The 461,373-nt window shown below is 57.3% G+C and carries 426 protein-coding genes, 1 tRNA gene and 5 pseudogenes (2 of these 432 cut by a window edge); 136 read left to right on the plus strand and 296 right to left on the minus strand.

Annotated elements, in window-relative coordinates; all coding sequences use genetic code 11:
* Positions 1-430 (plus strand): annotated as a pseudogene (gene groEL, locus ACQE3E_RS12410) (chaperonin GroEL) (its annotated part extends 582 nt beyond the left edge of the window); the annotation flags it as partial.
* Between the two features lie 198 nt (positions 431-628).
* Here the strand turns inward: groEL and ACQE3E_RS12415 are convergent.
* From ACQE3E_RS12415 to ACQE3E_RS12425, 3 genes are all read right to left on the minus strand, one after another.
* Entirely contained in the window at positions 629-940 is a 312-nt protein-coding gene (locus tag ACQE3E_RS12415) for a hypothetical protein (protein ID WP_064029747.1), read from the minus strand.
* Positions 941-1,139: 199 nt separating this feature from the next.
* On the minus strand, positions 1,140-1,874 hold the full coding sequence (locus ACQE3E_RS12420; protein ID WP_071156607.1) for an SDR family NAD(P)-dependent oxidoreductase: 735 nt from the start codon (positions 1,872-1,874) through the stop codon (positions 1,140-1,142).
* 9 nt (positions 1,875-1,883) lie between these two features.
* Positions 1,884-2,540 (minus strand): DUF938 domain-containing protein, encoded by a 657-nt coding sequence (locus tag ACQE3E_RS12425; protein WP_064029751.1) that lies wholly within the window; start codon positions 2,538-2,540, stop codon positions 1,884-1,886.
* Between the two features lie 222 nt (positions 2,541-2,762).
* Here ACQE3E_RS12425 and ACQE3E_RS12430 point away from each other — a divergent pair, with 222 nt between their 5' ends.
* Positions 2,763-4,310: a sigma 54-interacting transcriptional regulator gene (locus ACQE3E_RS12430; RefSeq protein WP_064029752.1), complete on the plus strand. Its 1,548-nt coding sequence runs from the start codon at positions 2,763-2,765 to the stop codon at positions 4,308-4,310.
* A 10-nt stretch (positions 4,311-4,320) separates the two neighbouring features.
* On the opposite strand, the gene ACQE3E_RS12435 is transcribed toward ACQE3E_RS12430, so the two are convergent.
* A complete protein-coding gene (locus ACQE3E_RS12435; RefSeq protein ID WP_427500593.1) occupies positions 4,321-5,913 on the minus strand; it encodes an ABC-F family ATPase in 1,593 nt (530 codons plus the stop codon).
* A gap of 337 nt (positions 5,914-6,250) precedes the next feature.
* The gene (locus tag ACQE3E_RS12440; protein WP_313730212.1) at positions 6,251-7,375 is read right to left on the minus strand and encodes an aminotransferase class V-fold PLP-dependent enzyme; all 1,125 of its coding nucleotides are present in this window, start codon (positions 7,373-7,375) and stop codon (positions 6,251-6,253) included.
* A gap of 397 nt (positions 7,376-7,772) precedes the next feature.
* Here ACQE3E_RS12440 and ACQE3E_RS12445 point away from each other — a divergent pair, with 397 nt between their 5' ends.
* The 4 genes from ACQE3E_RS12445 to ACQE3E_RS12460 all read left to right on the plus strand — a co-directional run bounded on the left by ACQE3E_RS12445 (position 7,773) and on the right by ACQE3E_RS12460 (position 13,389).
* The gene (locus ACQE3E_RS12445; protein WP_313730211.1) at positions 7,773-10,127 is read left to right on the plus strand and encodes a TonB-dependent siderophore receptor; all 2,355 of its coding nucleotides are present in this window, start codon (positions 7,773-7,775) and stop codon (positions 10,125-10,127) included.
* A complete protein-coding gene (locus ACQE3E_RS12450; RefSeq protein ID WP_313730210.1) occupies positions 10,128-11,279 on the plus strand; it encodes a PepSY-associated TM helix domain-containing protein in 1,152 nt (383 codons plus the stop codon).
* Between the two features lie 648 nt (positions 11,280-11,927).
* Complete coding sequence (locus ACQE3E_RS12455; protein WP_313730209.1) at positions 11,928-12,140, plus strand: hypothetical protein; 213 nt, start codon at positions 11,928-11,930, stop codon at positions 12,138-12,140.
* A gap of 34 nt (positions 12,141-12,174) precedes the next feature.
* Positions 12,175-13,389, plus strand: coding sequence for an MFS transporter (locus ACQE3E_RS12460; RefSeq protein ID WP_313730208.1), 1,215 nt, complete (start codon positions 12,175-12,177; stop codon positions 13,387-13,389).
* Here the strand turns inward: ACQE3E_RS12460 and ACQE3E_RS12465 are convergent.
* The 17 genes and pseudogenes from ACQE3E_RS12465 to ACQE3E_RS12545 form a co-directional block, all read right to left on the minus strand.
* Complete coding sequence (locus ACQE3E_RS12465; RefSeq protein ID WP_313730207.1) at positions 13,386-13,964, minus strand: phosphoglycerate mutase family protein; 579 nt, start codon at positions 13,962-13,964, stop codon at positions 13,386-13,388. The two genes, ACQE3E_RS12460 and ACQE3E_RS12465, sit on opposite strands and share 4 nt — an antisense overlap.
* Positions 13,965-14,136: 172 nt before the next feature.
* A pseudogene (locus tag ACQE3E_RS12470) lies at positions 14,137-14,421 on the minus strand (transposase domain-containing protein); the annotation flags it as partial.
* A gap of 14 nt (positions 14,422-14,435) precedes the next feature.
* A complete protein-coding gene (rfaD, locus tag ACQE3E_RS12475; protein ID WP_313730206.1) occupies positions 14,436-15,377 on the minus strand; it encodes an ADP-glyceromanno-heptose 6-epimerase in 942 nt (313 codons plus the stop codon).
* Between the two features lie 6 nt (positions 15,378-15,383).
* Positions 15,384-15,830, minus strand: coding sequence for a 50S ribosomal protein L9 (gene rplI, locus ACQE3E_RS12480; protein ID WP_064029775.1), 447 nt, complete (start codon positions 15,828-15,830; stop codon positions 15,384-15,386).
* A gap of 42 nt (positions 15,831-15,872) precedes the next feature.
* The gene (locus tag ACQE3E_RS12485; RefSeq protein WP_281020188.1) at positions 15,873-16,781 is read right to left on the minus strand and encodes a hypothetical protein; all 909 of its coding nucleotides are present in this window, start codon (positions 16,779-16,781) and stop codon (positions 15,873-15,875) included.
* Positions 16,782-16,801: 20 nt separating this feature from the next.
* A complete protein-coding gene (gene rpsR, locus ACQE3E_RS12490; protein WP_013818223.1) occupies positions 16,802-17,032 on the minus strand; it encodes a 30S ribosomal protein S18 in 231 nt (76 codons plus the stop codon).
* 18 nt (positions 17,033-17,050) lie between these two features.
* Positions 17,051-17,482, minus strand: a complete 432-nt coding sequence (gene rpsF / locus ACQE3E_RS12495; RefSeq protein WP_064029780.1) for a 30S ribosomal protein S6 — start codon at positions 17,480-17,482, stop codon at positions 17,051-17,053.
* Between the two features lie 201 nt (positions 17,483-17,683).
* Complete coding sequence (locus ACQE3E_RS12500; protein WP_064029782.1) at positions 17,684-18,070, minus strand: group III truncated hemoglobin; 387 nt, start codon at positions 18,068-18,070, stop codon at positions 17,684-17,686.
* A gap of 214 nt (positions 18,071-18,284) precedes the next feature.
* Positions 18,285-19,016 (minus strand): YkgJ family cysteine cluster protein, encoded by a 732-nt coding sequence (locus tag ACQE3E_RS12505; protein ID WP_313730205.1) that lies wholly within the window; start codon positions 19,014-19,016, stop codon positions 18,285-18,287.
* Positions 19,017-19,337: 321 nt separating this feature from the next.
* Complete coding sequence (locus tag ACQE3E_RS12510) at positions 19,338-19,484, minus strand: hypothetical protein (protein ID WP_157197905.1); 147 nt, start codon at positions 19,482-19,484, stop codon at positions 19,338-19,340.
* 24 nt (positions 19,485-19,508) lie between these two features.
* Entirely contained in the window at positions 19,509-20,126 is a 618-nt protein-coding gene (locus ACQE3E_RS12515; RefSeq protein WP_313730204.1) for a TonB-dependent siderophore receptor, read from the minus strand.
* A gap of 25 nt (positions 20,127-20,151) precedes the next feature.
* The gene (locus ACQE3E_RS12520) at positions 20,152-20,913 is read right to left on the minus strand and encodes a TonB-dependent siderophore receptor (protein WP_313730203.1); all 762 of its coding nucleotides are present in this window, start codon (positions 20,911-20,913) and stop codon (positions 20,152-20,154) included.
* 78 nt (positions 20,914-20,991) lie between these two features.
* A complete protein-coding gene (locus ACQE3E_RS12525) occupies positions 20,992-21,225 on the minus strand; it encodes a hypothetical protein (protein WP_313730202.1) in 234 nt (77 codons plus the stop codon).
* Positions 21,226-21,264: 39 nt separating this feature from the next.
* Positions 21,265-22,545 (minus strand): PepSY-associated TM helix domain-containing protein, encoded by a 1,281-nt coding sequence (locus ACQE3E_RS12530; protein ID WP_313730201.1) that lies wholly within the window; start codon positions 22,543-22,545, stop codon positions 21,265-21,267.
* Positions 22,546-22,631: 86 nt separating this feature from the next.
* Entirely contained in the window at positions 22,632-25,109 is a 2,478-nt protein-coding gene (locus ACQE3E_RS12535) for a TonB-dependent siderophore receptor (protein WP_427500594.1), read from the minus strand.
* 229 nt (positions 25,110-25,338) lie between these two features.
* Positions 25,339-26,298 carry a FecR family protein gene (locus ACQE3E_RS12540; RefSeq protein ID WP_427500595.1) on the minus strand — a complete coding sequence of 320 codons (960 nt, stop codon included), beginning with the start codon at positions 26,296-26,298 and terminating at the stop codon, positions 25,339-25,341.
* A gap of 63 nt (positions 26,299-26,361) precedes the next feature.
* Positions 26,362-26,895 (minus strand): RNA polymerase sigma factor, encoded by a 534-nt coding sequence (locus ACQE3E_RS12545; RefSeq protein ID WP_281020196.1) that lies wholly within the window; start codon positions 26,893-26,895, stop codon positions 26,362-26,364.
* A gap of 277 nt (positions 26,896-27,172) precedes the next feature.
* Between ACQE3E_RS12545 and ACQE3E_RS12550 the strand changes: the two genes are divergently transcribed.
* Entirely contained in the window at positions 27,173-27,736 is a 564-nt protein-coding gene (locus ACQE3E_RS12550) for a chorismate--pyruvate lyase family protein (protein ID WP_313730198.1), read from the plus strand.
* Positions 27,737-28,268: 532 nt separating this feature from the next.
* Here ACQE3E_RS12550 and ACQE3E_RS12555 read toward each other — a convergent pair.
* The 6 genes from ACQE3E_RS12555 to ACQE3E_RS12580 all read right to left on the minus strand — a co-directional run bounded on the left by ACQE3E_RS12555 (position 28,269) and on the right by ACQE3E_RS12580 (position 34,318).
* Entirely contained in the window at positions 28,269-29,276 is a 1,008-nt protein-coding gene (locus tag ACQE3E_RS12555) for an NAD-dependent epimerase (protein WP_313730197.1), read from the minus strand.
* Between the two features lie 3 nt (positions 29,277-29,279).
* Complete coding sequence (gene tviB, locus ACQE3E_RS12560) at positions 29,280-30,551, minus strand: Vi polysaccharide biosynthesis UDP-N-acetylglucosamine C-6 dehydrogenase TviB (protein WP_427500596.1); 1,272 nt, start codon at positions 30,549-30,551, stop codon at positions 29,280-29,282.
* 49 nt (positions 30,552-30,600) lie between these two features.
* On the minus strand, positions 30,601-31,212 hold the full coding sequence (locus ACQE3E_RS12565; RefSeq protein ID WP_064029794.1) for a TetR/AcrR family transcriptional regulator: 612 nt from the start codon (positions 31,210-31,212) through the stop codon (positions 30,601-30,603).
* 70 nt (positions 31,213-31,282) lie between these two features.
* Positions 31,283-31,843 (minus strand): CDP-diacylglycerol--glycerol-3-phosphate 3-phosphatidyltransferase, encoded by a 561-nt coding sequence (gene pgsA, locus ACQE3E_RS12570; protein WP_082885577.1) that lies wholly within the window; start codon positions 31,841-31,843, stop codon positions 31,283-31,285.
* Positions 31,833-33,674, minus strand: a complete 1,842-nt coding sequence (gene uvrC, locus ACQE3E_RS12575; protein ID WP_409521118.1) for an excinuclease ABC subunit UvrC — start codon at positions 33,672-33,674, stop codon at positions 31,833-31,835. The genes pgsA and uvrC overlap by 11 nt, the downstream gene beginning before the upstream one ends.
* A complete protein-coding gene (locus tag ACQE3E_RS12580; RefSeq protein ID WP_064029798.1) occupies positions 33,671-34,318 on the minus strand; it encodes a uracil-DNA glycosylase in 648 nt (215 codons plus the stop codon). Before ACQE3E_RS12580 ends, uvrC begins: the two co-directional genes overlap by 4 nt.
* Positions 34,319-34,489: 171 nt before the next feature.
* On the opposite strand from ACQE3E_RS12580, the gene ACQE3E_RS12585 reads away from it, so the two are divergent.
* Entirely contained in the window at positions 34,490-35,374 is an 885-nt protein-coding gene (locus tag ACQE3E_RS12585; RefSeq protein ID WP_313730195.1) for a PilZ domain-containing protein, read from the plus strand.
* A gap of 569 nt (positions 35,375-35,943) precedes the next feature.
* Positions 35,944-37,425 carry an efflux transporter outer membrane subunit gene (locus ACQE3E_RS12590; RefSeq protein ID WP_313730194.1) on the plus strand — a complete coding sequence of 494 codons (1,482 nt, stop codon included), beginning with the start codon at positions 35,944-35,946 and terminating at the stop codon, positions 37,423-37,425.
* A gap of 904 nt (positions 37,426-38,329) precedes the next feature.
* Here ACQE3E_RS12590 and ACQE3E_RS12595 read toward each other — a convergent pair.
* Entirely contained in the window at positions 38,330-40,759 is a 2,430-nt protein-coding gene (locus ACQE3E_RS12595) for a tetratricopeptide repeat protein (protein WP_313730193.1), read from the minus strand.
* 714 nt (positions 40,760-41,473) lie between these two features.
* On the opposite strand from ACQE3E_RS12595, the gene ACQE3E_RS12600 reads away from it, so the two are divergent.
* A complete protein-coding gene (locus ACQE3E_RS12600; protein WP_168029101.1) occupies positions 41,474-41,866 on the plus strand; it encodes a hypothetical protein in 393 nt (130 codons plus the stop codon).
* A 733-nt stretch (positions 41,867-42,599) separates the two neighbouring features.
* On the opposite strand, the gene ACQE3E_RS12605 is transcribed toward ACQE3E_RS12600, so the two are convergent.
* Positions 42,600-42,830 (minus strand): transposase, encoded by a 231-nt coding sequence (locus ACQE3E_RS12605; protein WP_427501652.1) that lies wholly within the window; start codon positions 42,828-42,830, stop codon positions 42,600-42,602.
* Positions 42,831-43,287: 457 nt separating this feature from the next.
* Between ACQE3E_RS12605 and mutS the strand changes: the two genes are divergently transcribed.
* The 4 genes from mutS to ACQE3E_RS12625 all read left to right on the plus strand — a co-directional run bounded on the left by mutS (position 43,288) and on the right by ACQE3E_RS12625 (position 49,477).
* Entirely contained in the window at positions 43,288-45,873 is a 2,586-nt protein-coding gene (gene mutS, locus ACQE3E_RS12610) for a DNA mismatch repair protein MutS (protein WP_427500597.1), read from the plus strand.
* Positions 45,874-46,081: 208 nt separating this feature from the next.
* Positions 46,082-48,352: a CHASE2 domain-containing protein gene (locus ACQE3E_RS12615; RefSeq protein WP_427500598.1), complete on the plus strand. Its 2,271-nt coding sequence runs from the start codon at positions 46,082-46,084 to the stop codon at positions 48,350-48,352.
* 78 nt (positions 48,353-48,430) lie between these two features.
* Entirely contained in the window at positions 48,431-48,871 is a 441-nt protein-coding gene (locus ACQE3E_RS12620; protein WP_064027217.1) for a FecR family protein, read from the plus strand.
* A 12-nt stretch (positions 48,872-48,883) separates the two neighbouring features.
* Positions 48,884-49,477 carry an OmpA family protein gene (locus ACQE3E_RS12625; protein ID WP_071156284.1) on the plus strand — a complete coding sequence of 198 codons (594 nt, stop codon included), beginning with the start codon at positions 48,884-48,886 and terminating at the stop codon, positions 49,475-49,477.
* Between the two features lie 88 nt (positions 49,478-49,565).
* On the opposite strand, the gene ACQE3E_RS12630 is transcribed toward ACQE3E_RS12625, so the two are convergent.
* The 9 genes from ACQE3E_RS12630 to rpsB form a co-directional block, all read right to left on the minus strand.
* A complete protein-coding gene (locus ACQE3E_RS12630) occupies positions 49,566-50,276 on the minus strand; it encodes a DsbC family protein (RefSeq protein WP_064027213.1) in 711 nt (236 codons plus the stop codon).
* Between the two features lie 61 nt (positions 50,277-50,337).
* Entirely contained in the window at positions 50,338-51,702 is a 1,365-nt protein-coding gene (gene rseP, locus ACQE3E_RS12635) for an RIP metalloprotease RseP (RefSeq protein ID WP_313730189.1), read from the minus strand.
* 2 nt (positions 51,703-51,704) lie between these two features.
* Positions 51,705-52,889, minus strand: coding sequence for a 1-deoxy-D-xylulose-5-phosphate reductoisomerase (gene ispC, locus ACQE3E_RS12640; protein ID WP_313730188.1), 1,185 nt, complete (start codon positions 52,887-52,889; stop codon positions 51,705-51,707).
* The gene (locus ACQE3E_RS12645; protein WP_313730187.1) at positions 52,886-53,809 is read right to left on the minus strand and encodes a phosphatidate cytidylyltransferase; all 924 of its coding nucleotides are present in this window, start codon (positions 53,807-53,809) and stop codon (positions 52,886-52,888) included. The genes ispC and ACQE3E_RS12645 overlap by 4 nt, the downstream gene beginning before the upstream one ends.
* Before the next feature lie 38 nt (positions 53,810-53,847).
* Complete coding sequence (locus ACQE3E_RS12650) at positions 53,848-54,612, minus strand: isoprenyl transferase (RefSeq protein WP_071156278.1); 765 nt, start codon at positions 54,610-54,612, stop codon at positions 53,848-53,850.
* A 12-nt stretch (positions 54,613-54,624) separates the two neighbouring features.
* Entirely contained in the window at positions 54,625-55,182 is a 558-nt protein-coding gene (frr, locus tag ACQE3E_RS12655; RefSeq protein ID WP_064030541.1) for a ribosome recycling factor, read from the minus strand.
* Positions 55,183-55,187: 5 nt separating this feature from the next.
* Entirely contained in the window at positions 55,188-55,907 is a 720-nt protein-coding gene (gene pyrH / locus ACQE3E_RS12660; protein WP_064030539.1) for a UMP kinase, read from the minus strand.
* A gap of 141 nt (positions 55,908-56,048) precedes the next feature.
* On the minus strand, positions 56,049-56,933 hold the full coding sequence (gene tsf / locus ACQE3E_RS12665) for a translation elongation factor Ts (RefSeq protein WP_064030537.1): 885 nt from the start codon (positions 56,931-56,933) through the stop codon (positions 56,049-56,051).
* Between the two features lie 131 nt (positions 56,934-57,064).
* Positions 57,065-57,808, minus strand: a complete 744-nt coding sequence (gene rpsB / locus ACQE3E_RS12670) for a 30S ribosomal protein S2 (protein ID WP_064030535.1) — start codon at positions 57,806-57,808, stop codon at positions 57,065-57,067.
* Positions 57,809-58,024: 216 nt separating this feature from the next.
* On the opposite strand from rpsB, the gene map reads away from it, so the two are divergent.
* Together map and glnD are read left to right on the plus strand one after the other, a co-directional pair.
* Complete coding sequence (gene map / locus ACQE3E_RS12675; protein ID WP_313730186.1) at positions 58,025-58,837, plus strand: type I methionyl aminopeptidase; 813 nt, start codon at positions 58,025-58,027, stop codon at positions 58,835-58,837.
* Positions 58,838-58,842: 5 nt separating this feature from the next.
* On the plus strand, positions 58,843-61,473 hold the full coding sequence (gene glnD, locus ACQE3E_RS12680; protein ID WP_064030531.1) for a [protein-PII] uridylyltransferase: 2,631 nt from the start codon (positions 58,843-58,845) through the stop codon (positions 61,471-61,473).
* A 5-nt stretch (positions 61,474-61,478) separates the two neighbouring features.
* Here glnD and ACQE3E_RS12685 read toward each other — a convergent pair whose 3' ends face one another.
* Positions 61,479-62,699: an FAD-dependent monooxygenase gene (locus ACQE3E_RS12685; protein WP_313730265.1), complete on the minus strand. Its 1,221-nt coding sequence runs from the start codon at positions 62,697-62,699 to the stop codon at positions 61,479-61,481.
* Positions 62,700-62,968: 269 nt separating this feature from the next.
* Here ACQE3E_RS12685 and ACQE3E_RS12690 point away from each other — a divergent pair, with 269 nt between their 5' ends.
* The 4 genes from ACQE3E_RS12690 to hypF all read left to right on the plus strand — a co-directional run bounded on the left by ACQE3E_RS12690 (position 62,969) and on the right by hypF (position 73,937).
* The gene (locus ACQE3E_RS12690; protein WP_427500599.1) at positions 62,969-68,449 is read left to right on the plus strand and encodes a glutamate synthase-related protein; all 5,481 of its coding nucleotides are present in this window, start codon (positions 62,969-62,971) and stop codon (positions 68,447-68,449) included.
* Between the two features lie 142 nt (positions 68,450-68,591).
* Positions 68,592-70,331 carry a sulfite reductase subunit alpha gene (locus tag ACQE3E_RS12695; RefSeq protein WP_427500600.1) on the plus strand — a complete coding sequence of 580 codons (1,740 nt, stop codon included), beginning with the start codon at positions 68,592-68,594 and terminating at the stop codon, positions 70,329-70,331.
* A gap of 253 nt (positions 70,332-70,584) precedes the next feature.
* Complete coding sequence (hypE, locus tag ACQE3E_RS12700) at positions 70,585-71,625, plus strand: hydrogenase expression/formation protein HypE (protein ID WP_168029119.1); 1,041 nt, start codon at positions 70,585-70,587, stop codon at positions 71,623-71,625.
* Positions 71,625-73,937: a carbamoyltransferase HypF gene (hypF, locus tag ACQE3E_RS12705; RefSeq protein WP_313730183.1), complete on the plus strand. Its 2,313-nt coding sequence runs from the start codon at positions 71,625-71,627 to the stop codon at positions 73,935-73,937. The genes hypE and hypF overlap by 1 nt, the downstream gene beginning before the upstream one ends.
* Before the next feature lie 13 nt (positions 73,938-73,950).
* On the opposite strand, the gene ACQE3E_RS12710 is transcribed toward hypF, so the two are convergent.
* The 8 genes from ACQE3E_RS12710 to argH form a co-directional block, all read right to left on the minus strand.
* Positions 73,951-74,697 (minus strand): phosphate/phosphite/phosphonate ABC transporter substrate-binding protein, encoded by a 747-nt coding sequence (locus ACQE3E_RS12710; protein ID WP_071156265.1) that lies wholly within the window; start codon positions 74,695-74,697, stop codon positions 73,951-73,953.
* A 15-nt stretch (positions 74,698-74,712) separates the two neighbouring features.
* On the minus strand, positions 74,713-75,189 hold the full coding sequence (locus tag ACQE3E_RS12715) for a PAS domain-containing protein (RefSeq protein ID WP_064030516.1): 477 nt from the start codon (positions 75,187-75,189) through the stop codon (positions 74,713-74,715).
* A gap of 27 nt (positions 75,190-75,216) precedes the next feature.
* Positions 75,217-75,579, minus strand: a complete 363-nt coding sequence (locus tag ACQE3E_RS12720; protein ID WP_064030514.1) for a roadblock/LC7 domain-containing protein — start codon at positions 75,577-75,579, stop codon at positions 75,217-75,219.
* A gap of 55 nt (positions 75,580-75,634) precedes the next feature.
* Entirely contained in the window at positions 75,635-76,270 is a 636-nt protein-coding gene (locus tag ACQE3E_RS12725) for a hypothetical protein (RefSeq protein WP_168029127.1), read from the minus strand.
* Between the two features lie 4 nt (positions 76,271-76,274).
* Positions 76,275-76,811 (minus strand): GTP-binding protein, encoded by a 537-nt coding sequence (locus ACQE3E_RS12730; RefSeq protein WP_064030510.1) that lies wholly within the window; start codon positions 76,809-76,811, stop codon positions 76,275-76,277.
* A 15-nt stretch (positions 76,812-76,826) separates the two neighbouring features.
* Complete coding sequence (locus tag ACQE3E_RS12735; protein WP_064030508.1) at positions 76,827-78,002, minus strand: hypothetical protein; 1,176 nt, start codon at positions 78,000-78,002, stop codon at positions 76,827-76,829.
* The gene (locus ACQE3E_RS12740) at positions 77,999-78,685 is read right to left on the minus strand and encodes a type IV pilus assembly protein FimV (protein WP_427500601.1); all 687 of its coding nucleotides are present in this window, start codon (positions 78,683-78,685) and stop codon (positions 77,999-78,001) included. The genes ACQE3E_RS12735 and ACQE3E_RS12740 overlap by 4 nt, the downstream gene beginning before the upstream one ends.
* 61 nt (positions 78,686-78,746) lie before the next feature.
* On the minus strand, positions 78,747-80,138 hold the full coding sequence (gene argH / locus ACQE3E_RS12745) for an argininosuccinate lyase (protein WP_427500602.1): 1,392 nt from the start codon (positions 80,136-80,138) through the stop codon (positions 78,747-78,749).
* A gap of 131 nt (positions 80,139-80,269) precedes the next feature.
* Between argH and ACQE3E_RS12750 the strand changes: the two genes are divergently transcribed.
* Positions 80,270-80,617, plus strand: a complete 348-nt coding sequence (locus ACQE3E_RS12750; RefSeq protein WP_427500603.1) for a hypothetical protein — start codon at positions 80,270-80,272, stop codon at positions 80,615-80,617.
* A 13-nt stretch (positions 80,618-80,630) separates the two neighbouring features.
* On the opposite strand, the gene ACQE3E_RS12755 is transcribed toward ACQE3E_RS12750, so the two are convergent.
* From ACQE3E_RS12755 to ACQE3E_RS12785, 7 genes are all read right to left on the minus strand, one after another.
* Positions 80,631-80,852, minus strand: coding sequence for a TraR/DksA C4-type zinc finger protein (locus tag ACQE3E_RS12755; protein WP_064030500.1), 222 nt, complete (start codon positions 80,850-80,852; stop codon positions 80,631-80,633).
* A gap of 42 nt (positions 80,853-80,894) precedes the next feature.
* Complete coding sequence (locus ACQE3E_RS12760) at positions 80,895-81,407, minus strand: hydrogenase maturation protease (RefSeq protein ID WP_427500604.1); 513 nt, start codon at positions 81,405-81,407, stop codon at positions 80,895-80,897.
* Positions 81,407-82,906 carry a Ni/Fe hydrogenase subunit alpha gene (locus ACQE3E_RS12765; protein ID WP_071156250.1) on the minus strand — a complete coding sequence of 500 codons (1,500 nt, stop codon included), beginning with the start codon at positions 82,904-82,906 and terminating at the stop codon, positions 81,407-81,409. Before ACQE3E_RS12765 ends, ACQE3E_RS12760 begins: the two co-directional genes overlap by 1 nt.
* A gap of 77 nt (positions 82,907-82,983) precedes the next feature.
* Positions 82,984-83,523: an NADP oxidoreductase gene (locus ACQE3E_RS12770; protein ID WP_313730179.1), complete on the minus strand. Its 540-nt coding sequence runs from the start codon at positions 83,521-83,523 to the stop codon at positions 82,984-82,986.
* Positions 83,513-84,229, minus strand: a complete 717-nt coding sequence (locus tag ACQE3E_RS12775) for a 2Fe-2S iron-sulfur cluster-binding protein (protein ID WP_071156248.1) — start codon at positions 84,227-84,229, stop codon at positions 83,513-83,515. The genes ACQE3E_RS12770 and ACQE3E_RS12775 overlap by 11 nt, the downstream gene beginning before the upstream one ends.
* A gap of 2 nt (positions 84,230-84,231) precedes the next feature.
* The gene (locus ACQE3E_RS12780) at positions 84,232-86,010 is read right to left on the minus strand and encodes an NAD(P)H-dependent oxidoreductase subunit E (protein ID WP_313730178.1); all 1,779 of its coding nucleotides are present in this window, start codon (positions 86,008-86,010) and stop codon (positions 84,232-84,234) included.
* Positions 86,011-86,552: 542 nt separating this feature from the next.
* Positions 86,553-86,762, minus strand: coding sequence for a hypothetical protein (locus ACQE3E_RS12785; RefSeq protein WP_064030488.1), 210 nt, complete (start codon positions 86,760-86,762; stop codon positions 86,553-86,555).
* Between the two features lie 437 nt (positions 86,763-87,199).
* Between ACQE3E_RS12785 and ACQE3E_RS12790 the strand changes: the two genes are divergently transcribed.
* Genes ACQE3E_RS12790 through ACQE3E_RS12805 form a run of 4 tightly spaced genes read left to right on the plus strand, consistent with a single transcriptional unit; the run spans position 87,200 to position 89,428 of the window.
* Entirely contained in the window at positions 87,200-87,943 is a 744-nt protein-coding gene (locus ACQE3E_RS12790; protein WP_427500605.1) for an OmpA family protein, read from the plus strand.
* Between the two features lie 24 nt (positions 87,944-87,967).
* Entirely contained in the window at positions 87,968-88,516 is a 549-nt protein-coding gene (locus ACQE3E_RS12795) for a V4R domain-containing protein (RefSeq protein ID WP_082885617.1), read from the plus strand.
* Positions 88,517-88,541: 25 nt separating this feature from the next.
* Entirely contained in the window at positions 88,542-88,955 is a 414-nt protein-coding gene (locus tag ACQE3E_RS12800) for a roadblock/LC7 domain-containing protein (protein WP_064030484.1), read from the plus strand.
* Between the two features lie 17 nt (positions 88,956-88,972).
* The gene (locus ACQE3E_RS12805; protein ID WP_168029144.1) at positions 88,973-89,428 is read left to right on the plus strand and encodes a roadblock/LC7 domain-containing protein; all 456 of its coding nucleotides are present in this window, start codon (positions 88,973-88,975) and stop codon (positions 89,426-89,428) included.
* Positions 89,429-89,441: 13 nt separating this feature from the next.
* On the opposite strand, the gene ACQE3E_RS12810 is transcribed toward ACQE3E_RS12805, so the two are convergent.
* Positions 89,442-89,663 carry a DUF2149 domain-containing protein gene (locus tag ACQE3E_RS12810; RefSeq protein ID WP_427500606.1) on the minus strand — a complete coding sequence of 74 codons (222 nt, stop codon included), beginning with the start codon at positions 89,661-89,663 and terminating at the stop codon, positions 89,442-89,444.
* A gap of 97 nt (positions 89,664-89,760) precedes the next feature.
* On the opposite strand from ACQE3E_RS12810, the gene ACQE3E_RS12815 reads away from it, so the two are divergent.
* Positions 89,761-90,183 carry an HIT domain-containing protein gene (locus ACQE3E_RS12815; RefSeq protein ID WP_313730176.1) on the plus strand — a complete coding sequence of 141 codons (423 nt, stop codon included), beginning with the start codon at positions 89,761-89,763 and terminating at the stop codon, positions 90,181-90,183.
* On the opposite strand, the gene ACQE3E_RS12820 is transcribed toward ACQE3E_RS12815, so the two are convergent.
* Positions 90,172-90,579, minus strand: a complete 408-nt coding sequence (locus tag ACQE3E_RS12820; RefSeq protein WP_064030476.1) for a flagellar basal body-associated FliL family protein — start codon at positions 90,577-90,579, stop codon at positions 90,172-90,174. The two genes, ACQE3E_RS12815 and ACQE3E_RS12820, sit on opposite strands and share 12 nt — an antisense overlap.
* Before the next feature lie 66 nt (positions 90,580-90,645).
* Between ACQE3E_RS12820 and nagZ the strand changes: the two genes are divergently transcribed.
* The 3 genes from nagZ to ACQE3E_RS12835 are packed head-to-tail and all read left to right on the plus strand — an operon-like array spanning position 90,646 to position 92,931.
* On the plus strand, positions 90,646-91,662 hold the full coding sequence (gene nagZ / locus ACQE3E_RS12825; RefSeq protein WP_313730175.1) for a beta-N-acetylhexosaminidase: 1,017 nt from the start codon (positions 90,646-90,648) through the stop codon (positions 91,660-91,662).
* Positions 91,646-92,200, plus strand: a complete 555-nt coding sequence (locus ACQE3E_RS12830; RefSeq protein ID WP_313730174.1) for a hypoxanthine-guanine phosphoribosyltransferase — start codon at positions 91,646-91,648, stop codon at positions 92,198-92,200. The genes nagZ and ACQE3E_RS12830 overlap by 17 nt, the downstream gene beginning before the upstream one ends.
* Entirely contained in the window at positions 92,197-92,931 is a 735-nt protein-coding gene (locus tag ACQE3E_RS12835) for an S-methyl-5'-thioinosine phosphorylase (RefSeq protein ID WP_313730173.1), read from the plus strand. Before ACQE3E_RS12830 ends, ACQE3E_RS12835 begins: the two co-directional genes overlap by 4 nt.
* Before the next feature lie 184 nt (positions 92,932-93,115).
* Here ACQE3E_RS12835 and ACQE3E_RS12840 read toward each other — a convergent pair whose 3' ends face one another.
* The gene (locus tag ACQE3E_RS12840) at positions 93,116-93,310 is read right to left on the minus strand and encodes a hypothetical protein (RefSeq protein WP_064030470.1); all 195 of its coding nucleotides are present in this window, start codon (positions 93,308-93,310) and stop codon (positions 93,116-93,118) included.
* Positions 93,311-93,428: 118 nt separating this feature from the next.
* Between ACQE3E_RS12840 and ACQE3E_RS12845 the strand changes: the two genes are divergently transcribed.
* On the plus strand, positions 93,429-93,890 hold the full coding sequence (locus ACQE3E_RS12845) for a thiosulfate oxidation carrier protein SoxY (protein WP_313730172.1): 462 nt from the start codon (positions 93,429-93,431) through the stop codon (positions 93,888-93,890).
* Entirely contained in the window at positions 93,890-94,207 is a 318-nt protein-coding gene (soxZ, locus tag ACQE3E_RS12850) for a thiosulfate oxidation carrier complex protein SoxZ (RefSeq protein ID WP_064030551.1), read from the plus strand. Before ACQE3E_RS12845 ends, soxZ begins: the two co-directional genes overlap by 1 nt.
* Here soxZ and ACQE3E_RS12855 read toward each other — a convergent pair.
* From ACQE3E_RS12855 to ACQE3E_RS12900, 10 genes are all read right to left on the minus strand, one after another.
* Positions 94,204-95,172 carry a beta-ribofuranosylaminobenzene 5'-phosphate synthase family protein gene (locus ACQE3E_RS12855; RefSeq protein WP_313730171.1) on the minus strand — a complete coding sequence of 323 codons (969 nt, stop codon included), beginning with the start codon at positions 95,170-95,172 and terminating at the stop codon, positions 94,204-94,206. The genes soxZ and ACQE3E_RS12855 overlap by 4 nt on opposite strands.
* Positions 95,173-95,206: 34 nt before the next feature.
* On the minus strand, positions 95,207-95,881 hold the full coding sequence (locus ACQE3E_RS12860; RefSeq protein WP_313730170.1) for an HAD family hydrolase: 675 nt from the start codon (positions 95,879-95,881) through the stop codon (positions 95,207-95,209).
* Positions 95,881-96,807, minus strand: a complete 927-nt coding sequence (locus ACQE3E_RS12865) for a hypothetical protein (protein ID WP_313730169.1) — start codon at positions 96,805-96,807, stop codon at positions 95,881-95,883. The genes ACQE3E_RS12860 and ACQE3E_RS12865 overlap by 1 nt, the downstream gene beginning before the upstream one ends.
* A gap of 2 nt (positions 96,808-96,809) precedes the next feature.
* The gene (locus ACQE3E_RS12870) at positions 96,810-97,736 is read right to left on the minus strand and encodes a diguanylate cyclase (RefSeq protein ID WP_064030463.1); all 927 of its coding nucleotides are present in this window, start codon (positions 97,734-97,736) and stop codon (positions 96,810-96,812) included.
* 92 nt (positions 97,737-97,828) lie between these two features.
* Positions 97,829-98,272 carry a YcgN family cysteine cluster protein gene (locus ACQE3E_RS12875; protein WP_071158353.1) on the minus strand — a complete coding sequence of 148 codons (444 nt, stop codon included), beginning with the start codon at positions 98,270-98,272 and terminating at the stop codon, positions 97,829-97,831.
* Positions 98,273-98,277: 5 nt separating this feature from the next.
* Positions 98,278-99,240: a permease-like cell division protein FtsX gene (ftsX, locus tag ACQE3E_RS12880; protein WP_427500607.1), complete on the minus strand. Its 963-nt coding sequence runs from the start codon at positions 99,238-99,240 to the stop codon at positions 98,278-98,280.
* Between the two features lie 2 nt (positions 99,241-99,242).
* On the minus strand, positions 99,243-99,899 hold the full coding sequence (gene ftsE / locus ACQE3E_RS12885; RefSeq protein WP_427500608.1) for a cell division ATP-binding protein FtsE: 657 nt from the start codon (positions 99,897-99,899) through the stop codon (positions 99,243-99,245).
* Positions 99,900-99,903: 4 nt separating this feature from the next.
* Entirely contained in the window at positions 99,904-101,910 is a 2,007-nt protein-coding gene (ftsY, locus tag ACQE3E_RS12890) for a signal recognition particle-docking protein FtsY (RefSeq protein WP_427500609.1), read from the minus strand.
* A gap of 5 nt (positions 101,911-101,915) precedes the next feature.
* Positions 101,916-102,452, minus strand: a complete 537-nt coding sequence (locus ACQE3E_RS12895) for a hypothetical protein (RefSeq protein WP_427500610.1) — start codon at positions 102,450-102,452, stop codon at positions 101,916-101,918.
* Between the two features lie 46 nt (positions 102,453-102,498).
* Positions 102,499-103,245: an SURF1 family protein gene (locus ACQE3E_RS12900; protein WP_427500611.1), complete on the minus strand. Its 747-nt coding sequence runs from the start codon at positions 103,243-103,245 to the stop codon at positions 102,499-102,501.
* 73 nt (positions 103,246-103,318) lie between these two features.
* On the opposite strand from ACQE3E_RS12900, the gene ACQE3E_RS12905 reads away from it, so the two are divergent.
* Positions 103,319-103,588 carry a twin transmembrane helix small protein gene (locus ACQE3E_RS12905; protein ID WP_064030447.1) on the plus strand — a complete coding sequence of 90 codons (270 nt, stop codon included), beginning with the start codon at positions 103,319-103,321 and terminating at the stop codon, positions 103,586-103,588.
* Positions 103,589-103,654: 66 nt separating this feature from the next.
* On the opposite strand, the gene ACQE3E_RS12910 is transcribed toward ACQE3E_RS12905, so the two are convergent.
* The 10 genes from ACQE3E_RS12910 to bioB all read right to left on the minus strand — a co-directional run bounded on the left by ACQE3E_RS12910 (position 103,655) and on the right by bioB (position 113,377).
* A complete protein-coding gene (locus tag ACQE3E_RS12910) occupies positions 103,655-104,533 on the minus strand; it encodes a cytochrome c oxidase subunit 3 (protein ID WP_064030445.1) in 879 nt (292 codons plus the stop codon).
* 14 nt (positions 104,534-104,547) lie between these two features.
* The gene (locus ACQE3E_RS12915) at positions 104,548-105,093 is read right to left on the minus strand and encodes a cytochrome c oxidase assembly protein (RefSeq protein WP_427500612.1); all 546 of its coding nucleotides are present in this window, start codon (positions 105,091-105,093) and stop codon (positions 104,548-104,550) included.
* Between the two features lie 165 nt (positions 105,094-105,258).
* Positions 105,259-106,875 (minus strand): cytochrome c oxidase subunit I, encoded by a 1,617-nt coding sequence (gene ctaD, locus ACQE3E_RS12920; protein WP_064030440.1) that lies wholly within the window; start codon positions 106,873-106,875, stop codon positions 105,259-105,261.
* Between the two features lie 57 nt (positions 106,876-106,932).
* A complete protein-coding gene (gene coxB / locus ACQE3E_RS12925; protein WP_083385972.1) occupies positions 106,933-108,153 on the minus strand; it encodes a cytochrome c oxidase subunit II in 1,221 nt (406 codons plus the stop codon).
* 249 nt (positions 108,154-108,402) lie between these two features.
* On the minus strand, positions 108,403-108,798 hold the full coding sequence (locus tag ACQE3E_RS12930; RefSeq protein WP_064030438.1) for a bacteriohemerythrin: 396 nt from the start codon (positions 108,796-108,798) through the stop codon (positions 108,403-108,405).
* A 203-nt stretch (positions 108,799-109,001) separates the two neighbouring features.
* Positions 109,002-109,697 carry a dethiobiotin synthase gene (gene bioD / locus ACQE3E_RS12935; RefSeq protein WP_427500613.1) on the minus strand — a complete coding sequence of 232 codons (696 nt, stop codon included), beginning with the start codon at positions 109,695-109,697 and terminating at the stop codon, positions 109,002-109,004.
* Entirely contained in the window at positions 109,694-110,476 is a 783-nt protein-coding gene (gene bioC / locus ACQE3E_RS12940) for a malonyl-ACP O-methyltransferase BioC (protein ID WP_313730161.1), read from the minus strand. Before bioC ends, bioD begins: the two co-directional genes overlap by 4 nt.
* On the minus strand, positions 110,473-111,234 hold the full coding sequence (bioH, locus tag ACQE3E_RS12945; RefSeq protein ID WP_427500614.1) for a pimeloyl-ACP methyl ester esterase BioH: 762 nt from the start codon (positions 111,232-111,234) through the stop codon (positions 110,473-110,475). The genes bioC and bioH overlap by 4 nt, the downstream gene beginning before the upstream one ends.
* On the minus strand, positions 111,231-112,388 hold the full coding sequence (gene bioF, locus ACQE3E_RS12950; protein WP_281020500.1) for an 8-amino-7-oxononanoate synthase: 1,158 nt from the start codon (positions 112,386-112,388) through the stop codon (positions 111,231-111,233). Before bioF ends, bioH begins: the two co-directional genes overlap by 4 nt.
* Complete coding sequence (bioB, locus tag ACQE3E_RS12955) at positions 112,388-113,377, minus strand: biotin synthase BioB (RefSeq protein WP_313730159.1); 990 nt, start codon at positions 113,375-113,377, stop codon at positions 112,388-112,390. The genes bioF and bioB overlap by 1 nt, the downstream gene beginning before the upstream one ends.
* A gap of 72 nt (positions 113,378-113,449) precedes the next feature.
* Between bioB and ACQE3E_RS12960 the strand changes: the two genes are divergently transcribed.
* Positions 113,450-114,151, plus strand: coding sequence for a ComF family protein (locus ACQE3E_RS12960; RefSeq protein WP_427500615.1), 702 nt, complete (start codon positions 113,450-113,452; stop codon positions 114,149-114,151).
* A gap of 334 nt (positions 114,152-114,485) precedes the next feature.
* On the opposite strand, the gene ACQE3E_RS12965 is transcribed toward ACQE3E_RS12960, so the two are convergent.
* From ACQE3E_RS12965 to ACQE3E_RS12975, 3 genes are all read right to left on the minus strand, one after another.
* Entirely contained in the window at positions 114,486-115,454 is a 969-nt protein-coding gene (locus tag ACQE3E_RS12965) for an FAD:protein FMN transferase (protein WP_427500616.1), read from the minus strand.
* 104 nt (positions 115,455-115,558) lie between these two features.
* Positions 115,559-116,104 carry a TlpA family protein disulfide reductase gene (locus tag ACQE3E_RS12970; protein ID WP_313730156.1) on the minus strand — a complete coding sequence of 182 codons (546 nt, stop codon included), beginning with the start codon at positions 116,102-116,104 and terminating at the stop codon, positions 115,559-115,561.
* Positions 116,105-116,511: 407 nt separating this feature from the next.
* Complete coding sequence (locus ACQE3E_RS12975) at positions 116,512-116,637, minus strand: hypothetical protein (protein WP_313730155.1); 126 nt, start codon at positions 116,635-116,637, stop codon at positions 116,512-116,514.
* Positions 116,638-116,816: 179 nt separating this feature from the next.
* Here ACQE3E_RS12975 and ACQE3E_RS12980 point away from each other — a divergent pair, with 179 nt between their 5' ends.
* Entirely contained in the window at positions 116,817-118,616 is a 1,800-nt protein-coding gene (locus ACQE3E_RS12980) for an alkaline phosphatase family protein (RefSeq protein ID WP_313730154.1), read from the plus strand.
* Between the two features lie 745 nt (positions 118,617-119,361).
* On the opposite strand, the gene ACQE3E_RS12985 is transcribed toward ACQE3E_RS12980, so the two are convergent.
* The 14 genes from ACQE3E_RS12985 to ACQE3E_RS13050 form a co-directional block, all read right to left on the minus strand.
* Positions 119,362-120,321: a calcium-binding protein gene (locus ACQE3E_RS12985; RefSeq protein ID WP_313730153.1), complete on the minus strand. Its 960-nt coding sequence runs from the start codon at positions 120,319-120,321 to the stop codon at positions 119,362-119,364.
* 468 nt (positions 120,322-120,789) lie between these two features.
* Positions 120,790-121,737 (minus strand): cysteine synthase A, encoded by a 948-nt coding sequence (cysK, locus tag ACQE3E_RS12990; RefSeq protein ID WP_313730152.1) that lies wholly within the window; start codon positions 121,735-121,737, stop codon positions 120,790-120,792.
* Positions 121,738-121,859: 122 nt separating this feature from the next.
* The gene (locus ACQE3E_RS12995; RefSeq protein ID WP_313730151.1) at positions 121,860-122,762 is read right to left on the minus strand and encodes an EAL domain-containing protein; all 903 of its coding nucleotides are present in this window, start codon (positions 122,760-122,762) and stop codon (positions 121,860-121,862) included.
* A gap of 29 nt (positions 122,763-122,791) precedes the next feature.
* Positions 122,792-123,790, minus strand: coding sequence for a sulfate ABC transporter substrate-binding protein (locus ACQE3E_RS13000; protein ID WP_313730150.1), 999 nt, complete (start codon positions 123,788-123,790; stop codon positions 122,792-122,794).
* Between the two features lie 139 nt (positions 123,791-123,929).
* A complete protein-coding gene (locus ACQE3E_RS13005; RefSeq protein ID WP_168029203.1) occupies positions 123,930-125,495 on the minus strand; it encodes an OprO/OprP family phosphate-selective porin in 1,566 nt (521 codons plus the stop codon).
* Positions 125,496-125,614: 119 nt separating this feature from the next.
* A complete protein-coding gene (locus tag ACQE3E_RS13010) occupies positions 125,615-125,800 on the minus strand; it encodes a YezD family protein (protein WP_071158324.1) in 186 nt (61 codons plus the stop codon).
* 922 nt (positions 125,801-126,722) lie between these two features.
* Positions 126,723-129,167, minus strand: a complete 2,445-nt coding sequence (locus ACQE3E_RS13015) for a TonB-dependent siderophore receptor (protein ID WP_313730149.1) — start codon at positions 129,165-129,167, stop codon at positions 126,723-126,725.
* 48 nt (positions 129,168-129,215) lie between these two features.
* Entirely contained in the window at positions 129,216-129,521 is a 306-nt protein-coding gene (locus ACQE3E_RS13020; protein WP_427500617.1) for a hypothetical protein, read from the minus strand.
* Positions 129,522-129,722: 201 nt separating this feature from the next.
* Positions 129,723-131,000 carry a FecR family protein gene (locus tag ACQE3E_RS13025; RefSeq protein WP_313730147.1) on the minus strand — a complete coding sequence of 426 codons (1,278 nt, stop codon included), beginning with the start codon at positions 130,998-131,000 and terminating at the stop codon, positions 129,723-129,725.
* 71 nt (positions 131,001-131,071) lie between these two features.
* Positions 131,072-131,584, minus strand: a complete 513-nt coding sequence (locus ACQE3E_RS13030; RefSeq protein ID WP_083385966.1) for an RNA polymerase sigma factor — start codon at positions 131,582-131,584, stop codon at positions 131,072-131,074.
* Positions 131,585-131,761: 177 nt separating this feature from the next.
* Complete coding sequence (locus ACQE3E_RS13035) at positions 131,762-133,402, minus strand: sulfotransferase (RefSeq protein WP_427500618.1); 1,641 nt, start codon at positions 133,400-133,402, stop codon at positions 131,762-131,764.
* 104 nt (positions 133,403-133,506) lie between these two features.
* Complete coding sequence (locus ACQE3E_RS13040; protein WP_064030256.1) at positions 133,507-134,256, minus strand: hypothetical protein; 750 nt, start codon at positions 134,254-134,256, stop codon at positions 133,507-133,509.
* 548 nt (positions 134,257-134,804) lie between these two features.
* Positions 134,805-138,677: a beta strand repeat-containing protein gene (locus ACQE3E_RS13045; RefSeq protein ID WP_427500619.1), complete on the minus strand. Its 3,873-nt coding sequence runs from the start codon at positions 138,675-138,677 to the stop codon at positions 134,805-134,807.
* A 378-nt stretch (positions 138,678-139,055) separates the two neighbouring features.
* Positions 139,056-139,517, minus strand: a complete 462-nt coding sequence (locus ACQE3E_RS13050; RefSeq protein ID WP_157197923.1) for a hypothetical protein — start codon at positions 139,515-139,517, stop codon at positions 139,056-139,058.
* A gap of 557 nt (positions 139,518-140,074) precedes the next feature.
* On the opposite strand from ACQE3E_RS13050, the gene ACQE3E_RS13055 reads away from it, so the two are divergent.
* A complete protein-coding gene (locus ACQE3E_RS13055) occupies positions 140,075-140,356 on the plus strand; it encodes an antibiotic biosynthesis monooxygenase (protein WP_313730144.1) in 282 nt (93 codons plus the stop codon).
* Positions 140,357-140,422: 66 nt separating this feature from the next.
* Positions 140,423-142,189, plus strand: a complete 1,767-nt coding sequence (locus tag ACQE3E_RS13060) for a serine hydrolase domain-containing protein (RefSeq protein ID WP_313730143.1) — start codon at positions 140,423-140,425, stop codon at positions 142,187-142,189.
* 292 nt (positions 142,190-142,481) lie between these two features.
* Here the strand turns inward: ACQE3E_RS13060 and ACQE3E_RS13065 are convergent, their stop codons facing one another.
* The 15 genes and pseudogenes from ACQE3E_RS13065 to ACQE3E_RS13135 form a co-directional block, all read right to left on the minus strand.
* Complete coding sequence (locus tag ACQE3E_RS13065) at positions 142,482-142,931, minus strand: hypothetical protein (protein WP_313730142.1); 450 nt, start codon at positions 142,929-142,931, stop codon at positions 142,482-142,484.
* Entirely contained in the window at positions 142,928-144,667 is a 1,740-nt protein-coding gene (locus ACQE3E_RS13070) for an Hsp70 family protein (RefSeq protein WP_427500620.1), read from the minus strand. The genes ACQE3E_RS13065 and ACQE3E_RS13070 overlap by 4 nt, the downstream gene beginning before the upstream one ends.
* A 17-nt stretch (positions 144,668-144,684) precedes the next feature.
* Complete coding sequence (locus tag ACQE3E_RS13075; protein WP_427500621.1) at positions 144,685-145,335, minus strand: nucleotide exchange factor GrpE; 651 nt, start codon at positions 145,333-145,335, stop codon at positions 144,685-144,687.
* Positions 145,332-145,667, minus strand: coding sequence for a J domain-containing protein (locus ACQE3E_RS13080; RefSeq protein WP_168029227.1), 336 nt, complete (start codon positions 145,665-145,667; stop codon positions 145,332-145,334). Before ACQE3E_RS13080 ends, ACQE3E_RS13075 begins: the two co-directional genes overlap by 4 nt.
* 6 nt (positions 145,668-145,673) lie before the next feature.
* A complete protein-coding gene (locus ACQE3E_RS13085) occupies positions 145,674-148,169 on the minus strand; it encodes a hypothetical protein (protein ID WP_427500622.1) in 2,496 nt (831 codons plus the stop codon).
* A gap of 191 nt (positions 148,170-148,360) precedes the next feature.
* On the minus strand, positions 148,361-149,884 hold the full coding sequence (locus ACQE3E_RS13090) for a diguanylate cyclase domain-containing protein (protein ID WP_427500623.1): 1,524 nt from the start codon (positions 149,882-149,884) through the stop codon (positions 148,361-148,363).
* Between the two features lie 475 nt (positions 149,885-150,359).
* Entirely contained in the window at positions 150,360-150,983 is a 624-nt protein-coding gene (locus ACQE3E_RS13095; RefSeq protein ID WP_427500624.1) for a hypothetical protein, read from the minus strand.
* A 75-nt stretch (positions 150,984-151,058) separates the two neighbouring features.
* Positions 151,059-152,924 (minus strand): sigma-54-dependent Fis family transcriptional regulator, encoded by a 1,866-nt coding sequence (locus tag ACQE3E_RS13100; RefSeq protein WP_427500625.1) that lies wholly within the window; start codon positions 152,922-152,924, stop codon positions 151,059-151,061.
* A gap of 375 nt (positions 152,925-153,299) precedes the next feature.
* Positions 153,300-153,839 (minus strand): hypothetical protein, encoded by a 540-nt coding sequence (locus ACQE3E_RS13105; protein WP_427500626.1) that lies wholly within the window; start codon positions 153,837-153,839, stop codon positions 153,300-153,302.
* A 196-nt stretch (positions 153,840-154,035) separates the two neighbouring features.
* Positions 154,036-154,800 carry a hypothetical protein gene (locus ACQE3E_RS13110; RefSeq protein WP_427500627.1) on the minus strand — a complete coding sequence of 255 codons (765 nt, stop codon included), beginning with the start codon at positions 154,798-154,800 and terminating at the stop codon, positions 154,036-154,038.
* Between the two features lie 99 nt (positions 154,801-154,899).
* Positions 154,900-155,346, minus strand: coding sequence for a hypothetical protein (locus tag ACQE3E_RS13115; RefSeq protein WP_427500628.1), 447 nt, complete (start codon positions 155,344-155,346; stop codon positions 154,900-154,902).
* Positions 155,347-155,408: 62 nt separating this feature from the next.
* Positions 155,409-155,934, minus strand: a pseudogene (locus ACQE3E_RS13120) (REP-associated tyrosine transposase).
* A gap of 91 nt (positions 155,935-156,025) precedes the next feature.
* Complete coding sequence (locus tag ACQE3E_RS13125) at positions 156,026-157,009, minus strand: MDR family oxidoreductase (protein WP_427500629.1); 984 nt, start codon at positions 157,007-157,009, stop codon at positions 156,026-156,028.
* 116 nt (positions 157,010-157,125) lie between these two features.
* The gene (locus ACQE3E_RS13130) at positions 157,126-157,482 is read right to left on the minus strand and encodes a hypothetical protein (protein WP_139306238.1); all 357 of its coding nucleotides are present in this window, start codon (positions 157,480-157,482) and stop codon (positions 157,126-157,128) included.
* Between the two features lie 1,155 nt (positions 157,483-158,637).
* On the minus strand, positions 158,638-160,125 hold the full coding sequence (locus ACQE3E_RS13135; RefSeq protein WP_427500630.1) for an AAA family ATPase: 1,488 nt from the start codon (positions 160,123-160,125) through the stop codon (positions 158,638-158,640).
* A 600-nt stretch (positions 160,126-160,725) separates the two neighbouring features.
* Between ACQE3E_RS13135 and ACQE3E_RS13140 the strand changes: the two genes are divergently transcribed.
* On the plus strand, positions 160,726-161,262 hold the full coding sequence (locus ACQE3E_RS13140) for a flavoprotein (protein WP_064030220.1): 537 nt from the start codon (positions 160,726-160,728) through the stop codon (positions 161,260-161,262).
* On the plus strand, positions 161,259-162,653 hold the full coding sequence (locus ACQE3E_RS13145) for a DUF6513 domain-containing protein (RefSeq protein WP_427500631.1): 1,395 nt from the start codon (positions 161,259-161,261) through the stop codon (positions 162,651-162,653). The genes ACQE3E_RS13140 and ACQE3E_RS13145 overlap by 4 nt, the downstream gene beginning before the upstream one ends.
* 39 nt (positions 162,654-162,692) lie before the next feature.
* Here ACQE3E_RS13145 and ACQE3E_RS13150 read toward each other — a convergent pair whose 3' ends face one another.
* The 7 genes from ACQE3E_RS13150 to ACQE3E_RS13180 form a co-directional block, all read right to left on the minus strand.
* Positions 162,693-162,923, minus strand: coding sequence for a hypothetical protein (locus ACQE3E_RS13150; RefSeq protein WP_427500632.1), 231 nt, complete (start codon positions 162,921-162,923; stop codon positions 162,693-162,695).
* Positions 162,924-163,203: 280 nt separating this feature from the next.
* Complete coding sequence (locus tag ACQE3E_RS13155) at positions 163,204-163,863, minus strand: HAD-IA family hydrolase (protein ID WP_427500633.1); 660 nt, start codon at positions 163,861-163,863, stop codon at positions 163,204-163,206.
* A 90-nt stretch (positions 163,864-163,953) separates the two neighbouring features.
* Complete coding sequence (locus tag ACQE3E_RS13160) at positions 163,954-164,637, minus strand: HAD family hydrolase (protein WP_427500634.1); 684 nt, start codon at positions 164,635-164,637, stop codon at positions 163,954-163,956.
* A gap of 115 nt (positions 164,638-164,752) precedes the next feature.
* On the minus strand, positions 164,753-165,319 hold the full coding sequence (locus ACQE3E_RS13165; RefSeq protein ID WP_064030209.1) for a hypothetical protein: 567 nt from the start codon (positions 165,317-165,319) through the stop codon (positions 164,753-164,755).
* Between the two features lie 453 nt (positions 165,320-165,772).
* Positions 165,773-166,846, minus strand: a complete 1,074-nt coding sequence (ada, locus tag ACQE3E_RS13170; RefSeq protein WP_427500635.1) for a bifunctional DNA-binding transcriptional regulator/O6-methylguanine-DNA methyltransferase Ada — start codon at positions 166,844-166,846, stop codon at positions 165,773-165,775.
* Between the two features lie 126 nt (positions 166,847-166,972).
* Entirely contained in the window at positions 166,973-167,218 is a 246-nt protein-coding gene (locus tag ACQE3E_RS13175) for a hypothetical protein (RefSeq protein ID WP_427500636.1), read from the minus strand.
* A gap of 10 nt (positions 167,219-167,228) precedes the next feature.
* Complete coding sequence (locus ACQE3E_RS13180; RefSeq protein WP_427500637.1) at positions 167,229-167,663, minus strand: carboxymuconolactone decarboxylase family protein; 435 nt, start codon at positions 167,661-167,663, stop codon at positions 167,229-167,231.
* Positions 167,664-167,780: 117 nt separating this feature from the next.
* Between ACQE3E_RS13180 and ACQE3E_RS13185 the strand changes: the two genes are divergently transcribed.
* Complete coding sequence (locus ACQE3E_RS13185; protein WP_427500638.1) at positions 167,781-169,247, plus strand: PLP-dependent aminotransferase family protein; 1,467 nt, start codon at positions 167,781-167,783, stop codon at positions 169,245-169,247.
* Positions 169,248-169,390: 143 nt separating this feature from the next.
* Here ACQE3E_RS13185 and ACQE3E_RS13190 read toward each other — a convergent pair whose 3' ends face one another.
* From ACQE3E_RS13190 to lgt, 19 genes are all read right to left on the minus strand, one after another.
* Entirely contained in the window at positions 169,391-170,524 is a 1,134-nt protein-coding gene (locus tag ACQE3E_RS13190) for a methyltransferase (protein WP_427500639.1), read from the minus strand.
* Between the two features lies 1 nt (position 170,525).
* Entirely contained in the window at positions 170,526-171,137 is a 612-nt protein-coding gene (locus tag ACQE3E_RS13195) for a TetR/AcrR family transcriptional regulator (protein WP_427500640.1), read from the minus strand.
* 113 nt (positions 171,138-171,250) lie between these two features.
* Positions 171,251-171,865, minus strand: coding sequence for a hypothetical protein (locus ACQE3E_RS13200; RefSeq protein WP_427500641.1), 615 nt, complete (start codon positions 171,863-171,865; stop codon positions 171,251-171,253).
* A gap of 35 nt (positions 171,866-171,900) precedes the next feature.
* Positions 171,901-173,445 (minus strand): non-canonical purine NTP pyrophosphatase, encoded by a 1,545-nt coding sequence (locus tag ACQE3E_RS13205; protein ID WP_427500642.1) that lies wholly within the window; start codon positions 173,443-173,445, stop codon positions 171,901-171,903.
* Entirely contained in the window at positions 173,438-174,442 is a 1,005-nt protein-coding gene (locus ACQE3E_RS13210) for a beta-ribofuranosylaminobenzene 5'-phosphate synthase family protein (protein ID WP_427500643.1), read from the minus strand. Before ACQE3E_RS13210 ends, ACQE3E_RS13205 begins: the two co-directional genes overlap by 8 nt.
* Positions 174,443-174,641: 199 nt before the next feature.
* Complete coding sequence (locus ACQE3E_RS13215) at positions 174,642-175,145, minus strand: hypothetical protein (RefSeq protein WP_427500644.1); 504 nt, start codon at positions 175,143-175,145, stop codon at positions 174,642-174,644.
* On the minus strand, positions 175,145-176,272 hold the full coding sequence (locus tag ACQE3E_RS13220; RefSeq protein WP_427500645.1) for a DNA adenine methylase: 1,128 nt from the start codon (positions 176,270-176,272) through the stop codon (positions 175,145-175,147). Before ACQE3E_RS13220 ends, ACQE3E_RS13215 begins: the two co-directional genes overlap by 1 nt.
* Positions 176,273-176,370: 98 nt before the next feature.
* On the minus strand, positions 176,371-176,631 hold the full coding sequence (locus ACQE3E_RS13225) for a type II toxin-antitoxin system RelE family toxin (RefSeq protein WP_427500646.1): 261 nt from the start codon (positions 176,629-176,631) through the stop codon (positions 176,371-176,373).
* Entirely contained in the window at positions 176,615-176,842 is a 228-nt protein-coding gene (locus ACQE3E_RS13230) for a DUF6290 family protein (protein WP_427500647.1), read from the minus strand. Before ACQE3E_RS13230 ends, ACQE3E_RS13225 begins: the two co-directional genes overlap by 17 nt.
* A 399-nt stretch (positions 176,843-177,241) precedes the next feature.
* Positions 177,242-178,288, minus strand: a complete 1,047-nt coding sequence (locus ACQE3E_RS13235) for a hypothetical protein (RefSeq protein ID WP_427500648.1) — start codon at positions 178,286-178,288, stop codon at positions 177,242-177,244.
* Positions 178,289-178,358: 70 nt separating this feature from the next.
* Positions 178,359-179,282 (minus strand): 1-aminocyclopropane-1-carboxylate deaminase/D-cysteine desulfhydrase, encoded by a 924-nt coding sequence (locus tag ACQE3E_RS13240; protein ID WP_426993523.1) that lies wholly within the window; start codon positions 179,280-179,282, stop codon positions 178,359-178,361.
* The gene (gene folP, locus ACQE3E_RS13245; protein ID WP_427500649.1) at positions 179,279-180,097 is read right to left on the minus strand and encodes a dihydropteroate synthase; all 819 of its coding nucleotides are present in this window, start codon (positions 180,095-180,097) and stop codon (positions 179,279-179,281) included. Before folP ends, ACQE3E_RS13240 begins: the two co-directional genes overlap by 4 nt.
* Before the next feature lie 152 nt (positions 180,098-180,249).
* Positions 180,250-180,471 carry a Nif11-like leader peptide family natural product precursor gene (locus tag ACQE3E_RS13250; protein WP_064030184.1) on the minus strand — a complete coding sequence of 74 codons (222 nt, stop codon included), beginning with the start codon at positions 180,469-180,471 and terminating at the stop codon, positions 180,250-180,252.
* Positions 180,472-180,655: 184 nt separating this feature from the next.
* Positions 180,656-181,138, minus strand: a complete 483-nt coding sequence (locus ACQE3E_RS13255; protein ID WP_427500650.1) for a flavin reductase family protein — start codon at positions 181,136-181,138, stop codon at positions 180,656-180,658.
* A gap of 39 nt (positions 181,139-181,177) precedes the next feature.
* On the minus strand, positions 181,178-182,674 hold the full coding sequence (gene lysS / locus ACQE3E_RS13260) for a lysine--tRNA ligase (protein ID WP_427500651.1): 1,497 nt from the start codon (positions 182,672-182,674) through the stop codon (positions 181,178-181,180).
* A 42-nt stretch (positions 182,675-182,716) separates the two neighbouring features.
* A complete protein-coding gene (locus ACQE3E_RS13265; protein ID WP_427500652.1) occupies positions 182,717-183,163 on the minus strand; it encodes a hypothetical protein in 447 nt (148 codons plus the stop codon).
* Complete coding sequence (locus ACQE3E_RS13270; RefSeq protein WP_427500653.1) at positions 183,142-183,558, minus strand: HEPN domain-containing protein; 417 nt, start codon at positions 183,556-183,558, stop codon at positions 183,142-183,144. Before ACQE3E_RS13270 ends, ACQE3E_RS13265 begins: the two co-directional genes overlap by 22 nt.
* A 26-nt stretch (positions 183,559-183,584) precedes the next feature.
* Positions 183,585-184,682 (minus strand): peptide chain release factor 2, encoded by a 1,098-nt coding sequence (gene prfB, locus ACQE3E_RS13275; RefSeq protein WP_168029292.1) that lies wholly within the window; start codon positions 184,680-184,682, stop codon positions 183,585-183,587.
* 64 nt (positions 184,683-184,746) lie between these two features.
* On the minus strand, positions 184,747-185,535 hold the full coding sequence (gene lgt / locus ACQE3E_RS13280) for a prolipoprotein diacylglyceryl transferase (protein ID WP_064030170.1): 789 nt from the start codon (positions 185,533-185,535) through the stop codon (positions 184,747-184,749).
* Positions 185,536-185,693: 158 nt separating this feature from the next.
* On the opposite strand from lgt, the gene ACQE3E_RS13285 reads away from it, so the two are divergent.
* Positions 185,694-186,341: a hypothetical protein gene (locus tag ACQE3E_RS13285; RefSeq protein WP_427500654.1), complete on the plus strand. Its 648-nt coding sequence runs from the start codon at positions 185,694-185,696 to the stop codon at positions 186,339-186,341.
* Here ACQE3E_RS13285 and ACQE3E_RS13290 read toward each other — a convergent pair.
* From ACQE3E_RS13290 to ACQE3E_RS13305, 4 genes are read right to left on the minus strand one after another with little or no spacing between them, the layout of a single operon-like run.
* A complete protein-coding gene (locus ACQE3E_RS13290) occupies positions 186,325-186,639 on the minus strand; it encodes a non-heme iron oxygenase ferredoxin subunit (RefSeq protein WP_064030166.1) in 315 nt (104 codons plus the stop codon). The genes ACQE3E_RS13285 and ACQE3E_RS13290 overlap by 17 nt on opposite strands.
* Positions 186,640-186,682: 43 nt before the next feature.
* Entirely contained in the window at positions 186,683-187,426 is a 744-nt protein-coding gene (locus ACQE3E_RS13295; protein WP_313730104.1) for a class I SAM-dependent methyltransferase, read from the minus strand.
* Between the two features lie 56 nt (positions 187,427-187,482).
* Positions 187,483-187,938: a Fe-S cluster assembly sulfur transfer protein SufU gene (sufU, locus tag ACQE3E_RS13300; protein ID WP_064030162.1), complete on the minus strand. Its 456-nt coding sequence runs from the start codon at positions 187,936-187,938 to the stop codon at positions 187,483-187,485.
* Entirely contained in the window at positions 187,938-189,161 is a 1,224-nt protein-coding gene (locus tag ACQE3E_RS13305; RefSeq protein ID WP_313730103.1) for a cysteine desulfurase, read from the minus strand. Before ACQE3E_RS13305 ends, sufU begins: the two co-directional genes overlap by 1 nt.
* 135 nt (positions 189,162-189,296) lie before the next feature.
* Here ACQE3E_RS13305 and ACQE3E_RS13310 point away from each other — a divergent pair, with 135 nt between their 5' ends.
* Positions 189,297-189,803: a Uma2 family endonuclease gene (locus ACQE3E_RS13310; protein ID WP_427501653.1), complete on the plus strand. Its 507-nt coding sequence runs from the start codon at positions 189,297-189,299 to the stop codon at positions 189,801-189,803.
* Here ACQE3E_RS13310 and sufD read toward each other — a convergent pair.
* The 7 genes from sufD to ACQE3E_RS13345 all read right to left on the minus strand — a co-directional run bounded on the left by sufD (position 189,798) and on the right by ACQE3E_RS13345 (position 196,469).
* Positions 189,798-191,096 (minus strand): Fe-S cluster assembly protein SufD, encoded by a 1,299-nt coding sequence (gene sufD / locus ACQE3E_RS13315; protein ID WP_409521122.1) that lies wholly within the window; start codon positions 191,094-191,096, stop codon positions 189,798-189,800. The genes ACQE3E_RS13310 and sufD overlap by 6 nt on opposite strands.
* Positions 191,096-191,845: a Fe-S cluster assembly ATPase SufC gene (sufC, locus tag ACQE3E_RS13320; protein ID WP_071158218.1), complete on the minus strand. Its 750-nt coding sequence runs from the start codon at positions 191,843-191,845 to the stop codon at positions 191,096-191,098. Before sufC ends, sufD begins: the two co-directional genes overlap by 1 nt.
* Positions 191,846-192,404: 559 nt before the next feature.
* Positions 192,405-193,352, minus strand: coding sequence for a hypothetical protein (locus ACQE3E_RS13325; RefSeq protein ID WP_313730101.1), 948 nt, complete (start codon positions 193,350-193,352; stop codon positions 192,405-192,407).
* Positions 193,353-193,824: 472 nt separating this feature from the next.
* The gene (locus ACQE3E_RS13330; protein WP_313730100.1) at positions 193,825-194,139 is read right to left on the minus strand and encodes a nucleotidyltransferase domain-containing protein; all 315 of its coding nucleotides are present in this window, start codon (positions 194,137-194,139) and stop codon (positions 193,825-193,827) included.
* The gene (locus tag ACQE3E_RS13335; protein WP_313730099.1) at positions 194,136-194,555 is read right to left on the minus strand and encodes a nucleotidyltransferase substrate binding protein; all 420 of its coding nucleotides are present in this window, start codon (positions 194,553-194,555) and stop codon (positions 194,136-194,138) included. Before ACQE3E_RS13335 ends, ACQE3E_RS13330 begins: the two co-directional genes overlap by 4 nt.
* Complete coding sequence (sufB, locus tag ACQE3E_RS13340; RefSeq protein ID WP_313730098.1) at positions 194,555-196,003, minus strand: Fe-S cluster assembly protein SufB; 1,449 nt, start codon at positions 196,001-196,003, stop codon at positions 194,555-194,557. The genes ACQE3E_RS13335 and sufB overlap by 1 nt, the downstream gene beginning before the upstream one ends.
* Before the next feature lie 16 nt (positions 196,004-196,019).
* A complete protein-coding gene (locus tag ACQE3E_RS13345) occupies positions 196,020-196,469 on the minus strand; it encodes an SUF system Fe-S cluster assembly regulator (protein WP_071158215.1) in 450 nt (149 codons plus the stop codon).
* Positions 196,470-196,960: 491 nt separating this feature from the next.
* On the opposite strand from ACQE3E_RS13345, the gene ACQE3E_RS13350 reads away from it, so the two are divergent.
* Positions 196,961-198,439: a lipopolysaccharide biosynthesis protein gene (locus ACQE3E_RS13350; RefSeq protein ID WP_168029306.1), complete on the plus strand. Its 1,479-nt coding sequence runs from the start codon at positions 196,961-196,963 to the stop codon at positions 198,437-198,439.
* 69 nt (positions 198,440-198,508) lie between these two features.
* Here the strand turns inward: ACQE3E_RS13350 and ACQE3E_RS13355 are convergent, their stop codons facing one another.
* A complete protein-coding gene (locus ACQE3E_RS13355; protein WP_071158213.1) occupies positions 198,509-199,456 on the minus strand; it encodes a glycosyltransferase family 2 protein in 948 nt (315 codons plus the stop codon).
* Between the two features lie 243 nt (positions 199,457-199,699).
* Here ACQE3E_RS13355 and ACQE3E_RS13360 point away from each other — a divergent pair, with 243 nt between their 5' ends.
* The 4 genes from ACQE3E_RS13360 (at position 199,700) to ACQE3E_RS13375 (ending at position 205,019) form a co-directional block, all read left to right on the plus strand.
* Positions 199,700-200,443 (plus strand): polysaccharide deacetylase family protein, encoded by a 744-nt coding sequence (locus ACQE3E_RS13360; RefSeq protein ID WP_313730096.1) that lies wholly within the window; start codon positions 199,700-199,702, stop codon positions 200,441-200,443.
* A 230-nt stretch (positions 200,444-200,673) separates the two neighbouring features.
* On the plus strand, positions 200,674-201,627 hold the full coding sequence (locus ACQE3E_RS13365) for a glycosyltransferase (protein WP_281020558.1): 954 nt from the start codon (positions 200,674-200,676) through the stop codon (positions 201,625-201,627).
* Between the two features lie 18 nt (positions 201,628-201,645).
* The gene (locus ACQE3E_RS13370; RefSeq protein ID WP_064030136.1) at positions 201,646-202,908 is read left to right on the plus strand and encodes a putative O-glycosylation ligase, exosortase A system-associated; all 1,263 of its coding nucleotides are present in this window, start codon (positions 201,646-201,648) and stop codon (positions 202,906-202,908) included.
* Between the two features lie 644 nt (positions 202,909-203,552).
* Positions 203,553-205,019, plus strand: coding sequence for a sulfatase family protein (locus ACQE3E_RS13375; protein ID WP_313730095.1), 1,467 nt, complete (start codon positions 203,553-203,555; stop codon positions 205,017-205,019).
* Here the strand turns inward: ACQE3E_RS13375 and ACQE3E_RS13380 are convergent.
* Positions 205,016-205,663, minus strand: a complete 648-nt coding sequence (locus ACQE3E_RS13380) for a zf-TFIIB domain-containing protein (protein ID WP_313730094.1) — start codon at positions 205,661-205,663, stop codon at positions 205,016-205,018. The two genes, ACQE3E_RS13375 and ACQE3E_RS13380, sit on opposite strands and share 4 nt — an antisense overlap.
* A 154-nt stretch (positions 205,664-205,817) precedes the next feature.
* Here ACQE3E_RS13380 and ACQE3E_RS13385 point away from each other — a divergent pair, with 154 nt between their 5' ends.
* From ACQE3E_RS13385 to ACQE3E_RS13405, 5 genes are all read left to right on the plus strand, one after another.
* A complete protein-coding gene (locus ACQE3E_RS13385; protein WP_064030130.1) occupies positions 205,818-206,363 on the plus strand; it encodes a gamma carbonic anhydrase family protein in 546 nt (181 codons plus the stop codon).
* Between the two features lie 441 nt (positions 206,364-206,804).
* Positions 206,805-206,990 carry a hypothetical protein gene (locus ACQE3E_RS13390; RefSeq protein ID WP_064030128.1) on the plus strand — a complete coding sequence of 62 codons (186 nt, stop codon included), beginning with the start codon at positions 206,805-206,807 and terminating at the stop codon, positions 206,988-206,990.
* A 2-nt stretch (positions 206,991-206,992) separates the two neighbouring features.
* The gene (locus ACQE3E_RS13395) at positions 206,993-207,355 is read left to right on the plus strand and encodes a hypothetical protein (protein ID WP_231883700.1); all 363 of its coding nucleotides are present in this window, start codon (positions 206,993-206,995) and stop codon (positions 207,353-207,355) included.
* A 159-nt stretch (positions 207,356-207,514) separates the two neighbouring features.
* A complete protein-coding gene (locus ACQE3E_RS13400; RefSeq protein WP_313730093.1) occupies positions 207,515-207,931 on the plus strand; it encodes a bacteriohemerythrin in 417 nt (138 codons plus the stop codon).
* A complete protein-coding gene (locus ACQE3E_RS13405; RefSeq protein ID WP_313730092.1) occupies positions 207,928-208,503 on the plus strand; it encodes an alpha-ketoglutarate-dependent dioxygenase AlkB family protein in 576 nt (191 codons plus the stop codon). Before ACQE3E_RS13400 ends, ACQE3E_RS13405 begins: the two co-directional genes overlap by 4 nt.
* Positions 208,504-208,707: 204 nt before the next feature.
* Here the strand turns inward: ACQE3E_RS13405 and ACQE3E_RS13410 are convergent, their stop codons facing one another.
* The 11 genes from ACQE3E_RS13410 to ACQE3E_RS13460 form a co-directional block, all read right to left on the minus strand.
* Positions 208,708-209,637, minus strand: a complete 930-nt coding sequence (locus ACQE3E_RS13410; RefSeq protein ID WP_313730091.1) for a vWA domain-containing protein — start codon at positions 209,635-209,637, stop codon at positions 208,708-208,710.
* A 65-nt stretch (positions 209,638-209,702) separates the two neighbouring features.
* The gene (locus tag ACQE3E_RS13415; protein WP_313730090.1) at positions 209,703-210,263 is read right to left on the minus strand and encodes an MxaK protein; all 561 of its coding nucleotides are present in this window, start codon (positions 210,261-210,263) and stop codon (positions 209,703-209,705) included.
* A complete protein-coding gene (locus tag ACQE3E_RS13420) occupies positions 210,263-211,264 on the minus strand; it encodes a vWA domain-containing protein (RefSeq protein WP_313730089.1) in 1,002 nt (333 codons plus the stop codon). The genes ACQE3E_RS13415 and ACQE3E_RS13420 overlap by 1 nt, the downstream gene beginning before the upstream one ends.
* Positions 211,261-212,241 (minus strand): nonribosomal peptide synthetase MxaA, encoded by a 981-nt coding sequence (locus ACQE3E_RS13425; RefSeq protein ID WP_427500655.1) that lies wholly within the window; start codon positions 212,239-212,241, stop codon positions 211,261-211,263. Before ACQE3E_RS13425 ends, ACQE3E_RS13420 begins: the two co-directional genes overlap by 4 nt.
* On the minus strand, positions 212,238-213,095 hold the full coding sequence (locus tag ACQE3E_RS13430) for a DUF58 domain-containing protein (protein ID WP_313730087.1): 858 nt from the start codon (positions 213,093-213,095) through the stop codon (positions 212,238-212,240). Before ACQE3E_RS13430 ends, ACQE3E_RS13425 begins: the two co-directional genes overlap by 4 nt.
* A gap of 64 nt (positions 213,096-213,159) precedes the next feature.
* Complete coding sequence (locus tag ACQE3E_RS13435; RefSeq protein ID WP_064030113.1) at positions 213,160-213,786, minus strand: hypothetical protein; 627 nt, start codon at positions 213,784-213,786, stop codon at positions 213,160-213,162.
* Between the two features lie 5 nt (positions 213,787-213,791).
* Positions 213,792-214,811: an AAA family ATPase gene (locus tag ACQE3E_RS13440; protein ID WP_313730086.1), complete on the minus strand. Its 1,020-nt coding sequence runs from the start codon at positions 214,809-214,811 to the stop codon at positions 213,792-213,794.
* A 294-nt stretch (positions 214,812-215,105) separates the two neighbouring features.
* Complete coding sequence (locus ACQE3E_RS13445; protein WP_064030109.1) at positions 215,106-215,387, minus strand: methanol dehydrogenase [cytochrome c] subunit; 282 nt, start codon at positions 215,385-215,387, stop codon at positions 215,106-215,108.
* Between the two features lie 75 nt (positions 215,388-215,462).
* Complete coding sequence (gene moxG / locus ACQE3E_RS13450) at positions 215,463-215,939, minus strand: cytochrome c(L), periplasmic (RefSeq protein ID WP_064030107.1); 477 nt, start codon at positions 215,937-215,939, stop codon at positions 215,463-215,465.
* Positions 215,940-215,955: 16 nt separating this feature from the next.
* Positions 215,956-216,798, minus strand: coding sequence for a methanol oxidation system protein MoxJ (moxJ, locus tag ACQE3E_RS13455; protein ID WP_064030104.1), 843 nt, complete (start codon positions 216,796-216,798; stop codon positions 215,956-215,958).
* A gap of 84 nt (positions 216,799-216,882) precedes the next feature.
* The gene (locus ACQE3E_RS13460; RefSeq protein ID WP_064030101.1) at positions 216,883-218,691 is read right to left on the minus strand and encodes a methanol/ethanol family PQQ-dependent dehydrogenase; all 1,809 of its coding nucleotides are present in this window, start codon (positions 218,689-218,691) and stop codon (positions 216,883-216,885) included.
* A 483-nt stretch (positions 218,692-219,174) separates the two neighbouring features.
* Between ACQE3E_RS13460 and ACQE3E_RS13465 the strand changes: the two genes are divergently transcribed.
* From ACQE3E_RS13465 to ACQE3E_RS13540, 16 genes are all read left to right on the plus strand, one after another.
* Entirely contained in the window at positions 219,175-219,849 is a 675-nt protein-coding gene (locus ACQE3E_RS13465) for a response regulator (protein WP_064030099.1), read from the plus strand.
* Positions 219,850-220,090: 241 nt separating this feature from the next.
* Complete coding sequence (rpe, locus tag ACQE3E_RS13470) at positions 220,091-220,762, plus strand: ribulose-phosphate 3-epimerase (protein WP_071158193.1); 672 nt, start codon at positions 220,091-220,093, stop codon at positions 220,760-220,762.
* A 304-nt stretch (positions 220,763-221,066) separates the two neighbouring features.
* Positions 221,067-221,717: a DUF2076 domain-containing protein gene (locus tag ACQE3E_RS13475; protein WP_313730084.1), complete on the plus strand. Its 651-nt coding sequence runs from the start codon at positions 221,067-221,069 to the stop codon at positions 221,715-221,717.
* A gap of 420 nt (positions 221,718-222,137) precedes the next feature.
* Positions 222,138-222,413, plus strand: a complete 276-nt coding sequence (locus tag ACQE3E_RS13480) for a hypothetical protein (protein ID WP_064030092.1) — start codon at positions 222,138-222,140, stop codon at positions 222,411-222,413.
* Positions 222,414-222,443: 30 nt separating this feature from the next.
* Positions 222,444-222,629: a hemin uptake protein HemP gene (gene hemP / locus ACQE3E_RS13485; RefSeq protein ID WP_064030090.1), complete on the plus strand. Its 186-nt coding sequence runs from the start codon at positions 222,444-222,446 to the stop codon at positions 222,627-222,629.
* 74 nt (positions 222,630-222,703) lie between these two features.
* A complete protein-coding gene (locus tag ACQE3E_RS13490; RefSeq protein WP_313730083.1) occupies positions 222,704-223,495 on the plus strand; it encodes an energy transducer TonB in 792 nt (263 codons plus the stop codon).
* 3 nt (positions 223,496-223,498) lie between these two features.
* The gene (locus ACQE3E_RS13495) at positions 223,499-224,230 is read left to right on the plus strand and encodes a MotA/TolQ/ExbB proton channel family protein (protein ID WP_313730082.1); all 732 of its coding nucleotides are present in this window, start codon (positions 223,499-223,501) and stop codon (positions 224,228-224,230) included.
* The gene (locus ACQE3E_RS13500) at positions 224,230-224,652 is read left to right on the plus strand and encodes an ExbD/TolR family protein (RefSeq protein WP_313730081.1); all 423 of its coding nucleotides are present in this window, start codon (positions 224,230-224,232) and stop codon (positions 224,650-224,652) included. Before ACQE3E_RS13495 ends, ACQE3E_RS13500 begins: the two co-directional genes overlap by 1 nt.
* 730 nt (positions 224,653-225,382) lie before the next feature.
* Positions 225,383-227,806: a TonB-dependent hemoglobin/transferrin/lactoferrin family receptor gene (locus ACQE3E_RS13505; RefSeq protein WP_427500656.1), complete on the plus strand. Its 2,424-nt coding sequence runs from the start codon at positions 225,383-225,385 to the stop codon at positions 227,804-227,806.
* 11 nt (positions 227,807-227,817) lie between these two features.
* Positions 227,818-228,066 carry a hypothetical protein gene (locus ACQE3E_RS13510; protein ID WP_064030080.1) on the plus strand — a complete coding sequence of 83 codons (249 nt, stop codon included), beginning with the start codon at positions 227,818-227,820 and terminating at the stop codon, positions 228,064-228,066.
* A gap of 146 nt (positions 228,067-228,212) precedes the next feature.
* A complete protein-coding gene (locus tag ACQE3E_RS13515; protein WP_071158181.1) occupies positions 228,213-228,950 on the plus strand; it encodes a hypothetical protein in 738 nt (245 codons plus the stop codon).
* A 71-nt stretch (positions 228,951-229,021) separates the two neighbouring features.
* Positions 229,022-230,167, plus strand: coding sequence for a ChuX/HutX family heme-like substrate-binding protein (locus ACQE3E_RS13520; protein ID WP_313730079.1), 1,146 nt, complete (start codon positions 229,022-229,024; stop codon positions 230,165-230,167).
* 39 nt (positions 230,168-230,206) lie between these two features.
* Positions 230,207-230,743, plus strand: a complete 537-nt coding sequence (locus ACQE3E_RS13525) for a HugZ family protein (protein WP_313730078.1) — start codon at positions 230,207-230,209, stop codon at positions 230,741-230,743.
* 167 nt (positions 230,744-230,910) lie between these two features.
* On the plus strand, positions 230,911-231,927 hold the full coding sequence (locus ACQE3E_RS13530; RefSeq protein ID WP_313730077.1) for a heme/hemin ABC transporter substrate-binding protein: 1,017 nt from the start codon (positions 230,911-230,913) through the stop codon (positions 231,925-231,927).
* Positions 231,924-233,018: a FecCD family ABC transporter permease gene (locus ACQE3E_RS13535; RefSeq protein WP_313730075.1), complete on the plus strand. Its 1,095-nt coding sequence runs from the start codon at positions 231,924-231,926 to the stop codon at positions 233,016-233,018. The genes ACQE3E_RS13530 and ACQE3E_RS13535 overlap by 4 nt, the downstream gene beginning before the upstream one ends.
* 1 nt (position 233,019) lies before the next feature.
* The gene (locus tag ACQE3E_RS13540; RefSeq protein ID WP_313730074.1) at positions 233,020-233,835 is read left to right on the plus strand and encodes a heme ABC transporter ATP-binding protein; all 816 of its coding nucleotides are present in this window, start codon (positions 233,020-233,022) and stop codon (positions 233,833-233,835) included.
* Between the two features lie 149 nt (positions 233,836-233,984).
* Here the strand turns inward: ACQE3E_RS13540 and ACQE3E_RS13545 are convergent, their stop codons facing one another.
* Complete coding sequence (locus tag ACQE3E_RS13545) at positions 233,985-234,221, minus strand: hypothetical protein (protein ID WP_313730073.1); 237 nt, start codon at positions 234,219-234,221, stop codon at positions 233,985-233,987.
* Between the two features lie 80 nt (positions 234,222-234,301).
* Between ACQE3E_RS13545 and ACQE3E_RS13550 the strand changes: the two genes are divergently transcribed.
* From ACQE3E_RS13550 to ACQE3E_RS13585, 8 genes are all read left to right on the plus strand, one after another.
* Positions 234,302-235,090, plus strand: a complete 789-nt coding sequence (locus ACQE3E_RS13550) for a hypothetical protein (protein ID WP_313730072.1) — start codon at positions 234,302-234,304, stop codon at positions 235,088-235,090.
* 206 nt (positions 235,091-235,296) lie between these two features.
* Positions 235,297-235,671 (plus strand): hypothetical protein, encoded by a 375-nt coding sequence (locus tag ACQE3E_RS13555; RefSeq protein ID WP_313730070.1) that lies wholly within the window; start codon positions 235,297-235,299, stop codon positions 235,669-235,671.
* 252 nt (positions 235,672-235,923) lie between these two features.
* Entirely contained in the window at positions 235,924-236,439 is a 516-nt protein-coding gene (locus tag ACQE3E_RS13560) for a hypothetical protein (RefSeq protein ID WP_427500657.1), read from the plus strand.
* 355 nt (positions 236,440-236,794) lie between these two features.
* Positions 236,795-237,082, plus strand: a complete 288-nt coding sequence (locus ACQE3E_RS13565; protein ID WP_313730067.1) for an SCO4402 family protein — start codon at positions 236,795-236,797, stop codon at positions 237,080-237,082.
* Positions 237,083-237,133: 51 nt separating this feature from the next.
* Positions 237,134-237,541: a transposase gene (locus ACQE3E_RS13570; RefSeq protein WP_231883784.1), complete on the plus strand. Its 408-nt coding sequence runs from the start codon at positions 237,134-237,136 to the stop codon at positions 237,539-237,541.
* A complete protein-coding gene (gene tnpB / locus ACQE3E_RS13575; protein WP_313727828.1) occupies positions 237,517-237,867 on the plus strand; it encodes an IS66 family insertion sequence element accessory protein TnpB in 351 nt (116 codons plus the stop codon). Before ACQE3E_RS13570 ends, tnpB begins: the two co-directional genes overlap by 25 nt.
* Positions 237,868-237,898: 31 nt before the next feature.
* Positions 237,899-239,458 (plus strand): IS66 family transposase, encoded by a 1,560-nt coding sequence (gene tnpC / locus ACQE3E_RS13580; protein WP_313728405.1) that lies wholly within the window; start codon positions 237,899-237,901, stop codon positions 239,456-239,458.
* Positions 239,459-240,484: 1,026 nt separating this feature from the next.
* Positions 240,485-241,105, plus strand: a complete 621-nt coding sequence (locus ACQE3E_RS13585) for a hypothetical protein (protein ID WP_064030057.1) — start codon at positions 240,485-240,487, stop codon at positions 241,103-241,105.
* Positions 241,106-241,460: 355 nt separating this feature from the next.
* Here ACQE3E_RS13585 and ACQE3E_RS13590 read toward each other — a convergent pair whose 3' ends face one another.
* From ACQE3E_RS13590 to ACQE3E_RS13605, 4 genes are all read right to left on the minus strand, one after another.
* Entirely contained in the window at positions 241,461-242,027 is a 567-nt protein-coding gene (locus tag ACQE3E_RS13590) for a hypothetical protein (protein WP_313730066.1), read from the minus strand.
* A 22-nt stretch (positions 242,028-242,049) separates the two neighbouring features.
* Positions 242,050-243,174 carry a hypothetical protein gene (locus tag ACQE3E_RS13595; protein ID WP_313730064.1) on the minus strand — a complete coding sequence of 375 codons (1,125 nt, stop codon included), beginning with the start codon at positions 243,172-243,174 and terminating at the stop codon, positions 242,050-242,052.
* 877 nt (positions 243,175-244,051) lie between these two features.
* Positions 244,052-244,342: a hypothetical protein gene (locus ACQE3E_RS13600; RefSeq protein WP_313730063.1), complete on the minus strand. Its 291-nt coding sequence runs from the start codon at positions 244,340-244,342 to the stop codon at positions 244,052-244,054.
* Between the two features lie 34 nt (positions 244,343-244,376).
* Positions 244,377-244,652 (minus strand): tyrosine-type recombinase/integrase, encoded by a 276-nt coding sequence (locus tag ACQE3E_RS13605; RefSeq protein WP_409521117.1) that lies wholly within the window; start codon positions 244,650-244,652, stop codon positions 244,377-244,379.
* Positions 244,653-244,792: 140 nt separating this feature from the next.
* Here ACQE3E_RS13605 and ACQE3E_RS13610 point away from each other — a divergent pair, with 140 nt between their 5' ends.
* From ACQE3E_RS13610 to ACQE3E_RS13620, 3 genes are all read left to right on the plus strand, one after another.
* Positions 244,793-245,116 carry a type II toxin-antitoxin system RelE/ParE family toxin gene (locus ACQE3E_RS13610; RefSeq protein WP_168029364.1) on the plus strand — a complete coding sequence of 108 codons (324 nt, stop codon included), beginning with the start codon at positions 244,793-244,795 and terminating at the stop codon, positions 245,114-245,116.
* Entirely contained in the window at positions 245,109-245,393 is a 285-nt protein-coding gene (locus tag ACQE3E_RS13615; RefSeq protein WP_071158158.1) for a helix-turn-helix domain-containing protein, read from the plus strand. The genes ACQE3E_RS13610 and ACQE3E_RS13615 overlap by 8 nt, the downstream gene beginning before the upstream one ends.
* 138 nt (positions 245,394-245,531) lie before the next feature.
* Complete coding sequence (locus tag ACQE3E_RS13620) at positions 245,532-245,792, plus strand: ogr/Delta-like zinc finger family protein (RefSeq protein WP_313730062.1); 261 nt, start codon at positions 245,532-245,534, stop codon at positions 245,790-245,792.
* A 50-nt stretch (positions 245,793-245,842) separates the two neighbouring features.
* Here the strand turns inward: ACQE3E_RS13620 and ACQE3E_RS13625 are convergent.
* The 6 genes and pseudogenes from ACQE3E_RS13625 to rpoH all read right to left on the minus strand — a co-directional run.
* A pseudogene (locus ACQE3E_RS13625) lies at positions 245,843-246,151 on the minus strand (DUF2335 domain-containing protein); the annotation flags it as partial.
* Between the two features lie 58 nt (positions 246,152-246,209).
* The gene (locus ACQE3E_RS13630) at positions 246,210-246,422 is read right to left on the minus strand and encodes a hypothetical protein (protein WP_313730061.1); all 213 of its coding nucleotides are present in this window, start codon (positions 246,420-246,422) and stop codon (positions 246,210-246,212) included.
* An 83-nt stretch (positions 246,423-246,505) separates the two neighbouring features.
* The gene (locus tag ACQE3E_RS13635; protein ID WP_313730060.1) at positions 246,506-247,324 is read right to left on the minus strand and encodes a tyrosine-type recombinase/integrase; all 819 of its coding nucleotides are present in this window, start codon (positions 247,322-247,324) and stop codon (positions 246,506-246,508) included.
* A complete protein-coding gene (locus ACQE3E_RS13640) occupies positions 247,284-247,757 on the minus strand; it encodes an Arm DNA-binding domain-containing protein (RefSeq protein ID WP_313730059.1) in 474 nt (157 codons plus the stop codon). Before ACQE3E_RS13640 ends, ACQE3E_RS13635 begins: the two co-directional genes overlap by 41 nt.
* A 176-nt stretch (positions 247,758-247,933) precedes the next feature.
* Positions 247,934-248,018 (minus strand) — tRNA-Leu (locus ACQE3E_RS13645).
* A 135-nt stretch (positions 248,019-248,153) separates the two neighbouring features.
* Entirely contained in the window at positions 248,154-249,005 is an 852-nt protein-coding gene (gene rpoH / locus ACQE3E_RS13650; protein WP_313730058.1) for an RNA polymerase sigma factor RpoH, read from the minus strand.
* Between the two features lie 241 nt (positions 249,006-249,246).
* Here rpoH and ACQE3E_RS13655 point away from each other — a divergent pair, with 241 nt between their 5' ends.
* Both ACQE3E_RS13655 and ACQE3E_RS13660 read left to right on the plus strand, forming a co-directional pair.
* On the plus strand, positions 249,247-250,908 hold the full coding sequence (locus ACQE3E_RS13655; protein WP_313730056.1) for a glutamine--tRNA ligase/YqeY domain fusion protein: 1,662 nt from the start codon (positions 249,247-249,249) through the stop codon (positions 250,906-250,908).
* A 38-nt stretch (positions 250,909-250,946) separates the two neighbouring features.
* Positions 250,947-251,762 (plus strand): hypothetical protein, encoded by an 816-nt coding sequence (locus ACQE3E_RS13660; RefSeq protein WP_313730054.1) that lies wholly within the window; start codon positions 250,947-250,949, stop codon positions 251,760-251,762.
* A 306-nt stretch (positions 251,763-252,068) separates the two neighbouring features.
* Here the strand turns inward: ACQE3E_RS13660 and ACQE3E_RS13665 are convergent, their stop codons facing one another.
* The gene (locus tag ACQE3E_RS13665; RefSeq protein ID WP_168029371.1) at positions 252,069-252,347 is read right to left on the minus strand and encodes an addiction module antidote protein; all 279 of its coding nucleotides are present in this window, start codon (positions 252,345-252,347) and stop codon (positions 252,069-252,071) included.
* A 77-nt stretch (positions 252,348-252,424) separates the two neighbouring features.
* Positions 252,425-252,658: a type II toxin-antitoxin system RelE/ParE family toxin gene (locus ACQE3E_RS13670; protein WP_427500658.1), complete on the minus strand. Its 234-nt coding sequence runs from the start codon at positions 252,656-252,658 to the stop codon at positions 252,425-252,427.
* A gap of 274 nt (positions 252,659-252,932) precedes the next feature.
* Here ACQE3E_RS13670 and ACQE3E_RS13675 point away from each other — a divergent pair, with 274 nt between their 5' ends.
* The 3 genes from ACQE3E_RS13675 to ACQE3E_RS13685 all read left to right on the plus strand — a co-directional run bounded on the left by ACQE3E_RS13675 (position 252,933) and on the right by ACQE3E_RS13685 (position 254,847).
* A complete protein-coding gene (locus tag ACQE3E_RS13675) occupies positions 252,933-253,265 on the plus strand; it encodes a hypothetical protein (protein ID WP_313730052.1) in 333 nt (110 codons plus the stop codon).
* A 119-nt stretch (positions 253,266-253,384) separates the two neighbouring features.
* Positions 253,385-253,942 (plus strand): Uma2 family endonuclease, encoded by a 558-nt coding sequence (locus tag ACQE3E_RS13680; RefSeq protein WP_313730051.1) that lies wholly within the window; start codon positions 253,385-253,387, stop codon positions 253,940-253,942.
* 20 nt (positions 253,943-253,962) lie between these two features.
* Positions 253,963-254,847 (plus strand): fructosamine kinase family protein, encoded by an 885-nt coding sequence (locus ACQE3E_RS13685; RefSeq protein WP_313730049.1) that lies wholly within the window; start codon positions 253,963-253,965, stop codon positions 254,845-254,847.
* A 95-nt stretch (positions 254,848-254,942) separates the two neighbouring features.
* On the opposite strand, the gene ACQE3E_RS13690 is transcribed toward ACQE3E_RS13685, so the two are convergent.
* From ACQE3E_RS13690 to ACQE3E_RS13725, 8 genes are all read right to left on the minus strand, one after another.
* Positions 254,943-257,591, minus strand: coding sequence for a sensor domain-containing protein (locus ACQE3E_RS13690; RefSeq protein ID WP_313730047.1), 2,649 nt, complete (start codon positions 257,589-257,591; stop codon positions 254,943-254,945).
* A complete protein-coding gene (locus tag ACQE3E_RS13695; RefSeq protein ID WP_313730046.1) occupies positions 257,584-258,036 on the minus strand; it encodes a hydrogenase maturation protease in 453 nt (150 codons plus the stop codon). The genes ACQE3E_RS13690 and ACQE3E_RS13695 overlap by 8 nt, the downstream gene beginning before the upstream one ends.
* Before the next feature lie 11 nt (positions 258,037-258,047).
* Positions 258,048-259,577: a nickel-dependent hydrogenase large subunit gene (locus tag ACQE3E_RS13700; protein WP_313730045.1), complete on the minus strand. Its 1,530-nt coding sequence runs from the start codon at positions 259,575-259,577 to the stop codon at positions 258,048-258,050.
* On the minus strand, positions 259,577-260,518 hold the full coding sequence (locus tag ACQE3E_RS13705) for an NADH:ubiquinone oxidoreductase (RefSeq protein WP_064030275.1): 942 nt from the start codon (positions 260,516-260,518) through the stop codon (positions 259,577-259,579). Before ACQE3E_RS13705 ends, ACQE3E_RS13700 begins: the two co-directional genes overlap by 1 nt.
* A 239-nt stretch (positions 260,519-260,757) precedes the next feature.
* Positions 260,758-262,464, minus strand: coding sequence for a PKD domain-containing protein (locus ACQE3E_RS13710; RefSeq protein WP_313730044.1), 1,707 nt, complete (start codon positions 262,462-262,464; stop codon positions 260,758-260,760).
* Positions 262,465-262,482: 18 nt separating this feature from the next.
* The gene (locus tag ACQE3E_RS13715; protein WP_313730043.1) at positions 262,483-264,993 is read right to left on the minus strand and encodes a TonB-dependent receptor; all 2,511 of its coding nucleotides are present in this window, start codon (positions 264,991-264,993) and stop codon (positions 262,483-262,485) included.
* A 68-nt stretch (positions 264,994-265,061) separates the two neighbouring features.
* Entirely contained in the window at positions 265,062-265,904 is an 843-nt protein-coding gene (locus tag ACQE3E_RS13720; RefSeq protein ID WP_313730042.1) for a VPLPA-CTERM sorting domain-containing protein, read from the minus strand.
* 105 nt (positions 265,905-266,009) lie between these two features.
* A complete protein-coding gene (locus ACQE3E_RS13725; RefSeq protein ID WP_427500659.1) occupies positions 266,010-266,789 on the minus strand; it encodes a VPLPA-CTERM sorting domain-containing protein in 780 nt (259 codons plus the stop codon).
* Between the two features lie 486 nt (positions 266,790-267,275).
* Here ACQE3E_RS13725 and ACQE3E_RS13730 point away from each other — a divergent pair, with 486 nt between their 5' ends.
* From ACQE3E_RS13730 to ACQE3E_RS13745, 4 genes and pseudogenes are all read left to right on the plus strand, one after another.
* Positions 267,276-267,833, plus strand: coding sequence for a hypothetical protein (locus ACQE3E_RS13730; protein WP_313730041.1), 558 nt, complete (start codon positions 267,276-267,278; stop codon positions 267,831-267,833).
* Between the two features lie 220 nt (positions 267,834-268,053).
* A pseudogene (locus ACQE3E_RS13735) lies at positions 268,054-268,216 on the plus strand (type II toxin-antitoxin system ParD family antitoxin); the annotation flags it as partial.
* A gap of 228 nt (positions 268,217-268,444) precedes the next feature.
* Entirely contained in the window at positions 268,445-268,960 is a 516-nt protein-coding gene (locus ACQE3E_RS13740) for a hypothetical protein (protein WP_254786781.1), read from the plus strand.
* Entirely contained in the window at positions 268,953-270,290 is a 1,338-nt protein-coding gene (locus ACQE3E_RS13745; protein ID WP_071158128.1) for an ImmA/IrrE family metallo-endopeptidase, read from the plus strand. The genes ACQE3E_RS13740 and ACQE3E_RS13745 overlap by 8 nt, the downstream gene beginning before the upstream one ends.
* Before the next feature lie 669 nt (positions 270,291-270,959).
* Here ACQE3E_RS13745 and ACQE3E_RS13750 read toward each other — a convergent pair.
* From ACQE3E_RS13750 to ACQE3E_RS13875, 26 genes are all read right to left on the minus strand, one after another.
* Positions 270,960-272,333 carry a DUF6519 domain-containing protein gene (locus tag ACQE3E_RS13750; protein WP_313730040.1) on the minus strand — a complete coding sequence of 458 codons (1,374 nt, stop codon included), beginning with the start codon at positions 272,331-272,333 and terminating at the stop codon, positions 270,960-270,962.
* Between the two features lie 26 nt (positions 272,334-272,359).
* Positions 272,360-274,507 carry a hypothetical protein gene (locus ACQE3E_RS13755; RefSeq protein WP_313730039.1) on the minus strand — a complete coding sequence of 716 codons (2,148 nt, stop codon included), beginning with the start codon at positions 274,505-274,507 and terminating at the stop codon, positions 272,360-272,362.
* Between the two features lie 7 nt (positions 274,508-274,514).
* Positions 274,515-277,856 carry a putative baseplate assembly protein gene (locus tag ACQE3E_RS13760; protein ID WP_313730038.1) on the minus strand — a complete coding sequence of 1,114 codons (3,342 nt, stop codon included), beginning with the start codon at positions 277,854-277,856 and terminating at the stop codon, positions 274,515-274,517.
* Complete coding sequence (locus ACQE3E_RS13765) at positions 277,853-280,390, minus strand: putative baseplate assembly protein (RefSeq protein ID WP_313730037.1); 2,538 nt, start codon at positions 280,388-280,390, stop codon at positions 277,853-277,855. Before ACQE3E_RS13765 ends, ACQE3E_RS13760 begins: the two co-directional genes overlap by 4 nt.
* Positions 280,387-280,749, minus strand: coding sequence for a GPW/gp25 family protein (locus ACQE3E_RS13770; RefSeq protein WP_313730036.1), 363 nt, complete (start codon positions 280,747-280,749; stop codon positions 280,387-280,389). The genes ACQE3E_RS13765 and ACQE3E_RS13770 overlap by 4 nt, the downstream gene beginning before the upstream one ends.
* Positions 280,750-280,756: 7 nt before the next feature.
* The gene (locus ACQE3E_RS13775; RefSeq protein WP_313730035.1) at positions 280,757-281,080 is read right to left on the minus strand and encodes a hypothetical protein; all 324 of its coding nucleotides are present in this window, start codon (positions 281,078-281,080) and stop codon (positions 280,757-280,759) included.
* 1 nt (position 281,081) lies between these two features.
* A complete protein-coding gene (locus ACQE3E_RS13780) occupies positions 281,082-281,639 on the minus strand; it encodes a phage baseplate assembly protein V (protein WP_427500660.1) in 558 nt (185 codons plus the stop codon).
* Positions 281,636-282,763 (minus strand): hypothetical protein, encoded by a 1,128-nt coding sequence (locus ACQE3E_RS13785; RefSeq protein ID WP_313730034.1) that lies wholly within the window; start codon positions 282,761-282,763, stop codon positions 281,636-281,638. The genes ACQE3E_RS13780 and ACQE3E_RS13785 overlap by 4 nt, the downstream gene beginning before the upstream one ends.
* Positions 282,756-283,121, minus strand: a complete 366-nt coding sequence (locus ACQE3E_RS13790) for a LysM domain-containing protein (protein WP_313730033.1) — start codon at positions 283,119-283,121, stop codon at positions 282,756-282,758. Before ACQE3E_RS13790 ends, ACQE3E_RS13785 begins: the two co-directional genes overlap by 8 nt.
* Positions 283,122-283,130: 9 nt before the next feature.
* A complete protein-coding gene (locus ACQE3E_RS13795; RefSeq protein ID WP_313730032.1) occupies positions 283,131-283,781 on the minus strand; it encodes a hypothetical protein in 651 nt (216 codons plus the stop codon).
* Entirely contained in the window at positions 283,778-283,999 is a 222-nt protein-coding gene (locus tag ACQE3E_RS13800) for a hypothetical protein (RefSeq protein ID WP_064027793.1), read from the minus strand. The genes ACQE3E_RS13795 and ACQE3E_RS13800 overlap by 4 nt, the downstream gene beginning before the upstream one ends.
* 239 nt (positions 284,000-284,238) lie before the next feature.
* Positions 284,239-286,578, minus strand: coding sequence for an eCIS core domain-containing protein (locus ACQE3E_RS13805; RefSeq protein WP_427500661.1), 2,340 nt, complete (start codon positions 286,576-286,578; stop codon positions 284,239-284,241).
* Positions 286,579-286,703: 125 nt separating this feature from the next.
* Positions 286,704-288,650 carry a DUF4157 domain-containing protein gene (locus ACQE3E_RS13810; protein ID WP_313730031.1) on the minus strand — a complete coding sequence of 649 codons (1,947 nt, stop codon included), beginning with the start codon at positions 288,648-288,650 and terminating at the stop codon, positions 286,704-286,706.
* Positions 288,643-288,900, minus strand: a complete 258-nt coding sequence (locus tag ACQE3E_RS13815; RefSeq protein ID WP_313730030.1) for a hypothetical protein — start codon at positions 288,898-288,900, stop codon at positions 288,643-288,645. Before ACQE3E_RS13815 ends, ACQE3E_RS13810 begins: the two co-directional genes overlap by 8 nt.
* Positions 288,897-290,951, minus strand: coding sequence for an ATP-binding protein (locus ACQE3E_RS13820; protein WP_427500662.1), 2,055 nt, complete (start codon positions 290,949-290,951; stop codon positions 288,897-288,899). The genes ACQE3E_RS13815 and ACQE3E_RS13820 overlap by 4 nt, the downstream gene beginning before the upstream one ends.
* Positions 290,948-292,219 (minus strand): DUF4255 domain-containing protein, encoded by a 1,272-nt coding sequence (locus ACQE3E_RS13825; RefSeq protein ID WP_313730028.1) that lies wholly within the window; start codon positions 292,217-292,219, stop codon positions 290,948-290,950. Before ACQE3E_RS13825 ends, ACQE3E_RS13820 begins: the two co-directional genes overlap by 4 nt.
* Positions 292,216-293,013 (minus strand): hypothetical protein, encoded by a 798-nt coding sequence (locus tag ACQE3E_RS13830; RefSeq protein ID WP_313730027.1) that lies wholly within the window; start codon positions 293,011-293,013, stop codon positions 292,216-292,218. Before ACQE3E_RS13830 ends, ACQE3E_RS13825 begins: the two co-directional genes overlap by 4 nt.
* Entirely contained in the window at positions 293,010-293,738 is a 729-nt protein-coding gene (locus ACQE3E_RS13835) for a hypothetical protein (RefSeq protein ID WP_313730026.1), read from the minus strand. The genes ACQE3E_RS13830 and ACQE3E_RS13835 overlap by 4 nt, the downstream gene beginning before the upstream one ends.
* Before the next feature lie 2 nt (positions 293,739-293,740).
* On the minus strand, positions 293,741-294,265 hold the full coding sequence (locus ACQE3E_RS13840; RefSeq protein ID WP_064027807.1) for a phage tail protein: 525 nt from the start codon (positions 294,263-294,265) through the stop codon (positions 293,741-293,743).
* 12 nt (positions 294,266-294,277) lie between these two features.
* Positions 294,278-295,876: a phage tail sheath family protein gene (locus ACQE3E_RS13845; protein WP_313730025.1), complete on the minus strand. Its 1,599-nt coding sequence runs from the start codon at positions 295,874-295,876 to the stop codon at positions 294,278-294,280.
* 260 nt (positions 295,877-296,136) lie between these two features.
* Positions 296,137-296,328, minus strand: coding sequence for a YbdD/YjiX family protein (locus ACQE3E_RS13850; RefSeq protein WP_313730024.1), 192 nt, complete (start codon positions 296,326-296,328; stop codon positions 296,137-296,139).
* Positions 296,329-296,330: 2 nt separating this feature from the next.
* On the minus strand, positions 296,331-296,699 hold the full coding sequence (locus ACQE3E_RS13855) for a PilZ domain-containing protein (protein WP_313730023.1): 369 nt from the start codon (positions 296,697-296,699) through the stop codon (positions 296,331-296,333).
* Between the two features lie 59 nt (positions 296,700-296,758).
* Positions 296,759-299,056: a DNA internalization-related competence protein ComEC/Rec2 gene (locus tag ACQE3E_RS13860; protein ID WP_313730022.1), complete on the minus strand. Its 2,298-nt coding sequence runs from the start codon at positions 299,054-299,056 to the stop codon at positions 296,759-296,761.
* 46 nt (positions 299,057-299,102) lie between these two features.
* On the minus strand, positions 299,103-299,468 hold the full coding sequence (locus ACQE3E_RS13865; RefSeq protein ID WP_281020632.1) for a YciI family protein: 366 nt from the start codon (positions 299,466-299,468) through the stop codon (positions 299,103-299,105).
* 158 nt (positions 299,469-299,626) lie between these two features.
* Positions 299,627-300,001, minus strand: a complete 375-nt coding sequence (locus ACQE3E_RS13870) for a YciI family protein (protein ID WP_064027820.1) — start codon at positions 299,999-300,001, stop codon at positions 299,627-299,629.
* Between the two features lie 79 nt (positions 300,002-300,080).
* Positions 300,081-301,319 (minus strand): RNA polymerase sigma factor, encoded by a 1,239-nt coding sequence (locus ACQE3E_RS13875; RefSeq protein ID WP_427500663.1) that lies wholly within the window; start codon positions 301,317-301,319, stop codon positions 300,081-300,083.
* Positions 301,320-301,586: 267 nt separating this feature from the next.
* Here ACQE3E_RS13875 and ACQE3E_RS13880 point away from each other — a divergent pair, with 267 nt between their 5' ends.
* Positions 301,587-302,879, plus strand: a complete 1,293-nt coding sequence (locus ACQE3E_RS13880; RefSeq protein WP_427500664.1) for a PepSY-associated TM helix domain-containing protein — start codon at positions 301,587-301,589, stop codon at positions 302,877-302,879.
* A 66-nt stretch (positions 302,880-302,945) separates the two neighbouring features.
* Here ACQE3E_RS13880 and ACQE3E_RS13885 read toward each other — a convergent pair whose 3' ends face one another.
* From ACQE3E_RS13885 to ACQE3E_RS13915, 7 genes are all read right to left on the minus strand, one after another.
* Complete coding sequence (locus ACQE3E_RS13885) at positions 302,946-303,791, minus strand: HDOD domain-containing protein (RefSeq protein WP_427500665.1); 846 nt, start codon at positions 303,789-303,791, stop codon at positions 302,946-302,948.
* The gene (locus ACQE3E_RS13890) at positions 303,781-308,847 is read right to left on the minus strand and encodes an EAL domain-containing protein (RefSeq protein WP_427500666.1); all 5,067 of its coding nucleotides are present in this window, start codon (positions 308,845-308,847) and stop codon (positions 303,781-303,783) included. The genes ACQE3E_RS13885 and ACQE3E_RS13890 overlap by 11 nt, the downstream gene beginning before the upstream one ends.
* 13 nt (positions 308,848-308,860) lie before the next feature.
* Positions 308,861-309,400, minus strand: a complete 540-nt coding sequence (locus ACQE3E_RS13895) for a YfiR family protein (RefSeq protein WP_139306230.1) — start codon at positions 309,398-309,400, stop codon at positions 308,861-308,863.
* Positions 309,401-309,474: 74 nt separating this feature from the next.
* On the minus strand, positions 309,475-311,460 hold the full coding sequence (locus tag ACQE3E_RS13900; RefSeq protein ID WP_313730017.1) for a TonB-dependent receptor plug domain-containing protein: 1,986 nt from the start codon (positions 311,458-311,460) through the stop codon (positions 309,475-309,477).
* Between the two features lie 428 nt (positions 311,461-311,888).
* Complete coding sequence (locus ACQE3E_RS13905) at positions 311,889-312,929, minus strand: hypothetical protein (RefSeq protein ID WP_427500667.1); 1,041 nt, start codon at positions 312,927-312,929, stop codon at positions 311,889-311,891.
* 49 nt (positions 312,930-312,978) lie between these two features.
* Positions 312,979-315,780 carry a class I adenylate cyclase gene (locus ACQE3E_RS13910; protein WP_064027836.1) on the minus strand — a complete coding sequence of 934 codons (2,802 nt, stop codon included), beginning with the start codon at positions 315,778-315,780 and terminating at the stop codon, positions 312,979-312,981.
* A 41-nt stretch (positions 315,781-315,821) separates the two neighbouring features.
* A complete protein-coding gene (locus ACQE3E_RS13915) occupies positions 315,822-316,421 on the minus strand; it encodes a histidine phosphatase family protein (protein WP_197471783.1) in 600 nt (199 codons plus the stop codon).
* A gap of 320 nt (positions 316,422-316,741) precedes the next feature.
* On the opposite strand from ACQE3E_RS13915, the gene ACQE3E_RS13920 reads away from it, so the two are divergent.
* The 7 genes from ACQE3E_RS13920 (at position 316,742) to ACQE3E_RS13950 (ending at position 322,002) form a co-directional block, all read left to right on the plus strand.
* Positions 316,742-317,827, plus strand: coding sequence for a hydrogenase small subunit (locus ACQE3E_RS13920; RefSeq protein WP_269454754.1), 1,086 nt, complete (start codon positions 316,742-316,744; stop codon positions 317,825-317,827).
* A gap of 2 nt (positions 317,828-317,829) precedes the next feature.
* Positions 317,830-319,626 carry a nickel-dependent hydrogenase large subunit gene (locus ACQE3E_RS13925; RefSeq protein WP_064027838.1) on the plus strand — a complete coding sequence of 599 codons (1,797 nt, stop codon included), beginning with the start codon at positions 317,830-317,832 and terminating at the stop codon, positions 319,624-319,626.
* Between the two features lie 70 nt (positions 319,627-319,696).
* Complete coding sequence (locus ACQE3E_RS13930; RefSeq protein ID WP_427500668.1) at positions 319,697-319,909, plus strand: hypothetical protein; 213 nt, start codon at positions 319,697-319,699, stop codon at positions 319,907-319,909.
* Positions 319,906-320,601 carry a Ni/Fe-hydrogenase, b-type cytochrome subunit gene (gene cybH / locus ACQE3E_RS13935; protein ID WP_427500669.1) on the plus strand — a complete coding sequence of 232 codons (696 nt, stop codon included), beginning with the start codon at positions 319,906-319,908 and terminating at the stop codon, positions 320,599-320,601. The genes ACQE3E_RS13930 and cybH overlap by 4 nt, the downstream gene beginning before the upstream one ends.
* A 2-nt stretch (positions 320,602-320,603) precedes the next feature.
* Entirely contained in the window at positions 320,604-321,296 is a 693-nt protein-coding gene (locus tag ACQE3E_RS13940) for a HyaD/HybD family hydrogenase maturation endopeptidase (RefSeq protein ID WP_313730012.1), read from the plus strand.
* Positions 321,287-321,583: a HypC/HybG/HupF family hydrogenase formation chaperone gene (locus ACQE3E_RS13945; RefSeq protein WP_313730011.1), complete on the plus strand. Its 297-nt coding sequence runs from the start codon at positions 321,287-321,289 to the stop codon at positions 321,581-321,583. Before ACQE3E_RS13940 ends, ACQE3E_RS13945 begins: the two co-directional genes overlap by 10 nt.
* Positions 321,580-322,002 carry a hydrogenase gene (locus tag ACQE3E_RS13950; protein WP_313730010.1) on the plus strand — a complete coding sequence of 141 codons (423 nt, stop codon included), beginning with the start codon at positions 321,580-321,582 and terminating at the stop codon, positions 322,000-322,002. The genes ACQE3E_RS13945 and ACQE3E_RS13950 overlap by 4 nt, the downstream gene beginning before the upstream one ends.
* A gap of 494 nt (positions 322,003-322,496) precedes the next feature.
* Here the strand turns inward: ACQE3E_RS13950 and ACQE3E_RS13955 are convergent, their stop codons facing one another.
* Genes ACQE3E_RS13955 through ACQE3E_RS13970 form a run of 4 tightly spaced genes read right to left on the minus strand, consistent with a single transcriptional unit; the run spans position 322,497 to position 325,933 of the window.
* Positions 322,497-323,396 carry a prolipoprotein diacylglyceryl transferase gene (locus tag ACQE3E_RS13955; RefSeq protein WP_313730009.1) on the minus strand — a complete coding sequence of 300 codons (900 nt, stop codon included), beginning with the start codon at positions 323,394-323,396 and terminating at the stop codon, positions 322,497-322,499.
* A 28-nt stretch (positions 323,397-323,424) separates the two neighbouring features.
* The gene (locus tag ACQE3E_RS13960) at positions 323,425-324,231 is read right to left on the minus strand and encodes an ABC transporter permease (RefSeq protein ID WP_313730007.1); all 807 of its coding nucleotides are present in this window, start codon (positions 324,229-324,231) and stop codon (positions 323,425-323,427) included.
* Positions 324,228-324,971 (minus strand): ABC transporter ATP-binding protein, encoded by a 744-nt coding sequence (locus ACQE3E_RS13965; protein ID WP_313730006.1) that lies wholly within the window; start codon positions 324,969-324,971, stop codon positions 324,228-324,230. The genes ACQE3E_RS13960 and ACQE3E_RS13965 overlap by 4 nt, the downstream gene beginning before the upstream one ends.
* Complete coding sequence (locus ACQE3E_RS13970) at positions 324,968-325,933, minus strand: PQQ-dependent catabolism-associated beta-propeller protein (RefSeq protein WP_313730005.1); 966 nt, start codon at positions 325,931-325,933, stop codon at positions 324,968-324,970. The genes ACQE3E_RS13965 and ACQE3E_RS13970 overlap by 4 nt, the downstream gene beginning before the upstream one ends.
* A 361-nt stretch (positions 325,934-326,294) precedes the next feature.
* On the opposite strand from ACQE3E_RS13970, the gene ACQE3E_RS13975 reads away from it, so the two are divergent.
* The 4 genes from ACQE3E_RS13975 to ACQE3E_RS13990 all read left to right on the plus strand — a co-directional run bounded on the left by ACQE3E_RS13975 (position 326,295) and on the right by ACQE3E_RS13990 (position 329,826).
* On the plus strand, positions 326,295-327,122 hold the full coding sequence (locus ACQE3E_RS13975; RefSeq protein WP_313730004.1) for an AlbA family DNA-binding domain-containing protein: 828 nt from the start codon (positions 326,295-326,297) through the stop codon (positions 327,120-327,122).
* A 111-nt stretch (positions 327,123-327,233) separates the two neighbouring features.
* Complete coding sequence (gene argA, locus ACQE3E_RS13980; protein WP_313730003.1) at positions 327,234-328,550, plus strand: amino-acid N-acetyltransferase; 1,317 nt, start codon at positions 327,234-327,236, stop codon at positions 328,548-328,550.
* A 37-nt stretch (positions 328,551-328,587) separates the two neighbouring features.
* Positions 328,588-329,040, plus strand: coding sequence for a GDP-mannose mannosyl hydrolase (locus ACQE3E_RS13985; protein ID WP_427500670.1), 453 nt, complete (start codon positions 328,588-328,590; stop codon positions 329,038-329,040).
* Complete coding sequence (locus ACQE3E_RS13990; RefSeq protein WP_427500671.1) at positions 329,041-329,826, plus strand: phosphodiesterase; 786 nt, start codon at positions 329,041-329,043, stop codon at positions 329,824-329,826.
* Here the strand turns inward: ACQE3E_RS13990 and ACQE3E_RS13995 are convergent.
* Positions 329,823-330,350 carry an RNA pyrophosphohydrolase gene (locus tag ACQE3E_RS13995; RefSeq protein ID WP_064027864.1) on the minus strand — a complete coding sequence of 176 codons (528 nt, stop codon included), beginning with the start codon at positions 330,348-330,350 and terminating at the stop codon, positions 329,823-329,825. The two genes, ACQE3E_RS13990 and ACQE3E_RS13995, sit on opposite strands and share 4 nt — an antisense overlap.
* Before the next feature lie 152 nt (positions 330,351-330,502).
* Here ACQE3E_RS13995 and ACQE3E_RS14000 point away from each other — a divergent pair, with 152 nt between their 5' ends.
* Positions 330,503-331,156 (plus strand): HAD family hydrolase, encoded by a 654-nt coding sequence (locus ACQE3E_RS14000; protein ID WP_313730000.1) that lies wholly within the window; start codon positions 330,503-330,505, stop codon positions 331,154-331,156.
* Between the two features lie 38 nt (positions 331,157-331,194).
* On the opposite strand, the gene ACQE3E_RS14005 is transcribed toward ACQE3E_RS14000, so the two are convergent.
* On the minus strand, positions 331,195-331,425 hold the full coding sequence (locus ACQE3E_RS14005) for a sulfurtransferase TusA family protein (protein WP_064027868.1): 231 nt from the start codon (positions 331,423-331,425) through the stop codon (positions 331,195-331,197).
* Positions 331,426-331,498: 73 nt separating this feature from the next.
* Between ACQE3E_RS14005 and cysG the strand changes: the two genes are divergently transcribed.
* The gene (cysG, locus tag ACQE3E_RS14010) at positions 331,499-332,890 is read left to right on the plus strand and encodes a siroheme synthase CysG (protein WP_313729998.1); all 1,392 of its coding nucleotides are present in this window, start codon (positions 331,499-331,501) and stop codon (positions 332,888-332,890) included.
* A gap of 187 nt (positions 332,891-333,077) precedes the next feature.
* A complete protein-coding gene (locus ACQE3E_RS14015; RefSeq protein ID WP_064027872.1) occupies positions 333,078-333,413 on the plus strand; it encodes a c-type cytochrome in 336 nt (111 codons plus the stop codon).
* A gap of 95 nt (positions 333,414-333,508) precedes the next feature.
* Here ACQE3E_RS14015 and ACQE3E_RS14020 read toward each other — a convergent pair whose 3' ends face one another.
* From ACQE3E_RS14020 to ACQE3E_RS14040, 5 genes are all read right to left on the minus strand, one after another.
* Positions 333,509-334,138 (minus strand): hypothetical protein, encoded by a 630-nt coding sequence (locus tag ACQE3E_RS14020; protein WP_313729997.1) that lies wholly within the window; start codon positions 334,136-334,138, stop codon positions 333,509-333,511.
* A gap of 116 nt (positions 334,139-334,254) precedes the next feature.
* On the minus strand, positions 334,255-335,466 hold the full coding sequence (locus tag ACQE3E_RS14025; RefSeq protein ID WP_313729996.1) for an argininosuccinate synthase: 1,212 nt from the start codon (positions 335,464-335,466) through the stop codon (positions 334,255-334,257).
* A 35-nt stretch (positions 335,467-335,501) separates the two neighbouring features.
* Entirely contained in the window at positions 335,502-336,791 is a 1,290-nt protein-coding gene (gene waaA, locus ACQE3E_RS14030) for a lipid IV(A) 3-deoxy-D-manno-octulosonic acid transferase (protein ID WP_313729995.1), read from the minus strand.
* Between the two features lie 2 nt (positions 336,792-336,793).
* Positions 336,794-337,090, minus strand: coding sequence for a hypothetical protein (locus ACQE3E_RS14035; protein ID WP_313729994.1), 297 nt, complete (start codon positions 337,088-337,090; stop codon positions 336,794-336,796).
* Entirely contained in the window at positions 337,087-337,485 is a 399-nt protein-coding gene (locus ACQE3E_RS14040; RefSeq protein ID WP_313729993.1) for a Dabb family protein, read from the minus strand. The genes ACQE3E_RS14035 and ACQE3E_RS14040 overlap by 4 nt, the downstream gene beginning before the upstream one ends.
* 446 nt (positions 337,486-337,931) lie before the next feature.
* Between ACQE3E_RS14040 and ACQE3E_RS14045 the strand changes: the two genes are divergently transcribed.
* Positions 337,932-339,512 (plus strand): methyl-accepting chemotaxis protein, encoded by a 1,581-nt coding sequence (locus tag ACQE3E_RS14045; RefSeq protein WP_313729992.1) that lies wholly within the window; start codon positions 337,932-337,934, stop codon positions 339,510-339,512.
* A gap of 33 nt (positions 339,513-339,545) precedes the next feature.
* Here ACQE3E_RS14045 and ACQE3E_RS14050 read toward each other — a convergent pair whose 3' ends face one another.
* Entirely contained in the window at positions 339,546-340,112 is a 567-nt protein-coding gene (locus ACQE3E_RS14050) for a thioredoxin family protein (RefSeq protein ID WP_281020657.1), read from the minus strand.
* 83 nt (positions 340,113-340,195) lie between these two features.
* Here ACQE3E_RS14050 and ACQE3E_RS14055 point away from each other — a divergent pair, with 83 nt between their 5' ends.
* Genes ACQE3E_RS14055 through ACQE3E_RS14065 form a run of 3 tightly spaced genes read left to right on the plus strand, consistent with a single transcriptional unit; the run spans position 340,196 to position 348,424 of the window.
* Positions 340,196-345,301, plus strand: coding sequence for an AAA family ATPase (locus ACQE3E_RS14055; protein WP_427500672.1), 5,106 nt, complete (start codon positions 340,196-340,198; stop codon positions 345,299-345,301).
* Positions 345,302-345,314: 13 nt separating this feature from the next.
* On the plus strand, positions 345,315-346,016 hold the full coding sequence (locus ACQE3E_RS14060) for a response regulator (protein WP_313729989.1): 702 nt from the start codon (positions 345,315-345,317) through the stop codon (positions 346,014-346,016).
* Between the two features lie 20 nt (positions 346,017-346,036).
* Entirely contained in the window at positions 346,037-348,424 is a 2,388-nt protein-coding gene (locus tag ACQE3E_RS14065; RefSeq protein ID WP_427500673.1) for a sensor domain-containing protein, read from the plus strand.
* Between the two features lie 92 nt (positions 348,425-348,516).
* Here the strand turns inward: ACQE3E_RS14065 and ACQE3E_RS14070 are convergent, their stop codons facing one another.
* On the minus strand, positions 348,517-349,278 hold the full coding sequence (locus tag ACQE3E_RS14070; RefSeq protein WP_427500674.1) for a hypothetical protein: 762 nt from the start codon (positions 349,276-349,278) through the stop codon (positions 348,517-348,519).
* 225 nt (positions 349,279-349,503) lie between these two features.
* On the opposite strand from ACQE3E_RS14070, the gene ACQE3E_RS14075 reads away from it, so the two are divergent.
* From ACQE3E_RS14075 to ACQE3E_RS14090, 4 genes are all read left to right on the plus strand, one after another.
* A complete protein-coding gene (locus ACQE3E_RS14075) occupies positions 349,504-350,019 on the plus strand; it encodes an RNA polymerase sigma factor (RefSeq protein ID WP_168029498.1) in 516 nt (171 codons plus the stop codon).
* Positions 350,016-351,059: a FecR family protein gene (locus ACQE3E_RS14080; RefSeq protein WP_313729985.1), complete on the plus strand. Its 1,044-nt coding sequence runs from the start codon at positions 350,016-350,018 to the stop codon at positions 351,057-351,059. Before ACQE3E_RS14075 ends, ACQE3E_RS14080 begins: the two co-directional genes overlap by 4 nt.
* A 177-nt stretch (positions 351,060-351,236) precedes the next feature.
* Entirely contained in the window at positions 351,237-353,672 is a 2,436-nt protein-coding gene (locus tag ACQE3E_RS14085; RefSeq protein ID WP_427500675.1) for a TonB-dependent siderophore receptor, read from the plus strand.
* Between the two features lie 721 nt (positions 353,673-354,393).
* Positions 354,394-355,701 (plus strand): ankyrin repeat domain-containing protein, encoded by a 1,308-nt coding sequence (locus tag ACQE3E_RS14090; RefSeq protein WP_313729982.1) that lies wholly within the window; start codon positions 354,394-354,396, stop codon positions 355,699-355,701.
* Positions 355,702-355,827: 126 nt separating this feature from the next.
* On the opposite strand, the gene ACQE3E_RS14095 is transcribed toward ACQE3E_RS14090, so the two are convergent.
* Positions 355,828-356,364: an REP-associated tyrosine transposase gene (locus ACQE3E_RS14095; protein WP_313729981.1), complete on the minus strand. Its 537-nt coding sequence runs from the start codon at positions 356,362-356,364 to the stop codon at positions 355,828-355,830.
* Positions 356,365-356,366: 2 nt separating this feature from the next.
* Here ACQE3E_RS14095 and ACQE3E_RS14100 point away from each other — a divergent pair, with 2 nt between their 5' ends.
* From ACQE3E_RS14100 to ACQE3E_RS14115, 4 genes are read left to right on the plus strand one after another with little or no spacing between them, the layout of a single operon-like run.
* On the plus strand, positions 356,367-356,612 hold the full coding sequence (locus tag ACQE3E_RS14100; RefSeq protein ID WP_313729980.1) for a hydrogenase expression/formation C-terminal domain-containing protein: 246 nt from the start codon (positions 356,367-356,369) through the stop codon (positions 356,610-356,612).
* Positions 356,609-357,586: a TatD family hydrolase gene (locus tag ACQE3E_RS14105; protein ID WP_427500676.1), complete on the plus strand. Its 978-nt coding sequence runs from the start codon at positions 356,609-356,611 to the stop codon at positions 357,584-357,586. Before ACQE3E_RS14100 ends, ACQE3E_RS14105 begins: the two co-directional genes overlap by 4 nt.
* Complete coding sequence (locus ACQE3E_RS14110; protein ID WP_064025644.1) at positions 357,583-358,320, plus strand: tRNA threonylcarbamoyladenosine dehydratase; 738 nt, start codon at positions 357,583-357,585, stop codon at positions 358,318-358,320. The genes ACQE3E_RS14105 and ACQE3E_RS14110 overlap by 4 nt, the downstream gene beginning before the upstream one ends.
* Before the next feature lie 21 nt (positions 358,321-358,341).
* Positions 358,342-358,674 (plus strand): hypothetical protein, encoded by a 333-nt coding sequence (locus ACQE3E_RS14115; protein WP_168029512.1) that lies wholly within the window; start codon positions 358,342-358,344, stop codon positions 358,672-358,674.
* Positions 358,675-358,687: 13 nt separating this feature from the next.
* Here ACQE3E_RS14115 and ACQE3E_RS14120 read toward each other — a convergent pair whose 3' ends face one another.
* Positions 358,688-359,002, minus strand: coding sequence for a hypothetical protein (locus tag ACQE3E_RS14120; protein ID WP_427500677.1), 315 nt, complete (start codon positions 359,000-359,002; stop codon positions 358,688-358,690).
* Positions 359,003-359,186: 184 nt separating this feature from the next.
* On the opposite strand from ACQE3E_RS14120, the gene ACQE3E_RS14125 reads away from it, so the two are divergent.
* Entirely contained in the window at positions 359,187-360,104 is a 918-nt protein-coding gene (locus tag ACQE3E_RS14125; protein ID WP_427500678.1) for an SAM-dependent methyltransferase, read from the plus strand.
* A gap of 11 nt (positions 360,105-360,115) precedes the next feature.
* The gene (locus ACQE3E_RS14130) at positions 360,116-360,493 is read left to right on the plus strand and encodes a hypothetical protein (protein ID WP_427500679.1); all 378 of its coding nucleotides are present in this window, start codon (positions 360,116-360,118) and stop codon (positions 360,491-360,493) included.
* Positions 360,494-360,676: 183 nt separating this feature from the next.
* Here the strand turns inward: ACQE3E_RS14130 and ilvA are convergent, their stop codons facing one another.
* Positions 360,677-362,209: a threonine ammonia-lyase, biosynthetic gene (ilvA, locus tag ACQE3E_RS14135; RefSeq protein WP_175463702.1), complete on the minus strand. Its 1,533-nt coding sequence runs from the start codon at positions 362,207-362,209 to the stop codon at positions 360,677-360,679.
* A gap of 160 nt (positions 362,210-362,369) precedes the next feature.
* Here ilvA and rpiA point away from each other — a divergent pair, with 160 nt between their 5' ends.
* From rpiA to ACQE3E_RS14150, 3 genes are all read left to right on the plus strand, one after another.
* Positions 362,370-363,047, plus strand: coding sequence for a ribose-5-phosphate isomerase RpiA (gene rpiA, locus ACQE3E_RS14140; protein ID WP_064025659.1), 678 nt, complete (start codon positions 362,370-362,372; stop codon positions 363,045-363,047).
* 100 nt (positions 363,048-363,147) lie between these two features.
* Complete coding sequence (locus ACQE3E_RS14145) at positions 363,148-364,821, plus strand: formate--tetrahydrofolate ligase (RefSeq protein ID WP_427500680.1); 1,674 nt, start codon at positions 363,148-363,150, stop codon at positions 364,819-364,821.
* A 195-nt stretch (positions 364,822-365,016) separates the two neighbouring features.
* On the plus strand, positions 365,017-365,448 hold the full coding sequence (locus ACQE3E_RS14150) for a bacteriohemerythrin (protein WP_427500681.1): 432 nt from the start codon (positions 365,017-365,019) through the stop codon (positions 365,446-365,448).
* Between the two features lie 58 nt (positions 365,449-365,506).
* Here ACQE3E_RS14150 and ACQE3E_RS14155 read toward each other — a convergent pair whose 3' ends face one another.
* From ACQE3E_RS14155 to ACQE3E_RS14175, 5 genes are all read right to left on the minus strand, one after another.
* A complete protein-coding gene (locus tag ACQE3E_RS14155; protein WP_281020671.1) occupies positions 365,507-366,031 on the minus strand; it encodes a chemotaxis protein CheW in 525 nt (174 codons plus the stop codon).
* A 12-nt stretch (positions 366,032-366,043) separates the two neighbouring features.
* On the minus strand, positions 366,044-368,077 hold the full coding sequence (locus ACQE3E_RS14160; protein WP_064025667.1) for a methyl-accepting chemotaxis protein: 2,034 nt from the start codon (positions 368,075-368,077) through the stop codon (positions 366,044-366,046).
* A gap of 39 nt (positions 368,078-368,116) precedes the next feature.
* Positions 368,117-370,300 carry a chemotaxis protein CheW gene (locus ACQE3E_RS14165; protein WP_427500682.1) on the minus strand — a complete coding sequence of 728 codons (2,184 nt, stop codon included), beginning with the start codon at positions 370,298-370,300 and terminating at the stop codon, positions 368,117-368,119.
* Complete coding sequence (locus ACQE3E_RS14170; protein WP_082885370.1) at positions 370,297-370,629, minus strand: STAS domain-containing protein; 333 nt, start codon at positions 370,627-370,629, stop codon at positions 370,297-370,299. The genes ACQE3E_RS14165 and ACQE3E_RS14170 overlap by 4 nt, the downstream gene beginning before the upstream one ends.
* 78 nt (positions 370,630-370,707) lie before the next feature.
* Positions 370,708-371,919, minus strand: coding sequence for a methyl-accepting chemotaxis protein (locus ACQE3E_RS14175; RefSeq protein WP_064025672.1), 1,212 nt, complete (start codon positions 371,917-371,919; stop codon positions 370,708-370,710).
* 90 nt (positions 371,920-372,009) lie between these two features.
* On the opposite strand from ACQE3E_RS14175, the gene ACQE3E_RS14180 reads away from it, so the two are divergent.
* Genes ACQE3E_RS14180 through ACQE3E_RS14190 form a run of 3 tightly spaced genes read left to right on the plus strand, consistent with a single transcriptional unit; the run spans position 372,010 to position 374,545 of the window.
* Entirely contained in the window at positions 372,010-372,831 is an 822-nt protein-coding gene (locus tag ACQE3E_RS14180; protein WP_427500683.1) for a CheR family methyltransferase, read from the plus strand.
* Positions 372,828-373,424: a chemotaxis protein CheD gene (locus tag ACQE3E_RS14185; RefSeq protein WP_064025676.1), complete on the plus strand. Its 597-nt coding sequence runs from the start codon at positions 372,828-372,830 to the stop codon at positions 373,422-373,424. Before ACQE3E_RS14180 ends, ACQE3E_RS14185 begins: the two co-directional genes overlap by 4 nt.
* A gap of 23 nt (positions 373,425-373,447) precedes the next feature.
* Positions 373,448-374,545 carry a protein-glutamate methylesterase/protein-glutamine glutaminase gene (locus tag ACQE3E_RS14190; protein ID WP_313729967.1) on the plus strand — a complete coding sequence of 366 codons (1,098 nt, stop codon included), beginning with the start codon at positions 373,448-373,450 and terminating at the stop codon, positions 374,543-374,545.
* A gap of 12 nt (positions 374,546-374,557) precedes the next feature.
* Here the strand turns inward: ACQE3E_RS14190 and fucP are convergent, their stop codons facing one another.
* Together fucP and ACQE3E_RS14200 are read right to left on the minus strand one after the other, a co-directional pair.
* Positions 374,558-375,826, minus strand: coding sequence for an L-fucose:H+ symporter permease (gene fucP, locus ACQE3E_RS14195; RefSeq protein WP_427500684.1), 1,269 nt, complete (start codon positions 375,824-375,826; stop codon positions 374,558-374,560).
* A gap of 12 nt (positions 375,827-375,838) precedes the next feature.
* Entirely contained in the window at positions 375,839-378,031 is a 2,193-nt protein-coding gene (locus ACQE3E_RS14200) for a glycoside hydrolase family 3 N-terminal domain-containing protein (RefSeq protein WP_427500685.1), read from the minus strand.
* 234 nt (positions 378,032-378,265) lie between these two features.
* On the opposite strand from ACQE3E_RS14200, the gene ACQE3E_RS14205 reads away from it, so the two are divergent.
* Entirely contained in the window at positions 378,266-379,165 is a 900-nt protein-coding gene (locus tag ACQE3E_RS14205) for a carbohydrate kinase family protein (protein ID WP_313729962.1), read from the plus strand.
* A gap of 36 nt (positions 379,166-379,201) precedes the next feature.
* Positions 379,202-379,345 carry a hypothetical protein gene (locus ACQE3E_RS14210; protein ID WP_313729961.1) on the plus strand — a complete coding sequence of 48 codons (144 nt, stop codon included), beginning with the start codon at positions 379,202-379,204 and terminating at the stop codon, positions 379,343-379,345.
* Between the two features lie 201 nt (positions 379,346-379,546).
* On the opposite strand, the gene ACQE3E_RS14215 is transcribed toward ACQE3E_RS14210, so the two are convergent.
* Entirely contained in the window at positions 379,547-380,431 is an 885-nt protein-coding gene (locus ACQE3E_RS14215) for a LysR family transcriptional regulator (RefSeq protein WP_071157984.1), read from the minus strand.
* A 160-nt stretch (positions 380,432-380,591) separates the two neighbouring features.
* On the opposite strand from ACQE3E_RS14215, the gene ACQE3E_RS14220 reads away from it, so the two are divergent.
* Positions 380,592-381,170, plus strand: a complete 579-nt coding sequence (locus ACQE3E_RS14220) for a beta-class carbonic anhydrase (RefSeq protein ID WP_064025688.1) — start codon at positions 380,592-380,594, stop codon at positions 381,168-381,170.
* 205 nt (positions 381,171-381,375) lie between these two features.
* On the opposite strand, the gene ACQE3E_RS14225 is transcribed toward ACQE3E_RS14220, so the two are convergent.
* The 5 genes from ACQE3E_RS14225 to ACQE3E_RS14245 all read right to left on the minus strand — a co-directional run bounded on the left by ACQE3E_RS14225 (position 381,376) and on the right by ACQE3E_RS14245 (position 386,775).
* Positions 381,376-382,785 carry an esterase-like activity of phytase family protein gene (locus ACQE3E_RS14225; protein WP_313729960.1) on the minus strand — a complete coding sequence of 470 codons (1,410 nt, stop codon included), beginning with the start codon at positions 382,783-382,785 and terminating at the stop codon, positions 381,376-381,378.
* 120 nt (positions 382,786-382,905) lie between these two features.
* Positions 382,906-383,247: a zinc ribbon domain-containing protein YjdM gene (locus ACQE3E_RS14230; RefSeq protein ID WP_168029538.1), complete on the minus strand. Its 342-nt coding sequence runs from the start codon at positions 383,245-383,247 to the stop codon at positions 382,906-382,908.
* Between the two features lie 93 nt (positions 383,248-383,340).
* The gene (locus ACQE3E_RS14235; RefSeq protein ID WP_427500686.1) at positions 383,341-384,807 is read right to left on the minus strand and encodes an N-acetylmuramoyl-L-alanine amidase; all 1,467 of its coding nucleotides are present in this window, start codon (positions 384,805-384,807) and stop codon (positions 383,341-383,343) included.
* Between the two features lie 43 nt (positions 384,808-384,850).
* Positions 384,851-385,324 (minus strand): tRNA (adenosine(37)-N6)-threonylcarbamoyltransferase complex ATPase subunit type 1 TsaE, encoded by a 474-nt coding sequence (tsaE, locus tag ACQE3E_RS14240; protein WP_427500687.1) that lies wholly within the window; start codon positions 385,322-385,324, stop codon positions 384,851-384,853.
* Positions 385,321-386,775, minus strand: coding sequence for an NAD(P)H-hydrate dehydratase (locus ACQE3E_RS14245; RefSeq protein WP_427500688.1), 1,455 nt, complete (start codon positions 386,773-386,775; stop codon positions 385,321-385,323). Before ACQE3E_RS14245 ends, tsaE begins: the two co-directional genes overlap by 4 nt.
* A gap of 49 nt (positions 386,776-386,824) precedes the next feature.
* Between ACQE3E_RS14245 and queG the strand changes: the two genes are divergently transcribed.
* On the plus strand, positions 386,825-387,901 hold the full coding sequence (queG, locus tag ACQE3E_RS14250; RefSeq protein WP_313729956.1) for a tRNA epoxyqueuosine(34) reductase QueG: 1,077 nt from the start codon (positions 386,825-386,827) through the stop codon (positions 387,899-387,901).
* A 53-nt stretch (positions 387,902-387,954) separates the two neighbouring features.
* Positions 387,955-388,458 carry a putative metalloprotease CJM1_0395 family protein gene (locus tag ACQE3E_RS14255; RefSeq protein ID WP_064025700.1) on the plus strand — a complete coding sequence of 168 codons (504 nt, stop codon included), beginning with the start codon at positions 387,955-387,957 and terminating at the stop codon, positions 388,456-388,458.
* Here the strand turns inward: ACQE3E_RS14255 and ACQE3E_RS14260 are convergent, their stop codons facing one another.
* Positions 388,459-388,728, minus strand: coding sequence for a PilZ domain-containing protein (locus tag ACQE3E_RS14260; RefSeq protein WP_064025702.1), 270 nt, complete (start codon positions 388,726-388,728; stop codon positions 388,459-388,461).
* Between the two features lie 45 nt (positions 388,729-388,773).
* On the minus strand, positions 388,774-389,988 hold the full coding sequence (locus tag ACQE3E_RS14265) for a glutaredoxin family protein (RefSeq protein ID WP_313729955.1): 1,215 nt from the start codon (positions 389,986-389,988) through the stop codon (positions 388,774-388,776).
* A gap of 150 nt (positions 389,989-390,138) precedes the next feature.
* Between ACQE3E_RS14265 and mrcB the strand changes: the two genes are divergently transcribed.
* Both mrcB and lolA read left to right on the plus strand, forming a co-directional pair.
* Positions 390,139-392,472: a penicillin-binding protein 1B gene (gene mrcB / locus ACQE3E_RS14270; protein ID WP_313729954.1), complete on the plus strand. Its 2,334-nt coding sequence runs from the start codon at positions 390,139-390,141 to the stop codon at positions 392,470-392,472.
* Between the two features lie 3 nt (positions 392,473-392,475).
* Complete coding sequence (gene lolA / locus ACQE3E_RS14275; RefSeq protein WP_071157970.1) at positions 392,476-393,090, plus strand: outer membrane lipoprotein chaperone LolA; 615 nt, start codon at positions 392,476-392,478, stop codon at positions 393,088-393,090.
* A 36-nt stretch (positions 393,091-393,126) separates the two neighbouring features.
* Here the strand turns inward: lolA and ACQE3E_RS14280 are convergent, their stop codons facing one another.
* From ACQE3E_RS14280 to ubiG, 5 genes are all read right to left on the minus strand, one after another.
* A complete protein-coding gene (locus ACQE3E_RS14280; RefSeq protein WP_313729953.1) occupies positions 393,127-394,014 on the minus strand; it encodes a GGDEF domain-containing protein in 888 nt (295 codons plus the stop codon).
* Positions 394,015-394,164: 150 nt separating this feature from the next.
* Positions 394,165-394,713 (minus strand): putative Fe-S cluster assembly protein SufT, encoded by a 549-nt coding sequence (sufT, locus tag ACQE3E_RS14285; RefSeq protein ID WP_313729952.1) that lies wholly within the window; start codon positions 394,711-394,713, stop codon positions 394,165-394,167.
* Between the two features lie 8 nt (positions 394,714-394,721).
* Positions 394,722-395,450: an SDR family NAD(P)-dependent oxidoreductase gene (locus tag ACQE3E_RS14290; RefSeq protein WP_313729951.1), complete on the minus strand. Its 729-nt coding sequence runs from the start codon at positions 395,448-395,450 to the stop codon at positions 394,722-394,724.
* Positions 395,441-396,112: an HAD family hydrolase gene (locus tag ACQE3E_RS14295; RefSeq protein ID WP_071157962.1), complete on the minus strand. Its 672-nt coding sequence runs from the start codon at positions 396,110-396,112 to the stop codon at positions 395,441-395,443. Before ACQE3E_RS14295 ends, ACQE3E_RS14290 begins: the two co-directional genes overlap by 10 nt.
* A gap of 5 nt (positions 396,113-396,117) precedes the next feature.
* A complete protein-coding gene (gene ubiG / locus ACQE3E_RS14300) occupies positions 396,118-396,825 on the minus strand; it encodes a bifunctional 2-polyprenyl-6-hydroxyphenol methylase/3-demethylubiquinol 3-O-methyltransferase UbiG (protein WP_064027479.1) in 708 nt (235 codons plus the stop codon).
* 225 nt (positions 396,826-397,050) lie between these two features.
* Between ubiG and ACQE3E_RS14305 the strand changes: the two genes are divergently transcribed.
* Positions 397,051-398,826 carry a GspE/PulE family protein gene (locus ACQE3E_RS14305; protein ID WP_064027477.1) on the plus strand — a complete coding sequence of 592 codons (1,776 nt, stop codon included), beginning with the start codon at positions 397,051-397,053 and terminating at the stop codon, positions 398,824-398,826.
* Positions 398,827-399,104: 278 nt separating this feature from the next.
* Here ACQE3E_RS14305 and ACQE3E_RS14310 read toward each other — a convergent pair whose 3' ends face one another.
* From ACQE3E_RS14310 to ACQE3E_RS14445, 28 genes are all read right to left on the minus strand, one after another.
* Positions 399,105-400,301, minus strand: a complete 1,197-nt coding sequence (locus ACQE3E_RS14310) for an RtcB family protein (RefSeq protein ID WP_313729949.1) — start codon at positions 400,299-400,301, stop codon at positions 399,105-399,107.
* On the minus strand, positions 400,283-400,711 hold the full coding sequence (locus ACQE3E_RS14315) for a ribosome-binding factor A (protein WP_313729948.1): 429 nt from the start codon (positions 400,709-400,711) through the stop codon (positions 400,283-400,285). The genes ACQE3E_RS14310 and ACQE3E_RS14315 overlap by 19 nt, the downstream gene beginning before the upstream one ends.
* Before the next feature lie 426 nt (positions 400,712-401,137).
* Positions 401,138-402,064, minus strand: a complete 927-nt coding sequence (locus tag ACQE3E_RS14320) for a hypothetical protein (protein WP_168029555.1) — start codon at positions 402,062-402,064, stop codon at positions 401,138-401,140.
* A complete protein-coding gene (locus ACQE3E_RS14325; protein WP_313729947.1) occupies positions 402,061-402,801 on the minus strand; it encodes a glycosyltransferase family 2 protein in 741 nt (246 codons plus the stop codon). Before ACQE3E_RS14325 ends, ACQE3E_RS14320 begins: the two co-directional genes overlap by 4 nt.
* The gene (locus tag ACQE3E_RS14330) at positions 402,798-404,510 is read right to left on the minus strand and encodes an AMP-binding protein (RefSeq protein WP_313729946.1); all 1,713 of its coding nucleotides are present in this window, start codon (positions 404,508-404,510) and stop codon (positions 402,798-402,800) included. The genes ACQE3E_RS14325 and ACQE3E_RS14330 overlap by 4 nt, the downstream gene beginning before the upstream one ends.
* Before the next feature lie 3 nt (positions 404,511-404,513).
* Positions 404,514-405,056 (minus strand): hypothetical protein, encoded by a 543-nt coding sequence (locus ACQE3E_RS14335; RefSeq protein ID WP_313729945.1) that lies wholly within the window; start codon positions 405,054-405,056, stop codon positions 404,514-404,516.
* 1 nt (position 405,057) lies between these two features.
* Complete coding sequence (locus tag ACQE3E_RS14340) at positions 405,058-405,306, minus strand: acyl carrier protein (RefSeq protein WP_064027499.1); 249 nt, start codon at positions 405,304-405,306, stop codon at positions 405,058-405,060.
* The gene (locus ACQE3E_RS14345) at positions 405,306-405,560 is read right to left on the minus strand and encodes a phosphopantetheine-binding protein (RefSeq protein ID WP_083385919.1); all 255 of its coding nucleotides are present in this window, start codon (positions 405,558-405,560) and stop codon (positions 405,306-405,308) included. Before ACQE3E_RS14345 ends, ACQE3E_RS14340 begins: the two co-directional genes overlap by 1 nt.
* Positions 405,550-406,344 (minus strand): lysophospholipid acyltransferase family protein, encoded by a 795-nt coding sequence (locus ACQE3E_RS14350; RefSeq protein ID WP_427500689.1) that lies wholly within the window; start codon positions 406,342-406,344, stop codon positions 405,550-405,552. The genes ACQE3E_RS14345 and ACQE3E_RS14350 overlap by 11 nt, the downstream gene beginning before the upstream one ends.
* Positions 406,329-406,997: a beta-ketoacyl synthase chain length factor gene (locus ACQE3E_RS14355; RefSeq protein ID WP_313729943.1), complete on the minus strand. Its 669-nt coding sequence runs from the start codon at positions 406,995-406,997 to the stop codon at positions 406,329-406,331. The genes ACQE3E_RS14350 and ACQE3E_RS14355 overlap by 16 nt, the downstream gene beginning before the upstream one ends.
* A gap of 8 nt (positions 406,998-407,005) precedes the next feature.
* On the minus strand, positions 407,006-407,569 hold the full coding sequence (locus ACQE3E_RS14360) for a GNAT family N-acetyltransferase (RefSeq protein ID WP_313729942.1): 564 nt from the start codon (positions 407,567-407,569) through the stop codon (positions 407,006-407,008).
* Between the two features lie 37 nt (positions 407,570-407,606).
* Positions 407,607-407,966: a hypothetical protein gene (locus ACQE3E_RS14365; protein ID WP_064027453.1), complete on the minus strand. Its 360-nt coding sequence runs from the start codon at positions 407,964-407,966 to the stop codon at positions 407,607-407,609.
* 17 nt (positions 407,967-407,983) lie between these two features.
* The gene (locus ACQE3E_RS14370) at positions 407,984-409,207 is read right to left on the minus strand and encodes a beta-ketoacyl-ACP synthase (protein WP_313729941.1); all 1,224 of its coding nucleotides are present in this window, start codon (positions 409,205-409,207) and stop codon (positions 407,984-407,986) included.
* The gene (gene fabG, locus ACQE3E_RS14375; RefSeq protein ID WP_427500690.1) at positions 409,204-409,929 is read right to left on the minus strand and encodes a 3-oxoacyl-ACP reductase FabG; all 726 of its coding nucleotides are present in this window, start codon (positions 409,927-409,929) and stop codon (positions 409,204-409,206) included. The genes ACQE3E_RS14370 and fabG overlap by 4 nt, the downstream gene beginning before the upstream one ends.
* Entirely contained in the window at positions 409,922-410,356 is a 435-nt protein-coding gene (locus tag ACQE3E_RS14380) for a 3-hydroxylacyl-ACP dehydratase (RefSeq protein WP_427500691.1), read from the minus strand. The genes fabG and ACQE3E_RS14380 overlap by 8 nt, the downstream gene beginning before the upstream one ends.
* Positions 410,353-411,534: a beta-ketoacyl-[acyl-carrier-protein] synthase family protein gene (locus ACQE3E_RS14385; protein ID WP_427500692.1), complete on the minus strand. Its 1,182-nt coding sequence runs from the start codon at positions 411,532-411,534 to the stop codon at positions 410,353-410,355. The genes ACQE3E_RS14380 and ACQE3E_RS14385 overlap by 4 nt, the downstream gene beginning before the upstream one ends.
* 10 nt (positions 411,535-411,544) lie before the next feature.
* The gene (locus ACQE3E_RS14390; RefSeq protein ID WP_071157938.1) at positions 411,545-412,237 is read right to left on the minus strand and encodes a class I SAM-dependent methyltransferase; all 693 of its coding nucleotides are present in this window, start codon (positions 412,235-412,237) and stop codon (positions 411,545-411,547) included.
* 196 nt (positions 412,238-412,433) lie between these two features.
* Entirely contained in the window at positions 412,434-414,497 is a 2,064-nt protein-coding gene (gene glgX / locus ACQE3E_RS14395; RefSeq protein ID WP_427500693.1) for a glycogen debranching protein GlgX, read from the minus strand.
* 301 nt (positions 414,498-414,798) lie between these two features.
* Positions 414,799-415,920, minus strand: coding sequence for a methyltransferase (locus ACQE3E_RS14400; RefSeq protein ID WP_427500694.1), 1,122 nt, complete (start codon positions 415,918-415,920; stop codon positions 414,799-414,801).
* A gap of 244 nt (positions 415,921-416,164) precedes the next feature.
* The gene (locus ACQE3E_RS14405) at positions 416,165-416,953 is read right to left on the minus strand and encodes a TatD family hydrolase (protein WP_313729933.1); all 789 of its coding nucleotides are present in this window, start codon (positions 416,951-416,953) and stop codon (positions 416,165-416,167) included.
* Positions 416,954-416,997: 44 nt separating this feature from the next.
* The gene (locus ACQE3E_RS14410) at positions 416,998-417,351 is read right to left on the minus strand and encodes a PilZ domain-containing protein (protein WP_071157930.1); all 354 of its coding nucleotides are present in this window, start codon (positions 417,349-417,351) and stop codon (positions 416,998-417,000) included.
* A gap of 3 nt (positions 417,352-417,354) precedes the next feature.
* Positions 417,355-418,347: a DNA polymerase III subunit delta' gene (locus tag ACQE3E_RS14415; protein ID WP_313729932.1), complete on the minus strand. Its 993-nt coding sequence runs from the start codon at positions 418,345-418,347 to the stop codon at positions 417,355-417,357.
* Entirely contained in the window at positions 418,344-418,973 is a 630-nt protein-coding gene (gene tmk / locus ACQE3E_RS14420; protein WP_168029575.1) for a dTMP kinase, read from the minus strand. The genes ACQE3E_RS14415 and tmk overlap by 4 nt, the downstream gene beginning before the upstream one ends.
* Positions 418,970-419,974: an endolytic transglycosylase MltG gene (gene mltG, locus ACQE3E_RS14425; protein WP_313729930.1), complete on the minus strand. Its 1,005-nt coding sequence runs from the start codon at positions 419,972-419,974 to the stop codon at positions 418,970-418,972. The genes tmk and mltG overlap by 4 nt, the downstream gene beginning before the upstream one ends.
* Positions 419,974-420,798, minus strand: coding sequence for an aminodeoxychorismate lyase (gene pabC / locus ACQE3E_RS14430; RefSeq protein ID WP_064027432.1), 825 nt, complete (start codon positions 420,796-420,798; stop codon positions 419,974-419,976). Before pabC ends, mltG begins: the two co-directional genes overlap by 1 nt.
* A gap of 28 nt (positions 420,799-420,826) precedes the next feature.
* The gene (fabF, locus tag ACQE3E_RS14435; RefSeq protein WP_064027430.1) at positions 420,827-422,071 is read right to left on the minus strand and encodes a beta-ketoacyl-ACP synthase II; all 1,245 of its coding nucleotides are present in this window, start codon (positions 422,069-422,071) and stop codon (positions 420,827-420,829) included.
* Between the two features lie 93 nt (positions 422,072-422,164).
* Positions 422,165-422,398: an acyl carrier protein gene (gene acpP, locus ACQE3E_RS14440; protein WP_013820083.1), complete on the minus strand. Its 234-nt coding sequence runs from the start codon at positions 422,396-422,398 to the stop codon at positions 422,165-422,167.
* 157 nt (positions 422,399-422,555) lie between these two features.
* Positions 422,556-423,494 carry a hypothetical protein gene (locus tag ACQE3E_RS14445; protein ID WP_064027428.1) on the minus strand — a complete coding sequence of 313 codons (939 nt, stop codon included), beginning with the start codon at positions 423,492-423,494 and terminating at the stop codon, positions 422,556-422,558.
* Positions 423,495-423,688: 194 nt separating this feature from the next.
* On the opposite strand from ACQE3E_RS14445, the gene ACQE3E_RS14450 reads away from it, so the two are divergent.
* The 3 genes from ACQE3E_RS14450 (at position 423,689) to ACQE3E_RS14460 (ending at position 428,170) form a co-directional block, all read left to right on the plus strand.
* Complete coding sequence (locus ACQE3E_RS14450) at positions 423,689-424,867, plus strand: GGDEF domain-containing protein (RefSeq protein WP_064027426.1); 1,179 nt, start codon at positions 423,689-423,691, stop codon at positions 424,865-424,867.
* Entirely contained in the window at positions 424,864-426,369 is a 1,506-nt protein-coding gene (locus tag ACQE3E_RS14455; RefSeq protein ID WP_313729929.1) for a B12-binding domain-containing radical SAM protein, read from the plus strand. The genes ACQE3E_RS14450 and ACQE3E_RS14455 overlap by 4 nt, the downstream gene beginning before the upstream one ends.
* Before the next feature lie 70 nt (positions 426,370-426,439).
* Positions 426,440-428,170, plus strand: coding sequence for an NAD-dependent malic enzyme (locus ACQE3E_RS14460; protein WP_064027422.1), 1,731 nt, complete (start codon positions 426,440-426,442; stop codon positions 428,168-428,170).
* Between the two features lie 195 nt (positions 428,171-428,365).
* On the opposite strand, the gene ACQE3E_RS14465 is transcribed toward ACQE3E_RS14460, so the two are convergent.
* The 10 genes from ACQE3E_RS14465 to ACQE3E_RS14510 all read right to left on the minus strand — a co-directional run bounded on the left by ACQE3E_RS14465 (position 428,366) and on the right by ACQE3E_RS14510 (position 441,080).
* The gene (locus tag ACQE3E_RS14465) at positions 428,366-429,082 is read right to left on the minus strand and encodes a M48 family metallopeptidase (protein ID WP_427500695.1); all 717 of its coding nucleotides are present in this window, start codon (positions 429,080-429,082) and stop codon (positions 428,366-428,368) included.
* Positions 429,082-432,225, minus strand: a complete 3,144-nt coding sequence (locus tag ACQE3E_RS14470) for a type I restriction endonuclease subunit R (RefSeq protein WP_427500696.1) — start codon at positions 432,223-432,225, stop codon at positions 429,082-429,084. Before ACQE3E_RS14470 ends, ACQE3E_RS14465 begins: the two co-directional genes overlap by 1 nt.
* 99 nt (positions 432,226-432,324) lie before the next feature.
* Positions 432,325-432,528 carry a hypothetical protein gene (locus tag ACQE3E_RS14475; RefSeq protein WP_217631680.1) on the minus strand — a complete coding sequence of 68 codons (204 nt, stop codon included), beginning with the start codon at positions 432,526-432,528 and terminating at the stop codon, positions 432,325-432,327.
* A 33-nt stretch (positions 432,529-432,561) separates the two neighbouring features.
* Complete coding sequence (locus ACQE3E_RS14480) at positions 432,562-432,903, minus strand: GIY-YIG nuclease family protein (RefSeq protein WP_254786775.1); 342 nt, start codon at positions 432,901-432,903, stop codon at positions 432,562-432,564.
* Between the two features lie 2,013 nt (positions 432,904-434,916).
* A complete protein-coding gene (locus ACQE3E_RS14485) occupies positions 434,917-436,200 on the minus strand; it encodes a restriction endonuclease subunit S (protein ID WP_427500697.1) in 1,284 nt (427 codons plus the stop codon).
* 84 nt (positions 436,201-436,284) lie between these two features.
* Complete coding sequence (locus tag ACQE3E_RS14490; protein WP_427500698.1) at positions 436,285-436,701, minus strand: PIN domain-containing protein; 417 nt, start codon at positions 436,699-436,701, stop codon at positions 436,285-436,287.
* Positions 436,691-436,909, minus strand: a complete 219-nt coding sequence (locus ACQE3E_RS14495) for a hypothetical protein (protein WP_064026582.1) — start codon at positions 436,907-436,909, stop codon at positions 436,691-436,693. Before ACQE3E_RS14495 ends, ACQE3E_RS14490 begins: the two co-directional genes overlap by 11 nt.
* 169 nt (positions 436,910-437,078) lie before the next feature.
* Complete coding sequence (locus tag ACQE3E_RS14500) at positions 437,079-439,550, minus strand: N-6 DNA methylase (protein ID WP_427500699.1); 2,472 nt, start codon at positions 439,548-439,550, stop codon at positions 437,079-437,081.
* 23 nt (positions 439,551-439,573) lie between these two features.
* Positions 439,574-439,774: a hypothetical protein gene (locus ACQE3E_RS14505; protein ID WP_427500700.1), complete on the minus strand. Its 201-nt coding sequence runs from the start codon at positions 439,772-439,774 to the stop codon at positions 439,574-439,576.
* Between the two features lie 301 nt (positions 439,775-440,075).
* On the minus strand, positions 440,076-441,080 hold the full coding sequence (locus ACQE3E_RS14510) for a PIG-L deacetylase family protein (protein ID WP_427500701.1): 1,005 nt from the start codon (positions 441,078-441,080) through the stop codon (positions 440,076-440,078).
* Between the two features lie 286 nt (positions 441,081-441,366).
* Here ACQE3E_RS14510 and ACQE3E_RS14515 point away from each other — a divergent pair, with 286 nt between their 5' ends.
* Positions 441,367-442,161 carry a zinc-dependent peptidase gene (locus tag ACQE3E_RS14515; protein ID WP_313729921.1) on the plus strand — a complete coding sequence of 265 codons (795 nt, stop codon included), beginning with the start codon at positions 441,367-441,369 and terminating at the stop codon, positions 442,159-442,161.
* Between the two features lie 116 nt (positions 442,162-442,277).
* Here the strand turns inward: ACQE3E_RS14515 and ACQE3E_RS14520 are convergent, their stop codons facing one another.
* The 4 genes from ACQE3E_RS14520 to ACQE3E_RS14535 all read right to left on the minus strand — a co-directional run bounded on the left by ACQE3E_RS14520 (position 442,278) and on the right by ACQE3E_RS14535 (position 448,059).
* Entirely contained in the window at positions 442,278-444,521 is a 2,244-nt protein-coding gene (locus tag ACQE3E_RS14520; protein ID WP_313729920.1) for a PKD domain-containing protein, read from the minus strand.
* Between the two features lie 768 nt (positions 444,522-445,289).
* Complete coding sequence (locus ACQE3E_RS14525) at positions 445,290-445,739, minus strand: hypothetical protein (RefSeq protein WP_071157896.1); 450 nt, start codon at positions 445,737-445,739, stop codon at positions 445,290-445,292.
* Positions 445,740-445,868: 129 nt separating this feature from the next.
* Positions 445,869-446,834, minus strand: a complete 966-nt coding sequence (corA, locus tag ACQE3E_RS14530) for a magnesium/cobalt transporter CorA (protein ID WP_168029847.1) — start codon at positions 446,832-446,834, stop codon at positions 445,869-445,871.
* A gap of 34 nt (positions 446,835-446,868) precedes the next feature.
* Positions 446,869-448,059 (minus strand): hypothetical protein, encoded by a 1,191-nt coding sequence (locus ACQE3E_RS14535; RefSeq protein WP_281020723.1) that lies wholly within the window; start codon positions 448,057-448,059, stop codon positions 446,869-446,871.
* 165 nt (positions 448,060-448,224) lie between these two features.
* On the opposite strand from ACQE3E_RS14535, the gene ACQE3E_RS14540 reads away from it, so the two are divergent.
* The gene (locus tag ACQE3E_RS14540) at positions 448,225-450,930 is read left to right on the plus strand and encodes a cation-translocating P-type ATPase (protein ID WP_313729919.1); all 2,706 of its coding nucleotides are present in this window, start codon (positions 448,225-448,227) and stop codon (positions 450,928-450,930) included.
* Positions 450,931-451,182: 252 nt separating this feature from the next.
* Here the strand turns inward: ACQE3E_RS14540 and ACQE3E_RS14545 are convergent, their stop codons facing one another.
* The 4 genes from ACQE3E_RS14545 to ACQE3E_RS14560 form a co-directional block, all read right to left on the minus strand.
* Positions 451,183-454,287 carry an efflux RND transporter permease subunit gene (locus ACQE3E_RS14545; RefSeq protein WP_313729918.1) on the minus strand — a complete coding sequence of 1,035 codons (3,105 nt, stop codon included), beginning with the start codon at positions 454,285-454,287 and terminating at the stop codon, positions 451,183-451,185.
* Between the two features lies 1 nt (position 454,288).
* On the minus strand, positions 454,289-457,423 hold the full coding sequence (locus ACQE3E_RS14550) for an MdtB/MuxB family multidrug efflux RND transporter permease subunit (protein ID WP_313729917.1): 3,135 nt from the start codon (positions 457,421-457,423) through the stop codon (positions 454,289-454,291).
* Between the two features lie 3 nt (positions 457,424-457,426).
* The gene (locus tag ACQE3E_RS14555) at positions 457,427-458,698 is read right to left on the minus strand and encodes an MdtA/MuxA family multidrug efflux RND transporter periplasmic adaptor subunit (protein WP_313729916.1); all 1,272 of its coding nucleotides are present in this window, start codon (positions 458,696-458,698) and stop codon (positions 457,427-457,429) included.
* Between the two features lie 1,782 nt (positions 458,699-460,480).
* Positions 460,481-460,831 carry a hypothetical protein gene (locus ACQE3E_RS14560; protein ID WP_168029599.1) on the minus strand — a complete coding sequence of 117 codons (351 nt, stop codon included), beginning with the start codon at positions 460,829-460,831 and terminating at the stop codon, positions 460,481-460,483.
* Between the two features lie 129 nt (positions 460,832-460,960).
* Between ACQE3E_RS14560 and ACQE3E_RS14565 the strand changes: the two genes are divergently transcribed.
* Positions 460,961-461,373, plus strand: the 5' portion of a protein-coding gene (locus ACQE3E_RS14565; RefSeq protein ID WP_427500702.1) for an alkaline phosphatase family protein. It continues 910 nt past the right edge of the window; the window shows 413 of its 1,323 coding nt (coding positions 1-413); its start codon is at positions 460,961-460,963; its stop codon lies beyond the right edge, outside the window.

Raw genomic sequence — 461,373 nt, forward strand, 5'->3', positions numbered from 1 at the left:
TCGACCGCGGCTACATCTGGCCGTAGTTCGCCAACCAAAAAGAGGCATGACCGCCGAACTGGAAAATCCTTATATCCTGCCGCACGACAAGAAAATATCGAACATCCGCGATCTGATCCCGCCGTTGGAAAAAGTCTCCATAGCCGGCCGTTCGCTACCGATCGTCGCCGAAGACGTAGAAGGCGAAGCGCTGGCGACCCTGGTGGTCAACACCTTGCGCGGCATATTGAAAGTCTGCGCGGTCAAGGCGCCCGGCTTCGGCGACCGCCGCAAAGCCATGCTGGAAGACATGGCGATTCTGACCGGCGGCACGGTGATTCCCGAAGAGCTGGGCTTCCGCCTGGTGGAACAACTGGGCAGCGCAAAGAAAGTCCAGGTCTCGAAGGAAATTTCCATCATCGTCGATAGCGCCGGCAGTACCGAGAACATCAACGTGGATTTCATCGCCCCGCGTACGGTTACGATCATCCCTCGCGCATTAGGCGTCCCTGCGCCGGACTTTGCGACCGATCGCCAGGAAACGCCAGGGTAACGTGCCGATATTGGCGTAAACGTGACGTCTTCTAACGAATTTCAAGTGCGTGGCTTCCGGTATTGAACGCGACGGGCAACGTCATCGTCATCCAAGCTATCCACCCGTATAAAACGGGGAGTCCATGCCGATATTGGCGTCTTGGGTGACGTCGCCATCGAACAGTTTTACCGACAAATTGCCCTTCACTTGTTGGGTAAACGGCAGTAACAAGCCGTCGATATAACGTTGGGCATTTTCTATCGAATCGAATTCGTAAAAACCGCCTACCGTGTGATTGTTGATACCGCTCAACCAAGTTTTGGACTTTAAACCCGGATATGTTTTCATCTCGACATTGATCGGTCTCCAATCAATATGCTCGAACGGAATCGCCACTTGGAACTCCGCATACAAAAATATTTTCATCCGTCTACCTCGTTTGAATTAGTGTGTTTACTCTGAAAGGCGTTGGAAGGCGTACCGACATACTGGTCTAGGAATACTCCCAATCGCCGCTCACAAACCGATCCTGTAATTTCCCGTGCACGAAAACCGTTTGACGATCGTTAACTTATCGGTCGGCGCCGACGAGTCTTGGCTTGCGCCGATCGATCGGCCAATCTGTTCAAAACGGCTCCTTAAAGGGTCGAAAATCCAGCTCCTGCGTCCAGGCGCTGGGATGCTGCCGGTGCAGCGCCCAGTAGCTTTCGGCCAGCGCCTCCAGCTTTAACAAGCCGTCGTCGCCCTTGGTCGAGACGTATCGGGAAAACTGGCCTCTTGCCCTGTCGCCGTCGATAACGCCGTCGATAATGGTATGAACGACGTGGACACCCTTGGGCCCGAACTCCCGCGCCATGCCCTGCGCTAAGGCCCGCAAGCCAGCTTTGGCGGTGGCGAACGCGGTAAACGGCGGTCTGGCGCGGGTTGAGGCCGTCGCGCCGGTAAAAATCAACGTGCCACGTCCCTGGGATTGCATGATCGCGGCCGCCTGTTTCCCGAATAAAAACCCGCCGAGACAGTTTTGCCGCCACAGGCGGCTAAACATATCGCTGTCGGTTTCCAGCAACGGCGCGCAGTTGTTGCTGTCGACGTTATACACCGCGATCGCCAATGGCAAGCCGCTTTCGCGAATCGCGTCGAACAGACGCTCGACATCCGTTTCGCACGTGGCATCGGCCACTACCGCGCTACTCCGACCGCCCGCCTGGGCGATTTTTTCGGCGACCAGCTCCAGTTTGCCGGCGCTACGTCCGGCAATGAATACGTGCAACCCTTGCGCGGCGAAATGTTTGGCCAACGCGGCGCCCAATCCCCGCTCCGGCCCTACCCCGATGACAACCGCCGACCCGAATCCGCTCATCGCTCCTCCTTAGGATTTTCGGCCGAAAATCAGCGAGAAATTATTCGCCGGCATGTCGATTTGCTCCTTCAATTCCATGCCGTGCCGCTCGGCCGCGGCGCGTAAATCGGCGACATCTTTCAAGCCCCACTCGGAAACACCCGCCGAACTGAGAGTTTCGTGAAACACCTTGTTCGAATCGGTCGTAAAAGTGCCTTCCACGCGGAACGGGCCGTAAATCAGCAAAATACCCTGATTGTCGAGCAAGTGCGAGGCGCACTCCATCATGCCGTCGGCGATGGAGATCGGCGCAACCTGAAAAATGTTGATACAAAAGATGGCGTCGAAACTGCCTTTCGCGCCGGGATTGAACCAGGTGTCGGGATCGGTCAAATCCAAATGGACCGGGTCGGCAATATTGTCGTTACCGTGATCCACCGTCAATTGCTTGATGTTATCGAAGACGTCCAGATCCTTATCAGTCGGATGGAAGTGCAAGTGGTCGAAATGCGGCGCGAAAAAATTGATATGCATGCCGCTGCCGCTGGCCATTTCCAAAACCCGACCTTTATCTTTGGGGAGTTTCTCTTTTAATACGCCTAAAATCGGTTCGCGATTGCGATTACCGGCCCAGGCCACGTATTCGCTCAATGGATGCGGGTTCAATGGCGGTTTGTTGTCACTCATGTTGTTGTCCTCGAAAGATCGTTATCGTTGTTGTTAAATCCAGCCCGCGGATTTAATGAAATCGGCAATTTACCCGGCTGGCGCATCGAGTACAGCAATACGCGGGCCAAGCCTTAAAACATGCCTGATCAGCGTAAAATCAAAGACCTACCGCAAGCCATTCGGCCAAATCGCGAATCCGTGCTTCAATAAGTGAAATTTAATTTCAATTGTTAGCGATCGATGAACGAACACGATTTTTCCCAGATTTCCCCGGCGTTTTTTCTGCAAACCTTCATCCTGGAATTGATGCACGCCTGCGAACAGGAAGGCGGCGACTACTGCGAATCCTTGATCGAGCGCATCGCCAAGAGTGCCGGTCTGTACTTCGAGCAAACTTACCGAGCCGAATACCGACGGTCCGGCGAACTGGACCAGGACGCCTACATCGACTTGATTCTGGCTCTAAAAAATCATATCGGCGGCAATTTTTCGCTAGCTTCCGTGGAGGCAGGCACCATTACCGTCGTTAACACCCGTTGTCCGTTCGGGGACGGCGTAAGCAATTTTCCGGAACTATGTCGAATGACCTCGAGCGTGTTTGGCGGAATCGCCGCCCGGAATTTCGGCTACGCCAAAGTCGAAATCCGCCAGAGCATCGCTCGGCAAAACGGGGGTTGCGAAGTGTGCATTCACACTCGGCGCGATGGCGCCGTCGGCAAACCCGGTCTGGAATATCGCCGCGAGGATCAGCCGGAAGATAAGCTGGAAATGGCCGCGCTGCATTCGCGGATTGAAGAGCGGATGCGTAACGTCTGGTGGAGCCTACCCAAGCGTCATCCCACCAAACCAGCGCCGGCCATCGTCGCCAAATCGGCGGCGATGCAAAGCGTCTTGCAACAAGTTGAAGTCGTGGCGCCGACTAAGGCCACGGTACTGATTAACGGCGAAACCGGCGTGGGTAAGGAGTTGATAGCGCGAGCGATACACGCGATGAGCGACCGAGGTCACAAACCGTTCGTGGCGATCAATTGCGGAGCTATACCGGAAAGTCTGATCGAAAGCGCGTTGTTCGGCCACGAAAAAGGCGCGTTTACCGGCGCCATCGAGGTTCATCAAGGTTTTTTCGAACGCGCCGAGGGCGGAACACTGTTTCTCGACGAAGTCGATGCCTTGTCCCCGGCCGCGCAAACCCGCTTATTGCGCGTGATTCAGGAGGGCGAGATGGAGCGGGTCGGCGGCAAGCACACCTTGCACGTCGACGTGCGGATCGTTTCGGCCAGCAACCGATCCTTGACGCAACACGTCGAACAAGGCTTATTTCGACAGGACTTATTCTATCGCTTGAATGTGGTGCGCCTATGGATACCGCCGTTGGCTCAACGACCGGAAGACTTGCCACATCTGGTGCAATTGATCTTGAAACGCCTGAACCAAGCCTACGCGAAAAACGTTCAGTCGGTCAGCCGCGACGTGATGGGACAAATCCGCGCCTACCATTGGCCCGGAAACGTGCGCGAGCTGGAAAACACGTTGGAACGCAGCGTGTTGTTCTGCAAGGGCAGCGAATTGACCCGTCTTGAGCTGGACAGACAACCTGTCGCCGTCGGCCACGACTGGCGAACGCACAAGCAAAGCTTGGTCGATGACGCCGAATCGGCCTTCCTGCGGCAGGCATTGCAAAACCATCGCGGCAACGTCAAACCGGTCGCCGACGCGATGGGGCTAACGCCGAGAGCGGTTTACGCCAAGCTGAAAAAATATGGCATCGTGCCGAGCCGTTTTAAGTAAGCGGACGGGACTACGCAATATCCTGGCTGCGCAAATACTCTTCGTATTCGCCTTGGTAATCGACAACGCCGCAGGGGGTCAACTCGATAACGCGGGTCGCCAGCGACGAGACGAATTCGCGGTCGTGGCTGACGAAAATCAACGTGCCGGGGTAGTTTTCCAATGCGATGTTCAGCGATTCGATCGATTCCATGTCCAAGTGGTTGGTCGGCTCGTCCAACACCAACACGTTGTTTTTCTGCAGGATCAACTTGCCGAACAGCATCCGGCCTTGTTCGCCGCCGGACAGCACCTTCACCGATTTATTGATCTCGTCCTGCGAAAACAATAAACGCCCCAGGGTTCCGCGTATCACCTGATCGTCGTCGCTTTCCTTGCGCCACTGGCCCATCCAATTGATCAAGGTCAGATCTTCGGCAAAATCCTCGGCGTGGTCTTGCGCGAAATAGCCGACATCGGCGTTTTCGGCCCACTTGACCTCACCTTGATCCGGCGCCAATTCGCCGACCAGGGTTTTCAACAAGGTGGACTTACCGATGCCGTTGGGGCCGATCACCGCCACCCGCTCGCCGGCGGCGATCATCAAATTGAGGTTTTCGAACAAAGGCCGCTCGCCATAGCCTTTGCCAAGGTTTTCCACTTCCACGGCCAAGCGATGCAGTTTTTTGGCTTGGTCGAAACGAATAAAGGGGTTGACCCGGCTGGACGGCTTGACTTCATCGAGCTTGATCTTTTCCAACTGCCGCGCCCGCGACGTGGCTTGCTTGGCCTTGGACGCATTGGCGGAAAAGCGGCTGACGAAGGTCTGCAATTCGGCGATCTGGGCTTTTTTCTTGGCATTGCTGGCCAACAATTGCTCCCTGACCTGGGTCACGGCGGTCATATAGTCGTCGTAGTTGCCCGGATATACCCGCAGCTCGCCATAATCCAGATCGGCCATGTGGGTGCAGACGCTGTTCAAGAAATGCCGATCGTGGGAAATGATCACCATCGTCGATTCGCGCTCATTCAGCACGTTTTCCAGCCAACGTATCGTGTTGATATCCAGGTTGTTGGTCGGCTCGTCGAGCAACATGATGTCGGGATCGGCGAACAAGGCCTGGGCCAGCAACACCCGCAGTTTCCAGCCGGGGGCGACCGCGCTCATCGGACCGTTATGCTGCTCCAGCGGAATATCCAGCCCCAGCAACAGTTCGCCGGCTCGGGATTCGGCGGTGTAACCGTTGTATTCGGCGAATACGGCTTCCAACTCGGCGGCGCGCATGTAGTCGTCTTCGGTCGCGTCCAGATTGGCATAAATGGCGTCGCGTTCCGACATCGCCGCCCACATTTCGGCGTGGCCCATCATCACCACGTCCAATACGCGGCGGTCTTCGTAGGCGAATTGATCCTGACGCAACACGCCGATGCGATCGTTGGGCGCGATGCTGACATTGCCGGCCGACGGCTCCAAATCACCGCTGAGGATTTTCATAAAGGTCGATTTGCCGCAACCGTTCGCGCCGATCAGACCAAAGCGATGGCCGTTGCCGAATTTGACCGAAATGTTTTCGAACAGGGGCTTGGCCCCGAATTGCATCGTGATGTTAGCTGTAGAGATCAAGAAAATATCCGTTAGATAGAGAGGCTGGGCCTAGTTGTACTTTGTCAGATGACTCAATAAGCATCGTCATTCCGGCATGGAGGCCGGACCCGTTAGAGCGCGGAGCGAATCCAAACGCCATGGACGGATTTAGCAGACCATCCACGGCACCGGATGCCCGCTTCCCGGCGGGCATGACGATCTTCAACCAATCTCACAAAGTAGAACTAGCCCGGCCCTAAAAAAGTAGGAGGCGGCATTTTAACAGAGTTGCCGCGCCCCGCCGCCGGCAACACCGCAACCCGGCTTCGGCCAGGCGCCGTCGCGACACCGCTCGGCCCCGGCCCGGCGGAGAGTCTTACAGTTGGTCCAAAGCCGCCGCCAGCGTCGCCACGGTGCGGTCGAGGTTTTGCAGCTTGTCCAAACCGAACAAACCGAGCCGGAAGGTTTTGAAATCCGCACCTTCGCCGCACTGCAACGGCACGCCGGCGGCGATCTGCAAACCCAGATCGACGAATTTCTTGCCGGTCTTGAGGTCGTCGTCGCTGGTGTAGCACACCACCACGCCCGGCGCACCAAAACCGGTCGCGGCGACCGATTTAAAGCCGCGTTCGGCCAGTAAGGCGCGCACGCGACTTCCCAATTCCAGCTGCTCGTCCTTAACCTTGGCGAAACCGTAGGCTTCGGTTTCCAGCATCACCGCGCGCAAGCCGCGCAAACCGTCGGTCGGCATCGTCGCGTGATACGCGTGGCCGCCCTGCTCGTAAGCTTCCATGATTTGCAACCATTTTTTCAGGTCGGCGGCGAAGCTGGTGCTGGTGGTAGCGTCGATGCGCTCGCGCGCCGCCGCACCCAGCATCACCAGGCCGCAACACGGCGACGCGCTCCAGTCTTTCTGCGGCGCGCTGATCAAGATGTCCACGCCAAGCTGCTTCATGTCTACCCAGACCGTGCCGGATGCGATGCAATCCAGCACAAACAGCCCGCCAACCGCGTGCACCGCGTCGGCCAGCGCCCGCAGATAATCGTCAGGCAACATCATGCCGGCCGAGGTTTCCACGTGCGGCGCAAACACAAAATCCGGTTTCTCGCGGGCGATGGCCGCCACCGCTTCCTCGACGGGTACCGGCGTATAGGCCGGTTGCGGTCCCGCTTCGTTGGGCCGGGCCGCCAGCACGACCGCTTCGGATGGGATCGCCCCCATCTCGAAAATCTGGGTCCAGCGATAGCTGAACCAGCCGTTGCGTATCACCAGACATTTTTTGCCGGTGGCGAATTGGCGCGCCACCGCTTCCATGCCGAAAGTCCCTGAACCCGGCACGACGATCGCCGCTTCGGCGTTGTAAACGGTTTTCAGAATGCGCGAGATGTCGCGCAGGGTTTCCTGAAACACTACCGACATATGATTGGTCGCGCGGTCGGTGTAGACCACCGAATATTCCAACAAGCCATCCGGATCGACATGGGCTAATAATCCAGGCACGGTTTCATCTCCTCGTTTGATTAATCTTCAATTAAATTCGAATTTGTCGGATTCCACACAATCTCGGCACGCCCGCCGCGCGAACGTCCACCCGACATCGGACGCGACGGCAGCCGCGGGTCCCGTCGGCCGGCCGACCCGGACCGAGCAAACCGGCCATCTTATCGCGACTTGGCTTAAAAAGTATTCAAGATACGGGCCATATCGGTTTTCGGTGTTCGCGGGTTGGCTGGAAGGCTGGACGGGATGCCAAATCAACATAGGTTGCGGCGCGGCCTGGGAACATGCCCCCAAGTCTTCCGAACCAGCTCGAAGCGGCACAAATCGTCTCTGCTGGCGGGATTTGCAATCCGCTGCGTCTATGCCTGTGTAACCCCCAAAAATGGAGAACAGGAATATGACACCGACAATCAAACGCCTGGCGGCCGGCATCGCGCTGATGTCCGCGCAAGCCTACGCCGAGGAAGGCATCCACCGATTTAACATTCCGGCGCAAAGCCTGGTCTCGGCCTTGCAACAGCTATCGGCCCAGTCCGGCGCAGCGATGCTGTATGCCGAACAATCGGCCGCCGGCAAGACCAGCCCGGCGCTGCAAGGCGATTTCACGCTGACGGAAGCCGTGCGCCGCCTACTGACCGGTAGCGGCCTGACATTCCATATCGGCGCCGACGGTACCGTCACCCTCAAGCCGGCCGGTAACGACGGCGCTTCGACACTGGGCGCGGTGACCGTCACCGCGAATGCCATTTACGACAGCACCAACCCCTACAATCCGGACTACACCCGCCCTACCGCCGCGACCGCCACCAAAACCGATACCGCGCTGATCGAAACCCCGTTTTCGGTCAAGGTGATTCCGCAACAAGTCATCGAGGATCAGCAAGGCGTGCGTTTGGAGCGGGCGCTGCAAAACGTCAGCGGCGTGACCCGCGAGCCGGCCGGCAACTTGACCGTGGAAAGCTTTAACGTGCGCGGCTTTCAAAGTTTTTACACCTACCGCGACGGCCTGCGGATGGGGTTGTTTTCACCCAGGGAAATGGCCAACGTGGAGCGAGTGGAAGTGCTGAAAGGCCCCGGCTCTATTCTGTACGGCCGCGCCGACCCCGGCGGCGTGATCAACATCGTTACCAAGCAACCGTTGGCCGATCCGTATTATTCGTTGCAACAGCAATTCGGCTCTTACGATTTTTACCGCACCGCGATCGACGCGACCGGTCCGTTAACGGCCGACAAATCGCTGCGCTACCGGGTGAACTTGTCCTACGAAGACGCCCACTCGTTCAAGGAATTCAACAAGAACGAAAACATCTTCGTCGCGCCGGTCCTGGTCTGGGAAATCAGCCCGCGCACCCGCGTTGGCCTGGAACTGGAATACGCCAACATCCGCTCGCCGGTTGACATCGGCATTCCGCCGCTGAACGGCAAGCCGATTCTACTGCCGCGCGAACGCAATCTCGGCGAATCCTGGGCCAAGCGCAATAACGAACAGATCTTGGTGGGGCTGAATTGGTCGCACGACTTCAACGAAGACTGGAACATCAAGCAACGCTTCAACACGCAGCTGGTCACCGAGGACGAAGTGTATGTGGGCCGCAACGGCTGGATTGGCGACGGCGTGGACAGCCGCTATTACGGTCAGCAAACCGATACGATGAACACTTATTTCACCAACGTCGACCTGACCGGCAAGTTCGACACCTGGGGTGCCAAGCACACGCTGTTGCTCGGCGGCGATTACTATCAGCAAGACGAAGTGGCCGCTTACGCCGACTACATCGGCGACTTGCCAATCAACGTTTACAACCCCAGCCATTTGGCCAACCGGCCGTCGCTGGCCGACGGCAGCGCCGGCCAGTACGGTAGCCTGACCGAGTGGTACGGCGTATATTTGCAGGACCAAGTCAAACTGCCCTTCAACCTGCACGCCCTGGGCGGCTTACGTTACGACAACGCCACCACCACCGACAACTTCGCGCCGTTCAGCAGCTACGTCGACGACCGGGTCAGCCCGCGCGGCGGTCTGTTGTGGCGGCCGATTCCGCAATTGTCGGTCTACGGCAGCTACACCGAAAACTTCGGCGCGACCAACGCCTTCGATCAGGATAACAAGCCGCTCCGGCCGCAAACCGCGCGGCAATGGGAAGTCGGCGTCAAGACCGAGCTGTGGGACGAACGCTTCACCGGCACGCTGGCCTACTTCGACTTGACCAAGCAAAACATGCCGACCGTCGATCCGCTGCATCCCAACCGCTCGGTGGCCATCGGCGAAGTAGCAAGCCGCGGCCTGGAAGTCGATTTGGCCGGCAAGCTCCTGCCCGGCTGGCAGATCATCGGCGCCTACGCCTACACCCCCTTCGTCGAAGTCACCAAGGATTATGCCGACGACGGCACCGGCAACGTGACGCCCGGCAAAACCGGCAAGCGCAACCCCAACGTCGCCCGCCACAACGGCAGCTTGTGGACCACCTACGAATTCCAGTCCGGCGACCTGAACGGTCTGACGCTGGGTGGCGGCGCGACCGCGATCGGCAACCGCAAGGGCGACTTCGACAACAGCTACACCCTACCCGGCTACGCCACCTTTAACCTGATGGCCGGCTATAAACTCAAGCTCGGCGGCAGCCGGGCCAGCCTGCAGCTGAACGTGGACAACCTGCTGGACAAGACCTATTACTCCGGCAGCAACGGCGGCCAGGTCATCCATTACGGCATGCCGCGCACCTTCATGGGCTCGTTGCGTATCGAGTATTGAATGAGCCGCCAGCGCCTACGCGGCCTCTGGTTGAGGCTGCATCGTTATCTGGGCCTGATCCTGGGCCTGCCGCTAACGCTGATCGGCCTGAGCGGCAGCCTGATCGTGTTCGGTTGGCCGCTGGATGCCTGGTTGAATCGTGAGCTGACGCGGGTAGCGGTTCCGCCCGGCGCGGTGACGCGGCCCTTGGCCGAAATCATCGCGGCGGCGCGGGCCTACCTACCGGCCGATGCCGCGCCGCTGGACTGGCTGATGTTTCCGCAGCGCGCCGATCAAGCCTTCCGCTTCAGTTACCGCCTGCCGGCATCGCCGGACAGCTACGAAATTTTCATCGATCCCTACACCGCTAGCGTGGTCGGCCAGCGCTTGTGGGGCGACTTCGCCGCCTGTTGCAGTTGGCACGGACCGATCATGACCGTGATTTACCGATTTCACGACTCGTTTTGGCTGGGCGAAACCGGCCAAACCCTGGTGGGCGGCATCGGCTTGATCGGTTTGGTTTCGGTCCTGAGCGGTATCGCGTTGTGGTGGCCGACCCCCGGCAAATGGCGCGCGGCGTTGACGGCCAAGGCCGGTGCCAGCCGCCAACGGCGGGTGTTCGATCTGCATAAATTGGCCGGGAGCTATGGGTTTGTCGTGTTCGCCGCGTTGTTGTTCACCGGCGCCTACATGAACTTTCCGGCGCAAAGCCGGGCCATCGTCGATCGCTTTTCGCCGCTGACGACCGCGCCGGACGACTTGCACTCGACGCCCGGCGCCGGCCTCGCGCTGTCGGTGGATGCCGCCGTCGCGGCGGCGCGGCGCTATTTTCCCGGCGGCAAACCGGCGACGCTGGCCTTGCCGACCATGCCGGACGGCGTCTACGTCGTCGAGTTGTTCGGCGGCGACGAAGTGACGCCGACGCTGGCCGGCCATCGCCTGACCATCGATCAATATTCCGGCGCCCTATTGCACCGAACCGACCCGGCCCACCTCAGCGCCGGCGACCGCTTTCACGCCTGGCAATTCGGCCTGCACAGCGGTCAGGCCTTGGGCTTGGCCGGACAACTGTTGGTGATAGCCTGCGGTCCGGTACCGGCGATACTGTACGTGACCGGTTTCATCCGCTGGCGGCAAAAACGCAGGGCCCGCCTCTTGGCGGACCAACGCTAGATTGGGCCGGTAACATGATTATTGATCCGGCCTCGGGACCGTTAAAAGGCCATTCGCCTGGGTCCGGTCAAATACGCGCTCGCTGGTGCTTGAATTACGCGGCCGACCCGACCATTTACAACGTAAGTGCAATGAAACCAAACAATCGGGTCTTAACCGTTCCTTGAGCGGAGCCGAAGGGAACCTCAAACATCAACCATTCCCCGAGCGGAGCCGGGCCGGGTTTTATCCGTCCGTCCCTCATGCGGAGTTGGGCCGACTTATCCGTTCCCTGACTGTAATCCCGGTCGGGCCTCAACCGTTCCCTGACCGTAATCCCGGTCGAGCCTCAACCGTACCCTGAGCGGAGCCGAAGGGAACTTCAAACATCAAAAACCTAAATTGCTAGAAAGCGCAGCCCCAAAACCGGGTATCGTTGGCTCGACGCCGGGCAAAAAATACTCGGCACCGGGTATCAACGGCATCGGCGGCGCAAAACTCAACGGAGCGCTAACGCGGCAGCGCTGGATCGGATAAGCCGTCCACGCTGCGATCTGTTGCGAGCGGTCGCGGTCGATCCGAGCGCGGAGACCGCCGCCGCCCAGGCGTTTTTGACCCAGGTCCGCTCCGGTTTCGCGGTCGCCGCCCAATCCGCGCCGGCAATGCGCGATGAATTTTGCTGTGGAAGCCGTGCCGTCGCCGTTGTCGATCGATCGGAAAGACCGGCGGCGCGACATCCACAAAGGCTTCCGCTTCGGCGAGGTCAACGATCCACGCAAGGCTCAACCAATCGCCGGCCGAACCGGCAATCCAAGGCCTTGGCGGCGCGGGGTTGCGGCACATTGCCGGAAGCCGGCCCACCCTGCATCCGGATGCCTGTAAAATCGCGGTTTTGTTGTCTGCTTCGCCAAGCCCCGTGACCGCCGCCGCCAGTCGTCTCCATCATTTCCGCTCGCCCTTCGACGATGGGCGATCCATCGCGATTTCGCTGTACATGACGCTGGTCGGCTACGGTGTGTTGGTGGCCTTGCCGGCGATCAGTGCCGCACGCGTGGCCTTGCTGGGGTTTTCCGAAGAACAGGTCGGCCGGCTGTCCAGCGCCGATTTGGGCGGCTTGGCCGCCGGCGCGGCGCTGGGCGCGGCCTTGATTGCCAAGGGCAACCGGCGGCGCCTGGTATGGCTGGGCGCGCTGACCGTGATCGTCGCCAATGTCTTGTGTCTGCGTTATCAACAATACCCGATCACGCTGCTTCTTCGACTGCTGGCCGGCTTGGGCAGCGGTCTGTACACGTCGGTGGCGGTGGCCAATCTGGGCGCCACCGCGCGGCCGGCCCAGGCCTATAACCGCATGCTGTTCGCGTTCGCGTTTTCCCAGGCGCTGGAATTGCAGGTATTGCCGCACTTGTCGATGAACGGCATTTACGCCGGTTTCATCGCGGCCTACGCCCTCGGTCTGGCGGGGCTGAACTGGATGCCCGCCCACGCCGCGGACCGCCAGTTGGACGTGGCCGTCGATGTCGAGAATGGCGAAGGCCACCGCGTCGAACATCGCCGCGTGCCGGCCTATCTGGTTTGGCTGTGCCTGCTGGCGATATTGCTGACCTATACCAACATCGGCGGTTATTGGACCTATATCGAACTCGCGGCCCGCTCGGCCGGCGTCGCGCCGGATTGGATCAGCCGCTTGCTGGTGTGGGGTTCGCTGGCCGGGATTTTGGGTTGCTTGCTGGCGACCCGGATCAGCAACCGCTTCGGCTTGGCCAGGCCGCTATTGGCGGCGTTGATGATGATGGCGGCGGCGGTCGGCTTGCTCGGCTTGGGCATGAATACCGCGAGCGTGACGCTGAGCCTGTTGGCGTTCAATTGGCTGTGGATTTTTATCGACGTGTATCAAATGGGTTTTATCGCCAACGCCGACCACTCCGGCCGCTATTCGTCGCTGATTCCCGCCGCGCAAGGCTTAGGGCAAATCTTCGGCCCCAACCTCGCCGCATCGCTGCTGGCCGGCGGCGCCGATTACCCAACGCTGTTTAGCATGTGCGCGCTGTTCGCGTTGCTGGCCTGGCTGACCTATCTGGCGACCTACTTTCGGCTGCGCCGCCTGATACCGGAATTGGCCGACGCCGCTTAATCGCCGACCGAAGCGGTGCCGGGCCGCTGATATACCGCGAATGCCCAAAAGTCATGGTCCTGTTTCGCGGGACCGCTCCAGCCCTGGGCCCGCAATTCCCGCGCGATCAAGTAGTTGATGACGCCATGCCCCACCAAGACCACCGGCTCAAGTTCGGCGGCCAGGCCAATCAAGCGCTGGGCCGCGGTCCGCGCGCGGCGCCTGGCGTTGCGATACGATTCGCCATTTCGGGCATATCCCGCCAACCATGCCAAACGCAACAAGGTCAACCAAACCGAAATCGGCAGCTTTAAAGCACCGCTACTGAAATGCGGCAACGCCGCTTCGCGAAACACCGCCTCCGCCGCTTGCCGATCGTCGAATCCCAAGGCCCGCGCCGACTGCCGGGCGCGCGGCAAATCGCTGCAAACCGCCCGCTTGGCGCCGGCGGCGATCGCCAACGTTGCCGGCGGCGGCGTATCGACGATGTCGGCGTTTTGGTAGGCGCGAGCAATGCCGGCCAGCTCGCGAGCCCTGGCCCTGCCGGTCAGCGCCACGGCCGGCCGACCATGGCGAATCAGGATAATGCGTGGCATACCGTTAGGTTTGGATAAAATCTCAGGTTAACACGATCCCGCACAAACGGCGTGGGGCGGATTAAACCTATCGCGACGCAAGCGCTAGCCGACACAAAGCAACTCATGACCCGGCGTACACATTTGGGACAATCGGAATTACCTTACCAACGCCGCCGGAGAAGGTGGCGCGTTACGATTCAACGCCACCGAATTGGAAGCGAAATCGAATAAGCTGGCAGCGAACACTTGCCCTGTTGCAAGGTAGCAGGGCGTCGAAGTCTTCGACGGTTTTGACCTGCGGCAACAGACGGAACAATTCCACCAAATAGCTGTAGGGATCGATGCGGTTGGCTTTGCAGGTTTCGATGAGCGAATAGAGATTGGCGCTGGCCTGAGCACCAGCCACCGTGTCGCAGAACAACCAGTTGCGGCGTCCTGTTACGAAGGGGTGTATGGAGTTTTCGCAGAGGTTGTTGCAGCGTTTTTATCTTAGCTGTTCAGCCATTGCATATATAAACGCACGCCTTCTTCGACGGTTTTAAACCGCAGGTCGCAACCGCTGGCGCGCAATTTATCGAGATTGGCTTCGGTAAAGCTCTGATAGCAACCTTTTAGGTGCTCGGGGAAGGGAATGTATTCGATACGACCGCGACCGTAATAGGCGATGACGGCGTTGGCGACATCGTTAAAGGTCTGGCTGCGGCCGGTACCGCAATTGAAAATACCGGAAACCGCCGGATGATCGAGGAACCACAAATTGACGTCGACCACGTCGCCGACGTAAACGAAGTCGCGGCGTTGCTCGCCGTTACCGTAACCGTCGCAACCTTCGAATAGCTTGATCGCGTCGGCTTGTTTGATTTGGTTGTTCAGATGAAACGCAACGCTGGCCATGCTGCCTTTGTGGGCTTCGCGCGGACCGTAGACGTTGAAATAACGCAACCCGACGACCTGGGCGGTCAACTGTGTTTGCCGGCGCAGGTATTGGTCGAATTGAAACTTGGAATAACCGTAGACGTTCAGCGGACCTTCGTAGGCCAATTCTTCCTTGAACGTCGGATCGGCGCCATAGGTCGCGGCGCTGGACGCGTAAATGAACGGGATTTTATGGCTCTGGCAATAATGAAACAGCGTCTTCGTGTATTCGTAGTTATTGTCCATCATGTAACGGCCGTCCCATTCGGTCGTCGCCGAACAAGCTCCCTGATGGAGAATCGCCTCTATCGCTTCGGCCCGGAACGCGCCTTGTTGGAGACGTTCCAGAAAAGTACTTCTATCCAGGTAGTCGGCGATCCGGCACTCGACCAGATTTTTATATTTGACCCCGTTGGTCAAATGATCGACCACCAAAATATCGTCGTAACCGCGAGCATTCAGCCCCAGCACCAGATTGCTGCCGATGAAGCCGGCCCCTCCGGTTACGACGATCATACCGGATTACTCGGCGACGACTTTGATCGGTAAGGTCACGACCACGTCGGCATGCAGGTTGAATGCGATGCCGTACTCGCCGATGTTGCGAATCACGCCGTTCGGCAAACGAACTTCGTGTTTCTCGACTTTAACGCCGGCCGCAGTCACCGCGTCTGCAATGTTGTGGGTGCCGACGGAACCGAACAGACGGCCTTCGTCGCCGGTTTTGTGAGCGATGACAATGCTCAATTTGCTCAAGGCTTCGCCGCGAGCGGTAGCAGCGGCCAATTTGTCGGCGGCTTGTTTTTCCAGTTCGGCGCGGCGTTCTTCGAATTCCTTGATTTTCGCTGGCGTGGCCAATACGGCCTTGCCTTGCGGAATCAAGTAATTTCTGCCATAGCCAGCCTTGATGCTGACTTTGTCGCCCAGGTTGCCCAAGTTGGCGGTTTTTTCCAGAAGAATGACTTCCATCTTAATTACCTCGTATCGACCATCGGTCGAAAATTAGGAGCCTCAGGCCCCGTTGGATTTGAATTTATTACGTAAGTCCAGCCAAGGATCGACGACGCCGCAAAGCGCGATTAACGCCATGACATGCGGAACGGCAACCAGCGTGATATATAACAGCGGCACCATGAAACGCGCCCAGTTACCGGCGGCGAATACCGCATGCAGCAAGGCCGTGCCTATCGTCGTGTACAACGCGAACAACACCAGCAATACGTTCCAGCTTAGCTCGGAGGCAAGCCCGGACGTGACCGAGGCGAAACCCAGCAGGGCCAAGGTTGCGAAAGCCAGCGGCCGGTGTCCGGCAAGAGCGATGAACTCGCTACGAAAGCCGCCGGGGTTATACAACAAGGCTTGCCACCAGCGCGCCAAAAACAAGCCCAGCAACAGACCGTAAATGCTGCCGGCCGCGATGACGCCTGTCATATAATGCGCAAACTTATCCGCCGCCTCTTTTACATTAACCGCTGGAATATCCGGTTTGGCGGCCAACATGGGTTGTATCAGCAATTCGAGCACGCCGCGCCATAAACCGGCGGGCTCGCTCAAAAACAAATACACGGCAATTACCGCCAAAATACCCAGACCCACCGCCGTTTCAACCGCCACGCTGAGTAACCGGCCTTCCCGCAGCACAATGGCAATCAGCCAGACCGGCAACCACAACACTAAGCCGTACAACAGTGCGAATTGGTAACCGCCCAGCAACACCAAGCTCAATAAGCCGGCTGCCAGACAGGCGCAAATCAGTACGTACAAACCTTCGCTGGCGCCTCGCCGCAACGTGACTAAAGCCACCGAGGCCGAACTTACAATACTTGCCGGAGGAAAAGGCAGCGATAGCAACGCGGCGGTGGATGCCACCGTCATTGCCGACATCCGTCCTTTCATGATGAAAGTCGCTAAAAACCGCACGCCGCCCTCCCCGGCGTCAATTATTTATGCGCGTCGCAGAACGGCAGCAACGCCAGGAAGCGAGCCTGTTTGATCGCCGAGGTCAGTTGCCGTTGATATTTCGCGCTGGTACCGGTGATGCGGCTTGGGATAATCTTGCCGGTCTCGGTAATGTATTCGCTGAGCAGATCGAGATCTTTGTAATCGATGACGATTGCGTCTTCGCCGCTGAAACGGCAACCCTTTTTACGTCTGATATTGTTACGTGCCATGTTATTACTCTCGATAAATTATTCGGAATCGGTCGCTGCCGCTTCGGTTTCTTCCACAGCGGGTGCTTCTGGCTCTTCCTGCTCTTCCTCGACTTCGTCCTTGCCGCGGCCGCCGGATTTTTGGCCGTCGCCACCGCTGGTGGCAATCGCGGAAGGCGCGGTCACGGCTTCTTTTTGCGCCAGGGTCTGGCTGCGCAGGATGGCATCGTTAAAACGGAAACCGGCTTCCAGTTCTTCGAGCGTGGCTTGGCCGCATTCGATATTCATCAGCACGTAATGGGCTTTGTGGATTTTTTTGATCGGGTAGGCCAAATGTCTACGGCCCCAATCTTCCAGACGATGGACTTTCCCGCCCGCCTCTTCGACGGTGGATTTGTAACGCTCTACCATAGCCGGCACCTGAGCACTTTGGTCAGGATGGACTAAGAAGACAATTTCGTAATGACGCATGATTTCTCCTTACGGTTTAAACAGCCTCCCGCCGTGGATTGGCGATGAAGCAAGGGATAGGACAAAATGCCCTAAAAAGCCGCCGATTATAGAAAACTTAAGCACTGTAATGCAAAGGTTTTATACACGGAGACCTAAAGCGGTCTCCGCTGATCGGTTTTAAAGGGTGGAAAGGGGTGATTTCCGGGCGAAGAACCCAGGCTAGCACGACTTGACTGGGTTGTAATCGAAAAACATGCCGTGTTTAAAACCTTCCGCCATCTGTTCCGCTTTGGCGATGGCCCGGCCGGCCGCTTCAGCCGGCAACGCTTCGACAGCGGTTTCCCTGAACAGCGCCAGCCAGCGATCGAAGTGTTCCAGCTTCAAGCGTAAACGGGCATGCACCGGGTAAGGCGTACCGTGGTAACGATCGGTCTGCAACAAGGCATGCGACCAAAAGTTTTCGACGATGCGATGGTGCGCGTCCCAGTCGTCGATGGCGGCGTCGAATATCGCCTGCAGTTCCGGGTCGGCGGCGGCCTTTCCGTAAAAGCGCCGCACCAAATCGGCGATGTGCGCTTCAGTTAAGGATTCATCAAGGGCATTCATTAGGGAATCTCGTTGTATTCGTAAGTAACACCGTACTGTCGTCATCGCACTTCAAGTTTCAGAGTCTTTTCCCGCACCCCGAGGTTGACGGAGCGGATGCGCCTCACTCTGAAATGCAAAAGGTATCGTCGCCAACTCCCACGCCGTTTTAAATCCGCTGCCGCCGGCATCGGCCGGCGCCGAGCGATCGTAACTAGCGCCCAACAGGCCAGACTCAGGCCAGCAACTTCAGCGTATCGAAAGTGCGCGCCATTTCCTCGCGCCCCACGTCGCCAGTCGCGGCCGGAAAAAATACGTCTTCACCCACCAGCCACGCCGCTTGACTATCCGCATCACCCAGCGCCATCGTCACCGCGCGGTTCAACTCGTATAACTCCCAGGCGTAACCGGCATCGCGCAACGCCGATTGCATCGCGTTCTGAATCAAACCGCGGAAAGTGCGGTGCGGCTCGGAAATCGGCACCCGATCGGCGCGACCGGCAAATGCATCGACGCAAGCGCGCCGGTCGTAGGAAGCGTGTCCGCGACAGGCCAATGGCCGCACTTGATAAATCGCACAAGCACCGCGCCGAATGAACGGGCAAGCCCGCCGCAACTTAACTCGCTCCGCTTCATTCAAGCCGGCGGTTTGACGATCGGCCTTGGCGAGTAGATCGGCCAGACCTAATTCGCTGTTCTGGCTCGCGGTCCAGCGAATATAGCGTGCGATCAACAACACCTCCGGCGCGGTCGCAGTGACCCGCAACGTGCAACAGGTGGCGCAGCCCTTGTCGCAAGCGATGGGCGGATGGCCTTCGGTTTCTTCGGCGACGTTACCGTCAAAGCTACTGAAGGCCTGGGACAATAGGCCGTCGATCAAATCCGGGCGGCCGCGCCGCGCCGCCAACGTGTCGGCAAACGCCTCGCTTTGCGCGGCGAAAAAACCCAAGCAATCGTCTTCGTTCATCCCGCCTCCCGGCACGCGTTACGGAGGGCCGTTGCCCCCTCGGTTAAATTACCACGCGTATTCTATGGGAAAGAACTGCTTTACGCCTAGAGGAGAAACCGGTAGTGGTTAATTCTACCTTGTCAGATTCTCGGTAGTGCTCGTCATTTCGGCAGGGATTGTCGAAATCCAGACCCCACGGACGGATCGAAGCTGCACTGGACGCCCGCATCCCGGCGGGTATGACGGCGTTGCTTAAATCTGAATAAAAGAGCGACTTCGACACTATATAGCTTGCTCCTTGCGCCAAACACAAACGTATCAGGCCGGCGGGGTGGTGGTTTAAAACTCCACCTTGACCATGCCCATCACCGTCGTCGGCGCGCCTGGCATGATGCCGTAACCAATAGGCACCAGCGATAAAGCGCCATTGGTACTTTCGTAATAGCCCTTGTCCAATATGTTGTAGACGTTGATTTGGGTGGTCAACTTGGTTTTTCCGACTTTGAAGCCCTAGCTGGCCATCAAGTCCACGGTCGCGTAACCCGGCAATTGAATATCATTGGTCAAATCACCTTCGCGCTGATCCCGCATCACCACGCCCGCGCCGAATTTCAAGCCGCGCAGAGCCGTGTCCTGCAATTCGTAGGTATTCCAAAGCGAGGCGGCGTTGCGCGGCACGTTGGGTAAGCGGTGGCCTACGTTGCCGGTACCGCCCGAGTTGTCGCTGTCGTTGATGACTCGGGCATCGACGTAAGCGTAATTGCCGATCACCCGCCAACCCGGCAATATCTCGTCGGCCACATCCATTTCCACGCCGCGACTGCGTACTTCGCCGATCGCCACCATCGCGCCGTTCAGCAAACCCAGGGGACTGGTATCCAGTATCGGCAGATTTTGCTTGGTAATCTCGAACCAGGCCAACGAACCGGTCAGCTTACCGCCGAACCATTCGGTTTTGATGCCGGCTTCGTATTGTTGCGCGGTCAAGGCCGGCAAGGGTTGCTGATTGGAATTGTGTCCTTGGCTCAAACCGAAGTTCTCGACGTAATTGCCGTAAACGCTGACTTCCTTGATCGGTTGCCAGACAATGCCGAAGCGGGGCTTGACCGCGGTTTCGGCGTTGGACACCGGCGTATAGGCTTGTAACGGCCGATTAGGATCGGCAAAGTGTAAGTCCTTGGCGGCTACCGATCGGCACGAACTGCGGATTCAAATCGCTGAGCGGCAAATACGAGATGTCGAAACGGTGATTGATTTTCCAATTGTCGTTAAAAGCGTGCGACCGGTCGAACCCAAAACTGATGCGTTCCGAATCCAGCTTGCTGTCGGGTCCGGACAGGCTTAGAGAATTGGCCGGCGCAACCGGTCGATTGCTGTTATTCGGCGCCAGGAATCCGTAGTCGGTGGCATTGTTGCTGCGCTGGTATTCCAGATGTAGATCCAAGCGGGCTCGATCGGAAATATTCCAACGCAGATTCGGCGCCAGAAACACCCGCTCGTGTTCGACAAAATCGCGATACGAACCGCTGTTCTCGTAGGCCAGATTGACCCGGTATAACAGCGACTTGTCGCCGGTGATCGGTCCAGTGCTGTCCACGGTGGTGCGATAAAAGTCGTAGGAACCGCACTGCTGAGCAACGGCGGTATACGCTTCATCCAACGGTTTTTTGGTGACCAGGTTGACGATGCCGCCAGGCTCCATCCGCCCGTACAGAATCGACGCCGGCCCTTTTAACACCTCCACTTTTTGGATATTCGCCAACTCGCGAAAACCGTCGGCAATACGGATGCTGGGCACCCGCATGCCGTCCCGATAGTAATCCTGGGGCACGAAGCCGCGAATCACCCAACCGTTTTGCTGGCCGTAAGCCGCGCCGACGCCGCCGGCCGGAATCACGTCGCTGACGTTCTCCAAGGCTTTATCCTAAAAAGAGCAGTTTGGCGATGAAAAATCCCGTTCGTCCTGAGCTTGTCGAAGGGCGCGCGGGATTTTTCATTCACCCGTTTGGTGAGTGTATTGCGAGCCGTCCATGCTTTGACGTTGCTCAGCACGAACGGCCCGCAATACACGCCAACTGCCCTTTTTAGGTTTATCCAATCTGACCGACTGCCGGTCTTCCAACACCTGCTTAGGGACGACTTGTATCGAAAACGGCGTTTCCATGACCGGCGTGTCGGTTTTGGTGGCAGTCGACGAGTTACGCAAGCGACGGAAGACTGGCCGCACGCTAAATCGTTTCGATGCTCGGACCAATCAAAACCGCCTTCATCGGCCCGACGTTACCGAACCAAGCACGCGCGAAATTCGTTTGGCCCGCCGTTTTTGGCGCCAGCGTATCACGCCGGTGACGAATAATACCGGACAAGCCAAACCGCTCGACAACACCAGAATCCGCCCCGGCCAGCCGAAGGCATGGCCGCTATGCAAGGGCCATTGCCAATCGTAGAAAACGTCGGCGTTGGAGCCGGTGCCGGAATCATAGACTTTCAGAATTTCGCCGTTGTATTGATCGACGGCAATCTCCCGATAGCCGACGAAGCGGCTTAATTCTTCGATGTCGCGCTTCATGACCCGGAACACGTCGGTTCTGTCTTTGGGGGCATTCAGCATCCATAGCCGGCCGCCGGGGTAGTTTTGCTGCACGATCGCTTCCACCCGCAACGAGCTTATCGCCACTTGTCCCTCAACCGGAGTGGCACTATCGATGGTTTCCGGAATACCGCTGTAGGCATTGGGCCGGGTCATCGTCGAGAACGGCTTGACTACTACGTCTACTCGCTCAGGCAGGGTCATGTAAATACCGGAAAACAATACCGGCAATAACACGATGCTGAAATAGAAGCCGGCGGTTTTATGCAGATCGAAGTTAAACCTGACCGAGCCCACCTTGGCTTTAAATGTCAGTGCTTGTCTGAATTTGCCGGTAAGCGGCCACCAGACGATCAAGCCGGTCAATACCGAAATAATCGAAAATGCGCCGAGAATCGCGACGATAGTGCCGCCGCTTTTGCCCATCAGCAAACACCAATGCAGTTGCATGATGAAACTGACCAAGGGCCGACCCCAGTATCGATCTTTCGGATGCCAGAGTTGTAAGCCCTGAACTCGCGCGGTGTAAGGATCGACGAAAATGTAATAGCCGTCACCCTTGCCTGACGGGGTTTGTTCCCGGACAAAATATAAAAATTTATAGGCAATATCGGCTTTGCGTGGGTAGTACACTTTAAAAAAGTGGCTGCCCGCCGGTTTAGCGTTTTCGGCCGCCGCGACTATGTCATCCAATGGGCGTAAATTGCGCCTCCCCTCGGCCGGTAAGGATACGACCGACAACTCCGGGTTCAAAATCTCCTGCAGTTCCTGGTAGAACACCAGGATGCCGCCGGTCAGACCGACAACGGCCAGCAACAATCCCGCGCTCAAGCCGAGATAAAGATGAAACGCCAGCCAGCGTTTCCGACGGGCTTTGAGCGCGTTTAAACGGCGGGCGGAAACTGCCGACGAAGCAAGCTCAGCCATTCGCGAGTAATTCTCGGATGCTGGTTTCATGGCGATTTTCATAAACGTCAATGACTGAAAAATACGACACGGCGTGTGAACATGCGCTTCGCGCACCCTCTTATACCGGTTCCCGATTAGAACTCGACCTTAACCGAACCCATGAAAGATCGAGGCGTGCCCCAGGTTGCACGGGTTTGAAAAGGCATCGCAAATCCGTCGTGGACATACTCCTTATCCAGCAAATTGGTCACGTTGAGCTGTAACGTGACATTGGTTTTCGCCACCGTCCGCGTGTAGGCCGCCAATAGATCGATGACGCCGTAACCGGCAAAACTAAAGTCGTGATTGTCGAAAGTGGCTTTCTTGTCGCTGACCAACTCCAAACCCGCCCCAACCTTGAATCCGCGCAGAGACTCCTGCTGGAAATCGTATGTCGTCCACAGCGTGGAAGTGTGTTTGGGAATGCCGCGAAAACCGCCGCCAACTCTGATGTTATTCGGGTTGTTTTCTTTAAGAACTTCGGTTTCGGTGTATGCATAAGTGGCGATAGCGTTCCATCCCGGCAAAATTTCGCCTTTAACATCCACCTCAACGCCTCGGCTTTGCGCTTCGCCAGTCGCAACCGCGAAGCTCGGATTGAGTAAATCGGTGGTCGCGATGTTCCGCTTGGTCAATTGATAATAGGCGACCGTACTGGTCAACCGATCTTCGAAAAATGCGGTTTTAAAGCCGACCTCCCACTGTTCCGCGGTTTCCGGCGGCAAAAACGATTTATCGCTGGTTAAATTGCCATTGGTGACGCCAAAGTTTTCGACGTAGTTACCATAGAGGCTCAGCCAGTGAATCGGCTGCCAAAGAACCCCCACCTGCGGCGTCACCGCATCGGCTTTCTGGCCGACGGTTCCGGCGAGCACGTCATACTGCTCCACATTCTGATAGCGGAATCCGCCCATGACGTGGACGTTATAAGGCAGTTTGATTTGATCTTGCAGATAAATCCCGTAAAAGTCGGTTTGGGTATGAAACGACTGGCTGGCGCGCGTCGTTGGGTCGATGGGCGGATTGCCGGTATGGACGGGGTTGTAAATGTCGATGGTGCTCGCGGCCGTGCTGCTGTAACCGACGGAATTGATGTCTTGCAAATAATAATCGCCGCCAATCAACAAGGTGTGTTTTAGAAATCCGGTATCGAAATGGCCGGTCAAATTGGTGGTCGTGAAATAGCTGTCGTTTGTGAAAAAGTCGCTGGTGAGTAAGCGTCTGTTCAGCGTGCGCTGGTCGGCTTGCAGCGTGCCGGGCAACATCACCACGCGGTCTCGATCCAACAACTGGATATTCAACTGCTCGGTCAATACCCAATCGTCGTTAAATTTATGAGTAAGATTCAAGCCGATCAGCTTGTCTTCGACATGGTTGCGGTTGTCCTCCATCAAATTCCGTTCGCGCGGAATGTCCGCCAAACGCGGATTGATCCAGGAGCCGTCCGCCCTGGTGCCGTCGATAATTAACGGTCGGGCATGCAGATCGTACACATTGTTTTCCTTACGGTACTCCAGCTCTAACAGCGCGGTCGTAGCTGGACTGATGTTCCATTGCAGTACCGGCGCAACGAACAGTTTGTCGTAATCGACGTTTTCCCGAAACGAACCGCTTTTTTCGAAGGCGAGGTTCATTCGGTACAGCAAATCTTTATTGTCGGTCACCGGTCCGGTGGCGTCGAGGCTGGAGCGGAACAAATCAAACGAACCGAATTGCTGCTGGAACGCGTAATACGCGGTATCCAGCGGTTTTTTTGTGACGATATTGAGCATGCCGCCGGGCTCGACGCGGCCGTACAACATCGCGGCGGGGCCTTTCAGTACTTCCAGACTTTGCACGTTCGCCATGTTTCGCGTGCCTTCCGGGCCGGATGCGTCGATACGAAAGCCGTTGCGAAACAAGTTGTAGTTATAGAAGCCGCGTATGGTCACTTGATCCGTCAAACCGCCCGCCGCCTGACCGGTGGTCACGCCGCTAACGTATTTGACGGCCTGATCGATTTTTATCGCTTGATTGTCATCCAACACCGCTTTCGGAATCACTTGGACGTTGAGTGGGGTTTCCATGATCGGCGTGTCGGTTTTGGTCGCGAATGAGGTGTTGGGTACCGAGTAATCCTTGTTGAATGGGTCGGTGGCGTCGTATTGTCTTTTGCCGGACACCATCACGGCGGACATGGTCGTTAAATCCGTGGAGCGTGAGCTTGGCGCTGTTTGTAAGGTCACGCTATTTCGGCCGGTTAAGCGATAGCTCAGTCCAGTCCCTCTCAACAATATCTCCAACGCCTGTTGCGGCAAGTAGTCGCCATTGACTACATTGGAGCGCGCGTTTTTCGCCAAACCTGCCGGAAAACCCACTTGCCAGTCGCTGGTCTCGATGAATGCGTTCAGCGCGTCTTCCAGCGCTTGCGCGGGGATCTGGAAATGGCGGACGGCGTCGGTTTGGCTGGCCGGTTCGGTATGGCCGGATTGGAACGGCGATAGCGTCAACATGCCGCCGAGGGTCAGCGCGATGGCCGCGCTCAAGCCGCGCGAACCTTGAGAATGGCGGATTTCAGTGGACTTTTCGATCATGATCTCTCCGGTATCGTTGGTAACGTAGACGGCGCCAATTCGGCGCATGGTTACCGAGACGTACCGGAAAGCGGATCACACACTTGCCAGATAAAATATTTTTGCCGCTTTTGCCGAAGGCACAGTTCGGCTCGGCCGGGAGAAGCCCAAATGCCAAGGACCGAGGCGAATGACCATGCGAAGACGCATGCTCCGGGCAAATACGATTTTTGGCGGGACAGCCTATGCCTTAGCGTTTTAACACCGTCAGGTACCCGTCCAAACCGTAGACTTTGGCGCCTGCGATGTCGGCCAGCGTCCGGACCAGCGCGGCGGTGTCCTGTAATTTGTAGTTGCCGGTGATCCGAGTTTGCCCGAGGTCGGCGTCGGCAACGACGATGGCACCGGGATGGTAGCGGTCCAGTTCGGCGATGACATCGGCGAGCGATTTATCCTTGAAAATCAAGCGCCCCTTTAGCCAGGCAAAGCGTTGCTCCGCATCGCTGGCCGCCGGTTCCGATACGCCGGCCGCCGAAATGTCGCTGTGCTGACCGGCCCGTACGGTCCGGCTTTCGCCGCGTTCGGTGCTGCAAACGACCACACCGCTTTCGACGTCGACCGACGTGGTCGCGCCGTCGCGCACGTTGAAACGGGTTCCGACCACGCTGACCGAGCCTTGCGCGGTGCGCACCAGGAAAGGCCGGGCTTTGTCCGGTTGTACTTCGAAATACGCTTCCCCTTTCAACAAAGTCACGCCGCGCCGGCCGTCGGCGTAGTCAAGCTTTACCGCGCTGTCGGTATTTAAAATCAGCGCGGAACCGTCGGCGAGTATTTCCCGGCGCTGTTTGCCGGCCGCGGTGGCAACATCCGCGCGCAGCACGTCTATCCAGCCGGCGGCGAACGCCAGCCAGCCGCAAACCAGCATCACGCCAGCCGCTGCCGCCCAACCGGCCGTAAAGCGGCGGACCGGCACCGGCAACGGAATAGCCGCGTACTGCCCTAGTGCGACGGTCAAGGCCGACGAGTGCCACAGCGCTTCGGCGCGTTCGTAAGCCTGCCGGTGTTCCGGCGATTGGTGCAACCAATCGGCGAACTCCCGGCGCGCGCGGGCATCGGCCGGTTCGCCGCCTAGGCGAGTCAGCCAGGCCAAGGCCTCGCGGTCAAGGGCGGACAGCTCGGATGGAAATGAAGAATCGGTTGCGGTGGACATCGACGATTGGACGGAAGTGACGGCGGATAGTATCAGCTTAGCGGGTCGGCATGCATGCACGGCTCAGTCGGTACCGTTCATTTGCGCGGCCAGCAAATGCGCCAGCGCAACCTGGACGTTTTTCTCGACCGCGCTGCGGGAAATACCGAAATGCCGGGCAATGCGTTCGTAGGGCCAGTGGTGGAACTTGTGCATCACCAGAATTTGCCGGCGCCGTTCCGACAGGCCCTCCAGCGCTTTCATCAATAACGCGACCTGTTGTTGGTCTTCGACTTGCCGGTCCGGCGTTGGCGCGCCGGCCGGCAATCGCGCCAGCAGGTCGTCCTCGCCATCGTCATCGCGGTCGCGTTCGACGCCGGCTTGGCGCACCTGCTGCTTACGCAGATGGTCCAAGGCCAGATTACGGCCGATCTGGTACAAAAACGGCCTGGGAAAATGAATATCCTGGGATTGCGCGGTCTGGAGCAATTTCAAATACGCTTCCTGCGCCAAGTCCTCGGCGGTCTGCGGGCATCCGACGATCGTGAAGATTGAGTGAATCAAGGATTGCCGATGATCGCGAAACAAATCGCCGACATCGACCGCTATGCTGCTCATAATCTGAACTTGGAATTGACCGCAAACGGGACTGGACTAGAGGGTAAGCAATTCGCGGGCCGCCGTTAAACGCCACGAATCTTCGGCCAGCGGCAAGGTCGGCCGGCTAAACACTGTGTCATATGCCACAGCACCGAGGCATATGACACATGAAGAGCCTATCATTCCGGATTCAACCGAGAACGCCGCGTCGGCGGTGTTAAAATACGCTTTTCGACCACCGTCGCACTTTCCATTCGCATGATTGCCCGCATCGCATTAGTTCAAGAGGCCACCGTTGGCCAATAACAGTCGTTTGTTCGTCAAAGCACCGCTGTGGCTAGCGCGGAAATCCGCCGATCAACACCGTCTCCCTATCGATTTGCAATCCTGGCTCGACGAAACCGGCTCGTTGACCAAACGTCTGCGCGGGATTTACGGGCAGGATTTTGGGGTTTCGGTGTTGTTCAACCGCTGGCGGCCGGCCTTCATCGACGAATGCCGTTTGCTCGGCCTACCGACCGCACGTTATCAATTGGTCAGAGAGGTGATGCTGCATGCCGCCGGCCGACCGTTGGTATTGGCGCGGACGATTTTGCCGGAACGCACCATAGAAATTGCGCATCGCAATCTGTCCCACTTGGGTAACCGGCCTCTGGGAGAAGTGATTTTTGCCTATCCGGATCTGGAGCGGCGGCAACGCCAATTCAGCCGCGCGCCCGCGTCGAACTGGTCGCCGGCCTTGGCTCAAGGCTTGGAATTGCGCCAGCCGGTTTGGGGGCGCCGCACCGTCTACGCGATCCATCAGCAACCTCTGGTAGTGGCGGAATTTTTCTTGCCGGGCTTATTTTGGAAGGGCTGAGCAAGATGGGGAGGAAACGGACGACGTTGCTGATTTTTCCGGAACGATGCGGTTTAAATGGATTCCTCTGCCGGAAAACGTTCCCTTCGGCTCCGCTCAGGGAACGCCCTGCACGCCTCGGGAGCGGAGCCGAAAAGCCTCAAACAGGCTCGCTGAGCGGAACCAATCCATCGACCAGCACCTTCCCTAAGCAAAGCAAGAGCAGCACTCGCCCGTTCCCGGAACGGAGCAAAAGTACCGCCCACCCGTTCCCTGAGCAAAGCAAAAGTACCGCCCACCCGCTCCCTGAACAAAGCAAATGTACCGTGTACCTGTTCCCTAAGCGGAGCAAAAGGACCATCCACCCGCTCCCTGAGCGGAGTCGAAGGGAACGGGCCAATGATTCAGCGTTAACCGGCTGAATCACTAATTTCGGCAATCGGAGTTGTTGAATGTGCGATGAAAGCCTCAGTGCGAAAGCCATCGCACCGAGCGGGACGCCATTGGCGGCAGAAGCCGCTCCTGGCAAATTTAGCAATCGCCGATAACAGACTTAAACCCGGTAATACTCGCGATACCAGGTCACGAAACGCTCTATGCCCTCTTGTATCGTGGTACTGGGCTTATAGCCAACATCCTCGACCAAGGCTTCGACATCGGCATAGGTATCCGGTACGTCGCCGGGTTGCAGCGGCAACAGGTTTTTCTCGGCGGTTTTACCGAGAAAACGCTCCAGGGTTTCGATGTAGGCCATCAATTCCACCGGGCTTTGGTTGCCGATATTGTAGACCCGCCACGGCGCGCGACTGGTGCCGGGATCGGGTTTGGCGCCGCTCCAGTCCGGATTGGGCTCGGCGGTATGATCCAGCGTCCGAATCACGCCTTCGACGATGTCGTCGATATAGGTAAAATCGCGGCGGTGCTTACCGTAGTTGAACACGTCGATTTTTTCGCCAGCTAAAATCGCCTTGGTAAACAAAAACAAGGCCATGTCCGGACGGCCCCACGGGCCGTAGACGGTAAAAAAGCGCAGTCCGGTAGTCGGCAAGTTGTAGAGATTGCTGTAGGTGTGCGCCATCAACTCGTTAGCCTTCTTGGAAGCAGCGTACAAGCTGAGCGGATGGTCAACGTTATCGTGTACCGAAAACGGCATGGCTTCGTTGGCGCCGTACACCGAACTGCTGGATGCATAGACCAAATGCTCGACGCCATGATGACGGCAGCCTTCCAGGATGTTGATGAAGCCGACGATATTGCTGTCGATATACGCGTAGGGATTTTCGATCGAGTAGCGAACGCCGGCTTGCGCGGCCAGATTGACCACTTTTTGCGGCCGATGCTGTTTGAACAATGCCCCCATACCGCCACGGTCGGCAATATCCAAGCGCACATCGGTAAATCCCGGAAATGCCTGCAAACGCGCCAATCGGTTGATTTTCAGATTGACGTCGTAATAGTCGTTGAGATTGTCTACGCCGATGACTTCGTCGCCGCGCGCCAACAATCGCAACGCCAAATGGTTACCGATAAACCCGGCGGTGCCGGTCACCATGATTTTCATCGCTTACAGTCTCGCGTCGGTCTGATCGGCCGGGAACAGATATTTCAAATCGTAAACCACCGCGTCCGGCTTGCCCAAGGCCCGGATGTCGGCGATAGCCATGTTTCTGAATTCGTCGTGGGCCACCGCCAGGATGATGGCTTCGTATTTGCCGGCTTCCGGCTGGGCTATTGGCCGAATGCCGTATTCGTGGACGGCTTCGTCGGGGTTCACCCATGGATCATAGATATCGACGTTGACGCCGTAGGTGTCCAGTTCGGCGACGATGTCAACGACGCGGGTGTTGCGGATGTCCGGGCAGTTTTCCTTGAAAGTCAAGCCGAGTATCAACACATTGGCTTGCTGCACGTGGAAACGTTTTTTCAGCATCAGCTTAACCAGTTGCGACACCACGTAAACGCCCATGCCGTCGTTGATGCGCCGACCGGACAGAATCACTTCCGGGTTGTAACCGATCGCCTGCGCCTTATGGGTCAGATAATAAGGATCGACGCCGATGCAATGCCCGCCGACCAAGCCGGGCCGGAACGGCAGAAAATTCCATTTGGTGCCGGCCGCGATCAGAACTTCCTCGGTGTCGATGCCTAAACGGTTGAAAATCAGCGCCAACTCGTTGATCAACGCGATGTTGACGTCGCGCTGGGTGTTCTCGATGACTTTCGCCGCCTCGGCCACCTTGATACAGCTGGCTTTGTGGGTGCCGGCGGTAATGATGCTTTTATAGAGTTGATCGACTTTTTCGGCGACTTCCGGCGTCGAACCGGAAGTCACTTTCAGGATATTGGTAACCCGGTGCTGCTTGTCGCCGGGGTTGATCCGCTCGGGACTGTAGCCGACAAAAAAATCCTTATTGAATGTCAAACCGGAACCGCACTCAAGAATCGGCACGCAAACTTCCTCGGTCGCGCCGGGATAGACGGTGGATTCGTAGATGACGATGTCGCCGGACTTGATCACTTTGCCCAATGTTTCGCTGGCTTTTTGCAGCGGCGTGAAATCGGGCTGCTTATGCTCGTTGATCGGCGTCGGCACCGTGACGATGTAAAAATTGCAGTCGGCGATGTCCGACAAATCGGCGGTATAACTCAAATGAACGGATTGCGCCAGTTCCTCTTCACTAACTTCCAGCGTGTGATCGTGGCCGGACCTCAGTTCCTCGACCCGATTGCGATTGATATCGAAACCGACGGTCGGGTATTTATGACCAAACTCCACGGCCAGCGGCAATCCCACATAACCCAAACCAATCATGCCGATTTTGACGTTTTTTAGCATATACACTGACTCCTGTTCCGCCGCCTCGTCGCGGCCGATAGCACCAAAATTATTTTTTGACGATAGCGCCCCACGCGGTTATCCAGGCTTGCGCCAGATAACTCTCGGCCGATTTGGGCAGACTGCCGTTCAGCACCATGGCCAGCATTTGGTTGATGATGCCGAAGAAATAAGTGTAGGCCAATAAAGGATCGATGGCGCGGATTTCGCCGTCGCGCACGCCGTTTTGAAAGATACGCTTGATCTTGTTGAACGCGGCGGTCTCCAGCAGCGGCTTGGGCTCGGCCAAAAACTCCTCGCTCTTGACGAACAACAGGAATTGGACGATCTCCGGCGCATCGTCGGTCAGTTTAAACAACAGATCGACGACCTCGCGCAATTGTTCGGCGGCCTTGCGGTTGCGCCGACGGATGTCGTCCACCGAAATGCTCAAGCTGTCGAAGATTTGCTCGTGCAAGGCTTGAGCGATAGCTTGCTTGGTCTTGAAATGCTGATTGATACCGGTATTGGTTTTCAAGCCGAGCGCATCCTTCAAGTCGGTCAGCGACGTATTGAAATACCCGTTCTTGGCAAACAATTTCAACGCCGCTTGTAATACTTCTTCCTGCGTAACGTTGTGCTTTTGGGGAGTTTGTTCTAATTCTTCTTGTTCTTGTTCCATGCTTTATTTATATACAGCTTTACCTGCCGTTTACCCTCTGGTGTACGCGGTCGCGGGACCGCGTTTATCATTATTCTTTAATGGTTGAGAAAGCCGCGACCAGATAATTAACCATCGACCACAATGTCAACACGGCTGACAAGTATAGCAACCAATAACCCATGCTATTGATCGGCAGACCGAACAAGTCGTCGCGATACAACAGCAAACTGATGGCGGCCATTTGCGCGGTGGTTTTCCATTTTCCGAGTTGCGACACCTTGACCTTGGCGCGCTGGCCGATTTCGGCCATCCATTCCCTGAGCGAAGCGATCGCGATCTCGCGGCCGATGATGACGGCCGCAGGTATCGCCAAATACGGATTGGCCTCCGCCTGTACCAACAACACCAACACGAATGCGACCATCAGTTTATCGGCGACCGGGTCCAAAAAGGCACCGAACGCGGTCTGCATATCCATTTTCCTTGCCAGATAGCCATCCAGCCAATCGGTCAGACCTGCGACCAGAAAGATTGACGTACACGCCAGTTTGGAATAGTCCCAAGGCAGATAAAACACGATCGCCAACAGCGGAATCAAAGCGATCCGCAACAAGGTCAAATAAGTCGGTATCGTGAATCTAATGGTCATCTTGTTGATGAAATGTATCGTAAATCCGCTGTGCTAAGTGCCGACTAATGCCTTCTATGCTGGTTAACGCATCGACGCTGGCCTTGACCACGCCCTGCAAACCGCCGAATTGTTTCAATAAACTCTGACGGCGCTTAGGCCCCAGACCGGCAATATCTTCGAGCGTCGAGCGGTTTCTGGCCTTGCTCCGGCGTTGCCGGTGGCCGGTGATGGCAAACCGGTGCGCCTCGTCGCGAATCTGTTGTATCAACAACAAAGCCGCCGCACCCGGCGTGACATCCAGCGGCTGATCACGACCCGCCAGAATGATTTTTTCCATGCCGGCTTTCCGATCCGGACCTTTGGCTACCCCAACTATCATAACATTGTTTATCTGCAATTCGGCCAAAGCCTTTTCCGCCTCGCCGACCTGCCCCTTGCCGCCGTCGATGAATAAAATGTCCGGCGCCGGATGTTCGCCCTGCTTTTGGCGCTTAAAGCGCCGGAACACCGCTTGATGAATCGCCGCGTAATCGTCGCCGCCGGTCACGCCTTCGATATTGAAGCGGCGGTAATCGGATTTGACCGGTCCGTTGCGATCGAACACCACGCAGGACGCCACGGTCTGCTCGCCCAAGGTATGACTGATGTCGAAGCACTCCAGCCGGGACGGGGTTTCCGGGCAATGCAATTCCTGTTGCAAACTCAAAAACCGGCCGAACAGACCTTGTTGATCGGCCAGTTTCACGTTCAACGCCGATTCGGCGTTGGTCGTCGCCATTTGCAGCCACTTGGCACGCTCGCCGCGCACGCTCGCCGAAATCGCCACCGCGCGCTTAGCCTGTTCGCCCAGTACCTCGGCCAGCAGTTCGGCTTCCGGCGGCTGATGGCTAACAATCAATTCCGCCGGCACGGTCTTGTCCAGATAAAACTGAGCGATGAAGGCTTGCAAAATCTCCGCGGGCCCGTCGTCGTCGCTAATTTTCGGAAAGAATTGGCGATTGCCCAAATTCTGGCCGGCACGAATGAAGAACACTTGCACGCAGGCCGCGCCGGCCTTGGCGGCGCAGGCCACGATGTCCACGTCCCCCTTCTCGCCTTCGACGCATTGTTTTTCCAACACCGCGCGCAAGCGCCCAATCTGATCGCGATAAAACGCCGCGGCTTCGAATTCCAACTCGGCCGATGCCGCCTCCATCTTAGCGACCAGATTGTCGATTAATAAACCGCCCTTGCCTTCCAAGAACAAAATCGTGTTTTCAACGTCGGCGGCATAGGCCTCCTTGCCGACCAAACCCACGCACGGCGCGGTGCAGCGTTCGATCTGATACTGCAAGCACGGCCGCGACCTGGCGTTGTAATACGCGTCCTCGCACTGCCGTACCGGAAATATCTTTTGCAACAGCTTCAAGGTTTCCTTGACCGCGCTGGCGCTGGGGTAAGGACCGAAATAACGGCCGCGCCGTTTCTTGGCACCGCGATGAAAGCTCAGTTGCGGGAAGTCGTGAAAACTGGAGATAAACACATAGGGATAGGATTTATCGTCGCGCAGACTGATGTTGTAGCGCGGCTTGTGGCGCTTGATCAGCTGGCTTTCCAGCAACAAGGCCTCGCCCTCGGTATGCGTCACGGTGACTTCGATCGCGGCGATCCTGGCAACCATCGCCTGTTGCTTGGGCGACACCGCGTTGCCGCGAAAATAGCTCGACACCCGGTTTTTCAGGTTCTTGGCCTTGCCGATGTAAATAATCTCGGCATTGGCGTCGAGCATGCGATAAATGCCCGGCCGTTGCGTCAAGGTCTTTAAGAAGGCCTTGACGTCGAAACCGGACAGGTCGGCGCTTTCGGTCACGGCACTTCGGCTAACAAGCGTTTGACGGTTTGAAATACCTCGGCGAACATCGCCACGCTCAAGCGATTGGTTTGCACGTTGTAACGGCTGCAATGGTAAGAGCTGACCAAGGTATTCCCGTCCGGCAACTCAAAACACACGTGATGCGCGAATTTGACGGTATTGGCCTTCAAGCCGTAAGCGCGCAAAACCGCCTGATGAGCGATATTGCCCAGCGCCAGGATGACCGAATGTGCCGGCAGCGTTTTCACTTCCTCGGCCAGATACGGATTGCATTGTTTGATTTCGTCGCCGGTCGGCTTGTTTTGCGGCGGTAAACACTTAACTGCATTGGTGATCCGACAGTTCGTCAACACCAAGCCGTCCGTCAAGTTTGCCGACTCCGCTTGGTTGCTGAAACCGAAATCGTGCAAGGCCCTGTAGAGCAGCAAGCCGGCATAATCGCCGGTAAACGGCCTGCCGCTGGCATTGGCGCCGTGCATGCCCGGCGCCAGCCCCACCACCAGCAAACGCGCTTGCGGATCGCCGAACGGCGCCACCGGCCGCGCGTGGTAATCGGGATGTTGACATTTGACGTCGTCGAGAAAAGCGGCCAAACGCGGGCAGAGGCGGCAATCCTGATTAAAGTATGCGGAATCGGACATAAAGATTTCGGTAATGGAAAACCCGCCGATTTTACCGGAGAGCGGCCGGTTTTGCGCTGACGGCTTTACGCCCGCCTCCCACCCGCTCTCGACCAGCACCGGATCGGGAAGAATTTGTCAATTCTGCGCGTTTCGCTATGCTGTAGCAGGCAACCTCCACCGAGAAATTCCATGAGCGCAAACACGGACAACCAGAATAAAATCAACCGCAGGACCGCGTTGCGCATCTACGAATCGGTCAACTTGTTTTACCGAAAAATACCCGGCGGCCGACCGCAAAACCCGCCCGACTTCGACGATCTGCTCGATACCGACCCAAACCCGGCGACAAGCTTGCCGGTTTCGGAAAGCGTCGAAAACGATACCTTGCAAGCCAACCTCAGCACCGGAGGGATCGCCTTCACCACCGACGAAGCGCTACTGACCGGAGACCGTTTAATGCTGAGAATCTTGCTGCTATCCAGCCTGACGACGATCAACGTCTGCGGCGAAGTGGCCTATTGCAAGCCCAGCAACCCTTACGAAGACGACCGCTACCCGTTCACGATCGGCGCCCGCTTCATCAACCTGAGCGACGCCGACAGCGAATTGCTGCGGCGGCACATAGAACGCCACAATCGGCGGCGCATCGCGGTCAATCTGATCGGCGCGGCCGGTTTGTCGACCGTGTTGACGGCGCCCGATCTGGTTTGGGGCTTGCTGGTCGGCTTGTTCCATCATCTACTCGAAGCGGTATTGCACGTCGCCCATCTACTGTTCGAATACCTGGAAATGGGTCTGGATCACGTCATAGAACACGCTTTTCATACCGGCACCCATGAAACCCAGGTCATCGTCTTTTATATTCTGGTCAGCTTCGCGACACTGGCACTGTATTTGCTCGGCCGCAAAATCCCGGCTTGGTACCGACGCGCGTTAAATAGCATGCTGTTATTTGTTTCGCGCAAAAAGTCCAGCAGCCTGTATTTTTGGGGACAGCAAAGCCCCGTGAACAAGTGCAAAATCGTCGGCGTCGGCGGCGCCGCGCTGATCGCCTATTGGTACTTGGCGATTTGAATCCGTGAGCACATTGCACCGCCGACGGCCGCGATCGCATCGTCGCCCACTGTTCGCACATCAACAGCCCGGCACCAGACTTTGCTGAAATGCCAGCAAGCACCGCGCATCCGAAGTCGGCACGCCGCAAACCGCGCCGCGCGTACCTACCAGCCATATCGATCAAGTGCTTAGTTCAACTTTGTCAGATTTCAGGCTCCCACTTACCGAAGGCTGTCATTCCGGCATGGATGGCTCGAAACTCGCCATCCGTGGCACTGGATACCCGCTTCCCGGCGGGCATGACGGTCTTTCTTCTAATCCGACAAAGTAGAATTAGCCGTCACACCAAATGCCGGCACGCTAAGTGCCGTTCCGGAACCTCTGCCGCGATAAACCGGTATGCGGCTTGCTAGCTCAACGCCGGCGGGAACGATACACCTAAAACCGGGTCATTGACGTCGGCGCGGACTCGCCCGTTTGCCGCAGACTAAAACACGATAAACTGACCTTGCTTGAACCACCGCCCGATCAACCGCTCAGCGCCCGATTCCGCCCATTCTTCCGACTTTTACCGAATCTCCACCGTCATGTTTCGTAACCCCAGACTCGCGCATTCCGTTTTGCTGTTTACGCTGCCTTTAACCGCCTGCACGGTCGGCCCCGACTACGTCCGCCCACAAGCCAACATTTCCAACGAGTTCAAGGAAGCCCAAGGCTGGAAACCCGCTCAACCGCGCGACACCGCCTTGCCCGGCAAATGGTGGGAGATCTTCAACGATCCGATACTGAACGGACTGGAAGAACAAGTGCTCGGCGCCAACCAATCCATCGTGCAGGCCGAAGCCCAATACCGGCAAGCCCAGCACTTAGTACAATCGGCGCAATCCTCGCTACTGCCGGTCGCCACGTTGACCGGCACTTTCAACCGCTTCAAGGCCGCTACCGGCCAAAGCGTCGCGGTGTCCGGCGTGCGCAACCTGTTCGGCCAAGCGGTCGGCGTGGCTTGGGAACCGGATTTGTGGGGCACGGTACGGCGCCAGATCGAAGCCAATACCGGCAACGCCCAGGCCAGCGCGGCCACCTTGCACGCGCTGATTTTGTCCAGCCAAGCCAGCTTGGCCGACAATTACTTTCAATTGCGGACGCTGGATGCCCAGAAAGCCCTGCTCGACGAAACCGTCGCCGCCTACAGCAAAACCTTGGAAATCACCCAAAACCGTTACGCGGTCGGCGTCGTCGCCAAAGCCGACGTGGTCCAGGCCGAAACCCAATTGGAAACCGCCCGCGCCCAATCCATCGATCTGGGCGTGCAGCGCGCCAAGCTGGAGCACGCGATCGCGGTATTGATCGGCAAAACCCCGGCGGAACTCGCGCTGGCGCCGGCACCGCTAAATTTGCAACCGCCGGGCATTCCGGTCAGTCTACCGTCGGAATTACTGGAGCGCCGCCCGGACATCGCCGCCGCCGAACGCAAAATCGCCGCCGCCAACGCCCAGATCGGCGTCGCCAAGGCGGCCTATTATCCAACCTTGAATCTGGCCACCACCAACGGCTTTCAATCCCCGACCGCCGACAACCTGTTCACAATGGCCCGCCGCTATTGGGCGCTGGGTCCGGCCGGGTTGGCCCTGACCTTGTTCGACGGCGGCGCCAAGAATGCGCAATACAAACAAGCCGTCGATGCCTACGACGCCAGTGTCGCCGGCTATCGGCAAACCGTGCTGACCGGCTTTCAAGAAGTCGAGGACAATCTGGCCACGTTAAGGATTTTGGACGAAGAAACCCAAGTCCAGGACAAGGCGGTCGCCGCCGCCAAACACGCGCTGGCCCTGACCAACAACCAATACCAGGCCGGCACGGTCAGCTATTTGAACGTCATGACCGCCCAAACCGCCGCCCTGTCCAACCAACAAACCGCGGTACAACTGCTCGGCCAGCGCTTGTCCGCTTCGGTACAGTTGGTCAAAGCCGTCGGCGGCGGTTGGAACGAAACCCTGCTACCCAGCGAGGATCAAGCCGCCGGCGAACGCAAATGGACCGATTATTTAATTTTGCCGCTGGTCGAATAAACCGCCCGAATGCGGCGCTCGCGCGGGACATCGGAACCTGACCGCCGTCACCGCCACGACGAACGAACAGACCGATCGTGCAAAAGCACAACCGCTCGCGCGGCTTTCCAACTAACGCTGATGAAACTGCCGTGTCGCCCCGGCAAATGAAAGTCCATGGCGTGGGAGCGGCTTTAGCCGCGATTGACAGTGCTCCGACACCGAATTGGGCGACCGTGTCCGGTGACTTTCATAACAAGGTTACGGCCGAGAACCCGGTCGAATCGAATTGCCGCCTTGCGGTGACCAGCGCGAAGCTTGCGCGCCGATGCCGGCCGGCGCGGAAACATCATTCGGCATGCCGTGCCGAACCCGCAACAGTCCATGTTCGACAGCGAGCATTTCGTTCCGCACAGCGAAAAGTCTGTGTTGAACACCCAGCCTCGCTCGATCAACACCCGCGCGTCCTAGATGAACACTCGAGCTTTCTCGATAAACACCCAATCCTCATTGCGCGACAGACAAGGTTCTACGATAAACACCGACGCATCCGCGATGAACAGTCACGCGTTTACGATGAAATAGCAACGTTGCCTGTTAATGGGAGCCGGGCCGCTGTTTGCCGGAGAAGCTTGCGTGTTCGACAAGCAAGTCCAGGTGTTCAGCAGAGATCGTCCGATGTTATTCGGAGGATTGCCGGTATTCAACAGCGGTTAGCCGGTGTTAATCGGACAACGCCGCTGATTCATCCGAGACGCTTGGATGTTTGGGATGGAAGGCTGTACTTAATTCAGCGACGCTTGCGTTTTGGAATATCAACGCCGGGGTTCGATGGTTGAAGCCCGCGGTTTCGACCGACCCGACCGAGGCTTGGAGGCGGAAGGTTCCGGTCCAAAGCCTGGGCGTCGATGCCGAAACAGAGAAATCAGCCGTCGCCGGACGGCTGGCGGCATTCGGCCAGGGTTTCCAGCGCCTCGTTAAGGTTCTCGGAACCTAGCGGGGTATAAATTTCCACCGCCTTTTCGGCATACGGCAAGGCTTGCTCAGTCTTGCCCTGCTGGATCAGGGCACGAGCTATCGACCGATGATTTTCTGCTATCAACTCTCGGCGGCCTAAGGCTTCGGACAAGGCAAAGGCTTCGCGGGCCAATTGTTCGGCGGTCGACCAGTCCTTCCGGTCAAGCGATAACGTGGCCAAATTGCAGGTAACATAGGCAACCCCTTCGCGATAGCCAACCTTCTTCGCGATCCGCAAGGCCTCACGGTAATTGCGTTCTGCGGCATCCCAATCGCCAGACGCTATTTCAGCATCGGCTAAGTCGCTTAATACCATTGCCACATCGTCGCTCTCCGAATCCAGGCTGCGAAGTAATTCGAGAGCTCGACGAAAAGCTTCTATCGCCGAAGGGTAATCTTCTCGCAATTCATATCCCGAACCTTTCAGGCGAATGGCGGCCGCCTTTTCTCGAGTTATCCATTGACCGGCCTGTTCCGCTTCCTGCCAATGCCGTTCGGCCCGTTCGGCGCTAACCAGCACCGACTCGGCTTGACCGCGTAAATAGTACACAAAACCGGCTTCATATGTCCGCCATCCGGCACTCCAGAAATCCTCCACCGCCAGCGCCTTGGTTTCGGCGTCTTGGCACAGCGCCAACCATTCGTCGTAGCGGCCGGTGAAATTGAGAAAATTTCGTAGTGCATCGCAAGCCGTTTGTAAGCGCTCGTTTGGTCCGGCCAATAGAATAGGAAAGGCCGGTGCCAGACTCGGCCATTCGGCATCGAGTTTCTCGAAACGATCATGGTTGTCGTAACCGTTTTCGACGATCAACGCATAGGCCCGCTGCTCCAGCCGACCGCCGGCGGCCGCGACCATTTCCGGCCGGCGGCGGCGCAGAAAATCGGCGACCAAGGGCACCAACACAAAACGGCGTTCTTCGGTGTCCGGCACCACCAAGGCTCGGACCGCCAGTCCGCTGAGGGCATGTTCGGCGCCCAGCTCGTTAATCTCGGCCAGTTCGGCGATGATTTTAATCGTCATCGGCCGCGTGAAATGCGCTAGCGCCGCCAGCACTTGGGTTTCGGCTTCGGAAAAGCTATCCAGCAAATCGCCGAACACGAACTCCAACGGGTTGTTGCTTGCCGGCGCGGCGCGCAAAAACGCCAGCGCCGCCGCCACGGTTTTGCAGCGGCCCATGCCCAGTTGGCCGGCCAGCCAACGCATCAACAAGGGATTGCCGCCGGTCTCGTCGTACAGGCTGCGCCGTTCCGCGCCGCCGGTTTCATTCAACAAGCGGTTGTCGCGGGCCATTTCCGCCAACAGTTGTTCGGCGGCCGGCCAATCCAGTTTATCCAAACGCACCGTTACCGCGCTGGCATCGGCGCGGCGCCGGCTGGTGACCAAGGCGCTGCAACTGCGCGGCAGGCGGTTCAAGAAGGTAAACAATTGGTCCCGGTCGGTTTCCGGCAAGGTTTCCAGATTGTCCAACACCAGCAACACGTTTACGCCCCGCAACACGCGCAACACCGCCTCGGTGCGTTCCAGATCGGCCAGTTTGGTCAATTCGGGCTGCGCGACTTCTCGGGCGATCGCGTTCAGCATTTCCAGATAGCCTGGAAGCACGAAATGGCCCAGTGCGCGTTGGCCGTCGGCGGTCAGTTCCCGCTCCTTGGCCGACAGAAACACGATGCGCTCGAAGCGGCCTGCCGGCACGCATTCCGCCGCGCGTACCGCCAACGCGGTCTTGCCGATGCCGCCCGGCCCGTCGATCAGCGCGCCCCAGCCGCGCGCGTCTTCGGCCAGGGACTCCGCGATTTTTTGCAGCTCGCCGTCGCGACCGAAGAAATATTGCAGGCGCGGCAGATTGTTGGGAATCGCGGCTTGCAGCTTGATTGGCTTGGTTTTGTGCCGGCCGCTGACGTAATAATCCGCCGGCTTATCGGCGTTCAGCGCCAAGCGCTCCAGAATCAAATCGGCGGTTTCGGCGGGGCTGATGTCGTCGAGATCGGTATAACCGGCTAAACCTCGCAAACCCTTGCCTTCGACTTTATTGAAGCGGGTCAACATGACTTCGCCGACTTTGCGGGCTTTCAGCAAGCCATAAATCGCGTTCCATTCCAAGCCGCACCATTCCTTGGTTTCGTAATCCGGGCAAAACACCGCGACCACCAAATCCGCTTCCTGCTCGTACAGATCCGGCAAATAAAATGCCAGATCGCTACGGGAAAATTCGGCCCGGTGATAACGATCGTAAAGAATCTCGGCTTTACTGAAATGTTCGGCCAATAAGTCGGCCATCTGTTCGACGAATTGGCGCTTTTCGCCGGCGAAGGAAAATGCGATACGGAAACGGCGCATGGTGAGGTCTATGTGTGGGCTGTTGGTTTACCGGCGTTACCGGGGTTCAGGTTTATCGTTTGGTTGAGCTTTTGAGAGGTTCCCTTCGACTCCGCTCAGGGAACGACGGCTCCGCTCAGAGAAGGACGGCTTCACTAAGGGTATGACCGCCCGCTCAGGGAGCGACAGCTCCGCTCAAAGAAGGACGGCTTCACTGTGGGAACGACAGCTCCGTTCAGAGAAAGACGACTTCACTCTGGGAACGACCGCCGCTCCCAACACGGAGTCGAAGCGAACGACTGCGCGCGTTCCCTGACCGGAGCCGCCGCTCCCTGAGCGGAGCCGAAGGGCGCGCGGCGGCAGGTTCAATCATTAACAGGCCGAATCATAATTCGCTCGACTCGTTTGCAAGGCGGCAAACGTAGCGCCATCAGTCCGCTAGTGTAGCCGGAATGCGGCTCGGCTGAAATCCGGCGGCGGATTTTCATCGCGGCTGCCGGGCCAAGCCAGGGTAAGCCTTCGAATGCCAAGCGGGCGCCGCTTAATCTCGAACACGGTCAACCAAGGTTTTGCTCTAGCCAAGCGCCCGGTCCGGGCTATACTAAAAGTTACTTTCCACGCGCTCGTCGCTAGACGCCAAACCCGGCGGATGTTCCGCCGTCACTTCTGCCGAGCCGTCACGGCATTCCATCGGCCGCTCGCACTGTCAACGGCTTCTGATATGGGGGATAGCTCATGACAAACATCACAGCATTCATTCTCTGCGCCGGCTTGCTGGTCGCTTGCGCCTCGTCCGGCCCGGTGGCCCGCCGCGACCCGAACGATCATCGCGGTTACGCGGCCGACGCGATGCGTTGCAGCCAAGCATCGATGCGCATGGAAGCCATCAAAGTGCCCACGCCGCATGCGCTCAGTGTCGTCGAAATACCGACCATCCCGGACGCCGGACGCTTCACCGCCTGCATGGATTACGCCAAATGGCCGGTAGCGCGCGCGGACACGGCGCAGTATCTCAAGGTATCAACCGTATGCCTAAACCGGGCCAGGAATGCCGACAACGCCGACGAAACTTATGCCGACTGCATCAAAGCCAGCCAATTGAGTATCGAGTTAATCCCGAACCAGTAACGAAGCGGAGGGCATGATCCCCGCGCCCTTCCCGAGCATCCCCCTATACTCTGGTTGCGACCGGTTTCCAAAACTGAGCGGCTGCCGCGACCGCTTAAACGCAACCGGCGTCAAGTCGATTATCTCGGCATTACCCCATCGGATCGGTTTTGCGACACCGACAACCACTGAATCAGTTTACCGCTTTCGCTAAACAAGAGGCTTTACGGAAAGCGCGGCGACGAATACCCGCCCCAAGTCCGGCACTCCGCGACTCACGCCACTCTCGCACCGCAACAATTTCACGTAAGGCTCGCCCGGTAAACTTTGACGGTGCGCCATGACCCGTGTTTTATATGCGCTTCGACTTGGTCCCAGGAATGGCCTTACTCCTAATGTTCTCGAATTCTTGCAATCGGCTTTCCCGTTCAGGCTTCACCGCCGGTAAATCCATCAGAGCCTCCGGAACCGCCGCGACACCGGCCAAAATCAATGCTACGAGTTGAATACGTTCCTGGACCGGTCATTCGTGACCGCTTTGTTGCACAAATCCCTGATCAAGCAAACTCCCCTTACCCCAAACCCGCCGGACGGTTTTAGGGGTTAGCTACCGCGATTGGCCGACCGACCCGATTCTATGTCACCTCAATGGCTCGAATTCCGGAGTTTCGGCGTCGACTCCCAGCTGAACCTTACGCGATTGGCGGCGATACTCCACGCCGGGTTTCTTGGTTTTGCATTTATGCTTTGGACTCTAGCCTTCGCCCAACATCTTTACCGCGGAGCGATCGACAAGTAGATGCAAGCCATTGGGATGGGCGCGATAGGAAATACACACCGGCACATGTTGCTGGCAACGGCAAAGCGTCGGGTAATAGGGCTTAACCCAATCAAGGCCAAACAATTTCAATATACTGGCGACCATCCGGCTGGCTTGCCGCTGCGCCAAACCGAACAAGTTTTTGATCATCAAACAAAACCGGATCGCCGCATCCTAAAATTTCTCGGCCGGGCCCTCGCCGGCCACGGGCAGGTGCCAGCCAATCCATAGCTGCATAAAGCCACGGCTCCACAGGGATTGGTTATAGTCTCGCCAGGTAGTGGTTAGGAATTTCAAGGGTTCTGGCTTGGGCGTTTCGGCTTGTGTTCAATGACTTCCCTTGTATTATGGAGACCGTCGGCGATTTATGCGACAAAGCCCCGTGACGGGCAAATACAGCCCTGGATAATCGTCAAAAGTCATCTGGCGTCCTGGCTGAAAAGCTATAGCGGCGCAGGTATCGAATTGTTTTTAATATCGTTTTTTATGTTGATCGATGATCGAATATAGCCCGAAAAAAACCTATGCTAAACAGCAACGTGCCGGGAAGTTTTGAAAAGTGTAGTTGGCGAAAACCGACGCATAGCATAGAACAATTATCTGTTACTTCATTAATTTACGAATGAATCTCCAAATAAAACAAGACAGCAAGCAAGGCAGCGAAATCCAACACACGCCGATGATGCAGCAATATCTCCGCATCAAGGCTCAACATCCGGACATTCTGCTGTTTTACCGGATGGGCGACTTTTACGAGCTGTTTTACAACGACGCCAAACGCGCCGCTCAATTGCTGGACATTACCCTGACCGCACGCGGCACATCGGCCGGAGCACCGATTCCGATGGCCGGCATTCCCTATCATGCCGCCGAAAACTATATCGCCAGACTGTTGAAACAAGGCGAATCGATCGCGATTTGCGAGCAAATCGGCGATCCCTCCAAATCCAAGGGGCCGGTCGAACGTAAAGTCGTGCGCATCGTCACGCCCGGTACCGTCACCGACGAGGCCTTGCTGGAAGACCGCAAGGACAATCTGCTGGTGGCGCTGGCGCGCTTCGATAAATCCATCGGCGTCGCTTGCCTGGATTTAACTAGCGGCAAGTTTGTGTTGCAGCAGTTGGAAAATGACAGCCAATTGCAGGCGGAAATCGAGCGTCTGAATCCTGCTGAACTGTTGTTCAGCGAAGACCAAGCCCTGCCGGCGTCCATCAAGGAACGCAAGGGTTTGTGCAAACGCCCGCCTTGGCATTTCGATTTGGATAGTTGCCGCCAACTAATTTTGAAGCAATTCAACTGTCACGATCTGAAAGGCTTCGGTTGCGAGCACCTGCCGGCGGCGATTTGCGCCGCCGGTTGCTTGCTGCAATATGTGCGGGATACCCAGTTCAACGCCCTGCCCCACATTCAGGGCATTGCCGTCGAACACGCCGACGACGGCATCAGCTTGGACGCCGCCAGCCGCCGTAACCTGGAATTGGACAGCCACCCCAGCGGACAAACGCAATACACGCTGCTCGGCGTGCTGGACAAAACTGCAACCGCGATGGGCAGCCGCTGTTTGCGGCGCTGGCTGCACCGGCCGTTGCGCGACCAGGCCGTGGTCAACGGCCGCTATGCCTGCATCGTCAGCCTGCTCGAAAACGAGCTATACCTTGATTTGCAAACCAGTTTGCGCCAAGTCGGCGACATCGAACGCATCAGCTCGCGGATTGCGTTGAAATCGGCGCGGCCGCGCGACCTGCTGACCTTGCGGCTGACCCTGGCGGTGCTACCCGAATTACAACAAAAATTGGCCGGCAGCGACAATCCGCATCTGGAAGCGTTACGCGGCCAGTTGCGCGAACACCCTGAATTGGTAGAACTGTTACAACGCGCCATCATCGAAAACCCGCCGATGTTGATCCGCGACGGCGGCGTGATCGCGCCGGGTTTCAACGCCGAGCTGGACGAATTACGCAATCTCAGCCAAAACGCCGACCAGTTTCTGATCGACATGGAACAGCGCGAGCGCGCCGCCACCGGTATTGCCAATCTCAAGGTCAATTACAACCGGGTGCACGGCTATTACATCGAAATTTCCAACGCCCAGGCCGACAAGGTACCGGTGCATTACACTCGCAAACAAACTCTGAAAGGCGCCGAGCGCTATATCACGCCGGAACTCAAATCCTTCGAAGACAAGGTGCTCAGCGCGCGGGAAAAATCGCTGGCCTTCGAAAAAGCGTTATATGACGAACTGCTGACCACGTTGGGCGAGGCCTTACTTGACCTGCAACAATGCGCCATAGCGCTGGCCGAGCTGGACGTGCTGGTCAACTTTGCCGAACGCGCCGAAACCCTGAACTGGACTCAGCCGGTATTGACTCAGGAGCCCGGCATCCATATCGTCGCCGGCCGTCACCCGGTGGTGGAGCAACTGTCCAGCATACCGTTCGTCGCCAATGATTTGGACTTTTCCGGCGACCGCCGCATGCTGGTGATCACCGGGCCCAACATGGGCGGTAAGTCGACTTATATGCGCCAGGCGGCGCTGATCGTGTTGCTGGCCCACATCGGTTGTTACGTGCCGGCGCAATCCTTGATCTGCGGGCCGGTCGATAAAATCTTCACCCGCATCGGCGCTTCCGACGACCTGGCCAGCGGGCGCTCGACCTTCATGGTCGAGATGTCGGAAACCGCCAACATCCTGCACAACGCCAGCGCCAACAGTTTGATTTTGATGGACGAAATCGGCCGCGGCACCAGCACCTTCGACGGCCTATCCCTAGCCTGGGCTTGCGCAGACTACTTGGCGCGCCACGTCAAAGCCTTTACCTTGTTCGCCACCCACTACTTCGAGCTAACCACGCTGGCCGAAGAACAAACCGGCATCCACAACATTCATCTGGATGCGATGGAGCACGGCGACAAGATCGTGTTTTTGCACGCGGTCAAAGACGGGCCGGCCAGTCAGAGTTACGGGCTGCAGGTCGCGGCCTTGGCCGGCGTGCCGCAATCGGTGATCGCCAACGCCAAGCACAAGCTGGCGCAATTGGAAAACACCGCCTACATCGAACAACAAAGTCACCAAGAGATTAATCAGTTCGATTTGTTTACCAGCCGCGAATGCCATCCCGCCGTGGTGCTGCTCGAAGAAATCGATCCGGACCTCCTCAGTCCGCGCCAAGCCTTGGACACCTTATACCGGTTGAAGAAAATGCTCTAGAAACCATCAGGGCCGTCGGTCGCCCATTGGGTTAGGCGACGTCTCCCCGGCTGTTTGGCGCGGAGCCACGCAAAAATCTCGGCCCGGCCTACAGACGCGCCAAAACCGCAACCACGAATGTTTGCTTGCAACGCGAACCGCGACGAAATACCAAAACGCTGTCCGCTGACTATAATCGGCAGTGATTCTTCAAACTTTCTCCGCATCGATGCCAAGACGGCTAAGCAAGCAAACGCCCATCGCGCTAATCCTCGCCGCCGCGATAGTGACCTTGACCTGGACCGACGCCGCTTGGCGACTGGACCGCTGGCTGTACGACGCCTGTTTGACTTGGCTGGCCAAGCCCGCTTCCGCCGACATCGTCATCGTCGAAGTCGATCAGCGCAGTCTTGGCACGCTGGGGCGCTGGCCGTGGCCTCGCGATATCCACGCCAAGCTATTGCGCAAATTGGCCGCGGCCCGGCCCACCGCGATTGCGCTGGATTTTGTGTTCTCCGAGGCCGATGCCGAGCACCCCGAAGCGGATGCCGAGCTATCCATGGCCTTGCGAAACAGCGGCCCTGTGATTCTACCGGTCATCATCGAAAGCAACGCCGATTCCCTGGTCGAAACCTTGCCGATCGCTTCGTTTCGCTCGGCGGCGATTCTGGGCCATGCCAACTTGGAAATAGACAAAGACGGGGTCGGGCGCGGCCTGCTGTTATGGAGCGGGCTAGGCGCCGCTCGTTGGCCGGCGATGGCACTTGCAGCCTATGCGGTCCGCTATCCGGACGCTTTGAAAGCATCGACCGGCGCGCGGACAGGCAATAATCCGGCTGGCGTCGTCACCGGATTGGCCGGCGACCATCGGGTCGGCTTGCCGTTTTACGACACCAGCACCGACTTCGTCCGGGTGTCTTATGCCGACGTGCTGTCCGGCGCCGTGGCCGACCGGGTTTTCAAGGATAAATTCGTCTTGGTCGGCTTGACCGCCGCCGGCATCGAGCGAGAATTACCGGCCCCGCTCGCGGTTGGGAATCGGCCGCTAAGCGGTGTCGAATTTGTCGCGGCCGGGCTGGACGCCTTATTGAAACAGAAATTTTGGCAAGAACTGCCGTGGCTCTGGCAGTGCGGTGTGGCACTGCTGCTGACCGGCTTGACCGTCGGCGCCGGCGCTTGGGCACCGGCGCGCTGGCTGCCGCTGGTCGTAGCGGCCTTTGCGGTTGGCACGGTCGTTCTCAGTCTGTTGTTGTTGGCGTTCGGCGGCTATTGGTTTGCACCGGCAGCCACCGTCACGGTCGTATTCCTCAGCTATCCGCTGCGCAGCTGGCGCCAATTCGAAAAACTGCTGCAATCCTTGTTTGCCGAACGTAAACGGGCTTACATCACATTGAATGCGATTGTCGATGCTGTCGTGACCACGCGCGATAACGGCGAAATCGACTTCATGAACTCCCGCGCGTTGGATATGTTCGGTCCCAAACTGCTCGAAGCCGGCCGTAACATTGACCAGTTATTTTCAGCACAAGCCGGCGGAAAGCTCTGGCTCCCTAGCGAGTTGATCGCCGAGAGCCGGAGCGGAAACGCGCCTCTCAAATTCGAACACTGCCGACTGACCGTTAGCGATCAACAAAGTGTGACCGCCAATTTGGTAGTGGCACCGCTGTTCGGCAGTCAAGGTGAAGCACTAGGCGCGGTGATTACGGTCAACGACCTTAGCGAGCGCATGCTGATGGCAAAACTCTTGCTTAAAAAAGCCGAGGAATTTAGCGAGATTCGCGAGTCCATGGATCGCGTCGAGCAAATGAGTACCGCCAAAAGCCAATTCATGGCCCAAATCGGCCACGAACTGCGCACACCATTGAACGCGGTGATCGGCTTTGCGCAGTTGCTGCAAATGGAGGACCCCGAGCACCCGCTGGCCGCCGAACATCTGGAAGCCGCAAACGAAATATTCAAGGCCGGCATGCACTTGCTGAATTTGATCAACGATTTGCTGGACTTGGCCAGAATCGAATCCGGAAAGCTGAGTCTGAACCTGACCACGGTCGAACTGACAACCCTGTTGGACGACTGCTTGGCCTGGATCGCACCGCTCGCCAACCCGAACGCGATTGTCGTAGAGCTGGCCAACCCGCTGGCCCCGACGACCTGTCTCTACGCCGATGCCGGCCGCGCCAAGCAGGTCTTACTGAACTTTTTGTCCAACGCCGTCAAATATAACCGGCCCGGCGGCCGCGTCGTCGTGTCGACCCAGACCACCGACGCCGGCTACGTCCGCATCGCGGTGACCGATACCGGGCCGGGATTGAGCACGGCGCAACTCGATCGCCTATTCAAGTCATTCGAACGCCTGGATGCCGAACATAGCGGTATAGAAGGGACAGGCATCGGCTTGGCTATCGCCAAGCAACTGACGGAGCTGATGGCGGGACGAGTCGGCGTCAGCAGCATCCCGGAGGTTGGCAGCACGTTCTGGGCTGAATTTCCACGCGCATAAGCCGCAATGCTGTCTATACTTGCCCGCTAACCCACCGCGCTGTCTGCGCAAGGCTTTCGGACTTTCGAGAGGGCATCCATGAAAATCGTATTCTTGTGTTTGATCTGGCTGAGCTGTGCCGCCGGCTCGGTCCGGGCGGAGCAATCGGCCATCGGTTACGTCAAAACGGTCGCCGACGCGACGGTGATTGTCGAAGGCGATCTGCAAATTCCGGCTGTATTAGGCTCGCCGATTAGAGTCGGTCAAGTCATCAAAACCGACGAGCGCGGCGCGGCCGGAATTACGTTGAAAGACAACACGGTACTATCGATAGGACCGAACACCGAACTGGAGATCAAGGCCTACCAATTCGAACCGCAACAAGAGCGCTTGGAACTGAACGCCAGCTTGCTGAAAGGCACGCTCCAATACATTTCCGGGGTTATCGCCAAACTCAAGCCCGAGGCGGTAACGCTGAAAACGCCGTCCGGCGTCATCGCGGTGCGCGGTACGCGGTTTCTGGCCAAAGTCGATCCATAAGCGGGAGCAGCCATGACTATCAATCGAATGAAACCCTTAACGCTGCTGCTGACCGTCGCGCCAATGTTCGTCGGCTGTAGCTCGTCGTATCTGGTGTTGTTGGAAGATCACGACGGCAGTACCGGCCAGGTCGTGTTCAAATCGGCCGACGGCGAAACGGTGTTGGACCGCGCCGGATCCGCGACCCGCATCGACCGGAAAGGGGACGTATTTCAGGCCGACCAAAAACAAATTGAATCAGACTTCGGCCGGGCGCTCGGCTCAGAGCCGGTCAGGCCGGAAGTATATCTGCTGTACTTCGAAACCGGAGGTACCCGCTTGACGGCGGAATCGGCGGCGCAGTTGCCTAAAATCATTGAATCAGCGCGCCGTCACCCGGCCGCCGACATTTCCATCATCGGCCATACCGACACGGTTGGCGCGGCGGCGGACAATGAGACGCTGGCGAAAGAACGTGCCGAACAAGTGGCTAAGCTATTTGGTGCCGGACAGTTGGATGTCAAGGAAATTGCGGTGACTTCTCACGGTGAGAAAAACCCGCTGGTAAAAACCGCCGACGAAACACCGGAACCGAAAAATCGGCGGGTAGAAGTTACGATACGCTAAGGCAGCGAGTCTTCTTGAAAAAATTTTAAAGTGGTCTAAAACCCGCTAAACGGTCGCTTAGCGGGAGTTTGGCGAGCAAACCGCCGGCTTATTCGCTGGACAGGATTTTGGCGAGCTGAGCTGCCGGCACGTATCCCGGTAATACGTTACCTTTTTCGGTGACAATCATCGGCGTGCCGTTCATGCCGAATTCCTCGCCCAAAGCCATGTGATTGTCGACCGGATTGTCACAGGCCTTGCTATCCAGATTTTCGCCTTTCTTGGCAGAGGTCAGCGCCTTGTTACGATCGGGCGCGCACCAGACCGACACCGCTTTCTTATAGGAATCCGAACCTTTGCCGGCCCTGGGGAAAAACAGGTAGCGTATGGTGATGCCCTGCGCCTGATATTGCTCCATCTCGGAATGCAGTTTCCGACAATAGCCGCAATCGATGTCAGTGAACACCGAGACCTGATGCTTAGGCGATTCGGGCTTGAAAATAATCATATTTTTCTCGCCGACTTTGTCCAGCGCGTTTTTTCTGGCGCCGGCCTGCTTGGTTTCGGTGATGTTTTTCTTGGCCTCGGCATCGAACAACTGTCCTTGCAACAAATACTTACCGTCTTCCGAGGCATAGAAAATATTGGCGCCCATCGTCACTTCGTATAATCCCTTGATTTCAGCCGGCGTGATTGAATCGACCTGTCCGGACGGCATGAATTCGGTCAAAGCTTTCTTGATGGCGGCTTCGTCGGCGGCCGCGTTCGCACTGATCGCGGCCGAAGCGGCAATCACCAGGGTTCGAAACAATGTTTTCATGGAATAGTCCGAGGGATGGGAAAGAAAGCGGTTGACTCGACGCGGCGCGAATCGTTCCAAGTTATTGGAACAATCGATCGATATCCAAAAACATCGCCAGCGCCATCAGCATCATTAGTAAAAACATGCCGACTTGTTGAAAATACATTTGGATCTTGTCCGGCAACGGCCGCCCGCGCAGGGCTTCGACCAGATAAAACAGCAGGTGGCCACCATCCAGCACCGGTACCGGCAACAGATTGAGGACGCCCAAGCTGACGCTGACCAAACCGAGAAACTTCAAAAATGCCGTTAGGCCCATTTCCGCCGACTGACCAGCATATTGGGCAATACTGATCGGACCGCTCAAATTATCGACCGAAGCCGAACCCACCAACATTTTACCCATCATTTTCAGCGTCGCGGTCGCGTAAAACCAGGTCCGCTCCAAGGCCAACGGCACCGCTTCCCAGGGGCTTTTAGACGACTTGACCAATACTGAATCGCTCAATTCCTTCGGAATGTAGACGCCCGCGCCGATCTTGCCGATCTCCCGGCCGTCGTCCTGATGTTCGCGGCGCGGCGTTAGCGTCAACGGCAGAGTTACGTTGTCGCGCTCTATCAGCAACTTGATCGGTTGATCCGGTCTAGCCTGCACATAATCAACCCACTGTTGCCATTCGCCGATCGGATTGCCATCGGCGCTAAGGATCAGATCGCCGCTCAACAAACCGGCCTGCTTGGCGACACCGTCTTCAAGCAGTTTACCCACTACCGGCTTGACGACCGGCATCCACGGCTTTAGGCCCAGGCGTTTGTGTAACACTTCCGGAGAGTCGACGTCGCTGGGCTGTAATTGCAACTGTCTGACCTGCCGGCTATCGTCGCTGGTTTTGACCGCGACGTCGATTTGCGTCTGACCGTCGATGGCCAACGATAGCACGGCATCCAAGGCATCCATCCAGGTCGGGGTGTCCTTGCCGGCCACGCCGACGATTTCTTCGCCAGCCGTGAAACCGGCAGCGGCCGCCAACGAATCCGCTTCGACACCGCCAATCACAGGTCTAACGCCGACTTCGCCCAGCACCAGCACGGTCCAAAACAAAACCACGGCCAGCGACAGGTTAGCCAACGGGCCGGCCGCGACTACCGCTGTTCTGGCCCACAAGGGTTGACGGTTAAACGCATAGGGTAAATCCTCGGGACTCACCTCGCCTTCGCGCTCGTCGACCATTTTGACGTAGCCGCCCAACGGCACGGCGGCAATGACGAACTCGGTGTCATGGGGCGATTTACGCCAAGTCCAAAGTGGCTTGCCGAAACCGATGGAAAAACGAATCACTTTGACACCGACTTTACGCGCCACCCAGAAATGACCGAATTCGTGAAATGCGACCAGAACCGCGATGGCGACGATGAAATAAAAGACGGTGTGCAGAGTATCCATGGTTAGGCGGTCAATTCGGCAATGATGTCGTTAGCGACTTGCCTTGCTTGACTGTCGGCCCGCAGGATCAGTTCCAAACTATCGGCGCTGTCCGCTTGAAACCTAGCCATGCCGCGCTCGATAACTTTGGCGATATCGGTGAACTTGATTCTTTCGTTCAAGAACGCGTCGACCGCGACTTCGTTGGCGGCATTCAACACGGTCGGCATGATACCGCCGGCCTTGATCGCTTCGTAAGCCAGGCGTAGGCAGGGGAAGCGGTTTAAATCGGGCTGTTCGAAGTCCATGTGCTTAACCTCGAAGATATTCAGCGGCGCGACGCCGGAATCGAAGCGTTCCGGCCACGCCATCGCGTAGGCGATCGGCGTACGCATGTCCGGGTTGCCCATTTGCGCCAATACCGAACCGTCGACGTAATCGACCATCGAATGGATGATGCTTTGCGGATGTATTACGACTTGGATCGCATCCGGGTCCATGTTAAACAACAGACAAGCTTCGATCAGCTCCAACCCTTTATTCATCATCGTCGCCGAATCGACCGAGATTTTCCGGCCCATATCCCATTTGGGATGCGCTACCGCCTGTTCGGGCGTGACGGCATCCAGATCGGCGATCGGCGTTTGCCGAAACGGTCCGCCGGACGCGGTCAACAAAATACGTCGGGCTTGCTTGGCGGTATGCCCGGTCGTGTAACCGGCCGGCATGCATTGAAAAATGGCGTTATGTTCGCTATCGATCGGCAACAGCGTCGCACCGGAGTCGGTGATCGCTTGCATAAAAATCTGCCCGGACATCACCAAGGCTTCCTTGTTCGCCAATAACACGGTTTTTCCGGCCTTGGCGGCCGCCAGCGTCGGCAACAAACCGGCCGCGCCGACGATCGCGGCCATGACCGCGTCGACGCTATCCAGCGTTGCCACCGTTTCCAGCGCCTCGGCGCCGGCCAGCACGGTCATGTCGGCAATCGGCGACCCGGCGATTTTGGCTTTAAACGCGTCGGCATTGGCCGGGTTGGCGACGACCGCGTAATCAGGCTTATGCACCAGACATTGCTGATACAGTGCTTCAATGTTGCCGTTGGCGGTCAGCGCGACGACGCGATATTGATCGGAATGCCGCGCGACGACATCCAGCGTGCTGACGCCAATAGAACCGGTCGCGCCCAGTATGCAAATACCTTTCATGAGTAAAAAATCCGGCCGATCAATAAAATACCCGCATAGAAGAACGGTGTCGCGGCGACGATGCTGTCTATCCGGTCGAGCACGCCGCCATGACCCGGCAACAAGCTGCCGCTATCCTTGACGCCCTTGCGGCGTTTGACCAAACTGAAAAACAAATCGCCGTAGATCGAGATCAAAACGGTGAATACCGACAGCATCAACATATCGAAAAACACCAATTCGTCCAGGAACTGCATCATGCCTTCCTGGGCTTGCGCCGATTCGGTGGAAATGGTTTTACCGTAAATAAAGAAGCCTATTCCACAGACTACCGCCGAGACCAACGCACCGTACATGCCTTGTATGGTTTTGCCGGGGCTGATCTCCGGCGCCAATTTGTCGGTGCCCCATTTTTTTCCGGCGAAATAAGCGGAAATATCGGCGGCCCAGATCAACAACAATAAGTAGATCACCATGCCGGACCCGTAATAGGCGCGCAGTTTGCTCAGGAACATCCAGGCCGACATCAACACCAACCAGCCCAGGAAGGCTTGCAGGCGCGGCGAAAATTGGGCCGTCAATAGCTGCGGCCCAGTCTGGCGTATCAGCACCATGGTCAGAATCCAAAACAACACCGGCGCGAACACCAGCCATTCCAACACATCGGAATAATCTTTGATTTCCGGCCACTCCATCGCTTCGCTGAGCAACTCCAGCAATTCGGTCCAATAAGTGACGCCGAACATCGGCACGAGCATTGCGCCGAAAAACAATAGCTTACGCCCCAGGCTATCGACGCCGGTCAACGCCAGCCATTCCCAAGCGGCGATAAAGGTAATGATGGCAATAAATAACGAAAACAATAGAGCCGGTAATTTGAAGACGGCAAGGATAACCAGTGCCGCCAACACCGAGGCGGTTAAAACGCGTTTCAATAACATGAGCTGATTTTCTTATACTTATGGTTATGGAAAAATCCCTAGCGCACTTTTTGAGCAATGACCTGCTCGCCAGTGTGCCCGAAGCGACGTTGCCTGCCCTTGAAGCTGGCGATCGCTTTATCGAGCGAGGCCTGATCGAAATCCGGCCATAAGGCGTCGGTAAAATAAAATTCGGTATAGGCCGATTGCCACAGCAGAAAGTTGCTGATGCGCTCTTCCCCGCCGGTGCGAATAAACAAATCCGGCTCCGGCAAGCCGGCGGTCATTAGATGACTATCGACCAACTCTTCAGTCACGTCGGACGCTTGAATGACGCCGGCCAAAACGTCGGCGGCTATTTTACGCGCGGCTTGGGTAATATCCCAGCGTCCGCCGTAATTGGCGGCTATCAGCAGGGTCAAACCGGTATTCCGAGAGGTCTGCTGCTCGGCTGCGGCGATCTTTTGTTGCAGTTTCTCGGGAAAGGCGTGCTTGTCGCCGATGATTTTCAAGCGGATGTTGTTCTTGTCCAGTTTGTCGACTTCCGATTGCAGCGTCGCCATGAACAATTCCATCAGCAAACTGACTTCGTCCTGCGGCCGGCGCCAGTTCTCGCTACTGAACGCGAACAGCGAGAGCACTTCAATGTGCTGTTTCGCGCAATATTCGACGATTTTTCTGACCGCCTTGACACCGGCGTGATGCCCCATGATTCTAGGCATCATCCGCTTCTGCGCCCAACGACCGTTGCCGTCCATAATGATGGCTATATGACGGGGATTACCATTATCCACGACCGTTTTTTCGTTGCTGACAGCAGTCATTTCACCTCCCGATTACATCGAAAGCAGGTCGGCTTCTTTCTCTTCAAGATGCTTTTCCACTTCCTTGATGTATTGATCGGTGAGCTTTTGAATTTTATCTTCGGCCTGACGAGCGTCATCCTCCGAAATCAGCTTTTCCTTCAACGCGTCCTTGACCGCCGCATTGGCGTCTCGACGGATGTTGCGTATCGCCACCCGTCCTTGTTCGGCTTCGTTTTTGACGATCTTCACCAGATCGCGGCGGCGTTCTTCGGTCAGGGCCGGCAACGGCAAGCGTATCACCGTACCTTGAGTGGCGGGATTCAATCCCAATCCAGACGACAATATGGCTTTTTCAATAGCGCCGACCATGCTTTTTTCCCAGGGTACGACTTTCAGGGTACGCGCGTCTTCGACGGTGACGTTGGCCACTTGGGATAGCGGCGATTCCGAACCGTAATAAGACACGCTGATTTGATCCAGCAGGCTGGGATGCGCCCGCCCGGTCCGAATTTTACTGAAGGCTTTCTGCAAAGCCTCTATGCTCTTCACCATTCGGCTCGCGGCATCTTGTTGAATATCGCTGATCATTGTTATTAATTCCTCACGATTAGAGAGCCGATGTCTTCGCCGCGCATCAGGCGCATCACCGCTCCCGGCTCAAAAACATTCATGACCCGCATGGGTAAATTGTTGTCCCGGCATAAGACCAAAGCCGTGGTATCCATCACGTTCAAACGCTGGTCTATGGCTTCGTCGTAGGTCAAACGCGGGTAAAAAACCGCATCGGCCACCTTGTTGGGATCGGCGGAATACACACCCTTGACCTTGGTCGCCTTGATCATCAAATCGGCGTCGATTTCGATCGCGCGCAGACTGGCCGCGGTATCGGTGGTAAAAAACGGGTTGCCGGTACCGGCCGCGAAAATCGCCACCCGGCCTTTTTCAAGGTGACGCACGGCCCGGCGCCGGATGTAATCCTCGCAGACCTGATTAATTTTCAACGCCGTCATCACCCGCACCGGCTGACCCAGGTATTCAAGAGCGTCCTGCATCGCCAAGGCATTGATCACGGTTGCCAACATACCCATTTGATCGCCGGTCACCCGATTCAGGGATTCCGACGCCTTTTCGCCGCCGCGCAGAATATTGCCGCCGCCAATTACCAGCCCCACTTGCACGCCGGCGTCGCATAAATCCTTCACTTCGAGGGCTAAGCGTTGGACGATATCCGGATCGATACTGCCGCCCTTCTCGCTCATTAGGGCTTCGCCGCTCAACTTCAGCAAAATTCTTTGGCAAATCATTTGATTCATAATCGAACGTCCGTCGGGAGTTTCAGTTAAAGCAACGAATTGTAGAACATAACCGCGTCGAATCTCCTCGACGCGCGAACTAAGCGTAAGTTCGGGCGGAAACCGTTCTTGGCTCGGTGCCGGTTTCCGCCTCGGCGCGGCCTAGCCTCTAACTTGCGCCATAACCTCGGCCGCGAAATCTTCTTCTTTCTTCTCGATGCCTTCGCCAACTTCGAAACGAGCGAAGCGTACCGCCGAATTGCCTTTCTCTTTCAAAAGTTGGCCGACGGATTTGCTGTCGTCCTTAATAAAGGCTTGGCCTTGCAACGTAATTTCCGACAAAAACTTGTTAATGCGGCCTGAAACCATTTTTTCCACGATGTCCGCCGGCTTACCTTTGATTTTCTCTTCTTGCTGCGCCAAGAAAATTTCTTTCTCTTTTTCAAGGGTTTCCTGTGCAACTTGATCGGCGGAAATGCAAATCGGCTTGCTGGCGGCAATGTGCATCGCAATGTCTTTTCCCAATTCGGCATCCGCTTTTGCCAACTCGACGATAACGCCGATTTTGCTACCGTGCAGATAAGCCGCTTGACCGCCATCGGTGGTGGTGTATTTGACAAAACGGCGCACGGTGATGTTTTCACCAATTTTGGCAATCAATGCCCGCCGGGTTTCGTCCAAGCTGACGCCTGTACTCAACAACATGGCTTGCAAATCTTCGTCGCTATTGACATTGCTGTTCAGCAAGCTGTTGACCACATCGCTGGTGAATCCAATAAAGTCTTCACCCTTGGCCACGAAATCGGTTTCGCAGTTGACGTCGGCCATCACCACGGTTTTGCCGTCTTCGGAGACTTTGACGCCGATAATGCCTTCGGCCGCGATACGGCCGGACTTTTTATCGGCCTTGGCCAAACCTGCCTTACGCATGTTTTCGACTGCCAATTCCATATCGCCGTTGGCCTCGACCAGGGCCTTCTTGCATTCCATCATGCCGGAACCGGTACGCTCACGCAGTTCCTTGACCATCGCCGCACTTATACTCATCGTTATTTCCTCAAGTTTATTAACTAAAAAAACGCCTCACTAAGGAGGCGTTTAAAAGACATACGGTACCGGACGCAAATCAAGCACCCGGGAGGGTCCGGCGACAGGGCCGGACACTATCGAAAGTTTGCTTACGCTTCCGCTACGACTTCTTCGACGAAGTCGTCGGACTTGCCGCCGGCATCCATCCGCAAGGCTTTAGCTTCCAAAATCGCCGCGGCCGCACTTTGGCAATACAGGGTAACGGCGCGTATCGAGTCGTCATTACCGGGAATGACGTAATCAATGTTGTCTGGAGAGTTGTTCGAATCGACAACGCCAACCACTGGAATGCCCAATTTCTTGGCTTCCATAATGGCATTTTTTTCGTATCCGACATCCAAAACAAAAATCGCATCGGGTATGCCGCGCATATCCTTAATACCGCCCAAGCTACGCTCCAGTTTATCCAGCTCGCGCTCCATGCCCAGGGCTTCTTTTTTGCTGAAGCGTTGATACAGTGTGCCGTCGGCTTTCATCGCTTCCAGTTCCTTCAAGCGATTGATCGATTTCTTAATGGTCTTGAAGTTGGTCAACATGCCGCCCAACCACCGATGGTTGACATAAGGCATGCCGCAACGCGCCGCTTCTTCAGCCACGACTTTACGGGCAGCTTTTTTGGTACCCACGAACAATATGGTACCTTTATTAGCGGTCATTTGACCTAAATAGTTCATCGCATCGTTGAACAACGGCAAGGTGTGTTCCAGATTGATGATATGAATTTTGTTACGAGCTCCAAACAAATATGAAGCCATTTTGGGGTTCCAGTAACGGGTTTGGTGACCGAAGTGCACACCCGCTTCCAGCATTTGACGCATTGACACTGCTGCCATTTACTTCTCCTAAAATTGCCGAATAATTCGGCGTTGGGTTACGCCTCCACTGATCCCGACCGGTGACCCGACTTTTCTAAAAAGGCGAGCACCCCACCGATCGTGTCGATAAGTGTGAGTATTGGTTACTTGGTGAACTTACCTTTATACCATGATCGCGTTTTCCCAACAAGCTTAAACCTGCTAGACTGCGCTGCCTTAGCGGCGCACTCCGCGATGCGATCCGGCGCAGCTCCTTGTTTTTTCAACTATTACAACCCTCGAATGACTATCAGCATTAAGAACGCCGACGAAATCGCCAAAATGCGCGTGGCCGGAAAATTAGCCGCCGAAGTACTGGAAATGATTGCACCGCATGTCGTTGCCGGCGTGACCACCGAAGCGCTCGATAAAATTTGCCATGATTACATCGTGGACGTTCAACACGCCGTACCGGCACCACTGAATTATCGCGGCTTTCCGAAATCGATCTGCACGTCGGTCAATCACCAAATCTGCCACGGCATTCCGAGCGAAAAGAAACTAAAAAACGGTGACATCGTCAATGTCGATATCACGGTCATCAAGGATGGCTACCATGGCGACACCAGCAAAATGTTTTGCATCGGCGATGTCAGCCCGCACGCCAAGCGCCTGGTGGACGTCACGCGCGAATGCCTGATGCTGGGGATTGCCGAAGTCCGCCCCGGCAAGCATTTTGGAGACATTGGGCATTCGATTCAAAAACATGCGGAGGCCCATCGTTATTCGGTGGTCAGAGAGTTCTGCGGGCACGGCATCGGCAAACAATTTCACGAAGAACCCCACGTCATGCATTTCGGTAAGCAGGGCGAAGGTGCGATGTTCGAGCCAGGCATGATTTTCACGATAGAGCCGATGATCAACCTCGGCAAGCGCCACATGAAAATCCTCGGTGACGGCTGGACCGCAGTCACCAAGGATCACAGCCTTTCAGCACAATGGGAACACACGATTCTGGTCACCGAAACCGGCCACGAAATACTCACCCTGCGGCAAGAAGAGCTGTGAAAGGCATGTGGTTTTCCGAAAACGACTTTCTGAGTTGTTTCGGCGAAGAGAATCCGGTTGCCTCGTTCAAAAGCGCCATCGCCAAGGAAAACGCACATTTAAAGCTTCGCTTCAATCCCGATAAAGCAACCACCGGACTACTGACCGAGAAAGCCCATTTTATCGACAACTTGCTGCAAGCCTGCTGGAAGCACTTCATGGGAGCTTGCGATACTCACCACGGCTTGGTGGCGACCGGCGGTTACGGGCGCGGCGAACTGTTCCCCTACTCAGACATCGATATATTGGTACTACTGGACCCTGCTTGTGCCGAAGATTATCGGGAAGCCGTCGCCGGGTTTGCCAACTTCCTTTGGGACATTGGCCTAAAACCCGGACTAAGCACCCGCAGCGTTGCCGAATGTCTACAAGCCGCGGCAGCCGACCAAACCGTGTTTACCAGCTTGCTGGAGATGCGTCTGATCGCCGGCAGCACAACGTTATTCGAAACCTTGAAACAGCAAGTAAATTCCGACACGCTCTGGCCGTCCGAAAAATTCTTTCCGGCCAAACTCAGCGAACAAGAACGCCGCTACGCCAAGTTTCACGACACCGCTTACAATCTTGAACCCAACATCAAGGAAGGCCCCGGAGGCCTGCGGGATCTGCAAGTCATCAGTTGGGTATTCAAACACCACTACAAAGCCGCGTCGCTACGCGAACTCATCAAATACGGCTTTCTACCCAAATCCGAATACGACAATCTGATCACTGCCCGCGACATACTCTGGCGTTTGCGATTTGCGCTGCACAACCTGACCGGCCGCTGCGAAGACCGTTTGCTGTTCGATTATCAACGCGAGCTCGCCGCCCAACTCGGCTATTTCGACGCGAACGACCAGCCGGATGTCGAGCAATTCATGCAATTTTTCTTCAAGACCGTCGTCGATATCGAGCGACTCAACGAAATGCTGTTGCAATTGCTCAACGAAAAACTGATCAGCAACAAGGAAAGCTTGAATCCGATCCCGATTACCGCGAATTTTTCGTCGATCGACGGCTACCTGGAGGCCTCCAACAAAGATGTTTTTCAAAAACAACCGCTGGCGTTACTGGAAATATTCTTGATTTTGCAACAATCGCCGTCGCTAAAAGGTATCCGCGCCAGCACGATACGGTTAATCCGAAAAAGCTTGCCCTTGATCGACGAAGAATTCCGGCAAAACAAGCGCGCCAACCGTTTGTTTATGGACATACTGCGACAACCGCGCGGCATCACCCACCAGCTCAAGCGTATGAACCGCTATGGGATACTGGCGGCCTACTTGCCGGACTTCGCCAATATTGTTGCCCGCATGCAGTACGACTTGTTTCATATCTACACGGTCGACGAGCATACGCTGTTCGTGATTCGTAACCTGCGCCGCTTTTCGCTGGCCAAGCACAACAAGGAATTACCGTTTTGCAACAATATTTTCCTGCTGATTTCCAAGCCGGAAATTTTGTATATCGCCGCGTTGTTTCACGACATCGCCAAAGGTCGCGGCGGAGACCATTCGACATTGGGCGAAACCATCGCCCGCCAGTTTTGCCAACAGCACGAGCTGCCCAGCTCTGACACCAAGATCATCACTTGGCTGGTTCGCAACCATTTGCTGATGTCCATGACCGCCCAGCGCAAGGACATCAGCGATCCCGACATCATTCACGACTTCGCGCTGCATGTCGGCAGCATCGAATACCTGAACTACCTGTATCTGCTGACCGTGGCCGACATTAGGGCGACCAATCCCAGCCTTTGGAATGCCTGGAAAGACGCGTTACTAAAAGAACTGTATATTTCGACACATCAGGCGCTGCATCGCGGTCTGCTCAATCCGATGGCCAGATCGGAACGCCTTGAGGAAAACCGCAAGGAAGCCCGAGAGGAATTGATAAAGCTCGGTTTATCGCCGACATCGATAGAACGTTCTTGGCAACACGTCAGCGACGATTATTTTTTACGATACTCCGGCGACGAAATCGCTTGGCATACGGTCGCGATTGCCGCCTGCCACGACCACGAATTGCCCCTGGTGCTGTTGCGCCCGCAAACCCTGCGCGGCAGCGCGGAAATCTTCGTGTACGCCCGCAACGAAGTTCAGATTTTTTCGATCTGCACCGCGACGCTCGATCAATTAGGCCTCACCATCCTCGACGCGCGGATCATCACGACCGCCGACCAATACGTCCTGAACAGCTTTCAAGTCTTGGAACAGTCCGGCAAACCGATTACCGATTTGCACCGGGAGGTGCATATCTGCACATCATTACGTCACGGACTGCTAACCAAGACCGTCAAATCATCTAAAAACATCCACAAGCAATCGCGGCAAGCCAAGCATTTCCCAATCAAAACCACGCTGACCTATCTGGAAAATCCGTCGCATAAACATACGATACTGGAATTGGTAACAACCGACAGAGCCGGTTTGTTGTCGACGATCGGCCGCGCCTTTACCGAACAAAACATCCAGCTGCACGACGCGAAAATCACCACAATAGGCAGCCGAGCCGAGGATATGTTTTACATTAGCGCACTGGACGGCACGCCCATTACCGATCAGCACCAGCGACAAGCGTTGCGCGATACCATACTGCAACTACTGAGCGGCTAAATGCGCTAACCCAATAACAAACGTTCGCCGCGAGCCAATTTTGGCAGCCGACCTTCCAATCCCATCGCCGCCCTCATCACCTTATTCCGAGCCGGAGAGATACGTTGCGCCAACCCGAGGCCCAAATTACGTAAAACCTTTAAAGGCAAGATGTCGTTGCTAAACGATTGATAAAACACATCCATCACCGTCATCATTTTCAGATTTTCGTTACGGCGCATCCGTTCATAGCGCTGCAATACGGCCGAATCGCCGATCGCCTTGCCCTGTTTGCCGGCTTCGATCAGCACTTCGGCCAGCGCGGCGGCATCCAACAAACCGATATTGACGCCTTGACCCGCCAGGGGATTGATCATGTGCGCGGCATCGCCCACCAAGGCGACGCCTTGCTTGAAGTAATGCTGTGCATGTTGGCGCCGTAACGGAAAACTGGCGACACCCAACACTCGCTGGATTTCCCCGAGACAATCCGGGAAGGCTCCCGTCAGTTCGCGCTTCAAGTCTTCGACGGGCAATGCCTGCAAACGCTTAACTTCGTCGGGCGAGTTATACCAAACCAGAGACGCAAAATGGCCGGTCAGCGGCAGGAAAGCTTGCGGTCCGGACGGGACAAAGCGTTGCCAGGTGATATCTTGTTGGGGATATTGAGTCTCGACGTAGATCACCAGCGCATGCTGGTTATAATCCCAACTGGTGACCCCAAGCCCAACCGCTTGCCTAACCCTGGAATGACCTCCATCGGCCCCGACCAACATGTTTGTGGCGATTTTGGTGCCATCGGCCAACGTCAATTCCGTCCGGCCTGCTAGATAGTCGATAGCCTCGATCGAACACGGCGCGAGCAGCTCGATATTAGCGAAATCCGGCAAGCGCTCCAGCAAGGCCAACTGGGTGACGCGATTTTCGACAATGTAACCCAACTCCGACGCATTGATATCCTTACTGTTGAAGGTGGTGTCGCCCGCTGTTTCCCAAACGCGCATGCGCTGAAAAGGGCAGCATCGCTTGGACTCGACACCCTGCCAAGCGCCCACCATCTCGAGTATGGTTTTGGACGCAATACTCAACGCAGACACCCTTAAATCGTGCGGTTGTTCCGGCGCAAACGGTTCCGGCAAACGGTTTTCGAGCAGAGCCACCTTCAAGGCGCTACCGCCCAGACAGCAGGCGACCGCCGCACCCACCATTCCGCCACCCACAATTACTACATCGTATTGTTGTTTCATCATTTTTTATAGTGTGTTGCCGTTTATGCAATGGATTTGAAGCCGGCTTGGCCGGCCCCAGGAATGACAGGCTCTAGCGCGCATGGTATCATTGGAAAGTTTCACCAACCGAAAGCCACCTTGGCCAACGAGAACTGGTTGCGACGACTAGCGCAAAGCGAACTTCTCAAATATAGTGACTCTATCACGCGGTCGATTTAAAAACCATAAACCTGCCGGCAGGCCACTTCGGGTGGTTCATTAATCAGGAAGACAGGATCTGGATAGCTATGAATACACACGCCCAGAAAAACAACACATTCATGCTCTACGACGCGGACTTATCGCAAGACAGTTGCGGCGTGGGCTTCATCACGCGCAAGGATAGCAAACAGACTCACGAGTTATTGCTGAAGTCGCACGAGGCCTTATGCACGATCCCGCATCGCGGCGGCATGAGCGCCGAGGGCATCGGCGACGGCGCCGGCGTGAATATCGACCTGTCTTTGAAGTTTTTCCGCAAGGTCACCGGCGATGCAACGCTGGAACTGGGTCAATTCGGCGTCGCCAACTTCTTCTTCCCGGAAGATCACGCCCATTACGATTCCGAAGCACAAAAACTGGTCGAAGAACATCTGAAGGAATTCGATCTGCCGGTCATCAAGTGGCGTGAGGTGCCGGTCGACCATTCGGTCTTGAATACAGCCTCTGTCAAGGCTCAACTACCGATCAAACAACTGATTTTCGGCCGCCCCGCATCGTTGAAGGATGCTAGCCACGAGCTGTTCGAAAAACATATTCAGCAAGCGCTGCTGACCATCGAAGTCGACGGTTTCGGCCGCCCGGAATTGCGCGGATTTTATCCGCTATCGATGAGCTCGCGCACCCAGGTTTACAAAGGCCGCCTGAATTCGTTTGAAGTTATCCCATACTTTATCGACCTATACGACGCCGACCACGAAATCAGCACGCTGTTTTTCCACACCCGCTTTTCGACCAATACCGCGCCGGCGACGATGATGGCCCAACCGTTCCGCTACATGGCCCACAACGGCGAGTTGAATACCGACAAGAAAAACCGTCTCAGCGAAAACGCCATTGCCCGGCAAAATAACAAACACATCGTATTTCCGTGCGGCCAGTCCGATTCCGGCCGCCTCGACCAAACCCTGACTCGCCGCATCAACGAAGACGAACTCGACATCGTCACGGCGATTCTGGCGATGATGCCGCCAGCCTGGGAAAACGACCCTACTTTGTCCGATGACGTGCGCGCGATGCTGGAATATTTCAGCTTGTACGAAGAGAAAAACGACGGTCCGGCGGCGCTGATCTTCAATGACGGCGTCCGTGTCGGCGCTCGCCTCGACCGTCTCGGGCTACGCCCGTTGCGTTCGGTGGAAACCCAAGAATATTTGGCGGTGATGTCGGAGGCCGGCCAGATCGATTTCCCGCCGGAACAAGTTCTGCGCCGCGGCCGGATCGAAGCCGGCGGGATGCTGTATTTCGATCACGGCACCGGCGAGTCGTACAACAGCCGCCAGGTCATGGAACGCCTGGCGAAACAGAAAGATTACAAAGCTCTGTTGGCCCAGCGTTGCGTTCACATGAACGAACTGCCGAAAGTCGAATTGTCCGACATCGGCAACGACCACGAACTAAACATTGATCAACGCCATACCGCCTATTCGCTGAATCAGGAAAGCTTCAAATTCCTGCTTGATCCGATACTGCAAACCGGTTTGGAAAAAGTGTCCGCGATGGGTTACGGCCTGACTCCGAATGCGCTCAGCGCGGCCGAAGGCGGCATGTCGCGCTATTTTAGCCAACGTTTCGCCCAGGTCACCAACCCACCGTTGGATTCGTTGCGCGAGAGCGACGGTATGACCCTACGCGTCGCGCTGGGTGCGAAACCTACCTTCGCGCCGCCGACCAGCAAGCAATTGATGGTCGACTCGCCGATCCTGCAACGCACCCAGCTTGAGCAAATCCGTCGGCAAAACCAAGTTAGAACCGTCACCCTGGACGCGCTGTACACCCCGAATTTCGACGATGCCGACCAAAACGAGCTGGCTCTGGAACAAGCCCTGCTCGCGGTGTGCGAACAAGTGGAACAGGCCGCGCGCAACCACACCGGCATCATCATCCTTAGCGATGCCAATATCGGCAAAACCAAGGCAGCGATCCCAGCCCTGCTAATGATTGCCGCCGCCAATCAGCATTTGGTCAAACAAGGCTTGCGCTTCAACTCGTCTATCGTCATGGAAACCGGTCAAGCCGCCAGCCCCCACGACGTTGCGACCATACTGGGGTTCGGAGCGTCGGCGATTTGTCCGCTAAGCGTGCATAACCGGGTGATGACCGAATACGGCGACGAGGCGGGCCGCAAGAAAGCCTTGTACAACTTCCAGAAAGGCGTCGAAAAATCGCTGATGAAAACCATGGGCAAGTTCGGATTGTGCACCGTGGAAAGCTACATTGGCGGCGAGTTCTTCGAATCCAACTATCTGGACACCGACGAGCCGAAACTGAACGCCTACTTCCCCAACATCAACTCGTCGGTCGGCGGCGTGCGCTACGCCGACATCGCCGCCAGCAACACCGAATGGCACCACAAGGCGCTGTCGGTGCAAGGCGAGAACGACATTCCGTTCCTGGGCCTGTTCAAGGAACGTCAGGACGGTGCCGGCCACACCTTCGGCAATACCGCGGTACGCGAATACATCGCGATGACCGACGAACCTATTTTATATATAGCGCGGGAGCAGGCTAACGAAGCGAGCGACACCGCTTACCGCGATTTCGGCTACGATAAACGCACGCCGGAGCAGATCGATGCCTTCGGCATTACCCCTGCGTATCGCAGCTTCGCTCGCAATTTGACGCTGGAACGCGCCAATCGCCCCGCCGCGTTGCGCGATGTGATGGAGTTTCCGGTCGACATCAGCGCCGCCGACACCCAAGCCGAATTCGATCGCCTGTTGGGCAGCCAAAATCTGCTTGGCAACAACAATTTTCTGGTTCGGGGCCTGAAAGTCAACCAAATAGATAATTCGGTTTTCAATGTTAATTTTACTGAAAATAGCGGTAAAACCCGTCTGGAACCGCTAGCGGCACATCTGAAAGCCCGTTTCTCCAGCCGGGATTTCAGCATCAATATCGAAACGGATACGCTAAAAGTAGTGGTCAACGATGGCGACAGTTTGATCTACCGCTATTTGAGTAACGTCCGCACTGCCCGCGAGCGTCTGGATTTGAGTCAAGTCCAACCGGCTCACGAAATTACTCCGACGTTCGCCTCCGGCGCGATGAGTCACGGCGCCTTGCTGGCCGAAGCTCACGAAGCCGTCGCCCAAGGCACCAATATCGCCGGCGCCATGAGCAACTCCGGCGAAGGCGGCGAACATTCCAGCCGCTTCGGCACCCTCCGTTCCAGCAAAATCAAACAGTTTGCGTCCGGCCGCTTTGGCGTCTGGGCCGGCTATCTGGCCGACCCTAATCTGGAAGAAATCGAAATCAAGATCGGCCAGGGCGCCAAACCCGGTGAAGGCGGTCAATTGCCCGCGCCGAAAGTGTCGGTCGAAATCGCCGCACTGCGCGGCGGCACCCCCAAAGTCGAGTTGGTCAGCCCGCCACCCCACCACGACACCTACTCCATCGAAGACTTGGGCCAATTGATTCACGACGCCAAAGCCGCTCGCGTCCGCGTGGTCGTTAAACTGGTGTCGTCTGAAGGCATAGGCACTATCGCGGTCGGCGTCGCCAAAGCCGGTGCCGACGTCATCAACGTCGCCGGCAATACCGGCGGTACCGGCGCGGCGGCGGTCACCAGCCTGAAAAACACCGGCCGTTCGCCGGAAATCGGCATCGCCGAAGTGCATCAAGCGCTGGCCGTCAACGGCTTGCGCGATAAAGTGATCCTGCGTTGTAGCGCAGCCCATCAAAACGGCGCCGACGTGGTCAAATCCGCGATTCTCGGCGGCGACTCCTTCGAGTTCGGCACGACCGCGCTGATGATGTTGCGTTGTGTGATGGCGAAAAATTGCAACATTCGCTGCCCGGCCGGCCTAACCACCGCGCATGAAGAATTCAAGGGCGATCCGCGCGTATTGGCGCAATTCTTTATGAATTTGGCCCACGAAGTCCGCGAGATCCTCGCCGACCTGGGCTACACCAGCCTGAAGGAAATTCGCGGTAAAACCGAATTGCTGCATTTGATCGACCACCCAAGCATGGTTGGTCAAATTCATCTGCAAAAATTGCTGGCGGAAGTCCACGAAGTCAAAATAGCCCGACCAGTCTATCTGGAAAAAGACTTTGCTATCGACGACCGCATTTTCCCGCAAGTCAAAACCGCGTTGTTCCAGCGAGGTCTGAAGCAAGTCGTTATCGAAGGTGACGAGTTCAAGCTCAACAACCGCAATAAAACCGTCGGCGGCCAAACCGCGATCGACCTTGAGCGCTTTTTGGCCTACGAAATGAGCGCCGAACAAGCCGCCGCATCCAAAATCGTGTACACCAACCAGCACGGCCGGCGCTATCTCGCCGACGACACGATCATCGTCCGTACCCACGGCTCCGCAGGCCAAAGCTATGCGGCCTTTAATAACGACGGCATGCGCATGGAACACACCGGCACCTGCAACGACGGTGTCGGTAAAACCGCGTGCGGCGGAGTTATCGTCATCAAATCGCCCGGTGGCGGGTCTAAGCTGCCCGGCGAAAACGTGCTGATCGGCAATTTCGCGTTATTCGGCGCATCCGGCGGCAAAACCTTCATCAACGGCGAGGCCGGCGACCGCTTCGCAGTGCGCAACTCCGGGGCGATGGCCGTCGTCGAAGGCGTCGGCGACTTCGCTTGCGAATACATGATCAATGGCGCGGTGTTGAATTTAGGCGGCTTCGGCAAAGGTTTCTGCACCGGCATGTCCGGCGGCAATGCCTACCAATACGACCCGGAAAATCGTCTGGAAGACCTGTACGACGCCACGTCCGTGTCTATCCACGGCCTCACCGACGGCAGTGAGCTCGCGGCCAGCCATGAACAGTTCGTTCTGTACATGCTGGAACAACATATCGAACACACCGGCTCGGAAAAAGCGAAAACGATTCTGAACAATTGGACAAACGAGCGCCAGCACTTCAAATTCGCGCTGCCGTTGTGGTTGAATCGCACCCAAACTGCTGAGTTTCTCAGTAAATCGATGGATCGCAAGGCCATGATCGAAGAATTATCGGTCGCCCTCGCCCAGCAGCAAATCGAGCAAATCAAACAGGCTTACACCCTTGATAAGGCCCTGTTCGATGGCGCGATTCCCGCTTACGGCGAAACCGACGGCGAATTGACCTTGAAATTGATCAATAGCTACGCGGTCATCGACAAGGCGCAACAAATCTCCCGAGACCAGCTCCAAAAAGCAGGGCAAACCGCCACGCCGGCACAGGTCGATCAACAGGCCCGCAAACTGGTGATGGAACGGCCACGCAAGTTACAAGACGCGCTGATCAAAAATATCCGCGAGGCCTATAGTCAATACGACGACGGTCAATTAGCGGCATTGATGGCGGCAAAGCGCCTGAACGATTACAAGACCACGCTGATGCTGCGCGATGTACAAAGCATCTACTCGATCGGTTCGACTGCCTGGATCATCGAGCAAGACCGTGTCAATCGCGCGGCATTGGTCAACTTACCTTCGGTCGACAAAAACCTGGCCAGCCTGGAAAGCCTGACCATCGTCCAAAACATGCTGGAATGCGAGGCAGCGTAACCGAAATCGAAGTGGACCAGGTTAACCTAGGCCGCAGTCCGGCTATCTCGCCTTTGCGCCGGGTAGCGTTCCACTCGATCCAAGCTACGTTGATTTATATAGAGACCGGACCGGCGCAAGCCGGTCCCAAGTTGGTAGAGAAATGAAATCACCTTTTATCCCTGAAAACGCCCCCTACTCCGACTCACAACGTGCCTGGCTCAGCGGTTTTTTCGCCGGCATGCACAGCCACATGCTTCACAGCGCCGGCAGCGTCAATTCCGCCAACGCCCGCAACTTACATATTCTGTTCGGCAGCCAGACCGGCAATTCCGAATCCCTGGCTCACGACGCCGCCGCCCGCGCCAAAAGCCACGGTTTGGTTCCCATCGTTAAAGGCATGGACGAAATCGAAATCGGTCAACTAGCAAATATCGAATACCTATTGATCATCACCAGCACCTATGGCGAAGGCGCCATGCCAGACAACGCCGAAATGCTGTGGGAAGCCGCCAGCGACGACAGCGCCCCTCGCCTGGAAAAACTCAATTACGCGGTGTTGGCGCTGGGCGATACCAGCTACGATTTGTTTTGCCAAGCCGGCAAGGACTGGGACGAACGCCTGCAAGCCTTGGGAGCCAACCGCTTGTTCGAGCGGGTCGATTGCGACGTCGATTTCGAAGCGCCCGCCGAACAATGGCTTAGCGAAGTGATTCCGTTGATGGCCGACGGCGCCGAAACCGTCGCGGTTGTCGATACCGAGGCTCAGCCAAGCAAATCTCAATACAACCGCAAAAATCCATTCCCGGCCAAACTGTTGGTCAATCGCTTGTTAACCGCCGGCGACTCGTCCAAGGAAACCCGCCACTACGAAATATCGATCGCCGGTTCCGGCCTGAATTACGAGGCGGGGGACGCAATGTGCGTGGTACCGACCAACTGCCCGCAACTGGTGGCCGATCTGGTCAAGGCCCTGGGTTGCAGCGGCGCCGAGGAAGAACCGGTAAACAGCGAACTGATGACGCTTTCGGAAGCATTGCGCACTCACTTCGAGATCAAAACGCCAAGCAAGGAGTTGATCGAGGAAATCGCGAAACGCTCCGGCGATCAGGAACTCAACGCGCTGCTGCAAGCCGGCGACAAGGACAAACTCTCCAATTACCTGTGGGGTCGCGACACGCTGGATTTGTTGTTGCAGTTCCCAGGCGTCGAATTTTCCGCCGCGGAATTTCTGCGCCTGCTAAAGCCGTTGCAACATCGAGCCTACTCGATCTCGTCGAGCAGCAAGCAACATCCCGATGCCGTCCACCTGACCGTCGCCAGTGTGCGCTACGACGCCCACGGCCGGCATCACAAGGGCGTCTGTTCCACCTATCTGGCCGATTTAGTCGATGAAACCACCGATGTGCGGATTTTTTTCACGCCGAACAACAATTTCCGAGTTCCGAGCGACGACAATTTGCCGATGATCATGGTCGGTCCCGGCACCGGCATTGCCCCGTTCCGCGCCTTCTTGCAAGAACGCCAAGCCCGCAAGGCCGTCGGCAAGAACTGGCTGTTTTTCGGCGACCGTAACGCCGCGACCGATTTCATTTACCGCGACGAAATCGAGGCGATGCAAAGCAACGGTCTGCTGACCAAGCTGGATCTGGCCTTTTCCCGCGATCAGGCGGACAAGATTTACGTCCAGGATCGCATGAAGGAACACGGCGCCGAGTTGTTCGCCTGGTTGGAACAAGGCGGTTATTTCTTCGTGTGCGGCGACGCCTATCGAATGGCCAAGGACGTCGATCAAGCCTTGCACGACGTCATCCGCGAACACGGTAAAATGACATTGGTCGAAGCCGTGGAATACGTCAACCAATTGAAAAAAGACAAACGCTACGTACGCGACGTTTATTGACAACATGGGCGAGCTGCCGGTTAGAAACCGACAACTCGCCGGTCCAGTTCCTCGAGCCGCCAGCAACGCCGATTCCATTCGAGTCCGGCTAAACCTAGCCGTTGGCAATGCGGCGATTTTCCGCCGGTTTTGGCCGAAACATCCTTCCTCCGCCCGACAAAATCCCGCTCGATCGACCCCGTATTCGGCTAAAATCGCCGGCTGATCCCGGCGCATCCGTGCCGGATACCATCAATTTGATAGGACGGCTAGCGTGGCCCATTCCGCTTACACTCTGAACTTGACATCCGGCCAGATCGATCTTAGTCACGGCGGCGGCGGCCGGGCGATGGCGCAATTGATCGATGCCTTGTTTATCAAGCATTTCGACAACGACTTATTGAAGCGCCGCAACGACCAGGCTGTTTTTCAGGTCCCGGCCGGCCGGCTGGCGATCAGCACCGACGGCCACGTGATCTCGCCGCTGTTCTTCCCAGGCGGCGACATTGGCGCCCTTGCGGTGCATGGCACGCTGAATGACGTCGCGATGTCGGGTGCCCGGCCCTTGTATTTGGCGGCCGGGTTTATTCTGGAGGAAGGCCTGGCGCTGGCCGATCTGGACCGTATCGTCGCCAGCATGGCCGCCGCCGCCAAAGCCGCCGGCACTCCGGTGGTGACAGGCGACACCAAGGTCGTCGAGCGCGGTAAGGGCGACGGCGTATTCATCACCACGACCGGCGTCGGCATCGTGCCGGACGGCGTTGATATCGCCGGTGACCGCGCCGAGCCCGGCTGCGCGGTGTTGGTCAGCGGCAGCATCGGCGACCACGGCGTGGCGATCATGGCCGGCCGCGAGAATCTGCAATTCGGGACCAGCATCGTTTCGGATTCGGCCGCGCTGCACGGCTTGGTAGCGGATATGGTGGCCGCGGCGCCGACCCGGATACGCTGCTTGCGCGATCCGACCCGCGGCGGCTTGGCCACCGCACTGAACGAACTGGCCGAGCAATCCGGCGTCGGCATCGTCGTCGACGAAAACCGCATCCCTATTAAGGCCCAAGTCAGAGCGGCTTGCGAGATTCTCGGCCTCGATCCGCTTTACGTCGCCAACGAAGGCAAGCTGGTCTGTATTTGCGAAGCCGACGCCGCCGAAACCTTACTCAATACGATGCAGAACCATCCGTTGGGTCGGGATGCCTCGATCATCGGTACCGTCGTCGCCGATCAACACCATTTCGTGCAAATGACCACCGGCTTCGGCGGCCGCCGTATCGTGGATTGGCCCGCCGGCGAACAACTGCCGCGCATTTGCTGATGCCCGGCCTGGCGATCCGGGCGCGCGGCGTGGTGCAGGGCGTCGGTTTTCGACCGACGATCTGGCATCTGGCCAAAACATACCATTTGACCGGTTCGGTCTGGAACGATCAGGAAGGCGTGATGATTCACGCCTACGGCCCTGCAAGCGTGTTGGCGGAGTTCGCGGAGGCGATTCCCAAGCACCTGCCGCCGCTGGCCCGATTGGACGCGCTGGAAAGCGCCGAACTGCTCGGCAGCGCGCCGGACGAGTTCCGCATCGTCGCCAGCGCCGGCGGCCGCGCGGCCGATACCGTCATCGCGGCCGATGCCGCCACTTGCCCGGCTTGTCTGGCAGACATTGCCGATCCCAGCAACCGCCGCTATCGCTATCCTTTCACCAACTGCACGCATTGCGGTCCGCGTTTATCCATCGTCCGCCGCGTGCCTTACGACAGGCGCCATACCAGCATGGCCGGTTTCGCGATGTGCCCGGAATGCCTAAGCGAATATCAAGACCCGGCCGACCGGCGCTTTCACGCTCAAGCCAATTGCTGTCCGGTATGCGGCCCCAAGCTGTGGCTGGAAGACGGCAAAGGCCTCCTCCCCGGAGATCCTATTGATCAGGCCGCCGCCGCGGTCCGCGCCGGACGGATTGTCGCGATCAAAGGCTTGGGCGGATTTCATTTGGCTTGCGATGCCGCCAATGCCGAGACGGTGCGCCGATTACGCCTGCGCAAGCGCCGCTACGCTAAGCCGTTTGCGTTGATGGCCGGTAGTGAGACGATGTTGCGCCGCTACGCCGAGTGTTCCCCATTGGAGCACGCCGCGCTGCAATCCCCGGCCGCGCCCATCATGCTGCTAACGGCAGCCGGCGCCGGGCTGGCACCTGAACTCGCCCCCGGCGACGATAAACTGGGCTTCTTGCTGCCGTACACACCACTACATCATTTGTTGATGGCCGCGCTGAACACTCCCATCGTGCTGACGTCCGGTAATGTTAGCGACGAACCGCAATGCATAGACAACGCGGCGGCCCGCGCCGAATTAACCGACATCGCCGACCTGTGGCTGATGCACGACCGCGATATCGCGAATCGCTTGGATGATTCGGTGGCGCGGCTAGTGGACGGCGAAATTCGCTTGTTGCGGCGGGCGCGCGGCTACAGCCCGCAAGCGTTGATTCTTCCCGTCGGCTTCGAGCAGGCGGACGGCGTTCTGGCAATGGGCGCCGAATTGAAAAACAGTTTTTGCCTGATTCGGCGGGGTCAAGCCATCGTCTCGCAGCATATCGGCGATCTGGAAAATACGGCGGCGCAGCGTGATTACCGCCAAACGATTGATCTATACCGGCAGCTGCACGGCTGCACGCCGACACGGATCGCGATCGACCGCCATCCCGGCTATCTGTCCAGTGCTCACGGCCGAGAGCTTGCCGCCGCGCTACCCGCCGAGCTGAACGAAGTCCAGCATCACCACGCCCATCTGGCCGCTTGTCTGGCCGAGCACGCCGCGCCATTGACCGGGCCGCCGGTGCTGGCGGCGATATTCGACGGCCTGGGTCTGGGTGACGAAGGCAGTCTATGGGGCGGCGAATTTTTCTGGGGAGGCTACCGGACTTGCCGGCGTCTCGCGCATTTTGAAGCGATCGCCCTGCCCGGCGGCACGCAGGCGATTCGGGAACCGTGGCGAAACGCATACGCTCAGCTCGCGCACTATTTCGCTTGGCCCGACCTGATCGCCGAATACGGCGGTCTGGATATCGTGCAATTGCTGAATCGCAAGCCGTTGGCAACTTTGGACGCGATGATCGCAAAAGGCTTGAACTCGCCACCGGCTTCATCGTGCGGGCGATGGTTCGACGCGTTTGCCGCCGCACTTGGCCTTCACGCCGAGTTCGCCGATTACGAGGGCCAAGCGGCAATCGCATTGGAGATCTTGGCCGGCCCGGCATTTTTCGGCGAGCGAGCTTATCCGGATGCTTGGACTTTGGCCCAAACCGGCGAGAGTCGGGTACTCAGTTGGCGCGGGTTGTGGCTGGCGGTACTAACCGATTTACGCGACGGTACCGATCTAGCCCGCGTGGCGGCCCGCATTCATCACACATTGATCGACGCCACATCGGCAATCTTATCTACGTTGGCAACAACCCACCCGGCGGATACCGTGGTACTGAGCGGCGGCGTGTTTCAGAATCGTTTGCTATTGGAAGGTCTATCGGCGAAGTTGAGAACCGCCGGCTTTCAGGTGTTGGCACCGCGCGCCTATCCGGCCAACGACGGTGGTCTGGCGCTGGGTCAGGCGGTCATCGCGGCGGCGGCGGCAGCGCGATGACCCGAACGAAGGCTCAAGTATTCAACGTCTCCATCAAATCGATCATGAACTCCATGTCTTCATCTTCCAGAGCTTGCCAACCGGAAAATCCGAGGCTTTCCAGTACGCCGGGGCCCTTGTCTTCCTCGGCCATCCTCACCAACAGATCGCGAATCTCCTGGCGCCGTTCGGCCAGGCGCGGGCCAACCAGCAGTGCGTGGTTGATGACGCTGATCTGACTACGTACCAACACCCTTAGTTGCTTTTTGATCATGCCGGATAAGTTGTCGAAGGCTTCGGCCAAGAAAATGCCGACATCGGCTTCGCCCTTTAGCAGGTGCTTGGCAACCAACACGTAATTGTCGGATAGCAATGCTTGAATGTTGCCGCGGTCCAGATCGGCCGGTTCCAACATGATCATGCCCATCAACCGCACGTCCGGATCTTCGGTGTGGGCGACGCGGATACCCGGCGTCAGATCCGCTACGTCCTGAATCGGGCTGTCGGCGTTGACCGCGATCACCGCCTCATCCGACAAGCCTACCGGCTTGACCAGGGGTAGAAAGCCTTTCTCCCGGACCAGCATCGCCGCGTCGAAAGGATTGGCATAGATCAAGTCCACCGCATCGCCGGCGATAGCTTGGTGCAAGCGTTGATAATGGTCGTACATTTCCAAATGGATCGCGGCGGCGGTGTGTTTTTGCAGCCACGTATTGAAGATATACCATCCGGACAAACGATCCGGCGCGAAATCGGGACTAACGGTAAACAAATAAGTCATAACGCGTTCCCCTGCTCAGATTAGCGTCGAATAGAGTTGGATGCTGTCTTCGATCTTGCGGCGCGAGGGCTTACGCCTGACCGAGGTATACCCGACCACCTGACCGTTGCGGACGTTGGGAATGACGGTCGCCTTAACCCAATAATAGCCGCCGTCCTTGCGCAAATTCTTCACGTAACCCTGCCATTTTTCGCCGCGCCCGACGGTGTCCCACAAGTCCTTAAACGCGGCGGCGGGCATATCGGGATGTCTTAGCACACTGTGCGGCATCCCGATCAACTCTTGCACGGCGTAGCCTGACATGTCGATAAAGGCTTGGTTGGCGTGGCGAATGATGCCGTCCGGCGTCGTCGTCGAAACAATCAGTTTGCCGTCCGGATACGGGGTTTCCAGTTCGGTATACAGTACTTTACGGCTGCTTCCGTCAAAATAGGTCAGCGTCGTCTCCTTGAAGTCGCCTACGATATCCTCGGGCTTCATATCAGCAATCATGATGCGCTCCACTAGCGTTTGAGGGAATTACAACATTTCGGCGATGCTCTCGGCCGCCCGCTTAACATCCAGAAATATCAAACCCAACTTGGCGTTAGGCTTAGCTAGCACCGTCAAAACCGCCTCGCGCCCGGCGTAAGTCATCAATACGTAACCCTTGTCGCCCTTGATCAACACTTGTTCCAGACCGCCGCGACTCAACTCCTGCGCGGTGCGGTCGCCCAGCGACAGCATCGCCGCGCTCATGGCACCGACCCGGTCCTCGTCCATGCTGGCAGGCAATACCGAGGCCATCATCAAACCGTCGGTGGAGATCACTCCGGACGCTTCGATGTCCGCCGAAGTGCCGTTCAGCTCGGTCAAGACCGAGGTCAACATGTCTGCTCTCATAGTGTGGTTTCCTCTGTTTTCAGGTGATAAGTTAAAACCGCCGGTTTGCCGCCGGTCATTTCAGATAGCGAGTAATCAATGCCCACGCCAACGAAACGAACTCGGCGTGATTGAAATGCGGCACGCCGCTGATCGCCAACACAAAGCGGTGCTTGCCGACGAACATCGGCCAAAAGCCAATTTGGCTATTCCCGAACGGATCGACGATCGCCAAGGCGTGGCTGGCGATTCCCAGGTTGTTAACCAGTAGACCGGACCGGCGCTTATGCACTGTCGCCAATTCCGCGCTCAGTGCCGATAACTCTTCGGCGACCTCATGCGGGAATCCGCTGCAAGCCAAGTAAAAACCTTGATCGTCGGCGAGCAAGACTTTTCCGGACTCGGCGATCAAGCCCAACATCGCCGGCAGAATATCCTCCAAAGCCCCTTGCGGCGCCGTTATCGGCGCATCCAGACCTTGAACCCAACCAAGTTTTTGGCAATACGACAACAATTGCATGGCTTTTTCGGTTTCGTCGGTTTCCATCAAGGCCATTAAGCGACCTTCGGTCAATTCCGGCGTTTGTTCCAGCTTCAACAACTGATTTAGAAAGCGACGCGGCTTATCTTCGGCGGGACTGGCGATCGCGTAATAAGCGCCGGCGGGCGTAGGGTATAAATACAAACCCTGTTTTAGTTCGTAACCGGCCATGACTTCAGCCCACCAAACCAGGATCGAGCGAGTACAACAAGGACTGGACCAACAGCGAGACATCGGCCCGCTCGCGAGCGTCGACGGCAAATACCGGCGGATTCAAACCCAAGGTTTGCAACTGTCGATGGTAGTCGTCTATCGCCGGCGTGCTGCTCAAATCCATTTGGGTGACGCCTATGGCCACGCCGGTGGTATCGATAAATTTACCGAAGGCATCCAGAAAGAATTTCATGTCTTGAAACGGATCGGCCCTGGTGTTATCCAGCAGCAAGACCAAGCCGATACCGCCGACGGTCAGAATCTCCCACATGAAATCGAAGCGCTCTTGGCCCGGTGTTCCGTACAAGTGGATCTTTTCGCCGCCGGGTAAATTCATCACGCCGTAATCCATGGCTACGGTCGTCGATTCCTTGCGGTTCTTAGTCATATCGCTAGCGGCGGCATCGGTCTTGACCGGCGGCAGATCGCTGATCGAATGTATAGCGGTAGTCTTGCCGGCGCCGACTGGGCCGGTGAATATGATTTTGTATTGACTCATCGTGGTTCCTTATCGTTATTGCTCGCCGCGCAACTTCCCAAGAATCTTGCTCAACAGACCTTGGTTTTTGGCCGGTCTTGGGGCCGGTTGGGCGACCACCGCGTCGGCTTGGCGTTCGGATTGGCGCAACAAGCCCAGCGTATGACAGGCACTGACGAACACAAAGACGTATTGCATCTTGATCCGCAGCACTTCGGCGATTTCCAACGGCGTGCGCGGTTGCTGGATCAACAAGGCCGCGATCCGCAAAGCTTCCGGGGTAATCACCAAGCGGGTAAAGTTAGGCCAGCGGTCCAGATATACCGGCTTGTAAATATCGATTCCGATCGGAAATCGGCCCTTGGAGGTCCAAATCGCCAGTTTCCAAAGAAAAGCCGACATGTCCTGATGTTTTTCAGCGTCGCGGGGCGCCGGGTCGGTCAAATCGAATACCGACAATGTCATGTTCCCCGCCGAGGCCCGGTTCAGCACCACCCCGGCGAATGCCCGCAATTGCTTGTCATCGGCATCCAACCAGATTTCCTCGGACTCGGGAAAAATCAACAACGGCTTCCAGATCGAGTTCAGCCGTAGTGCCTTATGCTGCAAGCGGGCGGTCTTGAATGCCGATTGCACAAAGCCCAGGAAATAATGTCTAGGATCAAAATACGCGGTGCGCCATTGAGCAGGGTCGTCGAAATCGATATCGGCCAATGTGCCGAGGAAGGTGCGGAACCCGCTATCGCTCAGTTGCGCCGCAGTCCGGTGTTTGCTGGATTTCAATCGCTCCGGGCGAGGTTGTCCGGACGATACCGATTCAGACGCATGCTCGGCTTCCGATCCGCGGCTGGCGGGGTGACGGAGTTTTTCGGCGACCTTTCGAGCCGCCAAAACATCCCGCACTTGCGCGAACACCGACAGCATTTGTTGAGCATTGACCGGCTTCTTAACGAAAAACGCGTTTTCAACCCGCAGGTCATAGAGCGACAACAATACTAACGGTCTACCAGGATTGGCGGCGCGCCGGGCTTTAATGATATCGGCCGCCTTGGCGTGGTCGGCATCGATCAGGTCCAGATCCGCTTCGTCTTCGTTGACGACGACCGCTACTCCGCGGCAAGGTCCTTTCAAATACATGGCCATGGTTTTGCCGGTCCGGCCGTCCATCGCGAATAACGCGGCCCGCAAGGCCGGGGGCACGTGAAGTGTCATGAGCTGATTCCGTCAAAGTAAACCGCAACTTGGCGCCAGCCGTCCACAAGAGCCACGCCGGCGTCGCTCAATGCTCGGTATTGCCGGCGAAAGCGTTCAGCATTTTTGGTAGAGCGATATAACTCCAACAGCGAGTTCTGCAAGTCCTCGCGTTCGGGTTGTTGAATCAATCCGGTTTCCAACGCCTCGATCGCCTGGCTCAATTGGCTGTACTCGATGAAATCGTTAGCCAGTGCCAGATAGTCGTATTGAGTGTCGGTTCCCCGGACCTGTTGAACCAAGTCCGAGCTTCCCAACATACCGTCGGTAAATAACGTGTAACGATTCGCCACGCGCGTACCGGGCTTGTGTAAAGCCGCCGCTTGGGCGGCACTCAATTTACCGCGACAGGCGGCGAGCAATCGGGCGCGTAACGCGGAACCGCGTCCGCCCAAGATAATCGTTAAATCGAGCAATGCGGCAAATAGCTGCTCGGATAAGTCGCTACGGTAACAGCGATAAATACGCCGCAAATGGCCAAGCAGATCGGCGGGTTGTTTGCGGACCGCGAAGACCAGGACATTCAAGGCCTGCTCGCCGTCCGGATCGATGCCAAACGCCGCCAAGCGAGCATCGGACCAGAACTCGGACTCCGCCGCTATGACCGTCCGAGCGGTTTCTAAACCAAAATCGCTTTGAAGCATTGCCACCCTCCGAACCAAGACCGTTCGAAAGGGTAGCAGCGAATCAGATAATTACCGCGATTTAACTAAGGATTTGCCGGCGCGCGTCACAAATTGCCTGACGCACCGTCTCCGGTGCCGTACCGCCAATATGCTTGCGCAAAGCCACCGACCCTTCTAAGCCGAGGATATCGAACACATCTTCCGCAATACTTGCCGAGAAACTTTGCAATTCGGTCAGGGTTAATTCCGACAAATCCCGACCGGTCCGCAAACCCAGGCGAACCGCCAAACCGACCACCTCGTGCGCATCGCGGAACGCCATGCCCTTACGGACCAAGTAGTCGGCTAAATCGGTCGCGGTCGCGAAACCGCGTTTGGCGGACTGATACATGTTTTCGCGCTTGGCCTGGACGCGCGGCATCATGTCGGCAAAAGCCCGTAGACTGTTGACGACGGTATCGACGGTATCGAATAACGGCTCCTTGTCTTCCTGATTGTCCTTGTTGTAGGCCAGGGGTTGGCTTTTCATCAACATCAGCAACGCCATCAAATGCCCGGCCACCCGGCCGGACTTGCCGCGCACCAACTCCGGTACGTCCGGGTTTTTCTTCTGCGGCATGATCGACGATCCCGTGCAAAAGGCGTCCGGAATATCGATGAAGTCGAACTGAGCACTAGCCCAAAGTACCAGCTCTTCGGAAAACCTGGACAAATGCAACATCACTAGGCTGGCGGCGGCGGTAAACTCGATCGCGAAATCGCGATCGCTAACCGAATCCAGCGAATTGTTGGACGGCCGGGAAAAACCCAGTAACTCCGCAGTCAAGAAACGATCCAGCGGATAACTGGTACCGGCCAGCGCCGCCGCTCCCAGCGGCATCACATTGATGCGCTTGCGGCAATCCTGGAAGCGCTCGACGTCGCGGCTCAGCATCTCGAACCAGGCCATCAAATGGTGGCCGAAGGTCACCGGTTGGGCCACCTGCAAATGGGTGAAACCGGGCATGATCGTCGCGGCCTCACGTTCTGCCAGATCCAGCAACGCGGTTTGCAGACGCCGCAATTGACCCAGAATGACGTCGACTTCGTCACGCAAATACAAACGAATGTCGGTGGCGACCTGATCGTTACGTGAACGTCCGGTGTGCAGTTTTTTGCCGGCGATACCGATCAGGTCGGTCAAGCGCGCTTCGATATTCATGTGAACATCTTCCTGCTTTATCGACCAGACGAACTCGCCGCGTTCGATTTCACCGCGAATTTGCGCCAGCCCGCTACGGATGTCGGCCAGCTCCTGTTCGGTCAAAATCCCAATCTTATGGAGCATCGTCGCGTGCGCCAACGAACCCTGAATATCCTGCAGGGCCATGCGTTGATCGAAACCGACCGAGGCGGTGAATTCCTCGACGAACGCGTCGGTGGCTTCGGCGAAGCGGGCGCTGGAGAGTTTTTCGGAGTTTACATTTGACATAGGCAACGATCGCAAGCGGCAAAAAACGCCGATTATACCGTCGACGACCGGAATCAAGATTAGGATTTGCGATATTCAGCCGGCCCTGCTTCGGGCATAATCGGCTAAAACCGACACTCAGGAGATCAACAATGACATTCAAATCAGCCATGTTGGCCGGTGCCTTAACCCTACTCGTCGGTTGCGGCCACGGTTACGAAGGTGAATACCGGGCCGAAGGCGGCTCGGAAAACCAGTTCATCGACGCCGTCGCGAAAATCATTGGCGACCAAACCTTGGTCATTGGCAAAAACTACCTGGATTCCAACGGCGAACGCACCGAATTCGCCGACATTTTCGTCCGCGAATCCGGCAGTCAGTCGTATTTGGTATTCAAGAAAGCCGACGGCTCGGAAGAGGCCTGGAAAATCGTCGACCAAGACACATTGGAACGTGGCGGCGGCTTGGTATCGATCAGGATGAAACGGGTTAAATCCTGAGATGATCACCAATTCAGATTTTACCGCTACGTTCCAATTTGGTCTGGCAGGGCAAACAATAACGACAGGCAATCGCGCTCCGGCGCGCCTCGGGGATGGGTTCGCCGCATTCGTCGCAATGCGTCGCCGACTCCCCGGCATACATCGAGCGGCGAGTTTGTTCGACGAATAATTCAGTCATTTGATCCAAGCGTTCGACAATGGCGTCGGTACCGCCGGCCCATGCGGTGGACATACGGGTAATCCTGTGAAAAATTGGAAAAGTCGCTGGCGCCGCTCAAGCCGGAACGGCGAGGTCTAAAGGCGGAACGACTTTGATGGCGGCGGCTAATATATCCTCCGCCGACCCGCTCAGCAAGCGACAGGCGAATTCGACAGCCAGCGCCAGGTTTTGCGCGGCGTCAGGGCTGAGCACCTCGCCAAGCTCGAACGACAAACCGGCAATGCCCAATAAGAAAGTCGGCGGCGGCGAACCGTACAACGCTTGATAAACGTCCAGCAAGGCCGCCGGACTCATCGCATGGCTGGTGTAACTCCGATCACGTAACGGCATGAGCCGGCTGAATTGGTAGGGCATCTCGGCCTTGACCGACGCATCGACGAATATCGCCACACGCCGCCCCTGTAAATCCAGCGCGTGCTCGATTTGCAACTGAAAATCGACGATGAATTCGACGGTGTTGGTGCCGACTTGGTTTTCCAGAGCCTCCAATAGCAGAGGTCCGAGGGCATCGTCACCTCGGCTCGGGTTGCCGTAAGCAAACACCAGAACCGGTTTGAGCGCCGTCATCAGGCCAAACCGTGCTCGAATTCACCGTCGCTATGCCGAATCAACCGATCAATCACTTGGCCTTCGGCATCCACCAATTCGAGTTGCAACGGCATTTTGCCAACCGCATGGGTGGCGCAAGACAAGCAAGGATCGTAGGCGCGTATCGCCACTTCCAGACTGTTCAGCAACGGCTCGGTCAACTCGCGCCCGGACAGGTATTCAGCCGCGACCTGACGTACCGACTCGTTCATGCCCATATTGTTACTGGTCGTCGAAACGATCAAGTTAGCCTTGGTGACGATGTCGTTGTCATCGATCTGATAGTGGTGAAACAAGGTGCCGCGCGGCGCCTCGATCACGCCGATACCTTCGTAACGCTTTTCGCCTTGAACCAGCAAATGACTACTCATCACGTCGGAATCGCGCAACAAAATCTTAATACCTTCGGCGCAATGCAATAATTCGATCAACCGCGCCCAATGGAAAGCCAAGGTGCTGTGCACCATGGCCTCCCCACCGTGTTGCTTGAACTCGACCCGCGCTGCTTCGGCCAGCGGCGTATCGATGAAATCGCAGTTGTTGACCCGAGCCAAGGGTCCCACCCGATACCAACCGTCGGCCTTGCCTAATGCGGTCAGATACGGGAATTTCATATAACTCCAGGAGCGCACCTCTTCATGGATCAAATCGGTGTAAGCGCAATAATCGTAGTGGTCGACTATCGTCGCGCCGCTGTCGGTTTTGGCGCGAATCCCACCGTGATAAAGCTCCATCGCACCGTTCGGCTTGATCAAGCCCAGATAATTGCTGCGTATCGTCGCAAACTCGTCGTAATACGGCAGGTTGGCGGTATGCACCGATTTGATCAAGGCCACCGCCGATTCGGCCCAAGCCAGCACCTGATCGATATCCCGCAACAAATAATCCCGCTCGTCTCGGCTCAAAGCCTTGTTCATGCCGCCGGGTATCGCGCCGGTACCGTGCACCCTTTTGCCGGACACCATCCGTATGACTTCCTGACCGTACTTACGCAGCTTCACGCCTTGCAGGCCGATCTCGGGGTATTCCGCCAGCACCGCGATGACGTTGCGCTTGGCGATGTCGCTATCGAAACCAAACAGCAAGTCCGGGCTGGAAAGATGAAAAAAGTGCAGAGCATGAGATTGTAAAACTTGGCCGAAATGCAACAGGCGGCGCAGTTTGTCGGCGGCTGGCGTCAGATCGGCCGGATCGACGCCCACCAATTGATCGATGGCCTTGGCCGCCGCCAGATGGTGACTAACCGGGCAAATGCCGCAGAGCCGTTGCACCAACACCGGCAACTCCCAATACGGCCGGCCCTGAATGAATTTTTCGAAGCCGCGAAATTCGACGATGTGCAGCCGGGCTTGCTGGACCCGATTCTCGGCGTCCAGCAACAACGTGACTTTTCCATGACCCTCGACGCGAGAGACGGGATCAACCACGACCCGTTTCAGGCCGGCGGGATTGACGGCGGTTTCAAGATGCTCGTACATAAATATTCTCTCTTTAACGGGACGGCGGGCCGCGCTCGACGTCATTTACTCGGACCGACGCCAAACGGGCGCGCGGCTCAATCGTAATGCACCAATTCGTAAGGCAGGCTGGGTTCTCGGCCCTCGACCAACGCGGTCAGGAAGGTCCAGAACACGTCGGCGGACGGCGGGCAACCGGGCAGGAAATAGTCGATTTTGACAATTTCGTGGATTGGGTGCACCTGGTTCAGTAACAACGGCAATTCCGGATCGCTGGGAATTTGCGGATTTTCAACGCCGATGCCGTCTCGATACGCTTCCATCAGACAATCTTCCAGATCGATGTGGTTGCGCATCGCCGGTAAGCCGCCGTTGATCGCGCAAGCGCCAACCGCCACCAGGATCTTGCAGTTCTTCCGAAATTCGCGCAGTACATGCACGTTTTCCGAATTGCAGACGCCACCTTCGATCAAACCGATGTCGCAGGGACCGCAGTGCTCGATGTCGGTGATCGGCGAACGGTCGAATTCGGCGACTTCGGCCAAGGTCAACAGGCGTTCGTCGATATCCAGAAACGACATGTGGCAACCGAAGCAACCCGCCAACGAGGTGGTCGCGACCTTAATTTTATTGCTCATGACTTCCCTCCGCGAACAGCGCCACTTCGCTGATTTGGCGATGATCGTAAATACGTTGCCCGATAGGGACTTGATAACCGGTGCGCTTGATCAACAGCGCCCCGGTCGGGCACACGTGCACCGCGCTGTCGTCGATGCTGACGTCACTGTCCTTCAACAGCCCGCTGACCGAATTGACAACCAAACGCTTATTGATGCCGCGACCGGCGATCGCAAACACGTTTTTGCCGTCTTTTTCCTTACTCGCCCGCACGCAGAGATTGCAAAAAATGCAACGGTTGTGATCGATCAAAATGTCCGGATGCGAAGCATCCATTTCCCGGTGGGCGAAAAAGTGCGGGAAGTGGTTGTCCGTCATATTCAAATAGTAAGCGACGCCCTGTAATTGGCAGTTACCGGTTTTCTCGCAAGACGGACATAGGTGGTTGCCCTCGACGAACAGCATCTGCGTGATGCGACGGCGGTCTTGCTGCAGCTCGGCGCTATTGTTTATCACGGTTTGGCCGTCAACAGCTGGAAAGGTGCAAGCCGAGCAGTTCCGACCGTTGACGTTGACCGTGCATAATTTGCAACTGCCGTGGGGCGTGTAGCCGGGCTTGTGGCAGAGATGCGGAATGTAGATGCCGGCCGCGGTGGCGGCTTCGATGATGGTTTGTCCTGCTTGGAACGGGACGATTTGCCCGTCGATGGTGATGGTACCTGTCATGCTCAATCCTCCAGTTGCGACAAATGCGCGGCCGCGTCGTCGCGATGCGCCATGCGGCGGGCAATCGCCAACGCGCCGTCCAAATCGAACCCAGGTTCGTAACTGATCTGCTTCAATTGTTTTTCGTAGACGTCGGGGTAGCGTTCCAATGTGCTCAAGATCGGGTTGGCCGCGGTTTGTCCCAGGCCGCAATGGCTGTGGTGTTTCACTAACTGACAAAGATTTTCCAGCTCGACGACATCGCCGGCCGAACCATGACCGTCGACGATTTTATCCAACTGCTTTTTCAACAACGAGGTCCCAACCCGGCATGGCGTGCAAAATCCGCAACTCTCGTGAGCGAAGAAATGGGTGAAATTTTGAACGATCCTTAGGATGTCCCGACTGCAGTTAAAGACAATGAAGGAACCGCCGGTGGCTAGATCTTCGAAGGCTAAGGCCCGGTCCAGTTCCCGATTGGAAATGAACGTACCCGATGGTCCGCCGATCTGAACTCCCAATACGTCAACGGCGCCGCAGTCTTCCAGCACCTGGCGAATACGAGTACCGAACGGGTACTCGTAGATGCCCGGCCGTGCACAATCGCCGCTAATGCTGAGAATCTTGGTGCCGGCGGATTTTTCGGTGCCGACCGCGGCAAACCAAGCGCCGCCGCGTACGGCTATGTGAGCGGCGGCCAAAAAGGTTTCGACGTTATTGACGATCGTCGGTTTATTCAAATAGCCGCTGGTCACCGGATAAGGCGGCCGATTGCGGGGTATGCCGGGCTTACCTTCCAACGATTCGATCAGCGCCGATTCCTCGCCGCAAATATACGCGCCAGCGCCGAGACGGATTTCGATATCGAAGTTCAATCCCAGGCCGAGGATATTCTCGCCCAGCAAGCCGGACGCGCGGCGCTCGGTCAATACACCCTGCAATTGTTCGTGCAGATGCAAATATTCGCCACGCAGGTACAAAAACCCTTGTTGGGCGCCAATCAGCGCTGCCGCCAGCGTCATACCTTCGAAAACTTGACTGGCATAGCTGTTTAGCAACACCCGGTCTTTGAAGGTACCGGGCTCTCCCTCGTCGGCGTTGCAGACCACGAAACGGGTGTCGGCCGGCTCATCGGCGCAAAACCGCCATTTCACCGCCGTTTTGAAGCCCGCGCCACCGCGGCCGCGCAGACCGGAGCGGTCGAGTTCCTCCAACGTTTCCGGCAGACCGCGCTCAAACGCCGCCCGCAACGCATCGCCAGCGACCAAGGGTTCGCTAAGCAATAGTCCAGGTCTATGAATGTTATCGGCGACCGCAAACAATGTCGCCGGCCACTGCGACAGCGGCGTTTGCTGATTCACCAACTCGACGATTTCCTCGAGCCGAGCTATATCCAGGCTCGTTAAAGCCAATCCGTTGACCAAGCCGGCCGGCCCTTGATCGCACATACCGGTACACGAAGTACGATTTAAACTCACCAAGCCATCCGCCCGGACCTGACCGACCTGAACCGCCAAACGCTCGGCAAGATAATCCAACACAAACTGGTTACCCAACATCCGATCGGTGATCGAATCGCTGATTAACAAGTCATAACGACCTTGCGGGGTCATATGCAAGAAGCTGTAAAACTCGACGACACCGAGAATTTGCGTACGCGGAATAGACAAGCCTTCCGCCAGCAATTCGATGGCTTCCTCGGGAATATGCTGGTAGCGGGCTTGGACGGCTCTTAGGATTTGCAGCAGATTAACCGCTCGAGCATCGGCTTCCGCCAGCACGGTCTGAATAAACGTCTTCATCGTTTCGCACCGTTTGGTTGAGCAAGAAATTTAGCAACTGCCCGGAAAACGCCAGGACCAAGGCTTTCGAAACATGAAACTACCTGGCGAAACTAAGCAATCAATCTGCGTTAATACTAGACAATTTGTGAGGACTATTCGGCAAATTTTTCAAAACGACCGGCGTTTTACTCCAAAACGTCCCGCAAACCCAAGTAAACCCATCGGTCTCGACCTTTCGCGGAGCTCACCAATCCAATTTGATCAGGCCGGGGACACCAGCATACGAAATCTACCGAGCGGCAAGGGTATTTTCATCTGAAATTCGACAAGCCGTTAACCGGCTTCGGTGGATTGACTTACGGAACGCCGAACAACACAAAGCTGACCTGCCGCCCCCTAGGTCGGCCAGGCCAGACGTAAATTGGTGCGAACTTGACGTGCCAAACCATTCGTCACAAATCCGGTCCAAAAAAACCGGGCGAACTGCAAAGTAACAAACAGTGGGAGAACTGCTCCGGATCCCGGAGCGAAGCACTAAAACATCAACACTAAGGCCGCTGTTACAGCAAATCCTTAACGCATTGCCGAGCGAAGGTTCGAATCGGCATGGATTCGCTTAAATATTGGTTGTACAAACTGTTGATCGCCAACGGGTTTAGATACACGTAGACACCGCATCCGGTCATCGACACAAATTGATGACTTAGCATTTCGATGAAATCAGTCCGGGTATCGCCAAACTCGAGATTATCGTTTGAAAAAGTTTCCATGACATTCACCCCTGGGTTTATAGAACTCCTTGAATATCCAGCAGATGTCGCGCCAAGTATTTCATCATTTCCATTCAACAAGTTAGAATCCATGGTCATGCTATGCGCCGCGTTGTCGGACATGTTTGTCAGTTTCGAGTCAGTATTGTCAGCGCGAACAGGTAGCGGCAACTCGGTTTGGATTGGCGCTACGATACCGCGACTAGATTTCGGCGATCAGTCTACAAGGCCATTATGACAAACCGATTTCAACCGGTTCCTTATGATTCCTGGCAAGCCGATGGAAATGACGATCTTACAATGCCTCTCCCAGATTTGCCTGCGCGGCGAACGCCAAGCCCAACACTTGCCGATATACCTCGATTCCACAAACACGAATTCCGGGAGTACAATCAAAAAAACTGAGTCTTGGTTGTGATTCACATCAAGGAAATTGTATGAAAAAACATCGATCACTCGATCTCGACGGCTTGGACGGCATTCTTCGTCCCGCCGCCGAATCGCACCCGCCGGCGAGCCGGACCTGGGTCGTTTGGAGCTTGCTGTTGTTAGTGATCGCGGCAATCGGCGTGTACTGGATACGCAACCATCCGCTGCCAAAGTTGGAATGGCCGGAGACGCCAGACCGTTCCAGCAATGCCGCTCCGGCTCAACCTGTTCCGCCCCCTCCGCCAACCGAGCAGGCGGAAGTCGTTGCCAAGCAGCAGCCGACCAATGACGCCGCGCCAACGGCACCGGCGGAGAGCAAGACGGAATCGGTCGCCGCCTCACCAGCCCCGGTCGCCGAAGCGCAAACCGAGCTAAAGCTGCCAACCGAACCCACCGCCGCCGGCCCGGCGCCAGCCAACACCGATCCGGTTTACACGGTGTATTTCAAGTTCAATTCCACTAAGCCGATTCGGCTGTCCGGGGCCGAGAAAAACCGTCTGCTCGAACAAGTCAAACAATGCAATCAGGGTATCCGAATCGTCGGGCATACCTGCAATCTGGGCAACGACGCGTCCAACCGCCAACTCGGCCAAGCGCGCGCCGAAGCGCTGAAAATATGGCTGACCGGACAGGGTATCGCCGCGCCCATCGAAACCGCCACGGAAGGTTGGAACAGACCGGCGGCTTCCAACGACACGCCGGACGGCCAAAAGTTGAACCGGCGCGCCGAAGTACGCTGTTTGACGCCCTAAACGCACTCCCCAAGAGGACAAGGCATGCTAACCAATAACAAAACCGACTACCAACTGGCGCAACAACAAATTCTCGAGGGTATTTTGTCCGGGGAATTCGGCATCGAAAACCGCAACGACCTCGGTCCGCTCATCCCGATTCGCCTGTTTCAGGTGTTGCGGATGGTGGCACTGGGCTCTAACGTCGAGGACATCCTCGGCCAGGGCGCACCGTCGCTGGTATACCACTCCGGACAAAGCCTGGGCAGTACGCTGGGCCAAATCGTCGCGGCCAACGTCGACAAGGATCTGGAAACCTATGTCGGCAAGATCCAGCAATTGTGCCGGCAACTTTGCATCGGCTTGGTGGTGCCCGACAAGGTCGATCTATCCAGTGGATTGTTGGAATTGCGGGTGGACGAATGCGTTTCCTGCGCCGGCATCCATAACGTGGCGGCGCCGATTTGCCATTTCGAGGCCGGTATGGTCGGCGGCATCGTCAAGGCATTTTTCAAGCGCAACGTCAAAGCCACCGAAACCAAGTGCAACGCCCTGGGTGACAAAACCTGCCTGATCCGGGTCGACCTACTGTAATTATGACGACACATTGGAGCGTATCATGAACAGCAACATCCACGCTTTGGAGCCCAGAGCCTCGCAATCGGCGGAAATCGAATCGATTCTGCGGAATTTGATGAGCATACAAGGGGTTTCCGCCGCAGCCATCGTCGACAGCGACGGATTCGTCACCCACATCCACCGCGATTACGAGATCAATACCGACGCCATCGGCGCCTCGGTGCAAGTGGTATTCGGCGCCGCGTCCAAAGCCGCCGGACATGTCGGCCATCATCAAACCCAAATGGTGATCTGCGAAAACGCCGAGGGCTATATTCTGTCGACGCCGATCGAAGCCGGTTTCATGCTGGCGTTGGTGACCAAGCGCGACGCCTTGTTGGGCAGGGTCCGCTTCGAACTGAAGGAAACCGTGCCGATGCTGAAAAAACTGTTTTCCAGCTACCTATTCAAATAACCCGACGCACCGCAGCCATGCATTGGTTCGAATCGCAACTCGCCGAGCTCGATCGCTTGGCGGCGGCCTACTCGGCGGCCCAACGCCAGCCCTCGGACGATCTGGTAGGTACCAGCGCCTCCCTGCGCACCAAGCGCGGCGAATTCATCGGGGCACTGCAAACACTGGTCGATGGCGTGGTGCGGATCAAAGGCATCGACGCCTGCGCCGCTTACCACGAGGGCTTGATTCTGGCCAGTGCCGGTCAACTGCCGCACGCCGACGCACTGGGCGCGTTGATCGAAGACAGCATCGGCGTCGCCCGCGACAGTTCGACGATTTTAAAGTTGGGCGACATCGAGCAACTGGTCATCGTCGGCTCGGCCAGCAAAGTGGCAGTGCTCAATATCGGCCCGGTGGTGCTATGTATCGCTTGCCCCAAGACCACCAACCTGGCCGCCGCACTCAGTGAACCGGTAAAGGCCAAGCGCTAAAGTACCGCCAAACTTACGGACCGGCCCGCTTGTCCTTGGGTACGTAGACGAATGAACCGTCTTTTAGGCGATAGGTCACGCCGGCTTTCATACCCTCGCCCTGACCGATTTTGCCGGTCGATTGGTATTTCTCCATTTTCTCGCCGTCCTTGATCATTATTTCCCTATTCGCTTCACCCGGATTCTTAACGACAATCACCTTGTCGCTGTTAAACGGATTCAGCGGGTTTTCCATGACATGGCGAATGTCTCGACTTTCAATGCCCCATCGCTAGCCGTTATCATGGTGAAGTCTGAAAACCGTCCGTCAATCATCTTTAGTCGAGAAGCCCATGTCCTCGTTCCACCTCCACCCGCAATTGCGACAAGATTGCCACGAAGTCGGCCGGTTCGAGCTGAGCCTGCTGCTGATGATGAACGACAGCGCCTATCCCTGGTTTGTTTTGGTACCGCAACGCGGCGGCTTGACGGAGTTATATCAACTGAATGATCGGGATCGGACGTTGTGGCTAACGGAATCTTGCCTATTGGCGGAAACGATGACGGCGATGTTTCGGCCCGACAAACTCAACGTCGCGGCGATCGGCAATCTGGTACCGCAACTGCATATTCATCATATCGCCCGCTATCGGACCGATCCGGCCTGGCCGGCACCCATCTGGGGGAAGTTTCCGCCGCAACCCTATGCCGGCGATCAGGTGGAACGGCGCATCGAGCAAATGCGCCAAGCTCTGCGCGGTCAGTTACTGGATTAGGAATTCGGAGAAGAACACATCGCGGAAGCCATCCGGATTTTGAATTTTCGTCAACAAACCGGTGATCATTTCCTTGGTTTTCAAACGCAGACCTTCGCGTTGTTCCATCGTTTGCAAGTCGGCGGCATGCAAGCCACTCAACATCATAATCATTTCATGGCGCAGCAACGGCATGTGTTTTTTGATTTTTTCGACCGGCTCGGCCCCTTCCACCAGCAACTGCACGTTCAACAACAGGTATTTTTTCGGCTCGGCCAGATTGACGGTAAAGGCCGGCTTCATCTCCAAATACTCGATGACCGGGCCGGCGCTTTCATCGGCTTTTTTTTCGCCGGAGTTGGCGGCGGACAAACCGGGTAACAGCAACAAACTGATCAACAAAACCAAAGTACGCACGGGGATTCCTCATATAATGTCGGGTTCAAGCTCCAGAAGTATATTCCAATTTAGACATTTATCACCATGAAACCACAAGCCATCGGTCCGGTCATGATAGACATCGACGGGCTCAGCCTGACGGCGGCGGATCGGGAAAAAATCGCCCATCCCAATACCGGCGCGTTGATATTGTTCGCTCGCAATTTCGATCATCCGGCGCAAGTCGAGGCATTGATTGCCGACATACGCAAGGCACGTAGCGGCGACATTTTAATTGCCGTCGATCAGGAAGGCGGCCGAGTTCAGCGCTTTCAGAACGGATTTACCCGCCTGCCCGCGGCGGCCAAGTACGCCGACAAACCGGAATTGGCTGAAGCAGCCGGTTGGTTGATGGCCGCCGAATTGCTCGCCATCGACGTAGACTTCAGCTTCGCGCCGGTGCTGGATGTCGATCGCGGCGTTAGCGAAATCATCGGCAATCGTTCGTTTTCCGGCGATCCGACCTTAGCGGCCCAACTGGCTGGAGCCTTCCGTACCGGCATGCGCGCGGCCGGCATGGCCGCGACCGGTAAGCATTTTCCCGGCCACGGCGCCGTCGCGCTAGACTCGCACTTGACCCTACCGATCGACGATCGCGATCTGGCAAGCATACGCGCCGAGGATCTCGTACCTTTTAATGCGTTGATCGAACAAGGCCTGGAAGCCGTGATGCCGGCCCATGTGGTGTATCCACGCATCGACCGCTTGCCGGCGGGTTTTTCCGGCGTTTGGCTGCAAGACATATTGCGCGGCGAGCTGGGTTTTAACGGCGCGATATTTAGCGACGATTTGAGCATGAACGGCGCCGCCGGTATCGGAGACTACACCGATCGGGCGCGTTTAGCGCTGGAAGCCGGCTGCGACATGGTGTTGGTGTGCAACAATTCGGCGGCGGCCGAGCAAGTCTTAGACGATCTGCCGGTTCGCGAACGCCGTGCCGGCGAAGCGCGTTTGCAAGCCATGCGCGGCCAGCCCAAATTCACCCGAGAACAGCTGCAACAACTGCCGAAATGGCAACAAATTTCCAAACAACTCCAAGAGCTTTATGAATCCCCTGCTTGAAGAAATCGATCAAGTCCAACGGCACGCGCGACAACTGCACGCCGCCGCCGAAGTCGAGTCCGCACTGGACTTGATGGCCGCCAATATCACCGCCGCGCTGCGAGACCGCAATCCGCTGCTATTGTGCGTGATTAACGGCGGCATCATCGCCACCGGCAAACTGTTGCCGCGCCTGGACTTTCCGCTGATGTTGGACAGCATCCACGCTAGCCGCTACCGGAACGCCACCTCCGGCAGCGAGATTCACTGGCTGTTTACGCCGACCACGCCGTTGGCGGGACGGACGGTGCTAGTGATTGACGACATCCTCGACGAAGGCCATACCTTGCGCGCCATCGTCGATTACTGCCAACAGCGAGGCGCCGAAGCCGTTTACACGGCGGCGCTTTTTGACAAACAACTCGATGAGCCCAAACCGATCGCATTGGATTTTGTCGGCTTGAACGTGGAAAACCATTATTTATTCGGCTACGGCATGGATTACAAGGGTTATCTCAGAAACGCCGCAGGTGTCTATGCCTGCAAGGAAGTATTATGACCTTGGCTATTATCGGCGGCACCGGCCTGACCCAAATCCCGGACCTACTTATCACTGGCGAACAAAGCCTCGATACGCCGTTCGGCGCCCCGTCGGCCGCTTACGTATTCGGCGAGCTCGACGGCCGCAAACTGGTGTTTTTAGCCCGGCATGGCAACCCACATCGAATACCGCCGCATAAAATCAACTATCGGGCGAATATCTGGGGCTTGCAAGCCTTGGGCGTGACCGAAATTATCGCGGTCGCGGCGGTTGGCGGCATTGGCCGCGAGATGGCACCGGCGGTCATCGCGATTCCCGATCAATTGATCGATTACAGCTACGGCCGCGAACATACCTACTTCGCCGACGATCTGGAACAGGTCACCCACATCGATTTCAGCGAACCCTATACACCGGCCTTACGGGCTCGTATCGTCGCCGCCGCCGAACAAGCCGGCATCGCCACCGTAAACCACGGCACCTACGGCTGCACGCAAGGACCGCGCCTGGAAACGCCGGCTGAAATCAAACGCATGGCGAACGACGGCTGCGATTTGGTCGGCATGACCGGCATGCCGGAGGCGGCACTGGCTCGCGAATTGGGCATCGCTTACGCTAATGTTTCGGTGGTTGCCAATTGGGCGGCTGGCGTCGTCGCCGGCGAAATCACGATGGCGGAAATCGAAAAAAACCTGCACCAAGGCATGAATCAGGCGATCATGTTGCTAACAGCCGTGGCACAGGCTTGAGGTAGGCAGAAACATATTCGGGAAGGGTTTTGCCGAAGCCCGGACACCTCGGCAAAACCCCAATTGAAAGAAACCACGGTTTCTTTTTATAGCGGGACCTAACGCAGTTTCCCTGTCACCGCCGCAAACCCACAAGTGGATAGGAGAATGCAGTTCGCGACGTCTCCATTAAATCGTAACGGCCTTATTTGGTCAGACCGTTTTTGTGCAGCACATCCGAACGATAAGCAGAGTTGGACGAATCTTCGGCGATGTTTTTAGCGGCGGTAGCGTATTTATCGTGCTCCGCGTTTTTCACCATGAAAACCGCACCAGCGACCATAACGACGGCCAGAGCGATGTAGAGCCAAAAATTGTCTTTTTCTTGAACTTCATTCATTTTGTACCTTCCTGTATGTTGTTGTAGATGGTGCTGAAACAATTTCAACGGTGCTAACGATAACAAACCGAAATCGAAAAATTTTGATATACATCAAAAAAAGCAAGGTTATTTGGGCATGACTTATGACCGCCGCACTTTCCTGACAACATTCGGCCTAAGCCTGAGCGCTTACGCGCTCACAACCGACATCAAGCCCGCCCTAGCCGACTCGGCGGCCGGATCGTCGCCGACCAAGACCCGGCTGGAAGAGATCTTGGCGATATTGTCCGATACCGGAATCCAAGATACCCCAACGTTGGAATTGACCTTACCGGCCGTTGCCGAAAACGGCGCTTTCGTGCCGATCACCGTCGCCAGCTCTTTGGAAGAGATTGAGCGGTTCGTCATCTATGTGGCTCACAATCCCAACCCACTGGTCGCCGAAATCGAACTCTCGCCGACGGCCTTGGCCTTCGTGAGCACGCAAATCAAGATGGCCGGTTCTGGAGAGGTGGTGGTCCTGGCCAAGCGCGGCGCGGCTTGGCTACGCAATCGGCGTAGTGTGGAAGTCAGCGTGGGCGGATGCGGAACCGGCTGATGAGTACGATTAAAATTAGAAGTCGAGCGCTGGCGGGATTTTGGGAAATTCGGATTTTGAATCAACATCCGATGGAAAACGGCCGTAACCGCGACACCGATGGCGCGCTAATTCCGGCTCACTATATTCAAACCCTGACCTTGACTTTAAACGGCACGCCGACGCTTTCGGTCAACATGGCCGGCAGCGTTTCCAAGAATCCGTTTTTCGTATTTCGGCTGCGCGCTAGTGTCGGTGATCGAATCAGCGTGATGTGGTTGGACAACCTCGGCAATCAAGACCGGATAGAACACCAACTCGTCGAACGCGACGACTAAGCAAACTCGTCGGAAATCAAGCAGGCCGGCTGGTTGCGCGCACTGGCTACTAAGAAGCTAAGCGGCGATTGAGCAAACTGCGACTCCAGGGCTTGAACCAACTCGGCGGCTCGCCGAGGGGACTCGACCGCGCAGAAACCGGTCGGCCCCCAGGACGTCTGGCCGATCGCCACGGCGCCGGCCTTCTCCAACATCGTCATCGCCGCCGCCACGTCCGGGCTGGTGAAAATTCCACCCTGCACCGGCGCGAAATGCTCGCCGACCGCCCGTTGTAACTCGGTAATCACCGCACCGAACCTCGGCAAATCTTGTTCCGCCAACGCCGGCAGGCCCTGCATCAACAACAAATAACACAATCGCTCGGCACTGGCTTGCGGAAACGGCGGCAGCCGGCTGAACGCGCTAATCTCCTGTTCGCCATGCAGACCCTGGCCACGCTGATCGAACACCAGGATAAACCGCCAATGGTCCGGAATCGGCATTTGCGCTATCAGCGGCGGCGTTTTGGTCTCAGGACCGCGGCCGCCATCGACAACCAAACCGCCTTTTTCGAAAATCCCGATACCTATTCCGGAGCGGGCGCCGCGTTCGGACAGCAACGCAATATCGCGTACCGTCAAACCCAGACCGTAAAATCGGCTTAACGCGGCGCCGACCGCCAGCGACATCTGCGTGCCGGAGCCCAAGCCGATATGCTCCGGAATCACGGTTTCCAACGCCAGACGCAGCCGATCGGAAACCCCCAAACGCGCGCACAATTGTCCAAGACAACGGCCGGCCCGCTCGGTCTCCGGACCGACCACGGTCAGCGTCTCGGCGGCGCTCAGCGTCAAGCGAGTGTTGATTTCCTCTACCGCCAAACCGATGCTGCCGAAATGCCGCCCCAAACCACCGCTCAAATCGATGAAGCCCATGTGTAATCGGGCTGGCGCCACCACCGTGACCGTTTCGAACTGCGCTTTCACCACCGGGATTCCAAGACCAAAAAACGAGGCCGCATTATAACGGAAGCGACCGCGCGGCCGAGATAAAATCGGCGGCTTCCCTTAAGTCGGACAGTACCCGCTCGGCCTGCCGACCGGCCAGCGCATCGACAGGATAGCTGGAGGGCACCAGCCAACAACGGATGTCGGCCGCAACCGCCGCCGCCACGCCGACCGGCGAGTCTTCCAGCGCCAGACAGGCCGAAGCCGGTAAACCCAGCCGCCTGGCCGCCTCCAAATACACGTCGGGCGCCGGCTTACCGCGCGCCACCTGATCGACCGCGACCAGTAACGGAAACGTCTCGGCCAGGCCGGCATAGGCCAGACTGCGCCGCGCTGCAGCCGTCCGGCTGTTGGTGGCGATACAATACGGGATGCCGGCGGCTTGGGCGGCCTCCAGCAATTCCGGTAAACCCGGCTTGACCGCGATACCGTCCGTTTCGACTTGGGCCAGCCAAATTTCGCCGCTTAACTGGCGAAAGCGCGCCTGATCGAAACCGTCGCCGGCCAGATTAGCCAATCCGGCCAGTACTTCCGGCCCGGACAAGCCGAGCAAACCTGCCCAGTCGGCATCCGAGTATCGGTAGCCCATTTCCGCCGCCGCCGCTCGCCAGGCCGCCCGGTACGTGGATTCGCTATCGATCGCCAAGCCGTCCAGATCGAGAATCAGGCCGGCAAGCGTTCCGGCCATTAGCGTAATACCTTGATATATTCTCCGAGCGCCTCGCGATTGGAACCGACTACAACCCGCCGTCGGCCGGTATCGTCGACTTCCAGCAAGCCGGCAACCGCCACGACTTCGCCGGTTTGCGCCTGCCCGCAGTAGGTCGCGGTATAACAGACTATGCTGTCCGCTTGCGGATGGTCTATCGAAAAAACAGCCGGATAATCGAAGGCGTGAAAATCGTCGCTGATTCTGGCTTGCAATTCGATAGCGCCCAACTTGCGATATTCGCGCGTTTCGCTTTCCAGCATCGGCGCCAGCAAGGTCAGATCGAATTTACGGCCGTTAATCATGGCCTTGTTGTATTTCCGCAATTCGTGCCAAATATATTCGTCCAACGCGAAATCGCAGGCGCGGCGCCGATAGGCTTCCAACCAATCCGCATCGTCCAGAACCTGACAATGGTCCTCGGCGATCAGCCACTGTACGACGTTGCGAGCCCGGTGGAAGATTTCGCGGTCGTAACAGACCAGATCGATATCCGAGCTGTGTTTTTGCATGCCGACCTGCAACGATCCGGTCACGCCGAACTGATCCATGTCCAAACCGCGGCGGCGGAACAAGGTGCAGAGACTGTGCAAATCAGCCAGCACCGGATCGCTGGGCTCTACTTCCAATAAGCCTTGCAGGCTGTGGCGGGGATGAAAATGTCGAATTACCGCGGTTTCCGGTACCGCGTGCAAGCGAGCATCCAAGCGCGCCGAGTAATGTAGGTATTGCGGATAATGCGCCGCTAAATGGGCGTTGGCCGTATCGCTATCGACTTTACGCCAAGCGCCGTCCAACATCGCGTAGCGCAGAAAGCACAGAATACGTCCGGCCTCCAAACCGTCGGCGACCACCGCGAAAATCAGCTGCTCGCCTGTTTCGATGAAATCCTTGGGCCTGAACATGTTCAACCTATTTCCACCCGATTCCGGCCCAACTGCTTGGCGCGATAAAGCGCGGCGTCGGCGGCCTTGATCAATTCGTCCGGGGACGAGTATTGGCCGAGGTGCGCGGCCGCGCCGATGCTGAGCGTCACGCGTCCGCACTCGGACGAGGCGTGAGCAATGCCCAGAGCCTGGACCGCATGGCGCATCCGTTCGGCCAATTCGCGCGCTTCAACCAACAAGGTCGCCGGCAAGACCGCGACAAACTCCTCGCCGCCATACCGACAAATTAGATCGGTACTGCGACGCAACTGATCGGACAAGGCCTTGGCGACCTCGACCAGGCATTCATCGCCGCGCACGTGTCCGTAGCTGTCGTTGTATTTCTTGAAGTAATCTATGTCGCAAACCAACACCGATAGTACCGAATTATTGCGCTGCGCCAGCGCAAATTGCAGGGCTAATACGCTATCCAAGCGGCGGCGATTCGCCAACCCGGTCAATTGATCGCTCTGCGACAGCCACTCCAGCTCTTGGTTGGCCAATTGCAGCTGTTGCTGGGATTTTTGCAACTTTTGGCGCATCAAGTAAATCCGCTCCATCGCCACCATCGTGTACCGCAAACGTAGCGGATTCAGCGGCTTTTGCAAGTACGCGTCGCCGCCCGCCAGTATGCCTTGGCAAAACGAGTCGTCGTCGGTGCGCGTGGTCAAGAACACGATCGGGAACCAATCGGATTTTCGCAACTCACGGATGGCCTGAGTTGCCTCGAAGCCGTTCAAGCGGGGCATCTCGACATCCATCAACACCAGATCGACGTCCTGATCGGCAACGTATTGCAGGGCTTCCGCTCCGTTTTCGGCAAAGTCTACTTGATGCCGCAATTCACGGAGGCACTCCGCCACCAATTGCCGTATCGCCTTACTATCGTCGACGACTAAAACTTTCATACGCTCCGCCTAATCCTCCCTTTAACGAACACGATTTTAGTTCAACCTGCCAAAAAGTAGGGTAAGAGGGTCGACGACGATGTTTGACATCGCTAATCCCTGGGTTTCGGCGGCAGCCAAGCGATGATGTGGTCTTCCATATCGTCGACTTCCGATTCCTTGATCGCGAACCCAGTCACCGAAATGCCGGCCTCCGCCACGGTGTCCAGCCGCCCGGAAATCAGCGGATGCCATTCCGGCAACGCCTCTCCATCCAGCAACAAACGATAGGCGCAGGTGTCGGGCATCCAGTGATACGCGCTGAAATCGTGTTGTTTCAAGTCCAAACAATCCGGCACCAATGTGCAGCGCTCGGCATAGCGGCTACAAGAACAAGTGTCCAAATCGATCAAATCGCAAACGACGCGAGTCAGCGCGATCTCGCCGGTATCTTCGTCTTCGAGTTTGTTCAAACAGCACTTGCCGCAGCGATCGCACAACGACTCCCATTCTTCGGTGGTCATTTCGGCCAGCGTCTTGGTTTCCCAAAAGTTCATCGCGACTACTCCGGCTTCAGCAAGCGCAATTGATAATGCAACACAACCCAAGCGCCGCAGACGGCCAGCGCCGAAGAAATCGTCAGCAACAGCAAAAACTCGCCGAAACTCAGAAACAATAATTCGAAGGCGCTGTTATAGAGTACCGACAATTTCTCGACCGGCGACTCCAAGATCAGCAACATCACCGTCACGATCAACCAGCCCAGAAAACCGGCGATGAATCCCAACCAAAACCCGGTGTAGAGAAACGGCCGCTGAATGAAGGCATTCGTAGCGCCGACCAATTTGGAAATATAGACTTCGTCTTGACGATTCTGCAACTCCAGCCGAATCGTGTTGCCGGTGATAAAAGTAACCGCGAAACCCAGCAGCAAACTGACCAACATCACGCCGCGGCTGGCAATCGTCATGATAGTCTGCAAGCGGGCCACCCATTGCATATCCACTTGCACGAAATCGACTTGCGGCAATTGTTTGAACTCCGCCATCAGCGTTTCGATGTCGGCGTTGGATTCCAGGGTATGCTTAGGTTGAACCTGGACCACACCGGGTAGCGGATTTTGTTCCAAGGCATTCAACGCGTCGCCGAAACCGCTATTGGCCTTGAATTCGTCCAAAGCCTGCTGCTTGGTGATCAACTTAACCGCATCCACGCTGGGATTTTGCCGCAGTTGTTCGACCAGCTTCTGACCGGCGGCGTCGGTGACGTTGTCGTGTAAAAACAGCGACATTTGATTGCTGCTCTCCAAATTCCCGGTCAATTGCTGAATGTTGGCAACGCCGATGTAAAAACCGCCGGACAACGACACCGCGATCGCCAGTACCAGCACCGTCATCGCCGACGTGAATGGCGAACGGGTCAAGCGGCCGAGACTGGAAAACAGACCGTGGGCGTGATTCAGCAAATACGCCTGGAAACGGTCGTTCAAGCGCTGGCCGAAATGTTTGCGCTGTACTTGTCTCATCGTCAACTCGCCACCAAATGCCCTTTGTCCAAGGTCAGTACCCGATAACCGAGCACGTGAACCAGCTCGATATCGTGAGTGGCGATCAACACCGAAACTCCGACTTGCTTGAACTGCTCGAACATATGCATGACTTCGGCCGACAGATCCGGATCCAGGTTGCCGGTCGGCTCGTCCGCGATTATCAACTTGGGTTTGTTGACGATGGCCCTCGCGATACCGACCCGTTGTTGTTCGCCGCCGGACAAGGCCAACGGATATTTACGCTCCTTGCCGAGCAGCCCCACTTTGTCCAGCGACGCCCTCACCCGCCTCGCCACTTCATTGGCCTGATAGCCGGACACCACCAACGGCAACGCCACGTTATCGAACACGGTCCTATCGTTTAGCAGTTTATAGTCCTGAAAGATCAGACCGAGTCCGCGCCGCAAATACGGCACTTTACGCTCGCTGACCCGGTTGATGAGTTGACCATCCAGGAAAATGTTACCGCGCGTGCATTGCTCCATCATCGCGATCAATTTCAGCAATGTGCTTTTGCCGGCGCCGGAGCGGCCGGTCAGAAACGCCATTTCGCCTTTTTGCAAATGAAAGCTGACGTCGATCAAGGCCTCGCCGGCGTCGGTGTAACGTTTGCTGACGTGTTCGAACTTGAGCATGGCGTTAGTCTTTAGCGAACAAGGCCTCGACGAACTGCTCGGCATCGAAGTCCTGCAAATCGTCGATGCTCTCGCCGACGCCGATGAAGCGGATCGGGATGTGCAATTGATTGGCCAACGCGAAAATGATGCCACCCTTGGCGGTACCATCCAGTTTGGTCAGGGCCAGACCGGTCAAGCCAACCGCTTCGTTGAATATTTTAGCCTGCGACAACGCATTCTGGCCGGTGCCGGCATCCAGAATCAACAACACTTCATGCGGCGCGCTGTCGTCCAATTTGGCCATGATCCGCTTGATCTTTTTCAACTCGTCCATCAAGTTGGACTTGGTATGCAAACGACCGGCGGTATCCGCGATCAACACGTCCACGCCCCTGGATTTGGCCGATTGCAGCGCGTCGAAGATCACCGATGCCGAATCGGCGCCGGTGTGCTGCGCCACGACCGCCACATTATTACGCTCGCCCCAGGTCTGCAACTGCTCGACCGCCGCCGCCCGGAAAGTATCGCCGGCCGCCAGCATTACGCTATGCCCTTGTTGCTGCAAGCGCTTCGCCAATTTGCCGATCGACGTGGTTTTGCCGACGCCGTTGACGCCGACCACCAGAATCACGAACGGTCCGTCGCGTTGCGGGATTTTTAGCGCTTGCGAGCAGGGTTTCAGTATCGTCAGCAGTTCCTGCTTTAACGCGGCGAGCAAGGCGTCGCCGTCGGCCAACTGTTCGCTCTCCAAGGTTTTTTGCAAATGTTCGATCAATTGCGTCGTCGTTTCGATGCCGAGGTCGGCCATCAGCAAACTCGCCTCCAGATCGACCAGCAAGCCCTTGGTCACCGCTTTCTTGCCGAATGCCAAGCTGCTCAGCACCGATCCGAAACCGCCGCGAGTTTTTTGCAGTTGATTGCTCAAGCGTTGGAACAGACTCTCCGCCACCGGTACTTCGACGGGCACCGGTGCCAAAGCCACCTCACCGACCACTACCGGAATCGCCGCTTCGCCGGCAGGGACCTCGGCTTCGGCTTCGGCTTCGGCTTCGGCTTCGGCTTCGGGAAAACCGTAACGGCTGTACAAGGCAATGGCCAATAACGGCACCATCAACAAAGCCGCCACCGCGTTATGCGCAACCGCCAATCCCAGCGGCAGACTATATTTGACGCTGAAGATCCCTAATACGATTTGCAGCAACAAAACCAGGCTGACCAGATTGCCGGCCAAGCGTACCGGCTTGGGATAGCGGTCGCTGGTCGCCACCAGCATCAACGCGCTCACGACCAAAAAGGTAAGGCCGGCCGCCAGCCGGTGAACGGCGTGAACCGCCGCTAGCGCGGCGGCGCTCAACAACTGCCCTTCCGGACGGAACGGATTCAATGCATCCCAGTAGTCGGCCGCCGGCAGCCAAACCCCTTGGCAGCGCGGAAAATCGTCGCACGCTAGCCCGGCGTAATTGCTGCTGACCCATCCCCCCAACGCGATCTGCGCCAGCACCACGCACATCGCCAATCCGGTTAGCCACATCGGCCCGGAACTGACCGAACGCCGGCTCAGAGCCGGATCCAAGCGCAGATAAGCCCAAACCAGCGCCCAAAAGGTCACGAATCCCAATAACAAATGTCCGGTAACGACCGCCGGGGTCAGCTTGGCGGCCACGGTCCACATGCCCAACGCCGCCTGGCTGGCAATCAGCGATACGATAACCAGGGTCCAGCCGACCGCGAGGCCGCGTTTTTGCTCGCGCCAAGCGAACGGCAGGGCCAGCAACACCAAGACCGCCAGCGCGCCGGCTAAATAACGATGGGCCATTTCCTTCCAGGCCTTGGCGACATCAACCGCTTGCCCGCCGAACGCGGCCGCCGCATCGGCCTTGAATTGGTCGGTATCGGCGACGACGGCTTTGCCGTAACAACCGGGCCAGTCCGGACAACCCAAGCCGGCGTGGCCGAGGCGGACATAGGCGCCGACCACGATGACCAGCAGCGCCAGGATGGCCCCGCACAATAATAATCTTCTGAACATGTTTATTAACCGATTTGGGAAATTCTGAGGAGTTTGCTTAAGTCGTCTCTGACTTGATAGGGATCGAATCCGGGCGGGTATTTCATCATCAGGTTGCCGAGAGGGTCCATGATGATCAAGGCACCCTCGACCGGGGCTTGGCCGGCTATCCCGGACAATCCCGCCCGCAAGCCATCGGCCGGCAGCGCTTTCAGCAGGCGCGCATCCTCGCGCCATTGGCCGGGCAGCGCGACTTGTCCGTCGCTTAGCAGAGCCAAGCGCCGCACTCGGGCGATGTCCTTGCCTATCATCAGACCGATCTGCCGGGATTTATGCAGGGCATCGGCGCACACTTGCGAGCACGCGCCGAATACCGGATTAATGAGTACCCAGTGCCCCTTCAACTCCCCGATATTTTCTTGGGAAAACGTATCTGCGCCGACAAAACTGACCGGTTCGGTCTGAAGCGGCGGTTGAATCAACTCGCCATGATTGGTCCCCAATCTGACGATGTCCGGATGCGCCGCCAAATACCAAGCGATGCTAAATGGAATCGCCGTCATGGCGAAGATTCCTAAAATGGTGAGACGATTTATTTTTAATTGTTGTTTACTCACGACGTTTACGAAGACTGTTCCAAAACATTAGGGTGCTTAGCGTTAGCGCTAAACCGAACCATTGTACTGCATAGGCCCGGTGTTTTTCCGGCGGAATGACCACGTTGATGCGCCAGTCCCGCAGATAGCCGGCGGGTTGATCCGTATCCAATTCCAGTTGGAACGGCGCCAGCGCGTAGCCGAATTTGACGCCGAGCGCAGCCAAATCGACGTACTGAGTGCGAACCGGCCAGCCTTCGCCCGGCGTCCCGCCGCCAGCCAGCCGAATGCCGACGTCGGGAAAACGGTTGATGCGGCCGCGCAACTGTTCGACCGGCGTATCGATGCTTAAATCGGGGACTACTCGCCTATCTCGGCCCAGCGGCAACCAGCCGCGATTGACCAAGACCGCGGCTTGGCCGTTGGCGGGCAAAAACGGCGTGAACACAAAATATCCGGGCCGGCCGTCGTGTACCTGATTGTCGAGCAATAATTGATGGGCGTCGTCGTAATGCCCTTGTAAAGTCGCCTTGCGATACCGAATCGCCTCGAGCTCCGGCTCGCCCGGTATCCGCTGGTTCAAATCCAGTGCAACCGACATTTGGGCTGTATATTGCGCGTTGAGCAAGGCTTGCTTTTCATCCGCGCGGCGCAATTGCCAGAATCCCAGGTTGCATAGCAACACCATCATTGCGAGATAAGCCACCAATAGGGCCGGCGACCAGCGCCACTCCATGCGAAACAGCCGAAATTTAATCATCTAAAACCGCCCTAAGTATTGGCAAGCCATTGGGAATCGTCGAGAATGGTGCTTTTGCGCCGACTTTCCCGCCATGCCGATCAAAATATTCGTTATTGTCGCTTTTCTCGCCATTTTAGTCAGCCTGGGCTCGGCGCTGTTTCATTTGGTCAGACACAAAAGCGACGAAGATTCGCGTAAAACCGCCAAAGCCCTGACGTTTAGAATTGGCTTGTCGCTGGGCTTGTTTATTTTGTTGGTGCTGGCCTTGGCCACCGGCCTGATTCAACCGCACGGCCTGGGCGCCAGAATGCACGCCGACCAAAAACCGGCGTCATCCGCTCCGCAAAATCCCGGCCGCTAAACGCCGGCAAAAAAAAAAGCGCGCTCGTCGCCGAGCGCGCTTTGTTTCGTTAACGAAAGCAGGCGTTTACATCAAGTAAACGAAGACAAACAAGCCCAACCAGACGACGTCGACAAAGTGCCAATACCATGCCGCCGCTTCGAAAGCGAAATGATTTTCCGGCGTAAAATGGCCTTTCCAGCTTCTGAACAGCACCACCGACAGAATGATCGCACCGACGCAGACGTGGAAACCGTGGAAACCGGTCAACATGAAAAAGGTTGAACCGTAGATCCCGGAACCCAGCGTCAAACCCATCTCGTGATAGGCTTCGTAGTACTCGGTAGCTTGGCAAGCGACAAACAAAAAGCCCAAGCCGACGGTAGCCAACAGGCCTTTGATCAGCTGGCCGCGATGCTTGGCCAACAAGCCGTGATGCGCCCAGGTGCAGGTAACGCCGCTGGATAACAGCAACAAGGTGTTGATCAACGGTAAACCAAAGGCGCCCATCGGCTCGAAATCGCCGCCGACCTTACCGGGACCGTTGGTCGGCCAAGTCGAGCTAAAGCCGTCCCACAGCGTAAAGGTCGAACGACCCGGACCGCTGACGAACGCGCCGTCGGTCGCGCCCAACCAGGGCACCGACAGATTGCGGGTGTACCAGAGCGCGCCGAAGAACACCGCGAAGAACATCACTTCGGAGAAAATAAACCACATCATGCCCATCCGGTAAGAAATACCGACGCCGTGGTTGTACATGCCGGACTCGCTTTCGGTTGCTTGCAACGCAAACCACGCGCCCAACATCACCAGAAACACCACGAAACCGGCCAACATCATGCCGGAGCCGATCGAGTTGCCGTTCAAATGGTTTGCAAAGCCCGCCAGCGTCAGCATCAAACCGGCGGTGGCCATCACCGGCCAAGTGGCTTTATGCGGGATGTAATAAGCTGTGTTTGTAGACATAACCTTCCCCTTCGTTAATTTTCAGATTTTTCAGTAATTTCAAAAAAAGTGTAAGACAGCGTAATGTTTTTATAGCGCTCGGGCAGTTTCGGATCGACAACCAAACGAACCGTCATGTTCTTCTCTTCGTTCGGATCGAATATCTGTTCCAACTCGCAAAAACAAATCACCTTGGTGACGTATTCCTTGACCAAGCCCGGCGTGTAAGTCGCTACCGCGCGTACCTTAATCCTGCGATCGCTCAAGTTTTTCGCGTGAAATCCCACCGAATAATATTGGCCGGGATGAATCTTCAGACTGGGCGTTTCCACCTTAAAGTCCATCGGCACCGCACGATTCAGCGACGTCAAAAACTCCATCGTGATTTCCCGCGACTCGTCGACCTTGAACTCGGATTCAGTCTTGGCGACGCTTTCCAGTGTGGCGTTTTGTCCGGTGAGTTCGCAAAGCACGTCGTAAAGCGGTACCAGCGCATAACCGAAACCAAACATCAGCACCGCCACGCCGATCAGTTTCGCGGCCAGTCTGAGGTTTTTACCACGCAACTCTTCGCCGCTCATTGCGACATGGCCTTCATCACCGCGAACACATAAATCGTCAACGCAACCGCGACCAAGGCCAGCGCGGTCAAAATATTTTTAGTCTTGATATTCATCTCTATCCTCGCGCCCTCCTGTCGGATCGTGCCGACAGGAGGGCCGCCGTCCAAGCCGCCCGCCTAGCGATTAAAAATGCTCTGTCGGAATTTTTTCCGGCGGGGTGGCAAACGTGTGATAAGGCGCGGGAGACGCTACGGTCCACTCCAAGCTGTGCTTGCTGGCGTCTTCCCACACTTCGTCGGTGACTTTCTCGCCGGTACCGCCGCGAATCGTATCGATGACGATGTAAACGAACAGCAATTGACTGAAGCCGTAGATGAAAGCGCCGATACTGGACACCATGTTCCAATCCGCGAATTGAATCGCATAGTCCGGAATACGGCGCGGCATGCCGGCCAGACCCAGGAAATGCTGCGGGAAAAACAGGATGTTGACTGAAATCGCCGACAACCAGAAATGCAGTTTGCCGATTTTCTCGTTGTACATATGCCCGGTCCATTTAGGCAGCCAAAAATAACCGGCGGCCATCAGAATGAAAACCGAAGCGGGTACCAAGGTGTAATGAAAATGCGCCACGATGAAATAAGTATCGTGATATTGAAAATCGACCGGCGCGACCGACATCATCAAGCCGGTGAAACCGCCCATCGTAAACAACACCACGAACGCGATCGCGAACAACATCGGCGTTTCGAAGGTCATCGAGCCTTTCCACATCGTCGCTGTCCAGTTGAACACTTTCACGCCGGTCGGAATCGCAATCAGCATCGTCGCATACATAAAGTACAGCTCGCCGGCAATCGGCAGACCGACCGTGAACATGTGATGGCACCAAACGATGAACGACAGGAATGCAATCGCGCCGGTCGCATAGACCATCGAAGCGTAACCGAACAACGGTTTGCGAGCGAACACCGGAATGATGGTCGAAGCCACGCCGAAGGTCGGCAGAATCATCACATACACTTCGGGATGACCGAAAAACCAAAAGATATGTTGATACAACACCGGGTCGCCGCCGCCGGCCGCGTCGAAGAAGCTGGTGCCGAAGAAACGGTCGGTCAACAGCATCGTCACCGCACCGGCGAAAACCGGCATAATCGCGATCAACAGGAATGCGGTGATCAGCCAGGTCCAGACGAACAGCGGCATTTTCATCAAAGTCATTGCCGGGGCGCGCATGTTGAAAATGGTCGCGATCACGTTGATCGCACCCATGATCGACGACACACCCAGCAAGTGAACCGCGAAGATCGCGAACGGCAAGGCTTTTCCGGTTTGCAATACCAGTGGCGGATACAGCGTCCAACCAGCCGAAGGCGCGCCGCCCTCCATGAACAGGGTACTGGCGATCAGCAACACGCCGGCCACCAACATCCAGAAGCTCATGTTGTTCATCCGCGGCAGCGCCATATCCGGCGCGCCGATCATCATCGGAATCATCCAGTTGGCCAGACCGACGAAAGCCGGCATCACCGCCCCGAAGACCATCACCAGCGCATGCATCGTGGTCATCGAGTTGAAGAAGTTGGGATCGACGAATTGCAATCCCGGCTCGAACAATTCCGAGCGGATAATCAAAGCCATGCTACCGCCGACGAAAAACATCGCCAGCGAGAACACCAGATACATCGTGCCGATGTCTTTATGGTTGGTGGTAATTATCCAGCGCAGAATACCCTTATCCGGGCCGTGATCGTGGTGATCGTGATGATCATCATGTTCAGCTACGACAGCAGTCATACGTAATACCTCAAGAAATAATAGATAGTGAGTTCAACCCTATAAAACCGGTTCCGATCAAGAGCCGACTTTGTTCTCGGCGACAACCTTGGGTTTGACTTCGCCGTTCTCTTTACATTGTTGAGCCGCATCGTCGATATCCGGATACAAATCGTCGAAATCGTCGAGCGTCAAGGCCTGACAAGGTTGGAACTCATCGCCGACATTGTTGCCCAGATTCGGAGAATTCCGCAGATAGGTCACCAATTCGGCCAATTCGTCGGCAGGCAATTTCTTGAACGCCGGCATTTTGCTGGTACCGGCTTGCACGAAACCGATCAGTTGATCGACATTGCCGGTCACTTTCGCGCTGGCGCTCAGCGCCGGATACCAACCGCTGATGCCCTTGCCGTCGATTTGATGGCAAGCCACGCAGTTTTTCAAGTAAACCGATTCGCCCTTGATCAGCAGTGAAGACCGGGTCAGCTTGCTCAAATCCGGCGCTTGTTTTTGTTTTTCCAGCGTGGATTTCACCCAGGCGTCGTACTGCTCCTGTTCCATCGCGATGACGACGATAGGCATGAAGCCGTGGTCGCGCCCGCACAGCTCGGTGCATTGGCCGCGATAGACGCCGGGCTTGTCGACTTGGGTCCAGGCTTCGTTGACGAAACCGGGATTGGCGTCTTTTTTCCAGCCCAGATCGGGCACCCACCAGGAGTGAATCACGTCGGCGGCGGTGAACAGGAAGCGGATTTTCTTACCGACCGGAATCACCAACGGTTTATCGACGTTCAGCAGGTAGTTGGGTACCGCACGCGGGTCCATCGTGCTGACCCTGTGGGTTTTTTCGCTGGCTTCGTCCAAATGGCTTTCGAAGTGAACGCCGGAATCCAGGTATTCGTAGTCCCAATACCACTGTTTCCCGGTCACCTTGATGCTCATCTCGGATTCCTGGGTTCCGTCCAGATCGACCACGGCCTTGGTAGCCGGAATCGCCATACCGATCAGAATCAGCGTGGGAATAATGGTCCAGATGATCTCGACCGTCGTATTTTCATGAAACTGCGAAGCTTCGTGCCCTTTTGATTTTCGATGATGGAAAATCGAGTAAAACATCGTACCGAACACCGCGACACCGATGAATACGCATATCCAAAGGATCAGCATGTGCAAATCGTACAGCTCATGACTGAGTTGTGTCACACCTTGCACAAGATTGAGTGTGTAGTCCGCGTGTGCCGCCTCCAGGCCCCAGGCCATCAAAACCAGACACGCGAGCAGTTGCTTTGTTTTCTTCACGGAGCAGCCTCCCCACTAGTAGTTATAAACTTGTATGCGTTATATCTTCTGTAACATTGCGAGCCCAACCGGCGAGGCCCGCGGTTCCCTTTACAGATAATTATCTTAAATAAACTGAGCAATTTTACCCCATCGCAGAGCAGCAAACCAGAAGAGGTTTTCCCGTTTCGGCAATTTACGCGTAAAAAAGGCTTGCGAACATTGCTGCTCGCAAGCCTTTGTGACCGCTTTAGCCTGTCGGCTTGGGACTTATTTCAGCGTATCGGAGTACGACATATCGAAGGTAGGAATATGGCTATCCAACCAGCCTTTGACCAATTGCCCGACTTCCTCGGTCACTTCGGCTTGACCCGCGTGAAATTTCTTTTGCAAATCCGCGCAAATACCGACCATGGCTTCGTGCTCGGCTTTATGGCGATCGTAACCGCCAAAACCCTTGGCCAGCATTTCCCGTTCTTCATGAGCAAAATGATCGACCACATAAGCGATCAAAGCATCCAAGGAAGCGCCGATCGTCGCGCGCGCCGCGCCGCCGGTTGCCTCGTCGTACAGTTTGTTCAACAAACCGAACAAAGTCTGATGCTCCGAATCGGCAAAGCCCACGCCGGTGCCATACTGATCCGCGGTCCAAGTAATTAAAGCCATAAAACGCCTCCAGGTTGTTTTTTTATTTAGGATGCGCCGCGCGAATTCGTCCCGGATTCCGCCAGCGGCAATCAGTCCATACGGACTTTTTAAGTTCAGGCCACCGGCCCTTCGAACCGGCGCCACCATCGTCTCCTTGCGCCGAGAGGCCCGGCCAGTCGCCGCGCCCTCGGATGGTGGCCGCCATTGTCGTCATCCCCGCTTTAAAAATTTTGACGCAAATCAAACATTTGCCAGTTTGGTGGGCATAGATGTTGCCCCATCTCAGTGAAATCCGGCTCGAGCCGGTAAGGTAAAACCCCCAATAGCGGGGCCGACAAATGGGTTTGCAAATAGGCCAGATTGCCTTCGAAACCCGGCATCGCCTCGCTCAAGCGGACCGCGAGCCAACCGGCGCAGCGCAGCCCGGTCCGCTCGACCGCCACGACCGTCAAGCGCGCGTGATTGATGCATCCCAAGCGCATGCCGACCACGACCACAACCGGCAATCCCAAACGACGCGCCAAACCAGCGTTGTCCAACGCGGCGTCCAGCGGCGAATACCACCCGCCGGCGCCTTCGACCACCAACCAGTCGGCGGTCGCATGCAATGCGGCGGCCAGCGCGGCGATACGCTCCGGATCGACCGAGATATCGCCGCGAGCCAGATGCGGCGACATCGCCGCCTCGAACGCATAGGGATTGATGGCCGCATAGTCCGCCGGCGAAGAACACGCCGCCTGGATCAGCAAGGCGTCGCGGTTATAGAAACGGCCGTCGCGCCGCTCGCAGCCCGCCGCTACCGGCTTCATGCCGGCCACCGTGTAGCCTTCCGCGCGCAAGCGGCGCATCCAGGCCAGCGTCGCCCAGGTTTTGCCGACGTCGGTATCGGTACCGGTGATAAACACGCCGGCTTTCATCGAAACGCCCTGACAAACAGAATCTCCCAACTGGCAAGGATCCGCGCGTCGGGCATTAAAGCCTGGTAAGCGGCGACCATGTCCCGCAATTGCCGGCGCGTGGTCGGCCCGTGCCGGCGATCGGCGTTGAGGTTGTGCGCGCCGATACCCTTCAATTCCCGCATCAGATCGGCGACCGCCGCATATTCGGTCGAATACGTCCGCGAGACGATGTCGCCATCGTGCCAACCGGCGACCGCCAACTGGTCGCGTATCTCGGCCCCGGACACGAACGCATTCACGTGCCGGTAATCGTCGACCTCAGCCCAAGCCGCCTTCAACTCCACCAGGGTACCCGGCCCGAAGGTCGCGAACGCCAATTGCCCGCCCGGCGCCAGCACCCGCCGGCAATCGCCGAACAGCGCCGGCAAATCCGCGCACCACTGCAAAGCCAGATTGGAATAGATTTGACCGAGACCGGCATCGGCCAGCGGCAAACGCTCGGCGTCCGCGCACACATACCGCACGCCGGCCGGCCATTTGACCCTGGCCGCTTGCAGCATCGGCAGCGCGATGTCCAGCGCATACACCGGCCGATCGGCGGCCCGGCCCAGCAACAAACCGGTCAAAAACCCGGTGCCGCAACCCAGATCGGCGATAGCGCCGGCCGCCGGCGACACGTCGAAGCGGGCCAGCAATTCGGCCCCAACCCGACGCTGCAAGGCCGCCACGCTATCGTAACCGGCCGCCGCCGCGCCGAACGAACGGCGAATATCGCGTTTGGCTATCGCGGCATTCATTCGCGCGCCCACAACAACGCCATCACCTGCTCGGGATGGCTCAGAAACGGCAAGTGGCCGGCCGCATCGAGACAATACACGCCGGCCTCCGGCCTTAAATCGGCCAGCGCCTTAGCGGCGGCGACCGGTACCAGCATGTCCCTGCCGCCGAAAATGGCCGAGGCCGGACAGCGCAAATGCCGCCATTGTTCGCGCAAATCGGCGGTTTTCAAGATGTCCAGCCCGCCGCGCAACGCCGCTTCGGCCGGCGGCGGCGCATCCGCCACCGCTTGTCGCAACTGCGCCAACAACAGCCGTTGCTCGGGCAAGCCTTGCACTTGCAGGGCCAGAAAGCGTTGCAGCGTGGTTTTGGCATCGGCCAGCAACAGCTCGGCAAAACCGTCCAGCACCGCCGGACGCATGCCCGGCCAAGCGCCGTCGCCAACGAATTTAGGATTGCAGGCCAACAAGGTCAACTGCTCGACCCGTTCCGGATAGCGCGCGGCGATGTCCAGCGCGAAGGCGCCGCCCAAGGACCAACCCAGCAACGCGAATCGGCGAACCGGTAGCGCCGCGACCAAGGCATCGCCGACCGCCGCGAGCTCGAACGGCGTCAGCGCGCCGCTACGGCCGTGTCCGGGCAAATCCGCGACGATGGTTTGATAATGGTCAGCCAAGCGCTCGGCGAATCCGCGTAACACGCCGCCGTGCATGGCCCAGCCGTGCAATATCAGTAGCGGCGGCCCGCCGCCGCGCTTGTCCAGATGAATAAGCGTCATGCGCCCAGCTCGCTCAAAGCCTCCAGCAAAGCATCGATTTGCGCGTCGTCGTGCAGAGCCGTCAAGGTCACCCGCAAACGGGCGGTGCCGGCCGGCACCGTCGGCGGCCGAATCGCGCCGACCCAGAAGCCCCGCTCGGCCAACGCTTTACTCAGTGCGACCGCGCGCTCGCTATCGCCGGTCGGCAACGGTTGGATCGCGGTTTCGGAAGCCATCAGCGGCAAACCCAATTGCTCGGCGCCTTGCCGGAAACGCGCGATCAGCTCGCGCAAGCGCTCGCGCCGCCAGGTTTCGTCGCGCACGATGCGCAACGCGGTACGCGTGGCCTCGGCGACCGCCGGCGGCATCGCCGTCGTGAACACATAACTGCGGGCTTTTTGAATTAGTAGCTCGATCAAATCGTCGGAACCGGCGACAAAAGCCCCGAAGGTGCCGAAGGCCTTGCCCAAGGTACCGATCAAGATCGGCACCTGTTCGGCGCTCAAGCCGAAATGCTCGACGATGCCGCCGCCGCGCGCGCCAAGCACGCCGAAGCCGTGGGCATCGTCGATCAACAAGCCGGCATCGTGGCGGCCGACCAATGCCGCCAATGCCGGCAGCGGCGCCAAATCGCCGTCCATGCTGAACACCCCGTCGCTGACCACCAAGACCTTGCCCGATCCGGTCGCCAGTTTCGCGGCCAGATCGGCGGGGTCGGCGTGATGGTAGCGGCGAAACCGGGCACCGGCCAGCAAACCGCCGTCCAGCAGCGATGCGTGATTCAGCCGATCTTCCAGCACCGTATCGCCGCGCCCCAGCAAAGCCGAAATCGTCCCGACGTTAGCCATGTAACCGGTCGAAAACAGCAACGCCCGCCGCCGGCTGGTGAACTCGGCCAATGCGTCCTCCAACGCGTGATGCGCGGCACTATGCCCGCAAATTAAATGCGCGGAGCCGCTGCCGACGCCGTAGCGTTCCGCGCCGCGCTGAAAGGCATCGACCAGGCGCGGGTCGGCGGCCAGGCCCAGATAGTCGTTGCTGCAAAAATTGACCATCCGCCGCCCGTCCACGTTCAGCAGCACGCCTTGCGGGCCGTCCACGACCCGGCGGCGCCGGTACAAACCTTGTTGCTCCAGCCGGCCCAGCTCGCCGCTAAAATCGTAAAAACCGGCCATCAAGCGTAACTGGAGCCGCCCATCCGCACGCCCAAGCGCTGAAACAATTGCCGGTCGTGGCTGGTCATCGGATTGTCGGTGGTCAGCAGTTTATCGCCGTAGAAAATCGAGTTGGCCCCGGCCAGAAAGCACAAGGCCTGCATCTCGTCGCTCATCGCGGTCCGGCCGGCCGACAAGCGAACCCGCGATTCCGGCATCATGATCCTGGCCACCGCCACGGTGCGCACGAACACCAGCGGGTCCAGCGTAGCGGTGCCGTGCAGCGGCGTCCCTTCGACTTGCACCAGCATATTGATCGGCACGCTCTCCGGATGCTTGGGCAGATTCGCCAGTTGCAGCAACAATTTGGCTCGATCGACCTCCGACTCGCCCATGCCGACGATGCCGCCGCAGCAGACATTGATGCCGGCTTCGCGCACCCGTTCCAGCGTATCCAACCGGTCCTGATAGGTCCGGGTGGTGATGATTTCCGAGTAATAGTCCTCGGAGGTATCGAGATTGTGGTTGTAATAATCCAGACCGCCGTCCTTCAAGGCTTGGGTTTGCCGGTCGGTCAGCATGCCCAAGGTCACGCAGGTTTCCATGCCCAGCGCCTTGACGCCCTTGACCATCTCGACGACCCGCTCGATGTCTCTATCCTTCGGGCTGCGCCAGGCGGCGCCCATGCAAAACCGCGAAGCGCCCTGGGCTTGGGCCTGTTGCGCGGCTTGCAACACCGTTTCGACCGGCATCAGCGCCTCCGGCGTCAGATCGGAATCGTAGCGGGCGCTTTGCGGGCAATAGCCGCAATCTTCCGAGCAGGCGCCGGTCTTGATGCTCAACAGGCTGCTGACCTGGATTTCGTTGGGATCGAAGAACGCCCGATGCGCGGTCTGGGCCTGAAAAATCAAATCGTTGAACGGCAATGCGAACAAGGTCTCGACCTCGGCCAATTGCCAATCGTGACGAAGGTTGGCGACGTGGTTCGAAGGTTTCTGGCTGGCGGACATTCTGCTACTCTCCCATGCTCGGCGGCGGCGCAAGCGGTGACCGGGACCGCTTATCAACCTATTTAAAGAAAAATGGTAAACCATTGGCTAAACATTATACAGAATTTACTGTTACCGCCGCGCTGCGTATTATGCGGCGCGCCCGGCCATGCCGGCCTGGACTTGTGCGCCGGCTGCCTGGACGACATGCCCCGTAACGTTTCCTGCTGCTACCGCTGCGGCGAACCGCTCGAAACCCGCCATCCTCAACCGGTGCTGTGCGGGCGCTGCCTGAGCAAAACGCCGGCCTTCGACGAGACCTACGCGCCGTTTTTGTACCGCAGTCATTTACGATTTTTGGTGAGCCGCCTGAAATTCCAGCGCGACTACAAGAATGCCCGCCTGCTGGCCGGCTTGCTGGCGGCCCACGCCGGAACCCAGGCCGAACGGCCGGAATGCCTGATCCCGGTGCCGCTGCATCGCGGACGCTACCGCGAACGCGGCTTCAACCAGGCCATGGAAATCGCACGGCATTTATCGAAGGAATTGAAGATTCCGCTGGATTCGCGGAGCTGCCAAAGAGTGCGGGATACCGGCCATCAAATCGCGTTGCCGGCTAAGCAGCGCCGCAAGAATCTGCGCAACGCCTTCCGCGCCACGCGGCCGTTACCTTACCGCCACGTCGCCATCGTCGATGACGTGATGACCACCGGCGCCACGGTCGCCGCGCTGGCAACGGCATTGAAGCGAGCCGGCGTCGGCCGGGTGGACGTCTGGGTCTGCGCCCGAGCTTAACCATCCGCCGACATCAATCGGGCCGGTAATTACCGGCCCGATCGCTACTGCTCCTATCGATACCCGAATCTAAGCGTAAGTATCGATGTTTCTACCTTTACTACCGTCGTTATCCCCATCGGCATCTTTCGCGACCGGTTGCACCGGTTGCGGCGCGGGCTGCCGATTCTCTACGGGCGGCTTCGCTTGATTGACGAGAGGAACGTACGGCGTGGAGCCCACTCCCGATATGGATGACATGTCGATCTCCCATGGATTGAACACTGTCCGCCCGACTGGACGGACCACCGGGTTATCGGCCGAGCCGGCGAAAGCTTGAGCGTAAAATCAGCGCTCAGCGCGGCGAACCCGCGCCCTGCGCCGCCGGCTCGGCCGGACCGAACAACGACCCTCCGCCTCGACCGGCCACATCAACCCATAAATGCGGCAGATTCAGTTGCTCCAACCACTCGACGCCGTCGCCTTCCTTCAGCATCGCGATCGTCGAAGCGCTACCGGCCACCACGCAAAAATCGCCGACCACCGTCACCGCCGCCAAATGCCGTACCGGCCAGCCGGTCTTCGGGTTCAAAATATGCCCGTACCGCACCTGGTCGATGACCATGCAACGCTCGTAATCGCCGCTACTGGCCACCGCGCCCTCGTACAAGCTCAAGGTATCCAGCAAGCCGCCCTGTCGGCGCGGATCGCGAATACCCACCCGCCAGGGACTGCCGTCACCGCGCGGACCGATCACCCGAATATCGCCGCCCAAATTCACGACCCCGCGCTGAACCCCGTGGTTGCGGCAGATCGTCGCCGCGCAATCGGCGGCGTATTCCTTGACGACGCCGCCGAAATCGATTTCCATGCCGGCGACCGAAAACGTCAATTCCGGCCGGCGCCAGCACAGCCGGTGCCAGCCCACTTTCTCCAGCAACGCCGCCAGCATGGCCGGCTCTGGCAAACGGCCGGCATCGAATTTCCAGGCCCGACGCAAAATCCCGGAGGTCACGTCGAACAAGCCCTCGCTTTGCTCGTAACAGGTCAGCGCATAATCCAGCAAGCTGGCGGTTTCGTCGTCCACCGCGATCGAACCGCCAAGCGCCGCGGTCCGGTTGATCTCCGATAAAAAACTATCGTCCCGGTAACGGGAATAGCGTGCCTCCAGACGCCGCACATCCGCGATCGCCGCATCCGCCGCCGCGCCGGCCGCCGCCGCGCTGCTGGCGAACAATTGGACTTCGCACGGCGTCCCCATGGCTTGGAATTCGCGGCGGTAAAACGTTAACGGACTGCGTTTGCTGGGTTTTTTCGGTTTCATGGCGGGTTAATGCGAAACGAATGGCGATGGTCGACGGCCGGTCGGGTTTTCCCTAGGGCATAAAAGCCTAGTGTAACCCGACAATCGTTTACCCCAACCCTCGCCTACAAGCTGGCCGGCTCGGCCAGCAATTGCTTGAGGACGCCTTGCAATTCGTCCACCTCGCCGGACCGGAAACCCTTATGGATGTAGCGCAGCTTGCCCTGGCGGTCGATCAAAAACGACGACGGCATGGCCTCCACCGCAAAGTCCTTGGCGCACTGCCGGCTCGGATCGGCGGCCACCGCGAAACCGGGGCGGGCCTTGGTCAAAAACGCCTGGGCATCGGCGGCGTCCTCGTCCAGATTGACCGCGACCACTTGCAAGCCCTGAGCGCCGTGTTGGCGCTGCAACTCGTTCATAAACGGAAACGATTGCATGCACGGCCCGCACCAGGACGCCCAAAAATCGACATACACGACTTGATTCTTGAACTGTTGCAAGTGCAAAGCCTTGCCGTCCGCCATGCCCTGTAACGGGCAAGCCGGCGCGGCCCGATCGACCGCCGCCGCGTCGACTTGCGCGGCCGCCATCCCCAAACCGAACGCCAGCGCCCAAGCCGCCGGCCGGCGCTTAAACCACATCAAATCCTTTAGCAAAGTATCGCTCATCGTCAAACTCTCCCAACATTAAAATTCGCCGGGCCACGGCCGACCGTTAAAAAATCCGCCCGCGCCCGGCGCGCGGTGCCCATCCGGTCCGGAACATCGGACGGAGGAATTTAAGCCCCCGCCCTAGCCCCGTCTAAGGCACGCCGGCCTGGGCTTAGCCAAACTCAACCCGAACGGAATACCGGTGATCGATAGGACCGGATTTAAACAGAAGCCCGGTATGACGGCGCCAAACCGGCCGACCGCGAAACGGCCGGTTGGTCCGATGCCGCGATCGCCTACCAGCGTTCCGTCAGTTTTTACCCCGGCGATACTCGGCGTCGAGTCTTTTTGTCCGACGTCGAACCAACGATACCCGGCGCCGAGCCGGCGATACCCGGTTTTGCCCGGCTTCAGCCTGACCGACCTCAACTGGCCGTCGCCGGCTCGGCGCTGGAACCGCCGGGAAAACGGGTCCGCAAATCATCGAACAAGGTTTGGGCATTCGGCCGGCCGCGCTTGGCCGCTTCGCGCTCGCTATGGTAGTAGGCCAAAGATGAACCCGACCCGATTGATCGCGGGCATTCGGTTCGGGCCGGGCGAAGACTATTTTTTCAACCGCCGCCCCTCCTTCATCGTCGCGTCATAAACACGCTTTAGGCTGCCGCATGCCATCCCTTCATCGTGATGGCGCAACCCTCCCTTGATGCATTCGAATTTGGAGTGATCGTCCATGCGAACCACGAAATTCCGCTCTATCTATCCGCTGACGACGGCTGTCGCGTCGGCGTTAATGCTTAGCGCCCCGGCGCAAGCGCAAGACGAACATAAAACCGCCACGCCGATTAAGCACGTGATCGTCATCGTTGGCGAAAACCATACCTTCGACAACCTGTTCGGCGCCTATCAACCCAAACGCGGCCAACACATCGACAACCTGCTCAGCAAAGGCATCATCACCGCCGACGGCGAACCCGGCCCCCGCTTCGACCTGGCCAAGCAACGGGTCGGCAGCGCCACCGACCGCTACCGGGTCGTCACCGAATCCATCGGCGATTACGACCTCGGCTTACCGCAACCCTATACCACCTACGCCATCGGCCAAACCGCCGGCGTGTTGGATAACCGCTTTCCCAGCAACTTGCCCAACGGCCCCTATCAAATCAGCAAATACGTGCCTTACAACGAATACACCGGCGACCCGGTGCATCGGTTCTTTCAAATGTGGCAAGACCTCGACGGCGGCAAACACGACAAATTCGTGTGGGTCGAAGAAAGCATAGGCACCGGCTCCGACGGCAAACCCTACCCGGCGGGCGGCTTCAATCCGATGGAAGGCGCCATTTCGATGGGCTTTTACAATATGAATACCGGCGACGCGCCTATCTTCAAAGCCCTCGCCGACACCTACGCCATCAGCGACAACTACCACCAATCCGTCCAGGGTGGTACCGGCGCCAATTTCCTGGCCCTGGTCACCGGCCACGCGGCCTATTTCACCCACCCGACCAAACTCGACGGCAGCGCCGCAAAACCTTGGGCCAACCAAATCGAAAACCCCAATCCGGTGGCCGGCAGCAACAACTACTACACCCAAGACGGTTACGGCGGCGGCTCCTACGTCAATTGCGCCGATTCGGCCCAACCGGGCGTCGCGGCCGTCAACGCCGAGCTGATCCGCCAAGGCCTGCGCAAAAACAATTGCGAAAAAGACCATTACTATCTGGTCAACAACTACAACTTGTATTGGAACCAAACCAGCGCCAGCCCCCGCTCGCTCGGCGCCGACCAATTCACGCTGCCGCCGCAAAGCCTGCGTACCATTGCCGACGTACTGACCGCTCACAACGTCTCCTGGAAATATTACAGTGCCGACCGGGGCGACGACGCCACCACCTTTGCCGGCGGCGTCAACGGCATACCGTTGCTGTTCCACGCCTACTGCGGCATCTGCGACCCGCTGACCGGGTTCAGCAGCATCATGAAAAACCCGTCCGAAGAAGCCAAGCTGCAAAACTACTCCGCCTTCCTGACCGACGTTGCCAACGGCACCTTGCCGGCGGTGTCTTACGTACGTCCCTTCGAAGCCCTGGCCGGCCATCCCGCCGACTCCACCGCCGATCAATACGAAATGTTCTTGCAAGACCTGATCGCTCAAGTCAAGAGCAATCCGGCGCTGTGGGCTTCCACCGCCATCGTCGTCACCACCGACGAAGGCGGCGGCTATTACGACTCCGGCTATGTGCAAGCCGTCGATTTCTTCGGCGACGGCACCCGGATTCCGCTACTGGTGGTATCGCCCTACGCCAAGAAAGGCCACGTCGACCATACCTACAACGATCATGCGTCGATCTTGAAATTCATCGAACGCAACTGGCACTTGCCGACGATTTCGCCGCGTAGCCGCGACAATCTGCCCAATCCGCTGGCGCGCGCCGAAAACCCTTACCGGCCCGTGAACGGCCCGGCGGTCGGCGACTTAATGACGCTGTTCGACTTCGACCGGGACGACCGCCACCACGACCGCGACTAGCTTAGAAACGGCCGGCCCGCACGCCCCTTCGACTCCGCTCAGGGAGCGTGCGGAACCAACCCTGCCCCGAGCGGAGCAAACGTTCCCTGAGCGGAGCCAACGTTCCCTGAGCGAAGCCGAAGGGAACCCAACCAACCGCCCCGAGCGAAGCCGACATTCCGGATCAAAGCCGTCAGCCCAAATACATAGAAAATACATTGATTTGTACATCCTAGCCCGAATGCCTTGCTGACATCCGTCTAAACCTGCAACTCCAGGTCGCGGTCGAGCCGGCAGCCATTGACGTTGGGGTACAAGGGCCGCGTAGTTGCGGGGTCCATCTTGGGAACCTCTATTGCCCGCGTGGATAGGACGATGGGGCTACCGTGGTTACCAACGCCGAGAAGTAAAAGGCTCACCATCAAAGTAAGCCGGCGGCTAGGAAGAGTCTACCCGCTCTGGCTGAGGCGGAACCACGGTAACCCGCCGGCTGCGTTGAGCCGAATTAACCCGCTGGCTGAGCGGAGTCGAAGCCAGCAGTCTCGCTGAGATTCCACTACAGTGGTCGGAGCGGAACGAGGCCCGCGACATGCAAACCCGGTGGCTAAGCCAAGGCAAACTATCTTCGAGAGCCGGTCGCGACGCCGAAGCACGCCGCCAGCTTGGAGGAAAGGACGTTGATCTGGGCTGTCGGCGCTCCGATGACGGCGCGCCGAACAAGGTCAAACCGACAGCGGCCCCAACCGGCGCCGCTGCCGGTTGGGGTTTAGCTATGCTCGCATTCCAGCTCGGTTTCGCCGTTCTTTTTGGTGGTCAGCACGCAAGCCTGGTTGGCGCCGTGCTCGCGTACGTCCTGCTCCGGGCCATGCTCGCATTCCTGCTCGACTTCGCCGTTGGCTTCGGTTTTCAGCACGCAGAGATCGGCGCCCTTGCCGCTGTCCAAGTTAACGTCGTCGCTGTCGTAACTCAGGGTATCCTTGCCGTTGCCGCCAAGCAGATTGTCTTCGTTCAGACCGCCGTCCAGACTGTCCTTGCCGTTCTGGCCATACAGATTGTCGTTGCCGGGGCCTCCGTTCAGGTCGTCGTTACCGTTGCCGCCCCACAAGCTATCGTCGCCGCTGGTGCTGGCATCGACACTGGTATCGTCGTCCGCATCGGACGCATCGTCGTCTACCCCGTCCTTATTGCGATCGCGCAGGTTGTTGTCTTCGCCGTACAGGCCGTCGTTGCCGTTATCGCCGTTTAACGTATCCCGGCCGGCATTGCCTTGCAGGGTGTCGTTGCCGTTACTGCCGCTCAGGCTGTCATCCCCGGATCCGCCGTTGAGTTGGTCATTGCCGTTACCGCCGCTCAGCGTGTCGTTATCGTCTCCACCCCACAAGCTGTCATGCCCGTTACCGCCGATCAGGTTGTCGTTACCGGTGCCGCCATCCAATTGATCGTTGCCGTGATTGCCTTTCAGCGTGTCGTCTCCGCCGCCGCCACAGATCAAGTCGTTACCCTTGCCGCCGTCGATGATGTCGTTGCCGGCGGTGCCCATGATGACGTCGTCGCCCTTGGTGCCCATCACGACTTCGTTACCTTGTTTGTCGAGCTTTTTGATCGCGGTTTCGGCATGAATGGTCACCGTGGCGCCCAAGCAGGTGTCTTCGGCGATGGCGGAGTGACTGAATGCCGCGGCGATGGTCAGGCCGAGTAAGGTTTTAGCGAATGTAGTTTGACTCATGATATTTCCTGGATAATTTAGGTTTTATACGCGGATCGAATGCTTCGCCGCACATTCGATCGACCGGATTGCGCCGAACCGGCATCAACGCCGAAACATTGGCCGTTGATCGCAATCGTTTATGAATACCGGAACCGGTAGTGAAAGTTCAATCGGGGGTGATGTCGCATCGAAACTGGAACGGGATGTTTCGGTCGATGCGGCTACGACGCGACTGGAGCCGCTCCGACGGCAAGGGTTCTAGCGGATCGAACGCAAGTCCTGAATTCTACTTTGTCAGCTTACTCAATAAGCATCGTCATTCCGGCATGGATGGCCTGGCCCGTTAGAGCACGGAGCGAATTCAGACGTCATAGACGGATTTAAGCCATACCATCCGTGGTACTGGATGCCCGCGTCCCGGCGGGCATGACGGTCCTAAACAAATCCGACAAAGTAGAATAAAACGGCGTCAGGATTTGCCCATCCTCAAGCGCCGAACAAGGCCGAGCTTAAATAGCGTTCGCCGGAATCCGGCAGCATGACGACGAAGCTTAGTCCGGCGTAATCGGGCAACGCGGCCAAGCGCATCGTCACGGCCAACGCGGCGCCGCTGGACAAGCCGGCCAGTATTCCCTCTTCCTTGGCCAAACGACGGGCGTATTCGACGGCCTCGGTTTCGCTGGCGGTTTCGATTCGATCGATCAGGTCCAGGTCGAGTATCGCCGGCACGAAGCCGGCACCTATGCCTTGAATGCCGTGGGCACCGGGCTGTAAGACCTGTCCGGCGCGGGTTTGGCTCAGCACCGGGCTGGCGGCCGGTTCCACCGCCACAGTTTCGATCTGCTTGCCCTGGCGTTTCAAAAATCGTCCGGTGCCGGTGATGGTGCCGCCGGTGCCAACCCCGGCGACGAACACATCGACCGCGCCGGCGCTGTCTTGCCAGACTTCCGGGCCGGTGGTTTGTTCGTGTATCGCCGGATTGGCCGGATTTTTAAATTGTTCCAGCAGCAAATAGCGATCGGGATCGGCCGCGGCCAGCCGTTCAGCCGCTTCTACCGCGCCGCGCATGCCCAGTCTGCCGTCGGTCAACAACAGTTTGGCACCGTAGGCGCCCAGCAATACGCGGCGTTCGCGGCTCATCGTATCCGGCATCGTCAGCGTGATCGGAATGCCGCGCGCGGCGGCCACCGCCGCCAATGCGATGCCGGAATTGCCGCTGGTGGCTTCGATCAAGGTCACGCCGGGCTTGAGCAAGCCCTGCCGTTCGGCGGCCCAAACCATCGCCGCGCCGACCCGGCATTTCACCGAATAGGCCGGATTGCGGCTTTCGATTTTGGCGAAGATTGTCACCGGCAGCTCGCGGCCGATCCGATTCAGCCGGACCAGCGGCGTGCGGCCTATCGAAGCGGAATTGTCGGTAAACCAGTTAGCCATATCGGTTCCCCATCAGGGCTGATGCAATGCAAAAAAAAGCCGCCTTGACGGCGGCGTGAGCAAGATGCCACGAGAAAGGACATCACCATGAAACCGTATCGCAGCGCATCGCGGGTTCCGCCTTACATGCCGTATTGGGCGGAGACGCTGAAACTGCCGAAATGATGCGGCGCGCCCGGCATCAACGGGTTTTCCCGGCGCGACGCCTTGGCTTGGTGCCAGGCGGCGGCCGGCGCGGGCCGACCTAAATAATAACCTTGCAACAATTTGCCGCCGGCATCCAGCGCGATGTCGAGCTGGATTTCGTTTTCGATGCCTTCGATGACCGGCTGGGCGCCCAAGGCCTGCACCACCTCGATCAACTTCGGCAACACCCGGCGGATTTTACCGCCGCGCTCGGCTTCCCGAATCAGGCCGGCGTCGAATTTGACGTAATCCGGCGCCAAATGCCAGAGCCTATCCAAATTGGAATGGCGGCTGCCGAAGTGGTCGATCGCGATTTTGAAACCGCGATCGCGATAATTCTCCACCGCTTCGGCCAAGGCCCGATCGGCGTCAACCGCGTTTTCCATGATTTCCAACACCACTTGGGTGGTCGGCACCGCGTGCAGATGCAGAATATGTTCAAACACCTTGCCGTGGGTATTAACGCTGACCAATAGTTTAGGGTGTACGTTCAAAAACAATTGGCCGCGCTCCTCGGGCAATTCCAGATAGTTGAGCATGTGCAAGGTGCGCGCCACCCGATCCAACTTCACCAATTTATCTTGATTGTCGGCCCAACCGAATGCGAAGTCCGGCGACACCGCTTCGATGCCGGTCGAAGGTCTGAGCAGGGCTTCGTAACCCAGCAAGCCCTCCGAAGTCGAGGTATCGAAGATCGGCTGAAACTCGCTGCGCAAGCGCAGTCCGATGTAGCGGCTCAGCACTTGCGCCGCTTCCACTTCCAGTTTGAATTCGTCCAGGTCCAGATACAACACCCGTTCCAGGTCGTCCCGTATTGCTTCGATCGTGGTTTGCACCATGCGTTTGCCCTCCTGCGTTTCGGCCGCGATCAGCGTCCGTATATCTTGTCGAAAATGCCGTCGTCGGCGAAATGCTTGGCTTGATTTTCCGGCCAACCGCCCAACTGAGCGATGCTCACCAACTCCAACGCCGGGAACTGTTTGGCGTATTTGGCCGCCACCTCTTTATCGATCGGGCGGTAGAAGTTTTTCGCGATGATTTCCTGGCCTTCCTTGCCATACAAATATTTCAGGTATTCGGTCGCGACTTCGGTGGTGCCGTGTTTACGGGCCACGTCTTCGACGACGGTCACCGGCGGTTCGGCCAAAATGCTGAAGCTGGGCGTGACGACTTCGTACTTGTCGGCGCCGAATTCCTTCAACACCAGATAGGCTTCGTTTTCCCAGGTAATCAACACGTCGCCGATGTCGCGCTCGGCGAAGGTGGTGGTGGAACCGCGCGCGCCGGTATCCAGTACCGAGGTGTTCTTGAACAATTTGCCGACGAAGTCCTTGGCCGCTTCTTCGCTATTGTTGTTGTGTTTCAGGGCATAGGCCCAAGCCGCCATGTAATTCCAACGCGCGCCGCCGGAGGTTTTCGGATTCGGCGTGACCACGCTGAGGCCGGGCTTGATCAAGTCGCTCCAATCTTTAACATGCTGCGGATTGCCCTTGCGCACCACGAACACGATGGTCGAGGTATAAGGGGCGCTATTGTTGGGCAACTGGCTTTGCCAGTTTTCCGGAATCAGGTTGCGGCGCGCCAATTGGTCGATGTCCGCCGAGATCGCCAGCGTCACCACGTCGGCCTCCAGGCCGTCCAGTACCGCCCTGGCCTGCTTGCCGCCGCCACCGTGCGACTGGTTGACGGTGACGTTGTCGCCGGCTTTGCCTTTCCAGTATTTGGCGAACGCTTGGTTGTATTCTTTATAGAATTCGCGGGTCGGATCGTAGGACACGTTCAACAAGGTCACGTCCGCCGCGAAGGTCTTGCTTGCCGCCGCCGACAACAAGGTGGCGGCGATCAAACCGAATAATCTGTTTCTCATAAGTGATCTCTCAAAAGCTATTGCGATGAAATTGTTGCCATGTCCGCATCCCGTGCGGCTATCCGTGCGGCCGTGCCTCGGCCTAACCTCCCGTCCTGGGAGCAGCGGATACCGGCCTCCGGCCGCCATGACGAACCTGTTAAAACGCCAATTGGAAGCGCGTGGCGAAAACGTTCTCCGACGGACGATTGGTAAATGCCGCGGCCGATAAACCCGCGCCGCCGTCGAAATAGGTTTGTTCGTAATCGGCCATGATTCGGGCGTTTTGGTTTAGGAACCAGTTGAAACCCACCGCCCAAGCCGTGGCGTGCTTGGCCGACTTCGCCGGATTCAGGTAGTTGAACGCGGTCGTATCGACATTGAACTCGCTCCAGCGCGCCGCCACCTGCAAGGCGCCCCAACTGCCCTCCAACGGGTTGAACGGCCGAATCGGCTTGACGCTTTGGAAGGTGTTGTCTTCGCCGGTCAATACGTAAGAAAGCTGCACTTGCCACGCCGTGTTGTTGAGTTGGCTACGCACGCCGGGGATGGTTTGACCGGTCCGGGTAGCGATGACTTCCTGAGCCGACAACACGTATTCGCCCATGACGCCAAACGGACCGGCATACCAATAGGCTTGCGGGTAAACCCGGTAATGCACGCCATCGGCCTGCAAGGTGCCGGTATAGGCGCTACGCATGCTGTTGTAATTCAAGAACGTGGATCGCCCTATCGGCGTGCCCTGGTTTTTCAAGGCCTGCAAGCTAGGCCGTTCCCAAGTACCGGCGACACCCAGGCCTAAACCTTCCAGCCAGCTGTTGCCGCCGTGTTGGAACGGATGTACCCATAAGCGACCGATAAATTCCTTGTCGTCGTCGGTATCCGGCGAGTTTTTATCGATGCTGCCATCGTCGCCGGAGCCGTTAAACACGCCGAGTTGATAGCTGACGAAGTTGCGAAAATCCACCGGCCCGGCGTAATCGGCCTTGTAACCCGGCGTGGCGAACGAACCGTGCAACATCACGCCGACATCGCGGTTGCTGGCCAGATAGGTCGGGAACGCGCGTTCCAGAAACATGCCGTCCGAGTCGCCTTGCAAGCGCTCCAAGCTCAGCGGGGTTTTTTGCTTACCGACGCTCAAGCTGGCGTAGGGCAAATAGGCGTAATCCAGGTAGGCGTCTGGCAGAATGTTGGTGGCCGCGAAATCCGGCATGATTTTGAAATACAAACTGTCCCAAAATTTACCTTCCAACCAAATCCGGGCTTGCTTCAGTTCGAACTTGTCGGTTTCGGCACCGCCGCTAATACCGTTGGAAGCGGTCGCCCCGGTCCAACTACCGCCCGTGAAAAAGCGCGCGTCGGTTTGTACCGCGCCGCGAATCCGGACTTGATGCTTACCGTCGGCCGAGGAAATCCGAAAGCCGTCGCTACCGCCTTCGACTTTAGGCGCGCGGCTGGCGGCGCTGGCGGCCACTTCCTTGTCCACTTCCAATTTGCGTTCCAGCGTATTGATCTTGCGATTGAGCTTTTCGACTTCCGGATTCGACTGCGCGACCGGTGCGACAGCGGTCGGCGCGGCGGCCGCTTTCTCGAAGCGTTCCAGTCTGGCTTCCAGTTCGCGAATGCGCTGCTCCAGCGCTTGGGCGTCGGCGGCCTGGGCATCGGCGGCGCCGAATAGCGCCGAGCCGATCGCGCCCACCAATAGGCGGCGTTTAACATGAGTCATGTGGTGTTTTCCTGTTATCGCTTGCTTCCGGCGTTCCGGTCAGAAGGTCGTTATTGTTATTTGGCTGGCATATCTCCGGCGATCCGGTCGAATCGAATAAGTGCTTGAAAGCAACCGGATCAAATCGGTATTTTTGGGTCGGCTACTCGGAATCTTTCGCGCTTGTCGATTTGCACGACCCGGCCGTCGTGAATGACGACCTCGATGGAACCAAAGCGGATGTCTCGCAGAATCTCCGCGATCTGTAGGGCAATCTCGTTGTGATTGCCCGGCTTAAACGAACGGTTATTGGTTTCGGTTGCCATATCGCCTCCCCGAGGTGGTGGACTGGGACGTTATTGAGTCGCTCCGTTGCCGGACCCGGCCGGCGACGTTGGGGAGATGATAAGAGGCTCGTTATTCGATGAAAAACGATATAAATTGAAATAGAAATCTATAAATAAGATATACATGTTGCCGGGCTGCTGCAAAATCAGCATGAATAGTCGATATTCCAACCACTTAGCAGCAGCGCGTGTCTCGGCGACAGCAAAGATACCCTTGCCCTACGGCGACTTGATTCAATTTCGCGACCGCGACGTTCGGCGTGATTTAAACGATCGCATGACGGTCAAGCCGTTACCCTGTGGCGGTACGTTGCGTATCCGGGCTATGGGCATCCGCATCAGCGTTATTTTGCCTATGCTCGGCGAGGGGGCGAGCAATAGCGAGAGGACGCGGGATTTTCGGGCTTAGCCCATCAAGAGGGATCAATCAGTCAACCTTTTGCCAGCGTTTGTTGGCGATTGGCTGAAGGCTATTAGGCTGGTTCACAGGGGGTTTTGCCGTCCTCGCCAAGCGTTTGAGCGTGAGTGCAAGTCTGAATAGCCTCGCGGTTCAAGCTATAAGGTGTGCAGTCCATCATCCATCCTAACGCTCATGAAGGCTTGGCAATCGCCCCGGCAAATCAAAGGCTTCCGTAGGAGCGACGCATAGTCGCGATGCATCGTTTTAATTCGCGACTATGCGTCGCTCCCACAATGACTTTCAGAGTAAAATAAGGCCGGACACAGCCTGTCCGTCTCGGGATTGGATTCAATTGATGCCATAAACCGAGTTGGGGCTGGGCGAGTAAACAGACCTTTGCCCTAGCAATGTCTGCATTCCTCACATCCTCGTGCAACATGATCGGCATACGGCGGAACGCCTGCCGGCTTCCGCCATACGCGGGTTAAAAATTATGAAAACTCAATACTCAACCTTAACCGACCCAATAAAAGTACGAGGAGCACCTGGATTTAAAAATGAGTTACTATTATCAGTCGCCGAATAATATTTGTGATCTAGCAAATTCTCCACGTTAAACTGCAAAGTAGTTTTTGCCTTTACAATAGGCAATTGATATCTCAGTAGAGCGTCTACCTTGCCGTAACCAGGCAATTGAAAGCTATTACTGTTATCGCCTTGCCGTTCGCTCTGGAAATAAACGCCAGCACCAACACTAAGGCCATGTAATGCCGATTCCTGAATATCATATTTTGCCCACAAACTGCCCGAGTTTCTGGGAATATTCCATAATCGATTTCCTGCGTTATCACCGCTCAAAATATTGGCATCGGTATATGCATAAGTTGCAATCAAATTCAATCCATCGGCAACTTGTCCTGAAATATCAATTTCGACGCCTCGACTACGTGCTTCACCAATTGTTTGCGCAAACCTTGTTCCCGCGATTGGTACACTTATGTTCTGTTTGGTTAACTGATAAAACGCCACTGATGAATTTAACCGTTTATTTAAAAATTCGGTTTTAAAACCCGCCTCGAATTGCTCTGCAGACTCTGGCGCAAGTATATTTCCACCTACGCCTGGACTAGTATTAGAGGCACCTAACGACTCAACAAAATTACCGTACAACGAAAGCCATTGCCAAGGTTGATATAGCAACCCTACTCTTGGGCTGAATTTTTGATTTTCAATATCCGAATAACTTGAGGTTGCGTCACTTAGCGAAACTGAAGAGGAGCCGCTTCCTCTATTTGCCCAGTCGTAGCGTCCGCCTCCAAGGATGTGTAGTTTTTCAAACAGAGTCATCTGATCTTGAAAATAAACACCATTCCAGCTTAAGCGTTGATCCGAAAAATCATTTTTGGGGATACTAGCCAGGTCAACACCTGATTGACCATATTGAGGATTGTAAATATTTATTGAATTAACTTGCCCGTCAAATATAGCGGGAGGCAAAAACCAACCATTAAAGGAACTTCTCATTTCGTAATAGTCCCATCCTACCAATACACTATGCTTTATATCCCACGTTGCGAATTTACCGGTGATATTAAGGATGCCACCTAAAACATCTTGAGTTCCTGGGCCGCAGCAGAATGCTCTTGCAAGTTCTCCTGTAGCTATATTAATTATTCCTGGCGCCGCGTGTTGAAGATCCAAAACATCGCGGTTAATATGCTTAAATTGTGCATTTACTTTCCAATTTTCCGAAATCTCATGATTCAGAGTTAAGCCTGTACTAAATAGTTCTGTATTGCTTTTATCTATAGACGGCTCCCCTAAGTATCTGGATATTGGAATATCAAGCGGTCTTCGAGTCACGGAGGATGCAACGACCCCGTGGTCTTCTAATGTATCTTCGTTTGAATAAATAAAGTCCAAATCAAGTTGGGTGCGATCACTAATTTTCCAGGTCAAAGATGGTGCAACGTAGGTGCGCTCTGTAAATGCAAAGTCACGAAATGAGTTTTTATCCAAATATTCAAAATTAATTCGATACAGCAAGGAACCTTCTTGATTAATAGCCCCCGTCGAATCTGCAAGGGTTTGATATAAATCGTATGAGCCAAACCGTTGTTCTAACGAATAATAGGGTTTCTCTTGAGGTCTTTTCGTAACCACATTAATCATGCCACCTGGTTCTATGCGCCCATATAAGTTTGCGGCGGCACCTTTTACGACTTCAATTTTCTCTGCATTTGCCAATGGAACTCTGCTGACCGGCCATCTCATTCCATCTACATAATTGGCATAATTAGTATTGAAACCTCGAATCATAAATTGCTCGGAGAATCCTCCAAATGTAAAACCTTGGAACACGCCGCTAACATTTTTAATTGCATCACCGACTTGAATCGCTTGTTGGTCATGCATAACAGCTTTAGTCACAACTTGTATCGATAATGGAGTCTCCATAATTGGAGTGTCCGTCTTGGTTGCGGTGGAAGCGTTCGGCAAACTGTAATCCGGGTTATATGGATCGGTCGAATCATAAGCCGCCTTCCCCACCACCTGCACCGCCGGCATGGTCTGCGGCCCCAGATTGTTGTGCAGCTCCGCCGCTCGCGGCTGTAAGGTGATGGCCCCGTCCCCGGTCGTCACGGCCTGTAACGGCGCATCGCCCAATAAAATCCTGATCGCTTCGGCGGCGGTATAGTCGCCTTGCAAGCTGCGGCTGCGCAGGTTGTCGGCGATGTCGGTGCCGTACATCAATTGTTGCTGGCTTTGCCTGCCGAACATCAGTAAGGCTTGATTCAGCGACTGGGCGGGGATGTCAAAATGGTGTTTGCCAGCGGCGGCATCGCCGTGGGCGGTTTGCGAGATCAACGCCGCGAGTAAGACAGCTTTGGCGGCATGGCGCCGGCCCTTGCCGGCTGAATGATTGCAATACTTTGCGTTGGACATGGATACTCCTAGTTTCGGTCGGGTTACACGGCAGCAATTGGGCTGGTGTTAGTTAAGACGGAAACTTTTTAAAAACCCACATCGGGCGATTATGGATTTTTTGTTGGGAGAGTTCGGAATGGACGGTTCGCGTTTATCGTTGGCGTCGCCCCGGCATGGATTGCCGGGGCCCAGAAGCCACGGATGGCAAAGTTTCAACACATCCTTGTGCCATGGATCCCGGCAATCCATGCCGGGATGACGGCTTCGATCTGATTCAACCATTAACGCGAACAAAGCCTTAATACTTGGGGTGTCGTGGTGGACTTGGAAAATGATATGAGGCGGGAACAAATTCTCGATGATGGGTTTCACTGCGCTCTCGGCAACTGCTCCATGCGTTGCTCTAGCTCCTGCATCCATGCAGTCGTACCCATCCGGCTCCGTTGTTTTAACTCTCATCACCCTACCCTCTCGGCAACTGCTGCCAGCGTTGCCCTACCTCCTGCATCCCTGCAGTCGTCCAGCAAGAGAGGGTTTTTGTGCGTCGGGAGAAGGGCGGGGTGTGAACAGCGCCTAACGCAACACCACCAAATAGGGCGTGATGCTGACTATTTGCAGCGCCGGGATGGCGGCTTTTAAACTGGCGATGGCTTGATCCAGCGCATCCAAGCGAAACAGACCGCTGATGCGCTTGTCGGCCAAAGCCGTATCCAACAACACGACGCGGCCGGGACGGTATTGGTTGATTTGGGCAATGGCGTCGCTTAGCGGCAAGCCGTCGAATTGCAGATAGCCGGCCCGCCACAACGCCATGCCGTCCGGTTGGCCGGCGTTTTTTAACGCAATACTGTTGGCGCCTATCGACGCGGACTGTCCCGCCGTCAGGCGTTCTTGGTGTTTCCGCCCCGCGTCTTGTATTTCAACTATCCCTTCAACCAGTTCGACTTCGGTCTGCTCGGGTTGTCGCTTTACCGCGAAAGCCGTACCCACCGCCCGCACTTCGCTGCCGGCGGCAGTGACCACGAACGGCCGTTGCGGATTTTTAGCCACGTCAAAAAACGCTTCGCCGGCTAATAACTCCACCCGGCGCGTGCTAGCGTCGAAGTGGATGGCCAGGGCCGTGGCGGTGTTAAGCATCACCCGCGAGCCGTCGGCCAAAGTCACGCTGCGCTGCTCGCCCTTACCCGTCGAGTAGTCCGCGCGCCAGAATGCCGGCGGATACAGCACGCTCAACGTGGTAGCCAGCAATGCACAGCAGGCCACAGCCAAAGTTAAGGATCGGCCACGGCGTCGGCGGTGCGTTCTGTTGTCAACGCTGTCTTTAAAATCCCTGAGGCTGTCATTTCCGCGCAGACGGGAATCCAGTATGGCAACCGAACTTGCAGCCAGCACATCCGCTGCCTGCGCTTGCCTGCCACCTTGCCCTGGAGACTGTCGTAAGAGCTCGCTTTCTTCTCGGGACGACTGCATCGATATAGAAGATAGGGTAATGTCGGGATCGATTACCGAGAGGGTTGGAGCGAGGGAATCAAAATGCGTCAAGGCGTTAGTTTGCATCCCCTCACTCTGCCCTCTCCCAGGGGGAGAGGGTTGAATTTTGGCTTGTAAGCTCCCCTCCCCCGGCAACGGTTGCGCACCGGGAATGATGCGGCGGCCGCGCAGTTGTCCCAAGCCCGCCCACAGCGCTTCGGCGCGTTGCCAGGCTTGTTCGTGGGCGCTGTCGGCGGCGCGCCAGGCATTCAGCTCTTGCCGCGCGGACACGGGAAATTCACCGGAATGCAGTCTACTCAACCAAGCACAAGCCTGTTCCAGCAAACGCTCGGCATCATCCGGCATCGGTTCGGTGGACATGGTCAATTCCTGGTTGAACGGTGGGGGAGATATATCATAGACGAGGCCCAAGCCCGGAACCACATCACCGGCTAGGACTGATCCAGGGTTTTGGCGCAATGCAGCAGCGCCTTTTTGACGTTCTCCTCGACAGTGCGAACCGAGATATTCAGGGTTTCGGCGATTTCGCGCTGCTTCATGCCCTCGAAGCGGTTTAAATAAAAAATCCGCTGACATAAAGGCGACAAGCTGGTCATGGCTTCGATCAGCCTATCCAAATCCTGCTCCGCCAGCGCGACGGTCTCGGCGCAACGCGGATCTTCGGCTTCCGGCGGCTCATCTTCCGGCCAATCGACGATCGCGTTATTGCGTACGGTCTGGCTGCGGTAGTGGTCGAACAGCAGATTCTGCGCGGTACGGAATAAATAGGCTTTCAGATTGCCGACATTACCCAGATCGTCGCTGCGGCATAAACGGACAAAGGCTTCCTGGCAAAGGTCGGCGGCGGTTTCCCGGCAACGCACGCGCGAAAACAGCACGGCTTCCAGCTCGCCGTGGCAACTGACGTACAGCTCTTGCAACGATTGATGCGGGTGAAATGACATGGGTCGCCGGTTTTGATTACGTCCGAATGGGCAGCTGAACCGAACCGGCCAGCAAAATTAACGCCGTAAGCTAAAATTTTTTTAGAATCAAAAGGCTGTCGATAGGCCGAACTCGCGCATTGCGGCCTCCCGCTATTGAACTATGTTAAATCACTACATCATTCGACGGCACGAGGATCAGACGTAACCGAAGGCCTTGAGATAGGGCTCCAGCATGGGCAGGATGGTTTGAAATTGGCTTTGGTAACCGTGCCAACGGGCGACGGCGCTACGGTAAATCGGCCGAGACACTGCCCCAAAGCTGGGCGTGGCCACGTAACGGCCGGCCGAACGCTCGTGGAAGCGTTGCACTTCCGGGCGCCACTCGACGCCCAACAACTCGAACACCCGCCGAAAGCTGGTTTCGAAATCGTCGACCACATCCTCGTAGCGCAATTCCAGATAAACCGGGGCGATCCGATCGCGCAGGCTCAGCCACAAATCCATCACCGCCGCGTACTGGCGGGCAATGCCTCGCCAGGACAGCAGATTGACGGTGGCCGGCGCCAACGCGAACGATTGCATCGCGCAACTCAAACACACATCGCGCGGATCGCGCACCGCGAACAGAATTTTTGCTTCCGGAAACAAAGTGGCGATCAGGCCGGTTTCGATACTGTTTAGCGCCACCTTGTTGACGAAAGTTTTTTTCAACGCGGCCGACGTGAATTCCTCGGCGGCGCGTTGCCAGTAAAACGCCCGCAAGCGACGCGCGCCGGCAATATCCAGGGCTTTCAGCGCGGCCGGCGTATCGCCGGCGATGCCGGTCGCCGCGGCCAACTCTTGTGCCACTTCCTCGATCAAGTGGTTTTCGTCCGAGGTCAGTACCTCGGGATGCGCGGCCAGCACTTGCTCGGTCAGCGTGGTACCGGAGCGCAAGAATCCGATCAAGAATGCCGGGACCGGCAAATTGTCGGCAAAGTCGGTTACGCGCCAGCGTCCCAGCAAGGCATCGTCGTAACCGTGTTTGAACAAGGCGATCCGGTCGAACAGATAATTGGCGTCCACGTTCCGGGCTTCCGGACTAGCCGCCGCCAACAAGCCAGCCCTCGAGAACATCTCGAAGGCTTCGGCGTAGCGCTGTTGTTTATCGTAGACCTTGGACAGCTCCAAGCAAGCCCGCGCCAACTGCCCGCCATTTTGCTCGGCGGCAACGACCCGCTCCAGCCGCCCGCCGGCGTCGTCCATCCGTTTCTTGTCGATTTCCAGCAAGGCCATCAGGATTTGGCAGCCGGCGTCGCTCGGCGCCAATTGCAGGACTTTTTGCATCTGGGCGATGGCTTGATCGGTGTGGTTCAAGCGGTGCAAACAGGCGGCGATCGCATATTGCGCCGAGGCGCTGACCGGCATGCGCTTGGCGGCGGCCCTGGCCAATTGCAACGCTAAGTCGATGTCGCCCCACATTTGCATTTGCTCGGCGAATTCCAGCAAGACCCTAGCGTCGATCTTTTCCGGTTGGCGCAACATGGCCTTGGCGGCCTTGGCCAGATATTGCTTGCCCTCGGCGAGCCGATGCCGCCAACACAAGCCTTGGCCGACGCCGGCCAAAGCTTCGGCGTGATTGGGCTTGATCGCCAATACTTGCCGATAAGTCTGTTCGGCGGCGAGAAAGTCGCGACGTTGATAGGCGTGGTAGCGGGCGGTTTCCAACAATTGCTTCGGGTCGGAGTCGCCGCTCCCGGCCTCGGCCTTCTCGGCGCAGCAATGTTTGAATTTTTTACCGCTGCCGCACGGGCAGGGATCGTTACGACCGGGTCTGGCCGGGGCGGATATCGTCATCGTCAATCGTGGTTAACGCGGGAGGCGGCATCATAACCGACAAACACCAAAACGGTAGGGCCTGGCCGGCCGCTCCGGTGTCGCGGAGCAAACATCGGCCAATTTTAAGCCACCCGCGCCTTGCGCCGAACCGTTACGCCAAAACCGGCCAAAACGCTGCCGAACAACCAGACCGCGCCGGGTAGCGGCACTTGCGAGACGGTGATGGTGTTGCCGCTGACCGCGAAATGCAAGGTATCCGAGCTGAAAGTGATCCGGTAGTCGCCGTGATCCAAAATCGGATTGACGAAGCCGGTTGGCGCCGAAAAGCTATCGCCGGAGTTGATGCCGGCCGCCGCTTCGGCGTCGGTCAAGCGATAATCGGACATGACATATTGGTAGTTACCGGCGGCCAGAGTAATGTCGAAGGCCGGATCGCGACGGAAGTGAATCGAACCGTCCGCCGCGCCCTGCACTTGAGTTCGGCTGACCAAGCTGATCGTGGGGGTATTGACGGTCGCGCAATTGTTGGCGATGTCGTCGCAACGGGCCAAATGGTTGGCGGCGGTCAAGCCGGCGGAACCGTCGTCCAAATACCAATGGGTATCCGGGTCCAGCCAAGTCAGTTCGCCGTCGCCGTTCAGATCGGCCGCGAAATAACCGGCGGTCGCGACGTTGCTTTGCGATGCTTCGTAAGCCAACACATCGACACTAAAACTGCCGGCGGTGGTCATGGCGACCTTCCAGGTATCGAAGGTGGTACCGCCGGCTTGCAAGAACAGCGTGCCGTCGACGCTGAGGGTATTGGCCTGGGCCGAACCGATCGCGGTCAGTGCCAAGCCGGCCGCGATAGCGGTGCGTAATACATGCTTCATTGTGAAATTCCTTGTGTTTGATATTGATTGATAAATGATCGATTAAGCCGTTTTAACTGCAGCCGGCAAATCAATGCCGACATTATGGATACCGCCGCCACGGCGGATTCGCGCGGCGTAACCGCTTCCACGAGAACCGCGCCTCCGGGCAAACCCGCCGGCCCGCGTCAAACTCGAACCGCGCCCGCAGCCGGAGTTAGCTCGGCAAAAACCGGACCACAATGTAATCTCTCACTGACACAAGCACTTAGCCGTCACTAAGCGCGCCGGATAAACTTACGCGTTGGGTCATTTCACGCGGATTGCGGGAAATGACCTATTCTCGAGATCACGCCGACCGGTTTGAAAGCGCCGACCACAAGCCAGCCTGATCTCGAGGCGCCCAGGCCAGCCCTACACCGGGTTTTGGGCCGCGACTGCCACACGCCGCGATCGCGGCGAGCTACCCGAATCCTGCCTGACTAGCGAGCCGCCCACCCACGCTCAACACATAAAAAAGCCCCGGAACGCGGGGCTTTCTCAATGCGAGGCTCTATCGGTTTCGTCTGCTAGCTGAATTTACCGCCCGCTCGCGCATACCTGCCTCGGACGAGCGCGCCCAGCAGCGCCGAGCCAAATAGCCATAGGCCGCTCGGTAACGGCACCGACGCGACCGGGCCCGAGCCCAACGTCGAATTGCCGGCAATCAGATCGAAGTTCAGACCCGTGCCGTAGGTGTGGCTGTGCAGGTCCAAGTTAAAGGTCAGCGTGAGTGTTTTATCACTGTTACTGACCCAACTGCTCCAGTCGCCGACATCCAGCGTCTTATCGTCGAAAAAATTCGCCGCGCCCGCCGCATCGGCTGCACTGAAATCATAGCTGGCACTTGAATGAGCGGTGGCGCCAATCACGTCGATGGAGAAGGACAGCGTATCGCCGCCGCTCAAGGCGGCAATGCCGAACTCGGGGCTAAGTAGACCCAGCAACAGATGCTGGGCCGGCGCATAAGACGAGGTGTCCAGATTTAGCGTAAGACTGGCATGGTAATCGTGATAAGCGGCGTCGGAACTGGTATTCGACACGCCTAAAGTCCCTTGCAGCCAAACCTGACTGCTACCGCCAATGTCGAAGGCGTGCAACACCGTCGGATTGCCGGCCAGCAGTGCTGAAACATCGGCGTTTTGAGGCAGTGCGGTGCCGAACGCAACCGCTTGCTTACCGGCTGCATCGGTTTTCGGTGCCGGTACTTGACCGATGGCGGCGCGGCTTTCGCTGACGCTCGCAACGCTATCGGCGTGGGCCGCCGCCGTCAGCTGAACGCCGGTTTGGCCGGCCGTCGCGTTGGCGGACGAACCGTTCCCGCCCTGCGCCCAAGCGGTGGCGACGATTGGTGAAGTGAAACCGTAACCGCTGCCGCCTGTGGCATTCGCCGCCGCGCTGGCATGGCCGGCCGTACTCGACGCCCGCGCTTGCGAATTGGCGCCACCACCGGCACCGGCTCTACCACTGCCATGCCCTTGGCCGCCATCGCCGCCATAAGCAAACGAAGTCACGGACACCGACTGTGTGCCGGTATTATTGCCGTTAGCCAACGAGCTGGCCGCGCCGCCGTTACCGCCGTTGGTGTCGCCGAACAGATTGGCGCCGCCATTCCCGCCTCGCGCCTTGTCGCTCACCGTGACAGCGCTATTGCCGGAAGCGGTGCCATAACTGGTACTGATCGCGGAGCCGCCCGCGCCTGCCCGACCGCCGTAACTGACGCCGCCTAGGCCGCCCAAGGCGTGACCGGAAACAGTAGCTTGGTGATTATCGCCGCTGGACGCGACCTTGGCCGTATTGTTGGCCTGACCGCCCGCGCCGCCGGTCGCGCCATTGTTGGCACTGCCGCCGTCGCCGCCGGTTGCGCTACCCCATGCGTAAACCGAGCCGGCGCTGTTGTCGGCACTGACCAACGAGCTACCCACCGCACCGGCACCGGCCGCGCCGCTCGACGCATCATTTAAATTGCCGCCGTTGCCGCCGGTTGCGTAGTTGTACAGCGATAAGGCATTGACTGCGGCGGATTTGCTTAGCCGGCTGTCGGCACTGCCGGCCGAACCGACTGTGCCGCCCTTACTGGAGCCGCCATTACCGCCAAAGGCGGTTTGATTCAATATCAAGTCACCGCTGGTTTTTCCGTCGACTTTATTCATCAAAGTCACCGATGCGCCGTTGCCGCCAGTGCCGATCGCGATGGCGGAACCGCCGTGGCCGCCGTGAACCTCGCCGGTGGCCTCGACCCTGCCGTTGCCGGTGGATTCTCCGTACGCGGCAGCCAAGTCCAGACCCAAGTTGGCCAAGCCGCCGTTGCCGGCGATACCGGTGTTGGAATCGCCACCGTTGCCGCCGCCGGCCAGGGCGCTGGCATTGACGCTGCCGCCGTGAATCAGCGCGATCTCCGCATTGGCGTCGCCGCCATTGCCGCCATTCCCGTTGCCGGCGGCGCTGGCCAAGCCGCCCGCGCCGCCTTCGGCGCTACTTTTTCCGGTGACCATCCCAGTTCCGTCATCGACATTGTTCAGCACCGATTTTGCCTGGCCTCCACTACCGGCTTGGCCTGCGGGATGGTTTTCGATGCCGACACCTAGCGCAAAAATAATGCTGCTGACATTGCCACCATCACCGCCTTTGGCGTATTGCGTCAAGTTCAATGCACCGCTGGTCGAACCGCTGACCAAATTATCGGCAATGGAATCGCCACCCACGCCACCGTCGGCGCCGAGGTAGCCCCAACCGCCCTTGCCGCCGCGTTGGTCGAGAGTCACCGCGACATCGCCGTTGCCGGTGGATGTGCCGCTGGCTTGCGCCGAAGCGGTACCGCCCGCACCGCCTTTGTTGCCCAAACCCTGGCCGGTACCGCCGTCGCCGCCCCAAGCGCGGGTATCCACTTGCACCGCCCCAGTGCCGGCGCCTTTGGCGCTGGTGGCTGTGGTCGCCGTACCGCCGTTGCCGCCGTTGCCATTGGCATAGCTGGCCCCGCCATGGCCTCCGTAAGCGGTGGCGTCCGCGCTAATCTGGCTGTTATTGTGGGTAGCCTGGGCGTTAGCTGAAGAACTCGCGGCGCCGCCAACACCGCCAGTACCGTTTTCCTCTAGGTTCAAGCCGCCATTTCCGCCGGTCGCGTAACCATTGGCGTCGGCGTCGGTGGTGCCAACCGCACTACTAACGCTACTGGCCGAACCGCCGGAACCGCCGCTACCGCCATAACTATCGCCACCGTTACCACCGATCGCTTCGCCACCGGCATGTGCGCTATCGCCGGCGGCGGCCGTGTTATTTTGGGCCTTACCGCCCGCGCCGCCGTTGCGCTGATTGTTGGAATCACCGCCGTGACCGCCGGTTGCATTACTGCCAGCATCGGTATCGCTATTGTTTCCGACAGCGGTATTGATGCCATTAACCGTCGTGGTGGCATCCGCCCCGGCACCGGCCTCGCTGCTAACCGCATTGAGCAAATAGCCGCCGTCACCGCCCTGGGCGTTGCTATAAATTTGCAGGGATTTGGAACTGGTGGTTTTGCTTAAACTACTGTTGGCAGTACCAGCGACGCCAGCCGAACCGCCGTTGCTGCCTCCCGCGTTACCGCCGTGGGCGGTTTGAGTCAATCGCACGATCTCGGCGGTATCGCCTGAAACTTTGTCGGTCAAGCTGACCGAGGCGCCGTCACCGCCAATGCCGGCACCCCGCGCGTTACCGCCGTTGCCGCCGTTGGCCGTGCCGGTCACCGTGGCCGAAATCAGGGAGTGTCCGTAGAGGGTAAGGATGGGCGAAACGCCAAACACCGCCGCCCCACCTCTGCCGGCTATGCCTGTGCCGTAAGAATCGCCGCCGTTACCGCCGGTCGCAGTCCCATCCAGGACTAAAAAGCCGCCGGTACTATCCGCGACCGCGCCGATCACTGCGGTGCCACCGTTACCGCCGTTACCACCGGCTCCCTCTCCGCCCTCGCCGCTCGCCGAGCCACCCAATCCGCCGTTACCGCCATTTCCGCCGGTAGCGTTCGCGGTGACGTTGGCCTCGGCATAGCTGGAGATACTAGTGGAGGCCTGCGCAGTGGCGTTACCACCGTTACCGCCGGAACCGCCTTTCCCACCGTTCGAGCCAGGCGGGTTACCCGCGCCGCCGTTACCGCCATTTCCGCCGCTACCGCCGGTCGCCGTTGCGCTATTGGCAGTATCGTTATTGACGGGAAAGCCCGCTTTCGCAGTTGCGCTATCGCCGGCGTTGCCGTTGCCGCCGGCGCTACCGGGATTGCCGGCGGCACCGTCCGCGCCCGACATCCCATTGCTGCCGATCCCGGTGTCGGTTTGCGCCCAAGCCGGGCAAATTTGCAGTACCAATCCGGCCGCTAAAAATGCGGAGCAGAGCTGGTTCAGTTTCCAATGTTGTGGACCTTGTTTCATCGTTATGCCTTTTATTTTCTAATTGAACTGATGCCGAGTAAGGCGTGGGCAACCGCTTAATTTCGGGCGCGTGCCACGATCAACCCGTATGCCTAAGACCGCCCGGATCATTCGTCTGTGTTCCGTGCTCCGGTGCCGTTCACCTTAGGAATGCCCCGGTCGGCCCGCCACGCGGGTTCAGTATTACGCGGCCCCGAAACGTTAGGCTGGTTCTAGGATAACGACCGAGCCGGTGGGGAAACATCCTCCGCGCGGGGGATATTTCGAAGCGAAAGGGTTTGAAAATGCTCGCCGCGCGAGCAAGCGATTGTCCGCTTGCCAGGACAATCGCTCATTTCGGCTATCAAACTGCGCGCCGTCACGCCGACGCGTGCCTGCTCAGTCGTGAGTGGACGGTATCGTGATAAGGTCGGTCGTACAATTGATTCGCTCGACCGGACCGCTGAAATAGCCGTGCGAATACTGGCCGTAGGGGCAGTTTGTGGTGCCTTTCAGACACAGTTGAATATGATCGACCGCCGCCGTTTCCCCGTTGCCAAAATACGCGGGATCGGTCGAGTGCATCGTCAAGGTCAAAATCACGCCGTCGCTGGAGGTGCACGCACTACCGCTGGAAGTCAGTACCACCGATGAACCGGTTTTGACGACGCCGGACCAAGTTCCGCACGAGCCGTTGCCCGGTAGCGAGAATCCCTTACCCACGAACGTGGTGCCACCATTCCCGAATCCGCCGTTGACGGCGATGCAGGCATTGCCGGCCGCATGAGCTTGCGTCGCGGTAAAACTTAAGCCAACCATGACCAATCCAACGATTAGCGGCATTGTGCTATTTGCTTTCATAAAGTTTCTCCAGAAGTTAAGGTTATTTTGGAAGTTGCCGGACTACGATCTCGGGTATCGCGCTTGTATTCAGTCGCTGCGACCTGTTGGATTCGATCGAGTTTGTCGCCGGGTCAACCCGGAATTTCGCAACTGGGACAGAGTACCTAACTCGTTGCTGGAAAAATATCCTACCCGCGGAGGGCATTTCGGAGAGTGCGCGCGGGTGCGCTAGCGGAAATTAGTGGTGATGGAAGCGTCTTTATCGGTTGAAAAAACGCTATTTTTTCGCCAGGTTAAAGAGCGTCGGCAGTTATTCGCCGCGACGTCGCGCGCCTGGAGTCATGCAAGCAAGCATGACTTTCGGCACATGCGAGCCCGCCGGGTTTGACTTAAACTCCACGGTCTGTCGGGCAAGTGTTAGGGCGTTTTGGGGGCCGCCGCCGGAATCGCGACTAACGTTACCTAACCCAAGACCAACCGGCTGTAGCCGGGGAACACCGCACGCCGCCTTTTTGCGAATCGCGATTCGGCCGCCGCGACTAAAATTGACCTTGAACCATTACCGAGAAACCTCCATGCCCTATGTCTTGATCATCCACGAAGTCGAAGCCTATCCGGCCTGGAAAGCCATTTTCGACCAAGCGGCGGATATGCGTAAACATGCCGGCGAACGTCGCTATCAATTGCTGTGTCAAGCCGACGACGCCAACCGCGTCGTGCATTTTTCCGAGTGGTCGTCGCTGGACAGCGCCCGGCGCTTTTTCGAATCGGCGGAACTGGTGGCCATTCGCCGGCAAGCCGGCGTCAAGGCCCCGGAATTTCTCTATCTGGATGAAATCGAACGCGGCGAGCTGTAAACCGCCGAGTCTATCCTTGCCCAAACCCGTGTCTCTCAGACCACTTTAATGGAGCAAACCTCAACCATGAAATCCCGAATTCCCGTATTTCTCGGCTTATTGATCGTGCTGTCCGCTTGCGCGGGCGGACCACCGCCCCGGCCGGAGACTTGGCAACCCGGCGATTACCGCTATCTGCAGACCTATTTGAGTTGGCTGATCGAAACCCAAATGGACAAACAAGCCATCGAAGGCTTGAGTATCGCCATTGTGGATGACCAGCAAGTGGTGTGGTCGCAAGGCTTTGGTTACGCCGATAAGAAACGCGACGTGCCGGCATCGGCCGAGACCGTTTATAGAGTCGGCTCGATTTCCAAGTTGTTTACCGATACATTGGTGATGCAATTGGCCGAGCAAGGCAAACTGGATATCGACCAAGCTCTACAGCGTTATTTGCCGAACTTTTCGATCAAATCGCGGTTTGCCGATACCGCCGCGATCACGCCGCGCAACATCATGAGCCATCATTCCGGATTGCCGGGGGACATCGTCAACGGCATGTGGACGCATCACCCTCGGCCGTTCGGACAATTGGTCGAGCAACTCAAATCCGAATACGTCAGCAACCCGGCCAACACGGTATTTTCGTATTCCAATCTCGGCGTAACCTTGCTGGGCACGATGCTGGAAACGGTCAGCGCCACGCCGTTCAGCGTCTATGCCGATCGGCAATTACTCAAACCGCTGGGCATGCGCACCGCTCGATTCGCGCCGGGACTCGAAGGCGAACTGGCGTCGAAATCCTACCGGTTCGGCGACGAAAAACCCGAAGCGCCGCTACGCGACATGCCGGCAGGCGGCTTGAATGCTAGTGTGTTGGACCTGAGCCGCTTCATGACGATGGTGTTTGCCGGCGGCGCGTCCGACGGCCGCCAGCTATTGAAACCGCAAACCGTCGCGGCCATGCTGAAACCGCAAAACGCCGATGTGCCGCTCGATGCCGGCCTAAAGGTCGGTCTGGGCTGGATGTTGCGGGACAACTTAAACATCGGGCCGATTGCCGAACACGGCGGCGCGACGCTGTACCAATTCAGTTTGTTGAGCCTGGCTACCGACCACAAAATCGGCGTCGTCGTGCTCAGCAACTCGCCCAACCAAGCCTTGCAAAAGATCAACAACGCCGCGCTGAAACTGGCGGTCGCGATCAAAACCGGCCAAGCCTTCCGTGAAACCGAAACACCGGCTATCGAAACCCGCCCACCGACCTCGGCCGAACAAAACCAATTCGGCGGCCACTACGCGACGATGTTGGGCTACGTCGATGCTTCGAATACCGGTGACGGCATTTCCGCCGATTTGAACGGCAACTCGTTGGACATCGTGGTCCGCCCGGACGGCCAATTCGGTATTCGCTATTGGCTGCTGGGCTTTATTCCCATCCAACCGGAGGAGTTGGCCGAAGTCGGACTGTCACTAACCGAGATTGCGGGGCGCCGGGTATTGCTGGCTCATACCGAAGGCCAGACCATTCCGATCGGCGAAAAAATCGTCCCGACCGCGATCCCGGCGGCTTGGCGGCGGCGCTTGGGCGACTACCGCATCGTCAATCTAGCCGACGGCGAAGCGATCGTTCCGGAGCGCTGCGCCTTGCGGGAACGCAACGGTTTTCTGGTGTTGGAATACGCGCTACCCAGCTTCGACATTGAAAAACAGACTTGGGCGCTCAAACCCATCGACGACGAGCAGGCCATTACCCACGGTCTGGGCCGGGGCATGGGCGACACCCTGCGCGTCGTCAAAATGGATGGCCGGGAGCTGATCGCCTATTCCGGCTATTTGTTGCAAAAGCAATAGCCAGGCGCCTGCGAGCGCTAGAAAAACCGGATTGCGGTATCGCTATACCGAGGGCTATAGTATATCCGCGCGACTGAGTCGCGGATTCACTGATTGCTGGCGCATCCATTCCTGTTGAGCGCCAAAAGCCGATCGTTTTGGAGTGAAACCGGCCTTAGGCTAGCCCAACGCGCAAGCAACACCCAACATGCAGAGGAGATCGTCATGAAAATTCTAAAGCCAGCCAAGCCCATCGACTCACAACCGAGACTTACAAGCATTGACGGCACTTGGATTCCGGAAATCGCGTTCTTTAGCTTATTTCTGATCGATTGGTACTTGGGTTTTCCGATTTGAACGACGGAGGCGGCGGCGTATCCACCGCGCCCACCAACTGGTCGATCATTTCGGCAAACCGGTCCAGTGCGTCGTTGCCGCCTTGCAGGGTCCGCAATTGACTCAGGGTTTCGCGTGCCGCCGGCCAACGCTGCTGGCCCAATTGATCATAAAGCGCCCGATACAACTGCCGGATCAAAAAACCGTGCAACAGTTTGGCCGGCGGCGTTTGCTTAAAACTCAAGGAACGTAACAGCGCCGGCACCGCGATGGCCGGCCGGCCGGCCGCGAGACTTTGCATCGCGACGCTAAGCCATTGCTCGGCCAAGCTTTCGCAACCCAGGACTTGCCGCAATTCGACGCCGCAACGCGGGCACGCCGTGGCCGTTCCGAGCCGGGCATTGCACGCCGGGCAACGCTGTATCACGATTCCAAGTAATAGAGGATGTCGTTCAAGCGCTCGACCGGCTGCTTCAACCCGGCCTCGTCGCCGTTTTCCAGAAAAGTCGAAATGGTTTCGATCAGATCGACCATGTCTTCCTTGTCTTCGGCGGAAACGGTTTCGAACAAGGCTTCGGCCTTCTTGATCGCGTTACGCGCGGCGGAAACGGCCGGACTTTCCGATACCGAACCCGCCTCGCCGCCGGCCGTATTGCCGAACAAACCGTCAATACGCTGTTTGGCGCTGCCCAGTTCGCCGCTATCGAAGCGGGAAATCGCGTTGTTGATCGTGATGGTCTTTTCCTTGCCGGAGGCTTTCTCCCGCGCCGAAACATGCAAGATGCCGTTCAAATCCAGGTCCAGCGTCAAGGTGATGACGTTGCCGGCCGGCACGTCCAACAAACCTTCGACCAAAAACTCACCGATTTCGACGTTGTTCAGCGCATCCGGGTCCTCGCCTTGAAAAATCCGCACGTTCACTTCGCGCTGATTGTCGTGATAGGTCTCGAAAGCCTCGGACTTGCGCACCGGCAACACGCTATTTTTATGCACGATGGGTACGTACTGATACGGATAGGGCATGCCGTCCAGATACCCAACCGCGCAGGTGCCGAAGGTATACGGCGTCACATCGACCAAGACAGTGCCGATGTCCTCGCCGTTGATCATCGCCGCCTGCATTGCCGCGCCCATCGCCACGCACAGATCGGGATCGACTTCGCCGTGCGGCTCGAAACCGAATTCGTCGAACAGGCGCTCGCGGATGCACGGTGTGCGGGTCGAGCCGCCGACCAGGATGATTTCGTCGATGTCGGAGGCGGTCAATTTGGCGCCCTTCAGCGCGATATGGGTGGCGTCCAGCGTGGCGTTGATGTGGTCGGCGATCAAGTCTTCGTAGTCCGAACGCGCCAACTCCATCGTCAAATGCAGCGGCGTGCCTTGGCGTTCCAGCAAATATTCTTCCTCTATCGTCGCAAACGGCTCGTCGGACAAGACCAGTTTCGCCTGTTCCGCCGCCCGCACGATACGCGCCATCGCCTTGCCGTGCGGCTCGACTTCGATCCCGTACTGCTCGCGGATATGCGCCAAAACGCGATCGACGATCAGTTGGTCGAAATCGTCGCCGCCTAGGTGATTGTCGCCATGGCTGGCCAGCACCTCGACCACGCCGCTCTGCACGTTGACCACCGACACGTCGAAGGTGCCGCCACCCAGGTCGTACACCAGCATGCGTTTGGCGTCGAGCTGGCCGGCGCCGTAAACCAGCGCGGCGGCGGTCGGCTCGTTGATCATCCGCACCACCTCCAGCCCTGCGATTTCCCCGGCTTCGCGGGTGGCCTGGCGCTGGGCGTCGGAAAAATAGGCCGGTACGGTAATCACCGCCTTGACGATAGGCCGGCCGACATAGGCTTCGGCAATCGCCTTCAAACGCTTCAGGATGATCGCGGAGACTTCCTGCGGGGTGTACGCCTGACCGGCCATCGTGACTCGCGTATCCTGACCCATCAAACGCTTGATCGACTTGACGGTGCGCTCCGGATATATCAGGTATTGATTGCGGGCGCTGGCGCCGACCAATATCTCGCCGTTATCGTCTAGCCCGACGAAAGACGGCAAAATCTTGCTGCCGTTGTCGGCGATCACCGTGACCTCGCCGTTTTCGACAATCGCCACTTCCGAGTTCGTGGTCCCTAGATCGATGCCGATGATGATGTCGTTCATATGTGTTCCCTGAATGCTTAAAGTTTATTGACTTTGACTTCCGCCAATCGCAACACTTGATCTTCGAGTAAAAATCCCTTGCGCAGTTCTTCGAGCACAACGGCGTTTGCCTGCGAAGGATCGTTGCCGATGGCGATGGTCGTCATCGTCCGCGCATCGAAGGGCTGGCCGACGCAATCGATCGAATATACCCGGCGGCGTTGCAGCATTTGTTCCAGGCGCTTCAAGGTGATTTCCTGGCCTTCGCCAACGCTGGCGATGAAGCGCACGTCCTGTTTTTTGGAATGCCTGAACAAGCCATCGACCGGCCGATACTGCCGCACGGCCCGATAGCCGGCATCGAGCCGGTCGTAAATATCCAGCCATTCCACCAACATCGCTCGCTCAACCTCACGGCGTTGTTGTTGCAGGCGTTCGTTGGCCTTCGCCAGTTCGTCGGCCAATACTTGGTTGTCGGTTTTCAGGATTTCGACCGCATCGCTCAAGCTGTCCAGCGTGGCCTTGAATTGCCGCGACTCGGCCTTGACTTCGGTTTTCAAGCCGGCCAGATCGCTGAACAGCGCGGTCAAATCCGGTTGCTCGACCGAGGTCAGATGGGCGAAGTCGGTTTCCTCAAGATAGTGCTGTAACGCTGCCAGCAATTCGTCTTGCTTAGTCTCTGTCGTCATGACGGCGTTTTAGGGAAGTGGCCGAGCGACTTCTCGATGGACAGTGTGCTCAACAGTTTTAAGAAGTGGTCCGCGGCCATCGGCCCGCCTGCATCCTGCTGGCCGAAAGCTTGCGCCAGCAATGCGTCGAATTCGATACTGGGCATCGCAAACAAAGCATGGCGCAGGCGGCAGTCTTCGTCCTTAATCGCATCGTAGGCATCTTGAATCTGCCGAAAGCGTGCGGGATCGCGGTCGGGCGGATTGTCCTTGACCCGCTGCAAATAGGCTTGTTTGATGTCGGCGTCGGTGGCCTGTTCGGGCACACCCAGAATGCTATACGGTGAAATCATCGGTACTCAATTGAAAGGTAGCGAATATTGCGGGGAGTTCTGGTCGAAGCGATTCACGATGTCGTCGAAACCGACGCCGATCTCAATCTTCAGTTCCTGGGCGACGGCGAATACCGTCACACACCATAGGAAGTCTTGATTCATGAACAAGATCGCCAGGTTTTGCTCATCGCGGCCGTTGCCGTATTGACGCACGATTTGGGCGACGAACTGATCGGGACCGCGCTTGCGCACCAACTCCTCAATTTTCTTTTCGATACGCTTGAACACGGCATCCGGAATGTGGTGGAACAATTCTTCAATCGGATCGTCACTAAGCGGCGGCTGATCAAAATCTTCGATGTCACCCGCCGACGGCAAAAGCTCGACGCCCCCGCTAGCCCGATCAAGCAGGCGCTCGATCAACCCGCCGGTCTTAAGATCATTTTCCGCCCGCGCGTCTTCCAACGCGACTTTCAAACGGTATAAGCTCATGAAATCCAAGTGGCTGGCATCGCCTTGGCATTCGGCCAGCGTCCGGTAATATAGCCAGGCCGGCTTAGGCCAACGGGCATGGCCCGCCTTGGCAGCGTGCTTCAATAGTTCGTAATGGCCGATCGTCTCCAAAGACTGGCACCAAGCCAATAATTCCGCTTCATGTTCCAACAACCATTCCAGCGACTTTTTCAGCGGCGCCTTGATTTTATCCAGAACCTTGAACAACAAGGTGTTGTCGTCCAATTGCTCGTCGTAATAGCCTATCGACGCGATCAAGCGCTGCAATTGCGGGGCGGACAGCAGATAGTCCTTTAGAGGGGGCAGCGCGCGGCTAAGCGCCTGCGTCGGCAGTTCCAACAAACCGGCTTCGATTTGCGCTTGAAAATGCATGTTGATCGGATCGTCATGCAGACTTGCCAAGGTATCGACGATGCGTTGCAAGCCCTGGGTTTTGTCTTCGGCAACCCACAAATAAAAACCGCGCAACAACTCGGCCTGGCGGCGCAGGCTTTTATCGATGGTCAATTGTTCGGCCGCTTGAATTTCCTTCTCCACCAAATGAAACTTCTCGGTTTTCAGCAAGCGCCGGGCATGAGCCATGTGATTGGCGAACAACAAGTGTTTGGCCAAGGTATTGACCGGATCGATCTTCAACAAGGCCTTGGCGTAAGCCGCCGCCTTTTTGAAGGCTTTTCTGGCGGCGGCGGATTTGGCCGCCCGCACCAGTAAATCGGTATCGGCGGGAAAACGTTGCAGACCGCGTTCCAGCCAGTGCGCGTACTGAGCCGGGTCCGGCCGGTGTTCCTGGTAAATCGTCAGAAGGTTCAGGTAGCTTTGTCGGTCGTCGGGATCGTATACCAAGCTGTCGGCCAACATGGCCGCCGCTTCGTCGGGATAGGCCTTGTCGGCCATGTGCCTGAGGATCAACGCGATTTTGCGGTCATTGGCCGGCCGGTCTTTTTTTAGAATATCGATGCAGCGGTCCCAGAAAAAGCCGGCGTCGTAGTCGTTTCCGGCTTGTTCGTGCAACAAGGCCTGCAAACGGTTTTCCTCGAACGAATCCTTGCCGGCAAAGTGTTTGAAGTAGTCCTTCTCGCCGCCCGGATACTCCGCCAGCGCTCCCAGGCAATAGGCTTGCGCGGCATCGTCGCCGAATACGTCGCGATATTGCAGGACCAGATTGAAGCGCGCCTTGGCGTCGGGCTGGCCGTTGAGTTTGACCAGCGCTTCCAATAATTGGCTCTGGCGGGCATTAAGACCTTTGGCCTGAGCAACGATGCGGCGTTGATTGTGCTCCAGCGCCGACACGCTGGCGACGAAATCCGCGCCAGAATGCCGATACGCCACACAAGCCTTAACCAGCGGTTGATAAGGCGATTCGTCGGGAATTTTGGCTAACAGGGCCGAAGCTGGTTCGAAATCCGCGCCCTCCAGCAGTTGCGCTTTCAGCAAGCTGCGCAAATCGCGAAACGCCGAACGAAACGGCAATGGTTTCAAGGCCTGCTCGCAGCCCTCTCGCTCGCCGTTGCGATACGCCGCCAGCGCTTCGCTGACCCATTGCCAATGCTTGAGCAATGCGCAATCGTGGGGCAAATGCGGCACCAACTCCGTATCCCCGGAGACCAGTAGCATCCCCAGATATGCCGAAAGCACCGGAAACTCTTCGTCCAACTGCCGAGCATTCAACCCATCCAATAGGGCGTAGGCCTTGCGCTGGTTTTTGCCGGCCAACAGCCACAATACATAAACGTCTTGCGCTTGCGGCGGCGCGTCAGCATGAGCGGCATAATTTTCCCAAAGTACGCAAGCTTCCTTGAACATGGCCTTGGCCGCCATCCCCCAAGCCCGTTGCAAATAGCAATCGGCCAAATAGCGTTTGGTCTCGGCATCGCCCGACTGTTTCAACAACTCCTTGAACAGATCGCCGGCTTCCTTGTAGCGTCCCTCGGCATAGTGCGCCCTGGCTTTTTCCGACAGGGTCGACTCGGCAATCGCGGCGGAAATTTTCTGGATAATTTTTTTCATGGCGGCGCCGTCAATGGCCAGTACGTGAAGAGCCGCATTATAAAGCAGTTCAAACCCGGTCGACCGTTCGCGCGTTTTGCCGCACCGAAGCCTCCAACCCGGCGCGGCAAGAATCGCTCAGTCCCGATCGCCAACCGCCGACCGCGCGAGCGAACGCTTACTGCTCACGCGTGGCTGCCTCGGATCCCGCGTCAGACATTGACGTCGCGCAGATTCGCTTGATAGGTGCGCACCCGGTTGCGGCCTTCGGCTTTGGCGTAATACATCGCCAAATCCGCGCAATCCACCAAACGCTGCGCGTTGTCGGCATGGTCAGGGTAGATCGCCACGCCGATGCTGGCGGAAATTTCCAGCGTCAAACCGTCGATTTCGAACGGCACACTCATTTCATGGCGGATTTTTTCGGCGATCTCCAACGCGTTCCGCTCGGTCTTGATCGCCGGCAGCAGCACGACGAACTCGTCGCCGCCGAGCCGGGCCGGCGAGTCCGACTTGCGCAAACACCGGTAGAGCCGTTCGGCGACGAGTTTCAGCAACTTATCGCCAACGCCGTGGCCGTAGGTGTCGTTGACCGGTTTGAAGCGATCCAGATCGACAAACATCAGGGCCAGCCGGCTCCGCTCCCGTTCGGCGCTAGCGATGGCGTGTTGCACTCGATCGCGGAATAGCGAACGGTTGGGCAAGCCGGTCAGCGCATCGTGGTAGGCCAAATGCTGGTTTCTGTCCTCGGCGATCTTGCGGTCGGTAATATCGTAAAACCAGATCAATAACGCCGGCTTGCCCTGATATTCCACCGGAAAATACGACGCCAGCGTCCATTTAACCCAAGCGCTGCCGCGCGGGGCATGCAACTCCACCAGTTGATTGGTGACCTGTTCGCCATTGCCCAGGCGCTCCAACACCGCCGCGTACGCATCTGGACTAGCGTAATAACTGGCGGTAAACGCGCCGATAGCCCGCTCCGGGGTGGTATCGATCAATAAGGCATAACTATTATTGGCAAACATCACCCGACCGTTGGCGGTGTCCTCGATGCAAGTCGCGACCGGACTGCTCTCCAGCATCTGCCGAAAGCGCTGCTCGTTGTCGGTCGCCTGCATCCGCAAGCGAAAGTTTTCCGCCAGCTGCCGACTCGATTGCCGAGAACTGGCTAACAGGAAAAACAGGAACAAGGTTTCCATCGCACTCATGCCCTGCGAAATGGCATCGCGCTGCATTGCCAGAAACACGATTTGCGGCACCAACACCGTCAATAAAAATCCGACCACCGAAAAGCTATCGACCGCCAACGTGGCGGCGGCACCGGCGCATAAGCCGCCCAACGCGAAGGACACGTAAATTTCATGGCTGATGTCGCCAACCGGCGCCAGCAGCAAACCGCCGACGCCCCAGACCATACCGGCGGCGATCGTACCGAACCGAAACCAGAACAACCAAGCTTCGACGCCGGCCGGGTCGATACCGGCATCGGGCCGGCGCCGCCACACCAACAGCAGTAAGGTTCTGGCCAGCAACACGGCGGCCAACACCGCAAACCAGTCGAACAACCGGGCATTGCGGATTTCCGTCGCCAATACCGCCGCCAATATACAGGCCAGCAAACCGCTGATGGTCAGCGAGAACGGCAGATTCTCGAACAACAGTCTCACCCGTTCGCGTCGTTCGGCGGCAACGGCGGAACGCGATACACCGGTCGACGCCGACAGACTAGCCATTGGCAAGTCCGCGCCGTTTCCCCCCCATGGCTGACTGCGCTTATCCACGGTGACGCTCCCCTGAGTCTAATGCGGATACGAAGGTCTTGGTTCGAGCGCCGCCCCGCGACGCCGGGCCAATGGCCCGAAATCGACGATGGCGAGCCGCGGCGGTTAGTCTAGCTTGTTCACCCGGCGCGGACGCTCGGCATCCGCCCGGCTGATGACGTGGACCTACGGCGGAGCCGGCTCACGATCAGAACACGCTGGCTTAAGCCTCCAGCACGCTTTTTTCATGTCCGAGCGCTTTCGATCGCGGCTGAAGCCGTTCCTACGCCCAGCTATCCATTTTCCGCGACGAAAATCTTTTCATGACCGTTAGTTTGGTACAACTTGCCGGAATGTAAACGTCGCCGACCGGAAATGCGCCGGGGCGGACTGAAACAACCGCCAGCACTGGGGCCGTCGCCGAGCCGCAAGCCTTGACGGCCGACAATCAACGCCGGCGAATCGTCAAATCGCCGATCGTAACACCGATGTCGAAGCCGCGCCCCTTGCCGATCAGTGCCAACGAAATTTCGCCGCGAGTCAGAATTTGCCGGTCTATCGAATTGATAAAACCGAAATGGTTGCCCAACGAAATGTAGTTACCGTAGATTTCCTTGATGTCCTTGACGTCGGTGAAATGGCCTTCGCCTTCGATATCGGACTTGCCGATCGTAAAGCCGATGCTTTTCGAGGACAGCGCCACTTGCGCCTTCTGGCCGTTGCGGCAGGTGACTTCGCCCAGGCCGTCGTACTGCTTGTAGCCCAGCGAGAAGCCGGATAAATGGTAGGTCATGCTGCAGGTGCTGTATTTCTGCTTGCCGAACTGATCGGTAAAGCTGAAAGCCGGCGGCGTTTGGCTCGGCGTCGGCTCGGTCGGCGCTACCGGTGCCGGTTCCGGTGCGGCATCGGTGGTGGCGGGCGTCTCGGCCGGTTCCGACGCATCAGTCGGCTGCACTTGAGTGATCGGCGCTTGATCGAACGGGTGGGTAGTCAATTCGGCTCGGGCCGGTCCCGCTAACGGAGCGACGGCCGAAGCGGCGATGGCGAAAAACGTTAATTTGGCTGGTTTCATGATTCCTGTCGTACTGTGCAAAAGCGGCGCGCGTCGGCGCCGAACCCTATTTCAACCCGCCAGACCGGCGAAAGTTCATTGGGTAATCCCCAGTTTCTTCATCCGGTAGCGCAAAGTGCTGGGCTTCATGTCCAACTTGGCGGCGGCGCCGTTGGGGCCTTCGACCACCCAGCCGGTTTGCTCCAACGTGGCGACGATGTGTTCGCGGGTCACTTCGCTCAAGGTCGCCGGCGCGCCGAGCGGTTCGCTCGACACTTGCGGCAGCAACTCCGGCGCGATGTCCAACCAAGGCCCGTCGGCTAGAATCGTTGCCCGCTCGATGACGTTCTCCAACTCGCGGATATTGCCGGGCCACGGGTAGGCCAGCAAGCGCTGCAACGCGGGCGGTTGGATGCCGTCTATGCGCCTGCCCAACTTGGCGGCGAACTTGCCGGCCATGAAGGTCGCCAGGGCCGGAATGTCGCTAGCGCGCTCGCGCAACGGCGGAGTTTGCAGCGGAAACACGTTCAGCCGATAAAACAAATCTTCCCGAAACCGCTTTTCGGTAACTTCCCGGCGCAAATCGCGGTTGGTCGCCGCGATAATCCGCACGTCGACCTTGATCGGCTTCTGGCCGCCGACCCGCTCGAACTCGCGTTCCTGAAGTACCCGCAGCAGCTTGACCTGCGTTTCGGCCGAGATTTCGCCGATTTCGTCGAGAAACAAGCTGCCGCCGTCGGCCAACTCGAAGCGGCCGACCCGCTTGTGCAAGGCGCCGGTAAAGGCGCCCTTTTCGTGGCCGAACAATTCGCTTTCGATCAGCCCGGCCGGCAAGGCCGCGCAATTGACCTTAATCAACGGCTGTTCCCGGCGCGGACTGGCCGAATGGATCGCGCGGGCGATCAATTCCTTGCCGGTGCCGGATTCGCCTTGAATCAGCACCGACGCGTCGGTCGCCGCCACCTTGCGTACTTGTTGCAGCAAGGCCCGCAGCGGCGGGCTGTCGCCGACGATCAAATCGAAATCGTGGTCGGCCTTGATCTCGTCCTGCAAATAACGGTTTTGCGCCTGCAATTTGGCCTGGCGCCGTTCCATCAGCACTTGCTCGGTAATATCGACGAACATAGTTCGAGTAAACAAGCCGCCGGCGTCCGGCCGCGACCACCATTGAATCCAGATCGGCCGGCCGTCGTCGTAGCGGCGCAGTTCCAACACCACACCAGCGCTATCGCCGCCCCGACCTATCCCGGCGAATGCTTCTTCAACTCGGCGCTGAGCCTCGGGCAAGGCCGGTACCAGGGAACGGCCGACGAAACCCGGCACCAACGCCGCCGGCACGCCGAGTATCCGCAGCGCGGTGCGGTTGGCGCGCAAAAAACGCGATTGCAGGTCTTCGTGCACGTAGGCGATCGGCGCCTCGTCGAACAAATCGCGAAAGCGCTGTTCGCTTTGCATTAGCTGTTCGGCCGCGCGCAACCTACTCAATTCGGCGGCGGCGCGGGCCGCGAAAATTTGAAAGGTGTACAACAGCCTGGGTTGCTCGGGCATGGCCCGACCATCGAATACCGCCAGATGGCCGAGAATTTCGCTGGAGGCCTGGTCGCGCAACGGCACGCCCAGATAACTTTCCACGTCCGGCTCTGCCGGAAAGCGCTGCGACACGCCGGACGGATAATGGCACAAGCGGCCGCTCAACACGTCCTCGCACGGCGTGCCGGGCAAGTCCCACTCAACGTCCTCCAACCAAGCGGCGTCTTGCCAGAACGCCAAAGCCCGCACCCGCCGCCGGTCCGGTAAAAATTCCGCGACAAACGCCCCGGCCACGCCGGTGGCCCGGCTCAAATTGCGCACCAAAGACCGGAAAAACTCGCCGCCAGCCTGATGGGCGGTCCCTTCGACAATGGCGCGCAGCACCTCCAGTTCTTCAAGGTCCGGCGTCGTAAGCGGTGGAATCTCGGTCATCGGCAATTTTGTAACGGAAACAACGGCCCATGTTACGCCGCCGCGACGGAATCCGCCAAATCCGATGCCGGTTTGCTTGGATTTAGACTTTGCCGGGCCCAGGCAAGCAGCGGCGAACCGGCAAGCACCCAAAGCGGATTTCGGCTGGCCGGGTTTGTGAGTGCGGGTTAACGCCGATCGGATAGGCCCAGGCCGGCGCCGCGCTCGGGCTTTAGTGGCTGCGGCTGGATGGATAAGCGCCGGATGTATTTAAGGTTGCGCGCCAACAGCGAGTCTTGCATACGATCTTGCGTAACCTTGATGCAGTGAAACGAAGTCGAGGTATTGATGGCTTCAATTGTCCTGGATTCCGCTACGCTTCATCCAGGCTACTCGCTAGCCGGCGAGAAGCGTCGCCACTACGCCAACTAGAAGCGCAATCAGCCAGAACCAGAACGGCTGATTGTTGAAAAGGGCGTTCAGCCTCGGTCTTGGTTTGTACATGCTCAGTTCCGCTGCTACACGCCGCGATATGAAGTCCTCCGTTGCAGCGCGCTCGGGAGTTGAGTTTCGTGGCTCGACTTCCTTTGAAACGCTTTTTGCTCTGAGCCTTCGATCTATCAGTTCCATTCGGTCATACGCTTTCCGCGCGAGGGACTTGAGTAAGCCCTCCAATTCCGGCAGAACTTGCCGGGCATCCTGAGACTTGTCGGCACAGAGCTGTAGCGCCTCCTTGATAGTCCGGTCGGTGATGTCCTCCAGGAAGGGTTCAATGTAGCGTCCCCAGAAGACTTGTCTTGGTGAGCCATCGAACTCTAGGCCCTGGTACGAGATGACCTTGCCGTAGAAGTCCTGAACCTTGAAAGGAGGTCCTGCCGTCATAAACATCCAGGGCGTGATCTGCTCGCAATCTAGGCGAATCCAAGCGTCTGCCACTGACTTCTCTAGGATTGGAAAGAGCGGGGACAGTATTGGTTGATGATACCTAACGATAAAGCTCACCGACGAAGCGTAGCGGAGTTCGGTGCAGCGCCATGTTAGGCATTCCTTGATACAACACGGTAGTTTGATGGAATTTGTAGTATTTCATTGGTTTGAACTTCAATGATGTTCAACTGGTAGCCGATTTCGCTCATTTCACCCAAAGGAACTTCGATAAAGTCGAAGTTTCCATCGCTTTTTGGCTCTGGTCCATAACCCCAGTATCTATGTAACATTCTAAACTCAGACTCAATTTTGTATTTTTTAATAAAAAGAATGCACACAAAGGAGAGATTCCTGTGAGGATAAACTCCCTTTTATATTTTTCTCGTATTATTGTGGTCAGTTCAGATAGAAGTGCTAGAGGCTCCCCGTCTTTTCTGGGATAGACGATCCTACGAAAATCTGGATTTGATGCGCTAACTTCAATTTTTAAGCGAACACCATCAATAGCCGCAAAGTTTCTCCAGAAGTATTCTTCCTGTTCAGTTGTTCCTGTGGTAGTGGTAAATGACGAATAAAAAGTATTGGGCATTATCAAGGTTTTATATTTCTCCTGTCCATGTTCATCCTTTTCTAAATATCCATTGAGCGAGTGCGCTTCACAAAAAGCAGAAATTTCGTTATCGGTATATCTTTTTAGAATTGTATATAGCCTTATCTTTCCTGAATTAAGAATTGATTCAGCTTTGTCCTTGGATGTGTAGTGAAATACCGTTGCGTTCTCAACGCTGGGCCATATTTTATTAATGATTGACGAAGACAAGCGTTCGCCTTGCTTTACATTATCTGAAACAGTGCTATCTGTGACGGTTATATCTTCAAGTAATATTGGGCTTATCGAATGTTTTTCTAGTATGGAGTTAATATCTACCAATAACCATTGTAACATCTGAATTTGTTCTAGCGCATTCATTTAGTTGCCACTGACTGCCTAACGTAGAGCTAACCGGGCGCGGCACGGAAAGCTTAAAAATAAAACCTCATTATAACCGTGCTCCGGTTGAGCGCCATGTTAGGTGCCAATTTTACACACCTCAACAATGACTGCCTTGGGGATGATGCTGTAGTTACTAGCCACAAGAATAACTTCATCATCTTCTGGAACGCTGGGTATATTAACCAGCTCAGCAACTACATGCGAAGCTACGCCGTGCTCAGCTAGCCGAGAGCGATCTATGACATAGATATAACCGCCTTGCAGGCTACCAGCATGAGTGGCATAGAACATTGCCCTTTCAATGTGCGGAGTTGTTGAAACCCCAGAGGTTGGGTAACCGGCCTGATGAAGCTGATGCTCAATTACACCATTAACATCTGACTCTCCCCATCTGGAATTGCCCCAGGCAGCCCGCCCCCACTTAGGCTTTCTTGCAAAGGGTGCGAGCTCTTTAGGACGAAGCTCACCATTGAGCTTTTCATAAAACTCGATGCTTACGCCTCTGTACAAAAATTCAGCCATCTATCTCTTGGCCCCAAAGACCGTAAGCCGCAATAACCAACGGGCATTGATCCATATTACTTTTATTGTTCGAACTCATATAAATCGCAGTCGGTACCTGCCCAATTTAATGGATAAACGCCCCGTTTCACCCAGCGGTGAAAGGTTGAATAGGGCCAATCTTTAACTTGTTTTACCCAGCCATGTTTCACCGGATTGAAGTGAATATAATTAGATGAGCCTGAAAATCGGCTTCATCCCGTATCAGGTGTTCCCAATAGCACCGCAGCCATATCCCGCGTTCGCTCTCTTTATTCTCACCGCCGATCTTCGCTCGATTTTCGGCAAGGCTTTTGAAAATCCAATTTTTGTTAAACTTAGCCGTGTAGCATAATCCGAATCGTTTGCCGGTAATTCTATAACGCAGTGCATATGTTCGGGTAAAACGACCCAACCGTGAATTTCAAACGGATGGTTTGCTTTCACGATCTTGACCGATTCTCGTAGCGTTTGAACATGGCGAACCGACAAATCGTTGCCTTTCCTTTGCAATAAGTTGATAGTAAAGAAATAGGTTCCACCAGGATGCCAAATTCGACGGTAATCCATTTGTTTATTATCAATTCTGTGTATCAAATACGGCGCAATGCCCGCTGGTTATTGCGCCCTACGCGGGTCGTTAGGCGTAGCGGCATTGTGGCTAGCCGTTTACGTCCACGACCACACGTCCCCGAACCTCACCATTGAGAAGCTGCCCAGCGAGGGGCATCACTTCGCTCAGGCCGACTTCTTTGCTGATCGCGGTCAGCTTCGAGATATCGAGATCGCTCCCTAAGCGTCGCCATGCTTCCAGTCGCTCACGCCGGGGACACATCACGCTGTCAATGCCTGCCAGCGTCACGCCACGCAGGATGAATGGCGCGACGGTGGCCGGAAAATCCATGCCGCCCGCCAGCCCACAGGCCGTGACGACGCCTCGGTATTTGGTGGTCGCGCAGACATTCGCGAGCGTGTGGCTACCCACAACATCCACCGCACCGGCCCATCGCTCCTTGCCCAGGGGTTTGCCGGGTGCCGCGAACATCGCCCGGTCCAGCACCTCCACCGCGCCCAAGCTCTTGAGGTAATCCGCTTCCGATGGTCTGCCACTCTCGGCGACGACATTGAAGCCAAGCCGACTCAGAATCGCCATGGCTATGCTCCCCACGCCGCCGGCCGCACCGGTCACGAGAATCTCTCCGTGCGCGGGGGTGACGCCGTGCCGCTCCAGCGTCAGCACGCAAAGCATCGCGGTGTAACCTGCGGTGCCGATTGCCATCGCCTGTTGCGGCGTGAACTGTTCCGGCAGCGGCACGAGCCAGTTGCCGTTCATGCGCGCCTTCTGCGCGAGGCCGCCCCAGTGCGTTTCGCCTACTCCCCAGCCATTCAGAATCACCGCCTCGCCGGTTTTGTAATCGGGATGAGTCGAGTGCTCCACCGTCCCGGCCAGATCAATGCCGGGCACCATCGGAAACTTGCGTACCACCGGCCCCTTGCCCGTGATGGCCAGCGCATCCTTGTAGTTGAGTGTCGAATGGCTCACCCGCACCGTCACATCGCCCTCGGGCAATCCTGCTTCGTCGAGGTCGGTCAGAGAGGCGCGGTAGCCTGCTTCGTCTTTTTCAATCAAGATGCCTTTGAACATGGGTTTTGTGTTTCTTTGTTAAATGCTGGATGAACCGCCAGCTAGCGACGCCTAACGCCCAGCTAAGGGGCGCGTAGCGAAGCGGAGCGTCACCTTGAGCGCCGGGTTAGCAATTTTTACAGTTCGCTGGTACATAAGAGTTGCTCGGTAATTTCACAGTGCAGAATCACATGATCAGGCGAATAGCCAATTCCGCCATCCGACCACTCCAGCTCCCTGCTGTCATACGAAACTTTAATTCCATAGGCATACAACGGGTCTCCTATCAGCCACGCAAAAAACTCTAGCTCACTTTCCCCATTAAAGTGAAAGAAGCCCTGTTCGTCAGTGATTGTTTCCTTGAACTGCTCACAATTTTCAGGAACAAGCCCTTTGGCACAAAATTGAATGCGTGTACCACTCAATGGCGATCCACGGGAGTTTAATGTGCCATTTAGCTCTGGTTTAAGCTGACGTATGTGCGGTAATGGCATACAGCCCTCTAATAGAAATAGAGTAGTCAGGAATAAGAAAATTGAGCGCAACAACATGAGATTGCTAACTAGTAATTAGATGGTTCCGTATATCTACCGAAAATGATCTTCGACGGACCACCTCGTTGATTCGCTATGAATTTTCTCGTCCGTATATCACCTATAGCCGCTTGCTTGCCCGTTTACCATCAAAGCGCGGCCATTGAATCAGTTTAGCCGGCAGACCGCAATAAGCTGCAATCAGCCATCCCGCGATGCCTATTTATCGGCATCGATGGCCTTTCGCGCGCGGCCGGCTTAACTGGCGCAATCAGCGCCGGAAAGCCGGCGGCTAAAACCCCGCCAGCACCGAGTAAGCTCCCGACTAAGGTTTGGGTCAACCGAATTAATCGGGGCGATTTCAAACTCCCAGGCCAACACCGACCGAAACGGTTGATCGTTATTCAACATGTCCTAATGCTAGCCAGGCTCTGAAAGCCCCAACGTCCAAAATCCGCGATGCGGCTACCGAAATCGCGCGGTAAAGTCCCCTAGCAATGGGGTAGCTCCCCCGAACCTTTCCGGCGCGCGTTTCCAACGCAGGGGGCAAAGCGCTGCAAGCCTCGGCCGGCGTGGCTTACAGCGATTCGGGTTTCACGGAACGGCTGAAGCACGTGTTTCCACTGCGGAAACATGACACGGAAGTCTGGAAACACGTCATGGAACGCTGGAAGCACAACACGGAAGCGTGGAAGCACGTCACGGAACGCTGGAAGCACGTCACGGAAGCGTGGAAGCACGTCACGGAACGCTGGAAACACGCGATGCCAAGACCGATGCGCGTCCATCGGTTTTCGGATGATTCACCTGGCGCTTAAACACCGTTCGCCCTGCGCAAAGCAAGCCCCCTTCGGGCGCATGGCGTTACCAAGAAACAGTCCCTGTTTGACGCGATTTTTAGTTTGTTTGCCCTGTTGTAAGCAGTTGATTGTTGTAAGCATAAAAAGCTGTTTCATGAGCGCTTGTCGAAGGGTGCATCAGTGAACTTCGGCGAGCTCGGCCCGAACTGAATACCGCCCGCACAGCGCCGATTTCAAGCCCTCGGGCGATCCGACCGGCTGCGATACGAGTCGGCGCCGCGGTCAGACCCGCTCGGCCCGCGATGACCGGCTGGTATCAGCCGTCGATAGGGCTTTGGCGGGCAATGGTTAGTTGCTGCTCTCGGGCGTGTTCGATGGCGGTCAACAATGCTTCGCGCCGCGAGGTGAGTTGCCGCATTTGCTGGGACAACGAGGCGAATTCGGTTTGCAAGGCCTGTTCTTGACCAGCCATCGCCGCCAGCGCCTCGGCGGTGGATTCCAGCAACAACTCGCTTTGACTTTGGTAAGGCTTGTTGAAACGCGCTTGAAACGCCGCGCGCATGCGTATCGCCAACGCCTCGAAGCGTTCCTCGGTGAAGTCGTCGCGGCCTATCGTGGCGGATAGTTCCTGTTCGAGATCGATTACGTCGCTTGCGTGCGCCTGTCGGTAAGCGTCGCGCAATTGGCGAATCAGGCCGCGCAATTGATCCTCGGCGCCGCCGGTTTGCGCAACCAGCCGGGCAGCGTTGCTTTCCAAGCCGAACATCGGCTCGCGGTAACGGGCGGTGTACAGCGCTTCCAGGGTCGTTACTAATTCGATCAGGCGGGGAGCGGCGTGGTTTTCAGTTTCCAGCCAGCGAAAAAACAGTTGCTTGAAGGCTTGCGGAAACTCGCCGTGGCGCTCGACGAATTCGGCGATGCCGCGCAATAAGGCCGCTTCGGCCTGTTCGCGATCGCCAAGCTTGGAGTTGGCGGGCTCGGCGGGCACAGCAAATCCGATCGCATCCGCCGGGACCTGGCTTTCCATCAAGGCCCCGCGCCAATAATCGCTTAATCCGGTTTGCGGCGACTCGCCGCCGATGCATTTGACGATGTTGTCGGCCAGCGCGGTCAGACAGCGGCTGGCCGGCGACTGGCTGATGAGTTCGACAATCGGCGATTGCAGCGTCACCGAACGCGGCAGGTTTTCGTCGCGCGCGACGTAGCCGCCATAGTCCGCGCGCAAGCTCAGGTATTTTTCGACCACGGCGGCGAAGCGCCGATAGGTTTCCATCGCGGCGGCGTAGTCGGCGGCTTGATTGACGATCACTTTCAACTGGCCGGGGTAATGCCTGGCGTTCAACAGTTTCAGCAGGGAAAAGGCATCGGTCAGCGAGGTCGGCTCGGCGGTGATCACCAAAAACGCCGTTGGGGCGGCCTCGACGAATTGCAAGACAGGTTCGGCGACGCCAGCGGCGGAATCGATCAGAATGTAGTCGTACCGGCTTTCCAGGGCCGTCAAGGCGTCCAACAGCCTGCGCGCTTCGCCGGCGCCGAGATTCGCGCAGGCGGCGATGCCGGACGCCCCCGGCACCACGGCGATGCCGCCGGCGGTCGTGACGACCACCTCGTTGATGGTTTTTTCGCCGCGCAGCACGTGTTCCAGCGTAAACTCGGGACGTAGGCCCAACACAATATTGATGTTGGCAAGTCCGGTATCGGCATCGAATATGCAGACCTTGGCGCCGCGCGACGCCATCGCCGCCGCGATGTTGGCGGTCAAACACGTCTTACCCACGCCGCCCTTACCGCTGGTAAACGTCATGACATGCGCCTGCCGCGCCGGCTCCGCGCGCGAGTATTCCACCATGGCTCACCCTTCCTTTCGTTGATAGAGATTAAACCGTTAAGGCCGATGAACATTATGCCTAAATCGGTCGGGCGATGCCGTTAAGTTTGACGCTTGCTAACGTCCCCAAGCGGCACGAACCATCCGCCCCGCGCAAGTTATCCTCCGGCTGATGAGCATACGAGTCGGCCCCGCGCGGACTATCCGTCGGCTAAGCGACACGAGTCGGCCCCGCGCGGACTTTCCGTCGGCTGAGCACACGAGTCGGCCGCGCGCGGACTATCCGCCGGCTGAGCGACACGAGTCGATCCGGCGCGGACTATCCGCCGGCTGAGCACACGAGTCGGCCGCGCGCGGACTATCCGCCGGCTGAGCACACGAGTCGGCCGCGCGCGGACTATCCGCCGGCTGAGCGACACGAGTCGATCCAGCGCGGACTATCCGCCGGCTGAGCGACACGAGTCGATCCGGCGCGGACTATCCGCCGGCTGAGCGGAGCCGAAGCCGAAGCCGGTCCCGAACGGCAAAGCCGGCCGCTTCCAGTATAATAAGCACCCCGCCACCGACACCTTGACCATGACTACGCCGCGTCTCGCCTGGGCCATTACCGGTTCCGGCCATTACATAGAAGAATGCCTGGAGTTTATTTTGACGCTGGATCATGTCGATCTGTATCTGAGCCAGGCCGGCGAGGAAGTGCTGAAAATGTACGGCATCAAACTCGACGACATCCGCGCCCAAATGCCGGTGTACCGCGACAAGGCCGCCTCGGCGCCGCCGGTCGGTCTGTTTTACAAGGGCGATTACCATACCTTCGTGATGGCGCCGACCACGTCCAACACCGTCGCCAAATGCGTGCTCGGCATCGCCGATTCGCTGGCGACCAATTTGTACGCCCAGGCCGGCAAGTGCCGGATTCCGAGCATTATCTATCCCTGCGATACCGCACCGGAAATCGAAACCACCGCGCCCGGCCACAAGAAATTCATGGTCTATCCCAGGCCCATCGATTTGGAAGCCACCGACCGCCTACGCCGCTTTCCTTACACCCAGGTCGTCGACGACGTGGAGCAATTGATCGTCGCGGTCAAGGCCAGACTGGCGGCGCTATGAGCGAAAAAATTCTGTTCATCACCGGCAAATTGGCGGAAAAGCAAGTCCGCCAAGTACTGGAAGCGATGCAGCCGGAATTTCAGTACAAGGTGCACGTGATGGGCGTGACGGTGGCCGCGCTGATTACCGTGGACATGATTATCCGCCGCCTGCCGGATGCGCAGGGCGCCGACCGGGTGATACTGCCCGGCCGCTGCCGAGGCGACTTGGCGGTGCTGAGCCAACACTTCGGCGTGCCGGTCGAGCGCGGCCCTGAGGAAATCAAGGATTTGCCGCAGCATTTCGGCATGGCCGCCCACCATTACGATTTGAGCAACTACCGCACCAAGATCTTCGCCGAAATCGTCGATGCGCCGAACATCGGTATCGAGGCGATCTTGCAACGCGCCGCCTACTACGTCGCCAACGGCGCCGACGTGATCGACATCGGCTGCCTGCCCGGCACGCCGTTCCCGCATTTGCGCGAGACCATCCAGGCCTTGAAGCAAACCGGCTACACGGTCAGCATCGATTCGCTGGAAGACGCCGATTTGCTGGCCGGCGCCGGGGCCGGCGCCGATTACATGCTGAGTTTGACCGAGCGCAGTTTGTGGATCGCCGACGAGGTGGCGGCCACGCCGATTTTGATTCCGCAAACCCACGGCGACCTGAGCACGTTGGACAAGGCCATCGAAACGCTGCTAGCCAAGGGCCGCGCCTTCATCGTCGATCCGATTCTGGACCCGATCCATTTCGGCTTTACCGAATCCGTGGTTCGCAATCACGCCTTCCGCCAACGCTATCCCGAGGTGGAGATGATGATGGGCGTCGGCAATTTGACCGAACTGACTCACGCCGACACTTCCGGCATCAATGCATTGTTGCTGGGCATTTGCTCGGAACTGGACATCGGCCACATCCTGGCCACCGAAGTCAGCAAGCACGCCTGCCGGGCGATCCGCGAGGCCGACCGGGCGCGGCGCATCATGTACGCCGCCAAGCAGCACAATACCCTGCCCAAGCACATTGCTCCCGACTTGCTGACCGTACACGACACCGCGCCGTTTCTGAACAGCCGCGAGGAAATCGAGACGCTGGCCGGGCAAATCAAGGACCCGAGCTACCGGATTCAAGTCAGCGGCGACGGTTTGCACGTGTTCAACCGCGACGGCCTGCACACCGCGCTGGACCCGTTCGAGCTGTATCCGAAGCTCGGCGTCGAAGCCGACGGCGGCCACGCGTTTTATTTGGGTGTGGAACTGGCCCGCGCCGAAATCGCCTGGCAACTGGGCAAGCGCTTCACCCAAGACCAGCCGCTGAATTGGGGCTGCGCCGGCCGGGCGACCGAAACCACGGTCGATTTGCACACCTTTAAGCCGGCGGGAACGACGATGAAGCGGCACGAAGACTAAGCCGCCAACGCCCCGGTCAATGCCGGCGACGGGCGGGATTTAGAGTTTGAATTTTGCCGCCAATTGACCCAGTAATTGCGCTTCCGACGCCAGTTCCCTGGCATTCATCTCGGTTCGTTCGACCGTCACCGCTAAGGCTTGCGCGCCATGCGATACCGATTCGACGCGACCGGCCGTTTCCCCGGTTGCGCTGGCTTGTTCCTTCAGCGCCATGTTGATGCTGTCGACGGACATCGCGACGTGGCTTTGAGATTCCACGATGTTCCGCACCGAATCGCCGGCGTTTTTCGACAGGCCACGTCGAAATCCACCCCTTTCACGCCGTTTTCATCGCGGTGACGGCCGCTTGAGAGACTCGCCGAATTTTCTCCATCATCAGCCTAATCTCGGTAGAGGATGAGCCGGTGCGCTCGGCCAATATGCTGACTTCGGCGGACGTTGGCTACCCAAAATTGTTGACGTTCTTTTGCCGTCATACTTTTTTTCCTATGGTCTTGCATTCGGGCGAAATTTTCACTGATTTTGGCGGTTGCCGGTGGGGCCTGAATGGCTAACGATTGAATGCCGCCATATTAGTAAACCGCTTGAGCAGTTGCGGCAGCTGGGACATATCATCGAATACCGTATTGCCTGCGGTCCGATACGAATCGGCCACGCCGGTTCGTATAAAATGCAGCGGCGTCATGCCTGCGGCTACCGCAGCCGTTACCCCCACTTCGCTATCTTCAATCACTACGCACCGGCTCGGTTCAAAGCCCATTGCACTGGCGGCATATTCGAATAGCCCTGGATCGGGTTTCCACGAACCGATCTCATAGGAACTGAATAGATTGTCACCAAAATAGGCAGCAAGACCGCTGACTGCCAAGGCTTGACGGATTTTCGGAAGCGGCCCGCTGGAGGCAATGCATTTCGGCGAATTCAGGGTTGCGAGCATTTCCAAAACGCCCGGCATGGGCTTCAAATCACACGCGAAGAGTGCCGCAACCCGCTGGCGATAGCGCTGTTCAAACGAATCCGGCAGCTTTAGGCCAAGACGGTGTTCAAGGTCAATCAGAATCGAACTTAGTTTTTGGCCGCGATAGCGCTCGATCAAGGTCTCCAGCGGATCATCCAACTGCGGAAGCAGGTCGAGAAAGGCTTGATTGCACAGTCCTTCGCTGTCCACCAGTGTGCCGTCCAAATCGAAGATGACACAAATATTATTCATCTACCGCATTGCCTACGCTTCGATACGCCATAGCTGGCCGACTCCGGTCATTTGGTCTGAATTCCGATCTAACCGGTCACGGTTATCAGGTCATGCATTGGCTAACAACTCGCGCGGAAATTGCTCAAAACTCTCGATCACGGTCGAGACCCCTTGGCAGGCGAGAAGCTTGTTGTGCGTTTCAAGCGGACCAAGACCGACGATATGGCCGATATTGGCGGCATGGGCGGATTGGAAACCGGAAATAGCGTCCTCGACAACGATGCAATCGTACGGCGGCAAACCAATATTGGTTGCCGCCTTGGCGTACATATCCGGCGCGGGTTTACCGGGAAGAGCCCCGTCGTCGAAGACAATCCGTGGCAGATCGAACCACTTATCCAGACCGAGGTGTTGGATGAAAAAATCCAGATTGGTTTTTTCGGAGGCTGTCGCGATGGTACGCGGTATACCTTTGCTAGAAACCAAGTCAAGCAGCGCTTCGGCACCGGGAGACAAAACAAACGTCTCGGGATTTTTTAAACATAAATCCCGATACATTGACTCCTTGATTTGTATCAGCTCAAGCAGCTCTGCTTCTTGAAAGTTTCTGCCGCGGAGATAGCTCAAAATGTGACGATTGGTACGGCCATGCACATGGATTGAAAATTCGTCGTCACTTAAGGGTAAACCTCTAAGACGTAGCGCCGTCGCTTGCCAGGCCTGAACGTGCAGCGGTGCATCCCAAAGCAAAACGCCGTTGAAATCAAAAATTATGCCTTTGTATTTCATCATGATTACGGGTAGCGATACAGATTGAGGCACCGTACGGTTGGGCAAAATGATGGCCTACGGCTTATCGCACCAACCCCATTTTTGGTAGGGGACATTGCCCTACTTGACGCCATTTTCAGAGCACCCCACCCAGCGATTCCTTGAGCGGTATGTCGGCGTTGCGTTTGTACCAGTCATTGAAACGCTGACGATAGGACTCAAACGGCTGATGCAGTTCTATACGCGGATCGTTGCTCAGAGCATAGGCCATGCCTTCGATTAGCCACGGCTCGCCGGTTAGCAGTGCCAGGCTGCCGAAGTGGTCGGCCTGCCAATGATGGATGAGCTCATGCGCCACGTAGTGTTGTTGCCAACCGCGCGGCGCGATGGCAATGGCGAAACTGCCCAAGGTGAATCCGGCCTGGTTCGATAGACCGAATGCAGACCGGCATGGCTCGGTGCGACAAAAGACGATCTTCGGCTCGCCGATAGACAAGCCCCATTGCGCGGCAAGATAAGTTTTCGAGTTGGAAAGTAGCGACTCCGCGGCCGTAAGCTGAGAAACATCGTCTATGCACAGGTTTTGTTCGTTGCAACGGACGCCGAATGCTTCCGGAATCAGCACCCGAACCGGTTTGAAAACCGCTAACGCCGAAATCGGCAACAGCAGCAGAATCGCCACAGCCCAACCAGTGAATTTCATCAACCTTCCTCCATGCCAGCTAACGCAAAGTACATGCGTGCCTCGTTATTGGTAACCGAATTTTGGCTCATTTTCCGACCGCCGACCGGAATAAGACCGTTATGCTGATAAAAATTGAAGTCCGCTCGAATTCCGGAACGGCGGCGTGCAAAGCTCGGTGCATGACCAACTCAACGGGCTGATTTAATCCAAGCATTCGAGCTGCCAGTCCGGATAATTTGTCAACGTCCAATGAAGCCGACGTATGATCGATGCTCAGTTCTATTTCGGCGGCCATGGGTAAAAAACGGAGCGTCAAACAGGCCGGTGAACCGTGCCACACGATGCCCTTACGTAATTGGTTAGCTTGGACGGTTTCGGCAACCGCCAAGGCATCGCGAGCATGGAAAGACAAAATATCCTGTAATCGGTAATTAGTAGGTAGCGGCAATGTGCAAGACAATACGCCTGCATTCATGATTGACTCTCCCGCCGCAACAACTCGGCTTTGCGCTCCACCCCCCAACGATAACTGGACAAACCGCCATCCGAGCGAACGACTCGGTGACACGGAATTGCGACGGCCAGATTATTGGCCGCACAGGCGCCGGCCACCGCGCGTACTGCCTTCGGTGCGCCTATGCGTTGAGCAATATCGGTGTAACTGACTTTCTCGCCGACTGGGATTTGCCGCAAAGCTTGCCAAACCCGCTGTTGAAATGCAGTACCTCGCATGTCCAGCGGTAAATCCAAGCCGATGGCAGGAGCTTCAACCAAACCGACCACTTTGGCAACCCATTGTTCGAATTCGTTGTCGCCACCGATCAGTTCAGCCTGAGGGAAACGGTCTTGTAACTCTCGAGCCAGGCGGCCGGGATCATCGCCCAAGGCAATGGCACAAATTCCGATTTCGCTGGCCGCCACCAGAATAGAACCCAATGAGCATTCGCCCAAGGCAAAGCGAATTCGGCTATTGGCACCGCCGGCACGGTAGTCGGATGGCGTCATACCCAATAGTTGCGGCGATTGCTCGTAAAAACGGCTGCTGGAATTGTAACCGGCATCATGGATGGCCGCAGTTACCGACTGACTTTTCGCCAGTTGACTCCGAACCCGGTTACCGCGCTGGGCTGCCGCATAGGCTTTAGGTGTCAAGCCAGTGATGGCCTTAAAAATTCGATGAAAATGAAAGGTACTTAGTCCGACGATAGCCGCCAACTCGGTAAGGCTAGGCTCGGTTTCGGCTGTTTCAAGCAAACGGCAGATTTCGGTCACTTTATCGGCGTGCTGTTCGCGCAAGGCAGGTTGATCCGGTTTACAACGCCGACAGGGGCGGAATCCAGCGGCTTCAGCTTCTTCTCGACTGAGATAGAACTGCACATTTTCAGGTTTGGCGGTACGCGCTGGACAAGACGGTCGACAATAGACGCCGGTAGTTTTGACCGAGTAGAAAAAGCGACCGTCGGCTGCCGGATCGCGGGCCAGCACGGCTCGCCAACGAGGATCGTTTTCTGTTGGCAAAGCGTCGGTTTCAATCGGCTTCGGCATGTCGGCTCCGGATTTCGTTCATTCACGCCGTTAATTTACCCAAATCACCGTTCTTGAACACTCCGAGTCTTGCTTTCAAATTCAAATTAGCTTGCTATCAAAACATCTGGAGCATTACTTAACCGTCTAAAGCGTTATGAGCTTTTCAAGATAGGTGCCGTACAGCAGGTTTTCGCCCAGACGAAACCCAATCAGACCTCGCCATTGCTGGTTGCGACGAAATCCGGCCAAATGATAGCCGGCTTGAGCTTGCCGCTGCACTTGGGCCACAAATGCCACCGCATCCGGCAAATGGGGACGAAGTATGCTCATCAGTGGGTAAACCGCCACGATGTCATCGTTTTCAATAATCTCGTCTATAGATTGCATCATCGAGTTCCGCTTACTCAATTTCCGGCGGCGTTCTCGATGCAATCATCAACCGGTTCCAGGCGTTCATTTCGGCTACCGCAAGCGTCAGGTCGGATAATTCATGTTCACTGAATTGCGCTTTAGCCAGCCGATAGACGGATTCCGGTACCTCAGCGTCCCTTAACGCCGTGACGGCTTCCGCCCAAGCCAAAGCCGCCAATTCTCGTTTGGTAAACACATTGGCTTCCTTCCAGGCCGCCACCAGATGGATCTTTACGATGGATATGCCGTTCTGTTGCGCCAATGACGCATGCATATTGATGCAATACGCGCAGCCGTTGATTTGCGAGATGCGCAGCCGTATCAGTTCGAGCAAGCCGTGATCGAGCCCGCAGCCCTGTACGTATTGATGCAAACCGTACATGGCCTGATAGCCGCTGGTTTGATAGCTGAAGCGTTGGGTCATGAGCTACTCCTAATACTGTCGGTCACGTGAAATTGGTGCTATTCTCGCCAATCGAATGGTTTAATAGAAATACCAATAAGTGAAAAAATAACCAGACCAATTCATCGAAATAGAATCGTGAGATTAGCGGAACAGATTGAACTTTCCATTGCAGCGAAACCGGCGCAATGCTCGATCAAAGACTGGATTTACAGCGAGATTCGCTTGGCTATTTTGAGTGGCCGTTTGAAACCTAACGTCAGACTGCCCACTACCCGCGATTTTGCCAAACACTACGGAGTTTCCCGCAGCATGGTAGTTTTGGGCTATGAACAATTATTGGCGGAAGGCTATATTGCGTCCCGTACCGGCAAAGGTACGTTTGTCTCAGCCAAACTGCCGGATAGTCTGGATAGTGCACCCGCCCCACAAGACCGCGCCGCGGTTTCGGCAAAAGGCAGGCTATCGCAACTGGGTCAAGTACTGGCGGACAGCCCTTTTTTTTACGGCGCCGCCGAATCCGCTCCCGTTCCTTTCAAACCCAATCAACCCGATTTCGAGCACTTTCCGTTGAACATCTGGAACCGTATCGCCTCCAAACGTGCGAATGCCTTGCGTCCGCGCAGAATGGGTTACGCCGATCCGACCGGCCATCGTCCGTTACGCGCTTCGATTGCAGAGCATTTACGGTATACGCAGCGCATTAGCTGCACACCGGAGCAAGTGATCATCACCCACAGCGCCCAGCAAACCCTGGATTTGTGCGCACGCTTGCTGCTCGATCCCGGCGATACGGTGTGGATGGAGGACCCCGGCTATCCCGGCGCGAAAACCTTGTTTGCCGCCGTCGGCGCACGGGTGCATGCCGTACCGATTGATTCGAACGGAATGGATATCGAAGCGGCAATTCAAAAGGCCGCACACGCCAAACTGGCCTACGTCACTTCCGCCCACCAATCTCCAATTGGCCCAGCACTAAGCCTCGAACGCCGAATCGCGCTGCTAAAGTGGGCGGAACGCCATCAAACGACGATACTCGAAGACGATTACGACGGCGAATTCCGCTTCCACGGTACTCCGATGGCACCGATCAAAAGTCTAGATGCCAGCGATCGGGTAATTTATATGGGCACGTTCAGCAAACTGTTGTTTCCGAGTATCCGTTTGGCTTATGCAGTGGTACCGGAGTGGCTGCAAACACCGTTTGCGTCGGCGATGAGCCTGACCTGCCGCCATGTCGGGCTGGAAGCTCAAGCGGTGCTGAGCGAATTTATTGCCGAAGGCCACTACGCCAGACATTTGCGACGGATGAAGATGGTCTACCAGGAACGCGCCGAAACGTTTATTACCGCCTGCGATAACCAGTTGAAAGGCCTGCTCGATGTTTGCCCGATTTCCACCGGACTCGACGCCTGCGCATACCTGCCGGAAGGGTTCGACGACGTCGAGGTAACCGAGCGCTTAAAACAAGGTGGCATTGAAGCACGGCCGCTTTCGTTTTACGGCATCGAACGTAAGCCGCCCAGCGGTTTGGTTTTGGGTTTCTCGGCGTTCAGGCCGGAGCAGATTGTCAGTGGAGTTTGCCGGATAAGCGAAATTCTATGACATGCTTTGAAATTGACTGAAGACTGAACTATTCGCCGAAGCAAAATTGGCTAAACCAATGCTTGCTTAAAATCACTAACAGCAGCGTCAATTACAAACTTGCCAAGGCCTATCGCGCAAGCTATCGCCGGTTAATTGCCGCGTCATGGCGACGAACGTCGTTGAACGGTACGCAACACGAGGATGTTTCCAAAGGTCCTTAAGCCCACCACCTCCTGCAGCACCAATCCGCTCTGATCCAACAGGCGCCGCCATTCCGCCAGCATCCGCTCCCGGCCGCGGGTGTTGACGAACATCTGCATGTCGAACGCGGCCGTGGCGATGTCGGCGTGGCTGTCCGGCATCAGCATTTCCATCACGGCGATGGTCGCGTCACAGTCTGCGGCGGCGCTCGCCACGTTGGATAAAGCCGCGATGCAAGTGGCATCGTCGAAGCCATGCAGCACGGCGCTCAGCAGGTAAATGTCCTTGCCGCTTTGCGCCTTGGGCACGGATTGTAGCAGATCGCAGGCTTCGAAGCTGATGCGCTGCAACACGGCGCCCTCGCCCTGGTCTTTCCAGAACTGCGCCGCGCCTTGGATGACTTGTTCGCGGTCGGCCACCAGCGCCTTGAGCTGCGGATAATGTTTAAGGATGGCGAGCGATTTTGCGCCCTTGGAGCCGCCGACGTCGACGATGCGCTCGAAGCGCGACCAATCGAAATCGCTAACAAAGCTGTCGCCGGCCAAGGCTTCCACGCTATCCATCGCTTGCGTGAACAGCTTATCGAATTCGGGGTGGCTGTCCATATACGAGTAAAACGCCTGCCCGTGCGCCGATTCGAACGGCACGCCGCCGCTACGTACGCCCTGCTCCAATTGCTCGAACCACGGCCGGCTCATTTCCGGCGAATTGTGCATCAGCACCATGGCGCGAACGCTGTGGGGATGATCCGGGCACAGGCAGGACGAAAGCTGGTTGTTGCGGAAACGACGCGGCGAGACTTCCTCGAACACGCCCAATGCAGTTAGCATGCGCAGCAGACGGTAAAGCGCATCGGCGTCGGCGGCAACGCGTTCGGCTAGGGTTTCGGCGCTTAACGCGCCATCGGCCAGCGCGCCGGCGAGGTCCAGCCGCGCGGCGACATACAACGCCCGCGATTGCCAGAAGGCCGAACCGATTTGGATCAAGCGGAACGGCGGAGGCACGAGTTTGTTGGGCAGGTTTTGTAGCCAGGCGCCGAATCGGGCGAGTTTGGCGAAGCGGCGCACCGCGCCGGCGTTCTTTTGCAATGTCATGTCACGCTCCCTCTTGTGCGGCGACCATGCCCGCCGCCAACAGCTTGCCGTTGAAAGCGGCGAGTTCGTCGAGGAAGGCTTCGTCCATCTGCCCGCCCATCTGTTCCTCGAAGATGTCTTTCAGCAGCATCGGCATCATCGCAAGGCTGACGAAAGCCATCCGCGCCACGTCGGGATTGACCGCCTGATCGACCTGCCCGCTTGCCTTCAGTTGTCCCAGTCGCCGCGCGCCGCCACTGCGGCCGCGTTCCAACAATTGCAGGATGAAGCGCCGGCCCGGCCCGTGATTGACGGCAAGCACCTTGAGGATAAGCTTGGGAAACTCGGGATGCTTGCGCATGGTGTCGTAATAGAAGCGCAGATAGTCGGCGAAACCGCCGGCCTCGGACAGCGTATCGCTGTCGAGCATGTCCAAGAGAGGCTTGAGCGTCTCGCGGATCATTTCTTCGTAGAGGCCTTCCTTGTTGCCGAAGTAATAGCGGATCATCGAGATATTGACGCCCGCCTTGTCGGCAATCGCTCGGGTGGTAACCTTGTGGTATTCGTCGGCGAGGAAACAGTCCAGCGCCGCCTTGAGCAGCCGCGCGTAAACCGGATCGGGAATGTCGTTCATCGTAAAAACTCCTGCAAACCATGACGGCGGCAGGTTAGCACCGGCGGTGCAGGTGCCCTAGCAGTTTTGCCAATCAAGATGCGGGGTTTGATTGAACGGCAAGCCGTTCGCAGTCAGCGCAGCAAGCGAACCCCAAGTAACATGCAGCCTACGGCAAAGGTGAAAATCCCAACGATAGACACGTACACCGAAATCATAGGCCCCAGCGCATACACCACGGCGCCGACGAAGATCAATAATGCAGCCGGCTTGGGATAGAATGCCGAACGGTAGATAGCCAGGCAAAACAGCACGATGCCGATCAATATCGTCGCGGAACCCGAAATTCTAAACGCCAACACCGCCGGATCGTTTTTGATGACGGCGTCGCGTAACAGAAAGGCGGTTTCGGGATAGCGGGCGATGACGGGATAAAGAAACAACTCCCAAGTCACCTTGCAGGCTTGCAACAAATAAGCCGCCTCGACGAATAAAAAACCCACAGCGCCCTGCACGCCGGCCGTGTCGCGCATCCTGGCATAAACCGCATAAAACCCGACCAGCAAGGCTAACACGCCAGCGAAGGCGACCAGCGCCAAAGGCACCCAGCCAGGACTGCGCACCACCTCGGCATAGTCGAAGCTTCCGATCCCTAACGGTAGCAGGATTGGGAACAAGACTGCATAGGCGCTGAGCAACAGCGATCCCAAGATGATGGCGATGCCGCCGAGTTTTTCGAAAATTGGCATGTGCCTCCTGTTTCGATTGATGGCGGTTTTAGCCATTATAATAATTTCGCCTTCCCTAGCCCTGTATTGGACAAGCGATATTTGCGTTTGCCGTCGATCAATTTTATTTCGTAATACGGATAAAAACGTTGATTGAAATAGCGGCTAACGTTGTTTTTACTGCGCTGCCGATCTGCCGGTTGGTCGCGGTTAATCAGGTGGGCAATTTCGGTGGTCGTGAAATAATTGCGGTCAGACCATTGATTCAATAGTGCCGTCAGAATCAGCTTCTCGAGATCGCCTGCGGTCAGTGGATTCATCTTGATGCCTTCCGGGAACGGCCACTCCGATAAATATCGGGCAGCGAATTCGTTAAAGAATGTCGCCGTGCTGGCTTCGTTTATAATCGAATCGGACTGTATCGTTTTCGCTAATTCACCGAGGCCCATCGAGAATTGTTGTAAATCCCTACGTTCGAAGCGCTCCCAAGTATCCTGCGTTGCTTCGCGTCCCCGAAGGCAAGATCGTTCGAATCGAATTTTAGGTTTTGCATCAATATAAACCGGCACAATCGGCTGGTGGCAGTCATAGTGTTCATAAAACCAAATCAGTTCCTTGGGCGAACGAAAGCCGGTAATCACAGTCGCCAGCGGCCGATTGAAGCGAATATCTTCCAACACCTGCTCGGCAACGATTTCGGGTTGATCTTGCAAGGCTTGTTCGGCAAAGTCGCCGATAGGCACCGTCGAACTGACGCCGTGGCGCTGGTAATAGCTGCGGTACATAAAATCGCTAGCTTCGATGTGGTAATAACCGTAGCTGTCCGCCAAATGTTCGGCCAACGTGGTCTTGCCCGCGCAAGAAGGGCCGCAAATAACGAATAACGGCGCGGCGGCCTCAAGCTGATATTGTTTAGGTGCCGTCTGGCGTTTTCGGATTTCACTCCGATTTTCTAAAAAACCGAGCATTTCGCGAAAAGCGCGCGCGCGAAAATCGTGTTTATCGGCTTCCTCGATAGGCAACAAACTAATCGGGTCTTGGCCCCCGTCCGGTACGAACCATTTATTGAATGTTTTGTTATCCAACCACGGATAAAGCAGATTGGTTTCAAAATCACGTTCATACTCGATAACATTGCCGAAACTGAAACTGGTAAATATTCGGTAACTATCGTTCGAATCTTTCGGCCGCAATTCCGGCGGCAAATGCAAAACCAAATCGGAACGCACCCGGCAACGCCGATCGTTACCCATATTCCGTAAGGTTTCGTCCAACTGGGCAAATTGAGTTTCCTTCATCCAGTATTTGACGTCCAAGCCCGGAACTTCCCGTTCTTTGCTTAATGCTTCGATGATGACCGAAGTATCTTCGATAAAGAAAAGTTTATGTCCGTCTTTCGATACAAAGTTTTTCCAGCGTTGCAAAGCATCTTGATAACTGCGCGCGATCAATTCCGCGCGGTCGTAAATGCGCGGCTCTTCGTAATTTGCCCCGAAAGTCTTCTCGCGAAATCCGACGATGCGCACGGCGTAATCTCGGCATAAATAACGGGCGTGAGCCAGTTTAATCGGGCTGGAAGTGAAAAATACGATTTCAACCATAAATGATTTCCCGGCCGCGATTGTCCGGGCGGGTGATCAACCACTCGCAATCCGGCCGCGACTGGCGCATTGCGGTAACGATGCGGTTCACGTCGTCAGCCAGAAAAAATAAACTCGGCCCTAGACTGGACATGCCGACCGCATCGGCACCCGCCGCATAGATGGCCTGTTCTAGTTCGAATAATGCCCCGCCGTATTCTCGGCGTTCCGCTAGCTTCCAGGCACAGTTTTGCACGGCTTTCAAGGCGGCGCAGAATGCCGTGCGGTCGGCTTCGCGCAGAGCGGCATATAGCCCGAACAAGGTGTGGTAAACGGTTTCGTAAACCTTGTCGGCCGGTAACGGGCAAGTACGCCGGAAAAAATCGCGTTCCTCGGCTTGGGTTTTATGCGCAATCGCCGCCGGCATGCAGATGCCGAACTCCCAATCCGGCATCGGGCCTTGGTCGAGCAGTAACGGCGCGGGTTTGCTGCCGTTCAGATGCGACGGCGAGAACACGCTGTCATCGACCTTGCGGCCCAGATCGAACACATAACCGCCGGAAAAGTAGCTATGGATGCCGACGCCCGATGTACCACCGCGTCCGGATGCTGCGACCAATTCGGCAGATGATATTTCGGAACCGTTGAGAATATGCAAAGCTTCCAAGCAAGCGAGGGTCACGGCTGTGCCGGAACCGAAGCCGGCGTGGGGGCGCATGTTACCTTCAATCTTGATATTAAAAGCATATTTAAATTGATGATGGTTTTTCTCATTTCTCAACAAGGTAAGTAAGCGTTCGATGCCATCATCGGTTACAGTGATTTCACGAATATCATTAAAAGAGAAAATAGATGATTTTGTGAAGCTTATTTTGCTGTTTGGGTTTCTTATCGCAAATCCTAGGCCTCCATTAATACGATACCCTTCGTAATGTAATGAAATAAGCGTTAAGTGAAGGCGAGAGTTGATAGATAACAATAAATCGCTATCTATTAAACTCATTCGCATGCATTCCATTCGGTATTAAAATATTCAATGTAATGCTTCGCAAATGCACTATCTATTCGTAAATGAATGGCTGGAGTATATTTGCTTTCAACATGAGGGAAAACTGGTCCAACAATACATTCATTGTCAATTATCATTATGCTATGTGCAGGCTCATGTTTATAGTAGCGGTATTCAAATTTATTAGGAAATCTATTTGATAAAGCTTCTAGTCTTTTTGAGCTAAATTATATTTATTTCTATTATCTTCGTTTGATTTTATACTGTCGTAGTCAGCAAGCAATAGTTTGATATTTATATGATCATTATCATTCAGGGTTTTTATTAATACCTTTCGATGTTCAGGAGCGTTTGGGCTGTCACTGCCAAAGTCGTCAAGAAACCTTTGAGCAGTGACGCCAAGTAGTTTTATTTCTTTCTTGGATCTTGATATTAGGTTTCCATAATATACAGGATCTTCCCTGCTAGGTAATATTTTTCGTACTTTAAGTTCTTTAAGTTCGTTTACTTTTTTAATTTCATACCAGGAGAGCAAGGCTTGAAACAAAGCGATAACAAATCCAGTTAATAGCCCTGGGATAACTGCTGACCATTTTGGGCCAACTAACACATCAAACAAAAATAACGCTAAAAGCGAAAGGATGACAATAATTAAAGACGCAAAAATTATAATGCTATACCTAAGTGGTAATATCTTGCTAAAAATGCTCATTAATTAAATCCTATGAATAATAACTCTTCTTTTTTTTCTTTGGCTAAAGCATGGCAAAAGTCTTGTTTATAGACTTGAACCTTTTTAAAAATCGATTTAAAAAAATCAGAGATATCTTCTTCACTTGGATGAGCGTTTGAAATATATGACAATACAACAATGGATTGTTTATGTTTATCAATAACATCAAAAATTAGTTCGCGAAATATTCTCTTGCTTTGCCAGTCAGTCAAGTATTGGCAAGGTTGAAATGTCTTATTTGATGATGCCATGTTGATATTTTCTTTCCACTTATTGTAAAGACTCAACCCTTCTAAGAAATGATATCGTCTTAAATAGTCATCACCCGTTTTTGTTTTTCCAACATAGGGTGGGTCTAAATAAACGAGGTCGTAGCAAGAATCCAATCGCTTTATATCACCAGGCTCTAATATTACTGAAGATGTTCTACATTTATATGTACTATTTAAGTCGATTATGCTCTCTTTCATCAAACTCAAAAAAGTTTTTTCCCAAGTCGCCCAGTTTCCAAATGAACGATTAACTTCCTTATTCAATCTTAAATTCAAATTGGCCCGATGAAAAAGATTAAATGGCCTCTTCTTTAGGCAAGCCTGAAATAGACAATAGAAGTAAGCGCTACGTTGAAGTGGATTTTCTATAGCATGAATCGCTTTCGCTGCACCGTCCAACCATTGGTTTTCTTCGTCCGTGTAATATATATTGGCGAATGTTTCTGCAATAAAGCCATTTTCAGGTTTTATACTTTCTATAAATTGATAAGCGTCGTGAATGTTGGAAAAAGGAAAATCGTCGGCCAATAACGCTTGTGCCGAGATGGTGTTACTGAGCAGAGCATCATGGTAGTAAACCTGCTTACCCATTGCTTTAAACAACAGCGAAACGCTTGCCGTTCCACCAAAACCATCCAATACCGTATTGAAAGGTAGGTCCTTAACCGCATGATATATCCAGCTCAACAAACGGCGTTTGCTACCGTAATATCTTGTTTTTGGAAATTTTGAGATTGCCAATTCAATTTCGGCATCGCTGAACGCCCTGGGATTTTGTATGCTCCAGTCGGTTGCGCCGTTGATTGATTCAGAAGGTAGGTAATCGAAAGTCATGCCTAAATTCTAACAAGAGCGCTACGTAAACTGAACATAATTGCGAATGGATTCGAAGTAAGGTGGCGGGGTTAGATTATTAGCGATTAATGCTTGTCTCAATAAATGTCTTTTCGATGGCCCAGTTCAACCACCAAAACGATTAATTCGTCGTCTTGAATCTGGCAAATCAAACGGTAGTCGCCGACCCGATAGCGCCAGTAGTCGGACAATTTGCCTTGCAAGGCTTTGCCGTTAATGCGCGGATTATCTTGTTCGGCTAACTGATCGAGAAAGGCTTTGATTCTGTCGCGGACCGGTTTGTCCAGCTTGTTGATGGCTTTGGCGGCGCCCGTCTTAAGCCTAATGCTCCATGGCATTGAGTTGCTGCTCCCATTCCGCCAAGCTGATCGTATTGTCCTTACCGCTCGTCAATTCCGCTAACGCCGTATCGGCGGCAGCCACATCGGCCAAGTCTTCGAGGTAATCACTAAGGAGATTTTTGATCAGTTGCGCGGGGCTGACGTGTTCCTGCTCGGACAACTCGCGGAGCAGGTTTGCCGTGTCGTCGTCGATATTGAGTGTCATCATGCTGCTGCCTCTATTGTGATTTAGGGACGTAGGATGTGCTGAACAGCGTGAAGCGCATCGTTCGCGATTTGTGCGGTTCGTAAACTCACCACACCGCCTGCTTTTGGCAGGACATTTGCCATAGGCATTGTTGTTCCGTCTGACGAATTCTGGCCGCTTTAGAGCCTACCGCTACGGCCCAACTCACCCTAGCTCACACGGATTCTAACTCTATTTTTACCTTTTTACCGAGCGCGGCGGCGGCGGCCACTAAGGTGGTCAAGGTTAAACGGGTATCTTCTTCGTCCAGCAATCGATCTAAGCGAAGCCCTGCTGGTGTGCATTTTTTTGGCCATTACCGTTTTACTGAGTTTGAGCGCCGACATGCCTTATAGCCAAGCATCGAGCAACCGCACTAATTCACGACACTCGGCCAAAGCGGATATAGCGCCGTAGCGGCGAGCCGGCCGACCAGATGAAGGCTTCGGTGTAGTAGTGCATCAAGGCCAAATAGCCGACGATGCCCAAGGTGGCGGCTTTGTAGACCTGAGTGGAAAACAGCGTTTGCAAGATCAGGTTGACGGCGGCGTCGCCGTGGACCTGTAGCCAGTAAGTCAATGCGAACGACAACAGCGGCAGCACCGCGACGGCCGGCAGCCGGCAAGCTTCGGTCAGGCGAAACAGCGCATTCTGCGGGTGGCCGGCGTGGCGGTTGACGTCGTGGGTCGCGTAAAAACTGTAGGCGGTGATGTCATGCACCAAGCGCGGCATCAGAATCGCCAAAAAGTAATATTGCTGGCTGTACACAAACCAACTGGCAACGACTAACAAGGTGTTGGCCCACAGAAAATACCAGCCCAAGCGGCTGGCGACGTAGCGCTGGCAGATCCAAGTCGTCGCCAGCAACGCGGCCGTCAACGCCGTGGCGATTTGCAGAATCAACGCGGCCTGCTCCGGCGCCAGGCTGTTCTTCATGAAAATACCGATGTAGGTGAAGATGCCGGCCGTCACGCTGAGCCACAATTGCAGATAAAACGCCCAAGTCGGCAGGCGGCACACGGCCTTGGCGATGCCGTGCTGTTGTTTCAACACGTGATAGACGGTCCAGCAGGCGCTGATCAGATACAGCACCCGGTAGGGTATGAACAAACTGCCGACGCCGAAGAACAGCACGATGAAGGCGCTCATCCCCAACAATTTGCGTTGGAAAGTTTTCAGATACTCGGCATGGCTGACTAACAGCAGATTGCTGGCGACGATGTGCGGGGTGCCGAACAAGACTTGAAACAGCAAAAAGTGGCTAGGGCTGCTGGGCAGCGCATCGCGCAAGGCGTGGTCGAACAGCCAGCTATCCAGGCCGAGCGCGATCAGGCAGATCGGCACGATGCCGTACAGGCTCAATAAAAAACGGAAAGACACCGCCATGCCGGCGGCTTGCCCGGAAACCGGAAGAGTCTGCGCTACCATGTTGCCACCTGTCGTTATTGTTATCGGCGGCGGTATTATCGCTATTTTGCGGACAGACTCCAATCCGGGTTTAGCGTGTCCCGCGCTTGCCCTGCAAGCCGCCGCTATGCCAGACCACGACGTGTTGGCCGGCCTGAAAATCGCCCGCTTGCAGTCTGTCGTAGACTGCGTACAGCAATTTTCCGGTGTATACCGGCTCCAGCTCGACGCCATGCCGGGCTTCGAACGACGCGATAAACGCCAGCAGTTCCGGCGTGGTTCGAGCGAAGCCGCCAAAATGGTAGTCGAGCCACAAGCGCCAACCACCACTATCGGGCCGGCCTTGAACGGACAACAGTTCGCGAATGTCGCTGTACAAAAAGTCGCCGCCTTTTAAGGCCGCCACGCCGACGATTTCCGCGCCGGGCGCCACCGCGCCGACCGCGCCGGCCAACGTGGTGCCGGTGCCGCAAGCCAGCGCCAGTATGTCGTAAGGCGTATCGATTTCCGCGACCGCTTCGGCCACGCCGCGCCAGGCCAATTCGCCGGCACCGCCTTCCGGCAACCAATATTGCCCCGACTGCCTATCCGGCGGGTCGTGCCATTCCCGATACGCGCGCAAGCCCCGGTATTCTTCGCGCGACACAAAGCGCAGTTCCATGCCCCATTCCAGCAAGTCACGCAAGGTCGGATTCAGCCGCGCCGGACACTCCCCGCGCACGAAGGCGGCGGTCTTCAGTCCCAGCTCGCGGCCGGCATAGGCCAAGGCGTGCAAGTGGTTGGAATAGGCGCCGCCCATGCTGACCACGGTATCGGCGCCGCGCCGCAGGGCATCATTCAGCGGGTATTTGAGCTTGCGCCATTTGTTCCCGGATATCACCGGATGCAGCAAATCGTCGCGCTTGATCGACAACGTCACGCCGCGCGCGCTCCAGGCCGGATCGGCGATCCGCTGTAACGGCGTCGGCGCGAATTGGTCGGCTAAGGCCCGCAAACGCGGGTGCAGTTCGTTCAACGCGCTTGCTTAATCGCCCAAGCCACGTCCAATGCTTGCCGGTTGGCCTTGACGTCGTGGACTCTGAACAGTTGCACGCCGGCCATCACGCCCAGCGCGGTCGTCACTGCGGTCGCCGTGACCAGTTCGGCGGGCTGTTCGACATTGCAAATGCCGCCCATGAAGCGCTTGCGGCTGGTACCGAGCAGCACCGGCCAGCCGAGCGCGACGAAACGGTCGAGGTGGGCCAGCAGTTCCAGGTTATCTTGCTTGCGCTTGCCGAAGCCGATACCGGGATCGATGGCGATGTGCTCGCGGGGTATGCCGGCCGCCAGCGCCGCATCGACGCGCTGTTTAAGGAAGGTCTCGACTTCGCCGACCGCGTCCTGATACTGCGGCGCGTCCTGCATCGTCTTCGGCGTGCCTTGCATGTGCATCAAGATGATCGGCGCGCGCCGCTCGGCGGCTAGATGCAGCATGCGCGAATCGCCGAGTCCGCCGGATACGTCGTTGATCCAGTCGGCCCCGGCATCCAGCGCGGCGGCGGCGACCGGCGCGAGCATCGTATCGATGCTGATCGTGACCGGCCGACCCAACTTAGCAATCGCACCGATCGCCGGCACGACCCGACGGATTTGCTCGTCGGCACTGACCGGCTCGGAACCGGGGCGAGTCGATTCGCCACCGATGTCGATGATGTCGGCGCCTTCTTCCAACATGGTTTCCGCTTGGCGGATCGCCGCCGCTAAGCCAGTAAACCGGCCGCCGTCGGAAAAACTATCGGGCGTGACATTGAGTATCCCCATCAAGCGGGGTTTGGCGTTAGCGTGAAACATTGCGGCAGGCACTCCAGTCGGGCAAACGCATAGTTTAGCGCCGGGGAGCTGATTTTCGAAAAACGGGCGGGAAGTAGCTGGGAAAATACGACGGGGGGTCGAGCTAGGAAGGCGGACCGCTCCACCGACGGTGGAGCGGTCCGCCGCACGGATTAAGCCCGCAACAAGGCTTTTACCAAACGCTCGGACAACTGATCTTCGGTAAATTGCGGTTCGTTGGGCGGGTACAACAAGACTTCGTCGATTTCAAAGCCGTATTCCTTACCCAATGCGATCAATTCCTTAATCTTTAACGCGGCTTTTAATTTCTCGCCCAGTTCCGAATCGGCGCGGGCTTTTTCGGAAAACTCTTTTATCACTTTAATGGTCGTCATGAATAACTCCGTAATGAATCTGACTTTGGATACTAATCCAAGCACCTATAAGCAAAAAAAAAGCCAACTTAATAGACTTGAATTACTTAAGGTTTTTGTCCGTTCATCTCGGGAGCTTATCCGACAAAGTGAAATTTAACGACAATCTACAAAAGGTTTTGTCGTAAACACGACAATTGCAACGTCATTTGTCCAAACCGCGATAACCGCCGCTGTAATACAACAGCGGATCGCCCTGCCGACAAATCGCGCGCTCGACCTCGCCGACCACGATCCAGTGGCTGCCGGCTTGTATTTGTTGAACGACGCGACATTCCAGCGACGCCAGAGACTCGCTGAGTAGAGGTACCCCGGTTTGTCCGGCGACCCAAGGCACCGCCGCGAAGCGTTCGGCTTGGGTAGTATTGCCGGCAAACTGGTTGGACACCGCTTCCTGCTCGCGGGTCAGGATGTTCACGCCGAAAAATCGGCTTTCCAGCAAACCGTTACCGGTATCGGTGCGTTGATTCAAACATACCAGGATTTGCGGCGGCTCCATCGAAACGCTGCTGAACGCCGTCGCGGTCATACCTTTCAGTTGGCCACCACGGTCCGCGGTGGTCACCACCGTAACCCCGCTGGCCCACAATTTCAGCGCGTCTTTAAACTGGCTGGCATCTACAGTCATAAATCTCTCTAAGTCAATTGGCGCGGGGATAGTCCCGCATCAGTGTTTCGGACGCATGTGCGGGAACAACAGCACGTCGCGGATACTCGGTGAATTGGTGAACAGCATCACCAAGCGGTCGATACCAATGCCCTCTCCGGCCGTCGGCGGCATGCCGTGTTCCAGCGCGGTGATGTAATCGGCGTCGAAGTGCATGGCTTCGTTGTCGCCGGCTTCTTTTTCCTCGACCTGCTTCTGGAAGCGTTCGGCCTGATCTTCGGCATCATTTAACTCGGTGAAGCCGTTGGCGATCTCGCGGCCGCCGACAAAGAACTCGAAGCGGTCGGTAACGTGCGGATCGGTGTCGTTACGGCGCGCCAGCGGCGACACTTCCACCGGATAGGCGGTAATGAAGGTCGGATTCATCAAACGATGCTCGACGGTTTTTTCGAAAATTTCGATTTGCACCTTGCCAAGCCCATAACTGTCCTTGACCGGAATCTTCAGATTTTCGGCGACTTTCACGGCCGCTTCTCGAGTGCTCAGATCGGCCGGCGTCAGTTCCGGATTGAAATGCAGGATGGATTCCAGCACCGTCATCCGCGCGAACGGCTGGCCGAAGTCGTATCGATCGTCCTGGTATTCGATGATGCTGTTACCGACCACGTCTTCGGCGATGCCTTTCAGCAAGGCCTCGGTCAAATCCATCAAGTCGCCGTATTCGGCGTAGGCTTGGTAGAACTCCATCATCGTGAACTCGGGATTGTGCCGGGTCGAAAGGCCTTCGTTGCGGAAGTTGCGGTTGATCTCGAACACCCGCTCGAAACCGCCGACCACCAGCCGCTTTAGATATAGTTCCGGCGCGATGCGCAAATACAACTCCATATCCAGCGCGTTGTGGAAAGTGGTAAACGGCCGCGCGGTGGCGCCGCCGGGGATGACTTGCATCATCGGCGTTTCCACCTCCAGGAAGTCACGGGCGATCAAAAATTCGCGGATGTAATTGACGATTTTCGAACGCATCAGGAAGGTCTTGCGAGTCTCGTCGCTCATGATCAAATCCAGATATCGCTGGCGGTATTTGATCTCCTGATCGGCGATGCCGTGAAATTTTTCCGGCAAAGGCCGCAACGCCTTGGTCAGCAGGCGAATGTCATCGACCTTGACGCTGAGTTCGCCGGTCTTGGTTTTGAACAAAACCCCTTCGGCCCCCAGGATGTCGCCGATGTCCCACTTTTTGAACTGATCGTTGTAAACGCCTTCCGGCAAATTATCGCGCGCGACGTAGGCCTGGATTTGCCCGGACATGTCCTGCAAATGGCAGAAACTGGCCTTGCCCATGATCCGGCGGGTCATCATCCGTCCGGCGATCTTGACCCGAATCGGCTCGGCCAGCAGCTCTTCCTCGGATTTATCGCCGTATTCGGCCAACAATTGGCCCGCCACCACATTGCGGCGAAAATCGGTCGGGAAAGCAATGCCCTCCTCGCGGATGGCATTCAGTTTTTCCCGGCGTTGTTTGATCTGTTCCTGTTCGTCTTGTTCGAGTTCTGACATTTTATTAATATTCTATAACTACTATTTATTGGGGCTTAATAACTAAGCCACCCGATTTAAATCATTTAACTTGGAAAGCATATCCCAGTCGATCTTATACAGATACATATCCTCAATATAGATACCATCCATATAATTTTTCCCCATCCGATTATTCCCAAGTTGAGTTCCGGCTAATACACTATTCCGCATTGCATCGACAATACGATTATGGATATTAGCCACCCGAATATCGTGCAAAGAAACAACGCTCTCATCATCCGAGCAGGCCTCGTTAATATCATTAATCCTTTTGTAATAACTCCTAGGCCCTTCACTTCCGACCAAGGGAGATACTATAACCAACTCCCAGTTATTTTCTTTTTCATCCAAAACCCAAAAAGCGGCAGCAACCCGGGCATCTGATTCATCTAATTTTTTTATTAAACGTTCACCAGCCAAACGCATTGCCTCGGTAAACCATTGCGTCATAAATATTTCTTTAGCCATGGCAATACTCCTGATTCGTTTTCAGTAATAGCCTCAAATAAATCTCTGGCATCTTGTTTTTGGATAGAATGGTCATAACGAGATTCTTCCGACCACTTATTGGCCACAGACCAATTTAGCTTAAAATTAATGTCTTTACTTTCTTGTAGCATCAATGCTTGTTTCAATCCAGCGGTAATAAGCAGTTTAGCTAGATCGTGGGTATAACTATCGCAGGCGAGTTTTTTATCCGGAAAATCGAACTGCTTGGTTTGTTTGGCAATACAAGCTTTCAAAATGCATTCCAGAGCATATCCGGCCAGGTAATAAGCACCGTGATAACACTCCGCATTTAAGAGAATTTCAGCTTCTTTAATTCTAATAGCTGATAACGTCTCCAACTCATTTTTATTCATAGCCCGTTATTTATCGTACCAGAGCATTACAACCCGCTCTTCAAACTCGCCTCGATAAACTGATCCAGTGCGCCGTCCAACACTGCTTGGGTATTGCCGGTTTCGACATTGGTGCGCAAATCCTTGATCCGCGATTGGTCCAGCACATAAGAGCGAATCTGGCTGCCCCAGCCGATGTCGGATTTGGAGTCTTCGATCGCCTGTAAACCTTCGTTGCGTTTCAGCATTTCCATCTCGTACAGCTTGGCTTTCAGCTGCTTCATCGCGGTGTCTTTGTTCTTGTGCTGCGAACGATCGCTTTGGCATTGGGTGACGATGCCGCTGGGGTTATGCGTAATCCTAACCGCCGATTCGGTCCGGTTGACGTGCTGACCACCGGCGCCGCTGGCGCGGTACACGTCGATGCGCAAATCGGCGGGGTTGATGTCGATTTCGATGTCGTCGTCGATTTCCGGCGATACGAACACCGACGCAAACGAGGTATGGCGGCGGTTGCCGGAGTCGAACGGCGATTTGCGCACCAATCGATGCACGCCGGTTTCGGTGCGCAACCAGCCGAAGGCGTAAGGACCTTCGAATTTGATCGTCGCGCTCTTGATGCCGGCCACGTCGCCCGGCGATTCTTCGATCAGTTCGGTCTTGAAGCCCTTGGCCTCGCCCCAGCGCAAATACATGCGTTCTATCATCGAGGCCCAATCCTGCGCCTCGGTGCCGCCGGAACCGGCCTGAATGTCCAAAAACGCATTGTTCGGGTCCATTTCCCCGGCGAACATACGCTGGAATTCCAGACCGGCGACTTGTTTCTCGTAAGTTTCCAGATCGGTAGCGACGGTTTCGACGGTGTCTTCGTCGTTTTCCTCGACCGCCATCGCCAATAATTCTTCGGCGTCGTTCAGCCCTTGCTCCAGGTCCTTGATGGTATTGACGATGCCTTCCAGCATCGCCCTTTCCTTGCCCATCGCCTGCGCTTGCTCGGGCTTGTTCCAAATGGCCGGGTCTTCCAGTTCCCGCAATACTTCGACCAGCCGCTCGCTTTTGGTATCGAAATCCAGATAGGTTTTCAGCCCGGCGGTGCGTTCGCGCAAATCGGCAATCTTGTATTTGATAGGATTAATTTCTAGCATCAACTATTAAAACCCTGACCGAAGCCTGGGGTCTCCGCGTTAAAAAACCGGTTATTGTAAACGATTACGCCGCCGCGATGGCTTTGCGGTTTTTCAGACTCCAGACGATACACGCCACCCCGGCCAGCACAAACGGAATGCTCAACAGTTGACCGGTGGTGATAGCCCACGCAGTCTCGTACATCGCCTGCTCGGTTTTGAAATATTCCAATCCAAAGCGCACGCTGAACAACAGCGTCAAAAAGCAACCGAACGAGAAGCCTGGCTTGTCGGCATGCTTGCGATAAATCGTCAAACAGATCGCGTAAATCGCCAAATAGCAGGCCGCTTCGTAGAGTTGCACCGGATGCCTCGGCAGCGGATCGATCCGGCTGAACACCACTGCCCACGGCTGTTCGCTGGGCGTGCCGAGAATTTCCGAGTTAAAAAAATTGCCGATGCGAATTAGCGCGCCGGCCAATGCGGTCGGAATACTGACCCGATCCAGCAACCAAAAGAATCCGTCGCCGTAACGGCGCCGGTACAAGTACAAGGCCAATATGATGCCCAGCGTCGCGCCGTGGCTAGCCAAACCGCCTTCCCAGATCGCCAGAATTTTCAATGGGTGCGACAAATAGTAGGCCGGGTCGTACAGCAACGTGTGACCCAACCTGGCCCCGAGTATCGTCGCGATCACCATGTACCACAGCAGCGTGTCCAGTTCTTCGACATTCTTACCCTCGCGTTGGTACATCCACTGCATCGTCAAGAAGCTGCCGACGAAGCCCATCGCAAACATCAGGCCGTACCAGCGAATTTTCACAAAGCCGATATCGAACAGAATCGGGTCGATATTCCAAATCAAGTGGTGCATGGCAAATCTAAAGGGAGTTTGAAACGGGCGAACAGGTTACAAGGTTAACCGCGGACGGGCAAACCGGTTTTGAAATTCAGACCGACATCGCCAACACGGAAAGGGTAAAGTCGCCCGAATGTGCCACAATCGGCCACGATAGCTTAACGGAGCCCACCATGTCGAAGTCCACGCTACCCTGCCTTTTGCTGTTGCTGTTGCTGTTGCTGTTGCTGACCGGCTGCGCGTCGGAAAACTGCGATAACCGGGAATTGATCGGCATTCTGTCGCCGAATCAGAGCAGTGCCGGGCTGCTAATGAACTACGCCAAAATTTCCGCCTGCCGGGCCGATGCCGTCCAACTGAAAGCCGGTAGCGACGAAGAGAAAAAATTGATCCTGATCTACGACTTGTATATCAAGGCCAGAAGCTACAAAGCTTGGAATTCGCTATTTTTCGGCTTATCCGTGACCGCTGCGATCGCGGTTTTCCTATGGCCGGCGCTGGGCGTGATGTTCAAGAGCCGGGAACAACACTGGCCCTGGCTGCAATCGCCGATCATGCAAACCACCGTGACCGGTATCGCCGCGCTGATGTTCGCGTTTTACAGCCAATATAAGACCAAGCAAACCCAGACCGAGAATCTAATGCGAACGGCCACCTACTCCAGTATGGCCCTGGAACCGCTAAGCCGAAAAATCATCGCCGACATGAGCTCGATCGACGAAGGCTTTAACTTCAACAACGTGTTCGACCATCCGGATTCGAAGAGCAACACCGGTGAAAAAACCGAGCCGGCCGCGCCGCCGGTCAGTCCCGGCGGCTGACTTGCACCACGCCGCCGACTATCCTGACCGGGAAGGTCTCGACATCTTCGTAAGCCGGCGCGCATTTGACTTGGCCAGTCTTGACGCAAAACCGGGCGCCATGGCGAGGACAAACGATCTCATCGCCGTCCAGCTCGCCGCTGGCGATTTCGGCTCCGTCGTGGGTACACACATCGGCAATCGCGTAAAACCGACCGTCGATTTTAAAGACCGCCACGTCGTCGCCGTCGATATCGACCACCACATGCTCGCGGTCGGCCATCGCCGATTCCGCCACCACGTCTATCCATTCCGTCATCTCGAATCTCGCTGTTGGTGAAGATTGGTTACGCAAAACCGCATCATTTCAAATAGACATCGTAACGCAGCAACTTACCCTGAAAACTTTGGCTTGGTTTGCCGCCCAACGGCTCGGCATGGTCCGGGCTCTTGACGACGACCCGCTTGCCGGTTGCCGCCCATGCCGCATCGAACAAGGCTTGTCTATCCAGGTCGTCGCCCAAGATATCGCGCAGGATCGCCATGGATTTACGCGTGGCCGCGCTCTGCTTTTTCTTGGCTGGGAACATCGGATCGAGATAGATACAGTCCGGCGCTTCCGGAAGATCGGCCAGCAATGCGATCGCGTTGCCTATCAATAACGTCGGGGGCGAGAGTTCGCGCCGTCGCACCCAATCTTTTTGCGCCAGCCGCTCGAAGCCGTCCTGAATCAAGGCCGCCATCACCGGCGAACGCTCGATGCAAGTCACTTGATAACCCATCCGAAACAAGGCCAGACTGTCTTGCGCCCAACCGCAGGTAGCATCAACCACGGTGTGGGTTTTCTTGCCGATGGCCTGGGCCAGCAGGTCTTTTTTCGGCGCCGGATAGGAATGCTGCTCGCCGGGGCGCGGATCGATTTCGACGGTCAGCCCGCCTTTTTTCAGGGTTTGCCGGTCGAGTAGCATCAGGCAACCGTCCCGATAAGCCAGAAAAAATTCCGCGGCGTCCAAGTTAGCGGCGTCGAAATCCAACAAATCAACGTTCAACCGCTCGGCCAAGGCCGCCGAGCGCTGGTTGCCGGCTATCACGGCCAGCTGAGTCATGACAGCAACGCCAAGCCAAGGCGATTCCCGCAACCCGGACCGAACCTCAACACGGTTTACTCGGTCGAAACCGCTTCCCGCTCGTTCTTCAACGCCGCATCCAGCGTATGCCAGGCCAGCGTCGCGCATTTGACCCGCGCCGGATATTCCCGGACGCCGGCCAATACCGCCAGCTTGCCGATCGCTTCCAGATTGATGTCTTCGGTCTTGCCGGTGGTCATTTCGTGGAATTGCTTGAACAAGGCTTCGGCCTCGTCTTCGGTCAAACCCTTGATGATTTCGGTCATCAAAGACACCGACGCGGTGGAAATCGCGCAACCGGAGCCTTGAAAGCTGGCGTCCTGAATCACACGATCGTCACCGATTTTCAAAAACAGCGTCAACTTGTCGCCGCACAAAGGGTTAAAACCATCCACCCGCCGATTGGCCTCTTCCATGATGCGGAAGTTGCGCGGATTACGGTTGTGGTCGAATATGACCTCTTGGTATAGGTCGCGTAAGTCTTCAAACATTAGCCAAACACCTCTATTAAGGATTTGATGCCTTGCATCAATACGTCGATTTCTTGGCGGGTATTGTACATGGCGAACGAGGCGCGCGCCGTGGCCGGCACGCCGTAAAAGTCCATCACCGGCATCGCGCAATGATGACCCGCGCGTATCGCAATGCCCAAACTGTCCAGCATGGTGCCGATGTCGTGCGGGTGAATCCTATCCAGCGTGAACGATAAGATGCCGCCCTTGTGGGCCGCCTGACCGATGATGTTTAAACCCTTGATTTGTTGCGCCTGTTCGGTGGCATAAGCCAGCAGCTCGGTTTCGTAAGCCGCGATATTGGCAACGCCGACCGCCGCGACGTAATCAATGGCCGCCCCCAAACCAATGATTTCGGCGATGGCCGGCGTGCCGGCCTCGAACTTATGCGGCAAGCCGGCGTAAGTGGTTTTTTCGAAGGTGACGGTGCGTATCATATCCCCGCCGCCCTGGTACGGCGGCATCGCTTCCAGCAAGGCTTGCTTGCCGTACAGCACGCCGACGCCGGACGGCCCGTATAGCTTATGGCCGGAGAATACGTAAAAATCGCAGTCCAACGCTTGCACATCCACCGCCATGTGCGGAATCGCCTGCGCGCCGTCGAGCAATACCGGAATGTTTCTGGCGTGGGCGGCGGCGATGATGTTTTCGACCGGATTGATCGTGCCCAGCGCATTGGACATTTGAGTAATCGCCACCAGTTTGGTCTTGGCGTTCAGCAACTTTTCGAATTCGTCGAACAGCAATTCGCCGGCTTGGTCCATCGGCGCGACTTTCAACATCGCGCCGATCTGCTCGCACAGCATCTGCCAAGGCACGATATTGGCGTGATGCTCCATCGCGCTGATGACGATCTCGTCGCCGGCGTTCAATTGCGACTTGCCGTAACTTTGCGCGACCAAATTGATCGCTTCTGTCGCGCCGCGCACGAAGATAATCTCCTTGTCGCTGTTGGCGTTGATGAAGGCCCTGACTTTCTCCCGAGCACCTTCAAACTTATCCGTGGCTTTGACACTTAAGGTGTGCACGCCGCGATGGATGTTGGCGTATTCGCGACTATAGGTATGAACGATGGCATCGATCACCGCTTGCGGTTTTTGGCAACTGGCGGCGTTGTCCAGATAAACCAAGGGCTTGTTGCGAATTTTCTCGCCGAGGATAGGAAAATCGGCGCGGACTTGTTCTACTGGAAATATGCTCATCGCTAACTGTTTGGTTTAATTGATTTCGTTATTACTACACACTAGAATCGAGCCGATCGATTCGCTAAATGGGATAAAACTATGGTCGCCGTTTTTCCGCAAAAACACCTCACCGACATCGCCGAATGGCATCGCATGGGCGAAGCCGGCATTTTTCCGCCCGAAAGCCGACTGGAACTGATTGAAGGAGAAATTCTCACCATGTCACCGATAGGATTTAACCATGCAGGACATGTTGATCGTTTAAATCGCATTTTTGCCCACTTATGGAACCAGGGTGTTACAGTTCGCGTACAAGGCCCAGTCCAACTCGGAGACTTGTCCGAACCGGAACCCGATCTGGTTCTGGTTAAACCCGATACCGACGACTACACCACCCGCCATCCCAACGCCGCCGACGTGCTCTTGCTGATCGAAGTCTCCGACAGCACTTTGCGCTTCGACCGCACTCAAAAACTGCGCCTGTATGCCACCCACGGTATTAGCGAATACTGGATCGTCAACCTGATCGACCAGTGCCTGGAAGTGTATCGGCAACCGCAAGACGGCGACTATCTGAATCAATCCGTGCTGACAACCGCCGATAGCATCGACTTGGTGGCGTTACCGGCGCTTCGGGTATCGGTCGCGGCTATTTTATAAACTGATCGCCGGAAACCGCTGTAACAATTCTTTCAGCAACAAACCTTTCAACTCGGCATTTTCGACCTTATCGACCATCTCGTTGGCAAACGCAAAGGTCAAAATATTCCGCGCGGTTGCCTCATCGACACCACGCGATTGCAAATAGAACACCGACTTTTCCTCCAACTGGCCGACCGTCACGCCGTGCGAACACTTGACGTCGTCGTTGTAAATCTCCAATTGCGGTTTGCTATCCACCTCTGCATCCGCGGATAACAGCAGATTGCGATTATTCATATCCGAATCGGTGTGTTGCGCGCCTTCGGCGACAATCACCCGGCCCTGAAACACGCCCCGTGCCCTGTTATCCAGCACGCCTTTGTAATATTCGCGGCTGATGCCGTGCGGCTGCAAATGGTTGATGCGGGTATGGTTGTCCAGATGCTGGCGGCCGCTGGCGACGAACAAGCCATTTAAAGTGCATTCCGAGGCTTTGTCCAAATCGCTGTGAATGTCGCTCCGCGCCAACAGGCTACCGAGCGCAAAGTTGTGGTGAACAAAGCGGCTGTCCGGCGCTTGTTTGACGTAAGTACCGCCAAAATGCCGGGCTTTTTCGGCTTCCAGTTGCACCTTGTACAGCGTCAAGCCGGCGTTGCGCCCCAGCAGACACTCGTTGACCGAGGCACTGAAATAACTGTCTACGCTGCCGACATAGGTTTCGATAAAAACGGCGTCCGCCCGGTCGTTAACGATGATCAGGTTGCGCGTCGCTGCCAACGCGTTCGTTTCGGTCACGACGTGCAGAATCTGCAGCGGTTTGTCGAGCGCCTGCTTCGCCGCGACTTCAATCACGACACCATCGCCGAACCAGGCGTTATTGAACGCCACCAAGCTGTGCTCGGCTGTCGTCACCGCCTGACCCAATCTCCCTTCCAACACCGCCGGGGTTTCGGTCAACAAATCCTTGAGACTCGACACGGTCACCGCGCCGGCATCGGCGTCGATGCACGACAGGTCCGCCGCGAAGCGGCCGTTAACCAAGACCACGCTGATGGCATCTTCCAGCCGATATTGACTCAACCATGCGACGTCGACCGCTTGACCGGTCGTCGGCGCGAACACGGTTTTGCTCAACGCCGACAGGTCGGTATAGCGCCATTCTTCCTCGCGGTGACCGGGAAAACCGCGTTCGCCGAACGCTTGCAAAGCTTCGCCGCGAAGCGTTTGCAACCACGGTAGCTCCCGACCGGGCAAACTATCGGCCAAGGCCGGATAGGCCGTCAAATACGGATCGTGGGTTGTTTTGCTCATCATGCCGCCTGCCCTTCCAGCCAACTGTAGCCTTTTTCTTCCAATTCCAGCGCCAGCTCCGGCCCGCCGGATTTAACGATCTTGCCGTCCGCCAGCACATGCACCACGTCGGGTTTAACGTAATCGAGCAAGCGTTGGTAGTGCGTAATCATCAGGAAGGAGCGTTCGGCGTTACGCAAGGAATTGACGCCTTCGGAGACGATGCGCAATGCGTCGATGTCCAAACCGGAATCGGTTTCATCGAGGATGCACAAATTCGGCTCCAGGATCGCCGCCTGCAGAATTTCGTTACGTTTCTTCTCGCCGCCTGAAAAGCCTTCGTTGACCGCACGATACAAGAACTTCTCGTCCATCTGCAGCAATTTGACCTTACCTTTCACCAAGGTCAGAAAGTCCATCGCATCGACCTCCGGCAAGCCGCGATGCCTGCGCATCGCGTTCAACGCCGCTTTGAGCAGATAAATATTGCTGACGCCGGGAATCTCGACCGGATATTGAAACGCCAGAAACACGCCTTCGCGGGCACGAATTTCCGGGGCCATGTCCAGCAAATCCTTGCCGTTATAGGTCACGCTGCCGGCAGTGACTTCATAACCCGGCTTGCCGGACAGCACGTGCGACAAGGTACTCTTGCCGGCGCCGTTGGGGCCCATGACGGCATGGACTTCGCCTGGGTTGATGTCCAAGGTCAGGCCCTTTAGTATCGGTTTGTCGTTAATGGTTACGTGGAGATTTTTGATGCTGAGCATACGTTTAGTCACCTAAGTTTTTAAAATGTAGGCTGGGTAAAACGAAGTGAAACCCAGCATTAAATCTTTGTTTTTGTGTCGCTATCGCGACGGTGTTTTAACGTCGGTTTCACGAAACACATCCATGTGTTTCGCCCTGCGGGTGCTCCGCATGCAAATCGGCTATCCTGCCGATTTGTCGGACCGACAACCGAGATACTTTTCTTTGCTTATCCAAAGAAAAGTGTCCAAAAGAAACGACACCCGGATGCCGCTTGTTCCCTGCGCTCCTCAGGTTTGAGCGGGGTTTTCCGAAGGGACTTCCCAGCCCTTACGTAAAACGCGATGCATCCCTGCATCGCCCCTACTGGCAAATCCGCTCAAACCCTCGGGTGCTCGGCGCGGCATAAGGGACGAAAACCATCTCCAGAATTGACCGATTTACCATTCCTTAATGGCTGCAAATCAGACAACCCTTCATAGGATGTGCCGAACAACATGAGGTGCATCGTTCGGAGCGATGCGCTTCGTATTCACTCAGTACATTCTTTTCTGGATAAATCGCACCCACCTTACATATCTAATTAGCTTTATCGTCAATATTATTAATGCGTACGGAGTCCATAATGCTTTTTATCAATTGTTCCGTACTTTCGTTTGCTGGACCACCAAATCCAAAATACACAGCCTTTCGATTCCCTAAAAGCCTTGAAAAAGCAACCCAAATTACCTCATTATTTGCTTTTGTCTTGTCAACAACCTTAAAAACTAAATTCATGTCATCCGAGACAAATTTATCTGCCGGCGCCTTTAGAACCCTAAAGTCTTTAAAATTTTTACCTGAAAATATCAAATCAAAGTCACCAACATTCATGCAACGCAACTGATCTTCAACCGGCCAATTCTCTGAAAGTTGAATTACAGAAAAAACCAATGACACGTTATCACTCACAAAAAAACTTCGCTCCTGCTTGAACTCAATATCGCAATATTTCTCGCTTACAGGCTTTCCAGGAACAATCAAATCAGTAATTGGCAATCCGAATGAATTTAGGCTAATTCTTTGATCACCTACATCAATAATAAATTGTGGCCCACTTTCTTCTTCATGGAAAATAGAAATTGGCTTTCCGAAAAGAGCCTCCCTATCCACTTTCATTTCAGCGAGTATTTTATTATTCTTATCTTTATATATATAGTTAAAAAAGAATCCTCGCTGAAACCACGATGCCATCTCTCGCCACTGAAGTAACAGTTTGAATTTATCAATTATTGCCTCACGACTAAAAAATAAGTCATTGGTACAAGTATCGTCTAAAAAGGTAACTTCGAAGTTAAACCCTTTTTGATTTTCTATCCTAGTACCCTTAGATTGACTTGGACAACCCATTTGGCCCGCCATCCGCTCTTCGAACACCGGCATAACTTGTACCATCTCCTGAAGCATCTCTTCAGTTATGTCCCATGGTTTTGCATATGCGACTGGCATAAACAACAAAAACATTGAAAAAAAACAAATTACTTTCACGTTTGCCTAACCTGGTTGATGTGATGTACATTCAAAATGATACGCGTCGATCAAACGATGCGGCTCCTATCGTCGGCATATCCTACAAATTCTCGCCACCCTCAAAATATCCATCCACTTTCAATCCCGCGACGGGTTTTATCCCCCTGTTGCCGCGCCGAGCACCCGCAGGGCGAGGCACATGGATGTGCCGAGTGAGCCAAGCGGCATGGGGTGTCCTTTCTTTTGGGTACTTTTCTTTGGACAAACACAAATTCGTCTGGAACGAATTTGAACAGCCGATAGGCTGGCCCGCAGGGCGAAAACCAGGGATGGTTTTCGTAGCGAAAGTACCTCGGCTGTCGGGCCGAAACCCGACTTAAAACAAAACCCGTCGCGACAGCGACACCTTAAAAAACAAAAGCCGACGTGTTGGGTTACGGCTGTCGCCTTTTATGCCCTAAGGGTAAACCCAACCTACGAAAACCGAAACTCACTCCCCCAACACCACATAATTCCGCAAAATCTCCCGATGAAACGACTCCGGCAATCTCGCCCAATCGCGCGCCTCAATCAAAATTGGAATATTCGATTCCCTAACCGCTTCCAAAAAACTTTCCAACTTCTCCAGCGGAATTTTGCTCAAATCAGGCGCACGCAAAACAATATCCAAATCGCTGGCGTCGTGCGCATCGCCATTAACCCGCGAACCATAGGCCCAGGCGCTGACGCCAGGGAGATACTCGGTCAATAACTGCAATAAGCAGCGCTTATCCTGCTCCCGCAACAATAATCCGCTCGAATTCATGCCCGTTTAGCGATAACGTCGTTAAGCTGTTTGGCATCGAAAATAAATTGCGGCAAAAGATTCAAGGTTTCCTCCGCAAAACCTTCGCCGTAATCGTGGGCGGTATCGTTACGGTTATCCCGATATTGCAACCAACGTTCGACAGCCTCCACCGAAATCAAGCCATGCTTGGCCGCATGGCGAAATACATCCTTGAACGTTAACGCGTCAACTTGCTTGGGCGATGCGAAATAGGGTTTCAAACATTTTTTCAGCAACCTACCCGACTGCTCCAGAATAATCTCGAATTCCTTGACGCACGCGGCGCGATAAATGTCGTACATCGCTTCGTCGTCGGTGCGCTCGCTCAGATACCCTTGCGCACGTTCCAAAGTGGCAATGCAACGAGCGAAGTAGTCGGTATTCAATTCCGCCATCAACCAACCGCCCCTTCCAAACTAATCCCTAACAAAGCCTGTGCCTCCACCGCAAACTCCATCGGCAATTCCTTGAACACTTCCTTACAAAACCCATTCACAATCATCGATACCGCATCTTCGGCGGACAAACCGCGCTGCTGACAGAAGAACAATTGATCTTCGCTGATTTTGGATGTCGTAGCTTCATGCTCGACCTGCGCGGTCGGCTGCTTTACCTCCACGTAAGGAAAGGTATGGGCGCCGCAGCGGTCGCCGACCAGCAACGAGTCGCACTGGGTGTGATTGCGGGCATTTTCGGCGGACTTGGCAACCTTGACCAAACCGCGATAGGTGTTTTGTGCCCGACCGGCGGAAATACCCTTGGACACAATGGTGCTGCGGGTGTTTTTACCGATATGGATCATCTTGGTGCCGGTGTCGGCTTGCTGCAGATTATTGGTCAAAGCCACCGAATAAAATTCGCCGACCGAATCGTCGCCCAGCAACACGCAGCTTGGATATTTCCAAGTAATCGCCGAGCCGGTTTCCACCTGGGTCCAGGACACTTTGGAATTGTGACCGCGACACTCGGCGCGCTTAGTCACGAAGTTATAGATGCCGCCCTTGCCGTCCTTGTCGCCCGGATACCAGTTTTGCACGGTGGAATATTTGATTTGTGCATTGTCCAGCGCGACCAATTCGACAACCGCCGCGTGCAGCTGATTTTCGTCGCGCATCGGTGCGGTGCAGCCTTCCAAATACGACACATGCGAGCCTTCGTCGGCGATGATCAAGGTTCTTTCGAATTGGCCGGTGTTGGCGGCATTGATCCGGAAATAGGTCGATAACTCCATCGGACAACGCACGCCTTTGGGAATGTAAACGAAAGACCCGTCGGTGAATACCGCTGAATTCAACGCGGCGAAAAAGTTGTCGCCAACCGGCACCACGGTACCGAGGTATTGCTTAACCAAGTCCGGATGTTCTTGCAACGCTTCGGAAATCGGGCAGAAAATCACGCCGGCGTCTTTCAACTTGCCTTTAAACGTGGTTGCAACCGATACGCTGTCAAACACGGCATCGACTGCGATGCCGGCCAGACGTTCTTGTTCGTCGAGCGGTATGCCGAGCTTTTTATAGGTATCCAACAATTCCGGGTCAACTTCGTCCAGAGACTTCGGTCCGGCCTTTTTGGATTTTGGCGCCGAGTAATAGCTGATGGCTTGATAATCGATAGGATCGATCTTGAGCTGAGCCCAATCCGGCGCCGGCATGGTTTGCCAGTGGCGAAAGGCTTTCAAACGGTATTCCAACATGAATTCCGGTTCGTTCTTCACCTTGGACAGTCTGCGGATCACGTCTTCGTCGAGACCGGGCGGAAAGGTGTCGACCTCCAATTCAGTGACGAAGCCTTGCTTGTATTCCTGACTGATCAGTTGTTCGATTTCTTGGGCGGTTGCGGACATGGGCACTCTCGCTGAATTAACGGAATAAACGACTCACGGGTATCGTGACTTCTTCGGGCGGTTTGAACGGAACGATCATGTCGGCTAACGAAACCGACTCCAACGCTTGAGCGATCCGGTCGTTCAGCAGGTGCCACCTGCCTTGAATCCGACAACCGCTGGCTTGATCGCAACCTTTGTGAGAAACGGTACATTCGGTCAAGGCGATCGGCCCCTCCAAGGCACTGATGACGGTAGCCACCGAAATCCGTTCCGGTTCCCTGGCCAACGAATAGCCGCCTTTCGCACCTCGAACGGAAGCAAGTACGCCGGCCTTGGTTAATATCTTCAAGATTTTACTGACCGTGGGCAGCGCAATCCCCGTGGTCCTAGACAGCTCTAAGGCCACATGTACGCGGGATTGGTCCCGCGCGATCACGCTAAGTATCACGGTTGCGTAGTCGGTCAACTTACTAAGCTTCAACATTCAAACCTCACAATTGAGACCATTCTAGTCCAATTTATTTACCTAGTAAAGTACTTGGTTATTCACTTACCCCTGCTCCCCTCAACTTCGGCTAAAATGTGGCAGCGATCCGCGATCCAAGGAGAACCTGTTGGACTAGATAAGGGGAAAGCCAGGTCTCATGCACTTGACTGGCTCATCAAGCCGATAACCAAACAATGTGAGCGACCTCTCCACCCACCAGCGCGCGACCAAGCAGAATGATTCGGGAAAAGCCGAGAAATGATTTTATAGACCGACTTAAAGACGTTAGGCTTATATCGCAAGCCACTAGAATGAAAAATCAAAAAAGACCCGACGATTTTTTTCTCCAACATATAAGTTTAATTTAAACCTCGGGAATACCCACCAAACTGTTACTACGATCTATCGAATAGATTCGATAGCATACGAACCGTTAGTTGATTATCAGCAACTTCCACACCTGCAATCAATAAAAAGCACACCCCAAAATGACTCAACCAAAAGATCAAATCCGAAAAAACAGCATTTGGGTGGTAATTGGGAAATTTGCCGAACAAACCAGTCAGTTCTTATTCGGTGTAATACTCGCTAGATTATTAACCCCGGAAGATTTTGGCCTGGTAGTTGCCATCCAAATCTTCACGGGACTGGCGGGATTCATATCAGGCGCTGGCATGGGCGGCGCCCTAATCCAAGCAAAGCAAGTACATGCCGCCCATTTTCAAGTTGTATTTACAGTCCAATTGTTGATCTGCTGCGTCATCTATGCGTTATTCTACTATTCTGCTCCGTACTTGGCCGATTACATGCGCAATCCTATCTATACGGATCTAATTCGCGTATCCGCCTTGAGCTTCCTAACCAGACCATTCCTTAATGTACCTAGATCGAAATTAATTAGGGACATGAAGTTTAATATAATAACCACAAATGCAATAATAAGCGGACTAGCAACCGGTATTGCCAGCATAACTTTTGCTCATTACAATCACGGCGTATGGAGTCTAATATGGGGCGGGTTGGTCGGCGCTATAACCATAATTCCCCTTACAATTTATTTTGCAAGACTCCCGTTGCGCATTAAATACGATTACCAAATAGCCAAAAGTCTCGGTATAATGGGGGCGAAGTTTACCGCAAACGATATTTTAGTTTATCTACGCAATCAAGCTCCAAATTTTATAATTGGAAAAACATTGGGCCCATATAGCGTAGGACTTTTTAACAAAGGCGAAAGCTTAAGCGCCTACCCATTTTCATTTATTGCCGCATCAGCATACGATACAGTTTTCAGAGCATTATCCTCCTATCAAGACAACCTGGATAAAAGTAAATATATCTTCCTAAGGACCATAACTTTAGTCACAACTTACACCTTCCCATTTTATGTAGGCCTACTCTGGACATCGGAAGAATTTATAATAACCATTTTCGGCGAAAAATGGTTGCCGGCCGCCGCTCCACTCCAAATAATTTCAATATCCAGAATGTTCGCATGCATAGGAAACCCATCTGGAGCCGTTCTTGCAGCCCAAAATACACTCGGCGCTGAAATAATGCTTCAATTTGTTAGCCTGGTTACAATCAGCGCAGGCTGTTGGTACGGAACAAAACAAGGCGATTTAACCATAATATCTTTAGCATTGTTGCCTGGCATTGTTTTTATACACCTTACCGCTACATTAGTAGCTATGAATAAAATTCGAGTTTCATTACACAACCTACTGACAGCATTGAAACCCGCAATAATTTTAAATAGCTTATTATTTGTCGAACTCGCCGTAACTGCATGGGCCCTGGATCGATACCAACCCAATTTGGAGATAAAATTACGGCTATTTTGTTTAGTAACATCCGGTAGCGCCTTTTACACTTTTTTGTTCCTAGCGCTACCTATCCAGTCGCTAAAATCGGAAGCGGAGAAATGGAAAGGGCTTTTGCGAATTAAAAAATATAAAACAGCATAAGAACTAAAATTCAATATCCACCATTATGATAAAAAACCATAAAATCAACTCAGCAGAAGTACCAGTCGATTATTTTTGATCGCCTCGATCAAAAAAAACAATTAAATTGCGATACAAACCATACGGCAGTAAAGCGGGCAACATGTACTTTAAATCGGCAATACAAAAATAACCGGAAAATAACAACTTCCTAAACAAAGTTTGCGCGGTTATCAAATCTCGATCCCAAAAATTTTTATATGCTTGCCGCAACAATCTCCCCTTAGTAACATCAGCCACTCGTTCTTTCCCAATCTTATTAACAACATCCGGATGAGCACGCAAAAACTTCTGCTGAACATGCCAGTGATTTAGTGCGATTTTTAACCGATTCTTAGTAATCTGATCACCGTCATGGTGAAAATAATAGGCCAATACTTTCTCAACCCGATGAATAAGCCCCGGTATTGCTATGCGCAGCCACAAATCATAATCCATACACGACGTCAAGGATTCATCAAACCCACCAACTTGGTCAATAACAGCCTTACGAATCAAAGCAGCGTGAATTGGCCAAGGACAAGCAGCCAAAATCTCAAGAATCTTTTCCTTGCGTTCAAAATCATCCGGAATATAAGGTCGACAAAACTTGTCCTGCAACCCTAGATTTTGCCAACCACAGTAAACCAGCACGACATCGGGATTCGACACTAACTCCGCTACCATCACACTTAAGAACTCCGCATCCCAACCATCATCAGCATCCAAAAAAGCCACAAATTCACCGCGCGCCAACTTTAATCCCACATTCCTCGCGGCACCAGCCCCTTGGTTAGCTTGCGTCACAACCGATATCGCTGGATAGTAGCCGGATAAACGGTTTAAAATTGCCAAACTTTCGTCGCGAGAACCATCGTCAACCACAATAAGCTCAAAACAAGAATAGGTTTGCTCGAATAAACGTGTAATTGTATTTTCAATATACTTTGCCGCATTGAAGCACGGCATAATTATTGATACAAGTGGATTATCAGACATAACACCTCAAAATCATTAAAATCCTATACATCCAAAAATAAAATTTCATAAGAGCCAATATAAAAACATGAAGCATTCAATTAATTTTAGCAGACTTTTTAGAAGCATCGGCGCACGATAACTCAGCAGAATTTCGGAATATTTCACAAGCATTCACATATTAATCACTAAAAATATGTTAAATATCGAAAACCAATAAAAATATTAATCAATATGAGCCGATATCCTAGCCCCATCGTATTAATGTATCACGGAACACCGAAAGAGACACCTATCTCCCGGTATTCCTTACAGGCTCGCCTGTTTAAAAAGCACATACAATACTTTAAAAAAAATGGCTGGCATACCGCGTTATTTAGAGATTTACTCGATATAAAATCGCTTCCAGAAAAGACAGTCATCCTAACATTTGACGACGGCTATCTCGATAATTACTTAGGAGCATATTTACCTTTGTTAGAAAACCAAATGAAGGCGACTTGGTTTATAGCGACAAAACACATCTCCAACAGCGCAAACTGGCTACCTTTCCGATCGCCTCAAAACGACTTGCTATCGCACGAACAAATTCTGGATATGCATCGCAACCACATGGAAATCGGCTCTCACACCTGCAGCCATAGAGAACTACCAAGCCTCCACCTAAACGCGCAAATCGACGAACTTATTCACTCGAAGAAACTGTTAGAAACTTTGACAAATAGCTCGGTCACCAGCCTAGCCTACCCTTTCGGCCGTTATAACACTGATTCGCTGATCGCCGCGAGGGAGGCGGGATACAACTTGGCGTGTACTACTCAGCCAGGATGGCTACATTTAGAGCCAAATCCGCTGTTAATTCGGAGAATTACCATTTTTTCCGGCGACGATGACAAGATTTTAGCGCGAAAACTGTCTTTTGCCGATAATGATGTCTCTTGGCCGAAAGTGATGCGTTATTATTCCGACAGGCTCCTAGATCGACTCGGATTAGTAAAGTCCGAGTGATTTTCCTTCTGCATTTCTGCAAATGAACCAGCGTCAGTGGCATCGGCAACCAATTAACAACCCATTGATTTTAAAGCCCATCGCGTCCAGGTAGGCGGTCAACCGCCGGATCATCTTTTAGTTTCATGGCGATAAAAATATTTTTTGTCTACACTCTCTACCGGAGTTGCTAAAGACCCAAAAGATATCCGTTACGAGCTTCCTTAAATCATTTTCGCTATGTCGAACAAATGGATCCAAAACTAAAACTAACTTATGCCATGTGCAGCTACAATCGGGCCGATCGGCTTCGAAAATTAGTGGATGCTATTCGGGAGCAAGAATGCCCTATCCCTTACGAAATTTTAGTCGTTAACAACAACAGTACCGACCACACCGAACTTGAACTAGCCGAATTGTCGACAAACCCAGGAGCTACGCTTCGATGGGTTACCGAAACTGAACAAGGCATCGTCGCGGCCCGCAACCGCTGTTTAATTGAAGCGATGAGTTCTGACATAATGGTATTTATCGACGATGATGAAATTCCATTACCCGGACTGCTATACGCTGCTACCGACGCCATCTGCAACGAAGGTGCTCAAGTTGCCGGAGGGAAAGTGGTGGTCGACTTCACTGGTCAACGACGGCCAAAATGGCTCGGAGACGAATTACTTGGCTTTCTCGCCGCCACTGATTACGGTGAAGCGCCGTTTTGGGTGACAAGTAAGGACACACCGTTATGGACTGCGAATATCGCATACGACATGAAAATATTCCGCGAAAATCCAGATCTACGGTTCGACAAGCGTTACGACAGGCAGGGAAAAGCAATCGGTGGCGGTGAAGATGTTATGATGTTCGGCCTCCTTCTGAATTCCGCTATGAAAATCCGCTACCGCCCAGATATGACGGTTCTACATTCCGTCGAACCTTGGCGGTTGAAGCCTAGCTACTTCCTAAAATTACATTTTAGCTCCGGCTTTAGAAGCGCCTATAATTGCGGAATTAAATATAAACGCAATTTTTTTGGAGTTCCTCTATTTCTATTTAGTCAGGCATTAAAATTATTTTTTTTGTGGCTAACTTTGGCATTAAAGAACCAAAAACTTGAATTAAGGAAATGCATGAATTTCACACATGCACTTGGGCAAATATGCGGTTACTTTAGTCGATGGAAAGAAAACCCAGACTATAGGATCTAATCAACACACAGGCCTCACGTGCGCGACATCGTTGTACTTATCTTTCTTTCAGGCTGCATTGTAGCCGCTATCAAACGGCCTTGGTGGGGCGTTTTGTCACTGGCGATTTTCAGTTACATGAATCCTCATGCCTATGCTTGGGGCTTCGTACGTACCTTACCGGTTTACATGATTTTATTTTTGGTTGTCGTAATCAGTACATTTACCACCAAAGATAAGCAACCGATACCCAAAGACTGGAGAGTCACCGTCTTCTTCTTATTATGGGTGTATTTCATGTTTACGACGACTCAGTCGCCGCTTCAAGATATTGCTTGGTCCCGCTTCTGGTTTGTCACAAAAATATATATACCGTTTTACTTTACACTGACTCTAATCAACACAAGAACTAAATTGTACTACCTGATATCGACTATTGGTATTTCTATCGGCATTGTAGCCGTCAAAGGAGGAATATTCGCGATAGCCAAAGGGTTTTCTCATCGAGTTTACGGTCCACCAGGTACTCAATTCGAAGACAACAATCAATTCGCGATAGCAATGCTAATGGTTATTCCATTATTATTAATCTTTCGACGCGAACTCAAAAATGAATTATTGAAGAGAGTTACTTTATTTTCGGTACCGGTTATTTACGCGGCCGCTTTATCCTCTTGGTCTCGCGGCGCGTTATTGACAATGATTGCATTGACGTTCATCTTGATTTCAAACTCAGGACGGAAATATTTAACGATTCCACTGGTTTTCGTCGGGGTATTTTTCGTTAAGGATTATTTACCGGATGAATGGTTCGGACGTATGCATACCATGGAAAGCTATGAAGAAGATCAATCGGCCATGGGCCGCATCGTTGCCTGGACCGACGGCTGGAATTATGCGGTAAGTCATCCGTTTACCGGTTGCGGTTTTGAAGGGTGGAAGTTCGTGACCTTACGCGATTGGCACAGTTCTTACGTGGAAATCCTAGCCGAGCACGGTTTTGTGGCGTTTGGCTTGTGGTTCTCGCTGTTGGCTGGCTCGTTAGTCAACCTAACGCTGCTCATGCGAAAAACCAAAGGCATCCCGGAACTGGAATGGGTCGGATATTACTGTCTGATGCTTAGGGCATCTCTGATCTGCTATATGATCGGAACTTTATTTTTAGGCTTGTCGTATTGGGATTTACTTTATCATTTAGTTTTCATTGCCGTGCTAATCAAAAAATTCGCTCTGGAGGAGCTGGCGCAAATATCCGCGACCAATTCGGGGCTTAAGAAACATAAACGAATCCCCGCTTACTAAATTTAACTCGGCCGTAGCGCATTTTAATGGAAACTGTCGCCCAGCTCCTCTACTCCGCTTGCCTTTCCTCGTTATTTGGCATGGTCGCTTTAATCAGCCAAACCTGGCACAACTATTCGCGAACCGGCCCTGGAATTCCGGAGGAAGTTGAACGGAAATTTCGCTGGCACATGGTTTATGCCGGTCTTCGCTTAGCCCTTTGGTGTTACGTGATATTTCTATTGACGGCGTTGCCGGGTCCTATATTCTGGCAAAGTTGCGCTCTACTATTGAATATCGAATTCAAAACCTCGACAGCATTTTTTTTCGGCTTATGCTCGAGTGCTCTTGTGATTGGATATTTCTTTTGTTACCAATTATTATTTTCTCCAGGCGCGATTCAATTATCGTTTCAGTATCGTTTTTCCAGGCTATATGGACTGCACGACGCATTGACGCCTGCAATATTGAAATCAATCAAATTCGCTGGCATCTTCGTTTGGGTGACAATATCAGGCTTGAACTTGTTTTCAGCGGCTCTTCCGGAAACCGTTTATATTTTCGCGATCAACCTTATATACGGTTGGTTAGCGATCAGTATTAGGGTCAAGGAACCCGCGCCGCTCGAATCCAAACCAAAATCACCGTCCTTCCCGAACATTGTCATGATCGGTGCCGACACCTTGCGTTGCGACCGCCTTGGCGCTTATCGCTATCGCAGAAATCTGACACCGAATATCGACAAGTTGTGCGCCGACGGCGTGTTACTTGGAAACTGTATAACCCCGGTGGCTAGAACGGCGCCCAGTGTCGCGTCGTTGTTTTCGGGTTTATGGCCCTACCAACATGGCATTCGCGACAACTACCCGTCCGCGGAGGAATGCCGGCTACCTTATCCAAGTTTAGTGCAGTGCTTAAAAGCCCAAGGCTATTCGACCCTAGCGGTTTCCGACTGGGCCGGCGCGGACTTCGGGAAAATAGACTTCGGATTCGAAACCGTATCGTTGCCCGAAGATCAGTGGAATCTCAAGTTGTTGTTCAGACAAGGACCGTCCGTCATTCGCGGTTTTTTATCGTTGTTTACCAACAATTCACTGGGAAAAAAGTACCTGCCAGAGTTGTATTATCTGGCCGGTATGCCGCTGACCGGTAAGCTAGGCCGGGAATGCCGCCAATTTATTGCGTCGGCGGCGCGAGAGGAGCGCCCGTTTTTTCTGAATCTGTTTACCTCGACCACGCACGTTCCGTTTACCTGCGATTACCCCTATTACAAGTTATTCACACCTGAGAATTACCGAGGCGAGTCGAAATTCATCATGACCAAACTCGCCACGCCTTGCGAAATCGTCGATAAACAGCAGAGAGGTTCGGATTATTTCGACGTACCGCAGATCATCAATCTCTACGACAGCTGCGTCAGACAATTCGACGACGAGGTCGGCAAAATCGTTGATTTTATCGAACAATCGGGTTTGTCCGAAAACACGCTGATTGTGATTTACAGCGACCACGGCGCCGATTTTTTCGAGACCGGCTGTTGGGGGCAAGGCAACACGCTGTTAGGCAAGGATCCAAGCGGCCGCATCCCGCTGGTCATGAAAGGCCCCGGCATGCCGAAAGGCGTCAAGTTCGAGCCGGTTTGCCGCGCCGTGGATGTGATGCCGACATTGCTTGGCTGGTTGAAGCTGGACGTTCCGGAGCATTTGCCGGGCACCAACCTGATGCCCTACATTCTTGAAAACCGATCGCCCAATCTATACGCCTATCAGGAAACCGGAATTTGGCTCGGCAAGGTGCCGGGCCTGCATCCCGAGCAAATCCTTTACCCCAACATCGTCGAATTGTTGGACATCCCCGACCAGCAAGCCGGCACATTGGTCATCAACGCCAAGTATTATCCAACCGTTATCCAAGCGAAGAGCCGTTCGATACAAGACGACCGCTGGAAATTGATTTGCATCGCGACCCACCGCGGCCCGGTGTACCAACTCTACGATTTGGAAACCGACGCCTATCGGGATGTAGCGTCGGAATTTCCCGAGATTTATGCCCGCCTGCAAGCGCAGCTGGCGATTCATTTGAAAGCGGATCCGTACTGGAATCCCGCTCCGACCACACCGTCGGCCGCTTAAGACAACAAATTCGCCAACAATTCGGCGACCGCCAACCAATCGCGTGAGTCGCCATCACGCGCCGCTTTCATGGTAGAAAGTGTTGCCGATTTAGCATTGGCGGCGGATTGCCGCTTGGCCACCGGACGCTTGTTCGCCAACATTCGACCTCCCGCCCGCTGCCACTCCAGCAAATGACTGATTTGACCGCCGTCCAGCCATACGCCGTGACTCGCGCAACGATCCACTACGACGCCGCTGCGGTAACCGTACAGTACCCGGTTCATCAACACTCGGCATACCGGACATTTTAAGTAACGGACGCGCGCGTCCGCCGAATAGCGCTCGCGGTTAATGCCGTCCAACCAGGCCCGATCGACAGCCAATGTCGATCCGGCCGTCCGCGCCAACAAAGTTTCGATTTCCCCCGGATCGAAAAACAAGCCATAACAAGTCCCGCAGCGTTCGAGTTGCAAAACCTGTTCGCCTTCCAGTGCCACGGTTTGCAACGGGGTGTCGCACACCGGACAAATTCTCGAGGTCTGAGTCCCAATCGGGCTGAAATCATACTTGCCCGATAGATCGATATCATTGCGCACGCCGCAATACCGGCAAATCTGACTATTCGCCGCCAACGGCGCGGAACACGCGCTACATTTCGCCATTTTCGGTTCCCTATAAAGTCCGCTCCGACGTCATCGACCATGCCGCCACTTTTGAAAATAAAGTTCCACGCCCACCAAGCTTCCTTTCAGTACTGGCGCGGCATCGTGCAATTGCGTAACATTTTGGCAATTATGGCAAAGAACAGGAGTTCACGTGGCAATCAGAACCTATCAATCCAGCAAACCCAAGCTCGGCGAGCGTGTCCTGATCGACGAAACCGCCGTCGTCATCGGTAGCGTAGAATTGGGCGACGACGTTTCGGTCTGGCCAACCGCAGTCTTGCGCGGCGACGTGGAGAAAATTTGCATCGGTAATGCCAGCAATGTTCAAGACGGCTCCATCTTGCACGTGTCGCACGCCGGCGACTATTCGCCGAGCGGCTATCCCCTAAGGATAGGCGAGTCCGTCACGATCGGTCATCGCGCGGTTATTCACGGTTGCACGATAGGCAATTATTGCCTGATCGGCATTGGCGCCATCATCATGGACGGGGCGGTGCTCGGCGACTACAGCATGCTGGGTGCCGGCGCGCTAGTGCCGCCGGGTAAAAAATTGGAAGGCGGATATCTGTACATCGGCGTACCCGCCAAGGCCGCTCGCGCGCTAACCGACGACGAGAAGATCTTTTTGGCCTACTCCGCGTCGCACTACGTCAAACTCAAGGACAGTTATCTGGACCGCAAAGCCACCCCGGAGTGATCGCGGTTTACACTCACGGCCCAAAACATGATTCGGCTAACCACCAGCCATTGACCGGCCGGTCGCAGGCCCCCTGGTCGTCCTGAATCGGCGGCCTACTCTTCGTCCTTGGATCGCACGCCCCGAAGCGACGACGCCCATTATTAATATTGAAACGATATTTGTTTGACAAGTCCGGCCGCTTGTTATATTGTTTCGATTCGCTACCAATAACGGACGCCGATCACGCGGTTTTTAAATTGTTGGTTGCGCGCGGCTCTTGCCCTCGGCCGCGCCCGACCTTCCGGCACAGATCCACCAACCATCCGGCCTATTCCTCTTGTCCGGCGTCCGCCGGTAGCGAAACCGGAAATCGAGTTCCCGGCCGAAGTTGGCCGACAATACCGGCTTCCATTCTTACTAGACCCGACTTCGGCCATCGCCGAAAATAAGAGGTAAACCATGAGTGAAGTACACCAAGAGAAAGATCATTTCGTACTGTATGTTGTCGTGACGGTCGTCGTGGTCGTCGGCGCGATATTGGCGGTCAAGCTGAACGAAAACGAAAAATTCGCCCCCATCAAGGACCAAATCAACGAGGAACACCGTTTAATGAATATCCGCGTCATCGCCAACCGGGAGGACTGAACATGCGCAAATTTCCGTTTATGTTAAGTTTGCTGCTGACCATGTTGATCAACACACCGCTGCAAGCCACCGAATATATTTATCGCGACCTGATGGCCAATAGTCTGGCACCGGCGCATTGCGACGCCGAACCCAAGGCGCGCGACGCCGCGGCCAAACCCTATAACATCGAACGCTTCAGCAAGAAGTTCTGCCAAACCCAAGGTTACGGTTGGCACGTCGAAGAAATCAAAACCGCGGGTAACACCGTTTGCGACAGTTGCGGAAACCAAGCCGATTTAAAACGCTGTCACCAGGAAGACATTGTCGTCAGTTGTAAACGTATCAAACCCGGCACGGTCGGTATGTTACCCGGCAAAGGCTAATATTGATCGACCTTGATGTGGCAGTTTGGCGCCCGGCGCCGCTGCCACCCCTTGGTCGGGTCACGCTGACGGCACCTTCTGTGTCGGGCATAAAATCTGCTTCAAAATCTCGATAAGAAATCCGTTGCGTAAACATCAACTATCGTTTGGGTGGACGACATGACCTTACTTTCGGCGGCCGAAACGGCCCTGGTTGGATACGATGCTATCGATCACGACCATCAATCCTTCATCGCGTTGGTAAATCAGTTGGATAGCGCGGACAATAACGAATTTCCCGCCCTGTTCCGCGAACTCTATCACCATACCGAACAGCACTTCGAGCTGGAAAACCAATTGATGCAAACCTTCGCCTTCCCGGCGGAAACCGAACACAAAGGCGAACACCAGCGCGTTTTGGCCGAATTCAAACAATTTCAGTCGCGCATCGACAAAGGCCTGATTCCGTTCGGGCGCGCCTTCGTCAAAGACAGGCTGCCGCAATGGTTCAAATTACATGTCGCGACGATGGATAGCGCGTTGGCCGCCCATATCCATCAAGCGAACTCGCGCGCCGGAGACACCAACGCCGCATGAGCGCCGTTCCCGAACTGGAGTTAATCGAAGGATTCTACGACCAAGCCGACTGCCGGCAACTCCTCAAACGCTTGCTCGACGAACAGGATTGGCCGAACAACCGTTACCAAGTCGGCGAACGCTGGTTCGAATTGCCGAGACAGCAAACTTGGCACGCCGATCCCGGCATTCGTTACAGTTACAGCAACAACCTGCTAGTCGCCCGGCCCTGGACTCCGTTATTGTCCGAACTGAGAACCGCTATCGAGCATCGTTTGAACGCAAAATTCAACGCAGTACTGGTGAATCTCTACCGCGACGGCAACGACTACGTCGGCTGGCATTCGGACAACGAACGCGAAATGGGAGACGAACCGTTGATCGCTTCGCTGAGTTTGGGCGCCACCCGTACGTTCGCCTACCGCCACAAGCGCAGCGGAGAACAAGGCAGCACCCGACTAAATGCCGGCACGCTACTGACGATGCGGCCATCGTTTCAACACGATTGGCGGCATAGCCTGCCGCCGGCACCGGAAGTCGCCGATCCCAGGATTAATTTAACATTTCGCTACGTGCTGCCGCCGCCGAACTAAGTCGCTGGTACGACGGGTGCGCCGTGTCCGGCGCATAAAAGGCAAAGGCGGTCTTACCGGATTTCTTGACAGTACACCTTGCCCCGTCAGCCAGCGAACTCAACTCTTCGGCGTCCTCGCCGTGATCGGGAAACGATACAATCCCAATTCTGCACAATTCGACGACAAGGCAGTTTTTGCTTGGGTCACCGATATTTACCCGACCTATTTTACGAAAACACCCACCAGCGCCAACAGCGCCAGACCGGCGTATTGCCAGGCAACATCTTCGGAAACGACGCCGGGTTTGGCGAATGCCGCTTGCTGCAAGGCCGGCCGCAAACTGCCGGGATCGGTCAGACGTTGATAGCTCAATCCAGCTTCCGCAGCCAAGCGTCTCAGATAATCTTCGTGGAGGCGACTCATATGTTCGTCGCCGATCACCGCTTGGCTACCGAACGGCGCATTGCGGGCGTCATAGCCTTGAATTTTTTCGGGATTCAGATCGGATTCGCCGAAGGTCGAGCGGTGCGGCACGTCTTCGGGTTTGTAAAAACCCAGGCGCTGGCCGTTGGCATCGAATTTGGGAATCGGCGCGGGGTTATCGCCGCCGACGCCGATAATCACACCTTGCACTTGACCGCGAAACCCGCCGAGATCGGGCTGGTAGCGCGCGTTGGGCGGAGGAGCCTCCTGGCCGTCGGTCAAGAACACCAAGGTTTCCTCGCGTGCTTTGAAATCTTCCAAAGTCCTGGCCAGGCCGGCGGCGATCCGGCTATCGGCGGCCCACGCCATCCGCCAATCCAATGCCGCCAACGCCGCGTCGATTTCGTTGAAGCCGGAGCAGACTTCGATGGGCTCGAACAACAGCGCCGATCGGCGTTCGGTGAATATCCCAAAACCGACGCGCGATTGGCACGGCAACGCCAGCAGTTGCTCGCGCAGACTGTGTTTGACAAAGTCCAGCCGGCTGACGGCTCGCCCTTCCCACACATAATCTTCGGCATTCATGCTGCGGGTAATATCCACGACGAAGATCAACTGGTATAGCGGGCGCTGCCGTTGTCGAGTCGGGCCCGTCGCGGCCAGCACGGTCATCATTAGCGCCAGCACTAACAGCCACCAGCGGTAGTCTCTAAAATTCGGTCCGGGCATGGCGATTCAACGATGCATAATGAGACGGCCGGCGCCGAGACCCCGGCGTGCGCGTTGGGCACTGCTCATGGCAAACCGCGCGGAAATCCGGGCAGCGTGGTCCACAGCTGGGTCTTTTCCCGACCGTCGTCCGGTTCGTGACCGCTATTGACCCTATCCATTTCCGGCAACAGCCGCATCGCCACTTCCAGATTGTACTTGGCATCCCAGTAGCCCGGCTCGGCGATCAGTGCGTCGCGATAGGCTTGCTTAGCCAAGCCGACCAACGGCGTCGCATCGTTGATATTGCCGGCGTGTAGCTTTTCCTGCGCCTGCGCCATATACAAATTCCCCAGATTGTAACGCGCCTGTGCCTGCAAGGCCGGCGGGGCCTGCCGCAGCAAGACGTTCAAGGTGGCCAACGCATCGTCGTAGCGGCCGGCCTTGCGCAAATACACCGCTCTCGCCATCCGTAGAGACGGCGGCGCGTCGGCCAGATCTTCGATCTCTACGTCGCGACCGGCCAGCAATTGCTCGATCAATTGGTTTTGGCCGGCCAGCCGATAGAGACGGGCTCCTTGTACCAAACCAACCAACAGTGCGGTCAGCAAGCCCGCCCAGAGCAAACCGTGTGTGAGACCGCGCATCAGTATTTGACCTCGCAAAGTTTGGCGCCTATCAGCAAAGCCGCTAGCCCGGCGGCGACTCGGTAGCACAGCGGCGTTAAATCCTGCTTGGGAATCCGTTCGAAATAGTGCAAGGGGCGATGCTCCAAACGATTGATATCGTCTATCGCCTGACGCATCGCACCGGGATTTTCGGCTTCGTAAGCTTGATAGGGAATATTCAGGCTGGAAAAAAATAAATGTAAATAGCGTTCGGGCATGGCTTGAGCGTTATCGTCGCGCGGATCGGTCGGCATCTCGAACAATCCCGGACTGTTTGCGGTGCGCAAAAACACCCAGTACAAGCGCACTTGACGCTGCTTGAACAACTGGCGCAATTTGGCCTCGCTGTCCGGGTCTATCACCGCCGCTCCGTCCGAGACCAACAAAACGATGCGGGAACCCGATACCGGCTGGTCGTCGAAATACGATAACGCCAAGGCCAAGCCCTTGCTGACGTTGGTATAGGCCAGCGCCGGCTGGGCCGTCGCGGCGATCGCCGCCCGCACCGCCGGTTTGTTTTCGGTCAACGGCATCACGAACAACGGCGAAGTACTGTAGGCCGCGACGCCGATCAAATCGTGATCGCGATGATCGACAAACTGGGTCAGCAATCGGCGGGCCGCCGCCGCCTTCGATTCTTCGCCGCTCCCCCCGTTGAGATGCCCGACGTCGGGTGCCTTGCCGGCGAACGTGTTGTCCATGCTATTGCTGCGATCCAGCAACAACACGATGTGGGCGCCGTGACCGATGCGCTCCACCTGCTGCTCCTTGCGATACGGCCCAGCCAAACCCAACACCAGCGCCGCGATCGTCAACGCGCCGAGCAGACGGAGCAACGCGTCTACCAAATTCGAGAACGGATCGGCCGGCAGCAAGTCCAGCGCCGGATGTTCGCCGACACGCATGCCCAAACGCCACAGCGGCAACGCGCATAGTACTAAACCGGCCAGCGGCCAGACCTGTTCCACAGCCAAATTCATCGGGCGCCCCGTTCGACATCTCGACACTGGCCGCAGAGTCGGCGTAAGCGCTCGATCGCGTCGTCGGTCGCGGCCGTCTGGTCGGCAAAGAAAAACCGGTTGGAATAGTCGAAGAACCAGCTCAATTCGCCTTGCAACGACCGGTAATGCGGGTGGGCTCCGAAAAAATCTTCCAGTCGGTGCCCGAATAGCGGTCCGCCGTGCAAGCGATTCAACGCGCCGTGCATGACCGTCAGCGCTTCGGCCATTTGCACGGCCCGCAGGCCGCGCAATTGCCGACTGGCGCGCTTGAATAGGCTACGCCGGGGCAGTCCCGGCAAATAGCCGTATTGCCAAGCCAGCCGTAAGCCAAGCGCCAGCGCCGCCAGACCCGCGACTAGCATATTACGCAGAACATCGGCGCCCGAGATTGGCGCCGGCGGCTGATCGGGGCGCAGATACTCACCGGCTTCATCCTGTCGAGCAATCAACTCGCGTAGCGGCGCCACGGTAAATTGCCAGTCCGGGACTCGCTGTTCGAGGCTTTGCCCGTGCTGACTGAAACGCAACGGGAAACCCGGAATCGTCAGCGCCTTGACCTCCAGCGGCGCGTAGAACACCTGATATTCCAAATTCACCCGATATTCGTCGTCGCCCGACGGTTCGACTTCCGCTTGGCGCAGATGCAACCATCGGTTCATTGGTCCGGGCTTGGGCAGGCTATCCGCGTGCAATACCACGCCGGAGCGGATCTGCACGGTGATCCGCATCGGTATCGTATCGCCGATTTGGTAGCCGAAAGGCCGCGGCGTCTCCACCCGCCATGCGCTGACCGGCCGGATCGGCGCGGCGGAGCATGCCGCCAATAATCCGGCGATCAAGCTCAATACCCCGGCACGAATCCAGTAAACGACGGCTCGCCGACGTTCGGCAAGCGCCGACGCCGGCGAACAAGGCCGGCCTTCTTGGCGGCATAGGTTACTCGACCCGCGCATCATGCCGCCCGTGCTAGAAAGTACTGGTTGAATTGCTCGGCCCGGTACCCTTGCTCGATAAACATCGGCTCGTGACCGAAGGCCCGGAATGCGTGCTGCAGTTGCCGACGGCGTTGCTGATAGGCGGTTTCGATACGACGTTTCAATGCCGGCCGCATCCACACGCGGCGGCGACGCCCGGTTTCCAGATCTTGCCAGACCAACAAGCCCCAATCCGGCATGGTCAGATATTCCTGTTCGTCCCAGAGTAGCAAGGGCACCAATTCGTGACGGCCCAGACTCGCCAGCAACGCGGGCAAGCGAACCAGCGGCCAATGACCATCGCCGATCAAAAACACCAGGGAACGTCGAGCCGGCAGATAGGCTCGCGCCCGCCACAAGCCAGCGCACCCCGGCTTTAACTTAAGTCGAGACACGGCCTCCAGCCAACGATCCACGCCGCCGAGGTCTATCGATCCGGGCGGTTGAAACACCAAGGGCCTATCGGCAGCGCCGAACCCGGCGAAGCCCACCCGATCTCCGGCGACATGGGCGGATTCGACGATCGCCAGTAATATTTCGACGATCGTTCGGCGTTTATCGCGCCGGCCGACGAAAGCCATCGAGGCCGACAAGTCGGCCAGCACCATGACTTCGACCCGGCTATGCTCCTGATGCGCCTTAACCCGGTACTGGCCAAACGGGTCTAGCAGACTGGCGCGCAGGTCTATCCGTCGGGGGTCCGGCCTCGCGATCAGGGCTTCGTGCCGCTTGAACAATTGTCCGTTGCCGACCATCTGCCCTGGGTGCGCTCCGGGATAGACTTGAACAGCCGGACCCGACAAGCGGTATTGGAAAGGTTCGATATTGATCGCCATGAAACTCGATGCAGCTAGCGGTGGACTTGGATCGGCATGTAGGAAGGATCGGCTCCGCCGGCAGCTATTGCGACACGATGACCTGAACCACCAAACCGGTGACCAGGCAGTAACCGGGCAGCGAATATTTCAGCGGCGCGTTGACCAGCAGTTCGACGACGCCGGAGTAACCGCGCTCATTACGGCTATAAATAGCCTCGCCGACCAGCCACAATAGGGAATCCAGAATTAACAGCGCCACAATCGTAAAAAATCCGACATCGCTGAATAAGAACGACTTGCTGGCGAGCAGGGAAATTCGCTCGTTAGTATCGACAAAATTCGCGGTCAAGATGCCGATCATCAATGCCCCTTCGTCGAAGGCCACCAAAAAAAAGGTATAGGTAAAGCGGCGCATCCGCGCCGAAAACCCGGCCAATCCGGGAAAACGTAGCGCCAGATACAGCACCGGCACACTGAGGCAGAACAGCAGAACGCCAATCACCGACAACAAAATCCAGAATTTGAAACCGACCGCGTCATTCAACGCGCTGGTGTAGTAGGCCGCGTAGGGAATGTCGGAATAAGCATCCAGGGCGCTGGCGATAAACGAGCTGATGATGCCGACGCCCGACCAAGTCAAATAGGTTTCCAATAAATGGCCGAGTCCGGCGTGCGGAATCATGGCGCGTAACAAAGTTTTCCAGTTCATGGGACTCAAGGTGCTGCGATGTGATTGAGGATTTCGCCGACCAAGGCCGGCAACAGCTCGTCGTGACGGTAGGCGTAGATCGGATTCAAGAACAAGCGGTGACTCATCGTCGGCGCGAACACCGCCTGGATATCCTCGGGCCACAAGCTGTCGCGCTGTTCCAGCCAAGCCCGAACCTTGGCGGCGCGGATCAGATAACTCATGCCGCGCGGACTGACACCGGCGTGCAGCAAGCGCTCCATCTCGACATCGCTCAAACTAATCCCGTACGCCTTGGGATCGCCGCTGGCCTTGGCCAGATCCAGCGCGTATTTGCGTAGCGCCGGACTGGTTTGAACGCGTTGTTGAATCGCCTCGCCCAGCGCGTTCAGGTTTTGATAGCCGATACCGGACTCCGCCATGCCGGCGATTAAGGCGTCGACATCGTGAAAGCGCGGATCGAACATCAATTCGTCCAATACCGCATCGTCGCTGGGCGCGGCGATGTTGATTTCCATCAGGAACCGGTCGCGCGCCGCCGCCGGCAATTCGAAAGTTTCTTCGCGTTCCACCCGGTTGCGATCGGCGAATACCAACATGTGCGGCATCCGGTATTCGCGGTTGAACGCGCCAACCGCGCGCTCGGCCATGACCCGCAACAGCAGCGAATGCACTTGCGGCCGGGCTCGATTGATTTCGTTGAAGAAAAACACCGATAACTGCTCGCCTTGCTTGAGCAGCGGACCGGGATCCACGCAAGGCCGGCCGTCCTGGTTCAGGTAGGTGTAGTAAATCAAATCGGCGGGCATCAAATCGATGGTACCTTCGATGCGCTGATAGCGACCGCCCAGTCCCTGCGCGACGGTACGCAGTAGCGTGGTCTTGCCAACGCCGACTTGACCTTCCAGCAGCACGTGACCGCGAGCGAATACCGCGATCAGGAGATTGCGCACCGCCGTCCGCTGGCCGACGACAATCCGGTTTATCTGGTTTTCCAGCGCCAGCGCATCGTCGCGCCGGCTAGCTAGCGTATGTTCGGTGATCATGTTTAGCTTGGCCCGTTACGGGCATATAGGCAAAAAAACTCCGGGCGGTGCCCGGAGCCGTGAGCTTCAGTCTTATCTTGGGCCAAACGCACGGCCTACCCTTGCCGCAAGTCCAGCGGTCCAAGCCTATTCCGTTAGACTGGTCTCTAGGGTTGCCGCCTTCCCTGGCGGCGTCCTAAGGGCCTGGTGACGACGCCCGCGCGAACACCTCGGTGTTCGCCGCCTGCCTTGGTCGAAAAAACACTGGCGATCCGTTCGCGGTCGCCAAGCGGCTTTTAACCGTCTTGCTCGGGCTTATTGACCTTCGACGTCGTAGACGAACTTGCCGGTTTTGGCCAGAATTTCGCTGCGTTTGGCGTTGCGGGCCTCCATTTCCTTGATCGATTGACTTTGCTTGTTCAGTTCGTTGACATCGTGTTTCGGGTCGTATTTGCTACCGGCCACTTGCGCGGGATAACCCGGTTTCGGTTCCCAGCAGTTACCGGCTTCCTTACATTTGGTACCGTCGTAGGCCTGGGCGGACGCCGCCAAAGTCAAAGCCAATGTTGCGCTGCTTAAGGTCAAAAAGTGTTTCATGTTGATCTCCTGATAAGTATTTGGAATTCCGGGCGCGCCAACGTCGCGACGTAGTCAATCCGGAGTGAAGCGACCTTATTTCAACCAGTCCGCCTTTTTCGGGTCGCCTTTGTAGATGTGGCGTATGAAAGCCATGATGTGCAACATTTCGTCCGTGCTGAACGTAACGTACTGAGGCCCCATCATGCCGTTGGCGCCGCCGAACAGCACCTCGAACAAACCCACGTCGGTGGCGTTGCGCGGATAGGTCCAATAGTCGTCGGCCAGTCCCGGCCCCAGCTTACCTTCCGCCTCGTGCCCGTGGCAGCCGGAACAACCGGTCATGTATAGGCTTTCGCCCTTCTTGATAGCCTCCGCGTCGCCGTTGTACGGGTTCTTACCGGTTTGCATGAATTGCTTGAACTTGTCGGTATTGCCGCCCTTCTTGGCAAAACTCAGATCCAGAGTTTCGCCGGTCAAGGCATGGCGCAGAGTGATGTCGGCCCGTGCCGTCGAGACGGCGGCAATCGCCAACATCGCGGCCGCGCCGCTCAAAAAGGTTTTGTATTTCATTTGTCGATGATTCCTGTTAGTTCATGGACAAGGCGGTCTCGGGTTCGTCCAGTAGCGGAATACCTTCCGCTTCCAGCAGTTCGCCGATCTCGTCTTGCTTGTCTCTTACAATTTTGTTCAATTGCTCCAACAACGCGACTTCGCCCTTACGCACGCCGATCGAGGTGCTGTAATGGAAACCGACTTTTTCACCGTCGGCTCGCTTGTTGTCGTCCGGTATCACCGTCATCGTCAACGGGGTATTGGACGCTTTAACGTAACGCGCCGCGGCCGGCCCCCATAACACGGCGATTTCCGCTTTGCCGGTAGCCACTTCATTCACCAGCTTGTCGTTGTCGTACTTGACGTACTGATTGCGCTTGGATTTGAACCCGACCAGCTCTTGCTGATAGCTGAACATGTCGTTGTAACGGCCTATCGCCCTGAGCATGGTTTCCGCCGGCGTACCGGGCGCGAACGCGATGCGCTTGGCGGTTTTTAACGCCGGGCTGTCCCAGTTCCGCAGGTCCAAATGATCTTGCTCGCGGGTAATGAAGACATAGCCGGACCGGTAATACGGCAGCGTGGTCAGCAAACGCGGATCGCCGTGATCGACACCCATCACCACGTCGCACAAGCCTTTGTCGACGAAGTCGCGGATGAAGTAACGCGGATCGGTCCAAGTCACCGCTTCCAGCTTGCGACCCAGTTGCTCCGCAACGTATTGCGCCAGTTTGTTTTCGAAGCCTTCGCCGGCTTTGTTGGCGTAAGGCATTTCGTTTTCCGCCGTGCAGACTTTCAAGGCCGGTGGTTCGGCTTGGGCGCAGGCAGACCCGATACCCAGCGCCAACGCGGTAAAAATATGTATCGCTTTTTTCATGGTTTGGATTTCAGCGTAGGGTGGGCATGCAATACCCACCGATTCGGTCGACCAAAGGTGGGCACGATGTGCCCACCCTACGATTTACAGCGAGAACACCATCACGCCGCCGCCCATTTGGGTGTAATGCGCCAACTCCTTGAACGCACCCACCGCACCGAGACCGGCGGTTGGGTCGGCTAGGTCGAAGACCAAGCCGACGCCTGGCCAGCCGCCGACACCGTAATAAATCGCAACATATTGTTTGTTGTTGTGTTTATAAGTGATCGGATGACCGATGACGCCGGAAGGCAGTTTGAACTTCCACAGTTCCTCGCCGGTTTTGGAATGGCGCGCCTTGATGTAGCCGTCCAAGGTGCCGTAGAACACCAAGTCGCCGGCCGTCGCGGTGGTGCCGCCCCAAACCGCGAATTTCTCCTGAACTTCCCACTCCATTTTGCCGGTGACCGAGTTCATCGCCTTAACTTGTCCCAAAGTGCCTTTCGGACCCGGGTACATGTTCAAAGTCGCGCCGACGAAGAACTGACCCGCGCGGTAAGGCAGCATGAACGGTTCCCAGTCCATGCAGATGTGGTTGGTACCCATGAAGAACAATTGCTTGTTCGGATCGTAGGATTCGATACCTTGGTTGTGGTAACCCATCGCCGACGGACAGATGCCGGTGGCTTGGTGGTCCATGTGTGTCGAATATTCCGGGTCGCGGATCGGCAAGCCGGTTTGCAAATCGACTTTTTTCACCCAGTTGACGGTATCGTCGATTTTGAAGGCATTGATCAAATCGCCATTTTCGCGATCCAGGGTGTAAACCAGACCGTTCCGGTCGGGGTGAGTCAGCAATTTGCGTTTTTTGCCGTTGACCACTTGCTCGGACAAGCCCATGTAGTTGACGCCGGCATAGTCCCACTCGTCGTGCGGCGTTTTTTGGTAGCCGAACTTGGCTTCGCCGGTGTTAACGTCGCGCCCCCAGATGGTCATCGTCCATTTGTTGTCACCGGGCCGCATGGTTTCGTTCCAGGGAGCCGGGTTACCGGAACCGTAGTACAGCATCTCCAGATCGCTGTCGTACGCGTACCAACCCCAGTTGGTGCCGCCGCCGATTTTCCAGGCGTCGCCTTCCCAGGTTTTTTGTCCCAAGCCAAACTGACCGTAATGCGGATTGGCGTTATTAAAGTCTCTCGCGAGTTTCAAGTCTTCGTCGGGACCGGTCGCGTACACCCGCCACGCCTGCTTGCCATCCTTGATGTTGTAGGCCGTGGCATAACCGCGCACGCCCAACTCGGCTCCGGCGGAACCGACGATGACTTTGTCCTTGACGACGAACGGCGCCATGGTCAGAGTCGAACCCATCGCGATGTCGGAATTTTCCATTTTCCACAAAACTTCGCCGGTCTTGGCGTTCAGCGCGACGATGTGACCGTCCAACTGATTCAGAAAGATCGTGGCGGGGTAATCCTTGCCCGCCGGTGCATATGCCAGCCCGCGATTGACGACGTCGCAGCAAGCCACGGCGCGAGCGGCGGGATTTTGCTTAGGCTTGAATTGCCAGAAAATCTTGTCGGGATTGTTCAAATCCAGCGCAAACACGTTATTCGGATACGGCGTATGCACGTACATGATGCCGTCGACGACCAAGGGGCCACCTTCATGACCGTTCAGTACGCCGGTCGAAAACGACCACGCAACTTTCAAATTCTTGACGTTATTGGCATTGATGTCGATCAACTCGCTGAAATGCGTGGAACTGTAGTCCTTGGTCTGCATCACCCAGTTGGTGTTTTGCTTGGACAATTGTTCAAGTTCCTTATTCGCCTGTGCCGATTGCGACACGGCCAGCGCGGCGCTCGTCAATAGAGCCGATGTCGTGACCTGCTTGGCAAATCGTGAAATTTGCATGAATCCTCCTGTGTTGTTTATGTGGGGTGCATGGCCCGACAGATCAGGTTTAAGGGAGCCTTAGGTTAAAAAGCCGATGCGCCGACGACAGCCCCCACCGAAACCGAACGGTGGTGCGCTCGACTTAGGCTTGATCCGGGAACCCGCGGCGAAACCATCGCCTTTTCACATCAGCCGTCTCGATCAAGTCGCACACGAAGACTTAAGACCGGCCGTGCCATGCTGCCGCAAATGGTAAAGAAAGCCCCCCTTGCGGCGTTACGGAAGAATCCATGAAGAAACGGGGAAAATGACAAGAAAATTGTCGAGAAATATTCCCGTACAACCACGCGACACCTCGATCAGAACAGGAAAAGCTCCCATAGTCCGAATCGACGAAAACGGGCATCATGACCATGGGCGGCATCGAAGCCGCTGTGCAAACCCGGATCCGACGCATCAACGCCGCCGGCAATCCAACCCACTTTTTTCCGGCTGAACTCAGTGAATCGTAAAATCAATGTCTTGCTGGTAGACGACCACGCGGTCGTCAGAACCGGTTATAAAACCTACCTAGGTCTATCGGAACGCATCGGCGAAATTTACGAGGCGGACCGTGGCGAAACCGCCTGCCAACTCTATTCCAAGCAGACGCCGGACGTGGTGGTCATGGATTTGTCGATGCCCGGATTGGGCGGCTTCGAGTCGATACGCCGCCTGTTGAGCCGACACCCGCAGTGCCGCATCCTGGTGTTCAGCATCCACAACGAGCTGGTTTACGTGACCAGGGCAATCAAAGCCGGCGCGAAAGGTTACATCACTAAAAACAACGAGCCCGACACCTTGGTGACGGCGGTGTGCACGATCGCCGAGGGCGGTACCTATGTCGATCCGGATATCGCCCAGCAGCTTGCGATCAATATGGCCGTGGACCAGGATGAAGAGACCAAGATCAAGGCCTTGTCGCCGCGCGAATTCGACATTTTCTGCCTGTTGGCGAACGGCTTGACGTCGCGGGAGGCCGCCGAAAAACTCTGCCTGAGTTACAAAACCGTTTGCAACCACGCGACCGCGATCAAGGACAAACTGGGCGTAAAAAATATGGCGGAACTGACCTTGCTGGCCAGCCGGCAAGGCATCGTCAAACCGGCGTCGGACATTAATACGGCTGTCGTCTGAGGGCGGGTATCGTTAACGCCCCCTCTCCTCGCGGAAGAGGGTTCTGTTTTGATTTTTACGACAGCCTCCAGAGGCGAAGTGACCTCGCACTCGCCCCATCCTCGAATCCCAGCTAAAAACCGTCCCGACACGGACTCGCCGAACCTAGCTAGCGCCCGGCTGACTACGGCCAAAAAAACCGAAATTCACCGCGAATACTTAATATAATGTCGGGTCTTCACCTCACCAACAGGATAAAAAAATGGCTGATAATCTGATTGCACCCTCCATACTTTCCGCCGACTTCGCGCGTTTGGGCGAGGAAGTCGTCAACGTGTTGAATGCCGGCGCGGATATTGTGCATTTCGATGTGATGGACAACCATTTTGTACCGAATCTGACGATAGGCCCCTTGGTTTGCGACGCGTTGCGCAAGCACGGCGTGACCGCGCCGATCGACGTGCATTTGATGATTGAACCGGTCGATCGCATCATTCCCGACTTCGCCAAGGCCGGCGCCAGTTACATCACCTTCCACCCGGAAGCCTCGCGCCACATCGACCGCAGCCTGCAAATGATCCGCGACCACGGCTGCAAATCCGGCCTGGTCTTCAACCCGGCCACGCCGCTGTCCTTCCTCGACCACGTCCTGGACAAATGCGACATGATTTTGCTGATGTCGGTCAACCCCGGCTTCGGCGGCCAGTCCTTCCTGCCTTCCGCGCTGCCTAAATTGCGCCAGGTCAGAAAAATCATCGACGACAGCGGTTTGGACATCCGCCTGGAAATCGACGGCGGCGTCAACACCGCCAATATCCGCGAGATTAAGGAAGCGGGCGCCGACACCTTCGTCGCCGGTTCGGCGATCTTCGGCAAGCCCGATTACAAAGCCGTCATCGCCGAAATGCGCGCCGAATTGGCGAAAGCCCAGTAAACCGTCTCTCCGGCGAAAGGACCGAGCCCGCAACGCTTACCCAGTCCGATTCGCTTCAGTCTGTCGCTGGCTTATGGCCGGCGACAACGTCTTCGCTTGGCCGACTCCCGTGCCCGGCTCAATGCGTGCCTGGCTCTAAGTTCACACCGCGTAATTCGTGACTTTCCCAACACCACGCGAGATCGCCGTGCTATTGAAAATCCGCCAGCCATCCCCAGATCGTTGGAAACTTTATGCCGAACCGGCAGTCAGTTGCGACACCGGCCGCGGGGCCGGCTTATTTTAACGTCAGGGAGCCATTCCGATGAATCCACAAGAACGCGATCAACTTACCCAGTTTTTGAAACCCTTGAGCGAATTCAAATTGACCGCCAAGGACGCCGAAGCCGAAGTGCTGATCGCCCAGGTAGTCGCGCGACAGCCGGATGCCGCCTACCTGTTGGTCCAACGCGCGATGTTGCAAGACCAAGCCCTAAACGCCGCGAAAGCACAAATCGCCGAGCTTCAAAACCAATTGCAGAACACGCCGCAACGCGGCGGATTTTTGCAAAACGACCCGTGGGCGCAACCGGCCGGCGCGGGCGTTCCGGGTGCCGGCAGCTACCAGCCCCCTAGAACGGCGGCAATGCCGTCGCAAGCGAGCAGTTTCGGCGGCGGTTCCAGTTTTCTCGGCAACATCGCCACCACGGCGGCTGGGGTCGTGGCGGGATCGTTTTTGTTTCAAGGTATCGAAAGCCTGTTGGGGCACCACGGTAGCGGCTTCGGCGGATCTGCCTGGGGAAATCACAACGGCGCCAACGAATTGATGCCGGAACAAACAGTCATCAACAACTATTACGGCGACGACGCAATCCAAACCGCCCAAGCGGACGATAATCGCAACGACTATTTGGTCGGCGACGATAGCGGCTATGACGCCGATGCCGTCGATGACAGCGATTCCGACTGGATTTAACCAGCACAGAGACCTTTCTTCGCGCGCCCGCCGATTCGTCGGGCGCGCCTCACCACCCCGTCACCAACAATCCGTTACCGATCGCGTCAGCAAACAGGCTCAGTCAGGTCCATTGCTGCCCCCTCCGTCACCGAAATACCCGCAACTCCGGCCATTTCCAAACTCACCGGGTACTAACTTACGGCGACATTCGCACACCAACGTAAACGCGTCGCTCTAAACCCTCGAATCCTGCAAACGCAAAGTCTTTTAAGCCCCTTTTACGATATCCCCCAAAAATTCCGCTTGACTCGAATTTGAGAATCATTATCATTTGTAACCGACAGTGTTCTCTCGTCCTGTCACGCCGCACCTGCACAACTTGAACACGTTAAACAGCGTGCGGCGTTTTTGATCATTTCCAAAGTTAGCGGAGGCATCATGTTCGACGATCAACTATCCAGCCCGGCCCACGGCCGTGAATTGACGCAGCTACACACGATGACCTGCTTGCTAATGACCCAATTCATCAACGGCCGGCATTGCCCGAAACTAGCGCACCGCATCGTCAGCCAGCTGGCGCTGCTGTTAAGCCATCCGCAATTGGACCATACCGCCGCCAGTCGCGATATGTATTTACAACTGCACGACCACTGGCAGCGCGTGACGGGCTTATTGCTTGATCGGCGGGACGGCGGCCTGCCGCGATACCAGTAAATTCGTCGCGACCCATTCCGGAAGAAACCTATGACTGAAACCAACACCAACCCAACGGCAAAAACCGCCGGCGCCAATGCCGAGGCCTTGCGCAACCGACCGCGACTGAACAGTCGCGCGCTGTTCGGCGCCCAAACCGAGATCGTCATTGAGCACCAAGGCGAAGAATACCGACTGCGCATTACCAGCAACGGCAAACTGATTTTGACCAAATAGCGCGTTCCATCCACCTCAGCCAGCCACCCTCCGGTAGCCAGCCAATCTTTTCCACCCTTGACGGAGAGGCTGCCATGTTACCGACCCACCGCTTACGTTCGCTATCCTGCCTGGCGCCGATGCGCTTTTTGCCGGCCGAGCGTCCGTATCAATCCGCGGCCATCACCGCACGCACCGCTGAAATCAACGAAAGCGGCTTAGGTTTGGTTTTGGCAATCGGACTGCATCTGACCTGGTTCGGCTTGATGCCGAACAGTGATACCCAACCATCGCCGACGCCGCCGCGCCCCATCATGGTGGAATGGATCAATAGCGCCCAACCGGCATCGGAGCCGCCGCAAGTCCAGCCAAAACCGCCGGTCCCGACACCGGCCAAGGCGGTCGCCAAAACCAAGGCCGCCGCCAAACCGCTCAAGCAACCGCGTCTAATCGCAGCGGCCAACCATGAATCCGCCTCAAGCGTCGCGCCGGAACCCATACCGGAATTGCCGCCCGCCGAATCCGCGCCAAACCCCGCAATCACCCCTTCGGCGCCCGCGCCGACATCCGCGCCAGCGGAAACCGCCAACGCCTCCGCGCCGTTGAGCCTACCTAACCTGAACGCCGATTATCTAAACAATCCGGCGCCTACCTACCCCCCCGCTTCTCGCCAACTGGGCGAACAGGGCAAGGTTCTGCTCCGGGTCCTGGTCAACGGCGGCGGCGGCGTCGACCAAGTCACGTTGCGCAAAACCAGCGGCTACGACCGCCTCGACCAAGCCGCGCTGGAAACCGTCAAACAATGGCGCTTCGTGCCCGCCAAGCGCGGCGAACAAACCGTCTCCGCCTGGGTCGTGATACCCGTTTCATTCTCTCTGGAAGGATAAACCATGGAACTTAACCAAAGCCTCAATCACTTTCTGAGCCAAACCGACAGCGTCGGGGCCGGCTTGTTCGGCCTGCTGCTGACGATGTCGGTGGCCAGTTGGTATTTCATCGTCGTGAAAGCGTGGCGCGCCGTGCGCGTGCGGCGCCAGGCCGACGACTTCCTACGTCGATTCTGGAACGCGGACACCTTATCCGAGGTCGCGAGCCAGGTACGAGGCCGCGATCCATTCAGCAACCTAACCCGGCATGCGCTGGCGGCCAGCCAGCACCACGCCCGCCACGGCCACGGCTTGCAACAAGCCGGCTCGGCGAGCGACTTCCTGACCCGAGCCATGCGCCGCACCATCGACGAAGAAACCGCCCAACTAGAATGGGGCCTGACTGCGCTCGCCTCGATCGCCAGCACCGCGCCTTTCGTCGGTCTGTTCGGCACGGTGTGGGGGGTTTATCACGCGCTGGTCGGTATCGGCCAAGGTGGACTGGCAACCTTGGACCAAATCGCCGGACCGGTCGGCGAAGCCTTGATCATGACCGGCCTGGGCTTGGCGGTCGCGATTCCGGCGGTGCTGGCTTATAACGACTGCGTGCGCGGCAATCGCCTATTGCTGTCGCGCCTGGACGGCTTCGCCCACGACCTGTTTGCCTTCCTGACCACCGGCAGCGCGCTGAATCCGGGCCAGATCCCCGCTCAGCCCATCGGCGCGGAACTGGCTTACGTCGGCGGAGAACGCTAATGGCATTCGGCGGCTTCGATAAACAGGGCGCCGGCGGTCACACCGTCGCCGAAATCAACATGATCCCGTTGATCGACGTGATGCTGGTGCTGTTGGTCATTTTCATGATCACCGCGCCGATGATGACCCACGCGGTGAAAATCGACCTGCCCAAGGCCAGCAGCATTCCGCAACGGCCCGAGCAGCCGCCGATCGCGTTGTCCATCGACGCGGACGGCGGGATTTTCTGGAACCGAGACGCCATCGACCGCGACGAATCTCGGCGACGCCTGGCGGAAATCGCCCAATCGCCCGAACAACCGGAACTGCATGTGCGCGCCGACCAAAACGTGCCGTACCGTTTCGTTGCCGAGACCTTGGCCGATGCCGCCAAGGCCGGCGTCACCCGAATCGGTTTCGTCTCCGAGCCGGAAAAACCTTAACCCGCGCGGCCGGACCGCGATCCGGCCAACCCGCCACCCAGCCTTCGACCGCCAGGTAGCCGAATACTCGAGGACAACGCTAGTCTCACGGAGCACGCATGCGAATTCCGATGTTATCGGTACCGCTCCCGGCGCGGAACCCGAGCACTGATGGCAAGGCTGCCGCGAACCGCCGTTTGAACAGCGCGGCGGTCGTGACTGCGACGGATGCCGACCAGGATAGGTCGGCCGACAAGGATGTCACCCTTCCGTTTGCCGCCAAGCCATCGAACGGCCCGACGACGCCATGGCGTCTCCGGCTGATAGAGAAAGTACCGATTTATTAATGCTACCTTGTCAGATTCTCGGTAGTGCTCGTCATTTCGGCAGGGATTGCCGAAATCCAGACCCCACGGACGGATCGAAGCTTGCCATCCATGGCACTGGATGCCCGCGTCCCGGCGGGCATGACGGCATTGCTTAAATCTGACAAAGTAGAATTAACCCGGCCCTTATAAACACCGTTCGCCCCGAGCCTGTCGAAGGGCACGCCAGCCTGGGCTTAGCCGAACCCAGCCCGAACGGAAATACCCGTGATAGATGGGGCCGCTTTATAAATCGGATTGGCCGACCGGCCAACTTGACGACGACACGGCCCAAACGGCCTGTCGACATTGTTTGACCTTTAACCCCGTCAGCCCCCTAGCCAGCGTGCCAGGCAGCCAGCGATTCCGACTGCTTGCGACAACACATGGTTGACATACACGAATTTTCGACGATACCCGCTATCCGACGCCGCTATCCGAAGCCGCTGCCCAAGCGGGATGCGCGGCATTGCCGGCTGTGCCTGATGCTGTGGCTGCTGGCCGGCCCGACACACGCCGAAGAGCCTTCCACGGACGCGGCGGAAGACCTCGAGCTACCGACAGTCACGGTCAAATCCGCCGCGGAAGTCCAAAAGACCGCCTCAGCCGGTACCCAATCGACGATAGAAGCGGCGACGATAGAGCAACGCATGGTCCGCGACATCAAGGATCTGATTCGCTACGAACCCGGCGTCAATGTCGGCAGCGATCCGCAACGTTTCGGCTCGACCGGCTTCACGATACGCGGACTAGGCGGCAACCGGGTATTGATGCAGATCGACGGCGTGCGCCTGCCGGATAGCTTCGGCATCGGCTCGTTCGCCAATTCAACCCGCAACGCGGTGGACATGGACGCGCTGAAAGCGGTCGAGATCGTACGCGGCAGCGGCCCGGCGGCCTATGGCGGCGACGCGCTGGGCGGCACCGTCAATTTCGTCACCAAGGACCCGCAAGACTATTTAAAGGTATTCGGCAAACCCAGCTATACCGGCCTGAAATTGCATTACAACACCACCGACAACCAATTCAGCCAAACCGGCACCGCCGCCGGCGCGCTGGGCGGCTGGGAGGGATTGGCGGTGTTCACCCACAGCCACGGCAACGAAACCGACAACCAAGGCGGCATCGACAGCCGCGATGCGCGGCGAACCCTACCCAGCCCGCAAGACAATCAGGGTTACAACCTGCTGGCTAAATTGCTGTACCGCTTCAACGACGACAACGTGCTGCGGATCAGCGGCGAATGGCTGAACAAAGTCTCGGAGTTCGACGCGTTGTACGGCCAGAATCTGGACATCAGCAACCGCTTCGTCAACCGGATGTTGACCGACGACGACCAATCGCGTTGGCGGCTGGCACTGGACCACACGCTGAAAGCCGTGCAAACGCCGCTGTTCGACCAAGTCTTCTGGCAGTTTTACACGCAACGCTCGGCCACCCGCCAGGTCACTTTTCAGGACCGGACCTCCAACGCCAACGGCCACGTATTGGTCGAACGCATCTTCGATTTCGATAACCAGGACTTAGGCGGCCAACTGCGACTGGACAAGCATTTCCAGTTCGCCGTCGGCGAGCACGATCTGCAATACGGCGGCCAGATCAGCAAAAACAGCGTGGCCCAGCAGCGCGACGGCACCCTAACCTGCCTGACCGGCAAACCGCGTCCGCCGCGCCAGGGCGGCGTCACCCCGGAGTGCGGCAACGGCAAGGGTACCGTCACCCATACGATACTGCCCGACGAATTTCCGGTGCGCGACTTTCCGCTCAGCACCGTTACCAAGGCCGGCGCTTACCTGCAGGACACGATAGGCCTATTCGACCGGCGCGTCGAACTGATCCCCGGCGGCCGTTGGGAATACTACCGGCTATTGCCGAAAAGCGATTACCTGTTCGAAAAGGCTTCGGCCCAAGCCGTCGCGGAAGGCGCGGCCCCCATCGTACCGACCATTAAGGACGCCGAAGCCTTTCTACCCAAATTCGGCGCGCTGCTGCATTTGAACGCCACCTTCACGCTGCACGGCCAATATAGCCACGGCTTCCGGGGTCCCAACTTCAGCGACAGCAATCTGGGCTTTACCAATGCCACCTTCGGCTACACCACGATACCCAACAGCGCCTTGACTCCGGAAACCAGCGTCGGCGCCGAAGTCGGCTTGCGCGGCCAGGGCGGCGCCGGCCAATTCGACGCGACCTTGTTCCGCAACGACTACGAGGACTTCATGTACGACGCGACCATCTGCGACCAAGGCAGCGGCTGCCAATACCTGACCTTTCAAACCGTCAACAGCCCCGATCCGATCCGCATGCAAGGCGTCGAATTCAAGAGCCAAGTATTTCTGGATTGGTTTTGGCCCGAACTGTCCGGCGCCAGCCTGCTGCTGAGCGGCTCCTACACCGAAGGTACCAATCTGCGTAGCGGCCGGAGCGACGATGTCGCGTTGCGTAAGATCAGTCCTATCAAGGGCGTGGTCGGCCTGCGTTACGATCGAGCCGCCGGCGATTGGGGCGGCGAACTGATCCTGACCCTGGTCGGCCCCAAGCAGGCGGCCACGGCGCCGGCCGACGCCAGCTATTTGACCAGCGGCTACGGCGTCGTCGATTTCAACGCCTATTACCGGATCAATCCGCACGTCAGCCTAAACCTGGGCGTGTTCAACGTCTTCGACAGCCGTTACATCGATTGGGAAGACGTGGACACCCAGGAAAGCAATCCGCACCGAAATTTGGGTCCGTTCGCCAATGCCGACATCCGCGACCGCTATTCCCGGCCCGGCCGCAACCTCGGCGTCACGCTGAAAATCGCTTACTGAAGAGAACCACGATGAATCATAGCCACCGGGCCAACGGCCCGAAAAAACAACTGGAAGCCTTGTTCGACGAACTGTTGCACCACGACGGCTTCGGCGAACTGCGCGTGGAAATGCGCCTGCTCAAGCGCGGCCAGAAGGAAGTCATCATTCATTGCGGCAAGCAATACCGCTATGTCGTGGATTTCCAGTCCCGCTACCGGCCGCCGACGGAACTCGCCGCGCCGCCGCGCGAGCGGGCTGGCCTGGACGAAACCTCATGAGTTTTTCCCATCCGCCACCGCCGATGGCGTCAGCCATCGTGGATCGCCGGCTCGGGGCCGAAGCGGCGGATCGTATATTCGGCAATACCCGCGCACCGTCTTCCTGGCGAAGAGCTGCGTTCACATTCATTCAAAGGACATTACCCATGAAACACTTGCATCAATCGACCCTGATCGCCAGCCTGCTGGCCGTTGCCGGCATCGCCAACGCCGATTACACCAACAATCCCGATCCCTACGCGGCCGGCTACGGCTTCGACACCCCGAGCGAAGCCGCTTGGGGCGGTTGGGATCGCGGCGACACCGGCACGCTCTACGCGGAATGGGACACCTTCGTCGACAGTTCCTACCCCGGCACTCGCACTGCCGCGCCGGACGTCGGCAGCGCCGGCACCAGCAATGCCAATCTGGCCTGGAACAGCGGCACCTTCGTGGCCGGCTCGGGCAATCTGTACAGTTTCAGCGTCGTCGAAAACTTCGTCGCCTCGCTGAGCGGCAGTACTTCCGGCGCCACCCGCGCGGTGCTGCAATTCGAAACCTGGGGCGTCGAAGCCAATTACTCCAGCATTCTGCTCAACGGCGAGGCGCCGACCTATACCGCGCAGACCTACTACGATCCGGCCTACGACAGCTCGTTCGGCGCGGTCGCGCTGGTGCAGTATCTGGCCTTTTGGGATCTGCCGACCGCGGCGGCCAGCTATCAATTCACGTTCGGCAGCGCCGAACCCAGCCTGAGCCTGGGCCAAGTGGCAATCGACATCGGTCCGCTGACTACCTCGGGCGGACCGATTTCCAACGTGCCGTTACCGGCGGCGGTTTGGATGTTCGGTACCGGTCTGATGTCGCTGCTCTACGCGAACCGCCGTAACTCCCTGGCCGCTTGATGCGACCGCCGCCTTGCGCGAGCCCCCCGCCGCGCAAGGCGGCCCCTTCCTCGACCTGTAGGAGATTCGCTATGCTAAACACTCAATTGACCCAAGACGCCACCGCGCCGGACACCTTAAAAGCCGCATGGCGCGAATTGCTAAGTTGCCGGCCGCACCTGCGGATACGCGACGCGGCCGCCACGCTGGGCGTCAGCGAAGCGGAACTGTTGGCCACGGGCTGCGGCGACAACGTCATCCGGCTGCAAACCGGCGACTGGCCGGCGCTGCTGAGCGGCGTCGCCGCACTGGGACCGGTGATGGCGCTGACCCGCAACGCCGCCGCCGTCCACGAAAAAACCGGCGAATACGCTCGGCCGGAAGCCCACGGCCGGCTGGCGATCGTCGCCGGCCGCCGCATCGACCTGTGTCTGGCGCTAAGCGACTGGTATTGCGCTTACGCGGTCAGCGAAGCGTCGACCGACGGCCCGCGCCGCAGTCTGCAATTCTTCGGTGCCGACGGCGAAGCCGTCCACAAGATATATCTATTATCCCAACCCTTAAAGACCGTTCGCCCCCAGCCTGTCGAAGGACGAACGACCTCGGGCTTAGACGAACCGAGCCCGAACGGAATGCCCTCGAGCAATCGGGCCGGGGTCATAAACCAAGGCGCGAATATCCAAGCCTATTGGGATCTAGTCGAGCGCTTTCGCGCCGCCGATCAGTCGACACGGCTGGAACTGCCCGCCACCGCGCCCGGCGCGCCGTGGCTAAACCCGCAGCCGGAGTTGCCGGCCCAATGGCAGCGCTGGACCGCATTGTGGCGCCACGCCGAAACCCGGCAAGCGGCCGCGTGCCTGCCGGCCGGGCTGTTTCGGGATTTCGTCGGTCGACTGGCGCAAGCCTTGCTGCCTATCCACATCCTGACCGCCAGCCGCGCCGCGTTGCAAGTCCATGCCGGCCCGGTGCAAAACCTGCGGATTACCGGTCCCTGGTTCAACATCCTCGATCCCCAGTTCAATCTGCATTTAAACGAGACCGCCATCGATCACTTGGCGATCGCCGAACTAGCCTTCCGCCACCAACGCTTTAGCGGCCTGCTGCTGCGCGACGGCGCCGGCCGAACCGTCGCGGCGCTATGCGGCGAATTCGACGAAGACGCCGGCGAGAGTCCGCCGTGGCGCGACTTCCTGGCGGCACTACAGCGCTCGGCATCCCCAAGACCAACCCAGGTCTAGCCCGACCACTTTGTCATTTTTTCCCGGAGAACTTTTATCATGAACCACCCAAACATCGATCTCGACCAAGTCCGCGCCGCCTGTCAAGCCCTGCCGCAAAGCTTCGACTCGGTGCTGATGGCGACCGTCGGCGCCGCCGGCGAACCGGAAGCCAGTTACGCCGCCTACGTGCGCCACGACGGCGACTACTACATCTACGTCAGCGAACTATCCGCCCATACCCGTAACCTGCTCGACAACGGCAAAGTCTGTCTGCTGTTCGTCGAGGACGAAGCCAAGGCCGCGCACTTGTTCGCCCGCCAGCGCGTGACCTACCACTGCGCCGCCGCCGAAATCGACCGCGATACCGCATCCTTCGAATACCTGATGAGTCTGTTCGAGGAAAAATTCGGCGCCTTCATCCGCCAATTGCGAAAAATGCAGGACTTTCATTTGTTCCGGATACGGCCGCAACGCGGCAGTTTCGTGCAAGGTTTCGCCCAGGCGTTCGCGATCGAAGGCGACGACTTGGCGCAAATCCGCCACGTCAACGACGTCGGCCACCAGACCCGCGAACCGGCCGAAGCGCCGGCATAGGCGGAGCGACTTTAGCCGCGAGCGAGGCAGCCTATCAATCCTGCCATTAAATACCGTTCGTCCTGAGCCTGTCGAAGGGCGAACTACCTCGAGCTTCGACGAACCCAGCCCGAACGGAACACCAGGGATAAATAGGGCCTATGAATGAATCAAACGAAAAACCCAACATGAAACAGACTACATCCCTATTGATCCGGCCTAGTGAAGTTTTAATATCCGTTCGCCTTGAGCCTGTCGAAAGGCGGCTTGTACTTCTACCAAATCAGCACGAACGGTTCACACAGTTAAGGGCCGGATCAATAAGCCATAAACTTGCGCGAGCCGCCTGCGCGGCCCTCTTTTGGCTAACCGCCGCCGCGCCGGCCGACGCCACCGTTCCGAGCCGCATCGTCTCGGTCGGCGGCGCGCTGACCGAAATCGTCTACGCCCTAGACGGCGCCGAGCGCCTGGTCGGCGTCGACAGCACCAGCCTGATCCCGGCCGCCGCCCAGGCGCTGCCGCAAGTCGGCTACATGCGCACGCTGTCGGCCGAGGGCGTGTTGTCGCTAAACCCGGACCTGGTGCTGGCCAGCGCCCACGCCGGCCCGCCGGCGGTGCTGGAGCAATTGCGCGCGGCCGGCGTGCAAATTCAAACGCTAGCCGAGGACTATTCCGCCGCGGGCATCGCCGCCAAAATCGGCGCCATCGCCGCCTTGCTGGAACAGCCCGAACGCGGCCGGGAACTGGCCGATCAAGTGCAAGCCGACTTCGATCGACTGGCGCAATGGCGCGCGCAAAGTCGTGAACACCCCAAAGTGCTGTTTTTGATGGCGGTGGCTCACGGCGCGCCGCTGGCTTCGGGACGCGGCACCGCCGCCGACGCGGTATTAACGCTGGCCGGCGCCGCCAACGCCGCCGGCGAACTGCAAGGCAACAAACCCATCGGTACCGAAGCGATGGTCGCCGCCGCGCCGGACGTGATTTTGTTGACCGACGTCGCCGCCAACGCCATCGGCGGTCTGGAAGCGTTCTACCGGCAACCCGGCATCGCCCACACCCCGGCCGGCCGGCAACGTAAAGTCTTTATCGTCGATACCCTGGCCTTGCTCGGCTTTGGCTTGCACAGTGGCCAGACCGTGCTGGAACTGGCCAAACGGCTGCACGGCGAACCGGCAGTTGCCGCCGACGTAGGGGCAGGCCGATGACCGTCCATGCCGTGATGGCGACGGCCGGACCGCGTCTTCGGCTAAAACCGAGCTTGAGCCGCGCCGGCCTGTGCTGGCTGCTGGCATTGCTGCTGGCCGTCGCCGCCTTGGCCTCGCTGGGCAGCGGCGCGGTCGCGATCTCGGCCGGCCAGGCCGCCGCCATCGTCGCCGACCGCTTCGGTATCGCTCTGCCCTGGCCGTTCGGCGCGGACCAGCAAGCGGTGCTGCTGGCGATCCGCGCGCCGCGCCTGGTGTTGGGTTTGCTGGTCGGCGGCGCCTTGGCCGCATCCGGTGCGGCGATGCAGGGCTTGTTCCGCAATCCGCTGGCCGATCCGGCCTTGATCGGCGTTTCCAGCGGCGCGGCGCTGGCCGCGGTGGCGGTCATCGTGTTGCGTGACAGTCTGTTCGGCGCCGTGGCTGGCGCATTCGGCGCTTATTTATTGCCGGTCGCGGCCATCGCCGGCGGTTTTGGGGTCAGTTGGCTGGTGTACCGGCTGGCCGACAGTGGCGACCGGCTGGACGTAGCCTCGCTGTTGTTGTCCGGCATCGCCATCAACGCGCTGGCCGGCTCGGCCACCGGCTTGCTGGTGTATCTGGCCGACGACGACCAATTGCGCAGCTTGACCTTCTGGAGCCTGGGCAGCCTGAACGGCGCCGGTTGGGACGGCGTTGCCATCGGCGCGCCGTTTTTACTGGCCAATCTGCTGCTGTTGCCGTGGCTGGCCGATGCCTTGAACGCCTTGCTGCTCGGCGAGGCCGAAGCCGGCCATTTGGGATTTCCGGTCGAACGCATCAAAACCGGCGTGGTGGCCTTGGTCGCGCTCGGCGTCGGCGCGGCGGTGGCCTTGTCCGGCGTGATCGGCTTCATCGGCCTGGTGGTGCCGCATCTATTGCGGCTGGCCCTAGGGCCGGACCACCGCTGGCTGTTGCCCGCGTCGGCGCTGCTCGGCGCCTTGCTGCTGATCTGCGCCGATGATCTGGCCCGCAGTTTGGCGGCGCCCGCCGAGATTCCAATCGGCATCGTCACCGGCCTGCTCGGCAGCCCGTTTTTTCTGTGGCTGCTGTTCCGGCAAAAACTGATGGGCCATTGACATGTTGCAAGCCATAGACTTGAGCCTGCGCGTCGGCGCGAAAACCTTGCTGGACGGCGTGACGCTGGCACTGCGCCCCGGCGAAGTACTGGCCGTGGCCGGCCCGAACGGCGCCGGCAAATCCAGCCTGTTGCGGGCCATCAGCGGCGAACTGGCGCCGTTCGCCGGCCAAGTGAGGATGAACGGCCGGCCGCTGGCGGAATGGCCGCCGCAGCGGGCGGCCTTGCTGCGCGGGGTGTTGCCGCAAAGTGCCGGGCTGGCGTTTCGTTTCACGGTGCGCGACGTGGCGCTGATGGGCCGCAGCCCGCAGCGCAAAAGCCACAGCGCCGCGCAAAACCGGGCCATCGCCGAACAGGCGCTGGCGATGACCGATACCGGCCATCTGGCCGAGCGCATCTACACCACGCTGTCCGGCGGCGAACGCCAACGGGTGCAACTGGCGCGGGTGCTGGCGCAAATCTGGGAGCCGCAAGACCCGCTGCACCGCTATTTATTGCTGGACGAACCGACCTCGGCGCTGGACCTGGCCCACCAGCACGCGGTGTTGGCCATCGCCCGCCGCTTCGCCGACGAACAACAGGCCGGGGTGTTGGCGATCTTGCACGACCTGAACCTGGCCGCGCTTTATGCCGACCGCATCGCGCTATTGCATCAAGGCCGGCTGGCCGCCATCGGCACGCCGGCGCAAACCCTGAACAGCGAGCTGATCCGGCAAGTATTCGCTTACCCGGTCAGCATCAGCCGTCATCCGCAAAACCCGGACGCGCCGTTGGTGATTCCGCGGCGGCAAGTGGTACCGGGCGTTCAGGAGCAATGAGTGATTAACCGAGCCTTCAAATACCATTCGCCCTGAGCCTGTCGAAGGGCACACCGCCTGGGCTTAGCCGAGCTCAGCTTAAACGGAATAACCGTGATCAATAGGACCGGAGCCACGTAGCAGGCACTCGATTACCCGGAATACCCGGTTTAACGTGTTCGGAGAAATGCGTTAACAAAAGCCGCCAAGGAAGGCGGCACCTTATAATTCAATCCTGCGGATTTATCCGGCATGGCAATGGTGTTATTGGGAGTAAAATCGAATAAACTGGCAGCGAACACTAGCCCGGCTGCAATCGGTCGATCCAGTGGTTCAATGACGCCGATCGCTCCGTTACCGGTCATCAGTTTTGAACTCTGAATGGTATACAGAAAGGAAAATTTCATGTTGACCCATCAGTTATTGAAAAAATGCGTATTGGCTTGGTGATATACGGAAATCGCTCAGTAACTAGTTGGACATAACCGTGAATGACCAGAACCGCGATGATGTCATGGCGCGACTCGAGAGGCTCGGCTTCGAGGTGCAGCCCATCCCCGAGACGTCAATATCGCTGCAGCCCGACTTGGTAACATTGTCGGACGGCGTCACGATGTACGTGGAGGTCAAGACTCGTTCCGAGGACCGAGTGCTGCGCGGTGACATGGAGGCAGTTCGAATTGGCCGGGAGGTTGAGATCCTGACCAACTTGGACAAGCACAACAGTATCTCGGCGGAGGTCAAGCATGCTAGTCGCCAGCTAGACACAGCCGCACAGTCGGACGACCTTAGACTCCTATGGTATCGGGCAGATCGCGGCCCTTTTGTCAGCGGCACCAAGGAGCAGATTGGGTCCAGCCTCTACGGCATGCGCATGGTCCTGGCTGATCGCCCATCGCACCCAAGGCGTCCGTGGCACTGTGCATATGCTGGCCATGCCGACTTCTTCCGGTTCCCCGAGATTGACGGCGTGATGATCGAGGTTGATGGCCTGATCAGCCTGTTCCTCAACCCGTTCTCTCCCCGCGCTGATGCCTTTGCTGTCAGTCGAATCGTCAGAGTTCTGGCAGCCGATGACGCCGTGTTCGACATTCAACGCGCTATCGCCGACGGCCAGATATTCTCGGCAGGTGGTGATGCACCCAGGCGCGACGATGCCGCACTCTTAGAGCACCTGGCGTCGAGGTACCCCGAAACTACTTTCGTTCGCTTCCTTCGCAGCGGCGGCGTGACAGTCATGACGACGATCGACGGCTCGAATGAGGCGTCCAATTAGCCCTGTAGGGTGGGCACCGGGTTTTGTGCCCACGCGGATTTGAATGGTGGGCAATTTTGCCCACCCTACCTCTATACGCTGACGGTAGGTTTGCTAACCGCACCGTTCGGGAAACGACGTACTTGCCTCCGTGCGGTTCGTTACCTCACCGCACGCTAAGACCTGCGCAAAAGCGTGCAGCCCCTCACTTTTACGTTAGGCGTCGAATGAAACACGGCCCCGCGTGGATCATCTTTGAGGAGTCCTATCAGACCCCTCAACGACTTGTCTCAATCTTGTCTCCCCGAAAGACCGTGCGTGATGTTGCCGCGTACGTCGAACAGCTTTATATTGACAGATCGAGTTCTCTGAGCGAGCGACTGAAATACAAGAAGTCTCGCAAATCCGCTGCTTATAAGCCGATGATAGAAGGCTCTGTCGTACATTGTGGCCATGAGCCGCATCTGGTTGCCATTTATGCTTACCAAACTAACATAAAGAACAACACGCTCGAATTCACCTATCGAATCATTATCAAGAGAGCGGAACATTCCAAGGGCGTGGTGTTTGAAGAAAGGAGCCAGTCGATTGAAGTCCTGTAGGGTGGGCACGGTTTTTGTGCCCACGCGGTTTAATGCGTGGGCAATTTTGCCCACCCTACCTCTGTTCGCAACATCCGCTGGCGTCGATACCGGTGAGCTTGCAAACCACAACGTTCGGGAAACCGTGTACTTTATTCCTTGCGGTTCGTTACCTCACCGCACGCTACGGCCTAACCACTGAGTTACTCAAAAAATAAGTATTTAGCTTGGTGACATACGGAAAATGTTTAATGACTAGTTATGCATAAATACATGGAAAACCGAATCCCAAAGAGCGGATATATAGGAAGGTTTTCAATTCGTAATGTTCCAATTTTTATCCATTGGACATTCCCGGTCGGAGGAGTATTTTTTGCTTTCTTTCTAGGAAATCCTACTTTAATTCGAACTTTGCCATTAGTCGCTGCTTATACAATCTTGATCATTTTCCATGAACTTGGTCATGCCATAGCAGCAAAGATGTACTCTTCTAAAGTACACTGCATTCTCGTTACAGGCGCTGGCGGATGGTGTATTGCCGAGAAACCTAAGTCATTTTCGGCCTGTTTGTTGTTTTATGCTGGAGGAGTTATTGCCCAATTATTACTGCTTTTAGCAACTACGCTTTATATTGTGACGTTTGGGAGTCCTGAATCTAAGGTTCTTGGGCCATTTGTATTTGTATTTACATTGGTGAACGCCGTTTTAATTATTATAAATCTGATCCCTGCAGGGAAAAGTGACGGTATGCGGCTTGTTGCTGCGTTTAGGGAAAGGATTAATCCATAATCAGTTAAGGGCGAGTCCTGTAGGGTGAACAGGGTGTTTATGCCCACGCGGATTTTAATGGCGGGCAATTTTGCCCACCCTAACTCTGTTCGCGATATCCATTGGCGTAGATGCCGGTAAGCTTGCTTACCGCACCGTAAGCGAAACGGCGTACTTTATTCCCTGCGGTTCGTTACCTCACCGCACGCTACGGCCTTAACCCATCCGAGCAGGTAGATCCTGTCGTTGTAAGAAGCAATGGGCAAGTAATTGGGCGAGACGGAATTTCAATTGAAGTTTCTATTGCTGAAAACTATCAACAAGCTCATTTTCCATTGAGCGAATATGAAAACTAGGCTACTTGGAATTCGCCAAAATGAAATATCTCAATCTTAGAAATGAGCTTATTTTTTATTTAAAAGGTCTAAGTGACGCCGAATATCAACGGTCTTGTTGGATAAATCATGATTACCAAAGTGGTATCGAGTATGATGAATTTGATTTAGCTGTACATTTTTTGTTTGACGATACCACACTTTCTTCTGAGTCTGAGAGTTGGATCGGACTGTGCTTAAAGAATAAAGAAGAGGCTTTTAAAGTTAAGAGAGTATGTGATGCAATTGGAGTTATTTTCGTAAGCGGTCCTTTAACAGCATCTGTATAAACAGCTCGAAAGGAACGAAGATAGTGTCCACTTATAATCAGGTGGACACCTATGAAGGAGCATAACACGCGATTATCGCGGCCATTAATCGTGGGGCACGGGCGAGACGGCCGTTGCCTTTATGATCCGGAAGCCAAGCGGGAGCTAGTGAAAGTTTGCTTGCATTCGGGCACATCGGTTGCCAAGATCGCTCTGCAATACGGTATCAATGCCAATCTGCTGCGCAAGTGGATGGGGCATTACCGAGAAACAGGACATCCGAATCCGAACAGTCCATTAACGTTGCCGGCTTTTGTGCCCGTTCAGTCGCTGAGCGCAGAGAAACCGGCTGAGTCAGCGCTCAGTGCGGAGTTGCCCAACGGCGTTAAACTCGCGTTACAGCCTGTCGCACTGAGCGACCTGCCGGTGATTTTGAAGGCGTTGGCCGAGCTGCCATGTTTCGTTTCGACGCAGGATTGAAGGTCTACCTGCACCGCGAGCCGGTCGACGGCCGCAAGGCCATCAATGGTTTAGCGCTGCTGGTTGAGCAGGCATTAGGCTTGAATCCGTTCGAGCCGGCCATCTACGTGTTCAGCAACCGCCGGCGGGATCGGATCAAACTGCTGTTGTGGGACCGCACCGGTTTTTGGTTGATGCTCAAGCGGCTGGAAGCCGACCGTTTTCACTGGCCGAAAGAGGCAGCAGTTGTGATGTTGACGGTCGAGCAACTCCACTGGTTGTTAGCCGGTATTGACTTGGCCGCGATGCGGCCGCATCCGGCACGAACCTATACCCAAGTGGGCTGAAACGCGGATGTAAAGCCGGTAAAATAACGGCATGACGCCCACCATCACGCTGTCCACCGAAGACTACCAAGCCTTGCTGGCCGAGCAGCAACGGCTGGCGAGTCAACTGCGGTTGGTGACGGTCGAGCGGGATTTATTGAAAGAACGTGTGGATGCCTTTCTGCATAGGCTGTATGCCGCAAAATCCGAGGCGCGGGCCAATCCGGCCCAGCGCGACCTGTTCCTGAACGAAGCCGAAGTGTTGGCGCCGAACGGTGCTCCAATCGCCGAGGAAGCCACGCCCGAAGCGGTCGAGGTGGCCGGTCACCGCCGTAAGAAACGCGGTCGCAAACCGCTCGATCCGCATCTGCCGCGTGAGATCGTGCGCCATGAATTAGCGGAAGCCGAACGCATCTGTGCGCATGACGGTACTCGTCTGGTGGAAATCGGCGCTGAAATCAGCGAGCAGCTCGACATCGTGCCGCAACAGGTGCGAGTCATTCAACATCACCGCGTCAAATATGCCTGCCCGTGCTGCGATGAAAGCATTCGCGTGACGCCGGCACCGGTTCGCATCATCCCCAAAGGCTTACTCACCGAAACGGCATTAGCCTGGGTCGTCACCGCCAAATACCAGGATAGCCTGCCGCTGTATCGGCAAGCCGCGCTGTTGAGCCGTTTCGGCGGCGATCTGTCGCGCAACACGTTGGCGGCTAGCATGGTGCGGGTTGGCGACGCAGTGCAACCCATCATCAACTTGCTGCGCGACCATCTGCTCGATGCCGATCTGATCCTGGGCGACGAAACCGTGGTTCAAGTGCTCAAAGAATCCGGCCGAGCCGCGCAAAGCAAAAGCTATCTGTGGGCACAAATGACCGGCTCCGGACCGCCGATTCGGCTGTTCAGCTACACGCCGGGGCGCGGCGGAACGCATGCGCAGCCGTTGTATGAAGGCATCAAACCCGGCGCGGTACTGATGAGCGACGGCTATGAGGTGTATAACGCCATTGCAGCCAGCCGGGGTGCGATTCACCTCGGCTGTTGGGCGCATGCGCGGCGTTATTTTGTCGAGGCCGAAGCCGCCATTCCTAAAGCCGCGCGCGGCCCGGAGCAACTGGCGACGCAGTTTATCGCGGCGATGGGTGAACTGTACGCGATTGAAACTCAGACGGAAGACCTGAGCGTCGAACAGCGTGGGCAGCGGCGCCAGGAGCAAAGCCGACCGGTTTTGGTCAAAATCGAAGCCCTGCTGCTACAACATCTGCATGCGGTAATCCCCGGTAGTTTGCTGGGCAAGGCTTTGCATTACTTGTCATCGCAGTGGTCCAAACTGATCCGCTTCGTCGACAACGGCGCTTGGCCCATCGACAACAACCTCTGCGAAAACGCCATACGCCCCTTCGTGGTGGGCCGCCGCAATTGGTTGTTTTGCGATACGGTGGCCGGCGCCCGTGCCAGCGCTAATCTTTACTCGTTGATCGAAACCTGTAAGGCCAATAGCGTCGACCCTTACACCTATCTGGTCGATCTGTTCCGAAAGCTTCCCACCGCAAAAACTGTCGAAGAGTTCGAAGCGCTGTTGCCTTGGAATCTCGACGCCCTAACGGACTAATCGTACGCCAACGGTTAAGTCATTGTCCGTTTCAGTTCTAGTGCGTCCTTCAAAGATCGCTTACTTATTTTCGAAAAGTATGGAACCCTATTGAGCGATAGAGAATACGTTGCGCTGCCCGAATGGGAAATAGTTTTAAGTGCGGCGATGGATGCTCACAAATGTTTGGTCGATTCCGTTTAACAGGATTTTGAAGCCTGGTAAGGCACGGGTTTTGTGTTCACGCGGATTTGAACGGTGGGCAATTTTGCCCTACCTCTGCTCACGACTTCCGCTGGTGCAGATACCGGGGAGCTTGCGAACCGCACGGAATCGTCTCCGTTTTCTTGAGGGCCCCATCCTTAGAGCTAACCGGCTCGGCCGCTGTCCAGCAAAACTAGGTCGGGCAAAGCCACCTTGCCCATGCGCCTCCGCCGATACCCGGCTAGCTTGCCGCCATCGTCGAATACCGCCCCAGACGGCCGGAGTGCGGCGCCACGGGCTACCCGGTACGCGCTTACCGCTGAATTTTCCGCGCGGTAGCGCGAGTAAACCGTACGGTGGGGTACTCGAACCGCACGGTGGACGCCGGCGATGGCGCGGTCGGCCGACTCGACCGTGCGTTCTGACGCCTGGAATGCGCGGTGGAACCGACCGAGCATACGGTGGACTCGATTTACCGTGCGGTGGGCTGATTTTCCGGCGCGGCGGAACCGAAATACCGCGCGAATTTTCCGGCCGGCAGTAGCATGCGTTGGAATAACCGCGCCACGATTGCCAACGATGGCCGCGAACGCGGCTTGGCCGGCAGCGCCGATACCGGAATCGGTCCGAACCTTATAGCCTCTAGGTATATCCGCTGGCCGGTCGGCGCGGAGCTGCGACAATTGGTCTCACCCTAGTGATGCGCAAGCTGATCTACAATCCACTAAGACTTAGCTTATTCGCTAGTCTAAATCCCCTCTTCTTATCATCACTTCTCCGCTATTGACCAGCCTCCGCGCTAACGGTCAATCCCGGCGCTGTCCTTTTTTAAGGAGTCTTACCATGGCTAAATCCGATTATTTACCCCGCTCCGATGGCGAGCTGCTGCTTTGGCATGATCGTTTTAAAGACAATCTGATCGCATTAAAGGAAAAATTGGGCTTGTCCGATGACGATATTGCGGTGATCGTCAACGATAACGAGGCTTTGCACAGCAAAATTGCCGCTTCCAACATCAGCGCGGCGGCAGCTCAGCATGCCAATGCGGAGAAAACCGCGGCCTGTATTCAGTCGGGCGGTCATACCCGGATTTTGGCTAGGCGCATTAAAACGCTGAGCAACTATACCCAGGCCATCGGCAATCTGCTGGGCATCATCGGCAGCGAGTCCTCTCAGGATTTATCCGAGGCCAAACCGGTATTGAAAGCGATCGATCAAACCGGCGGGGTTGTGGAATTTAGTTTTTTGAAGGGCGGCAGCGACGGCATCAATTTGTACTGCCAGCGCGATAACGACGCGGAGTTCATGTTTCTGGCGCGGGAAACCCAGACTCACTTTATCGATAACCGCGCTCTGTTGGTACCGGGCAAGCCGGAATTGCGTCGCTATACGGCGGTGTATGTGCAAAAAGACCATGAAGTCGGCCAGTTCAGCGACGAATTGGTGGTCAATTGCGCGCCGTGACCGAAGGGATCGCGTTTGTGTAGCGCTACCCTGGCGCGGGTGAGCCGTGCATGCCGCGTCGGGGTCGGTTGGCTTAACGGGTTTGGCGGACTAATCGCCGCGCCTAAATTAAGTTTATCGGGGCTGACGACAATGACTCGTTTCGCCCCGCCGCCAATCCTAGCGAATCAATATGGAGTAAGGCCGTCGCGCTCGCCGGGAAGCGGACATCCTCGGCCAGGGACGGCAAACTCCCCCTCTGCGGCATCTGGATGTCGGCTTTCGCAGCCATACCCATAACAAAAAACCGGCGAAAAATTTTTGAAAGCCGCCGCCTCGGGTTTGGCGGCGGCGTTGGCTGAGCGGCTGCTTTAGTTCAACGGCGGTATGGTCGCCGCGAAATCCCTAACCCAGCCAGTGCCGAACCAAACAACCAGAAGGCCGCGGGTATCGGTATGGTATTGACGGTGATCGAAGCGTTTGCCGTTAACACATTGCCGTTGGAGAGCGTGTCGGTGTCGGGATCGAATGCGGGATTGAACGGGCTGCGGGCGAATAAGTCGTAGGTCAGTACGATCTGGCCGTAGGTAGTCCCTTGAGCGGCATCGTCGGCAATTTTAAAGCGGCCCAATCCGGTTTGGTTGCTGTCATCGAACGATTGTCCCCAGGCGGTACTGGCGCCAAAGCCCGGCCCTACGACGAAGAAATTATCGGGTGCGCTGATAAAGTCGGTAAAGGTACCCGGCGAACTCGAGGATTGAAATTCCGCGCCGGTCACGACCAGAAAGTTTTGGGTATTGGTCAGAAGGAAACCCCAACCCACGGTATCGCCTCGGTAACCTGCGATTGCGCCATTCGCGGGCTCCAATTGGAATGCGGTCGAGGCCTGGGTGCTTGGCAGTATGAATAACAAGCCGGCTAACAAGAATAGGCGTTTCATCATCAGAATATCTCCGAATTAACAATTAGCGGAATTGATTGGTCAAGGTTTTAGATCCGGATACTTCGCCGTCGTTACTGCTAAACGGAATGCTGACTTTAAATCTGGCGACGTTAGGGCAACCGTTGAAGTTGATGCTGGCCGTACCGCTCACCTGCGCGCCGGCCGGGATATTGCCAACGCCCAATGGGAAACTGGCTGGCGTGGTCACGGTTGGAGTACAAGCCGCGCCGGCGACTTGAGTGAGATTCAATGCGTCGATTTGGGCGTTTTCCGCCGGACAACGGCTATTGTTGCCGAGCGAAATCGTCCAGATACGGGCACTTTGGGTACCGGACTTTTTGCTGATGTTGGCCGATAGCTCGGGCAGCTCGCCTACTTGGCAATCCACCGGATTTTCGATGAATCGGTCGGAAAAATCGGTTTTGGCGTAATCGTAGGCAACCACATTGTCGACGATGTACTTGTCATAAGAGTTGCCGTCCGATTCCGCGCTACTACCCACAATAAAACCCGCGGCGGGAATGGCCGCCGGGTTCCATGATGCGGAACTGGAACTGATCAGTTGTCCGTCGCGGTAAACTCTCAATCTATCGCTACTACCGTCTATGCCATTGACATTCCAGGCAATCGCGGCGTGGAACGGCGTGCCGATTTGCGCGACAAACTGTTTGGGTTCGTTTGGGGTCAATATTCCAGCCGAGCCTATGCCGCCGAAAATACCCTGGCCGGTAACGCCGTCGCCCCAGTAGAGAAAAAAAGTATCCGTTTGTCCTGAATAGGGGTGACCAAGCAATCCGAAAACGCCGTAGTTGTAGGGTTCCGGCTGGGTGACCTTGGGGATGATCCACATCGAGATCGCGCCGCGTTGCGCGAGATTTCGCATAATTTGGCCTGGGAACTCAACCCAGTTCCAAAGGCCTTTACGAACGTAGCCGTTGCCGAATTTGCCCGGCTCGTAAGCGTAATTGCCGCCCATCAGCGTGCCATCCGGTCCTACTTCGCTATGGGTCACCTCGGCGTTACTCCCCAGTTTGTTCCATAACACCACATTACCTGTTTCGGCTATGCCGATGGTTGGGGTCGATAAACCCGGCACAATCAGCAGGCAAGCGACCGCAAGGCTTGGTTTGTGTTTGATCTTATTCATAAGAGCCTCCTTGATGGAGTAATGAAATGCGATTTGCCCAAATCCGTTGATACTGTCGGCCAGTCCGGGTGGGCAGGAGAAATTTAGACTTGTTGTAAAAACCAGGATGAAGCCAGACGCCTTTGCCGGCAACCCGCCGAAAAAAGCCAAAATGAGCGTCAAAAATTACGGTATTAAATATAGGGTAATTTAACCCCATTGACCAGCGTTTTCATTCAGTGGCTGGAAAACCGGCTAGGTGTGCTGGTTAATTGTGTTTTGCCGGGTTGAAATTACGTCCTTACAGTGGCCGGGCGATAGCAAAATCAGCCGGCAACTTGATATTGCCGATCGGCTTTCAGCCGACTCCGGGCGGTCATTGAATTTCGAAACGGCGGGCTTTGTGACGTTGCAGACAGCGCAAGCGGTGGGGAAGAAGGTTTCGCGGGCATTGTCGCTGTAACAGCACCTGCATTTGCTTGAAGTATTCTGGACAATAAAAAACCCGCTAAGCCAGACAGCTTGCGGGTTTTTGGACTTCGTTGCACTTGCGTGCATTAATCTGTGGTACGAGGGTCGGAACCTTAATATTCTTAAATAATTGATTTATATGTAATGATTTTTCAACACTTCAAATAAGGACACACTCAAGGACACAGCTCAATCTCCTGTCGGTTGCTTTTCGACAGAAAACAATCAAATCTCGATCGCGAAATTTGCCCTGATTTATCGCCTTCCCGATCCAGAAACCTTGATCTCTCGAATTCCTGAAATCTGCCAATTTGCGCCATTGAAATGTTTACCGTAGTGAGACGCCACGCGGCTTACAGTCTTTCGGTGGCGGATCGACGCAAATCCATGGAAAAAACATTTCGGCACTTAAAGCCATAAATATCAATTATTTAAGAAAAATCGCCGGTTTTTTCGGTGTGCCGTTTGGCCTGTCGAAATGGCGCAAACCGTCAATGATCGGCACTTTGTGAATTTTGCAAATCGGGTAAAAACGCTTCGCTTTGGTGTCTGCAAGCCGCTGCTTTCCTGGCTCTCCGGCAACTTGTCCCGGTTTAAGCCCTTCAAAACGAAATTCGCGTGCAATTTTTTGTGCAAAACCCGCGCAGGTGAGGATGAGTGAATTTAGCCGCTGGTAGCGGTGTCGCAGCGACTGTACCGGTACCGAGCAAGCCGCCATCAGATCCAGGTCGCGAACTCAGGACGTCGAGACGTTACGCCACTTGGGAAAGCCCTCGCGCAGGGTGGTTGGTAGATGAGTTGGACATAGGGTTGAGCAACACCGCATCCTTCAGATGATCCGGCGCCAAGTGGGCGTAGCGCATCGTCATGCTGATGTCGGCATGGCCCAGGATTTTTTGCAGGCTCAAGACGTTGCCGCCATTCATCACGAAATGGCTGGCGAACGAGTGCCGCAATATATGGGTGGCCTGTCCGCGTGGGAATGCCAGCTCGCTACGCTTGGCCGCGCGTCGGAACCGGCCCTTCAATTCAAGGGCGTAGGCCGCATACAGTGCATCGACGCGGGACGGGCAACGTGAGGCTGAAAGAAAAAAAATCGGTATTTAGCCATTAGTAGACTATCAAAATACCTTGATAAATATACAAACACCTTGATAATCTAACCCGCATGAAAAAACTGAGCTTTATCGGTTCCAGCCTGGACGACCTTAAAAACTTTCCCGCCGAAGCTCGCCGCGATGCGGGTTTTGAGCTGGATGCCGTGCAGCGTGGCGTCATGCCATCCGACTTTAAGCCGTTGCTGTCCGTCGGCCCCGGCGCGTACGAGATTCGCATTCATGTGCTGGGCGAGTGGCGGGTAGTCTATGTCGCCAAGTTCGATAACGCGGTGTACGTACTGCATGCTTTTCATAAGAAAACACAAAAAACGCGGCGCGAAGATATTGAGCTGGCCGCTCGTCGTTATAAACAACTGGGGAATATCGATGGATAAAGAACCTGTAATTGAATCATGCGGCAATGTGTTTGCCGACTTGGGCTTTTCGCCGGAAGAGGCCACCTTGCTGGCAATGCGCGCCGAGTTGATGGCACGGTTGCGCGAAACCATCACTGAACGCGGCTGGACGCAAATTCAGGCCGCCGAGCATTTAGGTATTGGGCAATCGCGCGTGTCCGATCTGGTACGCGGCAAGCGCGATAAATTCAGTCTGGACATGCTGGTAACGCTGGCTACCCGAGCCGGCAGACGGGTTGAATTGACGGCGGCATAACATGCCGCATCGAGTAGCGAGAGCGGCTTGAGTTTAACCCGCTTGCTGTATGGCGCGTTCGGCGTTGGCTGTATTCAGTGATTTTTTGCTTGCGCGGCGTATAGTTTTAAACCTCGCCCATTCATCCGGAACGCTCATATGACTGTCTATTGCTCCAACTGCCAACAAAAAGCCCGCATCACGTCCCGCAACAATCTGAACGACGAAAAAACCGTCGCCGATTTGTACTGCCAGTACCTCAATGTCAAGGAATGCGGGGCGACGTTCGTCACCATGCTAGGCTTTAAGCACTACCTCAACCCGCCGGCTCAGTCCACGCTGCAATTGGCGGCCAACTTGTTGAATACTCTCACCAAGGCCGAACGCGCTGCGCTGTTGCAAGGCATGCCACCCGGCTGATCGCCAAACTGGCTTCCACTTCATTGCATTGATTTTCCGCGCGCGTTGTCTTATCGATCGCTTCGGCTGTTGATGATGGCTTTGACAATGCCCAGGATCGGAACGCCGACCAAGGCTATGGATACCGAAGGATGCGCGCCAAAATAGGCGGTGATGGATGCCGCCACAACGGCTGACAAGGCAATGACAAATCCCAGCCATTGGCCGCGTCGGTTGTCCTGGCGTATGGCCTCGAATTTAGCGAGTTCGTACTTGATGGTTTCGGCTTCTCTGGCCAGGCGAGCAGCTTGCTCGGTTTCGGCCATTTTAAGGATGCGTTCGGCGCCGTTTTCTATGGTTGCATCGAATCGTTGAAGCGCGGCGGGTGGCGGTAATGGGCCGCTTCAGCCGACCGATACTTGGGTGTCTGTGTGGAGGTTATGTGCGACGGGCTTTTTCTTGCGCGGATTTTTCACGTTGGATTGCCTTTTTGAAGTCGCCGCCGATTCTCAACCAGTCCCCACGCATATTGTCGAGATCATGTTTTTTTTCGGATATGGACAGGGGAAGATCCGGATAACGAGCATCTGAGTAAAGCATACCGGCAGCGCTCAATCCGCTAAGCAATCCCTTAAAGGTGGATTTATTCATAATTTGCCGTTTGTCCGATAACATTCAATAGGGTTCAACGCAATTCATTCTATAACAGAACGACCGACATTCCCAATCTGGCTTTAAGCCTGGCGCGGGAACTGAATCACCTGCGCGCCGTTTTTGAGGGCGTCCAGGTAATCGGCCCAGGCCTGCATCATCCGTCGACGTTCGTCGAGATATTGCGCGCGGTTGTAGGCGGCGCGGACTTGGTCCTTGGGCATGTGGCACAGTTGCCGCTCGATCGCGTCCGGCGACCAGCCTTGTTCGTTGAGCAAGGTGGACGCGGTGGTTCTGAAACCGTGGGCGCTCATTTCGTCGCGTTCGTAGCCCAGGGTCTTTAACGCGGTACGAATGGTGCCGTCGGACATTGGCCGGCCGTCTCCCCTACTGGACGGGAAGACATAGCGGCCGGCACCGGTTAACAGCTTGATGGCCTCCAATATCTCAATCGCTTGCGCCGATAGCGGAACAATGTGCTGGGTTTCAGTTTTGGTGACGAAGTAGCGCCATTCTTTGGCGGCCATGTCGATGTCTTTCCATTCCATTTGCCGGATTTCGCCGGGCCGCTGAAATAGGTAGGGCGAAAGCCTTAAGGCGCATTGCACGATAAAGGTGCCTTGGTATTGGCCAATGTCGCGCAGCAGCTGCCCAACTTGCTTTGGCTCGGTGACGGCCGCGTTGTGTTTGACCTTTTGCGCCGGAATTTGGGCGCCGACGGCTTGAGCGGGATCGTAGTCGGTAAAGCCGTGAGCGATCGCGTAGGCAAAGGCGGCGCTGATGTCGGCGCGAACCCGATGGGCGGTTTCCAGTTGCTTTTTGATGATCAGCGGCCGGATCACCGCAAAGATGTCTGGCGACTTAACGTCGCCTATCGGTATTTGGCCGATTTCCGGAAACACGTAGAGTTCGAAGCGGCGGTTTTTCTTGTGGTGCGTGGTCGCGCACGGTATGGGCCGTGGATTCCAACCACTGCCTGGTAATGTCTTCGAAGCTGTTGGCGATGGGCAAGCCGGCGGTCACGCGGCTTTTATTTTCTGCGGCTTGGGTTGCTTCCGCCCGCGCTTGTTTTCTGGTCTCGCTTGGATCGGTGCCATTGGCAAGGCTATTGCGTGCGTCTTCGGCTTTGCGTCTGGCGTTTTCTAAGGTGGTATCCGGATACACGCCAAATGAAAGTTTCTTCCGCTTGCCCTCGAAGGAATAGATGAACTTCCAGATCTTGGTGCCGTTTTTGCCGACCACCAGATAGAGGCCACCACCGTCATTGATAAAGTAATCTTTATCACGCGCCTTTGCCGCCCTGTAGACCGTGTCTTTATTGAGGTGAAGCGCCATAGTGTGTCCTCGGTTGTGTCCTCGCCGAGCGCCATTATAGGTAAGGACACAATGAAGGACACACTTTTGCTTGCATGCCCCTGCATTTCGTTGCACTTCTTTGCACAATAAAAAACCCGCTAAGCCAGACAGCTTGCGGGTTTTTGGACTTCGTTGCACTTGCGTGCATAAATCTGTGGTACCGAGGGTCGGAATCGAACCGACACTCCCGAAGGAACCGGATTTTGAATCCGGCGCGTCTACCAGTTTCACCACCCCGGCACAGAAGTAACCATTATACTGCAATTTTATTACCGCGCAACCTCTTTTTAATTGCGAGGTTTAGAGTTTTCATTTTCGCCTCGCCCTACTTAGAGCGCGGTGCGTCCTTGTCGCATTGAAAACCCTAGCGTGTCCTTAAGCTTCCAGCATCACCGCCGCTTTAAGTTTTTTCATCGCGTTTTGTTCGAGCTGACGTATCCGCTCGGCGGAGACCTGATAGCGCTCGGCCAGATCATGCAAGGTGGCTTTTTGTTCCACCAGCCAGCGGCTGGCGAGAATATCGCGGCTGCGCTCGTCCAATCCCGCCATCGCGTCCAGCAATAACTCTTCCTTACGGTGTTCCCAATCGCTGGTCTCCAATAGTAAGGCCGGATCGGCGCCCTGCTGCTCCAGATAGGCAATCGGCGCCGGCGAGTTGTCGCTATCGTCGTCGCTGGGCTCCAATCCCACGTCTCTCCCGTCCAGACGGCGTTCCATCTCGTAAACGGTTTTGACGTCGACATCCAGATTTTCGGCAATCGCCTCGGCATCGTCGCGGCTCAGGTAGCTCAGGTCTTTCTTCAGCTTCCGCAAATTGAAGAACAATTTACGTTGCGCCTTGGTGGTAGCCACCTTAACGATACGCCAGTTTTTGATCACGTATTCGTGTATTTCCGCTTTGATCCAATGCACCGCGAACGACACCAGCCGCACGCCCAGATCCGGATCGAAACGTTTGACCGCTTTCATCAAACCGATATTGCCTTCCTGAACGATGTCCGCCATCGGCAAGCCGTAACCGGCGTAACCGCGCGCAACGTGGGCGACAAAACGTAAATTGGACATAACCAGTTCCTTGGCGGCTTCCAGATCGCCGAGGTCGCGATAACGGACCGCCAACGCATATTCGTGCTCGGCGCTCAATTTGGGCATCCGGGCAATCACGCTTAAATAATTATCGAATGTCCCGACCGACAAGTTGATCGGCAAAGCCAAAGAGTTATTCATAACAGCCTAGACTCCGTTGATGGTTTATGTGTTGACAGAATTCTAGCACTCGAATACAGAGAGTGCTAATAATTTGATAAAAATCTTCTCAGTCAAAAAGTTAGCAGCATTTTCGGCGAATATTCGCCGCGTCCGGACCGGTTCGGCCACTTTGCGAGTACCGTTTAAACTCGTTAAAATGGCCGACAGTGTTCAACCCCGCGAAATTTGCGGCTTTATCCAATTTCCTGTTTCCTACTCCATGTCAGCGACCGATAGCCCCGTTTCTTCGAATTTCATCCGCCACATCATCGCCGAGGATTTGGCCGCCGCTAAAAACAACGGCAGGGTCGCCACCCGCTTCCCGCCCGAGCCCAATGGCTATCTGCATATCGGCCACGCCAAATCGATCTGCTTGAACTTTACGCTAGCCGCCGAAAACAACGGCACCTGCAATCTGCGTTTCGACGATACCAATCCGGAAAAGGAAAGCGTCGAATATATGGAATCGATCGAGCGCGACGTGGCTTGGCTGGGCTTCCAATGGGCCGGCAAATACCACGCTTCCGATTATTTCGAGACCTTGTACGACTATGCGGTGCAATTGATAAATCAAGGGCAGGCTTACGTGGACAGTTCCACGCCGGAACAAATGCGCCTGGATCGCGGCACGCTGACCGAACCCGGTAAGCCTAGCCCGGACCGCGACCGCGCTATCGAAGAAAACCTGGACCTGTTCCAACGCATGCGCGCCGGCGAATTCGCCGACGGCCAATACGTGCTGCGCGCCAAGATCGACATGGCCTCGCCCAACATTAATATGCGCGACCCGGCGATTTACCGCATCCGCCGTGCTCATCACCACCGCACTGGCGACGCCTGGTGCATCTATCCGATGTACGACTACACCCACTGTTTGTCGGACATGCTGGAGGGCATCACCCACTCGATCTGCACGCTGGAGTTCGAAGACCACCGCCCGCTTTACGACTGGGTGTTGGACGAACTGAAAACGCCGTGCCATCCGCAGCAAATCGAGTTCGCCCGCCTGCAACTGGAATACACCATCGTCAGCAAGCGCAAACTACTGCAACTGGTCACCGAAAAACACGTCACCGGCTGGGACGACCCGCGCATGCCGACCATCTCCGGCCTGCGCCGCGCCGGCGTACCGCCGGAAGCGATCCGCGATTTCTGCGAGCGCATCGGCGTGACCAAGAAAAACTCCTGGATCGAAATGAGCTTTCTGGAGACCTGCATCCGCGACAACCTCAACGAAAACGCGTTGCGGGCGATGGCGGTCTTGCGACCGTTGCGCGTCGTCATCACTAACTGGGAAGACGGCAAGAGCGAGACTTACCAAATCGCCAACCACCCGCAAAAACCGGAAATGGGCAGCCGCGAAGTGGCGTTCGGCAAAGTGATATTGATCGAACAAGACGACTTCATGGAAAACCCGCCGAAAGACTTCAAACGTCTGGTGCCGGGCGGCGAAGTGCGCTTGCGCGGTTCCTACGTGATCAAATGCGAGGAAGTCATTAAAGACGCCGCCGGCAATGTCGTCGAACTGCGTTGCAGCTACGACCCGGCCACGCTGGGCAAGAACCCGGAAGGCCGCAAGGTCAAGGGCGTGATTCACTGGGTCTCCGAGCAACACGCACTGTCGGCGGAAATCCGCCTCTACGACCGCCTGTTCAGCCACCCTAACCCGGACACCCTGGACAACTTCCTGGACGGCATCAACCCCGACTCGCTGGAAGTCTTGACAGACGCCCGCGTCGAAGCCAGCCTAGCCAACGCCACGCCCCATACCCGTTACCAATTCGAACGCACCGGCTATTTCTGCGCCGACAGCGTCGATAGCCAATCTGGGAAATTAGTGTTTAACCGGACGGTGACGTTGAGGGATAGTTGGGGGAAGTGATTGACGTGTCAGATATTCGCATTAGGAATATTCCTCTCATGCCAAGTTTTCTAAATTGGACTTCACTGACCTTCATCGTCAGTATTGTCGGTATTGCAGTGCCAATTTGGCTTTGGCAAGCAGACTTACATGCAAAGTCCCTTTCCTTCCGACTTGCTTCTCAAGTTCCTCTGACCGCCGAGACCACTGGTACTATCAAGGGGCTAGAAGTCTTGATGGACGGTATCAAGATTCAATCGCCGATCCTCTCTGTCGTAACACTTGTAAATGATGGAAAGAAGCCGCTACCAACAACGGACTTCGAATCACCACTTCAACTCCGAGTGCTTGAAGGTTCATCGATTGTCCGCGCAGAAGTAACGTCAACATACCCTAAAGATATTGAAGCAAAAATAACTTGGGATAAAACGGCCGTGAGTTTTAAGCCTGTACTTCTCAATCCTGAAGAAACCATAACCATTTCTATCCTCTCGGAGGGAAAACAACCGGATTTTTCGCCTCGCGCGCGAGTCATCGGGATTTCTAGCGTTGAGTTCGTTGATAGCACCAAGAAAGGTCCGGCTTGGCAACGTTCTGCAATGTTCCTTGTGACAGCCATATTCCTTTTTGCGGCATCTGATATAGCCGACGTAAACTATGTTGGCGGCCCAAAGATCGTCTACGTTCGGAAGAGGGCTGCGTTGCTATTGAAGATAGTCTGTACTCTCGCCGGAATGGGTGCTTTCTTTATTTTTACTCAGATCGCAGATCTGAACGGCTTATGGACAGTGATCACCTCTCTCACTGGAACAATTCTTACTGGCATAGCAATCGGCACCGCTTTGAATTTCGGAGCTAAAAACATAGCCGAGTAGGGTACGCAACGCGTACCATCTCGGGGCGTTGCCATTCCGATGGCTAAAAAGATACCTCTGAGCGGGACGGGGTTTGTAACCCCGTCCCCAACGTTTCAACAAGGCGTTGCCGTAAATCAAACGCTTAAGGACGGGTTGAATAACCCGTCCCGCTCGTTCGTTGATCCGAATACCTTGCGCTTTCGGAGCTACAAAAATATTAACGCAAGCTTTTAAAAGAGACCCACCATGTCTGACAACATCAAAAGCAGTCGGATTAGCCCCAGGTGGCAGTCGGGACTTTTAGGATAGCTGTGCAAACGGAGTCTAGGAGACAATCAATTTACAACCTAATGCTTCGACAATTTTGGCGATGGTTTCAAATCGGGGATTACCGCCTTCCGCCAAGGATTTGTAAAGGCTGGCTCTAGTGACTCCAGCTTGCTTAGCAACTTCGCTCATACCTTTGGCGCGAGCGGCAATATTAAGTGCGTGTATAAAATCGGAAGGACTGCCGTTGCTTGCCGTTTCCCGCAAAAATTCACGGACATCGGCTTCTGTTTCCAAATGTTCGGCAATATCAAAAGCGGTAATAGTGTCAGGCATGGTTTAATCCTCCAAGGAATTCAATATAGCTTTGGCTTTTTCAATGTCTTTGTTTTGGCTGGATTTGTCGCCACCAGTTAGCAATAAAACAATTCGTGATTACGGATTGTGTAATACAACCTAATGCCGCCACCAAAAAAGCAGCGTAGCTCAAACAAATTTGCGGACAAGGTTTTGCTGTCGCCGAAATTGCCGTTCTCAATCCGTGCCAGCCTGGACAGCAACTGGTTTTTAACCGTCTTGTCCTTGTGCCTGGAGAACCATTCGGCAAATGTCTGCGTGCTTTGCAATTCGTATTTCATGACTGACATTGTTTCCCAAAGGAAACAAAAGTCAAGCCTTGCGTTGGCGGGTTTCGGGTATTTTCAAGCGCTGCCAAGCCGAACTTACGTGAGGCAGAAGCCGATAGGCGCATCGTTCGAGAGCATTGCGCCTCGGCCAGGCACGACCTATCCGGGATGCGAGCCTTATCGCGTTGCAGCTTGGCCCGCAAAACAGGCCGGTCAACCGGAAACCAAACCGTTACGCAATTTGATTTGCTCCGTTACGCTCCGGTACCAATAACTTTCAGCGTCTGGCCGCCACATGACTCCTCGAATTCATCCTACCCACGCTAAAACCTCACTGAAGGTTATGCTGTCGATTCTTGCGGTTTCGGTAATGCCCTTTGCATACTCATTTTATGCCGCATATCAGCTGAACGACGAATCGCTGGAGACAATAAGCATTGCCGTGCTAATGATGATGTGGATTTTTGTGATGCTGATCGGAGCGCTGCGTATGTACGTCGCCAAGTGCCCGACTTGCAACCGATGGATGCGCCGGCGCACTAAACAGCTTAGCGCGCCTGAGACCATTCACTTCACCTGCGAAAAATGCCGTATCGACTGGGATTCGACAATCGCGAAGAGCGATTAGCCCGCCACTGGTGTCCGGCACATCCGCGCATAAACCGCAACGCCGATTCGCCGATTGCAAAACCCGGCAATCCTATCAACAATAGGGAATATCTTTAGCCTAAGGATCAGGAGCGTCCCATGTCCGTACCCCTACCAAAATCCAACTACATCGGCCCGGAAGATTATCTGGAAATGGAGTTGTCCAGCCCTGTCAAACACGAATATCTAGCCGGCGAGGTGTTCGCGATAACCGGCACCAGCGACAGCCATAACCTCATCGCCGGCAACCTCTACATGCTGTTTCGGGAGCACTTGCGCGGCACGCCGTGCCGAGTGTTCATGTCCGACGTCAAATTGAAGGTCGCCGCGGCGGACGCGTATTTTTACCCCGATCTGATGGTCACTTGCGAGACCGCGCCGGATAGCCATTTCCGCGAACAGCCGAAACTGGTCGTCGAAGTGCTGTCCGATTCCACCGCCAAATTCGACCGCGAGGACAAGCGCCAGCTATACCAGTCACTGGACAGCCTGCAAGAATATGTACTGGTCGCGCAAAGCTGCATGGACGTGCGCGTTTACCGGCGTACCGACGACGGTTGGGACATGAAAATATACACCGACGGCGCCACGATCCCGCTAGCATCGGTTGAACTGAATATCCCCATCGACAGCATTTACGAAACGGCTTGGGATTGACCCGCCGCACTGGAAACTAAATGACCCTGAACGCTGAACTATTACAACATTTGCAACAAACCACCGGCCGCACGCTGCAAAATCCGCGCATCGCTAGCGTCGGCGGCGGCGACATCAATGCCGCTTACCGCTTGCGAGCCGACGGGGTGGATTGGTTCGTCAAGCTGAACCGGGCCGCGCTGGCGGAGATGTTCGCCGCCGAGGCCGCCGGACTGCGCGAACTGCGCGAATCCGGCACGGTCGAGGTACCGGAACCGATTTGCCACGGCCGTTTCGCCGACCAATCCTACCTGGTGTTGCACTTTGTCGAGCTTGGCCCGCTGCATTCGGCCGCCGCCGGCCGTTTCGGCGAAGCGCTGGCGGCTTTGCATCGCATTCGCCAGCCCTGGTTCGGTTGGCACCGCGACAATACGATAGGTTCCACGCCGCAATTCAACCATCGCGCCGACGACTGGGTCGAGTTTTGGCGCGACCGCCGCTTGGGGGAACAATTGCGCATCGCCGCCGATCACGGCCATGGCGGCCCGCTGCAAAGCCTGGGCGAACGCTTGCGGGAACGCGTCGGCGAATTTTTCAGCGATTACCGCCCCCACCCTTCGCTGTTGCACGGCGATTTGTGGGGCGGCAACGCCGGCTGCGACGCGCAAGGCCAACCGCTGATGTACGATCCGGCGTGTTATTACGGCGACCGCGAAGCGGACATCGCGATGACCGAATTGTTCGGCGGTTTCAGTCGCGATTTCTACGCGGCCTACCAACGAGAGTATCCGCTGGACAGCGGCTACAAAACCCGAGTGACGCTATACAACCTGTACCACATCCTTAACCATCTGAATTTGTTCGGCGGCGGCTATCAAAGCCAGGCCAAGCGCATGATGGAGCAGCTCCTGGCGGAATTGGGTTAAACGCCGTCGATGCCCCGCTCCGCTCGCCGTTCCGGGGCGATTGCCGGCGCGTCGATCGCGGCGGAAGCCGCGCTCCGTTCTCCCGCGCTCCGGTGCTAGCTGAATTCGCCAGCCTCCGCCGCCGCTTGCAACAGCTCGGCGAAGGCAGCGCTATCCAAACAGTGGCCGAAAAAATAACCCTGCACTTCGTCGCACTCCAGTTCGCGTAAAAACGCCGCCTGTTCGGCGGTTTCGACGCCTTCGGCCAACACCGTCATCTTCAGACTTTGACCCAGGGCGAGAATGGCGCGGGTAATCGCGACGTCGTTGCTGTCTTGCGGAATGTCCATCACAAACGAGCGATCGATTTTCAGTTTGGCGACCGGCAGTCGCTTCAAGTATCCCAACGACGAATGCCCGGTACCGAAGTCGTCGATCGCCAAGGTCACGCCCAACGCGCGCAATTCTTCCAGCACGCCGACATTGGACTCGGCTTGACGCATGATGTAGGTCTCGGTGATTTCCAGTTCCAGACAGCTCGCGGGCAAGCCGGTCGAGGCCAGGGTCCGGCTGACCATCGCCAGTATATTGCCGCGTTCGATTTGCACGCCGGACAAATTCACCGCGACGCGAGGCAGATTCAAGCCGGAATCCAACCAACTCTTCATTTGCCGGCAAGCCATCAGCAACACCCATTCGCCGATCGGTACGATCAAACCGCAATCCTCGGCGATAGGAATGAATTTGTCGGGCGGGATCATGCCCAATTCGCGATGAAACCAACGCAGCAACACTTCCGCGCCGGCCAGACGGCCGTCGCCGACCCGGTATTGCGGCTGGTAATACAATGTCAGCTCGCCGCGCGCCACGGCTTCGCGCAACTCGCCTTCGAGATGCAGCCGTTCGTTGGCGCGGGCAGTCAAATGAGCTTCGTAAAACTGGAAATTGCCCCTGCCCTGTTCCTTGGCCCGGTACATCGCCAAATCGGCATGTTTGATCAGCGTGGTCGCATCGTTGCCGTCGCCGGGAAAGCGACTGATGCCTATCGAGGTGCCGATGTCCAGGCGATGGCCGGCGACGTTAAACGGCAGGGTCAGCGCGCCGAGAATTTTGGCGGCGATCCGTTCGATGTCCGGTTGGTGGCGAGTGTCTTCAAGCAGAACGATAAATTCGTCGCCGCCCAGACGGGCCACGGTATCGATTTCCCGCAAACTGTCCCTGAGACGCTGCGCCACCGCGCGCAACAGCTCGTCGCCGACCGGATGACCCAAGGTATCGTTGACGTGCTTGAAACGATCCAAATCCAGGAACAAGACCGCCAAGCCCTGGCCGTCGCGCTGCGCGCGCCGCAACGCGTGTTCGCAGCGCTCGTTCAGCAATTGGCGATTAGGCAGACCGGTCAACACGTCGTAATAGGCCAAGCGGTGAATGTGCTCGGCGTTGCGCTTTTGTTCGCTAAGATCGTAAAACACGCCGATGTAATGCAGCAAGCGGCCGTCCATCGCTCGCACCACCGAGATGCTCTGCCACAGAGGAACCACGCCGCCGTCGCGGCGGCGATCCCAAATCTCGCCTTGCCATTTGCCGTCGCGTTCCAGAGTGCGCCACAAATTCCGGTAAAAATGCGCGTCCTGATTACCGGATTTCAACAGTCTGGCTTTGTGGCCCAGCACCTCGGGCGGCGCGTAACCCAGGATTTCCGAAAACGCCCGATTCACCTTGATGATGCGGGTCTTCGCATCGGTAATCATGATGCCGTTCAAGCTGTTGTCGAACACGCTGGCCGCCAGTTCCTGCTCCGACTCGGCATCGCGCTGGGCCGTAATGTCCTGCACCGTGCCGAACGAGCGTAGCGGCCGGCCGTCGCTGTCGTAATGCGTGACGCAACGCTCGTGTACCCATTTGATTCGATCGCCGGCCAGCAACAAACGGTGATCGATCGCGAACGCGCACGGCGAGTTCAGCGACTCGGCGTAGGCCTGATCGACGGCGGCCCTGTCGTCCGGATGCACCAAGGCCAGAAACGCTTGATAGTTGGCCGGCGCCCGCGCCGCGTCCAACTCGAATATCCGGCAAACTTCCTCGGACCAAATCAAGCGGTCCGCCGCTAAATCCAGCTCCCAATGGCCCAACTGCGCGATATGTTGGGCTTCCTTCAACAGGCTTTCGCTACGCCGCAAACGGTTTTGCTGATTCTTCAACGCACTGATGTCGGTGGCGCAAATCACCGCGCCTTCTTCCTTACCCTGCGGGCTGTGCAGTAGGCTTGCTTCCATCCAATAATCGCGGAACGCGCCGCTCGAATCGGCCAGACGGTGCTCGGCCGCGTAACCGTCGGCCCGACGCAGGGTTTCGAACAACGGCGAATACACCGGCCACGGCAATTCCGGCAATTGGTCCATCAAGGTTTGCAATTCGTCGGGAAACAGCCATTCGTCCAAAACGCGACCCTCTATCGCCGCCGCTTGCTCGCCCATCGCTTCGGCACAACGCCGATTGATCTGGCTTATTCTGCCGTCCGGACCCAGCACGATCACTAGCGCGCCGGTGGTGTCCATCACCCGCTGGGTAAAATTGGTTTGATTGAGTTGCCGTAGATTCGCCGCCCTTAGCGCGCTGCTTTGCGTCTCCAACGCCCGAATCATCGCGTCGGTTTGCTCGGCACCCTTCACCATTTGCTGTTCCAACGCGGAATTCGCCAGCCGCAACGCGGCCAGCTCCAACCTTAGCCACTCCAATTCGGCTTGCAGGGCCTGGTCAGTCATCGCCGGCTCCGATGTAACTACGGATCAGCGCCACGGCCGGCGCCACGGCGGCCGCGACCGGCGCGGATAAACCCGGCCGAAAGGCCGACACGTCCGCGGATTCGACCGCGACGATACGGACGCGCGGCGGCGGCTCGGGCATCGCTTGCAAGGCTTGCAACAAATAGCCGACCCCGCCGCCGTGCCCGACCGGCGCGGCTTCGGTCAGCACATCGCCGGCCGTCAATTCCCGCAAGCGGCCCGGCTCGGCGCCCGGCGCCAGGCTATCGACGATGATGGCTTCGCCGCAGTCCCGAAACAACCACAGCGCGTTCAAGCCCGAGGTGCCGGCGTCGAACACCCGCCAGCCGTCCGGCAGCGGAGTTTCACTTAGGCGCGTATACACCGCCGCGCCGAAGCCGTCGTCGCCGTGCAGCGGATTGCCGAAACAAACGATATGCGGCATCAACGTCACCGTCACGGCAGGAAACGCCAGCGTTTGCCGGTTTCCAGCATATGCACGGTACAGACCAGGCAAGGGTCGTGAGAACGGATCACGTGGCCGATTTCAACCGGATCGTCGGGGTCGGCCACGCTCAGCCCCACCAGACTTTGCTCCCAGTGGCCGGGAAGCCCGGCGCTGTCGCGGGGCGAGGCGTTCCAGGCGGTCGGCGTGACGATCTGGTATTTTTCGATCACGCCGCCGCGTATCCGCAGCCAATGTCCCAGCGCCCCGCGCGCCGCCATGATCAGGCCGTAGCCTTCGCCGTCGATTTCGGCATGCTTGGCCGGATTGGCGATATGCGGCTCGCCGAGATGTTCGGCCAATTCGTGCAAATGCCGTTCGGCCTGCGCCAATTCGTAAGCGATGCGGCGAACCCTGGCAAATTGCCGCAACCAGGCGTTGCCGCCTTCGGTCGCGTAAAGATCGGCAATTAAGGCGTCGCCGCCGATCAGCAATTCGGCCAACGGGCCGGTTTGCACGACCTTGTCGGCGTAGCGCGGCGCTTTCGCCCAGGTGTAACGATCGCTGCCCGGTTGGTAATCCGGAATCGTCTCGCCCTGCCAGGGATGGCGACCGCCCGAATACGGCCGGAACCAGGAATGGCGGACGTGCTCGTTAATCAGCGCTTGGTCGAGTTCGGCAATACGCCCGGTATCGCCGTCGTAGAATCCGCCCGGCATCAATCGGGCGCTGTGCGGCGCATCCCAGTTGGCCGGATCGCACCAAGCGCCGAAGCTGATCATGTGCGGCGTACCGGCCGCCAACCTATGCAAACCCAGGTCGCGCGCGCAACGGCTCACCAAGCCCAATGCACTGGCGGCATGCGCCGGCCGCTCCAGCCACTCGAAATAACCGGCGGCGCTATCCAGCGCCAACCATTCGTCCAGCGGCGCGCCGATCACGATGCGCTCGTACCATTCGCGCACTTCGGCGAAGATCGTCCGGCAGGCAAGCAATCGGCGGGCATCGGCCGGCGAAGTGACGCCGCCCGGCACCATGTACGACGAATGCGGCCATTGCCCGCCGAAATGGGCGACGACTTCGACGACCCTTCGGGTAATCGCCAAGGTTTCCCGGTGCACGCGCCCGGCGAACGGCGCGAACTCAGCCTCCGCCGCCGCGAACCACGGCCGGTCGCGGTAACGGGCGTTGCGGAAATCCGGCGCGAAGAACAAGAAAGTTTGCCGCAAATCGTTTTGGATGCCTTCCGCGATTAGGCAAACGTTCCGAATCCGGGTGGCATTGGCCGGAACCGGCACGCGCCAGGCGTGCTCCAAGGCCAGCACCGCCGTGTACAAATGCGCGGTGCCACAAATCCCGCATACTCTCGGTGTGAGAACCAAGGCGTCGCGCGGACTACGTCCGACCAGAATTTGTTCGAAACCGCGATACAGCGTACCGACCGTGCGCGCTTCCACGACCACGCCATCTTCCAGACTCAGCGCCAGTTCCAGGTCGCCCTCGACCCGGTTCAAATTGACATTTAGCTCGACCCGCGCCATCAGACGTCCATATCCTTGCCCTCGACCCGCGCCGGCGCGGCCGCCCTAGCCAGATTCTTGTAAGCCATGTAACGCGCCCGTTCCACGCCCATCGGCAGCCGCACCGGAATGTCGCCGATTTTTTCCGTGCTGAACAAATCGACTTCACGCGGAAAATCCGGCGAAGTGCAGCCGAAACACGGCACGCCGGCGCGGGTCTTGCTGTTTACGCCGTTCCACAAGTCGCTGTTGCACACCGCTTGCGTCATCGGTCCCTGGCAACCCAGATTAAAAAACAGACACGCCTTGCCGCCGAATTCGGTATCTTCGATGTCGTATTCGTGGTACTCATTGCGGGTGCAACCTTGGTGCACGACAGTATTGAAAAAGGCCAGCGGCCGATTCAGCTCGTCCAGCGGCAAGGGCATGCCGGCCGCCAGCCAGGCCAGGGTTTGCGTCATGGTATGCGGATGGGCCGGACAGCCGGCCAGATTGACCACCGGCCAGCCGCGCCGCGAGCGCCATTCCGCCGGCAGCAGACCGCTCGGCAGGTCACGATCGAATTGCAAGCCGATGCAGTCGCTGGGATTCGGCGCGGCGGCATGCACGCCGCCGAACGCCGCGCAAGTCCCCATCGCCACCACGACGCCGGCGCGCTGGGCCAGCTCGCGGACAATCTCCATCCGTGCCCGCCCGCGATAACTGTCGTACAAGCCGGTGCCGCGCGGCGCGGTGACAATGCTGCCTTCGACGCAGAGAATATCCAGCGCCCGTTCTCCGGCGCCTATGGCTTCGATCAGGCGGTCGTGCTCGCGCATAGACGCGCTGGATAAGGACGGATGCCAGAGCAGCTCGACGCCGTGCGTCGCGAACAGTTGCTCGATGCTGGGCGATTGGGCACTGAGTATCGCCAGCGATTCGCCGCCGCATGCGCCGGTTTGTAACCAAAATAACGTCGCCACCACCACTCCCGAATACCGTTTGGGAGGCATTGTATTGAAATTGGCTCAGATCGGCCAATTTCGAGCAAACGGCTGATACATTGCCCGCACGTCGCTATCCCGCCGATACGGATTTAAGCGCCGCTCCGGCCGCGCCCGCGCCGGAGATTGACAGGATTGCCTCTAGGCGAGCGAGAATTAAACGCAGCCCACCCTGCCCCGCGCAAACTCGGACCAGCCGCCGGCGACCATCTTGACCGCTAGCGCCGGGTGGCGTCGTATTGCTGACCGTCGTCGGTCACCGCGCTACCGCGCGTCGGCGGCACCATCACGCTGACCGCGCCCTGACAGGACAAACCGGCGTAGCTGGCGGTAAAAGCCACCCGATAAGCCCGGCCGTTGCCGGTGAAAGCCTGGTTTTTCGGTTGCAGGCCCTGGCGCTCCGCCCGCAATTGCAATACATCCAGCGCCAGCGGCTTTTTCGCGCTGCGCTTGGTGCGGGTGATTTTGGCGTCCGGACTGGTTTTGTCTTTCAGCGCCGGGTTTTTCAACGGTTCGTCCTGGCTTACCGCATCGATACGCAAATCGTAATTCGGTTTGGCGATATCAATACCGGGACCGGTGATACCCTGAATCAGCACTTTTTGCATCGCGCCGTTCGGCGACCATAAGTAGGTTTTGCTGGGCCTGGCTTGCGAGCAATCCAGCAAACCGTCGTCGTTGTTGACGACCACATCAACCGTCGCTTCGGCCGAGGCCGGGCTAGCCGCATCGTCGGTCACGGTCAGTTTGAAGCTCAGGGTTTCCGAGCCGCTGGCCAGCCAGGGCGCGGTGAAGCTGGCCGTAGCGCTTTGCGGGTTATGCAAGCTGACGGCGGTACCGCCGGTCTGCTCCCATTGATAACTCAAACCGTCGCCGTCGGCATCGCTGGCGCTGCCGGCCAAGGTCACCAGACTGGCTTCGGCCACCGACTGGTCGGCGCCGGCATCGACGCTGGGCGCGCGATTGCTTGGCGGCGGATTGTTATTGCCGGCGTTGACAGTGATCGTCACGGTATCCGGATCGCTTTGCAGACTACCGTCGCTGACGGCCAACGCGAACACCAGCGTGCCGGCGGTGGCCGGCGCGGTAAAACTGGGCCGTTGCGCGGTGGCGCTGGACAGCATCACCGTCTCGCCGGATAGCTGCGTCCATTGATAAGCGGCGATCGCGTCGCTGTCCGGATCGCTGCTAGCGCTGCCGTCCAGTTGCACGGTGGCGCCGGTATCGACGGCCGCATCCGCGCCGGCATCGGCGGTCGGCGCGTGATTGACGCTGGGCACGCCGGCCGCGATCACGACGGTCGGCACCGATTCTATCGTCTCGCCACCGGTCAGATTGGGCAGACTGCGCACCTTGACCGCCGCCAGTACCGTCGGCGCGCCGGCATCGGCACCGCCGCCGCGTATCGCCGCGACCAGTTTGTCTACCGTCAAGGCATTGGGCAGGCTACCGTCGTTCTGAAACTGAATATGGCCGACTTCGCCGACCGCCAAGCGGGCACCGACACTGCTCGGCGTCTCCGAACGCGGGAAACCCAATTCGCTGGTAAAGGTAAAGCCATCGACGGTGGCCACGTCTTCCTGCGGTTCCCAACGATCGGACTGGGCGCTGTCGTCGCCGAATTGTTCGACCACGATGCCGGGCAATTCCGGCGCGGTGTAGTCGAAGGCCAGCAACAGTCCCGAGATATAGCTGGTGGCGCCGACGCCCGGCACCAGATTGGACGCGACGTTGGTCAGCCGCAAATCGACGGCCGGCAAGCCGTTCGTGTCGATCACGTCCTCGAAATGCGCGGTGGCGACGGTCTGGCCGGTACCGGCGGCCGGCGTCAGCCGGTAATTGAATACCAGGTCCAGTGTGGCGGCGTCGGCCGCGCCGCCAATCAGAGTCGCGGCGATGCAAAGCGCCGATAATGGTTTGTTCATGGCGTCTCCGCGCAAAGCTTAAAATTTCAACCGCACGCCGACCCAGCCGCCGAACGGCGCGCCCGGTCCCAGAAAGCGCGGGTTGCTGTAGTTTTGAAAGCCCGGCAACTCGTTGGCTTCGCCCAACATGCCGAAGGACTCGTAATCGGTGTCGAACACGTTTTCCATGATCAGGAAGGTCGCCAGATTCGGCGTCCACTGATAATTGGCGTGCAGATTCATCACGAAATAGGGATCGGTCGAACCCAGGAAATTGCCTTCGTCGCCGCGCAGAAACTGCCCGGAATTGAACAGGCCGTCGCCGCCGACCGTCAGCGCCGTCGTGACCGGCACGGTCAAACCCAGTTTCAAACTGTGCTGCGGAATACCGGGAATCCGATCGCCTTTTTCCACCGGAATCACCGCGCTGTATTCGCCGTTGGCGCCGAAGGTTTCGATCCGGGCCGGATGGGTGGGACTGCTGACGAAGAAGTTGTTCTGGAAAGTGGCGTCAACGAAGCTGTAGCGCAAATACCAACGCCAATCTTCCCGGAATACGCCGGACAAACCGGCTTCCATGCCCACCCGGCGGGTATCGCCGACGTTCGAGAAAAACCCGACATTGGACGTCGCGCCGCCGGTGGATTGAAAAATGATGTCGTTTTTGTTGATGGTATGAAAAAACCCGACGTTCCAGGCCGTGTCCTTATCGAGCTGGCCGCGAAATCCGGCCTCGAAGCTTTCGGCGACGACCTGCTGCAAATGCGGATCGGCCAAAAAGGCGTTGGGCAGCCGGCATTCGGCGTTGGGATCGGAACAGGCCAGTTCGACGATGGTCGGCGCTCGCGCCGATTCGCTGTAACCGCCGTAAACGCCCAGTTTGTCGGTGACTTTCCAGGTCAAACCGGCTGACGGGTTGAAACGGCTGTAAGCGTGGTTGTCGTTCAATTCCGGACTGTTGCCCAAGCTGTCCAGCAAACGGATCACGGTATCGTTAAAGCGACCGCCGAAGCTCAAGGTCACGCGGTCGGTCAAGTCCAGCGCATCGTTGAAAAACGCCGACCAAGTCGTGGTCCCGCCTTTCAGGCCGGTGGCGTCGTCCGGAATGAAAATGCCGGAGCGGCTGGTACTGCGGTCTCCCAACAAACGGACGATTTCCACCTGCGAGCCATAGTTGACGACACCCCGGTTGTAACCGAAACCGGTAATCAACTGATTGTTCAAACCGAACAATTTATGCTGAAACGTGGCTTGACCGGTGGCACCGAAGCTTTTTTGCTTGCGGGTACTGATGTTGTTGATCGCGTTCAACGGGTGATCGGGATCGTCGTAACCGACCGGATTGCCGTTCTGGTCGCGGACTATCCATTGCGACAGGATGTCGGAACCGGCCATGCCGGCGATGTCGTCGGGACAGTCGCCCGGCTCGGCGCGTTCGCGGGAAATCCCCTGGCTGGCCAGGAAAGACCAAAAGCTATCGCCGCTGTAACCGTCGCTGCCAGGAAACAGCGGATAGGCCGGCAAGCCGTCGAGATTGCGGTCGTACAGCGCGCCGGCTTCGGAACAATCGATGTAGGCGGTATCGTCGCCGTTGAAGGATCGCGTCACCGTATCGCGGTAAAACGCGTTACCGGCCAGTTGCACCTTGTCGTTGAGCCAATGCGTGCCTTCCAACGTGAAAAATTTCATGTCGTTTTCGGTGCGGTCGGGCGAGGTAAATATCGCCGAGCGGTTGTCGCGCAACAATTCGGTGGGGACCGCGCCGTTGCCGATCAAGTCGCTGTTGCCGTACAAAGCGCTGAAATCCAGCGACGATTTGTCCGAGCGCCAGCCCAGCGAACCGTAGACATTGATGGCCTCGGACGGCGAGGAATCCCGCCAGCCGTCTTCGGCGAAGCGCCGAACATTCACGAAATATCCGAGACTGCCGTCGTTGCCGCCGCTTTCGGCCGACACCACGTTGCGGCCCCAGGCGCCGCCGTAAGCCTCCAACTCGTGGCCCGGCGAATTGAAACCGTTCTTGGTTTGCAGCGATACCGCGCCGCCCAAGGTATTCAAGCCGAACAAGGGATTGGCGCCGCTGAACACGTTCATGCTCTTGATCATCGATTCCGGCAGCATGTCCCAGTTGACGGTATCGCCGAACGGATCGTTATAGCGCACGCCATTCACATACACGCTCATCCCCATCGGTAAACCCAGCAACGGCGACGCGGTGAAGCCGCGAAAATTCAGGTCCGGTTGCAGCGGATTGTTTTGCGCGGCATTCAACGTCACACTGCCGGTGGTGCGATTCATGAACGAGGTCAGGTCGTTGGCTTCCGATCGATCCAAATCGCGGTCGGTGGCGGTTTGCACGTTGGCGGGAATTTTGTCCTTGTCCAGGCCGACGCCGTGTACCGGCGTCACGTCGACGACTTCGACCGCTTCCAGGGTATCGTGACCGGCCGTCTCGGATTCGGCGGCTTCGGCGCCGAACGCGGCGCACAGAAAGGCAAAGGCCACCGGCTTGGCGGACTGCTGTAATGGCTTCATGAACTTGATAAACATGGGGGGCTGCGACCGATAGGGCCGCAACCCGGTTGAACCGACGCGCCGACCGGGCGCGCGACTAGCTTTCAGCGCGACCGACGTTTGCCGATCAAACCGATGCCGGCCAGCGCCGATAAAAATAACGGCAGCGCGGCGGGCAACGGGACCGGCGCCATCGCCATCGCCAGCACGTTCAAACGATACTGCGCCGGATTGCCGCCGGTGGCCGAGTTACCCCAGAAGCCGCTGCCGGCAACGCCGCGCAAGGCGGGATCGGCGTTGCCGGTGCCGCGCAATTTGATCCAGCCCAGCGCGTCCGCTTGCTCCGGGTGCAAGGCGTTTTCGACGGCGTTGGCCGGATTCAGTAAATTCGCCACGCTGATGCCGGAAAAGCCGGCGCTGTTGTAAAGGTCTATCGTACTGCTGGTGCCGGCCAACAAGGTCTCGGCGCTGAAGTTGTACTCTTGTTCGAAGGCCGGATCGCCGGCCGCCGCGCCCCAACCGTCGGTGGCACCGTCTTCCTGCCATTCGATGCCGCCGCTCAAGCCGCCGGAAGTGACCGGCGCCAGATTGACGCCACTGACATAGCTCCAATGCTGGTTATTGAATTCGTAACCGTTGTCGGTGGAGGTGCCGGGAAAATTGAGTTCGAACGAAGAGATCCACACCTTGGTACCGGCCACGCCGCTGGAAAATTGCGCCAGGTCGCCGGCGGTCAATTGCACCCGCACGCCGCCGTAGCCCTCGCCGTTCAAGCCCAGATCGGCCAAATCGGTCACGGTAATGCTCGCGACGTTAGCGACGCCACTGCTGCCGTACAGATTGGTGGCGATGTAATTAAAGTTCAGGGTGGTGGTCGCTGCGGACGCGGCGGACAGGTTCAAAAGGGTTGCGCCGGCCACCAGCCAGGATTTCGTTGAAAGTTTCATCGTTATTATTGTTTGAATTGAAATGGAAAAAACAGCCAAGCATTAGCGGCCGCGCCGCCTCCCGGCGGGAGCAGTGCCTGGAGGCGGCGCGGCGCTAACAACGGTTTAAGCGCGGCGGCGGCGCAATACCCCGAAGCCGGCCAAGGCGGAGGCGAATAACGGCAACGCGGCCGGGACCGGCACCGGCGCGGCGGTCGGCTCGACGGCGCCGACCACCAAGGTCGCGACCGACTCGATATTTTCGCCGCCGGTAATCGCACCCAAGCTACGGACTTTGACGGCCGCCATGATGTCCGGAATAGCAGCGTCTGCCGACCCGCCGCGCAAGGCTTCGACCAACGAAGCGACGGTCAAGTCGCCCTGCTCGAGTCCGGTATCCCACCAAAACTGGATATGCGCGCTGTCGCCGACCCGCAAACTGGCCAAGCTGGTCGAGGAAGACGGATTCGAGGTGCCTTTGGGGAAACCCAATTCGCTGGTAAAGGTAAAGCCGTCGACGGTCGCGACGTCTTCTTGCGGCTCCCAGCGGTCGGATTGGGCGTTGTCGTCATCGAATTGCTCGATAATGATGTTGGGCAATTCTTCGTCGGCAAAATCGAAAGCCAGCAACAACCCGGAGATATAGCTGGTGGAGCCAACGCCGGGTACCTGATCCGACGCGACGTTGGTCAGGGTCAAGTCGATGCCTTTAAACCCGGTGCTGGTAATCACGTCTTCGAAATGAGCCGTGGCGATCGTGGTGCCCAGCGCGCCCGCGCCCGGCGTCATGCGGTAGCTGAAATCCAGATCCAGCGTGGCCGCCGCCGCGCCTTGGCTCAAGGCCAGACCGATACCCAGAGCCAGCGAATTGACGGAACGGCTAAACGATTTTGGGAGGTAACTCATATTGCGTCCTTTTTTCCGAGATTAAGAAAGAATTTTTCTCGGCTATTCTCGGGAAGCGGCGCGAAATGGCTTAGGGAATTTTTCCCGGTATTTGACCGAATGTTTCCCGATGTTAAATTTGGTTAACGATTAACCAGTTAGCCGGCAAAAAGCCTGCTACGCGGCCGGATCGATCGCCGCCCTCATTGACGCCGATGAAAACCACGGCGCACGGATAGGCAAGGACCCGTCAAAATCGGCGCTTACCCGCGTTTCCAAAGGTCGCTAACGAACAATAAATTGAAGCCCGGTTTGTGGGAACACTCTGGCGTGACCGATAATAGAATCCAGCTGGAAGCCGAGAAAGCCGGGTATCGTTGCCGCTCCACCCGGTCCACCTCCATGGTTTTCCGGCGGCGTAAGCCTCGCCGATTGCCACAACAACCGCGATCGCGCCGGGCGCTTTTTAAGTCTTTCCGGCGGCGGCCGGCACTACGAGGACACAGCATGTACTACTCCAATATGTACGAATTCGGCGTACACAACACAACCGTCGGCGTCACCGGGTTTGTCACCTGCATCGGCGTCGTGTTCGTAACCAACCAACAGCTATACGCCATCCACATTCCTCAAACGCCGGCAAGATATGCCGACGCACACCGCGAATTTGGGATGTTCATCGCCCGTACCGAGGGACCTAGAATTCAGGGCGACATCCTGGTGTTCTGTAACAGTCCGCAGCGAGCGAACGTCGTCAATGAATTGCGGCCTTTAATCGGCGCCCTGAATGTGAATACCAGCACGCTCTACCGGCTGAATGGCCCCGGACTCAATAACGCGGCAAACGCCGCAGCGGTCCAGGTGGACCGGGTAGTTGCGGGCGTGGCCGGCTTTGGCGTGAGCGTGAAGTACGAAGTCAATAACAACATCGCCTGGGTTGCCGGGGGTACCGCGCCGAGCGGCCGATATGCGCCAGGCGGACTGGGTGGCGGCGTCGTCCCGAATGCACCGGCCAATTGGGTCAACGTCACCGCGCAGAATTGCCAAATATCCAACCCCTGGTGATTTTGCCCATCCCCAAGCGCCGAACTTGGGGATGCCTCGCCGGCAAGCTCCGCCCCTGCAAAGCCTGGGAACCGGTGGAATCGTCGGCACACTTGAGTCTGGCGCCAGCGGCGGTCTACATTAATAACTAATACATCGACGCCTTATCGGTAGCGAGATCATGGCTGGAAATACTTCCGTCACTTTAGGCGACCACTTTGATAACTTCGTGCAGGAAAAAATACAGCAAGGCCGTTCGCGCCGGTTTGCGTAAACTGGAAGAAGAGGAACTTAAGCTGCAAACATTGAGAGCCAAGCTACAAGCCGGCGAAGACAGCCCGTTGCAGGAGGATTTCAACCAAGAGCAATTTCTGGCCTCAATGCGAAAAAAACATAGCCAATGAAGCCCAGCTATCGTATTAGGCTGAACGCGACGGTCGGCATGTTCGGCGATTTGCAGGAGATTGAAGGTTTGGAAATGCGGGCGCTTGGAATAGATGATGAGTTGGAGTGAGCTATCGACCCGACGGTCGATCTGGTTCCCAAACTGCAGTTGGGGAACAAGCGGAAAATCTGACCATGAAACCGGAATGGGTTGAACTCGTCTAATGAAAGATTTTTAAGTACTGCTGATGTTTGGTATATTTCATTTAAGTATCTATTTCTTAGAAGGAAAATATGAGCCGCTTGAAATCTACGTTAACTGCATAATAATGAAAAGAAGATACCAGCAGTTTAACAACAAGCGCGTAATCAAAGAGCTAACTGTTTCCGAACGCCAACAATGCAAAGAGCTTGCGAAACAAGTGAAATACGTCGGCAATCCGGAACATAAACAAAACCCCGGCGACTTTGGACTTACACCGCCTAGCGGAGCGCGTCCGGGGAAATCTCTGTGCGATGCGGTCAATATATTTTCCAAGCGTATAGCCCAATCGTTATTGAAATTGGGCTTGCAAAAAGGACTGGTCAGCGAGCGTTATCACGGCGACTGGCCGCAAAATATCTGGTCAGTTACAGAAAAGGGCGAAGCATTGGAAGCGCAACTCGATAACAAAGAACAAGGCACTTATCACGGCTACCCTATGCCGGAATCCGACCCAATGGCAAACGAAGTGATTAAACGATGGAAGCTGTCTAATGGCTGAACTTAAATTTAACTTCGACTGGGCGGCTGCCGGACATGATGTCCCGGAACTCGCCAATACTATGGCTGAATTGGCTTTGCATGTCGGCAATGTCAACCTGACCAGAAACGACAACATTTGGGCCAAATCGGTACGCGATTCGGTTTTAGTATCTGCTTACCCTTTGGCAATGTGGCTAGCCTCGTCATGGTGGCGGCTCAATTTCGAACCTTTACCCGCCCATGGAAAACCGCCCTCTGTTGATTGGCGAATGGCACACGAAATCGGTGCCGCCAACCACGGCTTCGTATGGCCAAAAGCCGTATTTGCATCGGATAGCGAGGTCATACAAATTTGGGCCGAACCGTCCTGCGCTACGATTCAACAATCCGTCAAATACTTGAACAAGTTAGATGCCCACGCTTCTGTCAAATTGGCTGATTTTCAGCGTAGTGTAACTGGGTTTGTCGAGTCCGTTATAAGTCGCCTGGAAGCCGTCGATTGCAAGAACAGTCACTTGTATAACCTCTGGCAGTTAATTCAAGAAGAAATTGCCGATCCTCAGAGTGCCGACTACCGAAAGCTGGAAGCCGAATTAGGCTACGATCCGGACGAATGCCCTGACGCAATAATGGCGCATGCTCAAAAACTTGAGCAACGCATGGGAGCAGAAGCGCTAACCGAATTGGCGCCGGTATATGGCAGAACAGCCGGCACCGAACCTCTGAAAGCCATTGACGAGATAATCGAAGGTCCCGGACTAACCGGAAAGCCGGAAATGCCGCAGTTGGCCGAATCTGAATCCTCGACCGGGCTGCCGTGGCAACGAGCCATAGCCGCCGCAAGAAAATTGCGCCAATGTTTAAGTAACGAAGAAGCTGCCATCGACAACAAACAGCTTTACGGCTTGCTGGGCCTAACGGAAGACAACGTCGAAGGTTGGGTGCCTCTAACACGTAGTAGTGCCACTGTTGCAATACCTACAAACGGCGAGCACTTCAAGTTTGTACCACGAAAAAAACATCCTCAAGCAAAACGTTTTGAATTGGCACGCCTATTAGGCGATTTCGTTTTGACAAGCAACGCCAATCACCATTGGCTTACAAGCACCGATTTATCCACGTCGAGGCAAAAATATCAACGCGCATTCGCCGCCGAATTTCTTTGTCCGATAGATGCGCTGAAAGGTTTCTTGGACGGAGATTATTCGGAATCCGCAATTGAAGAAGCCGCTGAGCATTTCCGTGTAAGCCAAGCAACGGTCGACAGTTTGTTAAAGAATAACGGCCTTGTCTACTCCATGTTGGCCGGATATACGGACACCGCCTTACCTTATCGCTTAGGCGCTTAAATTCCGTAATGGTGGGCACGGATGTTTGTGCTCACGCAAAATATGGTTCGGAACTGGTGATAGTGTCGACTCCCAAGCCGGAGCTTGGAAATCCCAACTCTCAGAAGCGCGAGTTTCCGTTCCAACTAACTCTCCTTAGCCCATGACCCGCAGCCGCTACCGAGTCCTGCAAAATCCAAGCCCGCACTTCCTGACTGCGACGATCAACCGGTGGCTGCCGCTGTTTACTCGCCCGGCGACGGTAAATATCGTGCTGGGTTCCTGACGGACTTTGCCTTACGACAGCGGGTTCCAGCTTTACGGTTACGTGATGATGGAAAACCGTTTCAGCTGATCGCCGCGTCGACGGATTTGAGCCGGGACATGCAACGGTTTAATTCTTATTGGTCGGATTCTCGGTAGTGCTCGTCGTTTCGGCAGGGATTGCCGAAATCCGGACCTCACGGGCGGTTCGAAGCTTGCCATCCATGGCACTGGATGCCCGCATCCCGGCGGACATGACGGCGTTGCTTAAATCTGACAAAGTAGGGTAAAGGCTTATACCCCCTAGCAAATCATCGGTCATTTGCAGCAACGCGGTTCGGCGCGGGTGCTGGAACTATTGGCATGGTCGAAGGCCGCGTAAGACTGAAAGCGCGCATCAAGTCCGGAACGATTACCACGCCCCGACTAGCGATCCCGGTTGTCCTGGCATAACGCATCGATCCCGGCGCCGTCGCCCAGCCGCCGGCCGAGGCTGTTTTTGCAGTTCGCGGACAGCGGCGAGAAACCGCAACGCAAGTCTTCTGTGACGGCTACGACATCGCCTTCTCCGACCTCGATCAGCGCCAGCGGCGCGTAGTGGTGCTCGACGCCGGCCGGCCGCTTGGACAACGCGACGCGGTTGCCCTGACCGTCGTCCCGGCCCGGCCATTCGATGTCGCCGGTGGCGGTGCGCGCCGGTATCAGCCAGTAATCGCCGCCGCGCAATTCGCCGTTAATCGTAAACCGGACTTCGATGCCGGCTTCGACCGGCAGCCATTCGTCCGGCTTGATCGCCAGACCTTCGGCATCGCCCTGCTGGTCCCAGCGCCGCAACAGCGGGTGCCGGTCAGCCCGATACACCAACGGATTGGTACCGGCCAAGGTGACGATTTTATTGACTCGATCGATCGCCGTAACCTGACATAGCGGAGAAACGGTGTTCAGCAACACGCTGTCGTCGTCTTGCAATTCCACCCAATCCTTTTCGGTTAAGGTCAACTTATCGTCGCGGCCCAAATGCTCCAGCGTCACGGTCAAGGTTGCGACGGCGGCATCGCTAACGAGGTTGGTCACCGGAAAGGCCACCGCGCCATTTTCCCGCGACCATTTGAAAGTCGCCGGGCTTTCGCCGCCGCCTGGGCTGTGAATCTCGATCCGATACAACTGATTTTCCTGGCCGCGATAGCGGGCGTCCGGCTGTTGGCAACAAGCATCGGTCGGCGCGTCAGCCGGTTTGACTTGCGCAGCCAGACAGGCTTGGCTGACGATCAACCGACTATTCAAGGCCTCCCGCCAATCCAGACCTTCCGGCAATTCCAAGGTTTTGACCTGCCACACCAATTGCGAGCGGCTAGCAGTATCGGCGCCGTTCAGGGCTTTTTCGCGGATATCGTCGTCTTCCAGATAGCTGATATGTCGTTCCCAAACGTCCAGATACGCCAGATAGCTGCCAAACTGCAACGGACCGGCTTTTTCGTCCAGACGATAGTTGGGCTGGCTGAGATAGGTCAGCCGCTGTGCTGGGTTTTCGCAGAGCAGGCCATCAACATAATAGCGCCCAGGTCCAATGTTGAAATCGCCGGCCTTGGGTTTGGGCTTGCTATTGATTTCAAAACCGAACGCCGCAGCCGGTCCGGCGTAAGGACCAATCAAATCGGTCGCCAGCGTCTGCAAATAGTGCAACAGGATCGCGCTTTGCTCGTTCCAGTCTGCATCCAACTGCACCCGGCCTTGTTGCATCAATACCCGCAGGAATTGCTTATCCGGGGTAAATGTCATTCTCGAAAAATTGCCTTTCATCTCGTTGTCCTCAATTATGCGGCGGCTTAGCTCGCCAAAATGATGTCGGCATCGGTGCCGGCCGGCGTGTATTCCTGGAGCCGCGTCCGCAAGTTGACCAGACGTTGCGGCTGAAACAAATCGTGAAACGCGCCCATTTCCGATTCGTCTTCGGCACCGCGCACGATTTCCACCGCGCAATCGGCGGCCAATTGCGCGTAGGCCGGCGTTCCGTAACGGCTGCTGCTGAAGTGCGGCACGACTCGCCGTTGTTCTAGCAGTTTGGCGTCGCCGCTCAACTCGGCGGTCGCCAAGTCCGGCTGGCAGTGGTAACGGCGCGGCGTCCGCGAAGTCGGCGGCGCGTAACAAAACCGCATGCAGCCCCATTGGCGGCGGGCCACGCAGACCGTGCCCATGAAAATACTGTCCTCCGCTAAAACCAGCGCATGCATGTTTACGCAACCGAACACGGTGGTTCTGACGATGGTCGCGCTGGCATGGGCAAAACCGGCACCTGGCGCGCCGATGGCTTCGCTTTCCGGGCCGTCGCCGTCCCAGCCGGTGGCATCGACGATGCTGTCGCTGATGTGCAGCTCCAGCGGCTCGGCGTTAACTTCGTCGTTGCCGATCTGTATCGAGCCGACGATGCTGTGTTCGATGCGGATACAAACCAGACTGTTGAGCACGGTCAAGCTGGGTTCGGCCGGCCGGCAAGGTTCGCAGGCGCAATCCAAGGACCAGCCCGGCACCAGCGTGCAATGGCGGATCACCAGACTGCCCAGCGGGCCTTCGACCAGCATGCCGCGCCCGGCAATCAGCAAACCGTCCAATACAAGATGGCTGTCGGCGCCGCCGCGGATGCTGAAGCTGTCGGGCTGGTCGGTCTGCCAATCCAGCAAGCGGATGATGGGCCGGCTGGCGTCGGCGGCGCGAATCTGCAGGACGTGGCCGGGCGCCAGTTCCAGATTGATCGGCAGCACGTAGACGCCGCTGTCGGCAATCTCGACCACGGCGCGGGCCGGCTGTAGCCCGGCGGCTTGGCCGGATTGCCAGGGCAGCAGGGCTTTTTGCAACTCGTCCTGCCCACACACCCGGATCAACTGGCTGGCGTCGGCCTGGCGCAGTTCGCGCGGATATTCGCCGCCGCCCAGCGGCGCGCTGAAGCCGTAGTAATACGACACCCAAACTTTTTTGGGTAACTGCTTACTCGGAAACGCCAGCCGGCCACGTTCGGTATCGATGGCCAATTGGCCCTTGGCCGGCACGAAGCGCCAATCGCTCAGATCGGCGCTGACCAGCAAATCCCTGGGCAAGGGCTGCGGCGTGTCTTTCTTCGGCCAACCCGGCGCCCAGATCGCAAAACTGCGGCCTTCGCCGTAATCGACCGGCGCGGCGGCGGTCTCGGCATGAAACAAGCGGCAGCGAATCGGTAGCGGCAACGCGGTTTCTTCGGCTATCGTATCGGCAACATCGGCCTGGGGCCGGTGATAGAGCGGACTGTCGTTGCCCAGCGCGCTAAACGTATAACAATGCGGCGCCACCTCTTCAACGCAGCAGGCCGAAGTCTTGCTGACCGAGTAGGCTTGAATTCGCCAGACGAACAAGCTCACCGCCGCCGGATGGTAACGTCCCGGCGAGTGACTTGAATGGATGCGCCGCACGTCCACGCCATGGGCAATGGCGTCGAACGGACCGTTCAATAAGGCCAAGGTCGCGCCTTGCCGGACATCGACGCTACGGCCCTGCGCCAGCCGCTGGTAATTCAGATGCTGAGTGCGGCTGAGCAGCGGTAAAAACTCCACGGCCCGCGCCGGCCAGCCGGCCACGTCGGCGGCCAGACTTTCCAGCAAAGCCAGGCTGCCCTTGCGGCGCCGATAGCGCAGGGTGTTGGCGATTTCCCGGCGCGGCGTCAAGGCCCGGTTCAGCAGCCGGCCTTGCGGCGTCGCGGCATCGCCGGGCCGGCCGGCCTCGGCGACCGGCTGGTAGCCGATCAAATCGCCCAAATACGGCACCACCCAATCGTCGCAAGTTTCGATGAACCAGTTTTCGTAGAGTTGGGCGATGTCGGCCTCCAGCAGATCGGCCTGTTCGGTTATCACCCGCAGCAGCGCCTTTAGCGGTTCGCCCTGTTCGGCATCGCGAATGCGGTGTATCGCCGGCAGTAATTCGTAGAGTCTATCGAGTGTCGCGTTCATGCCAGCCTCACAGTATCTGATTCAAGCTCAGGGTTTCCGGAATCTCGGTCGCCAACACCGCGATTTGCGCCGGCCGAATCGCGCCGTTCTCGAATTTGGCCAGATTCACGGCCAAATGCTGGGCCGGTTGGGTTTGCGCGGCGATGGCTTGCACCGCCTCGGCGATTTCGGCGGGCGTTTGCAAACGCCGACCCGCCGCCGCGTCGGGGATTTTTTCCGGCACGCCGCCGAAGGCGTCCACATCGACATACACCACCCCTGCCACACCTTGCATCGCACTAATCACTTCCGACAGACAAACGCCCTGCCCCAATTCGCGGCGCTCGAAACCAAAGGCTTCCAGCAATACCCCGCGCAACGCCGGCTCGACATTTTCCCAGCGGGAATCGGGCGCTATGCGAACCCTGGCGCTGACGACGATCAACAACAATTCCCGCACCGCCAGTTGCAGAGGCTGAAACGGATCGCCATAGTCGTGCAGCGCTTGCCGCAAGTTCAAAAACAAGTCGGAAGTCTCGTCGATGGGAATGTCTTCGGCGCCGGCCACCGTGACGTGAACGATTTGGCGGCGACCGTCGGACAACTCGACCGCGTAAGCCTTGCCGATGCCGGCGTAGGTCCGGGAAAAATCCTGGTAATCGCGTACCGACACCAACCGGTCCAACGCCGCCAGGGTCAGCGGCGCATTGATCCTGGCTTGGTCGCGGCTTTCCGGATCGGCGCCGCCAGAGGCCCGCAATGGATTGATCACATCCCGGACGCCCAACGGCCGGCTCAGCAACAGGTTGATTTGCTCGGCCTTGACATTGCCACCCTTGCCAATGCCGCTACGGTAAACCGCTTGAATATTTTCGACCCCGCTCGGCAAGCGCGCACCGTGCACACCGTCGCCGAAAATCAGCGAGGTTTTACCGTCATCGTCGGTTTGAGTTACAAAAGCGCGGCCAGTCGCGCTCAGACCGTTTAAAGCCTCGGCTTCCCGCCACTGCACGCCATTGACCGACACCGCCAGCGTGCTATCTATGCCGGCGGGATTGTTGGCGGCGACGAAGGTCAACGGCGATTGCTTTAACGTAAACCGTTGCAGGGCCTGGGCGCCGTTGCCGCTGCCCAGCACTTCCTTGCGGGTCTCGCCGTGGCTGGCCTTGACCACGTTGGCGTGTATCTTCACCGTGTCGCGTTTGAAGCAATAGGCCAGCGGTTTGGCTAGCTTGACGAAACTGTGGATGCGGTCGCCGGGCAAGCTGTACTCCAGTTTATCGACGCCGCCGTCTCGGCCGGCCAAACTGTAATAGGTCTGCCGATACAAATCCTGGCGCACCGAAGACAGCATCGCCAATTCGCTGAAACGCACGCCGGAAGTACCCGGCAGATCGGCGCGCTCGCCGCTGACGATGACCCAGCGACCGGCTTGCAAATCCTCGTGGTAGCGGTCCAACTCCAGCAACTCGCTATCGCCGCCGCACACCGGCGTGCTGATCGGCTCCTCGGCCAGGGCCAGGGCTTCGCTTTGAATGTGAACCGTCGTGGTACGCACCGTGGCGAACGGCTCCGGGTTGTTGCCGGTCGGTTCGCCGATCCAGGCCTTATCGCTCGGCAGGCTGACAGCCAGACTTTTACCGCTCAGCCCGTAAGCGGCCAGCGAGCGGTGTTGCAGGGTGTCCTTATCCAGGCGCACCACGATCTCGCTGCCGTTGGCTTTGGCAATGACGATCCAGCCGCCGGTGGTCAATGGATAATCGGCGTCCAGATATAGCGTGGTCGGCTGGTGGAATACCGCGCCGGTAACCGAACCGGTATTAGACGTGGTTGGCGTGTTATACGGGTTGGCTATTTGCCATTCTCGTAGCGTGTAATTACCGTTCGCGAAATCCGTCTGCCGCAACTGCGCGTTATGCCCGAACGGCGATGCCTTGCCGCGCAGCGCATACACCGTCACCGGCCCATCCAGCGTGATCCGGGTATTGGCGGTCGCGGCGGCCAGATGCGTGCGTAAGGCCGGACTGAAGCGCTTGGCGATGGCGTTGTTGGCGTCGGCCACCGCATTCAAGCCCTGGGTCGCGTAGCGAGCAGCGACATCGACCGTTAACGGTCGGGCACGGAAGCGAAGTTCGCCCCCATTTCCGCCGGTATCCCCGCCGCCCGCGCCGCCGCCGGCACTGGGATCCAATAGCGGTGCGGCAAAGAACTGACCGGCCAAATTGCGCGTCAAGGTCGCCTGGTTGCGGGGCTGAAGCGACGGAGACTGCGTCAAGCCGGCGATGATTTGCCGGTAATCCTGCAAGCCTTCCAGGGAAATACGCAGATAGCTCAGTCCAGTCGCGCCGATACCGTCCACCGACTTGACCGCATAGCCCAGTTGCCGGCTGTTCCGGCTTAACACGATTTGGTGACCTTCGGCGCCGATCTGCAGCAACCAGGCCCCGCCGTCGGCCAGCGAATACAGCGTCAAGCCGTCAGCCTCCACCTGTTCGATGTCCACGTCGAAACGAAAATCGAAAAACCCCGGCTGGCCGCTGCCGTCGTCGAGCAGCAACAAGGCGTATTGATCGTTCAGTACATCTTGCCAATTTAAGACGGCGGCAATCGGCGTCACGCCAATCTGCAAACGCACCAGGGTGCGGTCGTGCTCGGGTTCCGGCAGGACTTCGCCGACCCGTAGCAGCGCTGGCTCGTTGCCGCCGATCTGGATCAGCAGCGGATCGTCGACGTTCAGCTTGGTACTGATGCCTTTCAGATAGACGCGCGGACCGCCGGGATCGAAGAACATCGACAGCGACGTTTGCGGGCGGCTCAGGCGCGGCTTCAGCGTATTCCAGGCGGCGCGCGCCTCCAGGTCGTCGCTGGTTTCAAAGGTTTGCGGCGACTCGCCGGGCGCCGGCAGACTCTGTACTTTCGCGCCTTTGGCTATCAGGCTGGGACCTTCGAATTTATCGTCCAAACCATAGGCCAAAAACACGCTGGCCGCGACGCCGGGCCGGGGCTGATAACCGATCAACCGGGCCAGTTCCAACACCGAGCGGCGCTCGGTGGCAGTGCGCAAATAGCCTTCGTTGGCGATGCGTTCCTGATAAAAGCTCAACACTTCGGCGAGGCTAGCCCAAGCTTGCAGCAGCGCAATCGAAAAGTCATCGGGCTGGCGACTGGTCAAGGCCTGCAAGGGATAACGGCCCGCTTCGCCCGGCTCGGCCAGATTCAGCGTGGACAGGCGCGCCAGCGCCGATTCCAGAAACCCGTGGTAATCGCCAATCCGGTAGTGTAAGGCCGGCAAGCCGGGCCGGTTCTCGATGGCCGCCGGCACCGAGACAGAGATGCCCGAGCAACAGCCGCAAGATGAGATGGTATTCATCGTCCGCCCTCCATATTCAGCGTCAATAAGCCGTGTTCCGGAAAACCTTTATCGTTATCCAGACGGGCGATTTCCAGCGGCGCCAGCGTCAACACGCCGGTGGCGATTGCATCGTCGGCGGCTTCGAACAAGCGCCGCAATTCGCTGACTTCGACGCCGGCGACGCCGGCCACCTTTTGTGCCGCCGCGACGATGCGACTCAAATACACGCCGTCGCCGAAACTCAGATTGTCCGGATGAAAAAAGCCGCGCTGGCCATCGGCCAAAACGCGGTTGCTGAACATGGTTTGCAGGCTCGCTTTAATCTGGCTTTGCAAAAAGCCGGGCCGAACGCAGACTTTCAAGATCAAGGCCAGCGGCACTTGCAGCGCGGCAACCACTTCCAGGTCGTGACCGATGCGCCGGTAGCGCCGCAAATGCCGGTCGATGCGGCACAGCAAGCTTCGGCAGTCGGCACTGGCCGCGTAGGCATCGACCACCACCAACACCCTGTAGCCGCTGCCGGTCCAGCGCAGCGTTGCGGCGGCTTTTTGTACCTCGGCGGCGAAATCGCGCATTACAATTTGCGCGTAATCGTCGCAAGTGACGGCGCGTTGCAACACTTGCCGAAACGCGTGCGGCGCCAATAAGCGCGCCTGAGCCACCGGCTCCGCCGCCACGCCGCCCTGGGCCGGCAAGGGATTGCGCACTGAAAGGGTCGCGCCGCTGGGAAAGCGATTACGAAATACGATGCGTGTGATGGTCTCGGCGCCGACCAGACCGGCCGGGCCGTTGCCCGTCCGGTAGCGGGCCGCGAAGCGCGTACCGGGCTTGGGCATCCGGCCCTGTTGGCCGTCGCCGAAACGCAGCCAGGCAACCGCATCGTCGTCAATTTCGACGGTAAAGTGACGGTCGCCGGCGTTGCTGTTCAACAAATCGGCTTGCGCAGACCAAGTAGCCGGCTTATCGCAAGCGCCGAGATCGGTTTCGGTCAATTCCAGCCAAGGCAATGCCAGGCGTACATCCTGATCCGCTAAACCGCTGGCCGCGACGACTAGGTCGTGTGCGCCGCACGGATCGGACTGACGGCAGGCCGGCAGTGGCTGGACGTGGGTCAATTCGGGCTTGCTCAAACGTGGCCGGTAACGCAACGGCAACGCCGTCGGTTCGCGCACGCCGCAATCGTCGCAATCCGGCCACTGCCAACTGCCGGGCACCGCTTCCAGCGTTTCGGTCACCGTTTCGCCGTGATCGACCAGCACCACATTGCCACGCGCCACGCTGACGCCGGTCAGCGGCGAACAATCTTCGTCCTTGACCGCCGACAAACACAGTGCAAAAGGCAACGCATCGGCCCGGCTCCAGCGAATATCAACGATGAAGCGCCCGGTCAACGGATCGACGCCCTCCTCGACCGCAATCAGCCGCACCGGATGGCGGTGCTGGGGATCGGCGTCGGCGCGGTTGCCGGTGTGCGGTCCCAGCGCTTCCTCGACAATCAACACGTCGCAGACTTGCAAATGCAGTTGCCGGCTTTCGGTGCCGGGGTCCAGCAAGGTCGCCGAGGTCGCTCCCTTGGCCAGACAGCATTTAGCATCGCCCCAGGTATAAAAATCGATGGCATTATGCGCCGCGTACCAGTGCAGGGTTTGCTGGGCCGGCACCAGCAAGGGTTCGTAGACCAAATAGGCTTGCGGCAAGGTTTGCGGTAAATCCTCGGCCTTGAGCAAAGCCGTGTCGTCGCCGGAATCGAACGCGGTGATAAAAAACACATCGGCGCTTTCGACGGCCAAATCTTGCGATACCTCCAGACACACCCAGGCCCTGGCGTTGCAACCCTCGTGCAAGCGGTAATCGACTAAGCGGGCGTGGCGCCGGACCGAAATCCGCCGCCGCGCGGTGTCCAGATACGCTTCGGTGGCGACCGCATCCTGGTAATAACTGAGATGGTCGCCGACGTAAGCCAGCAATTCGACCAGCGTCACGCCCAAATCCGGGACGTGGCGTTCCCGCCAATCCGGCAGCGTCAGCGCTAACCGGTCGTAAATCAATTGCCGGAAGCTGGCGTAATCCTTGGCCAGATAATTGATTTCCGGCAATTCCGCCGCCGGCGCCGCACAATCCTGCGCCGGCTTACAGTCGATGTCGCCGCCGCAGGCCACCTTGAAATTGAATTCCAGACTCGCGTAACGCGGATCGAAGCCGGCCATGCTGCGCTCGGTAGGCCGGCCTTGTTCGTCCAAAGCCACCGCGTGCAAGCGATAGTTGGAAAAATCGCCGTAACGGTCCAGTCCCACCAGCATGTAATCGTCGCGCTCCGGGTCTTCGTCGCGGACGATTTCAATCGACACCACCCGGATGCCGGTAATCCGCTCGCCACCGACGATACGCAGATTCGCGGCGTCGAGGTGATCGGGAGCCTTGCGCAGAAAAAACACCGTCAAGCTCAGTTGGTCGTCGCCGACTTCCAAGTAATCGAAGCCGTTCAAACTCTCGCTGGCCCGGACTAGCGCTCGGCGACCGTCCTCGCGGCACAGCAATGCCGAGGCGTTCATGTCGGACTCCGCAGAAATTCCGCGCTACGGACCTCGCCGTTGCGCTTGACCCGGTATTGCACCTGTACCCGCAAGGTCGAGTCCTGACTGGTCACTTCCAGGCCTAGCACATCCAGCACGTCGCCCAGCCAGCGCTGCAAGCCGGCCTGAATCGTGAATTGCAAGGTCGCGGCCAATTCGGCGCTATTCGGCGCGAAAATCAGTTGTAGCAAGCCGCTGCCGAAATCAGGCCGGTTGACGCGTTCGCCGTTGTTGGTGAACAGAAATTGTTCGATCATGTCGCGGATATGCTCGTCGTAAGCGGTGACTGCGGTGCGCCCGCGCTGGTCGAAATGCAAAGGAAAATCGACGGCTCTCATGGCATCCTCACAGCGCGCTGACGCGGGTTTGGGTTAATAAAATCAAAAGCGGCGTCGCGGTCGGCGCGCAAATCGCCTGACTGCTTTGCACCACCAGCGGTTGGCCGTTGGACGTGACCCGCGTGGTGCCCATCAGCCATTGCCCGGTCACGCAGGGGCCGTTGGCGGCGGGCGGCGGCGGCAACGCACAGCCGGCCACGATATAAGGCGCCGTCATCAGCACGGTCGGCTGACCGCTGACCGTGACGCGCGGGTTGGGTACGGTCGGCGTCGCCTGGCCGCCGTGGGCGCATAACACCTGCGCGCCGACATGCACTAAGAAGCCGGCCATCTCAAGTCACCACCAGCGCCAGCTTGTTGATCATCACCGCCGGCCCCAGCATTTCCAGGCTGGCGCCCTTGCCGTTGCTGATGAAAATGCCCGCATCGTTGACCACAATGTAAGCGCCAGTGGTGCTGCGTAAGATCACCCCGCCGGTGGTCGGAATCGGCGGCATCACCTGCGGCGGCGGCGCCGGCGGCAAATCGCTGACGATGATGCCTTGCTGCAACAAGGACTGAATCACGATATTGGGATCGGCGGGATTGCCGGCCAGCGCCGCCAACGGAATATCGGTTTGCAAGCCCCAGCGGCAGCCGACCCAGATCGGTTTGTCCAGATCGCCGTGCTCGAACTCTATCCACACCCCGGCGCCTATCGGCGGCACCATGTACACGCCCATCGGCGGCCCGGTCGGTCCGGCCAACGGCACGCAGGGTTCGGCGAAGGTGGTCGGAATCAGCGAATTGACGTCCGGCACCAGCGCCTGAATCCGCCCGCGCTGTTCCGGATCGACATTGTTGACCACGGTGCCGCGATACTTGCCCCAGTATTTGTTCTCTTCGTTCATACCGGCAGCCTCGGCGTGTTGGAAATCAAGCCGTCGCGCGACAGCGTGAAGTTTTGTTTGTATTCGCCGTGTTTCAGATTGTGGGTAACGCTATCGACGTAATACAAACCGTCGTAAGCCAGACCGGCGCCGCGCACGCCGACCACCATCCGCGCCCGCAAGGCGCTACCGTAACGCAACACATCCAGCGAGCCGCTGCCGGTTATCGCGTTCGCCGAGCCTTTCAGCATTTGCCCTATCATCAGATTGACCACCCCCGGCGGGCGTTTGTCGGCGACGTCCTTGGCAAACCTGACCTTGGCCGGCGGCGTCGGCCGCGCGCCCAACGGCGGTTGAAAAATGCTGATGTTGGGTATCGGCACCGGAATCGGAATTTTGCGGGTGATCGGGTCCATCACCGTGACGATCAGCACCTCCTTGGCCAGACCGTTCAACGAAAAACTCAGGCTATCGACGTTGCTGTGCGCATCCATGTTGATGGTCAGCGCCGGCTGCGGAATCGGGAGGCGAATGTTGGGGCCGAAGTAAGCCAGATTCTGGCCCGGCAACGGCCCGGATTCGACGTAAAACACGTAGCCGTTGCGCGCGGCCAGTTTCTTGATATGCGCCAGATCGGTGGAATCCTGGGATTCGTAGCCCTCGGTCGGCGACATAAAATTCAGAAACAGCGGTGGCGTCACCAACGGAATCACGCCGAAGGCGGCATACGGCGCCAGTATCGTCAGCATTTGCAAGGTTTCGTCCATGCCCGGAAATGGCCGTTTCAGTTCGACGATGTCCATCAGCACGCTCAAATCCTCGCCGGTAATGGTGAGCTTTGCCTGGCCCGGCTCGCTGCTCGGCGACATTTCCTGGCGGGTGACGATGCCGTCGATCAGCACGTTGGGGATGCCGTTCAGCGTGACGATGACCATCACCCGCGTCGTGATAGGATCGAAATAGCCCGCCGGCAACAGCGTGGTGGTCAGCAAGGAGCGAGAGCCGACCGCGAACACCAGTTGAAACCCGCTACGTTCGCCGCCACTGTTGACCTGGACGCTGGTCAAGGCCTCGATCACCGCTGTCGGCGCCGGTATCGGCACCGCTGGGCCGATCAGCAAGGTCAGATTGATGCCGTTAAGCATTACCCGGTCCCGGTATGCCTTCCGGCAAGGTGATGCGCAGTTTGCGACCGGCCTGCTCCAACTCGCGCGGTTGCAAGGCGCGGTTGGCGTCGCACAGCCGCCAGAACTGTTCCGGGTCGCCCAGATAGCGGGCGGTAATGTTATCCAGCCGCTCGTTTTGACTGACGGTATGTTCTTGCAGCAGCTCGAAGCGCTCCGGCGCCGGCACGAAGCGGCGGCGCAGATAGGCAATCTTACGACCGTCGGCGCTTTCCAGAATCGCGGTCGGAATGCTGTAATAACGGCTGCCGGGCGGAAACGGGCTGGCATTGCCGCCGGGTTGCAGAAGTTGTTGCAAAGCCAGGTTCGGATCGGTCATCGTCGTCTCCTAAATACCGCTGATGCCCAGCGCCGCAAACGCGCCGCCGGCAAATTTTTGCGCCAACTGCTCCTTGTTTTGCAGGTAACTGATAAACAGACTGCCACCCTTGTGATCGAAGCCGATGTCGTTGACGCTCAACACCCGCAGGCCCAGACTGAGTTTGGCGCGAATCGGATTCAAGGCCGCGTCGAAGGCTTCCTCGGTGATGCTGAACTCGGTCAGCCGCACCGGCACGATGCGTTGCTTGCTCCAGATAAACAGCATCAACGCCGCTTCGGCGGGGGCGATTTCCAGGGTGCCGGCGTGGGCCAGACTATTGGCGGCCTGGAGCTGAGCACTGCTCGGATAGACGATCAACTCCAGCGCAGCCAGTTGCGGATGCAAACCCACTTGAGTCGCCAGGCCGTCGGCGATTTCCAACTGCTCGGCGGCATCGATTTCGGCGTCCAGCTTGATGGTTTCCACCGGCGGACCTTTCAGACGCAATGCTTCGGAACGGTCACCGCTATCGGCGCCGATACCTTGCACTTGCAAGGAGCGGGTAATCGTATCCGGGTTGTACTGCAAGGCGATGATGCGCCGCACCGCGCCGCTGCCGGGATCGATCAGCACCACCCCACCCTTGATCAGTTTCGGAGAGCCGGGGAAACCGCTCATGAGAAAGCTCCTGGCGGTGGCGTCGCGCCAATCGGTATGACCGACGCATCAGCTGTTTTCAGGAAGTTAGGATTAAGTGCTTCGACAGGTTCGGGATTAACGGCATTAGCTTGATTCGGTTCGCGGAGAGTTTGTCGAACCATGAGCGGAATCAGCTTGTTCAGAACATCCTTAAGATCATCGCCGAAATCTTTTAACTTGGAGGTGGCTGAGCGCATCGTTATTTCTCGTTAAATGTTGCGTTACTCAATAGTGGGTCGGCTAGTCGCTAGCCTTTCGCCGCAGTTCGAAGAAAGTAGGGTTTCACGCACCTTTTCGGTCGTTATTAAAAATTCGCGCCCAAATTTCATCGTTTATCTTATTTACCGTTGCTTGCTACATGTAATGCACCCTACTTGGCTAGCTACCTTACCAGCTTCGGTAGAACCATAGGTTTGTACTAAGCTCCGACAAGCTGCTAGAGGCGACGCCACAGGAAAAGGGCGTCCCACAAATTGTCGTGGGTCATGTCTTGTCCATGCGCCCATTCCAGGATTAGCCCTTTCTCCGGATGGTATTCGAACGCGCTCCAATGCCATTGCGCCTGCGGCGGATAACCATCACCCATCTTGAAACGACCGGTCATGACCATCGTGGCGTTGGGTCCGCCGTTTTCGAAGGCATAGGCACGGCTGGCCAAGGTCATTCTCGGCGTCGCCGCGCCACTGGCGTCCACCTCGACTTTCAGCGCACGCGCCGTGAGAGGCATCACCTGGCTGATGTCGCCAGCGAAGATCTGGCGAAATTCCGGCGTCCAGGTCCCGCTGAGGCCCAAGGTGCGCGACGCCATTTGCGAAGCTGGTTCCGCCGCTTTGTGCTGCGCATAGCCGGGCAGGACCTGTTTGCTCTCGGCGAAGTGAAAACCGGCGTCTGGTCCGGTGCCAGGCACGGCATACTTGTCTCCGAACTGAGATCTGATCTGCTGATCCAGCGTCATGTCGCCCAGGCCCACATGGTCATGGGAATGGCCGCCGGCGTCGTACATGGTCGAGACCGTAGAGGTCGCTGCAGATGGCGGCAACGAGAGATGGCTGACGAACATGTCACGGAACCGGACGACCTGGCTGGGGTCGCCGACACCGGTCGCTAGGGCCGCCACGTCCGGCCGGTCAGGGATTTCTGCGACGACGGTGATCGTGACGTCGATACCCTTTTGGCGGTGTTGTTCGATCGTCGGCTCCAGCGCCGCCAGAGCGTCGAAGGCCTTCTTCAGTTCCGCACCACGCACATAGCTGAGTTGGTGGGCGAGGAGCGCCGACCAAGCGCCCTCCATCGCACCGCGGGTGGCGTTGATGCTTTGTGCATGCGGAGGCACCACGATCTCGCTCACGGACGGACCGCGGCCTTCGGTCGCCGCCGGCTTCGTCTCCGCGACGGGCCTGGCCCCTCCGGGTCCGGTGGACCCGGAGGGGCCGCTTCCGGCGGTCTTACCGTCGATCATGCCCGTTACGATCTTACCTGTGGGCACATTCTTGCGCACGCCGCCGCTCTTGATCATGGAGCCCCCCGCAGTCGGGTCGATCCGTTGGTCAAGAGGTCCGGGTTGCACGCGCATAGGCATGTATTTGCTGCCTGTAGCTGGGAACGACGGGGCGCGGACGCCGCCGCCCGGAAGTGCCGTGGGATCGAAACCGCTGTTGCTTGCCCGGCCCACTTTCGAGAAACCCTGGCCCGCACTACGGAAGTGGACTGCTTCGCCCCAGGTGCGTGGCGCGTCGCCAGCCTGCCATGGCGTACCCGTGCTCGGGTTCGTGCCCTGCGGTACCCTGCCTTTGCTGATCTCGAAACGCACGGCAGTATCGGCGGCGAGCAGCTCCGACTCCGTGTGAATACGCACCGATACCTGGGCAATACCCGCTCTTTCAGCCGCCCACAGGCGCCGGTGATCAAGCGACACCAGTCGCCCATCGCTCATCTTCACGACATCGGCGGGCTGCGAAACGTCCCAACCCGTCTGGCGCATCTGGGCCGCCATCCGGCCAAGGCTGACTCCGCCACCGGTCTTGAAGCTGATGTCTGCCTGTGTGTACTCTATCTTAGCGAGGTCGACCATCTGCGCGTCAGCCGGCAGCTGGGGGCCGGAGCCGAGCTGGCGGTTTGGAGGGGCCGGTGCGCGCGCAATAGCTTGCCGTGCTTCGCCCGGCCGAATCACGCGGGGCGAACGGGGAGCGCCCTTTGCCCCAGCCTGCTGGACTACATGCGTCAGTTCGTGTGCAATCAAACGTCGCCCGTCATGAGTTCCAGGCGCGAAGCGGCCCGTGCCGAACACAATGTGATTTCCCACTGTGTACGCATTGGCATTCACGTCCCATGCCGACTGCTCAGCGGCTCCGCCGGAATGCACTCTCACTCTGGAAAAGTCATGCCCGAAGCGCTGCTCCATGTCCTGTCTAAATGCTGGCTCCAAAGGAGTACCTGGGCTAGCAAGAACACGGTCTACGCTAGCGGGGGCTGCATTCGACCCCTCACTTATTTGCCCGGCGTAGCGCTGAATACGTGGTGGTGCGGAACTTACTGCGGAATGTACCGACATGGACATCACCTGCTCCGCCACCCGATCAGCTTCAAGTTCCAGCGGATCATTACTTGTACCAATAGCAAGCTTCCGTTGTAGACAAGTCTTGCTCTTCGCACACACCGGACACTCCCCACCCGCAACCGTATGATTGCCGCAAGCGCACTTGCGTTGCAGCAAGCCTTGTGCGGGCGGCACAAAGCTTGCGGTTTTTGCTTGTTGGGCAGTGGCGGTTTTATTCATGACCTCTTAGTCCACGTACAGATTGTGTGATTTTCTGGCCCAGTCGATTGTATTTGGAAGTATTCATAAAGTTTCATCAGTGGTCTTATTTACGTTGTTTGCTGCACGTGATGCACTCTATTTGACTACGGACAAACCCTGACTCCGGGAATGTGATGCTGACGGTTGTATTGGTCAATCGTAGTACCAACACAATCTACAGATTGATTAGCCCTCGCTCTGCCAGCCTGAACATCATCAAAGAATGCTCGCCGAGCTTGTATGTAAGCTGTTAGTAAAGTGTTGTATTGCGCCACCGGGGTACCATTCGGCACGTTAAGCGGCGGTGGAAAGGGGTGTCGACTGTTCGCGTTAACGATAAGCGTCAAATACTCTTGGCCGTGACTGCCCTCGTGAACACGTAACGTCTTGGCATCCAGGGACTGTTCCGCCGCCGTCGTGCCGCGACCGTAGCCGGATGTAACATCAGGACCAGCGCTAGGCGGGTAACTAGTTTGGATTGTTATAACGAGCGGTGGCGGCGGATTGAAATTGTTGATCATCCCTTGACGATCGGGCCGTAGAGCTGGGATCGCCGCCAGCTGTAGTGTGAACTCGGTAACGGGACGTGCTATTCCAGAAGTGCCTGTATTGTCTGGCAAAACTACCAAGGTCAGATTTCCGACCTTAGCACTAAGCGTGCCGTTAGGTTGCCTAGTGAGCCCTTGCCCCAGCGGCGTTGAGACAGTCAAGAGGCTACCGGCGTACTGCTTGACTGCTGGATCCGTACTTTTGTCACGAAATTGCGTTAATCGAGCGCTGGAGAGTCCGCGAATGCGCAGAGTGATATCCTCATCGTTGAGATCCTCTTTAAAAATTCGGAAATTCTCTACAGACCATTTGTCGACTTGCTTAAGTTCCTCTCCGATCTTCGTCTCCTGATCCCCTTCGGGTAGCGCCAGGAAGGTCTTGCCAAAATAAAGCTTTGGTGCACTAACCGAGACGTTTACTTTGCCAACTTGAACGTTTACTGCTTTGAACTCTGTTGCCAAGCCGGGCAAATTCGCATCGTATGAACTCCCGGCAAGCCTTCGGCCTTTCTTCGGAAACTTATCGTTGATGATTTTCCATACCTTGGCTGTACCTGCCGATGCCTGTGGATCAGGAATTGCCTTGAGACCCGAAGCGGAAAGACTTTCACCCAACTCTACGATTCTCTCGCGCAACGTGTCAGCAGAAGTATCTTCCACGAACCGTTTGCCTACGGTTACGGTCGCCGACTGAATTTTCTTACCTTGGCGATCAATCTCCTTGACGTTGACCTTCACACCCTGCTCTTTCTCGTCATATCCAACAGCAGCCACATTCCCCGAATATTCCGGAAAATATCGCGTCAACATGCGCCACACAATTTCCCAAGCTCGACCCGTCAAATTTCCTGTCGTTCTTTTGCTAAGGTTGACGATTTTGTCGTGTTCTTCATCTGCCTGGCGTTGGATTCCGAGCGATCCTACGGAACGCTGCTGCACCACATGAGTCAGCTCGTGCGCAATCAGTTTGCGCCCCACCTGCGTCCCGGGCGCAAATCGGCCTGCACCGAATACAACATTATGACCAACCGTATAGGCGTTAGCGTTCAGATCTCTCGCCGATTGCTCGGCAGCGGGATCGGCATGCACCCGAACGCTTGCAAAGTCGTGGCCGAAGCGCTGTTCCATATCCTGACGTAATACAGGCTCCAGTGGTCTACCCGAACCTGCGAGAACCCTATCTACGCTGGCGGGCACGAATCCGCTCCCTTCCGTTACTTGCCCCATATAGCGCTGAATACTCGGCGGTGCGGCGCCAACCGCTAAATTTAGCGGTGCTGCCATTACCTGATCGGCAACCCGATCCGCCTCAAACTCCAGCGGATCATTACTAGCGCCAATGGCAAGCTTGCGTTGTAGACCGCTCTTGTTCTTCGCACACTCAGCGCATTCCCCACCTGTAATCGTGTGGTTGCCGCAAGCGCATTTACGTTGCAGCAAGCCTTGCGCGGGCGGCATAAAGCTTGAAGTTTTTACTCTCGGACTAAAGATGGTTTTATTCATTGCCTATACCTCTATACACCGATTGTGCGATTTGCTGGCCAATTTGCGTGGGGTTGTTGCCGGTCAATTGAACGGCATTTGTAGACAACCTCGGTAAAGCTCCACCTCCGACAAGATGGGTAGCCAAACCGCCCTCGCTCAGCAAGCGGGTCAATTCCGCCGTCATACCTGCTTGCAGTTCGCCGCGACTATGGCCGGCCAAATCGACACCGTCCAGCACCAGCCGCTCGATGTGCAAGTGAATGTTCACGATGCGCTCCCGACGACGCCCAACAGCCGAAACTCGGCTTCGTTGACCGGTTTATCCAGCTTGCGGAATTCGGCGCGTAGCGCTTCGAAAATCAGCGCCATCGTTACTTGCCGAGCATCGCTGGCGGCCGCCAGAAACGCCGCGTTCAGGGCCACGTTGTGGATGCTGCCGCCGGTCAGATTGAAACGGGCCAAATGCTGGTAATCCAGCTGGGCTAGCGGGGTTTGCGGCGGGAACACCTTACGCCACATGTCGGCGCGCTCGGCGGCGCCGGGAAACGGAAAATTGACGATAAAGCGCAAGCGTCGCATGAAAGCCTGATCCAGGGCGCTTTTCATATTGGTGGCCAGAATCGCCAGACCGCGATAGGCTTCCATGCGTTGCAGCAAGTAATTGATTTCGATGTTGGCGTAGCGGTCGTGGCTGTCCTTGACTTCGCTGCGCTTGCCGAACAGCGCGTCGGCTTCGTCGAAAAACAAAATCGCGCCGCCGTCTTCGGCGGCATCGAACAAGCGCCGCAGGTTTTTTTCGGTTTCGCCAATGTATTTGCTGACTACCGCCGACAAGTCGATCCGGTACAGATTCAGTTGCAAGGCGTTGGCGATCACTTCCGCCGCCATGGTTTTGCCGGTGCCGCTTTCGCCGGCGAATAACACGCTCAGCCCCAGACCGCGATTCATTTTATCGACGAAGCCCCAATCGTTGTAAACCAGGCCGCGCCGCTGGATCTGGCCGGCGATCTGGTTTAACAGCGCCAGCGGTTCCTTGGGTAATACGATGTCCGACCAGGCCGCTTTGACGTCGATTCGCCGCGCCAATTGATCCAGCTTGGGGCTGGTTTTACGCAAGCAGGCTTGCCAGAGCCGGTCGCGGCGTTCGCCAGCCGCCGGCTGGCCGGCCACCGAATCGGCAATTTCGCGGATCGCGGGCAATTCCAGGCTGAACTGGCCGGCCAGTTGCGCGGCCAACACAGCGGCATCGTCGCCGAGCGCCTCCCGCCAGGCGTGTTGCTGTTCCTCGGCATCGGGCTTGGCGATTTCGACGATCAAGCCGTCGAATTCCGGTTGCGGGTCGCGGACACCCAAAATCAATACGCCGTTGCAGGCGCCAAGCAAACGTCTCAGTAACGCGGCATGGGTGTGCTCGTCGACATGGCCGGCGTCCAGATACAAAGCCACCGGCAGCAACAAGCGCTCGCGCTCCCACAGCCGCAACAAGTTTTCCAGGTCGGCGGTCTGAGTCGGCAGACTCTCCAAACTCATCGCCATCCCGCCGAGTCCCAGTTCCGCCAAGGCCAGCCTGACCACTTCCGCTTTTGCCCGGGTCGACGGGCCGGCCAATTGTACCAACACGCACTGACTAAGGCCGCTGGCCCGGCTTTGCAAGTAAGCGGCAATCTCCCCGACGACCCGCCGTTGCGACGGCGCCAGCGCGGCGGCATCGCTGGCACCGAGCCGCGGGGCCATGAACGGCAATAAACGGTCGTCGATATTGTGTCTGGGTTCGACCAGAAAATTGACGATGCGCTCGTCGGCCCGCAACGCGCTGGTGGTCAGCGCTTCGGCGCCGGGCTGGTTGATCTCCAGCAGGCGCCAGTAGCGCAAGGGCCGGTCGGCGGACAAGGCTTGCCAGTTGGGTTGTTCGAACAAACGCAGCGCCAACGCGAAGGTCGGATTTGGTTTATAAGGATTGTCTTGGGCCTTGGCGCACAAGGCGGCGGTTTTGCCGTCCAGCTCGATGGCCGCGCACAACAGCAAAATTTGTTGCTCGAAGCGATCCAGGCCAAGCTGGCGGCTTAAAATAATCAAGGCCGGCGGCGGATCGGCGCTTTCGGCGGCCGCCAGTTTTTTACCGAGCGCGCGGATCGCGGTTTCGGCGTCGTCGGAGCCTTGCTCCGTTTCAGGCTCCCGGCATTTGAACCAGCCACGTTTGGCCGGTGGCGCGGCATGAGTCAGTTCCGCGATTTGCCGCTCCAGCAAGCGGTGCAGCCAGGCGATCGCATCGCCGAGATAATCGTTATTGGCTTGCAGCCAGCGTTGATGCTCGTTCATACGATGGTCACCCGTTGGCTGTCGGCGAAGGCATAGCGCGGCGGATGATCCAAAAACGCGAACGGCAAACTGTCGACACCGTCGACGCGGATATACACCGGTTGCAAACTGACCGGCGCGGCGTTTTCGATGACGAACACCAGCGGATCGCTGGGATTGATGCGCGCTTGCGCGGCGACTTCGCGGTCGCCCAACAGCAGCAGCGGCGCTTGCTCGGTTAATACTTGCGGCGTCGCGGCCATCGTCAGCGTGGCGTCGCCGGCCGCGCGGGCCACCGGATTGGCCGGCAAGATGCTGTCGACGCGGATCGCCAGCGGCAGACTCAAGCGGTTGGTGGTGCGTTCCGTGCCGTCGCGGCTGACGATGGCGGCGACTTCGTAAAGGCCTGCCGCCCAGTCGGTTTGCGCCGCCGCATCGTCGGGCAAGGTAAAGCGTAGACTGGTGGCATCGCGGTCCGCTTCCGGGATCGCCACGTCGCGGCTGCCCAGACGCGGATGCTGAAAGCGCAGCGTTACGCTGTCGCCTTGCAAGTCCTGCCCGCCGAAGGTCAAAACCAGGCCAGGCCAGGCATTAGGCAAGGACGGCAGCGGCACATCGCGGTTGTCGGCGAAGCCAATCCGGATTGTTTCCAAGCGCGGAAACCGGCCCAGCAGCGTCTCGACACCACGGTCATCCCGGCCGCGTTGCAACACCGGCGGCGCCGGATTGACCGCGTCGTCCGATTCGATCAGCACGACGCTGGCCCGGTAGGCAATAGACAAGGCGTAGGGCGTTTGGAAGAACACCGACCATAACTTGGACAGCTCGTCGAGGTTCAACGGCAACGGTGTCAGCCGAACCAATTCCGGCGCCTGGTCCAGGTTGGAGTCGTTCAGCGGGGCATGACTGAGAGCGGCATTGTGGACGGCTTGGCGCGTCAAAGCCGGATGGGCGTGCAGGTCGCGGGCCACCGCGCCCAGCATGCGCTGCGCTTCGAAGGCGGTTTCGTCGCCGTAAAACGCCAATAAATAATGTAAATCCAGGGCGATTTGCGGGCGCTGGCTAATCCGTCCGCTAGGATCGCGGGTCGGTAGATCGGCGTTACGCAAAGCCGGATTCGGCGTGACCTGATACAAACACAGTTGCACCCAGCGCAAGGCATTGGCCGGCGGCGCGGTTTGCGGCCTGCCAAGCACCACTTCGGCGCCGCTGACGGCCTGTTGCGCGGCATTTTGAATCAGCGTCGCCAACGCGGCCGTTACCGTGGCGACAGCCAGTGAATTGCTCATCGCCGGCCTCCGTCGCGCTGCTTTAGATAATCGTCCAGACTCATCGTCGCCTGAGCCGGGCGCGGCTTGGCGGCGGATTTTTCGCTGGTTTGGGTAGCGCGGATTTCGATGCGGCCTATCGTGACCTGTATCGTCGGCGCAGGCGTGGGCTCCGGCCGGGCATCGGCGAGTTGCTGCGTTGCGGCGTCCTTGAAACCGGTCAATGCCGGGACGATGGGTTTAAGCTCGGCCACGAGCGGATTCATCGGTTTAAGCGGTTCGGATTCCGGCTGGCGTTGCCGACCGGCGGCTTCGCTGACTGGCGTTACCTCCCGACTGAGCACGCGCTCATGCTGGGTCAGAATGCTGACGCGTTCCTCGATTCGAGTCATTTCCCGCTCGACCGCCGGCGCGGCCACGTTGGTGCCGCTATTGGTCGGTGTCCGAGGTTCGGCTGGTATTTCGCGGCGGCTGGACAAGGGCGGGATTGCCGGCGCAACGGGCGTCAACAACGGTTGCGCCGCTGGCTGTTCGGCAGGCGTTTGCGGCTGCCAGGAGAAGGGTGGATCGAAATTTGGCGCCCGTTGTCCGACTGCGTCATCCCGCCCGACCGCGGTGTTTGGGATCGTGGGTATAGGTTCGCGGATAGCCGGCCCAAGGGTCGGCTCTGGCGGCAAAGGTTGGGTCGGCGGATCGAACGGATCCGCCGCGAACGGTTCGCTTGAATCCGCCTCGAAACGCCCCGGCAAACGCGGCGGCAAGGCTTCTATTTGATGCAGCGTCAGCGCCGCGAGTTGTCCCAGAAAGCCGTTCATTGCCGCACCCGTTCCAGATAGCATTGCCGGCGCAACGGACTCATTGCCAGGATGTCGGCTTCACTCCAGCCGTAAGCGCGGGCCAGCAAATGCACGTCGTTGAATAAGCGTTGCGCCCAGGCCTGAATTTCCCGCCACAAATAACCGGCAATATCGAAAGCCGCCAGCCACGCATGCCGGCAACTCGGGCAATTCAAATCCAGGCGGATGTCGGCTTGCGGATCGGCGGCGGCCAGTAAAGCTTCAGCCGAAGCAATCAAGGCTTCCGGGACGGTTTCCGGGACAACCGGCTCGCCACTGGCTAACACTTCAACGCAGCAGCGGGCGAACAAAGTCCGCCGTGCGGCATCGACGTCAGCCAATGTTCGAATGTGCAATAAATCGCGGCTATCCGGTAAACGCAATTGGATGCGGAAACCGTCTTGCACCAGCAGCAACGGCGCCTCGGCCGACGGCGGCAATTGCAGATCGGCGACATTAAAATTCAGTTCCAGCGTCTCCGCGCAGTTAGGGCAGGCCGCCAAGCTGGCCATTCGCGCGCCGAACAAGCGTTCGCGTAGCGCCAACAGCCGGCCGTTGCGTTGCCCGAGCGGCAGACTTCTCAACGTGGTTTCGCTGAGTTCGGTATCCAACATGACCAGCAATGTCAGTGCGCGTTCAGTATCGGTCTGCAGCAGACAGCGTTCCCAGGCGGCCAGCAAGGTCGAGGCGATGCCCGCGCTCATGGCTATTGCGGCTCGGTAAAGGTTTCCTCGGCCGGCTCGGCGACTTCGTAATCGCGTTCCCAGCCTTCGTTTTCCAGCTTGATGTGCTGGATCGCCACGGCGTTGGCGTTGGCATCCAAATCCGGCAGGGCCTGAAATTCGGACACCCAGCAGCGAAACAATTTGTAAGCCACCGCGAGCTGGCCCGACTCGTTGTAGAGTTCGATGATGATGTCCTTGCGAAAATCCTTGAGCGACACTTCCGCGCCCAGCCCGGAACCGAAATTCCACACCTTGTTAGCCCATTGCTCGAATTCCTTGTCGTGGGTGACGCCGCGCTCCAGGCTGATGGCCTCGTATTCGGTACGGCCCGGCGATTTGCGGCTGCTGCTGGGATCGCCGCCTTCCCGGTGTTTGACTACTTCGGTGGTGCGTTTGAGCGCGCCGACCTTGCTGACGCCGGCGACGTATTTGCCGTCCCATTTGACCCGAAATTTGAAATTTTTATAGGGATCGAACCGTTGTGCGTTGACGCTGAACTGAGCCATGGCGGATTCTCCTTAGACTTCGATTTGTCCAGCCATTTGCTGGAGTTTGATGACGACAAATTCGGCGGGTTTTAGCGGCGCGAAGCCGACCACGATATTGACGATGCCGGAATTGATGTCGGTTTGCGTCGTGGTTTCCCGATCGCACTTAACGAAGTAGGCCTCCCTGGGGGTACTGCCCTGAAAAGCGCCCTGGCGAAACAGGTTGTGCATGAAGGCGCCGACGTTCAAACGAATCTGTGCCCACAGCGGCTCGTCGTTCGGCTCGAACACCACCCACTGCGTGCCGCGATACAGGCTTTCCTCGATGAACAACGCGGTGCGGCGCACCGGCAGGTATTTCCATTCGTCGGCCAACTGGTCGGCACCGCGCAAGGTACGCGCGCCCCAGACCACCCGGCCGTTGACCGGAAACGCCCTCAAACAATTGATGCCCAACGGGTTGAGCATGCCGTTTTCGGCGTCATTCAAATTTACTTGCAAACCTTGAATCCCGCTCAGCGAGGCATCCAGCCCGGCCGGCGCCTTCCAAACGCCGCGCGCGGTGTCGGTGCGCGCCATGATGCCGGCAATCATGCCACTGGGCGCGAACACGTCGAGCTGGCCTTCGCGCAAGGGATCGCTTTGAATCACACGCGGAAAGTACAGCGCTGCGTTACGAGCTTCGACACCGGACAGACCCAAGCCGCTCAATCCGTCGCGAGCCGTTGCAGCGGCGGTATCCTTATTCGCGCCCCACGCCGCCGGCGGATCGACGATCAGCACGGCGCGCCGGTCGGCGCAGTATTTCATCCCCTTTTGATAGACTTCCTTCAAGGTATCGCCCTCGCGGGTGTCGGGCGGTATGCACAGCAAATTGAACAAATCGGCCTTATCCAGCGCGTAAAGGCCGGTTTTGTTGTTTTTGTCGCCGACCACGTCGGCTTCGGCGGTCAACAACGCACTATCGCCGCCGCCGGTAAATTTTTTAAAGCTGGCCGGCGTGGCCGCCGGATCGGCCGGATCTTCGGCGGCGGTCGAGTCGGTGGGCCGGCCGGCCACCAGATCGGCGCTGCCGTCGGCTTTCTTCTGCACGCGGATCAAATTGGATTCCGCGGCTAACACTCGATCCAGGCGGCGGGCGCCAGCGCCGACAGTGACAGCCAAATTCAGGAAGCGTTCGACGCGGCCCTTGCCGGGTTCTTCGTACACCGTCATATTGAATAAATCGGCCTGCGCAATGCCGTAACGGCCGGCGACTTCGGCGGTAATGCCCTTGGCGTCTATCGTGTAAGTGAGCTTGTCGCCGCGCAAACCAACGCTGGCGGCTTCCAGTTTCAGATCGGCGTTTTTCGAGGCCGTGGCGTTTTTCGCCAGCCTGACGATCAAGGCCTGTTGGCCGCCGTTCAGATAAAAGTCGCGTACCGCATAGGACAGCGGAAAATCCGGCGACAAATCGCCAAACACCCGGATGAAATCGCCGAAGCTGTTGACGGTGATCGGCTCATCGGTCGGTCCGCGCAAGGCCCGGCCAAGAAACGCGGTAATCGAGGTGGCGACGCCGGTAATCGTGCGAACGCCGCTGGGGACCTCTTCGATGTAAACGCCGGGATAAGAAAGTGCTACAGGCATGACGTGCTCCTTTAAAACGCTACTGGAACCGGATTACCACCCCGTGGATGCTTAATCTAGTGCGACGATGCGGCGCGGGCGGACTAGGCGGCCGCGGACCGAAAAAGGCTGCGAAGCCGCCCTAAGCTGGCGGCTTTTGTTGAACATCATGTTGAGCGTATTTCCGGCAACAAACAATGACGCATTTGTGCCAGTACAAATGTACTGCATCGCTTCTATTGTCGTCTCCGCCTGTAAAGGCGATTGCCAAAAATAGCTTACTAGCAGCAGCGCTTGACGCCGTTCCATTTACGGCGGGTTTCGGCGGCGAAGAAAGCCTTGCGGCTCAGCGGCGCGGATTCGCTATCGGCATGGTGGGTTTGCCAGTGTTGCAAGTAACGGCGGTAGGCGGTTTCGCCGTTCAGCGCTTCCCAGATTCGCCGGAGCATGCCGGCCGAGGTGGTCCGTGCCATCCTCAGTCTTCGTCGGCCGGCGGCGCGAATTTCACGCACTCGAACATCAAGTCGTCCAGATCGTGTTCGGCATGCCGCTCGCTGTCGTACTGCAAGCCGCATTCCTGATGCTCGTCGCGTAAATGTTTGATCATGCCGTGTATCGACACCGGCACTTTCGACTCGGGCAACACGATGGAAATCCGCAGCTCGGCTTCCTCGACTGTCCGGGCCAGCGGTTCTTTCAAACGGATTTTGATGCCGCTGTAACTCATGTCCACGACCAAGCCGTCGATGACGATTTCACCGCCGGGCGGCGGCGGGTCGATGATGATGTGCGCCGCCAATCCCTCGGGGCAAAACCGCCGATGACTGCGTTTTTCAATTTCCATGCATAAGCTCCCGCGAATAATTTCGAGAGTATAGGCAGAAATTCCGGCGCCGTTAAGTGTTATCGGCCGGCTTCCGCCGCCGGACAGGCGTCGTCCGCCATCCAATAGCGACGATGCCGGCAACGTTCGCCGTGGATAGCGACCGGTATCTCGGCGGTGTCGACGATGATCGCGCCTTGTTCGGCGGTATTCGCCCAGTTTGCGCCCATCCGGCGATAGCGTTCCAGTACTTGCGGATGCGGAAAGCCGAAGCGGTTCGAATACCCGGCCGGAATCAGCACCCAAGCGGGCGCGACTTGTTCCAGAAACGTCAGCGTCGAAGAGGTCTTGCTACCATGATGCGGCGCGACCAAAAAGGTGTTGGCCAGTTGATCGCCGTATAGCTCCACCAAGCGGCGTTCGCCGGCCTGCTCGATGTCGGCGGTCAATAGCAGGCTAGCGCTGGCGGTGCGGACTTGCAGCACGCAGGAATTGTCGTTGTCGCCCGGCAGGCGCGGGTCGGACGGCGCCAACATCCGGAATTCGACGCCGTCCCAATTCCAAGTCTGGCCGGCCCGGCAATATCGGCCTTCCAGCCGCTCGGCCCAGGCCGGCACGCTGCTGAATACTTGGTCCGCCGCGACCTCGGCCAGCACCGATTCCGCGCCGCCACAGTGGTCGATATCGTCGTGACTGACGATCAAGCCGTCCAGCCGGCGTATACCCCGCGAACGCAAATAAGGCAAAATCACCGAGTCGCCCATGTCGGAGTCTTCGGAATAACGCGCGCCGGTGTCGAACAGCAAGCGATGCTCGGCGGTTTCGACGACCGCCGCCAACCCTTGGCCGACATCCAACAGCGCCAGCCGGACCTCGCCGGGCGGCGGTCTGGCCACGTCCGCGACCAACACCGGCAACAACAGCCAGACGCCCAAATAACGGCCGGGAAATCCGCGCGGTGCCAGCAACAGGACGCTGCCGATGCCGGCCGCCAATAAGGCCGGCCACGCCGGTTCCGGTAAAGTCGCGTTAGACAGCGGCAATTTCGCCAGAGCTTGCAAGGTCCACCAAAGGCTTTGCAGTATCCAATCCGCCAGTTGCAACAAAAATTGCGCGAACATTGGCCAAACGAACAGCAAGGCCACAGCAGCCAAGACCAACGGCACCACGACGATGCCGATCGCCGGCACCGCCAGCCAGTTGGCCAGCGGCGAAATCAGCGATACTTGCTGAAAAAACAGGATCAGCAGCGGCGCCAACCCGGCCGCGGTCGCCCATTGCGCCAACGCCGCCTCGCGCCAATAGCCCGGCCGGCCGAGCCGGCCGGCGGAAACGTAAATCAACAGTCCGACCGCCGCGAACGACAACCAAAAGCCGACCGCTTGCACCGCCAGCGGATCGACGATCAACACCGCCAGCAAGGCCAGCAACAGGATGCGCCAGGCCCCGACGTGACGCTGCCAACTCAAGGCCGCGAACGCCACGGCCAGCATCACGACCGCACGCAGCGTCGGAACCGAATAGCCGGCCAATCCAGCATAAAAAGCCGCCGCCAGCCAGGCCGTCAGCGCGGCCACCCGTTGCGGCGACCAACGCGGATTGCCGGTCCAGGCCCAGGCTCGCCGTACGACGAGAAATACCAAGCCCGCCACCAAACTGATGTGCGACCCGGAAATCACGATCAAATGCACGGTGCCGGTTTTACGAAACACCTGCCACTGCGCCTGACCGATGCCATCCTGGCTGCCTATCGTTAGCGCCTTGATCAAACCGAGGTTGGAGCCGCCGGGCAAGGCCTGATCCAACCTTGCCGAAATACTTTGTCTGGCGCGCGCCAAGACTGCTCCCACGCGCCCATCGTCGGCCAAGCGCGACGGCGCCGGCTCGTCGCGCACATAGCCGGTGGCACCGATGCGATTGGCAAACAACCAAGCTTCGTAATCGAAACCGCCCGGATTCAAGCGGCCGTGCGGCTGTCGCAACTTGACGGTCAAACGCCAGCTCTGCCCCGCCGCCACATCCGCCGTGGTTCGATACCAGTTCAATCGCAGTTTGCTTGGAAAATCGCCAGCCGGACGGGTGACCGCGAAGTCGAAGCCGATACGGTTGTCCATGTGCTTGGGCATGCCGGCGATATAACCTTCGACGTCGACCGCTTGATTCTGCAAGTCTTCGGGCAATTGCTGCGCCAACCGCCAGGCCCCGAAACCGGCCGCCCACAGCGCGCCGGCCAATAGTGCGACCAAGCCGATCTGACGGCGACACGCGCACAGCAATAATAAAGCCGTCAGCGCCGGCCATTCCCAGCCCTGCGGCAGCCGCTGCCATTGTTGCACCCAAACGATGCCGGCCAGCGCCGCCAATACCGCAACCGCCATCGGCTACGCCCACGCGTTCGCGGTAGCGGTGCGAGGTCTTGTCACGCTAGGCCTGATCGTCCGCCGGCAGTCCCGGCAATTCGATCAAGGGTCTGACTTCGACCGTGCCCTTGCGCGCCATCGGGATACGCGCGGCGATGGCGATCGCCTGATCCAGATCGGCGGTCTCCACCAAGTAGTAGCCGCCCAGTTGCTCGCGGGTTTCAGCAAACGGGCCGTCGGTCACCAAACACTGCCCGTCGCGCACCCGCACGCTGGTCGCCAACGCGGTGGGTTGCAGCGGACTGGCCGCCAGATATTGGCCGCGCTCCGCCAAATCGCGCGCCAATTGCAAGGACTCCCGGTAACAGGCCTGACGATCGTCCTCGGCCAGCGTCTGCTCGGCAAAATAGATCAATAGCAAGTATTTCATAAGGTCTCCAAATAACAGGGCTCCGCCTTTCCGGGGGTCTCACCGCAAAACCTTGAGTTCGAAAGATAACGGATGGCGCGTTGCCTGACGATGGCTGCGTCCCGCCGGCGCGGTCCGGCATTCTCGCCAAACCATAAAAACCCTCGAATACCGTGGATTTAACGCAAACCCAACGCGGCTAACGTTTGGCTGTCCTCGGCGACCGGCCGGACTTCGACGCAACCGAAGCGCGCGCCGGGAATTCCGGCGGCGATCCTGATCGCCTCGTTGAAATCGGTGGCTTCGATTAAATAATAGCCGCCCAGTTGCTCCTTGGTTTCGGCAAACGGTCCATCCGTCGTGGTCACCTTGGCGTCGCGGACCCGCACCGTTACCGCCGCGCTGGCCGGCAACAGCCGGTTGCAAGCCAAGTAGTGGCCGCTGGCGCGAATGGCTTCGGTAAACTCGGCATACTCTTCAAAATGGCGGTCGGCGGCGGTCGGCTCCATGTCCTCCATGACCTTTTCGGCACAAATTAGGCAAAGGTATTTCATCGGTTTCTCCCTGCATTGGGTTTCGGATGTTGGCTAGTCGATTGACGACAGTCCGATTCGACATCGCCGCCAAAAATTTTCAGCCCGCCAATTCGGCTAACCGGCGCTGTAAAAACCGGCGCTCGGGCTCCTGTTTGGCCAGATCAAGCGCGCGCCGGTAGGCGGCAACCGCGTCGGCGGCGTCCCCCAGGCGCCGGTATAAGTCGCCGCGGGCGGCGTGGATTAAATGGTAGTCCGCCAATTCGCCGCGCGCCAAGATGGCGTCAATCACGGCCAGACCGGCGGCCGGGCCATCGCGCATCGCCAGCGCGACGGCGAAATTCAATTCGACCACCGGCGACGGCTGCACCCGCAGCAACAGCACGTACAACGCGACGATTTGCGGCCAATCGGTGGCTTCCGCGTGCTCGGCTTCGGCGTGCAACGCGGCGATCGCCGCTTGCAGAGCGTAGGCGCCGGGCCGTCCACCGCACAAGGCAGCCTCCACCCAACGTCGGCCTTCGGCAATTTGCTCCCGATGCCACAGCGAGCGGTCCTGATCGGCCAGTAATATCAGCTCCCCGTCGGCCGAGGTTCTGGACATGCGCCGCGCCTCGTGCAACAGCATCAGCGCCAACAGGCCGAATACTTCCGGCTCCGGCAACAGCTCAGCCAGTAGCCGACCCAAGCGCAAGGCTTCGCCGACCAAGTCTGGCCGGGTCAGGCTGGCACCCGACGACGCCGAATAACCTTCGTTGAAGACCAAATAGACCACCCGCAACACCGAGGCCAAACGATCCGGCAACTCTTCGGCGGGCGGCACCCGATACGGAATCTTGGCCTCGCGAATCTTGGCCTTGGCGCGAACGATCCGTTGCGCCAACGTCGGCACCGGCGTCAAGAATGCCGCCGCGATCGCTTCGGTCGTCAAACCGCAAACTTCCCGCAAAGTCAGGGCCAGGTGCGCTTCCGGCGCCAGCGCCGGATGGCAGCAGGTAAAAATCAGCTTCAAACTGTCGTCCGGCCAGTCTTCGGTATCGTCCGGCGTGACCTCCCCCAGCGGATCGGCCAACGCTTCGACATCCTCCCTTTGCTCGAAGCGGGATTGCCTGCGCAACCGGTCTATGGCCTTGAATCGACCGGCCGACACCAACCAAGCCTTGGGATTGGCCGGCACGCCATCGCCGGGCCATTGTTCCAACGCGGCGCGAAACGCATCGTGCAAGGCTTCCTCGGCGAGGTCGAAGTCGCCGAGCAGCCGGATCAAGGTCGCCAAAATCCGGCGCGATTCGTCGCGGTATAAGGTCTGTACCGCGCGGTGTACGGCAGTGTCGTTCATCGAGTGTCCATTAATAACCAATTCGAAGGTGGAAATCGCGCCATGAGTTCAAAACCGGGCCCAAGCGCCAAGGCTTCCGCGGCGCGGCTGATATCCAACACAAGCGACCGCGCTTGAAATGAGCGCATGCCCGGAACGCGGTCTTGGTATCGCCTGCATATTACCTCTGGCGCCCGAGTCTAGCTAAAAATTCGCGGCAAGGGTCGGACTGGCCCCGGTCCGGCGATTCCGGCAAAATAGCAGGTTAACTTTTTTGCTCTCGTCGCCATGTCCGAATTGCAATACCCGATCATCGTTCGCCCCCGTTTCCGATTCGCCGCGCGCCGGATTTGGGTCAACTGCCACGTCTGGCTGGCGCTGACGGCCGGACTACTGTTCGCGCTGCTGGGCCTGACCGGCAGTCTCAGCGTATATCGCGAGGAACTCGACGGCCTGCTGAACCCGCAACTCCGCGTCACGGTAGCCGAAGGCGCGGAAGTACTGCCTATCGATAAACTGTACGCCATGCTACGCGCCGCCGAACCCAATCGCCACGGGGCCTGGACCCTGGAAATGCCGCGCGCGGCGGATGGTCCGATCACCGCTTGGTTCGAAAAACCTAAGGAAAGTTACGAGCAATTCTACGCTCCGCTGATGGTCTCGCTGGACCCTTACACCGGCCAAGTTCTGGACCGACGCTTCTGGGGACAAACCCTGACCACCTGGATCATGGACTTGCACACCCATCTGCGCTTGGCCGCCACCGGTCGCACTGTTGTTGCGTGGCTGGGCGGCCTGCTGATGCTGTCGATCATCAGTGGCTTGGGTTTATGGTGGCCTGGCCGCGACCGACTCGGCGACGTATTCCGATTGCGCCACGCCAGTCTGGTCAAGCTGGCCTTCGATTTACACCGCTGGCTGGGACTGATCAGTGCCTGCGGCTTGCTGATACTGGCGTTTACCGGTTTTCACCTCGCCTACCCTCGTCTGCTGGAAACCATTACCGCCGCCGACGGCATGGGCCACGGCGACGACGGTCCGGCGGTACGCAGCACCGGTGTTCCGAACAACAGGCCGGTTAACTTAGCCGAAGCCGTGCTGGTGGCGCGCGGACCGTTTCCAAAATCCGAAGTGCGGCGGGTGACGACCCCGGTCGGCGAACTAGGCACCTACCGGATCAATCTGCGCCAGCGCGACGAAATCAACCAACATCATCCGTTCACGACGGTCTGGGTAGACCGTTGGAGCGGGCAGATCCGCGACGTGCGCAACCCGCACCGGTTCTCGGCGGGCCAGCGTTTCACGACTTGGCTGTGGCCGCTGCATACCGGGGAAGCGTTCGGCGCGGCCGGCCGGTTTCTATGGTTCCTGACCGGCCTGACGCCCGCCCTGCTCTACATCAGCGGTCTATTGCATTGGTCGTACCGGCGCGGCTGGTTGGCGGACCGCGCGATCGATTGGCCGGGTTTGGCCGAACGCTGCGGAAACGCCTGCCGCGCCGGCGCCAGCCGTATGCGCGGCTGGCTGGCGAACCGCTTACTACCGATGTTACGCGACTTCAGCGCCAAATGGCGACGCTGACCGGGAGGGGGTGTCGGGCCGCCATGGAACCCAATGCCGCCGCCATCCGGAACGCCTCGATGGCGGTTAATGAAACAAGGTTGCCGCCAACTCCCGAACCGTCGGCGCCTGCTCGCCCAAACGCCGATACACTTCCGCCTGCCGTTCGGCACTAATACCGATCTCGCTCAAGCCGCTCAGCGGCGGCCATTCCTCGTCCTTGCCGGCCCGGCAAGCCATGCGGGCGGCGGCGTGTACCGTTTGGGCCGACTGCCAGTGACAGCCACGATATTCGGACTCGCCGTGTTGGGCGATAGTCGCGACCAATTCCGGAGCCAATCCCCAATGCTCGGCCAAATAGCCGCCTACTTCGCAATAATCGCAATCCAAGGCTTGCCGCAGCAATCGACTCAATGCGATTTCCGGATGGCGCCGCTTATATTCCAACACGGCTTGGGTTTGCTCGGGCATCGTATCGGCCAGGCATAAGATACCGATGTTGTGCAAAATCCCCGCTGTTCTGACGGTTTGCGCCAGCCGGCCGCCGAGCGGTTCTGCCAATTGCGCGGCCGCCTGGCCGGTCAACATGCCGCTCACCCAATAGCGGCGCAGATCGAATTCCCGACATTTGCCGGGATAAAACGGCTTCATTACCGCCAAGCCGATACCGACCGCCCTGACCACATTCATGCCCAATTTCAGACAACAGCGCTCTATCGAGGTCACCGCTTCGCCGTGACCGTTGGCCCAAGCGGAGTTCGCCAAGGCCAGCAGACGGGCACAGATCGTCGGATGGTATGCCAATACCTTGGCCAGCGCCGGGTAGTCCAAATCGTCGTCGACCAAGGCCCTCAACAAATGATGAACATCATGCGGCAACACCAACACCCTTTCCAAGCCACTCCGCCACAGCGGCGGCGCATCAGTGACCATCGCCGGGCACTCCCGAAGCCAGCCGGTTTTCCGCCTGTTCCAGCCGAAAGTCCTTCTCGAACAACGCCGGCAAGTCGTTAGCCGGCAACGGCTGGCTGAAATAAAACCCCTGGATGATCTGGCAACCCAAGCCGCTCATGACCATGGCTTGTTCGATGGTTTCGACACCTTCCGCGACCATTTTGAACGCCATCGCGTTGGCCATGCCGATGATGGTACCCAACAAAATTGGGGTTTGCGGATTGCTCAGTACATCTTGAACGAACACCCGATCGATCTTCAAACAATCGACCGGCATATGCTTGAGCGACGCCAGCGACGAGTAGCCGGTGCCGAAATCGTCGATGGCAATCTTGCAGTTCATCGCCTTCAATTGACGGAAAATCGCCATATCCGCTTCGGTTTGCATCACGCTTTCGGTGACTTCCAGCGTCAGCGCTTCGGCCGGCAAATCCGAGGCTTTCAACGCGGCATTCAGAATCTCCAGCAATTGCGGATCGCGAAACTGGCTGGCCGAGACGTTGACCGCGACGGTGAGCGGTGTCAAGCCCAGATCGTGCCAAGCCTTGAGCTGGCGGCACGCCGCGCCGATCACCCAACCGCCGAGCTTATGAATCAAACCCAGCGTTTCCGATAGCCCGATAAATTCGGCCGGCCCGAGCAAGCCGCGCTGCGGATGTCGCCAGCGCAACAAGGCCTCGACGCCGATCATCCGGCCGGTCACCATACTGACCTGAGGTTGGTAATACAATTCAAACTCCTCGTTTTCCAGCGCTTCCCGCAGCATTTGTTCGTCTTGCAGGCGTTTGATCGCCAACCCGGTCATTTCCGGCCGGTAATAGGCGTAGCGCTGTTTGCCGGCGCTTTTCGCGGAATACATCGCGGTGTCGGCGGCCTTCATCAAATCGTGTTCGTTGTCGCCGTCCTTCGGATAGATGGCTATGCCGATACTGACGCGCGGATTTAAGTGATGGCTACCCAGGATCAGCGGCAAATTGATTTCCTCCAGGCAGCGTTCGGCAATCTCCATCGCTTGAAACTCGTCGGTAATATGGTTGGCAATCACGCAAAATTCGTCGCCCCCAAGGCGAGCGACAAAATCCTCATCGCGCATCACCCGCTGGATGCGTTGCGCGATCGCCGTCAAAAACTGGTCGCCGACGTTGTGACCGAAGCTGTCGTTAACGTATTTAAATTCGTCCAAATCCAGAAACAGAAACGCAAACTGTTGTTGGCTGCGCTGGGCGGCCTTGATGGTTTGCTGGATGCGTTTTTGATAATGCACGCGGCTCGCCAAACCGGTCAAGGCGTCGAAATACGCCAATTGGTGAATCAGTTGCTCGGAAGCTTTCTGCTTACTGATGTCCTGCACGGTGCCTGTAACGTAGGCATTCGGTCCGCCCTCGACCAACGCGGTATGCTGGCGTACCGTGATCGGCTCATCCAAATCGACGCGTAAGCGGTATTCGATATCGTCGACCACTTCGCCAACCGCCGCCGCATCGATCAGCGCCCTCACCGTCGGCCGTTTATCGGTCTCGATCAAATCGATGTAGCGATCGAGATTGCCCTGAAAATAGTCGGGCTCCAATCGGCACAACTCGGCGAGATAAGAGGAGGTCCCGAACCGCCGCAGCCTGGGTTCCCAAGTCCAGTAACCCAAGCCTGCGACGCGTTGCGCGGCGGACAATTGCTGTTTGTTATGTCTCAGCTCGGCTGTCGTCCGGCTGGCGCGCAACAAAAATTTGATGTGATGTATCAGCACCACGTGATTGATCGGTTTAACGATGAAATCGGCGGCGCCGGCTCTGAACGCACGATTGATCGATTCGATGTCGTCCAAGCCGGTGGACATAATGATCGGGACGCCGGCCATCGCCGGCACGGCATGCATGGCCAGACAAGTTCCGAAACCGTCGATGCCCGGCATGATGGCATCCAGTATCACCAAATCGGGCGTTTCCCGGTCCAACCATGCCAAAGCCGCCTCGCCGCTATCGGCCTCGGCCACTCGATAGCCGGCGGTCCGCAGTTTGGCGCCGGTCACCATCCGAAAACCCGGATCGTCGTCCACCAACAAGATGCGAGCGACCTCGCCGTCCGTCGCTACGTCGGCAAAATCCGACTCCGACGACCGAGCTTCGCCGACCGATTCCGCTCCCAGCTCCAGCCTTAAACTGTCAATCGCCGCAGTCCAACACTCGGTAACCGTCCCCGCCAGCACCAGCAGATCGGCGGCATCCGACTGCCGGGCCGCGCTCTCCAATGCGGCGCAAGCGGCCACCAGCTCGGCCGCGCCGATGTTGGCGCTCGCCGACTTCAAGCTGTGCGCGGTATCCGCGAGTGCGTCGAAATCCCGAGTCTCGGCAAGCGGCGTAAGCCGTTCGGCCAATTTGGGCGTGGTGTCCAAATAAACTCGCGCCACTTTGCTCGATAAATCGTTACCGTCGGGGTCGGTCAAGCCTTGCAGCGCGCTCAAATCGATAATCGCCGGCGAATTTACCGGCCTAGTCGCGGTGGCGGTCTCTGGCGGCATCCGCGCCTCGCCAAGCCAAGCGGCCAACGCGGCGCGCAATTGATCGCGGCGGAACGGTTTGCTGAGATAGGCGTCCATGCCGGCGGCCTGACATTGTTCGGGCACGCCTTTTTGGACGTCGGCGGTTAACGCAACGATCGGCGTACGCGAGCGTCCCGCCGCGATTTCTTCGGCGCGAATCGCGACAGCCGCCGCAAAACCGTCCATCACCGGCATATGGCAATCCATCAAAATCAGGTCGTAACGTTTGTCGCGCGCGGCCGTGACCGCCGCCGCGCCGTCGGCGACGACATCGGCAGCGCAGCCCATGCCCACCAAGAAACTTTTGACGACTTCCTGATTGACCGGATTATCTTCCGCCACCAGCACCGTGCCGGACAGTTTTTCGGCCTCCGCTTTAGCAGACGGCATGGCCGCGACAGGTTTGTTGGCCAGAATTTCCAACAGACACTGGTGCAACTTGCGTTGAAATACCGGCTTGTTCAAATAAAAGCTGATGCCGTAATCCTGAAGTTTGTCGGCTTGCAACGATATGCTTTCCGAGCTCAGCATCACCAACGCGGGTTTGACAATTCGAGTGTCGTTTTGAATCGTTTTCGCCAAACTTAAACCATCCATGATCGGCAAATGCCAATCCAGCAACACAATCCGGAAAGCCTGATGGGGATTGGCCGAGACATCGGTCAACAGCTTCAAGGCCCTGGGTCCGCTATCGACGGTCGTGACGTTGGCGCCCCACAGCGTCAATTGGTCCAACAAAATCTCCCGATTGGTCGGATTGTCGTCGACCACCAAAATGTTGACGCCGGACAATTCATGGCTTTCGGCGCGATCGATGCCGGACTGTATCCCCAAACCCAAGCGCAACGAAAAATAAAATCGGGAGCCGCGCTCGACCCGGCTGTCCACGGCCAACTTGCCGCCCATTAATTCCACCAGTTGCTTGGATATCGTCAAGCCCAAGCCCGTACCGCCGTAACGACGGGTGATGCTGCCGTCGGATTGGGTGAAGCTGTCGAAGATTTTGGCTTGGCGGTCGTCCGGGATACCGATCCCGGTATCGACGACCTCGAACAACAATTCGATCGTATCGGTTCCGGCGACCTCCGCCAGCGTCGAGACTTTCAGTTGCACCTCGCCGCGCTCGGTAAATTTGATCGCATTGCCCAGCAAGTTGATCAGGACTTGGCGCAAGCGCTCGGCATCGGCCTGAATCACGTAATTAAAATCGTGCGGAATGTTCAGGATCAACTCGATGCCCTTGCGATGCGCCGGTTCGGCCAACAATTCCAGGGTATCTTCCAACAAGCGCCGCAAATCGAACTCCTGAACGATCAATTGCATCTTACCGGCTTCGATTTTGGAAAAATCCAATATGTTATTGATGATACCGAGTAGCGAGTTGGCCGAACGGTAAGCGGTTTCCGCGAATCGGACTTGCCTGGCGTCCAGTCCGGAAGACTGCAACAGTTCCATCATCCCCAACACGCCGTTCATCGGCGTGCGGATCTCGTGACTCATCGTCGCCAGAAATTGCGACTTGGCTAGACTCGCCTGCTCCGCCAGTTCCTTGGCGGCGACGGTTTCAACCACGGTTCGTTCCAGTTCCTCGTTTTTTTCGGCGAGCTGGGCGGTGCGCTCGGCGACCTGACGTTCCAATTCATTCCGGTGCCTTTCCAGACGCTGGTCGCGTACCTGAATTTCGCTCAGCATTGCGTTGTACACCTCGGCTAAATCGCCGAATTCGTCGGTACTGGTTTTTTCTATGCGATGGTAAAAGGCTTTTTCGCTGCCCACCGATTTCATCGCTTGCATCAAATTCAATAACGGCGCCAAGAAAATATGTTGCAGCTTGGACGTCAGCATGGCGATCCACAACATCGTGAACACCACGATCAGCCCGATAATCAAATAAAAACTTTTCAATATGGCGTAAAACCCGCTCTGATCGTCCACCAGATGCAATACGCCTATCATGTCGCCGTCCAAATAAATTGGCCTGACAAAATGCAGATTATTCTCCGCGTCGTATTCGACGACATATTTTCCGCCAACATCGGCGACACTAAAATAATGAAACAGACTGTCGTACCACTCGGAAAAAAGCGTCATCAACATTTTGAACGGATGAACGGATTTATCGGCGGGTCCGGCTTCTCGCAAAACCGCGTAAGCCTGGTCGAAATTCCAATGGCTGGCTGGATTTTTCTCGGAGTGATAATCGGCAAATAATTTTCCGCTTCGATTATATAACTCGGCATTTAGAATACTGTCGCGGGTTTTCAAGCTCTTGAGCATTTCGTTGGCGGTCACGGGATCGTCGAACACCAAGGACGCGGAAATATTCGAAGCGACAATATTGGCGATTAATACCAATTGCTGTTCCGTCTCAATTTTTCTGGCGAAATATTCGTTAATTACGATGACCGATGTCGCTAAAAATAAGGTCATCATAGCGATCGCCGTCAAGATCGACACTAATTTCAGTTTGATCGGCGCATTGTTAAACCATTTGAACATGCTGTCGCCCTGTTTAATTTTCGCCGACTATCTTCGCCAAGCGCAGCAGATTGGAGCTGATCGCCAGTCCGGCGGCCTTGACGGCGTGATTATTGACGTACAATTGTATTTTACCGTCGACGTTCAGCATCGCCACCATTCCGCCGGCATTGACGAAATCCAGGCTTTCTCCAATCGTCAGAATCCGCCTGTTTTGAATATCCAAAAATACTTGAGAAAGTAGACTGTTGGAAATCTCGCTAATAAACAAAATATGACACTGGTTTAGATTCCTCAATTTCTCGGAGTTTAACGTCTTAATCGCTTTATTCCCGACCGCTTTACCGTTTATGGAATCGAAAGATTGCAATAACACATTATCGCCAACCAGGCAGACTTTCAATTGATTGTCGGAATCCGTGAAGGCCTGATCGGGCCATTGCGTAAAACGAGCGAAATTCAATGTCAATGCCGCCAACACCGCATATTGTTCGAACGCAACCGGCTCCCCGGACGCGATACGCAGATAGCCCAGCATCACGGCGATTGCACAAGTTCTAGTGATATTCGACATATCGCGCTTAAAATCGGCGTCCAAAAATCGGTTTAAAATATTCAAACGCGGGGATATTGGCCACGTGACGCATTTTAAAAACTCCAACTGATTTTGCCGTACATACCGCGATCGATCAGCGTCGGGACCACCAAATTCTCCTGTACATATTCCAAATGACTGCTCGTTAACAAGTTTTGTCCGACCAGCGAGACTTCCAATCCGGCCGCCGGCCGCCAAGCCAACCGGGCGTCCATGGTCACGTAGTCGCGAATATAGCGGTCGCCGCCGGACGTCGCGGAGGCATTGGTATCGACGTAGCGAAACCAGACATCGAAGTCCAGCTCCGGGATAACGTTGATTGCGCTGCGCAGATTGACCCGCTGTTGCGGACTCACACCGATCACCGCGGTTGCCGCCGACGGCAATTCGGTTTTCAACACACTGTAATTGGCGTCCCAGCGCCACCAATCCAACATTTGCCAGACCATCGCTAGCTCGACGCCGTAAGTCTTGGCTTTTATATTGTTGCTGAACAGCAAGGGTTGGACTACGACGCCGCGCAACGGATCGAAATAAGGCGTGCCCTGCACGGCGTCGCGTAAATGGGCGTAGTCGTTATAAAACGCCGTCACATCCACCGACAACGACTTAATCATCGTCGTTCGGTAGCCAATCTCGTAGGCGAGTACATCCTCGCTAAGCTGATTTCGGTTACCTTGCAGCGTTAAGTCCACCGGCACGAAGAAAGGTGCGGTCGGCGGTGCCACGGTAGTCGTCAAGCGCATATTCGCTTCGCCCCGAGAGGGCGTACGCACCGCTCGCGACATGGCCGCCCAAAACCGATGATTCAAGTCGGGCGCCCACATCAGGCGCGCGGTCGGCTGACCTTCGAAGCCGGTGAAATCATTGTGCTCGAATTTGCAACCCAGCGTAAACCACAGGGTTTGATCGATCAGTTCCATCTCGTCCTGGACGAAAGCGCTATAGAGTTGATTTTTTCGGTGGGCCGGCGACATATTGAAAATTACGCTGGAACCGAGCCTGTCGGCGGTGAGTTGATAACCCAAGCCCCAGATCAACTCATGCTTGTCGAAGACGTTGAGGCGGTGCTCGAAATCCAAATCCAGCGTATCGCGGCCTTCGGACATCCAACTTTCGTTACGCCGGTAGTAATCGTAAAACAACTGCAACGACAGATCGGACTGGGTGGAGAACGTGTGCTGCCAGCGGCCCAAGACGTTACCGCCGTAAGCTTCGGCCTTGTCGCGACCCAGGTCGCCATAGGGAGGAACGACACTGGGCACCAGCAGGGTTTGATTCAGATGGCTGTGATAGAGATCGCCCTGCAATTTAAAATCGTCGGCCAGCGTCAGCCGGGAATCGATACGAAACCCTCCCTGGACTCGGTCCCAATCGTCGCCGGCGCCATTGCCGCGCGCATCGGTGTTTTGGTCGCGCTTGAAGCCCTTGGCGAAGACTCGACCGGTGGTGTTCTCGCCCAACGCCGCGCCGTAACGAAACGCACCGAAACCCTGCTCCTCGGTACCGCCGCCCGCCGCAACCAAACCGCCCTGGGTTTTAGAACTGTGCTTGGTGATGACGTTGATCACGCCGTTGACCGCGTTCGCCCCCCACAGAGTCGCGCCGGGTCCGCGTATCACTTCGATACGCTCGACATCCTCCATCATCACATCCTGATTTTCCCAGTAGGTACCGGAAAACAGCCGGCTGTAGGTGTTGCGGCCGTCGATCAATACCAACAGCTTATTGGCGAAGCGGGCGTTGAAGCCGCGCGCGCTGACCGCCCATTTGTTCGCATCGATCCGCGCCACGTCCAGACCCGGCGCCATCCGCAAAGCCTCCGGTATGCTGGTGGCGCCGGACCGTTTAATGTCTTCGTTGCTGATCACGAAAATCGCGGCGGCGGCATCGTTCAGCGCTTGAGCTTTTTTCGACACCGATGTCACTTCGACATTGAGCAAATCCTCGACATTCAATTCCAGCGCATCTTTACCATCTGTTGCGGCTTCAACCGCCAGCCCCCCTGCCAACAGAAAACCGGCGATTATTTTTCTCATAGCCATTACTTTACCAGCGAGATTGACAAATGCTTGGTCCGTCCACGTCCGCAAAAACTTAGAAAATCCCTAACAACATAGCAAGCATAGTGAAAAAAATGCGAATTAGTTAGCGCTTACAGGCCGGTTTGAGACTGGATGCCTTGATCCGTAGTGATGCGGTGTGCGTCGGTTGGGGGGTACCTTGTTGCGGATCAATTCAAACGACGTACAGCGGCGCGTTGGAGAACAGTACGAGAAAGAATGCGGCCTCATCGACGGCCGCTCGGTCGGAAAACGGGAGACCCAGGAAAACCTCTTAGACCAACCTTTTGTCCGTTGGCGAGAAGTTCTGTTATGTCGATAAGCCGGTTGGAAGCCTCTTCAAGCGGTTGTTTTACCCGAATCGGCGTGAATCGCTCCCGACGGCGGCCGGGAGCGACAGCCCGTCAAACTAGGAAATTCAATTGCTGCACACTACCCGCCTGGCCCTGTTCGGTTAAATAGAAACCATTGCTGGCAACTTCGGCGCGCGACTGATTGTTGTCGTCTTTCAGTTGGAACGGCGTGGTCAGATGCCCCAGGTAAATCGCCCCGACATTCTTCGCCCCCAAGGCCAGCAATTGCTGACTGCCGTCGGCGTTACGCTGCCAGATTCTGAGCTTTTGATAGATAGCATCGGCGGCATCGATGAACTGGTTGCCATCCTGATCGTAATTAGCCAATTCGGCGAAGCCGTTGCCGGTCAACGCGCCGAACAATTCGGAACCGTCGTTGACGCTGCCGTCGTTGTTTTTGTCAAGCGCCAACAATCCGCTGCCGGATTTAAGCCCGGCAATCTGATCCGGCCTGCCATCGGCGTCGATATCGAATTGGAACGACGTGTTGCTCAGCTCAGCGGCCGTGCCGTCGAAGTTAATGACCAAGGGGTCTTTTTTTTGCGCGTCGCCGACCTGTATCGTGTTGCTGACTTCCGCGTAAAAGCTCCGACTCATGTTTAGGGACAGCGAAAAACTCAGGGATCGGCCATCCTGAGTGTTAATCGTACCCTCGGCACTGAACGAAGTGGTTTCGCTTTCGAAATAACTCAGCGTCTGTTGATAAGTCAGACCGCCGTTATCCGCTTGCGCGGCCGGCGCGGGTTGTTGATCTTGGTAGGTCGGCTGGTCGGTACCGGCGGTCAATTGGTCGGGACTAAAGGTTTTCAGATCGCGGCCGGTGATTTCCTTGACCATGCGCCGGATGATTTGCATCATCAAACTGTCTTTCGACTCGACCGGTGTCTCGGTATCCAGCGCCTTGGTCGCGCTAGCCTGTTTGGCTTGTTTAGCTTGACCGGCTCGGCTGAGACTTAAGCGATCGTCGGCCGGCCAGCGCGCTTCGTCCGAGCGTCGGTCCGGATGGCGGATGTTCAACACTTCCCGGCGATTGCTGACTTGCTGCTGCTGATGCCGGCCTTGCATTTTGATGGCGGAGTTGTCAATGATCATAAAGCCCCCTACTTCAAAAATGGTGTGATCCAGTTATCGGCGGGCCGGCCTATATGTTTAATTTATCCTCGATTTTTTGTTTGAAGTTCAGAAAGTGCACGGTTTGCAATCGATCCGGCGTTTCGGCGCCCATCGCTTGACAGGGCACCTCGATCTCGGTGATGTGGAAGGGATAATTCTCGCTGGCCTTCCGGTAGCCGAGTATGTGCTGACGAACCGCGCCATAGCCGCTCGGATCGTCGAGCGGAAACCAGCGCTCGTTGCAATACACCCCCAACCGGCTAGGCGTCTCGCCGGCGATGCGCACGCTCAGTTCCATCGCGCTGGCTTTTAATTTGGGCTGGGCCGGATGGCACGAAATCACGCCTGCCGAGTTCCGGTATATCTCGTAGTATTTCAGGAGTGGGACCTGGGGTAAGCGATCCTGGGCAATCAAGGTCGAGAAAAATACCGAATAATGGGCCAGCACGTGCTCCGCGCCGGCGTTGGCATGCTGACGCAAATACAGCGCCCCGTGCTCGTCGACGATATAAACGCCAACATGCTTGCTGGTGACGTGGTAGAACAATTGGACCGTATCCGGCTGATTATATTGATAGAGGAACGGGATATAGGTCTGCTCCAGTACGTAATCGTCGAAAAACACCGGCGCGTAGCCGCCGTGCGGCTTGGCCAACTCTTGTAACAGCTGCGGCTGAGTGTCCAGCAAGTAATAACTCAAACGCTCGCCGCTCATAGCAAACATCGCGTACCCACCCCCGGCCGCCGTGACGTAACGCTGGTAGGGCGCGACCGGCCGATCGGCGATGGCCGTCAGTCTGGCGAAAAGCGCTTCGAGGCGGCCGACGATACTGCGGCCGCGCACCGGGGTATAGCACAATACCTGCAGTTGATCGGCCGCCGGCGGTTTGACGCCGTCGTTGAATAACTCGGTCAAGCAGGTGAAGACGCCCTCCAAGCCGCTGTAACGGTGTAAGGTTGCCTCGCCCCACACGCTGATCGATAGGCGTTGCATCCCCAGCACGAAGCACAAACGGTTGTCGCCGTAACTGAGCGGATCGGCGCGTTCGCTCATCACCAGCTGTTTGGCATGACTGCTGTCGACCGGCAATTTTTCCCGCCAATTGACCAGCAGCAAGGTGGCTTGCACGCGGTTCGGGCGGTTATAGATCGCCAGATCGGCTTCCCGGCTCAACAAGTGCCGGGTCAGAAACTGGTTTAACTCATTGAGCAACTGTTGCGCTTCGCCGCCGGCTTGCGCACTACCGCTCTCCAATACGTGCAGGTTGATGCTCTTTTTATACAGCCCGTTGATCACGGCCCAGCACAGCAATTCAAGCAGACTGTCGCCCTGTTTGATCGCCCGACCCAGCGCTAATTGCTTGGCGGACGGCCGTTCGGTAAACAAATACCAGACGGGCGCGTCGGAACCCGCCGTGACTTCCGCCGCAACCAGCAAATCCGGTTTGTTCTGCACCGCCTGGCGGGTGGACAGCACTTCGATCTTGTCGGGACGCAAATCCAACTCGACTTTCAACTTACGGCCGACCAATTTCAAATCTTGATTTTCGCGCTGCGCTTGATCCAAGGGCATACCGACGAATTGCAAAATCATTTTTAGGCATTGCTGCAACTGCTGACGGATCACCGCGTGCTCGGCGCCGGCCTTGGCGATATCCCAAAAACGCACGGTCGCCAAGTTGTCCAGCAAATCGTCGGGCCACTGCCATTGCTCGGCCACCTCCCGCAAGAAGTCCTGCTGCATCTGGCGCGCTCGGTTTTCGATCGGCGCAGCGCCGGTGCCGACGATTTTCAGGTAAAAACATTCGCGGGCCAATTCCAGGCGCCGTCCGCCGTCGATGCCGCGCAGATAGGCGTCGACCTTGCTATAGATCATCAGATAGGGATCGAGGCTATCGACGCTAAACTCGCCTTGATAAATCGCGCGCTTCATAGCCAGACACAACCACTGCGGCGTAGGAAATTCGCTGGCGTAACTTTCCATCAAAAACAGTTTCAACAGCGATTTGTGCGGGGAAGTCAGGGACTTGAAGATATGCCACAGCGTCGCGCTGGCGAACTCCGCGACCGGCACTTGATGCATGCCGCCGAAATCGATCACCTCAGGCTCGGAGACAAAACGGTTTTCGAGCAAATGCTTTACATATTGCGGATATTGATGATCCTGTTCCGGTGGCACCAGCCACCACAGCGGAATTCGGCCGGCAATATAAATAGATGTACGATAGAACTCTTCCAGCAGCAGATAGTGTTGAGTTTCCCCGCTGCTTTCCTTCGAAATCGGGGTATTTTCGCCGCGCGCGAATTGTCCGGCGTCCATCAGAAAAAAGTGGGTTTCCAGCTTTAGCGAAGCTGCCCACTTTTCGATGTCGCGGGCCTTTTGTTCCAGTTCGGCCAGTTGGTCGGCCGCCAAACCCGGCGCGTGGCACAACCAGATATCGATGTCGCTGTCCCTGGAAAAGGCCATGCTGCCAACGCTGCCCATCAGATAGATCGCATCGATCGGATGTTGGCGCAAGGCCTTGCGCTTGAACGCAAAGCCCTTGCTGAACTGCTTCGCCGCGTCCAGCGTTTGTTTGGACGGCGCGTAGTCGGGAATCCCGGCCGGCGTATCCAGCGCGATGAAACCGGGCAACAAGGGGTGATTTTGATGAAACAACAACGGCAACAATTTCAAAAACTCTTGTTGCCGCGGCTGCAGCAAACTCTGCACCCGTTGCAAGCGCTGCTGATTGAAATGCTTGAAACGTTGGACGACGGCTTGCAAATCCTTGCGGCTGATGTCTTCGCCGGGAGCGCCCAATTGAATAGCGGGAAGTCGATTGATCACGGATGCCGAACTCGCTGAGTTTGCCGTCTAGTATAGAGTCTTCAGGCCAGATGCGCTTCCAGTCTAACGAATTCGCCGCCGCCGTCCCGGTAACAAGTAAAACGGGTCAATCCGGCGTGCGGTACCGAAATCGCGAAGCCGCGCTCCACCGGCAAACCCAGCAAAACGCTGAACAAGCAGCGAATCACGCCGGCATGGCAAACCGCCAACACCCGCTGACCGGCGTGGTCGTCGATCACGCGCCGCCATCCCGCGCCGACCCGCGCCGCGAAATCGGCATAGGCTTCGCCGCCGGGTGGCGGGCAGGCGTGCGGGCGTTCGCAAAATGCCGCCCAGCGCGCGGGGTCGGACGCTTGAATTTCGGTGGCGGACCGTCCCTCCCATGCCCCGAAATCGATCTCCCGCCACTCCTGCAAAGTATGAAACGGCAAGGCTCGACGGGCGGCATAGACTTCGCCGAACCCCCGACACCGTAGTAACGGCGAACTGACCACGCTTTCCCAATCGCCGCTAGCGCAGCGCGCTTCCATGGCTTGCCAACCAAGCGCGGTCAATTCGTCGTCGCGACTACCCCGGTAGACCGCGCCGCCGCAAGCCTCGCCGTGCCGGAGTAAATCGACGGTGGTGATCTCGACGGTCAACGCTCGCTTCCTCGCAAAAATTCGAGATTCTACCCTAAGCGGTCAACCTTAACTTCGCCAGCCAGCTTGTCGTATATACATCATTAAGCGCTGTCGATTGTCGATTTTGTCGTAATTTCGACAAGCTCATCGGTATTTCCCACGGGAACTTCAAGGTAATCTCGCCAAAAATCGACCGGCATGGATGTTGCGTAAGCTCTGCGGGCTTCAACCGGCCGGCCACGACGCCGCCGGAAAAAACAATAACCGCGAATTCGAGCCGGGACGGCCGAATCCGCCGATCCGCGCGCGGATCGCGTATGGCAACGCCAGGAGTGTCCATGATCGAAACCTTTTACGATGTGATGCGCCGGCAGGGCATCACCCGCCGCAGCTTCTTGAAGTTTTGCAGCCTGACCGCCGCCTCGCTGGGTTTGAGTCCGGCGTTCGCGCCGAAAATCGCCCATGCGATGGAAACCAAACCGCGGATTCCGGTGTTGTGGCTGCACGGCCTGGAATGCACCTGTTGTTCGGAATCCTTCATCCGTTCCGGCCACCCGCTGGCGAAAGACGTGATCCTGTCCATGCTATCGCTGGACTATGACGACACCATCATGGCGGCCGCCGGTCATAACGCCGAAGCCATCATTGATGAAATCGTCGAAAAATACAAAGGCAACTACATCCTGGCCGTCGAAGGCAATCCGCCGCTGGCCGAGGACGGTATGTATTGCATCATCGGCGGCAAACCGTTTGTTGAGCAACTCAAATACGCCGCCGAGAGTTGCAAGGCCATTATTTCCTGGGGCTCCTGCGCTTCGTGGGGTTGCGTGCAGGCCGCCAAACCCAATCCGACCCGCGCCACGCCGGTGCATAAAGTACCGGGTCTGGCCAACAAACCGATTATCAAAGTCCCCGGCTGCCCGCCGATCGCCGAAGTGATGACCGCCGTGGTGGCCTACCTGCTGACCTTCGATAAGCTGCCCACCTTGGACAAACAAGGCCGGCCGCAAATGTTTTATAGCCAGCGCATCCACGACAAATGCTACCGCCGTCCGCATTTCGACGCCGGCCAGTTCGTCGAGCAATGGGACGACGAAGCCGCCCGCCAAGGCCATTGTCTATACAAAATGGGCTGCAAGGGGCCGACTACTTACAACGCCTGCTCGACCGTAAAATGGAACGAAGGTACCTCATTCCCGATCCAGTCCGGCCACGGCTGTATCGGCTGCTCGGAAGACGGTTTCTGGGATAAAGGCAGTTTCTACGACCGCCTGACCGGCATCAACCAATTCGGCATCGAAGCTAATGCCGACGTGGTCGGCGGCACCGCCGCCGGGATCGTCACCGCCGGCGTCGCCGCTCATGCCGGTCTGACTGCCTTGAACCGCGCCAAACAAGCCGATAAACAACCCGGAGCCGAATAATCATGACCGTCACTGCTACCCCCAACGGTTTTCATCTGAACGACGCCGGCCGCCGCGTGGTGGTCGATCCGGTCACGCGGATCGAAGGCCACATGCGCTGCGAAGTCAATATCGACGAGGAAAACATCATCCGCAACGCGGTGTCCAGCGGCACCATGTGGCGCGGCCTGGAAGTGATCTTGAAAGGCCGTGACCCGCGCGACGCCTGGGCCTTCGTGCAACGCATCTGCGGCGTCTGCACCGGCACCCACGCCTTGACCTCGGTGCGCGCGGTCGAGGACGCGTTGAAAATCAAGATTCCAGAAAACGCCAACTCAATCCGCAACATCATGCAACTGAGTTTGCAGGCGCACGACCACTTGGTGCATTTCTATCATTTGCATGCGCTGGATTGGGTCAACCCGGTCAACGCGCTGAAAGCCGATCCGGTCGCGACGTCCGCGTTGCAACAACAGATTTCGCCGAGCAATCCCAAGTCCTCGCCGGGCTATTTCCGCGACACCCAAAACCGCCTGAAAAAATTCGTCGAATCCGGCCAGCTCGGTCCGTTCAAAAACGGTTACTGGAGCAATCCGGCCTATTTGCTGCCGCCGGAAGCCGATTTGTTGGCCGTCACCCACTATCTGGAAGCGCTGGATTTTCAAAAAGACATCATGAAAATCCGCACGATATTCGGCGGCAAGGACCCGCATCCGAACTGGCTGGTCGGCGGCGTACCGTGCGCGATCAATATCGACGGCGTCGGCGCGGTCGGTGCGGTCAACATGGAACGTTTGAACCTGATTTCGTCGATCATCGACAGAACCATCACCTTCATCGACCAAATCTACATCCCGGATTTACTAGCGATCGCCCAGTTTTACAAAGGCTGGTTGTACGGCGGCGGTATTTCCGGCCAAAGCTTGCTGTCTTACGGCGATATCCCGGATAAAGCCAACGACTATTCGGCGGCCAATCTGCTGATGCCGCGCGGCGCGATCATCAACGGCGATCTGAGCAAGGTCCACGAAGTCGATCTGACCGACCCGAAACAGATTCAGGAGTTCGTACCACACTCCTGGTACAAGTACCCGGACGAAGCCGCCGGCCTGCACCCCTGGGACGGCATCACCGATCCCAATTACAAGCTCGGCTCGAATACCAAGGGCGATCGCACCCATATTAAAGAATTGGACGAATCGGCCAAATACTCGTGGATCAAAGCGCCGCGCTGGCGCGGCCACGCGATGGAAGTCGGCCCATTGGCCCGCTATGTGATCGGCTACGCCCAGGGCAATAAGGAAATCACCGAACAAATCAATTTCGTATTGAAAACGCTGGACGTGCCGGTCAGCGCGTTGTTCTCGACGCTGGGCCGCACCGCCGCGCGAGGTCTGGAAGCCCAGTGGGCGGCCGGCAAGATGCGTTACTTCATGGACAAGCTGATCGCCAACGTCAAGGCCGGCGATTTGGCGACCGCCAACGTCGAGCGCTGGGATCCGGACACCTGGCCAAGCAGCGTCAAAGGCGTGGGTTTCACCGAAGCCCCGCGCGGCGCGCTGGGCCATTGGCTGAAAATCGAAGACACCAAGATCGCCAACTACCAATGCGTGGTGCCGACCACCTGGAACGGTTCGCCGCGCGACGAGCACGGCAATATCGGCGCCTTCGAGGCTTCGCTGATGAACACCAAGGTCGAGCGCCCGGAAGAGCCGGTCGAGATTTTGCGGACGCTGCACAGCTTCGATCCTTGCTTGGCTTGTTCGACTCATGTGATGAGTCCGGATGGACAGGAACTAACCCAAGTGAAGGTGCGTTGATTAAACAATGTAGGGCGGATCAGCGTAGCGTCATCCGCCGTCATCAAATGCCGCAGTTCAGGAGAACACAATGAACAAATTTTTGGCCTCCGCCGCCTTATTATTGACTTTCAGCCAGGCCGAAGCTCACAGCCATCCCGGCATCGACAGCCTGAGCCATAGCCTGGAGCATTTGAGTGCGTCCTATCAACACTGGTTGCCCTATTTGGCGGCGGGCACGTTGAGCTTGGTCGCGATCGCGGCCGTCAAACGCTGGACCAACAGCCGCCGGAGCTCGAAATGAGCGCGCCGTCGGCTCCGGTTTACGTCTACGAATTACCGGTTCGCCTGTGGCATTCGGTGAATGCCTTGGCCATCGTGGTGTTGGCGGTTAGCGGATATCTAATCGCCTCGCCGCTGGCATCGCCATCCGGCGAAGCGTCCGAGCATTTTCTGATGGGCTATATCCGCTTCGCGCATTTCGCCGCCGGCTACGTGCTGGCGATAGGCATTGCCGGCCGGGCGTACTGGGCCTATGCCGGCAACGAGCATGCTCGGCAAATCTTTCTGCCGCCGCTGCTGAAAGCGCATTTTTGGGACGGCGTATGGTGCGAAATCCGTTGGTATTGCTTTCTGGAAAAGCAGCCGCGCCATTATGTTGGTCACAATCCCCTGGCAATCCTGGCGATGCACTTTGCCTTCGTTTGGGGCGCCTTGTTCATGATCGTAACGGGATTCGCGTTGTACGGCGAAGGTGAAGGTCAAGGTAGTTGGCAATACGCGCTGTTCAGCAGTTGGCTGCTGCCCTTGTTCGGCGACAGTCAGACCGTGCATACCTGGCATCATTTGGTGATGTGGCTCATCGTTTGTTTCGTGGTGATTCACATCTACGTGGCGGTACGCGAGGAAAAATTATCCGGACAAAGCATGCTTTCGACGATAGTCACCGGCTGGCGCGTTTTCAAGGACGACAAACCCATCGACGACGCCCATTGAACATGACCGCTACGCCGCGAATTCTGTTGCTGGGCATTGGCAACCTACTATGGGCCGACGAAGGATTCGGCGTTCGCGTCGTCGAACATCTGCGGAAGTACTACCAATTTCCCGAGCAGGTCACGGTGCTGGACGGCGGCACCCAGGGCGTGTATTTGGTGGACTACGTGCAAAACGCCGACGTGCTGGTGGTGTTCGACGCGGTCGACTACGGCCTGCCGCCGGCCACCTTGAAAATTGTCGAAGATGCGGACGTCCCCAACTTTCTCGGCGCCAAGAAAATGAGCCTACACCAGACCGGCTTTCAAGAAGTATTGGCCATGGCCCAGATGTTGGGCGACTATCCGGAACGTCTGCTGCTGATCGGCGTGCAGCCGGAAGAGCTGGAGGACTACGGCGGCAGTTTGCGGCCGAGTGTGAAGGCGCGAATCCAGCCGGCAATCGACATTGCCCTTGCCTACCTGGCCGAGTTCGGCGTGGTCGCCGATCGCGCCGACGCGCCCAAGGACTTGACCGATCCCATCCTGGACATCCAGCGCTACGAACAAGAGCGCCCGGCACCCGACCAAGCCTGCCGACTCGGCGACGAACGCATCGTGTTGTCGAATGCCTTCGAAGTGCGGCCGCCGCAAGCGTCCGAGCAACCGAGTTTACAAGTCGATGTCGACTATCGGGGGAAATACGGATGTGTATAGGCATTCCGATGCAGATCGTCGAATCGCGCGGCGAGACGGCGATCTGCGCTTATCGCGGTCAGCATAGTCAAATCGATATGATGCTGGTCGGCGAACAAGCGGCCGGCACTTGGTTGCTGGTATTTCTGGACACCGCCCGCGAAGTGCTCACGCCCGAACGCGCCACTCAAATCGGCGACGCGCTGGAAGCGATGCGGCTAGCAATGGCCGGTCAAACCGATTTCGACCATTTGTTCGCGGACCTGGTCGATCGCGAACCCGAACTGCCGGAGTTTTTACGAACATGAGTACGCCCTTGCTGGAACAGCTGCAAACCCGCCACGGCCTGCCGCTGTTGGATGCGGAGAGTTACGACTTATTCGTGCACGGTCATGACACGGTTGTGTTGTTCTTTGCCAACGATCCGCAGATGTTTCCGGAAAGTCATGACGTGGCAGTGATTTTGCCGGAACTGTTAAAAGCCTTTGCCGATCGTTTGCGCGGTGCGCTGATCGACAAATCCATCGAGCGCGAATTGCAAGCCAGATTTCGGTTTACCAGTTGGCCTTCCCTGGTATTTTTGCGCGGTGGCGAATATTTGGGCGTCATTACCGGAATTAAGGATTGGGCGGAATACGGGCAGGAATTTTCCAGGATTTTAACAAGTGAAGCGGGGCAACCGCCGCAGTTTGATCTTGGGACGGTTTGTGGTGCCGGACACGCTTAGTTCTCGATAGCACCGGGGTTGGAAATCGCATCCTTTGTTTGAACAGGATATCCGGAATTTAAAGTAAAATCCCAGCCTGGATCAAGGCGACCAACTTGAGGATTGGCGAACCATCGTGATACGCCTGATGCGTCGTTGCAAACCGGAATGCGCTCGGTGATGATTGTCCGAATCAAAATAACCAAAATTGAGGCACGGACATCGCGGACGGGATCGTTAGCTTGCCGGTAAACCGGCTCCTATCCGACTCTCGTGCCTGTTACCGATCACTAGTCCCGGCCACTTTCCTAACCACCATCCCTTTACCGCCGGTGAAGCCGTCAGGGCCTCCGGAACCGCCGCGATACTGTCCCAAATCAGTTCCACGAGTTGAGACCGGTCATTCGAGAATATCGGAGATCGGGATGTTGTTCATGCGAGTTCGCCCGCTGATTTGAAAATCCAGATGCTCGACAGAAACGGCGCTATCGGATATTGCGATCACGCAAGCTAAGCTACTTGGCCGATCTGGTATTCAATACCAAACCCAAAACACCCAACAACATTAATCCCAAAGAAATCATTTCGGCTTGAGTCGCCACGACACCCAAGAAATTCCCAACGGTGTTTACTCGGATTTGTTCTATGGAAAAACGCTCGGCGCCGCTGAGCAGCAGATAGAGCGCAAATAACCAGCCGCTTTTAAAAGGGTGTTTACGCAGCCGCCAAAGGATACCAAAGATAATACAGCCTAGTACTGTCTCGTAGATTGAGGTTGGATAGACACCCGGTGTAGCGATAGTCACGCCAACGATATTATTGTCGTAAGTCTGAGCCCAAAACCAAACCGGAAGCCAGTCGGGTTTGGCAGCCATGTTTGCTGGGATACCCCAATCTCCGTCGCCAGATAACTGGCAACCGATCCTGCCGATCGCGTATCCCAACATGATCGCCGGCGCTAACCCATCGCATAGCGTTGTAACCGAAAGCTCGTGCTTCTTCGCGTACCAAAAGCCCGCCAACGTTCCGCAAATGAGACCTCCCAAAAAAGTAAAACCGCCACGGCTGAATATCATGCCCCATGGATCGGCGATGAACTCGTTCGGATGTTCGATAATGTGGAAAACTCGCGCACCGATCAGGCCAATAATCAGCGCGAATGTAATCAAATCTGAGATGACATCTTGAGGAAAAATCGTTTGATCGACATACTGGCCTTCGTCTGATTTTATTCGCCGTTTAGCCAACCCGATACGCCCCGCCTCGTAAAGGCGTTGAACCTCCACACGCGATATCCGAATTGAAACAAGCGCGGCGATGGCAACCATCATTCCGAACGTCGGTAACGGCAACGGTAGGTCCAAACCCGTTAGTGCTTTCACCAAATCGCTTAAATAGGGAAACGCTAAACTCATACCCGACTCTCGTGCCTGTTACCGGCCATTAATCCCCGCCACCCTTCCTAACCATCATCCCCTTGCTCGGGTTGTAGCCCAAAATCGCCGCGCCGATGAACAGCAAAAACGCGACGGCGGTGAAGACTAGCGCCAATGGGTTGAACTGCTCATACAGCGCGAAGCGGATCAATTCGACGGCTTGCGAGAACGGGTTGTACTCGGCCAAGGTCGCCAGCAACGGACTGGATTCCTTGATTTTCCAGAGCGGATACAGCGCGGTGGACATGAAGAACAGCGGGAAAATCACGAAATTCATCACCCCGGCGAAGTTTTCCAGTTGCTTGATGAACGACGACAGCAGCAAGCCCAACGCGCCCAGCATCATGCCGCCCAACACCAGCGCCGGCAATATCCACAAATAGCCCGGCAGCGGCGCCTGAATGTCGTACAGCCAGGCGATGCCGAGGAAGGCATAGCACTGCAACACGCCGACCGCGGTGCCGGCGATCAATTTGCTGCACAGCAAGAACCAGCGCGGCAATGGGCAGACCATCAGCATGCGCATGCTGCCCATTTCCCGGTCGTAGACCATCGACAACGAGCTTTGCATGCCGTTGAATAGCAAGATCATGCCTAGCAGGCCGGGGGTGATGTAGACCTCGTACAGGATATAGGTTTCGTAAGGCGGACTGATCGCGATACCCAGCGCGGCACGGAAGCCGGCCGCGAATACGAACAACCACACCAAGGGTCGTACTAGCGCCGAGACGAAACGCTCGCGCTGATGCAGAAAACGCAGCAGTTCGCGGCCGACGATGCCGGCCGTGGCCCGCCAGTAATGCACTATTCTCATGCCGCCCCTCCTTTATCGGATTGGGTAAGCTTCTGAAACACCTGACCGGGATCGGCCCAGCCGGTGTTTTTCAATATCTCGGCAAGCCTGCCATTGGCCTTGATCTGGCCTTTGTGCAATACCACCAAGCTGTCGTCGGCATCGATTTCGTCGATCAAGTGCGTCGCCCACAACACCGCCAGATTTTGCTGTTTGACCAAATCGTGCACATGTTTGACGATGGCTTGCCGGCTGGGCACGTCCAGACCGACGGTCGGTTCGTCCAGCAACAGCAAGCTGGGTTTGTGCAACAAGGCGCGGGCAATCTCGACCCGGCGCTTGTGGCCGCCGTTCAGTTGCCTAACCTTTTCGCCGCGCCGTTCATACATAGCCAAACGCTCCAGCTCTTCCTGGATCCGTTTGTCGGCCTGCTTTTTGCCGATGCCGTGCAGCGCGGCGTGGTAGCGCAGGTTTTGGGTCACCGACAAATCCGGGTCCAGCGTGGTCTGTTGAAATACCACGCCCAGTTTGGCCAAGGCTTGCAGGCTTTGCTGCTTGACGTCGAAACCGCACAGCGCGATGCGCCCTTCCCGAGCATCGTAAAGCCGGGTGATCAACGCGAACAGCGTGCTTTTGCCGGCCCCGTTCGGCCCCAGCAGAATCGTGCATTCGCCGGGCTCGACCTGAAACGCCACATTATCCAGCGCCTTCTTGGCGCCATAGGCAAAGCTCAGGCCATCGATTTGCAGCGCGGCGCTCATGGCTTGACCGCCACGCCCCAGGGATAACGCCCCACCGCGATCGACTTGGTCACCTTATGGTTTTCCAAATCGATGATCGAGATGTCGTTACTGACGCCGTTGGTGGTGTACAAGCGCTTTTGATCCGGCGAGAAGGCCAGATTCCAGACCCGCTGACCGACCAGCAGATACTTCTCCACTTTGTAATTTTGGGCGTCGATCACCGCGACCCGGTTGGCCGGGCCCATCGCCACATAGCCATAGCGGCGCTGCTTGTCGATGGCGATGCCGACCGGTTGCACCAAATCGCTACTCAAGCCCGGCACCTCCAATTTAATGTTCCGGGCGATCTGCTTGGTCGCGGTATCGATAATGGTCAGCGTGCCGGCCATTTCCGAGGTCGCCCAAAGTTGCTGGCTGTCGTCGGTGAACGTTACCGCGCGGGGTCTGGCATCCACCAAGGTGTTGTCCTGGATTTGCCGGTTGGCGGTATCGATCCAGTGCAGCATGTTGGTGGTTTCAGAGGCGCTGATCGTCCATTGGTTGTTCGGACTGACCGCGATGCCCTCCGGCTCGACGCCGACCTTGATCTTGGCCACCGCCTTCTTGCCGGCGATGTCGATGACGGTGACTTCGGCGTCGTCTTCGTTGGACACATACATCAGCTTATCGTCCGGACTCAGCGCGAAGGTTTCCGGGTCTTCGCCGGACGGCAATTTGCCGATTTCCTTCAAGGTGGTGCTGTCCAGCATCCGGATCGTGTTGTCGTCGCTGGTGGCGACGAACAAGGTCTTGGCGTCGTGGCTGATCGCGATACCGCGCGGCCGTTGGCCGACCTTGACGGTTTTCAACAATTTGCCTTCGGCCGGATCGACGACGGCGATGGCATTGTCCTTTTCCAGCGTGACGAACACGGTTTCCGCCTGGACGTTGGCGACGAACAGCACGGCAAATGCCGCGCCGGCGAATTTAATCGATGGCATCGGTAATTCCTTGAAATGAGCTTGAAGAATCGGGCTCAGTGGCGGTATTGGGCATCGGGCGCGCAACGTCGAACCAACGCCGGCCAGCCACCTCGCGGCTGGGAAGTTTAACCCGAAGCCGTCGGGATTACATCCCGAGAACAACAAAGCGCCTTGGCATGTAAGCGAGTCAACGGTGGACAACTTGATGACGCGACCCACGGCTGTTCCGGCTTAGCGATTTCGGTTGACCGGGCGGCGGGCACAAAAAACCGGCGAGCCGACGACGCTAGCAAGTACAATATTCGCAAGCCGCCGCTCGCCGCCGCTTTATCCTAACCGACCGGCGCCTGCCGGCATCAGCCACTGTCCCGACGCTCCCGTGAAACGCTTCCTGCTCCAACTTCTGTATATCTGGAAACAAAAACTGAAAATCTATTTCCTGGCCGGCTGGATCGGCGCGGGCATGGGCATCTTTTTGTTGGCGCCCAGTTACGATTACATCAGTTCGCGCGAGCGCAACGCCGATCCGCTGTCGTCGATCGAATTCGTGCTGGGCCAATTCGGCGAAGTAATGACCGGCCAGATCAATCAAAACAATCTGATTCTGTTCTACGCCGAAATCGGCGCGATCCTGGGTCTGTTATCGTTGGGCTTTTATCAAATGCTGCATAGACGGCTGGTGGACCTGGACGCGCTGAAAGCCGAGTTGGAGAAAGACTTGCCGACCATCATCCGCCAGGGCGAAGGGCCGTTGCTGGAGTTTAAGTCTTCGCTGCGCTGGGACTTGCAGGAACAGCGGGTCAATAAAGCGATGGAAGGCGTGATTCTGAAAACCCTGGCGGGTTTCTTCAACAGCGCGGTCGGCGGTACCTTGCTGATCGGCGTGGCCGACAATGGCGAGATTCTCGGTTTGGCCGAGGACTTCCAGACCTTGAAAAAGCCGGATCAAGACGGATTTGAGCAAACCCTGATGACGGCGGTCTCGACCAACCTGGGCGCAGACCTGTGTCCGTTGATCCATGTGCTGTTTCATAAACTGGCCGACCGCGACGTGTGCCGGGTCATCGTCTCGCCGGCCAGCCGCCCGGTGTTTTTAACCCAAGCCGGTACGCCGAAATTGTTCGTCCGCACCGGCGGCGCCACCCGCGACCTTAACATACAGGAAGCCTTGGAATACGTTGCCGGACGCTGGAAAAGTCAGCGCTGACACTGTGTCGAATCGCGGCTAAAGCCGCTCCCACAAAGCTAGAACCGCCGTGCGCCATTTCCGCGCCGGCCGAGTTACACTATCCAGCCAAATACGTTCTAAGATCCAATCATGCCACAACCGCCCGCCTTCGTTTCCTGGTTCCGCCATTCGTCGCCCTACATCCACGCCCACCGGCGCCGCACCTTCGTGATTTTTTTCGGCGGCAGCGCGGTCGGCGAACCGGAATTCGACAATCTGATCCACGATTTTGCCTTGCTGCGCAGTTTGGGCGTGCGGCTGGTGTTGGTGCACGGCATACGCCAGCAGATCGACGAACGGCTGGCCGAACGCGGCGATACGCCGAAGTTTCATCACCATCTGCGCATCACCGACGCGACCACCTTGCAGTACGTCAAGCAAGCCGCCGGGTTGGTGCGCGTCGAAATCGAAGCCTTGCTGTCGATGGGCGTGTCCGGCTCGCCGATGGCCGGCGCCAAGATTCGGGTCGCGTCGGGCAACTTCGTCACCGCTCGTCCGCTCGGGGTGTTGGACGGCATCGATTATTGCTATACCGGCAAGGTGCGGCGCATCGACAGCGAGGCGATTCACCAGCAGCTCGATCAACACAATGTCGTGCTGATTTCGCCGATCGGTTATTCACCCAGCGGCGAGGTGTTCAATTTATCCGCCGAGGAGGTAGCCACCGAGGTCGCCATTGCCTTACAAGCCGATAAATTGATTCTGTTGACCGAACAAGACTGTTTGTCGCCGGACGAACAACGGCCGCTGCCGCAACTGACGACGGCGCAGGCCGAGGAATTATTGGAAACCACGCCGGATTTCCCGCCGCCGCTAGCCCGCTCTCTACGCGCGGCGGTGCAAAGCTGCCGGCAAGGCGTGCAGCGGGCGCATTTGATCAACCGCCATGTCGATGGCGCCTTGCTGCTGGAGTTGTTTACCCGCGACGGCGTCGGCACCCTGGTCAGTTCGACCGCTTTCGAAACCATTCGGCCGGCGGCGCTGGACGACATTGCCGGCATCATGGAACTGATCAAACCGTTGGAAGCGGAAGGCGTGCTGGTCAAGCGCTCCAGAGAGAAACTGGAAATGCAGATCGGCGATTACGTCGTCATCGAGCGCGACGGCCTAATCATCGGTTGTACCGCCTTCCACACGATGGACGACGGCAACAGCGCCGAAATCGCCTGTCTGGCGGTACACCCGGACTACCGGCGCGGCGCGCGCGGCAACAGCCTACTGGAGTATTTGTTCGCCAAGGCCAAGACCGAAGCCGTCAAACGCTTATTCGTGCGCAGTACCCAAACCGTGCATTGGTTCGTCGAACGCGGCTTTCACCCCTGCGAACTCGGCGATCTGCCGGAAACGATGCGCGACGGCTACAACTACCAGCGCAATTCCAAGTTGCTGGTCAAGGACATCGTATAATCGGACCTTTATCCGGATTAAGATTTAGGGAAATGGCATGCTAGACAAACAAGCATTCTTGAATGTCGTCGATCTGACACCGTTGGTCTCAATCGATTTGGTGATCCGTTCGGAAACGAACGCGATCTTGATGGGCGAACGTCTGAACGAGCCGGCGGCCGGCTATTGGTTCGTGCCCGGCGGCCGGATTTTCAAAAACGAAACCTTGGAACAGGCCTTCCGACGAATTACGCGGGCCGAACTCGGTATCGAGCTGGAGATTGAGCAAGGCCAATTGCTCGGCGGCTTCACGCATCTGTACGACACCAATTTTGCGAAGGCGCCCGGCATCGGCACGCATTACGTGGTGTTGGCCTACCAATTGCGGCTGCCGCTATCGCTGGCGCAACTGCCTAACGCGCAACACTCGGGCTACCGCTGGCTGGGCGAACACGACGACTTGAGCCGGGTTCACGCCAACAGCCTGGCCTATTTCCCTTACTTGCGTTAAATGAGACTAACCAAAGTCCTGCAACTGACCGACCTGCATCTGCGCGCCACGGCCGGTGGGACGATGCTGGGCGTCGATACCGAATTTTATTTCCGGGAAACCTTGAATCGGGCTCTGGCCGCGCACGGGCCATTCGACTTAATCCTGCTGACCGGCGACCTGACCCAAGACCCTTGCCCCGACAGTTACCGGCGTCTGGCCGGCATCCTCGCCGCCTACGACACGCCTTGCCTGTGCCTGCCCGGCAACCACGACGATCCGAATTTGATGCGGCTATGGCTGGCGGGCGGCAGTGTCGATTGCGGGAGGAGGATAGCCTTGCCGGGCTGGCAGATCATCACGCTGAATAGTCGAAAACCCGGCAGTCCGGCCGGCTTTCTGAGTGAATCGGAACTGGCTGAAGCCGCCGAGCTGTTGACGGCCAATCCGGAACCGGCGTTATTGGCGGTCCACCACCACACATTGCCCTGCGGCAGTCCCTGGATGGACCGAATGAAAATCGAGAATGGCGACGCGTTAATCGAATTGACCGCCCGCTTCCTACAAATCAAGGCGGTGACCTGCGGTCACGTACACCAGCTATTCGAAGCGGATCGAGCGGGGGTGAGATGGTTGGGGATGCCGGCGACTTGCTTTCAATTCAAACCGGGCGCCGATAAGTTGGAACTGGACCCGCTGCCGCCGGGTTATCGGATGTTCGAGCTGAGCGACAACGGCGAATTTTCGTCAGATTGCCATCGGCTAGACATCGAGCAACCGAAACTGGAATTGCAGGCCGATTATTAGCCCGCCAGCAAACGGCCGGATAAATAGCCTTCGGCATTGATGCCGACATCGTTGGCCACCAGCAACGCGCCCAACTCGTCCAAGGCCCGCCGATAGACTCGGCGCTTGAAATACACCACATCCTTCATCGGGTACCAATACTCGACCCATTTCCAGTTATCGAATTCTTGCTTGTGGCCGCAATCGAAACGCACCAAGGACTCGTCGCTCATCAATTTCAGGATGAACCAAATCTGCTTTTGTCCTATGCACAACGGTGTCGAGTTCTTGCGGACATAGCGATCCGGCAGCCTGTAACGCAACCAATAGCGGGTTCGCCCCAACAAATGCACATGCTCGGCGCGCAAGCCGGTTTCCTCCCACAACTCCCGATACATCGCGGTTTCCGGGTCTTCGTTGCCGTCGATGCCTCCTTGCGGAAACTGCCAGGAGTTGGCCCCCTTGCGCTTAGCCCAGAACACGCGACCCTCGTCATTGCAAAGGATAATCCCGACATTCGGCCGGTATCCTTTCGAGTCTATCATGTCAAAAAACCTGTATGATTTGCCGCCCGGTTACCGATGGTGAAATGCTAAAATCGGCAACCGGCGATCATGAATTAATGACGCAATTGTTCCATAAATAGGCTGCCGACGCTACCGGCGGCCGTTTTTTTCTTTATCAAGACGGGAAGGCCGTGAGCTTAGCGATATTCGATCTGGACAACACGCTGATCGCCGACGACAGCGATTTCTTGTGGGGACAATTTTTGGTGGACGCCGGCATCGTCGACAAGGACCACTACGAACAAGCCAACCAGAAATTCTACGAAGACTACAAGCACGGCACGCTGGACATCGTCGAGTTTTTGCATTTCTCGCTGGCGCCGCTGGCCTGCCACGAACCGGCCCAGCTCTACCGCTGGCGGGAGGAATTCGTCGAAACGCTGATCAAGCCGATTATGTTGGATGCCGCCCACGCCCTGGTGGAACGGCACCGCGCCGCAGGCGATACCTTGCTGGTGATTACCGCGACCAACCGCTTCGTGACCGAACCTATTGTCAAGCTCTACGGCATCGACAACCTGCTGGCGACGACGCCGGAAATGAAGGACGGCCGCTATACCGGCCGCTTTAACGGTACGCCGTGTTTCCAGCAAGGCAAGGTCACGTTATTGCAACAATGGCTGGCCGAATCAGGCGAATCAATAGTTGGCAGCCACTTTTACAGCGACTCCCACAACGATTTACCGCTATTGAATCTGGTGGAGCGGCCGGTCGCCGTCGACCCAGACCCAAAATTGCGCCTGGCCGCCGAGCAAGCCCATTGGCCCGTCATCAGCTTGCGATAGGCGCCGCACGCCACCGACAAGTTAATATTGAATCGCTCTTATTTTTTCTGTATAAAGAACACCTGTTTATCAACTTCCCTGATGATTTTCAGCGGGATATGCCCGGCTTGATCGATATAGACACCGAAATCCAGATGAGCAGCCGGATCGGTGGCAATCACCTTGACGACCGCGCCACTGTCGATTTCCATAATCGCTTTCTTGAGCCTCAACAGCGGTAACGGACATTGTAATCCGCTGGCATCGACTTCCAGATCAAATTTAATCATAACTCACGCGACTCGCTCGCCGTTTAATTAATAATTACCATAATATCCCACACCACACCGCGAAAATCGAGCCATGGAGTACTTCCCGCTGTTTTTAAACCTGAAGAATCAGCCTTGTCTGGTGGTCGGCGCAGGCGGCGTCGCGGCCCGAAAAATCGAGCTGCTGCGCAAGGCTGGTGCTCGAATCACGGTGGTTGCCGTCGAAATTAGCGCGGATGTCATTGGCATCGGCGACCTCGAATTACACCACAAACCCTTTGCCGCCGCCGACGTGGACGGTGCGCGTCTGGTGATTTCGGCAACCAACGACCGCGCCACCAACGAAGCCGTCGCCAAGGCAGCCAACGCACGCGGAATTCCGGTCAACGTGGTCGACAATCCGGATTTGTGCAGCTTCATTTTCCCGGCCATCGTCGACCGCTCGCCGCTAACGATAGCGATCTCGTCCGGCGGCGTTTCGCCGGTGTTGGCGCGCTTGCTTCGCGCCAAGGTCGAAACCGCCATTCCCGCTGCCTACGGCCGACTGGCGACCTTCGCCGAACGTTTTCGACAAACGGTCAAACAACATTTGCCGGACACCAACCGCCGTCGGATGTTTTGGGAAAGTGTCTTGCAAGGCCCCATCGCCGAACTGGTGTTTGCCGACCGGATCGACGAAGCCGAATCCCGCCTCAACGAAAGCTTGGCCGCCGATTCTACCCAGTCTCCGCGCGGCGAAGTCTATTTGATCGGTGCCGGCCCCGGCGACCCGGACTTATTGACCTTCCGCGCTCTGCGGTTGATGCAACAGGCCGACGTGGTTGTTTACGACCGCTTGGTCTCGACCGAGATTCTGGAAATGGCCCGCCGCGACGCCGACAAAATCTATGTCGGCAAACAGCGCAACAATCACAGCTTGCCGCAGGAAGACATCAACGCCTTGCTCGCGCAACTGGCGTTACAAGGCAAGCGGGTGGCCCGCTTGAAAGGCGGCGATCCGTTTATCTTCGGGCGCGGCGGCGAGGAAATCGAAACCCTGATGCAACAAGGCATCCAGTTCCAAGTGGTTCCGGGTATCACAGCCGCCGCTGGCTGTGCCAGTTATGCCGGCATTCCGCTGACCCACCGCGATCACGCCCAGTCGTGCACCTTCGTCACCGGCCACCTTAAGGACGGGAACATCAATCTGAACTGGCGCCAGCTTGCCACACCAAATCAAACCATCGTCATCTACATGGGTTTGGTCGGCTTGGATGTGATTTGCCGTTCGCTGATAGAACACGGTTGCCCGTCCGATCATCCGATTGCTATCGTCCAACAAGGCACCACCCGTCATCAACGGGTCTTGACCGGCACGTTGAGCGATATGCCCGCGCTAGTAGAAGCGGCTGAATTCAAAGCCCCTACGCTGATTATCGTCGGCAGCGTCGTCACATTGCGGGAAAAATTACAGTGGTTCCATCCGGAAACGGCCCAGCGCGCGTGAAAAAATCCCGAATTCAGCGGAAATTAAGTTTTCGTTGGAAGAATCGCCCCGCAAGCCGACTCGGGACGGCTTTCGCGGTGAAAATTAATTGAATTTTCCAACGAAACTCCCTATCCTTTACCGGCTTGATTTCCCAGGAGCTGTATTGCCAATGCAGTTCTTTTTTTAATCACAACGAGAGAACACAATGAAAAAATCATTCGTTTTTACCGTAGGTGCGGCATTAATCGCTCTGAGCGGTCAAGTAGCGGCTAACGAACAAGAAGAAATCGGTGCAAAAATCTACGAGCGCGCTTTTGGCCGTGGTTGCGGCGCTTGCCACGACATCTCATCCAACCCACAACTGAAAGAACTGATCAAAGCCGGCAAACTGCCTAAAGATCAATTCACGAAAGTGGTAAAAGAAGGCAAAAACGGCATGCCCAAAGCAACTGCGGCGATTATGGAAGTTGGTCCAGTCAAAAAAGCAGGTTACACCGAAGATCAAGCCATCGACGCGATCTACGCCTATCTGAGCAAATAAGTTCAAGCTCCAAGGCGAAAAAAAGCCGCCTCTCCGTTAGGAAGGCGGCTTTTTTGTGTGCCGAGTTTATTGCCTAGTCAGTTTTAGGCGCGCGTTCAGTCCCGACTCAAATAATGACGAGCACTCTGCCGATACGACGGCAAACGCCGACGGCCGCGTAACCAAACGCCAGCCACCGCCGCGATCATCAAGCCACAGGATACGAAGGTTAGATAGACCAAATCCTTGATGTCTTCCAGCTCTTGAACCAATACCTGATTGACGACTAGCGCTTCGCCGGGCTTGGCCGAAGCCGCGTCGCCCGCGCCGGAATACGACGTCAGAATTTTTACGTCGCCCTTCAGATCGCGTATCGTATCCAAGGAATCGGCGACGCTACCGCGCTTGATGTTGTCTTCCAACGAGCGCAATTTGCTCTCGATCGAACCGCTGACCAAGCCGAAAAGCTGGCCTTTCAACGCACTGATTTCGGCCGATAAAGCCGGGTTTTGGGTGGCATAGGCCATCGACACGGCTTGGTTTTTCTGAATTTCGTTCAGCAGATTTTGTCTGGGCAACAAAACAAAACCCAATAAAAAAACCGCTGCCGTCAATGCCGTCACCAGCATTAACAGAAAGCGGTTTGCCTTGATTAGCGCCTGATCCCGGTGAGCACCAGGCAAGTAGACAATAGCGTGCTTGTCGGTATTGGCATCATCCGGATTAATCTCAGGCATATCGCTCATTATTGTTCTAGTGTGCTAATCGGGAAGCTTAGTACCGACCGGGCAAACTTCGCCGTCAGCCTATCCCGACATTATACAAGCTTCGCTAAAAATGTCCTGCATTAAACCGGTTGCACTCAACGCGCCTTTTTCGCCGCGATTCGCATCCGCAATGCATTCAACTTGATAAAGCCTTCGGCGTCTTTTTGGTTGTAAGCGCCGCCGTCTTCTTCGAAGGTGGCAATGTTTTCGTCGAACAGACTGTCGGTTTCCGAAGCACGGCCGACGACGATGACGTTACCTTTATACAGCTTCACGCGCACCTTGCCGTTGACGCGGACTTGCGAGGCGTCGATCATCGTTTGCAGCATCGCCCGCTCGGGACTCCACCAATAGCCGTTGTAAATCAACGACGCATAACGCGGCATCAGTTCATCCTTCAAATGCGCCACTTCCCGGTCCAAGGTCAGCGACTCGATCGCCCGGTGGGCTTTTAACATCACGGTGCCGGCCGGCGTCTCGTAACAGCCGCGCGATTTCATGCCGACGTAACGGTTCTCGACGATGTCCAAGCGGCCTATGCCATTGGCGCCGGCGATTTGATTCAACTTTTCCATCACCTGATGCGGGGTATGCGGAACGTCGTCGATGGCCACGATATCGCCCTGTTTATAGGTTAGCTCGACATACGTCGCCTGATCCGGGGCACTTTCCGGCGACACGGTCCAGCGCCACATATCTTCTTCCGGCTCGGTCCACGGATTTTCCAGAATGCGGCCTTCGTAGGAAATATGCAGCGAGTTGGCATCCATCGAGTAAGGCGAGGTTTTACCCTTTTTCATTTCAACAGAGATCCCGTGGCTCTCGGCATAGGCCAACAGTTTTTGACGGGAGTTCAAATCCCATTCCCGCCACGGCGCGATGATTTTAATGTCCGGGCGCAGCGCGTAGGCACCCAACTCGAAACGAACCTGATCGTTGCCCTTGCCGGTCGCGCCGTGGGAAATCGTATCCGCGCCGGTTTCGTTGGCGATTTCGATCAAACGCTTGGCAATCAGCGGCCGGGCAATCGAGGTGCCGAGCAAATATTCGCCCTCGTAAATCGTGTTGGCGCGGAACATTGGAAACACAAAGTCGCGCGCGAATTCCTCGCGCAAATCGTCGATGTAGATTTCCTTAATGCCGGCCGCTTGCGCTTTCGCCCGCGCCGGCTCCAACTCCTCGCCTTGGCCGATGTCGGCGGTGAACGTGACGACCTCGCATTGATAAACGTCTTGCAACCATCTCAGGATGACCGAGGTATCCAAGCCGCCCGAATAGGCCAACACCACTTTTTTAACTTCCGACATTGCGTTCTTACCTGTGCCCATTGAAAATAGCCGGATTATACCAAAAATCGGCCGGCCGCCGATTCGGCCAGACCGGCGACCAACAACTCGACCAGCCGTTCGGTCGCACCCTGATTGGCTTGCACGAAGTCTCGAGCCCGCTGGGCCATCGCTTGGCCGGACGCGGTATCGCCAGATAAGGCCAACACCGCAGCCCCAAGCGCCTCGGCGTCGGCGCATTGGCGTGCGGCGCCTACCGCCAACATTCGCTCGGCGATTTCCTGGAAATTGAACATCCACGGGCCGAACAGCACCGGCGTGCCGATCGCGGCGGGCTCCAACACGTTATGACCGCCAACCTCGACCAGACTGCCGCCGACGAACGCCGCATCGGCGGCCGCGTACAATAATTTCAATTCGCCCATGCTGTCGCCGATGTAGACGTCGGTTTCGGTCCGGCACGCCAGTCCGGAACTGCGCATCAAGACCCGCAGGCCTTGCGTTTCGCACAGTTTTTGGACCAAGCCGAAGCGTTCCGGGTGGCGCGGCACGATCGTTAACAATAGCGCCGGCATTGCCGCTTTCAGGCGCCGATACTGCGCCAACAGCAGTTCTTCCTCGCCGGTATGCGTGCTGGCGGCTATCCATACCCAACGTCCGGCGAATGCCGACGCTTTCAAGGCGTTACCCGCCGCCAGGGTGTTGGGATCGACGGTGACGTCGAATTTCACGTTGCCGACCACCCGAACTTGGCTGGATCGGGCTCCGATTTCGACGAAGCGTTCGCCATCCTCGTCGGTTTGCACCGCAATCGTCTCGATACAGGCCAACACCGGCCGAATCAGGCTGGGAATTTTCAGATAGGCGCGCGCCGACCGCGCCGACAAGCGGGCATTGACGACAAACAACGGTACCTCGCGAGCACGACACTCGGCAAACAGATTGGGCCAAAGCTCCTTTTCCAGGACTACCGCCAGACTCGGCCGGAACCGCTCGAAGAACCGCGCGACGACCCAGGGTAAGTCGTAGGGCAAATACACGTGCTCAACGCGATCGCCCAATACGGCAACCACCCGAGCTGAACCGGTCGGCGTCGTCGTCGTCACCAAAACCGGAAGTTGGGGAAACTGGCTCAACAAACGCTGGATCAACGGAAACGCCGCTTCGGCTTCGCCGACCGAGACCGCATGAAACCAGATTCCGCCGCCACGGACCGGTCCGCGATAAATACCCAGGCGTTCCCGCCAGCGCAGCCGATAAGCAGGCGCCTTGATTCCCCGCCAATACAGGCGCAGCAAAATCGCCGGTAACAATAAACCGAATAAACACGTATAGATACGACGCATATTTAGGACTGGGGTTGGCTAAGGGTTGCCACGAAAGTCACCGGAGCAGTCACACAATCCGATGTCGGAACGCTGCCAATCGCGGCTAAAGCCGCTCCCACGCCACTGACTTTCATTTGCCGGGGCGATGCAGCGGTTTCATGATCGTCAGGTAAACCACTCGTTTCCCGACTTTTGCGGCGAGGTGCGGTCCGGTTCGCCGAGAAGTTGCGCGGGCTTGCGCCGAACACGCGCGACGCAAGCCGTCGCCGAATCGGCGTGAGCGGCAAAGCGAGGGTTAACTCGTCGGCCAGCGTCATTCGGCAAACTCGTACACCTTGTATTTGTCGACCAAGGGGCGCAATTGCTGTTGCGCGACAGCCTGGTAGTCAGGGTTTTTCAAGAAGGCTTCCAATGCATTGGGATCGGCGAAAGTCGCCGAAACCGCCACGTCGTACCCCTTATCCAGCGCGGTGCTGGCCCGCTCGCGGCGAACTTCCAAAGGCGTTCCTAGCCGATAACTCAGTACGCCGGGGAGATTCTCCAATGGCCGGCTCAGCTCGATATATTGACGGCGCGCCGCCGGATCGCCCGCCTGCTTCAACCACACCAGCGCGACGTGATGAACCGAACCGCCGCTCGGGGCAATTGGGTCCGGCGTCAACATGTGACAAGCACCGAGCACCAGCGGCAATAAGCAATACACTCTAGTCATCGATTTCTCAAAGTTCGGGGCGATCCGCCCAAGGTTTGTCATAACCAGCGGTCTTGAACACCGTTGTTTTAACAATCGCCGAAAAATATCGGGCAAGCGCGCGGACGGCGACGTAAGGCCTCTGCCGCAACGCATAGCGCGCTACTGCATTGCCTTGAAATCCCCATCGCAACGAAATCGGTACGGTCGTCTGGATCTACCCGACGATGGTAGCGGGCCGAACACCGTAGCGTCAAGCCATGCCGCCCCGGCCTCGCCAACGGCCCGCTCAAACGTGACACGGAGCGCCGACGCATCCAGTTTGCGCGAGTTTTCCGCTGTATCGGCGCCCGAGAATTTTTCCGGCACCTCCGGCGACAAGTCTCGAACGAGGGTTATACTAACTCGCGGCATAAGCACCGCTTGTTCGCCGCTTCCACCATAAAAAATAACGATCAGGGATAACGATGAAAAAAAATCTTCCGATTACCCAACGAGAGATCGAGTACAGCACCCAACTCACCATCACCTCGGCCACCGACACCGCCGGCCGGATCGGTTACATCAACCACGATTTTATTAAAATCAGCGGCTTTAGCGGTAGCGAACTACTCGGGGAAAGCCACAACATCGTCCGCCACCCCGACATGCCGCCGGCGGCGTTCGCCGATTTATGGCAAACCATCAAAAGCGGTAAGCCGTGGATGGGCATCGTCAAGAATCGCTGTAAAAACGGCGACCACTACTGGGTAGACGCCTTCGTGACGCCGCGTTTCGACCAAGGTAAGATCATCGGCTACGAATCGGTGCGTGTTAAACCCGATCCCTCGACCGTAGCCCGCGCCAGGGAAATCTACGAAAAAATGAATGCCGGCAAGACCGGTTCGGCCGGCCTTGGCCGACTCACTCTGACAGCGAAGCTGACGATGAGCTACGGCCTGCCCCAGACCGCGCTAGCCGGCATCCTGTACCTTAACGGCCTGGTTAGCCCCGGCGTCGCGGCCGGTCTGGCGGCATCCGCGCTGGCCGTCGGCTACGCCGCCGCCGCTTTGCTTTTGCAACCGTTGAGCGCCGCCGCCGCCGAAGCGCGCAAAGTCATCGACAACCCGCTAACCCAACGCATCTACACCGCCGACGATGGTGAAATCGGTCAACTGCTGTTAGCGATCAAATTGCTGAAAGCCAAATCCCGAACCATCATCCGCCGTTTGATTCAAGCCACGGAACCCTTGGCCGGCAAGGCCGATTCCACCCATCGCGCGGTTAGGCAAGTCAGCACCGCGATGGACCAGCAACTGCGGGAAATCGAACAAATTGCCTCGGCGATCCATCAAATGAGTGCCACGGTTAGCGAAGTAGCCCGTAGCGCCGCCAATGCCGCCGATGCCGCCAACAATGTCAGCCAAAAATCCCAGGCTTCGGTTGCGCGGGTCAACGACACGATAGGCATGATGGAAAGTCTGGCCGGCGCGGTCAATCAAGCCGAAGCGGTGATTCAGGTGCTCTCGACCCATAGCCAGAATATCGGCGGCGTGCTGGACGTGATTCAAGGCATCGCCGAACAAACCAATTTGTTGGCGCTGAACGCCGCGATCGAAGCCGCCCGAGCCGGCGATCAGGGCCGCGGTTTCGCGGTGGTCGCCGACGAAGTACGCACCTTGGCCGGCCGCACTCAAAAATCGACCGAACAAATTCATCGAATGATCAACGATCTGCGCGGCGGCACCGAAAACGCCGTCGCCGAAATGGCCAGGGTTCGAGAAATGGCGGCCGCCGGCTCCGAGCATGGCAAAAACTCCACTAGCCTGCTCCACGAAACGCTGCAATCGGTCGGCTACATCAACGAAATGATCGTGCAGATCGCCAGCGCGGCCGAGCAACAGCACGTGGTCTCCGAGGGCATCGCTCGAACCGTCGAAGCCATCGGCAATTTGTCCCGGCAAACCAGCGAACATGCGACTCAAGCCAGCGAAGCGGCCGGTAGCGTTTCGGAATCCAGCCGCGAACTGGATTTGATGGTCGAACAATTCGACGACCAGCAACACTAAGCCAGCCGCGCTTGCCGGATGAAAATCTCGCGTTCAGTGGTCCTGCTTCCATTTGATGTTGCAGCCGACACTGGGAATTTGCCGGGCCTCGACCGGAAGGCCATTCAACATCGCGTCCAGCGCGGCCCGCAAATCCGCGCCGGTCACCGGCTCGCCGTTTTTCGGTGTCGCCGCGTCCAGCCGGCCGCGATAAACGCAGGCCAAATCGGCGTCGAACAGATAAATGTCCGGCGTGCAAGCCGCTTGATACGCCTTGGCGACTTGCTGGGTCTCGTCGTACAAATAGGCCGCGAACGGGTAGCCCCAGGCCGCCATCAGCTCGCGCATCTTGTCGGGCGCATCGTCCGGATAGGCGACAACGTCGTTGGCGCTGATCGCCAGCGTCGCGACGCCCCGGCTCGCGTAGTCGCCGGCAATCGCGATCAATTGGGCTTTGACGTGCAGCACGTAGGGGCAATGATTGCAGATAAACAGAATCAACGTGCCTTGCTTACCGCGCAGGTCTTGCAAGCGATACGTCTTGCCGGTCACGGTATCCGGCAATTCGAAATCGGGCGCTATCGTGCCCAGCGGCATCATCGTGGATTGGGTGGCGGCCATCGCATGTCCTCTCGGTTACAAAATCCGAGACATTATAAGTTAAGCGCCGCGACTCGCTGCCGAAACCCATGATCGGATAGGCCATGAATGTCCACTCGAACCACCTTCCGCAACCGGACGCCTACGTACTGACAGAGAAACTCGGCGAAAGCTTGCAAGCTTCGGTCTACAAGGGTTACCACAAACACGTGCCCGAGTATCCGCTGGTCATCAAGTACCTGAAGTTGCTGTCGAGTTGGGAAGATCAATCCCGGCATTTGCGGCAAAAAATCGAACGTCTGAAGGTGTTGCACGACCCGCGCGTCAGCACGCCGCTGGCGCTGGAATCCGACGAGGGCGAACAATTCATCGTCCAACCGTGGTTCGCCGGCCAAACCTTGAGCGACTGGGTGCAATCTCAAGGATCGCCGGGTCTCGACAGTTTTTTCGCGCTGGCCTGTCCGCTCGCCGACATCCTGCAAACCGTTCACGACTGCGGCATTACTCACGGCGGCGTCAAGCCGCACAACATTCTGGTGCATGCGGGTACGCTGGGCTTGCGGCTGACCGATTTCATCACGCCGTTGGATATCCGCGATGTCAGTCATTTCATCTACGATCCGCAATTCGTTCGCCATACCTTGGCCTACACGTCGCCGGAACAAACCGGCCGCATCAACTACCGGGTCGATTTCGCCACCGATTTGTATTCGCTGGGCATCGTATTCTACGAATTGCTCGGTGGCCGGCCGCCGTTCGTCTCCGAAGACCCGTTGGAACTGATCCATTCCCATCTGGCGGAGGAAGCCGAGTACCTGCACGAACTCGACCCGAGCATACCGGAAACGCTGAGCGAGATCGTCGCTAAACTGACGGTCAAGCAACCGGAAAAACGTTACCAAAGCGCCGCCGGACTGCTGGCGGACCTCAGGCGTTGTCAGAGCGAATACGGCCGGGACGGCGTGGTGTCTAATTTCGCGATCGGCCGCCACGACCGTAGCCGCCGGGTGATATTCATCTCGAAAATGGTCGGACGGCAAACCGAATCCGAAACCATTCAACGCGAATACGACGAGGTGATGCGCGGTCGGTTTCGATCGGTACTGATTTCCGGCCTGTCGGGTATCGGCAAAACCCGGCTGATTCAGGAACTGCAAAAACCCTTGGTAAAGAATCGCGGCTACTTCACGTCCGGAAAGTTCGATCAATACCAGAAAAACATTCCCTACAGTTCGCTGATCCAGGCCTTGCGCAACCTGATCCGCACCTTCCTGACCGAGAGCGACGCTCAGGTACGACAGTGGCGGGCCAGGATTTTAGAAGCGGTTGAACACCAAGGCGGCGTCATCGCCGAGGTGGTGCCGGAACTGAACTTCATCATCGGACCGCAACCCGAGCCGCCGGCGTTACCGCCGGTCGAGGCCCGTCAACGCTTTAACAATCTGTTCGACCGATTTTTAGCCTGTCTGGCCAGCGAGGACAATCCGCTGGTGCTTTTCATTGACGACCTGCAATGGTGCGACAGCGCGACTTTCGATTTTTTACAAAACCTGTTTGCCAACCATCGCGATCACCCATTTCTATTGTTGCTCGGCGCCTATCGGCACAACGAAGTCGACGCCGGCCACCCATTGACGAAATTGATCCGCCGGGTCGGCGAAGCCGAGGGCCCGCTGACCGAAATTCGCCTCGGCGCGTTGAGCGAGCCGGACTGCCACGATATGGTGGCCTACATTCTAGATTCGTCTCTGGAAGCCACCGCCCTTCTCGCTCGATTCATCGCCGGACTGACCGAGGGCAACCCGTTATTCGTCAGTGAAAGTCTGGCCTGGCTATACAACGAAGGCCTACTCGGCATCGACGCCGATCGGCATTGGCTGTGGGACATGCAACGCATCCGCGACACGCGGATGCCTGCCAACGTGGTCGAGCTATTCAGCGCCAAGGTCCGCAAGCTGCCCGAGCGGACCTTGCGTATCCTCGATTATTGCGCCTGCCTGGGCAATCGTTTCAGTGCCGACGAAATCGCCAAGGTATTGGAATTGCGCATCGAACCGTTGTTCGAGGACCTGAAGCCGGTACTGAGTCTTGGATTAATGCTGGAAAACAAATCCGATCTGCAATTCGTCCACGACAGAGTACAAGAAGCGGTACTGCGTCAGGTCGATCCGGCCGCGCGCCGGGCGATTCATTGGCGCATCGGTCAGCGCCTGCTCGGTACAACCCCGGTCGGCACCGAACTGACGCACATGGATCATTTGTTCACCATCGCCGCGCACTTAAACCAGGGCAAACCCAGCTCGCCCGACGACCGCACCCGCTATTGGCTGGCGGAAATCAATTTTCACGCCGGCAATAAAGCGCTGGATGCGCTGGCCGGCGAAGCCGCCAACGAGTTCTTCGAAATGGCCCATCGTTATTTGCCGGGCGACTGCTGGACCCAGACCTACGAGCTGACCTTCCGAATTTACCAACGGCTGGCCAAAACCGACTTGATGCGGGGTCGTTACGATAGTTCGGAAGCCTTGCTCAACCAATTGATCGAACACGCGGTCAGCGATTTGGATAAGGCGGAAGCCCTGGCCGAACAGACGACCTCGCTATCCTCGTTCGGCAATTTTCAACAGGCGATTGCAACCGCCAACCGCGGCCTGGCGTATTTCGGCAAATCGCTGCCCGCCGATGCCGACGACGCTCGCCGTCAAATGGAAAGTTTGACGGCCGACATCGAAGCTCAAGGCGACGTCTGGAGCAAAATCGCCGCGATGCCGTTTACCAGGGAGCGCCGCAATAAAATCGAACTGGCCTTTTACGCCGAATTGATTCCGGATTTGTATATGTGCGGACTGGTGCCGCAACTCTACCTATCGGCCGCGCTGTCCACCCAGCATTGTTTGGGCGGCGGTATGGACGAGTCGGTGATCTACTCGTTTTCGATCATGGGATTGAATCTGGGCGAGCAAGGTCGCTTCGAGCAAGCCTTCCGTTACGAAGATCTGGCGCGCGACCTGTGCGCCAAATATCCGAACACCTTCGGCGCCACCCGCGGCATGAACGGCATCGTCTGGTGCAATATGCACAGCCGTTCGCACCCGGCCGACATCGTCGACTACGCTCATCAAGCCATACAATGCGGTCGCAATTGCGGAGACTTGTACAACGCCGGGCTATCCTACGGTCCGCTGATGTGGAACTTGCAAGCCCAAGGCAAGAATCTGCGCTGGATAGAGGAAGCCGCCGAGGAATGCCTGCAATTCTCCCGCAAGAATCAACTGGCGTTCTCGGTCGGCTTGGCGGAAGCCGTTCTGGCGGGGTGGATCGCGCCGATGAAAGGCGGCAAGCCGATTGATATGACCGCCACGCTGGCGGATTGGGACACCCATCGTTACGTCGCGGCCTCCGGCAGCTATTATGCGTTGCTCGGCTTCGCCCGTTATTTTCTCGGGGATTATGCCGGCGCGGCCCAGGCCTTGGACCAAGTGGAGCGCCACTTACACGGCTTGACCGATAACGTGCTGAAACGCTTGTGGTATGTCTACCGACTGTTGAACCGTTTACGGCAAGCCGACGCGCCGCCCTGGTTGGAACTGGAAACCGAAATCGCGCCGGTATTGGCACAGTTGGAAACTTGGGCCGGTCTGGGGCCGCTGTTGCAACCCTATCTGAGTTTTGCCAAGGCCGAAATTGCCCGGTTTCGCGGCGATGTCCGCGAGGCACGCAATCGGTATCTGGATGCTGCCGCCGACTGCTTCCGCCAGCAATACGGGCTGTTGGCCGGCCATGTCTACGAAGCATTGGCCGATTTGATCGCCGAACACGACTTAGGCGATGCCGAACTCTATTACGGCGAGGCTCGCCGTCACTACCGGCTGTGCCGGGCCGATCTTAAAAACCAACAACTACAGGAGCGGCACCGCTACGTTCCACCGGAAACGGGCGCCAGGATTGTCAAATCCGAATCGCCGAATTCAAAACTCCCTAACCTGGATATCGGCTACTTGATGAAATCCGCGCTGGCGCTATCCGCCGAGATCGATTTACCGCTATTAATGCGCAAAATCATGACCGTCGTGCTCGAAAGCTCCGGCGCGCAGCACGGTTATCTGTTGATTCGCCAGCAGGACGAATGGGTAGTCGCCGCGGAGCAACATGTCGGTAAGAAGCGCGCGCCGCGCCAGGAGTACGCGCCCTTACACAAAGTGCGCGGCATCTGCCGGGCCGTCGTCAATTACGTGACTCGCACTCACGAAAAAGTCGTGTTGCGCGACGCCGGCAGCGAAGGCGAGTTTCAAACCGCGCCGGAGGTCGTCGCGCTGGGCTTGCGCTCCGTGTTGTGCTTGCCGGTCGTCAAACAAAACGAACTCGGCGCGGTGCTGTATCTGGAGAACCGCTTGGCCGACGGTGTGTTCACGTCGGAAAAAATCGCGATGACCGAATTACTGACCGCGCAAGCCGCCATCTCGCTGGAAAACGCCCGACTGGTCGAGCAAACTCGCCATGCCTACCACCAATTGCAAGATAATCAGGACCATATGCTGCAAATGGAAAAACTGTCCGCGCTCGGCACCCTGGTCGGCGGCGTGGCCCACGAAATCAATAATCCGTTGATGGGCGTGATGAACTTCGTCGAATACGTGGCGGAACGTTGCGAAGACGCCAAGTCCCGCGAAGTGCTCGGGCAAGCTTTGCAACAAATTCAGCGGATCAAGGCCATCGTTTCCAACATGCTGATTTTCTTGCACAACCGTTCGGCGCAAACCGGGAGTTGCTCGCTTGCTGAAGTGTTGCAGCAAACGCTAATGCTGCTGGAAGGCGAACTGCGCAAATTCGCGATCGCGGTGCATGTCGACTCGCCGGCCGACCTTCCGCCGATCGCTTGCACCGCCGAAACGCTACAGCAAATTTTGGTGAATTTGTTGATCAATGCGCGCGACGCACTCGCCGGCAGCGAGCATCCGCGCATCGATATCCAAGCGCGTAGCGCGGAAAAGATGTTAGAGTTGACGATAACCGATAACGGCTCCGGTATCGCCGACGAAGTGCAAATCCGAATGTTCGACCCCTTTTTTACGACCAAGCCGCCGGGCCAGGGCACCGGCCTCGGCTTGTCGGTAACGCGGCGGCTGATCCAGGACATCGGAGGCACTATCAGCGTCGAGAGCCGCTCTGGTGAAGGCTGTTGCATGCGGTTAAAATTTCCTCACTTTTAACGCGGGACTAGCGATGGTGAACAATATTTTAGTAATAGACGACGACCCTGCGGTACGGGGCGCCTTCAAATTGATCCTGGAAGACGAAGGCTACAACGTACGCGAGGCCGAATGCGGAGAAGACGGTATCGCGATGGCGCAAAGCCTGCGCCCGGACTTAATCTTTCTGGACTTGCGGATGCCCGGCATCGACGGCGTGGAAACGCTACGGCGCCTGAAGGGTATGGACGACAGTTTGAACATCTATCTGGTGACCGCTTTCGCCACCGAATTCATGGATCAACTCAAGGCCGCCCACGACGAAGGCCTGCAGTTCGAACTGGCCAGCAAACCGCTGTCGGCCTCGCAAATCAAGAACATCGCCCAGGTGGTCCGGATCGCCAAGGATCACGAAGCCCGCCGAGCTAACCACCATAAGCTGGTATTGACGCTGTACGTCGTGTCGCTGAATGCGGAAACCCGCCGCTTGGTCGAACAAATCAGCGCGGTGCTGACCGGTATCTACGAACCCGGCCATTGGGTGTTCGATGTCGTCGAAGTGCTAGGAATGCCGGAAAAAGCGCTGGAACAGGAGGTCTTCGCGACGCCGATGCTGGTCCGCGATTTGCCGAAACCGGTGTTGAAGTTGCTCGGCGACCTGTCGCGCATGTCGTCGGTGATGGCCGCGATTACTACCCAGACTCAAAGTACCGGCGCGCAAACCGTCATCGTCTAAAACCGCTTTTACCGGACCCCATGCCGCAAACCCTTAGCCAGCTCAACCTGATCCTGGACACCATCACCGACGGCGTGCTGGTCGTCGATCCGTCAGGCAAGGTCATCTACGCCAATCAGGCCGCCGAATCATTATTGGAACGGGGCGAGTTGGCCGGCCAGATGCTGGCGATTCCGGTCGCCGACAGTCATTTACATTTTCAGGACATTAATTTGATTAGGCCCAGCGGCCTGGCTTGGGCGGAAATGCGCTCTACGCCGTTAACCTGGGAAGGCAAACCCGGCTTCGTCATCGGCTTGCGCGACATTACCGCTCGCAAACAAGCCGAAATTGCGCTGCAAGAGAGCGAGCTGCTGTTCCACACTTTGGCCAAGGTCGCGCCGGTCGGGATTTTCCGTACCGATCGGACCGGCGCCTTTGACTATGTGAATACTCGCTGGTGCGAGATTTCCGGTCTGTCCTTCAGCCATTCCCACGGCGACGCCTGGATCGACGGCCTACACGACGAAGACCGCGCCGAGGTCGCCGCCGCCTGGCGAGCATGCGTCAGCCTGGCCGAACCGTTCTACCGACAATTCCGCTTCCAACTCGGCGACGGCGAGTCGCGTTGGGTGGTTTGCCGAGCCGAGCCGGAGCTTACCGATTCCGGCGACTTGTGCGGCTACGTCGGAACCGTCACCGATATATCCGAAATCAAGGCTAACGAAGACCGGCTAAGCCAAGCCGCCGCCGTGTTCGAAAGTACTCGGGAAGGTGTGATGATAACCAACGCCGACAAACAGATTCAGCTGGTCAACAAGGCTTTCAGCGACATCACCGGTTTCTCGCCGGAGCAGGTGATCGGCAAGACCCCGAAAATCATCGCCTCCGGCCACCACAACGTCGATTTTTATCGCGATATGTGGGCAACGCTGGCCAACACCGATCATTGGCAAGGCGAAATCTGGAATCGCCGTAAGAACGGCGAAGTGTTTCCCGAGTTGTTGAGCATCAGCGCGGTGCGCGACGGCCAAGGCGATGTCACCAATTACGTAGGCGTGTTCGCGGATATTTCCAAACTGAAAGCATCCGAAAAGGAACTGGAATTTCTGGCCCACCACGATCCGCTGACCCAACTGCCTAACAGGATGCTATTCCTATCCCGGTTGCGTCACAGTATCGACCAAACCCGCCGCCGGCGCGGCGTGATGGCGGTATTGATGCTGGATCTTGACCGCTTCAAGGACGTCAACGACAGTTTCGGCCACCTGGCGGGTGACGATCTGTTGCAGTTGGTCGCGCAAAGGCTCACCGCCCGTTTGCGCAACAGCGATACGATATGCCGGCTGGGCGGCGATGAGTTCGTCGTGTTGCTCGAGGAAATCCCCCAACCGGAAGCGGCCGCCCAAGTAGCCTCGCAAATTATCGCGGCGCTAAGCCAAATCTGGCGCCTGAGCAGCGGTCACGAAGTCAGAATCGGCGTCAGTGTCGGCATCGCCCTGTTTCCCGAACACGGTCAGACCCCGGACGAACTGATTCAACAGGCCGATACGGCTTTGTATCAAGCCAAAAACGACGGTCGCAACTGTTTCAAATATTTCTCGGAAGATCTGACTCGCGCGGCCCGCGAACGGATGGACCTGGAAATCCGCCTACGCCTCGCCATCGAGCGCCGCGAGTTGCGCGTGTATTTTCAACCGCAAATCGACATCGCCAGCGGCCATTTGGTCGGCGCGGAAGCCCTGCTGCGTTGGGAAACCGATACCGGAGAAATTATCTCGCCGTCGCGTTTCATACCGATCGCCGAGGAAACCGGATTGATCGTGCCCATCGGCAACTGGGTGTTGCAAGAGGTTTGCCGACAAGGCCGGCGCTGGCTGAACCGGGGGCTGGCGCCGATAAAGTTGGCGGTGAATTTATCGTCTCAACAATTTCTGCATAGCGACATCGGCGAAGCGATAGGCAACATTCTGCGGGAGACCGGATTTCCGCCGGAACATCTGGAGTTGGAGCTGACCGAGAGCGTGCTGATGAAACGGGAAAGGGAAGCGATCGAGATCCTACAACAGTTGCACGAACTAGGGCTCGGCTTGTCCATCGACGATTTCGGCACCGGCTATTCGTCGCTGGCCTATCTGAAACTGTTTCCGCTGGACGTCATTAAGATCGACAAGAGTTTTATCGAGGACATTCCGGACCAAGCCGATGATATGGAAATTACCGCAACCATCATCGCGATGGCAAAGACGCTAAAAATGCGGGTCATCGCGGAAGGCGTCGAAACTGCGGAGCAATTGAATTTTTTGCGCAGCCGCGATTGCGATCAGTATCAGGGCTATCTAACCAGCCGACCGCTACCTATCGCCGAATTCGAAAAATTCAGACGCGACTATCGCCCCCGTCCGGTCGAGCCCACCTATATCGATTAGAACCGCTATTCCCCGGTCCGACTTGCTTATATCTAACCGCAAAACCGCCGCGAGATCATCGGCGGCGGTTTTGCAGGACACTTCAATACAGCTTAAACGCGCCGACGCAGATACGTCGCAAGACCGGCGATGGCGCTGCCGAACATCCAAACCGCGCCGGGTACGGGTACCGGCGAAGTACCGCATTCCTCGTCGACGCTACTCACGCACACGTTCAACGAACCGGTATTGTCACCGAAAATATCGTCGTTCAGCCCAAATTGCACATAGGTCGCGCCAACCGGCAATTCGAAGCTGATGCCGTATACAAAGCCCTGACCGCTATCCAATTTAATCACGCTGCCCACGCTCAACAATTGCACGATATTGCCGCCGTCGTCGGTCAATGCACCGACCAGGGATTGCAAGAACAGACCGTAGGGCGCCGGATCGTCGGGATCCTGATTTTTCCCCCATTCGCTTTCGTAATAATAGCTAGGTAACACCTGGCCGCTGGAGCCCAACTCGTCGTCCTTGAATACGCTGCCTACATGGCCGTTATAATTAACGTTCGGCACATCGCCGAACGCGTTGGTTAGACCGTCAAGGTAGGTAATGTAAATTGAATCGCCCGCGCCGATGCCAATATCGGCCAGCTTCAACCGGGCCGGAGGCGTGTAATCCGGAATCGCATCGCTACCGTCCGCGCCGAGACCGTAAGCGTAATCGCCGTTCAAGCCGCCAAGTTCCCAATTCCAAGGACCGGCGGTGCCGGCAACGTTAACGATTTGATGTGCCGCATCCGCGGTCAGCGACATCAAGCCTAGCGTCGCCCCCAATATTGCTTTGTGTATTCCGCCAAACTTAAATTGCATAAAAATCTCCGAATATCCCATCAATGAAACCGTCCGCCACTGCGACCAAGTTTTGTTAAGCAGAAAATACGCCAACTATTTTTTGAAAATAATTTCAATACTTTAATATCCAAACCACATCGCCTTACCTGACACTGTAAAAACCGCCGACACTTTACGGCAACACTTGTGGTATCGTCGGCGCCCACTATCGACCAACGACCTTTCCCGCCACCGTACAGCCGCATGAGCCAATCCGCCAGTCTTCCGCTATTGTGGACCGAGGCCTTCGCGCTTGAACTTCAGACCTTTTTCGCCAATCGCTTGAAATGTCCGGAGGCGGCGGCCGATCTGACGCACGAAACCTATTTGCGCCTGCACCAGAGCATGACTCGGGCACCGGCGGACAATGCCAGGGCGCTGGCATTTAGAATAGCCGTGAATCTGGCAATCGACTACCAGCGCCGGTTGAATGTTCGAAATCAGCATCTCGCCGACTCCGACAGCGATACCTATGCCGATACCGTAGCCGACCCGGCTGGTAACGAGCCTTCGAAGATCTTGATTTCGAGAGAACGTTACGCCGCGCTGCAAGCCGCGCTGGCGGAGCTACCCGCCGATTGCCGCACCGCCTTTCTGTTAAACCGGGTCGAGGACTTGAGTTACCTGGAAATTGCTCAGCGGATGGGCATTTCGCGCAGCAAGGTCGGCCGCCTGCTGGAACAAGCCCTAGCCCACTGCACGCGGAAACTGGAACCATGACCACCGTACCGCAAGCCGCGCCTGGCCCCGATTCCGACGGTTTAACCGCCGCCAAGCAACAAGCCGTCCATTGGCTGATCCGCTTGAATGCCGGCGATTTGAGCGAGCAGGAAACACAGGCTTTCGCCGATTGGTTATCTCAGGATTACCGACACTCGGAAGCGCTCGCCGCCGTCGAACAAGTCTTTCAAGATATGACGACGGTAGCCACGCTGGAAACTCGCGCCGCACCGGCACTATCGATCCCGCGTGACGCCCCCGGCGCCGAGCTCGTCGCGTTTGGCCGGCACCGGCTCGGCGGCTGGTCAAACACCATATTTGCGGTAAAACGTTTGGCGATCGCGGCGGCCCTACTGCTGGCGGTATCGGCTGTCTCACCGCTAGGCAGCCGTTGGCTGGACAGCTGTCGTAGCGACTATCGCACCGCCACCGGCGAACAGCGCGAGATCGAACTGGTCGACGGCAGTCGACTGCTGATGAACACAGACACCGCTGTTTCGGTCGACGCCGACGCCACGGTCAGACGACTCAAACTGTATCGCGGTCAAGCCCGTTTCTGGGTTGCCGCCGATCGAAACCGGCCCTTCGAAGTGCAAGCCGGCGATCTTACCGTCCGCGCCTTAGGCACGATCTTCGAGGTCTACGTCAGCCAAAGCGGCGAGACGCGCATCCTCGTGCAGGAACACGCGGTGGCGGTGAGCGCTGGTGCCAGCGACCGCCGCGAAGTGGGCGAAGGCCAACAACTCGACTATCGGCCCGGCCAAGCGCTGGCAGCCGCGGAACCGGCCGATCTCGATCAAGCCACGGCCTGGCAGCAGGGGCAACTAACCATCAACGACCGGCCTTTAGCCGAGCTGATTGCGGATTTGGAACGCTACCGCTCCGGGCGCATTCTGCTCGCCGGTGCCGACTTAGCAAAATTGCGCGTGACTGGCGTATTTCCGTTACGCGAGCCGGATCGGATTTTATCCGCCGTTCGCACCATTCTTCATTTACGGCAAACCGACTTAGGACCTTGGCTGACGATCCTGCACCACTGATGCTACCACCCGGGTTGCAATGGCGATTCCCCAGGCCAGCCGCCATCGCCAAGCGTCGCTGAATACCGGCGTAACCGCTGATCGATGCATTCACATCCGCTCGCGCCAACTTTTTTGAGACGATTTTTTTAGTCGTGCGTTTTGTATAGGGAGATTCATACCACTACTGGAGAGAACGTGACAGCAAATCACTCGAAACGCCGCCGAAACCACAACGTCATGCTGAATTGCGCCACGGCGTTGTTGGCCGCTTTTGTCGGAGGCTCGTATAGCATCGACTCCGCACGCGCCGAAGCACTACCGCGCACTTACCACATTCCCGCTCAATCGTTAAACAACGCGCTGATGAAATTCGCCAGCGAATCCAGTCTGACAATCCTGTTTACCGCCGACCAAGTCCGCGGCCTGAGCAGCGAAGCGATCGAAGGCCAAATGACGCCGCAACAGGCTTTGGAACGTCTATTGCGCGGCAGCGGCTACCGCTTCCGCTTCATCGACCAAAACACGGTGACGTTGGATAAAACCGCCGAGACACCCACCACGCCTGCCCCCGACACGTTGCCGCCGGTTTCTGTTATCGGGAAAGCGGTCTACGACGCGACGGCCCCATTCAACCCAGACTACAAGTTGCCGAATGCGTCGACGGCCACCAAAACCGATACGCCAATCATGGAAACGCCGTTTTCGGTACAAGTGGTGTCCAAGCAAGTATTGCAGGACCGCCAAGCCGTGCGTCTGGAGAAAGCCCTGGAATACGTCAGCGGGGTGGTGCAAGGCGGATTCAACCAGCAGACTTCGGACGGTTTCATGGTTCGCGGCTTTCAAACCACCAATTATTATCGGGATGGCACGTTGATGCCGATCAGCTTTGCTCTGGCCTCCACCAAACGCGAAACCGCCAATCTAGAAAGCGTCGAGGTTCTTAAAGGCCCCGGCTCGCTACTTTACGGTAGAGCGGAGCCGGGCGGCGTGATTAATATCGTCACCAAACAACCGCTAACCACCCCTTATTATTCGATGCAACAACAAGTTGGCTCGTATGCGTTTTATCGGACAACGGTCGATGCCACCGGACCGCTATCCAGCGACGATAGCTTGCTTTATCGAGCAAATTTATCGTACGAGAACTCCGGATCGAATCGGGACTTTGTCAATACCGATAAAGTCTTTTTCGCACCGGTCTTAAAATGGAATATCAGCCCAAGAACCCAAGCATCGTTCGAACTCGAATACCAACACTTCAACACGATTCAAGATATTGGCATTCCGCCTATCGGCAATCGGCCCGCGCAAGTCGCCAGGAATCGGAATCTAGCCGACCCCTTCAACAGCCAATGGAACGGCGACAGTCTATTGCTGGGCGTCAATTGGTCGCACGAATTTAACGACCGCTGGAAAATCGTCAATAAATTCCTGACGCAGCGCGTCGACATCGACAACGCCTACACTAGCTTCGCGACCTTCGAGCCGGTATTGTCGGACGGCAACTTCAATCTCAAAACCATTAGTTTTCCGAAGCAGCGCAACGAAAACTATTTCACCACCGTGAATCTGCTCGGCAAAATCGAACATGCCCAGCTAACGCACGACGTATTGTTCGGTTTCGACTATATGAACGTCCGGTACATGGCCAACATCAATAATTCCTCGGCATTGTGGCCCAACAATCTGTTTAACCCGGTGTATCAAACGTCGACGCCGGCATTCGATCCGGCGGCGCAGTTTACCTATTCGCAAACTCAATCCTGGTATGGCCTATATTTTCAGGACCAGATTACGTTGCCGGGCGGCTGGCACTTGATGGGCGGCTTGCGTTACGACAACGCCAACTTGCGCGACAACGTCTCGGGTTTGGATTCGCCGGGCGAAGACCGCGTCAATCCTCGCGGTGGGGTTTTATGGCAACCCATGCCCTGGCTGTCTTTGTACGGCAGCTACACCGAGAATTTCGGGGTATCCAATAGCTCGTTCAATGCCGACGGCCATAATTTGCCGCCGCAAACCGGACAACAGTGGGAGACCGGCGTAAAAACCGAATTGCTCGACGGCAAATTGCGCTCCACCCTGTCCTACTTCGACCTGAAACAGCAAAACTTGCCGACGTCCATTCCCGGAAGCTTTTACTACCGCGCGTTAGGAGGCGCGGAAACCCGCGGCATCGAATTCGACAGTACCGGTGAAATCCTGCCCGGTTGGAACCTGATCGCGTCTTATACCTATATGCCGTTCGCGAAAATCACCAAGGACGTTGACAGCGACGGCAATATCGGCAATCAGGGCCACCGTTTGTTCGCTGCCCCGGAACACGTTGGCAGCGTTTGGAACACCTACGAGTTTCAACAGGGCCAATTGCAAGGATTCAAATTAGGCGCGGGCCTGGTGGCCGTGGATCAAAGACAAGGCAACCCGGAGAATACCTATCAAGTACCCGGCTACGTTACTCTGAATCTGATGACCGGCTACCAAACCAGAATTGGCGGATCAAAAGTCACCGCGCAATTGAACGCCGACAATATACTGAATAAAACGTACTTCGTCGGCACCAACAGCGCCAATCAAATCCAATTCGGTGCGCCACTCAGCCTAATGGGCTCGGTCCGCGTCGACTTTTAAAGACTCTGGACGTCGTTCGGACTCGCGTTGGCGTTTAATCGGGGAGCCTAGTTGGTCCCTAACGGCAACCGGAAACTTCAACGAACGCTGCCGCCTAGTCGTCCGGCGGCGTTCGGCGTTTTTCCGAGACTTGGACGGATATTTTAGACATGCGGCGCCGGACGCTGCTTACAACCACGGGGTCGATACGGATCGATTTTACAATCGGCGACAACATCCGGACTTAGAGCTAGCTGGCGGTGGTGCGGTAAAACATCGATGGGCGAAACGGCCCCCGCCGGAACTAGGCTCGAACGAAAAGATTTTCTGCTCGAAGCACTATCGCAACCCTAAAACACCCCCGAATATAGGCCCGCATCCGCTTTTGGCGAGGATTTTCGTAGGGGCTCCCAGCCTCTTCCGAAAACGAGCGGCATACCCGAAAAGCGGGGCAGGCTCTCCCTGCCGCTCCCCTGCGGGCTGCTCACTCGATACATCCATGTATCTCGCCTCCGGGTGCTACGCATGCAAATCGGCCATCCTGCCGATTTGTCTCACCAAAAGCTGCGATGCTCGGGGCGGGATAACGGGAATAGTCCACTCCAACGATTATTGTGTATCGCAAAGCTTTTTTGGTAGGCTGGGTTGGGATGCTAGTGTAAACCCAGTTTTAGCCTATATTGCTGGGTATCGCTTTGCTCTATCCAGCCTACTAACTGCCACAAACGTTTTGGAGTGTTTGATGTATCGAATAGTGTTGCTGTCATTTTTTTTGCTTCCCGGTTGTCAAACGAATGTCAGACCAGGCTCCGCTTGCCAATCCATAATTGAAATTGCCGATGCCGGAAAAATCCAATCTGCGGTGTTACAGGATGACCTTTCCTCGCGTGAATCATTTCCGGCAATACTGAAAACAGCAATTTATACCGTTAAAGAAGATCTTAATGGCGACGGCTTCGAAGAGATATTTGGTTCGTTTCAAGTCGATGCGTCTATCAAAGGGTTAGTTGCTGGAATCAACTCGGATTATGAATTGGCGCTGATAAATCCGGGCCGTGAGCAAGGGGATGAAATAAAGGTTAGTGTAGCGCAAGACTTCATCAATCCGATTACGACTGATTCATATGAGAAGAGAGTGATTAAAGTTGATGGCGTACCTTACATCGTTGTATTGAATGCAGGTTACCGAGGACGCCACGCTTTTGTCACTGACGAGAATTCTCCTAGGGCTATTTGGCGGGTAACGCGTGATTTCCAACTGGCTGTGGAATGTGAAATTGCGCAATTTAAAGATGAGAACGGAAAAGAACATCATCGTGTTCTGAAAGATGACGAACGCATTCTTCGGGAAGCCAAAGAAATGCGAACACCTGATAGTAATCCGTGGTATTTGATTAGTCGATTGCCCGGACTCACTGCTTTTGAAGCGGTGCTTGCCGCTGGTTGGGATATAAATTCATCTGGGAATGGCAGAACAACTCCGTTATGGGTGGCTATTTATGAAAAGCGATTAGATTTGGTCAAAGCGCTCTTGTTAGCGGGTGCTTTGCCAAATGTCTATCCGGAAGAGCCTGAAAAGGGGTTTGAATACCGATCGGTGACTCCTATTGAATATGCAATCACTTCTTCTGAAGATTCCTACGACTTGGCGAAGGTCCTCATCGAAACCGTGGGTAGTAAAAACGTAAAGGCTCAAAATGGTGACAGTGCATTATCTGAAGCAATTCTTTATGAAAGACCTGACATTATCGAGCTTTTATTTAATAACGGCGCAGAAGTCGACGACCAGTCTGTACATCATTGGTTGGAAACTGCCGAAAATGATTCGGCGGAGAAGGTGCTGCAGCTTTTGCTGGCGCATGGATTGGACTTAAACAAGAGTTACAGTTTTAAATTCCCTGTTTCCGGTATCAAACGGATTAATGAAAATACGTTGTCTGTAGGCCCTAACATTACATTTGCCGAAAAGCAATTGACCCCGCTTGAGTTTGCGAGATATATGGGTAATAAGCCAGCCGAGAAATTACTTATTCAGTCTGGAGCCAGATAATAAGTCATCCCTGGATGATCGGGGATACATCTTGTGTTCACCTGATTTACCTTTGAATTTCAGAACAGTTTTCTCCTCATTCCCACGCGCCGCGTGGGGATGCAGACTAACCGCGCCGCGGTCAGGTTAAAACCAATCCCGATAAATCGGCAATAAGCCCTCCATGCCGACATAGCTGCGCGCACTGAAATAGCGCCAATGTTCCGGCAAATCGACATAACCGCGTTTGACCGGGTTGAGATGAATGTAATCCAGTTTTTGCCGTAAGACTTCGGGATTATCGATCAACTGCGGATGGCTGCCTTCTTCCCACAATTGATAGTCCCGGTCGGTTTTATGTGCTTTGCGAAACCATTTGAGTTGGGCCAATAGCCGCTCGGCTTTGATTTCGTGTAAATAGTCGATCAATTGGCGGGCGGTGTAGGATTTGAAGTGGGCGATTTGATTGGCTAGATCGTCGGCTTGTATTAGCAGATGCATGTGATTTTCCAGTATCACGAAACCATAAATTCGCCAGCCGTTCTGTAGTTGGCGATAATGCAAGGCATCCAATACGATTTGCACGATGGCCGGCCGAGTGAATATGGGTATCCAGTTGAGCACGGTGCAGGTTATGAAGTGCGGATATTGAGGCTGGAGAATACGGTAGCGGCTGCGGCCCATCAGTGTCACCTGGTCGGATTCCTTATACCTATCTTACCGCCGGCGCGGTTAATCTGCGTTCCCACGCGGCGCGTGGGAACGAGAAAGGGCGAATACCCTATTGGTGGGTGCGTTATTTTAACTCGCGGGATACGTTAATCCTGAATACGCTGGAAGTCAGCGAGGTGCCGAACGTAGTTTGTGCGTCGGCGGAAGACATTGCCGACAGCCATCAGCGTTTGCAGGAAATTTTGCAGGTGTACTTGTGAGCGAAGGTTTCTTCGCCAGCGCTTATGGCGGCGATGCCTCGGGCTTGCCGGCCGAAGGCGATGCCGTTTTGGCAAGTACCGCCCGTCACCGCCTTTGCCGACTTGCCAGACTATTGGAGTTGCCCGCAATGCGGCGCGCCGAAAGCAGGATTTTTGCTTTTGGACGAACCTGTACCTGCCGAAGAGACGGCCGATCGCTCCGCGAGACCTTGGACTTCGACGATACGCTCTCGATTCGCGCGCTCGAACGACTTTGGTTACACTCCGCGGCATCCATTTCCAACCCTGGACTCACCGCCGCGCGTTTAATGTATACAGACCTGCACTGCCACTCCGCCCGGCCGGAAGTCCAACGTAGCCTAGTCAATATCGACTTGGCGGAGCTCAACACCAACGACATCGACGCCGTCGTCGCGGCGGCCGGGCGATCCCGCATCAGCGCCGGACTGCATCCCTGGCACTTGGTGGAGCACGGGCTGGCGGCGGCCTTCGACGCTTTGGAGCGGTTGTCGCCCCGTCTGGCCGCGGTCGGCGAATGCGGTTTGGATCGATGCGCCGCTACGCCTTACGAACTACAGCGGCGGACTTTTATCCGTCAGATCGAATGCGCCGAGCGCTGGGAAAAACCGTTGATCGTGCATTGCGTGCGAGCTTACGGCGATTTGCTGGTGCTGCGGCAAACGTTAAAACCCAAGCAAGTTTGGATCGTGCATGGCTTTACCGGCAAGCCGGGCTTGGCCGAGCAACTCGTCTGCGCCGGCTGCTATTTGAGTTTCGGCAAGGCCTTGCTGAACCCGCGCGCCTCGGCCAGAGACAGTTGGCGTACTACGCCGCTGGATCGGGTGTTCCTGGAAACCGACGTGGCCGACATCTCGATTGCGACAATCCATGCCGAAGCGGCTACAATTCGCGGCCTTGATTTAACCGCGCTGCAACGCCAACTCGTTGCCAATTTCGATAGAGTGTTTCGATGACCGACTTAAGCTGGCTGTCCCGTACCGAATTGCTGATCGGCAAGCCCAAACTCGACAAGCTGCAACAATCTCACGTGTTGGTGGTCGGCATGGGCGGGGTCGGCTCCTATGCGGCGGAATTCATCTGCCGGGCCGGCGTCGGCAAAATGACCATCGTCGACGGCGACGTCGTCGAAGCCAGCAACCGCAATCGGCAACTGCCGGCACTGGCGACCACCCACGGCCAGCCCAAGGCCGACGTGATGGGCGCCCGGCTGCTGGCGATCAATCCCGACCTCGACCTGACCATCAAATACGAATTCATCACGCCGGATACCGCCGCCACGCTGCTGGACGAATGCCACTACGACTACATCGTCGATGCGATCGACAGTTTGACGCCGAAAATTCATCTGATCCGAGCGGCCAAGGCGCGCAAGCTGAAAATCGTCTGTTCGATGGGCGCCGGCGGCAAACTCGATCCTACCCACTTGAAAGTCGTCGACATATCCAAGACGTACAACTGCCCGTTCGCCCAGTTCATTCGAATACGCTTACGCAAGCACGGCATTCATCGCGGCGTAAAAGTGGTATTTTCGCCGGAAGTGGTGAACAAGGATTCGTTGATGTTCACCGACGGCAGCAATTACAAGAAATCGGCCTACGGCACGATCTCCTATCTGCCGGCGGCTTTCGGCGGGGTTTGCGCGTCGGTGGTGATCCGCAATTTGATCCACGACCCGGCCCATCACTGACGCGAACCAACCGGAGCCACCATGTCAAAATCCACACCCAGTAACGGCCCACGCCAGATCAATCTGGTAAACAGCAAACGGCTGCAAGCCTTGCGCTCGGGATCGCCGGCCGCGGAATCCGGTCCATCGAATCGGAACGGCTCAACTCCGCCGCTTGCTGGCCCGGATGCCGCTAGCGCGCGCTTGCAACTGGAAGTCCGCCGCTGCCTGGCCGAGATCCTGCGGCAACTGCCGCCCGGCAAGCAGCGCAGCCTGTTCAAAATCCGTTACGGTGTCTATCCCGAGCAGCTGGAAAGTCTAGCACCCAACGAAGCGGCGCGGATTTTGGGCTTGCCCGTCGGCCAACGACGTTAACCCCACATCCCGGTTAGTCCGCCGCGTCGTCATCCGGTTGTTCGCGGCGCGCGAACTCGGCACGGCGGGCACGGCCCTCCGGACTATCATCGCGCCGGGACTGAAACTCGTCCATTAACGTCGATCCGCACACGCAATTTCTGAACACCGCGACGACCGCCTGATCGTCGTCGTCCAACATTTCCCGCAATCCGGTGTTACCGGCCGGTAAATCGACGGTTTGCGCCAGAAAGTCCTCGGCGCTGTTATAGACGCGCCCGCAAGTGCGGCAACTGCGCGGAAACGAGGCTTGGGCGGCGCGTAGCCCTTCGAATCGGTGATCGGTCATCGCGAAAACTCCAAATGCGCGGCCGGCTGGCCGAATCGAAAACCGGTGTGAAGCCAAACCGGCAACTGGCTTATAATGCTCGGCCAGGCGAGGTAAGGACAGCAATTTGTCGAATCCGCGCAGTATAAACCCAAGCAACGGCAACCGATCACCCGGCCCGACCTTTCCGGAACGCACCCGATTCATGTACACGATAGAACCCAACCAGGATTATCGCGACCAAAGCCTGCGCCAACACGGCGAGCTGTCGGCCTCGCAATTGCAAGCCGATGCCGCCCGGCATTACGACGACTGCTACCGCGACTACTTGTTCGCCTGGTGCAATCGCGACAATCTGGCCTTGCATTACGGCTATTGGAACAGCCACGCGCGTTACGACCAACATCAGGCTTTGTTAAACAAGAATCGGGTTTTATATGAAGCCGGCGGCCTGAACGCCAACCACCGGGTGTTGGATGCCGGCTGCGGCATCGGCGGCAGCAGCATCTGGATGGCGAAAAACCACGGCAATCGGGTAACCGGTATCACGATCAGCGCCAAGCAGGCCGAGTACGCCCGCCAACACGCCAAACGCCACGGCGTGGCCGATTTGGTGGACTTCCAGGTAGCGGATTTCTGCGCGACGCCGTTCGCGGACGCCAGTTTCGACGCGGTATGGGCGCTGGAGAGCTCGTGTCATGCGCTGAATAAAGGCGATTTTTTGCGGGAAGCCTGGCGGGTCTTAAAGCCCGGCGGCCGCTTGATCGTTTGCGACGGCTTTTTATTGCAGCGCGAATTCGACGAAGCCCAGTGGCAAGCCGTCGTGACTTGCTTGAACGGCTGGGCCGTACCCAACCTATGCTCCCGCGACGAAATTACCGAATTGGCCGGCCGCGAAGGCTTTCAAAACGTGGTTTGTCACGACATCACCGCGCAGACCGAACCGTCGGTAGAGCACATGTACCAAGTCGCCAAACGCCTGCAACCGGTTCAGAAAGTCAGTCAATGGTTGGGCCTGCGCAGCAAGGCGCAAACCGCGAACTATTTAGTCGGACTGGCGCAGTATCGACTGTTTCACGACAAACTCACCGAGTACTGTATTATTACCGCCCAAAAAGCCTGATCGAGAAATCAATGCCGTTTTCGCGCCCGTTATTTCTGTTCAACCTGCTGCCGGTTTGCCTATTGGCCGGCTGCGCGACCGTTCCCGCCGGCAGTCTTCACGACAATTTCGCCGATTACGCCGAGTCGGTGTTTCGCCATCAAAACGCGTTGATCAGCCGCTTAATGATGCTGAACGACAACGACGAGCTGAGCGATACCGACCTGCTGGATAAAGCCGAAGAGCGTATGCACGACGCCTGCCACTGGCTGAACGAATACGCGGAACGGGAGAGCGACGGCGACAGTATGAGCTGGCGCTTCAAAGCCAAGGTTCAGGACAGCATAGAACCTTGCGACCACCGCATTCAAGAACTGGAAACCCTGCTGGGTCAATACGACAAACCTTAAGTCACGACTTCCACCGAACCGGGCAGTACCAACATCGCCAGTCAATTCCGAATCGCTCGGCGGCACCCACCGCTCGACACGACGCCCGTGAGCGGGTCGAAGGCCTTACCCAAGAATCCATGACACCCAACGTAGGTTTCGAACGCCGCCCAGCGGTACTACCCTGACCGGCTTTGGAAAGAATTAATCCAACCAGGCTTCGCTGCCGCCCACGAATAAGCGATACGCCGGATTGGCGGTTTCCTCCCGATAAGCCAAACCCAACACGTCCAGACAATGTTGAAACGGTCCGCACTGGTTGTCGGCCAATTGCAGACCGATCAAAACCTTACCGAACGCCGCGCCGTGATTGCGGTAATGGAACAGACTGATATTCCACTGGCTGCCCAGGGCCATCAAAAACTTTAGCAAGGCACCGGGACGTTCCGGAAATTGCAAGCTATAAACCCGCTCGCGCAGCTCGCGGGGCGCGTGTCCGCCAACCATGTAGCGAATATGGTCCTTGGCCAGTTCGTTGCCGGTCATATCGGTGACCGGAAATCCGTCGTCGCGCAATTGCGCGATCAGTTGCTGGCGATCGGTTTCCGCGCCGCTGCTGCTGATCCCGACGAAGACCTGGGCCAGACGGCTGTCGAAATAGCGGTAATTGAATTCGGTGATCGAGCGCTTGCCGAGCATTTTGCAAAACTTCAGAAAGCTGCCCGGTACTTCCGGTATCGTCACCGCCAATAAAATTTCCCGGTGCTCGCCGACCTGGGTGCGCTCGGCGACATAGCGCAAACGGTCGAAATTGATATTGGCGCCACTATCGATCGCGATCAGGGTTTGCTGCGTCAAACCGTTCTGTTCGGCGTATTTTTTCAAACCGGCTACCGCCAGCGCGCCGGCCGGTTCGGCGACCGAACGGGTATCGTCGAAGATGTCCTTGATCGCCGAACAAATTTCGTCGGTGCTGACGGTCATCACTTGATCGACCGATTGCTTGGCGATTCGAAACGGCTCGGCGCCGATTTGCCTGACCGCCACGCCATCGGCAAACAATCCGACCTGATCCAAGACCACCCGCTCGCCGGCGATCAAGGCCTGATTCAGGCAGTCGGCGTCGTCGGGCTCGACCGCGATCACCTTGATATCCGGCCGCACGAATTTGACGTAGGCGGCGATCCCGGCCACCAATCCGCCGCCGCCGACCGGCACGAATATCGCGTGAATGTCGGCATTGTGTTGGCGCAGAATTTCCATCGCCACGGTGCCTTGGCCGGCGATCACGTCCGGATCGTCGTAGGGATGAATGAAGATCATGCCCTTCTCGGCCACCAATTCCATCGCATGCGCATAGGCTTCGTCGTAGGAATCGCCGTGCAACACAATCTTGGCGCCGCGCGCCTTCACCGATTTGATTTTGATTTCCGGGGTGGTCCTGGGCATCACGATCAATGCCTTGATGCCCAGTTTTTTGGCGGCCAGCGCCACACCTTGCGCATGGTTGCCGGCCGAGGCGGCAATCACGCCATGTTGAATCTGCTCGGCGGTCAGCGACGCGATTTTGTTATAGGCTCCGCGCAGCTTGAACGAGAATACCGGCTGCAAGTCTTCCCGCTTTAAATAAACCTTGTTATTGATCCGTTCCGACAAAGTCGGCGCAAAGTCCAACGGTGTCTCCTCGGCCACGTCGTAGACTTTTGCCCGCAATATTTTTTCGATGTAATTGTGCATTGAATTCCTCGGCATGAACCGGTCGGCATGCCCCGTTTCCGACCGGTTGGTCGGCGTAAAAACAGCTGAGAGATCGGCGTTAATCGGTTATTATCCCATACAATGACGGGTCGAACGCCGAGTCAGATTTATAAGAGCATACTCATCAGGATTTCCTACCATGACGCAAGACGAATTAAAAAAACAAGTCGCCCAAGCCGCTTTGCAATACTTGAAAAACGTGCCCATCATCGGCATGGGCACCGGTTCGACGGTAACTCATCTGATTAACCTATTGGCCGATTGCGACTTCAAAAACGACATCGAAGGCGCGGTGTCCAGTTCCGGCAAAACCACCGAGCATTTACGCTCCATCGGCATTCCGGTCCTTGAACTGAACCAAACCGGCGATCTGGAAGTGTATGTGGACGGCGCCGACGAAGTGACGCCGCATAAAAAAATGTTGAAAGGCGGTGGCGGCGCGCTGACCCGCGAAAAAATCATTGCCGGCGCCAGCAAGAAATTCGTCTGCATCGTCGACGAAACCAAATGCGTGGACATCCTGGGTAAATTCCCGCTGCCGGTCGAAGTGCTACCGCTATCGCGCAGCTTCGTCGCCCGTCAATTGGTGAAAATGGGCGGTCAACCCGAGCTGCGGATGAACAAAGAGACCGGGGCCAGTTACATCACCGACAACGGCTGCGAGATTCTCGACGTCTACAATCTGAATATCGTCGACCCCGTCGAAATGGAAAAAGCCATCAATAATATTCCGGGCGTCATCACCAACGGCCTGTTCGCGTTGCGCGACGCCGACGTGGTACTGGTTGGCAAAGGCAGCGAAGTCATCAGCTACTAAGCTCCGCCCACCGCGCTCTACCGGCGGACCCAATGTCAACGGTGTCCGCCATTGCTTACCGTTACCCTATCGCCACAAACCGTCATTCAGGAAACACCCCATGTCCGACATCGAAATCGCCCAACAGGCGAAAATGCGCCCGATCATTGAGCTCGCCGGCGAGAAATTCGGCATACCCGCCGAACATTTGGACCCCTACGGCCATTTCAAGGCCAAGCTGTCGCTGGAATACCTGAATTCCCTGCATGATAAGAAAGACGGCAAACTGATCCTGGTCACCGCCATCAGCCCCACCCCGGCCGGCGAGGGCAAAACCACCACCACGGTGGGTTTGGGCGATGCCTTGAATCGAATCGGCAAGAAAACCATCATCTGCTTGCGCGAACCCTCGCTTGGCCCCTGTTTCGGCGTCAAGGGCGGCGCGGCCGGCGGCGGCTATGCGCAAGTAGTGCCGATGGAAGACATCAATCTGCATTTCACCGGCGATTTTCACGCGATCGGCGTCGCCCATAATTTACTGTCGGCCTTGATCGACAATCACATCAACCACGGCAACCCGCTCGACATCGACCCGCGCCGCATCCAATGGAAGCGCGTCGTCGACATGAACGACAGAGCCTTACGCAAGATCGTGGTCGGCATGGGCGGCGTGGCCAACGGCTATTTGCGCGAAGACGGCTTCGACATCGTCGTGGCGTCGGAAGTGATGGCGATTTTATGCCTGGCCACCAGCCGCGCCGATTTGAAGGAGCGCCTGGGCCGCATCGTCATCGGCTATAAATCCGACAAGGTCACGCCGGTTTACGCCCGCGACCTGAAGGCCCACGGCGCGATGGCGGCGGTACTGAAAGACGCGATCAAACCGAATCTGGTGCAAACCCTGGAGAACAATCTGGCCATCATCCACGGCGGCCCGTTCGCCAACATCGCTCACGGCTGCAACACCGTCACCGCCACCAAAACCGCGTTGAAACTGGCCGATTACGCGGTCACCGAGGCCGGTTTCGGAGCGGATCTTGGCGCTGAGAAATTCATCGACATCAAATGCCGGATGGCCGGTTTAACACCGTCGGCCGTGGTATTGGTCGCGACGGTAAGGGCACTGAAATTCCACGGTGGCGTGGCCAAGGACGAGTTGAATCAGGAAAATCTGGCCGCGCTGGAAAAAGGTTTCGCCAATCTGGAACGCCATCTCAGCAACATCCAAAATCATTACGGCTTGCCGTGCGTGGTCAGCATCAACCATTTTACCTTTGACACCGATGCCGAAATCCAATTGCTGAAAAGCAAGTGCGAGGCCTTGGGCGCGAAATGCGTGATCGCCAAACATTGGGCGCATGGCGGCGCCGGCGCGGAAGAGCTGGCAAACGCCGTGTTGGATATTGTCGACCACCGCGAACCGGAATTCAGCTTCGTTTACGACAGCGAGTTGCCGCTGTGGAACAAGATCGAAGCCATTGCCACCAAGCTCTACGGCGCCGCCAACGTCTCGGCCAGTCCAAAAGTGATGAGCGAAATCAAGGCCCTGCAAGCCAGTTACGGCCATTTTCCGATCTGCATGGCCAAAACCCAAATGTCGTTTTCGACCAATCCCAACAGCAAGGGGGCACCGTCGGGACACACGGTCGAAATCAGCGAAGTGCGGCTGGCCAACGGCGCCGGTTTCATCGTCGTCATCGCCGGCGACATGATGACCATGCCCGGCTTGCCGAAAGTGCCGGCCGCGGAGCGTATCGACATCAGCGACGACGGTGTCATCAGCGGCTTATTTTAACGCTAAGCGTCAGCGAAAGTGCTCGGGCTGGCGGCTTCGGTTCCAAGCTCCGAGTCATTTGCCACCATCGCCGCTTGTTTGGCGTTCTGCTATGCTTAATCGACCATTTTGATAGCGACGACACGTCAGCGGTAGGTTTGCGCTAACGGTGTTTTCGTTATCGATGCGTTGAAGGCGCCAAACGGAGGCACTGGCATGGCAACATTCATTTGGCAGGACCGATATTCGATAGGCGACGCGACAGTGGACGACCAGCATCGGCAAGTGTTCGAGCTGGCCGAACAGGTCCTGGGCGCTAGCGACCGCGACGAACTGATTCATTTGTTCATTCGTTTTTTCCGGCACATCCGCGAACACTTCCATTGCGAGGAAGCGCTGATGAAGAGCCTCGATTACCCCGGCTACCAAGCCCATGTCGCCGCGCACGATCAAATGCTGGACGAACTCATCCACCTCAGCAGCGAAGTGCGCGGCGACCGTTGGAATCGATCGGAAATCACCCGCTTTGTCAACGACTGGATATTGGTACACATCGTTGAAGTCGACCGCTTGCTGGGCGACTTCCTAGCCGACGTGGCGGCGTCAACCACGCCGAGCCAAGCCGATCTCAGACTCCATTCGCACTGATCCAGCCCTATGCCTCACGCGGCCGGAAACACTAGTGTCGATGCTCGGTTAAGCCGAGTCAGTCCCGGTCTGCAACCAACTCGCGCAGCTGCGACAACTCTTCCAAAGACAAGACTCGCCCGATCGCCAACAAAATGATGAAGGCGTCGTCTACTCGCGCCATCGCCTGAATGAAATCGGTGCGGATATCGGTACCGAAATCCGGCGCCGGTTGGATATTGGCCGGCGGTATCTCCAAAATCTCCCGTACTTCATCGACCAGCATTCCGATTAATTGACTGGATTCAGCCACTTGCACGGCCACCAACACAATACAGCTCAGCTTGCTGATTTGGGTGGGCTTATGGCGTAATCGGGCAGCCAGATCGATAACCGGCACCACGTTACCGCGCAGATTGATCACGCCGTGTATGTAATCCGGCGTCAACGGCACCCGAGTCACGTTGACGATTTCGATGATTTCCTTGATATCCAAAATGCTGACGCCAAAGGTCTCGTCACCCACCAGAAAGGTCAAATATTGGCCGACCTGCTCCGGCACGGCCAACGAATTTCCCAACTCGCTCCGCATTAAATTCGTCATGGCCGGCTCCGCCTAAAAGCGTTCGAAGTCTTGATCGTTAAAATCCAGACTGTTGTCCGCCGAAGCAGGCGCCACGACTGGTTTGATGCTATAGGGCTTGGCAACGTTACGCGCCGGCCCGCGCATCGAAGAAGCGCCGCGACCGTTCGACGCGGCCCCGCGCCGGCCTTCGTTCACCTTGAAAAATGCCACGGCCTGCTGGAGTTGCACGGCCTGACCGTTCAGCTCTTCGGCGGTCGCCGCCAATTCCTCGGCGCTGGCGGCATTCTGCTGAGTGGCTTTATCCAATTGCCGCATGGCGTCGTTGATTTGATTGATGCCGCTGGATTGCTCCACCGACGCGGCGCTGATTTCTTGAACCAGGTCGGAGGTTTTTGCAATATTAGGCACCAGGGCGTTGATCAAGGCCCCGGCTTTTTCGGCGATCGCGACGCTACTGCTGGCGAGTTCGTTGATTTCCCCGGCCGTGACCCGGCTGCTCTCGGCCAATTTCCGCACTTCCGCCGCCACTACCGCAAAGCCCTTGCCGTGCTCGCCGGCCGAGGCGGCTTCTATCGCGGCATTCAGCGACAACAGATTGGTTTTATAGGCAATGTCTTCAATCAGGCCGATCTTTTTCGCGATATTCTTCATCGCCGCGACGGTCTCGTTGACCGCCGCTCCGCCCTCGCGAGCGTCGTTCGCGGATCGGACCGCCATTTGCTCGGTAACGTGGGCATTTTCGGTATTTTGTTGAACCGAGGCGTTGAGCTCCTCAATCGACGATGTGGTTTCCTCAACGCTGGCCGCCTGTTCGGTGGCCGCCTGACTCAACGACTGAGCGGTGATACTGACCTGTTCCGACGCATTGTTGAGATTGTCCGAATTGAACCTAACCTGCTGAACCACCCGCCCCAACTGGTCGCGCATGTCTCGCAAAGCCTGAGCCAATTGGCCGATTTCGTCCTTGCCTTCGACTTCCAGATCGGCGCTGAGATCGCCATCCGCCAAAGCCTTTGCAAAACCGACGCCGGTCACGATGGGTCGGGTGATTAAATTGGCTAAAAAGATGGCGATCAACACCCCCAGGATCAACGATACCGCGATCGTCACCAAGATGATTTTATTGGCTTCCGAAACCAAGCTGTCGGCATCCTGCCGCGCGATGTCCAGTTGCGCGAAGCCCGATTCCTCGGCGGTCTGGGCTTGCTGGATAACGTCGTCGCCGGCGTCGAGCATTTCCTTGCGCATCAGCTTCATTTGCTCGTCGTTGTCTATCCAGGTTTGCGCGGCCTGATGGTAATCGTGCGCCGCCGTTCTGGCATCGGCGATAATCCGCTTGCCTTCTTCCGTCCCGGCAATCTTTTCCAGATCGTCATAAATGCCGATCAACTCGGGCAACCAAACCTGCATTTTTTTCCAGGCCGCGCGATCCTTCAGATTCAACTCCTCCTTTTCGGCGCGCATGATCTCCAAGGCCTTGATGTAGGCTTGGGTCGCGCCAACATAGCGCTGCACGAATTGATCGAGTTCCGCCGCGTTGGCGCCTTTGTCCTTGGCCTCTTGATAGCGGGCGACTTGGCGTTTCAAATAAGCATCGGCGGCTTTCGCAACCGCATTGCCTTTTTCCACCATGGTTTCGGCGGCTTCCTTATTGGCGGTGTACCCGGCCAACACAGCCTGAAACTTCTCGCCAAATTTAGCGGCGCCGCTTCTGGCTATTTTCGATTGGCTCAGCAGTTCATTATTGCCGTACTGTTTGGCCACCTGATCGATTTTGTCCAGGTAAACCGACAGCTTCTTTAAACTTTCGAGTAACTGTTGGGCGTCTTCCTGCTTTTGGGAGAGCCGGTACGAACGTTGCGCCACTAAGGCTTCCAATGCCATGCGTTCCACGCCGGTGGCGTATTCGACGGCTTTTCCGTTGTTGTCGGTGATGCCGAACAGCGCCCCGGACACTTCGCCGATGTAAACGCGCGCCAGCAAGCCGAATCCGACGGTAATCGCCACCAACAGCATGGCACCCGTCAATATTTTAGTTTTTATTCTGAGATCGTTGATGTTCATCGATAGACCCTGTTTGGCAAAGGAAAAAGTGATTTACTGTCACGCGCTGGATGCGGTTAATCGGGATGGGCGGCGCGTCATGGCGGCCTGGACCAGGCCGGGAACATCCAAAATCAAGGCCACGGTACCGTCGCCGAGTACCGTGGCGCCAGTAATACCGGTCAACTTTTCGAACACCTTGCCCAGCGGCTTGATGACGGTTTGGTGCTCGCCATGCAATTCGTCGACGACGAAACCGGCCTTGCCGCGACCGGATTTCACCACCACCATGCTTTCCCGACGCCCCTCGCCGGTTTCGGTTCTGGGTTGCTGGAAATATTCGCTCAAGCGCAGGTAAGGCAACACCTGACCGCGCAGATTGATATAGTGCTCGACCTCGTCGATGTTGCATTCCTTATCACCCATCTCCAGACATTCGTCGACCAGATTGAGCGGAATGATGTAACGCTCGCGGTCGCAGCCAACCATGAATCCGTCGATGATCGCCAGCGTCAGCGGCAGCTCGATCCTGATCGTCGTGCCTTGGCCTTCGACGCTGTCGATCGCGACGCTACCGCGTAGCGCTTCGATGTTTTTCTTGACCACATCCATGCCGACGCCGCGCCCGGACAGGCTGGTCGCTTGTTCCTTGGTGCTGAGACCGGCCGCGAAAATCAGACCGTAAATTTCCTGGCGACTCAAACTATGATCGGCCTTGATCAAACCGGCGGCAATCGCCTTGGCGACAATTTTGTCGGCATTCAAGCCGGCGCCGTCATCGGAAACCTGAATGACAATGTGGCCGGACTGATGAAACGCGTTCAGATGCACGCTACCCTGGGCCGGCTTGCCGGCCGCCAAGCGCTGCTCCGGGGGTTCGATGCCGTGATCGAGCGCGTTTCTGACCAAATGCGTCAGCGGGTCGTTGATCTTTTCGACCATGGCTTTATCCAATTCGGTTTCGCCGCCGCTGATATAAAGCTCGATATCCTTGCGCAACTCCTTGCCAACATCCCGGACCACGCGCCGAAACCGCGAAAAAGTTTCGCCGATCTGCACCATCCTCAGCTCCAACGCGGTATCGCGTATCGATCCGACCAACGCGTTCATGCCGGCCGCGACATCTCCGGCATCGCCGAGACCATGGCGCTCGACGATTAAATTCATCGCCGCGCTGGAGATCACCAATTCGCCGACTAGATCGATCAGATGGCCCAGTTTGCCGGCATCGACGCGGATGTAATTCGCTTCCGCAGCCAACTTTTGCTTGGTCTGCTCCTGTTTCAGCAAGGCATGCTCGACGATGGGTTGCTGTACCACCTGTCTTTCCACCAGGATTTCACCAATCGGCTTGCCGGCTCCGGCGCATCGGGCGGCATCCTGTTCTCGCAACGCGGAGTCGATTTCGCCGCGCGTCAGGGCGCCGATTTCGACCAACATATCGCCGAGCTTTTGCCACTGCGACGGCTCCAAATTGTCCAATAACCCCAAGTAGTCGCTGAGCTTGGCGTTCGGCGGCAAAATTTTGATGTCGCAGTCGTCGACGATAAATTCGAAAACCGATTCGATGGTTTGCTTGTTCGCCTCGCTTTGCAAAGCGATCTTGAAATGCAGATAACAGCTTTCGGGGTCCATCGAATCGCCGGCCGGCATCGTCGGCGCCAGCGTCAATATCTGGCGAATCTCGCCCAGCGTGGTCAAATAGCGAATGAACGACAAGGGGTCCATGCCGTTGCGAAACGCATTCTCGCCGAATGCCAACGAAATGAGCCAGTGGTCGTCCGCTGAAATCGGTCCGCCGGCTTCACTGGTCAATACCGAAGCTTCCGGCGCCGGGCTAACCGCACCTTCGCACCGTCCGCCCAAACGGCCGATCAGCAAGCGCCCGCGTGCCACCAAATCCTCCGGCAACGCCGTTTCCGGCGCCGCCAGACAATGTTCAACCAGCTGGGCAACATGATCCTTGCTGTCCAACAACACGGAAATCAATTCGGCGTCGATCGGCCGCTCGCCCTGGCGGACGCCGTCAAGCACCGTTTCCGCTTCGTGCGTGAAGGCAACGATCGGATCGAATCCGAACAGCCCCGACGAACCCTTGATGGTATGCATGGCTCGAAACAAGCGGTTCACGATTTCGGCATCGCCAGGCGCCGACTCCAGCGCCAGCAACGCGTCTTCCATATCGTTCAGCAACTCGCCGGCTTCCTGGGCAAAAATGTTTAATGCGGCATCGAAATCGCTCATGATTCATTCCCACTTGCGGTTAACACCATCGGATCGCCGAAATGCTCGCCCAGGTTCAACAATTCGAAGACATCGACGACGGCCTGACTATGGCCGATCAGCCGCATTGCGACATCCCGGCGCGCGCACTCTTGTTTCATGTACATCAACAACTGCACGCCGGCGCCGTCGAACTCGCGAACGGCGGATAGATCGATCTGCAATTCGCTGGCGACATCCAGATAGGCCGCCAATTGCCCGCGCGCATCGCGGACTTGATAGATCGTCAACTCAGCCTGCGCGGCGAGCTCCACTCGGCCGCCATCCACCGTTATTTCCCGGATGCTCACGAAACGCCCCTCACTACCGACCGGAACCGGCCACAAAGTTATCGTAATCGCCGAAGCCGCCGACGATTTTGTCTTGGATCAGAAAAACGTGATATCGCCGTCGTCCGCCGGCCCGGCACTCTCGACAGCCGCGCCTGAAGTATGATTGATCAGCTCTTCCGGCATCGTATAGCTTAGCTCCATCCTGGAAAGAATTTGCGCGACATCAAGGCTGCCGGCATGCCAGTCGCTACTGTCGTGACGGGTTTCGACCGCATTTTGCAGGCCTTCGAGATTGTGCTCGACATGGCTGAGCATTTGGCTGACCCGATCTTGAAATTGGAAAGCGATGAGTACCGAGAAAATCTCGTCGCGAATTTGGGCGCTATGACCTCGCAACAGATTGCCTTCGCTCTTGGAAGCATCCAGCGCGCGCTGCAAGTCGTCCAGCGCGGAACGTATCGACTGTTCCGCGTCGCGGATGGTTCTGTCGTCATTGCTGCCGGAGGCTTCCGACAATTTCAACGTCGACTCCATCGCCCGATTGATATCGCCGATGGCCTGACTGATTTTTTCGCCGGTTGACGACGAAAATCCGGCCAGCTTGCGGACTTCGTCGGCAACCACGGCGAATCCGCGCCCATTTTCGCCGGCGCGGGCAGCCTCGATCGCCGCGTTCAGCGCCAACAAATTAATTTGCTCGGCCACTTTGCGGACCTCCTTGGCCATCGAGTCCAACTGGCGGGTGTGCGACGACAATTTTCGAACTTCGTCGACGACGGTATGCTCGACTTCCTGAATTTGGCCCAAGGCCGCCAGCACAGCCGATAGCGCGCCGCGGCTCTCGTTGAATAGCGAATCCACGCTACGTCCGCCTGAGTTTTGGCCGGTGCCGGCAATCAACTGTTCCAGGTTGCCCGCCATCGCCGCGAAGCGATCGGTCAACACGGTGATTTCCCGTTCGGTGTGGGTGCGGGAGGTCTGAACTTGCCTCAGTACTATCGGCACGACTTGCAGGAACAAGCGCTCCAATTCGCCGACGTAAATCTTTAAATCGTTGACTTTATCGTCTTCGTCGCCTTGCCAGAATTGCGCGCAACGCTGAACCCGCTCGCGCAAGCGCACCGCCAAATATTGGCCGACCACAAACCCGCCGAGAACCAGACCGGCGGCCAGCGCCCACGAAAGTGGACTAAAATTCCCGAGTAGGACGACGGCCGAGCTGCTGAGCACGCTCAAACCGATCGGCAATAGACGGAAACTGGTGGCATCGGAAAGTTCGGCTGTCGATAGACCGGCTGGGGTTGGCATAGTGGTTCCGGAATTGAATAAAATGACTACGATTGATCTTAGTGGGTTTTATGGCATCATTCAACTTAACGGCGGCCCGTTATTCGGTTTGTGGAGGACCCAGTTATCAGCATTTCGCCCATCACGCCGGAAGAGTTCGAGCGGTTTCGCCGCTTGCTGCAAGAACACGCCGGCATCGCGCTACTCCCGGAAAAACGCGTCATGGTCGCCAGCCGCTTGGCTAAACGTCTGAACTTTTACGGCCTCGACAACTACGGCGCCTATTTCCGCCTAGCGACCGATCCCGAACACCCGGACGAGTTCCAGCTACTGGTCAACGCGTTGACCACCAACGAAACCTATTTTTTCCGGGAACCCAGCCATTTCGAGTTCCTGCGCGACAAGATGCTCCCCGCCTGGCCGACTCAGCCGCTCAGAATCTGGAGCGCGGCTTGCTCCAGCGGCGAGGAGGCGTATTCGCTGGCGATGGTGCTGGCCGACAAAGGCCGCAATCGAGCCTGGGAAGTCCTGGGTTCCGACCTCAGTACCAGAGTACTGGAGGTCGCCAGAGCCGGCATATATCCACTGGACAGAATCGAACAATTGGAGCGCCGTCTGATGGAAAAATATTGCCTGAAGGGCGTCCGCAGCCAAGCCGGCCATTTCCGGGTCAACGCCGAGCTGCGCGAACGCGTCAAATTCGAGCAAATCAACCTGACCCAGCCCTTGCCAGGCCATCTCGGTAAATTCGACGCGATCTTTCTGCGCAACGTGTTGATCTATTTCGATCCGGATACCAAAAAACGCGTCGTCGAAAATCTGTTGCCCGCGCTGCAACCGCACGGCTACTTCGTCGTCAGCCACTCGGAAAGCCTGCACTCGGTCACGCAACGCCTGCAAACCGTCGTACCCTCGATCTACCGACTGTCATGAGAGCCACCCCTTACCGCAATACCCAACGCATAACCATCGATCCGGGCGAGCATTACGTATCCCGCAAGCCGGAAGTGATATCGACGCTGCTGGGCTCTTGCGTCGCGGTCTGCCTGTACGATTCGGTCAACGGCGTGTTCGGGATGAACCATTTTCTGCTGGCTTACAAACAACAAGCGGCAAATACGCCTATTATTCAGTCCGATTACGGCCGCTACGGCATTTATTCGATGGAATTGTTGATCAACGACATGATGAAAAAAGGCGCCGACCGCTCGCAACTGAAAGCCAAATGTTTCGGCGGCGGCAACGTTCTGAAACTTCGCGAAGACAGTTGGAATCGGCCGACGGTCGGCGACGTCAACGTTCAATTCGTTCGCGAATTTTTAAAAAACGAAAACATACCGATCGTCAGCGCCTGCCTGGGCGGCGACTACGGTCGCAACGTGCATTTCATGGGCAGCGATTTTTCGGTGTATATCAAAAAAATCGGCCACGGCCTGGAGCTGGCGGTGGTTCAGGACGAACGTCGGTTCTGGAAAAAAACCTTGGACGAAACCAAACGCACTACCGGCGACATCGATTTCTGGTAGCCACCCTCGGCAGGACGATTACTATGACGGACATCAAAATCTTCATCGTGGACGACTCGGCGGTCGTCAGACAGGTATTAACCGCGCTACTGGCCGACATTCCCGGTTTCAAGGTCATCGGTTCGGCGCCGGACCCGATCTTCGCGCAAGCCAAGATGGAAAAAGATTGGCCGGACGTGATCGTGTTGGATATCGAAATGCCGAGGATGGACGGCATCACCTTTCTGCGCAAACTGATGAGCGAACGGCCGACGCCGGTGGTAATTTGCTCGACGTTGACCGCGCGCGGCGCCGAGGTAACGATGCAAGCCATGAGCGCCGGCGCAGTGGATATCATCACCAAGCCTACCGTCAATTTGAAAGGCTTTTTGCAGGAAGCCCAAAGCCAGGTTGCCGACGCAATCCGCGGCGCCGCCCGCGCCCGCGTCAAAAAGACCGCGCCGGCCGTCCCGAAAGCCGCGTTGATCGTCAATCCCAAATTGAACGCCGATTCGGTGATCCCACCCTCGACCGCGACGACGATAGGCGAAACCACCGACCGGGTCGTGGCGATCGGCACTTCGACCGGCGGCACTCAGGCCCTGGAATACGTATTGACCCGACTGCCGCGCACCACGCCGGGCATCGTCGTCGTGCAACACATGCCCGAAGCCTTTACCGCCGCGTTCGCCAAGCGCCTGGATAGTTTGTGTCAAATCAACGTCAAGGAGGCCGAGCAAGACGACAGGGTCATTCCCGGCTTGGCGCTGATCGCGCCGGGCGGCAAGCATATGTTGCTGAGGCGTAGCGGCGCCCAATATCGGGTGGAAATCAAGGACGGCCCGTTGGTCAGTCGGCATCGGCCGTCGGTCGACGTGCTGTTCCGCTCGGCGGCCCAGGCGGCCGGCCGAAACGCATTGGGCATCATCATGACCGGCATGGGCGACGACGGCGCCCACGGGATGAAGGAATTGCACGACACCGGCGCCTTGACCGTCGCACAGGACGAGGCCAGTTGCGTGGTCTACGGCATGCCCAAGGAAGCCGTGAAACTGGGGGCAACCGACGGCGAACTGCCGCTATCGGCGATACCGGAGTTAATCATCCATTCGCCGACTCGCGCCAAGTTCCTGAAAGGCTGAAGCGCTAAGGCATTAAGCAACTTGCAGCGCGCGGCACCGCCAGCCGTAATAGCCGATGTACAGATAGCACAGCAGCGGGACGATAAACGCATGTTGTATCCCCCAGCGATCCGCCAACGCGCCTTGCAGCACCGGTAAAATCGCGCCGCCGACAATCGCGGCGCAGAGTATCCCGGAGCCTTGCCCGGTATGTTTGCCCAAGCCGGTCAAGGCCAGCGAGAAGATAGTCGGAAACATGATGGAGTTAAACAAGCCGACCGCCAAGATCGTCCACATCGCCCAGCCGCCGCCGATCAGCATCGTCGCGGCCACCAAGCCTGCCGCGCTCAAGGCGTTGAACGCCAGCACCCCGCCGGGCGCCAATGAACGCATCGCCGCCGCGCCGACGAAGCGGCCGACCATCGCCCCGCCCCAATAAAACGACACATAGCGACCGGCTTCGGCGTCGGTGAAGCCGCCGATGTCCGGCTGGCTCAGAAAACTCACCAAGAAGCTGCCGATAGACACTTCGCCGCCGACGTAAACAAAAATCGCCAGCGCGCCCAGCACCAGATGTGGATAACACCAGGCGCTGGCCCGGCTGTCGCCGCCTACGCCACCGGCTGACGACGCTTCGGCTTCGACGGCCGGCAGTTTCAGCAGCGCAAACACGACCGCCAGTAAAAACAGCACCGTCGCCAACAGCAAATACGGATGCTGTACCGCCGCCGCTTCGACGGCCTGATAGGCCGCCAAGTCCTCCGCGCTCAAACCTTGAATCTGCTCTGCGCTTTTCACCGCCGTCGCCAATATCAACCAGGACCCGAAAAACGGCGCCAGCGTGGTGCCCAGCGAATTGAAGGCCTGAGTCAAGGTCAAGCGGCTCGATGCGGTTTCCGGTGGCCCAAGCACCGTGACGTAAGGGTTAGCGGCGACCTGCAACAAGGTAATTCCTGAAGCCAACACGAAAAACGCGGTCAAAAACAGCGGGTACAGGCGCAGCCAGGCCGCCGGATAAAACAACAGACAACCGCAGCCAGCCACCGCCAAGCCGATAACGATGCCCCGTTGGTAACCGAGCTTTTCGACCAACAGGCCGCTCGGCACCGACATCACGAAATAGGCCGCGAAAAAGCAAAACTGAATCAGCATCGCCTGGAAGTAATTCAACGTGAACACCGCCTTCAAATGCGGAATCAGAATGTCGTTCAGGCAGGTGATGAAACCCCAGATGAAAAACAGCGAAGTCAGGATCGTCAGCGAACCCAGATACGGGTTGGCGGCTTTCCGCGCGTCGGTCATGGCACTCTCCGCTTAATTCGGCAAGACACTGAACGGCACGGATTCGTCGCCGACCATCACCTTGAAATCGCCCGGTTCGACGACACGCCGCATATTCAATCCGATGAAGGACATGGCCTGAGCCGTCAACGTAAAATGCAAGGTCTTTTGCTCGCCGGGCTGCAATTCGACTTTCTCGAAGGCTTTTAGCTGCTTGACCGGGCGCGATACCGAAGCCGCTATGTCGTTCAAGTAAACCAGCACGGTTTCCTTGCCGGTCCGCGTGCCGGTATTTTTAACCTTGACGCTAACTTCCACGCTGTCGCCGGCTTTGATTTGCGCCGGTTTCACCAACAATCCACTGGTTTCGAAACGGGTGTAACTCAAACCGTGGCCGAACGGATACAAAGGCCGATATTGATTGGTCTCGTAAGCTTCGATGGGTTTATGGTCGTAGGGCGTGATGTCGTTGACCGCGCGCGGGTAGGAAATCGGCAGTTTGCCGCTCGGGTTGACATCGCCGAACAAAATGTCGGCCAGCGCCGCGCCGCCTTCCATACCGGGCAAAAAGCCCAATACCACCGCCCTCGCCTTTTCCGCAATTTCGGTGATGATGCGCGGCCGGCCGCCGAAAGTCACCAACACCACCGGCTTGCCGATTTCGAAGATCGCCCTAGCCAACTGCAGTTGCACCGGGTCCAGGGCCAACGAGTCAATATTGCCCTCGGTTTCGGTATACGGTTTTTCACCCAGCGCCAGCACTACCACATCGTGTTTGCGGGCTTCGTTAACCGCTTGCTCGATGTTGATTTCATCGCTGAAACGCTGACCGCCGACAAAGGTGACTTGGCCGCTGGTTTTACGCTGAATCGCCTGCAACAACGTCGGATACTGTTTCGGATACAGTTCCTCGGACGCGCCTTGCCAGGTAATCGTCCAACCGCCGTTCATCACACTGAGCAGATTGGCGGTCGGACCGGTCACCAAAATACTGGCTGTTTTGGACAGCGGCAGCATGCGGTTGTCGTTTTTCGCTAATACGATGGCTTCCCGCGCCGCTTGTCGATTGACCTCAACCGCCTCGGCGGTCGCGAAATAGCCGGCCACCGGCAAGGCCGGCTCGGTACGCTCGAACAGACCGGTTTGGAATTTGACGCGCAGAATGCGCGCCACCGCCTCGTCGATACGGCTGAGCGGCACTTCGCCGCTTTTGGCTAAATCCAGCAATAAATCGTAAAAGCTGAAATTGAACGGCACCATGCTCATATCCACGCCGGCCATCACCGCCATCTTCACCGCCTCGCGCGGGCTGGCCGCCAGTTTGTCGCGGGTGTGCAGACGGATGATGTCTTCCCAGTCCGACACCGTGAAGCCTTTGAAACCCAGTTCGCCGCGCAGGATCTCGGTCAGATAATGATAATTGGCGTGGCCGGGTATGCCATCGACTTCGGCCGAGTTAATCATCACGGTCGGTGCGCCGGCCAATACGCCGGCTTCGAATCCGGGTAAAAACCATTCGCGCAAGGCCCGTTCGCCGATCCAGGCCGGCGTGCGATCCTTGCCGTTCAACGGATAGCTGTAGCCGACGTAATGCTTTAGACAGGTCGGCGCCTTGTCGGCGGCGGCCATATCCTCGCCCTGGTGGCCTTTAATGAACGCGCCGCCCAGGATTTGCGCCAGATGCACGTCCTCGCCGTAGGTTTCCCACAATCGCGGCCACAGCGGCTGTCGGCCAATGTCCATCACAGGCGAGAAATTCCAGTCCAAACCGGAAGCTTTGACCTCGCGGGCGACGATTTCGCCTTCCTTGAACGACAATTCGGGATTGAAGGTCGCCGCCATGCTGATCGCCTGCGGAAACAAGACCGAGTTTTGGGTATAGGTGGCGCCGTGGATCGCGTCGATGCCGTAAATCACCGGAATTTTCAAGCGCGACCGCGCGGCGGTGTCCCGAATGCTTTGGGTGATGTTCCGCCATTTTTCGATAGGCTGGGCACGGTTGTTCGGCGTGGTCGGCGTATTCAGAATCGAACCGACGTGATGATTAAAGATGGCGTCGTCCAATTTGGCTTGATCGACCGGATTCTCGGCATCCTGACCATTGGCGACCGACACCACGCTGAAGTCGATCTGGGTCATTTGGCCGACTTTTTCTTCCAACGTCATTTGCGCCAATAGCGCTTGCACTCGCTCTTCCACGGGACTTGGGTTGGGTTCAGCGCTCAAGACGGACTCCGACAAAACGAATAAGGAAAGGGACACTAAAACGGCTTTGATATTCAAGGTTTTGGTAAAGGTAACGGGATAAACCGGCCGGCCGGCGAACATACCGGCCGCGACGCGACCGGAAAAACGGACGACATTAAATCATCTGCCCGCCTGCGTCTCAAGGCATCGCCGGACTTTTCCGGTCGGTTCGGAAGGTATAATCGCTCATTTAACCACGAACACAATCCGCCGATGACAACGAACGCCCAACGCTTGGATGTACTTTGCATAGGTCACGCCAGTTACGACCTGGTATTCGCGATTTCGCACCATCCCGGTCCCGACGAAAAGACCGTCGCCGACGACTTGCTTGGCTGCGGCGGCGGACCGGCCGCCAACGCGGCGGTGGCGGTCGCCCGATTGGGCGCTAGCGCCGGCTTCTGCGGCTATTTGGGCAACGACGTCTACGGCGACAGCCACTTGCGGGAATTGCTGGCGGCCGGGGTCGGTACGCAATGGGTGGTGCGCGGCGATTCGCCGACGCCGCTATCGGCGGTACTGGTCAAGCCCAACGGCCAACGGGCCCTCATCAATTACAAAGGCGGGACCGAAGCCTTGCCGGCCGAGCGATTAAGCTTCACCGGCCGGGAAGCCAAAGTCCTGCTTTGCGACGGTCACGAACCGGGACTATCGCTGACCGCGCTGGCGGCGGCGGACGACCAGACCGGCAGCGTGCTGGACGGCGGCTCGCTGCACGCCGGCACCTTGGCCCTGTTGGACAAAGTCGATTATGCGGTTTGCTCGGAAAAAATGGCCGTGCAATATGCCGGCGACGAACAGGCGGCGCTGGTCAAATTCGCCGAACTCGCGCCGGCCGCCGTCATCACGCTCGGCGCGCGCGGTTTGATCTGGCGGCGCGGCACGGAAACCGGCGCGTTGGAAGCGCCGCCGGTGCTGGCGGTGGACAGCACCGGCGCCGGCGATGCGTTTCACGGCGCCTTCGCCGCCGGTCTGGCCGCCGGCCTGGAATGGCAAACCCTGTTGCGCTACGCCAGCGCGGCAGGCGCCTTGTGCTGCACACGCTTGGGCGCCAGACCCGGCCTGCCGACGCTCGAACAACAGCTCGCGCTGCTCGCGCAATGGCGTCAGTAAACCAATACCGCCAAAATCGGCTCCCTCTGGACTCTATTGCGTGAATCCAAGGGAGCAAAAGCCGCCGCCGGCCAGGCGATAGGCGTGTATCCGCTGGATAACGACGCGGAAGCACAAGCAATTTACGCCAGTCATAAGCTTGAGCAACAGACTGAAACCAAGCAAATCGGTTTTAACTAAACATAATACGCCGATAGCCTGCGATTCCAGGTTTGGCGGATTTGGCAGAAGTTATCAGGCAAATCGAGATTTGCCACTCCGGGCGTAGCAGTGCAAAACGATATTCGCCGCTCACGGATTATCAGTCGGGCCTGTTTTTGACCCGCAATCGCGACTCGGCGGCCAACTTGGGTCCATCCGAATCGTCTCTTGCCTCTCGCGTCACTTACCGAAATAGTCCAGCAGAAATTCGACGAAGGCGGTGAGTTTGGCCGGATAAAATCGGCGTTGCAAATAGGTGGCGTAGACCGCCAGCGCCGGGCGCTGGTAATCCTTGAGAATTTCGACCAACTCGCCATTTTGCAAATGCGGCGCGGCCGACAGGCGCGGCGCCCGCACGATGCCCATGCCCAACGCGGCGGCTTGGCATAGCGCCCGGCCGTTGTTGGAGGCCAGCAACCAATCCACTTTAATCCGCTGCAATTCGCCGGCGACGTTAAACAACCAATAATCGCCGTGCGGTGTATCGACGTAATGCAGGCAGCGGTGGTCGCTCAAATCCTCTATATGTTGCGGCGTGCCTTGTTCGGTCAAATAGGCGGGAGACGCATAGGTGCATAGTTCGGTTTCTGCGATCTTGCGCGCCACTACGCCGGGGTCCAGGGTATCGGTGACCAACAGCGAAATGTCGAAGTTGCCGATGCGCAAATTAGGCGGTTTGTTGTCCAAGGTCATCAATATCTTGATTTCCGGATAGGTTAGCAAAAAGCGTTCGATGACCGGTACCATGTACATGCCGCCGAAATCGATCGGTGCACTGACCTTGATGTGGCCCTTGATGCGCTCGCCCATCTGACCGGTAGCGGCTTCCAAATCGGCCAAGTCCTCCAGCAACTGCCGGCTGCGATGGTAGTAAGCCTCGCCGGCGCTGGTCAAACTCAAGCTACGCGTGGTGCGGTTCAACAGAACCACGCCTAACGACGCTTCGAGCTGGGCCATATATTTGCTGATCATCATCGTCGAGCACTTCAATTCTCGAGCAACCGCCGAGAAGGTGCCGAGCTCGACGATCCGGCAAAACACCCGCATGTTGTTAAACTTATCCATGGCACCTATTTATAAACCTGTGGTTTAAGATTTATAAACCAATTCGCCTCTTTAAACCAGAGAGCAAGGTCGATAGAATGCGCCCCGGAGATAGTCGTTACATCGTCTGGTTTTGCTGTCTTAAACCAGACGTCTTTTCCCCCACCCCACCGAGGTAATTATGAGCAAAATTCTTAACGAAGTACTCCTAGCCAATCGCGGCTATGTCGCCGAATTCAACAAAGGCGATCTGGCGATGCCGCCCGCCCGCCAATTCGCCATTCTGACCTGCATGGACGCCCGCCTGGACCCTGCCAAATACGCTGGTCTGTCCGAGGGCGACGCCCACGTCATCCGTAACGCCGGCGGCCGCGCCAGCGACGACGCAATTCGCTCGCTAGTGATTTCTTATAAATTGCTGGGCACGAAAGAGTGGTTTGTGATTCACCATACCGATTGCGGCATGGAAACCTTTACCAACGAAATCATGAGCGATTTGCTGGCCAGCAGCCTGGAAACCGCCAGCGTCGACGCGTCCGGCTGGCACGATCACGGCGCGGGTCCAGGTTCCACCGACGGCAAATTCATCAATTGGCTGACCATTAAGAATCAGGCGGACAGCGTGTTGGAAGACGTCAAGCGCATCAAGGCCCATCCATTGGTTCCGGGTAACATTCCGGTGTATGGATACGTTTACGACGTCAAAACCGGCAGCCTGATCGAGGTTCCGGAGGCCACCGCGGCCGGCGCCGCCAGTTAAAGCGCCCGCCACGCGGAAAAATGCCGGCTCGTGCGTCACACCAGCCGGTTTTCAAGCATTTCCTTACTTCGAAAGCCGCCGATCGCGGCTGAAGCCGCTACAAGCATTTTTTTCGTTCTCCAGGCCGAAAACCATTTGACGATCGTCGGTGCAAGGCGACCGAGCGACTAAAGCCACGGCCATCTCAGTCGCCAATCCGGCCGGCTCAGTCGCGGCTTTTCCCGCGATAAGCGACCCAGCCCAGCAGAGCGGAACCGAACATCCAAAACGCCGCCGGTAGCGGTACCGGCGCGACGTAGCCGGCCAAATCGGCGGCCGAAGCCTTGTAGGCGTGCAGCACGCCCGGCAGCAGGCTGTATTCGTCGGTCAGACTGGCGGCACTACCATTTGAAGTCCACGCGCAACCGCTGGTTTCGCCCAGCGGGCATTGAATCGAGCCGGCATAAGGATCGGCATCGCTAAACCGAAAGTACACGTCGAATTGCTGGCCGCTACCGTTTTGAGTGACGCTGTAGTCGTTGTCGGTGCCGGCTAACATTAGATAACTGCCGTCGGCCAATTTAGGTCCTATTGCCAGTCCTTCCCATTTCTCCGGCGACTTATTGCCCAACGCCGCCAGCGTGTTGGCGTCCAGGTCGATAATTTGCGCGGACTTGCTCACTTTGGTATAGCTCGCACCGGAGTCCAGATCGATGTTGCTGACATCGGTCGCCCCGGCCAGATCGATCTTGTAGACTTCCTTATCGGCGGTCGCCAAATCGGCGCCGACTCCGACACCGCGATTGTTGCGCTCCAACACGAAAAACTCGTGGTCGTTGATCGCCACCAACGCCGATACGCCCTGGCCTTGGCCGGAACGCTTCATTTCGTAGGCATACTGCGCCACGGCGGCGCCGGTTTCGGTATCGAACTTGACAATGCGGTTAACTTTGCCGTTACCGGCCCCTTCATCCAGCATCGCGCTTTGCAGGATCGCGTAGGCGTATTTGCCGTCCGGACTGATCGCCAAGCCTTCGAAACCGCGGTTGGTGCGCTTGCCGGCATCGTTACCGGTGTCGGCCGCGTAATTGGCCGTACCGCTGGCGCTGTTGCGCGGCACCAGATTCGCCGGCGTCGCATAGGTTTTCACCACGGCGCCGGTGTTGCGGTCGATTTCGTACAAGGACGGACCGTATTCGTCGGACACCAGCAAATTACCGCTGCGCGGATTGACCACCACACCTTCCGGATCGAAGGCGTTACCCAAGGTTCCGGTCGGATTGGGGGCAATGCCGTTCAGGGCCGCGCCGGACTTGGAAAACTTCAGCGTTTGCAGCAGCGTGAAATTGGAAATCGCGCCGGTTTGGCTATCGATGTCCAAACTGAAGCGTTGCACGCGGGTCTCGTAATTCAACGAACCGCCGCCGGGACCGCGGTCGGACAAGCCCCACCACTCGTTACGGTTGGGATCGTAATAAATGTCGGAGAAAAAGCCGACCCGGCCGTCGTTGACCGACGTGCCGAAACTGTCGCCGGTCGCGCCGGAAATGGTCAATCCGTTGACGAAAACCGGTGTCGCTATAGCCGCATTGGCCAACAGCATCCCGGAGCAAAACAGGGTGGATGTTAAACGCATGAAGGATGTCTCGAATCATGGGATGGAAAAGCCCCGATTCTATCCAGCGTTTATGACAGCAACGTTGCAAAAAACCGTCGCTCGGCCTTAGTGGTCGGCCGTCCGGCCGACGGCGTTTGTTCAAGCCTTTTTAACGAATTCCGACTTCAAACCCATCGCGCCGATACCGTCGATCTTGCAGTCGATATCGTGGTCTCCGTCCACCAAACGGATGTTCCTAACTTTGGTCCCGACCTTGACGACAGCCGACGAACCCTTGACTTTCAGATCCTTAATCACGGTCACGCTGTCGCCGTCCTGAAGCACGTTGCCGTAGGCATCGGTCACGACCTTGGCCGCTTCGCCGGCGTCGGTGTTGGCTTGCTTCGCCCATTCGTGTCCGCACTCGGGACAAACATAACTTTCGCCGTCTTCGTAGGTGAACTCCGATTGGCATTGGGGACAGTTGGGCAGTTGAGTCATATCGAGCTCCAGGCTTGGTTTTAAAAAACCTGCCAATGTACAGCGCAACTGGCGAAAAAGTCAAAGCGCTTGGACGCGACCACCCGGTAAAAATCAGCTGCTGCGAGGGATTTGTATGACTTGGCCGGCACGTAGATTGCCGTCGTTCATTGCGTTGGCATCGCGGATCGCCCGCATCGAAACGCCGTATTGTTGGGCGATTTCCGATAAAGTCTCACCCCGCCCGATCACGTGTTGGTTGGCCGACGGCGCCGCGACCACAACGGTTTCGCTAACTGCCGACGGCGTCGGCTCCGTTTTAACGGCCGCCACCGGCTCGGTTTTTTCGATCGCGGCCAGACGGCTGCCGCCGCCGGCTTTATACAACTGCGCCATCAGCGTGCCGGCCGGCGCGTATTGCCGGAAATGCGCCATGATGCCGCCGAACACCGCCGAGGCCATCTGTTGCTGATACCCGGCGCTGTTCAGTCGGCGCTCTTCGTCCGGGTTGGAAATAAACGCCGTTTCCACCAAAATCGACGGAATCGGCGACTTCAACACAACGAAACCGGCTTTTTGGACGTTGCTGCGATGTAAATGTCCCACCGACTTGACGTTTTTCAGGACCTTGTTGCCGATGTGCAGGCTGGCATCCTTGGCCGCCTTTTGCGAGAGATCCATCAATACCGAAGCCAAGGCCTCATCGCGACCGTCGCCGCCCCCAACTTTATCAGCCGCGTTTTCGCTGTCCGCCAAAAACCGGGCCACCGCGCTGGACGCACCGTTATTCGACAGGGTATAGACCGAAGCGCCATGGGCGGACGGATCGTCGAACGCATCTGCATGAATGGATACGAACAAATCCGCCTTGGCGTCTTGGGCGATGCGCACCCTCTCGCGTAGCTTGACGAAATAGTCGCCGTTCCGAATCATCACGGCTTTCATGCCCGGTTGGCGATTGATGGAAGCCGCCAATCGTTTGGCGATAGCCAGTACCACGTCTTTTTCTTGCGTGCCGTTGTTACCCTGAGCGCCGACGTCCTTACCGCCGTGACCGGCGTCGATGGCGACGACAATGTCCCGGCCCTTGGCCTTAACGGCGGATTTCAATACCGCCGGCTTTAACTCCGGCTTCGCAACCGGCTCTTGGGCAAGCGCGGCTTTTTCCAACTTAGCGACTTCCGGCTTAACCAGCGGTTTCAGTGCCGCTACCGGCTCGTCCTTGGGCGTTAATTGAATTTGCAAGGCGTTACCGGACAGCGCGGCCTTGGCATCGGCGTCGCTTTTGAGTTCGACGACGACTCGCACATCGTTGCCGTTGTGCATGCCGCTACGGACGTTCAGAAACAAGGGATGATCGGCGGGCGGCTGCGCGGGTGGCGCGGCGAATTTGGCGTCGACGAAATCGACGACCAAACGGCTAGGACTTTTCAACACGAATGCGTGGTGTTTGACCGGACCCGGCAACGCGAACGACACTTGCGACGCGGCTCCGTACTGGATACCGGCCAGTTCGGCCTGAGCCGCCAAAACGGCATGAGCGGCGGTAGACAAGACCACCGTCCAGAAAATTCGAGACATTCGCTGCATAGCCGTTAGCCCAAAAGTGACAATTCCGTTGAGATTATAGCAATAGGTCTTTGTTTTTCCAGTGTAGTTTTATCGAATTTTCCCAATCGCCACGTAAGTGATTGATTTGAACCGTGCGATGCTCGCCAACGTAATTCAGGGTCAATTCCAGGTCGGCCGCCGGCAGTTGTCCCATCCCCATCTCCGGCCATTCGATACAACACCAAGCCCGCTCGGCTAAATAGTCGGCCATCCCTATCCATTCCAATTCTTCGGGATCTTTCAGCCGATACAAATCAAAATGAAACAAGGCGCGGCCGTTCAAGCGGTATTCCTCGACCAAACTGAAAGTCGGACTTTTGACGGTTCCGCCATAGCCCGCCGCGCGCAACGCGCCGCGAATCAGCGTGGTTTTGCCCGCCCCCAGATCGCCGTTCAAAAACATCAGGCATTTGTCCGGCATTGCTTGCCACAACGCCGCGCCGAAGGCTTCGGTTTCCGAAGCGTCGATCAATTCGATTTCGATCAATTGAGTAACTCTCTGATTTCCGCCGGCAAATCGCCGGCCAACAAGCCGCGCTCACCGTGACGCAAGGCCAGGCGATCGGCGGCTTCGCCGTGTACGTAAACACCCAGTCTGGCCGCTTCCGGCGCCGACCAGCCCTGCGCCAGTAGTCCGCCCAGCAGTCCGGCGAGAACATCGCCCATGCCGCCGCTCGCCATGCCGGGATTGCCGGTGGACGACACGTAGATGCGTTCGCCATCGCCGACCAGGCTACCCGCGCCTTTCAGTACGCAAACGCCGCCGTAGCGCTGTTGCAAGCTCACTAACGCCGCAAACCGGTCGGCGCCGACTTGGGCGGTCGTCGAACCCAACAATCGAGCGGCTTCGCCGGGATGCGGCGTTAAAATCCAATGATCGCGGCGCTCCGGCCGAGCCGCCAACAGGTTCAAGGCATCGGCATCCACCACGCAGGGCTTGCCGGACGCCAGTACCGCCGCGAACATCGTCCGTGCCCAGGCGTCTTGCCCCAAACCCGGACCGACAACGACGACGCTGGCCTTGTCCAACAGACTTGCCAAATCCGCGGAGGATTCGACGCCGTGGCACATCAATTCCGGCCGGCCAAGATTCAGGACGGCGCTATGCACGGCTCGCGTCGCGATGCTGACTAAGCCGGCACCAGTGCGTAACGCGGCTTCGCCGGCCAATCGAATCGCGCCGCTATAACCCAGATTGCCGCCAACCGCCAATACATGGCCGCAGTGGCCTTTATGCGCGACGCGCGGGCGAGGCGGCGGCGGGGTTTTGGTCAGTCGGTAAATCGAACCGGCACCCGCCAGCACCTCGTCGGGCAAGGCCAGGCTATCGCACACGACTTCGCCGCAATAGTCGGCCGCAAAACCGGTCAACAAGCCGCGTTTCAGCCCGATAAAGGTCACGGTCAAATCGGCGGCCACCGCACAGCCCAAGACATTGCCGGTATCCGCGTCCAATCCGGACGGTACATCGAGAGCGACTACCGGCGCGGCGGATGCGTTGATCGCGGCGATTGCCGACGCGTAAGGCTCGGATACCGGCCGGCTCAAGCCGATGCCGAGTAGTGCGTCGACGACCACGCTGTCGCCGGGCAGACTGTCGCCCAAAACCTCGATGCGGCCGCCGGCCTGAAAAAAGCCCTCGGAGGCGTCGGCGGCATCCACCGGCAAGCGGGCCGAATCCGATAGTGCATGCACGTCGACGCGATAACCGGCCAGCAAGGCCAAGCGCGCCACGACATAGCCGTCGCCGGCATTATTGCCGGCACCGCAAAACACCGTCAGGCGCCGACGTTCCGGCCAGTGGCGCCGGATTTGTTCGAACGCGGCCGCCCCAGCCCTGGCCATCATGACCGCACCGGCGATGCCGTGTTCGGCCATCGCTCGCCGCTCGGCTTCGCGGATTTCGGCAACGCTGTAGACTTGGTCGGCTGAGGGCATGGGCTTGTGTAAAATGACGCAGTAAACCCATTATATTTTCCTGCCCGCCATGCCCCCAAGTCATTTCGTCGCCACCGAAGAATTCGTTGCCAACATTCGGGCCTGGGCCCTGGACTTGGGCTTTCAACAACTCGGCATCAGCGATACCGATCTGACCAGCGCCGAAGGCCACTTGCAGCGTTGGCTGGCGGACGGGATGCACGGCGAGATGTACTATATGGCGGCGCATGGCCTTAAACGCAGCCGGCCGGCCGACTTGCAGCCCGGCACGCTCAGCATCATTTCGGCGCGGATGGATTATCTACCGGAGCATCGGAGCAGCATGGCCGAGCGGCTGAACGATCCGGCCGCTGCCTTCGTGTCGCGCTACGCCCTGGGCCGCGACTATCACAAACTGTTACGTAGCCGTCTGCAAAAACTGGCCGACAAAATCGCCGCCGAGATCGGCCGATTCGGCTACCGGGTGTTCGTCGACAGCGCACCGGTGCTGGAAAAAGCCATCGCCGAGAAAGCCGGGCTAGGCTGGATAGGCAAGCACAGCAATTTAATCAACCGCCGAGCCGGCTCCTGGTTTTTCCTCGGCGAAATCTATACCGATCTGGCCCTGCCGGCCGACACGCCGGTCGCTTCGCATTGCGGCACTTGCCGAGCCTGCCTGGACATCTGCCCGACCCAGGCCATCGTCGCGCCTTACCGAGTCGATGCCCGGCGTTGCGTGTCTTATTTAACGATCGAGTTGCACGGCAGCATTCCCGAGGAACTGCGACCGCTGCTCGGCAACCGGATTTACGGCTGCGACGACTGCCAATTGATTTGCCCGTGGAATCGCTACGCCACACTCAGCGGCGAAGCGGACTTTCAACCGCGCCACCGCTTGGACCGCGCCACGCTGATCGAACTATTCGGCTGGAGCGAAACCGAATTCCTGCAACGCACCGAAGGCTCGGCGATCCGCCGCATCGGCCACGCGCGCTGGCTACGCAATATCGCCGTCGCGCTGGGCAACGCCAGAGCCGACCAAGCGATTCGCGCGGCGTTGGCCGGCCGGCTGGACCACGATTCAGAGCTGGTCAGGGAACACGTGGTTTGGGCGTTGCGGCGACAGACCACGGAAGCCGAAACTTGAGCCACGGCTGAAACTTGCGGTAAAGTACCTGCCTATCCTTTCCGGAGGCCAGCATGTCGATTCCGGCCCTCGCCAACACTCAATTCCCCGACTATTCCGGTTCGGCGAAGAGCGGTTCCGCCGCCGCGCGGCAAGACTCGACCAAAACCCAGCAAACCGGGGCCAGCGCCCAGCTCAGCGACGAACAACTCGCGCAAGTTCAAAAACTGAAAACCCGCGACCGGGAAGTCCGCGCGCACGAGCAAGCCCATCTGAGTGCAGCCGGCGGCCTGGCAACCGGCGGCGCCCACTTTCAGTACGTCACCGGCCCGGACGGGGTGCGCTACGCGACCGGCGGCGACGTCGGCATCGACACGTCGGAAGTCAGCGGCAATCCGCAAGCCACGTTGGCCAAGGCCGATACGATACGCCGGGCCGCCTTGGCGCCTGCCCAACCGTCAGGCCAGGATTTGAGCGTGGCCGGGCAAGCCAGCGCGATGGCGGCCAAAGCGCGCGCCGAATTGCTAAAAAGCCAACAAGCGCCAAACTCCGGCCAGCACCTGAATGTGCGGGCCTGATCAGTCGGCGCCGAACTCGACCGCAAAACCGCCGTTCGGATCGATCCTGACCACCCTGGCCATCTGCACCGGCGCGTCGTCGAACTCGGTGGTCTGGACTTCGACGACCGCCCCCATTGGCGGGATCAATTCTACCGGACAGAACAAATACAACCCGGTTTCGGAGAAATCCCGCATGTCGAGGATTTGCGTCTCGGTCGAAACCGGAACCGTCACCCGGATCTTAGCCCGGTGTTTCAGACGCGGATGTCTGCGCTTGTTATCTACCACGAATACTCCCGACTCTCTCCAAGTTCCAATGCGCGCAGCCGGTCCTCAAACCAGCAAATAAAGCCCTAATCCTACCATGACCAGTCCGCTGAGCAATTTGAGCCAACGTCCTTCGCGTTCCCGCAGCCGCCGCTGACTCAGCGTCCAGACGCCGACGGCCAGCACAATCACGTCGTCCAGCATATAGGCGGCATTATAGAGCAGCAAATAACCGTAATATTCGACCCCTTGCAACTGGCGCAGCGTCAGTATCCGGGTATACAAAGCCGGAAAACCGGAAGTACACATGAACTCGACGACCTGAACCAGCACAGCCAACACCACGGCGCCGACGATGGCACCGAACAAGTTGTCGGCTTGTAGGATGGCCCGCATCCGCGCGTATATGCCCGGCTTGGCGGACGCCGGAATCGATAGCGAAAATCCGCGTCCGAACGCCCAAAAGTCTTTCAGATGGATGGCGCCGGCCACTATCGCGATGGCCGCGATCGCCCACTGCGAGCCGCGCGACCAACCGATCAGCAAAAACAGATTCAGCCACGCCGCCATGAACAAGAAATAGGCGATGCCCTCCACGACCACGAAGGTGCCGGCCACCGCCAGCATCCGCATCCGCTGTTGCATCGGCGCCAGCATCGAGAGCATTAAGAGTAGCACCCACATCGAACACGGATTGAAACCGTCCAGCAAGCCCATTGCCAGCGTAAACAGCGGTAACCCGACCTGATCTAAATCAATCCGCCGGCCCAGAAACGTGAAGCCGAAACTTTCCGGCTGCGAGTCGGGTACCACCTCAGGCGTTTCGCAACTTGTCTCGGGAACGACGCTGCAACTGCCGGCGTCGCCGGTCGCGATATCGGCCCGCTGCGAGCCCCGCAATGCCGCGCGGATCTGCTCGTCGCTGAGACCGCCCGCGCTATACCCGATAATCCAGCGCCCTCCGACGTAAAACGCGGGTAAGCGCAAACCCGCCGTCTCGGCGCCGGCTAGCGACCGCATCCGCGCGGCGGCGTCGGTTTCCCGGCTAACGTTATGCACCTCGATACGCAAAGTGGGTTGCTCGGCATGCAAGCGGGCCAAAAACGCCTCGGCTTCCAAACAGTGTTCGCAGCCGTCGCGCACGAACGCTTCGATGTCGGCCGCGTCAGCCGCGCGGAGTCCGGTCTGCATGATCAGCGCGAGTATGCCGCAGATTAGCCGTAGGCTTAATGTTCGATAAACCGTCCTGTCGAACCCGAAAATCCGTCCGATTGAACTCATCCGTCCCCCTTGCGTCTACCGCCGGTCGGCCGTGTTAGTCGCGACCGAGATAAAATTATTGGATAATACGCCGTTATTGCCAACGACCCGCCTCCACCGCAGTGGAGCCACACCGCAACGCGCCTTAGAGCGGCAGACTCCCAACACTGAATGGCCAAACGACCCAACAGATACCGAAAACTCACCGTCAGACGCAAAAAAACGTCCTCGAAATCCAACTGGTTGATACGCGGCGCAATCACCGTGGCGCTGACCGCGTTGGCGGCCCTGGCGGTTTACACCTTCTACCTGGATTATACCGTTCGCCAACAATTCGAAGGCAAGCGCTGGTCGATCCCGGCCCGGGTCTACGCCAGTCCGGTCGAGCTATACAACGGCTACGAGATGTCCGCTAAAAGCTTCGAGGACTTGTTACAACAACTGCATTACCGGATGGACCCGCAACTGGCCGCCGAGGGCTCTTACGTGGTCAAGGGTAGTCAAGTCTCGCTGAAGACCCGCGCCTTCAATTTCGGCGACACGCCGCAAGACAGCCGCAAAATCATCGTCGGCTTCGCCGGCGGCGGCGTGACTAGCATAGCCGATGCCGCGACCGGCGAAAGCGTCGCGATCTTGCGGATGGACCCGGTGCAAATCGGCAGCTTCTATCCGACCCGTAAGGAAGACCGCATTTTGATCAAGTTGGACGAAGCGCCGCCGACCCTGGTGCAAGGCTTGCTGTCCACCGAGGACCGCGATTTTTATCATCACTTCGGCATCTCGCCCAAGGGTATCGCCCGGGCGATGTGGAACAATCTGAAGGCCGGCGGCATGGTGCAGGGCGGCAGCACGATCACCCAGCAATTGGTGAAAAACTTCTTCCTGCACCCCAAACGCACTCTACGGCGCAAGCTCAAGGAAGTGCTGATGTCGCTGATTCTGGAGTACCGCTACAGCAAGGACGAGATACTGGAAGCCTACTTGAACGAAATCTTCCTGGGCCAGGACGGTTCCAGCGCGGTACACGGCTTCGGTCTGGCCAGCGAGTTTTATTTCGGCCAATCGCTGAAAACGCTGAATCTGCCGCAGGTCGCTACGCTGGTCGCGCTGGTGCGCGGACCGTCGGAATACGACCCGCGCCGCAATTCGGACCACACTCTGGATCGACGCAATCTGGTGCTGGACTCGATGCTCGCCGAAGGCTATATCGACGAACAACAGGCCAGCGAAGCCAAAAAGCAGCCGTTGGGTGTGGCCAAGGTGATACACCGCTCGGCCAACCGTTTTCCGGATTTCATCGACTTGGTCAAACGCCAACTTAGACAGGAATACAAGGAAGAGGATCTGACCTCGGAAGGCTTGCGCATTGTAACGACGCTGGACACCCGTACGCAGGACACCTTGGAGCAAACGCTGGCGAACAAACTGAAACACCTGGAAAAAAGCCCGAAAAGCGACGATTTGCAAAGCGCCGCCATCGTCACCCGCCGCGACAACGGCGAGATCGTCGCGTTGGTCGGCGGTCGCGACAGCGCGGTCACGACCGGCTTTAACCGGGCGCTGGACGCGGTCCGGCCGATCGGCTCGTTGATCAAACCGGTGGTATATCTAACCGCGCTGGAACACCCCGACCGCTACACGATCGCCACGCCGATCAGCGATACCGCGATCGCGTTGGACGACGGCAGCGGCAAAACCTGGTCGCCGGATAACTACGACAATCGCGAGCACGGCGTGGTACCGCTGCATACCGCGCTGACCCATTCCTACAATCTGGCGACGGTGCGGATCGGCATGGACATCGGGTTGGGCAAAATCGCCAACACCCTGAAGGCGATGGGCGTGTCGCGGCCGGTGAATCTATATCCGTCCTTCCTGCTCGGCGCCCAAGCCCTGACGCCGTTCGAAGTCACCCAACTTTACCAGACCCTGGCCGGCGACGGCTTCGCGACGCCGCTACGCTCGATTCGGGCGGTTAATGCCGCCGACGGCAAGGCGTTGCAAAGCTATCCGTTCACGGTCCATCAGGCCGTCGATCCCGCCGCCGCCTTCATCACCAACACGATACTGCAGGAAGTGATGTATGCCGGCACCGGCCACTCGGCCTACAGCTACATGCCGCAAAGCATGGCGCTGGCCGGCAAGACCGGCACCACCAATCAGTTGCGGGATAGCTGGTTCGCCGGTTTCAGCGGCGATTTGCTGTCGGTGGTCTGGGTCGGCCGCGACGACAACAAGCCGACCGGCCTGACCGGCGGCAGCGGCGCACTGCAAATCTGGGCCGATCTGATGCGGCAGGTCTCGAAAAAGCCGGTCAGTCTGATCCGGCCGGACAATGTCGAAATGAAGTGGATCGATCCGTCCACCGGTTTGCTCAGTACCGAGGACTGCCCCGGCGCCAAATTACTGCCCTTTATTGACGGCTCCGGCCCCAGCCAATTTTCCGAATGCGGCGGCGGCGGCGAAACCGACGGCAACTGGCTTAACAACCTCAATCCTTTTTAACCGATGAAAATTCTTAGCTTCGTTTTTTGCTTGATATGCGCCACCCCATTGCACGCGGAGGAAACGCCGATCGCCCGATTGAAAACTTTTTTGGCCGGCTCGAGCGCGCTGGCCGCCGACTTCCGCCAAGTGACGCTGGACAAGAGCGGCAAACCGGCACAAACCAGTAGCGGCAAGTTTTATTTGAGCCGCCCCGGCAAATTCCGCTGGAATTATCAAAAACCCTTCGTCCAGGAAATCGTATCCAATGGCGGCAAGGTCTGGTTTTACGATGCGGATTTGGAGCAGGTCACGGTCAAGCAATTGGACGATTCGCTGGGTTCGACGCCGGCCTTGCTGTTGACCGGTCAAATCGACATCGAAGAGAAATTCACGTTGCGAGAGCAAGGCGAGGACGAAGGCATGAATTGGGTGAAATTGTCGCCCAAGAACGAGGAAAGCGGCTTCAAATACATCCTGATCGGCTTGGAGCGCGACCAGTTGGGCGGCATGGAATTGAGCGATAATTTCGGCCAATTGACGCGTATCTATTTTTCCAACATCCAGATCAATCCCAAGCTGGAAGAAGCCTTGTTTAACTTCAAAGCACCCAAGGGCGCCGACGTGTTCGAAAACTAAGCGGCCGGAGCCGGCAAGATTTTGCCGGCCTTGCCGTCAGGCGGCCAATTCCACCCGGTTACGGCCGCGTTGTTTGGCCGCGTACATTGCTTTGTCGGCGCGCTTGACCAGCAATTCCGCGCTGTCGTCGCCTTGCAGCGTGGCAACGCCCAAACTGGCGGTCAAATTCAACACATCCATGCCGTAAGCCAGGGTATGCGACTCGATGTCGGCGCGCAGACGCTCGGCGATAATCCCGGCGCCGTCGATGTCGGTGTCGGCCAATAAAATCACGAACTCTTCGCCGCCGAAGCGGTAAACCGCATCGCTGCCGCGCACGCTATCGCGTAGCCAGGCGGCCACCGATGCCAAGGCCAAATCGCCGCAAGCATGGCCGTATTGGTCGTTAATATTCTTAAAATGATCGATATCAACGAAGACCAAGGACAAATGCTGGCCGTGGCGTACCGCCCGCTTGACCTCGCGTTGCAAGCTATCGTTGAAGGCCGCGCGATTGTTGGTTTTGGTCAACGGATCGGTATACGCCATCCGTAAGGCTTGTTGAAACAGCGTGGCATTACGTAACGGATAAATCAGACAGCACAACAGGCTTTCCAGCATTTTCAGCTCGTCGCGGCCAAAACGTTGGGTGCGGGTCAATTTTAGTTCGCCCAGTTCCTGTTCCTCGACTTTCAAGACATAAGAGCAGGAGTGGCGAGCCATCACGCCGCGCTGATAGTGCATATTGAACAGCGGATTGTTGTATTCGACGCCGTTGTGCGGGATCGTGGCTTGAATCTTATTGCAAAAGATCCCGATCAGTTCGTCGAACTCCAGCGTGGTTTGCAAGGCACTGCTGATGTCGTAATGATGAAGATTGACCGCCGTCGAGGCTTCAAAGGTTTTGTTGCTGACGACGGCTAATTCGGCGGATTGTTCTTTCATGACGGTCCCCAGTGATCGAGTTGGCGTTCAAACCATCGATAGCCAGGACCGTGCCATATTATTGTAATCTTTATTTTTCAAAAACTTAGAATACAAAACACCCCTTCGAAGCGGCAAGGCGGCAAATTTCCGCCAGATTCCCGGCGCCGCTCAAAACAGACCCAATTGAACCTGAGCCACTTCCGACATCATTTCCCTGGACCAAGGCGGGTCCAAGACCACTTCGACGTCCACGCTATCGACGCCGGGCAAACCGCGTATACACTTCTCGACGTCGCCTTGAATCACCGGCCCCATGCCGCAACCCGGCGCGGTCAACGTCATCCGTACCTGGACGTCGTGACCACCGTTGGCGTTGGCCGTCACGTCGCAACCGTAGACCAAGCCCAAATCGACGATATTCACCGGAATTTCCGGATCGTAGACGGTTTTCATCACTTCCCAGCAATTGCGCTCGACCGCCTGTGCATCGGTTTCCGACACCAGGGTCTGCAAATGCTGAGGCTCCTTGCCGAGCGCGTCGGCGTCGACGCCGGCGATCCGCACCATGTGGCCGTAATCGGTGAAAACCGTATAGTTACTGCCCAAGGACTGGTGGATCGTGACTTCCTGACCCTTGCGCAACATGCCGTGATGGCCGTCGGGAATCGTGACAATGTTGACGTCACGGTTTAAAAACACCACTTCTCTGTCTGCCATAGCTCGTTTCAACGGTTGAATGTCTGGGCGTCAATAATTTGACCGGTGACGCCGAGGCTGGCGTCGCTGAATAAATAAACGTAGGCCGGCTGCAAACTGGTGGGCGCCGGCAGCGCCGCCTTGTCTTCGGCCGGATAGGCCTTACGCCGCAACGGACTGTCGACCGGCCCCGGCACCAAGGTGTTGACCCGGATTTTGCCGGCGGATTCCAACTCGGCCGCCAATATCGCCGCGAAACCTTCCAAGGCGATTTTGGAAACGCCGTAAGCGCCGGAATAGGCCTGGCCCTTGCGAGCCGAGGAATCCGACGTAAACACAATCGCGGCGTGCTCGGCGGCCAACAACACCGGCAGCAGCACCCGGCACAGCAAAAACGCCGCGTTCAGATTGACGTTCAACGCATGCCCCCAATCCTTGGTTTTGTAATTGGCGATAGGGCTGAACGCGCTGAATTCCACCGCCGAATGCAATACGCCGTGCAATGCGCCGAAGCGCTCGGCGATGGCGTCGGCCATTTCCTGATATTGAGCTTCGGTGGCGCCGGCCAAATCGAAAGGGTACATCGTCGGTTCCGGACCGCCGGCCTCGACGATCGCGTCGTAGGTCTTTTCCAATTTAGGGATGCTGTTGTCCAGCAAAATCAGGCTGGCGCCCTGTCCGGCCAGAGCCAGCGCGGCCGCGCTCCCTAAACCGCCGCCGGCGCCGGTAATTAAAATAACTCGATCGTTCAATGACATAGACTGGTTTGGATCCATTGCGTCAGTTGACGGGGATGTTCGATCATCGCGTCCGCCCCCCAAGTGTCCGGCTGGTCGTCGCTGTTCAAATAGCCGTACAAGGCCGCGAGAGTTTTCATACGGGCGTTTTTGCCGGCGGCAATGTCGTGCGGCGCATCGCCAATGTAGACGCAGCGCTCGGGTGTTACGCCGGCCAACCGGCAAGCTTCGAACATCGGCTCCGGATGCGGCTTGCTAAACGCGGTGGTGTCGCCGCTGACCGCGCAAGCCACGCGCGTATCCAGCGCCAGCGCTCGCAACAACGGCGAGGTAAATCGCTGCTTTTTGTTGGTCACGACCCCCCACTTCAAACCGGCGGTTTCGATGGCGTCCAGGCAATCGCCGATGCCGTCGAAAAAGCGACTGTGTTCGGCAATATTGGCCTGATAGGCGTCCAACATGTCGCTCAACATCATTTGCGCCGTGGCTTCGTCCACCGTAACCGCTTGCCGAATCATCGCCATGGCGCCCCGCGAAATCGCCGGCTTCACCGTCGCCGGATCAATTTCGGCAAAACCGTGCGCCGCCAGCGTTCGATTTAGACAGGCGATCAGGTCCGGCGCGGTATCGACCAAGGTACCGTCCAAATCGAACAACACGCACTCCAGTTTGAAGTCGGTCATGCGGTTTATTCCGGACGCGCGAACGCGGCGATGTAGTTGACGTCGATATCGCGGCCCAGACTGAAGCGCTTGGCGAACGGGTTGTATTCGATGCCGGTCATTGCCTGCAATTCCAGACCGCCGGCCCGCGCCATTCGATCCAATTCGGCCGGCTTGATAAAGGTTTTATATTCGTGAGTGCCCTTCGGCACCATTTTCAGCAGATGCTCGGCGGCGACGATCGCCAGTAGCCAAGCCTTCGGCACCCGGTTCAAGGTCGAAAAAAACACCAGACCGCCCGGTTTGACCAACGTCGCGCACGCCTTGACCACCGAAGCCGGATCGGGAACGTGCTCCAACATTTCCATACAGGTCACCACGTCGAAGCCGCCCGGCTCCTCGGCCGCCAATTGTTCGGCGCTGACCTTGCGGTAATTGACCGCCACGCCGGTTTCCAGACTGTGCAGATCGGCGATATCCAGCAAATCTTCGCTCAGATCGATACCCAAGGCATCGGCGCCCTGCCCGGCCAAACCTTCGGTCAGAATGCCGCCGCCGCAACCGACGTCAACCACCCGCTTGCCGGCCAAATCGACTTGCCGGCCGATGAATGCCAAGCGAAGCGGATTAACGGCGTGCAAGGTATGCAATTCGCCGTTCGGGTCCCACCAGCGCTCCGCTTGAGCGCCGAACTTATGAATTTCGTGAGGATGTACGTTGTCTGCTGCCGTCATGATCTACCGCGCGCTGTGTAAGTTGGCGATAGTTTACTTTAACACTAGGTTATTCGTCATGCGGCAACTGCAAGCATTCGGTTCGCCGCGACCCGCTTCATCGAATGGCGTTGAAATCGGCCGTCCAAGCACCCAAGATTGTCAGCGTTACTCGGGACGGGCAATTCTCCCCAACTTCCGCCGGATTTGGCTAGACTAAGCCTTCCACTCACCCAGAAGCGGCGTATGCGGGAAGAAAGCAAGACGGAAGACCACAAGCTGGACATCCAGCGCATTATCCAGTGGCTGGACGACGACGGCATATTGTCGAAAGCGGACCTGGAAAAATGCCGCCAATACGCGGCCGCCAAGATCAATCTCAACAAGCATCCGTTGAAAATTTTGAGCGAATGCGAATTGGCCGACCGCAGTCAACTCGGCAAGCTGCTGACTCAGGAAGACCTCACCCAATGGCTGGCCAAAAAGCTGGCGCTGCCCTACTACTATTTCGACCCGCTGAAAATCGACGTACCCAGCGTGACCGCGATCTTCAGCAAAGCCTATGCGGTCAATTACAACATCCTGCCGATCAAGATCAACGACGAGGAAATTGTCGTCGCCACCGCCGAGCCCTTCATCCGCGCCTGGCAACTGGACCTGGCCAAGATGCACCACGGCAAGATTCGCTGCGTGTTCGCCAATCCCGACGAAATCAAGCGCTATCTGGACGAGTTTTACAACTTTTCGCAATCGCTGAAAGGCGCGCAAACCCAAAACGAAGGACGCGGCGGCGGCCAGAACTTCGAGCAATTGGTCGAACTCAGCAAAATGGCGGACCTGGATGCCAACAACCAGCACGTCGTCAATCTGGTCAACTGGCTGCTGCAATACGCCTTCGACCAACGCGCCAGCGACATCCACATCGAGCCGCGCCGCCAACAAGGCAACGTGCGCTTTCGGATCGACGGCATCCTGCACCACGTCTACCAGTTGCCGATGCCGATCATGAACGCGGTGCTGAGCCGGCTGAAAATCCTGGGTCGGATGAACATCGCCGAAAAGCGTTTGCCGCAAGACGGCCGCATCAAAACCCAAATGAATGCCAAGGAAATCGAATTGCGGCTATCGACAATGCCGACCGCGTTTGGCGAAAAACTGGTGATGCGGATATTCGACCCGGAAGTGCTGCTGCGCGATTACGAACAACTCGGCTTTAACAAGCAGGAATTGGCGATCTGGAATCGGATGACCGGCCAGACTCACGGCATCATCCTGGTTACCGGGCCGACCGGTTCCGGCAAGACCACGACGCTGTATTCGACGCTGAAACGGCTGGCGACGCCGGAAATCAATCTGTGCACCGTCGAAGACCCGATCGAGCAAATCGAACCGGTCTTCAACCAGATGCAGGTGCAGGCCAATATCGGCCTGGACTTCGCCAGCGGCATCCGCACCCTGCTGCGCCAGGACCCCGACATCATCATGGTCGGCGAGATCCGCGACTTGGAAACCGCCGAAATGGCGGTGCAAGCCTCGCTGACCGGCCATCTGGTCATCTCGACGCTGCACACCAACAACGCCCCGGCCGCCGTCACCCGCTTGCTGAATTTGGGCGTGCCCGGCTACCTGATTCAGCAAACCGTATTGGGCGTGATGGCGCAGCGCTTGATCCGGGTCTTATGCAAGCATTGCAAAACGCCGGTCGCCGTCGACGACGCCCAATGGCAAGCCCTGGTCGCGCCGTTCCGAGTGGCCCCGCCCAAGCAAATCCACCGCGCCACCGGCTGCAAGGAATGCCGCAACACCGGCTTCGCCGGCCGGATAGGCATCTACGAAATCTTCGAGAACAGCCAGACTTTGGAAAAGCTGATCGTCGAAGGTTGCGACACGGCCTTGCTGCAAAAACAAGCCATCAAGGAAGGCATGCGCCCGCTCCGCCTCAGCGGCGCCGAGAAAGTCGCGGCCGGCATCACGACCATCGAAGAGGTGCTCCGAGTCGCACCGGAGCGGATTGAATTTTAGCGGTCGGCGGAATCGCGGGGCAAAGTCTAGGCGCGGCTGAACCGGTGACAATGACATGTTCGATCATCGCATCCGAAGAATTATCCGTAGAGGAATGACATCGTCCTGGAAGTTATGAAATGCAGAAATCGACCCGTTAGCGACATTCAAGGCTTTTCATCTAATGGCAAGAGCAAAGCAGTAAGCTGCCGTTCATCGCATGGTTATCATGAGTGAGAATTCATATTAGGGAGCAGGCGCTTACGTCAAAAATGTTCGCAATCGCCTGCCTGAATTGACTAGCCTTTAATGCACATCACTTGCCGCAATTGATGCACGATTTCGACTAAGTCGTGTTGCTGTGCCATAACCTGTTCGATGTCCTTATAGGCGGCCGGTATTTCATCGATCACGCCGCTATCTTTACGGCATTCAATGCCTTGTGTTTGATGGGCTAGATCGTCGGCATTGTAACGTCGCTTGGCTTCGCTACGACTCATAAGGCGGCCAGCGCCGTGCGAGCACGAACAAAAGGACTGTTCGTTGCCTTTACCGCGCACGATGTAAGAGCGTGCGCCCATGCTGCCCGGAATAATTCCCAGCTCACCCTCGCCAGCGCGAATTGCGCCTTTGCGGGTGACCAGCACTTTGGCATCGAAATGCCATTCGTGAGCGACATAGTTGTGATGGCAGTTAATGACTTCCTTGGTGAAGGTTAATTTCGGCCATTTTTTATGTAATACCTCGCCGATTAAACGCAGCATTTCCCGTCGATTGGTCATTGCATAGTCCTGCGCCCAACTGACTGCCAGCAAATAATCGTCGTAGTGCTTCGCACCTTCGCGAAAATAGGCTAAGTCTTTATCGGGCAAATTCACCAAATGCTGCCCCATGTCCTTTTTTGCCAGATTGATGAAATACTCGCCAATCACATTGCCAATACCTCGACTTCCGGAATGCAGCATGATCCACACTTGATCGCTTTCATCCAAACACAGTTCGATGAAATGATTGCCACCGCCTAGCGTACCTAATTGACGTATCCAAGTTTGATAAGGCTTGTTTTGCTTGGCATTGACCTTGGGGTGTTTATCCAAAATTTGATGTAAGCCCACGCCAAGCGCGTTTATGGTCGAGCGTTGTGCTTGATCGCTACGGTGCATGGCAAAACCGACCGGCACCGCCGCTTCCAGCGCTAACCGCAATGAACGTAAGCTGTCCGGCAAATCATTAGCGCTGACCGACAATCGCACGGCACACATGCCGCAACCAATATCCACGCCGACTGCCGCCGGTATAATCGCCCCCAGCGTCGGAATCACCGAACCGACCGTTGCGCCTTTGCCGCAATGCACATCGGGCATCACGGCAATATGGCTGTGCACAAACGGCATCTGCGATAAGTTCAGCAATTGTTGATAGGCTGCCGGATCGACTTGGTCTGTGTAAATTCTGACCGGCACTTTGCCTTTGGTGATTAGGGTTTGAATAGGCATGATTCACCTCCTGTATTGTTGCTACCAACGAAGTAAAAACTGAGAGCCGGGACTTTTTTACGATGTAAGCTGGCTGCCACCACGCTACGCAGCACCGCTTGACTGTGTTTTAGCGCCGCAAAAATGGCTTCGCTATTAGTGGCATTGTTGGGAGAGCCAACGCTGACACATAGACGCTGTTTAGCAGGCTCATACTGTACGGCGAGCACCTCAACGCCTAACAAATCAGGGTGTTTGCATTCGCCTTCGAGAAATAAACTTAAAGTTCGACGTGCCTGTTTACTCAGTTGTTGATCTTTACGCGCCTGTTGTTTAACTGGGTCGCGTTGTTCGAAACGAGGCGCTAGACCATCGTCTTCGCGCCATTCTGCGCACAATAAACGTGTGCGGTTGGATTGATGTGTTTTCATAAACTTCCACAAAGCCTATCCGAAGCTGGCAGCCCAACGGCAATAGCCAGCCCTGACCGGAATCGGCCAAAAATTAAAATAAGGGATTAATGCGGAAGCCCGATCCCGACGATCGGATGAAAATTACCGACCGGTTAAGGATGCGAGGCTTAAGCGCGTTGCAAAATCGAACATACAGCCTCCTTCGGTGGGTTGGTGGGTTAAAAAGATGCGCAGTTTAGTAACCTGGACTACGGATGTCAAAATATTGCGCTGCTTCTAATTGCAGTGATGGGGCTGATATCGCTGACGGTGTCAAAATACACCATGGTGAAATTACGGGAACGAAGGGGCGTTTATTGCTTGGGCTTAATCAATCCCGCAAGATATACAGAAATCATCCAACTATACGGGTCACAAATAAAAAGCATGTACCGATCAAGTCTTCTAGCACTTTTGCACCCGCCAGAAATCGTAAAAATTAAACCATTGTCGCGGGGCGGTCAGACAATGGTGTTGCAAACGCTCGGCGTAGCGGCGGACGGCGGCATGGATGACCGCGTCGCGGTTGGCGCGGGTCCAGGTCAAGCCGTCGCTGAACGGCTCGAAAATGATCCGGTGCCGGCCGGCCTGTTTGATACAGAACAAGCCGTACACCGGACACCGCAACAAACCGGCCAACACGAACGGACCCTGCGGCAACGGCGCCGACGCGCCGAGAAAGTCAGCCCAGGCTATCCGGCCGCCGCCCACCGGCGTGCGGTCGGCGGCGATGACCACCAACTCGCCCTGCTCGATTTTTTCGGCCAAGCGCATCGCCACGCCGGCGTCGATCTCGGTGACTTGCAGCAAGTTCAGCGCGCTAGCCGGGTTGTAGCGCGCCAACAAACGGTTGAAGCGCTCGGCATGCTTGGTGTGTACCAGCACGTTGATCTTGACGTTCGGATCGCGCCGGGCCATGACCCGGCACACTTCGGGATTGCCCAGATGGCAGGCCAACAGCAACGCGCCGCGCCCCCGCCCCAAATCCGCCAATAGCCGTTCGCGGCCCTCGAATTCGACCGCATCCGCCGGCAAGGCATCGGCCCAGGCCGCCATTTTGTCGATGATAGCGTTGGCGAAGGCGATGAAATGCCGCCAACTCCGCCAGTTCAAATGCTCCGGCCGCTCGCCGTTAAATACCGCCAAACGCCGCCAAAACTGCCGACTGGCCTGTCTGGCGTTAGGATGGCTTAGCCAGTAATAACTGACCACCGGATACAAGAACGCCTGCAACAACGGCCGGCCGCCGTAACGGAACACGCCGAACAGCAAGCGCATACCCCAAACGCAGGTCGATTCGCCGATTTGCGCCCAATGGCCGGCGGCTTTCATCGCAAACGCCCGAGCAACAAAACCGGCAGTCTGAGCAGCATCCCGAAAAACAAACGGGCGTGCGTCGCGGAAATCAACGCGTTATCGCGGAACAACCGAAAGTGCGACACGCCGTCTTCCGGATAACGCACCGCCGTCGGCAGATTGAGCGCGGTGACGCCTTGCCAATACAGCTGGACCACGATATCGATGTCGAAGGCCATGCCGCTAGCCACGCGCTGCCTAGCCAGCAAGTGCTCGACCGCCGCCAGCGGATACAAGCGAAACCCGCACATGCCGTCGGCGATGGCATCCGACCAGGTGTTGATACGAATCCAGAAGTTGGTGATGCGCCGGCCGTGTACCCGGCTCCGCGGCGCGTCGGCGCCGTAACGCGGCGCGCCGAGTATCATCGCGTCCGGATACAACCTGGCCAACGCCAGAAACGCCGGTATATCGGCGGTATCGTGCTGGCCGTCGGCGTCGATTTGCAGCGCGTGGCTAAACCCGCGCGCCAGCGCTTGGCGAAAACCGTCCACGACCGCCGCGCCCTTGCCGCCGTTGGCCGGCCGTTCCAGCAAGCTCAACCAATCGGTTTGCGCGGCGGCCAGCTCGCGTAACACTTGTCCGCAGGCCGGCGAGCTGCCGTCGTTGACCAATAGGCACGGCAGTCCGTGCGGCTTGAGCCGCGCCAACAAGGCCGGCAGCGCCCGCTCGTGGTTGTACACCGGAATCACGATGCAGACCTTGATCGTCATGCTTCGGCTTGGATCAAGCGGCCGGAGCTATAGGCCCGGTCGGTATCGCGAAACTCGAAAGCCAGCCGGCCGGCGGCGGCGCGCCAAGTCAAATTCAACTGAAGCTCGCTATCGGGCCGAATCGGCTGTACGAATTTGATCGCTTCCAAACTCCGAAACGGCACGACGAAACCGAACAACAAACGGCCGTAATGCTCGACCCAAGCCAACTGCACCACGCCGGGCAAGATCGCAAACCGAGGAAAATGGTCGGCGAAGTAACGCAAATCGGCCGGGATCTTCAGCGTCAACTCGGCGCTGTCGCCCGACCAGCGCACTTGGCGCGGCAACGGCAAGCGATCGTCGCTGACCAACCAGCACCGCAAGGCCGGCACATCCGGCTTGCCCGCAGAGGTTTCCGGCAGCCTCGAAAAAAACAGCCAGCGCCTCGGTAACAGCACCGCCTCGAAATGCCGCAGCAGACCTTCTCGCAGCTCGGCTATCAGCGCCTTGCGGCCGTCGCCGAGCATTAAGCGATGGCCGGTCGCGGACAACACCCCGGCCACCGCGACGGCATCGCGCCGGCCGCTGATCGGCAAGGCCACAGCCTCGGCCAGCCAGCCGCCGGCCACGATGCACTGCTCCAATTCGGTTAACGACAAACGCTTTTCCTCGATCTTGACGATGCGGTCGCGCCGGCCCATCAGATCGAAACATCCGTCGGCCCGCCATGCCAGCGCATCATCCAGCGGATAGGGCTCAGCATCCGGTAAATAGGGCGAACTCAACTCGCCGTCGGGACTTAGAGTCAGCCCGGCGAACAAGCGCCAGCCGTTGTCGGGAAATCGTCTCCAGGCAATGCCGCCGGTTTCGCTACTGCCGTAGACTTCCCACGCGGCGTGCCCGGCCCGCGCCGCCAAGCGCTCCGCGGCGGCGGCCGGTAGCGGGCCACCGGAACTGAAGACGGCTGGGAAACCGGCAATCTTGGCCCAAGGAGATTCGGCATCCAGGCGCTTCAGATGGGCAGGGCTGGCGATCCAGCAAACGCGCTCCGGCAAACCGGCCGCGTCCAACGCGGTTTCGCTGACGAAAGCGCGACCGGCCGCCAACGGCCACAACACCCGAAACAACAAACCGTAAATGTGTTGATGACCGACGGTGCCCGCTACCCGGCAGTCGCCGAGCAAGCCGCCCCACTGGGCTTCCAGGCCGGCGACTTCGCACCAAAGTTGGCGTTGGCTTTTAAAAATGGGCTTGGCGACGCCGGTCGAACCGGAGGTAAACAAGGCGAGGTCCGGCGCTTGGCGATCGGTCCCGCTCGTCCAGGCTCGCCAAGCGGCCCAGGGTCGGCTAAAACTCGCCGACCCGGCAAATTGAGCGTCGGTTGCGCCGTTCGCTTCACTGGAAATTTCGTTGAAATCCGGCCCGCTCAGGCCGTGCGCCGGCCAGTCGCCGAGCAAGCGGCAGTCTTCGCTTTCCAGCGAGGCGCCGGTATCGGGCCGGTTATTCGCCGCCAGCCAAACCTGCTTGCCGGCCTGCCATAACGCAAACAACAACACCGCGAACGGATAGGCATCCTGGCAATACAAGCCGTAACGCGGATAAGGATCGGCGGCAAAACGCTCGGCCCAGGCCGCGACGGCCAACCGGAAATCGCCGCGCGTGTAGCATAGACCGCGATGCCAAGCCACCGGCCGGCCGTCGTCGGCGGTATCGAAAGCCCGAGCCACGCGCTAACCCCGCCAAGCGGCGCGGCGCCGGACACCGTATTCGCCGAGCAACAGCAGCCCCATCAACAGATAGGCGATCAGTCCGTTGTACAAGCTCCACACCTCGAAGCTGGCATACAGCGCGGTGACCAGCGCGGCCGTGCCGTTCAAGACGAAAAAGCCGCACCACAACACGGTCACCCGGCGGGTGTAAATCACGCCGGCGGCCGGCAAATCAGGGGTTTGCAACCGGGCCAGCCGCTCGATCAGGCTGGGCGGGCGCAGCAGGCTGACGCCGAAGATTGCCAGCATCGCGGCGTTGACCGCAACCGGGTAGAAACGCAGGGTCAATACCTGATTGCTCCAGACCGCGAACGCCGCGAAGGCCAAGCCGGCCCAAGCCGCCTGACGCATCCAGCGCTGGCCGGCCAAGGCCAGGCGCGCGGCCAGCAATCCGGCCAACGCCGCCGCGATCCAGCGCGGTTCCCAATAGCGCAGTCCGAAATACACCGCCGCCGGGTACAGCAACATCAGCACGCCGACCGCCGCATTGAACCAGCGCGGCATGCTACTCTTGCAGCAAACGATGGACGGCCTCGACCACGTCGCCAATGCTGCGAGCGGTTTTGAAGTCTTCCGGTTTGACCATCTTGCCGGTAACTTCCTTCAGACGCACGATCATGTCCACCGCGTCTATGCTGTCGAAATCCAGATCTTCGTAGAGTTTGGCTTCCGGAACGATGGCCGCCGCGTCGATTTCAAACATTTCGACCATGATGTCGCGGATCGCCGCCAAAATGTCTTCGCGAGTTTGCATCATGCCGCGCTCCCGGCCGTCGCCAAAAAGCGCGCCAGCGACGCCACCGACGCGAATATCGCCGCGACGTCGTGCTGCTCGGCATCGATCTTGACCCCGTAGCGCTTGCGGATCGCCACGCCCAGCTCCAGCGCATCGATGGAGTCCAATCCCAGGCCGCCGTCGAACAACGGCGCCTCGCTATCGATGTCGGCGACATCGACATCCTCCAAGGCCAGCGTGTCGATAATCAGGCGTTTTAATTCAGTTTCCATCGTGTTCATCGTTCATTCGTCGTTCGCTAAAGTAGTCTTGCAAGGTTTCGGTCAGCCGCCGCACCGCGATCGAACGCGGCTTGATCGCTCGAAAGGCGTCGATATCGATGGCGTCGCCGACCTGCATTGTAAGCGCAAAGCGCCGCGCCGGGATGCGATACCACGGCTCGGCCTTGGTCAGCGTGCTGGGACGGCAGCGTAGCACCACCGGCGTGACGAGGCAGTCGGCCTGCAAGGCCAGCGCCGCCGCGCCGCGCTGAAACCGGTAGGCTCGGCCCGGTACCGAACGGGTGCCTTCCGGAAACACGATCAGACAGCCGCCTTCGCGCAGACGTTCGGCGCAGGCGTCCAACATCGCTTGCGAATCGGCGTTGCTGATGTAGCCGGCGTGCAATATCGGTCCGCGCATCGCCGGATTGCGCCATAGACTAGCCTTGACGATGCAACTGGCGTGTCGGATGCGGCTCAGCAGAAATACCACGTCGACCAGCGTCGGGTGATTGGCGACGATCAACTGGCCGGGCCGGTTCAATTTCTCCAAGCCGTCGATCCGGTAAGTCATCACGCCCAGCCGATGCATCAGACCGATGAAGGCGTAAAAGCTCAGATGCACCGCGTATTGGGCGCGGCGCTGCTTGGCGGCCGGCAAACCGGGCCGCAACGCCAAGATCGGCAACACCAGCCACCACAACAGCATGCCGCCGACGCCGAACACCGCGAAACTTACGGCGGTGGCGAACAGCCGCCAAGCGTAGTCCAAGCTGCGAATCAGCGCTTTTGCCATAACCAGCCCTGGCCGTTGTTGCCCAAACGCAGTTCGGCGCGGGTATCGAAAAGAAATTCGACCAAAGCCGGTAATTGCAGCGGCTGCTCGCCGTCGCCGCGCGGCTCGGCCAGCCGCTCAAAACGGCAGACCAGGCCTGCCCCGCCGCGCGCCAAACGCAGGGCCAAGGCTGCGCCGGGCGCCGACAACCGATAGCCGGTAGTCGGATAAAAGTCCGGCAGCGCTTCATCGTAAAACACCAGCAAAACTTCTTGATGACCTTCGCCGAGCAGCCCCAAGGCTTCGATAAAGCCCGGCCCCACGCCGCCCGCGCCGGGTGCCAGAGCCACTGTTTCCAGCCGGTGGGCGTAAACCATCGAATACAGGCCAGCGATGGCATTGTGTACCGACAAGCTGAAACCGGCCGGCGACAAGTCCTCGCCGGCTTGCAGGGTTTGCAGCAAGGCCAGCGAATCGGCGATTTGGCCGTGGCTGGAGCTGAATACCGCCGGCAAGGCCTCGCCGGGCGCGATACAGCCGTCGATCGCCCGAAACGCGCGGCGGGCCAGCGGGCTCAAGCGTCGTAACAAACTTTTCGGAACCTGGCGCGGTGCCGGGCCGTCGGCCGGGTTTAAATCCGCGTGCCAGCCGCGAATCGTAAAATCGAGTGCCATGGCGTCGCTTAAACCGCTGAACGCCGCCGCCACTCCGTGTCGGCCAATCGGTATAAAACATGCCGCCGCAACGGGCTGTTAGGCGGTAGCAGCGGGTGATCGAATTCGCGGTCGCGGCGCATGCCCAAGCGCCGCATCACCGCTTCCGAGCGAGCGTTCCCCAGTGCGGTGAACGAGACGATTTCCGGCAGACTCAGGGTTTCGAATCCAAAAGCCAACGCGGCCCGCGCCGCCTCGCTGGCATAGCCCTGCCGCCAATGGCGGTAGGCCAAACGCCAGCCGACTTCGACGCAAGGCGCGAAGTCGTGGCGGGTGGCGGGTACGTGCAATCCCACGTAGCCGATGAACTCGCCGGTACCGGTCAATTCCACCACCCAGAATCCCCAACCACGCTCGGCGATCAAGGCTTGAAAACGCTCGGCCAACGCATCGCTGGCGGCCCGGTCCAGGGCTTGCGGCAGATGCGCCATCACGCGGACGTCGGCATTGATCGTCGCGAACGCCGGCCGGTCGGCGTCCCGCCACTGCCGCAGTATCAAGCGGGCAGTGGCGAGAGTGCGGACTTCGGTCATCTCCGCCCCCGTTCGGTTCCGATCAGGCGCACCGCGGTCACTCCTGCTTGTCGTTGATCAAGTCGTAAGTGATGTCAGGGTTCAAGCCGATAGGCCAGTAAATGATCGCGAACGGCGGCCAAAAGATCGAAACCACCCGGAACTTGGCGCGGAGTTTACCTTCCTTCAGCACCTTGCCGTTTTTCTCCAATTTGTACGGAATGCCGCCGCCGGGCGGCATTCCGGCCGCGGTCCAGAAATACGGTTTGGTGGTAACTTCGCCGTTCGCACTGATTTGCACCGGCTCCGGCCGTTTGTACAAATACAGTTGCGAGCCATCCGGCACTTTGAAGTGACCGGTCGTCGAACAGCCGGCCAATATCATCAGGGCCGCGAACCACAGGATTAATCGTTTCATGTCGTCTCCTATTAAAGTTAAGACCAGCGTTTGAAAATCAGCGAGGTATTGATGCCGCCAAACGCAAAGTTGTTGCTCATCACGTACTCGCAAGTCAACAAGCGAATACTGCCCTGAATATAGTCGAGTTCGGCGCAAGCCGGATCGACGGTTTCCAGATTGGCGGTAGCGTGAAACCAACCCTCGCGCATCATCATGATCGCGGCCCAGGCTTCCAACACGCCGCAGGCACCCAAGGTATGTCCGGTAAAGCTCTTTAAGGCACTGACCGGCATCCGCGCGCCGAACACCGCGCGGGTGGCGTGACTCTCGGCGATGTCGCCGTATTCGGTGGCGGTGCCGTGGGCGCTGACATAGCCGATCGCCGCCGGCTCCAACCCGGCGTCGCTCAGCGCCAGCCGCATCGTGGTTTGCATGCTGGCGCTGTCCGGTTGGGTCACATGCAGACCGTCGGAATTGGTGCCGTAACCGACGACTTCCGCGTAAATTCGCGCGCCGCGCGCTTGGGCGTGTTCCAGATCTTCCAGGATGAAGGTGCCGGCCCCCTCGCCTATCACCAAGCCGTCGCGGTCGCGGTCGAAGGGGCGCGGCGTTTGCTCGGGATGGTCGTTGCGCAAGCTGGTCGCGAACAAGGTATCGAACACGGCCGCCTCGGAAGCCGACAGCTCGTCGGCGCCGCCGGCCACCATCACTTGCTGCCGGCCGAATTTGATCGCCTCGTAGGCATAGCCTATGCCCTGACTGCCCGAGGTACAGGCGCTGGACGTGGTGTAAACCCGGCCGTTGATCCCAAAATACAGGCCGATATTGACCGGCGCGGTGTGCGCCATCATCCGGATATAGGAGGTGGCATTCAGGCCATCGGTGGCGCGGTTGAGCAGCATGTTGCCGAAATCGGCGATCGCATCGTAACTGCCGGCGCAACTGCCGTAGGCGATGCCGGTTTGACCGCTGTCCAGACAGGGGTGAAACAACAAGCCGGCGTCCTTCAACGCCCATTCGGTGGCAAGCGTCGCCATCAAGGCCACTCGGCCCATCGACCGGGTTTGCTTACGGGTATAGTGCGCCGGCCGCTCGAACTCGACCGGCCCGGCCAGGCGGGTGTTCAGTCCGTTATAAATATCCCACTCCGGCATGGTCCGAATGCCGGTGCGATCAGCCTGCAAATGTTCGGCGATGGTTTCCCAATCGTTGCCGATCGGCGATAGTCCGGCCATGCCGGTCACGACGACGCGTTTCAACACAGGCCTCCGTTGACAGAAATCACTTGGCGAGTGATGTAGGCCGCATCCTTGGACAATAAAAACGCCACCGTCGCGGCGACTTCCTCCGGTCGACCGACCCGGCGGGCCGGAATCAAGCCCTTGATTTCGTCGAGCGGCAGTTCGTCCAGCATGTCGGTGGCGATCAGACCCGGCGCCACGCAATTGACGGTAATCTCGCGCTTGGCCAACTCCAGCGCCAAGGCCTTGGTCGCGCCGATGATGCCGGCCTTGGCGGCGCTGTAATTGACCTGGCCGCGATTACCCATCAGGCCGGACACCGACGACAGCGTGACGATGCGGCCGGGTTTACGGCGCCGGACCATCGGCATCACCAGCGGTTGCAAGACGTTGTAAAAGGCGTCGAGATTGGTGTGGATGACGCTGTCCCATTCCTCGCCGGTCAGGGCCGGAAAAGCGTTATCGGCGGCGATGCCGGCGTTGCAAACCACGCCGTAATAGGCGCCGTGACTATCGATGTCGGCGTTCAATACCGCCGCGCACTGAGCCCGGTCGGCGACGTCGAATTGCAGGATGCGGGCCTGCCGGCCGAGTTCGGCAATCTGGGCCGCCACGACTTCGGCGTCGTGGCGTCGGCCGCGACAATGCAGGACCAAATCGTAACCCAGACCGGCCAAGTAAAGGGCAATAGCTCGGCCTATGCCCCGACTGGAGCCGGTCACTAACACAGTATCATTCATGCAAATCGTCAGGTTGGAAAACGTTGAGGGTGGCGGAAATGTCGATATTGTCGCCGCGAATCCGGCATTCGAAAACTCCCAATTGACCTTCTTGCAGAATTTTCGCGGCTTCGACCGTCAGACGAGCGCCGACCGGCAGATAATCGACATTGCCGAGATAGCGCCGGGTACCCAGCAAAAAGCCCAGCCGGATCGGCTCGCCGGTCTGCTTGGCTTTCAGTCCGGCATAAACGCCGATGGTTTGCGCCATGTATTCGATACCGGCCCAGGCCGGCACCCGCTCGGCGTCGCCGAACAACAAGCCGTCGCCGCGCACCGTTAACTCGGCGGTAACGCCGGCCTCGTCGAAATGCAACAGCCGGTCCAACAGCACCATCGCGCCGGCATGCGGCAACAGCTCGGCGATCGGCGTATCGAATCCGATCATGCCCGCGCCACGACTATCGACACGTTGCTGCCGCCGAACGCAAACGAATTGCTCTGGCATACCGCCACCGGCCGGCCCAGCGTTTGCCCGGGCCGCACCCAGTTCAGCTCGGGCAAGGCCGGATCGGCGTCGGCGTCGTTGACGTTGGGAATCAGCGCGCCGGCCGGGTTGGCATCGGTCAGCAACAACCAACAAAATCCCAGTTCCAGCGCCGCCGCCGCACCTAGCGTATGGCCGGTCAGGCCCTTGCTGGAACTCACCGGCACGCGTTCGCCGAACACCCGATGCACCGCGCGACTCTCCATCGCGTCGTTCAATGGGGTCGCGGTACCGTGCAGATTCAGGTAATCGACTTGCGCCGGCGCCAGGCCGGCTTGTTCCTGCGCCTGCCGCATCGCCGCGGCGACCGCGATGCCGGCCGGGTCGGGCGCGGAAAAATGATGGGCGTCGCTGGTCGCCGCCGCGCCGAGCAAGGCCACCGGCCCAGGCTCGCGGCTGATCACGAACAGCGCGGCCGCCTCACCCAAATTGATGCCGTCGCGCCCGGCGCCAAACGGCCGGCACAACCCCTTGCTGACCGATTCCAACGCCGCGAAGCCGTTGACCGTCAAACCGCACAGGCTATCGGCCCCGCCGACCAGCACCGCATCGCACCAGTTCAGTTCCAGCAAGCGCCGGGCCGACAATATCGCCTTGCCGCTGGACGAACAGGCGGTCGATACCGTGTAACGCGGCCCGCCCAAGCCCAAATAGCCCGCCAAGAAATCGGCGCCGGCCCCCATTTGCTGTTGCTTGTAATGGAAACCGGCCGGAATCGCGCCGGTCTCGGCCAGCGCTTGCAAAGCCAGTTCGCTGTTGCGCACGCCGGACGTGCTGGTGCCCAGCACGACACCGATCCGGTCGGCCCCGTAACGCGCGGTCATTTCGAACAACGTGTTTTCGAGCTGACGGGCGGCGGCCAACAGCAGCCGATTGTTGCGGCAGCGATACGCGGCCCAAGCGTCCGGCAATTCGGGCAATTCGGCCCCGACCCGGCCCAGATACAGCGGCCGGCCCGGCGTGAACTCGTCGCTGGCCAGCAAGCCGGAGCGGTCGCCGCGCTGCAACGCCCCGAGTATCTCGCTCCGCTGGTGGCCCAGCGCGCACAGCAGTGCCGCATCGTTGAAGTAAAACCTCATCGGCCCAGCACTATTTCACCGCCACCAGATTCAGCAGCGTCGGTTCGGGACGCGTGGGCAGCGACCAGCCGAACCATTCCAGCGCGCCGGCATCCGGCCTACTCCACCACAAATACGGCGTCGAAATCCGCTCGGCATCGACGCGAAAACCGGTGTCGCGAATCAAGCGCAAATATTGGTCGGCGGTCTTTTGCACCGCCATCGGGTGGCGAAACAGCAAGCGTATCGGCAGCGAATGGATGAAACGCTTGCAAGACTCGGCAAATAACAGCAAACCGCCGGGCTTTAACACCCGGTAAAACTCCCGCATCGCCTCCGGGTGCCGAACGATATGATGAAAACTCTGATGGCAAAACACGATATCGAAGCCGGCGTCCGGATACGGCAGGCGCTCGGCGTTGCCGAGGCTGACCGTCACCGGGCAAGGGCAACGGCCGGCCTGACCTTGGGCATCGGCCAACAGTGCGGCGTCGATTTCGATCGCAGCGATGCGGCTGGGCGCGAACGCCTCCGCCAGCAACGCAAACGAATTTCCCCGGCCGCAGCCTACGTCCAATATCGTCGGTGCCGCCGGCGCGGCGGGCATCAAACGCCGCAAATCGGCGATCGCCACCCGCAACACCCGCTTGCGCCAAGTTTCGGTGTTCAAAAACCAAATGCCGAAGGCGCTTTCCTTGATCCAGCAGGTTTGGGAGAGAGTCATGTCAGCAACGCTATGATCGGGCGATTGGGAAACCAGCGGAAAATGTAGTCATCGCACCGCGAATTCCGGTTTTTAGACCCGCCCTAGGTCTTGCCGGGCGAGCCAGAGGCGGATAAGTCGAAATTGACCGCGCGACACGGTTAAACAGCGGCGCATTATAAGCGGATAGGACCGATTCCGGCACGCCGGCGGCGGTTTAGATTTTCGCCAGCAACATCACCGTCGACCGGGCTTGAGCGCGATAAACGAACTCGCCCACCGCGACCGCCACCTCGGCACCGACGCAATCGTCCGGCGATGCCAGCGCGGTATCGATCACCCGCGCCCATTGCAGCGGGGCGTTTTGATAACTCGACGGCAATTCGAAAGCCAGGCTTTCCCAGTAGCTATTGAAAATAAAATAAATCAGATACGGCCGCTGCAGCTTGGCGATCAGAATCGCCAGGCCGTGCGAATCCCGTCCCCAATCCGGCTGATGCAGTTTAACGCCGTGGTACTCGATATACAGCTGTTGGAAAAACAGATTCAACGTGGCTTGCGACTCCTTCCAGGTATACAGCAAGCCGCGCAACTCGATCAGTAGTTTGACGAAACGGTGGATGTCGGCATGTTTGTCCCGCAAGGACCAATCCAACCAGCTCAGCTCGTTATCCTGGCAATAGGCATTGTTGTTACCCCACTGGCTGCGGCAGACTTCGTCGCCCATCGTCAGCATCGGCGTGCCGGCGGAAAGCAAGGTCAAGGCCAGGAAATTCTTGATCTGGCGCTTGCGCAGCCGGTTGATGTCCGCGGCATCGGTTGGTCCCTCGGCGCCGCAATTCCAGCTGAGATTGTTGTCGCAACCGTCGCGATTGCCTTCCCGATTAGCTTCGTTGTGCTTGACGTTGTACGACACCAAATCGTAGAGCGTAAAACCGTCGTGGCAGGTCACGAAGTTGACGCTGGTTTCGGGTTCGCGCCGTTCGGCGGCAAAAATATCGGGACTGGCGAACAGACGATTGGGCAATTTGGCGACACTACCCGGCGCGGCCCGCCAGAAATCGCGGATGTCGTCGCGAAACTGGCCGTTCCACTCCTTCCAGAAGTCGCCGATGAAACAGCCAACTTGGTACAAGCCGGCCGCATCCCAGGCTTCGGCGATCAATTTGCTGCCGGACAACACCGGATCGGTTTCGATGTCCCATAAAATCGGCGGATTCGGAAACGGCCGGCCTTCTTCGTCGCGCGACAAAATCGACGCCAAATCGAAGCGAAAACCGTCCACGTGCATTTCGGTGACCCAATAGCGCAAACTATCCAAAATCAAGCGCCGCACCACCGAATGGTTGGCCTTCAGGGTGTTGCCGGTACCGGCGTAGTTGGTGTAGGCGCCGTTTTGCGGATCGAGGATGTAGTAGACGTCGTTGGCCAGGCCCTTGAAACAAAACATCGGCCCGCGCTGATCGCCCTCGGCGGTATGGTTGAACACCACGTCCAGGATCACTTCGATACCGGCGCGGTGCAGGGCTTTCACCATGTCGCGAAACTCGGCGATCGCGGCCAGCGGCGCCGAATCCGAGCTGTAACCGCAATGCGGCGCGAAAAACGAGACCGGCGAATAGCCCCAATAATTGCTCAGACCCGGCGGCGCGTCTTGCGGATCGAATTGAAACACCGGCAGCAACTCGACGGCTGTGACGCCCAAATCCTTCAAATACGGAATTTTCTCGATCACGCCGGCATAGGTGCCGCGCTTGTTCGCCGCGACGCCGGAACTGGCGTGCTGGGTGAAACCGCGCACGTGCATTTCGTAAATCACGCTACCGCGAAACGGTTTACGCAGCGGCGCGTCGCCTTCCCAGTTGTAGCCCCGGTAATCGACCACGACGCTTTTCATCGCCACCCCCCAATTGACGCCTGGCCGGCACGCGGCCTGGCGATCGTAATTCGGCCCGGCCGCGACGCCGCGCGCGTAAGGATCGAGCAGCAGTTTTTCCGGATCGAAACGCAGGCCGCGCTCGGGATTGTTGGGCCCGTTCACCCGGTAGCCGTACAACTGGCCGGCTTGAATGTCGGGTGCGTAGATGTGCCAGTAGTGGAAGGTCCGGTGGCGTAGCGGGTCCAGCGGCACGATGCGGCTGGGTATATCGTCGTCCGCCGCGTCGAACAGCAGCAGCTCGACCGAGGTAGCATTCTTGGCGTACACGCTGAAGTTGGCGCCCCCCGGACGCAAGGTTGAACCCAGCGGATAGGAACTGCCCGTGTTGACTTTGCCGTTCATGTCGCAAAAACTCCCGGTTACGTGGGATTCCCGAACCAAGATCCCTGACCGAAAGTTTAGGAGAATATCTAGAAACTGGACGAAACCTAGGGTTTTGCCGTTGCCGATCGGGCGGCCGCCAAAACGCGCGGAATCGCCAAGGGAGGTATCGCGGTTTCGGTTTGGTCATAGGGGATGACGACGCAGACCAGACAAGGTGTGCACTCCGTTAGCCGCTGGATCGAAATTGGTCGCGGACAGATTGCCGTCCCGATAGGCTTAGCACGAATTGAGCGGCGCCCCTCCTGGACCCAAAAAGCCTTCAACGCTTGATGCAACTGAATACCGAAAACTTCGGATTGGCCGCCACTAACCGACAGTTGCCGAATAACTTGCCCAAACTCAGCTGATAATTCAAATGACGGTTGCCGATCACCCGCAATTCGCCGCCGCTACGCAAGACCCTTTGGGCGTGGGTAAACATCGACCAAGCGATCTGGTCGCCAACCGTATGTTGTTGATGAAAGGGCGGATTGCAAACGACGCAATCGGCGCTTTCGGCGGAAAACTCTGTCAAGCCGTCACCGGCGACAAATTCGGCGTCGCGGCTATCCGCGAATGCCGTTTGGAAATTTTCCCGCGCCGACGCCAAGGCCATGAACGATTCGTCGACGAATACCAAACGGCCGGCCGGATAGCGCCGGGCCAGCATCACGCCGACGATGCCGTTTCCGCAACCCAGGTCGATCAAATCGCGGTAGCCGGTCCGATCCGGCAGGTGCTGCAACAAAAAGCGGGTGCCGATGTCCAGCGAATCGCGCGAAAACACATTGGCATGGTTGGTGACGATCAACTCGTCGTCTTCCAAGCGGTAACGGGTCGGATAGGGATTGGCCGACAGTTCCAAGTCGGAATTGACTTGCACGAACAATAAGCGGGCTTTTTTTACCGCCAGCGACGGCGTGCAAGGGCCGAGCAAGCGTTCGAGTAACTTCCAGGCGGTGGGCGGCAGATTCTTGACCATGCCGGCCGCGATCACGCGAGCGCCGGGGGCCAATCGCGGTTTCAAGCCGTGTAGTTGGTGTTCCAGCAAAGCCAGCGTTTTCGGAATTTTGATCAGCAGGCAATCGATACCGGGGCTAGGCAATCCGAGGCTGTCCAGCAATGCGACGTTTGCCACGTCTAGGCCGTTGCGGCGCAAATTGTCGCGGGTGGCTTGTTGCGACAGCCAGGAATCGGATATCGCGGTCGGCCGGTACGCGTGCAACGCGACGGCCAAAGCGCCGAAGCCGTCGTTTAAAATGGCGATCCTCGCGCGGTCGGAAAGCCCGATTTCCGCAAGATGAGTCAACAGATATTCGTCGGCCGCATCCCACGCTCTGAGCGTTTCCTGGCGCCGGTGTGGCAGGCGCGCCAGTCGAAAACGCCCCTGGGGCACTATCATCTCTTGTTCCATGTTCGGTTGACGGCTTCCGCCTAGAGCTTGGCGGCTAGGTCGCCGCACCCAATGGTTTCAGTAGCGACAATTTGCCACGCGGCAATATGCCACATTTTCTACCGCACTTTAGTTCAGTAGACTAAACGCGACTCTTGTATGCGCCCCAGACGGGGAATGAGAGTTATACCCCACCTCTCTATGCGGTCAGCCTCAAACATCCAGGTCCTGACCGCTTTTTTTTCCCACTCGATCAATGCGCCTCGCCAAAAGCGCCCGCAAATAAGCGATAAAAATTCTCGGTGGACTGCCGGGCGACCGTCTCGACGTCGACGCCGCGCAATTCGGCGATGTGCTCGGCGACATACCGCACATATAACGGATAATTGGGCTTGCCGCGATGCGGTACCGGCGCCAGATACGGCGAATCGGTTTCGATCAAGTAGCGGTCGGCCGGAATTCGCCGGGCGACATCCTTGATCGCTTCGGCGTTCTTGAAGGTCACGATCCCGGAAAACGAAATATAAAAATTCAGTTCCAAGGCTTTTTCGGCATAATCCCAGTCCTCGGTAAAACAATGGATGATACCGCCGACCGTATCGGCGCCTTCTTCCCTGAGCACCTGCAACGCATCCTGGCCGGCTTCGCGGGTATGAATAATCAGCGGCTTATTCAGCTGCTTGGCGACGGCGATGTGGTTACGAAAGCGGCGAAATTGCCAACCCAGATCGCCTTGGCTGCGAAAATAATCCAGTCCGGTTTCGCCGATGGCGATTACCTTGGCGTCGCTCCCCAGTTCCAGCAAATCCTCGACGCTGGGTTCGCGGCCGTCGGTCACGTTTGGATGTACGCCGACCGATAGCGAAATGTCGGGGTAAGGCTCGATCAAGCGCCGCATGGCGGGATAGGCCTCCAGATCGATGCCTATGCACAGCATGCGGCTGATTTGCTGGGCGCGAGCGGCGCCGACGAAACCGGCAAAATCGCCGCCGTAGGGTTGCAAGTCGATCCGGTCGAGGTGGCAATGGGAGTCTATGAACATCGGATGGTTTACGAAAATCAAGGCCGGCGGACATGCCGACAATACTACATGGTATGGGTGGAGCGGTCGGATTCCAGCGCGCCGGCCAGATAGGTTTCGATTTTATTGCGGGCCATGCCGCCGTCCTGGTCGCTAAATTGCACGCCGATGCCGGCGGCCCGATAACCCTCGGCGCCGTTCGGGGTTTTCCAGATGATCTTGCCGGCGATCGGCAATCGCTCGGTTTCATCCATCAAATTCAGCAGCATGAACACTTCTTCGCCCATTTCGTATTCGCGCTTGGTCGGAATGAACAATCCGCCGTTTTTGACGAAAGGCATATAGGCGGCATACAAGGCGTTCTTGTCCTTGATCGACAGCGAGAGTATGCCTTGCCGGGGTGACGGAGTTTCTGCCATGGCTTAATTCGGATTGAGTTGCGACCAACGGATCAGGAGTTGCTCGACCAGTAATTGCCGGTTCATTTGGGTCGCCAATTGCGATTTGGCGAGCAACAAGGCGTCGTAAAAACGGTACAAGCCTTGCAATTCTAGCCGCTTGGACAGGGCTTGCAAGGCATTTTTCATGTCGGGATCGGCTGCGTCGGCCGGCTCCGCCACATGAGCGCAGCGAATGATGTCCGCCACCCATTGCGCCATCCAGGTCAAGGCCACCGCTAATTCCACCGGCTCGCCCTTCTGCCACTGTTCGGCAACCGCCAACGGATTGCCCTGCCCCCTAACTATCGCCAACCAGTCCTGGAAATAGCGCTGGCGATATTCGGCGATGTTGCGTTGTGCATATTCGCCGGCCAGTAGCGGGGCACCGCGCGCCAACTCCAATATCGGTTCGGCGTCGGTCAATATGCCTTGTCCGGCTAGCCATTCCAAGGCCAGCGCCTTGGGCGGCAATGGACAATACAGCTTTTGACAACGACTGCGTATCGTTGCCGGTAGCCGGCCAGGTTGCTCAGTCAGCAACAGCAAACAAGTCCTTTCGGTCGGTTCTTCCAGACACTTAAGAAAGGCATTGGCCGATGCGGTGTTGAGCAGTTCGGCCGGGCTCAAAATCACCACCCGGTAGGTGCGGTCGTATTGCGGCTTCAGCGCGAGCTTGGCGATCAAGTGGCGGATTTTGTCGATACCGATCGCCTTGCCGGGTTCGTCGGGTTCGACGCTCAAATAGTCGGGATGCGTGCCGGCCGCCACCAACAGGCAAGCATGACAGCGCCCGCAGGCTGAAGCGTCGCCCGCCGGCGTTTCGCACAACAACGCCCGCGCGTAGTAGTCCAGCAAATGCCGCCGGCCGATGCCGGCCGGACCGGAAACTAGCAAGGCCTGCGGCACCCGCCCTTGGGCAAGGTAGGCTTGCAAGGTTTGCCAAGCCGGCTGCTGCCAGGGGTAAAGCGTCGTCATCGCCGCTCCAACAACGCCGCCAATTCGTCGGCCAAACTACCTTGCACGTCCTCCAGCGGCCGCCCGGCATCGACGACCCGGTAGCGTTCCGGATATTGCGCGGCCCTGGATAGATAGCACTGGCGAACGCGCTCGAAAAACTCGCCACGCTCGGCTTCGAAGCGGTCGGCCGCGCCGCGCCGTCCGACCCGCCCCATACCAATTTCGACCGGCGCATCCAACAACAAGGTCAGGTCGGGGCGCAGGTCGCCCTGCACGCAATGCTCCAACCATTCGATCGTCGCGACGTCCAGTCGGCGTCCGCCGCCCTGATAAGCGTAAGTCGCATCGGTGAAACGGTCGCACAGTACCCATTTCCCGGATTCCAAGGCCGGCAAGATCACTTGGCGGATGTGCTGAGCCCGCGCCGCGAATACCAGCAACAGTTCGGCCTGCTCGGACAAGGGTTCGTCGGCTTTTTCCAACAGAATCGCTCGGATCTTCTCGGCAATCCCGGTGCCGCCCGGTTCGCGAGTCACCACCGAAACGATGCCGCGCATCTCCAGCCAAGCCTTGACGAATTGTAGATTGGTGGACTTACCGACGCCTTCGCCGCCTTCCAAGGTGATGAAACAACCGCGACTCATCGTTGGTAACGCTCCACATACTTTTCGTGCTCGGCCAAGGTGGATGAAAACGCGTGACGGCCGTTGCCGCGCGCGACGAAATACAGCGCATCGCCGTGGTCGGGATGCAGCGCGGCGACGATAGCCTCCTTGCCCGGCAATGCGATCGGCGTCGGCGGCAAGCCTTCGATGATGTAGGTGTTATATGGCGTGGGCTCGCGTAAATCCTTGTGGCGAATATCGCCGTGATAACTGTCGCCCATCCCGTAAATCACGGTCGGATCGGTTTGCAGCAGCATACCTTTTTTCAGGCGCCGGGCGAATACGCCGGCGATTTGTCGACGCTCTTCGGCCGCTCCGGTTTCCTTTTCGACGATCGACGCCAAGATTAAGGCTTGGTAGGGATTTTCCAGCGGCACGTTTTGATCGCGCTTGGACCACTCCTCGGCCAACACTTTTTGCATCCGGTCGTGTGCGCGTTTCAGCAATTCGATATCGGCCGTGTATTTTTCAAAGTAATAAGTATCCGGAAAAAACAAGCCCTCCGGATGAGGTTTGTCCGAGCCGATGCCCTTCATCAACTCGGTCAACTCGGCGTCGCTGAGCGTATGCGCCAAATAAGGATTGGTTTTGACCGCTTGAAACAGTTGTTTGAACGACCAACCTTCCGGAAAAGTGATGGAATATTGGCGGGTGCGACCTTCGGTCAGCTGTTGCAAAATGTCGGCCGCGCTGGCGCCCTTGGCCAAGACGTACTCGCCGCGCTTGAGGCCGCGATCCAAGTGTTTTCGATAGGCGAACAGCTTGAACCAGAAGCGGTTGATTTGCACGCGGTGGGCCAGCAATGTCGAAATCACGCTGTCCAAGGTATCGCCGCGGCGGATTTCGATGACGGTTTCGCTGGCCACCACCGGTTTTTTCTCGATCAGATGATAGTGCATCCCGGCCCAGATCGAGATCAGTCCCGCCAGCATCAGCAGCGTGAACGCGGCAATGCTGTGACCCATGACATGCTTAGCCATCACGACAACTCCCGTTGTTTGGCTAGCCGATAGGCCGCGCATATACGTTGCGTCACCTGCCCGACCGGGAAATCTTGCCCGGCCAAGCGCCGCACCGGCCAAATCCCGATCACCGAGTTGGTCACGAACACTTCGTCGGCCGCCAATACCTGATCCACGGTGATCGCCGCTTCCACCGACGGCAAGCCTTCGGCGGCCGCGAACGCCAAACTCCATTCGCGAACGATGCCGGCCACGCCGCAATCGGTCAAAGCAGGCGTCAGCAAAACGCCGTTCTTGACGATAAACAGATTGCTCATCGTGCCTTCCACGACGTAATTCTGGACATCCAGCATCAAACCTTCCTGGCGGCTGTCGTCCGACCACTCTGCGCGGGCAAGTACTTGCTCCAAACGATTCAAATGCTTGATGCCGGCCAGCGTGGCATTGCTGGACAAGCGTTGCCGACAAAAATCGGCGACGATGCCGTCGGTTTGGTAATGCGCGGGGTAATCGGGATAGGGATGCAGGCTGAACAGCCGAGTAGGCTGGATAACGTCCGGTTGCCGGTAGCCTCGCCCGCCGCAACCGCGAGTAACGATCAGCTTAAGCACCGCGGCTTCCCTGCCGGCGGCGAAAGACAAGGCTTCCGCTTCGAGCAAACCGGCGTCGGGCATCGGAATCATCAAACGCCGGCAGCCCGACGCCAGACGTCTAAGATGCCGATCGAGAAATAAAGGCCGGCCCTGCCGGACTTCCAGCGTTTCGAACAGGCCGTCGCCGTATTGCAAGCCGCGATCGGCCGGATCGATGCAATGCGCGGGTTCGCCGTTCAGCAGAAACATCGCCGGTCACTGCCGCGGCCCGCAAAAATTATGCGTAGCGTTTGAACACCAGAGAACCGTTGGTGCCGCCGAACCCAAACGAGTTGGAGATCGCGACGTCGATTTTCATGTTTCTGGCGATGTTGGGAACATAATCCAGATCGCATTCCGGATCGGGATTTTCCAGGTTGATCGTCGGCGGCGCGATCTGGTTGCAAATCGCCAGCGAGGTTAAAACGGCCTCGATGCCGCCGGCCGCCCCCAGCAAATGGCCTATCATCGATTTGGTCGAACTCACCGCGACCTTGTAAGCGTACTCGCCCAACGCGGCTTTCATCGCGTGGGTTTCTCCGATGTCGCCCGCCGGGGTCGAGGTGCCGTGCGCGTTGATGTAATCGATGTCTTCCGGATTCAACTTGGCGTCGCGCATGGCGTTACGCATGCAGCGCGCCGCGCCCTCGCCGCCCTCGGACGGCGACGTAATGTGATAAGCGTCGCCGCTCATGCCGTAACCGACCAACTCGGCGTAAATCTTGGCGCCGCGCGCCTTGGCGTGCTCCAACTCTTCCAACACGATCACACCGGCACCGTCGCTCAATACAAAGCCGTCGCGATCGCGATCCCAAGGCCGACTGGCCCGTTGCGGATCGTCGTTACGGCGAGACAAGGCCTTGGCGGCGGCAAAACCGCCCATCGCGGTCGGCGATGTCGTGCAGCGCTCGGCACCGCCGGCGACCATCACGTCCGCATCGCCGTATTTGATCAAGCGAGCGGCGTCGCCGATATTGTGCGTGCCGGTCGAGCAGGCGGTGACGATCGCGAAATTCGGGCCTTTCAACCCGTATTTAATCGACAAATTGCCGGAGATCATGTTGATGATGTTGCCGGGCACGAAGAACGGCGAGATCCGCCGCGGGCCGGCCGCCGTGTAGGTGGCGTAGCACTCTTCGATACCGGTAATCCCACCGATGCCGGCGCCGATCGCGACGCCGATACGCTCGGCATTCTGTTCGGTGACGACGATACCGGAGTCTTCGAAAGCCTGACAACCTGCCGCGATGCCGTAGTGCACGAAACCGTCCATGCGTTTGGCATCTTTCTCGGCGATGTAGTCGCCGATATTGAAGTTTCTGATCACACCGCCGAAGGTGGTCGCAAAGGGCGAAATATCAAAGGAATCGATCGGACTAATGCCGCTCTTGCCATTGACGATACCGTCCCAAGTATCGGCAACATTGTTGGCTAAAGGCGTGACGGCGCCCAAGCCCGTAATAACAACTCGACGTGTGCTCACAGAAAACTACCGGTAAAAAAGAAGACAACCAGGAAGAGAGGGAGGAACCGGCTAGTGGATGGAAACGCCATCCACTAACTGACTTGAATCGACTTATTGCAAGTTGGCGTTGATGTAATCGATAGCCAATTGGACGGTGGTGATTTTTTCGGCTTCTTCGTCCGGAATTTCGCACTCGAATTCTTCTTCCAGAGCCATGACAAGTTCAACTGTGTCTAAAGAATCAGCGCCAAGATCGTCAACAAAAGACGCATCGTTTGCGATTTCTTCCTTTACGCCTAATTGTTCCGCGACAATCTTTTTTACTCGTTCTTCGATATTACTCATATATTTTTCCTCGAACAATGCAAATGCCTGATTGCAAGCACTTACCTTATCTTTAGTGTTGTATTAATTGAATTTGCAATCTCGTCACCGGCCGGGCCTAACGACTTAGCGGATTATACTTGATGTTCAAAAATTTTCACAACATTAGCCCAACCCGCTATGACTGAGGCTTGGCGCTCAAATTCCTGACGATTTCCTCGAGCGGCACCAGATTGAGCTTGATTCTGAACAGGATTTCCCTATCCTCCAACACGCCGTAACACTCGTAAGTCCGCAGCAGAATATCGGTGTGGTTCAGCGTATTGTCCTTGGATTCCGGCAGTTGCTTGACCAGAATATGCAGCTTGTCGTTGTTCTTCAAACGCTGTACCAAGCAGCGATCGACCGAGATGTCGTGCGAGGTGTACACCATCGGATTCGCCTTGAAATCGTGGTGTTCCAGCTGGGCCTTTTCCAGCAAGGCCCCCGAGGTCAAACAGCAGGGAAACACCTCCGGATAACTGGCGATGTGCGCCAGTTCGTCGAAATACGCCGATTGTTCCGCCAACGATCCCGACAGGAAATTCTTGACGTTGCCGTTATGCATCCACTTTCGTTTCAGGAAGAAGTCGGTGCCGGGTACGATGCTGTCGTCCGCCAGCGCATTCAAATCCGGCAAGCCGCTCAGATCGGTATTGGCCAGGAACAACGGGGTTTTGGTTTCCTTCTTGTAACCCAGCAAGATCGTCTTGCCTTGCGATTTGATCGCCACCCGGTTGGTCAAGGTCAATTCCGGAATCGTCGCGATCAGGGTTTTTTTGATGTCCAGCGTCATTTCCTGCCGAGGCCGCAAGGCGTTGACGAAGGTGATCTGGTAATTACTGAAGCGTAGGCCGCGATCCGCGATGATCTTGTCCTCCTGATGCGCTTCGCGGTACAAGCGCATCTGGTATTCGATCAGGGTATTCAACTGAAAACCCAGCACGATAGGCCCTTTGAACGGGTTATGCGTAATCTGCAGCCACTTATGCTTATCGTGAAACAAATTGAAGTCGTCCGACGCGTTGCGGGCAACTTCAATATGGATTTGTTCGAACTGAAAGGTTTGCTCTGTCATCAAAATAACCGGTTGTTTTAAGCGTAACTAACCGCATTTTAGGCCGAATACGCGCCGATCGCGAACCGAGGCGCTCGCTGCTCAGTTTCCCGACCCAAGCGCGCCAGTAGCGCGACAGGAAAAAATTTTGTAGGCTTGACGGAACGCCGGCCCGCTTTTTAGCCGACCCACGATCAAACCAACCGGGAATCTCAATGAACCTCGATCTGCGCACGATGATGGTGATGATAGCCGTGCTCAGTTTTCTGTTCTCGATACTGCTCGCGGTCGCCAGCCTGCACGCCCGCGGCGTGCAAGGACTCCGGCATTGGGCCTTGGCAAGCTTTTGTATCAGTCTGGGCTCGTCCATCGCCTTGCCCAATCTACACGCCGGCCAGGGCTGGCCCGTGGTCGCCGGCGCGGCATTGCTGGCGGCGGGATCGACGACCCAATTGGCCGGCATTCAAGCCTTCAAGGGAGAAGCCTGCCACATTCGCTGGATGATCGCCGTCGTGGTGGCGGTCGGATTTTTCAGTTATTGGTTCAGTCTGGTGCACATCAATATTCAATTTCGAGCCATCGCCAATTCGCTGGTGTTCGGGGCGATCAATTTCACCTGCGCCCGCGCCTTGCTGATCAGACTGCCCACGCCCGAACGCACCGCCCACTGGTTGACCGGAGCCTCTTTCGCGGTGCTAAGTCTGATCTACGCCTCTCGAGCGATCGCGATTTACTCGGCGCCGCCGGGTACCTACACCCTGTTCAGCCCGATGCTAATCAACCCGGTCATGTTCTTGGCGGGCAGCGTCATCCAATTGTTTCTGACCTTCGGCTTTATCTTGATGGTCAATTACCGGATGGCTTCGCAACTGGAAAATCTGGCCACTACCGATGCGCTGACCGGCGCGTGGAACCGGCGCAGTCTGGAGTTGGAGTTGCAGCGCATGCTGGCGCGCAGCCAACGCCGTCAGGAGCCGATGTCGGTGGTTATGCTGGACGTCGATCACTTCAAGCTGATTAACGACAGCCACGGCCATCGGGCCGGCGACGAAGTCCTGCGTCAGCTGACGGCTAGAGCACGGCTGGAAATCCGCCGCGACGACTATCTGGCCCGATACGGCGGCGAGGAATTTTGCCTGCTGCTACCCGGCACCACCGAACTGGATGCCCACCAATTGGCCGAACGTTTGCGCCGCATCCAAGCCGAGCAAACGGTCGATTGGCGCGGAACGCCGATCAACAGCTCTATCAGCATCGGCATCGCCAGTTCCGAACACACCGGCCTTAACGGCGACGCGCTGCTGGAAGCCGCCGACGCCGCGCTATACCGTGCCAAACAAACCGGCCGCAACCGCGCGGAAACATTTTCGCAATTCCGGATCAGCCCGGCATGACCGAGATAGTGCTGTGTACTCTGAATGCTCGCTACATTCATTCGGCCTTCGGTTTGCGCTACCTGTACGCCAATATGGCCGAACTGCGCGAACGTACCCAAATCGCCGAATTCGGCCTGCAGCAACGGCCGGCGGAAATCGTCGAGCGCTTGCTCGACCGCCGGCCTAGAATTATCGGCTTTGGCGTTTACATCTGGAACGTCGCGGAAATCGGCGCGGTACTGGCCATCCTCAAGCAAGTCGCGCCGGACATCACCATCGTGCTGGGTGGGCCGGAAGTCAGCCATCCACCGGATTTGCCGGCCTGTGCCGAACTGGCCGATTACATCGTCACCGGTCCCGGCGAACGGAGTTTTCCGGCACTGTGCCGTCAATTGTTGGCCGGCGTAAGGCCCGAGCCACGCATCGTCGCCGGACCGACGCCGGCGCTCGCCGAATTGGCCTCACCCTACCCGTACTACAGCGATAGCGATTTGCGCCAACGCCTCACTTACGTGGAAGCCTCGCGCGGCTGCCCGTTTAAATGCGAGTTCTGCCTCTCGGCGCTCGACGTCACCGCCAAGCCGTTTCCGCTCGCGGCGTTTTTAAGCGAATTGGACGCGCTATACCAACGCGGCGGCCGCCATTTCAAATTCATCGACCGGACCTTCAACCTGCGTATCGACAACAGCGTGGCAATACTGGAATTTTTTCTGGATCGGCTCGGCGACGGCCTGCAAGTGCATTTCGAAGTCATTCCCGATCACTTGCCGGAACGCCTGCGCGAAGCGATTCGCCGTTTTCCGCCCGGCGTGCTGCAATTCGAAGTCGGCGTGCAAAGCTTCGACCCGGACGTACAACAACGGATCAGCCGCCGCCAGGACAACGCCGCGACCGCCACTAACCTGAGCTGGTTGCGCGAACACACCCACGTCCACATTCACGCCGATCTGATCTTCGGCTTGCCGGGCGACACCCTCGCCAATTTCGGCGCCAGCTTCGACCACCTCTACGCGCTCGGGCCACAGGAAATTCAGGTCGGCATTTTAAAGCGCCTGCGCGGCGCGCCGATCAACCGTCACGACGACGCCTACCGGATGCGTTACGATCCGAATCCGCCTTATTCGGTACTCGCCACCCGCGATATCGGTTTCAGCGAGATTCAACGCATGCAGCGATTTGCCCGATACTGGGATATGATCGGTAATTCAGGCCGCTTTACGACCAGCCTACCCCTCCTGTGCGGCGATCGGCCGTTCGAACGGTTTTTAGACTTTAGCGACGCGCTGTACGCCGGCGCCGGCAGCACTTGGCAAATCGCGTTGAAACGCCTGTACGAGCTAAGCTATGGCATCATGACCGAGCGCTTGCGGATACCGGCCGCTCCGGCGGCGGCGGCCTTGGCGGCCGACTACCGGCGGAGCGGCGAAAAAGGCCGGCCGGCGTTCGAAGCCGGCGCCTCGCCAGCGCCGGCCAAACGTCCGCAAACCGGCAAACGACAACGCCAAGCAATATGCGATTGACCCATGAAGACCCGCCGCCGCGAATGCCGCGTCGACACCCGACCTCCTCCGACTACGCAAAGGAAACCCGATGACTCCATTGAGCGAATACTTCGATTACCGGCAAGATGCCAACGGCCAAACCTATATCGCCGCTAAAATTCGCGGCATAGCCCTACTCCGGCTGCCGGCCACCAATAAAGGCACCGCTTTCACGATCGAAGAGCGTATCGAGCTGGGCGTGGACGGCTTGTTGCCGCCCCGAGTGACCGATCTTAACCGCCAATTGGACCGTCTCTACGCCAACTACCTAAAACAGCCCAGCGATCTGGCCAAGTACCAATTTCTCCGCGCCACCCAGGAACGTTCCGAAGTCTTGTTTTACGCGCTGTTGGAGCGCCATTTGGAAGAGATGGTCCCCATCGTTTACACGCCGACGATCGGTCAGGCCGTCCAACAATTCAGCTCGATGTACACCACCGCGCGCGGCCTGACGTTTTCGGTGGAAAACATCGACCGGGCCGGTACCATCCTCGACAACTACCCCTGGCACGACATCCGGATGATGGTGGTGACCGACTCGTCGGCCATTTTGGGCATCGGCGACCAAGGCATGGGCGGTCTGGCGATCTCGATCGGCAAATTGGCGCTGTATACCGCCGGCGGCGGCCTGTGCCCCTTCCAAACGCTGCCGGTCAACCTCGACGTCGGCACCAACCGCGACGATTTGCTGGCCGATCCGTTTTATCTGGGCGTGCCGCAAAAACGCCTGACCGGCCCCGCCTACTTCGAGATCGTCGATAAATTCGTCGCGGCGGTCCAAGCCAAATGGCCCAAGGCCATCATTCAATGGGAAGATTTCGCCAAAAACGTCGCGTTCGACGTGCTGGAGCGCTACCGCGACCGGATTCCGTGCTTCAACGACGACATTCAAGGGACCGGCGCGGTGGCGCTGGCGGGTCTGCTGTCGGCTTGCCGACTGAAGGGCGAAGCCTTGACCGATCAAACCGTCGTGGTGGCCGGCGCCGGCGCCGGCGGTATCGGCGTGGCGGCCGCGATCAAAAGCGGCATGATTCGCGCCGGTCTGACGCCAGACGCCGCGCAAGCCCGGATTTTCGTCATCGACGCGCACGGTCTGGTCGTCAAAGGCCGCACCAGCGATGCCTACAAATCGCCGTTGGCGCAAGATCCGGATATTTACCGCGACTGGGGCGTTGCCGCCGGCCAGGTACCCAGTTTGCAAGAGGTCATCGCCCACGCCAAACCCAGCGTGCTATTGGGTTTATCCGGCGTCGCGGGCCTGTTCAGCCGGGAAATCGTTACCGATCTGGCCGGTTTCCATGCGCAACCAATCATTTTCCCGCTATCCAACCCAACCGACAATTGCGAAGCCAATCCGCAAGATTTGCTGAATTGGAGCGAGGGGCGGGCCATCGTCGCCACCGGCAGTCCGTTCCCCGACGCCAGTTACGGCGGGCGGCAATATCCGGTGGGTCAGGGAAACAACGCCTTCATTTTTCCGGGTTTGGGTTTGGCGGCGACCTTGGCCGAATGCAGCCGCATCAGCGACGAAATGGTCCAGGAAGCCGCCTATGCACTAGCGGACTACACCGCCGAACATTGGTTGGATGCCGGCCTGATTTACCCGCCGGTCGCCGATCTGAAAAAAGTTTGCCAATCGGTCGCCAAACGCGTCTTGGCCCAAGCCCTGCGGGACGGCTCCGCCAGCCGCACCGATTTGAACGACACCGACTTGGCCGCGTATATCGAATCGGCCTCGTGGCGAGCGGAACAGCTGCCCTTCAAATACGAACCGGCTTAAACCCGCTGAGTCGCGCTATTTTCCGTCCAAGCGATGCCATCTCGGCCGAACCGAGAACGGCCCGAGTATTCAACGGACCGCTCTCGGTTGGAACGGAACAAACCAGCGGCATCGGTAGCCGACTGTCTCGTCGGCGCGGCTTATTGCCGATGCCGACCGCCCGGCGCCACACCAAAATCGGCGAAACTGCTCATGCTATTCTCGCCACTGTTCGGCGCTCAACGGCAGCTCGTTCAACTCGGCCCTCGCCTCGCGCCAGGCCGGATAATATTCGTACAAGATCGCGACAAACCGTTCGCTATGGCTTGGCTCCAACAGATGCACCATTTCGTGTACCAGCACATACTCCAAAAGATGCCTGGGCTTCTTGACCAATTCGGTATTCAAGCGAATATGTCCGGCTTTGGGGTTGCAGCTGCCCCATTTGGTTTTCATCCGCTGCAAAAAATACTGCTTAACCGTTACGCCCAGCTTGGCTTGCCATTTAGCAATCAACGGCGGGATGGCCTGATGCAGCAACACCTTATGCCATTCGTGCAGCAACTCGGCGCGTTTTTCGAGAGACGTATCTGGCGGCAAGTACATGGAAATCCGCCGGTGATCGACATTCACAAACGGCTTGCCGCCGCGTGCCATGATCGTCAGCAAATGCCGCCGCCCCCAAAGATAGTGGGTCTCTCGCTCGACAAACTGTCTGGGGGTCTCTCTGGCCTGATTACGCAGTTTGGACTGTTGATCGCGTATCCATCCCAACTTTGAAATCGCGTAAGCCCTGGCTACTTCCAAACGGGTTTCCAGCGGAGCGGCCAGCGTCACCCGACCTTCCGGCGGATGCACAGACAGATGCACGTTCTTGATGGCCTTGCGGGTAACAGCGATGCTTATGTCGCCAAGCTCGATTGTTTCCGACATCAATATCCCGGCTGGTTCTTGATGATCTCGAATAGGGCCAGCGTGGCATTCGGGTTCTTGTTCAGCATTGGGTACAAGAAATTCTGAACGACACGTTCTTTGGTTTCATCACCCTTCCAGCCCGCCGGCGCTTGTTCGCGCATGGCATGATCAATTTTTAGCGCCAGTTGCGCACGCTCATCGCTATAATCGGTCTTGGGTTCATGCACCTGTGGCGTCGGTGAGGCTTCCGGCATCAAATTGGCCAGATTGTTGTAGATGACGATGGCCTCGTGCTTGCCAAGCAAAATCGCCGGAATGCCGGCCTCGGGTTGTTTGGCCGCTAAGCGTTTGACCAACTCTTCGGCCTTGCGCAAAAACGCCTCATAAGCGGCCGTATCCGCCCGGCTTTGCTTAATCAGATCGTCGAGCAGCTTGGACATCCGCGCGTAGAACCTAGGGTCGGTGAGCTGGTCGCGGATAATGGTCTTGCGGACGTTGTTGATGATCCCCTCGGCGATAGCGTTCTTCGACAGCTTGCCTTTCTGGTTCAGCTTGCGGGCAATGGCGTCGTGGATGCCAGTCTTGATGATCAGCTCGGTCAGCGACATTTCACCCAGTTCCCCTAATGCCTCCGCCGGGTCGGCCTGGATGTAAGTGTTGATCAGGTGGCGCATGTCAGCCTCGTAAGGCTTGATGTCCAGCTCTTCACCGGAGTGTTTCTTGATGGCGGCGCGAATCTCGGCGTAGAACTCCACTGCCTTTTTCAATGCCTCGGCCTCGGCCTCGGAATAACCCGCCTCGATCAGTTCCTGGGCGATGTCGGCGTAGGCACGCGCAAAGATCGCCACTGCCTTGTAGAAGGTCACCCGCAATGCTTCGGTTTCGGTTAGCGCCTCGGGATTAGCGGCATCGCCGCAGAAATAATGCAAGTACTGCTCGACTTCACGCGGCGGCAGTACCGGTTCGCACAGGTAGTGCAGTGCTTGACGGGCATCGTCCAGTTGCTTCTTGCCTTCTTCCAGCCAGTTTTTCAGGCGCACGTTGTTATCGCCGCCGTTGCCCTGGTCGATGTCCAGTTCGTCGGAACTGTACACCGCGATGGCTTGTTGCACGTCGCCAAAGAGCTTTTTGAAGTCGACGATATGGCCGTAGTCCTTGTCGTTGCCATCCAGCCGATTGGTGCGGCAGATGGCCTGGAAAAGATTGTGGTCACGCAGTTCGTTGTCGAGATAGATGTAGGTGCAGCTGGGTGCGTCGAAGCCGGTCAGTAGCTTGCTCACTACGATCAGCAGTTTAAGATTGGCCGGCTCGTCGATGAAGCGGCGCTTCATCTCCGTTTCGTATTTCTCGGTGCTCGGAAAATCCTTCAATACCAACTGACTATAGGTATCAAACTTATAGCGTTCATCGCTGTTGGCGGGCTCTTTCGAGATGGCATTGGCATTCGGTTCGTACGACGTAATGATGCCGCAGTAGGGGCCAAACTGGGTATTTCCGAACAGCCGGAAATAATGACAGGCATCGTAAATGGAGGCGGCCACCAGAATAGCGGTGCCACGGTCGTTGTTCAAACGCGGTTTGAGGGCGAAATCGGAGATAATTTCAGCGACCACCTCGCGTTTACGGCCTTCGGCGCTCATCAACTCTTCCATCGTCGCCCAGCGTTTACGCAACGCCGCCTTCTGAAAGTTGTTGAGGTTTTGGGTTTTCCGCTCGAACCACTCGTCGATTTTTTTCTGCGAGGTCAGCCGTTCGGGCACGTCGCGGGCCTCGTATTTCAAATCCAGCACCACTTTATCGGCCACCGCCTGATGAAACTTGTAGGTATGGATATAGGTGCCGAACACGTCCCGCGTCATTTGCTTGTCCTTGCGCAGCAGCGGCGTGCCGGTGAAGCCGATGAAGATCGCGCGCTCCAACCAGCGCTTCATCTGTCTGTTCATGTCGCCGCCTTGGGTGCGGTGGCATTCATCCACGAACACGTAAAAGTGCCCTTGCACCCTGGGCGGCGGTCCTTTCAAGTCGGAGACATCGAACTTATGAATCAACGCGCACAGCAAGCGCGGCGTAGTCGCGGCCAGCTTAGCAACAAAATCCGCCCGCGAGGTGATGCGCGGCGAAGCCGAATTTTCGCCAATCACTCCGGCATTGCGCATCACGCCGACAATCTGCTTATCCAACTCGTCGCGATCGGTGACCACCAATATCCGCGCCTCGGGATCGTGCTCCAGCAACCACTTGGCGATCAGCACCATCAAGATGCTCTTGCCGCTACCCTGGGTATGCCAGATCACCCCACCCTCGCGCTTGGCGATGCGTTCCTGCGCAGCTTTCACACCGAAAAACTGGTGCTGGCGCGGCACCTTTTTCTGGCCGGCGTCGAAGATGATGAAATTGCGGATCAAGTCCAACAGCCGGGCTTTGTTGCACAACTGCGCCAGAGGTCGATCCAGCAATGCGCCGATGGCTGTCGTAGGGGTGGGTTTCAAACCCGCCCCTACCAAACCGTCCCCTTCATCCTTCCACTCCACGAAGAACTGTTCGGGTGTGCCGGTCGTGCCGTAACGCAGACCTTGCGCATCGCTGCCCGCCAACACCAGTTGCACCGTGCTGAAAAAGCCTTGATTGAAAATGGCTTCCTGATTGGTGATCAGCTGGCGTATGCCGTCCGCCACATCCACCGAACTGCGCTTTAACTCGATCACCGCAATGGCGATGCCGTTGATATACAGCACAATGTCCGGCCGCCGCTCAAAGCTGCCTTTCAGCGTCACTTCCTCGGCCAGCGCAAAATCGTTACGCGCCGGATTGTCCCAATCGATCAAATGCACGGTTTCATGGGACACGCCGGCGGCAATTTGCACCGGCACGCCGTAACGCAATAACTGGTAGGTGCGCAGATTGGCCTGATACAAGGTAAAGCCGGTGGTCTCGGCGGCAATCTCCAGTTTCTGCAAGGCAGCGCCGATGTGGGCGGCGGAATAGCCACGTGCCGTCAGGTTGTCACGCAATAGCTTAGTTTCAAGGAGACGGTTGTTATCCCGCTTGCTCCAGTCGCCAAGATAGCGGTAGCCCAGGCCATCCGGCCGTGTCGGGTCGGCAAACAAGGCGACGACTCGGTTCTGGGTGTTACGTTCCGAACGGCTGTGTTGTTCCCTCATGAATTAAGCTCCTATTGCCTGTCGGTTTGTGGTTGTAATTTCGCCAGCGTTTTTTCGACAACGGTTATAAAAATCGGACTTGGTATTTTCACCAGCGTTTTAGCCGGCGTTTTCACCCGCACTTTCAGCAACCGACTGCACTGGCAGTAGGCTCGATGCATCATCACCAATCAGCGCCGGTTTGCCGTCTTTCCAGACCACGGCATACTGACCCAGGCGGCGTTTGCGTTCTAACGCTTCACCAACCGCTGCCGTCAGGCAATCCAGAAGTTGTTTCTCTTTGGCGGGAATCGTGTTCATCATTGGGCCTCGCAAACGCTTAAACTAAAAAATCTATTATGCTGAGGCTAAGTCGTGCCACAAATCCTGCCAGCTCGGATTGGCTTGCTCAATCAGCCGTTTTTTAGCGGCTCGCGACCAATTCTTTAACTGCTTTTCCCGCAATATGGCACTCTCCATCCTGTCCTGCACCTCATACCAAACCAGCAGGTGCGCTCCATAGCGTTTGGTGAAGCCTTCGGCCATATCGGTTTTATGCTGGTAAACACGCCCAATCAAATTCGAAGTCACGCCAATGTAAAGCGTCCCGTTTCGTTGACTGGCCATTATATAAACACAGGGTTGTTTATCCATTTTTGCATGATTTTCAGTTTGACCTGCTGACTTTAATCCCGCCAAAAACAGCGCCGACAAACTTTAACGCAAATACCGCAATAATTGCAGCGTCACCCCGGCAGGGATTGCCGGGGTCCAGAAGCCACGGAGGGTTTTGGCGTTTACCTCCCTGTAATCTGGGTTCCGGCAATCCCTGCCGGAATGACGGGGGGCGTGGTCATAGCAGCCTGGTCTTGCCGGTCAACAGTTCCTGCATCATGCCCTGTTTGAGAGCGCGGGTGTTGTCGCGGCGGGCAGACGGCTGCGTTAAACTTCAGTACCGTAAAGTGGCTCGCGGCGCCGTCACCCCGGCAGGGATTGCCGGGGTCCAGAGCCCATGGAGGGTTTTGGCGTTTACCTCCTTGTAATCTGGGTTCCGGCAATCCCTGCCGGAATGACGGGGGGCGTGGTCATAGCAGCCAGGTCTTGCCGGTCAACAGTTCCCGCATCATGCCCTGTTTGAGAACGCGGGTTTTGTCGCGGCGGGCAGACGGCTGCGTTAAACTTCAGTACCGTAAAGTGGCTCGCGGCGCCGTCACCCCGGCAGGGATTGCCGGGGTCCAGAAGCCACGGAGGGTTTTGGCGTTTACCTCCTTGTAATCTGGGTTCCGGCAATCCCTGCCGGAACGACGGGTGGCGTGGTCATAGCAGCCAGGTCTTGCCGGTCAGCAATTCCTGCATCATGCCCTGTTTGAGGGCGCGGGTTTTGTCAAGGCGGACAGACGGCTGCGTTAAACTTCAGTACCGTAAAGTGGCTCGCGGCGCCGTCACCCCGGCAGGGATTGCCGGGGTCCAGAAGCCACGGAGGGTTTTGGCGTTTTACCTCCCTGTAATCTGGGTTCCGGCAATCCCTGCCGGAACGACGGGTGGCGTGGTCATAGCAACCTCGTCTTGCCGGTCAGCAGTTCTTGCATCATGCCCTGTTTGAGGGCGCGGGTTTTGTCGCGGCGGGCAGACGGCTGCGTTAAACTTCAGTACCGTAAAGTGGCTCGCGGCGCCGTCACCCCGGCAGGGATTGCCGGGGTCCAGAAGCCACGGAGGGTTTTGGCGTTTTACCTCCCTGTAATCTGGGTTCCGGCAATCCCTGCCGGAACGACGGGTGGCGTGGTCATAGCAGCCAGGTCTTGCCGGTCAGCAGTTCTTGCATCATGCCCTGTTTGAGGGCGCGGGTTTTGTCGCGGCGGGCAGACGGCTGCGTTAAACTTCAGTACCGTAAAGTGGCTCGCGGCGCCGTCACCCCGGCAGGGATTGCCGGGGTCCAGAAGCCACGGAGGGTTTTGGCGTTTTACCTCCCTGTAATCTGGGTTCCGGCAATCCCTGCCGGAACGACGGGTGGCGTGGTCATAGCAGCCAGGTCTTGCCGGTCAGCAATTCCTGCATCATGCCCTGTTTCAGGGCGCGGGTTTTGTCAAGGCGGGCGGGCGGCTGCGTTAAACTTCAGTACCGTAAAGTGGCTCGCGGCGGCGTCACCCCGGCAGGGATTGCCGGGGTCCGGAAGCCACGGAGGGTTTTGGCGTTTACCTCCCTGTAATCTGGGTTCCGGCAATCCCTGCCGGAACGACGGGTAGCGCGGTCATAGCAGCCAGGTCTTGCCGGTCAGCAATTCCTGCATCATGCCCTGTTTGAGGGCGCGGGGTTTGTCGCGGCGGGCAGACGGCTGCGTTAAACTTCAGTACCGTAAAGTGGCTCGCGGCGGCGTCACCCCGGCAGGGATTGCCGGGGTCCAGAAGCCACGGAGGGTTTTGGCGTTTACCTCCCTGTAATCTGGGTTCCGGCAATCCCTGCCGGAACGACGGGGGGCGTGGTCATAGCAACCTCGTCTTGCCGGTCAGCAGTTCTTGCATCATGCCCTGTTTGAGGGCGCGGGTTTTGTCGCGGCGGGCAGACGGCTGCGTTAAACTTCAGTACCGTAAAGTGGCTCGCGGCGCCGTCACCCCGGCAGGGATTGCCGGGGTCCAGAAGCCATGGAGGGTTTTGGCGTTTACCTCCCTGTAATCTGGGTTCCGGCAATCCCTGCCGGAACGACGGGGGGCGTGGTCATAGCAGCCTCGTCCTGCCGGTCAGCAGTTCTTGCATCATGCCCTGCTTGAGGGCACGGGTTTTGTCGCGGCGGGCTTCCAGCGCGGCGAGTTCGGCGTCCATGTCGGAGAGAATGGTGGCGATGGCGGTTTGTTCATCGTTCTCCGGTAACGGTAGCTCGATGCCTTCGACATCGCCATGCGAAAGGTGTTTGACCGTTGTGCTCGAAGTTGCCGCTTCGATGTCTTTCAACGGCTCAATCAGGTAGTAATACGCGAAGACTCGGTCCAATCCTGATCGCGGCACCACTCTGCCAACCCGTTGGTTGAGTAGTGCGACGCCCTTGGTCCACCGACATGGAAGAAAGTCGCCGTCCATGCCAATCAGTACGTCACCATCCCTAACCATGAACGCATTTTCGTAAACTCCTGAGTAATGGAAAACTTGGTCATCGCTCTTAAGATCACGATTCTTGACCAATCGTAACCCCTGTTCCTCGGTATTGAAAAACGCGGAACTAAATGGGAACCCGACTTGAAACTGGAGCACACTACCGAACCGCTTAATCTCCCACTCCCCACTAAACCCCGGCAAGCGGGTTTGGCCGGTGAGGAGTTGTTGCATCGCGGCCTGTTTAAGGTCGCGCTTCTTGGCGATCAGCCGCTCCAACCCGTCCAGCAGCGCATCCACATCGCTCAACGCCGCCGCGATGGCACGTTGTTCAGTGTCGGTGGGAGGGAGAGGGATTTGTGTTTTTCGAATGGCAGCCAAGCCTAAGTTGCCAATAGTCGATCCAGTCAACCCATCAAAGAATTGTCGCTTTACAATTAATGTCTGAAGAGAGTGATAGACAAACCGCTTAGAAACTGCCGGCTTCAAGTTCAAATAGGCCGCGCTCTTCCCTAGCACTACGGGTTCACCTTCATACAATCCAAGATTGCCGACGGTGCCATTGATCGACAGAAGTATTGATCTATCGCTGAGGGACTTCCGGTATTTGATGAACTCCGCGTGATCAACCAATTTTGTGTCGGTCGTAATAACTATCTTGCCACTATTCAGATTGTTGCCATTGATGAAGAAATATTCACCATTCGGCGAATAGGCTGGCGTTCCATGCAACCCATCGCCAATATGGGTTGTGACATCATCCAAGCAAACAGCATCCCAATCCTCCGGAATAATCCCCACCTCCGTCATCTTGTATCCCGGCTTAACCAAAGCCACATTGCCGGCCTGCAAGCGATAAGCCGCGCTGGCTTCCTTGACCGCCTCGGCATGGTTTGTTGGTTGATTACTCATGGGTTTGCATTTTCCACGGCATCGTTGAACCGTTGAGCCTTGGGCAAGCAGTTGATTTCCATGGCATACGTTCCATGCTTCCGGTTACTGGAGGTTCACGAAAGGATTAATGACGGTCAAGCGGTCTTCGATCACCTGACCGTGTTGCAGGTCTTCGGAATAAAGCTGTCGACAATCGGCTTCCAAGGCGCTGGCGACAATCAAGCTATCCCAATAGGAAAAACCATATTTCAGTTTGAGCCGATGGGCGAAACGTATCGTGGTGACTTGGATGGTCTGGATAGCTGCAATCGAAATGATGACCTCGATATTGTCTTGAATCAGCCTGTCGATGATTTTCTTTTTCAGCATCACGCTGTAGTACTCATTGAGCACTTGAGTACTGCTTACTAATGTCGGCAAGGTTTCGATCAGTTCCAACGCAATCGCGCATTTTTGATCATCGTGCTGAAAATGCGCGTACACCCAGATATTGGTATCGATAAAGCTGTTAACGCTCATATAAAGCTTCTCTGGCGGGCAGTTCGATACCCTCGACTACAAAGCGATGGGCGTAGGCTGTTCTGCGCTCCGTGGCTTGCTGGCTGCCGGCGTCGCTATCTTTAAGCACGATGATGGTGAATTTTTCGCCGGTGGCAATGGGCAGGTCGGCTAATAAAACACCATGTGAGCTATCCATCACCAATTCTTTTGTTAATACGACTTGCATGGCATTGTCCTCGATAAGATTTTCAATTTTGGGGCAAATACGTCTTGGGCGGTGGTTTGGCGCGCGTAGCGAGCACGTACCAGAGTGTGCTGGATTTTGAGGCATTCGACCCGATATGACCAACGCAATTGGTCGGACAGTGTCTGACTTATGGTACCGCTGGGAGGATTCATTTCCATGTGATGCCCATCCTGGTGAGATGTCGCTCGACTTTGCTCGCCAGTTTGCTTACCTCGTCTTCCAACTGCGGCAGTGGCGCGGCATAGCGTTCGGCCAGTTGGCGGATGCGACGGGTCAGAGTCTGCGAAACCCGGTCCAGTTCGCCCTGTACGGCGGTGGACAGATGCGCCATCCACTTGTCGTCGATCACCAGCGTTTTGATTTCGGCTTCGCTCAACGTCGGGTATTTTTCATAGGCCTTTTGGTCGAGCGCGGCTTCGGCTTCCCTGATTTGTTTTTTCAATGCGCTGATCCGGTTGCCCAGTTCCAGCCATTGTTTCAACACTTTTAACTCTTCGGCGCCTTCCTGATCATTACCGGTCGCTTCCAGCATCCCTGCCTCACGCGACATAAGGCCATCCGTGGCCAAAATTTCCTTGATCCGGTCTTTAACGGCGGCGGCATTGATGTTGTCGTATCCGGAAAAGATGGCGTCTTCGCCGCCGTGTTCTTCTTCCAGCTCGGCTAGGCTGGCGGTGACGGCTTCCAGTTCGGCTTGTTTGGCCTCAATGGCGGCCTGCTGGTCGGCAAAGTAGCGGGCGACGATATACGGCTTGGGGATCAAATCGCAGACCCAGCCCTTGTCCTTGGCTTTACCCTTCTTGTCGGTTTCGACGATGCGGGTGGGTTGGGCAACCCAGCCGTCGGCGGAGATCAGATAGCAATCGTCCTGCATGGTGTCAGCCCAGTAGTCCATCAGGTGCTGGTAAATGTCGTAAGCATCCAGCAGCGGCGCCGGCTTGAAGGTGTTCAGCAAATCTTCGGCGATGGTTTCGATCAAGGCTTTGGGATGGCCTTCTTTACCAAAGCCGGTGAGCAATGGCGTGGTGGCGTCTCGCCAGCCTTGAAAGCGTTCAGTCGCTTGGGCGTTGAAGGTAGCGAATTCGGCATGGCCGAAGATGGCGGGTTTGACCTCGGCCAGCGGCAGCGTCAATTGCGCATAACCGGGGCGCAGCGGGGCAAACAAGCTGGTACGCACGCCGGGCAACACTTGCCAGTAGTCGGCCAGCGCATCCAGGTCGCGCTCGGGAATGCCGCCATTGAGGTGACCGTTGATGTCTTGAATGTCTTCCGGTTCGCTGCTGTCGATGTAGCGCGGCAAATTCAGGTTGAAGTCGTTTTTCGGATCGGCGATTTCATCGAACGGCACCATCCGGGCATAGCGCGGCACGTCGGCTTGCTTGCCGAAGGTGTCGACGATTTTGTGGATGTCCTGCTCGCGCAAACGGTTCTTGTTGCCGTCCTTGATATAGCCCTTGCTGGCGTCGATCATGAACACGCCTTTGCGGGCGGTGGCGTTTTCCTTGTCGATCACCAGAATACAAGCCGGGATGCCGGTGCCGTAAAACAGGTTGGCCGGCAGGCCGATGATGCCTTTCAGGTAGCCAGAGCGAATCAGTTGCTGACGGATCACCGCTTCGGCATTGCCGCGAAACAGCACGCCGTGCGGCAGAATGCAGGCGGCTTTGCCGTTGGCTTTCAGGCTGCGGATGATGTGCAGCAGATAGGCGTAGTCGCCTTGTTTGGCCGGCGGCTCGCCCCAAACAAAGCGCTGGTAAGCATCGTCGCCCGGCGTCAGGCCGGTGCTCCAGGTCTTGTCGGAAAACGGCGGATTGGCGACCACGTAATCGTAAGTGCGCAGGTTTTCGCCGTCTTTGAACTTGGGCGAGGCCAGCGTGTTGCCGGACAGGATGGTGGCAGTCGGGAAGTCGTGCAGGATCATGTTCATCCGCGCCAGACCGGCGGTCGTGACATCCTTTTCCTGGCCTTCCAGATTAATTGGTGGTTGCCCAGCTTCGGCGGCGACTTTCAACAGCAACGAGCCGGAGCCGCAGGTCGGATCGTAAGCAGTAGTACGGGCATTGGTATTGTCTGGAGAAATGCCGACCACTTTGGCGATGACCCGGCTGACTTCAGATGGCGTATAAAACTGGCCTTTGCTCTTGCCGCTTTCGGTGGCGAAGTGGCGCATCAGGTATTCGTAAGCGTCGCCGAGAATGTCGTCGTGCTCGGCGCGGTTCTTGGAGAAATCCAGCTCGGGCTTTTGGAAAATACCGATCAGGTTGGAGAGCTTCTCCACCATGTCCTGGCCTTCGCCGAGCTTGTTGGGATCGTTGAAGTCCGGGAAGTCGCTTTTCGATAATCGGGCGTTGGCATTGACCAAGGGGCCGATGATCTGGGTGTTGATCTTGTCGCCAATGTCGGATTTGCCTTTGAGGGCAATCATGTCCTTGAAACTGGCGCCGGGCGGAATCACCACCGGCGGCGCGAAGTCGTCGCTGTCGGCGTATTTGTCGGTGATGTATTTGATGAACAGCATGAACAGCACGTAGTCCTTGTACTGACTGGCGTCCATGCCGCCGCGCAATTGGTCGCACGAGGCCCACAGCGAGGAATAGAGATCGGATTTTTTAATAGCCATGAATCGGTGATGGTGTGGCGTGTTTAGTCTTGGTTATTGGGGTTAGTCGATTGGCTGGGAACGGCGATGCCGTGTTGGCCGCAAAAATCGCGAATCAGCACTTCCACCCTGTTAGCCAGAAAGCGATGCTCGCGTTCGGCGGCCGGACGCAGCGCTGGTTTTAACGCCGAATCGATGCGAAACGCCGGCTTGGCGGCTTTGGTAGCCGGCCGGTCTGCGCCCATCCGGATTACGGTACTGGGAACGTACCGCGATGTAAAGGAAAGCCGGCGACTATCCAAGTCCAGCGGACCTAGCGAAGCGTGGAAGTTTAGCCTCCAGGCGAATATCCGGCCGAAAATCGAGAGCGATCGGTGGCGGCCGCCGCGAACATCGCGCCGTTCGAAGCTATGCACTGCCACGGCAAGCCGTTCGAGCGGATGACTCTATCGGCTGAACGCGACAAGCCCTGAAGATGAAGGCAAAGAACCGCTGCCGCGCCAAATTGCTCGGATCGGCGCGGCGTCACGCCAATCCGAGCGCGAACTAGATTTTTCGCCGAGTCAGCGGGTGACTATCGAAGGCTTTGCGGACATGGCGCCAATGTTCGACGACATTTTCTATCCGTTGGGTATCGCCGGTTTGCAGCTGGGTGAAACACTCGCTGCTGCGCACAAAGGACGCCAGAAAGTCGCCCATGATCAATTGCTGAGTTTGATATTCCGCCATGGCTTGACGCTTGGTCGCCACTTCGGCGGGCGTCAAATTCAGACACACCCGGTGATGTCCGCGCAGCGGCAAATCGTCGGGCAGTTGCATGGGTTGCCCGCTCCAGTCCTGAGCGATCCCCCAATTCGAGCCGGTCGGCCATCCGGGGCGCCAATGGATCAAGTAGGCCAGCATTTTCGGATGAATGTTTTGCGAGGGTTCGCGCGCTAGCCAATCGCGCACGGCCAGCAACGTGAACATACCCAAACCGGCGTGATCCGAGTCGTTTTCCATCACGTCCGGGAAGGCTATCATGGTCGGCCGGGTCTCGCGCAAGATCGCCACCAGTTCGCTGAGTAAGTCCTGGCCGTCTTGCGCGTAGCCTCTATCGACCGCTTCGCTGTAAGGCACATGGTCGAAGCCGGTGAAGTCCGAGCGCATCGGCTGGTTGCGCCGCCAATGCGACACCAGTGCCGAGTAGATGCTGCCGTCCGAGAAGCCCAACAAGTCCAGATGCAGAAAACCCTTGCCCAACACTTGGGCCGCGCGCCGCGATTCGTCCAGGCGACGTTCGCCGAACGCCAGAAAATCGGCCGCGGACGGCTTGCGCTTGCCGGTTTGCTGAACCACGGCATCGACGTAGGCATCACCCGATGTCACGACGACGCTACGGACACTGCCGCCGTTAGCGAATACTCGTTGCGCCAGACCTGCGGCGCTCAAGCTTTCATCGTCGGGATGCGGCGCCAATATGAGCAGGCGCTCCCCCCTACCCACGTCCAGCGCTTGCTCCGGCGCGGCGGCGGCCGGTAATGCCACCGCAACGGAAAGCCAAAAAAACATAAGATGCCAAACACGATCAGACTGCCGCATACGCTGCTCCTGCTTCCAAAATAGACCCGGTTGAAATGTGTCCGCTCGGCCCGTCAACACGGACCGGGCTATAATCCGCCTCGACTGGAGACCAGCGAAGACCGTGCCAAACCATGCCGGCACCGCGACCGGCTGCAATTGTGGCCGACTAAATCCGGTTTGCATCCGACCCGGTTGAAATATCCGCCAGATTGGTTGCTATCAACCGTTCGGGACGAACCCGCTATTCGGCCATCACCACCACCGCGACGACCTGATGAGAAACCGATTCAAACGCGCCTATCGACGTTATCGGCTACGCGGCCACGCCATTCCCTTCCAAACCTGGACCCAAGCCACCGCTGAGTTACCTTTACTGCAAGGACTGACGCCAATCGAACTGGCCCGCTTACGGGTGATGAGCTCGTTGTTTCTCCGCGAAAAAAACCTGGTCGGCGTGGATATTGATCTAAATACCAACATGCGCATCGTCATCGCGGCACAGTGCTGCCTGCCGGTTTTGTATTTGGGCTTGGCTCTGCTGTACGGCTGGTTGGATGTCGTGGTTTATCCCGACGCCTTCGTCGTGGCGCATGAAGACGTCGACGACGCCGGCATCGTACATCAAGAACAGCGAATTCTGACCGGGGAAGCTTGGTCGGCGGGACCGCTGATATTGTCCTGGCAAGAAATCCTGGAAGACATCGAATATCCGGAATCCGGACAAAACGTAATCGTTCACGAGATCGCCCACAAGCTGGATATGCGCAATGGGGTCGGCAACGGTATGCCGCCGCTGCACGCCGATATGTCGGTGAGCGAGTGGACGACCGCGTTATCCGCTGCCTTCCGCCAATTGCGCCAGTATCCCGAGTTGCCGATTTCGAGCTGGATCGATCCTTACGCGGCCACCGATCCAGCCGAATGCTTCGCGGTGTTTAGTGAAGCGTTCTTCTGCACACCTGCGATTCTATTGGAACATTGTCCGGCGGTGTTCCGACAACTGAGCCTCTATTACCGCCAACAGCCTCATCGGCGTCGCGATCGACAGCAAAACATCGACCATCGTTAAGCCCCCCGACCGGAAGCGCGTTGCAGGCTCATCCGAAACCGATGGAAATCCATTCGACCGCGCAAAAAAAGAAGGCGCGGATAACCGCGCCTTCCGTTACAACAGGAAATGTTAGCTTACCAAGTAAAACTCGCCGCCACCTGGCCGCTGCCGTCGTAGGTATAACCGTTTTTGACGACGTTGCTAACGGTGTAGGCACAGGTTCCGGAGCTGCTGGTGGGCAGGCTGGAACTGCTGATACTGGCGATACCGGTGGAACCGGTCACGGCGGATTTAGCCCAGGTTTTGGAAATGTTACCGGTACTGGTTTTCGCCGAACAACTCCACGAGCCGTTCACCGTGGCGTTAGCCAATGTAGCTTCGCCATACTTGACGGTCACTTTGGCCAAACACTCCGATTTGCCACCCGTCAACAATCTGCGGATTATCGCGGTGTTCGAGACTTTCATGCTGACGTTTACCGGCGCCTGAGCGACATTGATCGATTGCGTGGCGCTGTTTTTTAAGCCGACGTTATCGGTCACCGTCAGCGTGGCAGTATAGTTGCCCGGAGTTCCGTAGGTATGATCGACACTGGCGGTACTGCCATTCGTACTTCCGTCGCCGTAATTCCAATCATAACCGACGATGGTGCCGTCCGGGTCGCTAGAGCCCGTACCATTGAATGTTACCTTGGACGGCGCATCGCTCGCGGTCGGTAATGCTGAAATGACGGCCGTCGGCGGGATCAGTTTCACGACGTTTTTCGGATAACTACCGGTAATCTGGTACTGGCCAAGGCTAGCGTAATCCGAATAGCCGGTCGTCAAGTCGCCTTTACCGACGCCATCGATTTGCAGGAAATATTGACCCGCGTTCAAGGTAGCGCTCAGCGACGCCGACAGACTATCGACCGGATTTACCTCGCTGACCGACTTACCGGAAGCATCGAACAATTTCAGAGCAATATCCAAATTACCGGCCACCGAACCCGAGGCCGCATTGAACTGAACGTCGCCGCCATCGGTGTAAAAAGTGAAGACATCCAGGTCGGTATTGCGTTCGATAATGCCGGTTTGAACCACCGAGGTGGGATCGCCCGACAAAGGCGCGGCCGAGGCCATGCTGTCCGGAAAATCGTCGACACGAATCGGAGCACCCGCCGCACTAATGACCGCAAGGTCGTCCTGAGCGTTATTCGCCCCAGGGTATTCGCCCTTACTCCATTGCGAAACGGGTTTGTAATAACCGACCCCCATCAGCGGCGCCCAACCGGTGGCGCCGCTGCCGTGCCCCGAATAGTAACCGACACTGGCGGTGCCGTCGTGGTAGAGACTCAGATTGTGGCCAACTTCGTGAGATACCGCCTCGGCCACATATTTGGGGTTGCCGTTACCCAATTTATCGAAGAAAGCCCAAGCCGGTTGATAGCGGTTGGGCGAAGTGGACGAATAAGACGAAAAGACGTTGACATAAGCAACGCCACCGCAGACCTGGCCGCACAGTTCCGGCATCGATCGAGTGATGACCGCGCGGGTGCCGTATTGAGTGTCGCTACTGGTAAGGCGTTGCATCGCATCGGCCGCCGGCTCTTGCGTCGTCACATCCACGTCGAACGGCGCGTAGTCTTCCGCCACGCGTTGCCAGATTTCGCGGATGTTGTTCAACTCCGTGGTGCTGAATCCATTGGGATTGCCATCCGTATCATAGGCCTGAGCAGTCAACGTACCGTTGTACCAAGTGGTGTTGATGGCCTGATGACCGTTGAAATCCAGGTAAATGACGCGATTGGAATCGGGTTTGCTGTGCAGCGTGAACGGATCGGTCGTCGAGGCGGCGATCGCGGCGTAAGTACTGCCGCTTCCCTCCGCCATCGCCGCGTCGGCGCTATCGGCGGTCGCGGTCTCGCCGGCACCCTGCTTGGGGTCGGGCTGGATATCCGACTCTATGTATAGCAAGCGGCCGCCTTGATCGATCCAAGCGGTCTGGTCGCTTTTTAAAATATTCTCCAAGCGTTCGGCGGACATCCCATAGGCCTTGGCCACCAAGGCCAGATTGTCACCTAGGGCGTCGACGGCGGCCTGGCCGTTGAGCTTCTCCTTCAACGAGATTTGCGGAAACGGCGATTCGGTTTCGTCCGACGACGGCAAATCGCCAATGTTGGCCAACGATTTTTGCGAGTTCGCCTTAACCACGCTCAACGGATTTTCGAGACCGGAACCGTTCAAACCGGTGACGATGGCCTGTACTCGGCCATTCGAAAGCAAAGTCAAGACATAGTTGTAGCCGACCAAAGCTTTAGCCGCATCGTCCTGATTAGAGAAATACAGTGTCTCTTTCAAGAGACTACCGGTACCGGCGGGCGGATACGACTGGCTCACGTCGCCTTCCGTCTGAGCGGTCTGGTCGGGAGTGACGGCACACCCTACAATAGTCGTGAGAGCGGCCGTGGCAACAAATAGTTTTGTATTCATAATCGACTTCCAAAGTATGAGCAAGATCCAGTCGATGAGTGCGAATCACGCGGCGCATCAAGACCAAAATCCTTGCGACAAAAATTAATCGAAAAAGCTGACCGCCAGTAGGGAGTATGTGTTTGTTTTAAGCTGAACTATCGAAACGCATATCCCTGGTGATCCGGAATTTGCATTAGAAGCTTGGCAATAAACCTCGCGCGACTTGGAGCGGTAAAAAGATTATTGAGTTAACGCCGTCGATTCTTGGCTAGCTAGCCTACTCAAATTCGAGTGTCTCTGGCACACCGGTTATAGGGAAATTTGACGACAGACAGGTTATAGCCCAACGCGGCCGATTCGGCTAGCCTGGATCTTGGAGCCGGTTTAGAAAATGAAGCGTAGTTCCGATTCGCGATTTTAAAAGCCGCCGCGTTCGACGATTGCGATAATCTTTTCGCCCGCATCACGAACGCTGCCGCCTCGCCATACAAGAACGGTGTCCGATAGCGTTTACGCCGAGAAAATGCCCTATTCCACTTCGAATTCCGTGAGACTGTCGTTCAGCGCCGAAAGACGCCGCTCCACCAACGGCCCTCGGCATTCACGCTCGCTGATAGGAGTTTGGGCTATCCGTCTGCACGGGGTTCCAACACTCGCCGTCCAGGCGTGTTGATCGCCCGCAAGCCGCGCCGATCAGCGATTATTCCGGTACATATCCTGCTGACGTTCGATGGCTTCGGTCAGGTTATAACCCTGGTCGTTGAGCAAATCGCCGACAAAAAACAAACGCATCTCGAATATCCAGGCGATTTTCTTTTGCTTATTGTTTTCCACGACAATCGTCGCCAGCCTGGGGTTATTATCGACTACCTGACTTACGACGGTTTTCGGATTATTCGGGTCTTCGTTCAACGCGCCGGATACGATCCGCTGTGCGTATTCCAGCGTCAATACCGAGCGAGTGGCCGGGGCCGCCGCATTTTTTTCGTCTATCATCGACTGTGCCTTGAAATAGCCGATGTCATAGGCCAGTTTGGCGACAACACTCACGGCTATCGCGATTGCCCAGATCGACAAGCCGATCTTCAAGCGGCGTCTGACTTGGGGGTGGGAGAGTCTTCTAACTAAAACGCTAAACTTCATTGTATGGTGTTTCCGTGGCGCCATTCGCCGGTTTTTGATGGTTGAAACAGTTGAGGGATTTAAAAACAAACATTCAATTAGGGCATCGGCTATCCATCATCTCTATAATTTGGTCCTTACGAACACGACTCACAACCAGCCGGACCGCTTCAAGCGCCAATACAGCAGCAAGCTACTCAAGGCCACGCCGCCCAGCACCAACGGGTAACTAAAGGTCCACTCCAGTTCCGGCATGTGGCGGAAGTTCATACCGTACCAACTGAACACCATCGTCGGGATCGCCAGAATCGCCCCCCAACCGGCCAGACCTTTGACCACTTCGTTCTGCCGCACGGTTTCGAAGGTCAGGTGAACCTGCATCGCTGCGATCAGCATCTCGCGCATGCCTTGAATCGATCGGTCTATGCGCTTGATATGGTCGGCGATGTCGCGAAAATAAAACCGCACGTCCTTCGGTATCAAGCCGTTATGAAAGCGCATCAATTCGTTGCAGATGTCGATCACCGGCGTGATCGCCGCTTCCAGCATCAACAGCTCGCGCTTTAGTTCGTACAAGCCTTCCATGGTCTGCCGACTGGGCCGTTGCTCGAAAATCGCCGACTCCAGTACCTCGAAGCGCTGTTGCAAGCCGTCGATCACCGGGACATAGTTATCGACGATAAAATCCATGATCGAATACAGCGCAAACCCCGGTCCCTTCGCCAATTGCTGCGGCATCGCCTCGCAACGCCCGCGCACCTTGGCGTGACTCAGCGACGAACCGTGCCGCACCGTCACCAGAAATTTCGCCCCCATGAACAAGTGGGTTTCGCCGAATTCCACTTTGTCGTCGACCAGTCTGGCCGTATGCAGCACGATGAACAACGAATCGGCGTATTCCTCGATTTTCGGTCGTTGGTGAGCGGCGCAGGCATCTTCGATTGCCAAATCGTGCAAACCGAACTCTTGTTGCAACTCGGCCAACAAGGCCGAATTGGTTTCGCGCAAGCCCAACCACACGAAGGTCTGATCCTGCCGGATCACTTCGCTAATGTCCGGAATCGACACCTCGCCGACGCTGACGCCGTTGTGGTAGGCCACGCATTTCATAATCATGCTGCTATCGATGGATTCGGCCAAAGGCTTCCCCTTATTTGGAAATCGTGATGACGGGAGCCCCGGATTGGGCGAACTGGGTCATCGTCATTTGAAAAATCTGACAGAGCAGCCGAAAGCCTTCCCGGTTCCATTGATAGCCGGTTTCAGGGCGAAGCGAATAGTAACGGTCGCCCAAGCGCACGCTCAGATCGTCGTCGGGCTCGTCGCCCACCGTCAAGGCCAGCGTCTCCGCCGGATTTTCGCGAACTTCCGGCGTGGCCGGATGGCGGGCCACCGAATATTCGGGCATATCGCCCAAGGTTTGGCCGACGAAATTCAATACGTTGTGAAAACTGCGCAAGCGGAACACGCCGTGCAACGGCCACTCGCCACCCGGAAATCCGGGACGAATATCGACACTGACATCGTTGTCGGCGCCCTGCTCGGCTTCCTGCTGCAAACGCATCCGTTCCTCGTTGCTTAAGGTAGCCGGATCGTAATTGGTCAGCACGATCCGGCCGACCTCGCGCTTGGTCAATGTCAGTTGTTTACGCGCCGGATCGAAAGTCACTTGGTAGTTTTTTTCGAGCGCCGCCAGTTGTTCGGCCGGCAACGCATCGGCCGGCAAAGTCCAACTACGTTCGAACAACAACGGCTCGACGAACAAGCGATGACGGTCCTGAATCGACGATAAATGCAACACGGCCTGGCGAAATACCCGATAACCATCGGCGTCCGCAGGCAAGTTGCGATGGATGCCGGCTTGATCTCCGCCGGACAAGCGCAGCTCGCCGGCCAACAGGCGCAGTAACAAATCCACGTCCACGCCTTGCCTGAGCAACATCGTCAGCTTGCTTTCCTGAAACGGCGTCAACAAGCGGCGGGTGAATTCCTCGCCTTCGATCGGTACGATGCTAATGGTCGGATTCTCGGACAGGCTGCCGCCGAACACCGGCGTCAACAGAGAGCCGGTCGGTCCGGTCAGCGCAGGCGTGGCGCCGGCATTAAGCTGGAAATTGAAGGTGGCGGCGATATTGGATACGCCGGTGAAATGCAGCGGTTGGTGTTGATGGGCGCGGGCGATGTTTAGCAGCAACTGCTTCGCCAACACGTCGTTAGTTGCCTTATCGTACTCGATGACGGCCCTGTCCAGGGCCGGCGGCGAAACGCATCCCGCCAAGCTCAACGCCAACCCCGCCGCCAACGCCCTGCGCCCGCCGGTCATCCCGTAGCCGCTCCACATGTTTGCTTCCTCAAAACGTCATCCTACCGCGAACTCGCACTCTCAGACCGTTCATTTTATCAGCAATGCCCGATCCCGAGCAGCGTCGTCGCCGACATTTACCATCCGGAATCACTCGGCCACCGCTAAACTAAACGACACGCTAGCCGACCGCACGAAGCTACCATGAAAATTCACCACCTAACGCCCGAGGAAGCCCTCGACAGTCTCGGTTCGGGCCCCAACGGCCTAGCCGATACGACAATTGAAGGCCGCTTGCGCGAGTTTGGTTTCAACCGTCTCGAAGAAACCCGAAAAAAATCGCAGTGGCTGTTGTTTGCAGGGGAGTTTTTACACTTCTTCGCGCTGATACTCTGGCTGGCGGCCGGTCTGGCCTTCTTCGCCGAGTCCCAACAACCCGGCGAAGGCATGGCGACGCTGGGTTACGCAATATTGGGCGTGATCGCGATCAACGGCTGCTTCTCGTTTTGGCAGCGCGTCCAGGCCGAGCAGGCCATTGCCGCGCTACGCAAATTATTGCCGAACCAGGTCAAGGTAGTCCGCGACGGCGCGCTGTGCCGAATTCTCGCGGACGAACTGGTGCCCGGCGACGTGCTGGTCTTGCAGGAGGGCGACAACGTCCCGGCCGATTGCCGACTGCTGGAGGCTTTCAACCTGCGGGTGAATAACTCGACCATCACCGGCGAATCCCTACCCAAGGGCCGCGACGCTCTACCGTCGGCGGCCGAAGACCTGGCGCAAAGCCGTAACATTCTGCTGGCCGGCACATCGGTGGTCTCCGGCGAGGCCAAGGCCGTGGTGTTCGCCACCGGCATGCACACCGAATTCGGCAAAATCGCCCACACACTGAAAACCACGATCAAGGGCCAATCGCCGTTGCAACGCCAGATCGCTCGGCTGAGCCGCTTCGTCGCGCTACTGGCGCTGTTGCTGGGCGCGGCATTTTTTCTGATCGGCCAGGCCATCGGCCTGAGCTTCTGGGAAAATTTCATGTTCGCGATCGGCATCATCGTCGCCAACGTACCGGAAGGCCTACTGCCGACCGTGACACTGGCCTTGGCAATGGCCACCCAGCGCATGGCCAAGCGCAACGCCTTGATCCGCAATTTGCCGTCTGTGGAAACCCTGGGCTCGACCACGGTCATCTGCACCGATAAAACCGGCACGCTGACCCAGAACCGAATGGCGGTCAAACAACTATTTCTGGACAATCGCCACTGTCGGCCGGACGAATTGGGCCGCGACAGCCTGCGACACCATGCCGAGTTCCTGGCCTGCGCGGCCCTATGTCACGATCTGAAACGCGTCGAAGGCCAGCACTTGCTCGGCGACCCGATGGAAGTGGCGCTGGTCAATTTGGCTCACGACCAAGGCATGCGCGTGGCCTATCCCAAAATCGGCGAAGTGCCGTTCGACACCGACCGCAAGCGCATGTCCACGCTGCATGATACCCCGGCCGGCAAGCGGCTGTATTGCAAGGGCGCGCTGGAAATGGTGCTACCGCTGTGCTCGCAAATCGCCGTCGCCGATCAGATTCTGCCGCTGGACGACGCCGGCCGCCGCACACTCCAGGACGCCTTGCAGACCATGGCCGATCAAGGCTTGCGGGTACTGGCCCTAGCCCACCGCCCACTGACCGACAGCGCTGGCGCCGACCCTGAAGCGGCGATGATCTTCAGCGGCCTGGTCGGCCTGGAAGATCCGCCGCGCCCGGAAGTCGCCGACGCCATAACCCAATGCCGGATCGCCGGGATCAAAGTCATCATGGTCACCGGCGACCATCCGCACACGGCGGTCGCGATCGCCCGCCAAATCGGTCTGGTGCAATCCGACCATCCCAAGGTCATCACCGGCGACCGGCTGAAAAAACTCACGCCCAGCCAATTGCAATTGGCCTTGGATGCGCCGGAAATTGTGTTCGCCAGGGTAGGCGCCGATCAGAAAATGCACATCGTCGAAGCGTTGCAGCGGAAGCGGCAAGTGGTCGCGGTGACCGGTGACGGCGTCAACGACGCGCCGGCCTTGAAGAAGGCCGACATCGGCATCGCGATGGGCCTGGCGGGCACCGACGTCGCCAAGGAGGCCGCCGACATGATTTTGCTGGACGACAATTTCGCCAGCATCGTCGCCGCGATCGAAGAAGGCCGCGCGGTGTTCGACAACATTCGCAAATTCTTGACCTACATCCTAACCTCCAACGTCCCGGAAGTGATTCCCTACCTGGCCTTCGTGCTGTTCAAGATTCCGCTGCCGTTGACCATCCTGCAAATTCTGGCGGTCGATCTGGGCACCGACATGCTGCCGGCCTTGGGGCTGGGCGTCGAGAAACCCGATGCGGCGGCAATGCGCAAGCCTCCGCGCTCGAGCCAGGAGTCATTGATCGACTGGCGCCTGCTGGCCCGAGCTTACGGATTTCTCGGCTTGCTGGAAGCCGCGGCGGCAATGGCGGCGTTTTTCTTCGTGCTGAACGCTGCCGGCTGGGACTACGGCGCCAGCCTGCCGCGCCACGATCCGCTGTACCTGCGGGCCACGACCGCCTGCCTGACCGCGATCATTGTGATGCAAATCGCCAACGTGTTTCTGTGCAAGCAACGCCAGCGCGGCCTGCTGGCCACGCCCCTGCTGGACAACCGGCTAATACTGGCCGGCGTCGGCGCGGAGATTGCGCTGATCCTCGCCATCGTCTACACGCCGTGGGGCAATCTGTTGTTCGGCACCGCGCCGCTCGGCCACGAAGTCTGGCTGTTCACGCTGCCGTTCGCGCTGGGCCTGCTAATCTGCGAAGAATTGCGTAAATGGCTGGTGCGCCGCTTCGCGCCGTTTCCGCGTCACGTTAAATCGCCTGTGCTCCGCCGAAGCCGGCGGTGTTAATTCGACGTTGACGGCCTCATGCGCACCCTTTCCCTGGCGGTTCGGCATGCAACTCGGCGAAACGATCTAAATGCGTTCCATCAAGGCGCCGCGACTCTCCTCCGAGCAGAGGCGGGTGGCGGCGCCGGGCCGATTTAGCTTGGTCGGAGCGGCCGGCCGGGACAAAACGCTGGAAATGCCCGGCTATCGGCATGATCTTGATCCCTGAGTCGCGCGCAGGCGACCAGGTCAAGTCACGCGGCCCCGTGTGCGTCAGGCTGGCAATGGCGTTGTGCCGAGCCGTAGCATCCGGAGCCGAAACCGATCCAGATATAAATAAACCACCGGCGTCGTGTATAAGGTCAATAGTTGGCTGAATATCAGGCCGCCGACGATAGCGATGCCCAGCGGCTGGCGCAGTTCCGCGCCGTAACCGCTACCTAAGACCAAGGGCAACGCGCCGAACAGCGCGGCCAACGTCGTCATCAGGATCGGTCTGAAGCGTAGCATGCACGCTTGAAAGATCGCTTCCCGCGAATCCAGGCCGCGCTCGCGCTCGGCCAGCAGCGCAAAATCAATCATCATGATCGCGTTTTTCTTGACGATGCCGATCAACAAAATCACGCCGATCAGCGCAACGATGCTGAACTCCTTACCGCAAACCATCAGAGCCAACAACGCGCCGACGCCGGCCGACGGCAGCGTGGACAGTATAGTCAACGGATGCACCAGGCTTTCGTAAAGCACACCGAGCACAATGTAAATGCTGATCAGCGCCGCCAAAATGAGCCAGGGTTGATTGCGCAACGCGTCCTGAAAGGCTTTGCCGGAACCTTGAAAACTGCCGGTAACGGCCGCCGGCAAGCCGATGTCGCGTAAGGCGTGATCGATCGCCGCGCTGGCTCCGGACATTGCCACGCCGGGTTTTAGATTGAACGACAGATCGCTGACCGCGAACTGGCCTTGATGGCGTACCGACAGCGGCGCGTTGCTCGGCGCGAAACTGGCTAGCGCCGACAGCGGCACTTGGCGCGGCCGACCGGTGCCGGCAATGCCGCTCTGGGCCGGCGCGCTGATATACAGTTGTTTCAGACTGTCCGTCGATTGCCAATATTGCGGCGCCAATTCCATGATCACCCGGTATTGGTTGAGCGGATTGTAAATCACCGACACTTGCCGCTGACCGAAGGCGCTGTTCAAGCTGTTGTCGATCAGGGCCTGGCTGACGCCGTAACGCGCGGCCAGATCGCGGTTGACGGTCAAGCCGATTTGCTCGCCCTTGTCCTGCTGACTGCTGTTGACATCGGTCAGTTCGGGCAAGCGGGCCAAGGCGGCCTGGACCTTGGGCGTCCATTCTTTCAACAAGGCCAGATCGTCGGCTTGCAAGGTATAGTCGATTAAACCGAAGGACATCCGCCCGCCGATGCGCAGCTCCTGGGCCGGAAACATATGCAAATTGGCGCCGGGGATTCGGCCGGCCGCCTTGCGCAATCGGTCCATCACGATCTCGATAGCTTCGCGCTCCCCGTGCGGCTTCAACGTGATAAACACCCGCGCGCTATTGCTGCTTTGCGAACTACCGGCAAAGCCGGCGACATTGGTGACCGCGGGGTCTTTCAGCAAAATCTCGGAGATTTGCCCAAACTGCTTTTGCAGCGTTTGAAACGAGGTGTTTTGGTCGGTTTGTATCTCGCCCAACAAACGGCCGCCGTCCTGGGTAGGGAAAAAACCTTTGTCGATGGCGCCGTATAAATAAAAATTCAAGCCTATCGTCGCCAGCAACAGGCTCAGCATGATCCGACCATGACGCAAGGCCCAGCTTAGGCTGATGCGATAATTGTCCTGCACCCAATCGAAGGCCGCGCCGATACCGCGATAGATCGGTCCGTGTTCCGTTGGCTCCTTGCCCAGCCAGCGCGCGCACAACATCGGCGTGGTGGTCAACGAGATCAGCAGCGAAACCAGCACCGCGGCCGATAAAGTCACCGCGAATTCACGAAACAGCCGGCCCGGCACGCCGCCCATCAATAGAATCGGCAGAAACACCGCGACCAGCGACACGCTCATCGCCAACACCGTGAAGCTCACTTCCTTGGCGGCCAGCAGCGCGGCCTTGAACGGTGCGATGCCGGCCTCGATATGCCGGTTGGTGTTTTCGACCACCACAATCGCATCGTCCACGACAAAGCCGGTGGCGATGGTCAAGGCCATCAAGGTCAAGTTGTTGACGCTAAAACCGCAGAAGTACATCACCGCGCAGGAACCCAGCAGCGAAGCCGGTACCGCGACGATCGGCACCGCCGCCGAACGCGGATTACGCAGAAATACCAGCACCACCAAAATCACCAGGACCACCGCGACGAACAAGCCATGCTCGACTTCCCGGATAGACGCCCGAATCGACAACGATCTATCCACCACCACCGACAGTTCGATATTGCTGGGCAAAGCGGCCTTGAGTTGCGGCAACACCGCCAGCACTTGATCGACGGTTTGGATCACATTGGCCAAGGGTTGTTTGCGGATGATCAGCAACACCGAGGGTTTGCCGTTTTTCAGGCCGACATTGCGCAAATCCTCGACCGAATCGACCGCTTCGCCCAGGTCGGCGATGCGCACTGGCGCGCCGTTACGGTAAGCAACGATCAGCGGCAGATATTCGGCGGCGGCGCGGGCCTGATCGTTAGCCTGGATTTGCCAGCGGGTGTCTGCACTTTCCAACACGCCCTTGGGCCGGGTGATGTTGGTTTGGGCGATGGTGTTGCGCACGTCGTCCAAACCGATGCCGTATTTGCTCAAGGCATTGGGATTCAGTTCCACCCGCACCGCCGGTAGGGTCGCGCCGCCGATTTGCACTTGGCCGATACCGGGAATTTGCGAAATTTTTTGCAGCAAAATCGTCGACGCGGAATCGTACATCTGGCCGCGCGTGAAGCTGTCCGAGGTCAGCGCCAGGATCAGAATCGGCGAATCGGACGGATTGTCGCGCCGATAACTGGGCCGGTTGGGCATGCCGCTGGGCAGCATGCTGGCGGCGGCGTTGATCGCGGCCTGCACGTCGCGGCAGGCGCCGTCGATGTCGCGGTTTAAATCAAACTGCAGCGTAATCGAAGTCGAGCCTTGCGAACTGTTGGAGGTCATTTCGGTGACGCCGGCGATGCGTCCTAACGCACGCTCCAGCGGCGTGGCGACCGTCGCGGCCATGGTTTCGGCGTTGGCGCCGGGCAATTGCGCCTGCACCGCAACGGTCGGAAAGTCCACCTGCGGCAGCGACGAAACCGGCAGATTCAAAAACGCTAAAACCCCGCACAGGCTGATGGCGACGGTCAGCAAGGTGGTGGCGACTGGGCGGCGGATGAATAGCGCGGACAGATTCATCTCAATGCAGGTCCTGTTCGACGGCGTCGCCGGACTCTACTCCTAGAGCGGTTTTGACCCGCCGCGCCAGCTTATCCATCGCCAGATAAATCACCGGGGTGGTGTATAAGGTCAGCAATTGGCTGAGCAGCAGGCCGCCGACCATCGTAATACCCAGCGGGTGGCGCAATTCCGAACCGACGCCGTTGCCCAGCATCAACGGCAAGGCACCCAGCAGCGCGGCCAGCGTGGTCATCAGAATCGGCCGGAAGCGCAGCAAGCAGGCTTGGTAAATCGCCTGGTCCGGCGGCAGCCCCTGATGGCGCTCGGCTTCCAGCGCAAAGTCGATCATCATGATGGCGTTTTTCTTGACGATGCCGATCAGCAAAATAATGCCGATGATGCCGATAATCCCCAGATCGCCGTCGGACAGCTGCAGGGCCAGCAAAGCGCCGACCCCGGCCGAGGGCAGCGTGGACAATATTGTCAGCGGATGAATGTAGCTTTCGTACAGCACGCCCAGCACGATGTACACGGTCACGATCGCCGCCAGGATCAGCCATAGCGTGTTATTCAGCGAAGCCTTGAAGGCCTGGGCGGCGCCTTGGTATTCGCTACGGATCGCCAGCGGCAATTCGATTTGGCTCTTGGCGGCTTCGACGGCGTTCACCGCATCGCCGAGCGCATAGCCCGACGCCAGATTGAACGATACCGTGGCGACCGGATACTGGTCGAGATGATTGATCGCCAACGTGGTGGGCCGCTCGGACAATTCGGCGATGGCCGACAGCGGCACTTGGCTGCCGTTGCTGGATGGTACCCGCAACTCGTTGAGGGCTTGCGGACTGGTTTGTTCGGCCGGATCGACTTCCAACACGACCCGGTATTGGTTCGCCTGGGTGAATATCGTCGAAACCAAGCGCTGGCCGTAAGCGCTGTACAGCGCATTGTCGATCGCGGCGGTGCTGACGCCCAACCGGCTGGCGGTGGCTCGGTCGATGTTGACGAACACCTGCCGGCCCTGGTCGAGTACGTCGCTGACCACATCGGCGAATTCCGGCCGACCTTGCAGCTGGTCTACCAATTTGCCAGTCCAGCGGTTCAAATCATCCAGATCGGCGCCTTCCAACGTAAATTGATATTGGGTGCGAGTGACGCGGTTTTCCATCGTCAAATCCTGCACCGGTTGCAAATACAATTGAATGCCGGGCAAATCGGCCAATCGGTCTTTCAGACGGGCGATAATTTCGCGGGCCGGCGGCCGTTGGTCGTGCGGTTTTAGATTAATCAAAAACCGGCCGCTGTTCGGGGTGGCGTTGATGCCGTCCACACCGATGAAAGACGACAAATTCTCGACCGCCGGGTCTTCCAGGATGCGTTGCGCCAGCTTCCGTTGTTGTTCGGCCAGGGCTTGAAACGACACGGTCTGCGGCGCTTCGGAAAATCCTTGAATGATGCCGGTGTCCTGACTGGGGAAAAAGCCTTTGGGTATCCAGACGTACAGCGCGGCGGTCAGGACCACGGTGGCGAAAAATACCAGCAAAGTCGCCGTTTGGCGTTGCATCACCCAGCTCAGGCTGCGCCCGTAGAGTTTAATCAGCCGCTCGAACCAGTCGTCGCTGATTTCATTTTGGTGTTGATGAACTGCGCCGGGCCGTAATAGCTTGGCGCACATCATCGGCGTCAGGGTCAACGACACCACGGCGGAAATTAAAATCGCCACCGCCAGCGTGATGGCGAATTCCCGAAACAGCCGGCCGACCACGTCGGACATAAACAGCAGCGGAATCAACACCGCGACCAGCGAGAAGGTCAGCGAAATAATCGTAAAGCCAATTTGCTCGGAGCCTTTCAATGCGGCTTTCAGAGGCGATTCGCCGCGCTCGATATAGCGCGAGATGTTTTCGATGACGACGATCGCATCGTCCACGACAAAGCCGGTGGCGATGGTCAGCGCCATCAAGGTCAGGTTGTTGATACTGAATTCGGCCAGATACATCGCCGCGAAGGTGCCCACCAGCGATAGCGGCACCGCGACGCCGGGGATGATGGTCGCCGGAATGTTGCGCAGGAACAGAAAAATCACCATCACCACCAGGGCCACGGCCAGCAGCAATTCGAATTGTACGTCGTGGACCGACGCGCGGATCGTCACGGTGCGGTCGGTCAGCGCGTCGACTTCGACGCCACTCGGCAGTGAGGCTTGCAGCTTGGGCAGCAAGGCCTGGATGCGGTCTACCACCTCGATCACGTTGGCGCCGGGCTGGCGCTGAATGTTGACGATGATCGCGGCCTTGTCGTTGGCCCAGGCCGCCAACCGGACATTCTCGGCGCCGTCGATCACGCTGGCGACATCGGTCAATTTCACCGGTGCACCGTTTTTGTAAGTCACCACCAGATCGCGGTACTCGGCGGCCGAGCGCAGCTGGTCGTTGCTGTCTATCGTTGCGGCGCGGGTTGGGCCGTTGATCGAGCCCTTGGGCTGGCTGACGTTGGCGGCGGCGATGGCGGTGCGTACGTCTTCCAGGCTGATGCCGTAGGCCGCCAGTGCTTTGTGGTTGGCCTGAATCCGCACCGCCGGCCTTTGCCCGCCGCTGATGCTGACCATGCCGACGCCGGGCAATTGGGCGATCTTCTGCGCCAGGCGGGTGTCTACCAGGTCTTCGACCTTGAACAAAGGCATGGATTCGGCGCTGACCGCCAAGGTCATGATCGGCGTGTCGGCTGGATTGACCTTGCTGTAGATCGGCGCTTGCGGCAGGTCGCTGGGCAGGAAATTGTTGGCGGCATTGATCGCGGCTTGCACGGTTTGCTCGGCCACGTCCAGGTCCAGACTCAGATTGAATTGCAGCGTGATGACCGAGGCGCCGCCGGAACTGGTCGAGGTCATTTGGGTCAGGCCCGGCATCTGGCCGAATTGCCGTTCCAGCGGCGCGGTGACGATCGCGGTCATCACTTCCGGACTGGCGCCGGGATACAACGTGGTGACCTGTATCGTCGGATAATCGACCTGCGGCAGCGCCGAGACCGGCAGCAGCCGGTAGGCCAACACGCCGACCAGCAACAGCGCCACCATCAGCAACGAGGTGGCGACCGGCCGCAGAATGAACAGTCGGGACGGATTGAAGCCCGCCTTGCCGGGATCGCTGAAACTCATGGCTTAACCGCGCCGCCGGCGTTGGCCGGATTCGCCGCCGGGCTGGGGCTGCAAATCCGGTTTAGCCGCCACCGCCTGACCGTCTTTTTCGGCGACATCGACTACTCCGCCGTCCTTGACCCGGTCGATGCCGGTGACGATCAAGGCTTCGCCCGGCGCAATCCGGTCCGCGATCGCGACCTTTTCGCCTTCGCTGGGCCCCGGTTCCACCCGGCGCAGATGGGCGATGTTTTCGGCATCGACCACGTAGACAAAGGCCCCCTGGCTGTCGTGCTGCAGCGCGGCGCTGGGGATTTGAGTGACGCCGCGCAAGGTGTCCAGATGCATGCGGATATTGACGAACTGGTTGGCGAACAGGGTTTGCTCGCGGTTGTCGAATTGGGCCTTCAATTTGAGGGTGCCGGTGGTCGGATCGATTTGATTGTCCAGTGCGATCAGTTTGCCGTCGGCCAGCTTGGTTTTCCCGGCGCGGTCGTAAGCTTCGATGCCAATCTCCCGGCCTTCGCGATAGCGCTTCACCACGTCCGGCAGCTTGTCTTCCGGCAAGGTAAACACCACGCTGATCGGTTGCAGTTGGGTAATCACCACCAAGCCGTTGGTGTCGCCGGCTCTGACGATGTTGCCTTGGTCCACTTGCCGCAAGCCGACCCGGCCGGAAATCGGCGCGGTCAGTTTGGCGTAACCGAGCTGCAGTTTGGCATTATCGACCAGGGCCTGGTCCATCTCGACATTGCCGCGATATTGTTTGACCTGCGCTTCTTGGGTAACGGTTTGTTGGGCGGCAATCGAATCCTGTTCCAGCAAGGTTTGATAGCGGGCCCGGTCCAGTTCGGCGTTTTGCAGCAAGGCCTGGTCGCGGGTCAACTGGCCCTGGGCTTGCTGCAATTGTACTTGAAACGGACGCGGGTCGATTTCGGCCAGCAGATCGCCGGCTTTAACCATTTGCCCTTCGCTGAAGTTCACTTTCACCAGTTCGCCGTCGACGCGCGATTTGACGGTGACGGTGCGTAGCGCGGTGACAGTGCCTAGCGCGTTTAAATACACCGGAAAATCGCCGCTACCGGCGGATTGGATGGCCACGACAGCCGGTGCGTCCGGCCGCTCGCCGAACGGCGGCCGGTTTTTGGAGCCGCGCTCGGCTTTAGTATCGGGCGCGGCCTGACCGAATTGCAGATAGACCAGAATACCGATCACGCAGAGGGTAGAAAGTGCGCCGCGCCAATACCAGCGAGAGCGGCGCCGGATAGAAGCATCGATGGGGGTTGGGTTAGTCATGCAAGGGATTCTATATGAGGATATAAGGTTGCCAAGGTATTGTCGTTATTAGGCGTGCGAAGCGGCCGCCGGTTCCGCCGAGAGTCGAAAAACGGTTGCATAGCAAGGCGAGCCGGCCGGGCTTTAAGCGGTATCGATTAATCGCTGGAACCTGGACACTGACGACGGCGTCGCGGCGGTTAGCCTGCTAACGGAGTTGAAGCCGCGGCTTGGCCATCGTTTGGTATTTCCCTTTGGCAAACATTGTTTCACGAACCTTAGGTCGACAGCGGCGATTTAGTTCCCGCCTCGGCCAGTGGCTTGGAGAGCCAACTCATATTGGGTTAGCAAAAGGTATGGCAGCGGCTTGCACGGCATGCCAGCAACAACTCTTCAGTTTGTGGGTGGCGAGGCAATACCGCTCGGCGAACTGGCTACAGTCCATCAATTCGCCGTCCCTGGCCGGGAAGTACCGCCCGGCTCGACCATCGGGCCGCGGGCGATCCGCACCCTGATGCTGGTATCGTAATTAAAGCTGTCAACCGCGACCGGAGGTCTAGACAAATCCGGCGCGGGTACCTGCACGAACTGAAACCAACAGCCGACACCGGAACATTCGATGCCTTTATCAGAGCGACACCGGCCGATTCGCTGGTCAGTTTAACCTTATCTTGGGATAAACCCGCGCGGCCGGCCAGAGCGGTACCGAGGCTGGCGGAGTTGAAGGAAATGCGCATGGTGACTCCTGGTCAGATGTCGGATGAATGGCGATGCCGATGCTCCGTCAAAGGGCAAAACTTATGCCATGCGCTGCAATGGCGTGCTATCCGGACGGAAAAACAGCGGTTGCTAGCGCGCCATGCGATGATCCCTGAATAATCCAACCCGGCGTCTTTGCTCGGTCGCGCTTTGAATCCGGAGTGTCGAACCTTGGTTTGACATTCTAAAATAGGCCGTGACGAGAATACGATCGGGACCTGGAGGTAACGCCGAACCCGGCCGTCGAATGTCGACGAATTGTTGCTGCAGGATCGGCGATTGCTGGACGACTGCTGTTTCGGCAACAACGCGGCGTGGTCCCAGTCGACTACTGTCACAGCAAGTCTTCCCCGATCACGACTACTTCACACCGGAATCAATCGACATGTTGGGCATCGCCCCAACCGTCATTGCCCCAGCGTTCTGTATTGGATCGATACTGTCTGGCTAGCCGTTCAGGAAAACGGCCTGCGTCAATTGCTTGGTGTGTGAGGCAATTGGTATATCTCAACAGGCCAGCCTGACGATCGAACCGCTCGTGGCCGACGAAATCCACCCAGTCGGTTCCGAACGCTCACGAACCGCGGCGGCGCGGACAACTTGGCCGCAATCGGCGCAGCGGCCTGCCGAATTGATGGGCGCCGGCGGTCGGGCCGACATCCGGACTGCCGAGTGTACGGCTTGTCTCTGGGCTGGCGCGGTGAAACGTTGGGCGCGCCTTATTTGCGCATGCCGACCTTTTGGGATTGCCGCATCGCTTTACCCAGCCGAGGACACCCACCCTGGCCATGCCCTACATCCGTCTAGCGGATTTGGGGGCGAGGAGAAACTTAAGCCACAAAGGAATTTAGGCGCCCAAACGACGTGGGTTGGGAAACACTTCTAAACGAACGCCCCTATAAAACACGAATAGCTTACGTCTCCCAGGCCCGGAATGCCGGTGTGACGAGTTAAGCGAGTGGGTATCGCAATCCGCCGGACAAAAAAACGGCCGCGGGCATGAAGCCCGCGGCCGTCGTAAAATACCTAAATATGTAGCTGAGATTAGCCTAACAAACCGCCAACGTTGATGCGCGTACCGTTGCCTTGAGCGGCGTAGAAAGCCGCCGGGTTGGCCGCGCTGGAGCTCACCAGATCCTCGGCGGCCCGGCGCGCTTCGGCGCTGGAATTCAGCGCCGGTTGCGCGTCGGTCTTCGATTGGTTTTGCGCCAAGCGCAACGAGGCTTGGGAAAAGCTCACGGTATCGCCAACGGCCTGATTGTCGCTATCGGAATCGCGATCCGGCGTCGTAACCGATTTGGGCTCCGCCGATTCGGCGCTTTTGGGTGCTTTAAGATCACGGGTTGCCTGAGTGGTCAGGGCGCTGGATTGCGAGTATTGGGTATTGATGTCCATGGGGGCCTCCAGATCTTTACGGAGCGAGGGCGTTGTGCCATCGTTGCGTCGAATTCTAATCCAATCCGCCGGCAATTGCCGAATTTAATCGTTTTCTTATTATTACGCCCCACATCCCGGAGTTCATTGATGAAATGTTTGCAGATCACTATGTTAGCGACCGGCGCGCTGCTGTCTACGGTGGCATCGTCCGCCGATTTATCGCGCATCGAGCACATCCTGGTGATCTATCTGGAAAATCGCAGTTTCGACAATGTGTTCGGCCTGTTCCCCGGCGCCGACGGCCTCAGCAACGCCCAATCGGCGCCGCCGCAAATCGACGAATTCGGTAGGCCCTACGGCACGCTGCCGCCGATTCGCAGCGACGGCAAAAACGACGAGCGCTTCCCGGCCGATCTCGCCAACGCCCCATTCGATATAGGCCGTTACATCAGCCCCAACCAACGTCACCCGGATCTGACTCACCGGTTTTTCATCCACCAGATGCAAATCAACGCCGGCCGTAACGACCGTTTCGCGCAATTATCGTCGGCCGGCGGACT

The organism is Methylomonas sp. MED-D (assembly GCF_050276835.1).
Taxonomy (GTDB): Bacteria; Pseudomonadota; Gammaproteobacteria; order Methylococcales; family Methylomonadaceae; genus Methylomonas; species Methylomonas koyamae_A.

Coding starts and splice junctions, on each gene's coding strand:
- ACQE3E_RS12985 (WP_313730153.1), bottom strand. CDS start 120,321: ATGAGTCAAACTACATTCGCTAAAACCTTACTCGGCCTGACCATCGCC.
- ACQE3E_RS12715 (WP_064030516.1), bottom strand. CDS start 75,189: ATGATTGCTGATATGAAGCCCGAGGATATCGTAGGCGACTTCAAGGAG.
- ACQE3E_RS13540 (WP_313730074.1), top strand. CDS start 233,020: ATGTTGCAAGCCATAGACTTGAGCCTGCGCGTCGGCGCGAAAACCTTG.
- hypF (WP_313730183.1), top strand. CDS start 71,625: ATGCCCGGCCTGGCGATCCGGGCGCGCGGCGTGGTGCAGGGCGTCGGT.
- ACQE3E_RS13850 (WP_313730024.1), bottom strand. CDS start 296,328: ATGGCACGGACCACCTCGGCCGGCATGCTCCGGCGAATCTGGGAAGCG.
- ACQE3E_RS13215 (WP_427500644.1), bottom strand. CDS start 175,145: ATGAGCATTTTTAGCAAGATATTACCACTTAGGTATAGCATTATAATT.
- rseP (WP_313730189.1), bottom strand. CDS start 51,702: ATGGATACTCTGCACACCGTCTTTTATTTCATCGTCGCCATCGCGGTT.
- ACQE3E_RS13900 (WP_313730017.1), bottom strand. CDS start 311,460: ATGAGAAAAATAATCGCCGGTTTTCTGTTGGCAGGGGGGCTGGCGGTT.
- ACQE3E_RS13905 (WP_427500667.1), bottom strand. CDS start 312,929: ATGATCATTGACAACTCCGCCATCAAAATGCAAGGCCGGCATCAGCAG.
- rpiA (WP_064025659.1), top strand. CDS start 362,370: ATGACGCAAGACGAATTAAAAAAACAAGTCGCCCAAGCCGCTTTGCAA.
- ACQE3E_RS12620 (WP_064027217.1), top strand. CDS start 48,431: ATGAAAATCGTATTCTTGTGTTTGATCTGGCTGAGCTGTGCCGCCGGC.
- ACQE3E_RS13125 (WP_427500629.1), bottom strand. CDS start 157,009: ATGTTCAAAGGCATCTTGATTGAAAAAGACGAAGCAGGCTACCGCGCC.
- ACQE3E_RS13395 (WP_231883700.1), top strand. CDS start 206,993: ATGCGCAAATTTCCGTTTATGTTAAGTTTGCTGCTGACCATGTTGATC.
- fucP (WP_427500684.1), bottom strand. CDS start 375,826: ATGACCGACGCGCGGAAAGCCGCCAACCCGTATCTGGGTTCGCTGACG.
- ACQE3E_RS14025 (WP_313729996.1), bottom strand. CDS start 335,466: ATGTCGGAAGTTAAAAAAGTGGTGTTGGCCTATTCGGGCGGCTTGGAT.
- ACQE3E_RS13640 (WP_313730059.1), bottom strand. CDS start 247,757: ATGGCGCTTCACCTCAATAAAGACACGGTCTACAGGGCGGCAAAGGCG.
- ACQE3E_RS12430 (WP_064029752.1), top strand. CDS start 2,763: ATGAACGAACACGATTTTTCCCAGATTTCCCCGGCGTTTTTTCTGCAA.
- ACQE3E_RS14175 (WP_064025672.1), bottom strand. CDS start 371,919: ATGCCAACCCCAGCCGGTCTATCGACAGCCGAACTTTCCGATGCCACC.
- ACQE3E_RS12895 (WP_427500610.1), bottom strand. CDS start 102,452: ATGACGGCGATTCCATTTAGCATCGCTTGGTATTTGGCGGCGCATCCG.
- ACQE3E_RS12870 (WP_064030463.1), bottom strand. CDS start 97,736: ATGAAAGTTTTAGTCGTCGACGATAGTAAGGCGATACGGCAATTGGTG.
- ACQE3E_RS13435 (WP_064030113.1), bottom strand. CDS start 213,786: ATGAACTGGAAAACTTTGTTACGCGCCATGATTCCGCACGCCGGACTC.
- ACQE3E_RS13220 (WP_427500645.1), bottom strand. CDS start 176,272: ATGACTTTCGATTACCTACCTTCTGAATCAATCAACGGCGCAACCGAC.
- ACQE3E_RS13690 (WP_313730047.1), bottom strand. CDS start 257,591: ATGACTGACCAGGCCCTGCAAGCCGAATTGGAGTGGCTAAGGTTGGAG.
- ACQE3E_RS13475 (WP_313730084.1), top strand. CDS start 221,067: ATGAATCCACAAGAACGCGATCAACTTACCCAGTTTTTGAAACCCTTG.
- ACQE3E_RS13895 (WP_139306230.1), bottom strand. CDS start 309,400: ATGTCGAATATCACTAGAACTTGTGCAATCGCCGTGATGCTGGGCTAT.
- ACQE3E_RS13460 (WP_064030101.1), bottom strand. CDS start 218,691: ATGCAAATTTCACGATTTGCCAAGCAGGTCACGACATCGGCTCTATTG.
- ACQE3E_RS13695 (WP_313730046.1), bottom strand. CDS start 258,036: ATGCCGCATATCGTTTGTTTCGGCAATCCGCTGCACGGCGACGACGGC.
- ispC (WP_313730188.1), bottom strand. CDS start 52,889: ATGAAAGGTATTTGCATACTGGGCGCGACCGGTTCTATTGGCGTCAGC.
- moxJ (WP_064030104.1), bottom strand. CDS start 216,798: ATGAAAAAAGCGATACATATTTTTACCGCGTTGGCGCTGGGTATCGGG.
- ACQE3E_RS14075 (WP_168029498.1), top strand. CDS start 349,504: ATGAGCCAATCCGCCAGTCTTCCGCTATTGTGGACCGAGGCCTTCGCG.
- ACQE3E_RS14495 (WP_064026582.1), bottom strand. CDS start 436,909: ATGCAAGTCGTATTAACAAAAGAATTGGTGATGGATAGCTCACATGGT.
- ACQE3E_RS13945 (WP_313730011.1), top strand. CDS start 321,287: ATGTGTATAGGCATTCCGATGCAGATCGTCGAATCGCGCGGCGAGACG.
- ftsY (WP_427500609.1), bottom strand. CDS start 101,910: ATGTTCAGAAGATTATTATTGTGCGGGGCCATCCTGGCGCTGCTGGTC.
- ilvA (WP_175463702.1), bottom strand. CDS start 362,209: ATGCACAATTACATCGAAAAAATATTGCGGGCAAAAGTCTACGACGTG.
- ACQE3E_RS12540 (WP_427500595.1), bottom strand. CDS start 26,298: ATGTCCACCGCAACCGATTCTTCATTTCCATCCGAGCTGTCCGCCCTT.
- ACQE3E_RS14355 (WP_313729943.1), bottom strand. CDS start 406,997: ATGGCACTCGATTTTACGATTCGCGGCTGGCACGCGGATTTAAACCCG.
- ACQE3E_RS13070 (WP_427500620.1), bottom strand. CDS start 144,667: ATGAACGACATCATCATCGGCATCGATCTAGGGACCACGAACTCGGAA.
- ACQE3E_RS12415 (WP_064029747.1), bottom strand. CDS start 940: ATGAAAATATTTTTGTATGCGGAGTTCCAAGTGGCGATTCCGTTCGAG.
- ACQE3E_RS13785 (WP_313730034.1), bottom strand. CDS start 282,763: ATGCTTAACGGCATCAATCTGACCTTGCTGATCGGCCCAGCGGTGCCG.
- cysG (WP_313729998.1), top strand. CDS start 331,499: ATGGAGTACTTCCCGCTGTTTTTAAACCTGAAGAATCAGCCTTGTCTG.
- ACQE3E_RS13195 (WP_427500640.1), bottom strand. CDS start 171,137: ATGAACGACATTCCCGATCCGGTTTACGCGCGGCTGCTCAAGGCGGCG.
- ACQE3E_RS14150 (WP_427500681.1), top strand. CDS start 365,017: ATGGCAACATTCATTTGGCAGGACCGATATTCGATAGGCGACGCGACA.
- ACQE3E_RS14005 (WP_064027868.1), bottom strand. CDS start 331,425: ATGATTAAATTTGATCTGGAAGTCGATGCCAGCGGATTACAATGTCCG.
- ACQE3E_RS13365 (WP_281020558.1), top strand. CDS start 200,674: ATGGATCCAAAACTAAAACTAACTTATGCCATGTGCAGCTACAATCGG.
- ACQE3E_RS13760 (WP_313730038.1), bottom strand. CDS start 277,856: ATGAATACCATCTCATCTTGCGGCTGTTGCTCGGGCATCTCTGTCTCG.
- ACQE3E_RS13085 (WP_427500622.1), bottom strand. CDS start 148,169: ATGAAAAAAATTATCCAGAAAATTTCCGCCGCGATTGCCGAGTCGACC.
- ACQE3E_RS13200 (WP_427500641.1), bottom strand. CDS start 171,865: ATGCCAATTTTCGAAAAACTCGGCGGCATCGCCATCATCTTGGGATCG.
- pyrH (WP_064030539.1), bottom strand. CDS start 55,907: ATGAATCAAATGATTTGCCAAAGAATTTTGCTGAAGTTGAGCGGCGAA.
- ACQE3E_RS13490 (WP_313730083.1), top strand. CDS start 222,704: ATGTTACCGACCCACCGCTTACGTTCGCTATCCTGCCTGGCGCCGATG.
- ACQE3E_RS13500 (WP_313730081.1), top strand. CDS start 224,230: ATGGCATTCGGCGGCTTCGATAAACAGGGCGCCGGCGGTCACACCGTC.
- sufU (WP_064030162.1), bottom strand. CDS start 187,938: ATGTTTGAAGACTTACGCGACCTATACCAAGAGGTCATATTCGACCAC.
- ACQE3E_RS12800 (WP_064030484.1), top strand. CDS start 88,542: ATGAACAGCAACATCCACGCTTTGGAGCCCAGAGCCTCGCAATCGGCG.
- ACQE3E_RS14065 (WP_427500673.1), top strand. CDS start 346,037: ATGCCGCAAACCCTTAGCCAGCTCAACCTGATCCTGGACACCATCACC.
- ACQE3E_RS14500 (WP_427500699.1), bottom strand. CDS start 439,550: ATGGCTATTAAAAAATCCGATCTCTATTCCTCGCTGTGGGCCTCGTGC.
- ACQE3E_RS14385 (WP_427500692.1), bottom strand. CDS start 411,534: ATGAGGTTTTACTTCAACGATGCGGCACTGCTGTGCGCGCTGGGCCAC.
- ACQE3E_RS13585 (WP_064030057.1), top strand. CDS start 240,485: ATGGCTAAATCCGATTATTTACCCCGCTCCGATGGCGAGCTGCTGCTT.
- ACQE3E_RS12995 (WP_313730151.1), bottom strand. CDS start 122,762: ATGGTGCAAACCACGATCGAAGCAATACGGGACGACCTGGAACGGGTG.
- ACQE3E_RS12590 (WP_313730194.1), top strand. CDS start 35,944: ATGTTTCGTAACCCCAGACTCGCGCATTCCGTTTTGCTGTTTACGCTG.
- ACQE3E_RS14475 (WP_217631680.1), bottom strand. CDS start 432,528: ATGATGAACACGATTCCCGCCAAAGAGAAACAACTTCTGGATTGCCTG.
- ACQE3E_RS13680 (WP_313730051.1), top strand. CDS start 253,385: ATGTCCGTACCCCTACCAAAATCCAACTACATCGGCCCGGAAGATTAT.
- ACQE3E_RS14045 (WP_313729992.1), top strand. CDS start 337,932: ATGAAAAAAAATCTTCCGATTACCCAACGAGAGATCGAGTACAGCACC.
- ACQE3E_RS12585 (WP_313730195.1), top strand. CDS start 34,490: ATGAGCGCAAACACGGACAACCAGAATAAAATCAACCGCAGGACCGCG.
- ACQE3E_RS14490 (WP_427500698.1), bottom strand. CDS start 436,701: ATGAGCGTTAACAGCTTTATCGATACCAATATCTGGGTGTACGCGCAT.
- ACQE3E_RS14080 (WP_313729985.1), top strand. CDS start 350,016: ATGACCACCGTACCGCAAGCCGCGCCTGGCCCCGATTCCGACGGTTTA.
- ACQE3E_RS14220 (WP_064025688.1), top strand. CDS start 380,592: ATGAGCAAAATTCTTAACGAAGTACTCCTAGCCAATCGCGGCTATGTC.
- tnpC (WP_313728405.1), top strand. CDS start 237,899: ATGACGCCCACCATCACGCTGTCCACCGAAGACTACCAAGCCTTGCTG.
- ACQE3E_RS14450 (WP_064027426.1), top strand. CDS start 423,689: ATGAACCTCGATCTGCGCACGATGATGGTGATGATAGCCGTGCTCAGT.
- ACQE3E_RS12650 (WP_071156278.1), bottom strand. CDS start 54,612: ATGACTGCTGTCAGCAACGAAAAAACGGTCGTGGATAATGGTAATCCC.
- soxZ (WP_064030551.1), top strand. CDS start 93,890: ATGAGTACGATTAAAATTAGAAGTCGAGCGCTGGCGGGATTTTGGGAA.
- ACQE3E_RS13835 (WP_313730026.1), bottom strand. CDS start 293,738: ATGAGCGCGGGCATCGCCTCGACCTTGCTGGCCGCCTGGGAACGCTGT.
- ACQE3E_RS13725 (WP_427500659.1), bottom strand. CDS start 266,789: ATGAGTTACCTCCCAAAATCGTTTAGCCGTTCCGTCAATTCGCTGGCT.
- ACQE3E_RS12565 (WP_064029794.1), bottom strand. CDS start 31,212: ATGGAACAAGAACAAGAAGAATTAGAACAAACTCCCCAAAAGCACAAC.
- ACQE3E_RS12790 (WP_427500605.1), top strand. CDS start 87,200: ATGAAAAAACATCGATCACTCGATCTCGACGGCTTGGACGGCATTCTT.
- ACQE3E_RS13100 (WP_427500625.1), bottom strand. CDS start 152,924: ATGACCGAGATTCCACCGCTTACGACGCCGGACCTTGAAGAACTGGAG.
- ACQE3E_RS13050 (WP_157197923.1), bottom strand. CDS start 139,517: ATGAAAGCAAATAGCACAATGCCGCTAATCGTTGGATTGGTCATGGTT.
- ACQE3E_RS14390 (WP_071157938.1), bottom strand. CDS start 412,237: ATGACTCTCTCCCAAACCTGCTGGATCAAGGAAAGCGCCTTCGGCATT.
- ACQE3E_RS13925 (WP_064027838.1), top strand. CDS start 317,830: ATGACCGTCACTGCTACCCCCAACGGTTTTCATCTGAACGACGCCGGC.
- ACQE3E_RS12785 (WP_064030488.1), bottom strand. CDS start 86,762: ATGGAAACTTTTTCAAACGATAATCTCGAGTTTGGCGATACCCGGACT.
- ACQE3E_RS13005 (WP_168029203.1), bottom strand. CDS start 125,495: ATGACTCATGTTAAACGCCGCCTATTGGTGGGCGCGATCGGCTCGGCG.
- ACQE3E_RS13520 (WP_313730079.1), top strand. CDS start 229,022: ATGCTAAACACTCAATTGACCCAAGACGCCACCGCGCCGGACACCTTA.
- ACQE3E_RS13920 (WP_269454754.1), top strand. CDS start 316,742: ATGATCGAAACCTTTTACGATGTGATGCGCCGGCAGGGCATCACCCGC.
- ACQE3E_RS12685 (WP_313730265.1), bottom strand. CDS start 62,699: ATGAAACAACAATACGATGTAGTAATTGTGGGTGGCGGAATGGTGGGT.
- tsf (WP_064030537.1), bottom strand. CDS start 56,933: ATGAGTATAAGTGCGGCGATGGTCAAGGAACTGCGTGAGCGTACCGGT.
- ACQE3E_RS14185 (WP_064025676.1), top strand. CDS start 372,828: ATGAGAGCCACCCCTTACCGCAATACCCAACGCATAACCATCGATCCG.
- ACQE3E_RS12725 (WP_168029127.1), bottom strand. CDS start 76,270: ATGGCCGGTTACGAACTAAAACAGGGTTTGTATTTATACCCTACGCCC.
- ACQE3E_RS13130 (WP_139306238.1), bottom strand. CDS start 157,482: ATGCCATTACCGCACATACGTCAGCTTAAACCAGAGCTAAATGGCACA.
- ACQE3E_RS13685 (WP_313730049.1), top strand. CDS start 253,963: ATGACCCTGAACGCTGAACTATTACAACATTTGCAACAAACCACCGGC.
- ACQE3E_RS13230 (WP_427500647.1), bottom strand. CDS start 176,842: ATGATGACACTCAATATCGACGACGACACGGCAAACCTGCTCCGCGAG.
- ACQE3E_RS13750 (WP_313730040.1), bottom strand. CDS start 272,333: ATGAAAGGCAATTTTTCGAGAATGACATTTACCCCGGATAAGCAATTC.
- ACQE3E_RS12555 (WP_313730197.1), bottom strand. CDS start 29,276: ATGAAAATCATGGTGACCGGCACCGCCGGGTTTATCGGTAACCATTTG.
- ACQE3E_RS13025 (WP_313730147.1), bottom strand. CDS start 131,000: ATGTCCACCGAACCGATGCCGGATGATGCCGAGCGTTTGCTGGAACAG.
- ACQE3E_RS14020 (WP_313729997.1), bottom strand. CDS start 334,138: ATGAGCGATATGCCTGAGATTAATCCGGATGATGCCAATACCGACAAG.
- ACQE3E_RS13510 (WP_064030080.1), top strand. CDS start 227,818: ATGAATCATAGCCACCGGGCCAACGGCCCGAAAAAACAACTGGAAGCC.
- ACQE3E_RS13955 (WP_313730009.1), bottom strand. CDS start 323,396: ATGAGTTTAGCGTTTCCCTATTTAAGCGATTTGGTGAAAGCACTAACG.
- rpe (WP_071158193.1), top strand. CDS start 220,091: ATGGCTGATAATCTGATTGCACCCTCCATACTTTCCGCCGACTTCGCG.
- ACQE3E_RS12805 (WP_168029144.1), top strand. CDS start 88,973: ATGCATTGGTTCGAATCGCAACTCGCCGAGCTCGATCGCTTGGCGGCG.
- ACQE3E_RS14525 (WP_071157896.1), bottom strand. CDS start 445,739: ATGAAGTTTAGCGTTTTAGTTAGAAGACTCTCCCACCCCCAAGTCAGA.
- ACQE3E_RS13630 (WP_313730061.1), bottom strand. CDS start 246,422: ATGAATAAATCCACCTTTAAGGGATTGCTTAGCGGATTGAGCGCTGCC.
- ACQE3E_RS14325 (WP_313729947.1), bottom strand. CDS start 402,801: ATGACGATCAAGGTCTGCATCGTGATTCCGGTGTACAACCACGAGCGG.
- ACQE3E_RS12545 (WP_281020196.1), bottom strand. CDS start 26,895: ATGAGCAGCATAGCGGTCGATGTCGGCGATTTGTTTCGCGATCATCGG.
- sufT (WP_313729952.1), bottom strand. CDS start 394,713: ATGGCAGACAGAGAAGTGGTGTTTTTAAACCGTGACGTCAACATTGTC.
- ACQE3E_RS13180 (WP_427500637.1), bottom strand. CDS start 167,663: ATGACCCAACGCTTCAGCTATCAAACCAGCGGCTATCAGGCCATGTAC.
- ACQE3E_RS12970 (WP_313730156.1), bottom strand. CDS start 116,104: ATGAGCGATACTTTGCTAAAGGATTTGATGTGGTTTAAGCGCCGGCCG.
- folP (WP_427500649.1), bottom strand. CDS start 180,097: ATGTTTCACGCTAACGCCAAACCCCGCTTGATGGGGATACTCAATGTC.
- ACQE3E_RS14015 (WP_064027872.1), top strand. CDS start 333,078: ATGAAAAAATCATTCGTTTTTACCGTAGGTGCGGCATTAATCGCTCTG.
- ACQE3E_RS13090 (WP_427500623.1), bottom strand. CDS start 149,884: ATGGCTAGTCTGTCGGCGTCGACCGGTGTATCGCGTTCCGCCGTTGCC.
- ACQE3E_RS13710 (WP_313730044.1), bottom strand. CDS start 262,464: ATGAACAAACCATTATCGGCGCTTTGCATCGCCGCGACTCTGATTGGC.
- ACQE3E_RS12810 (WP_427500606.1), bottom strand. CDS start 89,663: ATGGAAAACCCGCTGAATCCGTTTAACAGCGACAAGGTGATTGTCGTT.
- ACQE3E_RS12765 (WP_071156250.1), bottom strand. CDS start 82,906: ATGTACGAGCATCTTGAAACCGCCGTCAATCCCGCCGGCCTGAAACGG.
- ACQE3E_RS13335 (WP_313730099.1), bottom strand. CDS start 194,555: ATGGCGGAATTGAATACCGACTACTTCGCTCGTTGCATTGCCACTTTG.
- ACQE3E_RS14120 (WP_427500677.1), bottom strand. CDS start 359,002: ATGACCGATCACCGATTCGAAGGGCTACGCGCCGCCCAAGCCTCGTTT.
- ACQE3E_RS14405 (WP_313729933.1), bottom strand. CDS start 416,953: ATGTTCATAGACTCCCATTGCCACCTCGACCGGATCGACTTGCAACCC.
- glgX (WP_427500693.1), bottom strand. CDS start 414,497: ATGAACGGCAAAGTCAACACGGGCAGTTCCTATCCGCTGGGTTCAACC.
- ACQE3E_RS12905 (WP_064030447.1), top strand. CDS start 103,319: ATGCCGATCAAAATATTCGTTATTGTCGCTTTTCTCGCCATTTTAGTC.
- ACQE3E_RS13790 (WP_313730033.1), bottom strand. CDS start 283,121: ATGACCGATCCGAACCTGGCTTTGCAACAACTTCTGCAACCCGGCGGC.
- ACQE3E_RS14040 (WP_313729993.1), bottom strand. CDS start 337,485: ATGACTAGAGTGTATTGCTTATTGCCGCTGGTGCTCGGTGCTTGTCAC.
- ACQE3E_RS13615 (WP_071158158.1), top strand. CDS start 245,109: ATGGATAAAGAACCTGTAATTGAATCATGCGGCAATGTGTTTGCCGAC.
- sufB (WP_313730098.1), bottom strand. CDS start 196,003: ATGTCCGCAACCGCCCAAGAAATCGAACAACTGATCAGTCAGGAATAC.
- ACQE3E_RS14230 (WP_168029538.1), bottom strand. CDS start 383,247: ATGACTCAACTGCCCAACTGTCCCCAATGCCAATCGGAGTTCACCTAC.
- ACQE3E_RS12960 (WP_427500615.1), top strand. CDS start 113,450: ATGGTAAACCATTGGCTAAACATTATACAGAATTTACTGTTACCGCCG.
- ACQE3E_RS13950 (WP_313730010.1), top strand. CDS start 321,580: ATGAGTACGCCCTTGCTGGAACAGCTGCAAACCCGCCACGGCCTGCCG.
- ACQE3E_RS13045 (WP_427500619.1), bottom strand. CDS start 138,677: ATGAAACAAGGTCCACAACATTGGAAACTGAACCAGCTCTGCTCCGCA.
- ACQE3E_RS13010 (WP_071158324.1), bottom strand. CDS start 125,800: ATGGCAACCGAAACCAATAACCGTTCGTTTAAGCCGGGCAATCACAAC.
- cybH (WP_427500669.1), top strand. CDS start 319,906: ATGAGCGCGCCGTCGGCTCCGGTTTACGTCTACGAATTACCGGTTCGC.
- argH (WP_427500602.1), bottom strand. CDS start 80,138: ATGTCAAATGTAAACTCCGAAAAACTCTCCAGCGCCCGCTTCGCCGAA.
- waaA (WP_313729995.1), bottom strand. CDS start 336,791: ATGCGTCGTATCTATACGTGTTTATTCGGTTTATTGTTACCGGCGATT.
- ACQE3E_RS12500 (WP_064029782.1), bottom strand. CDS start 18,070: ATGAATGCCCTTGATGAATCCTTAACTGAAGCGCACATCGCCGATTTG.
- ACQE3E_RS13055 (WP_313730144.1), top strand. CDS start 140,075: ATGCCCTATGTCTTGATCATCCACGAAGTCGAAGCCTATCCGGCCTGG.
- ACQE3E_RS12595 (WP_313730193.1), bottom strand. CDS start 40,759: ATGCGCCGTTTCCGTATCGCATTTTCCTTCGCCGGCGAAAAGCGCCAA.
- ACQE3E_RS12455 (WP_313730209.1), top strand. CDS start 11,928: ATGAATTTTGCTGTGGAAGCCGTGCCGTCGCCGTTGTCGATCGATCGG.
- bioH (WP_427500614.1), bottom strand. CDS start 111,234: ATGACGCTTATTCATCTGGACAAGCGCGGCGGCGGGCCGCCGCTACTG.
- ACQE3E_RS13445 (WP_064030109.1), bottom strand. CDS start 215,387: ATGAAACACTTTTTGACCTTAAGCAGCGCAACATTGGCTTTGACTTTG.
- ACQE3E_RS13730 (WP_313730041.1), top strand. CDS start 267,276: ATGTACTACTCCAATATGTACGAATTCGGCGTACACAACACAACCGTC.
- ACQE3E_RS14160 (WP_064025667.1), bottom strand. CDS start 368,077: ATGAACATCAACGATCTCAGAATAAAAACTAAAATATTGACGGGTGCC.
- ACQE3E_RS13675 (WP_313730052.1), top strand. CDS start 252,933: ATGACTCCTCGAATTCATCCTACCCACGCTAAAACCTCACTGAAGGTT.
- moxG (WP_064030107.1), bottom strand. CDS start 215,939: ATGAAATACAAAACCTTTTTGAGCGGCGCGGCCGCGATGTTGGCGATT.
- ACQE3E_RS13250 (WP_064030184.1), bottom strand. CDS start 180,471: ATGACGACCATTAAAGTGATAAAAGAGTTTTCCGAAAAAGCCCGCGCC.
- ACQE3E_RS13775 (WP_313730035.1), bottom strand. CDS start 281,080: ATGGCCGGCTTCTTAGTGCATGTCGGCGCGCAGGTGTTATGCGCCCAC.
- ACQE3E_RS13770 (WP_313730036.1), bottom strand. CDS start 280,749: ATGAGAGCCGTCGATTTTCCTTTGCATTTCGACCAGCGCGGGCGCACC.
- ACQE3E_RS13820 (WP_427500662.1), bottom strand. CDS start 290,951: ATGAACGAGCATCAACGCTGGCTGCAAGCCAATAACGATTATCTCGGC.
- ACQE3E_RS14555 (WP_313729916.1), bottom strand. CDS start 458,698: ATGACTAACCCAACCCCCATCGATGCTTCTATCCGGCGCCGCTCTCGC.
- bioC (WP_313730161.1), bottom strand. CDS start 110,476: ATGAATGCCGCGATAGCCAAACGCGATATTCGCCGTTCGTTCGGCGCG.
- ACQE3E_RS13740 (WP_254786781.1), top strand. CDS start 268,445: ATGTTTGGTATATTTCATTTAAGTATCTATTTCTTAGAAGGAAAATAT.
- ACQE3E_RS13355 (WP_071158213.1), bottom strand. CDS start 199,456: ATGTCTGATAATCCACTTGTATCAATAATTATGCCGTGCTTCAATGCG.
- ACQE3E_RS13855 (WP_313730023.1), bottom strand. CDS start 296,699: ATGGAAATTGAAAAACGCAGTCATCGGCGGTTTTGCCCCGAGGGATTG.
- ACQE3E_RS14510 (WP_427500701.1), bottom strand. CDS start 441,080: ATGTTTTTTTGGCTTTCCGTTGCGGTGGCATTACCGGCCGCCGCCGCG.
- ACQE3E_RS13095 (WP_427500624.1), bottom strand. CDS start 150,983: ATGAAACCAGCCAAATTAACGTTTTTCGCCATCGCCGCTTCGGCCGTC.
- ACQE3E_RS12915 (WP_427500612.1), bottom strand. CDS start 105,093: ATGAGCGGCGAAGAGTTGCGTGGTAAAAACCTCAGACTGGCCGCGAAA.
- ACQE3E_RS13720 (WP_313730042.1), bottom strand. CDS start 265,904: ATGAAACTTTCAACGAAATCCTGGCTGGTGGCCGGCGCAACCCTTTTG.
- mltG (WP_313729930.1), bottom strand. CDS start 419,974: ATGGCTAAGCATGTCATGGGTCACAGCATTGCCGCGTTCACGCTGCTG.
- ACQE3E_RS12720 (WP_064030514.1), bottom strand. CDS start 75,579: ATGAGAGCAGACATGTTGACCTCGGTCTTGACCGAGCTGAACGGCACT.
- ACQE3E_RS13875 (WP_427500663.1), bottom strand. CDS start 301,319: ATGAACGACACTGCCGTACACCGCGCGGTACAGACCTTATACCGCGAC.
- ACQE3E_RS13870 (WP_064027820.1), bottom strand. CDS start 300,001: ATGAAATACCTTTGCCTAATTTGTGCCGAAAAGGTCATGGAGGACATG.
- ACQE3E_RS13205 (WP_427500642.1), bottom strand. CDS start 173,445: ATGGTTGAAATCGTATTTTTCACTTCCAGCCCGATTAAACTGGCTCAC.
- ACQE3E_RS13600 (WP_313730063.1), bottom strand. CDS start 244,342: ATGGCGGCTTGCTCGGTACCGGTACAGTCGCTGCGACACCGCTACCAG.
- sufC (WP_071158218.1), bottom strand. CDS start 191,845: ATGCTCAGCATCAAAAATCTCCACGTAACCATTAACGACAAACCGATA.
- queG (WP_313729956.1), top strand. CDS start 386,825: ATGCCCCCAAGTCATTTCGTCGCCACCGAAGAATTCGTTGCCAACATT.
- ACQE3E_RS13000 (WP_313730150.1), bottom strand. CDS start 123,790: ATGAGAAACAGATTATTCGGTTTGATCGCCGCCACCTTGTTGTCGGCG.
- ACQE3E_RS12900 (WP_427500611.1), bottom strand. CDS start 103,245: ATGATTAAATTTCGGCTGTTTCGCATGGAGTGGCGCTGGTCGCCGGCC.
- ACQE3E_RS14310 (WP_313729949.1), bottom strand. CDS start 400,301: ATGCCTATTCAAACCCTAATCACCAAAGGCAAAGTGCCGGTCAGAATT.
- ACQE3E_RS13840 (WP_064027807.1), bottom strand. CDS start 294,265: ATGGCTCAGTTCAGCGTCAACGCACAACGGTTCGATCCCTATAAAAAT.
- ACQE3E_RS12600 (WP_168029101.1), top strand. CDS start 41,474: ATGACAAACATCACAGCATTCATTCTCTGCGCCGGCTTGCTGGTCGCT.
- ACQE3E_RS13110 (WP_427500627.1), bottom strand. CDS start 154,800: ATGAATGCGCTAGAACAAATTCAGATGTTACAATGGTTATTGGTAGAT.
- ACQE3E_RS13590 (WP_313730066.1), bottom strand. CDS start 242,027: ATGATGAAACGCCTATTCTTGTTAGCCGGCTTGTTATTCATACTGCCA.
- ACQE3E_RS14095 (WP_313729981.1), bottom strand. CDS start 356,364: ATGGGCCGCAGCCGCTACCGTATTCTCCAGCCTCAATATCCGCACTTC.
- ACQE3E_RS12615 (WP_427500598.1), top strand. CDS start 46,082: ATGCCAAGACGGCTAAGCAAGCAAACGCCCATCGCGCTAATCCTCGCC.
- ACQE3E_RS13660 (WP_313730054.1), top strand. CDS start 250,947: ATGCCAAGTTTTCTAAATTGGACTTCACTGACCTTCATCGTCAGTATT.
- ACQE3E_RS13595 (WP_313730064.1), bottom strand. CDS start 243,174: ATGAATAAGATCAAACACAAACCAAGCCTTGCGGTCGCTTGCCTGCTG.
- ACQE3E_RS13885 (WP_427500665.1), bottom strand. CDS start 303,791: ATGGTCACTGATGCGCCGCCGCTGTGGCGGAGTGGCTTGGAAAGGGTG.
- ACQE3E_RS13525 (WP_313730078.1), top strand. CDS start 230,207: ATGAACCACCCAAACATCGATCTCGACCAAGTCCGCGCCGCCTGTCAA.
- ACQE3E_RS14205 (WP_313729962.1), top strand. CDS start 378,266: ATGACAACGAACGCCCAACGCTTGGATGTACTTTGCATAGGTCACGCC.
- ACQE3E_RS14155 (WP_281020671.1), bottom strand. CDS start 366,031: ATGACGAATTTAATGCGGAGCGAGTTGGGAAATTCGTTGGCCGTGCCG.
- ACQE3E_RS13135 (WP_427500630.1), bottom strand. CDS start 160,125: ATGACGTTTACCAGCGGTAAGGGCGGCGTGGGTAAGACGTGTTTGACC.
- ACQE3E_RS12835 (WP_313730173.1), top strand. CDS start 92,197: ATGACCTTGGCTATTATCGGCGGCACCGGCCTGACCCAAATCCCGGAC.
- tnpB (WP_313727828.1), top strand. CDS start 237,517: ATGTTTCGTTTCGACGCAGGATTGAAGGTCTACCTGCACCGCGAGCCG.
- ACQE3E_RS12450 (WP_313730210.1), top strand. CDS start 10,128: ATGAGCCGCCAGCGCCTACGCGGCCTCTGGTTGAGGCTGCATCGTTAT.
- ACQE3E_RS14460 (WP_064027422.1), top strand. CDS start 426,440: ATGACTCCATTGAGCGAATACTTCGATTACCGGCAAGATGCCAACGGC.
- ACQE3E_RS14215 (WP_071157984.1), bottom strand. CDS start 380,431: ATGGATAAGTTTAACAACATGCGGGTGTTTTGCCGGATCGTCGAGCTC.
- ACQE3E_RS13755 (WP_313730039.1), bottom strand. CDS start 274,507: ATGAACGCGACACTCGATAGACTCTACGAATTACTGCCGGCGATACAC.
- ACQE3E_RS13265 (WP_427500652.1), bottom strand. CDS start 183,163: ATGGCTAAAGAAATATTTATGACGCAATGGTTTACCGAGGCAATGCGT.
- bioF (WP_281020500.1), bottom strand. CDS start 112,388: ATGGCCGGTTTTTACGATTTTAGCGGCGAGCTGGGCCGGCTGGAGCAA.
- ACQE3E_RS13480 (WP_064030092.1), top strand. CDS start 222,138: ATGTTCGACGATCAACTATCCAGCCCGGCCCACGGCCGTGAATTGACG.
- ACQE3E_RS12735 (WP_064030508.1), bottom strand. CDS start 78,002: ATGACACTTCACGTGCCCCCGGCCTTGCGGGCCGCGTTATTCGCGATG.
- ACQE3E_RS13800 (WP_064027793.1), bottom strand. CDS start 283,999: ATGCGCTCAGCCACCTCCAAGTTAAAAGATTTCGGCGATGATCTTAAG.
- ACQE3E_RS13255 (WP_427500650.1), bottom strand. CDS start 181,138: ATGACTGTAGATGCCAGCCAGTTTAAAGACGCGCTGAAATTGTGGGCC.
- ACQE3E_RS12980 (WP_313730154.1), top strand. CDS start 116,817: ATGCGAACCACGAAATTCCGCTCTATCTATCCGCTGACGACGGCTGTC.
- tmk (WP_168029575.1), bottom strand. CDS start 418,973: ATGAGTCGCGGTTGTTTCATCACCTTGGAAGGCGGCGAAGGCGTCGGT.
- ACQE3E_RS14070 (WP_427500674.1), bottom strand. CDS start 349,278: ATGCAATTTAAGTTTGGCGGAATACACAAAGCAATATTGGGGGCGACG.
- ACQE3E_RS14505 (WP_427500700.1), bottom strand. CDS start 439,774: ATGGGCGCAGACCGGCCGGCTACCAAAGCCGCCAAGCCGGCGTTTCGC.
- ACQE3E_RS12690 (WP_427500599.1), top strand. CDS start 62,969: ATGAATACACACGCCCAGAAAAACAACACATTCATGCTCTACGACGCG.
- ACQE3E_RS14380 (WP_427500691.1), bottom strand. CDS start 410,356: ATGATCGGATTCGATACGCCGATCGCCGAGCTGTTGCCGCATGCCGGC.
- ACQE3E_RS14145 (WP_427500680.1), top strand. CDS start 363,148: ATGTCCGACATCGAAATCGCCCAACAGGCGAAAATGCGCCCGATCATT.
- ACQE3E_RS13555 (WP_313730070.1), top strand. CDS start 235,297: ATGAAACACGGCCCCGCGTGGATCATCTTTGAGGAGTCCTATCAGACC.
- ACQE3E_RS13380 (WP_313730094.1), bottom strand. CDS start 205,663: ATGGCGAAATGTAGCGCGTGTTCCGCGCCGTTGGCGGCGAATAGTCAG.
- rpsF (WP_064029780.1), bottom strand. CDS start 17,482: ATGCGTCATTACGAAATTGTCTTCTTAGTCCATCCTGACCAAAGTGCT.
- ACQE3E_RS14350 (WP_427500689.1), bottom strand. CDS start 406,344: ATGGCAAAAGCGCTGATTCGCAGCTTGGACTACGCTTGGCGGCTGTTC.
- ACQE3E_RS13940 (WP_313730012.1), top strand. CDS start 320,604: ATGACCGCTACGCCGCGAATTCTGTTGCTGGGCATTGGCAACCTACTA.
- ACQE3E_RS13310 (WP_427501653.1), top strand. CDS start 189,297: ATGGGCGAAGCCGGCATTTTTCCGCCCGAAAGCCGACTGGAACTGATT.
- ACQE3E_RS14295 (WP_071157962.1), bottom strand. CDS start 396,112: ATGACCGACTTCAAACTGGAGTGCGTGTTGTTCGATTTGGACGGTACC.
- ACQE3E_RS12695 (WP_427500600.1), top strand. CDS start 68,592: ATGAAATCACCTTTTATCCCTGAAAACGCCCCCTACTCCGACTCACAA.
- ACQE3E_RS13655 (WP_313730056.1), top strand. CDS start 249,247: ATGTCAGCGACCGATAGCCCCGTTTCTTCGAATTTCATCCGCCACATC.
- ACQE3E_RS13930 (WP_427500668.1), top strand. CDS start 319,697: ATGAACAAATTTTTGGCCTCCGCCGCCTTATTATTGACTTTCAGCCAG.
- ACQE3E_RS14345 (WP_083385919.1), bottom strand. CDS start 405,560: ATGGAAACTGAATTAAAACGCCTGATTATCGACACGCTGGCCTTGGAG.
- ACQE3E_RS14485 (WP_427500697.1), bottom strand. CDS start 436,200: ATGAGTAATCAACCAACAAACCATGCCGAGGCGGTCAAGGAAGCCAGC.
- ACQE3E_RS13030 (WP_083385966.1), bottom strand. CDS start 131,584: ATGTCATTTCACCCGCATCAATCGTTGCAAGAGCTGTACGTCAGTTGC.
- ACQE3E_RS12755 (WP_064030500.1), bottom strand. CDS start 80,852: ATGTCCACCGCATGGGCCGGCGGTACCGACGCCATTGTCGAACGCTTG.
- mrcB (WP_313729954.1), top strand. CDS start 390,139: ATGGCCAAACGACCCAACAGATACCGAAAACTCACCGTCAGACGCAAA.
- ACQE3E_RS13810 (WP_313730031.1), bottom strand. CDS start 288,650: ATGAATAAAACCATCTTTAGTCCGAGAGTAAAAACTTCAAGCTTTATG.
- ACQE3E_RS14225 (WP_313729960.1), bottom strand. CDS start 382,785: ATGCGTTTAACATCCACCCTGTTTTGCTCCGGGATGCTGTTGGCCAAT.
- ACQE3E_RS13890 (WP_427500666.1), bottom strand. CDS start 308,847: ATGTTCAAATGGTTTAACAATGCGCCGATCAAACTGAAATTAGTGTCG.
- ACQE3E_RS13035 (WP_427500618.1), bottom strand. CDS start 133,402: ATGACGATATCCGCCCCGGCCAGACCCGGTCGTAACGATCCCTGCCCG.
- ACQE3E_RS14055 (WP_427500672.1), top strand. CDS start 340,196: ATGAATGTCCACTCGAACCACCTTCCGCAACCGGACGCCTACGTACTG.
- ACQE3E_RS13795 (WP_313730032.1), bottom strand. CDS start 283,781: ATGAGCGGTTTCCCCGGCTCTCCGAAACTGATCAAGGGTGGGGTGGTG.
- ACQE3E_RS13745 (WP_071158128.1), top strand. CDS start 268,953: ATGGCTGAACTTAAATTTAACTTCGACTGGGCGGCTGCCGGACATGAT.
- ACQE3E_RS14265 (WP_313729955.1), bottom strand. CDS start 389,988: ATGAGTTCAATCGGACGGATTTTCGGGTTCGACAGGACGGTTTATCGA.
- sufD (WP_409521122.1), bottom strand. CDS start 191,096: ATGAGCAAAACAACCCACGATCCGTATTTGACGGCCTATCCGGCCTTG.
- ACQE3E_RS12840 (WP_064030470.1), bottom strand. CDS start 93,310: ATGAATGAAGTTCAAGAAAAAGACAATTTTTGGCTCTACATCGCTCTG.
- ACQE3E_RS12830 (WP_313730174.1), top strand. CDS start 91,646: ATGAATCCCCTGCTTGAAGAAATCGATCAAGTCCAACGGCACGCGCGA.
- nagZ (WP_313730175.1), top strand. CDS start 90,646: ATGAAACCACAAGCCATCGGTCCGGTCATGATAGACATCGACGGGCTC.
- ACQE3E_RS14235 (WP_427500686.1), bottom strand. CDS start 384,807: ATGTCTCGAATTTTCTGGACGGTGGTCTTGTCTACCGCCGCTCATGCC.
- ACQE3E_RS14315 (WP_313729948.1), bottom strand. CDS start 400,711: ATGAAAACACATCAATCCAACCGCACACGTTTATTGTGCGCAGAATGG.
- ACQE3E_RS14290 (WP_313729951.1), bottom strand. CDS start 395,450: ATGTCATTGAACGATCGAGTTATTTTAATTACCGGCGCCGGCGGCGGT.
- ACQE3E_RS12420 (WP_071156607.1), bottom strand. CDS start 1,874: ATGAGCGGATTCGGGTCGGCGGTTGTCATCGGGGTAGGGCCGGAGCGG.
- ACQE3E_RS13995 (WP_064027864.1), bottom strand. CDS start 330,350: ATGATAGACTCGAAAGGATACCGGCCGAATGTCGGGATTATCCTTTGC.
- tviB (WP_427500596.1), bottom strand. CDS start 30,551: ATGCTAAAAAACGTCAAAATCGGCATGATTGGTTTGGGTTATGTGGGA.
- ACQE3E_RS13570 (WP_231883784.1), top strand. CDS start 237,134: ATGAAGGAGCATAACACGCGATTATCGCGGCCATTAATCGTGGGGCAC.
- ACQE3E_RS12530 (WP_313730201.1), bottom strand. CDS start 22,545: ATGAAACCAGCATCCGAGAATTACTCGCGAATGGCTGAGCTTGCTTCG.
- ACQE3E_RS13440 (WP_313730086.1), bottom strand. CDS start 214,811: ATGATCACCGAACATACGCTAGCTAGCCGGCGCGACGATGCGCTGGCG.
- ACQE3E_RS13715 (WP_313730043.1), bottom strand. CDS start 264,993: ATGTTTATCAAGTTCATGAAGCCATTACAGCAGTCCGCCAAGCCGGTG.
- ACQE3E_RS14280 (WP_313729953.1), bottom strand. CDS start 394,014: ATGAAAGAACAATCCGCCGAATTAGCCGTCGTCAGCAACAAAACCTTT.
- ACQE3E_RS14445 (WP_064027428.1), bottom strand. CDS start 423,494: ATGACAGAGCAAACCTTTCAGTTCGAACAAATCCATATTGAAGTTGCC.
- ACQE3E_RS13515 (WP_071158181.1), top strand. CDS start 228,213: ATGAAACACTTGCATCAATCGACCCTGATCGCCAGCCTGCTGGCCGTT.
- ACQE3E_RS13960 (WP_313730007.1), bottom strand. CDS start 324,231: ATGAGAATAGTGCATTACTGGCGGGCCACGGCCGGCATCGTCGGCCGC.
- ACQE3E_RS12965 (WP_427500616.1), bottom strand. CDS start 115,454: ATGAAACCGAAAAAACCCAGCAAACGCAGTCCGTTAACGTTTTACCGC.
- ACQE3E_RS14190 (WP_313729967.1), top strand. CDS start 373,448: ATGACGGACATCAAAATCTTCATCGTGGACGACTCGGCGGTCGTCAGA.
- ACQE3E_RS13295 (WP_313730104.1), bottom strand. CDS start 187,426: ATGACTCAGCTGGCCGTGATAGCCGGCAACCAGCGCTCGGCGGCCTTG.
- ACQE3E_RS13410 (WP_313730091.1), bottom strand. CDS start 209,637: ATGCCCGGACCGAATTTTAGAGACTACCGCTGGTGGCTGTTAGTGCTG.
- ACQE3E_RS13210 (WP_427500643.1), bottom strand. CDS start 174,442: ATGGAATGCATGCGAATGAGTTTAATAGATAGCGATTTATTGTTATCT.
- ACQE3E_RS13880 (WP_427500664.1), top strand. CDS start 301,587: ATGTCCGAATTGCAATACCCGATCATCGTTCGCCCCCGTTTCCGATTC.
- ACQE3E_RS13535 (WP_313730075.1), top strand. CDS start 231,924: ATGACCGTCCATGCCGTGATGGCGACGGCCGGACCGCGTCTTCGGCTA.
- ACQE3E_RS13665 (WP_168029371.1), bottom strand. CDS start 252,347: ATGCCTGACACTATTACCGCTTTTGATATTGCCGAACATTTGGAAACA.
- ACQE3E_RS12845 (WP_313730172.1), top strand. CDS start 93,429: ATGACTTATGACCGCCGCACTTTCCTGACAACATTCGGCCTAAGCCTG.
- ACQE3E_RS14255 (WP_064025700.1), top strand. CDS start 387,955: ATGTCGATTCCGGCCCTCGCCAACACTCAATTCCCCGACTATTCCGGT.
- ACQE3E_RS13270 (WP_427500653.1), bottom strand. CDS start 183,558: ATGAATAAAAATGAGTTGGAGACGTTATCAGCTATTAGAATTAAAGAA.
- ACQE3E_RS13390 (WP_064030128.1), top strand. CDS start 206,805: ATGAGTGAAGTACACCAAGAGAAAGATCATTTCGTACTGTATGTTGTC.
- ACQE3E_RS13400 (WP_313730093.1), top strand. CDS start 207,515: ATGACCTTACTTTCGGCGGCCGAAACGGCCCTGGTTGGATACGATGCT.
- ACQE3E_RS14130 (WP_427500679.1), top strand. CDS start 360,116: ATGCCGTTTTCGCGCCCGTTATTTCTGTTCAACCTGCTGCCGGTTTGC.
- ACQE3E_RS12860 (WP_313730170.1), bottom strand. CDS start 95,881: ATGGCCGGAACGCTTGCCGGCCTGATTCTCGATCTGGACGGCTTGGCG.
- ACQE3E_RS13305 (WP_313730103.1), bottom strand. CDS start 189,161: ATGAGCATATTTCCAGTAGAACAAGTCCGCGCCGATTTTCCTATCCTC.
- ACQE3E_RS13345 (WP_071158215.1), bottom strand. CDS start 196,469: ATGTTGAAGCTTAGTAAGTTGACCGACTACGCAACCGTGATACTTAGC.
- ACQE3E_RS13530 (WP_313730077.1), top strand. CDS start 230,911: ATGAAACAGACTACATCCCTATTGATCCGGCCTAGTGAAGTTTTAATA.
- ACQE3E_RS13075 (WP_427500621.1), bottom strand. CDS start 145,335: ATGACGACAGAGACTAAGCAAGACGAATTGCTGGCAGCGTTACAGCAC.
- frr (WP_064030541.1), bottom strand. CDS start 55,182: ATGATCAGCGATATTCAACAAGATGCCGCGAGCCGAATGGTGAAGAGC.
- ACQE3E_RS13495 (WP_313730082.1), top strand. CDS start 223,499: ATGGAACTTAACCAAAGCCTCAATCACTTTCTGAGCCAAACCGACAGC.
- lysS (WP_427500651.1), bottom strand. CDS start 182,674: ATGTCAGAACTCGAACAAGACGAACAGGAACAGATCAAACAACGCCGG.
- ACQE3E_RS13700 (WP_313730045.1), bottom strand. CDS start 259,577: ATGGCGCGGGTCGAGCTAAATGTCAATTTGAACCGGGTCGAGGGCGAC.
- ACQE3E_RS12875 (WP_071158353.1), bottom strand. CDS start 98,272: ATGAACTTTTGGGAAACCAAGACGCTGGCCGAAATGACCACCGAAGAA.
- ACQE3E_RS14415 (WP_313729932.1), bottom strand. CDS start 418,347: ATGACGACGCTTTACCCCTGGCAGCAGCCGGCTTGGCAAACCTTGCAA.
- ACQE3E_RS12780 (WP_313730178.1), bottom strand. CDS start 86,010: ATGAAGACGTTTATTCAGACCGTGCTGGCGGAAGCCGATGCTCGAGCG.
- ACQE3E_RS13505 (WP_427500656.1), top strand. CDS start 225,383: ATGGTTGACATACACGAATTTTCGACGATACCCGCTATCCGACGCCGC.
- ACQE3E_RS12425 (WP_064029751.1), bottom strand. CDS start 2,540: ATGAGTGACAACAAACCGCCATTGAACCCGCATCCATTGAGCGAATAC.
- ACQE3E_RS13860 (WP_313730022.1), bottom strand. CDS start 299,056: ATGGCGGTTGCGGTATTGGCGGCGCTGGCCGGCATCGTTTGGGTGCAA.
- ACQE3E_RS13140 (WP_064030220.1), top strand. CDS start 160,726: ATGACTACGCCGCGTCTCGCCTGGGCCATTACCGGTTCCGGCCATTAC.
- ACQE3E_RS13565 (WP_313730067.1), top strand. CDS start 236,795: ATGAAATATCTCAATCTTAGAAATGAGCTTATTTTTTATTTAAAAGGT.
- ACQE3E_RS13160 (WP_427500634.1), bottom strand. CDS start 164,637: ATGATGAAATACAAAGGCATAATTTTTGATTTCAACGGCGTTTTGCTT.
- argA (WP_313730003.1), top strand. CDS start 327,234: ATGCCACAACCGCCCGCCTTCGTTTCCTGGTTCCGCCATTCGTCGCCC.
- lgt (WP_064030170.1), bottom strand. CDS start 185,535: ATGCACCACTTGATTTGGAATATCGACCCGATTCTGTTCGATATCGGC.
- ACQE3E_RS13080 (WP_168029227.1), bottom strand. CDS start 145,667: ATGATTTCACCGTATAGCATTCTGGGTGTGCCCGAACAGGCCACCGAC.
- ACQE3E_RS14050 (WP_281020657.1), bottom strand. CDS start 340,112: ATGGCCGCCACCCAATCCACGATGATGCCGCTGGGCACGATAGCGCCC.
- prfB (WP_168029292.1), bottom strand. CDS start 184,682: ATGCTAGAAATTAATCCTATCAAATACAAGATTGCCGATTTGCGCGAA.
- ACQE3E_RS14560 (WP_168029599.1), bottom strand. CDS start 460,831: ATGGACATCAATACCCAATACTCGCAATCCAGCGCCCTGACCACTCAG.
- ACQE3E_RS13115 (WP_427500628.1), bottom strand. CDS start 155,346: ATGGCTGAATTTTTGTACAGAGGCGTAAGCATCGAGTTTTATGAAAAG.
- ACQE3E_RS14465 (WP_427500695.1), bottom strand. CDS start 429,082: ATGTCGGAAACAATCGAGCTTGGCGACATAAGCATCGCTGTTACCCGC.
- ACQE3E_RS13405 (WP_313730092.1), top strand. CDS start 207,928: ATGAGCGCCGTTCCCGAACTGGAGTTAATCGAAGGATTCTACGACCAA.
- acpP (WP_013820083.1), bottom strand. CDS start 422,398: ATGAGTAATATCGAAGAACGAGTAAAAAAGATTGTCGCGGAACAATTA.
- ACQE3E_RS14165 (WP_427500682.1), bottom strand. CDS start 370,300: ATGAGCGATTTCGATGCCGCATTAAACATTTTTGCCCAGGAAGCCGGC.
- ACQE3E_RS13360 (WP_313730096.1), top strand. CDS start 199,700: ATGTATCACGGAACACCGAAAGAGACACCTATCTCCCGGTATTCCTTA.
- ACQE3E_RS14110 (WP_064025644.1), top strand. CDS start 357,583: ATGACCGACTTAAGCTGGCTGTCCCGTACCGAATTGCTGATCGGCAAG.
- ACQE3E_RS13290 (WP_064030166.1), bottom strand. CDS start 186,639: ATGACGGAATGGATAGACGTGGTGGCGGAATCGGCGATGGCCGACCGC.
- ACQE3E_RS13990 (WP_427500671.1), top strand. CDS start 329,041: ATGAGACTAACCAAAGTCCTGCAACTGACCGACCTGCATCTGCGCGCC.
- ACQE3E_RS14545 (WP_313729918.1), bottom strand. CDS start 454,287: ATGAATCTGTCCGCGCTATTCATCCGCCGCCCAGTCGCCACCACCTTG.
- ACQE3E_RS13560 (WP_427500657.1), top strand. CDS start 235,924: ATGGAAAACCGAATCCCAAAGAGCGGATATATAGGAAGGTTTTCAATT.
- ACQE3E_RS14410 (WP_071157930.1), bottom strand. CDS start 417,351: ATGGCAGAAACTCCGTCACCCCGGCAAGGCATACTCTCGCTGTCGATC.
- ctaD (WP_064030440.1), bottom strand. CDS start 106,875: ATGACTGCTGTCGTAGCTGAACATGATGATCATCACGATCACCACGAT.
- fabG (WP_427500690.1), bottom strand. CDS start 409,929: ATGAATGATACTGTGTTAGTGACCGGCTCCAGTCGGGGCATAGGCCGA.
- ACQE3E_RS13865 (WP_281020632.1), bottom strand. CDS start 299,468: ATGAAATACTTGCTATTGATCTATTTTGCCGAGCAGACGCTGGCCGAG.
- ACQE3E_RS13545 (WP_313730073.1), bottom strand. CDS start 234,221: ATGAAATTTTCCTTTCTGTATACCATTCAGAGTTCAAAACTGATGACC.
- lolA (WP_071157970.1), top strand. CDS start 392,476: ATGAAAATTCTTAGCTTCGTTTTTTGCTTGATATGCGCCACCCCATTG.
- ACQE3E_RS13780 (WP_427500660.1), bottom strand. CDS start 281,639: ATGAACGAAGAGAACAAATACTGGGGCAAGTATCGCGGCACCGTGGTC.
- ACQE3E_RS12505 (WP_313730205.1), bottom strand. CDS start 19,016: ATGAACGAAGACGATTGCTTGGGTTTTTTCGCCGCGCAAAGCGAGGCG.
- ACQE3E_RS13165 (WP_064030209.1), bottom strand. CDS start 165,319: ATGAAATTCACTGGTTGGGCTGTGGCGATTCTGCTGCTGTTGCCGATT.
- ACQE3E_RS14060 (WP_313729989.1), top strand. CDS start 345,315: ATGGTGAACAATATTTTAGTAATAGACGACGACCCTGCGGTACGGGGC.
- ACQE3E_RS12445 (WP_313730211.1), top strand. CDS start 7,773: ATGACACCGACAATCAAACGCCTGGCGGCCGGCATCGCGCTGATGTCC.
- ACQE3E_RS12630 (WP_064027213.1), bottom strand. CDS start 50,276: ATGAAAACATTGTTTCGAACCCTGGTGATTGCCGCTTCGGCCGCGATC.
- rfaD (WP_313730206.1), bottom strand. CDS start 15,377: ATGATCGTCGTAACCGGAGGGGCCGGCTTCATCGGCAGCAATCTGGTG.
- ACQE3E_RS14550 (WP_313729917.1), bottom strand. CDS start 457,423: ATGAGTTTCAGCGATCCCGGCAAGGCGGGCTTCAATCCGTCCCGACTG.
- ACQE3E_RS14340 (WP_064027499.1), bottom strand. CDS start 405,306: ATGCAAACTCGCGAAGACATTTTGGCGGCGATCCGCGACATCATGGTC.
- ACQE3E_RS13285 (WP_427500654.1), top strand. CDS start 185,694: ATGTCGAAGTCCACGCTACCCTGCCTTTTGCTGTTGCTGTTGCTGTTG.
- ACQE3E_RS13970 (WP_313730005.1), bottom strand. CDS start 325,933: ATGCCATCGATTAAATTCGCCGGCGCGGCATTTGCCGTGCTGTTCGTC.
- ACQE3E_RS12775 (WP_071156248.1), bottom strand. CDS start 84,229: ATGACAGGTACCATCACCATCGACGGGCAAATCGTCCCGTTCCAAGCA.
- ACQE3E_RS13175 (WP_427500636.1), bottom strand. CDS start 167,218: ATGATGCAATCTATAGACGAGATTATTGAAAACGATGACATCGTGGCG.
- ACQE3E_RS13430 (WP_313730087.1), bottom strand. CDS start 213,095: ATGGCGATCAATATCGAACCTTTCCAATACCGCTTGTCGGGTCCGGCT.
- mutS (WP_427500597.1), top strand. CDS start 43,288: ATGAATCTCCAAATAAAACAAGACAGCAAGCAAGGCAGCGAAATCCAA.
- ACQE3E_RS13415 (WP_313730090.1), bottom strand. CDS start 210,263: ATGCGCGGTCTCACACACGGTTTGCTCTGGGCGGGCTTGCTGACCGCA.
- ACQE3E_RS13420 (WP_313730089.1), bottom strand. CDS start 211,264: ATGAATTTGGCTGTGGAACAGGTCTGGCCGCTGGCCGGTTTAGTACTA.
- ACQE3E_RS13670 (WP_427500658.1), bottom strand. CDS start 252,658: ATGTCAGTCATGAAATACGAATTGCAAAGCACGCAGACATTTGCCGAA.
- ACQE3E_RS13225 (WP_427500646.1), bottom strand. CDS start 176,631: ATGCCATGGAGCATTAGGCTTAAGACGGGCGCCGCCAAAGCCATCAAC.
- corA (WP_168029847.1), bottom strand. CDS start 446,834: ATGATTATGAAATGCGTGGCCTACCACAACGGCGTCAGCGTCGGCGAG.
- ACQE3E_RS13235 (WP_427500648.1), bottom strand. CDS start 178,288: ATGGTAGCGCAGACTCTTCCGGTTTCCGGGCAAGCCGCCGGCATGGCG.
- ACQE3E_RS12770 (WP_313730179.1), bottom strand. CDS start 83,523: ATGAGCAATAAAATTAAGGTCGCGACCACCTCGTTGGCGGGTTGCTTC.
- ACQE3E_RS13350 (WP_168029306.1), top strand. CDS start 196,961: ATGACTCAACCAAAAGATCAAATCCGAAAAAACAGCATTTGGGTGGTA.
- ACQE3E_RS12465 (WP_313730207.1), bottom strand. CDS start 13,964: ATGCCACGCATTATCCTGATTCGCCATGGTCGGCCGGCCGTGGCGCTG.
- ACQE3E_RS14320 (WP_168029555.1), bottom strand. CDS start 402,064: ATGAAAGCCGCCGGCCATTGGGCGCAAATCGGCGAATCGACCTGCGTT.
- ACQE3E_RS14360 (WP_313729942.1), bottom strand. CDS start 407,569: ATGACCGAAGTCCGCACTCTCGCCACTGCCCGCTTGATACTGCGGCAG.
- ubiG (WP_064027479.1), bottom strand. CDS start 396,825: ATGACGGCAGCAGACAACGTACATCCTCACGAAATTCATAAGTTCGGC.
- cysK (WP_313730152.1), bottom strand. CDS start 121,737: ATGGCTAACTGGTTTACCGACAATTCCGCTTCGATAGGCCGCACGCCG.
- ACQE3E_RS13145 (WP_427500631.1), top strand. CDS start 161,259: ATGAGCGAAAAAATTCTGTTCATCACCGGCAAATTGGCGGAAAAGCAA.
- rpsR (WP_013818223.1), bottom strand. CDS start 17,032: ATGGCACGTAACAATATCAGACGTAAAAAGGGTTGCCGTTTCAGCGGC.
- ACQE3E_RS13845 (WP_313730025.1), bottom strand. CDS start 295,876: ATGCCTGTAGCACTTTCTTATCCCGGCGTTTACATCGAAGAGGTCCCC.
- rpoH (WP_313730058.1), bottom strand. CDS start 249,005: ATGAATAACTCTTTGGCTTTGCCGATCAACTTGTCGGTCGGGACATTC.
- ACQE3E_RS13330 (WP_313730100.1), bottom strand. CDS start 194,139: ATGAATTCGAGCGGATTATTGTTGCGGGAGCAGGATAAGCGCTGCTTA.
- ACQE3E_RS14455 (WP_313729929.1), top strand. CDS start 424,864: ATGACCGAGATAGTGCTGTGTACTCTGAATGCTCGCTACATTCATTCG.
- ACQE3E_RS13830 (WP_313730027.1), bottom strand. CDS start 293,013: ATGAACGGCTTTCTGGGACAACTCGCGGCGCTGACGCTGCATCAAATA.
- ACQE3E_RS13040 (WP_064030256.1), bottom strand. CDS start 134,256: ATGAAGCATGTATTACGCACCGCTATCGCGGCCGGCTTGGCACTGACC.
- ACQE3E_RS13620 (WP_313730062.1), top strand. CDS start 245,532: ATGACTGTCTATTGCTCCAACTGCCAACAAAAAGCCCGCATCACGTCC.
- glnD (WP_064030531.1), top strand. CDS start 58,843: ATGTGGTTTTCCGAAAACGACTTTCTGAGTTGTTTCGGCGAAGAGAAT.
- ACQE3E_RS14400 (WP_427500694.1), bottom strand. CDS start 415,920: ATGATAGTGCCCCAGGGGCGTTTTCGACTGGCGCGCCTGCCACACCGG.
- ACQE3E_RS14335 (WP_313729945.1), bottom strand. CDS start 405,056: ATGCCGCGCTGGTTCAATGCGGCGGTCGGCGTGCTGATGTTGCTGTAC.
- ACQE3E_RS13965 (WP_313730006.1), bottom strand. CDS start 324,971: ATGAGCGCCGCGCTGCAAATCGATGGCCTGAGCTTTGCCTATGGCGCC.
- ACQE3E_RS12750 (WP_427500603.1), top strand. CDS start 80,270: ATGACATTCAAATCAGCCATGTTGGCCGGTGCCTTAACCCTACTCGTC.
- ACQE3E_RS14115 (WP_168029512.1), top strand. CDS start 358,342: ATGTCAAAATCCACACCCAGTAACGGCCCACGCCAGATCAATCTGGTA.
- ACQE3E_RS12815 (WP_313730176.1), top strand. CDS start 89,761: ATGTCCTCGTTCCACCTCCACCCGCAATTGCGACAAGATTGCCACGAA.
- ACQE3E_RS13190 (WP_427500639.1), bottom strand. CDS start 170,524: ATGACATTGCAAAAGAACGCCGGCGCGGTGCGCCGCTTCGCCAAACTC.
- ftsE (WP_427500608.1), bottom strand. CDS start 99,899: ATGCTCAAGTTCGAACACGTCAGCAAACGTTACACCGACGCCGGCGAG.
- ACQE3E_RS14305 (WP_064027477.1), top strand. CDS start 397,051: ATGCGGGAAGAAAGCAAGACGGAAGACCACAAGCTGGACATCCAGCGC.
- ACQE3E_RS14540 (WP_313729919.1), top strand. CDS start 448,225: ATGAAAATTCACCACCTAACGCCCGAGGAAGCCCTCGACAGTCTCGGT.
- rplI (WP_064029775.1), bottom strand. CDS start 15,830: ATGGAAGTCATTCTTCTGGAAAAAACCGCCAACTTGGGCAACCTGGGC.
- hemP (WP_064030090.1), top strand. CDS start 222,444: ATGACTGAAACCAACACCAACCCAACGGCAAAAACCGCCGGCGCCAAT.
- ACQE3E_RS12710 (WP_071156265.1), bottom strand. CDS start 74,697: ATGACTTATTTGTTTACCGTTAGTCCCGATTTCGCGCCGGATCGTTTG.
- pabC (WP_064027432.1), bottom strand. CDS start 420,798: ATGTTTCTGCTGAACGGCGAACCCGCGCATTGCATCGATCCGGCCGAT.
- ACQE3E_RS12910 (WP_064030445.1), bottom strand. CDS start 104,533: ATGTCTACAAACACAGCTTATTACATCCCGCATAAAGCCACTTGGCCG.
- ACQE3E_RS14470 (WP_427500696.1), bottom strand. CDS start 432,225: ATGAGGGAACAACACAGCCGTTCGGAACGTAACACCCAGAACCGAGTC.
- ACQE3E_RS13015 (WP_313730149.1), bottom strand. CDS start 129,167: ATGTCCAACGCAAAGTATTGCAATCATTCAGCCGGCAAGGGCCGGCGC.
- ACQE3E_RS14035 (WP_313729994.1), bottom strand. CDS start 337,090: ATGACGCTGGCCGACGAGTTAACCCTCGCTTTGCCGCTCACGCCGATT.
- ACQE3E_RS12730 (WP_064030510.1), bottom strand. CDS start 76,811: ATGAGTCAATACAAAATCATATTCACCGGCCCAGTCGGCGCCGGCAAG.
- ACQE3E_RS12580 (WP_064029798.1), bottom strand. CDS start 34,318: ATGTCCGATTCCGCATACTTTAATCAGGATTGCCGCCTCTGCCCGCGT.
- ACQE3E_RS13060 (WP_313730143.1), top strand. CDS start 140,423: ATGAAATCCCGAATTCCCGTATTTCTCGGCTTATTGATCGTGCTGTCC.
- ACQE3E_RS12795 (WP_082885617.1), top strand. CDS start 87,968: ATGCTAACCAATAACAAAACCGACTACCAACTGGCGCAACAACAAATT.
- ACQE3E_RS12930 (WP_064030438.1), bottom strand. CDS start 108,798: ATGGCTTTAATTACTTGGACCGCGGATCAGTATGGCACCGGCGTGGGC.
- ACQE3E_RS14245 (WP_427500688.1), bottom strand. CDS start 386,775: ATGCCCTCAGCCGACCAAGTCTACAGCGTTGCCGAAATCCGCGAAGCC.
- ACQE3E_RS13765 (WP_313730037.1), bottom strand. CDS start 280,390: ATGAACGCCTCGGCATTGCTGTGCCGCGAGGACGGTCGCCGAGCGCTA.
- ACQE3E_RS12740 (WP_427500601.1), bottom strand. CDS start 78,685: ATGCTTCAAAGCGATTTTGGTTTAGAAACCGCTCGGACGGTCATAGCG.
- ftsX (WP_427500607.1), bottom strand. CDS start 99,240: ATGAGACAAGTACAGCGCAAACATTTCGGCCAGCGCTTGAACGACCGT.
- ACQE3E_RS14535 (WP_281020723.1), bottom strand. CDS start 448,059: ATGTGGAGCGGCTACGGGATGACCGGCGGGCGCAGGGCGTTGGCGGCG.
- ACQE3E_RS13425 (WP_427500655.1), bottom strand. CDS start 212,241: ATGATGCGCGGGTCGAGTAACCTATGCCGCCAAGAAGGCCGGCCTTGT.
- ACQE3E_RS13155 (WP_427500633.1), bottom strand. CDS start 163,863: ATGAATAATATTTGTGTCATCTTCGATTTGGACGGCACACTGGTGGAC.
- bioD (WP_427500613.1), bottom strand. CDS start 109,697: ATGAAAGCCGGCGTGTTTATCACCGGTACCGATACCGACGTCGGCAAA.
- map (WP_313730186.1), top strand. CDS start 58,025: ATGCGATCCGGCGCAGCTCCTTGTTTTTTCAACTATTACAACCCTCGA.
- ACQE3E_RS14365 (WP_064027453.1), bottom strand. CDS start 407,966: ATGAAACGATTAATCCTGTGGTTCGCGGCCCTGATGATATTGGCCGGC.
- ACQE3E_RS12625 (WP_071156284.1), top strand. CDS start 48,884: ATGACTATCAATCGAATGAAACCCTTAACGCTGCTGCTGACCGTCGCG.
- ACQE3E_RS13610 (WP_168029364.1), top strand. CDS start 244,793: ATGAAAAAACTGAGCTTTATCGGTTCCAGCCTGGACGACCTTAAAAAC.
- ACQE3E_RS14125 (WP_427500678.1), top strand. CDS start 359,187: ATGTACACGATAGAACCCAACCAGGATTATCGCGACCAAAGCCTGCGC.
- ACQE3E_RS12865 (WP_313730169.1), bottom strand. CDS start 96,807: ATGTTCAGGCCCAAGGATTTCATCGAAACAGGCGAGCAGCTGATTTTC.
- ACQE3E_RS14515 (WP_313729921.1), top strand. CDS start 441,367: ATGAGAAACCGATTCAAACGCGCCTATCGACGTTATCGGCTACGCGGC.
- ACQE3E_RS13805 (WP_427500661.1), bottom strand. CDS start 286,578: ATGAATAAAACCGCCACTGCCCAACAAGCAAAAACCGCAAGCTTTGTG.
- ACQE3E_RS13825 (WP_313730028.1), bottom strand. CDS start 292,219: ATGAGCAATTCACTGGCTGTCGCCACGGTAACGGCCGCGTTGGCGACG.
- ACQE3E_RS14090 (WP_313729982.1), top strand. CDS start 354,394: ATGTATCGAATAGTGTTGCTGTCATTTTTTTTGCTTCCCGGTTGTCAA.
- rpsB (WP_064030535.1), bottom strand. CDS start 57,808: ATGGCAGCAGTGTCAATGCGTCAAATGCTGGAAGCGGGTGTGCACTTC.
- bioB (WP_313730159.1), bottom strand. CDS start 113,377: ATGTCCGCCAGCCAGAAACCTTCGAACCACGTCGCCAACCTTCGTCAC.
- pgsA (WP_082885577.1), bottom strand. CDS start 31,843: ATGACCATTAGATTCACGATACCGACTTATTTGACCTTGTTGCGGATC.
- ACQE3E_RS12645 (WP_313730187.1), bottom strand. CDS start 53,809: ATGTTATTGAAACGCGTTTTAACCGCCTCGGTGTTGGCGGCACTGGTT.
- ACQE3E_RS12535 (WP_427500594.1), bottom strand. CDS start 25,109: ATGATCGAAAAGTCCACTGAAATCCGCCATTCTCAAGGTTCGCGCGGC.
- ada (WP_427500635.1), bottom strand. CDS start 166,846: ATGCCGAAGCCGATTGAAACCGACGCTTTGCCAACAGAAAACGATCCT.
- ACQE3E_RS13375 (WP_313730095.1), top strand. CDS start 203,553: ATGATCGGTGCCGACACCTTGCGTTGCGACCGCCTTGGCGCTTATCGC.
- ACQE3E_RS12760 (WP_427500604.1), bottom strand. CDS start 81,407: ATGACGGCGCTCAAACCGGTTCTGGTGTTTGCTTACGGCAACCCGAGC.
- ACQE3E_RS13985 (WP_427500670.1), top strand. CDS start 328,588: ATGCTAGACAAACAAGCATTCTTGAATGTCGTCGATCTGACACCGTTG.